Source organism: Streptomyces eurocidicus (assembly GCF_002891295.1).
In the GTDB taxonomy this organism is placed as follows: Bacteria; Actinomycetota; Actinomycetes; order Streptomycetales; family Streptomycetaceae; genus Streptomyces; species Streptomyces eurocidicus.
The window spans coordinates 1-461,373 of record NZ_LGUI01000009.1; the positions used below are offsets into that span (position 1 = coordinate 1).

A 461,373-nucleotide genomic window follows, 5' to 3' on the forward strand; every position below is an offset into this window, starting at 1 on the left:
CGCCCCGGACCCCGGTCCTCAAACGCCGGACGGGCTGAATTTGCCCGGTTCCGGGCAACAATCAAGCCCGTCCGGCGATTGAGGACACCCCGCGCGGAGCGCGGAAAAGGGGGCCCGGGGGCTTGCCCCCGGTTACGGGAAGGGGCGGGTAGGGGACAAAGCCCCGCGCAGCGGCTGACCCGCCGCACCCCACCCCCGCCCTCACCCCCGCGGAGTCACCGCCAGCTGCCGGGCCTGCGCCACCAGCCGGTCCTCCGTGTCCCAGATCTCCACGTCCTCCTCCAGGAAGCCCCCCGCCAGGTTCCGCGTCGTGACCGTGACCCGGAGCGGCCCCGGCGCCGGCCGGCGGCGGACGTGGGCCGTGAGTTCGACCGTCGGGACCCACCCCGGCAGGCCCATCTCGAACGTCGTCGGCGGCAGCGCGTCCACGGCCAGCAGCAGGGACAGGGCGTCGGCGGGACGGCCGTCGGCGAGGCCGAACCAGCCGCGCGTCTCGCCGCGGCCGCTGGGCTCGCCCTTGATCCAGTTGGCCGTGGCGGGGTCGAGGCGGAGGTCGATGCGGCCGGTGAGCTCGCTGACCAGGTGGGGCGGTACGGAGTCGGCGCCCAGGCAGTGTTCGAGCGGCGGCATGGCGGGCGGCTTGGCCGTGGTGCGGACGTCGTCGGTCAGCGCGCCCAGGTCGCCGTAGGTGGCGAGGACCCGGATCCGCTCGACCTCGGTGCCGTCCTCGGCGAACTGGAACAGGCTCGCCTGGCCCGTCGAGAGCCTGCGGCCGGTGCGGACCTGCTGGACGCGGACGACGGCGGGCCCGGACCGGGCGGTCGTCAGGTAGTGCGCGGTGATCGTGAAGGGGTCCGGGTGCGGCAGGGCGGCGCCCAGGGCGCGGCCCAGCACGGCCAGGAGGTAGCCGCCGTTGACGGCGCCGAGGATGGTCCATCCCTCGGAGAGATCCACGTCGTACGCGGTGGTGCCGGGGGCGCCGCCGTCGCCCTCGCCGGGGACCCGCGGCCGGATGGCGGTGTCCCGGTCGAACTCGCTGTTACCGATGGTTGCCTGTGCCATGATCCGACGCTACACCCGAAAGTTACTCGTGGGTAGATTTCAGTGAGGATTCAACGGGGCGGTGAGGGTTCAACGTGGCGGTGGGGATTCAACGGGGCGGTGGGGATTCGACAGGGCATCCGGGCCCCGGACGGGAGCGCCCGGTCAGACCTCCTCCGTCGCCGCGCTCCGCCGGTGCCACGCGCGCGGCGCCCGCCAGTGGAACTTCATCGCCATCAGCCGCAGCACGAACGCCGTGAGCACCGGGGCCACGATCGTCGTCCCGTCGAGCGAGTCGAAGCGGATCAGCAGGGCGGCCATCGCCGCGCCCACCATCGCGGGCACGGCGTAGAGGTCGCGGTCCCAGCGCAGCAGCGACGGCACCTCGTGGGCGAGGATGTCGCGCAGCACGCCGCCGCCGACCGCCGTGGCCAGGCCCAGCGTGGCGGCGAAGGTGAGGCCGAGCCCGTGGTCGTACGCCTTGACCGTGCCGGCCACGCAGAACAGCCCGAGTCCGGCCGCGTCGAAGACCCCCACCGCCTTGGTGATCCGCTCGACCTCCGGGTGCAGGAAGAAGACGATCAGCGTGGCGAACAGCGGGGTCAGGAAGTAGCCGAGGTCGGTGAAGGCGGCGGGCGGCACCGCACCGATGATCAGGTCCCGCAGGAGACCTCCGCCCAGCGCCGTGACCTCCGCCAGCACTGCCATACCGAAGACGTCGAAGTTCTTGCGGACGGCGAGGAGAGCACCGGAGATCGCGAAGACGAAGATCCCGGCGAGGTCCAGCGAGTGCTGGACGGAGGGGCTGAACAGATCGGTGAGCACGCGACATTCTTACTCGTCCCGCACACGCGATCGGACAAGCGCGGTGCGCGGCCCCCGAAGAGCCGGCGGCCGGGCCATGGGCGGGTCCCGATCGACGCCACCCCGCCCCGGCCGGTCCCGCCCGTCGCCCGCCGTCTCAGGCCGTGGCCGGCGCCGGCTCCGGCACGGACTCCGGGTGGTGACAGGCCACCTGGTGCCCCGGCTCCAGCGCCACCAGCGGCGGCTCCTGGCTGCTGCACACCTCCGTCGCCTTCCAGCACCGGGTGTGGAAGCGGCACCCCGAGGGCGGGGAGATCGGCGAGGGCACGTCGCCCTTGAGCAGGATGCGCTCCCGCTTGGTGCGCCGCCCCGGGTCCGGCACCGGCACCGCCGACAGCAGCGCCTTGGTGTACGGGTGCATGGGCCGGGTGTAGAGGGACGAGCGGTCGGTCAGCTCCACCAGCTTGCCGAGGTACATCACCGCGATCCGGTCCGAGACGTGCCGGATGACCGACAGGTCATGGGCGATGATCACATAGGTCAGGCCCAGCTCGGTCTGGAGGTCGTCCAGCAGGTTGACCACCTGCGCCTGGATCGACACGTCCAGCGCGGAGACCGGCTCGTCCGCGACCACCAGCTTGGGGTTGAGGGCGAGCGCCCGCGCGATGCCGATGCGCTGCCGCTGGCCGCCGGAGAACTCGTGCGGATAGCGGTTGTAGTGCTCCGGATTGAGCCCCACCAGCCCCAGCAGCCGCTGGACCTCCTTCTTCACCCCGCCCTCGGGCTTGATGCCCTGGAGCCGGAAGGGCGCGCCGACGATCGTGCCGACCGTGTGCCGGGGGTTCAGCGAGGAGTACGGGTCCTGGAAGATCATCTGAACGTCGCGGCGCATCGGGCGCATGCCCGCCACCCCGAGGTGGGTGATGTCCTTCCCCTGGAACTCCACCGTGCCGCCGGTGGGCTCCAGCAGCCGGGTGATCAGCCGGCCCATGGTGGACTTGCCGCAGCCGGACTCCCCCACCACGCCCAGGGTCTCCCCGGCGAGGACGTCGAAGGTGAGGCCGTCCACGGCCTGCACCGCGCCGATCTGCCGGCGCAGCAGCCCCTTGGTGATGGGGAAGTGCTTGACCAGGCCCTTCACCCTGAGGATCGGCTCCGGTCCGCCGGCCGTCTGCTGTTCGGGGATGCTCATCTCGTGGTCCTTCACAGCTTGGGCGCGATCTCTTCGGTCCAGATGCGGGTCCGCTCCTCCTGGGACATATGGCAGGCGGAGAGGTGCCGGCCGCCCTCCGCGCCGGTGACGGGCCGCAGCTCGGGGCGCTCGGTGCGGGTGACGCCGGCCGCGGGGACGTCGGCGTAGGGGCAGCGCGGGTTGAAGGCGCAGCCGGCCGGCACGTTGATCAGGCTGGGCGGGGAGCCCTTGACCGGGATCAGCCGCTCGGTCTGCTCCCGGTCGATCCGCGGCATCGAGCCCAGCAGCCCCCAGGTGTAGGGGTGCTGCGGGGTGTGGAAGACCTGCTCCGCCGGGCCGCGTTCGACGCACCGGCCGCCGTACATCACCAGGATGTCGTCGGCGAGCTCGGCGACGACGCCGAGGTCGTGGGTGATGACGATGACGGCCGAGCCGAACTCCTTCTGGAGGTCGCGGATCAGGTCCAGGATCTGTGCCTGCACGGTGACGTCGAGGGCGGTGGTCGGCTCGTCCGCGATGAGCAGGTCGGGGTTGTTGACCAGGGCCATCGCGATCATCGCGCGCTGGCGCATGCCGCCGGAGAACTGGTGCGGGTAGTCGTCCACGCGCCGGTCGGGCTGGGGGATGCCGACCCGGTCCAGCAGCTCGACGGCGCGCTTGCGGGCGGTCTTCTTGTCGACGTCGTTGTGGACGCGGTACGCCTCGACGATCTGGTGGCCGACGGTGAAGTACGGGTGCATGGCCGACAGCGGGTCCTGGAAGATCATCGCCATCTCGCGGCCGCGCAGCCGCCGGACCCGGTCCGGGTCGGCGGTCATCAGCTCCTTGCCGTCCAGCCAGATCTCCCCGGAGATCCGGGCCTTGCCCCGCCCGTACTGGCCGACGGTGTGCAGGCCCATGATGCCGAGCGAGGTGACCGACTTGCCGGAGCCGGACTCCCCCACGATGCCGAGGGTCTTCCCCCGCTCCAGCTGGAAGGAGAGCCCGTCGACGGACTTCACCAGGCCGTCGTCGGTGGGGAAGTGGATGCGCAGGTCGCGCACGTCGAGGTAGGCAGTGGGCGGCGCGGCGTCCGGGCGTACGGGCTCGCCGACGGCCCCCGTCTTGTGCAGGTCGGTCATGAGAGCCTCACTCGCGGATCGATCACGGCGTACAGCAGGTCCACGACGACGTTGGCGAACACGACGGCGGAGGCCGTGATCAGGGTGACGCCCAGGATCATCGGCAGGTCCCGCTCGTTGATCGCGGTGACCGCCGCCGCGCCGAGGCCCTTGATGCTGAAGGCGGTCTCGGTGAGGATCGCGCCGCCGACGAGGGCGCCCAGGTCCATGCCGAGGATGGTGAGGATCGGGGTCATAGTGGAGCGCATCGCGTGTTTGCCGATGACCACCGGTTCCCGCAGGCCCTTGGCGCGGGCGGTGCGGATGTAGTCCTCCCCGAGGACCTCCAGCATGGTGGCCCGGGTGAGGCGGGCGTACATCGCCGCGTAGAGGAAGGCGAGGGTGACCCAGGGCAGGATCATCCCCCGGAACCAGCTCGCCGGGTCGTCGCCGAAGGCGGTTCCGGCGCTCTCGGCCCAGCCGAGCTGGTATTTGAAGACCGCGAGGGAGAGCAGCGCCGTGAAGTAGATCGGCAGCGAGACGCCGGCGAGCGCCACGGTCATCGCGGTGCGGTCCCACAGGGTGCCGCGCTTGAGGGCGGAGACGACGCCGGTGAGGACGCCGCCGATGACCCACAGCACACAGGCGCCGCCCGCGAGCGTCAGGGTGACGGGCAGCTTCTCCTTCAGCTCGGGCCAGATGGGCAGGTCGTGCTTGAAGGAGTAGCCGAAGCAGGGGGCCGGGCAGTGGGCGCTCGTGCCGCCGCCGCTGTAGTCACGGCCGGCGAAGAGTCCGGAGACGAAGTCCCAGAACTGTTCGAGGATGGGTTTGCCGAGGCCCAGCTTCTGCCGGATGCCCTCGATGGCCTCCGGGTCCGCCTGTTTGCCGACGTACATCAGCGCGGGGTCGGTCCCGGTGAACTTCGGGATCGCGAAGAAGATGCCGAAGGTCACGAGGATGACCACGAGCAGCATCACGATGGCGGCGAACAGTCGCCTGACGATATATGCGAACACAGCGGTCGGCCCGGCGGCGGCCGGGGAGCCTCCAGGAGGGGGCTCCCCGGCCGCCGCGCTCGGCCATCACCTGCCCTTCGGGCCTAGCGGCGGGCGCGCCGGCGGAGCGGACGGACGGTCACTTGACGACACCCAGCGAGGCGTAGTCGTAACGGCCGTTCCAGGCGTCGGCCGTGTAGACGTTGGTCAGTCGCGAGCTGCGCCAGATGATGTTCTTCTCATAGGTGAAGGGCAGGTACCAGGCGCCCTCCATGACCTTCTTGTTGGCCTCCTGGTAGAGCTTTCCGGCCTTGGCCGGGTCGATCTCGGCGATGCCCTCGTCGAAGAGCTTGTTGACCGCCGGGTCGTTGAGCTCGGGGTAGTTCTGGTTGCCGCTCTGCTGGATGAAGCGGCCGTCCGCGATCGGCTGGAGGAAGCCCTGGCCGCTGGCGAAGTCGGCGCCCCAGCCCATGATGATGATCCCGTAGTTCTTGGCCTTGACGTTCTGCGGCGAGCCGATGATGCCGGTGGACTGGGCGCCGTCGTACTTGTCGATCTGCGCCTCGATGCCGACGGCCTTCAGGGACGCCTGGAGGGACTCGGCGGTGGCCACCTCGGCGAGCTTGTTGTTGCGGACCGCGATGGTGGTGGAGAAGCCGCTGGGCTTGCCGCAGGCTTTCAGCTCCTCCTTGGCCTTGGCGACGTCGGGCTTGCCCTGCCTGAGGCTGTACGGGTCGTAGCTCTCGTCGAAGCCCACGACGGCCGGCGGCAGCATGCTGATGCCGATGTCGCCGCCCGCCTGGGGGCCGCCGCGCGCGGTCTGCAGCGAGGTGTGGTCGGCGCCGTAGATGACGGCCTTGCGGCAGTGCTCGTTGTCGAAGGGCGGGACGGTCTTGGGGAAGGCCGCGTAGCGGATGAAGCCGGTCTGCGGGTTGTCGACGTTGCCCTTGTGCGCCTGGAGGGCCTTCTGGCGGCCCGCCGAGCCCATGCCCGTCGCGTTGAGGTCGAGGTCGTAGTCACCGGCGAGCAGCCGGCTGTCCATGTCCTCGGCGTTGGTGATGAGCGCGACGGAGATCTTGTCCGGCAGGGCCTTGCGCACCGGGTCCGACGCCTTGTCCCACTTGTCGTTGCGGACGAGCTCCAGGCCCTTGTTGGGGCCGTACGAGACGAACTTGTAGGGGCCGCTGGAGAACGGCTTCAGACCGTAGCGCTCCACGGTGTCCTTGTCCGGGCGCACCGGGGCGGCCGCGGGCAGCGCCAGCATCTGGAGGAAGTCGCCGTTGGGCTTGGGGAGCTTGAAGACGATGGTCTTCTCGTCGGGCGTCTCGATCGCCTTCAGGCCCAGCTTGTCCTTGCTCTGGTCCTTGTACGGGCCCTTGTACTCCTTGTCCGGGTCCAGGACCTGCATCAGCCAGGTGGGGCCGCCGGAGATCTTGTCGGTGGCCCAGGTGCGCTCGATGCCGTACTTGATGTGCTGGGAGGTGATCGGCTGCCCGTCCTCCCAGGTCAGACCCGGGCGCAGGGTGAAGGTGTAGGTCTTCTTGTCGTCCGAGATCTTGCCGGTGTCGGTGGCCATGTCCGGCACCACGGTGGTGCTCTCCGGGCCGGGGGCGGCCTTGGGGGTGACCAGGGTGCGGGTGTAGTAGCGGGCGAAGTCCCACATGAATCCGTAGTAGCCGCGCTGCGGGTCCCAGGAGTCGGCGTCCTGCGTGCCGATGAACTTCAGCTCGCCGCCCTTCTTGTCCGAGGCCGAGGCCACCTTGCCGATGCCCGCGTTGAAGCCCGCGGCCTTGCCGTCGCCGCCCCCGCCGCCCTTGCCGCCGCCACCGCCGCAGGCCGCGGTGGAGACCAGGGCCGCGACCACGAGGGCCGCCCCTGCGGCGGCCCTCCGCCTCGAAGTTCTCTGGGTTGTCACGATGCAGCGACCTCCGTGATCGACGCCGCCCGGAACGGGCCGGCGGTTCGTTGGACGGCCTCCTGACGGATCGACAGGGGCACTCGCGTACGGGGGATTTCAGGGCTTGTTACGGGCGTGACTAGCGCGAACCCTTGGGGTCCAGCGCGTCCCGCACACCGTCACCGAAGAGGTTGAACGCCAGGACGGTGACGAAGATGGCGAGACCCGGGATGATCATGTACAGCGGGTCGGCCTCGTAGTGGTCGACGGCCCGGGAGAGCATGTCGCCCCAGGAGGCCGTGGGCGGCTTGACGCCCGTACCGAGGAAGCTGAGGGCGGCCTCGGTGAGCACATTGGTGGGGATCATCAGTGTGGTGTAGACGGTGATCGGCGCGACCAGGTTGGGCAGCAGCTCGCGGAGCAGGATGTAGCCCCGCCCGGCGCCCAGGCTGCGCGCCGCCTCCACGTACTCCCGCTCTCTGAGCGAGAGCGTCTGACCGCGCACGATGCGCCCGATGTAGGGCCAGCCGAAGAAGCCGATCACCACGATCAGCACCCCCATCCGGACGCCCGAACCCGTCAGCCCCCAGAGGGAGTCGGGGACCACGGAGACCAGCGCGATGATGAACAGCAGCTGGGGGAAGGCCAGCAGCAGGTCCATGAGGCGGCTGACGACCGTGTCGACCCAGCCCCCGAAGAACCCGGCGACGATCCCGAAAAGCGTGCCCAGGACGACCGCGACGACGGCCGCGAGGAAGGCGACGAGCAGCGAGACCCGCGCGCCGTAGACGATGCGGCTGAACACATCGCGCCCGTTGCGCGGTTCGACGCCCAGGAGGAAGTCCGAGTTGATGCCGCCCCAGGAGCCCTTGGGCACACTGAACAGCGGGTCGATCTCCTCCTCGTGGAACTCGTTCGGCGGGTGCCCGAGGAGGTCCACGATCAGCGGCGCGAACACCGCGACCAGGATCAGCAGCAGGACGACGACCCCGCCGGCCAGGGCCAGCTTGTCGCGCTTGAGGCGGATCCAGGCGATGCGCCAGGGGGAGCGGCCCTCGATGGCCCGGGCCGGGGCGCCGGCGGTGACATCGACGGCCGCGGTCTCCGCCGCGCCCGTGTCGTGCAGTGGTGCCGTCATCGTCTGGAGGACCCCTCTCGGCCGGTGCTGGCCGGCCCAACGCCCAGCGCGCATGCGGCTGGTTCACATCACTGGTGCGAAAGGTGCGATGGTGCGGTGAGTACACGCGGAGCAGGTCGTACACAGGACCGGAAGTCCTTGTGGGCGGGAGTCTTCAACGCCTTCGCGATCACCCGCCAGCCCTCATTCACAAAGGATGCGCAACCGTGATGTGCGGGGTGGGCTTCCGTTATACGGACAGCACGGCCGCGTCAGCGGGCCCACCGGCGAGCCGCCGCCGGGCCCCTGACGTCGGGTGGACGGCGCGCCGACGGCGGCCGACGGCGGATACGCGCCGGTCAGTACGCGCCGGTCCGGCCGCCCTGGGGCGGGTAGCCGTAGCCGCCCGTCGGGGCGGGCGCGCCGCCGCCGTAGGCGTCGCGGTCGAAGAAGGGCCGGGCGTGGGCGCGCATCCACATCGCGACGGGGTCGTGCTCGTCGGACATCGCGACCGTGGAGACGGGCAGCCCCTCGGGCACCGCGCCGACCGACTGCCGCATCATCGCGTGCACCGATTCCACGGCGGCCGGGGAGGTGTCGTAGAGATCGAGCCCGATCGCCAGATACGGGCTGCCCAGGGCGGGCTGCACCCAGGCGCGGCGCAGCGCCCGGACCGCGGGCGTGCGGTGGGCGTGCTGCCCGAGCAGGGCGTAGAACTGCGGGATCTCTATGGCGGGCTCGCTCAGCAGGAGCGGGCCGGCCGGCAGCCGGTCCAGGCCGGCGGCGATCCGCCGCAGGTCGAGCCAGGGCACGCCGACGCCGCCGCCGGGGGCGTGCGGGTTGAGCCACAGGCCCCAGCGGCCGGGGTAGAGGGAGGCGGCGACGGAGTGGCCGGAGATCACCTCATGGGCCCGGTTCCAGCCGCTCGCGGCGAGCTCCTGGGCGGAGGTCACGCACGGGGCGTAGCCGAGGCCGTCGACCTCCATGTTGCCGTACTGGGCGTCGGGCGCCCCGGACTGCCCGTGCCAGAGCAGCATCCAGACGGTGCCCTCGGCGAGGGACCGCAGCAGGCCCTCGTACGCGTCGTACCGGCCGGGCGCCACTTGGCGCAGCATCTGCTCCACGCCGCTCTCCGCGCCCGCGCTCACCTGGGTCCGCCTCTTCTCTCGGCCGTCTCTCCACCGCAGCGGGGCACGCCGACGCACCCCCTGCGGTCATCCAACCAGCTTACGAGCCCGCGGCGGCGAACAGGAGAGGAGTCACAGGTCACGGTCGTAGAACGGGCGGACCCGGGAGCGCATCCAGTCGCCGACCGGGTCCTGCGCCACGTCGAGGAAGACGAGCTGGACGGGCCAGGGCACGGGCACGGCGCCGAGGGCGCGGCCCAGGGCCGCCATGACGGCTTCCCGGCTGCCCGGGTCGGGCAGGTCGAGCTCGACGCCGACGAAGAGGGCCGGGGCGCCGCCCTCGACGCTGGCGAGGGCGCGGCGCGCGGTCCGGACGACCTGCGCGGCGGCGAACTCCAGGCCGGCGGCGGCGAGGAAGGCGGTGGGCTCCTCCTGCCAGTCGGGCTGGAAGAGGCGGACCCGGCCGCCGGTGGCCCCTCCATCAGGCCCGTCCAGAAGGGTGCGACCGGCCCGGCAGAGCGCGGCGACGGCGGCCGGCGGGAGGGGCACGCCGATGGCGCCCTCGGGGTTGACGACGATGCCGACCTGCGGGGGCAGGCCGCGGGCGAACTCGACGGCCGGCGCCACGGTGAAGGACATCCGGTCGCCGGCGACCCTCAGGAACTCGCCCTCGGAGCTGAAGACCGGGACGAAGGCCGCGCCGTCGAGCTCGACGGTCGGCACGTCCAGGTCGGGGCTGCCGGGGCCGCCGCCGTTCGGCAGCGGGACCCAGACGTGGCTGCGGCCGAGCACCTCGACGATGCGGGGGCCCGCGCCGGGGACGCCCAGCGAGGCGGCGAGCACCGCTTCGAGCTCGTTGGCGGGCCAGCCCGGGTGGGCCGCGCCGCCGGGGGTGCCGTCGGGAGTGCCGCCTGGGGTGCCGTCGTACTGCTGGGGGATGCTCATCTTTTCCAACGCCGTTCAACCACCGTCTCGCCACGTCTTGTGCGGGCCGCAACCGCACTTTAACGGGTCGGCCCGCGCCGCCGCCGGGGCTCCGCCCCTAGGGCGCCGGACGGGCCGGGCCGCCGGTCCCGGCCGGCCTTTCACCGAAGGTCCGGGCGACCGCCGCCGAGGGTCCGGGCGACCGCCGCTGAAGGCCCGGCCGACCGCCGCGCACCCGTCCGGGGACCGCTGTGCGCCCGTCCGCGGGGCCGCTGTGCGCCCGTCCGGGGGCCGCCGCGCGCCCGTCCGCGGGGCCGCTATGCGCCCGTCCGCGGGCCGCTATTCGCCCTCGAACCCCACCCGTCGCAGCACATCCACCGCGCCCCGGTCGAGCACCACCGCCGATGCCGTCCCCCACGGCAGCCGGCCCGCCGTCGCCTCCGTCACCAGGCGGGCCATCGCGCCCCGGTGGCGGCCGAAGGCGCGCGGGGAGACACGGCGGCCGCGGGCGGCCTGGCCGGCGAGGGCCGTACCGGGTGCCACGTCGAGCAGCAGGAGGTGGACGGCGCGGCCGCGCCGCCGCGCGTCGCGGGCCAGCCAGCGGCGCACCCAGCCGCGCTCCCCGCAGTCGTGGATGACGGCGCTGGAGCCGGAGCGGAGGGCGCGGCGCAGGGCCGCGTAGTGGGCGAGGCGGGCGAAGGGGCGGTAGAGCCCGTACGGCAGCCGGCCGGGCAGCCGGCGCTCCAGCCGCTCGCGGGAGTCCTGGGAGTCGACGCACCACACCAGACCGGCGCGGCCGTCGAGCGGCGGCACCACGCGCCGGATCAGGGTGGACTTCCCGCTGCCCGGCAGGCCGGAGACGATCAGCAGATCGCCCGGTGGGAAGCGCAGCTCCGCCCGGCCCGCGCCGCCCCGCAGATCGAGCACCCGGGCCCGGCCGGCGGGCCGGGGTGCCGCTCCGTCCCCTGTGCCCGAGGCGTCGCGCCCGTCCGGGTCGTCCCGGCCGGCGCGCACCGCGCGGCCCCGTGGCGCGGGCTCCGCCCGTCTCGCTCCAGCGCCCCGCGTCCCCATCGTGTCCGCCCTCCCCCGGTCAGGTCCCTGCCCCTTACCCATGAAATGTAAAGAAAAGGTAATGCAATTAAGAGGGCCGTGGGCAGTCTTTCGCGGCCCTGTCCATGCAATGATGTGCGCGCCAAGCGCATACCCAACTGCATACCGGCCGCTCGAATCCGCGCGGGAGAGTTCCAGCCGTCATGTGCTGGACGCCGAAGGAGCAAGTTCCTCCCTTGAATCTCTCAGGCCCCGTACCGCGTGGGTGAGGCAGATCTGAAAAGCGGGCCGCCGTGTGCGGTCCCACCCAAGGTGCAAGCCGGGGCCCCGCGTGTCGACGCGGCTCCGGTGAACCTCTCAGGTTCCGATGACAGATGGGGAGGACGTCCTCACCGCCATGCCTGGGAGTCCACACCATGACCGATGCCCCTCGCCGTACGGCCCTCGACGCGCTGCATCGCACGCTCGGCGCCACCATGACCGACTTCGCCGGCTGGGACATGCCCCTGCGGTACGGCAGCGAGCGTGACGAGCACATCGCCGTCCGCACCCGCGCCGGGCTCTTCGACCTCTCCCACATGGGCGAGATCACCCTCACCGGCCCGCAGGCCGGGCAGGCCCTCGACTTCGCGCTCGTCGGCAACCTCTCGGCGCTCGCGGTCGGCCGCGCCCGCTACACCATGATCTGCGAGGCCGGCGGCGGCATCCTGGACGACCTGATCGTCTACCGGCTGGCCGAGCAGGAGTACATGGTCGTCGCCAACGCCTCCAACGCCCAGGTGGTGCTGGACGCCCTGACCGAGCGCGCCGCGGGCTTCGAGACCGAGGTGCGCGACGACCGGGAGAACTACGCGCTGCTCGCCGTCCAGGGCCCCGAGGCCCCGGGCATCCTGAAGTCCCTCACCGACGCCGACCTGGACGGGCTGAAGTACTACGCGGGCCTGCCGGGCACGGTCGCGGGCGTCCCGGCGCTGATCGCCCGTACGGGCTACACCGGCGAGGACGGCTTCGAGCTGTTCGTGGCCCCGGGCGACGCCGAGCGGCTGTGGCGGGCGCTGACCGACGCGGGCACCGGCGCGGGCCTGGTGCCCTGCGGCCTCTCCTGCCGCGACACGCTGCGCCTGGAGGCGGGCATGCCGCTGTACGGGCACGAGCTGACGACCGCGACCACGCCCTTCGACGCGGGCCTGGGCCGGGTGGTGAAGTTCGACAAGACCACGAACGCCGGGGACTTCGTCGGCCGCGAGGCCCTCACGGCCGCCGCCGAGCGCGCCGCGACGAACCCGCCGCGCAAGCTGGTCGGGCTGATCGCCGAGGGCCGCCGGGTGCCGCGTGCCGGGTTCTCCGTGGTCGCCGACGGCGCGGTGGTGGGCGAGGTCACGTCCGGCGCGCCCTCCCCGACGCTCGGGAAGCCGATCGCCATCGCGTATGTCGACGCCGCACACGCCGCACCCGGTACAAAGGGGGTGGCCGTGGACATTCGCGGCAGTCATGAGCCCTACGAGGTGGTCGCGCTGCCCTTCTACAAGCGCGAGCGCTGACCTCTCCCGCCTCGTTCCCGTCCCACCTGTCAAGACCCGTTGCACAAGCACCCACGCGCATCCAGGAGAATCAAGCCATGAGCAACCCCCAGCAGCTGCGCTTCAGCAAGGAGCACGAGTGGCTGTCGGCCGTCGAGGACGGCGTGGCGACGGTCGGCATCACCGAGTTCGCGGCGAGCTCGCTCGGTGACGTGGTCTTCGCCCAGCTCCCGGCGGTCGGCGACACGGTCACCGCGGGCGAGTCCTGTGGCGAGCTGGAGTCGACCAAGTCGGTCAGCGACCTGTTCGCACCGGTGACCGGTGAGGTCGTCGAGGCCAACCAGGACGTCGTGGACGACCCCTCGCTGGTGAACTCCGCCCCCTTCGAGGGCGGCTGGCTGTTCAAGGTGAAGATCACGGACGAGCCGGGCGACCTGATGTCGGCCGACGAGTACACCGCCTTCACCGCAGGCTGATCCCGCCCTCCTCCGCCCAGGAAGTCCAGGAAGAACTCATGTCGCTTCTGAACAGCTCCCTCCATGAGCTCGACCCCGACGTCGCCGCCGCTGTCGACGCCGAACTCCACCGCCAGCAGTCCACCCTCGAAATGATCGCGTCGGAGAACTTCGCTCCGGTCGCCGTCATGGAGGCCCAGGGCTCGGTCCTCACCAACAAGTACGCCGAGGGCTACCCGGGCCGCCGCTACTACGGTGGCTGCGAGCACGTCGACGTCGTCGAGCAGATCGCCATCGACCGGATCAAGGCGCTCTTCGGCGCCGAGGCCGCGAACGTCCAGCCGCACTCCGGTGCGCAGGCCAACGCCGCCGCGATGTTCGCGCTGATCAAGCCCGGCGACACCATCCTGGGCCTGAACCTCGCCCACGGCGGTCACCTGACCCACGGCATGAAGATCAACTTCTCCGGGAAGCTCTACAACGTGGTCGCGTACCACGTCGACGAGCAGACCAGCGTGGTCGACATGGACGAGGTCGAGCGCCTCGCCAAGGAGCACCGCCCGAAGCTGATCATCGCCGGCTGGTCGGCCTACCCGCGCCAGCTGGACTTCGCCGCCTTCCGCCGGATCGCGGACGAGGTCGGCGCGTACCTCATGGTCGACATGGCCCACTTCGCGGGCCTGGTCGCCGCGGGTCTGCACCCCAACCCGGTGCCGCACGCCCACGTCGTCACCACGACCACCCACAAGACGCTGGGCGGCCCGCGCGGTGGTGTGATCCTCTCCACGGCGGAGCTCGCCAAGAAGATCAACTCTGCCGTCTTCCCCGGTCAGCAGGGTGGTCCGCTGGAGCACGTGATCGCCGCCAAGGCCGTTTCCTTCAAGGTCGCGGCAAGCGAGGAGTTCAAGGAGCGCCAGCAGCGTACGCTGGAGGGCGCCAGGCTCCTCGCGGAGCGCCTGGTGCAGCCGGACGTGGCCGAGGCGGGCGTCTCCGTCCTCTCCGGCGGCACGGACGTGCACCTGGTCCTCGTGGACCTGCGCAACTCCGAGCTGGACGGCCAGCAGGCCGAGGACCGTCTCCACGAGGTCGGCATCACGGTCAACCGCAACGCCATCCCGAACGACCCGCGGCCGCCGATGGTCACCTCGGGTCTGCGGATCGGCACCCCGGCGCTGGCCACCCGCGGTTTCCAGGCCGAGGACTTCCGCGAGGTCGCGGACATCATCGCCGAGGCGCTGAAGCCGTCCTACGACGTGGCGGCACTGCGCGTCCGCGTCACCGCCCTGGCGGAGAAGCACCCGCTGTACACCGGTCTGAAGTAACAGAGCGGCACCTGATTCACCCGTTGGTTCGGGGCACTGGGCACACTGGAAGGTGAGCCCGGTGCCCCGCGCCACGTCAGCACCGCAGTACCCCTGCGTCACCCCCGCATCACCGACGCGTCACCCCGTACCACCGACCAGAGGGAGTTGCCACCGTGGCCATCTCCGTATTCGATCTCTTCTCGATCGGCATAGGCCCGTCCAGCTCCCACACGGTCGGTCCCATGCGGGCCGCGCTGATGTTCACGCGCCGGCTGAAGAACGAGGGCCTCCTGGCCCACACCACCGCCGTACGCGCCGAGCTGTTCGGCTCGCTCGGCGCCACCGGCCACGGCCACGGCACGCCCAAGGCCGTGCTGCTCGGCCTGGAGGGCCACTCCCCGCGCACCGTCGACGTGGAGACCGCGGACGACGAGGTCGAGCGGATCCGCGCGACGAAGCGGCTGCGGCTGCTCGGCGCGGAGATCGGCTCCACCCACGAGATCGACTTCGACGAGTCGACCCAGCTGATCCTGCACCGCCGCCGCTCCCTGCCGTACCACGCCAACGGCATGACCCTCTTCGCCTACGACGAGGACGGCGCGCCCCTGCTGGAGAAGACGTACTACTCGGTCGGCGGCGGCTTCGTCGTCGACGAGGACGCGGTGGGCGAGGACCGGATCGTCCTCGACGACACCGTGCTGAAGTACCCCTTCCGCACCGGTGACGAGCTGCTGCGCCTCTCCCGTGAGACCGGCCTGTCGATCTCGGCCCTGATGCTGGAGAACGAGAAGGCGTGGCGCACGGAGACGGAGATCCGCGAGGGCCTCCTGGAGATCTGGCGCGTCATGCAGGCGTGCGTCTCGCGCGGCCTGTCCCGCGAGGGCATCCTGCCGGGCGGCCTGAAGGTCCGCCGCCGTGCCGCGAACACCGCGCGCCAGCTGCGCGCCGAGGGCGACCCGCAGGCCCGCGCGATGGAGTGGATCACGATCTACGCCATGGCGGTCAACGAGGAGAACGCCGCCGGCGGCCGCGTCGTGACGGCCCCGACCAACGGCGCCGCGGGCATCATCCCGGCCGTGCTGCACTACTACATGAACTTCGTGCCCGGCGCGGACGAGGACGGCATCGTCCGCTTCCTCCTCGCCGCGGGCGCGATCGGCATGCTCTTCAAGGAGAACGCCTCCATCTCCGGCGCCGAGGTCGGCTGCCAGGGCGAGGTCGGCTCCGCCTGCTCGATGGCCTCCGGCGGCCTCGCCGAGGTCCTCGGCGGCTCCCCGGAGCAGGTCGAGAACGCCGCCGAGATCGGCATGGAGCACAACCTGGGCCTCACCTGCGACCCGGTCGGCGGCCTGGTGCAGATCCCGTGCATCGAGCGCAACGGCATGGCCGCCGCCAAGGCCGTCACCGCGGCCCGGATGGCCCTGCGCGGCGACGGCCGCCACCACGTCTCCCTGGACAAGGTCATCAAGACCATGAAGGAGACGGGCGCGGACATGAAGGTCAAGTACAAGGAGACGGCGCGCGGCGGGCTCGCGGTCAACGTCATCGAGTGCTGATCAACAGCGGTCTGACCTGGGAAGACGAGCGTTTCACGGCGTTGCCGATGTCGCATTCTTGATCGGCCCCGCACTCCCCAGGCACTCCCCGGGCCCGGCGGGTTCTCCCCAGGGACTCCCCGGGAAACGCGCTGAAACGGCCGCCGTCCCACCCCTCTGAACAGGGGCGGAACGGCGGCCGTCGTCGTTGCGGAGGCCCGCATGCCTGAGCGCCGGCGTCAGCTGATGCCGCCGGCCGACCGGGCAGCGATCACTTGCCCTTAGCGATCTGGTCGACGCGGGGGACGGACAGCCCGAGGAGCTCGGCGACCTCCCGCAGCTTCAGGCCCTTCTCCTCCCGCGGCCCGACCACAACGGCGCGGCGCACGGCCTTCGCCTCCTTGCACCACCGCGAGCCTGGCCGGCGTCATCGCCGCGACGGTCGCGGCCGGCGCGTACGCCTGGCTGTGGATCGCGTGGGCCGTACTCGCGGCCGCGACCGTGGCCGTCGTAGGCATCGAACGGCGCCGCGCCGGAGGCTGACCCCCGTTCCGGCGCTCCGCTGCGCCCGGACCAGTGGAGCGCCGGAGTCGTCGGCCGCCGCAAGTGTCTCCGGTTGTGCCCTCGTTGGGGCCCGGTCATGGGGTACGGTGGCGGCGATCGGGTTACTTCGTTCTGCAAACGAAGCGGCCCCCGGAGGTGCGGGAACACCAACCGAGGGCCTACACCCACAAGGACTTACTGAGGAGTCCCGGGATGCTGAGGCATGCTATCGCGCCTGCGCGCTTCTTCTCGCAGGTGCCCAACGAGATCATTCGTCACCCCCGGCTGTCGTCGGACGCGGTGCGCCTGCTGTCCTGGCAGTTGTCACTGCCGGAGGACGCCGATCAGTCGCTGTCGGAGACCGCGAAGCGGGCGGGGATCAAGAAGACCGGGTTCATTCGGGCGAAGCGCGAGCTCGCCGCCGAGGGCTACCTCCACGAGTGGCGGCGGCAAGGTGTGGGCGGCCGGTGGTCGACCACTCAGTTGATCTCCAATGCGCCGCTGTCCGCGCGGCAAGCGGTCGCGGTACGCGACGGCCGCCCGACGGACGGGCTTCCGACCGCCGGAGGGCCGGAAGGCCGGTCCGTCGGCCATCCCCAAAAGAACACGGAAGAGAACATCTCCCACCCTTCCTCTCCGGACCCTGTGGCCGTGTCAGAGCAGGCGGCTGGCCAGGCGTCCGCAGCGGGGAGGAAAGATGCTTCCCCCAACACCTCCCCGGCATCCGGCCCGGACCCAGTGCGTACCGTGCCCGCTCCGTTCGTGGAGCGCGGCGCCCAGGCCCTGGCGGCCGTCTCGCACGGCGAACGCCGCCTGCGCCTGTCGGGTCGCGAGGTTGCCGCACTGGCCCCGTTGGCCGGGGACTGGCTACGACGCGGCGCCACGGTGGCCGACATCCGCGAGGCACTGACGCAATGGCTTCCCGACCGGGTGCACTCCCCGGCCGGACTGGTGCGCGACCGTCTCACTCGCAAGCGCCCGGAGGCACCGACGTTCGCCGAGCAGCGGGCGGCTGAGCGAAGTACGGCCGTAGCGCGGTCCGGGCCGCGAGTGGCGGAGATGCGCGAGTGCGCGGGCGAGCATGTGCAGCCGCGACTGTTCCGGCCGGTGGACGGTGAGGCGCTGTGCCCGTCATGCCGATGCGACCGGGCCGGGACGGAAGCGCCTGCGGCGGCCGAGGCAGCGATGCGGGGCGGCGCCCTGGTCCGTGATCTGCTGCATGCGCACCGGGCAGAAGCAGCGGTGTGAGCTACGGATTGCGGGGTGCCGGATGAACCTGCGGGATCACCTGTCCGCAGGGTGGGCGGCGTTCCGCTGACGCAGTTCGGCAAGCTGCCGCTGGTACAGAGGCCCGGTGGAGTACGACACCTGTGCCGGCGTGGGCGCGGCCTCCTCGATGAGGTTGTGCGCCAACGCTTTGAGCTGCGCAGCCCAGGCAACCACATGCTGTTGGGAAGGGCGCCCGCATTCCTGGGGTTCCCCGGGAAGGCACAGGGGGAGATCGGCAAGGCTGAGCTTGTTGGCTGCGTGCCGGACGTATCGGGCGATGGTGAGCCACTGCTCTTCCGAACGCTCGACGGCGCGGCCGTGGGCCTGCCCGAGCCACGTATCGAAGTCGTCTCCGTGATCAACCATGGCGTGCTCCTACTGGATCAGCGTTCACGCGGGTGCGCTGATCGTAGCCTTGGCCGGAGGGCTGTCCGCCTCCCTCGGATCACAGTGCCCCACCATGGGGGGACAGGGCTGGCACGGGCCGCACATGGGGAGGAACTGGGGAGGTGTGCACGCCTGTGCTCCCCTGCCGTCGTGCACTGCTTCAAGCTCCCGTCGGACGTCGCTCATCCGAGCCCCGGCCCAGACTTCGGCGATCGGCGTTTCGCGCACGTTCCCGGTGGTGAGGAAACGCGAGAGCACACAGGGCCACACATCCCCGTTCGGACCGATGGCTCCCTTTCCTTGGGCGCAGTGCCCGCAGAGGTCGTTGATCGTGGGCTGGGCGCCCCTGCTGGCTCGTCCGAATGCTCGCGTTCGGTCGGCTCCGACTTCCGGCACCCCGAGGGCCGCAAGGTCCCTCTGCGCCTCGTGGACGCGCTGGCCGGCTTGTACTGAAACGATGCCGCCGCGGAGCTGGAGGCCGAGGTCGAGAGCCTTCTTGATGTTCGCCCGGGTCTTCCTGTGGCTCCCTCGCAGGTTGGTGACCTTATCGTGTTCCTGCGGGGTGGCGGAGTAGTAGGACGTGGCGAGCTTGACCCCGCACTCCTTAAAGGTCTCCCACAGCTCGGGCCGGACGTGTGTGAGGTTCGAGAACACTTCGACCGCAAGCCCCGCGCCATGGGCGTGCGTGATCAGCTTGCGCAAGTGCGGGTACAGGGTCGGCTCCCCGCCGATGAACTGCACATCCGCCGTCCCCATGTCCGCCAACTGGTCGATTACGCCCGTCCAGTCCGACACGGTCATGGCCCCGTGCGTGCCCCGAGGGGACGAGTCGGCGTAGCAGTGATCACAGACCTCGTTGCAGAAGCCCGTCACCTCCAGCCACGCGAAACCTAAGGGCGTTTGGGAAGTACTCATTTCTCCTCCTTACGAAGGGGGGAATACGAAGGACTGCCACGAGCACCTCAATGTGGTGCTCGTTGGCCGTAGCTTCCGCTGGCCGGAGGGCGGCCGGGGCGAGCGTCTGGAGCCTGCCTCTCAGCCAGGAGGGCGCATCGGGGGAAGGCCCGGCGTCCGGCGGAGAGGCAGGCGGCTCTAGAAGTGGCCAGGCTCGCCGTAGACAGCGAGCCGAGCGACGGTGCGGCACCCCTGGCGAGCACGAGGGTGCCGATCGGAGCGGGGCTTAATGGGCGCGGATGGTCGTCAGGGCAAGAGGTACGGGCACTTCCGCGAGGCCACCAACAAGCTCTGCCTCGGATCGCCCGTCCTAAGGATGGACCAGCGGAATGCCATGCCCTGTACTCGCTTGCCCAGGCCCATGTGACGTCCTGCCCGATGACGTCTGGACATCGGGGTGGTGCTTCATCCCTTCCCTTGCCTCAGAACGATGTCAGAGTGGCCTTGGCCGGCGCGGTGTAACGGGCACCGGCACGGGGGGTACGCCTGCGATCCGGGAGGCAGGTCGGGGCCGTCTGCGGATTCGTTCAGGTCATGACTGACTAGGAAGGCGCCGTTGACTCCACACGCGGCAATCGCCCGGGACAGCGTCCGGCGGACGGCGCTTGGGGACGTCATCGGACCACGCCATTCGGAATCAAGCGCTTCGTCTGGCCCAGTCAGGTTCCGCGCGTACACGAACCCTCCAGCTGCCTCCACCACGCCGGCGAACCCGAAGTAGGTTTCTTTGCGGCAGGAGATCGTCGACCGCCAGGGCGTGAAGAGCGCCGCGTGCCCCTGTGCACGGATCAGGTCGAGTGCCCGCTGGAGTCCTTCCCGCTCTGCTGGAGAGCGGCCCGGCTCACGCTCCACGACCACGTCCAGGGCACGCCAGCCAATCTCTTGCACGTACCGCTCGCACTCCTCGCGGAGCACGCCCACACGGCCCCTGCCGGAGGGACACAGGTAGATCACGCATCCGAAGCGGGTGCGCGCCCTGGAGCTCGCCGCTTCGAGCAAGCGGAGGTGAGGGCTTTCGCCCGGGTTACTAAGCACGCTCCCGAACGTAGGAGCGGCGCCTCAGGTGACTCAACGAACTTGCGCCGACTTGCATTTGATCACTCAATGGAGTCGATGGCTCGGGTGATCAGTGACCTCGCTGCGGAGCCGTAGACAGAAATGGCAGAGAGTTCGTTGAAGGTCGTCGTGTAGTCGCGCATCTCACGAGGCTGGGTGACGGTTAGGTGTGCCGAGACAAGCTCGACGTTCACTTGCCTGTCGTCGTACATGGTGAACGACTCGACAGGCCAGCCAGACCCCCGTGGGACGCCCATAGGGATGATGCCCAGGCTCACGGAAGGCAAGGACCCGACAGAGATCAAGTGCCCGAGCTGTCCGACCATGGTGTTCGCGTCGCCGATCACGGTGTGAAGCACCCACTCCTCCACGAGGGCAGCGAATCGGTGGCCGCCGGAGCGCAGCACGTTCTGCCGCTCCATGCGAACGGCGACAGCCTCGGCAATATCGTCCGGCGTCTGCCGCAGGTCCTTGATCGTGTTCAGTACGGCCGTCGTGTACGCGGCTGTCTGAAAGAGACCGGGAATCACCCACGACTGATACATACGGAAGTTGCGGGTTCGCTCAAAGAGCGGCTGCGCTGCCTCTTGTGCGCCCTTCAGCCCGGCACGCTCCATGCGCCGCCATTCGACATACATGCCGTCGATGTTGCGAGCGGTGGCGACCAGATCTTCTGTCTGGCTTAGAGCATCACAGTGCCGTGCCCACACACGGATGTCTGCGTCGGAGGGCACGGTATGCCCATGCTCGATGCGGGAGCACTTCGATTCATGCCATCCCGCGAGCGCGGCCAACGCCCGCGCGGTCAGGCCGGAGTCTTTCCGGATCTCGCGCAGGCGCTGGCCGAGGGCTTGCCTGGCTTGCTGAACACTGGATGAGGACATGGAGCGATCAGGCCGGCCGGTACTCCTCGTGGGCCACGGACCGGCTCCACACAGACTCGAATGCCTCTGCGCAGAGCTTGACCGTGCCGGGATCGGTAACTACTTCTTCGGTGGTGAACTGGCCGTCACCACCGAAGTGGTTCACCAACAGCACCGTGTCGTCCAGCAGCCAGAAATCATTGCCAGGAAGAGCGATTCCGGTTGCCATACGGCGAGGCAGCCAGCGGACATGTTCGCCGGACGCGACGTTGGCGAACGTGATGTCGTATTCGAACTGAACGTAGTCCGAAACCGGTTCACTGATCACCCGCGCCCGGCGGACTTCCACACCCCGTGCTGTCGTCTCCTGCATGAGAGTCAGCCAAGGGCGCCACCACGATGCACGATCAGCAGGGTCGTCCCGGTGCCCTGCCTGCCAGGCCACGAACAAGGGATCGTCCCGCATGTAGCCATCTCGCATTTCGAGGTGCACGGCGGATCGCTCACACCGGGCGAGAAGTTCCTCAAGCGTCGGCGCTGCCACCGTTCACCTCCGGGAAGAACTGCATCATGCGCTTCGGGAACTCGATTACGGTCTCATGCTCGGGGATGTCCATCTGACCGAGTCGTTCCGCGTCGAGCACTCGCCATCCCTGAAGGACGTAGTTGCCCGTTCGATCGTCGTAGTACACCGTCGGCGACTTGCCCTCTGGACTCTCAGGGTCCTTTCCCAGCTTGTGCAGGGCCATGCCTTGCCTCCTGTACGCGGAGTGGCGATGTCACTGATGAGCTTGCATCCGCGCTGCCTGACCACGCCACCAACTTGCGCGAACTTGCGCACCTTCCTTCGGTCTCACGACGAGGTGGCCTCCCCAAGCCAGCTGTGCGGCCGGCGCGGGGCCGAGCCCCGTGGGGCCCGTCATGGCAGGAACACCCGCCGGCTGCTTGACGCCGTTCTCGAGCAGATCAAGGCGGAGCGGGTACTGCTCAACGCACGCGGACAGCAAGGCGGCGTCGCCGCCTACCGGGCATGGGGGTACCACAAGGTAGGCGACGCGCGCCCATGGAATGGCGCCGCGCTTCACGACGTGATGGTGCTCGACTTGCGCTAAGCGGATGGGGCGAAGTGTGCTGCAGATCCTGCGCCGTTCGACCTTGCCGATGGCGCGGACGTCAAGAAGGATCAGCATCTGACCTCGCCGCAACTGCTTAGGGGGCAAACGTGGACACAGAAGTATGCACATCCCAAACATGCAACAACCCAACGTTTCCCGGCTATGCCCTGTGCTATCACTGCTTCCGGTCCACTCAGCACGCCGAGGAGGACATGGCACGGCAGACCGAGCGCCTCCAGACCAGAGAGCAGGCCAGGCAGCGGCGCAAGGAACGCAAAGCGGCCGAACGCCAGGCCGCAACAGCACGGGCACCCCGCGCATCCAAGCCGAGACCTGGCCTCAAGCCGCAGGCGACGTCCACGACGCGAAAGGCTGCAAAGCGCGATCCAAGCAAACTGAAAGGCCCGTTCTGGATCTGCGGAGACTGCGGCATCGCCATCCGTAACGACATCATGCGCTGCCACTCCTGCGGCAGGCATGCCTTACCCCAACACAAAGGTCGCACAGCCCCCCAGGTGCCACGCCCGCAGCTTCCCCAGCCTAGGACCCGTCGCAGGCCGCGCGAGGAGGTCAGCGCCGCCCTGGACAGGCAGAAAAGCCGCCCCAAGATCGTTCAGGCTCCCCCCGAGCCCTCTACCCGGGCCCTCAAGCCTCCGACAGAACGTCTTCCCGAACGGTCCCCTGGCTGGTGGGAGACCAATGACAGGTGGTGACCGGTAGCGACCCGCAGCAGATGCACGAAGATCCGGTGAAGTACGCCGTTGTTCCCGGGCCGTTCGACCACGCCGAAGGCGTGGACATCGAGAAGGATCAGCACTTGGCTTCTCCGCAACCGCTGAGCCGCTTTGCAGTGCGTTGCCGCGCGCGAGGACCCGCCAGCGGGATGCAGCACTCGCCGACCCAGGACACGGCCGGTCGCAGCACTACGCCTCGTCGTACTTACGCCCGCAGTTTTTGGCGAATTGCATCCTTCATCTCGGCCAAGAACGGCCTGCTCGTGGTGATCGCAGTGAAGGAGCGGGCCTCTGGGGCGGTTGCCGCAGCTCAAGCGACGTCTCTGGACGGAGGCGGATGGACATGGGTCGCCCCGGACGGGAAGGCCACCGCGACCGGAGACGGCAACGGGTCCGCCATCGTGAATGGCGGGGGCCATGGCAACGAGTTGGAGGCAGGCACCTACGACGAGACGCGGGTCGCTTTCGACATCCCGGAGTCGGCCCGTGGGGGGATGCTGATGTTCAAGGACTCCAACAGCCACCTCTTCAAGTGGCAGATGCCCGCGAAGGACGCCGGTCCTCAGATCGCCAAGTTCTCCGAAGAGGCACACAAGCTCGTGTCGTAGTCTTCGTGCCACGCCCACCTGCACGCGCGGTCTCAACAAGCTCCCATGGAGCGGGCGGACGAGTCCATGACGTAGTAAACGAAATTCGGTCCCTTGGCCCCGCGATGACGGGGGCAAGGGGCCGTGTGCGTTATCTGGCGGTAGTGGTCTGCCAAAGGGTCAGGATGAGACCGAGGATCGCGACCAGGGCGGCAATGCTGGGCAGAGGCCAGCGGGTGCGTTCGAGGGCGTCGAGGCGGTTTTCATGATCGGCGAGCTGGCGGTCGCTCTGGTCGCTGCGCTGGACCAGCAGGGCGAGCGCGCCGTGCAAGGTGGTCCACCTGCGTTCATGGCTCGCCAGCCCGTAGGCCGCGTCCGCGGCGTGCCCGAACTCGTGAAGCATGACGCTGCCACTGCCCGACTCGCCGGACGAATTGACCAACAGGCGCCGCAGCCCGGGAATGTAGACCCCCGCCACATCCGCCCAGGACGAACCTTCCGGCCAGCCACGCGGAGCACCGACGAGCGACTCTCCTCCCCGCAACTGCGGGATGGGCCTGTCCCCCACCGAGATACCGCCGCCCTCCTCCATGAACTCCAGGACCCTGTCGAACACCTCCGGCGGAACGCATTCGAGCTCGTCCAGGGCGCGAAGCGTCGCCTCGGCGTCGTCAGCGTCAAACAGCGGCGCCTCCGCCGACTGGTCGGGACGCTCGGTGCGAGCCTCGTCCCCTACCGCCGGCCCCTGCGAAAGGGACTGATCGTCTTCATCCGCAGAAGCATCGTCCCTGGGACCGGGACGGACCTCTACGCGCTGCCGTTCGTCGAAGGACCGGCGGAAGACGCGCCGTTTCTCTTCGCCGAACACGCCGCTCGTCGCGTCGTCGTACAGGTCCTGCCACTTCGCGACTTCGGGCGAAGGCTTCCACTCCTGCCCCCGGAAGACCGGCTCGGCGTGGCACCCGCACCGGTCGTGGTACGCATCGCCCCCACCGGCCTTCTCCGCAGCGCGCTGGTCCGTGTAGACGGGGCCGCGGATGGCCAGGAGCGCGCAGAACGCGCCCCCGTTACTTGTCCTTCTTCATCTGGGCCTCCAGGGCCTCCTGCTCGGTCGCGGTCTCCGCGGCCGGCGGCGGCTGGATCTTCAGGGCGGCGCCGAAGTCGCTGTACTCGTCGTTCCTGAGGTAGTCGCCCTTGGTGCGCTTCCCGGCCTCCTGGGTCCTGGCGATCACGCCCTCCCCGTCCACCCAGACGTCGAGGGCGACCTTCTCCATCCCGTCGTCCTTCCAGCCCTTCGCGGTGAAGTCGCGGTCGTTCTCCTTCATCGCGTCGCCCTTGTACGCGGCGAGCTCCGCCACCACGACCGTGCCCCGGTAGTGGGCCGTACGACGGCCGCCCACCGTCTCGACGCCGGCGAGCTTCAGGTCCTTGGCCGTGGTGAGGGCGCCCGCCATCCGGACGAAGGGCTCCGACGGATCGGTGTCCTTCGCGCCGCCGACACCGAAGGTCCACCACTTCTTGCCCGGGACCATGGGCGAGTTGAAGTACATCTTGTCGCCCACCGAGATGACATGGGTGACGCCGTCGGGCGCCTCGGCCGTCTTCCGGCCGGTGTCCTTCATGTCGGAGGCGCGCGGCTTCACCTGGAAGGCGCCCTCGGTGACGGAGTCGCCCCGCTCGTCCTTCACCTTTCCCTTGGCGCGGTAGGTGTTGTGCCGTGCGCCCTTGGCCGCGGCCGACTTGAGGGCGGCCACCGGGTCCGCCGCCGTGAGCGCCTTGTCGGCACCGTCGTCCTTGCGCCCGGAGCCCTTGGCCGCCCCGGAACCGTCCGACGTGCCGCCGTCGCCGCCCCCGCACGCGGCCAGGCTCAGGGCGAGCGCGACCCCGGTGACGGCCACGACGGTCTTACGTATCGCCTTCAAGGCTCTTACCGTCCTTTATCCATATTTCGTAAAGTTTTGGTGAGGATATCCCGTCCGATCAGCGGTTTCACCGGCGGATGACCATGACCGGAAACAGCGTGTCAGCACCCGGGAGCCGTCAGTAATGTCAGCGCCCTCTCGTGCAGTTCCTCCTTGTCACCCCCTTGATCCGAGGAGTTCTCGCCATGCGCCGTCCGCTCCGCACCACCGTCGCGTTCCTCGGCACCGCCGCGGCCGCCCTCGGCCTCGCGTCGCCCGCCGTGGCGGACGCCCCCGCTCCGGCGTCCGCCACGCGGATCCACAGCGCCGCGTACGGGGGCTGCCTCACGGCCGAGGGTTCGGGCTACCGCGACCCGCACGGCACGGCACGCCCCTGGCTCGTGGCGCTCCAGCCCTGCGCCGACGCCCCGGCGTACCGCCAGTCCTGGCGCTACAGCCCGGACACCCACCAGTACCAGTCCGTGGCGGAGCCCTACCGGTGCGTCGAGCGGCGGGGCGGGCTGCTGGTGACGTCCCTGTGCGACGCGGACGCGACGTCCCAGCGCTTCCGGGCGGAGCCGGCCGGGGCGGGCGGTCCGGTGAAGATCTTGTCGGAGGCGGACGGGCGGGTGTGGGAGCAGGTGGCGCGGGGGCGGGGGGAGGGGGTGCGTGTTGTCGGTGCCGGTGCGGGGGTGGCGGCGCAGAGGTGGTGGCTGAGCGGGGTCTGAGGCGGGGCGGGTCCGCTGCGCGGGGCTTTTTCCCCAGCCCCGCCCCTTCCCGTAACCGGGGCTCCGCCCCGGACCCGGTGTCCTCAAACGCCGGACGGGCTGAATTTCAGCCCGTCCGGCGTTTGAGGACATTCGGGAAGGGGCGGGCTGGGGAACAGGCCCCGCGCAGCGGCCACCCACCACGTTGTCAGTGCCGACGGTTACGCTCACAGGCATGAGTTACGCAGACCTCCGCGAACTCCAGAGCGCGCTCAACACCGCCTCGGACATCGCCTTCGCTCTCGACGCCGCACCGGCGGCCCATGAGGCCGATCAGCTCGCCGACGCCCTGCGCCGGGCGCTGGCCGCGGCCAATGCCCTGGGGGCGGGTGCGACGGCCACGGGGTGCGCGGAGCACCCGAAGGGGGCCGTCGATCCGCTCTACGGCGACACGGAGGACCCCCTGCCCCCGGGCTGGGGGCGGTGTCTGCTGTGCAACGACCGGCGGCGCCGGGCCGGCGCGCAGCGTCGGGGCTGGCGCTGACCCGGCCGCCTCGCCGGGCCCGGGTCAGCCGTTGAGGGACGCCCAGAACTCGTCGAAGGACAGCACGCCGTCGCCGTTGCCGTCCTTCTTGTTGATGATGGCCTGGGCCACCGTCTCGGTGACCTGGAAGTCGCCGAGCTGAGCCATCACGCTCTTGTACTCCGCGGCCGTGATCAGGCCGTCCCCGTCCACGTCGAACCGCTCGAAAGCCTTCCGAGCCTCGGCCTTGCGCGCCTCGATGTCGGCGATGTCGGCCATGTGGGCCTCCCCTTGTGTGCTGGTGTGACCGGCACAGATTAGCCGCCGCCGGCCACCAGCTTGAGATAGCGGTCCCAGTCCCAGTGCGGACCGGGGTCGGTATGGGTGGATCCGGGGACTTCGTCGTGTCCGATGATGTGCGTACGGTCCTTGGGGATGCCGTAGCGGTCGCAGACGGCGGCGGTGAGCCGCGCCGAGGAGCGGTAGAGGGCGTCCGTGAGGTACTCGGGCCGGTCGATCCAGCCCTCGTGCTCGATGCCGATGCTGCGGGTGTTGCGGTTCCAGTTCCCCGCGTGCCAGGCGATGTCCTTCTCCCGGACGAACTGGCCGATGTAGCCGTCGGCGGAGGCCACCATGTAGTGCGCGGACACCTTGGCCGCCGGGTCCTGGAAGATCCGCATCGCGTCGGGGAACGTCTCCTGGGTCAGATGGATCACCACGAGGTCGACCGGGTACGTCCCGGGGCGGCCCGAGACCGTGTAGTTCGCGCTGTCCGCCGGTATCCAGTGGGTGGGCGGATACGCGGCGGCGGGGTTCTCTTCCAAGACGGCCCTCCAGGGTGGTCCGGGACATGACACTCCAGAATGCCCACGCCCGCGAGCACCGACACGGACTCCGCATAAAAATAGGAGTTACTGCTGGTTCATTCATGGTTTACAAGGCGGGTGTCCCATCTCACCTTGGATTACCGAGGACGCTTTTCCGTATTGCCCGAATATGACGTGATAGCCGCTTTGGCTGGAACGGGACCGTCTGTCATAGTCGACGCGTCGACCCTCCCTTGACCCGGGCCAGGTCGCGCATCCCGCCGTGGAACACACCCCATTCTCCGCGGCGGACACGAAGAGGCCCCTGGCCCGTCGCACTCCGGCGGATGAGGGGCCTCTTCGTTTTCCCGGCCCGGGGCCCGCCGGCGAACCGGCCCGGGGCCCGGGCGGCCCGGCCGACCGGGCCCGCCGGCCCTCCGCTCAGCGGTCCGCGACCCGCATCTCGAACCAGGTCGTCTTGCCCCGCGCCAGCAGGTCCACGCCCCACCGGTCCGAGAGCTTGTCCACCAGGAACAGGCCCCGCCCGCTGGTGTCCATCTCGTGCACCGGCATCAGACACGGCAGCCCCCGGGACGGATCCCGGACCTCCATGCGGAGCCAGCCCCGGCGGCGCAGCATCCGCAGGCCGAAGAACCGGGCCCCGGTATGACGGACGGCGTTGCCCACCAGCTCGGAGACCAGCAGGACGGCGTGCTCGGTGAGTTGGGCGGAGAGCCCCCACTGGCACAGCACCACCGCCTGGGTCAGCCGGCGCGCGGCCACGGCGGACTGCGGGCGCGAGGGCAGCCGGACCTCCCCGAGCGCGGGGTTGCCGAACAGGTCGAACGACTTGAGCGCCGGTTCGCCTTCCGCGACCGGCGACCACCGCACCGCGGCCGTTCCGCCCCGCTGCCGCGGCTGCTCCGTTCCCTCCAGGCCCGCCATGCCACCCATCATGGCCGCCGTAAAGACGTCATGGGCTGGAACGAGGGGATTCGATTTACCGGAACCCGCCCCTCCAAGGGTTCGGCACGACATATGCCATGGGCAGGCAGTTGCCCGAAAAATCGATACTGACCTGCGGCGACCACCCACGTCCGAATGATCGCCCGGAGCGGGCCCGGGCGCCTGCGCGCACGGGCCCCGCGATCCCTGAATTCCCCCACAAGGGGCAACCCCCGAGCGGGTGCGCCCCGGCCCGGTCGCCGCCGGGCCCAAGGCGGACCAGGACGGGCCGGGACAGGCCCGGGACGGAGCCGAGACGGGCCCGGGGCGGAGCCCGAGGCGGGACGGGTCAACCCACGGGCGGCCGGACGAACTTGGCCTTGCCGGGCCCGTCCTCGACGAAACTACGCATACCGATCTCCCGGTCCTCGGTCGCGAACAGCCCCGCGAACCAGTTGCGTTCGATGGCGAGCCCGGTGTCGATGTCCGTCTCCAGGCCGGTGTCCACCGCCTCCTTGGCGGCGCGCAGCGCGAGCGCGGGCCCGGCGGCGAGCCTGGTGGCCCATTCGAGGGCCCGCTCGTAGACCTCGGCGGCCGGGACGACCCGGTCGACGAGGCCGAGGGTCAGCGCCTCGTCCGCCTTCACCTGACGGCCGGTGAAGATGAGGTCCTTGGCCTTGGAAGGGCCGATGAGCCGGGCCAGCCGCTGGGTGCCGCCCGCGCCCGGGATCAGGCCCAGCAGGATCTCCGGCTGGCCGAGTTTGGCGTTGTCGGCGGCGATCCGGAAGTCGGCGCAGAGGGCCAGCTCGCAGCCGCCGCCCAGGGCGTAGCCGGTGACGGCGGCGACGACGGGCTTGGGGATCCGGGCGACGGCGGTGAAGGAGTCCTGGAGGCCCCGGGACCGCGCCACCATGGCGGCGTGGTCCATGTCCCGCATCTCCTTGATGTCGGCACCGGCCGCGAAGACCTTCTCGCCGCCCCAGAGCACGACGGCGCGGACGTCCTCGCGGCGCGTCACCTCCTCGGCGAGCTCATGGATCCGGTCCTGCGTGGAGATGTCGAGCGCGTTCATGGGCGGCCGGTCGAGACGGATGGTGCCGACGCCCTCGCCAACCTCAAGATGCACAGTCATGGCACCAGGTTAGTGACACAGGGGTTCGGGGGCTTCCCCTGATCCGGTCCTGATCCAGTCCTGATCCGGTCCCTGATCCGGTCCCTGACCGGTGCGGAACGCCGAGCGGCCCGGTGCGCTCGCCGTCGAGTGCACCGGGCCGCCGGGCGTTCCGCGAAGGGCCGTCAGGCGGCCGGGCCGCTCCTGCCCCACTCGGACCACGACATGTTCCAGCCGTTGAGGCCGTTGTCCGGCTGGATCGTCTTGTCGTCGGAGTTCTTGACGATCACGACGTCGCCGACGAGGGAGTTGGCGTAGAACCAGGCCGCCGGCGTGTTCGGGTCGCCGCCGCCGCGCTGGTCCTCCAGGCCCACGCAGCCGTGGCTGGCGTTCTCCGCGCCGAAGGTGGGCGAACCGGACCAGTAGTTGCCGTGCAGGAAGGTGCCGGAGGTCGACAGGCGCATCGCGTGCGGCACGTCCGGGATGTCGTACTCGCCCTTGCCGTCGCCCTTGGTGAAGCCGACGGTGGCGCCGTTCATGCGCGTCACCTCGTGCTTCTCGCTGATGACCATCTGCCCGTTGTACGTGGGGTTGGCCGGGGCGCCCGCGGATATCGGGACGGTCCTGATGACTTTGCCGTCCCGCTCGACCGTCATCTGGTGGGACTTCGCGTCGACCGTGCTGACCTGGCTGCGGCCGACCGTGAAGTTCAGCGTCTTCGACTGCGAGCCGTACACGCCCTCACGGCCCTGCACGCCGTCGAGGTTCAGGTCGACCTTCACCTTGGTGCCGGCCGCCCAGTACTTCTCGGGGCGGAAGTCGACACGGTCGTTGCCGAACCAGTGCGCCTTGACCGGAACGGCCGGCTCGGCGGTCACCTTGATCGCCCGCTCTACGGCCTTGGGGTCGGTGATGCCGCGGCTGAAAGTAATCGATACGGGCATTCCGACGCCGACGGTCTCGCCGTCCTCCGGCGTGAAGTAGCCGACGAAGGTGTTCTGCGGGGTGAGCGTCGTGAACGACGCGTGCTTGGCCGACGTACGGCCGTCCTCGTCCTTGGCCAGCGCGTCCACCGTGTACTTGGCGGAGGCGGCCAGATGGGCGGTCGGCTCCCAGGCCGAACCGCCCCCGGTTATCCTGCCCTCGACGGTCCTGCCCTTGCCGTCGGCGACCTTGACGGACGTCAGCTTGCCCCGGGCCGCGGTGACCTTGAGCTTGCCGCTCGTCCCGACGTCCTTCGCGCCGTCCTGCGGGGCGATCTCCACGACGGCCTTCGAGGGCTTGCCGTCATCGGCCTTCTCGCCCTTCTTCTTGCCCTCGTCATCGCCACCACAGGCGCTGACCAGCAGCAACACCACTCCGAGCAGCAGCGCCAACAGGCCCTTGCGGCCCGCGCGCCCTCTCGATGCCGGCTGCATGTTCACTACGGTCGTCTCCCCTCGCACGGCCCGCGCAGGCGGAGCCCCCAGAGCGCGGCTCATGCGCTTCGGCGATAGATAACCACATGCCACGGACAGCACGTCCCCTGGGGAATATCACCGTTCGGTCCCAAATGAGATGGTCCTGGGAACGGCGATGCGCGCTGTGCGCATGAGGTGCGGCCGGTGGCCGGAGTGAGGCATCTTAAACCGGCCAACCACAGGCCACGCACCGGGGGGCGGGTCGGCGGGGCCCCGGCCGCGCACCCGATCACACGGGTGAGCGCACCCGTGGATGTGGGCAGAACTGGGGGAAGGACAGGACCGCCGACGCCCGGTACGGGAAGCCGGGCGCCCGGCGCACCGGTCGAGAGCCGCCGGAGGCGAAGACGTGTCGAGCGCACCCGAGCAAGAGGCTGAACAGGGCTACGGCTCCGGGTGCTCCCCGGAGCCGCCCGACCCGGCCGCCACCGCCGGGCCGGTCCTGGCGGCCGGGGTCAACGGCCGGCCCCGGACACCCCGGGCCGGCCCACCGCCCGCCGCCGTGTGGCCGGGCAGCTCCGAACCCCTCGGCGCCCGCTTCAAGCCGGGCGCCGAGGGCGTGTCGGGGACGAACTTCGCCCTGTGGGCGGGCGGCGCCGAGGCCGTGGAGCTCTGCCTCTTCGACGATACCGACGGCGCCGACGGTGAGGCCCCCGAGGACCCCGGTGGCGAGGGCGCCCCCCGCCGGGAGCGCGAGACCCGCCACCTCCTCACCGAGCTGACCCACGAGATATGGCACGGCTTCGTCCCCGGCGTCGGGCCCGGCCGCCGCTACGGCTACCGCGTCCACGGCCGCTGGGACCCGTGGACCGGCGCCCGCTGGAACCCCTCGAAGCTGCTCCTCGACCCCTACGCCCGCGCGGTGGACGGCGACTTCACCCTGCCGCCGGAGGTCTACGGCCACGTCCGCGACTGGCCGCAGCAGCACATCGCCGACACCGTGCGCGACGAGCGCGACTCCGCGCCGTACGTCCCCAAGGGCGTGGTGGTCGCGGACGGCGACGACTGGTCGGACGACCGCCGCCCGAAGACCCCCTGGGCCGACTCGGTCATCTACGAACTGCACGTCCGCGGCTTCACCATGCGGCATCCCGGCATACCGGAACGCCTGCGCGGCACCTACGCCGGGCTGGCCCACCCGGCGGCCGTCGAGCACCTGGCGGGACTGGGCGTGACCGCCGTGGAGCTGCTGCCGGTCCATCAGTTCGCCCACGAGGACCACCTGCTGAGGCGCGGGCTGCGCAACTACTGGGGTTACAACTCCATCGGCTACTTCGCCCCGCACGCCGGCTACGCCGCCTCGGGCACCCGGGGCCCGCAGGTCGGCGAGTTCAAGCGGATGGTCCGGGCCCTGCACGCGGCGGGCATCGAGGTCATCCTCGACGTCGTCTACAACCACACGGCCGAGGGCGGTGAGCTGGGCCCCACGCTCTCGCTGCGCGGCGTCGACAACCGCCGCTACTACCGCCTCCAGGGCGACGCCCGCCGCTACGCCGACTACACGGGGTGCGGCAACACCCTCCACGTGGTGCAGCCGAACGTCCTGCGGCTGATCACGGACTCGCTCCGCTACTGGGTGACGGAGATGGGTGTCGACGGCTTCCGCTTCGACCTCGCGGCGGCGCTCGCCCGGTCCATGCACGACGTCGACATGCTCTCGCCGTTCCTCGCGGTCATCGCCCAGGACCCGGTGCTGCGCCGGGTCAAGCTCATCGCCGAGCCGTGGGACGTGGGCTCGGGCGGCTATCAGGTGGGCGCCTTCCCCCCGCTGTGGACGGAGTGGAACGACCGCTACCGCGACGCGGTGCGCGACTTCTGGCGCGGCGCCCTGCCGGACGTGCGGGACCTCGGCTACCGCCTCTCGGGCTCCAGCGACCTCTACGCCTGGGGCGGCCGCCGCCCGTACGCCTCCGTCAACTTCGTCACCGCGCACGACGGCTTCACCCTGCGCGACCTGGTGAGCTACGAGCAGAAGCACAACGAGGCCAACGGCGAGGGCAATCGCGACGGCACGAGCGACAACCGCTCCTGGAACTGCGGCGCGGAGGGCCCGACCGACGACCCCGGGGTGCTGGCCCTGCGGCGGCGGCAGCTGCGGAACCTGCTGACCACGCTGCTGCTGTCCACGGGCGTGCCGATGCTGGTCGCGGGCGACGAGATGGGCCGCACCCAGGGCGGCAACAACAACGCCTACTGCCAGGACAACGCCACCGGCTGGGTCGACTGGTCCCTGCTGGAGGACCCGGGCTGGCGCGCGCTGCGGGACCTGGCGGGCCGGCTGCTCGCGCTGCGCCGCGCCCATCCCGTGCTGCGCAGCCGGGCCTTCTTCTCCGGTCGTCCGCAGGGCGCGGACGGCCTGCGGGACCTGGCGTGGTTCACGGCGGAGGGCACGGAGATGACGCGGGCCGACTGGTACGCCCCCAAGGCCACCCTCGGCATGTACCTTTCCGGCCGCGACATCAGCGAGCGCGGCCCCCGGGGCGAGCCCGTGACGGACGACAGCTTCCTGGCGGTGCTGCACGCCGGCGAGGGCCCCGTGCGCTTCACCCTCCCCGGGCCGCCGTGGGCGGACGCCTATGAGTTCCTGGTCAACACCGCCCTGGAGAAACAGGACGCGGCACCGGGCGGCCGGCGGCGCGCGGGCTCGCCGATCGCCGTACGGGCCCGCTCGGTCCTCCTGTTGCGGGCCCGGTCCCAGGGACCGACCGCCCCTACGCCGGAAGTCCTGGGCCCAAAAAACTAGTGAGCGCTGTCAGCGGTGAACCGTAGTCTCACTCCTGATGACTGAAACCCGAGGAGACCCCCGCCGCAGCAGACCCGAGCGCCGCTCGGCCGCCCGTTCGCTGCTCCGCCTGTGGCCGTACGTCCGGCCCGTGCGGCGCCGCTTGCTGGCGGCCGCCCTGATGGCGGTCCTGGGGTCCTTGATGTCCCTGGTCATCCCACTGGCCCTGAAATGGATGGTGGACGGCCCGGTCTCCGACGGCGACCCCTCCGGGGTGTGGCTGGGCGGCCTGGTGCTGCTGGTGCTCGGGAGCGCGGAGGCGTCGCTGTTCTGGGCGCGCCGGGCGCTGACCGCGCGCCCGCTGGCCCGGGTCGAGGCGGACATGAGGGCCTCGCTCTACCGCCACCTCCAGCGGCTGCCCGTCTCCTTCCACGACCGCTGGCCCTCGGGCCAGCTGCTGTCCCGGGCCACGACGGACCTGATGCTGCTGCGCATCTTCCTCGCGTTCCCGCTGACCTTCCTGCTGGTCAACAGCGTGACCATCGTGGCCGGTTTCCTCATCCTGCTGACGCAGCGGTGGACGCTGGGGCTGATCCTGCTAGCCCCGGTGGTACCGCTGGTCATGCTCTGCCGGTACTTCGAGGCGCGCTACTCCCGGGCCGCGCGCACCGCGCAGGACCGGACCGGCGATCTGACGACGATCGTCGAGGAGAGCGTCCTGGGCATCCGCATCGTCAAGGGCTTCGGCCGGCACCGCGGCCAGGAGCGGGCCTTCGCGACGCTGGCCGGCGGGGTGCGCGACACCGAGCTGCGCAAGGCGGACCTGATGGGGACGCTCTGGGCGCTGATCATGATCCTGCCGGAGCTGGCCCTCGGGGCGGCGCTGGTGCTGGGCGTGGTGCAGGTCGCCGACGGCGAGCTGTCCGCGGGCACCCTGGTGGCCTTCCTGTCGACGGCGCTGGCGCTGCGGTGGCCGGTGGAGTCGATGGGCTTCCTGCTGGCGATCACCAATGAGTCGGCGACGGCGGCGGACCGCTTCTTCGAGGTGCTGGACTCCCGGCCGCCCGCCGGGGATCCGGTGTCGATCCCGGGACAGCGGGCGGGGGCCGGCGAGTCCGCCGGGAAGGGCGGTGCGAAGGCCGCCCCGGGGGGCGGTGCGGAAACGGCGGGCCTGCGCCTGGAGGGCGTGGAGTTCCGTTACCCCGACGCCCCGGCCGGCGCCCCGCCCGTGCTGCGCGGCGTCGACCTGCACATCCGGCCCGGCGAGACCATGGCGCTCGTCGGCACCACGGGCAGCGGCAAGACCACGCTCACCGCGCTCATCCCCCGGCTCCACGAGGCGACGGCCGGCCGGATCACCCTGGACGGCCAGGACATCGCGGCGCTGCCGCGCGAGCGGCTGCGGCAGCTGGTCTCCGTCGCCTTCGAGGACCCCACCCTGTTCTCCGCCACCGTCGCCGAGAACGTCCTGATGGGCGCCGAGGGGGCCGGTGAGCCCGAGCTCGTACGGGCGCTGTCCGTGGCCCAGGCCGACTTCGCGTACGACCTGCCCGACGGGACGGCCACCGAGGTCGGGGAGCAGGGCCTCAGCCTGTCGGGCGGTCAGCGGCAGCGGCTGGCGCTGGCCCGCGCCGTCGTCGGCGAGCCCCGCTTCCTGATCCTCGACGACCCGCTGTCCGCCCTGGACGTGCACACCGAGGCGCTGGTGGAGGCGGCGCTGCGGAAGGTGCTGGCGACCACCACCGCGCTGGTCGTCGCCCATCGCCCGTCCACGGTCCTGCTGGCCGACCGGGTGGCGCTGCTCTCCGAGGGGCGCGTCACCGCCGTCGGCACCCACCACGAACTGCTGCACGGCAACCGCGAGTACGCCGCCCTGATGTCCGGCGACCCCCATGGCGAGGAAGAGCGGCCCCGATGACGACCAGCACCCCCGACCGGCGGACCACCGAGGAGGAACCGGCCGTGGACCGGCCCGCGGCCGGCCCCGCCGAGAGCTCCGGGACCTCCCGCCCCTCCGACCCCGCTCCCACCGCCGATCCCTTCGACAAGGACGTGCTGCCCGCCCCGAAGGGCGCCTCCCTGGCCCTGCTGCGGTCGCTGCTCGCGCCCGCCCGCCGGCCGGTGCGGATCGCCGTCGTGGTGCTGCTGCTCCAGCAGGCCGCCGTGCAGGCCGGTCCGCTGCTCGTCGCGTTCGCCATCGACCGCGGCGTGCCCGCCTTCCGCCGCGGCGACCACGGCCCGCTCATCGCGATCGGCGCCGGCTATCTGGTCTCGGCGCTGGCCTCCGGGCTGCTCCAGCTCGCCTTCGTCCGGATCACTGCCCGCGTCGGCCAGAACGTCCTGCTGGACCTGCGCGGCCGGATCTTCCACCACTCCCAGTCGCTCAGCGTCGACTTCCACGAGCGCTACACCTCGGGCCGGCTGATCTCCCGGGCGACCACGGACGTCGAGTCGATCCGCGAGCTGCTGAACGAGGGCCTCCAGGAGCTGATCGGCGTCGCCCTGTCGCTCGTCTACGTCTCCGCGGTGCTGCTGTACCTGGACTGGGGCATCGGCGGCGCCGCCGTGCTCTCCTTCGCGCCGCTGTATCTGCTCGTGCGCTCCTACCGGCGCCGCTCGATGCTCGTCTACCGCGAGCGCTCCACGGCGGTCGCCGGTGTGATCGTGAAGTTCACCGAGACGATGAACGGCATCCGGCCGGTCCAGGCGTTCCGCCGCGAGCGCGCCAACGAGAAGGACTTCGACGCCCTCAACACCCGGCACCTGAAGTCCAACGGCGACGCGATGCTGGAGATGGCCCGCTATGTGGTGACCTCACGGCTGGTGGCCAACAGCGCGCTCGCGGGGATCGTCCTGTGGGGCGCGTACCGGGTGGCGGGCGGCGGGCTCGCGCTGGGCGCGCTGGCGGCCTCGGTGCTGTATCTGCGGCGGCTGTACGACCCCATCGACCGGCTCGCGATGTTCCTCAACTCCTACCAGTCGGCGGCCGCGTCCCTGGAGAAGATCGCGGGTCTGCTGGCCCAGCGGCCGTCGGTCCCGGAGCCCGGGGAGCCGAGACCGCTGCCGGAGCGGACGACGGGCGGGCCGGGCCGCGAGGTGGTCTTCGACGGAGTGCGGTTCGCCTACCGCACGGGCGGCGAGGTGCTGCCCCGCTTCGATCTGACGCTGCCCGCCGGGCAGACGGTGGCGGTGGTGGGCTCGACGGGCGCGGGCAAGTCCACGCTCGCCAAGCTCCTCGCGCGCTTCTACGACCCGACCGAGGGCGAGGTCCGGCTGGACGGTGTCCCACTGCGCGAGCTGGCCGGGCCGGAGCTGCGGCGCGGGGTGGTGATGGTGACGCAGGAGGCGTTCCTCTTCTCCGGCACGGTCGCCGACAACATCGCCATCGGCCGCCCCGGCGCCACCCGCGAGGAGATCGAGCGGGCGGCCGAGGCGATCGGCGCGCACGACTTCATCAAGGCCCTGCCGGACGGCTACGACACGGACGTCCGCAAGCGCGGCGGACGGATCTCGGCCGGTCAGCGGCAGCTCGTCGGCTTCGCGCGGGCCCTGCTCGCCGACCCGGCGGTCCTCATCCTCGACGAGGCCACGTCCTCGCTGGACGTCCCGGGCGAACGGGCGGTGCAGCGGGCCATGGCCACGGTGCTGCGCGGGCGTACGGCCGTGGTGATCGCCCACCGGCTCTCCACCGTGGAGATCGCGGACCGGGTGCTGGTGATGGCGGACGGCCGGGTCGTGGAGGACGGCACCCCCGCAGAGCTGATCGCCGGCACGGGCCGCTTCGCGGAGCTGCACCGCGCCTGGCGGGACAGCCTGGTCTGACCTCCCGGGGCCCCGACGCCCTGGGCGTCGGGGGCCGCCGGGGACGCGGGCGCGGGGACGCAGTGGCGAGTACGCGGGGACGGGGACACGGAGCCGGGTACGCGGGGACGGGTACGCGGGGACGGCGGGGCCCTCTTGCCCGCCCTTCCGGCCTTCCACCCTCTCGGCCTTCCGGCCTTCAGACGCCGCACCCCGCATCCAGGTCGCCCACCGGTCCCGGCCGACCGTGCGTCGCCCGGCCGACCACCCGCCACCCGCCACCCGCCAATGGACCACACCATTTCCGGTCGAGCAGCGCCCGCGGCCGCCCCACCGACCCGCCCACGAAGGGGACTTCCGCGTTCCCGTCGCAACCGCGGGTACGCGCTGGCAGCGGCGATCGCGACCGCTCCCGGCGGTCATGCACCGCTATGCGGACCACGTTCTTTCGTCAACGGACGGATTTTGGCCAACTTGCCGCCGCACTCCTGACACGTACATGCCCGCGGTGGCACTCTTCCCTCCACCGACGCACGGCTTCCCCACGGCACCACGGCCGGGCGCCGGCCTACCTCCATATCTCCTTATCGGCCTCGCCGTCTCGGTCCCGCCGTCTCGGCCCGTACCGGCCCCCACACCCCCCGCTCCCGTTGGCCCCTCCCGAGTGCCCGACAGCGCCGGGCGGCCCACCGTGTCCGGGGACGTTCCACGTGTTCTGCCTCGCTCTGCCCGGACGGCCAGTTCGCCGTCCGGCCGCCTCCGGCCACGCCCACCGTGGTCACCGCAGAAGGAGTCAGCGTGAGACCCACCCCCCATCGGCGCGCAGTCGCCACCGGCGCGCTGGTCGCCGTGACGGCGATGCTGGCCGTCGGCGTGCAGACCGGTCCCGCCACCGCCCGCACCGACGACACGGGCAACGGCCGCACCCTCGTCGCCAAGGCCGACCCGGGCGCCCTGCCCGTCAAGCTCTCCCCCTCGCAGCGCGCCGAGCTGATCCGCGACGCGAACGCCACGAAGGCGCAGACCGCGAAGACCCTGGGCCTCGGCGCCAAGGAGCAGCTGGTCGTCCGGGACATCAGCAAGGACGTCAACGGCACGCTCCACACCCGCTACGAGCGCACCTACGACGGTCTGCCGGTGCTCGGCGGCGACCTCGTCGTCGACGCCACCAAGGGCGGCACGCCCAAGACCGTCGCCAAGGCGACCAAGGCGCGCCTCGCGGTGCCGACGACCAGCGCCTCCTTCGCCGCGGGCACCGCCGAGAAGGACGCGGTCAAGGCCGCGCAGGCGCAGGGCTCCAAGGCCACCAAGGCGGAACGGGCGCCGCGCAAGGTGATCTGGGCGGCCGACGGCACGCCCGTCCTCGCCTACGAGACCGTGGTCGGCGGCCTCCAGGACGACGGGACCCCGAACGAGCTGCACGTCATCACGGACGCGCGGACCGGTAAGAAGCTCTTCCAGTTCCAGGGCGTCAAGCAGGGCATCGGCAACAGCCAGTACAGCGGCAAGGTCACCATCGGCACCTCGGGGTCCGCCCCGTCGTTCCAGCTCAACGACACCTCGCGCGGCGGTCACAAGACCTACAACCTCAACCGCGGCACGTCCGGCACCGGCACGCTCTTCACCGACGCCGACGACACCTGGGGCAACGGCACGACCGGCGACCCGGCCACGGCCGGCGTGGACGCCCAGTACGGCGCGCAGCTGACCTGGGACTACTACAAGAACGTGCACGGCCGCAGCGGCATCAGGGGCGACGGCCAGGGCGCGTACAGCCGGGTCCACTACGGCAACGCCTATGTGAACGCCTTCTGGCAGGACCAGTGCTTCTGCATGACCTACGGCGACGGCACCGGCAACAACAAGCCGCTGACCTCGATCGACGTGGCCGCGCACGAGATGACGCACGGCGTCACCTCGGCCACCGCCAACCTCACCTACAGCGGTGAGTCCGGCGGCCTCAACGAGGCCACCTCGGACATCTTCGCCGCGGCCGTGGAGTTCTGGGCCAACAACCCCAGCGACCCCGGCGACTACCTGGTCGGCGAGAAGATCGACATCAATGGCAACGGCACCCCGCTGCGCTACATGGACAAGCCCAGCAAGGACACCCGTTCCAAGGACGCCTGGTACTCGGGCATCGGCTCCATCGACGTGCACTACTCCTCGGGCCCGGCCAACCACTGGTTCTACCTGGCCTCCGAGGGCAGCGGGCAGAAGGTCGTCAACGGCGTCTCCTACGACTCCCCGACCTCCGACGGCAAGCCCGTCACCGGCATCGGCCGGGACAACGCCGCCAAGATCTGGTTCAAGGCGCTGACCCAGCGCATGCAGTCCAACACCAACTACGCGGGCGCGCGCGACGCGACGCTGTGGGCCGCCGGCGAGCTCTTCGGCGTGGGCAGCGAGACGTACAACAACGCCGCCAACGCCTGGGCCGCGATCAACGTCGGCAGCCGGGCCTCCACCGGAGTCTCGGTCACCGCCCCCGGCGACCAGACCAGCATCGTGAACACCGCCGTACAGCTCCAGATCAAGGCGTCGAGCTCCAGCGGCGGCGCGCTGACCTACTCGGCCACGGGCCTGCCCGCCGGCCTGTCGATCAACTCCTCGACCGGTCTGATCTCCGGCACCCCCACGGCCACCGGCACCAGCGACGTGACCGTGACGGTGAAGGACTCGGCCGGCCAGACCGGCACGTCGTCCTTCAAGTGGACCGTGAACACCACGGGCGGCGGCAGCGTCTTCGAGAACACCACCCCGGTGGCGATCCCGGACGCGGGCTCCGCGGTCACCTCGCCGATCGTCGTGACGCGCAGCGGCAACGGCTCCGCGGCGCTGAAGGTGGACGTGAACATCACGCACACCTACCGCGGTGACCTCAAGATCGACCTGGTGGCCCCGGACGGCAAGTCCTGGGCGCTCAAGGGCTCCGACCCGTGGGACTCCGCCGAGGACGTCAAGGAGAGCTACACCGTCGACGCCTCCGGCGTCTCCGCGAGCGGCACCTGGAAGCTCCAGGTCCAGGACGTCTACTCCGGCGACGAGGGCACGGTCAACAGCTGGAAGCTGAGCTTCTGAGCGACCGGCGGGAGCGGGCCGGCGCGGACGACCACGCCGCGCTGCACCGCGATCCCTCCCCCCGCCCCCGCTGACCGGACACGGCACGGCACCGCATGAACCAGGCGCCGTCCGGGGTGAGTTCACCTCCCCCGGACGGCGCCTCACTACGTCAGCGCAGCAGCACCCCCGAGGCCCGGTCCGTCGCCTCCGACGGCAGGGTGACCAGCCCCAGCTCCGCGCCGCTGGCCAGCAGCCGGTGCGCGGGCAGGATCCGGACGGTGTAGCCGAAGGGGCCGGCGCGGTCGAGGGTGAGCGGGCCCTCGTAGATCCGGCGGCCGTCGGTGCCCGGGCCCGCGGTGGGTTTGAGCGGGAAGGTGCTGGTGCGGCTGAGCCGGTCGGAGGGGTCGACCCGCCCGGCCACGGCCTGGACCTCGACATCCGCCGGGTCCAGGGCGCCGAGCGTCACGCTCACCCGCAGCGAGACCGTGGAGCCCAGCTCGGCCGTGCCGTTCAGGGCCGTGTCCGCCACCGCCTCCACATGGTCCACGGCGACCCCGGGCCAGGCGTCCCGCACCCGGGCCTTCCAGCCGGCGAGCTCCCGGGCCGCGTCCGGGTTCAGCGCCCGCTGGGCCTCGGCGGCGGGGGCGTACAGCCGGTCCACGTACTCGCGCACCATCCGCCCGGCGAGCACCTTGGGGCCCAGGGTGGCCAGGGTCCGGCGGACCATCTCGATCCAGCGGCCGGGCAGCCCGCCGGCCCCCCGGTCGTAGAAGCGCGGGGCGACCCGCTCGGCCAGCAGGTCGTAGAGGGCCGCCGCCTCCAGGTCGTCGCGGCGGTTCTCGTCCGTGGCCGTGCCGTCGGCCGTGGGGATCGCCCAGCCGAAGTCCGGTTCGAACCACTCGTCCCACCAGCCGTCGAGCACCGAGAGGTTGAGACAGCCGTTGAGCGCGGCCTTCATGCCCGAGGTGCCGCACGCCTCCAGCGGGCGCAGCGGGTTGTTGAGCCAGACGTCGCAGCCCGGGTAGAGCTTCTGGGCCATGGCCATGCCGTAGTCGGGCAGGAAGACGACGCGGTGGCGCACGCGCGGGTCGTCGGCGAACCGCACGAGCTCCTGCACCAGGCGCTTGCCGCTGTCGTCCGCCGGGTGGGCCTTGCCCGCGACGACGATCTGGATCGGCCGCTCGGGGTGGAGCAGCAGCTCCATCAGCCGGTCGCGGTCGCGGAGCATCAGGGTGAGGCGTTTGTAGGACGGGACGCGGCGGGCGAAGCCGATGGTGAGGACGTCGGGGTCGAGCACGCCGTCGATCCAGCCGAGCTCGGCGGTGCCGGCGCCGCGCTCCCGCCAGGAGGCGCGCAGCCGCTCGCGGACCTCCTCCACCAGCTGCTCGCGCAGGGTGCGGCGGAGCTCCCAGACGTCGGCGTCGGAGATGCCGGCGACGGCGTCCCAGCGCTGCGATCCGCCGATGGTCAGGGCGTCCTCGGCGCGGCCGGCGCCGATCTGCCGGGCGCCGAGCCGGAGCACCTCGGGGGCGACCCAGGTGGGGGCGTGCACCCCGTTGGTGACGGAGGTGATCGGCACCTCCTCGGGGTCGAAGCCCGGCCAGAGGCCGGCGAACATCTGCCGGCTGACCTGGCCGTGCAGGGTGGAGACCCCGTTGGCCCGCTGGGCGAGGCGCAGGCCCATCACGGCCATGTTGAAGAGGTTGGGCTCGCCGCCGGGGTAGGTCTCCAGGCCCAGTTCGAGCACCCGCTCGACATCGATGCCGGGCAGCTCCCCGCCGGCGCCGAAGTGCCGGGCGACGAGCTCGCGGTCGAAGCGGTCGATGCCGGCGGGCACAGGGGTGTGCGTGGTGAAGACGGCGCCGGCCCGGACGCACTCCAGCGCGCCGTCGAAGCCCGCCCCGCGCGCCACGAGTTCGCGGATGCGCTCCAGGCCGAGGAAGCCTGCGTGGCCCTCGTTGGTGTGGAACACCTCGGGTTCGGCGTGGCCGGTCAGCCGGCAGTACGTGCGTACCGCGCGCACCCCGCCGATGCCCAGGAGCATCTCCTGGAGCAGCCGGTGCTCGCCGCCGCCCCCGTAGAGCCGGTCGGTGACCTCGCGCTCGCCGGGGGCGTTCTCCTCCACGTCGGAGTCGAGGAGCAGCAGGGGCACCCGGCCGACGCGGGCCTGCCAGATGTAGGCGAGCAGGGAGCGGCCGCCGGGGAGGGCGAGGGTGACGCGGCTGGGGGTGCCGTCGGGCTCGCGGAGCAGGGAGAGCGGGAGCTCGTTGGGGTCGAGCAGGGGGTAGTGCTCCTGCTGCCAGCCCTCGCGGGAGAGGGACTGGCGGAAGTAGCCGTGGCGGTAGAGCAGCCCGACGCCGATGAGGGGGACGCCGAGGTCGCTGGCGGACTTCAGGTGGTCCCCGGCGAGGATGCCGAGGCCGCCGCTGTACTGCGGGAGGGCGGCGGTGATGCCGAACTCGGGCGAGAAGTAGGCGACGGCGGCGGGCAGTCCTTCGGGCTGTTCCTGGTACCAGCGCCGACCGGTCAGATAGTCGTGCAGGTCGTCGGCCGCCGCGGCGAGCCGCCGCCGGAAGCGGCGGTCCTCGGCGAGGGCGGCCAGCCGGGTGGCGGGCACGGCGCCCAGCAGCCGCAGCGGGTCGCCGGCGGCGGCCCGCCAGCCCTCGGGGTCGACGGCCTGGAAGAGCTCACGGGTCTCGGGGTGCCAGGACCAGCGCAGATTGCGCGCCAGCTCGCTGAGCGGTCGTAGGGGCTCCGGAAGGACGGGGCGCACACTGAATCGACGAATGGCCTTCACCCTCACGAAGGTAGCGGCGCGGCGGCCCCGGTTTCCGCGTGTTGGACGCAACCGCCTGACCCTGACAGGGGCAGGCGGGCGCCGCGGCGCGTGAGGTTGACTGGGGCGCATGGACACACCTGCGGAGTTGGGAGATTTCCTCCGTACGCGCCGGGCCCGCCTCCAGCCGGAGGACGTGGGCCTGGTGGCGTACGGGAAGAGCCGGCGCGTGCCGGGGCTGCGGCGCGAGGAGCTGGCGCAGCTGGCGGGGGTGAGCGTCGCGTACTACACCAGGCTGGAGCAGGGGCAGTCGGGGAACGCCTCGGACGGGGTGCTGGACGCCCTGGCGCGGGCGCTGCGGCTGACCCCGGACGAGCACGCGCACCTGCGGAACCTGGCCCGGCCGGGCCGGGCGGGCCGGCGGCCGGCCGCGCGGCCGCAGAGCGCGGGGGCGGGGGTGCGGCAGCTGGTGGCGGCGATGGGCACGCCGGCGCTGGTGCTGGACCTGCGCTACGACGTGCTGGCCTGGAACCCGCTGGGCCACGCCCTGCTGGCGGGGCACGCCGACGCCGACGCGCCCGGACGGCCGGAGGAGCGGCCCAACACCCAGCGGATGCTGTTCCTGGACGACCACGCGAGGGAGCTCTATCCGCGCTGGGAGGAGGAGGCGGGGCGGGCGGTCTCCTCGCTGCGGCTGGCGGCCGGCGCCCATCCGGAGGACCGGCGGCTGGCGGAGCTGATCGGTGAACTCTCCATGCGGAGCGAGGAGTTCGCGGCGCTGTGGGCGCGGCACCCGGTGCGGGCCTGCACCTCGGGGACGAAGGTCTTCCACCATCCGCTGGTGGGGACGATGGCGCTGGAGTTCGAGATGATGCGGCTGCCGGACACCGGGGGCCAGGGGCTGCTGGCGTTCAGCGCGGAACCCGGCTCCCCGTCGGAGGCGGCGCTGCGGCTGCTGGCCGCGGCCGTCTCGGAGACGGGCGCTCCGCGTCCGCATGGTGGACCGTACGCGGGTGAGGACATCCCGGAGCGGATCATCGGCTGATGCAGACGGCCGACCCGGAAATACGCCACGCGTACGCACGGGTCGGCGGCGGCCGAAGGGAAACTACGGCCTTCCGCAGCGGTTCCGGGCGGGCGTTACCCCGTCCGGCCGCCGCTTACCCCCTTTTCGCTCATTGCACACGATCGGCTCAACGAGGAGACTTCATACGAGTGACGGCGTGCCGTCCGTCCTCCCCACACGGTGCCAGGGGAACTACGCACCGGTAGTTCCCCCGGGGCGGGCATGCCCGGCCGGGACCGGTGGGAAAGCTCCATCGGTATGCAGGGAAGTCACGCGTCAGCCGTATCGGCCCCTCCTCCAGCACCCCGTCGCACGATCCCGCCGTCTCCGCATCTCCTCCGCACCCACCCGGGTGAAAGCGGACGGGAGCGGTCATGCTCGCGCCCGGCCGGTCGCCGACGGAGCAGATAGAAAGAACCGAACCCGTAAGGCCGCCCGATTCCGTCGAACCTCCAGGTGATCCCATGATCGGTCGCATCCCCGTCCTGGACCTCGGCCCGCTCGTGGACTGCGGTCGCAGGCCCGTCAAAGCGGTGGCCGGCGAGACCTTCCAGGTCACCGCCACCGTGTTCCGCGAGGGCCATGACGCGCTGGGTGCCAATGTGGTGCTGCGCGATGCCGCGGGCCGGTGCGGTCCGTGGACGCCGATGCGGGAGCTGGCGCCCGGCACCGACCGCTGGGGCGCCGAGGTGACGCCCGGCACCGAGGGCCGCTGGACCTACGCGGTGGAGGCGTGGGGCGATCCGGTGGCGAGCTGGCGGCACCAGGCGGGCATCAAGATCCCGGCCGGCATCGACACCGAACTGGTCCTGGAGGAGGGCGCCCTGCTCCATGAGCGGGCCGCCGCCGGGGTGCCCAAGAACGAGGGCCGGGAGGTCGTGCTGGCGGCGGTCGACGCGCTGCGGGACGCCGGCCGGCCGGCCGCGGCCCGGCTCTCGGCGGCCCTCGCGCCCGCCGTCTCGGCCGCGCTGACCGCCCACCCGCTGCGCGAGCTGGTCACCACCAGCCGCTCGGTGCCGGTGCTGGTGGAGCGCGAGCGGGCCCTCTTCGGCTCCTGGTACGAGCTGTTCCCCCGCTCGGAGGGCGCGCTGCTGCCGCCGGCCGGGCCGCCCGTCAGCGGTACGTTCCGGACGGCGGCGGAGCGGCTGCCGGCCATCGCGGCGATGGGCTTCGACGTCGTCTATCTGCCTCCCGTGCACCCCATCGGCACCGCCTTCCGCAAGGGCCCCAACAACTCCCTGACGGCGGGCCCGTACGACGTCGGGAGCCCCTGGGCGATCGGCTCCGCGGACGGCGGCCACGACGCGCTCCATCCGGACCTCGGCACCTTCGAGGACTTCGACCACTTCGTGACACGGGCGCGCGAGCTGCGCATGGAGGTGGCGCTGGACCTGGCGCTCCAGTGCTCCCCCGAGCACCCCTGGGTCCTCAAGCACCCCGAGTGGTTCCACCACCGCGCCGACGGCACCATCGCGCACGCCGAGAACCCGCCGAAGAAGTACCAGGACATCTACCCCCTGGCGTTCGACGAGGATTTCGACGGGATCGTCCGGGAGACGCTGCGGGTGCTGCGCTTCTGGATGGGCCACGGCGTCCGGATCTTCCGGGTCGACAACCCGCACACCAAGCCGGTGGCCTTCTGGGAGAAGGTCATCGCCGAGCTGGGCCGCACCGACCCGGACGTGGTCCTGCTCGCCGAGGCGTTCACCCGGCCCGCGATGATGCGCGCCCTCGGCGCGGTCGGCTTCCAGCAGTCCTACACCTACTTCACCTGGCGCAACGGCAAGCACGAACTCACCGACTACCTCACCGAGCTGTCGGGCGAGGCGGCCGCCTCCATGCGCCCCAACCTCTTCGTCAACACCCCTGACATCCTGCACGCCTACCTCCAGGACGGCGGCCGGGCGGCCTTCGAGATCCGAGCCGTGCTCGCCGCCACGCTCTCCCCCTCCTGGGGCGTCTACGCCGGCTACGAGCTGTGCGAGAACACCCCGGTGCGGCCGGGCAGCGAGGAGTACCTGGACTCCGAGAAGTACCAGCTGCGCCCGAGGGACTGGGCGGCGGCCGAGCGCGCGGGGCGCAGCCTCGCCCCGCTGCTGACCCTGCTGAACCGGCTGCGGCGGCGCCAGCCCGCGCTGCGCCGGCTGCGCAACCTGCGCTTCCACGACGCCGACAACGACGCCGTCATCGCCTACTCCAAGCGGGCCGGCGGCTCGTGCGTCCTCACGGTCGTCAACCTCGACCCCCACCACACCCAGGAGGCCACGGTCTCGTTGAACATGCCGGAACTCGGCCTCGATTGGCACGAGTCCGTCCCGGTGCGCGACGAGCTCACCGGAGAGACCTATCACTGGGGCAGGGACAACTATGTGCGCCTGGAGCCGGGCCGTTCCATCGCGCCCGCGCACGTGTTCTCCCTGCGACCGTCCTCACCGATCGGAGGGTCACCCACACCATGATCGTCAATGAGCCCGTCCACGACACGTTCGAGGACACCCCCGCCAAGGACCTGGATCCCGACTGGTTCAAGCGCGCCGTCTTCTACGAAGTGCTCGTGCGGTCCTTCCAGGACAGCGACGGCGACGGCATCGGCGACCTCAAGGGTCTGACGGCCAAGCTGGACTACCTGCAGTGGCTGGGCGTCGACTGCCTCTGGCTGCCGCCGTTCTTCCAGTCCCCCCTGCGCGACGGCGGTTACGACGTCTCGGACTACACCGCGGTGCTGCCGGAGTTCGGCGACCTCGCCGACTTCGTGGAGTTCGTGGACGCCGCGCACCAGCGGGGCATGCGCGTCATCATCGATTTTGTCATGAACCATACGAGCGATCAGCACGAGTGGTTCCAGCAGTCCCGTACGGACCCCGACGGCCCGTACGGCGACTACTACGTCTGGGCCGACGACGACAAGCAGTACCAGGACGCGCGGATCATCTTCGTGGACACCGAGTCCTCGAACTGGACCTTCGACCCGGTGCGCAAGCAGTACTACTGGCACCGCTTCTTCTCCCACCAGCCGGACCTGAACTACGAGAACCCGGCCGTGCAGGAGGAGATCCTGGCCGCCCTCCGGTTCTGGCTGGACCTCGGCATCGACGGCTTCCGGCTGGACGCGGTGCCGTACCTCTTCGCCGAGGAGGGCACCAACTGCGAGAACCTGCCGCGCAGCCATGAGTTCCTCAAGCGCGTCCGGGCCGAGATCGACGCCCACTACCCGGACACGGTGCTGCTGGCCGAGGCCAACCAGTGGCCCGAGGACGTCGTCGACTACTTCGGCGACTACGCCGCGGGCGGCGACGAATGCCATATGGCGTTCCACTTCCCCGTGATGCCCCGCATCTTCATGGCCGTCCGGCGGGAATCCCGCTATCCGGTCTCGGAGATCCTGGCCAAGACGCCGGCCATCCCCTCCGGCTGCCAGTGGGGCGTCTTCCTGCGCAACCACGACGAGCTCACCCTCGAAATGGTCACGGACGAAGAGCGCGACTACATGTACGCGGAGTACGCCAAGGATCCGCGGATGCGCGCCAACATCGGCATCCGGCGCCGGCTGGCCCCGCTGCTCGACAACGACCGCAATCAGATCGAGCTGTTCACCGCGCTGCTGCTGTCACTGCCCGGCTCACCGATCCTCTACTACGGCGACGAGATCGGGATGGGCGACAACATCTGGCTCGGCGACCGCGACGGGGTCCGCACCCCGATGCAGTGGACGCCCGACCGGAACGCCGGCTTCTCCTCCTGCGACCCCGGGCGGCTGTATCTGCCGACCATCATGGACCCGGTCTACGGCTACCAGGTCACCAATGTCGAAGCCGCCATGAGCAGCCCCTCCTCGCTGCTGCACTGGACGCGCCGCATGATCGAGATCCGGAAGCAGAACCCCGCCTTCGGACTCGGCTCGTACACCGAGCTGGCCTCCAGCAACCCCGCCGTGCTCGCCTTCCTGCGCGAGGTCCGCGTGCCCGGGCAGCGGGACGACGACCTGGTCCTGTGCGTCAACAATTTCTCCCGTTTCGCACAGCCGACCGAACTTGACCTCCAGATGTTCAGCGGCCGCCACCCGGTCGAGCTCATCGGTGGAGTGCGCTTCCCGGCCATCGGCGAGCTGCCGTATCTGCTCACCCTGGCCGGCCACGGCTTCTACTGGTTCCGGCTGCGCCACGGCGCGCCGCCGCCGGCCGGGCACTGAGAGCGGAACCCCGTGCGCGTCCCGATCGGCCGCGCACGGGCGGTTTTCCCTTCCGAAGCCTGGGAACCCTCACTACTACGCACGGGCCGGGCCGACCGGATCGCCACCGCTCGGATCCGCCGCGGCGGCCGCACCGACCGCCACCCGCACGCACCGCTAGCACCGCACGCATCGCACGTACCGCATGCAGAGGCCGCTGGGGCTGACCGTACGGACGATCCTCGCCCGACACGTCCCGCACCGCGCACCGGTCAAAGCCGCAATCCGGGACACTTTGCCCTACCTGTCGTGTGCCCGGGGAAAGGACGCGACGCCATGTCGGACGCTGCACCGTCCCGCCGGGGGGCCACCCGCCGGGGGACGCCCCCCGGACCACTGCTGTCCTCGGTCCGCGCCGGATCGGCCACGGCCGTGCCGCGGCCGGAGGCCGACGGGTCGGGACTGCTCGGCTCGCTGGTGCCGCTGCTCTCCGAGTGGCTGCCCGGTCAGCGGTGGTTCGCGGGAAAGGGCCGCCCGATCACCGGCTTCACCCTCGTCGCGGCCACCGAGCTGCTCCCCCACACCACCGGTGGCTCCGCACCGGGCCTGCTCCACCTCCTCGTCCGGGCCCAGCAGCCCGGCTCCCCCACCGGCCACCCGGGCGCCCCGGGCCCCTCCGGAGCCGCCGGCCCCGCCGTGCACGCCGGTACCGACGACTGCTACCAACTGCTCCTCGGCGTCCACGACGTCCTGCCGCCGCACCTCGCGCCCGCCCTCATCGGCCGGCCCGCCGGCGGCCCGCTGCACGGCCGCGCCGTCTACGAGGGCCTCGCCGACCCCCGGCTGGCCGCCCTGCTCCTGGAGCGGCTGCGGGTGCCCGGCCGGCTCGGCCCCCTGCGCTTCACCCGCGAGGAGGGCGCCGTCATCGCCGCCGGACTGGCGCCGAAGATGCTCGGCGCCGAGCAGTCCAACTCCTCCGTCGTCTACGGCGAAACGTATATCCTCAAGCTCTTCCGCCGCGTCTGCCCCGGCACCAACCCCGATCTGGAACTGCCCCGCGCGCTCGCCGGCACGCCCTGCGACCGGGTGCCGCCGCCCGCCGCCTGGTTCGAGGCCGAGCTGCCCGGCGCCGACGCGGACCCCATGACCCTCGGGGTGCTCCAGCCCTATCTGCCCGGTTCCGCCGACGGCTGGCAGCTGGCGCTCAGCGCCCTGGCGGTGCGGGCGGACTTCACCGCCTCCGCCCGCGCTCTCGGCCACGCCACCGCCGAGGTGCACGGCGCGCTCGCCGAGGCGCTGCCCACGGTCGTCCTGCGCCGCCCCCAGCTCGAACACCTGGCCGCCTCGATGACCCGCCGGCTGGACGCCGCCGCCGACGCCGTCCCCGCCCTGCGCCCCTACCGGGCCGCGCTCGGCGCCGCCTACGACGAGCTGGCGGCGCTCGGCCGGGCGGGCCGCACCTGGCGCGCCCAGCGCATCCACGGCGACCTGCACCTGGGACAGGCGCTGCGCACGGCCCAGGACGGCCGGTGGGCGCTCATCGACTTCGAGGGCGAGCCCGCCCGGCCGCTGGCCGAGCGCTGCCGCCCGCAGCCCGCCGCGCGGGACGTCGCCGGCATGCTGCGCTCCTTCGACTACGCGGCGGCGGTCGGCCGGGCGACCGCCACCACCTGGTCGGCCCGGGCCCGCGCCGCGTTCTGCGAGGGCTACGCCACCGTGCGCGAGGACCCCCGCGAGGACCCCCGGCTGCTGCGCGCCCACGAGACCGACAAGGCCGTCTACGAGGTCCTCTACGAGGCCCGGCACCGCCCCGACTGGCTCCCCGTCCCGATGTCCGCCATCCGCCGGCTGGCGGACCCCCGGGCCGGGGCGGCGGCGGACGCGGCGGTGGACGTGCCGGCGGACGCCGCGGCGTACCGGCAGGCGCCCGCGACCGCGGCGGAGCGCCCCGGCGGCGCCACCGGACCCCCGGGCCGGCCGGACCATGAGGAACCCGAATGACCCGCCGCCCCGGCAACCCGGCAACCCGGCAACCCGGCAACCCGGCAACCCGGCAACCCGGCAACCCGCACCAGCCACGATCCCCGGTCACCGGCCGGGGCCGCGAGGAGGACCGCCCCGTGACCGCTCGACCGCCGTCCAGCCCACCGCCGCACGAGCCGGGCGCCGAACGCCCCGGCGGCCTGGCCGGAGTCCCCGCGACCTTCCTCCCGGACACGGCACGGCCCCGGCGGGCCGCGCCGGAGGCGGCGGCCGGGGCGGGGGGCGAGCCACGTACGGTCTCCCCGGCCGACCGTCCGACGGGAGCCGCCGACAGCACCGGCGCGGACCGCCCCGCGCCCGGCGACGAGGCATCGGGCCCCGCCCCGACGGACGTGCCACCCGGGCCCACGGACATCGCCGGCCCACGCCGTACCACACCCGGAGGCGAGACACCGGAGCCGTCCCCGGCCGGCCCGTCGCCGGTCACCGCACCGCACCGCGTTGTGCCTGACGGCGGGGCGCCGGAGCCCTCCCCGGCCGACCGGCCGACCGGGGCCGGAGCCCCCCGCCGCACCGCACCCAGCGGAAAGCGCGGCGTGCGGCCCGCCGAGCCGCTCGGCGACGAGGAGCGCGTACGGCTGCTGCGCGGCGCGCACCACGACCCGCACGCGCTGCTCGGCGCGCACCCCGTGCCGGGCGGGGTGGCGTTCCGGACCCTGCGCCCGTTCGCCCGCTCGGTGGCGGTCACCGGCACCGGTTTGCGAGCGGAGCTGTACGACGAGGGGGACGGCCTCTTCGCGGGGGTGCTCCCGCTGCGGGAGATCCCCGACTACCGGCTCCTGGTGACGTACGACGACGCGGAGCTGGAGCTCCAGGACCCGTACCGCTTCCTGCCCGCGCTGGGCGACCTGGACCTGCACCTCATCCGCGAGGGCCGGCACGAGGAGCTGTGGCGGGCGCTCGGCGCGGTGCCCATGACGCACGGCGGCGCGCCCGGCACCCGGTTCACGGTCTGGGCGCCCAACGCCCAGGGCGTGCGCGTGGCCGGCGACTTCAACCACTGGGACGCCACGGGCCACCCGATGCGGTCCCTGGGCGCGTCCGGGGTGTGGGAGCTGTTCCTGCCGGGCATCGGCGAGGGCGCCCTGTACAAGTTCCAGATCACCCGCCCCGACGGCTCGCACACCCTGCGCGCGGACCCCATGGCCCGCCGCACCGAGGCGCCGCCGGCCACCGCGTCGATCGTGGACGTCCCGCACCACGTCTGGCGGGACGCGGAGTGGATGGCCCGCCGGGCGGGCACGCCCGTGCACGAGGCGCCCTTCTCCGTCTACGAGGTACACCTGCCGTCCTGGCGGCCCGGCCTCAGCTACCGGCAGCTGGCCGGCCAGCTGCCCGCGTACGTCAAGGACCTGGGCTTCACCCACGTCGAGCTGATGCCGGTCGCCGAGCACCCCTTCGGCGGCTCGTGGGGCTATCAGGTCACCGGCTTCTACGCCCCGACCGCGCGCCTGGGCACGCCCGACGACTTCCGGTACCTGGTCGACGCGCTGCACGCGGCCGGCATCGGGGTGCTGATGGACTGGGTGCCTGCGCACTTCCCCCGGGACGACTGGGCGCTGGCGGAGTTCGACGGCCGGCCGCTGTACGAGCCCGGGGACCCGCAGCGGGCCGCCCACCCGGACTGGGGGACGCTGGAGTTCGACTACGGCCGCACGGAGGTCCGTAACTTCCTGGTGGCGAACGCCGTCCACTGGTGCCAGGAGTTCCACATCGACGGGCTGCGGGTGGACGCCGTGGCGTCGATGCTCTACCTCGACTACTCCCGCGAGCCGGGGCAGTGGACGCCGAACGTCCACGGCGGCCGGGAGAACCTCGACGCGGTGGCGTTCCTCCAGGAGATGAACGCGACGGTCTACCGCCGCTGCCCCGGCGTCGTCACGATCGCCGAGGAGTCCACCGCCTGGGACGGCGTCACCCGTGCCACCCACCACGTGGGCCCCGGCGGCTTCGGGGGTCTGGGCTTCGGCCTGAAGTGGAACATGGGCTGGATGCACGACTCGCTGCTCTACGTCGCCAAGGAGCCGGTCCACCGGAAGTACCACCACGGTGACATGACCTTCTCCATGATCTACGCGTACAGCGAGAACTACGTGCTGCCGATCTCGCACGACGAGGTGGTGCACGGCAAGCGCGCCCTGGTCTCCAAGATGCCGGGCGACTGGTGGCAGCAGCGCGCCACCCACCGCGCGTACCTGGGCTTCATGTGGGCCCATCCGGGCAAGCAACTCCTCTTCATGGGGCAGGAGTTCGCACAGGGGGCGGAGTGGTCCGAGAGCCATGGCCCCGACTGGTGGCTGCTGGACCCCTCGTACTCCGCGGAGGCCGACCACCGGGGCGTGCGCGACCTGGTCCGCGACCTCAACGCGGCCTACCGCGCCGAGCCCGCCCTGTGGCAGCGGGACACCGTGCCGGAGGGCTTCGAGTGGGTGGACGGCGACGCGAGCGAGGACAACGTCTTCGCCTTCCTGCGCTACGACGCGGAGGGCTCGCCGCTGCTGGCCGTCAGCAACTTCTCGCCGGTGGTCCGGCACGGCTACACCCTGGGGGTCCCGGCGCGGTACACCGCGTGGGCGGAGTACCTGAACACGGACGCCGAGCGGTACGGCGGCGGCGGGGTCACCCACGCGGACCCGGTGAAGTCGGAGGCGGTGCGCAGCCACGGCCGCCCGGCGAGCGTCACGGTGACGCTGCCACCGCTGGCGACGGTGTGGTTCCGGCCGGTGTGAGACCGGCCAGGGCATGCCGGCGCGCGGCCTGTCACCACCGTGCGCCGGGGGCGGGGCGATCCGGTACGAGGCGGCGCACCGGGGACCCGTCCACCGGGCGGGTGGCAGGGCGGGCGAACGGCCGCACGGTCACGCCCGGGGCCCGCCGGACAGGCGCAGGCAGCACGGTGGCTGTGCGGCAGGGGCAGGGGCAGACAAGCAGCCGCACGGTCACGCCCGGAAGACCCGTCCACCGGGCAGGCGCGGGTGACACGGCGACCGTGCGGCAGGGGCAAGCCGCGAGCGCGCGGTCACGCCCCCGGGGACCCGTCCACCGGGCAGGCGGGGCGCGCAGGCGGCACGGCGGCCGCGCGCCGGGGTGAGCGGCCGCCGGAGCGAGCTCCGCGGGCGTGACAGCGCCGCGGCGCGCGCCTCGTCGACCACCCCGCGCCGACGGCGGGAAGCCCGGTCGCACGGTGCCGCGTCGGGGACCCGCCCGCCGCACGGCGGCCCCGTGACGCCGCCGTGACGGGCCGGTGACGTCGGTTTCACTAACGTCGGCCGGGCAGTGATCCGGCGGTAGCCGTGGGGTCGGGGGTGTCGGAGGTGACCCGGTGGCCGAGGTCGTGGTCCAGCTTCGTACGCCGTCGCGCGCTCCCGCGGCCGACGGCACGGCGTCCGGCGGCCCCGAGGGGTCCGGGGACGACGTCGGCGGCTGGCTGCGGCGGCGGTTCGGGCTGACCTCGCGCCCCCTGCACCCCGGCGCGGGCGACCCGGAGGCCCTCGCCTGGCACACGGTCGAGGTGCCCGCCGGGGTGGACGCCGAGTCGGTCGCCGGGGCGCTGCGTGCCCGTCCGGACGTCGCGGCCGCCTATGTGAAACCCCAGGCGGGACCGCCGTGACGCGCCTTCCCTTCACGCGGTGAGGAGAGTGCCGTGCCCCAGTCCTCAGGTGCGGAGAATTCCGGCGGCTCGCCGCCCCCGCCCGAATCGCTCTTCGGGCGCCCCGAGTTGGTGTGCGTGACCCGCCCCGGCGCCGGGGTGCGGATCACCGCCACCGGCGCGACCGCGGACGTCGCCGTGGGCGCCCTCGACACGGTCGCGGCCGAGCCCGACGTCCTCATCACGCCGCTCTTCGGCGTGGACCGGCGGGCGGCGCGCGCCTTGGGGGACGACGCCGCGGCCCGGCCCGACGGCACGATCGCGGCGGGCGGTCCGGCCGGCCCGGACGGCGACCTCCTCGACACGATGGCGCGCTTCCACCACGTGGCCGCGCCGGCCGACCGCCTGGAGGAACTGGCCGAGCGGCTGCGCTCGTCGGAGGCGGTCGAGGCCGCGTACGTCAAGCCCGGCGTGGACCTGGCGGTCCAGCGGGCCGCGAAGACGGTCCCCCAGCAGGCCGCGAAGACGGCGCGGAAGGCGGTGAAGAAGGCCGTCCGGAAGACGGCGGGCACGGCCGACGGACCTGCCGGGACCGCCTGGGCCGCCGGCTCCGAGGGGCGCGCGCCGCTCAACGACATGGTCCCGGACGCCGCCGACGCCCCGCCCGTCACCCCGGACTTCACCGCCCGCCAGGGCTACCTCGACGTCGCGCCGGGCGGGATCGACGCCCGCTACGCCTGGACGCTGCCGGGCGGCCGGGGCGCGGGCGTCCGGGTGATCGACTGCGAGTGGGGCTGGCGCTTCACCCACGAGGACCTGCTGCGGAACCAGGGCGGCATCGTCTCGGGCACCGGCAGCACGGACACGGCCTTCGTGAACCACGGCACCGCGGTGCTCGGGGAGATCGGCGGCGACGTCAACGCCTTCGGCGTCACCGGGATCGCGCCGGACGCGGTGACGAGCGCCTCGGCGTTCTCCCTCCCGACGGCGACCGCGATCCGCAACGCGGCCGACCGGCTGGGCCCGGGCGACATCGTCCTGCTGGAGATCCACCGGCCGGGCCCCCGGGCCACGGGCAGCGGCCAGCAGGGGTTCATCGCCGTCGAGTGGTGGCCGGACGACTATCTGGCCATCCGCTACGCGGTCGACCGGGGCATCACGGTCGTCGAGGCCGCGGGCAACGGCGCGGAGAACCTGGACGACCCCGTCTACGACACCCCGCAGGCGGGCTTCCCGGACTGGTGGCGTAACCCGTTCCGGCGCACCGCGCTGGACTCGGGCGCCGTGCTCGTCGGCGCGGGGGCACCGCCTCCGGGCACGCACGGGGCGGACCACGGCCCGGACCGGTCCCGGCTCGACTTCTCCAACTTCGGCGCGTGCGTGGACGCCCAGGGCTGGGGCCGCGAGGTGACCACCACCGGCTACGGGGACCTCCAGGGCGGCACGAGCGAGGACCTCTGGTACACCGACCGGTTCAGCGGCACGTCCAGCGCCTCCCCCATCGTCGTGGGGGCCCTGGCGGCCGCGCAGGGCGTGCTGCGGGCGAACGGCAGGATCCCGCTGTCGCCCGCGCGCTCCCGGGAGTTGCTCCGGGCCACGGGCTCGCCGCAGCAGGACGCCCCGGGCCGGCCCGCCACGCAGCGCATCGGCAACCGGCCGGACCTGCGGCAGCTGATCCCCACCGCCCTCCAGACGTCCACCTGGGTGGGCGTGCAGTTCCGCGGCACCCTGGCCGGCGGCCGTACCGGGCGCTGGTTCACCCACAGCTGGCCGGCCCACTGGCACGTGGTGTGGACGGTCGTGCCGACCAGCCCGCGCCCCGGCGCCCCGCAGGTCGGCTGGAAGGTACGGGTCGAGCGGGCGAGCGACGGCTTCGCGACGTACTGGATCGACGTGACCAACCTCGTGACCGACCCGGTCGACTTCGAGGCCCGGTTCGCGGTCCTCGGCTGGTGAGAGGAGACAGGCATGCGCGTAGGCACGCAGTTCACCGGAACCCTGGCACCGGGCCAGACCGGCCGCTGGTTCACCCACAGCTGGCCGCAGGAATGGCACGTCATCTGGTACTTCATGCCGACGAGCCCGCAGCCCGGGGCGCCGCAGCTCGAATGGGAGACCCAGGTCGAGCGCGCCTCGGGGACGCTGGTGACGTACTGGCTGACGGTACGGAACCTCAGCAACGCCCAGTTGCAGTTCGAAGGCCGCTTCGCGGTCCTCAACTAGGGAGCCGGACATGAAGGTCACGATCACGGTCGCGGACGACGAGGCGGCGGGGGCGCCCCCCGCCGTGGCCGCGGCGGAGGCGGCCGGGGACGCGGGGGCACCGGCCGGCGGCACCCCGGCGGACCCGGGGGCGGCGATCGACGGCGGGGGGCCGCCGGGCTGGCTGACGGAGGCGGTGGGGCTCGCGGAGGCGGGGTCCGGGGACGGGACGTCGGCGCGGGACGCGGGCGGACCGGTGGTGGGCTGCTGAGGGCGGTGGTCCCGTCCTCGTCCTTCCGTGGAAGGCGCTTCGGAGCGGGCCGGAACTCAGCCCGCCCGGCGATCTGACCCACGTCGTTCACCGGTACCCGTCCCCTTGCGGCGGGATCGGAGCCTGTCAGACGACTCGGTGATCCCAGCGCAGTGCGGGCTTCTCGCCGATCCAATAGGAGCGAGCGGCGGTAGCGATGCGCTGACCGCCGATCCAGTAGGTATGCGATCGGTCGGTGACATGGAGCCGTACGGTGCTGATGTCCGGTCGGCCCGCCTCGTCCCATGCCTCGACAGCCGCTTCAACGGCGTCCCAGAGGCGCACGGGCCCGCCTTGCCGGACCTTCCAGCCGCTGCCGTCCGGGGAGAGCGCCGCGAACGACTCGCGCTCGGTGTCGAACAGATAGACCGTTTCATCTCCGTCGCCCGTGACGGCGCGGAGGAGCTGGGTGCCGGGAGCCGCGAGCTGGGTGAGGAAGGCGGGCATCCAGTCGTCCAGTGCACCCGGGGTGATCGTGGCCTTGCGCTCACTGTCGGCATACGCCGCGCGGGCCGACAGGTCCCCGGAAAGGGGGACGGGCGCCTGGGCGCGGGCCGGCATGAAGGAGGACCTGCCGATGATCCGGCCCTCGGCGGTGCCGTCCGGGCTCACGGTCAGCCTGGCCAGCCCGGTGCCGTACGACCACGAGCCGACGGTGGCGAGGATCGACCCGCCGGGGCGGGTCTGACGGACCCAGGTGTAGGGGACCCGGCGGACGGCGCAGGTGGCGATGATCCGGTCGTACGGGGCCCGGCTCGGGTGACCCAGCAGGCCGTCGCCGGTGACCGTCCAGGTCGACTGGCCTGCGGCCTCCAACGCGGCGTCCGCCCGGGCGGCGACGCCGGGATCGACCTCGATGCTGGTGACAGCGTCCTCACCGAGCCGGTGGCACATCAACGCGGTCGAATATCCCGTTCCGGTGCCGATCTCCAGCGCCTTCTGCCCGTCCTCGACTTCCAGGGCCTCAAGCATGGCGACCACAGTGGCCGGAACGGTGGAGGAGGAGGTCGGGAAGCCCGCGACCGGGCCGTCGGCCTGGTCGGCCGTGAGATGGCCGTCGAGCTGGGTGACCAGCGACTGGTCGCTGTAGGCGATGCCCACCCACTGCTCGGGCTTCGTGGTGAGCGGGGTCACGGGCTGCCAGCGTCCGTCGTCGGTGGGCAGGAACACTCCGGGCCGGAGAAACAGCTCCCGGGGTACGGCCTCGACCGCTGCCCGCCATGCCGGGTGCGCCAACTCCCCTTGCTCTTGCAGGCGATCGGCGAGGGCGCGGCGGTCGGACGCCGAGTCGGGCAGGATCATGACTCTCCTTGTACGAGCAGATCGGCGAAGGCGCCGATGAGCGGCAGACCCGTCTCCTCCACCAGCCAACCCCACTGGCCATTCGGATTCAGCTCAAGCCAGTGGAAGTCCCCCGCCCGGTCGATGACGAGGTCGAAGCTGCCACCGCTGAGGCCGAAGTGCTCCAGATAGGCGACCAGCGCTGCTTCCAGTGCACCGGGCAGCCTCGCCACGCTGTAGCGCAGCGCGCTGTAGTCCTTCCGCCAGTCCAGCAGCCCGGATTCGATCCGTACCAGGAAGACCCGGGATCCCACGACCACGACGCGTACGTCCGCCACTTTGTCGACCCGCGCCTGGAACAGGTGTGGCACCGCCGTCACCGACTCGTCCAGCTCGTCGGCTGCCACCGGTTCAGTCCATGTTGTGAGGCCGACTGATCCTTTCCGATAGGGCGTCCAGCGAAGGGCCTTGTAGACGACGTCGCCGTGAGCGGTGATGAATGCCCTGGCATCGTCGAGCCGGTTGGAGATCAGTGTGGGCGGCACCCGAAAGCCCATGCGCTGGGCCACCGCCAGCTGGAGAGGCTTGTGCTCGGCCTCGAAGTTCCGCAACGGATGGTTGACGTATCGGCAGTGCGGCAGCGCGTACAGGACACCGCCGAGCCCATGGCGTACCTGCGCGACGGAGAAGCGGGCATCCGGCTCGGATAGGCGTTCGAAGGCGGGCCGGGTAGGGCGTCGCCAGTACACCGACCGAACGCCGACGAGGTCGATTGCCCCGGAGGGGGTGCGTACCTGTCCGGCCGGGGCGGCCGGACAGGTGCCGAATCGGGCCGAGATGGTGAGGTCCTCCCCGATGTCAGCGGGGTTGAACCTGACTACCGGTACTGCGCGTTGATTGAGCTCTGTGATCACCATGTCCGCGGTTTGATCGTCCGCCTCGGTGGCCACCAGCACGGGTCCTGAATCCATGACCGTCAGTCCTGAGTACTGTCCTGGTCGTGGTCAGTGTCGTTGCGGCTGTCCAGGTTGGTGCGCGGCGGTCGACAGGGCCCGGCGGACACGAAGAAGCCCCTCACCCTGCCGGGACGAGGGGCTGTCGGCGCTGATCGCTCACCGGGCCGGGTGATCGAGCAGGTTCGCCGTGAGGCTGCGTGTCAGTGCGCGCAGTGGCCTGGCGGATGTGGTGATGACGATGTCCGGTGCGTCGCTTTCGCGTACGAGGAAATGGTCGGCCGACCGTGCGAGTTCGATGCACTCGTTGCCGTCCGTCGAGAACGACGATTTCTGCCACCGCATGGTGTTCCTCCTCGCGCAGGCCGGACGGGCGCTTCTCCGGGAGCCGGGCTCCGCGCGCCAACAGTTCCCGGCGGTCCCTACGCGGCGTAGGGGTTGATGATGGTGTGCGGCCGCTGTGCGGTGGCCAGTACGTTCGACGGGAAGGCGGGTCCGGCGACGTAGTAACGGCCCTTGGTCTGGCCCACGGCGGTCAGCAGCTCGGCACGGGCCAAGGCTTGCATGTCCCGCGTGGCCTGCTGCGTGTTGAGCCCTTCGGCCTTCTCATAGCGCGAGCGCCGGACACGGCCCGTCATGGCCACCTCGTGCAGGGCGGTCACCTGCCGCTCGGTGATCCCGCCTGCCTCGGCGGCGTCCATCAGCTGCATCCAGCACTCGTTGGACCGGTCGACGCGGCGCTGCACCCGCTGGGCCTGCTGGTGGTAGGCGAGGAGGTTGAACTTGATCCACGGCAGGGTGTCGCGCTGGGGTGACCAGACGGGGCCGCCGACCTCGCGGAGCACCTTGTAGTACTCCCAGGTGTTACCTGGCATGCCCAGCCACTCCTCGATCGAGGAGAACTCGGGGGCCAGTACGCCACCGCGGGCGATGAGGAGGGTCTGCAGCGAGCGGGACATCCGACCGTTGCCGTCCGACCACGGATGGATCTTGACCAGGTTCAGGTGCGCCATCGCGGCACGGACGAGGACGTGGTGGTCGAGGTCGCCTTCGTTGAGCCAGTCGACGAACTCGCTCATCAGACCGGGGACCAGCTCCTGGTCCGGCCCCTCGTAATCGGTGGCGAGCTCGTCGCCCGGGGCGGTGATGCGGATGGAGGTCCTGCGCCACTGGCCGGCGGTCTTCAGCGGGTGATGGTGGCCCTGGAGCATCCAGTGCAGGCTGTTGAGGAGTTCCTTGTTGTACCGGAAGTCGGCGACATCGTGAAGGGACTGGATGTAGGTCATGGCCTGCTGGTAGGCCAGGGTTTCCGCCTTGTTCTCCTCGCTCGCCTCGACCTCGCGCTCGCCGTCCATCAGGTCGGCGACATCCTTGGCATCGACCCGGTAGCCCTCGATCGTGTTCGACGCCGCGATCGCGCTCGCCGTCAGCGCCTTGCGCAGATCGAGCGTCCACTTCATCGGGACCTGCTGCACCGCAAAGCGCAACTGGTCCCGCATCGCGTTCACCTGCTCCAGGACCTCAAGGTCGACCGGCTCCAGGCGCGGCGTCTCATACAGCATGCATCAATGATACCTACTGCGTATCATTGACTCAATCCTCGGCAGACGCGTCTGGTCAGCCGCGGTCGGCAGACGGCGGCTGGCTGATCCGCTCCTTCTCGACCTCGTGTGAAAGGAGGTCTGGTTCGAGCCGCGGGACCGTTGAGCGGCACGCGGCCGGGGAGGTGGAGGCCGCGTGGAGCCCGAACGGGGCGCCGGGTCGCGACGGCTGGCCCGGACCGGATGCCGGGCCGCGACGGCTCACCCGGCCGCGTCCCACCGGCCCCGTCAGCCCGTGAACCCCGGCACCACCAGACCCGACTCGTACGCGATCACCACCGCGTGCGTCCGGTTCTGCGCGCCGAGCTTCGTCAGTACGTTGCCCACGTGCGTCTTCACCGTCTCCAGGCTCACCGTGAGGGATTCCGCGATCTCCGGGTTGGACAGGCCGGTGGCCATCAGGCGCAGTACCTCCTCCTCCCGGCCCGTCAGTGCCGCCCTCGGCAGTGCCTCGGCGGAGGTCAGGGGGCGGGCGGAGACCATGCGGCGCAGGGCCGCCGGGAAGAGGATCGCCTCGCCCGCCGCCACCACCCGTACCGCCTCCGCGATCTGCCGGACGGGAAGCCGCTTGAGGACGAAACCGCTGGCACCCGCGCTGAGCGCGGCCGTGACGTAGTCGTCGTTCTCGAAGGTGGTGATGACCACGACCTTCGGCGGTTCGGCCGACTCGGCGAGCAGCCGGCGCGTGGCCTCGATCCCGTTGCGGCGGGGCATCCGCACATCCATCAGGACCACGTCCGGCCGCAGCAGCCGGGCCTGTTCGACGGCCTCGACGCCGTCGGCGGCCTCCCCGGTCACCGCGATCCCCGGCTGGGCCGCGAGCAGCGTCCGCAGGCCGCTGCGGGTCACCTCGTCGTCGTCCGCGATCAGCAGGGTGATGGGCGGGGCGGCGGCAGGAGCGGTCATGCCGGCAACGGTATCGGCAGCCGGACCGCCAGCCGCCAGTGGCCGGGCCCGGCCGGGCCGCACTCGATCTCGCCGTGCAGCAGCCGTACGCGCTCGGTCAGGCCGGACAGGCCGTGGCCGGACGTCGGGAAGGCGCGCGGGCCCGCACCCCGCCCCGTCCGGTTGACCACGCTCAGCTCCAGGACGTCCGGCGCGGCCGCCACCCGGACCCCGATCGGGCCGTCCGCCCCGTGCCGCAACGCGTTCGTCAGGCCCTCCTGCAGGATCCGGTACGCCGCCCGGGACAGCGTCCCCTGCACCCGCGTCAGGTCCCCCGAGAGCTCCGGCTCCACGACCGCGCCCGTGTGCCGTACCCGGTCGAGCAGTCCGGGCAGGTCGGCCAGGGTCCGGGTCGGCGCGGTGCCCGCCTTCTCCTCGCGCAGCACGCCCAGCACGTAGTCCAGGTCCTCCAGCGCCGCCCGGGTCGACTCCTCGATGCCGCGCATGGCGGCGCGGGCCGCCGCCGGGTCGGCGGAGAGCACCTCGCCCGCCACCGCCGCCTGGATCGTGGTAGCCGTCAGCGTGTGCCCGATGGAGTCGTGCAACTCATGGGCCAGGCGGTTGCGTTCGGCCAGCCGCAGCTCCCGCTCGGCCGCCAGCGCCAGCCGCTCGGCCGGCGACGGTCCCAGCAGCCCGGGCGCCGCCCACCGCAGGGTGCGCGTCACCACCGCGCACAGGGTCGTCGTCAGCAGCAGGCAGCAGAGCGCCGCCGCCCCGCCCGGCCACCCGGGCTCCGGCCGTACCGACCGGCCGAACAGGCTCAGCCCCGCCTCGGCGCCCAGCCAGCCGCCCGGCAGGGTCACCGCCGCGAGCAGCAGCACGAAGCCCGCCACCGCCCCCGCCCACCCGAGCGCCACGTGCAGCAGCAGCCAGAGGGCAGTCCGCCGGTGGCCGGTGCCGCTCGCCGCCGGATCCGGCAGCGGTACCCCCAGCAGCCGGCGGGCGCCCGCGACCAGCACCCGCCGCGTGCTGCGGGCCAGGCCGACCGCGCCGATCAGCACCGCCCAGACCAGCAGCGTCAGAACGACCTGCACCCCGTAGGGAGCGGACGGCCACGCCAGCGCCGGCAGCGCCGCGAAAGGCAGCAGCGGCAGGCTCGCCAGCGCGCCGCAAGAGGCGAACAGCATGCCCGCGTACGTGGAGCCGCGCAGCAGCGGCCGGATTCCTCTGATCATGATTCGGCCAGTATGGCCGGGTATCCCACCGGGGACCTCCCCCGATCGGGGGAGCGCCGTTTCCCTCCATGCCGCGATGCGCGTGACTGGCCCCCGGCGCCAGGATCGTGTCCCGAGCAGCTGACGGAAGACAGCCGACGAAGACAGCCGACGGAAGACGGCTGATGAACACCTGGGGAGACAGATGGCACCGGATCGCACCGCACCGGCCGAGGCCGTGCCCGCCTGGACGGCGTCCTACGGCACCCGGCCGCCGGTCGCCGGGAACGGCCCGGCCGTGGCCGCCCTGGCGCTGGGCGTCACCGGCCTGTGCACCTCGGTCCTCCTCGTCGGCGGCCTGCTCGGCGCCCTCGGCCTCGTCCTCGGCGTCGCCGCCCTGCCGAAGGCCCGGCGGACCGGCGCCGGCCGGGGCAAGGCGCTCACCGGCGTGGTGACCTCGCTCCTCGCGATCGCCCTGTCCGTCCTGTCCGCCTTCCTCCTGGCCTGGTACGCGCAGCACACGCAGGAGTGCTACCGGCCCGACAGCCTCCGGCAGTACGAGCAGTGCGTACGTCAGCAGCTCACCGGAAAGTGACCGCCGGTCGGCCCGGCCGGCAACGCCAGCAAGGAACGGCATCATCGTGCGCAACACACGAACAGCGATACTCGTGACCCTCGGCCTCGTGACCGCTCTCGCTCCGGCCCCGGCGCACGCGACGGCCTCCGCCGCCGGAGACCCCCTGCGGCCGTACACGCGGCAGAAGCCCCGGTGGCAGCCCTGCGACGACGCGCGGAGCCCCGCCGCCCTCCGGTGCGCGACCCTCAAGGTGCCGCTGGACTACACCGACCCCGGCGGCAGGAGCATCGACATCGCGATGTCCCGGCTGAAGGCGAGCGGCCCGAAGGAACGTCACGGCGTGCTGCTCCTCAACCCCGGCGGCCCCGGCGCGCCCGGCCTCGGCCTGCCCGCCGACCCGGTGCTGAACCTCCCCGAGGAGGTGCGGAGACGCTACGACCTCATCGGGTTCGACCCGAGGGGCGTCGGCCGGAGCTCCCCCGTCAGCTGTGGTCTGACCGCCGACGAACAGCGGAGCGACCGCCCGTACCGGGCCGAGACCTTCGCGAAGGACGTGGAGTGGGCGCGTACGGTGGCCCGCAAGTGCCGGGCCGGGGCGGGGGACACGCTGCGGCACCTCACCACCCGTAACACCGCCCGCGACATGGACGTCATCCGCGCCGTACTCGGCGAGGGGAAGATCTCCTATCTGGGGTACTCCTACGGCACCTACCTCGGCGCCGTCTACACACAGCTGTTCCCCCGGCGGGCCGACCGCTTCGTGCTCGACAGCGCCGCCGATCCCGCGCGGTACGGGCGGGGCATGTTCCAGGCGATGGCGGAGGGCACCGAGCCCGCCTTCACGCGGTGGAGCGAATGGACCGCCGCGCGGCACACGACGTACGGGCTGGGCCGCACCCCGGCCGAGGTCCGCGAGACCTTCCGGGAGCTGGTCGCCCGGGCCGGTCGCGAGCCCATCCGCTTCGACGGCGCGCTCCTCACCGGTGACGACCTCCGCGCCGACCGCGCCAGGTTCTTCCACGCCGAGAAGGCCGCCGCACGGGTCGCCGGTCTCAAGGCCGCGGCCGGGGGCGGGCGGCACGCCCCGGCCGGACGGACCCCGGACCCCGCTCCTCCGGCCCCCGCCCCGCCCGCGTCCGCCCATGGCGTGCCCCCGGACAACGCCGACGCGAGCGCCTGGGCCGTCCTGTGCGGCGACACCACCCGTACGTGGCCCCGCGATCCTGAGCGGTACCGCCGCGACGCGATCCGCGACAAGGCCCGGTACCCGCTGTACGGCGACTTCGCGTCCGGCATCAAGCCGTGCGCCTTCTGGCAGGAGGGCAGCGAGGCCCCGGCACGGGTGGACAACACGGCCGGAGCGCTGATCGTGCAGAACGAGTGGGACCCCCGGACGCCCCTGGCCGCCGGCCGGGGCATGCACCGGGCCCTGCGCGGCTCCCGGATGGTCACCGTGGCCGGCGGGGAGGGCCACGGCGTCCTCTTCGGCACCGACTCCTGCGCGGACGGGAGCGCCACGGCCTACCTGGCCACGGGCAGGCTCCCGGCGAAGGACCTGACCTGCGGGACGCGGGGCGGGCGGTAGGCGGGACCCCCGCGAGCTCCGGTGCCTGCGGGCTCAGGGACCTGTACGCCCGGACTTGTACGCCCAGACCTGTGCGCCCAGGCCCGTACACCCAGGCCCGTACGCCCATGAGTGCGGCCCGGCGTCGGGGGCGCGGCGGCGACGCCGCCCCCAACCGGGAAGGCGCCGGACGCGGCCCGTGCCGACGTCCCGCGCCTTCTCCGCGGGGGCCCCGGGGGGGCGACCCCCTACGCCTTCACCGGCTCCCGCGGCGGCTCCGCCGCCACCTCGTGCCCGTCCCCCGCCAGCGTCGTCTCGTCGAACGGCAGCCGGCCGCTCAGGACCTCCGCCACGCGCGGCTTGTCGATCTCCTTCGTCCAGGTGCCGACCAGGACCGTCGCCACCGCGTTGCCCGCGAAGTTGGTCAGGGCCCGGGCCTCGCTCATAAAGCGGTCGATGCCGACGATCAGACCGACGCCGTCGACCAGTTCGGGGCGGTGCGACTGGAGGCCGCCCGCGAGGGTCGCGAGGCCCGCGCCGGTGACGCCCGCCGCGCCCTTCGAAGCGATGATCATAAAGAGCAGGAGGGAGACCTGCTGGCTCAGCGAGAGCGGGTCGCCCATCGCCTCCGCGACGAAGAGCGAGGACATCGTCAGATAGATGGCCGTGCCGTCGAGGTTGAAGGAGTAGCCGGTCGGCACCGTGATGCCGACGACCGGGCGGCTCACGCCCAGGTGCTCCATCTTCGCGATCAGCCGCGGCAGCGCCGACTCCGACGACGAGGTGGAGAGGATCAGCAGGAACTCCCGGCCCAGGTACTTCAGCAGCGCGAAGACGTTCACGCCCGCCACCAGCCTCAGCAGGGTCCCCAGCACCACGATCACGAACAGCAGGCAGGTGAGGTAGAAGCCGATCATGATGACGGCGAGCGACTTCAGGGCGTCCACGCCCGTCGCGCCGACCACGGCCGCCATCGCGCCGAACGCGCCCACCGGCGCCGCCCACATGATCATGGACAGGATGCGGAAGACGAGCCGCTGGATGTGCCCCACGCCGCGCAGCACCGGCTCGCCCGCGGCCCCCATGGCCTGGAGCGCGAAGCCCGCCAGCAGGGCCACCAGCAGGGTCTGGAGGACCTCGCCGCCGGTGAACGCGGAGACCATCGTGGTGGGGATGATGCCGAGCACGAAGTCGGCCGTCGACTCGTGCGCGCCCTTGGCCTGGGCCTCGCCCGCGTGCCGCAGCGACTCGGTCAGGTGCAGACCGCTGCCGGGCTCCAGCAGATTGCCGACCACCAGGCCGATGGCCAGCGCGACCGTCGACATCACCATGAAGTAGCCGAGGGCCAGCCCGCCGACCGCGCCGACCTTGGCGGCCTTGCGGACGGAACCCACGCCCAGCACGATCGTGCAGAAGATGATCGGCGAGATCATCATCTTGATCAGGTTCACGAACCCGGTGCCCAGCGGCTTGAGCTCGACGGCGACCCCGGGTGCGGCGAAGCCGACCACGACGCCGGCCACCACCGCGGCGATCACCGCGAGGTAGAGGTAGTGCGTACGGTCCCGGCGGGCGCGTGGGCGCCCGTCCTCGTCCGGCGGTGACGGCGCTGTCACGGATGTCACGGAGGTCTCCTCGTCGACGCGGCTCCTGCACGGCCCCGCTCTCCCGACGAGAGGGGCTCCGGTGACTATGCACGGGTCTGTGACCGTGGTCACCCTTGCGTGCATTACGTTCACCACGGCACCCCGGTGCAGACTGTCCGCCATGCGCAGACCCCGCGTACCCCGCCCCCGCAGCCTGGCCGGCCAGCTCTTCGCGATGCAGACCGTGCTGGTCGCCGCCGTGGTGGCCGGCTGCGCGGCCTTCGCCTACGTCTCGGACCGGGGTCAGGCCGAGGACGCCGCCCGCCGCCAGGTCACCGCCGCCGCGGCCGCCGTCGCCGCCTCGCCGGCCGTCCGGGGGGCGGTCGACGGCGTCGACCCCGCGGCCACCCTCCAGCCGTACGCGGAGCGGGTCCGGCACGACACCGGCGTGGACTTTGTGACGATCATGAACCCGTCCGGCATCCGCTGGACCCACCCCGACCCGGCCCGCATCGGCGAGCCCTTCCTCGGCCACACCGGCCCCGCCCTGCGCGGCCGCACCTTCTCCGAGACCTACACCGGCACGCTCGGGCCCTCGGTCCGGGCCGTCGCGCCCGTCATGGCCGGGGACCGCGCCGTCGCGCTCGTCAGCGCCGGCATCACCGTCGACGCGATCAGCGCCGAGGTCCGGCGGCAGCTCATCGGCCTGCTCGGGGTGGCCCTGGGCGCGCTCGCCCTCGGCGGCGTGGGCACGTACCTCCTCAACGCCCGGCTGCGCCGCCATACGCACGGCATGAACGCCGCCGAGCTCAGCCGGATGCACGACTACCACCAGGCCACCCTGCACGCGGTACGCGAGGGGCTGCTGATGCTCGACGGGCGGCGGAGGATCGCGCTGATCAACGACGGCGGGCGGGAACTCCTCGGCCTGGATGAGGCGTCGGTCGGCCGGCCCGTCGCGGACCTCGGCCTGCCGCCCTCCCTCACCCGGGCGCTGCTGGCCACCGGGCCGAGGGTGGACGAGGTGCACCTGACCGCCGACCGGACCGTGGTCGTCAACACCTCCCCGGTCTCGGGCGGCGAGCACTGCGGCACCGTCGTCACCCTGCGCGACCACACCGAACTCCAGGCGCTCTCCGGGGAGCTGGACTCCGTGCGGGGCTTCGCGGAGGCGCTGCGCTCGCAGGCCCACGAGGCGGCCAACCGGCTGCACGCCGTCGTCTCCCTGATCGAGCTGGGCCGTGCCGACGAGGCCGTGGAGTTCGTGACCGCCGAGCTCGAACTGGCCCAGGCCCTCACCGACCAGGTCGTCGCCGCCGTCGCCGAACCCGTCCTCGCCGCCCTGCTCCTCGGCAAGGCCGCCCAGGCCAACGAGCACGGCGTCGAGCTCCTCCTCGCCCCCGACACCCACGTCGACGACGGGCTGCTGCCGCCCGGTCTCCCGGCCCGCGACCTGGTGACCATCCTCGGCAACCTGATCGACAACGGCGTCGACGCCGCCGCCGAGGAGGCCAACCGGGCACCGCGCACCGCCACCCGCCGCGCCCATGTCACGGTCACGGTCCGGGCCGACGACCCCGCAGGCGACGGGGGCGGCGGTCATCTGCTCCTGCGCGTCGCCGACAACGGCGCCGGCGTCGCCCCCGAGGCCGTGGACGAGGTCTTCCGGCGCGGCTGGTCCACCAAGTCGCCCGGCGCCGCCCCGCACGGCCGGGGGCTCGGCCTCGCGCTCGTACGGCAGGCCGCGCGGCGCAACGGCGGTACGGTCACCGTCGCCGAGGCGCCGGGCGGCGGCGCGGAGTTCACGGTCCGGCTGCCGCTGCGGACGCGGGCCGGGGCGCCCTCCACGGCCGGGGCGTCGTCATGACCGCGCCCCGGCCGCTCCCGCGCCCGATACGCGTGCTCGTCGTCGAGGACGACCCGCTCGCCGCCGCCGCGCACGCCCTGTACGTGCGGCGGGTGCCGGGGTTCACCGTGGCCGGGGTGGTGCACACCCGGGGCGACGCGGCGCAGTTCCTCCAGCGCGCCCCCGTCGACCTGCTGCTGCTCGACCTCTTCCTGCCGGACGGGCACGGCCTCCAGCTGCTGCGCTGCCTGCGCTCGGCCGGGCACGGCGCCGACGTCATCGCCGTGACCTCCGCGCGTGACCTGGCGGTCGTCCGCGAGGGCGTCTCGCTCGGCGTCGTCCAGTACGTACTGAAGCCCTTCACCTTCACCACGCTCCGCGAACGCCTCGCCCGTTACGCCGAGTTCCGCGCGGTCGCGGGCGAGGCCAGCGGCCAGGAGGAGGTGGACGCGGCCCTCTCCGCCCTGCGGGCGCCCCAGCCCGCCGCGCTCCCCAAGGGGCTGAGCCTCGACACCCTCCAGACGATCACGGCGGCGCTGCGCGAGGCGGGCCCCGACGGCATCTCCTCGGCCGCCGCGGCCGGTTGCCTCGGCATCTCGCGGATCACCGCCCGCCGCTATCTGGAGCACCTGGTCACCACCGGCCGGGCCACCCGGGCCCCGCGCTACGGCCAGGTCGGCCGGCCCGAGCTGCGCTACCGCTGGCTGAGCCGCTGACCTGCGGCGCCGGTGGCCGACGCGTGCGGTGCCGCCGGGCGGGGAACGTACGACCTCACAAAGGGCCGACGCTCGTAGGAGGTCGTAGCCGTGCGTTCCACCACCACTTCCCTGCTCCTCGCCGCCGCCACGCTCGCCGCGGCGGTCCCGCTCGCCGCCTGCGGAGGCGGCTCGGGCGGTGACCCGGACACCGTGAAGATCGCCTACCAGCGCAACACCGACAACAAGATCCAGATCATGGACGGCTATCTGGCCGGGATCAAGAAGGAGTTCGAGCGCGCGCACGAGGGCAAGAAGCTCAGACTGGTCCCCGTGCAGGCGTCGCAGACGGACTACTACGCCAAGGTGCAGCAGATGATGCGGTCGCCGAAGACCGCGCCGGACGTCGTCCGCGAGGACACCTTCCTCATCAACTCCGACATCAAGGCCGGATATCTGAGACCCCTGGACGACAAGCTGGCCGGCTGGCGCGACTGGGAGCGCTTCGCCCCCACGGCGAAGAGCTCGGCGCGGGGCGAGGACGGCAGGACGTACGGGGTGCCGGACGGCACGGACACCCGGGGCCTGTGGTTCAACAAGGAGCTGTTCGCCAAGGCCGGTCTGCCCGCCGACTGGCGGCCGCGGACCTGGCGGGACGTCCTGGCGGCCGCCCGCGCGGTCAAGGAGAAGGTCCCCGGCGTCACCCCGCTCAACGTCTACACCGGCAAGGGCCCCGGCGAGGCCGCCACCATGCAGGGCTTCGAGATGCTGCTGTACGGCACGGGGAAGGACCCGCTGTACGACCCGGCGGCGAAGAAGTGGGTGGCGGGCGGCAAGGGGTTCCGGGACGCGCTGGAGTTCGTCCGCACCGTCTACGCCGAGAAGCTCGGCCCGGACCCCTCCGACGCGCTCGACCCGCACGTCGACGCCCGGGTCGCCACCGACTGGCTGCCGTCGGGCAGGCTCGCCATCGCCCTGGACGGCAACTGGCTCGGCAAGAACTGGCTGCCGTCCGGCGGCAAGCCGTGGCCGGAGTGGACGAAGGTGATGGGTCAGGCGCCCTTCCCCACCCAGGACGGCGCGGCCCCGGGCGCGGTCAGCCTCTCCGGCGGCTGGACGTGGTCGATCAGCGCCAAGTCCCGTAAGGCGGACCTGGCCTGGCAGGTGATCGAGACGCTCCAGACGAAGGAGAACGCGACGGAGTGGGCCGTGCGGGACGCGCAGATCGCCGTCCGGGACGACGTGGCGACGGCGCCGAGGTACCTGTCGTCGATGCCGGGCATCGGGTTCTTCACGGGCCTGGTGAAATACACCCACTACCGGCCCGCGCTGCCCGTCTACCCGAGGGTGTCGAGCGCGATCCAGGAAGCGATGGAGTCGGTGACGACGGGCGACGCGTCGGTGCCGCGGGCCGCCGGGCGCTACGACGACACGCTGCGGTCGATCGTGGGCGGCGACGGCGTGACCGTAAGGGAGCGGTGAGATGGCCGGCGCCCGGGCGCCCGCCCCGCCCGGCGGCACCGGCCGCCGGGCGGCGCGCGGGGCGGCCCGCTGGCTGCCGGTCGTCCCGGCGACGGTCCTGCTGCTCGTCTTCCTCGCCGGCCCCATCGCGTACTGCGTCCACCTCGCCTTCACCGACACCCAGCTGACCGGGCAGGAGTCCGCGTCCTTCGTCGGCCTGGCCAACTTCCGCCGGGCCTTCGCCGACGAGCGCTTCCGCCACGCGGTGCTGCTGACCCTGCTCTTCACGGTCCTGTCGTCGATCGTCGGCCAGAACACGCTGGGCTTCGCCCTGGCCGCCCTGATGCGGCGGGCCTCCCGGCCCGTACGGGCGGTGACGGGGGCGGTCGTGATCGCGGCGTGGGTGGTGCCGGAGATCGTGGCGGGCTTCCTGCTCTACACCTTCTTCAACCGGCGGGGCACCCTGAACGCCGTCCTGGAGCAGCTCCACCTGCCCACCCAGAACTGGCTGTTCACCCTGCCCATCCTGGCCGTCTCCTTCGCCAACGTCTGGCGGGGCACGGCCTTCTCCATGCTCGTCTACTCCGCCGCGCTCTCCGGGATCCCGCGCGAGGTGACCGAGGCGGCGGAGGTCGACGGCGCGAGCGGGCCGCGCCGCTTCTGGCACATCACCCTGCCGATGATCCGCCGCTCGATCGCCACCAACCTGATGCTCAACACCCTTCAGACGCTGTCGGTCTTCGGGCTCATCTGGGCCATGACGCGCGGCGGCCCCGGCAACCGCAGCGAGACGCTGCCGGTGTTCATGTACGACCAGGCGTTCCTGAAGTCGCTGATCGGGTACGGCACGGCGGTGGCGCTGCTCCTGCTGCTGGTGGGCGCCGTGTTCTCGGTGGTCTATCTGCGGCTGATGCGGGAGGAGGTCTGAGCACCCGGGCGGGCCCGGGGCCTCCTCCCGCAGGCCGCGAGCGGGCCGGCCGGGCTTCTTCACCCGGGCGCCGACGACGGCCTCCGGCCGCCGGGCCCGGCCGGCCGCCGCGCCCCTAGGCCAGCCCCGCCACCAGCTCCGTCGCCTCCTGGGCCGGCACCCCCGCCGCGGTGAGGGCCGTCACCGCGGCCGAGCGGCCGGCCGTCGCGGGGTCCAGGACGCCTTCGTTGACCGCCTGGATCAGGCCGAAGAGGACCTGCTCGCGGACGTAGGCCAGGGCGATCGCCGGCAGCGGGGAGACGAAGCGGCCCTCGTCCAGGCCCCGCTGGAGCATCGCCGCGCACTCGCGGCGCACCGGTTCCAGGCGGCGGTGGATGCCCTCGACCGTGACGCTGCGCTGGGCCAGGGCGATCAGCAGGCGGTAGCCGTCGGCGATGTCCCAGGCGGCGAGCATGGAGCGGGCCAGGGCCTTGGCGGGGTCGTCGACCTCGCGCAGGGCCTCGGCCTGCGCGACCTCCACCGCGCTCGCGGCGTCGTCGACGAGGGCGCTCATCAGCGCCTCGCGGCTGGGGAAGTGGCCGTAGACCGTGCGCCGGACCACGCCGGCGGCGCGGGCGATCTGGTCCATGCTCGCGTCCGGGTCGCGCAGCAGCTCGGCGAGCGCGACATCCATGATGCGGCGCCGGTTGGCGTCCGCTCTGCCGGCCATGGGGTCTCTTCTCGGTCGGACGATCGGGGAGATGGTGCTGCGGACGCGGCTTCTGGCCGACATCGTGCCCCTCATTTTGCACGTGGCCGTGCAGTCCCGTAACTTGCACACTGCTGTGTAATTGCACAGCGATGTGCAAATGAAGGGAAGGGGTGCCCGATGGGCCTCGCGATGTCGACCCCGGTCGACGAGATGGACGGTCCGTACAAGAGGCGCTGGCTGGCGCTGGTGGTCCTCTGCCTCAGCCTGCTGATCATCGTCATGGCGAACACGTCCCTGACGGTGGCGGCCCCGGACATGGTCAAGGACCTCGGCCTCGGCAGCTCGGACCTCCAGTGGGTCATCGACGGCTACACCGTTCCGTACGCCGCGCTGATGCTGATCCTCGGCGCCGTCGGCGACAAGTACAGCCGCCGGGGCGCGCTGGTCCTCGGCCTCTTCGTGTTCGGCGCGGCCTCCGTCGCCGGTTCGCTCGTCGACAGCTCGACCGGCGTCATCGCCGCCCGCGCCGTCATGGGCGTCGGCGCGGCCATGATCATGCCGGCCACCCTGTCGCTGCTCGCCGCGACCTTCCCGCGCGAGGAGCGCGCGAAGGCCATCACCATCTGGACCGCCACGGCCGGCCTCGCCATCGCCGTCGGCCCGCTGGTGGCCGGTGCGCTGCTGGAGGACCACGGCTGGGCCTCCACCTTCCTGATCAACGTGCCGATCGCCGTCCTCGGCATCGTCGGCGCCCTGCTGCTCGTCCCGCCGTCCAAGGCGTCCGGCGTCGACAAGATCGACTACATCGGCGGCGCGCTGTCCGTCGTCTGGGTCGGCTCCCTCATCTTCATGATCATCGAGGGCCCGCACTTCGGCTGGGGCGCCAAGGCGATCACCGCGGCCGTGCTGGCCGGCGTCGGCCTCGTCCTCTTCGTCCTCTGGGAGCTGCGCCACCCGCAGCCCGTCCTGGACGTCCGCCGCTTCGCCAAGCGCGCCTTCGCGGGCTCCACGCTGGCCGTCGCGCTGTTCTTCCTCGCCGTCTTCGGCGCCTTCTACTACCTCACCCAGCACCTCCAGTTCGTGCTCGGCTACTCGCCGCTCGACACCGGTGTGCGGATGCTGCCGCTGGCCGGCGCCGTGTTCGTCGGTGGCGCGCTGACCGCGTTCCTCACCCCGAAGTTCGGCATGAAGGTCACGGTCGCGCTGGGCATGACCGTCGGCACCGTCGCCATCGCGCTGCTCACCCGCGTCGACGCGAACTCCACGTACGACGACTTCCTCGTGCCGCTGATGATCCTGGGCCTGGCCATCGGCCTGTCCCTGTCGCCCTGCACCAACGCCATCATGGGCTCCTTCCCGGAGACCCAGCTCGGCGTCGGCGGCGCGGTCAACAGCACCTCGATCGAGCTCGGCGGCTCCCTGGGCATCGCCATCCTCGGCACCGTGCTCGCCAAGACCTACTCCTCCAACCTCGCCGACGCGGCCGCCGAGGTCGCCGCGGGCGGCGGCCCGAAGCTGCCGGAGAAGGCGCTCGGCGCCGCGCAGGACTCCGTCGGCGCCGGCCTGTACGTCGCCGAGGAGGTCGGCAAGCAGGTCGCGGCCGGCGCCGCGCCCAAGATCGGTGCCGAGAAGGCCGCGCAGCTGGGCGCCCAGCAGGCCCAGACCGTCGTCGAGGCCGTGCACAAGGCGTTCGCCGACTCCGTCGCCCACACCAGCGTGATCGGCGCCGTCGTCCTCGGCATCGGCACGGTCGTGGTGACGCTCCTCCTGCCGCGCCGCGGCGCGCAGGCGGCGGCCGGCGGCCCGGCCGTCGCCGCGAAGGGCGAGGCGAAGCAGGCCGCCACGGAGGAGAAGGCCGGCTCCCGCGCCTGAACCGTCCGATGGTGACCGTGCCCCGCACCCCTTCCGAGGAGTGCGGGGCACGGTCGTACGCTCAGGGGGCCGGGGGCGCGGTCGTACGGGCGCGGTCCGCGAGCAGCTCGCTGGTCGCCCTGGAGGGCCCCACCCCCAGCTCGCGCCGGAGGATCTCCACACACGTCCCGTACGCGCGCACGGCCTCGCCGACGTTGCCCTCCGCGAGATGGGCGCGCACCAGCGCGCGGTGGGCGCTCTCCCGCAGGACGTCGGCACGCACCACCCGCAGCGCGAACTCGATGGCGAGCCCGAACCGGCCCGCCTCGCAGAGGCTCTCGACCATCCGCTCCATGACGTGCAGCCGCATCTGGCGCAGCCGCTCGCGGTCGTCGGTCAGCCACTCGTCCGTCCAGTCCGGCAGCAGGTCCGCGCCCGCGCCCTCCGAGGACCAGACCGTGGCCGGGTCGGCCTCCCCGCCCCGGAACACCCGCAGCGCGTGGTCGACGAGCACGGACACGTCCACGTCCGCGCGCGCGTCCAGGGCGACCTGGGCGCCCGCGCCGACGACCAGCCCCGGTGCCGCCTGGTTGACCCGCCAGATCGCGGTGCGCAGCCGCGCCAGGGCCCGGTGCTGCTCGGTCTCCGGCCACAGGGTGCCCGCGAGGCGGCTGCGGCCGAGCCGGCCGCGCAGGGCGAGCACGGCGACGAGACGCTGGGCACCGGCGGGGAGCACCACGTCGTGGCCGTCGAGGGCGAGCCGGAAGCCGCCGAGGAGGCGGAGGGCGAGGTGCGGGCGGTCCGGCGGGGCGGGCCGCGCGGGCCGCGCGGGCGGCGCTCCCCGCTGCGCCGGGATGTCTGCCGTGTCACTTCTGATGCCGGACATGATCCCCCCCAACCGGGCACGTCGCGCGGGTGCCGCGTACCCTTCCTGAGGATGCCCGGTTTGTCGAGGGATGCCAAGGGATAGGCGGGGACGCCCGGTTCGGGGCGGGGGCTTCCCCGGACAGCCCTTCCGCTCGGGCGCGGCCCGGACTTCATGGGCGGAAGCACCCCGCTCACCTCAACGGTCCCGCAGTTCGAACCAGACCTCCTTGCCCACGAGGTCGAGCCCGTCCCAGACCCAGCTGACACCGGACGCGTGGGAGAGCCCGCGCACGAGCATCAGCCCCCGCCCGCCCTCCTCGTCCACCGCGGGCCGCCGCGACCAGGGCAGCCGTCCGGGATCCCGGTCCCGTACGCCGACCACGGCCCGCCCTTCCCGGAACACGCTCACCTCCACCCCGAGGTCCGGTACGCGCGCGTGCCCGACGACGTTCGCCACGAGGTCGGACACACAGACGCAGGCGTCGTCGACGAGGCCGGGGTGACCGGTCGCGTGCAACGCGAGGGTGACGAACCGCCGGGCGAGACAAGCGGTCGCGGGGTCGGCGGGGGCCGTGAGGTGGTAGGTGCGGGTGTCTTCCGGAACCGGAGCATCGAGAGTAGCGAGGGCGAGGGGCGCGAGATCGGTCATGACGTCGTCTCCCTGAAGGTGTGGGGCCACGCGCGACTTTCAGACCTGGAACTTCGAGCACCAGGCCATCAACTGGCCAGCAGCGGACGGCACTTGATACCGCCGCAGCGACGCACGAACGACGATAGGGCATGAAGGAGCTACATAGCTACGAATCTCGTATCTACATAGCTCCGCATGGACCGATGTCACCCGTACGGGCAGACTTGCCGCCATGCCACCGAGGACAGCGACAACCGCCCGCCAGCGCCGCATCGGCGCCGAACTGCGCAAGATGAGAGAGGCGACCGGCCTTACCGCGCGTGCGGCAGCGGCGCTTCTGGACATCGACCACACGAAGATCAGCCACCTGGAGACGGCGCGGTCGGGCGTGGGCCCGGACCGGATTCGCACTCTCGCTCGCGGCTACGGCTGTACGGACCGGAGATACGTGGACGCGCTGGTCCAGATGGCCGCCGACAGAGGCAGGGGCTGGTGGGAGGAGTACCGGGGCGTACTTCCGGATGGTTTCCTGGACCTCACGGAACTGGAGCACAAATCAACCGGCCTGCACACTTATCAGATCAGCCATGTTCCGGGCCTCACCCAGACCGTGGACTACGCACGGGCGGTATTCGAGTCCGGTGTCGCCCAGCAGCTGACCAAGGCGGACCGCGAGGCCAGGGTCGCCCACCGGATCAGGCGCTCAGGGATCTTGGACGGCGAGAACGCACCGGAATTCACCGCGCTGATCCACGAAGCGGCCTTGCGTATGCGCTTCGGCGGGCGCGACGTGACCCGCGCGCAGCTCGCGCACTTGCTGGAGGTGTCCGAGCGCCCGAACTGCACCGTCCGCGTCCTGCCCTTCGAGGCCGACGGCTTCGCGGGATCCGGCCAGGCCGTCCTCTACGCAGCCGGCCCGGTACCCGCACTCGACACGGTCCACCTCGACTCGGCCCACGGGCCCGTGTTCCTGGACGCGGCACCCCAACTCCGCGCCTATCAGCAGATTCTGTCGGCCATGCAGGAGCGTACGCTGACCGTCAAGAAGTCGCGGGACCTCATCCGCCATATCGCACGCGAATTGTGAGGAATCCGGAATGCGGACGAATTTTTGGCAGAAGTCATCGTTCTGCGCGGGGGGCGGCAACAACTGCCTGGAACTCAGCGCGCGGCAGGGAGTCGTCGAGATACGGGAAAGTGAGCACGCCGCCCTGACCGTGTCGACCGGCCGCATCGGCGCGGCCCTCCTCGTCAGAGAGATAAAGGCCGGAAGGCTCGACCGCATCACCTGACCCTGGCGGCGCCCGACACGGAGGGGGTGCAAGCCGCCTCATCCACCAACTGCGGAGGGACAGACATGCGGTGGCAGAAATCGTCGTTCTCGACGGACGGCAACGAGTGCGCGCACTGACACGCAGTCTCAAGGCGAACCCGCTCGATCACCCGGCATAAAGCACCTTCCCCATAGGCGAGTTCCCGCCCGTCACATGCGCCCGGATCGACGCCAGGTAGTCGTCCCGGGCCACTCGGCCGTCCCCGTCCGTGTCCAGCGCCTCGAAGGCCGTTCCGATGTTGCGCGGCGGGTTCCCCAGGGCCGTACGGAGCATCGTGAACTCCGGGAGGGTCAGGGCGCCGTCCTCGTCGGTGTCGGCCAGGTCGAAGAGCGCGCCCAGTACCGGCTCGCAGACCGTGTCGAACGCCTCGGCGCCCGCCCATGCGTCGTACTCCTCGAAGGTCACCCCTCCGTCGCCGTTCGCGTCCATCGACTTCCAGGCCCCCTCACCGGCCGCGCGGGCGGCGACGACCTTCGGGTCGTCCGCGGTGCGGCCTGAGGCCAGTGCCACCCGCTCGGCCCGTGCCGCGTACTCGGCCCGCGAGACGATCCCGTCCCCGTCCGTGTCCAGCATCGCGAAGACGAGTCGCTTCGCTTCGGTTCCGCTCATGGGGTCGCCTTCCATCGGATTCAGTGGACCGTGGGGGATCTGTCCCCGATCCGCCGTTCCTACCCCGCCGTGGCGGCGCGCACCGTGGTGGCTTGAGGCATGGGCCGTACACCCCGCGCGCGGTCGGGGGCGCGCGCCGTGGGACTGCTGCGAAGGCCGGGGTGGTGGGAGGTGTCCCGGGGGTAGCCACGGGCGGTAGCGGACCCGGAATCCCTGGAGGATGCATGACCGGCAGGCGTGGTACGGCGGTGGCGTTGAGTTCCCTGGTTCTGGTGGGATCGTCGTGGCTGGGAGCCCCGGCCGGTCTGGCCGACTCGGGCCGGCACGACGAGCACAGAGAGCCGGTCCTCTGCGTGGGCGACAGCGACAGCGAGTACGACCCACCGCTCACCCTCGTGCCGCGCGAGACCCGCGTCCATACGGAGGCCCGGTACACGTGCGGCGTCGCCCCGGGCCGGACCGTACCGGCCACCGGTTCCCTGGACGGCGTGTCGCCGACCGCGTCCTGCGACGGTCTGTCCAACCCCCGCATCACGGAAACCGTCGCCTACGCCGACGGCAAGCAGTCGTCGATCGTCTACACCAGCGGCACCACCACCCGTCTCGCGGGCGCGGTCACCGTCAGGCTGTCGGGCCAGGTCACCAAGGGGCGCGGCGAAGGGCAGCCCACCCACCGGACCGTGGTCCTGGCACTGCCCACCGAGTTGCCCACGGAGTGCCTCCTCTCCGGCCTCCGGGGGAACAGCGGCCGGGCGCAGTTGGAGATCCTGCTGTGACCCCGGCCTCCGTGGGGCTCCCCACCGAACCCATCGGCAGCATCCCCCGGCCTCCCGAGTTGCTCGCCGCCATGGCGGACCACGCGGCCGGCCGGATCGGCGAGGACGAACTCGCGGCCGCCCAGGACAGCGCCGTCCGCGACACCGTCCGCCGCCTGGAGGAGATCGGCTCGCCGGTCGTCACCGACGGCGAGCAGTCCAAACCCAGCTTCGCCACCTACCCGCTCACCGGGCTGGCCCACCTGGCACCCGACGGCGCCGTCATCCCCTTCGCCGACGGCCACCAGCGGCGGCTGCCCCGCCTCACCTCGGGTCCGCTGCGCTACGCCGTGCACGCCGACCGCTATCTGCGGGCCGCCCAGCGGCACGCGACCGTCCCCGTCAAGCAGGCGGTCATCGCCCCCTCGGCGCTCAGCCTGCTCTACCCGCCGGACGGCATCGACGACTACCCCCTCGGCGCCTTCCTCGACGATCTCACCGCCGAGGCCGAGGCCGACATCCGCGGCTGTCTGGACGCGGGCGCGCACATCGTCCAGCTGGACTTCACCGAGGCCCGCCTCGCGCTCAAGCTGGACCCGAGCGGCGGCCTGCTGGATCAGTTCGTCGCGCTCAACAACCGCGTACTCGAACGCTTCTCCGCCACCGAACAGGCCCGTATCGGCGTGCACACCTGTCCCGGTGGCGACCAGGACTCCACCCACAGCCTCGACGTGGAGTACCCCGCCCTGCTGCCCGCGCTGCTGCGGCTCAAGGCCGGAGCCTTCTACGTCCAGCTGGCGAGCGAGCCGGAGCCGGACAAGGCGCTCGGTGTCCTCGCCGACCACCTGCCCGACCGCGCCCGCGTGTTCATCGGCGTCACCGACCCGATCGACCCTCGCGTCGAGACCCCCGAGGAGGTCCGCGACCGGGTCCTCGCCGCCGCCCGCCACCTGCCCGTAGACCGCCTGGGCACCTGCGACGACTGCGGATTCTCGCCCTTCGCCGACGACACCTCCACCTCCCGCGACACCGCCTTCGCCAAGATCCGCTCCAGGATCGAGGGCACCGCCCTGGCCGCCCGCGAACTGACCGGCTGACCCGCCCCCACCCCGCCGGTCACGGCCGGCGGGGCCGCGGCCGTCCGCGCCCGGACGCGCCGGACGGGCTTCCGTCAGAAGCCCCGGGCCTCTCCCCGGCGTGCGCGGCATGCCCCTGGCCGCAACCATGGGTAGGCATACAGGTCCGAGGAAGGGGTACGGAGTGGACATCGGGCCGATGCCGTTCCGCTGCGGGTCGCCGCTGGCGGAGCCGGAGGAATTCGCCGCGCTGCGTGCCCGCCCCGGGCCGCTGACGCTACGGACCGCCGCCGGGGACCGGGGCTGGCTGGTGGCGGGCTACGACGACGTCCGCAAGCTCGCCGCCGACGCGCGTATCGGCAGGGCGCATCCCAGGCCGCGGCAGGCCCGGCGGTTGTGGGACGCGGCCATGTTCGTACCGCAGTCGAACTTCGGCACCGAGCTCGGTGACCACCGGTGCTGGCGGCGGGTCCTGACGCCGCGCTTCACCGGCCCCGGCCCGGGCGCGCGGCGGGAGCCGGCGGTCGCCCTGCTCGACGGGCTCCTCGACACGATGCTGGCCGCCGGGCCGCCCGCGGACCTTCGCCGGATGGTCGCCGAGCCGTTCGCCACCCGGCTGGTCCTCGACTTCATCGGCATCCCGGGCGAGGAGCACGCCCGCATGCGGGCCTGGTCGGACGCCATCCGCGCGCCCGGCGACCGGGCGGCGGCCGAAGCCGCCCGCGCCGCCCTCCTCGGCAGGCTGGGAGAGCTGATCGACCGCCGACGGGCGGACCCCGCAGACGACGCGCTGACCGATCTCGCGGGAGCGCTCGCGGGGCACGGCCCGCTGACACGGGAGCAGGCCGTCGAGGCGGCGGGGCACCTGTTCTTCGGCGGGCACGAGACGGTCGCGGCCCGGATCGCCTACGGGCTGCTGTTCCTGCTGGCCCACCCCGGCCAGTACCGGGCGCTCCACGACGATCCGTCGCTGGCGGCAGGCGCCGTCGAGGAGATCCTGCGCCTCGCCGTCCCCGGCGGGAGCTGGATTCCCCGGTACGCGCGCGAGGACATTCCCTTCCGCGGCACCCTGATCGGGGCCGGGGACCTGGTGGTGTTCGCTCTCCAGGCGGCCAACCGCGACCCGGGCCGGTTCACCGGCCCCGGCCGGTTCGACATCACCCGGGCACCCAATCCCCACCTCGCCTTCGGTCACGGGAAGTTCTACTGCCTGGGGGCGGACCTGGCCCGGTTCGCCCTGCGGACCGTCTGCGAGCGGCTGCCCCAGCGCCTTCCCGGCCTGGGACTGCACAAGCCGTGGGCGGTGCTGCCGGCGGACGAGGAGCGGGTCACCGGCGGCCTGCGGAGCCTGCCGGTCAGCTGGTGACCGAGCCCCTCCCCGGATCCCGCCGCCCACGGACGGTTCCCGGTCACGGCACACCCGTAGGACCCGCCTCGCGGGCCGAGAGCTTCCCACCCCGTCGAACCCGCGGCGTCCTCAGGCGTGCGCCACATCCGTGCACACGTCCCCGGGACTGCGTCGCCGGCGCCGGGCATCAGCGGCGGCACGCCGGATGAGGGGCGGTCTCCGGGCCGCCGCTGAGCGCCCGCCCCCGCCGCGTGGGTACGTATCCGGCAGCGACCCCCGCTCCGCCGTGTACGGAGGTGCCATGCCCACGCTCCCCAGACCCTCCCGCCGCGCCCGCCGCCGGCTCGCCGCCGACGCCGCCCTCCTCGCCGTCGCCGCCTCCTTCGCGCTGCCGCTGCTCTGGCTGCTGCTGGCGTCGGTGGACGCCGAGGCGGGGCTGCGGGTGAAGGCACCCGACGGGCCGACGGCCGAGAACTTCTCGGCGGTGCTGACGGACGAGATCACCTTCACCCCGATGCTCAACAGCCTCCTGCTGTGCGGCTCCGCCACCGCCCTCACCGTCGGCTGTGCCGCCCTCGCCGCCTACCCCCTGTCCCGCTACCGTTCCCGGTTCAACCGCCCTTACCTCCTGACGATCCTCTTCTCGACCTGTCTGCCGATCACCGCCGTCATGGTCCCGGTCTACGGCCTGTTCGTACGGATCGACCTCATCGACACGGTGTACGGGACGGCGCTCTTCATGGCCACCGCCCAACTCCCCTTCGCCATCTGGCTCATGAAGAACTTCATGGACGGCGTGCCGAAGACCTTGGAGGAGGCCGCCTGGACCGACGGCGCGGGGTGGCTCCAGACGCTCACCCGCGTGGTGCTGCCCCTGATGGGGCCCGGCGTCGCCGTCGTCGCGATCTACTGCTTCGTGCTGATGTGGGGCAACTTCTTCGTGCCCTTCCTGCTGCTGCTCTCCCCCGAGCAGCTGCCCGCCGCCGTCACGGTCTTCACCTTCTTCGGCGACTACGGACAGGTCGCCTACGGGCAGTTGGCCGCCTTCTCGATCCTGTACTCCACGCCCGTGGTCCTGCTCTACGCGCTGATCTCGCGGAGGCTCGGCGGCGGCTTCACGCTGGGCGGGGCGGTCAAGGGCTGACACGCCCGGCGCGCCTAGGTACTTCCGGGCACTCCCGGGCACTCCCGGGCACTCCCGGGCACTCCCGGGCACAAGGAAACCCCGCCGTCTGTCCGCGGACGGCGGGGCGCCCCTCCGTTGGACCGGCCCTGGATGTCCCCCGTGTATCCAGGGCCGTGACCGCACGGCCGGGGCTGTCCCGAAAGCGTTGTGGGGAGAACCCCTGCCTTGACTGCGGCCAAGCAGAACGGTACTAACGGGGCCATCTGTCGGCTACTCGCCAAACGCGGCTCCTGGCCGGAGAACGCGGGCACCCGAGGAAAGCCTCATGACTGAACCCGGCGTGGGGCCCAACGCCCCAGGCAACATGCGCACGCTCGTCCTCAGCAACGACCTCGACGAGACGCGGGAGATCATCAGTACCGCTTACAGCCCCTACCGGCTCAGCGTGCTCGGCGACCCCAAGGAGTTCTCCGCCTGGTACGCGGAGGGCGGCTTCCCGGGCGTGACGGTGTCCGGGCTGCAGTACGGGGCCGAGACCCTGGTCGCGCCGCAGCCCCTGGACTCGTACCTGCTGGTGTGCCAGCTGGTGCGCGGGCGGGTGAAGGTCATGTCACCCGGGCGGGAGGAACGCGTCGTGGGGCCCGGCGAGACGTACGTCCTCGATCCGTACCGCAGCTTCCAGGTGCACTGGGCGCCCGGCGCCCGGATGACCACGGTCCGGCTGTCGCGCGAGACGATCGAGCAGGCGGCGGCCGACCTGCTCGGCGTCGAGGGCCCGTTACGGGCCCGGTTCAGCCTCAGCGGCGCGACCTCGCCCAGCGCCGCGCGCAGCTGGGCGGGCATCTCCGCCGCCGTGCACCGCGAGGTGCTCGGCGAGGGAGTCGCCCGGAGCAGCCCGCTCGTGGCCTCGCAGCTGACCCGGACGACGGCCGCGATGCTGATGGAGACCCACCGGCTGATCACGGACGGGGTGGACGCGCAGCGGCCCGGCGCCGTCGCGCACCCTGCCGTGCGCCGGGCGATGGCCGCGGCCGAGGAACGGGCCGACCAGCCGCTGACCCTGGCCGACCTGGCCGCGGCGGGCCGCGTCAGCCCGCGCGCCCTCCAGGAGGCGTTCCGCCGCCACCTGGGGACGACGCCGCTCGGCTATCTCCGCGAGGTACGGCTGGGCCGGGTGCATCAGGAGTTGCTGGCCTCGCGGGGGCGGGCGGATGTGACGGTGGCGCAGGTGGCGTATCGGTGGGGGTTCGGGAATCTGGGGCGGTTCGCGGGGGAGTATCGGCGGGTTTATGGGCATGCGCCGTCGCGGACGCTGCGCGGCTGACGGCGGGGGCGCGAGGGCGGGGGTGTGCCTGCGGCGGGCCTTTTCCCCTACCCGCCCCTTCCCGTAACCGGGGGCTTCGCCCCCGGGCCCCCCTTTTCCGCGCTCCGCGCGGTGTCCTCAAACGCCGGACGGGCTGATTTTCAGCCCGTCCGGCGTTTGAGGACATTCGGGAAGGGGCGGGTAGGGGAAAGCCCCCGGCAGGGCACCCCGCACCGCACTGCACCAGCACACCCGCCCCCATGCCCCCAGAGAACGACCCCATCCCCCTCAAGTACTACCCGCACACCCCCCTCTCGGTCTTACGGCCGTCCCCCCTTTCAGGCCGTACGGCTGAGGCCCCACCACCCCCCGCCCGGGAGAATTGGACGAGTTGATTCCGGCCATTGAGCCCGCCCCCAGGGCCCGCCGGACGCACCCTTCGCACCACCCGTCCCACTCATCCCACCCTCCGGAGGAGCCCCGTGTCCCACGCGGCCGCATTCCCCCTCGCCCAGGCCCCCACGGGCGCCGTCGCCGCCCGCGCCACCGAGCTGAGCAAGGTCTACGGGCAGGGCGAGACCCGGGTCACCGCCCTGGACTCGGTCTCCGTCGAGTTCCGCCGGGGGGAGTTCACGGCGATCATGGGACCGTCCGGTTCCGGCAAGTCGACGCTGATGCACTGCCTGGCCGGGCTGGACTCCGTCTCCTCCGGGTCCGCCCGGATCGGTGACGTCGAGCTGGCCTCGCTCGGCGACCGGCAGCTGACCAGGCTCCGCCGGGACCGGATCGGTTTTGTCTTCCAGGCGTTCAACCTGCTCCCGACGCTGACCGCGCTGGAGAACATCACGCTGCCGATGGACATCGCGGGCCGGAAGCCCGACCAGCAGTGGCTGGACATGGTCGTCGGCACCGTCGGCCTCTCCGGGCGGCTCACGCACCGCCCGAGCCAGCTCTCCGGCGGTCAGCAGCAGCGCGTCGCCGTGGCCCGCGCGCTCGCCGCCCGGCCCGAGATCATCTTCGCGGACGAGCCGACCGGCAACCTCGACTCCCGCTCCGGCGCCGAGCTCCTGGGCTTCCTGCACGAGTCCGTGCGGGCCCTCCAGCAGACGATCGTCATGGTCACCCACGACCCGGTCGCCGCCTCCTACGCCGACCGCGTGATCTTCCTCGCCGACGGGCGCGTCGTCGACGAGATGCGCGAGCCCACCGCCGACGCGGTGCTGGACCGGATGAAGCGCTTCGACGCCAAGGGCCGTACGAGCTGAGGCGCCCGCGCGCGGCCCGCGCGCACAGCCCCGCGCACGGCCCTCGTGCGCACGGCCCCGCACCCGGCCCGCGCCGCCGTCCCACCACCGCCCGGCTCGCCCCCACGAACCCTGGACAAGACCACACCCATGTTCCGTACCGCCCTGCGCAACCTCCTCGCGCACAAGACACGGCTGATGATGACCGCGCTCGCGGTCCTCCTCGGCACGGCCTTCGTCTCCGGCACCCTCGTCTTCAGCGACTCCGTCAACAGCGCCTTCCGCAACAAGATGGCCAAGAGCCTCGACGACGTCGCCGTCTCCGTGACCGCCGGCCGGCCCACGACCGCCCTCAAGGAGAAGGACGCCCTCGACTCCCGCGTGGTCGAGACCGTACGCGCCCTGCCCGGCGTGGCCTCCGTACGCCCGTCCGTCAGCGGCACCGTCATGGTCGCCGACAAGCAGAACAACCCCGCGGGCAGCGAATGGGGCAGCTCCGGCGCCAACTTCGTGCCCGGCGCGAACGGCAAGGACAGCCGCTACCCGATCGTCAAGGGCCGCGGCCCGGCCGGCGAGGGCGAGATCGTCCTCGATGCCAGGACCGCCGCGAAGACCGGCGCCGAGGTGGGCGGCACCGTCCGGCTGGCGATCGACGGTCCCGTCATGACCAAGAAGCTCGTGGGTATCGCGGAGACCGACGACCCGAAGGTGAGCGCGGGCGGCAGCCTCGCCCTGTTCGACACCGCGACGGCGCAGAAACTCCTCGGCGTGCGGGGCCAGTTCAATGAGCTCGTCGTCTCCGCGACCCCGGGCACCGACCAGCGGAAGCTGACCGCCGCCGTCCGCGACGCACTGCCGAAGAACGCCTTCCGGACCCAGAGCGGAAAGGAACTGGCCGCCGAGGAGTCCAAGGCGATCGACAAGGAGACCAGTTCGATCCGCAACACCTTCCTGGCGTTCGCCGGCATCGCCCTGTTCGTCGGCGTCTTCATCATCGCCAACACCTTCACCATGCTCATCGCCCAGCGCAGCCGTGAGATCGCCCTGCTCCGCGCGGTGGGCGCGTCCCGCCGCCAGGTGGTCCGCTCGGTGCTGATCGAGGCCGGGCTGCTGGGCCTGGTCGCCTCCGCCGTCGGCTTCGTCCTGGGCCTCGGCGTCGCCACCGGCCTGCGCGCGGTGCTGAACTCGGCCGGGGCGGACCTGCCCGACGGGCCGCTGGTCGTCGAGCCGATGTCCGCGCTCACCGCGCTCGGCGTCGGGGTCGTGGTGACGGTCCTGGCCGCCTGGCTGCCCTCCCGCAAGGCCGCGAAGATCGCTCCCGTGGAGGCGCTGGCCGCCGCGGAGCAGCCGCCGGCCCCCCGCGGCCTGCTGCTGCGCAACTCACTCGGGGCCGTGCTGACCGCCGCCGGTGTCGCGATCATGCTGTACGTCACCACGCTCAAGGACAGCGGCGGCCTGGAGATCGCCATGGCCGGCGCCGCGCTGACCATGGCCGGTGTCATCGTCCTGGCCCCGCTGCTCTCCCGCCCGTTCGTCCACCTCTTCGCGAGGGCGACGGGCCGGCTGACCGGCGTCAGCGGCAAGCTCGCCAAGGAGAACGCGCTGCGTAACCCGCGCCGCACCGCCGCCACCGCCTCCGCGCTGATGATCGGCCTCTCCCTGATCACCGGTCTGACCGTGGTCGCCGTCTCCGCCGACCGGGGCGTCGCGAAGATGGGCCAGCAGGACCTGACGGCCGACTACAAGGTGACGTCCGCGAACTTCGGCGGTCTCTCCACGGACATCGCCAGGACCCTCGCCAAGGAGCCCGGCGTCACCGCCGCGGTCCCGCTGCGCTCGGTCGGCTTCCAGTCGTCCGACGAGCCCGCGCTCGCCTACGCCGCGGACATCGCCTCGCTCGGCAAGGTGGCGGACATCCGGTTCGTCAGCGGCTCCCCCGCCGACGTGCGGAAGGGCACCGTCGCGGTCTCCGACCAGTACGCCAAGGAGCGCGGCCTGAAGGTCGGATCCACTCTGCCGATGGACTTCTACGACGGTGAGAAGGCCGCCCCGAAGGTCGCCGCGGTCTACGCCAAGAACGACGTCGTCTCCGCCGTCCTCACCACCCCCTCCCTCGTGGACCCGCACCTGGAGAAGGTGCGGGACGACGAGGTGCTGGTGAAGGCGGCCCCCGGCAAGGCCGGCGAGCTCCGCGCCAAGATCAAGGAGACCCTCGGCGGCAACCCCCTCATCAAGGTGCAGAGCCAGGACGACCTGCGCCGCTCGGAGGCCGGGAGCATCGAGGACGTCCTCTTCCTGATGTACGGGCTGCTGGGCATGGCCGTCGTGATCGCCGTCGTCGGCGTCGTCAACACCCTCGCCATGTCGGTCTTCGAGCGGACCCGGGAGATCGGGATGCTGCGCGCGATCGGCCTGGCCCGCACGGGCGTCAAGCAGATGGTGCGGCTGGAGTCGGTGATGATCGCGATGTTCGGCGCGGTGCTGGGCGTCGGGGTCGGCATCTTCCTCGCCTGGTCCGGCGGCCACCTGGTCCGCTCGTCCTTCCCGCAGTACGAGATGGTCGTGCCGTGGGCGCGGATCGCGGTGTTCCTGCTCATCGCGCTCGCCGTGGGCGTACTGGCCGCGGTCTGGCCGGCCCGCCGGGCGGCGAAGCTCAACATGCTGGAGTCGATCGGGGCGCAGTAGGCCCCGAGGACGCGTCGGTGACGGCGGTGGGCCGGGACCCCTTCCCCAGGGGCCCGGCCCACCGCCGTTCCCGTGCGCCCGGCCGGCACCCACCCCGGGGTAAGCACCCACTTTTTTGTGCGTACTTGGCGCGGTGCGCGGCGCCCGGCAGTCTGATGAGGGCGCGCCACCCCCTCGGACAGTTCAGGATCACCGCACTTCAGGAGCGAGCAGATGAGCAGCAACTCCCCCGTCACCGTCCTGGGACTCGGCGCCATGGGCTCGGCCCTGGCCACCGCCTTCCTGACCGGCGGGCACCCGACGACCGTGTGGAACCGTACGCCCGGCAAGGCCGACCCGCTCCTCGCCCTCGGCGCGACCCGCGCCGACGGGGTCGCGGCGGCCGTGACGGCGAGCGACCTGGTGGTCGTCTGCCTCCTGGACCACGCCTCCGTCCACGAGACGCTGGGCCCGGTCGCGGCGGAGCTCTCCGGCCGCACCCTCGTCAACCTCACCAACGGCACCCCTGCGCAGGCCCGCGAGACGGCCGGCTGGGCGGCCGGGCACGGCATCGCCTACGTCGACGGCGGGATCATGGCCGTACCGCCGGGCATCGGCACCGACCAGGCGTTCGTCCTCTACAGCGGCGCGGAGGACGCCTTCGCCGCCCACCGCCCGGCGCTGGAGCTGCTCGGCGCGGCGCACTTCGCCGGCGCGGACGCGGGGCTGGCCGCGCTCTACGACATCGCGCTGCTGAGCGGGATGTACGGGATGTTCGCGGGCGTCTTCCACGCGCTGGCCCTGGTCGGTACGGAGAAGGTGCCGGCGGCGGAGTTCGCGCCGATGCTGACGGGCTGGATCGGCGCGATGGCGGCCGGGATCCCGCACATGGCCGCGCAGGCCGAGTCGGGCGACTACACGGACGGCGTCGTCTCCAACGCGGCGATGCAGGCGGCGGCCTTCGGCAACCTCCTGCGGACGGCGGAGGACCAGGGGGTCAGCGGGGAGCTGATCGCACCGCTGCGGCCGCTGCTGGACCGGCTGGTCGCGGAGGGCGGCGGGGCGGGTGATGTGACGGGCGTCGTGGAGCTTCTGAAGCGACCCGCGTGACGGCGGGGCTCGCGCCTCGCGCAGTGTCCTCAAGCGCCGGACGGGCTGATTTCAGCCTGTCCGGCGTTTGAGGACCGGGGTCCGGGGCGGAGCCCCGGGTCGGGAAGGGGCGGGTAGGGGAAAGACCCGCCGTCAGGCGTCCGCCGCCGCCCCCGGCATACGTCCGGGGGGTGAGGCCGCCCCCTCCTGCGGCCTCACCCCCCGGAACCCTTCGACCGGTCCCCCGGTCAGTACCCCACGGTGAAGCGCGCGCGACGGTGCGCGGGCGTCTCCACCTCGTCCAGCAGTGCGACGGCGTAGTCCTCGCCGGAGATGCGGGACGCGCCCTCGGCGTCGGCCAGCAGGTCCTCGCCGCCGAGCCGGAACGTCCCCGTGCGCTCGCCCGGCAGGAACAGCGCCGACGGGCTCAGGAAGGTCCAGTCCACGCCCTCCGGCAGCGCGCGCAGCGCGTCCAGCAGCTCGACGTGCGCGGACGCCTCGGGCTTCCACTCGTCGCGGAAGCCGGGCTGGTCGATGACGCGCTCGCCGTTCGGGAGGCGCAGGCTGCCGGCGCCGCCGACGAAGACCAGGCGGGCGCCGCCCGCCGCGGCGACCAGCTCGGGCAGCAGCGGCAGCACGGTCCGGGCCGGGAGCGCGCTGACGACGACGTCCGCGCCGTCGAGCAGCCCGGAGACCGCCGTGGCGACATCGGCGGACACCCGCCGCAGGCCGTCCCGGGCCGGGGCCTGCTCGTCGTGGCTGCGGGCGACGGCGGTCACGGCGTGGCCGCGGGTGAGCGCCTCGGCCACGACGCGGCTGCCCGCCATGCCGGTGGCGCCGAGGACCGTGAGCTTGACGGAGGTGGTCATGCGGGGGTTCTCCAAGTCGTACGGGTCGGGAGTGGTCACGGCCGGCGACCGGCCGGGCGGGCTCGTCAGAGCTGGATGTCGAAGGTGACCTTCGCCTGCTCCACGGTCTCCTGGAGCACGCGCACCTGGCCGCGGGCGTTCTTGTACTTGCCGGTGCCGCCGGTGATGGCGAACTGCTCGTCGAAGACCGGGCCGCGGGCGTTCAGCTTCGCGGTGCCCGAGGTGGTGATCTTGTTGCCGTCGCCCAGGTCGTAGACGAAGGTCAGCAGCTCGGCCGTGCGCGGCTTGGCGTCGGTGGAGATGCCCTGGAAGCTGCTGGTCCCGAGGGTGCGGCCGTCGGTGCCGACGAGGTCGCCGGTGCCGATCAGCTGGTCGCCGAGGGCGGAGTCGGCCGGGGCGACGTCGACCATGTTGATCGAGGTGCCGCGCTCGACGGCCTCGATCGTGACCGTGCGCGAACCGGTCCGCTCCGGGCTCGCGGCGCCCGCGGCGGTCGGGCTCATGGCGAGGGCGGCACCGACGACCCCGGCGGCGGCGACGGTGAGACCCAGGGCGGGAAGCGCGCGCTTACGCATGATCGGACTCCAAACCTATTGCGGAAGAAATATCTGCTTCGGCAGACAATATGTCTGCCGAAGCAGATACTGCAAGAGAAGGTTCTGCCGACGGGTGACTTTCTGCGACCCTGGTGGAGTGAAGGAGCGCATGCTGAATGACGACGACGTGACGCTGTACGGCCTCTTCGTGGAGGCTTTCAGCCGGCTGAAACCGCTGGTCCACGAGGATCTCGGGGTACCGGACACCTGGTTCGAGGTGCTGCTGCGACTGGGCCGCACCCCCGGCCACGCCCTGCGGATGAGCGACCTGGCGACCGCGGTCGCCTTCAGCTCGGGCGGCTTCACCCGGCTCGCGGACCGCATGGAGGAGGCCGAGCTGATCCGCCGCGAACCGGACCCGGACGACCGGCGGGCCGCGCTGGCGGTGCTGACACCGGCGGGCGAGAAGGCGCTGGACCGGGCGCTCACCCGGCACCTCGCGCACCTGCGCACACACGTGAGCGGCCCGCTGTCGGCGGAGGACCGGCGGGCGCTCGAACGCATCCTGCGGACGCTCCGCGACGGCGGCTCATAGGCGGCTCATAGGCGGCTGGCCCACCGACGGCATGCGGCGACCGGGCCCCGGAAACGGCGGTGCGCCGCACCACGACCGTGGTACGGCGCACCGCGAAGCCCCCCCCGGGACCCCGCCCCGACTACGCGTCGGTGTCGTACTTGTAGAACTTCTTGTGGTCGATGAGGTCCGCCGGGACGACCCGCTTGCCCTGCTCGATCCACGGCTTCATGGGCTGGTCCAGCGCCACGATGTCCTTCACGGGCGTCACCGGCAGGTAGGGCGGCACCTTCGGGTGGCGCTTCTGCCACTCCGCCCACAGCTTGTCGATGAAGCAGTGCAGCAGCCAGAAGACGGGGTCGTTGGGCGACATCCCCGTGTTCATATGCCCGCCGATCCAGCGGTGGACGGCGTTGTGCGGGCCGGTGTTGCCGTTGGCCCAGCCCTCGACGAGGTTGCGGAAGCCGCCCTTGGAGGTGGAGTTCCAGGGCGCCTCGTCGTAGTACGGGGCGGCCAGCGCGGCCTCGACCGTGGCGGCCGTGGGCAGCTGCGGCGTGCCCTTGTTCTTGCCGATCTCGCGCATCAGGAAGGGGCGCTCGTCGGCCTTGAAGTAGATCGGCCAGCGGCCGCCGCTGTAGGCGAACGGACCGTCCATGACCTGGGCGTCGCGCTCCCGGCCGTTGCCGCCGAGGAAGTCGGCGGCGAAGATCGGGTCGGACTGCGAGCGGTTGACCGTGAATTCCCAGTACGGCAGCGTGACCGCCGGGTTGACGGACTGGAGGTCCCGCTCGAAGTCGAGCAGGAACTGGCGGTGCCAGGGGAGGAACGACGGCGAGACGTGGCCCGTGCGCTCCCGGTCGTCCAGGTCGCTCATCACGAAGCGGTCGTGGATCTCCACGTACTTGTCGTAACCGCCGCGGCGCTTGAGCTCCAGCAGGGCCTCGACGAAGTCGCGCCGCTCGGCCTTGCTCAGCTTTGCCTGGTTCTTGCGAACTGCCATAAAAATTCAGACCTTTATCGTGTCACGAACGAGGGGACGGGCTCAGACGAGGTTGACGCCACGCAGCGCGCGGACGGCGGCGCGCGTCACCTCGTACGGCGAGTCGAAGACCTCATAGTGGTTCATGACGCTGATCCAGCCGTTGCCGCGCGGCATGATGTGCAGCGGGCGCCCGTCGACGAAGACGGCGATGCCGAAGTCGTGGTGGCCCCCGCCGGCCGTGAGCCGGCCCTCGATGCGACGGCCCTCGTAGACCTCGTCGAACGGCTGGTGGCCGCCGCCGGTGTGGTGGTCGTGCTCGTGCCCGGTGGCGGGCGTGCCGGCGTCCGCGGCCATGGCCTGCGCGGCCGGTGCGGCCAGTGCGATTCCTGCGGCCACCGCGGCCGTACGGCCCAGCATGCGGCGGCGGGTGAGGTCGGACACCCGGTTCCCCCTTGTGTTCACGCTCTGAGGACCCCCCTCAGAAGAAACGTTTCTTCCGGTCGGGCGGAGAGGGTTCGCGAAAAGCGCGCGGTAGGTGCCGGCCCATGGGCCGTGACCGCCGATCCCCCCGATCCCCCGATCGGCGCGTACGGCGGACCCGGTGGGCGCGCCGTAGATGATCAAGAACGTAACAGAAGTTCAGGAAGAGCCGGACATGTGCCGAGATAAACGCAATATGAGTGCGTATTAAACAAAAAGACCCTGTATAAATGACCTGCGGTAAGTCCGCGATCGGAGCGGAGATCTTCCGGTGCGACAGCGCTTATGCCGCAGCATTTACCGCCATATCCACGAAACGTGGCATGGCTCACGAAACGGCGAGGCCCCCGCCGACCTGGTCGGCGGGGGCCTCGGAAGACCTGCGGGAGGACGCCGGGCGGGCGTCCGGAGCGGCTAGAAGACCGACTCGGCCTCGTCCATCCGATTCTCGGGGACGCGCTTGAGCTCGGTGACGGCGTCCGCGAGCGGCACCATCTTGATGTCGGTGCCCTTCAGCGCCGTCATCTTGCCGAAGTCGCCCCGGTGGGCGGCCTCGACGGCGTGCCAGCCGAAGCGGGTGGCGAGCACGCGGTCGTACGCGGTGGGGGTGCCACCGCGCTGGACGTGGCCGAGGATGACCGGGCGGGCCTCCTTGCCCAGCCGGCGCTCCAGCTCGCCGGCGAGCTTGGTGCCGATGCCGGCGAAGCGCTCGTGCCCGAACTGGTCTATGGCGCCCTTGGCGTAGTCCATGGACCCCTCGGCCGGGTGGGCGCCCTCGGCGACGCAGATGACGGCGAACTTCTTGCCGCGGGCGAAGCGCTCCTCCACCATCTTGACCAGGTCGGCCGGGTCGAAGGCGCGCTCGGGCAGGCAGATGCCGTGGGCGCCGCCGGCCATGCCGGACTCCAGCGCGATCCAGCCGGCGTGGCGGCCCATGACCTCGACGACCATCACGCGCTGGTGGGACTCGGCGGTGGTCTTGAGGCGGTCGATGGCCTCGGTGGCGACGCCGACGGCCGTGTCGAAGCCGAAGGTGCGGTCGGTGGAGGAGATGTCGTTGTCGATGGTCTTCGGAACGCCGACCACCGGCAGACCCGCGTCGGAGAGCATCTTGGACGCGGTGAGCGTGCCCTCGCCGCCGATCGGGATCAGCACGTCGATGCCCAGGTCGCGGGCGAGCTCCTTGGAGCTCTCGCACGCCTCGCGGAGCCGGGCGCGCTCCAGGCGCGAGGAGCCGAGGATGGTGCCGCCGCGGGCCAGGATGCCGCTGACGGCCTCCAGGTCCAGCTTGCGGTGCCGGCCGTCGAGCAGGCCCTTGAAGCCGTCCTCGAAGCCGATGACCTCATCACCGTGGCCGACGACCGCACGGTGCACGACCGAGCGGATGACAGCGTTCAGGCCGGGGCAGTCGCCGCCTGCGGTGAGAACTCCGATGCGCATCTGGCTGTGTCTCCTGCTCGCTACTGGTACATGTGAGCCGAACCGATTGTTTCACGGGCCGGGGGGTAGTGGCGCAACCCCCGGTAATCCTGCCTCAGGACGAAGGCGGCGCGGTCCGGGGCCGGGGGCGGCCAGACCACCCGGACCGGCCCCTGGATCAGCTCCCGGACCAGCCGCAGCCAAGGTGCGCCAAGGCGCGGCCGAGCCGCATCCGGCCTCTGACCAGCGGCGGAAGGCCCGGGGAGCCTCATCGGGGGCACTGACGCGCGCCTTAACCAGCGGCGCAGGTATTGTCAAGAGGGCAAGCCCACCATAACGGGTAATTTTTAAACCGCATGAACACGGCGATGGAGCAAGGAGAGCACGCGTGACGCGCAGCGTGTACGTGACCGGGACCGACCGGGGTGACGGCCGCCAGGTCATCGAGCTGGGAGTCATGGAGCTCCTCACCCGTCATGTGGACCGGGTGGGCGTCTTCCGCCCGCTGGTCCACGGCGACGGCCCGGACCGGCTTTTCGACCTGCTGCGGTCCCGCTACCGGCTGGGCCAGGCGCCGGAGACCGTCTACGGCCTGAGCTACGGCGAGGCGTCCGCCCTCCAGGCCGAGCGCGGCACGGACGAGCTGGTCTCGGCGCTCGTCGAGCGCTTCCTGGCGGTGGCCCGCGAGTACGAGTACGTGCTGGTGCTGGGCACCGACTACGCCGACACCAGCGTCCCGGACGAGCTCGCGCTCAACGCCCGGCTGGCGAACGAGTTCGGCGCCTCGGTGATCACCGTGGTCGGCGGCCAGGACCAGGAGGCCGAGGCCGTCCGCGCCGAGGCCCGCAACGCCTACCGCGCCTACGAGGCGCTGGGCTGCGACGTCGTCGCGCTGGTCGTCAACCGGGTGGCGCCGGCCGACCGCGAGGCCGTGGCCGGACTGGCCGCGAGCCTGCCCGTGCCCTGCTACGCGCTGCCCGAGGACTCCTCGCTCTCCGCGCCGACCGTGGGCCAGATCGTCCGGACCCTGGGCGCCGAGGTGCTGCTCGGCGACGACGCCGGGCTCGCCCGCGACGTGAAGGACTTCGTCTTCGGCGGCGCGATGCTCCCGGTCTTCCTGCCGGCCCTGACCGACGGCTGCCTGGTCGTGACCCCCGGCGACCGCACCGACCTGATCATCGGCGCGCTGGCCGCGCACAGCGCGGGTGCCCCGCCGATAGCCGGTGTGCTGCTCACCCTGGACGAGCGCCCGACGGCCGACATCCTGGCGCTGGCGGGCCGGCTCGCCCCCGGCACCCCGGTGATCTCCGTGCCGGGCAAGTCCTTCCCGACCGCCACCGAGCTCTTCGCGGTCGAGGGCAAGCTCAACGCCGCCTCGCCGCGCAAGGCGGAGACGGCCCTCGGCCTCTTCGAGCGGCACGTGGACACCACCGAGCTGACGAACCGCATCTCCGTGGCCCGCTCCGGCCGCGTCACCCCGATGATGTTCGAGCACGAGCTGATCGAGCGCTCCCGCTCCGCCCGCCGCCGTGTGGTGCTGCCCGAGGGCACCGAGGAGCGCGTGCTGCGCGCCGCCGACGTGCTGCTGCGCCGTGACGTCTGCGACCTCACCCTGCTGGGCGAGGAGGAGGCGATCCGCAAGCGCGCCGGTGAGCTGGGCATCGACCTGGCCGACGCGCAGCTGATCGACCCGCACACCTCGCCGCTGCGCGAGCGCTTCGCCGAGCTCTACGCGAAGGCGCGCGCCCACAAGGGCATGACGGTCGAGCTGGCGCACGACGTCGTCGCCGACGTCTCGTACTTCGGCACGCTGATGGTCCAGGAGGGCCTGGCCGACGGCATGGTCTCCGGCGCGGTGCACTCCACCGCGGCGACCATCCGCCCGGCCTTCGAGGTCATCAAGACCGCGCCGGGCGCGCAGATCGTCTCCTCGGTGTTCTTCATGTGCCTGGCCGATCGGGTGCTGGTCTACGGCGACTGCGCCGTCAACCCGGACCCCAACGCCGAGCAGCTCGCGGACATCGCCATCCAGTCCGCCGCGACCGCCGCGCAGTTCGGGGTGGAGCCGAGGATCGCGATGCTGTCGTACTCCACCGGCACCTCCGGTTCCGGCGCGGACGTCGACAAGGTCCGCCGGGCCACCGAGCTCGTCCGGGAGCGCCGCCCGGACCTCAAGGTCGAGGGCCCGATCCAGTACGACGCGGCCGTCGACGCGGCCGTCGCGGCCACCAAGCTGCCGGGCTCCGAGGTCGCCGGAAAGGCCACGGTGCTGGTCTTCCCCGACCTCAACACCGGGAACAACACCTACAAGGCCGTGCAGCGCTCGGCCGGCGCCGTAGCGGTCGGCCCGGTCCTGCAGGGCCTGCGCAAGCCGGTGAACGACCTGTCGCGCGGTGCCCTGGTCCAGGACATCGTGAACACCGTGGCCATCACGGCCATCCAGGCGCAGGGTGAGCAGCGCGCCTGACACCCGTACGGTCGTACGGGGGCTGTCCGGCCCCCGTACGGCCCCCGGGGCCGGTAGCCCTTACGGACCGGCACAGCCCCCACACATCACGTCCCCCACAACCGACCCGGAAAGCCCTTCATGACTGCCAACCCCACCCGCGTCCTCGTCCTCAACTCCGGCTCCTCGTCCGTCAAGTACCAGCTGCTCGACATGGCCGACGGCGCCCGGCTGGCCGTCGGCCTGGTGGAGCGCATCGGTGAGGAGACCTCCCGCCTCGCGCACACCCCGCTCGCCACGGGCGGCGCCAAGCGCGAGACGGAGGCGCCGATCGCCGACCACGAGGCCGCGCTGAAGGCCGTCGCCCGGGAGCTGGCCGCGGACGGGCTGGGCCTGGACTCGCCGGAGCTCGCCGCGATCGGGCACCGGGTCGTGCACGGCGGCCAGAAGTTCACCGCGCCGACCGTGATCACGGACGAGGTCGTCGCGGAGATCGAGCGGCTGATCCCGGTGGCGCCGCTGCACAACCCCGCCAACATCACGGGCATCCGCACCGCCCAGGCGCTCCGTCCCGACCTCCCCCAGGTCGCGGTCTTCGACACCGCCTTCCACACCACGATGCCGGAGTCGGCCGCCCGCTACGCGATCGACGTGGAGACCGCGGACGCCCACCGCATCCGCCGCTACGGCTTCCATGGCACCTCGCACGCCTATGTCTCGCGCGAGACGGCCAAGCTGCTGGGCAAGGACCCCTCCGAGGTCAACGTGATCGTCCTGCACCTGGGCAACGGCGCCTCGGCCTCGGCCGTGCGCGGCGGCCGCTGCGTGGACACCTCCATGGGCCTCACCCCGCTGGAGGGCCTGGTCATGGGCACCCGCTCGGGTGACATCGACCCGGCGGTCATCTTCCACCTGGCCCGCAACGGCGGGATGTCCATCGACGAGATCGACTCGCTCCTGAACAAGAAGAGCGGTCTGATCGGTCTGTGCGGCGACAACGACATGCGCGAGATCCGCCGGCGCATCGACGAGGGCGACGAGCGCGCGGCGCTGGCCTTCGACGTCTACGTGCACCGGCTGAAGAAGTACATCGGCGCGTACTACGCGGTCCTCGGCAAGGTCGACGCCGTGGCCTTCACCGCCGGTGTGGGCGAGAACGCCGCCCCGGTGCGCGAGGCCGCCGTCGCGGGCCTGGAGGAGCTGGGCCTGGCCGTGGACGCCGGTCTCAACGCCGTGCGGGCCGACGAGCCGCGGCTGATCTCGCCCGAGTACGCCCGGGTCGCCGTCGCCGTGGTGCCCACCGACGAGGAGCTGGAGATCGCCACCCAGGCGTACGCCCTGGTCAGCGCTTGATCACCGGCCGACTCTCGGTCTTTCCCACAGCTCGAATATTCCGCTCCGAAACAAACCGATAGGATCTGCCCCATGCGCCGTTCCAAAATCGTCTGCACCCTGGGCCCCGCCGTCGACTCCTTCGAGCAGCTGAAGACGCTGATCGAGGCCGGTATGAACGTGGCCCGCTTCAACATGAGCCACGGGACCCACTCGGAGCACGAGGAGCGGTACCACCGCCTCCGTAAGGCTGTCGAGGAGACCGGCCGCGCGGTCGGCGTCCTCGCCGACCTCCAGGGCCCGAAGATCCGTCTGGAGACCTTCGCGGACGGCCCCGTGGAGCTGGTGCGCGGTGACGAGTTCACCATCACCACCGAGGACGTCCCCGGTGACAGGACGATCTGCGGCACCACCTACAAGGGCCTGCCGGGCGATGTCTCCAAGGGCGACCAGATCCTGATCAACGACGGCAACGTCGAGCTCCGGGTCACCGAGGTCGAGGGCTCGCGGGTGCGCACCATCGTCATCGAGGGCGGTGTCATCTCCGACCACAAGGGCATCAACCTGCCCGGCGCGGCGGTGAACGTCCCGGCGCTGTCCGAGAAGGACATCGAGGACCTGAAGTTCGCCCTGGCGATGGGCTGCGACATGGTCGCGCTGTCCTTCGTCCGCGACGCCAAGGACGTCCTGGACGTCCACCGCGTCATGGACGAGGTCGGCCGCCGGGTGCCGGTCATCGCCAAGGTCGAGAAGCCGCAGGCCGTCGCCAACATGGAGGGCGTCGTCGCGGCGTTCGACGGTGTGATGGTGGCCCGTGGCGACCTCGCGGTGGAGTATCCGCTGGAGAAGGTCCCGATGGTGCAGAAGCGCCTCGTGGAGATGTGCCGCCGCAACGCCAAGCCGGTGATCGTCGCGACCCAGATGATGGAGTCGATGATCACCAACTCCCGGCCGACCCGCGCCGAGGCGTCCGACGTCGCGAACGCGATCCTGGACGGCGCGGACGCGGTCATGCTGTCGGCCGAGTCCAGCGTCGGCGCCTACCCGATCGAGACCGTCAAGACGATGTCCCGCATCGTCGAGGCGGCCGAGGAGGAGCTCCTCTCCAAGGGCCTCCAGCCGCTCGTCCCGGGCAAGAAGCCGCGCACGCAGGGCGGCTCGGTCGCCCGCGCCGCCTGCGAGATCGCCGACTTCCTAGGCGCGAAGTCGCTGGTCGCCTTCACCAAGTCCGGTGACACCGCCCGCCGGCTGTCCCGCTACCGCACGGCCCAGCCGATCCTGGCCTTCACCACGGACGCCTCGACCCGCAACCAGCTCGCGCTGAGCTGGGGCGTCGAGACCTTCGTCGTGCCGCACGTGGACAACACGGACGCCATGGTCGACCTGGTCGACGCCGAGCTGCTGAAGCTCAAGCGCTACAGCGAGGGCGACACCATGATCATCACGGCGGGTTCCCCGCCCGGTGTCCCCGGCACCACCAACATGGTGCGGGTGCACCACCTGGGCGAGGGCCGCTAGGCACCGCGCTCCGGTACGCAGGACGGCCGTGGCCGCCATCCCCTCCCGGGGGTGGCGGCCACGGCCGTCTCACCGCGCTGCCGCTCCGCATCACTGCGGATACGTTCCCGGTGTGACGTACAGGTGCAGATTGGGGATGTGCAGCGTCCCGCCGAACTGACCGCCCTGACGGAGCTTCACCCCGGTGAAGAAGATCGGGACGGGCAGCTTCAGGCCGGGGATCATGGGCGGCGGGCTGGTGGCGCTGTAGTCCGCCGGCAGCAGTCCGAGGAGCTCGCCCTTGAGCGACTCGGTGTACATGGTCACCTGGCCGCCCCGGATCGTGGACGTCGTGCCGCGCCCTGCCACGTGGTACTGCTTGTCCCGGATGTTGACGATCTGGTGCAGGTCCCCGATGGACACCGAGTCCGCGGTGAACTTCAGGACGGACTTCTCCTTCCCGTCCACCGTCGTGATCTTCTTGATCCCCTCGTAGGTCAGTCCGCCGAGGGTGAGCTTGTCGGACTCCAGGAACCAGGGGTTGATCGGGAAGGAGTGCTTCTCCTTCTCGTCCACGACCTGGGGCGCCGGGCAGGGCGGCGGGCCGTCGCCCTGCGCCGAGGCGGAGGGGGAAGGCGAGCCGGAGGGCGACGCGGAGGCCGATCCGGACGGGGCCGCCGACGGGGAACGCGCGGCGGAGGGGCCGCCGGAGCCCGAGGGCCGGGCCGCGGGGTGACCGCCCTTGGCGCGCTCCTCGCCGCTTTCCTTGCCGCTTTCCTTGCCGTCGCTCCTGCCGCCTCCGGTGGCCGAGGGCCTCGGGGCGGAGGGCGCGGGCGAGGCGCCCGGCGACGAGGGCTTCGCGCCGGGCCCGGCGCCCCCGGTCAGAACGTCCTTGAGCGCGTCGCCGAGCCCCAGGGGGTCGAGGGGGTCGACCGACTTGGAGGCCGAGGGCGACGGGGAGGGCGGCGCCGACGGAGAGGACGGAGCCGACGGAGAGGACGGAGCCGACGGTACGGCGGGCGGCGGCGCGGGCAGCCGACCGGCCTTGCCGGTACCGTCACCGGCCTTGCCGCCCGCACCACCGCCACTGCTCGTACCGGCCTTGTCGCCCGCACCGGTACCGGTACCGGTACCGGGCTTAGCCGGTTCCCCGGTTTTCCCGTCCTTGGCGTCCTTGTCGCCCTTGCCGTCCTTGGTGCCCTTGTCGTCCTTGGTGTCCTTGCCGTCCTTGGTGTCCTTCTCCGCCGCGTCCTCGTCGGAAGTCCGGTCGGCGGCCTTGCCCTCGCGCCCGTCCTTGCCTTCCCCGCCGTCCGGCTCCGGGGACCGGTCCGGCACCGTCGCGCAGGCTCCCTCGAAGGGGTTCGCCGGCGTCGGTTCGGCCAGGGCCAGCTGAGGCGTGAGGCCCATGCCCATCAGCACCGCGGACGGCATCGCCGCGAGGGCGACCGCCTTGCCCGCCGGCATGTGGAGCCTGGCCAGCAGGTGCTTCCGGGGCGCGGCGTGCCGCGGGCCCGTTCTCACCCGCCCGCTCTCGCGCTCCTCGTCAGTCGGCACGGTGCCTCCCGTTCGTCTCCTTCGTCAGGGACAGCCGGGGCCGGTCGCCCTGGGGGGCCTCGGCGCCGCTCGCGTCCGCCCCGGCCGCGGCGACCGGCTTCCCCGGCATCCAGGAGACGCCGAGCGCGCCGCCGACGAGGGCGAGCAGGAACCCGATCAGGAACGCCCCGAAGTTGGACACCACCAGGGACACCAGCGCGAGCAGGATCGCCGCGACACCGGCGAAGATCCGCGACTGCTGCTGGAACCAGAGGGTCAGGCCGAGGACGATCAGCAGCACGCCGATGATCAGCGAGCCGGCCCCGGCGGTGGTGGCCAGCCGGATGTGCAGATCGCCCAAGGTGACCGTCTGGTACGGGATGTACATGATCGGGATGCCGGCCAGCAGGGTCCACAGCCCGCCCCAGAACGGGCGCCGTCCCCGCCAGGCCCGGAACGAACGGCGTGCGCGGCCGAATGAACTGGTCTGCTGGGGTCGCGTGTCGACGCTCATGTCGTACAGCTCCTCGGAACTGGCGATTTCGGTGGTACGCGGTGCGATGGCGGAACGTACGGGCGCGGGAACGGCCAAGCCGGCTTGGCGAAGTCCGGTGCGGTTCGGCAGCGCCCCGAAGGGGCGCGGGGAACTGCGCGGCCGGCCACGACGCACCTGCGGATGCCTCGCCGGAGTTCCGGCGGAGCGCTTAGCACGCACCCGCGCCCGCGCCCTCACTCCAGCTCCGAGTCCTTGAAGCACTCGTTCTTGCCGAAGCTGACGCCCATCTTCAGACCCTTGAGGTTGAAGGTGCCGGCGGAGGTGGCCCAGGCCCGCTGCTTGGCGTCCCTGAACGTGACCTTCTCCGCCTGCTGGGCGAACGAGCCGGGCACGATCGTGTCGCCGGGCGCCGGGCCGGGGCCCTTGCCCTTGCCCGCGCCCTTGGTGGTGTCGTTGACCGACACACCGATGTCGACCTGCTCGAACTCCGCGTCGGCCTTGAGGACGTCCGCGTCGATGTAGAGCTTCGACGCCTCGACCTTGTCCTTGCCCTGGCCGGCCCGGAGCACCATCGAGACGTCCTTGCCCGTCCCGGGGATCGGAATGACCACGGACTGGCAGAGATTGCTGATCGTGGCCTTGTTCAGCCCGACCACCGCGACCGGGTGCGGACCCTCCGAGTTCTTGTCGAGGGCTCCGTACTGGACGAAGTCGTAACCGACCATCTCGCCCGCCTGGACCTTGAACTGCTGGCCCGACACGCTGAACGACGCCGCCAGCGCGCCCTGCGCGACGGCCACCCCGATCGCGGCCGTCGCCGCGACGCTGGGCACCATGACGACGGCGAACCGCCGCCATCTGGTCCCACCACGAGTCTGGGACTCCATGACTTGCCTCCTTCTCGGACGTACACCTCCGGTACGGGAGCCGCGGGAGCGGACCCGTAGCCGGGGATGGGAGACGGCTTACGTCCTCGGGAGGAAGAGCGCCGCCACGCCCGGTGGCACGGAACGCACCGACCGCACCGGCGATCACCCCCGAGCGACAACCACAGGCCGCGCGGGTGCGCAACCAAGGGGACAGGCAACGCCGTTCAGGCGGAGACCCCCCTGTCCCCGGGCCGGCCGAAGGGGGCCGACCCGCCCGGTGGGGACCCACACCTCTGACACCGGCCGGCTGCCGGGACGGGGGAATGGACCGAGCTTGGCCGATCGTGGTCCATTCGCGGCCGGGGCACAAGAGGTTCATTACTAGCGAGTAACGAGCCGATAACCAAGGGGTGATAGGTACGCATCGGCGGATGGAGGGGGATCGCCGCAACGTGTTCGGAGGGAAGTGGAGATAAAAGAAAAACCCGGGCGAATGCCCGGGTCCTTCTTACGCACGGTAACAGCGGCCGCGATTACCAAGTTTTGGTAAAGCGCGGTGCTGGTGCCGTTCAGGGTGCCGCCTGGGGCACCAGTGAGCGGGGGTGACCCCCCGGCCCGTCAGAACAGCGCGCGGGACAGCGCGGTACGCGCCGCGGTCACCCGCGGATCGTCGCCCCCGATCACCTCGAACAGCTCCAGGAGCCGCACGCGCGCGGCGTCGCGGTCCTCGCCCGCGGTCCGCCTGACGGCATCGAGCAGCCGGCCGAAGGCGTCCTCGACATGCCCGCCGACCAGGTCCAGGTCGGCCGCGGCGATCTGCGCCGGGACGTCCGCGGGGCCCTCCGCGGCGGCCTTGCGGACCTGCTGCGGGTCCATGTCCTGGACCCGCTGGAGCAGTTCGGCCTGGGCCAGGCCCAGCTTCGCCTCGGCGTTGCCCGGGTCGTCGGAGAGCACGTTCCGGTAGGCCCGGACGGCGCCGCCCAGGTCACCGGCGTCCAGCGCGTCGTGGGCGAGGCCCAGCGCGGCGTCGTGCGGGCTCATCGGGGCGGCCTGCGGAGCGGGCGCCTCCACGTCGGCCGCGCCGGCGTCGACGGGCGCGCCCACGATGCCGAAGCGCTGCTCGGCGACCGCGACGAGCTGATCCAGTACCTCGCGGATCTGCGCCTCCGGCGCGGCACCCTGGAACAGCGGCAGGGCCTGCCCGGCCACCACGGCGAAGACCGCCGGGATGGACTGCACGCCGAACTGCTGGAAGAGCATCTGATTGGCTTCGACGTCGACCTTCGCGAGGACGAAGCGGCCGGCGTACTCCGCCGCGAGCCGCTCCAGCAGCGGGCCGAGCTGCTTGCACGGCTCGCACCAGTCGGCCCAGAAGTCGATGACGACGGGCACCTCGGCGGAGCGCTGGAGGACCTCGGCCTCGAAGCCGGCCTCGTCGACGTCGAAGACGAGGCGCTGCGCGCCGGCGGGCGGTGTGCCGCCCTGGCGGGCCGCTTCGGCCCGCGCCTGCTCCGCCTTCTGCCTGGCTTCCCCGGCCGCCTTCACCGCGGCGAGGTCGACCACTCCACTCATGGACATGTTCCGTGGCTGCATGGCCCTATCCTCCCCCCTCCGCGCGGCGATCGGAAAAGCGCGCCTCGAAGGGCGCTCGTGGTACGTCCCGTAGCAAGCGGGTCGACACCGGGTCCCCACCCGGCATCCGTGGTTGTCGCTCTTACGCTACGCCTCGTAGCGTAACTGCAACTCCCGTACCTCCGGGAGCTCTCCGGCGAGGTTTTCCGTGATCTGGCTCATAGGCCCGGAGCTACCCGGCGGTAAGGTCGCGGCATGACTTACGCCCCTCCCCCCGGTCCCCCGGGGCGCCCCGGGCAGCGCGGCCAGGGGCGTACGGGCCGGCCCCGCAGCGCCGAGGCCGACCGCGCGATCCTCGGCGCGACCCGCGAGGCCCTGGTCGAGCTGGGCTGGGGCAAGCTGACGCTCAGCGATGTGGCGGCCCGCGCGGGGGTCGCGAAGACCACGCTCTACCGGCGCTGGGCGGGCAAGAGCGAACTGGTCGTGGACGCGGTCGCGGCGCTCTTCGACGAACACCTCGACCTGCCCGACCTGGGCAGCCTCCAGGCCGACATCCAGGGAGTCGTCCTCCGGTTCGCGGCGCTGCTGGAGCGCCCGGAGACGAAGACGGCGCTGATGGCCGTGGTCGCCGAGTCCACCCGCGACGACGCGCTGCGCGCGCGGATCCGCTCCGCGATCGTGGACCGGCAGAAGCAGCTGGTGCTGATCGGCCGCGAGCGGGCGCAGGAGCGCGGTGAACTCCCGTACGAGGAGAGCCCCGCGGCCGCGGCCCGGCACGCGGACCTGATCTTCGATGTGATCGCCGGGGCGGTCGTCCACCGTGCCCTGGTGAGCGCCGAGCCGGTCGACGAGGCGTGGACCCGCTCCTTCGCGGACCTGCTGGTCGGCGGGCTGGCGGGGCGCCCGGTCTGACCCGGGGGCGCCCCGCGCCGGGCCGGGTGACGGTGCGGGCCCCCGGCGGTCGCCGGAGGCCCTCGTCACGCCCTGACCCGGGGGCCACCCGGAAGCCCACGGGCCCCGTGCGCGCTGCCCCGCTCGTCCGTCAGAAGCCCACCGGCTCCGTGTACGTCCCCCACTCGTCCCGCAGGACGTCGCAGATCTCGCCCAGCGTGGCCTCCGCCCGGACCGCCTCCAGCATGGGCTCGATCATGTTCGAGCCGTCGCGGGCGGCGGCCAGCATCGCGGCCAGCGCGCCGGAGACCCTGGCGTCGTCCCGGGCCGCCTTGCGACCGCCGAGCACCCGGACCTGCTCGCGCTCGACCTCGTGGCTGACCCGGAGGATCTCCAGGTCGCCCGTGACCGAGCCGTGGTGGCAGTTGACGCCGACGACCCGCTTGTCGCCCTTCTCCAGGGACTGCTGGTAGCGGAAGGCGCTCTCGGCGATCTCGCCCGTGAACCAGCCGTCCTCGATGCCGCGCAGGATGCCGGAGGTGATGGGCCCGATGGGGTGCCTGCCGTCCGGCACGGCCCGGGTGCCCCGCTCCCTGATCTGCTCGAAGATCTTCTCCGCGTCGGCCTCGATGCGGTCGGTGAGCTGCTCGACGTACCAGGAACCGCCCAGCGGGTCCGCCACGTTGGCGACGCCGGTCTCCTCCATCAGCACCTGCTGGGTGCGCAGGGCGATCTCGGCGGCCTGCTCGCTGGGCAGCGCCAGGGTCTCGTCCAGGGCGTTGGTGTGCAGCGAGTTGGTGCCGCCGAGGACTGCCGAGAGGGCCTCCACGGCGGTCCGGACGACGTTGTTGTACGGCTGCTGGGCGGTGAGGGAGACACCGGCCGTCTGGGTGTGGAAGCGCAGCCACTGGGCCTTGTCGGTCTTCGCGCCGTAGACCTCCTTCATCCAGCGGGCCCAGATCCGGCGGGCGGCCCGGAACTTGGCGATCTCCTCGAAGAAGTCGAGGTGGGCGTCGAAGAAGAAGGAGAGGCCGGGCGCGAAGGTGTCGACGTCCAGGCCGCGGCTGAGGCCGAGCTCCACATAGCCGAAGCCGTCGGCCAGGGTGTAGGCGAGCTCCTGCGCGGCCGTGGCCCCGGCCTCGCGGATGTGGTAGCCGGAGACGGAGAGCGGCTTGTAGGCGGGGATGCCCCGGGTGCAGTGCTCCATCAGATCGCCTATCAGGCGCAGGTGGGGCTCGGGCGGGAAGAGCCACTCCTTCTGGGCGATGTACTCCTTGAAGATGTCCGTCTGGAGCGTGCCGTTGAGGACGGCCGGGTCGACGCCCTGGCGCTCGGCGGCGACCAGGTACATGCAGAAGACGGGGACCGCGGGTCCGCTGATCGTCATGGAGGTCGTGACGTCGCCGAGCGGGATGTCCTTGAAGAGGATCTCCATGTCGGCGGCGGAGTCGATGGCGACGCCGCAGTGGCCCACCTCGCCGAGGGAGCGCGGGTCGTCGGAGTCTCGGCCCATCAGCGTGGGCATGTCGAAGGCGACGGAGAGGCCGCCGCCGCCCGCCGCGAGGATCATCTTGTACCGCTCGTTGGTCTGCTCGGCGTTGCCGAAGCCGGCGAACTGGCGGATGGTCCAGGTGCGGCCGCGGTAGCCGGTGGCGTGGAGGCCCCGGGTGAAGGGGTACTCACCGGGCCAGCCGATCCGCTCGAAGCCCTCGTAGGTGTCGCCGGGGCGGGGGCCGTAGACCGGCGCGACCTCGTCACCGGACAGGGTGGTGAAGTCCGCCTCGCGCTTGCGCGCCCCGTCGTACCGGGCCTGCCAGCGGCTGCGCCCGGCCTCGATCGCGCTTGCGTCCATGATCTGTCGTCCGCCTCTCCGCGCCCCGGCGCGAGTGGTAGTGATCGGCGGCTGGCGCCGCTCGGGCCGCCTCTCGGGGCCGATTTAATAGGACGTCCTAGTAAATCGTCGCGCAAGAACGCCCCGAACACAAGGGGTGTCCGGGGCGGTGTCGCGAGCGCGGGGCTCAGGCGGTGACGCGGGAGGCGTCGTCGACGATCAGGGGCTCCAGCTCCTTGACCGCCTTGCGCTCCACGAAGAAGGCCGCCGTCGGGATGGTCCCGGCCACCAGCACCCAGGCCAGCTTGCCGAACGACCACTTGGCCTTGGAGCCCATGTCGAAGGCGAAGACCAGATACAGGACGAAGAGCCAGCCGTGGGCGATGGCGATCAGCCGGACGGCACCCGAGACGTCCATGTCCAGCAGGTACTTGGCGATCATTCCGATCACCAGCAGGACCAGCAGCACGCCCGTGACGTACGCGAGGACGCGGTAGCGGGTCAGCACGCTTTTTTTCATGCCTACGAGCGTAACCGCACGTTCCGGGGCGATCTTCGCCGCCCCTTCCCCGCCGGGGCGCGTGTCCTCGTAACCCCGGGCGCCCGCGCTACGCGCCCCGCGCGCCCTCGAAGTCCACGGCCTCGTCAAGGCCGCCGGGCTCCTCGTCCGCGAAGTCCTCGGCCGACACCCGCAGGGGGCGCAGCAGCGAGAAGATCTCCGCGCAGCCCTCCGCGTCGTAGACCCCGAGGCCGAAGTCCATGGCCATCAGGTCGCGGGTGGCCGCGTCGACGACCTCACGGCCCTTGTCGGTGATCGAGGCGAGCGTGCCCCGGCCGTCGTTGGGGTTGGGGCGCTTGGCGACCAGCCCCGAGGTGACCAGCCGGTCCACCGTGTTGGTGACGGAGGTGGGGTGCACCATCAGCCGCTCGCCGATCTTGGACATCGGCAGCTCGCCGGCCTTGCTGAACGTCAGCAGCACCAGCGCCTCGTAGCGCGCGAAGGTCAGTCCGTACGGTTTGACGACGGCGTCGACCTGACCCAGCAGGATCTGATGGGCCCGCATGATCGAAGTGATCGCCGCCATCGACGGCACGGACCCCCAGCGCTGCTTCCAGAGCTCGTCTGCTCGGGCGATGGGATCGAAGGGGAGGCTGAGCGGCTTCGGCACGTGACGAGCCTACCGCTCGGCCATATGGTGACCGCCGGTATCTCAAATTCCGGACGTCACAGGGGAAGAACTGGCAGTCTCCCCCGACATCCCCTCGTCACGCGGCGTTCTCCCGCACCTCGCGCACCAGCTGCACGGCCTCCGCGAGGCGCAGTCGCGGGGCGGCCTTGCGGACCGCGCGGATGGCGTGGAGCTCCTGGGCGACGGGGTCGACACCGGCCTCGGCGCAGACCTCGCGCACCCAGTCGGCCCGCACCTCGTGCTCCGGGCGCGCGGCCCGCTCGGCGATCAGCGCGGCGGCGCGCTCCAGGCCGGGCCGCTCGGCGTCGCTCGCCGAGGCCAGCGCCTCGGCCACGGCCTCGGCCACGGCGGCCGAGTCCCGGAGCACGACCACGCTGGGGTCGGGCGCCGATCCCTCGTCGTCGTTATTGTTCTTGAGCAGCTTGAACATGGCTGACTCCCCCTGCCGGTCGCACTGTCGATCTTGATGCCGCCGAGCGTACGACAAGCCGCACCACGGCTCCCACCGCCAGGGTGCCGATCACCCCGGCGGCAGCCACCACCACATGCACCGGCACCCCCTCGGCCACCAGGCCGGCGCACGCCATGCCGAGCCCCTGGATCGTCATCGTGCCGGCCGTCTGGACCGTCATGGCCCTGCCGCGCAGCTCCTCCGGCACCGCCGCGAGGAACCACTGGTCCAGGCCGAGCGTGTGCGCCATGCCGAGGCCGGCCGTGCCCACGGCGAGCAGCGCCCAGCCCAGCGAGGGGTGCGCCGCGTAACCGAGGAAGGGCAGCAGGCACCCGGCCGCCACAGGCAGTGTGATCCGCTCCCGGGCGCGCGGGCCCAGCAGGGATCCGGCGAGCACCTCGCCGGCGATCGCACCGACGGGCATCGCGCACATCAGCAGCCCCAGGCCGGCCGGGCCCGCCCCGAGGTCGTCCGCGTACGGGGCCGCCAGCGCCTCGGGGACCACCAGGAAGAAGGGCGGCAGCCAGGACAGCAGGAGCAGGGCCCGGGTGCGGGGCCGGGCGAGGAGCCGGCCGACGCCCGAGAGGGAGGACGTCAGCAGCCCGCCGCCCACGGCGCGGGCCGGCCTCGCGCGCGTCCCGAAGCGGAGCAGAGTCGCGGAGGCGAGGAATCCGGCGACGGTCGCGAGGAGGGCGCCGCGCGGCGAAACGGCGGTGAGCAGCAGCCCGCCCGCCGCGAAGCCGGCGAGCTGGGCGCCCTGCGAGACGAGCCGGATCAGCGAGCGGCCGAGGACGAACAGGTCGCCCTCGCCGAGCACGTCGCCCAGGGTGGCCGCCCGGGTCCCGGCGAAGACGGGCCCGATCGCGGCGTTGACGCAGCGCAGCGCGAGCAGGGCGGCCACGGGGGTGCCCGGCAGGGCCATGCCGGCGGCGCTCGCGGCGCAGAGCAGGTCGCAGACGACGAGGACGCGCCGCGCGGGGTAGCGGTCGGCGACTCCGGACAGCAGGGTGCCGCCCGCCACGTAGGGCAGGAAGCCGAGCGCGAAGGCCAGCGCGCTCATGGCCGGGGATCCGGTGAGGCGGTAGACGAGCACGGACAGGGCGATCTCCCCGACGACGATCCCGAGCAGGGAGAGCAGATGGGCGCCGAACACGGCACGGAACTCACGCACGGCGAGGACGGCCGGATATCCGGCCGGAGGTATCGCTGACATGTGCGAGAGGGTGCCGAAGGGGTGGGGCGGTGCCCAGTGTCCGGTCCGCAGTCGATACGGAAGGGGCCCGGGGAAGGGGACGCGGGCCCGGCTGACGAGAGGCTCTTGGGGATTCCGTTCCGCTGCCTGCTAGATGTGCCGGAAACACCCCGCCGCTGTACATGACGCTGTACGGTCGGCACATGTCGAAGCCAGTGACCATCCGCGTCGATGACGAACTGCACGCGCTGCTCAAGCAGCGGGCCGAGGACGAAGGCACCACGGTGACCGCGCTGATCGCCCGGGCCGCGCGCGACGCCGTCCGGGATCCCCGCCTCGAAGGCGCCGCCGAGGTCTTCCGTTCGTTCATCGACAGGCACGCGGCCGAGTTCGACGCGGCCTTCCCCGAGGACTCCCCCGGCCAGCTCGACGCTCCGGGGCGGGCCGCCTGACGTGGAGCTCCACATCGACATCCGCTGGCTCCTGGAACGGCAGGCGGAGATCCTTCCCAAGCAGCCCGGTGTCCACGACTTCTCGTCGCTCGTGGCCGCGGTCGGACGGCATCGCGTCAACACCCCCCGGGTCGGCGCCGTGGTCGACGCCGCGTGGCGCGCCGCGGCGCTCATGCACGCCCTCGTCCGCCTGCGACCGCTCCCGGCGCGGAACGCCCTCTTCGGCGCCGCCGTCGTCGTGGCCTACATGAGCGCGGCCGGCGAGGCCCTCGACCCTCCGTACGGCGCCCTGATCGACCTCGCCCGCGACATGGACGCCAACCGCGCGGACGCCTATGGCGCGGCCGACCGCATCCGCTCCTGGCGCGTCTGACCGGCGCACGGCACCGGCCGTCCGGCCGGACACGGAAACGGCCGCCCGGAGCGGACCGTGGGGTCCGGTCCGGGCGGCCGTTTACGAAGGGGTGGGTCAGCCTTCCGCGAGGTAGCGCTCGACCGTTTCGACCTTCGACGTCAGGCCGTTCGTGACGCCCGGGCGGATGTCCGCCTTCAGGACCAGGGAGACGCGGCCGCAGCGGGCCTCCACCGCGGCCACCGCGCGCTTGACGACGTCCATGGCCTCGTCCCACTCGCCTTCGATCGACGTGAACATCGCGTCGGTGCGGTTGGGCAGGCCGGACTCGCGGACCACGCGGACCGCGTCGGCCACGTACTCGCCGACGTCCTCGCCGACGCCCAGGGGCGAGACCGAGAAGGCGACGATCATGCGTTGACCACGCCTTCCTTGCGGGCGCGGGCGGCGATGACGCTCGCCTCGGCCTCACGGCGCAGCTTCCGCTCGGCGAAGAAGCCGCCGAAGGGGAGGACGGAGAGGACGAAGTACAGGGCGGCCGTCTTCAGCTGCCACTTGGCCTTGTTCCAGGCGTCCACCCAGAAGACGACGTAGATGACGAAGAGGATGCCGTGGACGGCGCCCATCACCGGTACGGCGTTGAAGTCGGTCGTGCGCTTGAGCACCGAGCAGACCATCAGCAGCAGGAAGGAAACGGCCTCCGGTGCGGAGACCAGGCGGAGCCGGCGCAGGGCGGAGGCGGTCTTGATGTCCACGGGGGCACCTTCGGAGTGTGAGTGGCGGGCCGGTCGGCCGTGTGGCGGCGCGACTACCGCTTGTGAGGGCATTCACAAGCCGGTCCATTGTCTCAGCCCGGCCGTCGGTCACCGGACGGGGGTCCGTTTCCGGGACGTTCCGGGACCCTTCCGGCCGGAAGGCGACCCCGGGACGGTTCCGGGACACTTCCGGGACCGTTCCGGGACCTAGGGCCTGTTCGAGCGGTATGTCCTGCCGCTAGCGTCGTCCCGTGGCTCAGTTTCGGCTCCAAGGGAGCAAAGTTCTCGCCGTCGACCTCTCCGGCGACGCGGTCAAGGCCAAGAACGGCGCGATGGTCGCGTACGAGGGCGAGATGTCGTTCAAGAAGATGACCGGCGGCGGCGACGGCCTCCGCGGCATGGTCACACGCCGGCTCACCGGCGAACAGATGGAAGTGATGGAGGTGAAGGGGCGCGGCACCTGCTACTTCGCCGACCGCGCCACCGAGATAAACCTGGTCACCCTGCGCGGCGAGACGCTCTACGTCGAGTCCAGCAACCTGCTGTGCACCGACGCCGCGCTGCGCACCGGCACCTCCTTCACCGGTCTGCGCGGCGCCTCCCAGGGCACCGGGCTGTTCACGACGACCGTCGAGGGCTCCGGCCAGGCGGCGATCATGTCGGACGGCCAGGCGGTCGTCCTGCGGGTGACTCCGTCGACGCCGCTCCAGGTCGACCCGGGCGCGTACATCGCGCACACCGGCAAGCTGAAGCAGCACTTCCAGTCCGGTGTGAACTTCCGGACCTTCATCGGCGAGGGCTCCGGCGAGGCGTTCCAGATCCGTTTCGAGGGCGAGGGCCTGGTGTACGTACAGCCCAGCGAGCGCAACACGATCGGCGGTGACGTCTGATGCCCTTCCGGCTCCTGAACTCCCGCATGGTCGAGGCGAAGCTCATCCCCGGCCAGCGCCTCTACAGCCAGCGCGGCGCCATGCTCGCCTACAAGGGCGACGTGTCCTTCACCCCCAGCATCACGGGCGGTCAGGGCGGCGTGATGGGCATGATCGGCCGCCGGGTGGCCAACGAGGCGACGCCCCTGATGACGGTCGAGGGCGCCGGCACGGTGATGTTCGGCCACGGCGGGCACCACGTCCATGTGATCGAGCTGTCCGGCGAGACGCTCTATGTGGAGGCCGACCGTCTCCTCGCCTTCGACGGCTCCCTCCAGCAGGGCACCATGTTCATGGGCTCGCAGGGCGGCGTCATGGGCATGGTCCGCGGCCAGGTCACCGGCCAGGGCCTGTTCACCACCACGCTCAAGGGCCACGGCGCCGTCGCCGTGATGGCCCACGGCGGCTTCATCGAGCTGCCGATCACCCCGCAGCGGCCCGTGCACGTCGACCCGCAGGCGTACGTCGCGCACCGCGGCGAGGTCCGCAACAAGCTCTCGGCCGCGCTCGGCTGGCGCGAGATGGTCGGCCGCGGTTCCGGCGAGGCGTTCCAGCTCGAGCTGTCCGGCAACGGCACGGTGTACGTACAGGCATCCGAGGAGAAGCTGTGAACGGCCCGGTCATCCATGACGCCCACACCCTGCCGGTCGACGACAACGTCAACCCGTACGCCTTCAGCGTGGACCTCGACGGCCAGTGGTTCCTGCAGAAGGGGAAGATGATCGCCTATTACGGGCGCATCGACTTCCATGGCATCGGCCACGGCCGCCTCGACCGCCTCATCGCCCACAGCTTCCACTCGCCGCTGCACGCCGCGGACTGGGTGGTGGCCGAGGGCCGGGGCAAGATGCTGCTCGCCGACCGCTCCTTCGACGTCAACTCCTTCGACCTGGAGGACGGCAACCTCACCGTGCGCTCGGGGAACCTGCTGGCCTTCCAGCCGTCGCTGTCGCTCAAGCAGTCGATCATCCCCGGCTTCCTCACCCTGATCGGCACCGGCAAGTTCGTCGCGGCCTCCAACGGGCCGGTCGTCTTCGTCGAGCCGCCGATCCGGGTCGACCCGCAGGCCCTGGTCGGCTGGTCGGACTGCCCCTCGCCGTGCCACCACTACGACCACCAGTACCTCACCGGCGTGCTCGGCGGGGTGCGGGCGTTCACCGGGATCGGCGGCACCTCGGGCGAGGAGCACCAGTTCGAGTTCGTCGGTGCCGGTACGGTACTGCTGCAGTCCTCGGAGCAGCTGATGCCGGAGATCGCGACGGGCGGCGTGCCGCAGCAGGCCGGGGTCCCGAGCGCAACCCCGCCTAATCAGCCATCTATGCCGCGCATGCCGGGCCAGCTGGGAGACCTCCAGCGCCGCTTCGGGCTGTGAGCGGTACCCTGCGGAGGGTGACGTCGAACGCGTGACCTCGTCACCCGCACCCACACTGGTTAATTTTTCAACTTTCTTAGGTAGAATTCCTCTATGTCTATGGACACCGAGAACGGCACCCGCTGGCTCAGCGAAGAGGAACAGCGCGCCTGGCGCGCCCATCTGGACGTCAGCCGACTGTTGATGCACCAGCTCGAACGGGACCTCCAGCCGTTCGGCCTCACCAACAACGACTACGAGATCCTCGTCAACCTCTCGGAGTCCGAGGACCACCGGATGCGGATGAGCGACCTCGCCACCGCGACCCTCCAGTCCAAGAGCCGGCTCTCCCACCAGATCACCCGCATGGAGAACGCCGGTCTCGTCCGCCGCGAGAACTGCGAGTCCGACCGGCGCGGGCTCTACGCCGTCCTCACGGAGCAGGGCTGGGAGATGATGCGGGAGGTCGCCCCGCACCACGTCGCCTCCGTGCGCGAGCACTTCATCGACCTGCTGGGCGAGGCGGACCTCAAGGCACTCCACGCCTCCCTCGCGCCGGTCGCCCAGCACCTGCGGACCACGCGCGGCCGGGTCTGAGCCCGGCTGCCGGAGCGCCCCGCCAGGGGCGCTCCGGCCCGCCTCAAGACCGTGCGGCGCGCGTGTAGTCGGCCCAGACGCGGGCGGGGAGCGCGTTGCCCCGCCGCGCCTCCTCGCCGCCGGTCTCCGACACCGGCAGCAGCTGCGGCTCCCCCGGCTTCGTACGGAACAGGGTCACGGCCGTGGACAGCTCCTTCGTATAGCCCACGAACCACGCCGACCGCAGCCGGTCCTGGTCGCCGGTCCGGGCCGCTGCGAAGGGGCCGAGCCCCTTGACCGCCTCCGCGTCCACGCCCTCCGCGTCCACACCCTTCGCACCGGCCTCCCGGAGCACGTCCGTGACGCCGTCGGCCACGCCCTTGTCCATGGCCCGCCGCGCCTTCGCCCGCTCCTCGAAGCCGCCGACGGACACCCCGTCCTTGAGCAGCTTCGTCACCGAGTACGGGTCGTTCTGCATGCCGCGGTTGGCGAACGTGCCGTACGCCCCCGCCATCCGGATCGCGCTGGGCGTCGAGGTGCCGAGGGGGAACGTCCGCTCCAGCTCGGCCATGCTGCTCTTGAGCAGGCCGGCGCCCACGGCGGTGTCCCGCACCCGCTCCAGGCCCACGTCCCGGCCGAGCTGGGTGTAGGTGGCGTTGCCGCCGGTCATGAGGGCCTGACGCAGGGTCGGGTGCGCCTCGTCCGGGCCGGGGCCGTCGGCCGACGGGGAGAGCAGGGTGCCGTCCTTGCCGTAGTAGCCGTCGGGATCGTCGCCGCGCTTGAGGGCGGCGGCGAGGACGAAGGGCTTGAACACGGAGCCGGCGGGGACGCCGGACGTGTCCGCGTTGCTGGCGAAGTGCTTGGTGGCGTCGGGGCCGCCGTAGAGGGCGAGGACGGCGCCGTCCGAGGGGCGCACCGAGGCGGCGCCGATCTGGACGCCCTCGTCGGCCGGGCGCTTCTTCGGGTCGACGTCCCGGCTGAGCGTGGTCTCCACGGCCTTCGAGAGCTGTCGCACCCGGTTCTTGTCGAAGGTGGTGTGGATCTTGTAGCCGCCGTGCGCCAGGTCCTGATCGGTGAGCATCGCGCGCTGCTTGAGGTATTTGTTGGCGACGTCGACGAGGTAGCCGGTCTGGCCGCCCAGGCTCGTGGACATCGACCGCTTGACCGGCTCCGGGAAGGTCCGGTAGCGGTCGCGCTCCTCCTCGCCCAGCAGGCCGGCCCTGACCTGCCGGTCGAGTATCCACTTCCAGCGGTCGACCGCGCGCTCGTGGTTGGCCGCGCTCGTCGACGGGTCGTAGAGCTCCGCGCCCTTCAACAGGGACGCGAGCATGGCGCTCTGACTCGGGTTCAGCTTCTTGGCGGGGATGCCGTAGTACGCCTGGGCGGCGGCCTCGATCCCGTAGGCGCCGCGGCCGAACCAGCTGGTGTTCAGATAGCCCTGGAGGATCTCGTCCTTGCCCTTCGTGCGGTCCACCTTCAGCGAGATGACGAACTCCTTGACCTTCCGCGTGACGGTCTGCTCCTGCGAGAGGTAGGTGTTCTTCACATACTGCTGGGTGATCGTGGAGCCGCCCTGGGTCTCCCCGCCCTGGGCGGTGCTGGCGAACGCCCGGAGGATGCCCTTGAACGACACTCCCCGGTCGCTGTAGAAGCTCTCGTTCTCCGCGGCGATCACGGCGTCGCGGGTGGACTCCGGCACCTCCGACAGGTGGACGATGTTCCGGTTGACCTGCCCCAGGCTCACCATCTGGGTACCGTCCGACCAGTAGTACGTATTGGCCTGCTGGACGGCCGCCGCGTTCTCGTCGGGGATGTCCACGCTCGCGTAGACCCAGGCGAAGAGCCCGGTCAGCGCGCCCACGCACACCGTGAGGACGCCCAGGAGCTGCCGCCAGGACGGGAGCCAGCGCCGCACGCCGCGCCGGCCGTGGCGCGGGTAGTCGATGAATCTCCTGCCGGACCGCGCCTCCTTCTTCCCGTCCTTCCCGTCCTTCTTCCTTCCGTTGCGGCGGGGGCGCGACATGTCACGGTGCTTGCTCAAGGGCCGGTCACTCCTGGACGAGGCGTCTCCGTACGGATTCCTGCGGAACTCCGCGTTGACGAGTGAGACGGTCCCGGACGGGCGTCGGTTCGAGAATTTGTATGAGCGTTCTGTGACATGTGGGGTTTCTGTGACGGGAGAGGCGGTGAACACGGGCCCAGGAGCGGGACTTTCGGCATGTTTCAGGACACGCCGACGTTCCGCTATGCCCCACCCGGCCGGAAGCCCGCTGCTATTTCTGACACATGCTCACCTCACGCGCCCGGCGTTCCGCCGCCGCCACCCTCGCGCTCGCCGCGGCCGCGGTCCTCGGGTCCGCCACCGCCACCACGACGGCCGTCGCCGTGCCCGCCCGGATGCCCGAGCCGCCCCCGGCCGACGAGGCCCGGGACGAGCTCGCGGACCTGACCGTCGAGGCACCGCACCCGATGGCCGGCTACTCACGGGCGAAGTTCCCGCACTGGATCCAGCAGGGCGCCGACTGCGACACCCGCGAGGTCGTCCTGAAGCGGGACGGGCAGAACGTCGTCCAGGACCCCAAGTGCCGGGCCACGGGCGGCAGCTGGCACAGCCCGTACGACGACAAGACCCTCGCCTCGGCGTCGCAGGTCGACATCGACCACATGGTGCCGCTGGCCAACGCCTGGCGCTCCGGGGCCGACCACTGGGAGACGCCCCTGCGTAAGCAGTTCGCCAACGACCTGGCGCACTCACAGCTCATCGCCGTCTCCGCGTCCTCGAACCGCAGCAAGGGCGACCAGTCCCCCGACCAGTGGAGCCCGCCGGACCGCACCTACTGGTGCACGTACTCCCGCGCCTGGGTGGACGTGAAGCACCTGTACGACCTGTCGGTGACCCAGGCGGAGGCGGACCAGCTGGTCACCATGCTCAACACCTGCGGCTGACGGCGGGTCCGCGACCGCGACCGCACTGATCCGGTCGGCTCCGGTCAAGATCGAACGGCCTGTTACCTCCTTCTGTACGGCTCCCCCGCACTGCACTGTTCTGTCGTGGCCCGCTGCCACAGGTGCCCCACGCACCACTCACGACAGAACGATTCAAGGGAGCCCGGATGAGGCGCAAGGCCCGTACCCGCATACGCATATCGGCGGTCCTCTGCGCCACGGCGCTGTCCGGCGGCGCGCTCGCCGGCACGGCACAGGCCCGGGGGACCGCCGTCGCGACGCCCGCGGCCCCGTCCTGCTCCACGCCGTTCCAGGGCGACTGGCTGCTCGGCGCCGCGGACCTGCCCACCACGCGCCCCCTCGGCCCCCTGCTCAAGGGCTACGCGCGCACCGGCGCGGGCGGCCCCGCCCCCGATGTCTTCCTCAAGGAGTGGCGCGACAGCACCGGCAAGGACTGGCGGTGGCCCGGCGACGACGGCTTCGACGGGCCCCGGCAGGTCGTCACGCTGAAGAAGGGCACACGGGTCGACCGCTTCGGCCTGCCGACCGGCAGGTTCCTGGCGCCCACGGACGTCCCGTACGGCGGCCGCGCCATGCCGCCGTCGAGCCTGCGCACCTATCCGGGCGGCGCGGTCTGCAACTACCACGTCTACAAGGTGACCAAGCCGTTCGGCGTCCAGGAGGGCTCGATAGCCCCCTGGTTCGGCCAGCCGGGAAAGGGCCGGCAGATCAAGCTCGACGGGGCGGCGGACGCGGGCCTGCCGAAGGACGTCAACGTCAAATGGCTGCTGGACAACCACTATCTGGAGGAACTGGCCACGACGCGGACGGCTGCGGCGTCGGGGCTCGTGCGGCGGGTGGACGCGAGTGGTGACGTGGACTTCCGTACGGTGCGGGAGGCGTTGCGGCGGGCGGGGGTTCCGGACGTGTATTACCGCGTCGGCGGGACCGGGGACGGGGCTGCCTCGGCCGAGTTCTACTCGCTGCGGTCGCGGGGCGACGGGGTGTGGGTGGTGGGGTTTTCGGAGCGGGGGCGGGAGTGGGTGGTGAGCACGTACTCGTCTGCGGATGAGGGGGCGCGGGGGTTGTACCGGGAGGTGGTGGGGGCGCTGGGGGTGTGACGGCGGGGGTGCCGCTGCGCGGGGCTTTTCCCCACCCCGCCCCTTCCCGAACCGGGGCTCCGCCCCGTACCCCGGTCCTCAAGCGCCGGACGGGCTGAAAATCAGCCCGTCCGGCGCTTGAGGACATTCGGGAAGGGGCGGGGTGGGGAAAAAGCCCGCCGCAGGCGCACCTACGCCCCCGTCAGCCCCGCCACCAACTCGTCCGCCGCCCCATACGGATCCAGCACCCCCGCCACAATCCGCTCCGCCAGCACCCCCAGCCGACGATCCCCATGCAGGTCACCGATCCGCTCACGCAGCGCCGTGACCGCGATCGTCTCCACCTCGCGGGCCGCGCGCGCGGTCCGGCGCTCCGCCAGGACGCCTCGTTCCTCCATCCAGGCCCGGTGCTTCTCCAGGGCCTCGACGACCTCGTCCAGGCCCTCGCCCCGGGCCGCGACGGTCTTGACGATGGGCGGGCGCCAGTCGCCGGGGCCGCGGGCCTCGCCGAGGCCCAGCATGTGGTTGAGCTCGCGGGCCGTGGCATCGGCGCCGTCGCGGTCGGCCTTGTTGACGACGTAGACGTCGCCGATCTCCAGGATCCCGGCCTTCGCGGCCTGGATGCCGTCGCCCATGCCGGGTGCCAGCAGCACCACGGACGTGTCGGCCTGGGAGGCGATCTCGACCTCCGACTGGCCGACGCCGACCGTCTCGACCAGGATCACGTCGCAGCCGGCGCCGTCCAGGACCCGGATGGCCTGCGGGGCGGCCCAGGCCAGGCCGCCGAGGTGGCCGCGGGTGGCCATGGACCGGATGTAGACGCCGGGGTCGGAGGCGTGGTCGGACATCCGGACCCGGTCGCCCAGCAGCGCGCCGCCGGAGAACGGCGAGGACGGGTCGACGGCGAGGACGCCGACCCGCTTGCCCATCCGGCGGTAGGCGCTGACCAGCCCCGACGTGGATGTCGACTTGCCGACGCCCGGGGAACCCGTGAGGCCGACGACGTAGGCGTTGCCCGTCAGCGGGGCCAGCGCGGCCATGACCTCGCGCAGTTGCGGGGACGCCCCCTCCACCAGGGAGATCAGCCGGGCCACGGCGCGCGGCCTGCCCTCCCGTGCCTGCTCGACCAGTGCGGGGACGTCCACCATGACCTGCTCCGTTCCGAACGTGCGTGACTCAGGGGCGCTCTCCGGGGCCCTCGGCGGGCCTCCGGGTCACTTCCCCGGCACGTGGATGATCAGGGCGTCGCCCTGACCGCCGCCGCCGCACAGGGCCGCGGCTCCCGTGCCGCCGCCGCGCCGCTTGAGCTCCAGGGCGAGGTGCAGCACCGTACGGGCGCCGGACATGCCGATGGGGTGGCCGAGCGCGATGGCGCCACCGTTGACGTTCACCTTTTCCGGTGAGACGCCCAGGTCCTTGATTGACTGCACCAGGACGGCGGCGAACGCCTCGTTGATCTCGATGAGGTCCAGGTCGTCGACGGTCAGGCCGGCCCGGCCCAGCGCGTGCTTGATCGCGTTGGACGGCTGGGAGTGCAGCGAGTTGTCGGGGCCCGCGACATTGCCGTGGGCGCCGATCTCGGCGATCCACGCAAGGCCCAGCTCCTCGGCCTTGGCCTTGCTCATCACGACCACGGCGGCGCCGCCGTCGGAGATCTGCGAGGAGGTGCCGGCGGTGATCGTGCCGTCCTTGTGGAAGGACGGGCGCAGCTTGCCGAGGACCTCGACGGTGGTGTCGGCGCGGACGCCCTCGTCCTTGCTGAAGACGACCGGCTCGCCCTTGCGCTGCGGGATCTCCACGGGGGTGATCTCGGCGTCGAAGACGCCGTTCTTCTGGGCGGCGGCGGCGCGCTGGTGGGAGCGGGCGCCGATCTCGTCCTGGGCGGCGCGGCCGATGCCGAGGCGGGTGTTGTGGTTCTCCGTCGACGCGCCCATGGCGATGGACTCGAAGGAGTCGGTGAGGCCGTCGTGGTCCATCGAGTCGAGCATCTCGATCGCGCCGTACTTGTAGCCCTCGCGGGACTTGGGCAGCAGGTGCGGGGCGTTGGTCATCGACTCCATGCCGCCGGCGACGACGATGTCGAACTCACCCGCACGGATGAGCTGGTCGGCGAGGGCGATGGCGTCGAGGCCGGAGAGGCAGACCTTGTTGATGGTCAGGGCCGGCACGCTCATGGGGATGCCGCCCTTGACGGCGGCCTGGCGGGCCGGGATCTGGCCGGCGCCCGCCTGGAGCACCTGACCCATGATCACGTACTGCACCTGGTCGCCGCCGATGCCGGCCCGGTCCAGGGCCGCCTTGATGGCGATGCCGCCGAGGTCGGCCGCGGAGAAGGAGCGCAGGGAGCCGAGGAGCTTGCCCATCGGCGTGCGGGCGCCCGCGACGATCACGGAGGTGGTGCCGGTCGAACCGTTCGTACCAGACATGAGGCGCGGCCCCTTCGAGCGGAGAGGTTAACGAGGGTTTCCGTCAATGTACTGAGCGGTAGGCGCCCGGTCACCGGGCGGCGGGTGTGATCGCGCGCACGTTGCGTAACCGCTCGCGCGAGGGGTGCACTGGTTCCATGCTGACGCGCATCGACCACATCGGGATCGCCTGCTTCGACCTCGACCGGACTGTCGAGTTCTACCGTGCCACCTACGGCTTCGAGGTGTTCCATTCCGAGGTCAACGAGGAGCAGGGCGTGCGTGAGGCCATGCTCAAGATCAATGAGACCTCGGACGGCGGCGCCTCCTATCTCCAGCTGCTGGAGCCCATCCGGGAGGACTCGGCGGTCGGGAAGTGGCTCGCCAAGAACGGGGAGGGCGTTCACCACATCGCGTTCGGTACGCCGGATGTGGATGCCGATGCGGACGCTATCCGTAAGAAGGACGTACGCGTCCTCTATGACGAGCCCCGTAAGGGATCCATGGGGTCCCGCATCACCTTTCTGCACCCCAAGGACTGCCACGGCGTACTGACCGAACTGGTCACCTCGGCACCCCCCGCCGACCCGGAGCACTGACCCGCACCTCCCCCGGCCGGTAGAGTGCAGGTCCGGCCGGGGTCAGGGGTGGGGGCCCGGCCCAGGCTGTACCGATGATCTGACACCATTTCTTCGGAAGGGCGGGCTCCGGGTTCCACCGGTTACGCGGGACGGGGCCGGCCGCCAACGCGACCAGGGGACGGATGGGACCGCGCAGTGCGGGGCAACGACCGCTACGAGGCTGACGACCACCTCTCGCAATTCGAAGCCGAGATGGAGCGGCTGAAGAAGGAGCGGGAGAAGGCGGTCCAGCACGCCGACGACCTCGGATACCAGGTCGAGGTGTTGCGCGCCAAGCTCCATGAGGCGCGCCGCAACCTCGCCCACCGTCCGGCGTACGACACCGCCGACATCGGGTACCAGGCGGAGCAGTTGCTCCGTAATGCCCAGATTCAGGCCGAACAGCTGCGCACCGACGCCGAGCGCGAGCTGCGGGAGGCGCGCGCCCAGACGCAGCGCCTGCTGCAGGAGCAGGCGGAGCGTCAGGCGCGGATGGAGGCGGAGCTCCACGCGGAGGCCGTCGCACGCCGCCAGCGGCTGGACGAGGAGCTCAACGAGCGCCGCCAGACCGTCGAGTCGCACGTCAACGAGAACGTGGCCTGGGCCGAGCAGCTCAGGGCCCGTACGGAGTCGCAGGCCAGACGGCTGCTGGAGGAGTCCCGGGCGGAGGCCGAGCAGTCGCTCGGCGCGGCCCGCGCCGAGGCCCAGCGGCTGACGGAGCAGGCCCGCGGCCGGCTGGGCGCCGCCGCGGAGGAGGCCCGTGCCGAGGCCGAGGCGCTGCTGCGGCGTGCCCGCTCCGACGCGGAGCGGCTGCTGACGGCCGCCTCCGCGCAGGCGCAGGAGGCCACCGACCACGCCGCGCAGCTGCGCACCGTGACCAGCGCGGAGTCCGACCAGGCCCGGGCGGCCTCGGCGGAGCTGACGCGTACGGCCGAGGCGCGCGTCCAGGAGGCCGACACCGCCCTGCGCGAGGCGCGGGCGGCGGCCGAGAAGCTCCTCACGGAGGCCAAGGAGTCGGCGAGCCGCCGGCTGACCTCGGCCGAGTCGGAGAACGAGCAGCGGGCGCGCACGGCCAAGGCGGAGATCGCCCGGGTGGTCGGCGAGGCCACCAAGGAGGCCGAGGCCCTGCGGGCCGAGGCGGAGCAGCTGCGCGACGACGCGCGGGCGGAGGCGGAGCGGCTGCTGGCCGAGGCCGCCGACAAGGCGCGCAGCGCCGCCGCGGAGGACTCTGCGGCGCAGCTCGCCAAGGCCGCCCGGACCGCCGAGGAGGTGCTGACCAAGGCGTCGGAGGACGCCCAGGCCACCACCAAGGCCGCCGCCGCGGAGGCGGAGCGGATCCGCCGGGAGGCCGAGGCGGAGGCCGAGCGGCTGCGGGAGCAGGCCGCGGACACCGCCGAGCAGCTCAAGGGCGAGGCGAAGGACGACACCAAGGAGTACCGCGCGAGGACCGTCGAGCTCCAGGAGGAGGCGCGGCGGCTGCGCGGCGAGGCCGAGCAGCTGCGGGCCGACGCCGTCGCGGAGGGCGAGCGGCTGCGGAGCGAGGCCCGCCGGGAGGCGCTCCAGCAGATCGAGGAGGCGGCCAGCACCGCCGAGGAGCTGCTGGCGAAGGCCAAGGCCGACGCCGAGGAGACCCGGGCCGGCGCGGGCGCCGAGAGCGAGCGGGTGCGCGGGGAGGCGGCCGAGCGGGCCGCGACCCTGCGCAAGCAGGCCGAGGAGGCCCTGGAGCGGGCGCGCGCCGAGGCCGAGGAGATGGCCGAGGAGGCCGAGGACCACGCCGAGCGCACCCGTACGGAGGCCGCCGAGGCCGCCAAGGGGCTGCGTGAGGAGGCCGAGCGGGCCGCGGCGGCGCGGCGCGAGGAGGCCGAGGCCGAGCTGACCCGGCTGCACACCGAGGCCGAGCAGCGGGTGGAGGCCGCCGAGGAGGCGCTGCGCGACGCCCGCACGGAGGCCGAGCGGCTGCGCCGGGAGACCGGCGAGGAGACCGAGCGGCAGCGCACGGAGGCCGCGGAGCGGGTGCGCGCGCTGCGTGAGCAGGCCGAGACGGAGGCCGAGGAGCTGCGGGCCGAGGCCGCCGAGGAGGCGGCCGCCGCCCGTACCGAGGGCGAGTCGGTGGCCGCGCGGCTGCGGGCCGAGGCCAACACCGAGGCGGAGCGGCTGCGCTCGGAGGCGCAGGAGACCGCCGACCGGGTGCGGGCCGAGGCGAACGCCGCCGCGGAGCGTACGGCCGCCGAGGCGGCCGAGGCGCTGGCCGCCGCCCAGGAGGAGGCCGCCCGGCGCCGCCGGGAGGCCGAGGAGCTGCTGGGCGACGCCCGGACCGAGGCGCAGGCGGAGCGGGAGGCGGCGCGCGAGCAGAGCGAGGAGCTCCTCGCTTCGGCGCGCAAGCGGGTCGCGGAGGCGCAGGAGGAGGCCCGGCGCCTGGTCGAGGAGGCCGAGGCGCGCGCCGCCGAGCTGGTGTCCGCCGCCGAGCAGACGGCGCAGCAGGTGCGGGACTCCGTCGCCGGGCTGCACGAGCAGGCCGAGGAGGAGATCGCCGGGCTGCGCTCGGCCGCCGAGCACAACGCGGAGCGCACGGTCACCGACGCGCAGGTGGAGGCGGACCGGGTTCGTGCCGACGCCTACGCCGAGCGGGAGAAGGCCGGCGAGGACGCGGCCCGTACCCGGGCGGAGGCCCAGGCGGCGTCCGAGGCGGCCAAGTCGCTCGCGGAGCGCACGGTCGCGGAGGCGATCGCCGAGGGCCAGCGGCTGGAGGCGGAGGCCGCCCGCACGCTGGACGAGGCCCGGGAGGCCGCGGGCGCCCGTCGTACGGAGGCGGCCGAGCAGGCCGACGAGCTGCTGGCCGAGGCGATGTCCGAGGCCGAGCGGCTGATCACCGAGGCCGAGGCCGCGGTGGAGAAGGCGCAGCGCGACGCGGCCCGTACGGCCGACGAGGCGCGCGCGGCCGCGGACGCCCGCCGGGCGGAGGCCGCCGAGCAGGCGGACGCCCTGATGGCCGAGGCCACGACGGAGGCGGAGCGGCTGGTCGCCGAGGCCGCCAAGACCGTCGACGACGCCCGGGAGGCCGCCGACGCCCGCCGGGCGAAGGCCGCCGAACAGGCGGACGCCCTGATGGCCGAGGCCACGACGGAGGCGGAGCGGCTGGTCGCCGAGGCCGCCAAGACCGTCGACGACGCCCGGGAAGCGGCCGGGGCGCACCGCGCGGAGGCCGCCCAGGACGCCGACCGGGTGCGGGCCGAGGCCGCCCGTTCGCTGAAGGAGGCCCGCGACGAGGCGGGCACCCTCACGTCGGAGGCGACGGCCGAGGCCGAGCGCCTGGTGTCCGTGGCCGAGCGGACGGTGGACGAGGCGCGGGAGTCCGCGAACGCCCACCGCACCGAGGCGGCCGAGCACGCCGACGCGCTGATCGCCAAGGCGACGGCCGAGGCCGAGCGGATGGTGTCCGACGCCTCCGCGAAGGCCCAGCAGATGCGTACGGACGCGTCCGACGCGCTGGCCTCCGCCGAGCAGGACGCGGCGCGGGCGCGGGCCGAGGCCCGCGAGGACGCGAACAAGATGCGGACGGAGGGGCACGCCGAGGCGGAGCGGATCGTCAACGCCGCGACCGAGCTGACCTCTTCCGCGCAGGACGACGCGGACAAGATCGTCGATGCGGCGCGGGAGGCGGCGAACGCCCACCGCACCGAGGCGGCCGAGCAGGCGGACGCCCTGATCGCCGAGGCCACGGCCGAGGCCGAGCGGATGGCGGCCGAGGCCGGGGCGGCGCTGGAGAAGGCCCGGGAGGCCGCCGAGGCCCGCCGGGCGGAGGCCGCCGAGCAGGCCGAGCGGACCCGGGCCGAGGCGACGGCGCAGGCGGACCGGCTGCGGGCGGACGGGGCCGAGTCCCTGGAGCGCGCGCAGCGCGAGGCCGAGCGGATGGTGGACGAGGCCCGGGAGGCGGCGCACACCCGTCGCACGGAGGCCGCGGAGCAGGCGGACAAGCTCGTCGCGGAGGCCACGGCCGAGGCGGAGCGGATGGCCGCCGAGGCCGCGGCGGCGCTGAGCTCCGCGCAGGAGAACGCCAACAGCACGCGCGCGGACTCCGCGAAGCTCAAGGCCGACGCCGTCCTGGAGGCGGAGCGGCTGGTCGCCGAGGCGCGCGCCGAGGGCGACCGCACGGCGGACGAGGCGCGGGAGGCCGCCGCCCAGCGGCTGACCGAGGCCGCCGGGAAGGCGGACGCGCTCGTCGCGAAGGCCCAGGAGGAGGCCCTGCGGGCCGCCGCCGCGGCCGAGGAGCAGGCCGACACCATGGTGGGCGCCGCGCGCCGGGAGGCCGAGCGGATCGTCACGGAGGCCACCGGGGAGGGCAACACCCTGGTGGAGCAGGCCCGTACGGACGCCAACACCCTGCTCGCCGAGGCGCGCGGGGACGCGACCGCCATAAGGGAGCGCGCGGACGAGCTGCGTACCCGGGTGGACGGCGAGGTCGAGGAGCTGCACGGCCGGGCGCGCCGGGAGGCGGCCGAGGCCATGCAGTCGGCGGGCGAGCGCTGCGACAAGCTCGTGGCCGCGGCGACCGAACAGCTCGCGGAGGCCGAGGAGAAGGCGAAGACGCTGGTCTCCGACGCCAGCAACGAGGCGAGCAAGGTCCGGCTCGCCGCCGTGCGCAAGGCGGAGGGGCTGCTCAAGGAGGCGGAGCAGAAGAAGGCCGCCGTCGTGCGGGAGTCCCAGGCGCTGCTGAAGGAGGCCCAGGACAAGAAGGCGGCCGCGGTACGCGAGGCGGAGCGCCTGCGCACCGAGGGTGCGGAGGAAGCCAAGCGGCTCGTGGACGAGGGGAAGCGGGAGTTGGAGGTGCTGGTGCGCCGCCGCGAGGACATCAATGCCGAGATTTCCCGTGTCCAGGACGTGTTGGAAGCGTTGGAATCTTTTGAAGCCCCGGGGATGGGAAGCGCAAAAGAGGGCGGGGTGAAGGCGGCAGCGGGTGCGGGTGCAACTCGATCGGGTGGTAAGCAGTCCCAGAAGTAGCCACTCAAACGAGGGGACATTCTCCAGGTTTGCCGACCTTCCACTCGATGCCACGCCGCTCGCACCCCTAGGATTCCCTCTATCACCTCACCGGTCTCTTATGACAGGAACCCCATGAGTGACACTTCCTCCCCCTTCGGCTTCGAGCTCGTGCGGCGTGGATACGACCGCGGCCAGGTGGACGACCGCATTACCAAGCTCGTCGCCGACCGGGACAGCGCACTGGCCCGGATCACCTCTCTGGAAAAGCGCATCGAGGAGCTCCATCTCGAAACGCAGAATGCTCAGGCCCAGGTCAACGACGCGGAACCGTCCTACGCGGGGCTGGGGGCCCGGGTCGAGAAGATCCTGCGGCTGGCCGAGGAAGAGGCCAAGGACCTGCGCGAGGAGGCCCGGCGCGCGGCCGAGCAGCACCGCGAGCTGGCCGAGTCGGCCGCCCAGCAGGTGCGCAACGACGCCGAGTCGTTCGCCGCCGACCGCAAGGCGAAGGCGGAGGACGAGGGCGCCCGGATCGTCGAGAAGGCGAAGGGCGACGCCGCGACCCTGCGCGCCGAGGCGCAGAAGGACGCGCAGTCCAAGCGCGAGGAGGCGGACGCCCTCTTCGAGGAGACCCGCGCCAAGGCCGCCCAGGCCGCCGCGGACTTCGAGACCAACCTGGCCAAGCGCCGTGAGCAGTCCGAGCGCGACCTGGCGTCCCGTCAGGCGAAGGCCGAGAAGCGGCTGGCGGAGATCGAGCACCGCGCCGAGCAGCTGCGCCTGGAGGCGGAGAAGCTCCGGACGGACGCCGAGCGCCGGGCCCGCCAGACAGTGGAGACCGCGCAGCGCCAGGCCGAGGACATCGTGGCCGACGCCAACGCCAAGGCGGACCGTATCCGCAGCGAGTCCGAGCGCGAGCTGGCGGCGCTGACCAACCGCCGCGACTCCATCAACGCCCAGCTGACCAACGTCCGCGAGATGCTGGCCACGCTGACCGGCGCGGCCGTGGCCGCGGCCGGCGTCCCCGGTGACGACGAGCCGATCTCCCGCGGCGTCCCGGCCCAGCAGAGCCGCTGACCCCGCGCCCGCGAGGACGAGCGGAGAGCAGCACCCACCCCCGTGCACCGATGCCCCGAGTGCCGCCCGACGGCGGCGCCCGGGGCATCGGTGTGTCCCGGGGCGCACGCCGGGGGCGCCCCGGGACACCTGGCGTAGGGCGCCATCCGGATGCTCCGCCACCGGTGGCGGGCGGCCCGGAGGGCCCTTACCGTGGCTGAATGATCGAGCTCCAGGGTCTGACCAAGCGCTACGGCGACAAGCTCGCCGTGGACGGCCTCACCTGCACGGTGCGGCCCGGGATCGTCACCGGCTTCCTGGGTCCGAACGGCGCGGGCAAGTCCACGACCATGCGGATGATGCTCGATCTGGACAATCCGACGGCCGGCACGGTCCTGATCGACGGCAAGCACTACCGCCAGCTGCGGGATCCGCTGAGGGCCGTCGGCGCCCTGCTGGACGCCAAGGCGATGCACGGCGGCCGGAGCGCCTACAACCACCTGCTGTGTCTGGCGCAGAGCAATGGAATCCCCGGCTCCAGGGTGCGGGAGGTACTGGACACGGTCGGTCTGACCTCGGTGGCCAAGAAGCGCTCCAAGGGCTTCTCGCTCGGCATGGGGCAGCGTCTGGGCATCGCGGGCGCCCTGCTGGGCGACCCCCGCATCCTGATGTTCGACGAGCCCGTCAACGGCCTGGACCCCGAGGGCATCCACTGGATCCGCAATCTGATGAAGAACCTGGCCGCCCAGGGGCGCACGGTCTTCGTCTCCTCGCACCTGATGAGCGAGATGGCGCTGACCGCCGACCACCTGGTGGTGATCGGCCAGGGCCGGCTGCTCGCGGACACCTCGATGGCCGAGTTCATCGCGCAGAACTCCCGCTCGTACGTCCGGCTGCGCTCGCCGGACCACGAGCGGCTGCTGGACGCGCTGGCGGCCGCCGGGGTCGCCCCCGTGACCACGGCGGACGGCACGCTGGAGGTCGACGGCACGGACGCCGCGCGGCTGGGCGAGCTCGCGGCGCGGCACGGGATCGTGCTGCACGAGCTGAGCCCGCAGCAGGCGTCCCTGGAGGAGGCGTTCATGGGGCTCACCGCCGAGTCCGTGGAGTACCACGCGCACAGCTCGCCGGGCGAGGCCCCGGCCGCAGGGCAGGGGGGTCCGGGCGATCCCCCGCCGGGGGCGGGCTGGGGCGCCGGCCGGCGCGAGAAGGGATCCTGAAGCGATGGCGGTGGCGACCCAGGTACTCCAGTCGGAATGGACGAAGATCAAATCCGTGCGCTCCACGGTGTGGACGCTCGGCCTCGCGGTCGTGGTGACGGTCGCACTCGGCGCGCTGATCAGCGCTTTGTCCAAAAACGACTTCGACAAACTATCGACCGAGGACCGGATCAATTTCGATCCGACGTTCACGAGTTTCGCGGGTATGGGACTCGGTCAGCTCGCAATGATCGTTTTTGGTGTGCTGGTGGTTTCGAACGAATACAGCACGGGAATGATCAGGACCTCGCTCGCGGCCGTTCCCCAGCGCGGGACTTTTCTGTTCAGCAAGATCGCCGTCGCCACGCTGCTCGCGCTGGCCATCGGGATGATCACGAGTTTTGTGGCGTTCTTCGTCGGCCAGTCGATGCTCGGCGAGCACAAGGCGTCCCTCGGTGACCCCGGCGTGCTGCGGGCCGTCATCGGCGGCGGGCTCTATATGACCCTGATCACGGTCTTCTCGATGGGCGTCGCCACGATGCTGCGCAGCCCCATGCTGTCGCTGGGCATCCTGATGCCGTTCTTCTTCCTCGTCTCCAGCATCCTGGGGAACGTCAGCGCGACCAAGAAGGTCGGCCAGTACCTCCCCGACCAGGCCGGCCACAAGGTCATGCAGGTGGTGACGGTCGGCGACGACGCCCCGTACGGCCCCTGGGGCGGCTTCACGATCATGGTGCTGTGGGTGGTCGCGGCGCTGATCGGGGCGTACGCCCTGCTGAGGAAGCGCGACGCGTAGCCGCCCGGAGGGACCGGAGCGGGGGGACGGGCGGGAGGCGCCCGGGAAGGACCGGCACCGGTGACGGACCGCAGCCTGGCAGCCCTCGGACTCGGCGGCGCGCCCGCCGAGCTGCCCCTGACCTACCCCGGCCGCCCGGTCACCGAGCCCGCGCTGCTCACCGGCGACCGGCTGCTGCCGCTGCGCCCGGCCGAGGGGCGGCGGCTCGGCGACTGGCGGGTGGTGACCGACGGGCCCGGGCCGCCCGGAGGCGGGCCACGGCTCGACGACGCCCTGCGCGCGCTCGGCGGACCCCCGGCGGGCCGCCGCCACCCCGTGCTCGCCGTCGGCTCCAACGCCTCCCCCGCCCAGCTCCACCACAAGCTCACCGGCCGGGGCCTGCCCACGTCCGTGCCGATGGTGCCGGTGCGGGTGCGCGGCGTCGGGGTGGGCTGCTCGGGCCACATCGGGCGGCACGGCTATGTGGCGGCCGCCCCGTACGCCGACCCGGCCGCCGACCGCGTGCTGGTGGTCAGCTGGCTGGACGGCGAGCAGCTCGCGGCCGTCGACGCCACCGAGCTCAACTACCGGCGCGCCCTGCTGCCCGGGACCGGGTTTCCCATGTCCATGCCGTCCGGCGAGCGGCTCGGCGGCGCGTATGTCTACGTCAGCGTGCACGGCGTCCTCGTCGACCCGGCCACCGGGCTGCCGCTCCCGGGCGGCGGCGACCAGCACGCCCTGCTCCACGGGCTGCTCGCCGCCTCGGCGGAGCTGCGGGCCCTGCTCGGCCCGGACCCGGCGAGCTGGGTCGCCCGGGCCCGCGCCGACGAGGCGGTCCGGACGGAGGGCCGCCGGATCCTCCACAGCCAGGACCCGCCGCTGTCCGCGAGCGGCCTGCCCGCCCCCGAGGAGGCCGGTGCCGCCCCGCGCCGCTACGACGAGCTGCCGCCGGCCGGGCCGCCCGCCACGGCATCGTCCCGCCTACCTCGCGCTTAACTCACACAAAACGGGAACCGTCAGCACCGGGTTACCCTCCTAAGCCTTACGGGGGCTTGTGCCCCGACGAAAGCTCGCGAGGGGCGGAGAATGATCGAGGCAGTCGGTCTGACGAAGCGCTACGGCGCCAAGACGGCCGTACACAATCTGTCGTTCCAGGTACGGCCTGGGGCGGTGACCGGCTTCCTGGGCCCCAACGGGTCCGGCAAGTCCACGACGATGCGCATGATCCTTGGCCTGGACATGCCCACGTCGGGCCACGTCACCATCGGCGGCCACCCCTTCCGCAACCTGCCCAACGCCCCCCGCCAGGTCGGCGCCCTCCTCGACGCCAAGGCCGTGCACGGCGGGCGCAGCGCCCGGCTGCACCTGCTCTCGCTCGCCCAGCTCGCCGGCATCCCGGCCCGCCGGGTGGACGAGGTGCTCGGCGTCGTCGGCCTCCAGGACGTCGCCAAGCGGCGCTCCAAGGGCTTCTCGCTCGGCATGGGCCAGCGCCTCGGCATCGCCGCCGCCCTGCTGGGCGACCCCCAGGTGCTGCTCTTCGACGAGCCCGTCAACGGCCTCGACCCCGAGGGCATCCTCTGGGTCCGCAACCTGATGAAGCAGCTCGCCGCCGAGGGCCGTACGGTCTTCGTCTCCTCGCACCTGATGAGCGAGATGGCGCTGACCGCCGACCACCTCATCGTCATCGGGCGCGGCCAGCTGCTCGCCGACATGAGCGTGCAGGACTTCATCTCCACGAACTCGGCCGACTTCGCGCGCGTCCGGACGCCGGACACCGCGCCGGAGGGCCGCGAGAAGCTCACGGCCGCGCTCGTCGAGGCGGGCGGCCAGGTGCTGGCCGAGCCGGACGGCGCCCTGCGCGTCACCGGTGTGCCGCTGCCCCGGATCAGCGACCTCGCGCACGACGCCGACGTCCGCCTCTGGGAGCTCTCCCCGCACCAGGCGTCCCTGGAGGAGGCGTACATGCGGATGACGCAGGGCGCGGTCGACTACCGCTCGACGGTCGACCAGCGGGCCGGTCTCCAGCCCGCCGACCCGTACGGCTACGGGCCCGGCGCCCCCGCGCCGCAGGGCTGGGCGCCCCCGGCCGGTAACCCCTACCCGGCACTCGCGGGCGAGCGGCCCAACCCGTACGCCCAGCCGATGCCGCCGCAGGCCGTGCCCCAGGCCGCGCCCGGATACCCGAGCGCTCCGGCGTCCCAGGGCATGCCGCCGGCGCCGGCCGTCCCCCCGGTGGCCCCGGCACCCCCTTCGACGCCTCCCCCCGGTGCCGCTCCCGCCGGCCCCGCCGACCTGACCAAGCGTGACAGCGAGGACGCCCGATGACCGCCCCCCAGCCCCCGCAGCAGCCGGCCTACGCGCAGGCCCCGCAGCCCGGTCAGCCGGGCACGCCCCCGCAGCAGTGGACCGGCGCGGCGGCGCCCTTCGTCTACGTCTCGCCGATCCCGGTGCGCAGGGCGAACCTCGCCGACGCCCTCAAGTCCGAGTGGACCAAGATCAGGTCCGTCCGTTCCACGCTGTGGACGCTCGGCGTGACGATCGTGCTGATCCTCGGCATCGGCCTGCTCGCGGCCGGCGTGGTGAGCAGCGCTGAGAACGACCTCGGCGCGGAGTCCTCGCCGCTCACCCTCGGCTTCTTCGGAGTGCTCCTCAGCATCATCTGCGTGATCACGCTCGGGGTGCTGACGATCTCCTCGGAGTTCGGCACCGGGCTCATCCGGACGACCCTGACCGCGTGCCCCGACCGGGCCCGGGTGCTGACGGCCAAGGTCGTGGTGTTCTTCCTGCTCTCCTTCGTGATCACCCTGATCTCCACCACGCTGGTGGCCATGTCCGACTCCGCGCTGCTCGCCGACCGGTGGTCCGGCGAGATCACCGGCGCCGAGTACTTCAAGGCGACGGTCGGCGTGAGCCTGTTCGTCGCCTTCCTGGGCCTGATCGCGCTGGCCGTGGGCGCCCTGCTGCGCCACTCGGCGGGGGCGATCACCACCATGCTGGGCGTCGTCCTGCTGCCGCTGGTCGCCGCGATGTTCATGTTCACGGACAGCCTGGAGGGCGTCCGCAAGGCCCTCTTCGAGTACTCGGTGCCCAACCTGCTCGCGACGTTCTACGAGACCGGCGCCACCCAGGCGTCCTCCGGCCCCACCGGCTGGGAGCCGCTGTGGATCGTCGTCGCGGCGGCGGGCGTCACCCTGGGCGGCGCGTACGCCTCGCTGCTCAACCGCGACGCGTAGGCGCGGCCGGGGTCAGTACCTCGGCGCGTTACGGGACCGCTGGAGCCGCGCGCTCCGGCGGTCCTTCGCGTTCCAGCACGCCTTGTGCCAGTGGCGGCGATCCTCGACCCCGCCGCCGTACTGCGGCCAGGCCACCAGGTGCGGGACGCCCGGCGGGATCTCCTGGTCGCACCCGGGGCAGCGGTAGTGCTTCGCCGCCGCGCCGCCGCTCACCGTGCGCACCGCCCACTCCTCCCCCTGCCAGTTCTCCGCCCGCTCCAGTCCGTAGCGGTCGCCGCCGCCACCCTCGTGCGGGGCGTCGGCTGCTCTTTCTGGACCGCCTCGCGGGCGGTTTCGGCGCGGGGACACGGGGCACCTCGGAGGTCTGGGGAGCTACGGGCCGTGACCAGGTTACGCGTCACGGTCACCGCGCCGGGCGGGCCTCCGCACGCCACCACCCGGGCCGCTCTCCGATCATCATGAAAACTTAACGCCGGGCCGTGCCCATGGCACGTGTCAGCCGTTATTTCGGGTGGGGGGATGCCGCGTCGGTCGCTAGGAGGAGTAAGAGCGATGCGCGTTGGAGCATTCGTCCTGGCAGCGCAGTTCCCCGGACAGGGGCACGGGGAGGCGCTGCACCGCGCCGTACGGACCACGGTGGTCGCCGAGGAGGCCGGGCTGGACGCGGTCTGGCTCGCCGAGCACCACTTCGTGCCGTACGGCGTCTGCCCGTCCGCCGTGACGCTGGCCGCCCTGCTGCTGGGCCGCACCCGCCGGATCCACGTGGGCACCGCGGTCAGCGTGCTGCCGACCGTGCACCCGGTCGCGCTGGGTGAGCAGACGGCGCTGCTGCACCTGGTATCCGAAGGAAGGTTCACCCTCGGGGTGGGCCGCGGCGGCCCCTGGGTGGACCTGGAGGTCTTCGGCGTCGGTCTGGGGGCCTATGAGGAGGCGTTCCCCGAGTCGCTCGATCTGCTGATGCGCTGGCTGCGCGAACCCCGGGTGAGCGCCGCCGGACCGCGGTTCCGGTTCCGCACGGTCCCGGTCGTACCGCGCCCGGACGAGCTGGAGGATCGTTCCGGCCCGCCCGTGATCGTGGCCTGCACCTCGCCCGCGAGCGTACGGCTCGCGGCCGGGCACGGGCTGCCGATGCTGCTCGGCATGCACAGCGGGGACGAGGAGAAGGCCGAGATGGTCGCCCTGTGGCGCAAGTGCGCGCTGGAGGCGGGGCGTTCACCGGAGGAGGTCGCGACCGCCGGCCATGTGTCGGCCGGGGTGGTCCAGATCGGGGACCGCCGGCAGGAGGCCGCGGAGACGCTGACCAAGGCCATGCCGGGCTGGCTGCACCAGGGGCTGTCCGCCCATGTGACCGTCGACAACCGGCTGCGGCGGATGCGCGATCCGCTGGAGTACACCCAACTGCTCTGCGAGCTCCACCCGGTGGGCCCGCCGAGGCTCTGCGCCGACCGGCTCGCGGCCACCGCCGAGCGGACGGGCATCACCCGCTTCGCCCTGCTGGCCGAGGGCTCCGGCGATCTCGCCGCCACCGAGGACAACCTCCGGCGGCTGGGTGGCGAGGTCCTTCCGCTGTTCGTCTGAGACCGGGCGCGCCGCACGCCCCGCCCGGCCGTGGCCGTCCGCGTCCGTTCCCGCGTCCCGCCCGGCCGTGCCCGGAGCTGCCGCCCGCACCGATCACGTCGTACGCGTGCGGAACGGCAGCACACCGGCTCAGCAGTCCCTGAGTTCCGGGGACTGGTTGAGCAGCTGACCCCGGATCGAGGTGAAGCGGGCCAGACGGTCGTCGGCGGACGCGTCGAGCGGGAAGACCGCCACGCGGTGGCAGTTCTGGAACGCCAGGCGCACACCGAAGTGCCGCTCCAGCGACCCGCGGATCGCGTCGCTCGCCAGGGCGCGCAGCAGCTGCCCACGGGCTCGCTCATCCGGCGGAGGCGTCTGGTTGTCGGCGAACTCGCCACCGTCGATCCTGAGCCGGGCCACCAAGGAGCTGATCATTTCCCATGCGTACGGCAGGGAGGTCCGGACGCAGTCGACGAATTCCGCTTCGTCGACCTCGCCTCGCTCGGCCTGTTCAAGGAGGGCCGGTGAGACGTCGAGCGACATGAGTTCTCCTCTCGCGACCCCGCACGCGGGGTCTCAGGGATGGGCGAGCGGACGACGACGCCCCGTGCCCGTACGACGACCGCCCGCATCAACGGTAATTCGGCCACTGCGGGGGCACCAGGAGAACGCACCAACAACCGGCCATGACGGGGCGCACGAAAAGAGGCGAATCGCGTCGAGGGGCAGGTGTCGAGTAGCGTGACTCACCATGCGTCTCGTCATTGCCCGTTGCTCCGTGGACTACGCGGGCCGGCTCACCGCCCACCTCCCCTCCGCCCCGCGACTGATCCTTGTCAAGGCGGACGGCAGCGTCTCGATCCACGCGGACGACCGGGCCTACAAACCCCTCAACTGGATGTCCCCGCCGTGCACCCTCAAAGAGGGTGACGGCTCGGTCTGGACCGTGGTCAACAAGGCGGGCGAGAAGCTGATCATCACCATGGAGGAGGTGCTGCACGACTCCTCGCACGAGCTCGGGGTCGACCCGGGCCTCATCAAGGACGGCGTGGAAGCACACCTCCAGGAGCTCCTCGCGGACCGCATCGAGATCCTCGGCGAGGGCTACACCCTGATCCGCCGCGAGTACCCGACGGCCATCGGCCCGGTCGACATCCTCTGCCGGGACGCCGACGGCGCGACCGTGGCCGTGGAGCTCAAGCGCCGGGGCGACATCGACGGCGTCGAGCAGCTCACCCGCTACCTGGAGCTCCTCAACCGCGATCCGCACCTGGCGCCGGTGCGCGGCGTCTTCGCGGCGCAGGAGATCAAGCCGCAGGCCCGGGTGCTGGCCACGGATCGGGGGATCGGGTGCGTGGTGCTGGACTACGACGCGATGCGGGGCATCGAGGACGACAAGCTGCGGCTGTTCTGACCGGGGGGATTTTCTCCCCGGACCCGCCCCTTCCCGAATGTCCTCAAACGCCGGACGGGCTGATTTTCAGCCCGTCCGGCGTTTGAGGACCGGGGTCCGGGGCGGAGCCCCCCGCGGCGGAGCCGCACATCGGATACTGCGGGAAGGGGCGGGTAGGGGAAAAAGCCCGCCGCAGGCGCCCCCACCCCCCACACCACTACGCCGAGGGCCCATAGGGGCCCGTGTCCCACGACACGGGCCCCTACGGGCCCTCACGCACACTCCTGGCCACAAGGCCCGTCAGACCACCGGCGCCCCGGAGCCCCCCTCACCACCACCCGCCGGCCTGCTCCCCGCCGCCGACTGACCGGCCGACGAGGACCCGCCGCCCGACGGCTGCGACGGGCTGCTGGGCTCCGGCTCCGCGGAGTGGGACGGCGACTGCCCGCCGCCGCCGCTCCTGCTCGGCGAGGGATCGGCCGGCTTCGAGGACCCGCCGCCCGGCGAGTGCGAGGGGCTGCGGGAAGGCGCGCCCGAGGAGGAGCCCGACGGCGACGGCTCGCCGCCGGCGCTCGGGGAACCGCTCGGCGAGGCGCTGCCGGAGGCGCCCGGCGACGGGCTGCCCGAGGCGCCCGGGCCGGCCGACTGACCGGGCTTCCCGGGCTTGCCCGGCACCTGGGCGTGGCCGGGGCCGCCCGGGGCGGGCTGGTCGGCGTTCATGGGGTTGTCGCCGTCCTGCTGGGACGCGGAGCGGTCGGGCTTCACACCGCTGTCCGAGGAGTCGCCGTCCTGGCCGCCGGAGGTGATCCCCAGCGTCACGACGGTGCCGAGCACGGCGGCGAGCAGGGTGCCCGCACCGGCCGCGGCGAGGTTGCGGCGGGCGCCGGCCACCATCAGCTTCCGCGCCCACGGCTGCCGCGGGAGCCCACCGGGGGCACCGGCCGGGGCACCCGCACCGCCCGGGGCGAAGCTCCCGCCCCGGCCCGCGAGGGGCGCCGCGCCGCCCACCACCCGGGTGACGGCCGTGGTCGGACCGGTGTCCCGGCCCGGCGGCACCGGCGCCGGGGGCGGGACGGCCGACTCCTCGCTGCGCGCGGCCGGCACCTCCTCGCCCGCGGGCGTACGGCCGGGGCCGGCTCACGCGGCGGTACGGGCGGGCCCGCGGGCGCCTTGGAGAGGACCGGCGGCACCGGGCCCGGCCGGCCCGGCTCGTTCCGGGGCACGGCCATGGGCACCGCGGCGGCGCCCATGGAGAGGCCGGAGCGGTCCGCGACCAGCGCGAGCGCCCGGCGGCCCGCTATGGCGCCGCGCTTGTCCGCGAGGACGCCGCGCATCCCGACGGACGCCTCCAGCTCGGCGCGGGCCCGGTCGAGGTTGCCGGTGCACAGGGCCATGACGCCCAACTCATGGTGGAAATACGCTTCTTCACCGACCTCGCCCGAGCGCCGGGCCGCTTCCTGGCCGTGCCGGAGGGCACGCTCCCAGGCGCTCCAGTGCAGCGCCGCCGCGAAGGCGGGCGCGGCCGTACGGGCCAGCAGCACGGCGGCGGCCGGGTGCCCGGCCGTCCCGTCGGCGGCCAGCACGGCCATCGTGGCGAGGATCGCGTCGGCCTCGGCGGCGGCCCGCTCGGGGGCCACCGAAGGGTGACCGGCCCACCAGGCGTAGTGCTGGGCGGCGGAGTGCGCGCGGTCGGCGGACTCCGCGCCGTAGCCCTCGGCCCGCAGGGCCTCGGCGACGCCCGCGGCCAGCCGGTAGTGCGACCCGGTGGCGGTGATCAGCCCGGAGGCGAGCAGCTCGCCGACGGCGGCGTCCGCGTGGGTGTCGCCGACGAGGGCGGGCAGGTGGGCCTGGTGCGGGACCTCGCCGCCGAGCGCGACGGCGAACTCCAGGGTGGTGCGGGCGGCATCGCCGAGCCGGGAGGCGAGCAGCGGCACGGGCGCCGTGATGTCGGCGAGGGCGGGCAGCGGCACGCCCTCGCGGTCGGAGCCCGGAGCGGCCTCGGCCTCGGCCGCGACGTAGGGGCGCTCGGCGAAGACGCCGAACTCGTCGACGGCGGGGGCGGCGGCCATCTCGTCCCGCTGCCGCAGCAGGGCGCCGGCCTGGACGAAGCGCAGCGGAAGCCCCTCGGAGGCGAACCACAGATCCGCCGCCCGGTCGGCCTCCTCGTCCGTGAGGGGCCGGTCCACGGCGTGCTCCAGCAGCTCCAGGCAGCCGGTGCGGTCGAGCCCGCCGAGGAACACCTCTTCGAGGTGGGAGTCGGCGGACGGCGCGGCGACCTCGGGCGTGGCCGCGAGGAGGAAGGCGCACTCGGGGGTGGCGTCGAGCAGCTCGTCGAGGGCGGCGCCGCCGAACTCCAGGTCGTCGAGGACGACGACCGCGCCGATCTCGTGGACGGCGGCCAGCAACTCGGCGCGGTCCGGGCGGTAGCGCGGCGCGTCGTGGACGGTGGCGTACAGCTCGTACAGGAGGTCGGAGGTGGTGCGGTGGTGGCCGCTGAGGCGGACGACGCCGTCGGGCGCGAGGTCGGCGCAGTCCTGTGCGACGGCGTCCAGGAGCTTGGTGCGGCCGGAGCCGGAGGGGCCGGTGAGGCGTACGGAGCGGCCGCGGGAGAGCAGCCGGGACAGCCGCTCCCGCTCCTCCTGGCGGTCCAGCAGGGGCAGCTCGGGCCCACCTGGCGGGCGGGGCGGGCGGGCGGCGGCCCGGTCGAGCTCGGCGCGGTCGGCGGGCCGCGCCGGCCGGGGCGGTCGGGACGGCGGCCGGGCAGGCAGGGCTCGATCTCGCTGCCGTCGACGGGGTTGACGGTGAGGACGTACTCGGCCGCGACGAGCTGGACGACGCGCACCGGTCCGGTGCCCGCGGCCGGGGTGTCATGGTCCGCCGCCGGGCGCTCGGAGCCGCCGCCGGCGGACTCCGGGCCGCGGTCGTCGAACTCGTCGGATCGGTTCGTCGGGTCCATGGTCAAAGCCCCCCAGATGCGTGGCGTGCCGTCGTGCCCTCCCGGCCTGTCCGCACTCCCTCAACCCTCGGCCGGGGTGTACCCGGCCGGCGCTTCGCGTCCGGTGCCCGCCGTGGGCGTGCTGTTGCGGCCTTATGCGGCGGGAAAACCGAACCTCAGACCTTCGCACAGTATCCATGAATGCGAGGGGGCTCTGCCGCCCGGGGGACGTCACGGTCTCGTCAGGATGGGTCGATGGGTGGCACCGGCACCCCACCGGCCCCTCACGGCACACCGTACCGGCAATCGGCGCGGGAAAAGGCCCGCGCCCGGCGGCGGGGAACCGGCGAGCGCGGCCCAGGTTCGGATCGAGTCCGGATCGGGTCCGGATCGAGCCTGGATCAGGTCCGGATCGGGCCCGGACAAGAGCCGAATCCCGCCTGAATCAGGCCGGTTCATGACGGTTCAGATCCGGATCGGGCCCGAATCGGAGCGCGGCGGCCCGGTGCGGATCCGGAACGGACGCCGATCGGCCCCGGGCCGGGCCCGGCCCTGCCTGACCCGCCGCCCCTCAGACGCGTGGCAGGCACTCGGCCGCGATGCCGCCCTCGATCGCGAGGATGCGGTGCAGCCGGGTGGCGACCAGCAGCCGCTGCATCCGGTCGGGCACGCCGCGCAGGACCAGCCGGCGGCCGGTGCGCCCCGCGCGGCGGTGCGCGCCCATGATGACGCCGAGCCCCGTGGCGTCCCAGGAGTCGAGCTCGGTGAGGTCGAGCACCAGGTCACCGCGGCCGGAGTCGAGCGCGGAGTGCAGCACCGTACGGGCGTCCGCCGCGCTGCGGACGTCGAGGCGCCCCCCGACGACCAGTTCGGCGTGGTCGCCCCTGATGTGCATATGCGCTCCCGGGAGTGGTGCCTGATATGGGTGAGGTTCTAAAGAACTGACTGCCTCTCACACGACAAAGTTGCCGCTGACCGGCGAACCAATGCCTAATTCACCCCAGAGGGTGAATCAGCTGGCGGCCTTGTCATCAGTGCTGGTAAAAGCCCTGTCCACTCTTGCGGCCGAGGTCCCCGGCGTCGACCATGCGGCGCATGATCTCCGGCGGCGCGAACTTCTCGTCCTGGCACTCCGTGTAAATGTTGCCGGTGGCGTGCAGCAGGATGTCGACACCCGTCAGGTCGGCGGTGGCCAGCGGGCCCATGGCGTGCCCGAAGCCCAGCTTGCAGGCGATGTCGATGTCCTCGGCGGTGGCCACCCCCGACTCGTACAGCTTGGCGGCCTCGACGACGAGCGCCGAGATCAGCCGGGTGGTGACGAAGCCCGCGACGTCGCGGTTGACGACGATGCAGGTCTTGCCGACGCCCTCGGCGAACTCCCGGGCCTTGGCCAGCGTTTCATCACTGGTCTTGTGCCCCCGGACCAGCTCGCAGAGCTGCATCATCGGGACCGGCGAGAAGAAGTGGGCGCCGACGACGCGCTCCGGGCGCCGGGTTGCCGCCGCGATCTTGGTGATCGGGATGGCGGAGGTGTTGGAGGCCAGCACCGTCTCGTCCTTCACCAGGCCGTCCAGGGTGCGGAAGATGTCCCGCTTGGTGTCGACGTCCTCGAAGACGGCCTCGACGACGATGTCCGCGTCGGCCGCGGCGTCGAGGTCGGTGGTCGTGGTGATCCGGCCGAGCGCCGCCTCGGCGGCGGCCGCCTCCAGCTTCCCCTTGGAGACGAACTTGTCGTACGAAGCCTTGATGCCGTCCGTGCCGCGCTTCAGCGCCGCGTCGGTGACGTCCCGCAGGACGACGTCCCACCCGGCCTGCGCGGAGACCTGGGCGATGCCCGAGCCCATCAGTCCGGCCCCGATCACGGCGAGCTTCTTGGCCACGGCTGTCCCCTTACTCCCTGTGCACATAGCTGTTCCGAACGCACTCTCTCGGCGGACATTAGCGTTCACGGAGGCGCCATTGGGCGGTAAGAGATGCGCGTCACGTCCCACATGACGGACATCACATCGAGACGGCCATCCGCCTGATCCCACGCCTCAGTTGAGCCCCTCCAGCCCCAGAGGTCACAAGGTCCGGGGCCGGGACACGGCCGGCCGGGCACCCCTCCCGCCGGGCCGGCGCGTGGCTACGCTCGTCCCATGGTCAATCTGACGCGCATCTACACCCGCACCGGCGACAGCGGCACGACCGCCCTCGGCGACATGAGCCGCACCGTGAAGACGGACACCCGCATCGCCGCCTACGCCGACGCCAACGAGGCCAACGCCGCCATCGGGGTGGCCATCGCGCTCGGGCAGCTGCCCGAGGAGGTCGTGAAGGTGCTCGTACGCATCCAGAACGACCTCTTCGACGTGGGCGCCGATCTGGCGACGCCGGTCGTGGAGAACCCCGAGTACCCGCCGCTGCGGGTCGAACAGCCGTACATCGACAAGCTGGAGGCGGACTGCGACCGCTTCCTGGAGGACCTGGAGAAGCTCCGGAGCTTCATCCTGCCCGGCGGCACCCCCGGCGCGGCCCTGCTCCACCAGGCGTGCACGGTGGTCAGGCGGGCGGAGCGCTCCACGTGGGCGGCCCTGGAACTGCACGCCGACATCATGAACCCGCTCACGGCCACGTATCTGAACCGGCTCTCGGACCTGCTGTTCATTCTCGCGCGAGTGGCCAACAAGGAGGTCGGGGACGTGCTGTGGGTACCGGGCGGGGAGCGGTGAGGGGCGGACCCCGTCACCCGTCCCGCCCAACGGCGCCCCGGCCCGGCCGGGGGCCCGGGGGTTGCCCCCGGAGGATGCAGCATTCTGGCGCGAGTGGCCAACAAGGAGGTCGGGGACGTGCTGTGGGTGCCGGGCGGGGAGCGGTGAGGGGCGGACCCCGTCACCCGTCCCGCCCCACGCACCGGGAAAGCGCCCGGAAGACGCCCGGCCCGGTGCCCCGCCCGACGGTGGGTCAGCGCTTCCCGTAGACCCGGGGGCGCTCGGCCTCGGCCTCGACCGTGGCGCCGGGCTTCGGCTGCTTGGGCCAGAGGGTGTAGCTCAGCGCGATGACGACATTGATCCCGATCACGTAGAGCATCCTGATCTGCCAGCCGCGCAGCGAACCGGTGTCGCCCGAGTCCCCCACGTACCAGGTCGCGGCCTGGAGCAGGCCGATGGCGACACCGGCCGCCAGGATCCACCGCGCGGCCGTCTTCCACTCGTGGACCGTGCGGGCCATGCCGTACTTCGGGGGCTTGACCGGCGGCGGGCCGCCCGCGAAGCGGTGGGCGAAGCGCTGGTCGACCCATGTGACGGTGGAGTGGCCGAGGCCCACCGAGAAGCCGATGTAGACGGCGGCCAGGCCGTGCTTCCAGTCGGCCTGCGCACCGTTCTTCAGGTCGATCGCCGTGGCGATCAGCAGGACCAGCTCCAGCACGGGTTCCAGCAGGAGCACCGCGGCCCCGGCGCGCGGCATCCGGGCCAGGTAGCGCAGGCTCAGCCCGCCCGCCAGCAGGACCCAGAAGCCCACCTCGCACACGATGATCAATGTGACGATCACGGATCTCTCCTTCCCTCACCTCCAGCCTCCCGGCGCGGACCCGGCTTTTCCTCGTCGCGCGCGACGATCCCGGACTGCATCGTTCGATGTAGCGCACGCCGGGCCGAAGCGCCCGGCAGAGGACGACCCCACCCGCTCCCACGTGCTGTGATGGACGCATGCCGGCCAGCGCCCTCCGTCTCCCCCGCCGCCCCGAGCGCGACGACGTGCTCATCGCGCTCGTCGGGCTGTTCGGCGGCCTGCTCCTGTGGTTCCTCGGCCTGCGCAACAACCCGGCGCTGTTCGGGCTGCCGAAGTGGCTGAGCCTGGTCGCGCTGGTCGTGATGTGCGGGGTGGAACTGCTGCGGCGCGGCGCCCCGCTGACGGGTCTCGTGATCGGCACGCTCGCGCTCGCCGTCGACATCTGCTCGGGCTCGCTCGTCGCGACCGTCGCCATGTACACGGACGTCGTCTACGCGGCGGTGCTGTACGGGCGGCCGTCCGTCGCCTGGCGGATCCCGCGGGTCTGCGAGGTCCTCACCCTGCTGGCCACACTGCTGGCGGTGGTGCTGATGCGGAAGCCGGAGGCGCTGCTGATCGGGTGCGGGGTCGGGGTGATCCTGGTGGCGCCCGCCTGGACCGGGGTGGGCATCCGCCGGCACCGGGACGCGGCGCGCGCGGCCCGGCTGGAGGCCGAGCGGACGGCGCTGCTGGCCGAGCTGGACCGCAGGCAGGCGGTGGGCGCGGAGCGCGCCCGGATGGCGCGGGAGCTGCACGACATGGTGGCGAACCACCTGTCGGCGATCGCGATCCACTCCTCGGCGGCGCTGTCGATAAACGAGCCGGGCACGTCCCGCGAGGCGCTCGTGGTCATCCGGGAGAACAGCGTGCAGGGGCTGGCCGAGATGCGCCGGCTCATCGGGCTGCTGCGCCAGGCCGGCGCGGAGAGCGAGCCCGCGGCCACACCCCGGCTGGACGGGGTGGACGCGCTGCTGGAGCACGCCCGTAAGGCCGTGGTGGACGACGGGTTCACGTTCGTGCTGCGGGACGAGCGGGACCCCGGCCCGCTGCCGGCGCCGGTGGAGCTGGCGGCGTACCGCATCGTGCAGGAGTCACTGACGAACGCGGTGAAGCACGCGGCGCCGGGCGAGGTGACGGTACGGCTGGCGGGGCGTGAAGAGGCGCTGCTGACCGAGGTGACCAGCCCGTTCGGGGCCGCGCCGGTGCCCCGGGCGCCGGGTTCGGGTGCGGGGCTGGTCGGGATGGGCGAGCGGGTGGCGCTGCTCGACGGGACGTTCGAGGCGGGCCCGGCGCAGGGTCCCGCGGGCAAGGTCTGGCGGGTACGGGCGCTGCTGCCGCTGGCCGGTGCGGCCGTGCGGGAAAAGGCCGAGAGGGCCGAGAGGGCCGAGAGGGCCGAGAGGGCCGAGAAGGGGATCCGATGACGGAGCGATGTGACGGGGCGCCGGAGGCGGCGGGTACGGGTGCGGCCCAGGGTGCCGGGGAGGCGGTCCGGGTCGTGGTCGCCGAGGACCAGGCCGCCGTGCGCTCCGGGCTGGTCCTCATCCTGCGTTCGGCGCCCGGCATCGAGGTCGTCGGGGAGGCGGCCGACGGCGAGGAGGCCGTCCGGCTGGCCCGGGAGCTGCGGCCGGACCTGGTGCTGATGGATGTGCAGATGCCGCGTCTGGACGGGGTGTCGGCCACCCGGCTGGTGACCGGCGAGGGGCTGGCGGACGTCCTGGTGCTCACCACCTTCGACCTGGACGAGTATGTCTTCGGGGCGCTGCGCGCGGGCGCGTCCGGCTTCCTGCTGAAGGACAGCGAGGCGGCCGAGCTGGTCGCGGCGGTGCGGACCGTGGCCCGGGGCGAGGGCCTGATCTCGCCGGCGGTGACCCGCCGGCTGATCGCGGAGTTCGCGCGCCCGGCGCCCGTACGCCCGCCGGGCGCGCCGGACCCCTCGGTGCTGGACGCGCTGACGCGCCGGGAGCGCGAGGTGCTGGCCTGTCTGGGCGAGGGGCTGTCGAACGCGGAGGTCGCGGGGCGGCTGCACATGGCGGAGGCGACGGTGAAGACGCACGTCAGCCGGTTGCTGGCCAAGCTGGAGCTGCGCAGCCGGGTGCAAGCGGCGGTGCTGGCACAGGAGTTGGGGATGGTCCAGACCTCTTGACCATTGGTACGGACCTTTCTACCCTCCCCTCACAGTCGTGGTGAGGATGACCGGATAGCGCACACTCACCCGACGGCGCACCGGCCAGCAGAACGGCCCCCCACCAGCCGGCCCACTCTCGAGGAGCACCCTTGAGCACAGGTATCTCACGACGCAGCAGACGCCCCTTATCCAGACCCTTCCCCGGAGCCGTGGCGCTCTTCTCCGCGCTCCTGCTCCCGGCCGCCGCCCTCGTCGGGCTCTCCACGGCCGCGCAGGCGGCACCCCGCGCGGCCGAGCAGGCGGCGGCCACCGCCACCTTCGCGAAGACCTCCGACTGGGGCACCGGCTACCAGGCCGAGTGGACGGTCCGGAACACCGGGACCACCACCATCAACTCCTGGACCGTCGAGTGGGACTTCCCCTCCTCCACCACCGTCGGCGCCTACTGGGACGCGCTGATCACCAGCTCGGGCACCCACTACACCGCCAAGAACCGCGAGTACAACGGCACCATCGCGCCCGGCGCGAGCGTCACCTTCGGCTTCGTCGCCGCGGGCAACGGCGACCCCAGCGGCTGCAAGCTCGACGGCGGCCCCTGCGAGGGCTCCCCCGTCGACACCCCGCCCAGCGCGCCGGGACAGCCCTCCTCCACCGGGGTGACCGAGAGCAGCATCTCGCTGACCTGGGCCGCCGCCACGGACGACAAGGGCGTCAAGAACTACGACGTCTACCGCGGTGAGACCGTCGTCGGCACGGTCTCCACCACGGCGTTCACCGATACGGGCCTCAGCGCCGACACCGGCTACACCTACAAGATCGTCGCCCGGGACACCGCCGGCCAGACCGGCCCCGCGAGCCCCTCCGCCACCCTGCGCACCGGCTCCGGCGGCGGCACCGACAAGCCGCCCTCCGCGCCCGGCACCCCGGTCGCCACCGCGGTCGCCGATACGGCCGTCACCCTGAAGTGGCCCGCCGCCACCGACGACAAGGGCATCAAGAACTACGACGTCTACCGCGGCACCACCAAGGTCGCCACCGTGGCCAAGCTGACCTACAAGGACACCGGCCTCACCGCGGGCACCGACTACACCTACACCGTCGTGGCCCGCGACACCGCCGGCCAGACCGGCAAGGCGAGCCCCGCGCTGACGGTACGGACCACCGGGGGCGGCACCCAGCCGCCGGTCGACCGCGCCAAGGTCGGCTACTTCGTCCAGTGGGGCATCTACGGGCGCGGCTACACGGTGAAGTCGCTGGAGAACACCGGCGCCGCCGCCAGGCTCACCCACATCAACTACTCCTTCTCCAATATCCACCCCACCGACCTCACCTGCCTCAATGGCGTCACCAAGGCCACCACTCCCAACCCCCAGGACCCCAGCCAGGGCGACGGCGCGGGCGACTCCTGGGCCGACTACGAGAAGGGCTTCGCGGCCGGCGAGTCCATCGACGGCGTGGGCGACACCTGGGACCAGAAGCTGGCCGGCAACTTCAACCAGCTGAAGAAGCTCAAGGCCAAACACCCCAACCTCAAGATCAACATGTCCATCGGCGGCTGGACCTACAGCAAGTACTTCTCGGACGTCGCCCGGACCGACGCCTCCCGGCAGAAGTTCGTGAAGTCCTGCATCGACATGTACATCAAGGGCGACCTGCCGGCGGTGAACGGAAGGGGCGGCGCCGGTACCGCGGCCGGGATCTTCGACGGCTTCGACATCGACTGGGAGTGGCCGGGCTCCGAGGGCCACGCCGGCAACCACGTCTCGAAGGACGACAAGGCCAACAACACGCTGCTCTTCGCGGAATTCCGCCGTCAGCTCGACGCCCTGAGCTCCACCACGGGTAAGAAGTACCTGCTCACGGCCTTCACCCCGGCCGACCCGGGCAAGATCGAGGCGGGCTGGGACATCACCACCAAGGACGGCACGCCCAGCGTCTTCGACTACATGGACTTCGCCAACGTCCAGGGCTACGACTTCCACGGCTCCGGCAGCGACAACAGCTGGGAGCCGAACCGCACGGGCCACCAGGGCAACCTCTACACCGACGCCCAGGACCCGTACACCACGAAGTTCAGCGTCGAGTCGACCGTACAGACGTACCTCGACGCCGGCGTCGACCCCCGCAAGGTCGTCCTGGGCCTCGCCTTCTACGGGCGCGGCTGGCAGCAGGTCGCCGAGGGCGGGGCGCACGGCGAGTGGCAGACGGCGAACGGGGCGGCCCCCGGCCAGTTCCCGGAGGAGGCCGGGACGCGCGGCTACGACAACCTGCTGGCGTCCGTGCCCAACCTGACCGTCTACCACGACGAGCAGTCCGTGGCCACGTACGGCTACACCGGCGCCAACGGTCAGTGGTGGACCTTCGACGACGTCTGGTCGATCGGGAAGAAGACGGCCTGGCTGAAGACGAAGGGCCTGGGCGGCGTCATGATCTGGGAGATGTCGGGTGACAGCGGCACGCTGATGACGGCCGTGGACAACGGTCTGCGGTAACCGCAGACTGATCGGCCTCAAACGCCGGCCAGGCTTTATCAAGCCCGGCCGGCGTTTGAGGCCACAGGAAGCTAAGCCACATTCACCCTCCCCCAGACTTCGTCCGGGGGGACCCCCAACCAACGAGAAGCCCTATTTAAGCCACATTGACTCGTTGGCCGGGAGGCGCCGCCTCCAGCCAGGCCAGGAAGCCCGTGAGGGCGTCCTCGCTCATCGCCAGTTCCAGGCGCGTGCCCCGGTGCGAACAGATCAGCACGACCGCGTCGGACAGCAGGGCGAGCTCCTCGTCGCCCAGCGGGGGACGCCGCTCCAGCACCTCGATCGACGCGCGCTCCAGCAGCCGGCGCGGCCGGTACGCGTACGAGAAGACCCGGAACCACTCGATCCGGTCACTGTTGTAGCGGGCGACGCCGTACACCCACCCCTTGCCGTCCGGGGCCGGGTCCGTCTCGGGCACGTTCCACCGCAGGCTGCAGTCGAAGGTACCGCCGGACCGCTGGATCAGCCGTCTGCGCAGCCCGAAGACGAACAGCCCCAACAGCACCAGCAAGACGACGATGCCGCTCACGAGCAGAGCGAGGACCATCTCCACCGACCTCCTCGCATCATCTAGAGCAACCGCACCTGTATTGCCTCAGCCGCGAACCGCCCTGGAATGTTCCAGTGCGGTCCGCGGCTGAGGGACGATCTCTGTGGGTCGCGGGCTAGTGAACGCCCGTGACCGCACGCAGCCGGACATCCGCGCGACGCTCGGCGGCCGCGTCGGCCTCCGACTTCGCACGCTCCAGCGCGCGCTCGGCGCGCTGGACGTCGATCTCGTCGGCCAGCTCGGCGACCTCGGCGACGAGCGACAGCTTGTCGTCCGCGAACGAGATGAACCCACCGTGCACCGCGGCGACGACATTGCCCTCGGCGGTCTTGATGGTCACCGGGCCGGACTCCAGCACACCGAGCAGCGGCTGGTGGCCGGGCATGACGCCGATGTCACCCGATGTGGTACGCGCGATGACCAGAGTGGCCTCGCCGGACCAGACGCTTCGGTCCGCCGCGACCAGCTCGACGTGCAGCTCAGCAGCCAACGTGGCTCCTCGGGTCTCCACCTGCCGGGTGCGGCAGGTGTTGGGTCAAAGAATAGGGGACGTGACGACCGGGGGCGGGAGCGCCCCGCCCCCGGTCGAAAGGCACGGGGCCTTAGGAGACGCCCAGCTCCTTGGCGTTGGCCTTGAGGTCCTCGATGCCACCGCACATGAAGAACGCCTGCTCGGGGAAGTGGTCGTACTCACCGTCGCAGATCGCGTTGAACGCGGCGATCGACTCGTCGAGCGGCACGTCCGAACCGTCCACGCCGGTGAACTGCTTCGCCACGTGGGTGTTCTGCGACAGGAAGCGCTCGACGCGACGGGCGCGGTGGACGACCAGCTTGTCCTCTTCGCCCAGCTCGTCGATACCGAGGATCGCGATGATGTCCTGAAGGTCCTTGTACTTCTGCAGGACCGTCTTGACGCGCGAGGCGCACTCGTAGTGCTCCTTCGCGATGTAGCGCGGGTCCAGGATGCGGGACGTCGAGTCCAGCGGGTCGACCGCCGGGTAGATGCCCTTCTCCGAGATCGGACGCGACAGCACGGTCGTCGCGTCGAGGTGCGCGAAGGTCGTGGCCGGGGCCGGGTCGGTCAGGTCGTCCGCGGGGACGTAGATCGCCTGCATCGAGGTGATCGAGTGACCACGCGTCGAGGTGATGCGCTCCTGCAGCAGACCCATCTCGTCCGCCAGGTTCGGCTGGTAACCCACCGCGGACGGCATACGGCCGAGCAGGGTGGACACCTCGGAACCGGCCTGGGTGTAACGGAAGATGTTGTCGATGAAGAAGAGCACGTCCTGCTTCTGCACATCGCGGAAGTACTCCGCCATGGTCAGACCGGCCAGGGCGACGCGCAGACGGGTGCCCGGGGGCTCGTCCATCTGGCCGAAGACGAGCGCCGTCTTGTCGATGACGCCCGAGTCGGTCATTTCCTCGATGAGGTCATTGCCCTCACGGGTGCGCTCACCGACACCGGCGAACACCGACACACCGTCGTGGTTGTTGGCCACGCGGTAGATCATTTCCTGGATCAGCACGGTCTTGCCGACACCGGCACCACCGAACAGACCGATCTTTCCACCCTTGACGTACGGGGTGAGAAGGTCGATGACCTTGACGCCGGTCTCGAACATCTCGGTCTTCGACTCGAGCTGGTCGAAGCTCGGCGCCTTGCGGTGGATCGCCCAGCGCTCGGTGACCTCGGACTCGGCCTCCGGCTTGTTCAGGATCTCACCGAGGGTGTTGAACACCTTGCCCTTGGTGACGTCGCCGACGGGGACGGTGATGCCCGCGCCCGTGTCGGTGACGGCGGCCTGGCGGACCAGACCGTCGGTGGGCTGCATCGAGATGGCGCGGACCAGGCCCTCGCCCAGGTGCTGCGCGACCTCGAGGGTCAGCGTCTTGAGCTTGCCGTCCTCGGCCGGGTCGGCGACCTGGACGTGCAGCGCGTTGTAGATCTCCGGCATCGCGTCGACGGGGAACTCCACGTCGACGACCGGGCCGATGACCCGCGCGACGCGGCCGGTGGCCGTGGCGGTTTCAACAGTCGTGGTCATAGTGGTCAGTCACTCCCCGCGTTAGCGTCGGCCAGGGCACTGGAGCCACCGACGATCTCGCTGATTTCCTGGGTGATTTCGGCCTGGCGGGCCGCGTTCGCAAGCCGCGACAGCGACTTGATGAGTTCGCCGGCGTTGTCGGTCGCCGACTTCATCGCACGGCGGCGGGCGGCGTGCTCGGAAGCGGCCGACTGCAGCAGGGCGTTGTAGATACGGCTCTCGACGTACCGCGGCAGCAGCGCGTCGAGGACGTCCTCCGCCGAGGGCTCGAAGTCGAAGAGCGGAAGGATCTTGCCCTTCGCGGCCTCCTCGTCCTCCTCCGACTTGTCGAGGGTCAGCGGCAGCAGCCGCTTCTCGACCGGCGACTGCGTCATCATCGAGACGAACTCGGTGAAGACGATGTGCAGCTCGTCGACGCCGCCCTCGGCCGTGTCCAGCTGGACGGCCTCGATCAGCGGGCCCGCGACCTTCTTGGCGTCCGCGTAGGTCGGGCTGTCGGTGAAGCCGGTCCACGACTCGACGACCGGGCGCTCCCGGAAGCCGTAGTACGCCACGCCCTTGCGGCCGATGATGTACGTGACGACGTCCTTGCCCTCCGAGCGCAGGCGCTCGGTGAGGCGGTCCGCGGCCTTGATGGCGTTGGAGGAGTAGCCGCCGGCCAGACCGCGGTCGCTCGTGACGAGCAGCACCGCGGCCCGGACCGGGTTCTCGACCTCGGTGGTCAGGGCGTGCTTGGTGTTCGAGCCGGTCGCCACTGCCGTCACCGCGCGAGTGAGCTCACTCGCGTACGGCGTCGATGCCGCCACCTGGCGCTGCGCCTTGACGATGCGCGAGGCGGCGATCATCTCCATCGCCTTGGTGATCTTCTTGGTCGCGGTGACGGAGCGGATGCGACGCTTGTAGACCCGGAGCTGGGCTCCCATGGATCAGGTCCCTTCCGTCGTGGTCACTTCGCGGAGCCGGCCGCGGCGTCGTCACCGAGAAGCTTGCCGTCCGAGGTCTCGAACTGCTTCTTGAAGGTGGCGATGGCGTCGGCGAGCGCCTGGAGGGTGTCGTCGGACATCTTGCCGCCCTCGACGATGCTGGTCATCAGGCCCTTGTGCTCGCGGCCCAGGTAGTCGAGCATCTCGCGCTCGAAGCGCTGGATGTCCTCGACCGGCACATCGTCCATCTTGCCGGTGGTGCCGGCCCAGACGGAGACGACCTGGTCCTCGACGGAGTACGGGGCGTACTGGCCCTGCTTCAGCAGCTCGACCATGCGCTTGCCGCGCTCCAGCTGCGACTTCGAGGCCGCGTCCAGGTCGGAACCGAAGGCGGCGAACGCCTCCAGCTCGCGGTACTGGGCGAGGTCGACACGGAGTCGGCCGGAGACCTGCTTCATGGCCTTGTGCTGGGCGGAGCCACCGACGCGGGAGACCGAGATACCGACGTTCAGCGCCGGGCGCTGGCCCGCGTTGAACAGGTCGGACTCCAGGAAGCACTGGCCGTCGGTGATGGAGATGACGTTGGTCGGGATGAACGCCGAGACGTCGTTGGCCTTGGTCTCGACGATCGGCAGACCGGTCATCGAACCGGCACCCATCTCGTCGGAGAGCTTGGCGCAGCGCTCCAGCAGACGCGAGTGCAGGTAGAAGACGTCACCCGGGTACGCCTCACGGCCCGGCGGGCGGCGCAGCAGCAGGGACACGGCGCGGTAGGCGTCGGCCTGCTTCGAGAGGTCGTCGAAGACGATCAGGACGTGCTTGCCCTGGTACATCCAGTGCTGACCGATGGCCGAGCCGGTGTACGGGGCGAGGTACTTGAAGCCGGCCGGGTCGGACGCGGGAGCGGCGACGATCGTCGTGTACTCCAGGGCGCCGGCCTCCTCCAGGGCGCCGCGCACGGACGCGATGGTGGAGCCCTTCTGGCCGATGGCGACGTAGATGCAGCGGACCTGCTTCTTCGGGTCGCCCGAGCGCCAGTTGTCGCGCTGGTTGATGATCGTGTCGACGGCCAGCGCGGTCTTGCCGGTCTGACGGTCACCGATGATCAGCTGACGCTGGCCACGGCCGATCGGCACCATGGCGTCGACGGCCTTGAGGCCGGTCTGCATCGGCTCGTGGACCGACTTACGGACCATGACGCCGGGAGCCTGCAGCTCCAGGGCGCGGCGTCCTTCGGTCGCGATCTCGCCGAGGCCGTCGATCGGGTTGCCCAGCGGGTCGACGACGCGGCCGAGGTAGCCCTCGCCCACCGCGACGGAGAGCACCTCACCGGTGCGCTGCACCGGCTGGCCCTCCTCGATGCCGCTGAACTCGCCGAGGACGACCGCACCGATCTCGCGCTCCTCGAGGTTGAGGGCGAGACCGAGGGTTCCGTCCTCGAACCGCAGCAGCTCGTTCGCCATGGCCGAGGGAAGACCCTCGACCTTCGCGATGCCGTCGCCGGCAACGCTGACCGTACCGACCTCCTCGCGCGAGGCCGCGTCCGGCTTGTACGCCTGGACAAAGTTCTCCAGCGCGTCCCGGATCTCCTCCGGCCGGATCGTGAGCTCCGCCATCTGGGTTCCCTGCTCTCCTTGTTGGGCCCGAAGTATTTCTTCTCCGGGGTGTGGTGCCCACAGCGGTCGCGCTGCGGGCCCCCGGAGGACACCGTCGGCCCAACCCGGGCCGTCAGTCATGCTCTTGAATTGGTGGCTGGTCAGCCGGCCATCCGTCGGTCCGCCTCGGCGAGACGGTCCGCGATGCTGCCGTTGATGACCTCGTCGCCGATCCGCACCTGGACACCACCGAGGATCTCGGGGTCCACGTCCAGGTTGAGGTGGACACGACGGCCGTACAGCTTGGCCAGGGCGTCACCGAGGCGCTGCTTCTGGGCATCGCTCATCGGCACCGCGGAGGTGACCTCCGCGACCATCCGGTCCCGGCGGTCGGCGGCCTGCTTGGAGAGGGCGTTGAGCCCCGACTCCAGGCTACGACCACGCGGCGCGGTCACCAGTCGGGCCACGAGCCGCTCGGTGACCGGGTTGGCCCGGCCGCCCAGGAGCTCACGGACCAGCCCGGCCTTGGCCGTGCGGTCGGCGACCTTGTCCGTCAGCGCGGCACGGAGCTCGCTGCTGGAGCCCACGATCCGGCCGAAGCGGAACAGCTCGTCCTCGACGTCGTCCAGGACGCCCGCGCGCTCGGCGGCGATGAGGTCGGCACCGGAGGCGAGCTCCTCGGCCGCGTCCACCAGGTCACGCGAGCGCGACCAGCGGGAGCGGACCATGCCGGCCAGCAGGTCCGCGGTCTCGCCGCCGACCTGTCCGCCGATCAGACGCCGTGCCAGCCCGGCCTTGGCCTCGCCGCTCTGTGCCGGGTCGGTGAGGACCCGGCGCAGCGAGACCTCGCGGTCGAGCAGCCCGGTGACCGCGGCGAGCTCGTCGGCGAGCTTCGCCGCGTCCACGGACGTGTTGTCCGCGAGTGCGTCGAGGCTCTCGCGTGCGGAGGCCAGTGCCTCCCGGCTCGCTCCGCTCATCGGGTGGCCTCGGCCTTCTTCTGGTCGGCCGCCTTGGCCTCGAGGTCATCGAGGAAGCGGTCGACGGTACGGCTCTGCCGGGACGCGTCCGCGAGGGACTCGCCGACGATCCGTCCGGCCAGGTCGCCGGCGAGCTTGCCCACGTCCTGGCGGAGCGAGGCCGCGGCGGCCTTGCGGTCGGCCTCGATCTGGGCGTGGCCGGCAGCGATGATCTCCTCGCGCTGGCGCCGGCCCTCGGACCGCATGTCGGCGATCAGCGCGACACCCTGTTCCTGGGCTTCCTGGCGCAGCCGGGAAGCCTCGTGGCGGGCATCGGCGAGCTGGGCCCGGTAGTCCTCGAGCACCTGCTGAGCCTCGGCCTGGGCGGCCTCGGCCTTCTCCATGCCGCCTTCGATGGCCTCGCGACGCTCGTCCAGAGACTTGTTGATCGTCGGGAGGAGCTTCTTGGCGAGGAAGAAGAAGACGATGGCGAAGGCGATCAGGCCGATGACGAGCTCTGGGAGCGGCGGGAGGAGGGGGGGTTCCATTTCCCCCTCCGACGCCAACATCAGGGCGTTCACATCAATGCCTTCCGTCGAAAACAGTGGTCGTCAGGCTGCGATCAGGCAGACGGGTAGACGAACGGCATGACCAGACCGATCAGGGCGAGCGCCTCACAGAAGGCGAAGCCGAGGATCTGGTTGGCGCGGATCAGGCCGGCGGCCTCGGGCTGGCGGGCCAGCGCCTGGGTGCCGTTACCGAAGACGATGCCGACGCCGACGCCGGGGCCGATCGCGGCGAGGCCGTAGCCGATCGAGCCCAGGTTGCCCTTGATCTCGACACCAGCGGCGATGGTCTGGAGAGCAGCAGACATGCTCGTTCTTCCTTCTCTTTCACGGACCGGTGGGGGTTGGCCACCGGACGATTGCGTGGACGGGGGTCCGGGTGGGGCTCAGTGATGCTCGGCGAGAGCGCCCTGGACGTAGTTGGTGGCCAGCAGCACGAAGACGTACGCCTGGACGGCCTGGATGAAGAGCTCGAAGGCGGTCATCACGATGGTCATCACGAAGGACACACCGGCGTAGGCGATCCCGATGCCGTTCAGCAGGTACCAGCTGGCGACCGTGAACATCAGGATCAGCAGGTGGCCGGCGAACATGTTGGCGAAGAGTCGGACCGCGTGGGTGAACGGGCGGATGATCACGTTCGAGAAGAACTCGAGGACCACTGCCAGCGGGAGGATCGGTCCCAGCGCCTTGTCGTAGCCCGTGATGTTCTTCAGGCCGCCGATGAAGCCGTGCTTCTTGAACGTCAGGAACATCCACAGGACGTAGACGATCAGGGCGAGCGCCGCCGGGAAGGCGATGATCGAGGTCACGGGGAACTGGGCGACCGGAATGATCGACCAGAGATTCATGATCCAGACAAAGAAGAACAGCGAGACCATCAGGGGGACGTACTTCTCGCCCTCCTTCTTGCCGAGCGCCTCATAGACGATGCCGCGGCGCACGAAGTCGTAGCCCGCCTCACCGACCATCTGCAACTTGCCCGGGACCACCTTGGCCCGGCCGAACGCCGCCCAGAAGAAACCGATGATCACGACCGTGCTCAGGACGGCCAGCAGCATCGGCTTGTTGAAGTCGAAGCCGCCAATGCTGAAGATCGGTTCGAACAGGAACGAGTGAAGCCCTGGGGCCGGGAAGCCGCACCCATCGAAGATGTGGCAATCGGTCTCGAAGGCGAGCATCTGGTCAGCACTCACCGCGAGCTCCTTCAGCGTGGCGCATAGGTACGGCAACCTCGTTGTGTCGGCACGGCGCGCAGCCGCGGAACGGCACTGGACTGGTCATGCGGATGGGGGGCGTGATCGGCGCGGGGCCGGTCGGGGTATTCGGCATCAGCTGCATGGACCGCCGATTCCGTCCCGGGAAACTCGGGAGTTCAGCCGCCTGCGCCCACTGTGCCTCAGATGGCACCGGACGATAGCAGGTGAGCGCCGGCACCTTTATTCCGGCCCTACCGGTCACGTCGGAGACCCGGCGGGCGCGGACTTCTTCGCCTCGGCGGATTCCGGATCCACATAAAGGATCTTGGCCTTCAGGTACGCCCGCGTCTGCGCGGCGGTCCACACGAGGACCGCGGCGAGCAGGGAGAACGCGAAGGCCCGGGTGTTGAAGAGCGACGTGTCCCGGAAGACCGCCAGCACGACGGCGGCGATCAGGAACTGCGTCACATAGAGAACCAGGCCCATGGCCTGGAACAAGTGCGGGAAGGACTTGGCCGTGCGCTGGAGAACGTAGAGCCCCATGGCCATGACGCCGCCCGCGACCAGCGTGCCGACGGCACCGCCGATCGCGCCCTCGCCCCCGGCCAGCGCTCCGCTGACGGCGACTGCGACCGCACCGGCGGCGGCGGTCGGGACGGCGCACTGAAGGAGTGTTCGGGCGTCGTTGGACTGCATGAAGGGTTTCTCCGGCGATCGGAAGCAACGATTCGTCGTGAACGAGCGTATCCCCGGGAGTGAGACATGAACTCGCGACGAAGGACCGCCGCACTACGGTCCTTCGGCTTCAGCACCGGGTTTCGTGAACGGTATCACAAACTATTTGATGAGGTCTTTACCTACATCGTGTGCTGGACATCACACGCAAGGGTGAAGTGGCTGGTCGTAGCGCTGACGAGACCCTGATCCCTCTGCTAGAGGCCCGTCCTCCGCTCGGCCCTTCGTGACCTCTCTGTGACCCGTCGATTCCGGACGGTTCCGGTCGGTTCCTTCCGGTTCCGGCCCTTGGGCGCCCTCAGCGGGGGCTGCTGATCTTCCGGGCGTGGGTGAACCGCGAGCGGTCGCCGATGGCCGTCGCGCCGTGCAGCCCGGCCGGGACCGGCTCCCGCTCCTCCCCCTCGGCCTGCGGGCCCACCGCGGTGGCGCCGTGCAGGCCCGCCGCCTCGGCCGCCGCGGCCCCGGCCGGGCCCGGGCGCCGGCGGCGGCCGCCACGGCCCGGCGGCGGTAGCGCGGCGGCACGAACGACTCGGCCCAGCGCGGCGCGCGCGGCTTGAAGCGCGGCAGCAGCAGGAGGACCAGGCCGACCGCGCTCAGCGCCACGATCAGGAGCACGATCCAGACACTCGCCGAGTGCACCGAGTAGGCGACCGTGCCGAAGCCGATGAGCGCCGACCAGAAGTACATGATCAGGACGGCCCGGCTGTGCGAGTGCCCGAGCTCCAGCAGCCGGTGGTGCAGGTGGCCGCGGTCCGCGGCGAACGGCGACTGGCCGTTCCAGGTCCGCCGGACGATCGCCAGCAGCAGGTCCGCGACCGGCACCGCGATGACCGTCAGCGGCAGCAGCAGCGGGATGTAGACCGGCACCATCGTCTGCACGGCGTTCCGCTCGCCACCGACCTGCTGGTAGAGCAGGTCCGGGTCGACCTGGCCGGTGATGGAGATGGCGCCCGCGGCCAGCACCAGCCCGATGAGCATCGAGCCGGAGTCGCCCATGAAGATGCGCGCGGGGTGCATGTTGTGCGGCAGGAAGCCCAGGCACATGCCCATCAGGACGGCGGCGAACAGCGTCGCGGGCGCGGCCGCCTCCACGTTGTGGCCGAACCACAGGCGGTACGCGTAGAGGAAGAACGCCGCGGCGGCGATGCAGACCATGCCCGAGGCCAGGCCGTCCAGGCCGTCGACGAAATTGACCGCGTTGATGGTGATCACGACCAGCGCCACGGTGAGCAGCGTGCCCTGCATCGAGGTCAGCGAGACCGTGCCGACGCCGGGCACCGGGATCCACAGGATGGTCAGGCCCTGGAGGACCATCACACCCGCGGCGATCATCTGGCCGCCCAGCTTCACCAGGGCGTCGACGCCCCACTTGTCGTCCAGGACGCCCAGGATCCAGATCAGGCCCGCGCCGGAGAGCAGGGCCCGGGGCTCGCTGCCGAGCTCGAAGACCTTGCCGAGGTTCGACAGGTGCGCGGCGACCAGCAGCCCCGCGCACAGCCCGCCGAACATCGCGATGCCGCCGAGGCGTGGCGTCGGTTCGCGGTGCACGTCGCGCGCGCGGATCTCCGGCATCGCCCCGGCCACGATCGCGAACTTCCGCACCGGCCCCGTCAGCAGATAGGTGACCGCTGCGGTGACGCACAACGTCAGCAGGTATTCACGCACGGGCTGCCCCAGAGATCTCGCTGGACATCACAGCCCCACACCATATTCGCGTCCGCCCCCGATCCGTGAATACAGCTCCAGACGAACGGCCATCCCGCGATGGTTCCAGGTGTCAGATGTGGTCCGGGTAAGGACGGTAGGGCGGGAAGGCGGCGACCAGCTCGGCGACCGCCGAACGGATCCCCCGGGTGCCCCTGGTCTCCCCCGCCCCCGCGCCCCCGGGGCCCTCGCCGCGCAGCGCCGCCCCCATGAGCACCGCGATCCGGGCCATCTCGGGCTCGCGCATGCCCTGGGTGGTGACGGCCGCGGCCCCCAGCCGCAGCCCGGGGGCGCCGTGCGGCAATCCGCAGGTGTCCAGGACGACTCCGCAGGCCGCGAGCCTGCCGCGGGCCGTGACGGCGTCCAGGGCGAGCCCGGAGACGTCGAGGGTCATCATGTGCGTGTCGGTGCCGCCCGTGGTCACGGTGAGGCCCTCAGCGGCCAGGGCGGCGGCAAGCGTGCGGGCGTTGGCCACGACCTGATGGGCGTACGCGGTGAAGGCGGGTCCGGCGGCCTCGCCGAAGGCGACGGCCTTGGCCGCCACGGTGTGCATCTGGCCGCCGCCCTGGGTGAACGGGAAGACCGCCCGGTCGATCCTGCCCGCCAGGTCCGCCCGGCACAGCAGCAGCCCGCCGCGCGGGCCGCGCAGCACCTTGTGGGTGGTGGCGCAGACCACGTCCGCGTACGGGACGGGGCTGGGCGCCGCTCCCCCGGCGATCAGCCCGATGGGGTGGGCGGCGTCCGCGACGAGATAGGCGCCCACCTCGTCGGCGATGTCGCGGAAGGCGGCGTAGTCGGGGTGGCGGGGGTAGGAGACCGAGCCGCAGACGACGGCCTTGGGCCGGTGCTCACGGGCGAGGGCGCGGACCTGCGCGTAGTCGATCAGGCCGGTGTCGCGGCGGACCCCGTAGCCGACGAAGTCGAACCACCGGCCGGAGAAGTTCGCCGGGGAGCCGTGGGTGAGGTGCCCGCCCTGCGGCAGGGCCATGGCGAGCACGGTGTCCCCGGGGCACAGCAGCGCGGCGTAGGCGGCGAGTACGGCGGACGAACCGGAGTGCGGCTGGACGTTGGCGTGCTCCGCGCCGAAGAGGGCCTTGGCGCGGTCGACGGCGATCCGCTCGGCGAGGTCGACCAGCTCGCAGCCACCGTGGTGGCGGGCGCCCGGATAGCCCTCCGCGTATTTGTTGGCCAGCGGGGAGCCGAGCGCGGCGAGGACGGCGGGCGAGGTGAAGTTCTCGGCGGCGATCAGCTGGAGGGCGTCCGCCTGACGGCGGGCCTCGCCCGCGACGATCCCGGCGAGCTCGGGGTCCTGCCGCAGCAGCGCCTCGAAGCCGCCCTCCCAGCCGGGGCGCGGCCGGCCCGGGGCGCCGGCTGGAGGCGCGCCGGAGTCGCTGGTGGAAGCTCGGGTGGCGGGCATCGCTGCCTCCGGCCTGTGCGGCGGGCCCTCGCGGAGGTGGTCCTGGCACCAATGTAGGCCCACGGCGAGGCATATGCCCGGCAGCCGTCCGGCGATCGCCGGACGTATCCGGGTCCGCTCGCTCCCGGCCGGGAGCGGTGGCCTTCCCGGCGGCGCTCATCAGCGCCCATCAGCGTCTGCCGGCCCGTCCCGGCCCGGCGGACGGGTGCTCAGGAGCGGCCCGCGACCCCGGTGAGCGCGGTGAGGACCGGGTCGAGCGCCTGGTTGATCTCGTCGCCGATGGAGCGGAAGAAGGTGATCGGGGCGCCGTACGGGTCGTGGACCTCGTCCGCCTCCGCGTTCGGGGCCAGCAGCCAGCCGCGCAGCGCGGCGGCGGCCTGGACCAGGGCGCGGGCCCGGTCGACCACCCCGCCGGCCCGCTCGGGGTCGGGGAGCGTCGCGGGGTCTATGGCCCGTACGAGCCGGGTGAACTCCTTGAGCGTGAAGGTGCGCAGGCCCGCGGAGTGGCCCATGGAGATGACCTGGGCGCGGTGGTCGCGGGTCGCGGTCAGCACCAGGTCCGCGCGGATCACGTGCTCGTCGAGCAGCTCACGGCCGATGAAGCCGTGCGGGTCGGCGCCGAGGTCGGCCAGGACGGTGGCGGCGTGCGCCTCCATCGGGGCGCCCTCGTGGCCCCAGGTGCCCGCGCTCTCCACCACCAGACCGCCGGCGAAGGGGTCTCCGAGGCGGTCGGCGAGGGCATGCCGGGACAGCCGCTCGGTGATGGGCGAGCGGCAGACGTTGCCGGTGCTGACGTGGAGGATGCGGAAGGTGTCGGTGGTGCTGTCCGTGCCCGGTCCCGCTATGCCACGCCCCTGCGGGGCGATCAATTCGCCACCTCGAGGTCGGGTACTACCTCGCGCAGCTGCTCGGCGCTGATGGCACCGGCGCGCAGCAGGACGGGGACCTTGCCGGTGACGTCCACGATGGAGGACGGCACGTCGGCGGGGGTGGGGCCGCCGTCGAGGTAGACGGAGACGGAGTCGCCGAGCATCTCCTGGGCGGCGTCGCAGTCCTGCGGCGCCGGGTGACCGGTGAGGTTGGCGCTGGAGACGGCCATCGGGCCGAACTCGGTGAGCAGCTCGATGGCGACGGGGTGCAGCGGCATCCGGACGGCCACCGTGCCGTGGGTCTCCCCGAGGTCCCAGGTGAGCGACGGCTGGTGGTTGGCGACCAGGGTCAGCGCGCCGGGCCAGAAGGCGTCGACGAGCTCCCACGCCTGCTCGGAGAAGTCCGTGACGAGGCCGTGCAGGGTGTTGGGGGAGCCGACCAGGACGGGCGAGGGCATGCCGCGGCCGCGGCCCTTGGCCTCCAGGAGCCCGCCCACGGCGTCCCGGCTGAAGGCGTCCGCGCCGATGCCGTACACGGTGTCGGTGGGCAGCACGACCAGCTCGCCGCGGCGGACCGCGGCGACCGCCTCACGCAGACCGGTCTTACGGTCGGTCGCGTCGCTGCAGTCGTATCGCCGTGCCATCACATCTCCTTCGGGAAGCGATTCCTGGATCCGCCAACGCGGAACGTCACCGCGTTGCTACGATCCGTCCCGTTGCCTTGAGGCACCGGGCAGGGCTTGTCCGTCATGAGGCCTCCTGCGGTCGAGTGAGAAGCCCCTTCGGGGGAGGAGTCACTTAACGGACCTCCTCGTAGAAGGTCCCGTGGCCCCGGTCACGCCGTAGCCCTACGGGCCGTCGCGAACCGCGGGCGTTTGTTGAGATCGGGGTGGTCGGCTGCGTCCGCCCACCCCTTCTCCTCTGTGAAGATCCACGGCACCTGGCCGCCCTGGGTGTCGGCGTGCTCGATCACGACGACGCCGCCAGGGCGCAGCAGCCGGTGGGCGGTGCGCTCGATGCCGCGGATGGTGTCGAGGCCGTCCTCGCCGGAGAAGAGCGCCAGCTCGGGGTCGTGGTCGCGGGCCTCGGGGGCGACGTACTCCCACTCGGTGAGCGGGATGTACGGGGGGTTGCTGACCACCAGGTCGACCTGGCCGTCGAGCTCGGGCAGCGCGGTGAGGGCGTTGCCGTGGTGGAGGGTGACCCGGGAGCCCTCGACGTTCTTGCGGGCCCAGCCGAGCGCGGTCTCGTCCAGCTCGACGGCGTGCACCCGGGACCGGGGCACCTCCTGGGCCAGGGCGAGCGCGATGGCGCCGGAGCCGGTGCACAGGTCGACGATCAGCGGCTCGACCACGTCCATGGCGCGCACGGCGTCTATGGCCCAGCCGACGACCGACTCGGTCTCGGGGCGGGGCACGAAGACGCCGGGGCCGACCTGGAGCTCCAGGTAGCGGAAGAAGGCGCGGCCGGTGATGTGCTGGAGGGGCTCACGGGCCTCGCGGCGGGCGACGGCCTCCCAGTAGCGGGCGTCGAAGTCGGCGTCCGCGACGTTGTGCAGCTCACCCCGTTTGACGCCGTGCACGAAGGCGGCGAGCTCCTCCGCGTCGAAGCGCGGCGAAGGTACGCCGGCGTCGGCCAGCCGCTGGGTGGCTTGCGCCACCTCGGCGAGCAGCAGGTTCACGGTGGTCCTCTCGCGCGTTCGTACGGTGTCCTCGGTCTCCCCCGGCTCGCGCCGGGAGGTGTCCCCGGCCGGGCCGGGGGCGTCGGGCCCGCCCGGCGGGCGGGACGGGCCTGACATGGCCGGTCAGCCGGCGGCGGCCAGCTTCGCGGCGGAGTCGGCGTCGACGCATGCCTGGATCACCGCGTCCAGGTCGCCGTCGAGCACCTGGTCCAAGTTGTACGCCTTGAAGCCGACCCGGTGGTCCGAGATGCGGTTTTCCGGGAAGTTGTACGTCCGGATCTTCTCGGAGCGGTCGACGGTGCGGACCTGGCTGCGGCGCGCGTCGGCGGCCTCGGCCTCGGCCTTCTCCTGGGCGGCCGCGAGCAGTCGCGAGCGCAGGATGCGCAGGGCCTGCTCCTTGTTCTGGAGCTGGCTCTTCTCGTTCTGGCAGGAGGCGACGACGCCGGTCGGCAGGTGGGTGATGCGGACCGCGGAGTCGGTGGTGTTGACGGACTGGCCGCCGGGGCCGGAGGAGCGGTAGACGTCGATGCGCAGATCGTTCATGTTGATCTCGACGTCGACCTCCTCGGCCTCGGGCGTGACGAGCACGCCGGCGGCGGAGGTGTGGATGCGGCCCTGGGACTCGGTGGCGGGCACGCGCTGGACGCGGTGCACCCCGCCCTCGTACTTCAGCCGGGCCCAGACGCCCTGGCCGGGCTCGGTGGCGCCCTGGCCGCCCTTGGTCTTCACGGCGACCTGGACGTCCTTGTAGCCGCCCAGCTCGGACTCGGTGGAGTCGATGATCTCGGTCTTCCAGCCCACCCGCTCGGCGTAGCGCAGGTACATGCGCAGCAGGTCGCCGGCGAAGAGCGCCGACTCGTCGCCGCCGGCGCCGGCCTTGACCTCGAGGATGACGTCCTTGTCGTCGCTGGGGTCGCGGGGCACCAGCAGCAGGCGCAGCTTCTCGGTGAGGGCCTCGCGCTGCTTGTCCAGCTCCTTGACCTCGGCGGCGAAGTCGGAGTCGACCTGGGCCAGCTCGCGCGCGGTCTCGATGTCGTCGCCGGCCTGCTTCCAGGAGCGGTAGGTCGCGACGATCGGCGTCAGCTCGGCGTAGCGCTTGTTGAGCTTGCGGGCGTTTGCCTGGTCCGCGTGTACGGCGGGGTCGGCGAGCCGCTTCTCGAGGTCGGCGTGCTCACCGATCAGTTCCTCGACTGCCTCGAACATCAAGTTTCCCTAGCTGGAAGTGACGGGCCTGCTGGACGACAAAGCGCCGGTCCGGTCACCCCTCGCGCACGAAGGGCGACCGGGAACCGGCGCCTGCGGGTCGCTACTTCTTGGCAGCGGCGGCCTTGCCGAAGCGGGCCTCGAACCGCGCCACGCGGCCACCGGTGTCGAGGATCTTCTGCTTGCCCGTGTAGAACGGGTGGCACTCGGAGCAGACGTCGGCGCGGATGTTGCCGCCGGCGACGGTGCTACGGGTGGTGAACGACGCGCCACAGGTGCAGCTGACCTGGGTCTCGACGTAATCCGGGTGGATGTCGCGCTTCAAGGGATCTCCTAGGTTCGGGAGGGCGCCGGGTCGCAGGGCGGGATTGCCGTACGTGAACCGGGGCCGACGTACCAGTTTGCCAGCACTGGCCGTATCCCCCAAAACGAGAGGTGGCGGCCGGTTATTCCGCCGGCCGTTTCCCCTGGTGCTCCGGGGGACGGCGGGCTATTTGACGACGCCCTCGGCACCGGTCTTGGCGCCCGCGGCCTCCTTGAGCACGGCTTCCGGGATCTCCCGGTCGGCCCGGAGCGCCGTCCAGAGCGGCTCGGTCGCCTCGGTCACCGGGATCACCCGGTTGTGATCCAGGGGGTCGTCCGCGACCGGCAGCGTCACCATCTGCATGTCGTCGGAGCCGATGCCCTTGAGACCGTTGGAGAACGAGTACAGCTTGTCGACGGAGGCCAGCTCGCGGTCGGTGGTGAGCGCCTTGGTGGCGGTGTCGGCGATCCCGTAGAGCTTGGTGGGGCTGGTGAACAGGCCCACGTGCTTGATCTGGTCCAGCAGCGCCTTGACGAACGCCTGCTGGAGCTTGATCCGGCCGAGGTCGCCGCCGTCGCCCACGCCGTGCCGGGTGCGGACCAGGCCGAGGGACTGCTCGCCGTTGAGGGTGTGGGTGCCCGCCGCCAGGTCGAGGTGGCTCCACTTGTCCTTGATCGGCTTGGTGGTGGTGACCTCGACGCCGCCGAGCTTGTCGATCAGCTTCTGGAAGCCGGCGAAGTCGACCTCCAGATAGTGATCCATCCGGATGTTGGTCATCGCCTCGACGGTCGCGACCGCGCAGGCCGCGCCGCCCACCGAGTACGCCTCGTTGAACTGCGCGCGCTTGACGGCCGGGCTCTTCTTGCCGTCGGTCGTCCGGCACTCGGGGCGGGGCACGATGGTGTCCCGGGGGATGCTGACGACGCTGGCCTTCTTGTGACCCGCGTAGACGTGGACGATCATCGCCGTGTCGGAGCGGGAGCTGCCCTCGTCCCTGCCGTAGGCGCTGTTGGCACCGGCCCGGGAGTCGGAGCCGAGGACGAGGATGTCCTGGGAGCCGTTGTCGACGTTCTCGGGGCGGTTCTTGCCGAGCGCCGCGTTGATGTCGACGCTGTGCAGATTGCCGTTGAACTTGAAGTACAGGACGCCGGCGCCCGCGCCGGCGACGAGGACGAGCCCGCCGGCCGTCCAGAGGGCTATTCGGCCCTTGCGGCGCGTACGGGCCTTGCGACGGCGGCCGCCGGACCCGCGGGCACGGCGGCGGTGCGCTCCCGCCCTCGTGCTCTTGCTGTCGTCAGCCATGGTCGTGTCCCTCTGTTCTCCGCTGGTTCTCGGCTGCCCCCGCCGATCCGGCCGCCCTGGTCTCGGCGGCCCCGGCCCTGTCGGGCCGGTCCGGCCCGGGTCCGCCGTCATCTGTCATGACGGGGAAGCCTGCGTCAGGGTTGCACAGCGGTTTCTGAGGACCTTCTTAGAAACGGGGTGGCCGCGGGGGGATAAATGGATCTTTCACCCCCATCGCGACCTGCGCTTTCGGCCAATGCGGGGCTGTCGGTTCCGGCCATTTGCGAGGTCCGGCCCTGTGGTGCATCTCTCAAAAGGTCACGGGGAGGTCACGGCGGGATTTTTCCCCGGTCCCGCCCCTTCCCGCTGCATCCGATGTGCGGCTCCGCCGCGCGGGGGGGCTCCGCCCCGGACCCCGGTCCTCAATCTCCCCCAGCTAACGCTGGGAGGTGCCCCCAGACGGGCTGAGTTGTTGCCCGGAACCGGGCTGAGAGGTTGTTGCCCGGGGCCGGGCAGAAAGTCGAGCTCGGACCGGGGCGAAAATCCAGCCTGGCCGGCGTTTGAGGCCACCGCGCGGAAGGGGGTCGGGGGGCTTGCCCCCGGTTACGGGAAGGGGCGGGGCTGGGGAAAGGCCCCCCGCAGGGCCTCCCGGCACGGGGAACGCGCGGGGCCTCCCCGCCACGAATGCGGCGGGGAGGCCCCGGTAATGCGCGTGGTGCCGCCTACGCGGACCGCGATCAGTCGTTGCCGTTCGACGGCGTCGTCTTCGCGATCTGCATCAGGAACTCGGCATTCGACTTCGTCTGCTTCATCTTGTCGAGAAGCAGCTCGATGGCCTGCTGCGAGTCGAGCGCGTGCAGCACCCGCCGCAGCTTCCAGACGATCGCCAGCTCGTCGGCGCCCAGGAGGATCTCCTCCTTGCGGGTGCCGGACGGGTCGACGTCGACCGCCGGGAAGATGCGCTTGTCGGCGAGCTTCCGGTCGAGCTTGAGCTCCATGTTGCCGGTGCCCTTGAACTCCTCGAAGATCACCTCGTCCATGCGCGAGCCGGTCTCGACCAGCGCGGTGGCCAGGATGGTCAGCGAGCCGCCGTCCTCGATGTTGCGCGCGGCGCCGAAGAACTTCTTCGGCGGGTAGAGCGCGGTCGAGTCGACACCACCGGACAGGATGCGGCCCGAGGCCGGGGCGGCCAGGTTGTAGGCACGGCCCAGACGGGTGATCGAGTCCAGCAGGACGACCACGTCGTGACCCAGCTCCACGAGGCGCTTGGCGCGCTCGATGGCCAGCTCGGCGACGGTGGTGTGGTCCTCGGCCGGGCGGTCGAAGGTCGAGGAGATGACCTCGCCCTTGACCGACCGCTGCATGTCGGTGACCTCTTCCGGACGCTCGTCGACCAGGACGACCATCAGGTGGCACTCGGGGTTGTTGGTGGTGATCGCGTTGGCGATCGCCTGCATGATCATGGTCTTGCCGGTCTTCGGCGGGGCCACGATCAGACCGCGCTGGCCCTTGCCGATCGGCGCGACCAGGTCGATGATCCGGGTCGTCAGCACACCGGGGTCCGTCTCCAACCGCAGGCGGTCCTGCGGGTAGAGCGGGGTGAGCTTGTTGAACTCCGGGCGGCCACGGCCGGATTCGGCCGACATGCCGTTGGCCGAGTCGAGGCGGACAAGGGCGTTGAACTTCTCGCGCCGCTCGCCGTCCTTCGGCTGCCGGACCGCGCCGGTGACGTGGTCGCCCTTGCGCAGGCCGTTCTTACGGACCTGGGCGAGGGAGACGTAGACGTCGTTCGGGCCCGGGAGGTAGCCGGACGTCCGGATGAAGGCGTAGTTGTCGAGGATGTCCAGGATGCCCGCGACGGGGATCAGGACGTCGTCGTCGGAGACCTGCGGCTCGTTGCCGAAGCCCTCGTCACGGCCACGGCGGCCACGGCGGTCGCGGTAGCGCCCGCGCCGGCCGCGCCGGCCGCCCTCGAAGTCGTCGTCGTCCTGCGGGCCGGCCTGGCCGCCCTGGCCGCCCTGCGGCGCGCCGCGGTTGTCGCGCTGCTGGCGGCCGGCGCCCTGCTGGCCGGCGTCCTCGCCACGGTTGCCACGGCGGTCGCGGTCACGGTCGCCGCGCTGGCCGCGCTCGCCCCGCTCGCCACGGTCCTGGCGGTCGCGGCGGTCGCCCTTCTGGCCGCGCTCGGCGCGGTCCTGGCGGTCGGCGCCCTTGGCGCCCTTGCCCTCGGCGCCGTCCAGCGCCGACTCGGCCTTGTCGGCCGCCCGGTCCTCGGTCCGCGCCTCGGCCTTGGCCTCGGCGGCGGGCTCGGGGCTGCCGGAGGGCGCGGTGGCCCGACGGCGGCGGCGCTCGCCGGCCGGCTGCTCGTCGGTGGGGGCACCTCCCTGCTCGAGCGAAGCCGAGAGCTTGGGGGACGGCTGGCCCGGGATCTCGATCTGCTGCTGGGCAGCGGTCTTCTCGGCCTTCTCGGCCTTCTCCGCGGCCGCCTCGCCCGTACGGGCCTTGGAGGTGGCGCGGCGCTTCGGCTTGGTCTCCGCGGCCTGGTCGTCGGCCTTGGCGGGCGCGGCGGAGCCGGCCTGCCGTTCCTTGATGACCTCGATCAGCTGGCCTTTACGCATCCGCGCGGTGCCCTTGATGCCGAGGCTGGAGGCGAGCTGCTGGAGCTCGGCCAGGACCATGGCGTCGAGGCCCGTGCCCGAGCGTCGCCGCTTGGGGGCGGTGGCAGCACCGGTGGCAGGCGCGGCGGGAGCGTCCGTGGCGGGCGCGGAGGCATTGCCCGCGGCACTGCTGGCAGTGCCGGAGGCGGTCACGCCCATCAGATCGGTGGTGTCGCTCACGAAGGGGTCCTTCCCTGGAGCGGGCGTCGGCCTGTCTGGCTCGGCGACCGGTTGTGCTGTCCGGCTGCGGTCTGGCTGTGCGGACCGGGCCGGGGCGGTGGTCCGCCGGTACGGCGGAAGAATCAGTTCATTGGTTCCGGCGTGAAGAAATGAGGTGAAGACATGACGTAACAACTTCACTCATGTCACCCACGCCGATTCCGGAGCGTGCTCGAATCTGCTCAGGCAGGCTGCTCAGGCAGTTTGGGAGGCTCCCGGAAGAAAAGCGGTCCCTGATCGGGACACAGAGCACCGAGCCGATGTGGCTTCGAGTGCAGACTTGAGGTTAACACTACCGGATCCCACAAACATTCCCCCTCTCCAAGACCGGCAACCGCTATTTTTCGCGGGTCCCGGGAGGCCCCGGGTCCCGCGGTGTTCAGGCGAGCGGCAGCACGCTCGTCCCCCCGGCGTCGAGGGCCAGCCGGTTGGCCGCCCACCCCTCGCCCGCCAGCTGTGCGACCTTGTCGGCCGCACCGTTCTCGACCAGTGCGAGGACCGTGGGGCCCGCACCGGAGATGACCGCGGGGACGCCGTCCGCGCGCAGTCGGTTGACCAGGGCACCGCTCTCCGGCATCGCCGGGGCCCGGTAGTCCTGGTGGAGGCGGTCCTCGGTGGCCGGCAGCAGCAGCTCGGGGCGCCTGGTCATGGCCTCCACGAGCAGTGCCGCGCGCCCGGCGTTGGCCGCCGCGTCCACATGGGGGACGCTGCGCGGCAGCAGCCCCCTCGCGGTCTCGGTCAGGACCGCGTTCGCGGGTACGAAGACCACCGGAACGATGGAATCCGAGGGGTTCATCCGAATGGCCCGCGCCACTCCGGACTCCATCCACGACAGGGTGAAGCCGCCGAGCAGACAGGCCGCGACGTTGTCCGGGTGCCCCTCGATCTCCGTGGCGAGCTCCAGCAGCGCCGCGTCGTCGAGCTTCTCGGCCCCGCCTATCGTCACGGCGCGGGCGGCGACTATCCCCGCGCAGATCGCGGCGGACGAGGAACCGAGGCCCCGGCCGTGCGGAATGCGGTTGGCGCAGACGATCTCCAGGCCGCGCGGCTGGCCGCCGAGCAGGTCGAAGGCGGTGCGCAGGGATCGTACGAGCAGGTGGTTCTCGTCGCGCGGGAGGGTCTCGGCGCCCTCGCCCGCGATGTCGATGTGCAGGCCGGACTCGGCCACCCGGACCACGATGTCGTCGTAGAGGCCCAGGGACAGGCCGAAGGCGTCGAAGCCCGGGCCGAGGTTCGCGCTGGTGGCGGGGGTGCGCACGCGGACAGCGGCGGCGCGGAAGGCGGGACCGGCCATCGCTCGATGACTCTCCTTGGTGTGGCCTCGGTGGGGCGTGCAACGTCCGCAAGGGGCCGCGACGGCGATGCCGCGTGGGGGCGGCAGGGGTCTGCGACGGGGCGGAGTGAGTACAGCCTATCGAAGGAAGGTTCTGCGGCGACATAGGGCGCACAGGAGGCGCACGATGCGTGTCGCCCCGCGGTACGCCGGTTTCGGCGGCGCGGTGGACGGGATCCGGGCCCGCCGGGCCCGGATTCGGTCCGCGCTCACCGGACGGGTTCGGCGCTCCGCCCGTACCGGACGCTCTCGCGCGCGGTCCGGGCGTGTTCCGTCCGGTGGGTGCGGAACCGGAACCCCGGGGCCGGGCCCCGGGGGTCGGACAGGGGTCAGGCCAGGCCCAGCCGCTCCGCGGCCACCGCGGCGTCCACCGGAACGGTGATCGGCTGCGGGGCGCCCGCGACGGCCCAGTCGGGGTCCTTCAGGCCGTTGCCCGTGACCGTACAGACGATGCGCTGGCCGGGGTCGACCAGGCCCGCCTCGGCGGCCTTGAGCAGGCCGGCGACGCTCGCGGCCGAGGCGGGCTCGACGAAGACGCCCTCCTGGGAGGCCAACAGGCGGTAGGCGGCCAGGATCTGTCGGTCGGTCACCTCGTCGATGAGGCCGCCGGACTCGTCCCGCGCCTCCTCGGCGAACTTCCACGAGGCGGGGTTGCCGATGCGGATCGCGGTGGCGATGGTGTGCGGGTCGAGCACCGGCGCGCCGCGCACGATGGGCGCGGAGCCGGCCGCCTGGAAGCCCCACATCCGGGGGGTGCGGGTGGCGATGGCATCCGCGGCGTACTCGCGGTAGCCCCGCCAGTAGGCGGTGATGTTGCCGGCGTTGCCGACCGGGAGCACATGGATGTCGGGCGCGTCGCCCAGCGCGTCGACGATCTCGAAGGCGGCGGTCTTCTGGCCCTCGATGCGCACCGGGTTGACGGAGTTGACCAGGGCGACGGGGTACTTCTCGGAGAGTCCGCGGGCCAGGGTCAGGCAGTCGTCGAAGTTGCCGTCGACCTGGAGGATCCGGGCGCCGTGGACCAGGGCCTGGCCCATCTTGCCGAGTGCGATCTTGCCCTGGGGCACCAGGACGGCGCAGACCATTCCGGCGCGTACGGCGTAGGCCGCGGCGGAGGCGGAGGTGTTGCCGGTGGAGGCGCAGATGACCGCCTTGGCGCCCTCCTCCTTGGCCCGCGTGATGGCCATGGTCATGCCGCGGTCCTTGAAGGAACCGGTGGGGTTGGCGCCCTCGACCTTGAGGTGGACCTCGCAGCCGGTGCGCTCGGAGAGCACCTGGGCGGGGACGAGCGGCGTGCCGCCCTCGCGCAGCGTGACCACGGGCGTGTCGGCCGTGACCGGCAGCCGGTCGCGGTACTCCTCGATGATGCCGCGCCACTGGTGCGTGGTGCCGGATGCCCGAGGGCTGTTGATGGCAGACATTGCTTTCGTAACTCCCCTTATTCGCCTTCGACGCGCATGATGCTGGCGACACCACGGACCGTGTCGAGCTTGCGCAGCGCCTCGACGGTCGCCGACAGGGCGGCGTCGGCGGCGCGGTGGGTGACCACGACGAGGGACGCCTCGCCGTCCTTGCCCGTCTGGCGGACCGTGTCGATGGACACGCCGTGGGCGGCGAAGACGGTGGCGACCTGGGCGAGGACACCCGGCTTGTCGGCGACGTCGAGGCTGATGTGGTAGCGCGTGACCACCTCGCCCATCGGGCTCACCGGCAGGCGCGTGTAGGCCGACTCGCCGGGCCCGGTGGACTCGGCGAGCTTGTTGCGGCAGACGGCGACGAGGTCGCCGAGGACCGCGGAGGCGGTCGGCGAGCCGCCGGCGCCCGGTCCGTAGAACATCAGCTGGCCGGCCGCCTCGGCCTCGACGAAGACGGCGTTGTACGCCTCGCGGACGGAGGCCAGCGGGTGGCTGAGCGGGATCATCGCCGGGTGCACGCGGGCGGTGACCGACTTGCCGTCCGCCGCGCGCTCGCAGATCGCGAGGAGCTTGATGGTGCAGCCCATCTGCTTCGCCGAAGCGAAGTCCGATGCGGTGACCTCCGTCATGCCCTCGCGATAGACGTCGTCGAGGCGTACCCGGGTGTGGAAGGCGATGCCGGCGAGGATCGCGGCCTTCGCGGCGGCGTCGAAGCCCTCGACGTCGGCGGTCGGGTCGGCCTCGGCGTAGCCCAGGGCGGTGGCCTCGTCGAGCGCCTCGGAGTAGCCCGCGCCGCTGGAGTCCATCTTGTCGAGGATGAAGTTGGTGGTGCCGTTGACGATGCCGAGCACCCGGTTGACCTTGTCGCCGGCGAGGGACTCGCGCAGCGGCCGGACGAGCGGGATGGCGCCGGCGACGGCGGCCTCGTAGTAGAGGTCGGCGCCGTGCCGCTCGGCGGCGGCGTGCAGGGCCGCGCCGTCGCCTGCGAGCAGCGCCTTGTTGGCCGAGACGACGCTGGCGCCCTGCTCGAAGGCGGCCGTGATCAGGGCGCGGGCCGGCTCGATGCCACCGATGACCTCGACGACCACGTCGATGTCGCCCCGTTTGACGAGGGCGGTGGCATCGGTGGTGATCAGCTCCTCGGGCACGCCCGCGCGCACCCGGCCGGGGCGGCGCACGGCGATGCCCGCGAGCTCGACCGGTGCCCCGATGCGCGCCGCGAGGTCGTCGGCGTGCGTCGTCATGATGCGCGCCACCTCTGAGCCGACCACTCCACAGCCCAGCAGCGCCACCTTCAGCGGACGCGTACGCATCATCCGACCTCGTTTCTCATACATCTTGGCTAGTGCACCAGTCTCACTCACTGGACTGAGGTTTCCCAACCCGTCCAGTATCCGAGATCTTCATTACCGTCAGCCGACATCGAGGCGAAAAAGATCTTCTTCGGTCTCGCGCCGGACGATCACTCGTGCCGCGCCGTCCTTGACCGCCACCACGGGCGGGCGCAGCGCGTGGTTGTAGTTGCTGGCCATGGAGCGGCAGTACGCGCCGGTCGCGGGCACGGCGAGCAGGTCGCCGGGGGCCACGTCGGCGGGCAGGAAGGCGTCGCGTACGACGATGTCACCCGATTCGCAGTGCTTGCCGACGACGCGCGAGAGCATCGGCTCGGCCGTGGAGGTCCGGGAGACCAGCGCGACGCTGTACTCCGCGTCGTACAGCGCGGTGCGGATGTTGTCGGACATACCGCCGTCGACGCTGACGTACGTCCGCAGGCCCGGCAGCTCCTTGGTGGTGCCCACCTCGTAGAGGGTGAAGGCGGTGGGGCCGACGATGGCGCGGCCGGGCTCGACCGAGAGCCGCGGCACGGCGAGGCCGGCCGCCGCGCACTCGCGGGTGACGATGTCGTTCAGCGCCCGGGCGATCTCGTGGGGCTCGCGGGGGTCGTCGTCGGAGGTGTAGGCGATGCCGAGGCCGCCGCCGAGGTCGATCTCGGGGAGCTCGACGCCGTGCTCGTCGCGGATCTCCTTGAGCAGGCCGACGACCCGGTGGGCGGCGACCTCGAAGCCGGAGGTGTCGAAGATCTGCGAGCCGATGTGGGAGTGGATGCCGATGAGCTCCAGCCCGTCGAGCTTCAGGGCCCGGCGGACGGCCTCGGCGGCCTGGCCGCCGACGAGCGCGAGGCCGAACTTCTGGTCCTCGTGCGCGGTGGCGATGAACTCGTGGGTGTGCGCCTCGACGCCGACGGTGACCCGGATCTGGACGCGCTGGCGCTTGCCGAGCCGCTCGGCGATGTGCGCGACGCGGACGATCTCCTGGAAGGAGTCGAGGACGATCCGCCCGACGCCCGCCTCGACGGCGCGGGTGATCTCCTCGGGGGACTTGTTGTTGCCGTGCAGGGCGATGCGCTCGGCGGGCATGCCGGCGGCGAGGGCGGTGGCGAGCTCGCCGGCCGAGCAGACGTCGAGGTTCAGCCCTTCCTCGTGCAGCCAGCGGACGACGGCCCGCGAGAGGAACGCCTTCCCGGCGTAGAACACGTCGGCCTCGGTGCCGAAGGCGTCGCGCCAGGCGCGGCAGCGGGCCCGGAAGTCGTCCTCGTCGAGGAAGTAGGCGGGGGTGCCGAACTCCTCGGCGAGCCGGTCGACGCCGATCCCGCCGACGGTGACGACGCCGTCCTCGGCACGGCGGCCGACCGTGCGGGACCAGACGCGGGGGTCGAGGGCGTTGAGGTCGGCGGGCGGCGCGGTGTAGTGCCCTTCGGGCAGGACGTCGGCGTAGCGGGGCCCGGCGGGGTGGGCGGAGCGGCTCATGGCTCTGATCTCCTCGGATTTTCAGAGATGGGCGGGTGCGGTGATGCCGAGCTGGTGGAGGCCGTCGGCCAGCACGGTGCCCGCGGCCCGGGCGAGGGCCAGGCGGGCACGGTGGACGGCCAAGGGTTTCTCGTCACCGCGGGGCAGGACGGGGCACTCCGTCTGCCATCTCAGAAAGGCGTCGGCGAGCCGCTCCAGGTGCCGGGCGAGGCGCTCGGGGCTGCGGGCGGCGGTGACCCGGGGGTGGTCGGTGAGCAGGGTGAGGAGGCCGGGCAGCGCGGTGGCGTCGCCGACCTCTCCGGGCTCGGGGGCGAACCCCAGGTCATGGGCGTTGCGCAGGAGCGCCCGGCTGCGCGCGTGGGCGTAGCGGACGCGGAAGAGGGGGTTGCTCTCGCGCTGGACGAGGAGCCCGGCGCGGTCGAGCCCGGGCGGGCTGACCTGGCTCCAGCGGGCGGCGTCGGGGCCGAGGCGGCGCAGCAGCGCGGGGTCGGGCGCGGGGAGGGTCAGCGGGGCGGCGGGGGCCGGCCGCTCACGGAGCACGTCCCGTACGACCTGGAGGGCGGGGTCCCCGACAAGGGTGACGTTCAGGAACCCGGGCCCGGCGACGTCGACCCGGGCGATCCCCGGCTCGGCGGCCAGCCGGCGGCGCAGCACCTCGGCGACCTCGGCGGCGGGCCGTCCGGTGCCCTGGGCGACACGGAGGGCGACATTGGTGGCGTAGTCCCCGCACCCCGGCCGGGAGGGGACCCGCACGGTGACCCGGTCCGGCACGACGGCGGGCAGCTCGTCTGCCTCGACGGCGCGACGCACGGTGTGCAACACGGTGCGAGTGAGATCGGCGGGGGTCACAGCCCCAAGCCTAGGGGAGAGAGGGGGAGGTCAGGCCAGCAGGTTTCGATGGGTGGGACGGGCGGCGGGGGTCACACGGAGGGGGGACGACGGGGAGCCTGGGATTCCGCGGGGGCGGGGGGCTGGTCCCGGATTGCTTCGGCTCCGGGATTCCTTGGGGGCGGGGGCCGGTCCCGGATGCTTCGGCTCCGGCGTCCCTCGGAGGCGGGGCCGCCCTGGACGGTTCGGCTCCGGCATCCCTCGGAGGCGGGCGCCACCTCGGACGGTTCAGCTCCGACATCCCTCGGAGGCGGGCGCCGCCCCAGCTGGTTCAGCCCCGGATGATTCAGCTCCGGATGGTTCAGCTGCGGCACTCCTCGGAGGCGGGCGCCGTCCCGGACGGGCTCGACCCGGGATCCGTACGGGCGGGGGCATCCGGATGCGTTCCATCCGGCGCGGCGCATGTCAGCCGTACCGGACCGGGTCAGTCCGCTCCCCAGGCGGATTCCACCCCGCAGATGAACTCCACATCGCGGACCGCTTCGGTGTCCCCGGGGGCCGGGGCCCCCGGCAACGGGTCATCGCCCCCTCCCTTACGGCGCCGCATCAGCCTCCGGACGAGCCGGACCATCTCGGTCGGCTCGAACGGCTTGGCCAGGAACGCGTCGACTCCGGCCGAGCGGCCGCTGTCGACCTCCAGCTGGGTGCACGCGCTGATGATCGCGATCGGTATGTCGCGGGTCCGCGCGTCGGCCCGCAGCCGCGCGGCCGTATGCAGCCCGTCGAGCCGGGGCATGACGACGTCCAGAGTCACCACATCGGGCCGGACACGGTGCACGATCTCCAGGCACTCGGCACCATCGGCCGCGGTCACGACCTCGAAGCCTTCAAGTTCGAGGTTGACCCTGATCAGCTGCCGGATGACCTTGTTGTCGTCGACGACAAGGACCCGGCCGGACAAGCCAGGCACACCCCGAGAGTAAGCGCGCCCGCCACGCTGCGTCCGGGTTTTCCCCACTTCCACCCCGTGCGGGCGAGCTTTCCCCGACCATCACCCGAGCCCCCACCCCATGCGCTACCCCGCCCCACCACCCCGGGGTCCCCCTTCTCCCACCCCTCTCCGACCTCCCCTCAAACCACGTTGCGGGGCACCCTTCTGGAGCTGGTAGTGTTCTACCCGTCACCGCGACAAGCGAGCGACAAGCAAGCCCCCGTAGCTCAGGGGATAGAGCAACGGCCTCCGGAGCCGTGTGCGCAGGTTCGAATCCTGCCGGGGGCACTCGCCTGACACCTAGGAAGATTCCTGGGTGACCAGGGCGGATGCCGAAAGAAGAGGGCGGGAGTCAGTCTCACTGACTCCCGCCCTCTTTTGTTTTCCCTCAGTGTTCGCGGCGCACCCCTCAGGCCGCGCCGCCCTCCTCCCGTCGAATTTTCTGTCGAAAATTCAATCTCATCCGCCCCAGTCGTTCGACGCCATCCCTTCGCCCCCGCGGGGTAGGGTGCCGCCCCGGGGGGCATCACGTGACGGCCGGGTCCGGCAAGTCGCCTGTCGCCCTGCCTTCTTGATGGCTCATCAGGAGGAAGTCCGCATGAGATTGCGGCGAGGCGACGGACGACGGCCGGTGGTGGACCGGCATCCCGCGCGGGACGATCTGCCGTTGCGGGGGGTGCTGGAGGACGCAGCCATGGGGCGGTGGGAGGGGCCCCGGGATCTGCTGGCCGCCAGTGGGCGGGACTGGGACCGGCGGATCTTCCGGCTCCAGGTGCTGGCACGGGCCGGGGCGCGGTTCCGGTTCGCCGACACCTGGGCGCGGGCCGAGCCCCGGTCCGCGGACGCGCTGGCGCTGCTGGCCCATGTGCGGGCGCTGCGGTCGATCATCAGTGGTGTGGGCGAGGGCCGGGCGGAGATGGAAGGGGCCTGGGCCGCCTGTCTCGCCGCGGCCGAGGCCGAGCCCGCCGACCCCTCGCCCTGGGTGGTGATGCTCGCGCTCATCCGGGTGCACGCCCCCGGCCGTGACGTGCTGCGGCAGGTCTGGGCCGAGGTCGAGGCGCGGGACCCGTACAACCGCGAGGCGCACCACGAGGTGCTCGCCTACTTCTTCGGCCGCAATCACGGTTCCGGCGCCGAGATGTTCCACTGGGCGCAGGAGCGGGCCGACACCTCGCCCAGGGGGCTGCCCCTCGCCACGCTGCCGCTGGTGGCGCTCGCCGAGTCGCACCGGCACCGGATGGAGACCGAGGCCGGCAGCTACGGCCTGAGCATCCACGCCTGGATCGACTGCCCGCACATCGACCAGGTGCTGGAGCACTGGTGGCGGCACCGGCCGCCGGTCCCCCACGCCCAGTTCATGGACGACGCCAACTACCTCGCGCACGCCCTGGCGTTCGCGGGCCGGCACGCCGAGGCGTACGAGGTGTTCCGCGCCATCGGCCCGTACGCCTCCGACGTCCCCTGGTCGTACTGCGGGGACGCCGAGGAGCTCTTCCTGCGCCACCGGGAGTGGGCCCGGCGCGCCGTCCGGCCGCCCGGTTCCCCGTAAGGCCCCACGCACCGCTGAGCACCGCGCACCGCACATTCCTTGACCGTGTCCACGAGAGAGAGAATCGCGTGCCACTCGACGTCCCCAGCGCCTCCGACGAAGAGCGCCTCCAGCAGCTCGGTTACACCCAGGTCCTCGCCCGCCGGATGTCCGGCTTCGCCAACTTCGCCGTCTCGTTCACCATCATCTCCGTGCTCTCCGGCTGCCTGACCATGTACGGGTTCGGGATGCGCACCGGCGGCCCCGCCATGCTCACCTGGGGCTGGGTCGTCGTCGGCGCCATGACCCTGGTCGTCGGGCTGGCGATGGCCGAGGTGTGCTCCTCGTACCCGACCTCCGCCGGGCTGTACTTCTGGGCGCACCGGATGGCGCCCGAGCGCTCGCGGGCGGCGTGGGCGTGGTTCACCGGCTGGTTCAACGTCCTGGGGCAGGTCGCGGTGACCGCCGGGATCGACTTCGGCGCCGCGTCCTTCCTCAACGCCTATCTCGACCTCCAGTTCGGCTTCGCCGCCACGCCCGGCCACACCATCGCCCTGTTCGGCGCGGTGCTCCTGCTGCACGCCGTGCTCAACACCTTCGGCGTGCGGCTGGTGGCGTTCCTCAACTCCGTGAGCGTGTGGTGGCACCTGGTCGGCGTGGTGGTCATCGTCGGGGCGCTGGTGATCGTGCCCGATCACCACCGGTCGACGTCGTTCGTCTTCACCCGCTTCGTCAACGAGACGGGCTGGAGCTCCGGCCTGTACGTGGGGCTGATCTCGCTGCTGGTCGCGCAGTACACCTTCACCGGCTACGACGCGTCCGCGCATATGACGGAGGAGACGAACGACGCCGCCGTGGCCGGCCCCCGCGGGATCGTCCGGTCTATCTGGGTGTCGTGGATCGCCGGTTTCGTGCTGCTGGCCGGGCTGACCTACGCCATCCAGGACTGGAGCGGCACGGTCGGCACCCCGACGGGCGTGCCGCCGGCCCAGATCTTCCTGGACGCGCTCGGCGCCTCGGCCGGAAAGCTGCTGCTGCTCGTGGTGATCGTGGCGCAGTTGTTCTGCGGGATGGCCTCCGTGACGGCGAACTCCCGGATGATCTACGCCTTCTCCCGGGACGGCGCCCTGCCGTTCTCCCGGGTCTGGCACCGGATCAACCCGCAGACGCGCACGCCCACGAACGCCGTGTGGCTGGCCGCCGGCGGCGCCTTCGTCCTCGGCCTGCCCTATCTGATCAACTCCACGGCGTACGCGGCCGTGACCTCCATCGCGACCATCGGCCTCTATCTCGCCTACGCCGTGCCGACGCTGCTGCGGCTGCGCCGGGGCGACGCGTTCGAGCGCGGGCCCTGGCACCTGGGCCGCTGGTCGAAGCCGGTGGGGATCGTGGCGATCTGCTGGGTGGCGCTGATCACGGTGCTGTTCATGCTGCCGCAGTCCGGCCCGGTCACCGTCGACACCTTCAACTACGCGCCGATCGCGGTGGCCGCGGTGCTGGGCTTCGCCGGGATCTGGTGGCTGGTCTCGGCCCGCCGGTGGTTCCTCAACCCGGGGCATCCCCGCAACGCCGCGCCGCTGCGGGGATCCACGGCCTCCCCTCCTCCGGGGATCTCGGACGCGTTCCGCTGGTGACCGGAGGGCGGCAGCCGTCCGGCGAAAGGTTTCTCGACTACCGGATCGTCGGATAGCCGAAGGCGTAGCCCTGTTCCTTGAGCCACGGCAGCAGCTCCTCGAGGGCCGCCACGGTCTGACCGCGGTTCCCGCCGCCGTCGTGGAAGAGGATCGTGGGGCCCTCGTGGAGCTCGCGCTTCACCGTGGCGACGATCTTGTCGGTGCCGGGGTTCTGCCAGTCGCGGGTGTCGACGTTCCAGCCGAGGGGCCGCATGCCGTGGGAGGCGGCGACCTCTCGGCTGTACGGGGTGAAGGCGCCGCCGGGGGCACGGTAGTAGGGCACCTTGACCCCGGCACCCGCGGCGTCCTCGATCATCTTGCGGGCGTCGAGGACCTGCTGGCGCTGGTAGGACTCGGAGCGCTTGTCCATGGCCACGTTGTGGTCGACGGAGTGGTCGCAGAGGCGGTGGCCGGCCGCGACGACCTTCTTGACGAGGGCGGGGTACTCCTTCGCGCGGGAGCCGATGATGCAGAAGGTGGCCGTGGCGCCGTTCTTCCTCAGCACGTCGAGGACCTTCACCGTCCAGCCCGGTTCGGGGCCGTCGTCGATGGTGAGGTTGACGGCCTTCCCCGGGCTCTCGCTGCCGTGGGTGAGCTCGGCGGAGACCCGCTCCGGCGGTGACGGTGACGACGACGGCAGCGGCGACGACGGCGTACCGGACACCCCGGGCTTCCCGTCCACACCGACGCTCCAGGCCGCCCCGGGGCTCCCGCCGGTCCCACTGCCCCCGCCGGTCCCGATGGTCCCACTGCCCCTGCCAGTCCCGCTGCTCCCGTCCGTCCCGCTGCCGGACGGGCTCATCCCCTGGGTCCGTTCAGGTTTTCCCGAGTCCTCCGTGGCCATGGCCACGCAGCCCGGTATCGTCGCGGCGAGCAACAGAACCGATACCACCGTCATCGTGAGGTGACGCCTCCGAGCGGTCAGTCGTGCCATGCACTTCCCCTCCCTCGGTGTGTGCTCCGGATCCCCGCGTGGCTATGCACACGTGCTCATCCGCACGCATTCGCAGCCGTTGGTGCACCCGAAGACGTCGTCGCCGAAAAGAAGGTTCCAAGAAGCCACGAGTCGTTCGGTGATGTGTTAACGGACTGGTCACTACCGGGGTTTCGGGGAATTGATCACTTCATTCCCGCCCCTTCGCCCCCTCCTTCACCCCTCCGTCACCTCCTCTCCGCGACCTCTCCTCCGGCCGTCTCCGGCCCCTCCCCCGCGCCCGCCGCGATCACCGCCGCCACCTCCTCCCTGCGCGCCGCCTCCTCGGCCGCGAAGCGCTCGGCGTCCAGCCGCTCGGCCAGCTCCTCGTCCCGGGCCATCAGCAGGTCCAGACTGGAGTCGCCCATCTCCAGGACGCCCATGTCGACATAGGCGCGCTGCAGGCGTTCGCCCCACAGGCCGATGTCCTTCACACAGGGCACGATGCGGCTGAACAGCAGCTTCCGGAACAGCCGCAGATTGCCGGAGCGCTCGCTCAGCTCGACGGCCTCGGCGGCGGGCAGCCCGAAGTCCGTGAGGACCACTTCCCCGCGCAGCCGGTCCCGCATCAGATAGCAGCCCTCGATGACGAACTCCTCCCGCTCGCGCAGCTCCTTCTCGGTGAGCTGGGCGTAGTGGTCGCGCAGGGCCATCCGGCCGAAGGCGACGTGCCGGGCCTCGTCCTGCATGACGTAGGCGAGGATCTGCTTGGGCAGCGGCTGGTCGGTGGTGTCGCGGAGCATGCCGAAGGCGGCGAGCGCGAGCCCCTCGATCAGGACCTGCATACCGAGGTAGGGCATGTCCCAGCGGGAGTCGCGCAGGGTGTCGCCCAGCAGGGCCTGGAGCTTGTCCTCGATCGGGTAGACGAGGCCGACCTTCTCGTGGAGGAAGCGGCCGAAGATCTCGGCGTGGCGGGCCTCGTCCATGGTCTGGGTGGCGGAGTAGAACTTCGCGTCCAGGTCCGGCACGGACTCCACGATGCGGGCCGCGCAGACCATGGCGCCCTGCTCACCGTGGAGGAACTGGCTGAACTGCCAGGAGGCGAAGAGGCGCCGCAGCTCGTTCCGGTCCGCCTCGGTCATCCGGTCCCAGTAGGGGGTGTTGTGGACCGGCAGGTTCTCGTCGGGGATGCCCAGCGGGTCGCACGGGTCCACCGGGAGGTCCCAGTCGATGCGGGTGGTGGCGTCCCACTGCTTGTCCTTGCCCTTCTGGTAGAGGGACAGCAGTCGTTCGCGGCCGTCCTGGTACTCCCAGCTGAAACGGGCGGCCCCGGAGGCCGGCACCTCCCACAGGGGCCCGGCCGGCTCGTGTGCGTAGAACTCTCGCGTCGTCATCGACGCCTCCTGTACCTCGTCGTCCAGGTCGTCCCTCGCGCGCCTTCCATTCGGCAGGCTCACACGGTGGTTACCGCCGGGTCAATGACCGGTCACCGGAGTCTCCCGGGGGGATTGACGTCCTTGCTGACAAGCAGTCTCATAAAGCGTGACCGCGGGTAACTCACAGACGAGGTGTCCTCAGCCATGACCGCCGTGACCCCCCAGACCGCGTCCCCGCAGCCGCTCCGGGACGCGCTCGGCCCGCTCAAGGACCGGGAGAAGGTCGCCGAGCGGCTGCTCGAATCGTCCGCCCGGCACTCCTTCGACCCGGACACCGAACTGGACTGGGCGGCGCCGCTCGTCCCGGGCAAGTGGTTCTGGCCACCGGAGCTGCTCTCCCTCTACGGCACCCCGCTGTGGCGGCGGATGTCCGAGGAGCAGCGCATCGAGCTGTCCCGGCACGAGGCCGCGGCGCTGGCCTCCGTCGGCATCTGGTTCGAGGTGATCCTGATGCAGCTGCTGGTGCGCCACCTCTACGACAAGCCGCTGACCAGCGCGCATGTCCGCTACGCGCTGACCGAGATCGCCGACGAGTGCCGGCACTCGAAGATGTTCGCCCGCATGGTGGAGAAGTCCGGCGCCCCCGCGTACCCGGTGTCCCGGCTGCACCACGGCCTCGCCCGGATCCTCAAGTCGGTGTCCACCACACCCGGTTCGTTCGCCTGCACCCTGCTCGGCGAGGAGATCCTCGACTACATGCAGCGGCTGACCTTCCCCGACGAGCGCGTCCAGCCGCTCGTCCGGGGCGTCACCCGCATCCATGTGGTGGAGGAGGCCCGCCATGTGCGGTACGCGCGGGAGGAGTTGCGCCGCCAGATGGTGGGCTGCCCGCGCTGGGAGGCCGGGCTGACCCGGCTGAGCGCCGGCGAGGCCGCCCGCGTCTTCTCGCTGGCGTTCGTCAACCCCGCCGTCTATACGAACGTGGGCCTCGACCGCCGCGAGGCCGTGGCCCAGGTACGGGCCAGCGGCCACCGGCGCGAGGTGATGCAGGCGGGCGCGAAACGCCTCACCGACTTCCTGGACGACATCGGGCTGATGCGCGGCACGGGGCGGCGGCTGTGGCGCAGCTCGGGGCTGCTCGGCTGAACGGACGGACCGGCTCCACGGTTTCGCGCTCCCGCGCGGCGGTTACGCTGCGGTGCATGAACGGCAGCGGAACCGCCCCGGCAGCACGGACTCCCGCCCCGCGCGCCGCCTACCGCAGGCTCAGCGTCGAGGAGCGCCGCACCCAGCTGATCGCCGCCGCGCTCACGCTCTTCGCGCACCGCGCTCCCGAAGAGGTGTCCCTGGACGACGTGGCGGCCGCCGCCAGGGTGTCGAGGCCCCTCGTGTACCGCTACTTCCCGGGCGGCAAGCCGCAGCTCTACGAGGCCGCGCTGCGCAGCGCGGCCGACGACCTCCAGCTGTGCTTCGCCGAGCCGCGGACCGGCCCGCTCAGCGAACGGCTCGCCGCCGTGCTCGACCGCTATCTGGGGTTCGTCGACGAGCACGACGCGGGGTTCAGCGCCCTGCTCCAGGGCGGCAGCGTCGCCGAGACGTCCCGTACGGGCGCGATCGTGGACGGCGTGCGGCGGGCGGCGGCCGGGCACATCCTCACCCACCTGGCCGTGGGCTCGCCGGGCCCCCGGCTGCGGATGATGGTCCGCACCTGGATCGCGGCCGTGGAGGCGGCGTCGCTGATCTGGCTGGACGAGGACAAGCTGCCGCCGGCCGCGGAGGTGCGCGACTGGCTCGTCGACCACTTCGTGGCGCTGCTCGTCGCTACGGCGGGGAGCGACGGGCAGGCGGCGGCGGTCGCCCGGGCGGCGCTGGACCTGGAGGCGGCGGACGGGACGGTGGGGCGGCTGGCGCGGCGGGTGGCGGAGGTCGTGACGGACTCCGGGCACCTGCTGGAGCTCCCGGCGGCCGAAGGGGATGTGCCCGGCGCGGAGTGACCCCGGCGCGGAATGCCCCCCGGTGCGGGGTGGCACCGCCCGGAATGACCCGGCCCGGAGTGACACCGCCCGGGGCGGCGCCCGGTCCGCGGCTCCGGAACGGCCCCGCGCACGACCGGCCCTCCGCTCGCCTCCCGCCTCCCGCCCCTCGGATACGGCCCGTAACGACGCCCCGCCTACCTCCGGGTGATCGCGGAACGTATGCCCGCACCCTCCGGCCGCGCGGAGAGCGTGGCTGACCCGTACGGACCCGCTACGACCGGGAGCCCGTCCCCCGCCTGACGGAGACTGGTGGCGTGAAAAGCGAAAATACGCCCTTCGAGGGCGGGCCCCTGGACGGGCGCGTACTGCCGGTACTGCTGGGCGCCACCGGGCATCCACCGAAGACCTATGAGGTACCGGTGCCCGCCGAGGACGGCGGGGCCCCGGCCGTGCATGTGTACCGCCGGGAGACGGCGGGCACCACCCGCCGGCTCGGGCTGCACAAGGGGTGGAAGTACGTGTACGACCCCGAGGGCGCCCCGGCGGGCGGTCTCAAGTGGCCATGGACGCGTCCCGGGAGGTGACGGCCCCGGAGGCGGCGCGCGCTGGCATTCGCGCGCCCCTCCATGTGGGTGATGTGGGGGCACCGCAGGAGTGAGCGGGTTAGGCGGATTCGCCCATGCCCACTGCCGTAAGTACGACCGGCCGTGCCACGATCCTCCGTGGGCAAACGATCACGCCCAGTAACGGAGGTGAGTCCGTGTCAGGACGGTTCGTGCGCTCTGTGTGCACGGCGGCGCTGGTGGCCGGCGCCGCATCGGTCGCACTGCAGGCGCCCCCGGCGTCCGCGGCGCCGGCCGACCCGCCCGACCAGCCCGTCAGTGCCCTGCTCGCCCGGCTCCAGGCCCTCTACCGCAAGGCGGAGACGGCCACGGAGACGTACAACGCCACGGAGGAGAAGCTCAAGGGGCAGCGCAAGGAGACCGCCCGCCTGAACGGCGACCTCACCCGCGCCCGCGGCGCCCTCACCGACAGCCGGGACGACGCCGGCCGCATCGCCCGGGAGCAGTACCGCGCCGCCGACGGCGCCTTCTCCCCCTTCCTCGGCTTCCTGCTGAGCCCCGACCCCCGGCTCGCCTTCGACCGCAGCCACCAGATCACCCGCGCCGCCGGCCACCGCGCCGCGACGGTGCACCGGCTCACCCATGACGAAAGACGGGCGGAGGAGCTCGCGGCCAGGGCACGCAAGGCCCTCGACGCCCAGCAGAAGCTGGCCGCCCGGCAGAAGAAACAGCGCGACACCATAAACGACAGCCTGGCCCAGGTGGAGAAGCTGCTGGCCTCGCTCTCCGCCCAGCAGCTCGCCGAGCTCCGCGGCCTGGAGCGGCGCACGGCCGGAGAGGCCCAGCACACCCTCCTCTCCTCCGGCCGGCTGAGCGGCGCGCGGGCGCCCTCCAGAGCCGGCGGCAGAGCGCTCGCGTACGCCTACGCGCAGCTCGGCAAGCCCTATGTCTGGGGCTCCGCGGGGCCCGACTCCTTCGACTGCTCCGGCCTCACCTCGCAGGCGTGGGCGCACGCGGGCGACCTCATCCCCCGGACGAGCCAGGAGCAGTGGCGGACGCTGCCGAGGGTCTCGCTCGACCGGCTGCGCCCCGGCGATCTGGTGATCTACTTCGAGGACGCCACGCATGTCGCGCTCTACATCGGCGACGGCCTCGTCATACAGGCCCCGCGGCCGGGCACGGCCGTGAAGATCTCGCCGATCGCCTCGAACCCGCTGCTGGGGGCCGTCCGCCCGGACGCGGGAGAGGCCCCGCTGCGCGACTACGTCCCCCCGCTGCCACCGCCGCCCGGGTCGTCGGCGCTCCCCTCGTCGGTGGCGGTGGCCCTGGACGCGGCCGCCACCCCGGCGACATAGGCCGCCGTGCGCTCGGGGTCGTAGAAGTAGTCCTCGAAGTCGGCCGGGTCGTCGAACCCCCGTACGAAGCGGTCGGCGACGGGCGGGAGTCCGGCCGCCGCCCCGATCAGCTCCATGTGGTGCGCGGCGGGCGGCGCCAGCATGGCGTTGGTCCACCGGGTGGTGTGCCGGGCCCGCTCCCAGTGGCGGGCGAAGGCGCCGGTCATCCACTCCTCGTCGAAGGGCAGGGCGCCGCGCTCGGTGATCGACTCCAGATAGGAGGCCGCGCACTTGGCGGCCGAGTTGGCGCCCTGGCCGGTCATGGGGTCGTCGGCGACGACGGCGTCGGCCACGCCGAGGACCAGCCCGCCCGAGGGCAGCCGCCCGACGGGGTGGCGGACGGTGGGGGCGTAGCGGCCGGCCAGCGTGGCGCCCGGGTCCGTCAGCTCGACGGCGGTGGCCCGCGCGTACTCCCAGGGGGTGAAGCGCTCCAGCAGCTCCAGGGTCCGCGCCAGGTGCTCGCCGGGGCTCCTGAGGTCCTGGAAGACGTCCAGCGGGCCGCCGGGCACCCCGGCCCAGAAGAGGAGGTCGGCACGTCCGGAGAGGGTCAGCGTGGGGACGACGAGGAGCTCGCCGACGCCGGGCACGAGGTTGCGGCGGACCGCCTCGAACCCGGGGTGCTCGGGGCGCGGGCCGAGCCCGTGCACGGAGGCCACCGCGAGCGCCCGCTGCGGGACGGCGTACGGGGAGCGGCCGGCGTCCCGGCCGAACAGCTCCGCCAGCTCGCCCTTGCCCGCGGCGACCAGGACCAGGTCGTAGCGGCGTACCAGGAAGTCCAGGTCGGAGACGGTCGCGCCGTGGATGACGAGCCGGCCGCCGCGGTCGGCGAAGGTGTCCAGCCAGCCGGCCATCTTCAGCCTCGGGTCGACGGACTGGGCCCAGCCGTCGAACCGGCCCACCCAGTCGAGCATCCGGCGGTGCCCGCCACCGGGCAGGTCGGCGGGGCCGGCCACGGAGACGCCCAGGCCGTCGATGCGCGGGGCACGGTCGGTCCAGAAGTCCAGGCCCAGCTCGCGCTCATGGCGCAGCGCCGTGGGGAAGAGGCACTGCGCCGACGGCAGCCGGTCCGCGCGCATCTCCTCGGGCGTGCGGTTCGACATCAGGGTGATGTCGTACCCCCGGGCCTGGAGCGCCAGTGCCAGCTGGAGCCCGGACTGGCCGGCTCCGACGATGAGGATGCTCCGCACGGGTCCGCTCCCCCTCCCGTGGGGCCCGTAGGTCCCGTAGATCCCATGGACCCTGCGGACCCCGCGGGTCCCATGGGTCCCTCATCCGGGTGTGGCGTCGAGTGCCCTGCCGACGAGGATCAGCAGGGTGTCCACGACGGCGATCCGCTGCCGGGCGTCCATGGTCACGAGGGGCACCTGGCGCGGGAGGGCGAGGGCCTCGCGCACCGCCTCGGGCTCGTGGCGGGCCGAGCCCTCGAAGTGGTTGAGCGCGACGATGTAGGGCAGCCCGGAGGTCTCGAAGTAGTCGAGCGCGGGGAAGCACTCGGCCAGCCGCCGGGTGTCGGCCAGCACGACGGCGCCGATCGCGCCCCGGACCAGGTCGTCCCACATGAACCAGAATCGTTTCTGGCCCGGCGTGCCGAAGAGGTACAGCACCAGGTCGGCGTCGAGGGTGATCCGGCCGAAGTCCATGGCGACCGTGGTGGTGGTCTTCAGGGGCGTGTCGGTGAGGTCGTCGAGGGTCTCGGCGGCGGCCGTCATCGCGGCCTCGGTGCGCAGTGGGGTGATCTCGGAGACGGAGCCGACGAAGGTCGTCTTGCCGACGCCGAAGCCGCCCGCCACGACGATCTTGGTGGCGTGGGGGGCGCGGGTCCGGTCGGTCTGCCAGCCCCGCACCACGGGGTGCGGGGCCGGGGCCTCCCGGACGACGAGGGCGGAGCCGGTGGCGCGGGAGGCGCCGGGAGCGGGCACGTCGGGGCCCCGGGCAGACACGCCGGGGCCCCCGCCGCGGGCCGCCCTGCGGGCCTCGGCGGGTCTGGCACCCCAGACGCTCCCGGCCGCACCCCCGGCTTCGCCGTCGCCCTCGGCTTCCCTGACCTCGGCCTCGGCCTCCCCGCCCGTGTCGGCGCCCTGGGCACCCCCTAAGCCCCGGGTATCACCGGTGCCCCGGGCGTCACCGGCGCCCCGGGCGCACCCGCCCGCCGGGGTCTCCGTCCCGCTCCTGACGTCCCCGGGGTCAGAGTCGGTGAAGTCCACCCCGCACCCTTTCCAGCAGCGCCCGGTCGGGCCGGCCGGTGCCGTGTTCGCTGTCGAAGACGCGGATCCTGCCCTCGTCGGCCAGTTCGAGCAGCAGCACCCGCACCACGCCCAGCGGCATCCTCAGCAGCGCGGCGATCTCCGCGACCGTGCGCAGCCGCCGGCACAGCTCCACCACGGCGCGCGCCTCGGGCACCCCGCGCGGGCAGGGGCCGCCGCCGGGCGGCCCGGCCGGGGCCCCGGCGCGGTAGTCGGCGGGGGCGTCGGGGTCGTCGCTGGCCGCGACGAAGGTCTCGACGAGCAGCGGGCGGCACCGGTGCGGCGGGCCGCCGGTGAGGGAGTACGGGCGGACCCGGGCCGGGCTGCGGCGGAGCGCGGTGGCACGGCTCATTCGACCGCCTCCACCGACTGGCGCAGTTCCCTGCGCAGGGCGGGGGTGAGGACGTGTCCGGCCCGGCCCACGAAGAGCGCCATGTGGTACGCGACGGCGCTCATGTCGCAGTCGGGCAGGGTGTGCACGCCCAGCAGCGAGCCGTCGCTGATGGTCATCACGAAGAGGCTGCCCTCGTCCATCGCGACCATGGTCTGCTTGACGGCGCCGCCGTCCATCAGACAGGCGGCGCCCGTGGTGAGGCTGCCCAGGCCGGCCACGATCGTGGCGAGGTCCCCGGTGGAGCCGCGCGGCCCCTCCGGCCGGCCCGTGCCGGGGTAGGCCGGCCGGTCCGGGTCGGAGGAGAGCAGCAGCAGGCCATCGGAGGAGACCACGGCGACCGACCGGACGCCGGGCACCTCCTCCACCAGGCCGGCCAGCAGCCAGTGCAGATTGCGGGCCTCGTGGCTCAGCCCGAAGGCGATGGGGCCGACTGGGGTGACGGGGGTCGCCCCCCGGGAAATCGCGGTCAACCGCGTGCCTCCTCGACAGTGTCGCCGGCGGGCGACCCCGCTGCGTTCCGATCGGTGGTGCGCCCGGCCCACTCCGCCTCGGCGTCCCGCCGCCCGGCGGTCGCGCCCCGCTGGAAGCCGGACAGCTTGCGCCGCAGCGCCTCCGCGTCGACGCTGCCGCGCGCGGGCGGGGGCGCGGGCTGCTGCGGGACGGCCTTGGGCGTGCGCTTGGGCAGGCCGTTGCCGACGGAAGGGTCGGCGGGGGCCGGCAGACGGGCGTGCCGGCCGGTGACGACGGCCGGTGCGACGGGCAGGCCGGTGACCCGTATCGGGCTGCCCGGGGGCAGGGCCGGCGGATCGGCGGGGTGGACGGGCGCGGGCAGCGGTACGGGCGCGGGGGCCCCGGCCACCTGCCCGGCGATGTGTGCGGTGCCCTGTCCGGTGACGGCACGCTGCGGGCGGCCGGGCAGGGCGTGGGAGTTGGCCTCGGCGAGGGTGCCGGGGAGGTGGACCCTCGGGGTCGCCGCGGCGCCCGGCACGGGCGGGACGTCGGCGAGGCCGGTGACCGTCGGCGAGCTCTCGGCCAGGATCGGCAGCGGGAGGACGACGACCGCCGCCGTGCCACCGGTCATCTGCTCCCGCAGCTGGACATGGACGCCGTGCCGGCCCGCGAGCCGGGCCACCACGTACAGCCCGAGGCCCTGGCGCTGTTCGCCGTCGCGGCGCTCGCCGTGCGGATCCGGGTGGCCCGTACGGCCGGCCGGGTCGGCGGCCGGGGGTTCCGGGGCCGGGTCGGCGAGCAGGGCGTTGAGTTCGGCGAGCCGGCCGGCGGTGATGCCGATGCCCTCGTCCTGGACGGAGAGCACGACCTCGCCGTTCTCCAGGAGCCAGCCGGAGAGCTGCACATGGGCCTCGGACGGGGAGAACTCCGTGGCGTTCTCCAGCAGTTCGGCCATGAGGTGGCTGATGTCCTCGGAGGCGAAGCCGGCGAGGCGGGCGTGCGGCGGCAGGGACTGGATCCGCACCCGCTGATACCGCTCGATCTCACCGGCGGCGGCCCGCAGGACGTCGAGCAGGGGGACGGGCGCGGTCCGGCCGGTGCCGCTCTCGGCGCCGGCGAGGGCGAGGACGTTCTCGCTGTTGCGGCGCATGCGGGTGGCGAGGTGGTCGAGCGTGAAGAGGGTCTCCAGGCGCTCGGGGTCGGTCTCGTGGGCCTCCATGCCCTCGATGACGGCCAGCTGCCGCTCGACCAGCCGGAGGGTGCGCAGCGACAGGCCGACGTGCAGGCCCTGCGCGCGCTCCCGGGCGGGGCCCGCGGGCGGTTCGGCGAGCTGCTCGGAGAGCCGGTCGGTGAGCTCCTGGTGCTGGGCGCGCAGGGCCTCGCGCTCCTCGGCGAGGGTCCGCCGGGAGGCGACGAGCCGGGTGCGCTCGCCCTCCAGGACGGCGATGCGTTCCTGCATCCGGTGGGCGGTCTCGCGGAGGACGTTCACGGAGCGCACGGTCTCGGCGAATTCGTCATCGCGGCCCTTGAAGGCGATGGGCCGCTCGGCGGCGGGGTCGGCGCAGACGCGGCGGGCGCCGAGGCGCAGGACGTCGAGCGGCCGGGTGACGGAGCGGCCGGCGCGGACGCCGGCGACGAGGGCGGTCAGCAGGCAGAGGGCCGCGGCGGCGGCGCGCAGCTCCAGGTCGGTCAGGGCGCCGCCGCGCAGCCGTTGGACGCGCTCCAGTTCACCGGCGGCGAGGACGGATTCGACGCCGCGCATCCGGTCGAGGCGGACGGTGAGGGCGGTGCGGACGGGGTCGGCGGGGCCCTCCGGCGCGGAGTCCCCCAGGAGGCGGGTGAGCTGGCCCTCGGCGACGGTGACCTCGGCGCCGCTGACCGTACGGTCGTAGGTGTCACGGGCGCCGGCCCCGGCGAGCCTGCGGAAGTCGGCGACGGCGTCCTGCTCGCGCTGGGCGGTGCGCCGGGCGGCCGCGGCGAAGGCCGCCCGCTGTCCCGGCTGCGCGTCCCCGCTCTGGGCGGGCTTCGCCGTGAGGGCGGCGAGGAGCAGGGCGCGGGTGGCCGACGCCTCCTCGACGGCGCGGCCCAGGGGCAGCAGGGCCGCGGGGCCGCCGGTGCCGGCGGCGTCGCCCGCGCGGTGCAGGGCCTGGACGGTGGTGGTGTAGGCGGTATGGACGGCGAGGGCGTCGCCGCCGCCGGTGAGCGCCTGTTCACGGGTGGCGGGGAGGCCGTCGAGCAGCCTGCGCACGGAGGCGGGGGCGGCGGGGAGGTAATCCTCGATCTGCCGGTCGACGAGGGCGCGTTGGTCCTCGGAGACGCCGGCCGGAGCGGTGTCGGCGCGGCCCGCCGCCACGTACTGGGTCATGGCGTCGCGTTCGTCCGCGAGGGAGTGCGCGAGGGCGAGCGCGGGGCCGGTGTCCTCGGCCCGGGTGACGAGCCTCCGGGCCTGGTCGAGTTCACGGGCCGCGTCGACGACGCCGAGGGCGCTCGCCCCGAGGACGGCGAGGGCGGTGACCGCGACGGAGGCGGTCAGCCGGTTACGCACCCGGGCGGTGCGCTCCCGCACCGCCGTGGACCGCTGTTCACGCTCGCCGCCCCGAAGCCGCTTCTTCCGCACCGGTGCTCTCAATCTTCTCTCGTCCCACCCCTGGTACTGATTTGACCCTTTCAGCACCTCTGAGGGGCAGGCGCCCATCAACCGCCCGGCCACTCGAAGGAGTGAATATCAATTTGAAATTGACCATCGACATATGTCAGGGGGTCACATGACCACCGCCGACGAGCAAGGGCGGTACGTCACTTCAAGAACGCTTCGGCGGCCGACAGGATGCGCGCCCGCAGTCGTAGATTTCCGACATCCGGCACACTGACCTCATGCGCATCGAACTCGCCACCCACCCGGGGGAACCGCACCACCCGAACGAGGACTTCGTGTCCGTGGCCCTGCCGGCCTCGGGTAACGGTGGGGCGCTGGTCCTGCTGGACGGGGTGACCCCGCCGCCCGACGGCGACACCGGCTGTGCGCACGGCGTGCCCTGGTTCACCGCCCGGCTGGGCGGCGCGCTGCTCGAACTCGCGGGTTCCCGCCGGGACATGACGCTCGCCGGCTGCCTCGCCGAGGCCGTCTCCCGCACGGCGGGCGCCCATCGCGACGGCTGCGACCTCACGCACCGGCGCACCCCGCAGGCCACGGTGGTCGTGGCGCGCTGGGACGCGGAGCGGGTGGAGCACCTGGTGCTCTCCGACTCCGCCCTGCTGGTGGCGGCCCCGGACGGCACGGTCACGCCCGTCCTGGACGACCGGATCGACCGGCTCGCCGCGCTGGGCCCGGTCACGGACGCGCAGCGCAACGCCGAGGGCGGTTTCTTCACGGCCGCCGCGGACCCGGCCGTCGCCGCCCGCGCCGTGACGGGCGTACGGGCCCGCGCGGAGGTCAGGGCCCTCGCCGCGGTCACGGACGGCGCGGGCCGCTGGGTGGAGGTCTTCCGCGAGGGCGACTGGGCGGCCTGCTTCGGCGTGCTGGCGAAGGAGGGGCCGCAGGCCCTGATCGACCGGGTCCGGGAGGCGGAGCGCGCGGACCCGGAGGGGCGCGCGCACCGCCGCGGCAAGCCGCACGACGACGCGACGGCGCTCTACGCGGAGCTCTGACCGCCGGAACGCGCCCCCGCCCGGCCCCGCGCCCGGGTCAGCCCTCGGCGCTCACGTTCAGCTGGCGCAGCAGGCGGGCGAGCTCCGCGACCTCGCCGCGATCCCAGTCGGCGAGCTTGCGCACGTACTGCTCCCGGCGGGCGTCGCGGACGCGGGTGAAGCGGGCGCGACCCTCCTCGGTGATCCGCACCAGGGAGGCGCGGCCGTCGGCCGGGTCGGGTTCGCGGGCGACGAGCCCGAGGTCGCACAGGGCGCGCAGCTGGCGGCTCATCGTGGCCTTGCCGACGCCGAAGTAGCCGGCGAGGTCGGTGGCGCGCTGCTGCCCGGCGTCCTCCAGGCGGACCAGCAGGCCGTAGGCCGCGGGTTCCAGCTCGGGGTGGACGGCGCGGGCCATCTCGCCGGAGGAGGCGCGGGCGCGGCGCAGGAAGACGGCCAGCTCCCGTTCCAGCGAGAGGTATGCCTGGTCCATACCACTGCCGTCCTCGGCGCGCGGTCCGCCCTCCTCGGCGGGCGGCTCTGTCGTCTGGTGCACGTCGGGCCCTCTCCGGCTCTTTCCGGCTGGTGAAAGTTTCATCCAGCCACGGCTCGTCACCGCAGCTACGTCAGTATTTCGCAGGAATAGACCAACGGCGGCACCGCGTCCCTCTATGCCTGGCGCGTCCGCACTCATAATTTTGGGTATGACATGGTCACACCAATGACGTCATTTCCGATTCGGCGTCCTTCCACCGTCGTACGAGCTGCCCGGAGGCATCCCATGCCCGAGCTCAGACCAGACCAGGCCCGACGCACCCACGACACGTTCCGCGGTGCCCGGCCGCTATCGGCCGTCCGGCCCGCCCGCTCCTTACGCCCCGTCCGTTCCGTTCTCTCCCTCCTCGCGTTCCTCGCCTCGCTGGCCCTGCTGGTCGTCCTCCCCGGACCCGCCGGCGCCGCCACCCCGGACACCGCGCGCGGCAAGCCGCCCACCCACCCCGAGCGGCACTGGCTGGGTTCCACGCTCCGGTCCCACGAGAAGCCGGCCGCCCCGGACGGACCCGGCCCGATCCCGCCCCTCGCCGCCGTCGAGGGCGTGGACGTGAGCAGCCACAACGGCAACGTCGCCTGGTCCACCCTCTGGGACAGCGGGGTCCGCTTCGCCTACTCCAAGGCCACCGAGGGCACCAGCTACACCAATCCCTACTTCGCCCAGCAGTACAACGGCTCGTACAACGTCGGCATGATCCGCGGCGCGTACCACTTCGCACAGCCCGCCAGTTCCAGCGGCGCCGCGCAGGCCGACTTCTTCGCCTCGCACGGCGGGGGCTGGTCCCGTGACGGCAAGACGCTGCCGGGCGTGCTCGACCTGGAGTGGAACCCCGACGGGGCGGACTGCTACGGCATGAGCGCGAGCCAACTGGTCGGCTGGGCCAAGGACTTCTTCACCACCTACCGGGCCCGCACCGGACGGGACGCGGTGCTCTACACCTCGACCACCTGGTGGAAGCAGTGCACCGGCGACTACGCGGGCTTCGGTGCCGTGAACCCGCTCTGGATCCCCCGGTACGGGGCCTCCGCGGGGGAGCTCCCGGCCGGCTGGGGGTTCCACACCATCTGGCAGTACACGGACACCGGCCCGGTGGTCGGTGACCACAACCGCTTCAACGGCACGTACAGCAGGCTCCAGGCACTCGCCAACGGCTGACGCGGGCTCCGGCCCGTAGCCGCCTTTCCTGTCCGCCCGGCAGGACGCCGGGCCCCCGGCCTATCGGCGCCGGGGGCCCGGTTCTTCGTCCGGGGACGCGCCTAGCCGCAGTTGCCCGCCGGGCGGGTGCGGGTCACCAGGTCGGTGTAGCCGGTGGTGCCGTCGATCCACACCACCTGCTTGCCGCCGGCCGCCGCGGCCGAGGACTGCTCACCCCGGTTGCAGGAGACCCGGCCCTTGCCCGAGCCGTCGGCGGCGAACTGCCACAGCTTGGGCATCGACTCGTTGCGGTACCGCGTGTCCGGCAGCGCGGAGGTGACGGTCACCGCGTTCTCGGAGGCCGTGAGGTCGAAGGGGAAGAGGGCGTCCGCGCCCTTCTCGGCGCTGAGGTCCTTCACCCCGGTGCCGTCGAGGTTCGCCCGGCGCACGGCCAGCTGGCCCTCGTCCTTGACCTCGTCCGCGAGCCAGAAGACATGGGTGCCGTTGATGCCCGTCTGGCCGATGGACTCCGGGTTGCCGGTCTGGCCCATCAGGGTCTTCTTACCGGTCTTGAGGTCCAGCACCTCGGTGCCGATCCGGTAGGCGTCGCCCTGCGGGTAGAGCTTCGCGTAGGCGATACGGCCGCCGCTCAGCGACGGGAGGGCGGTGCCCAGCTCGTAGCGGCCCTCGTCGACCCAGGTCGGCTCCTTGTCGCCGGTACGGAGGTAACCGACGTGCCGGCCGCCGAAGTCGTCCATCGACTCCAGGACGACGACGTCGCCCTCGATCCGCAGACCGCTGACGCCGTTGGGGGTGCTGTACAGCTTCTTGGCCAGGCCGCCCGAGAGCGGCCGGGACAGGACGTCGACGCCGGTCCGGCCGTACGCCGCCCAGACCACCGTCTTGCCGTCGGTGGCCGGGTAGACGTGGAAGCGCCCGTCGTTGGGGCTGATCAGCTTGGGCGCGCCCTCGCCGTCGGTCCGGCCGGCCCACACCGAGTACGCCTCGGAGCCGTCGTCGTTGGACTTGGACGTCGCGTACCAGCCGCCGCCGGCGCCGAGGCCCGCGCCCGCGGTGTTGAGCCGGGGCAGCAGCAGGTCGGTGTCGACGCCGAGCGCCTGCTCCCAGTCGGGCACGATGCCGTGGGCGTTGAAGGAGCGCTTGACGACGTTCAGGTCCTTGCCGGAGACCTTGAGCGCCTTGGCGGCCGCGAGGACGGCGTTACGGCCCTCGGTGAAGCCGTCGAGCGGCGTCATGTACTCCGTCAGCGCCTTGTAGGCGATCTTGTCGGCGAGGGTGCGGCCGAGGTCCTCGCGGATGTCCCACAGAGCGCCCGAGAAGATCGTGGAGTTGAGGTGCACCCCGCCGTTGTCCTGGCCGAAGCCCACCCCCAGGAAGTTCTTGGAGGTCGTCGCGCCGTCGTTGAGGTCGCGGAAGGCGCACTCGCGCGGGCCCTTGGTGCGGCACAGGTTCTCACCGAGGAGGCCCGCGTTCGGGTCGTCCATGGCGAGGCCGGCGGCGTCCACGTCGATGGCGTTGCCGAAGTAGTCGGCGAGCGCCTCGTTCAGGGCGCCGGACTGGCCGGCGTAGACGAGGTTGGCGGTGTTCTCGACGACCCCGTGGGTCATCTCGTGGCCGACGACGTCGAGGTCGGCGGAGAGCGTCTTGTACTCGCTGTCGCCGCCGCCGTACACCATCTTGGTGCCGTCCCAGAAGGCGTTGACGTACGCGTCGCCGAACTCCGTCACGCCGACCAGCGAGTTGATGGTCATGCCCCGGCCGTCGAGGCTGTTCCGGCCATGGACCTTCTTGTAGTAGTCGTAGACCTTGCCCGCGGCCCAGTGCGCGTCGACCGCGCCGGCCTCGGTGGCCTCCTTGCCGAACTGCGGGCCGGGCGAGCCGAACTCCTTGATGCCGCCGGGCCAGCGGCCGGAGACCTCGCCGACGTCCTTGCCGCGCGCGTCCCAGGTGGTGATGAGGTTCTTGCTGGTGTCCCACATCCGGGCGTGGTCGGTCATGACGTACTCGTTGCGGGCGGTGTCCTTGTACAGGCCGAGCTCGACGGTGGTGCCGTCGTACTTGACGCCCGAGCCGAGGACGCCGGGGCTCACCCCGCCGTCGGCGGCGGCGGACCTCGCGGCCCCGGCCGCGGCCTTCGAGGCGGCCTTCTCGCGGGTGCCGTCGGTGACTCTTTCTTTACCGAAGGTCTTGATGCCGCTGTACTGGAGGACCGGGAAGCCGGCCTTCGCGTCGATGTAGACCTCGCGCAGCACGGGCCGGCCGGTGGCCGGGTCGGTGCCGCGGACGGTCACGTGGTGGGTGAGGACGCCGGCGCCCTTGGGCAGCACGACCAGGCCGCGCGCGGTGCCGGTCAGCGCCTGCGCCGCCTTGGTCCGGGCCCCCTCCGAGGCGGTGACGTCGGTCCTGTCGAGGCGGTGGCCGCCGAGGTCGCGGAGGGTGGCGGCGACGGCCCGCCGGACCGCGAGCTCCTCGCCGACCTCCGCGGTCGTGCCGACCTTCAGGCCGGTGAAGTACTTGCCGGAGGTGCCGGTGACGACGCGCTTGCCGTCCTTCCGCTCCATCCGGACGACGTACTGGCCGCCGAGGACGTCCACGCCCCGGTGCTTCTGCTGGAGCCGCACGGTCTCCGCGGCGCCGGTGCTCTGGGTCTGCACGGGCGCGAGGTCGCGCGCCGGCCGGTCGATGCGGTAGCGGCTCTGCTTCTCGGCGAGGTGGCCGCGCGCGGCGTCGGCCGCGCTGCCGCTCGCCGGCACCGTCTCGCGGATGCCGTCCACCAGGGCGGGGGTCGCGGTGCCCGTCCCGGGGATCACCTCCGCCTTGTCCGGGGCGGGCGCGGCGGCCTGTGCGGGCATCGCGGACACGACGAGGGCGGCGGCGCCCAACAGCGCCGCCGCCCCCGCTATCCCGCTCTTCGCGGCCGGTCTTCCTGAACGTGCTCTGGGCTTACGCAAGGTTTCCCCCTCCGTAGTGCCGGAACGCCGGAAAGTGCTGTGGTCGGGGGACATGCAACCGAGGGGGCCCGGGGAGATCAACGGGGCGTAAGGGGCGAGGGGCGGCTTTCGGCCGCCCGGTGCCGCGGCGCACCGCCGCGGCACCGCCCGTCCGGCGCCCGACCGGTGTCCGACCGGCGCCCGACCGGGTCAGCCCATCTTCTCCGCCGCGCTGCGGATCGCCTCGCGGATGCGGAAGTACGTGCCGCAGCGGCAGACGTTGGCGATCGCGTCGAGTTCGGCGTCGGTCGGGTTCTTCGTACGCTTCAGGAGGGCCACGGCGGCCATGATCTGGCCGGGCTGGCAGTAGCCGCACTGGGCGACGTCCTGTTCGAGCCACGCCTCCTGGACCGGGTGCAGCCGGTCGCCGTCGGCCAGCCCCTCGATGGTGGTGACCTCGCGGCCGGCGGCCGCCGCGACCGGTACGACGCACGGCCGGACGGCCTCCCCGTCGAGGTGGCTGGTGCACGCCTTGCAGACGTCTATGCCGCAGCCGTACTTCGGGCCGCGGACGCCCAGCAGGTCGCGCAGCGCCCAGAGCAGGGGCAGGTCGTCGGGAGCGTCCACGGTGACGGGACGGCCGTTGACGGTGAAGGAGTGGGAGGGCACGGGCGGGGCTCCTGGCGCTAGCGGGGGAAGGGGGTGAAGTCGACGTCGAAGTTGACCGGAAAGCGGCGCGGGCGGGTTCCGGTGGCGCGGGCGTAGGCGTTGCCGATGGCGCCGACCGCGGCCGGTACGCCCAGTTCGCCGGCGCCGCCCGGCTCGCCCGTGGCCGGCATGACGAAGATCCGCACGTCAGGGGGCGTGTCCTTCTGCCGCGCGTAGTGGAACTGCGAGTAACTGCCCTCCAGCGGCAGCCCCTTGTCGATGTGGAGTCCGGCCGTGAGGGTGGTGGAGATCGCGTCGGTCAGCCCGCCGAGGAGCTGGGCCTCCAGGCCCCGCGGGTTGACGGCCCGGCCGACGTCGGCGGCGATCACGGCCTTGGTGACGCGCGGGCGCCGGGGGTCGGTCGCGTCGATCTCGACGAGGCAGGCCGTCCGGGACTTGTACTCCTCGTGGAAGCCGACGCCCTGCGCGTGCCCGGCGGGCATCGGGCGGCCCCAGGCGCCCTCGGCCGCGACCTTGTCGAGTACGGCCCGCTGGGCGCGGTTCCTGAGGAACGTCCGCCGGAACTCCACCGGGTCCTTGCCCATCCTCGCGGCGAGTTCGTCGATCAGCATCTCCTCCGCGCCACGGGTGTTGGCCGAGTACACCGACCGCCAGGAGGCCGTGGGCATCCGCAGCGGCACCTCGGTGAGCCGCTGGGTGGTGACGCCGAAGTGGTAGGGGGACTTCACCGTCGTGTGGAAGAGCGTCTGGGCGAAGCCGGCGTTGCCGAGGCCGCCCGGCAGCTTGGCGGCGGTCGCGGTGAGGATCTCGCCGAGGCCGTGCCGGAAGTCGGTCTCGACGGCGGCCACCCGGTGGTCGAAGCCCAGGACCTGTCCCAGCCCGTAGGTGGCCCGGATCTTGTGGTGGGTGGCGGGCCGCATCCGGCCGTGCCGGGTGTCGTCGATCCGGGACCACATCAGCCGCACCGGCCGCTTGCTCGCCCGGGACACCTGGGCGGCCTCCAGCGCGGCGTCGAAGAACAGCCGCCGGCCGAAGGAGCCGCCGCCCTGCACCACGTGGACGGTGACCTTGTCGACGGGCAGCCCGAGTTCCTTCGCGAGGGTCTGCTGGGCGACGATCGGCGTCTTGAGCGCCGACCAGATCTCGGCCCGGTCGGGGCGTACGTCCGCGACCGCCGAGTTGGTCTCCATCGGCGCGTGGCTGACGAACGCGAAGTCGAACTCCGCGTCGAGGTGTTCGGCGAGCGGCAGGGTGATCGGCGGGAGCGAGGTCGCGGCCCGCAGCCGGGCGCGGATCCCGTCGTCGGAGAGGCCGTCGACGGTGCCGGGGCCCCAGGTCACGTCCAGGGCGTTCTTGGCGTCCAGGGCCTGGCCGAAGGTCTCGGCGACGACGGCCACGCCGGTGGGGACGACGACGGTGTCGAGGACGCCGGGCATGGCGCGTACGGCCCGCTCGTTGTTCACCGACCGCACGGTGCCGCCCAGGGTCGGCGGACGGCGGACCATGCAGGGCTTGGCCCCGGGCACGTCGAGGTCCAGGGTGTACCTCTGGCGCCCGGTGACCATGGCCCGCGCGTCGATGCGGGAGGTGGGGGTGCCGACGAGTCTGTGCGCGGACTCCGGCTTGGGGGTGGCGGTGAGCGCCGCGAGGTGCCGGGAGGCGGCGGCCGCGGTGAGGGAGCCGTACGGGGCGGTGCGCCCGTCCGGCGCCACGACGGACCCGTCCTCGGTCCTGAGCGTGCCGGGTTCGAGGCCCCACCGCCCGGCGGCGGCGTGGACCAGGCGGGCCCGCGCGGCGGCGGCCGTGCGCCGGACGGGGTCGTAGAGCGACCGGATGGAGTTGGAGCTGCCGGTGAACTGGTTGAAGAGCAGCTCGGGCCGGGCGTCGTCGAGCTGGACCCGCACCTTCGCGAGCGGTACGTCCAGTTCCTCGGCGACCAGCATCGCGACCGCCGTCGTGATGCCCTGCCCGACCTCTTCCCTGGGCAGCCGGAAGGTGACGGTGCCGTCCTCGCCGACGGTCAGCACCAGCAGGTGGGCGGTGGGGGCCCCGGCGAGGATCAGCACGTCGCCGAGGTCGACGAGGTCGGCGGCCGCGGGGAGGGTGGGCACGACGGCCTCGGCGGCGGCCGGGGGGACGCCGTCCAGGGCGAGGCCGGTGCCGACGGCGAGGGTGGGGGCGGCGACGAGATAGGTGAGGAAGCGGCGCCTGGTGCGGTGCGGCGGGGAGGCGGGATCCGCCCGGCCCTGCCACGTCCCCTGTGCCGGTCGCGCCGGATGTTCCGTGCGTGCCTCCAGGTTCGGCTGTTCCGTCACAAGCGCTCCGATCCGGCCCGGCCCGCCGCGGGCCGCCGGACACTCAGCAGATCATCGCCATCGGGCCGGTGGCGGGCAAGGGGCGGCCCGGACTACGAGGTGACGGGGCGCCAGGCCGGTCCGTCGCCGCCCCGCTCGACCCGCCCGAAGACGACGTCGGCGAAGTGGAGGCCGAAGCCGGTGGTGTCCGGCCTCGCCAGCTCCTCGACCAGGCGGTGCCGGAACTCGGCGGACCGGACGGGGTCGTGGTCGACGACGGCGGACCACTCGGGGTGGTCGACCTGGATCGGCGAGTGCAGGGCGTCGCCGAAGGCGATCAGGCGCCGGCCGCCGTCGGTGATGACGTAGGCGGCGTGGCCGGCGGTGTGACCCGGCGTCAGCATGACGCGGACGCCCGGGAAGATCTCCTCCCCGTCGGCGACGGTGCGGACGCGGGGCTCCAGCGCGGCGAGCATCTCCTTCGACGTGCCGTGCTCCTCCGCGAGGTGGCGCCGGGTCCACTCGGGCTCGGCGACGAGGTACTCGGCCGCGGGGAAGGCCGGGCGGTCGGTCCCGGGGACCGGGAGACAGGCCCAGCCGAGGTGGTCAAGGTGGAGGTGGGTGAAGGCCACGGCCTCGATGTCGCCGGGCGCGCGGCCCGCCTTCGCCAGGCTGTCCAGCAGCGCGCCGCCGTAGAGGCGGCCATGGGCGTTGCCGGGTTCGGCCGGGATCTCCTGGGGGCCGAGCCCGGCGTCGATCAGCAGCGCCCGGCCGTCGCGCTCGACCAGCAGGCCGCCCATGCTGGCGACGAGGTTGCCGGTGGCGTCGAGGTACTCGGGGTGCGCGGCCCAGGTCTCCTCGCTGACGTCGGGCAGCCAGCCGGGCGTCAGCTGACCTGCGCCGTCGGGCAGGTAGGTCAGCTTCGTGCCGCCGAGCCGAAGTGTGTGGATGCCCGCAGGCCGTCGCAGTCGCTCGTCCATGATCCCGCCCTTGTCTCCGTTGGTGTCGTGAGGACGGATCGACAATAAGCTTCCAGCTTGAATGATTCAAGTGAGAATGATGCTGACTTGAATGATGTGGGCTTGATGCGCTGGCTAGGATGGGGCCCATGACGACACCGGAGGCACACCCGGACACGCAGGGGCGGCCGACGGGCACCCGGGTGGACCCGGTGGACGCCCGGGAGGCGCACGCGACGGCCGAGCGGCAGCTGTGCGGCCTGGTGACGGGCCTGGCCCGGCGGATCGCCGACCACGTCAGGGAGCGCGCGACCCGGCTCGACCTCACGGCCCCGCAGGCCACGGCCCTGCGGGAGCTGACCGGCCCGATGACCATGCGGGAGCTGGCCGACCGCATGGCCTGCGAGCCGTCGAACGCCACGTTCGTCATCGACAAGCTGGAGAGCCAGGGCCTGCTGGAGCGCCACCCGCACCCGACGGACCGCCGCGCGAAGCAGCTGATCCTGACCCCCGCGGGCACGGAGCTGCGGGAGCGCCTCCTGACCCTGCTCAAGGAGGAGGGCCCGCTGGCGGGCCTGAGCCTGGCGGAGCAGGGCGCGCTCCAGGACCTGCTCCAGCGCGCGGTCACACGCTGACGCTCCCCGCGCCCGGGCTCCTGCGGCCCGTCCGACGCGAACCCGCTCGGCACCCGGCCGGATGCCGGGCGGGCGGGCAGGGAACCCCCCTCCCCGCCCGCCCCGTTCCCCTTATCGCACGCCGATCGCCCCCCCCCGCAGACGATCACTGCGGGGGGCGCCAGTGCCCATAAGGGTGCACAAGAGGCGCACAGCGCGCACGCACCTCAGGGGAGCGCCCCCGCACCCGTGACCGGGCCGGGAGCGCTCCGTTCCACCGCCGTGTCCGGGCCGTCACGCCGCCACGGCCACCCCCGGCCGCGTCTCCGCCGGCTGGAGGGCCAGTTCCAGGACCTGGCGGACGTCCGAGACCGGGTGGACGTCGAGCTTCTCCAGCACCTCCGCCGGGACATCGTCGAGGTCGGACTCGTTGCGCTTGGGGATGACGACCGTGGTGATCCCGGCCCGGTGGGCGGCCAGCAGCTTCTGCTTGACACCGCCGACGGGCAGGACCCGGCCGGTCAGCGAGACCTCGCCCGTCATCGCCACGTCCGGCCGGACCCGGCGGCCCGACAGCAGGGACGCCAGCGCCGTCGTCATCGTGACGCCCGCGCTCGGACCGTCCTTCGGGACCGCGCCCGCCGGTACGTGCAGGTGGACGCCGCGGTCCTTGAAGTCACCCACCGGCAACTCCAGTTCCGCGCCGTGGGAGCGGAGGAAGGACAGGGCGATCCGCGCCGACTCCTTCATCACGTCGCCCAGCTGGCCCGTCAGGGTCAGGCCCGCGCCGCCCGTCTCCGGGTCGGCCAGGGACGCCTCGACGAACAGCACGTCGCCGCCCGCGCCCGTCACGGCGAGGCCCGTCGCCACGCCCGGCACCGACGTACGGCGCTCGGCCGGGTCCTGTGCCGACTCGGGGGTGTGGTGCGGCCGCCCGATCAGCTCGCGCAGCTGCTCCGCGCCCACCGTGAACGGCAGTTCCCGCTCACCCAGTTCGTGCTTGGCCGCGATCTTCCGCAGCAGCCGGGCCAGCGCGCGCTCCAGGGTGCGCACGCCCGCCTCCCGGGTGTACTCGCCGGCGAGCTTGCGCAGGGCCTCGTCCTCCAGGACCACCTCGCCGCTCTCCAGCCCCGCGCGCTCCAGCTGCCTCGGCAGCAGGTGGTCGCGGGCGATGACGACCTTCTCGTCCTCGGTGTAGCCGTCCAGGCGGACCAGCTCCATACGGTCCAGCAGGGCCTCCGGGATGGACTCCAGGACGTTCGCCGTCGCCAGGAAGACCACGTCGGACAGGTCGAGTTCGACCTCCAGGTAGTGGTCCCGGAAGGTGTGGTTCTGGGCCGGGTCCAGGACCTCCAGGAGGGCCGCCGCGGGGTCGCCGCGGAAGTCGGAGCCGACCTTGTCGATCTCGTCGAGCAGCACGACCGGGTTCATCGAACCGGCCTCCTTCACCGCCCGGACGATCCGGCCGGGCAGCGCCCCCACGTACGTACGGCGGTGACCGCGGATCTCGGCCTCGTCCCGTACGCCGCCCAGCGCGACCCGTACGAACTCGCGCCCCATCGCCCGGGCCACGGACTCGCCCAGCGAGGTCTTGCCCACGCCGGGCGGCCCGACCAGGGCGAGCACCGCGCCGCCGCGCCGGCCGCCGATGACGCCGAGGCCCCGGTCGGCACGGCGCTTGCGGACCGCGAGGTACTCGGTGATGCGCTCCTTGACGTCCGTAAGGCCCGCGTGGTCCTCGTCGAGGACGGCCTTGGCGCCGGGGATGTCGTACGCGTCCTCGGTGCGCTTGTTCCAGGGGAGCTCCAGGACGGTGTCGAGCCAGGTGCGGATCCAGCCGCCCTCGGGGCTCTGGTCGGAGGCGCGCTCCAGCTTGCCGACCTCCTTGAGGGCCGCCTCCCGGACCTTTTCCGGCAGGTCGGCGGCCTCGACGCGGGCCCGGTAGTCGTCGGACTCGCCGTCCGGGTCGCCGTTGAGCTCGGCGAGCTCCTTACGGACGGCCTCCAGCTGGCGGCGGAGCAGGAACTCGCGCTGCTGCTTGTCGACGCCCTCCTGGACGTCCTTGGCGATGGACTCGGCGACGTCCTGCTCGGTCAGGTGCTCGCCGAGCCGGCGGACGGCGAGCCTCAGCCGCGCCACGGGGTCGGCGGTCTCCAGCAGCTCGACGCGCTGGGCGAGGCTGAGGAACGGGGAGTAGCCGGAGTTGTCGGCGAGCAGGCCGACGTCGTCGATCTGCTGGACGCGGTCCACGACCTGCCAGGCGCCGCGCTTGCGCAGCCAGCTGGTGGCGAGGGCCTTGTACTCCTTCACCAGGTCGGCGACCGCGCCGGGCAGCGGGTCCGGGACGCTCTCCTCGATCCGGGCGCCCTCGACCCACAGGGCCGCGCCCGGCCCGGTCGTCCCGGCCCCGATGCGGACCCGGGCGAGCCCCCGGATGAGCGCGCCGGGGTCGCCGTCGGAGAGCCGGCCGACCTGCTCGACGCGGCCGAGCGTGCCGGTGCCCACGTAGGCGCCCTCGATCCGGGGAACAAGCAGCACCCGCGGCTTGTCGTCACCGGTGGCGGCGGCCTGGGCGGCCTCCACCGCGGCCCGCACCTCGGCGTCGGAGAGGTCCAGCGGGACGACCATGCCGGGCAGCACGACCTCGTCGTCGAGGGGCAGCACGGGCAGGGTGAGCGGTGTGGACATGGAAGCCATGATCTCCCCTTCGGCAGGCAAGTTGAGCTACATGGACTCAATGCTTCTGCCTCTACGGGTGTTCCCCGGGCGTGTTCGCTCTGAGCGATCAGGGCTGTTGTGGGCCTCGTGGCTCCTACGCCGCGTTCGGGAAGGCCCGCCGGTAGTCCGTGGGCGACACCCCCAGGTGCTGCGCGAAGTGCCGCCGCAGGTTCGCGCCCGTGCCCAGGCCGCTCCGCTCCCCGATCCGTTCGATCGAGAGGTCCGTCGCCTCCAGCAGCGCCTGCGCCCGGGCCAGCCGCTGGTTGAGGAGCCACTTCAGCGGGGTCGTGCCCGTCGCGGCGTGCAGGCGGCGGAAGAAGGTGCGGGGGCTCAGGCCGGCGCGGCGGGCCAGGTCGTCGACGGTCAGGGGCCGGTCGAGGTGCTCGGTGGCCCACTGGAGCACGGGGGCGAGGCCGTCGTCCCCGGCGGCCGGGACGGACAGGTCGACGTACTGGGCCTGGCCGCCGGGCCGGTGCGCGGGGACGACCAGGCGGCGGGCCAGCTGGTTGGCGACGTGCGCGCCCAGGTCGTGCCGGACCAGGTGCAGACACAGGTCCAGCCCGGCCGTGACCCCGGCGCTGGTGAGGACGTCGCCGTCGTCCACGTAGAGCACGGAGTCGTCGACCCGCACGCCCGGGTACCGCTGGGCCAGCTCCTCGGTGTGCATCCAGTGGCAGGTGGCCCGGCGGCCGTCGAGGACGCCCGCCTCGGCGAGCGCGAAGGCCCCGGCGCACAGGGACACCATCCGGGCGCCCCCGGCGGCGGCCTCCCGCAGGACGGAGATCAGCTCCGGGGGCAGCTCCCGGCCGCCCTCGACGCACGCCTCCGGGACCGAGGGGACGATCACGGTGTCGGCGCCGAGCAGCCCCTCGGGCCCGTAGGGGGTGCGCAGCCCGAAGCCGTGGGCCGACGCGGCCCGGCCCCGGTCCGCGCCCACCGCGCACAGCCGCAGGTCGTACCAGGGGTCCGCCAGGTCCCGGTGCGGGATGCCGAAGACCGTTGTGACGACCCCCAGCTCGTACAGGTCCCAGAAGGGGACGTCGTCGTCGATCACGGCCACTGCCACGGTTCCGGCGCTCATGCCGTCAGACTATTGGCAGGAATGGTTCGGCAGTAGTCAGTCCTGCCACTGTCGGCCCTCTTCCGGCCACGCGAAGCTGGCTCTCGATCGAACCGCTTCCGCACCGCAGGGGGAGAAACACCGATGAGTGTCACCGTTCTCGGACTGGGCCGCATGGGCACCGCGCTGGCCGGCGCGTTCCTGGCCGCGGGCCACCCGACCACCGTCTGGAACCGCTCGGCGGGCAAGGACGACGACCTGGTCGCGCGCGGCGCCGAGCGGGCCGCCGGCGCCGCCGAGGCCGTCGCCGCGAGCCCGCTGGTCGTCGTCTGCCTCTCGACCTACGACGTGGTCCGGGAGGTCCTGGCCGACAGCGCCGAGGTGCTGCGCGGCCGCACCCTCGTCAACCTCACCTCCGGCTCGCCCGAGCAGGCCCGCGAGACCGCCGCCTGGGCCGCCGGACACGGCGTCGGCTACCTCGACGGCGCCATCATGTCGACCCCGCCGGGCATCGGCAGCTCGGCGATCATGCTGCTCTACAGCGGCTCGCCGGCCGCCTTCGCGGCGCACGAGGACACCCTCCGGAGCCTGGGCGACGCCGTCCACCTCGGCGACGACGCGGGCACCGCGTCCCTCTACGACACCGCGCTGCTCGGGATGATGTGGGCGACGCTCGGCGGCTGGCTCCAGGGCGTGGCGCTGACCGGCGCGGACGGGGTCGCGGCGACGGCGTTCACGCGGGTCGCGATCCGCTGGACGGCGGCCGTCAACGGCTTCATGAGCACCTACGCGCCCCAGGTCGACGCCGGGGAGTACCCGGGCGACGACGCCACCCTCGACGTGCACCTCGGGGCCGTCGAGCACCTCGTCCACGCCAGCGCGGCGCGCGGCCTGGACATCGAGGTGCCGGGGCTGTTCAAGGCGTTCATCGAGCGGGGGATCGCGGCCGGGCACGGCGGCGACAGCTACGCGCGGCTGATCGACGTGGTCCGGAACGGGGGCCGGGCGTGAGCGTCACCTATCCGGATGTCGTCCGTACCGGCCCGGACGGCGCCGCTACGGATGTCGTTCCTACAGGCGCCGCTCCCACGGACGTCGTTCCTACGGGCGTCGTTCCCACGGACGCCGCCCACCCGGCCGGCACCCGCCCCGGCGCGCGTACGGGCGCCCCCGTTCCCACCGCCGCCGGCTGGGCCGCGCTGCTCACGGAGGCCGCCGAGCACTGCACCGACGTCCTCGCCGAGGCGCCGCGCGCGGAGGACTGGACCCGGCCCGCCCACGGGCTCGACTGGTCCTGCCACGCCACCCTGGACCACCTGGCGCTCGGTCTCATCGGCTACGCGGGGCTGCTCACCGCCCGGCCCACCGACCGCTACATCGCGCTCTTCGCCTCGCTCGACCCCGAGGCGCCGCTACCGGCCCGGCTGGAGGGCATCCGCATCGCCGCGGCGCTGCTGGCGGCCACCGTCCGGGGCGCGGACCCCGGGGACCGCGCCTGGCACCCCTGGGGGCACTCCGACGCGGCGGGCTTCGCCGCCATGGGGCTGGTCGAGATCCTGGTGCACACCGACGACCTCGCGCGCGGCCTCGGCCTCGCCCGGCGGCTGCCCGACGAGCTGTGCGCGCCCGCCCTCGCCCGGCTGTTCCCCGACGCCCCGGCCGGGCACTCCCCCGCCGGGACCCTGCTGTGGGCCACCGGCCGGGGCACGCTGCCCGGGCACGGCCGGCGTCTGGAGTGGGCCTGGGACGGCACCGTGCGCTGACCCGCCGCCCGCCCCCGCGGGCCCTCGCCCGTCGCGGAGGAACGGGCGGCAGGCCGCGCCGGTGAGCAGGGCTATCGGGTGACCCCAGCTGGCGAGGGGGTCGGCGAACTCGACGAGGTCCTGGGCGCACATCAGGGCGGCCAGGCCGAAGACCGTCCAGCCCGCCGGGCGGGGCAGCAGCACGGCGAGCGCGCCCGTGGCGGCCATCACGCCGAAGCTGATGCCGTAGTCGAGGCGGTGCAGCGACGCCTCCGGCAGCCGGCCCGCGGCCACCGCGCCCGCCACCGGGAGCTCGGTGGCGAGGGTCGCCAGCACATGGCCGAGGAGGAAGACCCCGGCCGTGCGGGCGGCGCCGACCCGGCGTTCCAGGGCGCTGACGACGAGGGCGAAGAGGATCCCGTACGCGGAGTACAGCCCGCCCGCGACCCACAGGGCGCTCGCGACGAGGACGACGATCGGCTGGTCGGCGAGGTGCGCGGCGTCGGTGCTGGAGTCGCGCAGCAGCTGGTTGACGGTCGCCTCGTCGCCGAGGTGGCCGTAGAGCGCGGTGGCGAGGAGGACCAGACCGTAGACGAAGCTGAAGGGGGTGCCGGTGGGCGTGGGGAGCACCCGCCACGGCCGCGGCCACCGTCCCGTACGCCGGGGCGTCCACCACGAACGGGGCACTCCAGCGGGCTCCGGGGCACCGGCCGCGGGGGCGTCGTCGAAGGCGTCAGCGGCACCGGGGGCGGAGGAGCCGTCGCGCGGCGGAACCCGGCCGGACGCCGGTAGGTCATCGCGCGCGGGTCCGTCCTCGGCCGCGGCGCCGCGCTCCCGGGCACCGGCCGGACCGGCCGGGCCGCCTGTCGTACGGGAGTCGGCGGAGCACGGAGAACCGTCGAAGGCATCACGGGCGGGAGAGCCGTCGCACGGGGAAACCCGGCCGGACGCCGGTACGCCATCGCGCACGGATCCGTCCTCGGCCGCGGCGCCGCGCTCCCGGGCGCCGGCCGGACCGGCCGGGCCACCTGTCGTACGGGAGTCGGCGGGGCACGGAGAACCGTCGAAGGCGTCACGGGTGGGAGAGCCGTCGCACGGGGAGACCCGGCCGGACGCCGGTACGTCATCGCGCACGGGTCCGTCCTCGGCCGCGGCACCGTCGGGCCGCGCGTCGGCGGGGTCCACCACACTCACCTCGGCCAGACCCCTCTCGCACGGCGTCCCGCGGGGCGGGCCCGGTCACTTGCGGGCGCCTCGCGCCGCACCGTGAAACACGGGTGCGCCGCCCGCACCCGCCACATTAAAGTCCACGGGGGCCCGCCGGTTCACCTTCCGCCGGTGAATCCTGTCACGCCTCTCAACCCCGGCTCCGCCCCTTGCGTCCGTCGAGCGATCCGATCCCCCGGAGGCCCGCCCATGACCAGCCAGGACGTCCGGTACCCCCCTCACACCCCTTACATCCCCCGCGATCCCGGGCCCCCGGTGACCCTGGACCGCCGCGACGGGCCGTACGGCGAGGTGGCGCTGCGCCGTCGGGGTGACATCCACGAGATCATCGCCAACGGCTGCTTCCTGATGGACACCTCCGACGGCCGCTCCGAGCGGCTGCTGGTCGACGCCGCGCTCGCCGCCCTGCCGCCCGGCCGGGAGCGCCCGTCGGTGCTGATCGGCGGGCTCGGGGTGGGGTTCTCGCTGGCGCGGGCGGCGGCCGAGCCGCGCTGGGGCCGGATCACGGTCGTGGAGCGGGAGCCCGCCGTCGTCGACTGGCACCGGACCGGCCCGCTGGGCGCGGTCTCGGCGGCCGCGCTGGCCGACCCCCGCACCGGGATCGTCCTCGCCGACCTGGTCGCGCACGTACGGACGGGCCCCGCCGCCGCGTACGACGCGCTCTGCCTGGACATCGACAACGGACCGGGCTGGACCGTCACCGAGGACAACGGCGGCCTCTACTCCCCGGCCGGGCTCACGGCGTGCCGGGAGCGGCTGACGCCCGGCGGGGTGCTGGCCGTGTGGTCCGCGCAGCCGTCGGAGGAGTTCGAGGAAGCCCTCCGGAATGCCGGGTTCGAAGGGGTAAGAACCGAAGAGATCACCGTTGCCCGGGGCGTCCCGGACGTCGTCCACCTCGCGCTCCGCGCCGCGTAGCCGTCCCCCGCCACCTGCCCGTACTCTGCTTGCCACAGTGGCAAAGGACTGGCCGGGAAGCAGAGCGGGAAGACGCTAGGGGCGGGGCGCATGGAGCAGACACACATCAGCCCGAGCGGGGCCGCGGGCTCCGCGGGGGCCCAGCGCCGGGTCCTGGTCGTCGAGGACGACCGGACGATCGTCGACGCCATCGCGGCCCGCCTGCGGGCCGAGGGGTTCCAGGTGCGGACCGCCGGTGACGGACCCGCGGCGGTGGACACCGCCGAGGCGTGGCAGCCGGACCTGCTGGTCCTGGACGTGATGCTGCCGGGCTTCGACGGCCTGGAGGTCTGCCGGCGCGTACAGGCCCAGAGACCGGTGCCCGTGCTGATGCTCACGGCCCGGGACGACGAGACGGACATGCTCGTGGGCCTGGGCGTGGGCGCCGACGACTATATGACCAAGCCGTTCTCCATGCGGGAGCTGGCCGCGCGGGTGCACGTGCTGCTGCGGCGGGTGGAGCGGGCGGCGCTGGCCGCGCACACCCCGCGCAGCGGCATCCTGCGGCTGGGCGAGCTGGAGATCGACCACGCGCAGCGGCGGGTGCGGGTGCGCGGCGAGGACGTGCACCTGACGCCGACCGAGTTCGACCTGCTGGTCTGTCTGGCGAACACACCGCGGGCCGTGCTCTCCCGCGAGCAGCTGCTCGCGGAGGTGTGGGACTGGGCCGACGCCTCCGGCACCCGCACCGTGGACAGCCACATCAAGGCGCTCCGGCGGAAGATCGGCGCGGAGCGGATCCGTACGGTCCACGGCGTCGGCTACGCGCTGGAGACCCCGGCGGCATGACCGGCCGCGGGGGCGACGGACGGGGCGGGCCGGGCCCTGCCCCGGCCGGACCGGCGAGGGCGGCGCGCGGGCCGGCGACCGGCCGGCGGCCCCGGCGGGGCTGGGCGGCCGGGTCTGGGAGGCGCTGCGCCCGCTGGATCCCTACCGGTCGGTGAAGGCGGCGCTGGGCGCGCTGGTCATCGGCTCCGTGGTGATAACGACCTTCCTGGTGTTCGTGGCGATCCAGTCGGCCACCGAGCTCCGGGTGATCACGGTCTTCTCGATCATCGCCTCGCTGCTGATAACCCAGTTCGTGGCGCACGGCCTGACCGCGCCCCTGGACGAGATGACCGAGGTCACCCGGGCGATGGCGCAGGGTGACTACACCCGCCGGGTGGGGGCCGGGCGGCGGGACGAGTTCGGCGACCTGGCCAATGCCTTCAACCGGATGGCGGCCGACCTGGAGGCGGTGGACACCCATCGCAAGGAGCTGGTCGCCAACGTCTCGCACGAGCTGCGCACCCCGATCGCGGGGCTGCGGGCGGTGCTGGAGAACGTGGTGGACGGCGTCTCGGCGGCCGATCCGGAGACGATGCGCACGGCGCTGCGGCAGACCGAGCGCCTGGGGCGGCTGGTGGAGCAGCTCCTGGACCTGTCCCGGCTGGACAACGGGGTGGTGCCGCTGCACGCGCGGCGCTTCGAGGTGTGGCCCTATCTGGCGGGGGTGCTCAAGGAGACGAGCATGGCCAACGGCTCGGGCTCCTCCCCCACCGCCCGTAAGGACGTCCATCTGCACCTGGACGTGTCGCCGCCGGAGCTGACCGCGCACGCGGACGCCGAGCGGCTGCACCAGGTCGTGGCGAACCTCGTGGACAACGCCGTCAAGCACAGCCCTCCGCACGGGCGGGTGACGGTCCGGGCCCGCCGGGGCGAGGGGGCCCAGTCGCTGGCGCTGGAGGTGCTGGACGAGGGTCCGGGCATCCCGGAGGCGGAGCGGCACCGGGTCTTCGAGCGGTTCAACCGGGGCGGCTCGGGCCAGCAGGGGCCGGGCACGGACGGGGGTACGGGACTGGGTCTGGCGATCGCCCGCTGGGCGGTGGATCTGCACGGCGGCAGCATCGGAGTGGCCGAATCCCCTCAGGGCTGTCGCATACAGGTCACTCTTCCGGGAAGGCCGCGTGATCAAAGTTGACGTAGGGTCGATGGCGGAAGCACACATTCGAGGGAGTGTGGGGCCCGCTCAGGCGAACCCTGATGACCTCGGACGATGCCCGGACCAAGCGGAACCCGGTGTGTTTCCCGCCAAGTCATGCCTCGAAACCCGTCCGGGAATGTGACTTGCGCGACTGCTGGCCCGGGTGGCCTGCATCAACCGGCCGGACAGGCGTAGCCTTTATTTCCGCTGTCCATCACCTTGTGAAGCGGAAGAGGGCGGTTGCCGCCGTGTCGCCACAGTCCCCCAACACCTCGAGCATCTCGACCGGCCGAGACGGGCAGGGCAAGAGCCCTGCCGATGTCTTCGGCTCCAATGAGTGGCTCGTCGACGAGATCTACCAGCAGTACCTCCAGGACCCGAACTCGGTCGACCGAGCCTGGTGGGACTTCTTCGCCGACTACAAGCCCGGCCAGGCCGCGGCCGCGCCGCCGACGGCGCTGACGGGGGCCACGCCCCCCAGCCCGCCCGGCCCGTCGCCGCACCCGCCGCGGCGCAGGCGGCTCCGGCCGCCGCTGCCCAGACTCCGGCCGCCCCGCGCAGCCGGCTCCGGCCGCCCGGCCCAGGCGGCTCCGGCCGCCAAGGCCCGGCCGCCCCCGCGCAGGCTCCCGCCAAGCCGGCCGCGGCCGCGCCGGCGAAGCCCGCCGCCAAGGCTCCGGAGAAGGCCGCCCCGGCCACCGAGGCGCCCGCGGGTCCCGAGTACGTGACGCTGCGCGGCCCCTCGGCCGCCGTCGCCAAGAACATGAACGCCTCCCTGGAGCTGCCGACGGCCACGTCCGTCCGCGCCGTCCCGGTGAAGCTGTTGTTCGACCAGCGCATCGTGATCAACAATCACCTCAAGCGCGCCCGCGGTGGCAAGGTCTCCTTCACGCACCTCATCGGCTACGCCATGGTGCAGGCGCTGAAGCTCATGCCGTCCATGAACCACTCCTTCACGGAGAAGGACGGCAAGCCGACCCTCGTCAAGCCCGAGCACGTCAACCTCGGCCTGGCGATCGACCTGGTCAAGCCCAACGGTGACCGCCAGCTCGTGGTCGCGGCCATCAAGAAGGCCGAGACGCTCAACTTCTTCGAGTTCTGGCAGGCGTACGAGGACATCGTCCGCCGCGCCCGCGTCGGCAAGCTGACGATGGACGACTTCACCGGGGTCACCGCCTCGCTGACCAACCCCGGCGGCATCGGCACCGTGCACTCCGTGCCGCGCCTGATGCCCGGCCAGGGTCTGATCCTCGGCGTCGGCGCGATGGACTACCCGGCCGAGTTCCAGGGCACCTCGCAGGACGCCCTGAACCGCATGGGCATCTCCAAGGTCATGACCCTGACCTCGACGTACGACCACCGGGTGATCCAGGGCGCCGCCTCCGGCGAGTTCCTGCGGATCATGGCCCAGCTGCTGCTCGGCGAGAACGACTTCTACGACGAGATCTTCAAGGCCCTGCGGATCCCGTACGAGCCGGTCCGCTGGCTGCGCGACATCGACGTCTCCCACGACGACGACGTCACCAAGGCCGCCCGGGTCTTCGAGCTGATCCACTCCTACCGGGTCCGCGGCCACGTCATGGCCGACACCGACCCGCTGGAGTACCGCCAGCGCAAGCACCCCGACCTGGACATCACCGAGCACGGCCTCACCCTGTGGGACCTGGAGCGCGAGTTCGCGGTCGGCGGCTTCGCCGGCAAGGCGATGATGAAGCTGCGCGACATCCTGGGCGTACTGCGCGACTCGTACTGCCGCACCACCGGCATCGAGTTCATGCACATCCAGGACCCGAAGCAGCGCAAGTGGATCCAGGACCGGGTCGAGCGCGGCCACTCCAAGCCGGAGCGCGAGGAGCAGCTGCGCATCCTGCGCCGGCTGAACGCGGCCGAGGCGTTCGAGACCTTCCTGCAGACGAAGTACGTCGGCCAGAAGCGCTTCTCGCTGGAGGGCGGCGAGTCCGTCATCCCGCTGCTCGACGCGGTGCTGGACGCGGCCGCCGAGTCGCGCCTGGACGAGGTCGTCATCGGCATGGCCCACCGTGGCCGCCTCAACGTCCTCGCCAACATCGTCGGCAAGTCCTACGCGCAGATCTTCCGCGAGTTCGAGGGCAACCTCGACCCGAAGTCGATGCACGGCTCCGGCGACGTGAAGTACCACCTGGGCGCCGAGGGCACCTTCACGGGCCTGGACGGCGAGCAGATCAAGGTCTCGCTGGCCGCCAACCCGTCGCACCTGGAGACCGTCGACCCGGTCGTCGAGGGCATCGCCCGCGCCAAGCAGGACATCATCGGCAAGGCCGGCACGGACTTCACGGTCCTCCCCGTCCAGCTGCACGGCGACGCGGCCTTCGCGGGCCAGGGCGTGGTCGCGGAGACGCTGAACATGTCGCAGCTGCGCGGCTACCGCACCGGCGGCACCGTGCACATCGTCATCAACAACCAGGTCGGCTTCACCGCGCCGCCGGAGTCCTCGCGCTCGTCGATGTACTGCACCGACGTCGCCCGGATGATCGAGGCGCCGATCTTCCATGTGAACGGTGACGACCCGGAGGCCGTGGTCCGCGTCGCGCGGCTCGCCTTCGAGTTCCGCCAGGCGTTCAACAAGGACGTCGTCATCGACCTGATCTGCTACCGCCGCCGCGGCCACAACGAGTCCGACAACCCGGGCTTCACCCAGCCGCTGATGTACGACCTGATCGACAAGAAGCGCTCGGTGCGCAAGCTGTACACCGAGTCCCTCATCGGTCGTGGCGACATCACGCTGGAAGAGGCCGAGCAGGCGCTGCAGGACTACCAGGGCCAGCTGGAGAAGGTCTTCATCGAGGTCCGGCAGGCCGACACGACCCCGGCCCCGCTGGAGGTCCCGGTCCCGCAGACCGGCTTCCCGGTCCAGGTGAACACCGCGATCTCCCAGGAGGTCGTCAAGCGGATCGCCGAGTCGCAGGTCACCCTGCCCGAGGGCGTCACGGTGCACCCGCGTCTGCTGCCGCAGCTGCAGCGCCGCGCGGCCAGCGTCGAGGACGGCACGATCGACTGGGGCATGGGCGAGACCCTGGCCTTCGGTTCGCTGCTGATGGAGGGCACCCCGGTCCGGCTCGCCGGCCAGGACTCCCGCCGCGGCACCTTCGGCCAGCGGCACGCGGTGCTCGTCGACCGGGAGACCGGCGACGACTACACCCCGCTGCTGTACCTCTCCGACGACCAGGCGCGCTACAACGTCTACGACTCGCTCCTCAGCGAGTACGCGGCGATGGGCTTCGAGTACGGGTACTCCCTGGCCCGCCCGGACGCGCTGGTGCTGTGGGAGGCCCAGTTCGGTGACTTCGTCAACGGCGCCCAGTCGATCATCGACGAGTTCATCTCCTCCTCCGAGCAGAAGTGGAACCAGACCTCTGGTGTCACCCTGCTGCTGCCGCACGGCTACGAGGGCCAGGGCCCGGACCACTCCTCGGCCCGTGTCGAGCGCTTCCTCCAGCTCTGCGCGCAGGACAACATGACGGTCGCCATGCCGACGTCGCCGTCGAACTACTTCCACCTGCTGCGCTGGCAGGTCCACAACCCGCACCACAAGCCGCTGATCGTCTTCACCCCGAAGTCGATGCTGCGTCTGAAGGCCGCGGCGTCGAAGGCGGAGGAGTTCACCACCGGTTCGTTCCGTCCGGTGATCGGTGACGACACCGTCGCCACGGCGGACGTCCGCAAGGTCGTCTTCTGCTCGGGCAAGGTCTACTACGACCTGATCGCCGAGCGCGAGAAGCGCGGCGCGAACGACACGGCCATCGTCCGCATCGAGCGTCTGTACCCGCTGCCGGGTGCCGAGCTCCAGGCGGAGATCGCCAAGTACGCCGGCGCGGAGAAGTACATCTGGGCCCAGGAGGAGCCGGCGAACCAGGGTGCCTGGCCGTTCATCGCGCTCAACCTGATCGACCACCTGGACCTGGCCGTCGGTGCCGACATCCCGGCCCGGGAGCGACTGCGCCGGATCTCCCGGCCGCACTCCTCCTCCCCGGCGGTCGGCTCGGCCAAGCGCCACCAGGCGGAGCAGCAGGCGCTGGTCGCCGAGGTCTTCGACGCCTGACCTCGTCCGAGGTGACCAAGGGGTCGGCCCCCGTCGCGGAAGCGATGGGGGCCGACCCCTTTTCCCGTTCTTTCCCCGTTCGCGGCCTCAGCCCAGGTAGGGCTCGAAGTCCCAGTACGGCCTGGCCCGCTGGCGGGCGGACAGGGCGTGCGGGTGCTGGGCGCCCAGGGTGCGGGTGAGCCGCTGGAGGGCGTCCTGCTCGACCTTGGTGGCCTCCTCGTGCTCGCGCACGGCCCGCAGGTCCATGGCGAGGGCGACCTCGCAGGACAGGGTGAGCGGGTGGTCCTCGCCCAGGGCGTGGCGCGAGCGGCGCAGGGTGTCGCGGCTGAGCTCCAGGGCGCCGTCGAGCCGGCCGGTGAAGTTGCGGCCCGCGGCGGCGTTGAGGGCGCAGCCCAGCACCCAGGGGTGGTCGGGGCCGAGGGTGGCGGCGAGCCCGGCGTAGGCGGCCTCGAACATGGTGAGCGCCTCGGCGCGCTCACCGGCGGCCTGGAGGACCAGGCCGGTGTTGGTGAGCATCCCGGTGGTGATGGGGTGGGCGGGGCCGAGCAGGGCCCGGAACCCGGCTTCGCCCTCGGCGATCAGCTCCCGGGCCTGGCCGAGGTCGCCGTGCTCGCGGGCGTGGTTGCCGTGGTCGACGACGAGGCCGATGGTGGCGTAGTGGCCCCGGCCGTGCACCTGCTCCATCTGTTCGAGCAGCAGGGCCATGGCGGCGCCCACGTCCTGGAAGCCGCCGGCCCGCCGCTCGCACAGCAGGAGGTTGTGGCGGGCGCGCAGGGTCTGCGGGTGGTGCGGGCCCAGGACCTGGAGGTGGAGCCGCATGCCGAGCTCCTGGCGGGCCAGGGCGTCCCGGTAGCGGCCCATCATCCGCAGGTCGCGGGCGCAGGCGATGCCGGAGACGAGGGTGGCGGCGTGCCGGGCGCGGAGCAGGGACTCGCGCCTGCGGAGGTTCTCCAGGTCGGTCTCGTAGGCGTCGGCGTAGCGGCCGAGGAGTCTGAGGCCGACGCCGAGGTTGTGCGCGGCGTTGAGGGTGAAGTAGTCGTCGGGGCCGAGGAGTTCGTCGGCGGTCTCCAGGACCTGGCGCTGCATCTGGAGGGCCTCGCCGTACTGGCCGAGGTAGCGCTGGTCGGCGGCGAGGCAGCTGGTGGCCGTCATCAGGGCGGTGGGGTCGGCGGCCGGGACCGCCTCGCGCAGCCGCGCCAGGATGTCCCGGTCGAGCTCGAAGGCGGGGCGGAAGACGCCGTACGAGCGCATGATGTTGCCCTGCTGGGCGGTGAGGTCGAGCATCCGCCGGTGGTCGGGCGGGAAGAGCTCGGACCAGCGGGCCCGGACCTGCTCGGCGAGCTCCATGCCGGTGCGGAACTCGCCGCTGCGGTGGCAGTAGCGCAGGCAGTTGAGGACGGTCTCCTGGACGCGGCGGTCATGGCTGCCGAGGGCGCCGGAGGGCTCCAGGTGGGGCAGGAGTTCGGCGTAGCGGGGCCAGAGCCGGGAGTCCTGGGGGTTGCCGGGGTCGGCGGCGGCCAGCATCCGGCGGACGACGCGGCGGTGCGCGCGGTACTCGTCGGGCGAGGTGAGGCGGCCGACGATGTCGTGGACGAGCCGGTGCATATGCACGGACTCCTGCTCGGGGCCGGGCTCGCCGGGGACGGTGCCCCGGGTGTCGCGGGTGAGCACGGAGTAGTTGACGAGGGAGTCCAGGGCGCGGGTCCAGCCGGGCAGGTCGCCGGCGAGCCAGGTGAGGTTCTCGGGCAGCTGGTCGGGCGGGAGGTGGCGGACCAGGCCGATGGGGATGCGGCCGGGCGCGAAGGCGGTGCACAGGGTGAGGAGTTCCACGGCGTGCGGCTGGGTCTCGCGGAGCCTGTTGATCAGTATCGACCAGGAGGTGAGGGAGGAGCGCGGGACGCCGTCGAAGTCGCCCTGGTCGGCGAGGCCGGAGAATTCGCCGTCGCGGACCATGCGCAGATAGTCGGCGACGTCCATGTCGGACTCGCCCAGCCAGGCGGCGGCCTGGACGAGGGCGAGCGGGATGTCGCCGAGCTCGGCGGCGACCTCGGCGGCCTCGGCGGCGGTGATGCGGGGCGCGCGGCGCATCAGATAGCCGGTGGACTCGTGCCGCTGGAAGCCGGGGACCTCCAGCGGGACGGCCCCGGTGGTGGTCCAGCTGCGGTTGCGGGAGGTGATCAGGACATGGCCGGGGCCCTCGGGAAGCAGATCGGTGTCGATCTCGTCCCAGCCGTCGAAGATCAGCAGCCAGCGGCCGTACGGCTCGCCGCGGCGCAGCGCGTCATGGACGGCGCGGATCCGCTCGCCGGGCTCGGAGCCGCTGACGAGGCCCAGCTCGGGGGCGAGTTCGCCGAGGCGCTCGCGCTGGGTGCCGCGCATGTCGGAGTTGACCCACCAGATGACGTCGTAGTCGGAGCTGAAGCGGTGGGCGTACTCGGTGGCGAGCTGGGTCTTGCCGATGCCGGACATGCCGAGGAGGGTGCAGACGGCGGTGCCCTGCTCGGCGTCCATCAGGTGTTCCTGGAGGCGGTTGAGGAGGTCGTCGCGGCCGGTGAAACGGGCGTTGCGGCGGGGCACTTCGCCCCAGACGGCCGGCGGGTCGTTGGGGTAGCGGGTGCCGGGGCCGTCGGGGAGGGTGCGGCGGGCGGCGCCGGTGGGCAGGGAGAGGCGGCCGAGCAGGCGGCGCTCGGCCTCCTGGGAGCCGATGCCCCACAGGTCGACGGGTTCCAGGACGGCGGTGGCGGGCAGCAGGGAGCGGTTGGTGAGGTTCACGGCGGCGAAGCGGTCGGCGTTCTCGGCGACGACGCCGCGCAGGGCCTCGCTCCACTCGCCCTCGCGGCGGGGGCCGAGCTCGAAGAACCAGTCGCTCAGGACGAGCAGCAGCCGGCCGGAGGCGAGCAGCAGATCGCCGAGGGCGGTCTCCAGGGGGACCTCGCGGCGGGGGTCCCAGCGGTGCAGGGTGACCCGGTGGCCGTGGCTCTCCAGGCGGTGGGCGATCCAGGTGGCCCAGGGCCGGTGGAACCCGGCGAAGACGACGACGAAATGTTCGCTCCGATGACCCGGACGCGTCTGCGCACCGGTCCGTTCGCTCATGCGCACGTCTCCCTCGTTGCTCGGCGCCCGCGGCGGTGGGGTGCGGCACGGCGGTCAAGATTACCGTAAGTCACCGCCCGATGACGATGTGTCGGGCATTACGCGTCCCCCGGCGCCGCCTCCAGGCTCGCCAGGTGGACCCGCATGCCTTCCGTGAACTCCTGCCCGGTGGTGGTGAGTTCACTGGATTCAAGCAGGAGGGGCAGGGTCGCCGCGACCTGTCGGCGGTACGAATCGCCCCGGATCCGCGCCTCGCCGCGGGCGGCGGGCGGCAGGGCCGTCCCGGCGGCGGCCCGGGTCCAGAAGTCGGCGAGGGCGAGGTGGGCGTAGGCGCCCTGGAGGACGCCCGCGAGGGGGCGCAGGTCCGAGCGCCACGGCACCCGGTAGGCGGCGGCCGGGGCGGGGCGGTGCAGCGGCAGCAGGTCGTGCAGGACGGACAGCTTGCTGTGCTGCGTCTCGTGGACGAGGACGGCGGCGAGGTCGGCGGCGGTGTCCGGGAGCGTGGTGAGGACGGCGCCGGGGGCCGCCCGGAAGGTGGCGCTCACCTTGGGCCGGTGGCCGTGGGGGCCGGTGCGGGCGAGGGGTACCAGGCAGCGGACGAGCGCCGCCGCCTCGGCGGCCCGGCCGGGGTCGGTGGCGCGGAGCAGGGCGAGGGCGCCCCGCCAGCGGCGGGCCCAGGGCTGGTGGCGGGTCTCGGCCCGCGGGGCCGGGGGCAGGGCGGCGCGGCCGACGCCTTCGGGCGGGCGCGGTAGGGGTCGAGGTCGTCGAGGCGCACGGCGGCGCCGGCCGTTCCGGGCAGCCGGCGCAGGCCGCGCCAGCCGGGGCCGGCGCCGGTGACCCTGCCCCCGGCGAGCAGCAGGACGGGCCCGGCACGGTGGCCGCCCGCGGTCAGGCGCGCGGTGCGGGCGCCCGCGGTGAGCCGGGCGGTGGGGGCCCGTACGGCGAGGGTGCCGATGCCGGGGAGGGTGATCCGGCCGTCGTGGGCGGGCAGGGTGACGCCGAATCCGCCGCCTGCCCGGAGGGCGGCCGCGGCGGCGACGGCGCCGAGCCGCCCGAGGCCGCGGGCGAGCGCGGGACCGTCCTCGGCGGCGAGGGTACGGGCCAGCCAGTTGCCGACGGCGGGGTAGTCGAGGGTGTCGCGGACGGCGTCCGGGTGCCGGGCCTCGGTGCGCTCCAGGAGCCGCCAGTGCCGCTCGAAGAGGGCCCGGGCCGGGGCGGGGATCGCGCCGGGGTCCCGGTCGAGGCGGGTGAGCAGGGACTTGAGCAGGACGAGCCGGCGGCTGTGCAGCCCGCGCAGGAGCAGGGCGAGGTCCTCGGGCTCGGCACGGGTGCGCGCCAGCCGGGCGAGGGCGGCGGCCGGCACGGCGGTGGTCTCACGGGCGGGGTGAACGGTCATCGGGGCGTCCCGGCGGCACCGCACACGGCCGTTCCGGCCACCAGCCGCCGAACGGCGGACCCGGCAGGGCCCTGATCCGCTCCGGCCGGAAGAGCCTCCACCACCGACCGCCGACCCACACCCGGCCGTGCCACGCCCGGCGCCACGGCGCCACACACAGCCGTTCCGGCCACCAGCCACCGGACGGCGGACCCGGCAGGGCCCTGATCCGCTCCGGCCGGAAGAGCCTCCACCACCGGCCACCGACCCACACCCGGCCGTGCCACGCCCGGCGCCACGGCGCCACACACAGCCGTTCCGGCCACCAGCCACCGGACGGCGGACCCGGCAGGGCCCTGATCCGCTCCGGCCGGAAGAGCCTCCACCACCGGCCACCGACCCACACCCGGCCGTGCCACGCCCGGCGCCACGACATCGGCGCCGTCCTCGCGCGGCGGATCGCCCGCGACGTCGCCCGGCCGGTCCTCGTCCTCGTCGGACGGTGGCCACGGGACGGGCGCGTCGACGCGCTCCTCGGCGAGCTGCGGGCCATGGGTGCCGAGGCCCGCTACGAGCGGGCGGACGGCGCCGCACGCGACCGGCTCCGCCGCCGTGTCCCGGGCCACGGGCGCCCGGCGGCCCGCGTCCGTACCCGGCTCCGTGGGCCGTAAGTCGTCCGGATCCGGTCCCGGGGCGGTCGGGTGCGGGGCGGTCACCGGGCGGTGGCGGCGGTCCCGCTCGCGCCGTCCGAGTACCAGGTCTGGCCGTAGTCCGACGGGCGCAGGAGGACGTCGGACACCGCGGCGTCCAGGGCGCCGTCTCCCGTGTGACGCAAGGTCCGCAGGTCGACGCCGGTGAGGTCGGGCAGTCCTGGCGTCCTCGCCGTGCTGTCCGCCGGGTCGGCCGGTGCGGCGTTCCTGTGCTCGGGCACCCTCTTCTCCTCCCTGCCGCCATCCGCCGTGAGCGGCCCCCGCGGCTGCACGGTTCTTCCCGGGGGCCGGGAAGCGGAAACCCGTTCGGGCCGCGTTCCGGTCATGCGCCACCGGCCCGTGGGGCGCTCAGGCGCGCGACGCGCTCCTGTGTGTCCCGCACCTCCGCCCAGGGAACGGCCGCGAGCCGGGCGGTGAGTTCGCGCCACTCCCGGGCGGCCTCCTGATAGGCGGTCAGGGCCGCCCGGGGCCGGCCCATGCGCTCCACGACGTCACCGTAGCGGTGCGCGGCCCGCGCGGCGAGCACGGAACCCGGCAGGTCCCCGGCCGCGCGCCGGGCCTCCGCCAGCGCGGCGGTGAAGGCCGCGGCCGCGTCGTCGAGCGGGGCGGAGGCGGACCGCTCGTGCAGGGTCGTCCGGGCGGCGCCGAGCTCCAGCCACGCCTCGGCCCGGGCCGTGGGGTCGGGGGCGCGCCGGGCGGCCTGTTCGAGGAGGTGGCAGCTCTCGTAGAGGTCGGGCAGGAACCCCTGCCGCGCGAAGCGCAGGACCAGGGCACGGGCCAGCAGCAGCTGGAGCCGGGCCCGTCCGGCCGCCGGCCCGGTGCTGATGGCGAACGCCTCCCGCAGCACGGCCTCGGCCCGCCCGGCGGACGAGGCCGTCCGGTCCCGCCGGGCGCGGCCGAGCAGCGACTCGCCCCACTCGGCGAGCAGCTCGCAACGGGCGGGGCTGTAGGCGCCGGTGAGGTCGGCGGCCGCCGCGTACGCCTCGTCGGCCGCCGCCCAGTCCCGCAGGGCGGTACGGGCGCGGGCCTGCTCGGTGCGGCAGCGCAGCAGCAGCCCGTCGTCACCGGCGGTGGCCTCGGCCCGGTCGAGGGCCCCGAGGACCTCGACCCCGGGCGCCCGGGACAGGCCGAGCGCCCGGGCGAGGTCGAGCAGGGCGGCGCAGCGCTGCCCGGGCGGGGCCCCGGAGGACTCCAGGAGGGCGCAGGCAGTACGGAGCTCGGCGGCGGCACGCGCGCCCGTACGGGTGCCGGGTGCACTGGCGGCCTGGCGGCCGGCCGCTCCTTCGGTACGGGGGGCGTCCCCGGTCCCGGACGAGGTGACGCTGCCGGGGCCGGCCGGGGGGACGGGCTCGCGGTCGGGTGGGGTGGCGCTGCCGAGGTCGGCCGGGGATACGGGCTCACCGCCGGGCGGGGTCACGCTCCCACGGTCGGCCGAGGGGACAGGCTCACCGCCGGTCGGGGTGGCACTACCGAGGTCAGCCGAGGAGACAGACTCGCCACCGGGTGAAGTCACGCCCCCACGGCCAGCCGGGGATACAGGCTCCCGGTCCGACGGGGTGAGCGTCCGGACGTCGGGCCGGGCGGTGCTGTCGGAGCCGGGCGAGTCGTCGGGCTCACCACCGGGTGGGGTGACACTCCCGCGGTCGGCCGAGGGAACGGGCTCATCACCAGGTGAGGCGGCACTCCCACGGACAGCCGGGGATGCAGGCTCCCGGTCCGACGGAGTGAGCGTCCGGGCGTCGGACCGGGCGGTGCTGCCGGAGCCGGGCCAGTCGTCGGGCTCACCACCGGGCGAGGTGGCACTCCCACGGCCAGCCGAGGCGACGGGCTCACGGTCGGGTGGGGTCACGCTCCCGGGGCCGGCCGAGGGAATGGGTTCACCGCCAGGTGAGGCGGCACTCCCACCACCAGCCGAGGAGACAGGCTCACCACCGGGTGAAGTCACGCCCCCACGGCCAGCCGGGGATGCAGGCTCCCGGTCCGACGGAGTGGGCGTCCGGGCGTCGGGCCGGACGGTGCTGTCGGAGCCGGTCGAGTCGTCGGGCCCGGCGGCCGCCCCCGGGTGCGTAGGGGCCCCGGGGAAGGAACCGGCCAGGACTCCCGTGCCGTAGGCGGGCACGGCCTCCTCGCCGGACTCAGCGGACTCGCCGGACTCGCCACCGGAGCCCGGCCCGAAGGGGAAGGCCGTTCCCAGGTCGGCCGAAGGCCCCGTACCGGCACCGGCACCGCCATCGGAGCCGTGCGGCGGCCGGGGCTCGGTGACCGGGTCCGCCCCGGCGTCACGGGCGGACCCGTGCCCCGCCTCGGAACGGGTCCCCGCCCCCGGCCGGGGGGCCGGGCCCGCGTTCGGCTCCGGCGGTGGCGGGACGAGCAGCTCCGCCGTGGTCTCCCGTTCCGCCTGGGCCAGGAGGACCCGGCCCAGGCGGAGGTGGCGGATCGCCGTGCCCGGCGGCAGGGCCGTCAGGACCGCCTCCGCGCGGGCGAGCCGTCCGGCGTCGCCCGTCGCCCGCCACAGGGCCTCGTGGACGGCGGCCAGTTCCAGCGCCGCCTCCGTGTGCGCCGCGCCGCCCGGCGTCGCGTGGCCGGCCGCGGTGGTGAGGAGCACGGCCGCCTCCTCCAGGAGGCCGGTCCCGGCGTCGGGCGCGTGGCGTACCGCCTCGGTGCCGGCCAGGGCGTGGAGGACCCCGCCCAGGACGAGCCGGGCCCGTACGCCCTCGGCCGTCTCCGGGGCCGCGGCCGCCGCCGGCCCGGCGAGCTCGCGGGCCTCGTGCAGCAGCGTGGGGTCGCCCTGGGCGTGCCAGAGCCGCAGCAGCCGGTCGGCCTCGGCGAGGGGGCCGCTCTCGACGGGCACCGGCCGGTACCAGCGCACCACCCGGGCGGGCACCTCGGCGAACAGCTCGGGCTCGGGCGCGGCGGCCCCGGGCGGCTCGGCCGGGTCCGGCGCGGGGCCGCCGTCGGCCCGGCCGGAGAGCTGGGCGACGGCGAGCGCGGAGAAGTTCCGGGCGCCCTTCCCGAAGTGCCGTTCGACGAACTCCGAGCAGTGTTTGAGGACGAGCGCGGCGGCGCCCTGGTCCAGGGAGCGCAGCAGCATCTCGCGCACGCCGTCGGCGAATTCGTACCAGTGCCCGTCGGCGGGGTCGGCGGCCGGGCCCGGCTCCGGTTCGGGCAGCCGCCACAGCAGCCCGCCGAGGAGGACCTCGGCCAGCTCCATGGGCCCGGTGTCCGGCAGCATCGCCCGCTGCACCAGCTGCATCACCGGCAGCGTCAGCGGCACCGCGGCGAGGTGCGTGGCGAGGCGCAGCGCGCCGGGCGAGGCGCTGGCCCGGAAGGCCCGCAGCAGTTCCTCGGCTCCGGCCGGGGCGCCGGCCGGGGCGGCCGGGGGGCCGGGGGGTGGCCGGGCAGCACCCAGCCGGCCGCGCCGCGCACGGTGGTCCGGCCGGGCCCGGCCAGCAGCCGGGCCCAGGAGCCGAGCGCCTCCTGGGTGGGCGGGAGGACGGGGACGGGCAGGGCGCCGGGGGCGGGGTCCGGGCCGTAGCCGTCGGGGTCGAAGCCGAGCCGGCCGCCGGACGCGGGGTCGCGGACGAGGAGGCCGGCGTCGGCGGGCAGCGCGGTGCGCGGCCACAGGCGTGGCGGCAGCGGCTGGACGACGGCGAGCGGCGAGGTCAGCGACCAGTGGTGGAGCAGCTGTTGGGCCCGCCCCTCCTGCCAGAGGGGGCCGACGCAGTCGCTGAGGACGAGGGTGAGGCGGCGGCCGGTGGGGTCGCGGAACTGGTCGGCGGGGCGGGGCCGGCCGGCGCCGGGCGCGGCGGAGGTGCCGACGAGCGGGGTGCCGTCCTCGGCCCGGTGCAGATAGCGCACCCGGACGTCGCGGAAGGCGCCCAACTGGGCGCATGTCTGCCGGAGTTCCTCCAGCATGCGCTCCCAGACGACCATGGACGGGGAGGCGTCCATGAGCAGCTGCATGGCGGCGGCGCGGCGGCCGCCCCGGCGGTAGAGGGGCTGGAGGACGCCGGTGCGGGCGGCCTGGTCGGCGGTGGCGTTCTCGTCGAGGGGGCCGCGGGTGGGTGCGGCGAGCGAGCGGTAGCCGCGCAGGGGGCGCAGGGCGCGCTGGAGGCCGAGCAGGCCGGGCAGGGACGCGGCCGTGGGCACCCGGATGGGGAACGTCTCGGTCTCGCGCGGCTCGGCGGCCTGCCGGGCGCCCTCGGCGTGCAGCGCGACCGGGCCCGTCCGCTCGGCGCGGACCGTACGGGCGGGTGGGCGGTGCGGGCCGCCGCCGGGGGTGGTGGCGGCGGAGTCGTCCACGCCTCCGTGCGGCTCCCCGGGCTCCCGGGGTTCCCCGGCCGGGGCCGCCCCGTGCTCCCCCGGCGCCGCCTCGGCGCCGGGGGTCCCGTCAGGCCCGGCGGCCGGGGACCCGGCGGTCCCGGCCGTGTCCCCGGGCGTGACCCAGCGGGCCAGCCACACCGCGTCGGCGATCTCCTCCGGGGTGAGGTCCCAGGTCGCGGCCCGCAGGCGGGCGACCAGCTGCCCCAGCCCCTCCTCGTCGGGGGGCGCCGTCATAGCCGATCACCTCGGACGGTCCAGTGGTTGCATGAGCATGTCGGCGAGCCGCTCGCGGGTGACCCGCTCGGCGCGCGGGGCGTGCTGGGTGAGGAAGAGGGCGTTGAGGAGCTGGTCGGCGGCGATGACCTCGCCCGGCTCCCGGTCGAGGAAGCGCTGGATGAGTCCGTCGCCCTCGGTCACCGCGGCGTCGCCGAGGTGGGCCCGGACCATGGCGGTCAGCTGCTCCTCGCCCGGCGGTTCGAGGTCGAGCTGGATGCAGCGGCGCAGCAGGGCGGCGGGGAAGTCGCGCTCGCCGTTGGAGGTGAGGACGATCAGCGGGAAGGTCGTGCAGCGCACCCGCCCGCCCTGGATCACCGCCCGGCCGCCGTCGTCGGTGAGCACCTCCACCGCGGGCTCGCGGTCGGCGATGCGCTCCAGTTCCAGGAGGGTGAACTCGCCCTCCTCCAGGGCGTTCAGCAGGTCGTTGGGCAGGTCGAGGTCGCCCTTGTCCAGCTCGTCGACGAGCAGCACCCGGGGGCTGTCGGAGGGCAGCAGGGCGGTGCCGAGCGGGCCGAGCCGGACGTACGAGCCGATGGAGTGCCGCTCGCCGCCGCCCTCGCCCTCGGCACCGGCCCGCTCCAGCTGGACGTCCTGGAGGCGGGCGATGGCGTCGTAGTGGTAGAGGCCGTCGCGGAGGGTGGAGCGGCTGACGATGGGCCAGCGGAGCACCCGGCCGAGGCCCAGCTCGTGGGCGACGGCGTGGGCGAGGGTGGATTTTCCCGTTCCGGGGCTGCCGGTGACCAGCAGCGGGCGGCGGAGGTAGAGCGCCGCGTTGACGGCCTCGACCTCGTCGGGGCGCGGGTGGTGGTTCTCCACGAGCCGGCGCAGCACGCCGAGGCGACGGGCGGCGCTGGGGTCGGTGCCCGCGCCGGCGTCGGGGCCGGTGGCGGCGAAGTCGCGCCAGGGCGGGGGCGGGGGCAGGCGCCGTATCCCGTCGTGCGGCAGACCCGCTCCCCGGTAGATGCGCCAATCGTTCACGCTGGGCTCCTCACCGCTGATGCCGACGCCTCGAACCGTGTCCCGCCGGGGCGCCGCGTGGCGCTCTCCGCACGAAGGTAGCCCGTGGGGGCACGGGCTGCCGAGCCCGACCGGGCTTCCCTGCCGGGAACTTGACGGCCCGTCATGACAGCGGGTCCGGGCGTACGCCGGGGGCGTGGAGGGGCGCCTCGGGCAGGGGCGGGTGGTCGGGTGAGTCGAAGAGCAGGGCAATCGACCGCGCCCAGAGGGCGTCGGGGTCGGGGTCGTCCGGATCGCCGCTGCGGATGCGCAGGCTGCGGATGCGCCGGTGGAGGCCGGCCGCGGTCCGGGCCTCGCCGACGAGCCGGGACGCGCGGTGGTGAAATTCGGCGCAATCCGTATGGCCGGTGGCGCATCTGCGCCAGATGACGACCGCGTGCCCGGCGGCCAGCGCGGCCTCCATCGCCGTGGCCCCGGGCCCGCCGGAGACGGGGCCGCAGTAGACGGGCACGGCGGTGTCCTCCGCGTCCGACAGCCTGCCGTAGGCGCTGCGGCCGCTCTCCCGGCCCGGTCCGTCGTGCCCGCGCAGGGGCGCCTCGCGGCGCAGCGGCACGGCCGTCAGCGGTCCGCGCTGGGCGCCGCCCCAGCGGCGGCGCCACTCGGGGATGGCCGGGACGTCGCGGCGGCGCCGGTCGCGGAGCACGACGACGCGGCGCTCGCCGAGCGGCAGGGTGTCCGGGTCGAGGAGCGGGGTGCCGTCCTCGGCGGTGCAGGGCTGGGCCAGCTGCCAGGAGTCCAGCGGCTCGTCGAACAGCTCGCGCGGCAGGACGACCTCGACGGCGGCCAGGTGCTCGCCCACGTCGCCCTGGCGGACGGCCTCGGCGATGGGCTCCAGCAGCGTCTCGCGCAGCCGGGCGCGGGGGACGCCCCGGTCGTCGCCGCGCAGGGTGACGAGGTCGTCCTCGCGGAGCAGCTTGACGCGCCAGGGGTAACTGTCGCCGTACAGCAGGGGGTCGATCTCCACCAGGACGTCCGCGCGGGCCCGGACGGCGGGGACGTCCGGCACGATCTTGCGGTGGACGGTCTTGCGCAGCTCGACCGTGCCGGGCCGGGGCTCCGGGGCGAGCGGCCCGGACGGCTCGCCGGGGCCGTCCTCGCCGCCGTGCAGGATCTGGTCGATCTCCTCGCGGATGACGGCCTGGAGCGGCTCCTCGCGCCCGGTCAGCCAGCCGCTCAGCTCCTTCAGCGGCTTCTCGTCCTCCGGCCGGCCGGCCAGGCTGACGGCGGCGGCGACCCGCGCCGCGTAGAGCAGGACGGCCTCCAGCTCCAGGTCGCGGCCGGGGCCCTGACCCTCCGTGTCGCGCAGGTCGTAGAGCAGTCCCACGCCCTCGCGCCAGGTGCGCGGGTCGTGCTCGGTGCCCGGCTGGTAGGGGTCCTGGATCACCCGGCGCTTGACCGCGTCGACCAGGGTCATGACCTCGCCGGGGGTGGCCGGCGGGGTGAGCTCGGCGAGCCGGGCGAAGAGGTGGGTGCGCAGGACGGGGGTGAAGGCACCGGCGCCGGGCGGCCGGAGCGCGTGCTGGACGCCCGTCCAGCTGCCGCGGGTGCCGACCGCGCGGTAGCGGCTCAGGTGGTGCAGGTCGTGGGCGCGGACGAGGGCGTGCAACCGCTCCCGGCCGGGCCGGTCGTTGGCCATCCGGCGGAGGGCGGTGACGGGGACGGCGAGGCCCGCCGTGCCCTGGCCGCGGCCCTTGCTCACGCCGATGACGGCGCCGCGGGCCACGTCGACCACGGGCCCGCCCGAGCAGCCCGCCACGGGTATCTCGCCCCGGAGCAGCATCGCGCCGCCGTCGCTGCCGTCGCTCCCGGTGGCCGTGCCGACGCCGAAGCGCAGGCCCGGTTCGCCGGTCTCCCGCGACCAGCCGTGCAGGCTGATCCGGGCCGGGACGACGGCGGAACGGTCGCTCAGCCACAGGCACTCGGCGTCGTCGGCGCCCGCCACCTCCACCAGCGCGAGGTCGGGCAGCTCCCAGCGGCGCGGCGGGTCCGCGGGGTCGGCGGGGAGCGGGAGGACGAGCGCGACGCGGCCGGGCCGGGTGCGCTCCCGCCAGTCGGTGACATCGATGGCCGTATCGCCGCTCAGCACGCCACCACCACCGTTCCCCACCACGTGGGCACAGGTCAGGACCCATCCGGGGGCGACGAAGAAACCACTGCCCCAGAACCGGTCGCCGCTGGGGTCATACCCGCCGCCGGGGGCGGAGATGCGGACGACCGACCGGCGCACGGTCCCTTCGGCGGCGCTCAAGGAGCGCCGGGGGTGGTGGGCCGCCCGGGGGCGGCGTCCCGTTGCGCCGCGCGCTCCTCGTCCGGCCGGGTCTCGGACCAGGTGAGCGAGACGTTGATCGACGCCTTGCCCTCGCCGTCCGCGAGGAGGCTGATGACCTGCCCGGCCTTCGCGGACAGCTCGATGCCGAAGTCGACCTTGACCTCCTGCGGGGCCGCCGCGGCGAGCCCCATGCGCAGCGAGCCGACGACGCCCCGGACGACGTCGGAGAGGCCGCCCGCCATCCCGGCGACGCGGCGGGCGGCACCGGCGGCGCTGGAGTCCTCGTAGCCACCGTGGGCGAGGGCGCCGCCGGAGTCCTCGTAGCCGCCCCGGGAACCGTCCGCCCCGGGCCCGCCGGGTTTCTCTAGTTCATGCGCTTCCGTGATCCGCGCCCAGACGACCGTGCCGTCGTCGAGCCGGACCCGGGCGATCCCGTCGGCCACACGCCACCCCCGCTCCCGCACCGCGCACCCGCGACGGCGCACCCGCGCTGAGGCAGCAGGCTAGCCCTCGGGCCGGACGGGCGCGAGAGGCTGTGGCCAAGGCCCGCCTATCCTGGGCGGGTATGTCCCGCACCCTGCGAAACTGTCCTTGAACACCCCTGACTACCCCTGACGGAGACCACGTTGTACTTCACCGACCGCGGCATCGAGGAGCTGGAGAACCGGCGAGGCGAGGAGGAGGTCACGCTGGGCTGGGTCGCCGAGCAGCTGCGCACCTTCGTCGACCTGAACCCGGACTTCGAGGTTCCGGTGGAGCGGCTGGCGACGTGGCTGGCGCGGCTGGACGACGAGGACGACGACGTCTGAGCCGTCGGAGGCCCTGCGGGCGGCTTTTTCCCCTGCCCGCCCCTTCCCGCTGCATCCGATGTTGCGGCTCCGCCGCGTGGCGGGGGCTTTGCCCCCGGGCCCCCCTTCCGCGCTGACGCGCGGTGTCCTCAAACGCCGGACGGGCTGAATTCAGCCCGTCCGGGGGCACCTCTTAGGGGCACCCCCAGCGGTAGCTGGGGGAGTTTGAGGACCGGGGCCCGGGGCGGAGCCCCGGTTCGGGGCACGGCGGGGAAGGCTCCGCCCGCCGTCTCACGTCCGCTCGCGCCACCAGTCGTAGGCCAGGGTCAGCGCGCCGTCCGCCGCGAGCACCGCACCCACGGCCGCCCAGCCCCGGCGCCCGGCGCGGCGGGCGCCGAAGGCCAGGGCGAGGCCGGCCGCGATCTCGGCGGCGCCCAGGGCACGGGCCCGGGGCCGCGGGTCCACGCGCCGAGCGTGCCGCGTTCGGCGGCGTCGAGCCCGGCCCGGACGGCCTGGCGCCAGCCCGGCCAGTCGACGGCCTCGGCGGCGGGGAGCACACCCGCGGCGGCGCGCAGCCGGGCGGCGCTCACGCCGGGCGCCAGGCCCGGGGGCAGCGTCAGGCCCGTGCGGGAGAGGACGGCGATCAGGCCGAGCACCCGGGCGGCGGCCCCGGCGTCGGAGTCCGGGCGAGCCAGCCCGTCGAGGGCGGCGCCGTCGAGGACCGGGTCGAGGCCGAGCCGTGCGCGCAGGGCGCCCATCACGGGCTCCGCGCCGGCCGGGGTGCCGTCGGCGAGCCAGTGGTAGCCGACCGTACGGCGGAAGCCCGCCGCCACCACGAATCCGGCGCCGCTCGCGTCCCACCACACCCCGACGACCGGCCAGGACTCGGCCACGGCGAGGGCGTGCGCCCAGCCCGCGGTCGCCTCGGCGAGGGACGTGCCCTCGGAGCGCCAGGAGTCCTCGCCGGGGATCAGTGCGCTCCACCCTTCACCGGCCGGGACCAGGAGCAGCGGTTCGTTCAGGAGCTGCGCGGAGGGGCGTACGCGGTCGGGCTCGGCCCGGCAGAGCAGCAGGACCCCGGCCGCGCGGCTGTGGTCAGTAGCGGAGGACATGCGTCCACGCTATGCCAAACGGGGGCCCCTTGACTTCACCCATCCGCGATATATCGTGTTTCACGTAAGACGCGATAGGTTGCGTCGGGCCGCCGCGGCACGGGCGCATCGAGACGATCAAGCGAGACGATGAAGGAGGCCGGCATGCCGGTCCAGTCGGAGTGGTCACTGTCCGCGCCACAGCAGCTCACCTTCGAGGGACCGGTCACGGCCCTCGCCGTACGGACGCTCGGCGGCACGGTCAACGTCGTCGGCACGGACTCGGGCCCGGCCGCCCTCCAGCTCTCCGAGATCGACGGCCCGCCGCTGGTCGTCACCCACCGGGACGGCGTCCTCACCGTCGCCTACGAGGACCTCCAGTGGAAGAAGCTCCTCGACTGGAGCCCGGGCAGAAGGGCGCGGAAGCGCACGGCCACCGTGACGCTGACCGTCCCGACCGCCACCCGCGTCGAGGTCGGCACCGTCACGGCGGACGCCGTGGTCTCCGGCGTCGCGGGCCGCACGGAGATCCGCAGCGCCACCGGTGACGCCACGCTCGTCGGGCTGACCGGCGAGGTCCGGGCCGAGGTCGTCGCCGGGCGGCTGGAGGCCCAGCGGCTCGGCGGCGACCTGCGCGCCGGCTCCGTCTCCGGCGACATCACGCTCGTCGAGAGCGCGAGCGCCGTCGTCAAGGCCGACACCGTCACCGGCGACGTGGTCGTCGACCTCTCGCCCGAGGCCGCCGCGAAGCGGCTCGACCTCGCCCTGAGCAGCGTCGCCGGCGAGGTCGCCGTCCGGCTGCCGGGCACCGCCGATGTGGAGGTGCGGGCGAACACCACGGGCGGCACGGTCTCCTGCGCCTTCGACGAGCTGCTCGTCAGCGGCCAGTTCGGCGCCCGGAAGGTCGGCGGCGCGCTCGGCGCCGGTGGCGGCAGGCTCAAGGTCACGACCGTCACGGGCGCGATCGCGCTGCTGCGCCGCCCGGACGCGGCGGACCCGTCCGCCGGCACGGCCGGCGCCCCCACCGACGTCCCCGCCCAGGGAAAGGTCCTCTGATGCCCCCCGTCTTCGCCCACGGCCGGCTGCGGCTGTATCTGCTCAAGCTCCTCGACGAGGCCCCGCGCCACGGCTACGAGATCATCCGGCTGCTGGAGGAGCGCTTCCAGGGGCTCTACGCACCGTCCGCCGGCACGGTCTACCCGCGGCTGGCCAAGCTGGAGACCGAGGGCCTCGTCACGCACGCCACCGAGGGCGGCCGCAAGATCTACTCCATCACCGACGGCGGCCGGGCCGAACTCGCCGACCGCCAGGGCGAACTGGCCGAGCTCGAACTGGACATCCGCGAGTCCGTCTCCGCGCTCGCCGCCGACATCCGCGAGGACGTCCGGGGCGCCGCGGGCGACCTCCGCCGCGATGTCCGCGAGGAGGCGCGGCGGGTGCGCACGGAGCCGCCGGAGGGCGACGCCTTCCAGGGGGCGAAGGAGGAGTTCAGACGCGCCAAGGAGCAGTGGAAGGAGCAGGCCCGGCGGGCGAAGGAGGAGAGCCGCCGCGCCCGCCAGGACGCCCAGCAGGCCCGCCGCCAGGCGAAGCAGGCGCACGCGGAGGCCCACGAGGAGGTCCTGCGGATCGCCGAGCGGGTCCAGCGGGAGGTCGGCGAGCACGTCCGCCAGGAAGGCTGGCCGACCGGCATCGCGGAAGGCTTCAACGTGCTGACCAGGGAGCTGGGCAACCTCGGCAGCCGCCTGGCGGAGGGCGGCACGGGCCGCGAGGCGCGCGGGCCGCGCGAGGACGGCGGGACGGGTGCGTCGGGCACGATGGGTGCGCCGGACATTCCGGGTACGCCGGACATTCCGGGTACGCCGCAGCCCGGTTCCGGCGCGGCGGGCACCGGGCACCCGGGCCCGAGCGGCCCCGCCCCGGACTGGGCCACGGCCCCCGACGAGCTGTCCAAGGACCCGGCCCGCGACCTGGACCGCCTGCTGGACCGCTTCCGCGACGGCATCCGGGACACGGCCCGGGACCACGGGGTGACCCCGGCCCAGCTCGCGGAGTCCCGCCGCCACCTGGCGGAAGCGGCGCTCCGCATCGAGGCGGCACTGCACGGGCCGCGCGACTGAACACGCCCCCGGCACACCCGGGGGAACGCCGGTAAGCACGAACGCGCGTGGGCCCGGCCCAACCAGCCGAGCCCACCGCCACCACACGGAAACAGCACTCCACACCAAGGCCGCACCGCACGGGCCGCGCAGCTGAACACACCCCGGCACACCCGAAGGAACACCGGGCCCCACGCCGGTAAGTACAAACACGCGCGGGCCCGGCCCAACCAGCCGAGCCCACCGCCACCACACGGAAACAGCGCCCCACATCAAGGCCGCACCGCACGGGCCGCGCGACTGAACACACCCCCAGCGCACCCGAGGGAACACCGGGCCCCACGCCGAGGAACACAAACACGCGTGGGCCCGGCCCGGCGGCCCTCCCCGGTCCAACCGGCCGAGCTCCACCGCCACCCGACGGAAACGGCGCCCCGCATCGAGGCCGCACCGCACGGGCCGCGCGCCCGCGCCCACCGCCGTGTGCGGGCGGCGGCACCCCGCCGCCCGCGCTGGTGGGCACGGGCGGCGCATAGGGCGCGTGGCGCGAGAGCGCGTGGGACCGCGACCCCGCCGTACCGCCCGGGCCGTCCCGGCGCTCTCGTCCGCCGGGTCCCCGGCCGGTGGTCAGCCCGGCCCCGATCCCAGTTCCGGCCCCGGCCCCGGCCCCGGTCTCGCCGTCACCCTCGCATCACCCCGCCCCGGCACTCCCACCACCCGCACCGAACCCCGCTCCCCCGCCCGTACCACCGTCGTGTCGGCGCGGGCCGGGCCCTCGGTCGTGATGTGCCAGCCGTGGGGCGTGGGCGGCAGGGTGACCTCCGTCGTGCCGCCCCGCGTCGGGGCGTACCGCAGGCGGTAGACGCCCGTCGCCGGGTCGTACGACGCGTCCCGTGCCGCGCCCGCGACGGCGGACGCGTACGGCTCGGCCGTGCGGGCCTTGTTGGGCCGGTAACGGCCCCCCGCGTCCACGGCGCAGTAGCCGCCGCCGTAGCACCACTGCCAGCTCGCCCAGCCGCTCGCGTAGCGGGACATGGACGCGAGGGCGTCCTCGTAGAAGCGGCCCATGTGCGGCAGGGAGCTGTCCAGCGGGCCCCATTCGCCGATGACGACCGGGATCCGCATCGCGCGCGGGTAGTGGACGACGGCCGCCTCGTACGCGCGCAGCCAGCCCGCCGCCGGGTCGTAGTCGCGCCCGGCCTCCATCGCCGCGTTGTAGAAGTGCGGGGCGTAGACGACCTTGGGGTCGTGGATACGGCCGAGGCCGGTGGGGACGCCCTCGCCGGCGGCCGGGGTGGGCTCGACGAACAGCCGGTGGCGGCGGTCGACGCGCCTGACGGCCTCGGCGAGGCGGTTGTACATGGGGGTGATCCGCGTGGCCTCGATGCGCCGGGCCGCGTCCGGGATGGACTCGCCGGGCAGCATCCGGCCCATCGGTTCGTTGATCAGGTCGTAGCCGAACACGGCGGGGTGGTCCGCGAACCGCCCCGCGAGGACCTGCCACATCCGGGCCTGGGCCCGGCGCAGGTCCGCGTCCTGGTAGAGGTGTTCGAAGGCGGCCTGGACGGCGGGTTCGAAGTACTCGGCGAACCAGTCGTCGGGGTGGGGCCGGTAGGGCAGGCCGTCGGTGCGGGTGGCCCAGGCGGGGATGCCCCGGTGGCTGCCGAACGCGGGTCCGTAGACGTCCTGGTGGGCGTCGAGCACCACGCGGACGTGGTACTTGTGCGCCCAGTCCAGCACGCGTTCGACCTTACGGAGGTAGCGCTCGCTGTACTGCCCGGGCCGGGGCTCCAGGTCGTCCCAGAAGACCGCGAGCCGGGCGAGGTCGAAACCCCGCCCGGCCATGTCGCGCAGGGAGCGCTCGGTGATGTCCGCGAGGGCCTGGTCGCCGCGGTGCTCCTTGTCCGCGAGGTTCCAGCCGCGGACGGTGAGGGCGCGGCCCCGGTCGTCGGTGAGGGGCGGGATGCCCGGATCCGTACGGGCCGCGGTGGCCGTGGCCGGGGCTGGGGGAGCCGCACGGGCCGCCGCGGGGACCCCCGGTGCCAGGAGTGCCAGGACCGCGGCTACGGCGAGCGGTGCCGCCTTGCGCAAGCGTCTCTGAGGCATCCGCCGTTCATACCGTCAGCACGACCTTCCCGAACAGGTCGCCACCGGCCATCTTCTCGAAGCCCTCCCGCGCCCGGTCGAGCGGCAGCACGGAGTCGATCACCGGTCGTACGCCGGTGGCGGCGCAGAAGGAGAGCAGGTCGGCGAGTTCGTCCTTGGTGCCCATGGTCGAGCCGACGACCTTCAGCTCCAGGAAGAAGATGCGGTTGAGCTCGGCGGCCGGCGGGTTGGAGCCGCTGGTGGCGCCGGAGATCACCAGGGTGCCGCCGGGCTTGAGGGACTTGACCGAGTGCGACCAGGTGGCGGCGCCCACGGTCTCGATCACGGCGTCGACACGGTGCGGCAGCCGCGCCCCGGGCTCGTAGGCCCCCTCGGCGCCGAGCTCCACGGCGCGCCGGCGCTTGGCCTCGTCCCGGCTGGTCGCGAAGACCCGCAGCCCGGCCGCGGCGCCCAGCGCGATCGCCGCGGTGGCGACCCCGCCGCCGGCGCCCTGGACGAGGACGCTCCGGCCGGGGCGGACGCCCGCGTTGGTGAACAGCATCCGGTACGCGGTCAGCCAGGCGGTCGGCAGACAGGCCGCCTCCTCGAAGGACAGCCCCTTCGGCTTGGGCAGCACGTTCCAGGCGGGGACGGCGACCCGCTCGGCGAAGGTGCCCTGATAGCGCTCGGTAAGGATGGAACGCGGCTCGCGCGGGCCCACGCCGTGGCCGCTCTGGCCGATGACGGAGTGGACGACGACCTCATTGCCGTCCTCGTCGAGACCCGCCGCGTCACAGCCGAGGATCATCGGCAGCACCTCGTCGGAGATGCCGACGCCGCGCAGCGACCACAGGTCGTGGTGGTTGAGGGACGCCGCCTTGACGTTGACCACCGTCCATCCGGGCGGTGCCTCGGGCTCGGGGCGCTGGCCCAACTCAAGTCCGTCGAGCGGCTGGTCACGGTCGGTGCGTACGGCATAGGCGGCGAACATGGTCCGAACCTAGACCCGGGACGCGCGGGGCGGAACCAGGCACCGGTGTGACACGCGCCGCGTCGGCCAGGTGTCTCGCTTCCCTCCCTCCCCCCGCTCCGTCCAGCCCGGCCTGTCGCATCAGCCGTACCGGCGGACGCACCTTCGCCGGATCCGATTGACCGCCCACCGACGCGGCCGATTGGCTTCCGTTCCGCCCGCACGATGTCGTACAAGCTTTCCCAAGGGGGGAATTCATGCGATATCCGAGATCCGCGACCGTCCTGGCGGCCGCGTTACTGAGCGTGTGCGGCGCCACGGCCACGGCCGCGGCGCCACCCCGGATCGAGCACATCGGCGTCAGCGCCGACGGCACCCCGGCCAACGCCAATCAGAGCATGGAGGAGATCAGCGCCGACGGCCGCTACGTCGTCTTCTCCTCCAACGCCACGAACCTGGTGCCGGGCACGACCGACATCACCAGCTCCAACATCTTCGTCAAGGACCTGCGGACCGGCGCCGTGGAGCAGGCCAGTGTCGCCTCCGACGGTGGCCGGCCCCAGAAGATGTCGTTCTCGTTCGCGCCCTCGATCAGCGCCGACGGCCGCTACGTCGCCTTCGAGTCGACGGCCCTCGACCTCGCCCCGGGCAAGACCGAGAACGGCACCGACATCTTCGTCCGCGACCGCCTGACCAAGCGCACGGAGCTGGTCGTCAGGCACGAGAACGGCGTCTTCGGCAACACGGACCAACCGGTCATCAGCGCCGACGGCCGCTACATCGCCTTCCACTCCGAGCGGCGGGACCTGATACCCGGTGACGACGACGGCCCCGGCATCTTCGTCAAAGACCTCCGGAAGGGCACGATCCGGCGTGTGAGCATCGCCCCGGACGGCAGTCGTCCGAAAGACGCGAGCTATGGGAGTCCGGTGATCAGCCAGGACGGCACCAAGGTCGGTTTCATGGCCGCCGGTGACGACATGGGCCCCGGCCCCGACCCCGACGACCCGGCCCCCGCCCCGCACGGCAGGCCCCCCACCCGCTGGGCCGGCTACGTCCACGACCTGACCACCGGGCGCACCGAGCCGGTGTCCGAGACGCCCGACGGCCGGATCGCCCGGGTCCGCGGCATCACCCGCTTCAGCCCCGACGGGCAGTACGCCCTCTTCTCGTCCCACGCGAAGGACCTCGTGCCGAACGACACCAACGGCGTGGCCGACGTCTTCGCCAGGAACCTGCGCACCGGGGAGATCCGGCGGCTGAGTCTGCGCCCCGACGGGTCGGAGGCCCATGGGACGTCGTACGGGGGAGTCCTGAGCGCCGACAACCGGAAGCTGTTCTTCGGCTCATATGCCCCGGACCTGGCGCCCGGCGACACCCGGTCGAAGCCGCACCTGTTCGTACGGGACCTGCGGACCGGCGCCGTCGACCGCATCGACGTCAGGGCCGACGGCGACCGCACCACCGACGGAACGTCGTCCGGCGTGCACGTCGACCGCTCCGGCAAGCTCGCGGTCTTCGCCAACTTCGGGCTCGACCTCGTCACGGGCCAGGCCAACGAGCGCGACAACCTGTACCTGCGCCGCCTGGACTGAGCAGGGTCCTCGCGGGCTGAAAATCAGCCCGTCCGGCGCTTGAGGACCGGGGTCCGGGGCGGAGCTCCCCACGCGGCGGAGCCGCATATCGGATACTGCGGGAAGGGGCGGGACTGGGGAAAAAGCCGCCCGCAGGGCACCGCACGGCGCGGGGTCCGCCAGGGCGACGAACGCCCCGGCGGACCCCGAGAACTCCGCACAGCCTCATGCAGGCACAGGCACAGGCACGGACGTCAGCGCCGCGCCACGCCCTCCGCACGGGCCGCCGCCGCGACGGCCGCCGTGACCGCCGGAGCGACCCGCTCGTCGAACGGCGACGGAATCACGCAGTCCGCGCTCAGCTCGTCCGCCACCACCGCGGCCAGCGCCTCCGCGGCGGCCAGCTTCATGCCCTCGGTGATCCGCGAGGCCCGCACCTGGAGGGCGCCCGCGAAGATGCCGGGGAAGGCGAGGACGTTGTTGATCTGGTTCGGGTAGTCGCTGCGGCCGGTGGCGACGACGGCCGCGTACTTGTGGGCGACGTCCGGGTGGATCTCGGGCGTCGGGTTGGCCATCGCGAAGATCAGCGCGTCCTTCGCCATGGTGGCCACCGCCTCCTCCGGGACGGTGCCGCCGGAGACGCCGATGAAGACGTCCGCGCCGTCGAGGGCCTTCTCCAACGGGCCGCTCAGACCGGCCTTGTTGGTGAAGCCGGCGAGCTCGCGCTTGACCGGGTTGAGGTCCTCGCGGCCCTCGGACACGATGCCCTTGCGGTCGCAGACCGCCACGTCGCCGATGCCGGCCTCCACCAGGATCTTGGCGATGGCCACACCGGCCGCGCCCGCGCCGGAGATGACGGCGCGCAGCTGGCCCAGCGAGCGGCCGGTGAGCTTCGCGGCGTTGCGAAGCGCGGCCAGGGTGACGACGGCGGTGCCGTGCTGGTCGTCGTGGAAGACCGGGATGTCCACCCGCTCCTGGAGCCGGCGCTCGACCTCGAAGCAGCGCGGCGCGGAGATGTCCTCCAGGTTGACGCCGCCGAAGGACGGCGCGAGGCGGACGACGGTGTCGACGATGTCGTCGACCTCCCGGCAGTCGAGCGCGATCGGCACCGCGTCCACGCCGCCGAACTGCTTGAAGAGAATGGCCTTGCCCTCCATCACGGGGAGGGACGCCTCGGGACCGATGTCCCCGAGGCCGAGGACCGCGCTGCCGTCCGTCACGACCGCCACGACCTGGGACTTCCAGGTGTAGTCGTGCACGAGTTCCGGCTGTTCGGCGATGGCGCTGCAGACCTTGGCGACACCCGGCGTGTAGGCGAGGGACAGGTCGTCCCGGTCGCGCACGGGCACCGTTGCCTCGATCGCCATCTTGCCGCCCCGGTGCAACGCGAAGGCCGGATCGAAGAGCTCGTCCCGAGTCTCGTCCGCACCACGTTCGCTGCGAGGATTCACAATCTCCGCTGCCACTTCATTGACCCCTTTGTCGATTTCAGTCGAGGGTAGCCGCCCGAGGTAGCGGGCCGCCGGGCACAAGCGCACAAGTGCCCTGATCCCCGGGTGCGGGGTGTAACTGGTCTTTCTACCGGATGAGCGCTACGGCCGACGAGTGAGTTAGGCCGCCGCTGGTCACGGCACCCACACATGCACGTCAAAAGCGTGTCAACTGGTGCCGGAAGTCCATGGAGTGAGACAAGAGGTGCGTGACTTGCGTCTCGTGCCGGAGAGGCGCACCGAAGTCCGGTAGTACGAAGCGGGCTGGTACCGCACGGGGATCACCCGTTATCCGATTTTGACATAGACAGCCCCCCGAACGGTGCAGTCCAGATGGCAAGATGCCCCAATCACACGAGGTCGCGGCGCCCGCCGATGTGTGCTCGTGACCTCGTGTGACCTGTGTGAATTGCAGTCCGATCCCGTCGGCCACCCCCTCGATCGCAGGAGGAACCAGCAATGACCGCAAGCACCACCCCTCGCACGGCTGCCGCCAGGAGTCGCGTGGCCGTTGCCGGCGCGATCGCGGTCGTCGGCGCCCTGCTGCTGTCGGGCTGTGGCGATATGCGCGACAAGCCCGGCGCCGGTGACGAGTCCGCCGGGGCCCCGGCGGGCGCGAACGCCCCGCTCTTCGACAAGCTCCCCAAGCGGATCCAGGCGTCGAAGGTCATCAAGGTGGGCTCCGACATCGCCTACCCGCCCATCGAATTCAAGAAGGGCGGCAAGTCCGTCGGCCTCGACCTCGACCTGGGCGCGGCGCTCGGCAAGGAACTCGGCGTGAAGCTGGAGTTCAACAACAGTGTCTTCGACGCGCTGCTCACCGGAATGCGATCGAAGCGTTACGACATCGCGATGTCCGCGATGACGGACACCAAGGAGCGGCAGGAGGGCATCGACCCGAAGACGGGCAAGAAGGCGAGCGAAGGCGTCGATTTCATCGACTACTTCTCGGCCGGCGCGTCGCTCTACACCAAGAAGGGCGACACCAAGGGGATCAAGGGCTGGGAAGACCTCTGCGGAAAGAAGATCGGCGTCCAGCGCGGCACCGTCTCGGACAACTTCGCCAAGGGCGAGAGCAAGAAGTGCGAGGAGTCCGGCAAGGACCCGATCTCCATCGAGGCGTACGACAACGACCTCGAGGCCCAGACCCGGCTGAAGGCCGGCGGTGTGGACGCCGTCTCCAGCGACTTCCCCTCCGCGGTCTACGCGGCCGCCACCTCGGGCGGCGGCAAGGACTTCGAGATCATCGGTGACCAGGTGGCGGCGAATCCTTACGGCATCGCCGTCGGCAAGGACGACGCCCAGCTGAGGGATGCCCTCAAGGCCGCCCTCGAGGCCATCATCAAGAACGGTGCGTACGAAAAGGTCCTCAAGACCTGGGGCGTCGAGGCCGGCGCCGTCAAGGAAGTCAAGATCAACGGCGGTCAGTGACCCGCCTCCGGCCCACTCCCTTTCCTCGTAGGCAACGCTGAAAGGCACTACCCGTGACTGCTTCACTCAAAAAGTCGGGGCCCGCCGACACCCCTCCGCCCGGCCCCGAGCCGGAGGCGATCAAGGCCATTCCCGTCCGGCACTACGGCCGCTGGGTCGCCGCCGTCGTGGTGCTCGCCCTGCTGGGACTGCTGGTCAACGCGTTCGCCAGCGCGAACATCAATTACCACGCCATCCCGGACTTCATGTTCGACTCCAACGTCCTCACCGGCCTCGGCAAGACCGTGCTGATCTCGGTGCTGGCGATGGCGCTCGGCCTGGTGCTCGGCGTGGTCCTGGCCGTGATGCGGCTGTCGAAGAACCCCGTGACCTCCGCGGTCTCCTGGGTCTACATCTGGTTCTTCCGCGGCACCCCGGTCTACGTCCAGCTGCTGCTCTGGTTCAACCTCGCGCTGATCTTCCCGTACATCAACCTCGGCCCGATCTACCGGGACGAGATGAGCGACTTCATGACGCCGTTCATGGCGGCGCTGCTGGGCCTCGGGCTCAACGAGGCGGCGTACATGTCGGAGATCGTCCGCTCGGGCATCCAGTCCGTCGACGAGGGCCAGACGGAGGCCGCGCACGCGCTGGGCATGAGCCAGGGCCGGACGCTGCGGCGAATCGTTCTGCCGCAGGCGATGCGGGTGATCGTGCCGCCCACCGGCAACGAGTTCATCAACATGCTGAAGACCTCGTCGCTGGCAGCCTCCGCCTGTCAGTACCTGGAGCTGCTGCGCTCCACCTCGGACATCGGTCAGTCCACCGGCGCCACGGTCGAGATGCTCTTCCTCGCCGCCACCTGGTACCTGATCCTCACCAGCGTCTTCAGCATCGGTCAGTTCTACCTGGAGCGGCACTACGCCCGAGGCTCGCTGCGCTCCCTGCCGCTCACCCCGTGGCAGAAGATCAAGGCGAACCTGACCTCCTTCAGCAACCGCCAGTCCGGAGGTGTCCGCGCATGAACGCGATGGTGAAGGCCGAGGGCGTCCACAAGTCCTACGGCGCCGTGCAGGTCCTCAAGGGCATCGACCTGGAGGTCGCCCCGCGCGAGGTGTTCTGTCTCATCGGCCCCTCCGGGTCCGGCAAGTCCACCTTCCTGCGGTGCATCAACCACCTGGAGAAGGTCAACGCCGGCCGGCTGTACGTCGACGGCGAGCTGGTCGGCTACCGCCAGAAGGGCGACCGGCTGTACGAGCTCAAGGACAGCGAAGTGGCCCGGAACCGCCGGGACATCGGCATGGTGTTCCAGCGCTTCAACCTCTTCCCGCACATGACGGCGCTGGCCAATGTCATGGAGGCGCCGATCCAGGTCAAGGGCGAGACCAAGGCGGTCGCCCGGGAGCGGGCCATGAAGCTGCTGGACCGGGTGGGCCTCGCCGACAAGGCGGGCAACTACCCCTCCCAGCTCTCCGGCGGCCAGCAGCAGCGCGTCGCGATCGCCCGCGCGCTCGCCATGGAGCCGAAGCTGATGCTCTTCGACGAGCCCACCTCGGCGCTCGACCCCGAGCTGGTGGGTGACGTCCTCGACGTCATGCGGGGCCTGGCCGAGGACGGCATGACGATGATCGTCGTCACCCATGAGATGGGCTTCGCCCGCGAGGTCGGCGACTCCGTGGTCTTCATGGACCAGGGCGTCGTGGTCGAGTCCGGCAACCCGCGCGATGTGCTGACCAACCCTCAGCACGACCGGACGAAGGCGTTCCTGTCGAAGGTGCTGTAGGGGCGGGGCCATGGAGCCGGCGGGGCGGCGGTACGGGCGGGTCCGTACCGCCGCCCCGCCGTGCCGTCCCCGCGCCGCGGTGCCCGTCGTACGCCGCTCCGGTATGTAATACCCTCGATGGCTTGCCGGTCATTACCTTGGCCGTCGTGGACCGCTCCCCCGCCCCCTGACCGCCTCCGTAAGGACCCCTCGTGGAACTCGCCTACTACTCGGACTTCGCCGTGCGCCTGGTCAACAGCGAGGAGCCGCTGCGCGGCACCGACACGCTCACGTCCGTGGAGGCCGTCCGCGAGCTCTTCGGCGCGGGCGCGCAGGCCGCCCGGCGCGCCGCGGACGCGGACGTCACCCGTCTGCGGTCCGTACGGGCCCGGCTGCGCGGGGTGTTCGAGGCCGCGGCCGAGCGCGACGAGGTCCGCGCGGTGGACCTGCTGAACGCGTTGCTGATGGAGTTCCCCGTCAGCCCGCAGATCTCCGGACACGAGCTCCGGGACGACGACGGCCGCCCCAAGTGGCATATGCACATCGCCGATCACGCGGCGAGCGCCAGCGCCTCGTACACCGCGACCGCGTGCATGGGCCTGGCCGTCCATCTGACGGAGTACGGCGTCGACCGGCTCGGCATCTGTCAGGCCGCCCCCTGTCGCAACGCCTATCTGGACACCTCGACCAACCGCTCCCGCCGCTACTGCTCCGACCGCTGCGCCACCCGGGCGAACGTGGCCGCCTACCGCGCCCGCAAACGCCTGGAGAGCCGGGCCGCCGAGGCGCACGGCACCACCCGCACCGGCCTGAGCGCGGAGCCCAGCCAGGACAGCAGCGCGCCCGCCGAGCGCTGACCGGCGCCGGGCGGCCGGCGCACCCGCAGCCAGGCCCGGGCCACCACCAGCTCGTCCGGCACGGTGCCGAACTCCCGGCTGTCGTTCTCCACCAGGGGGTTGTCCCCCATCACCCACCAGCCGCCCTCGCGCCGCTCGACGGCCCGCTTGACGATCAGCAGGTCCTGCCGGAACGGGTGGCGCACCACCACGACGTCACCCGGACGGACCACTGCCCCGTACTGCACGACCAGTTGGTCACCCGGGTTCAGCGTCGGCACCATCGACGGGTTGTGGACCTCGGCGAGCCCGATCCGCAGCAGTCCGCGACGCTCGCGGTCCAGCTCCTGCCCGCGCTCGTCCACTTGCTCCTGCACCACGGCACCTCCCGGTCCGTTTCCTCCACCTGTTCCCACCGGCGCCGGACAGGCACCGGACCGCACGGTACCCGCACCGGAATTTTGCCCCCGAGCCTCTTCCGGCACCCGGGAAAAGCCTTCCCACAGCGAGTAATCTCGCACCTGAGAAGACGATCACGAGGAAGGACAGCTCTATGCTTTCCCGCCTGTTCGCCGCCAAAGTCCAGGTCAGCGCCCACTGCGACCTGCCCTGCGGTGTATACGACCCGGCCCAGGCCCGTATCGAGGCCGAGTCGGTCAAGGCAGTCCAGGAGAAGTACCAGGCCAACCAGGACCCGGACTTCCGCACCCGCGCCCTTGTCATCAAGGAACAGCGGGCGGAGCTGGCCAAGCACCATGTCTCGGTGCTGTGGAGCGATTACTTCAAGCCGCCGCACTTCGAGAAGTACCCCGAACTGCACCAGCTGGTCAACGACACGCTGAAGGCGCTGAGCGCGGCCAAGGCGTCGAACGAACCGGAGACCGGCCAAAAGGCGTTGGATCTCATCGCCCAGATCGACAAGATCTTCTGGGAGACCAAGAAGTCCTGACGCGCACGGCAAAGCCGCCGACGAGGCCCGGCCGGGGAACCGGCCGGGCCTCTTTGCGACACTCGTTCGAGTAAGTGGTGTATACCAAAGGCGATTCGGGGTCTCATTTCGAAGATTCGTTCAACAGGGCACGTATCAAAGCGCGTGCCAAAGGGGGGACATGTTCGGCTTCTTCGTCCTGGCACTGCCGGGACTGATGGCCGCGGGCGGGCTCGCGGGCATGGTGTGGGCCGTCGTACGGATGCGGCGCCTCAAGGCGGCGTGGCGCAGCGGGATCGAGGCCCCGGGCCGCTGCCTGCGGCTGTACGCGAAGACGGTCACCCGCCGGGACGGCGCCCACCGCTCGTCCTCGACCACGCTGCACCACGTCTACGAGTTCACCACCGCGGAGGGCGAGGTACGGCGCTTCGAGGAGGCCGGCGGCTCCGCGACGGTGATCGAGGGGGACACTGTCGTCGTCCGCTACCCGGCGGGCCGCCCGGACCGGGCGACCGCCCTGCCGCCGGGGGACGTCCGGACGCGGGTGGGTATGGGCCTCCTGCTGGGGTTCCTGGCGGTGTTCGTCGTGGCGTGCGTGGGGTTCGGGGCGTTCTATCTGGGTGTGTTCAAGCCGGTGAAGGAGAAGGTGACGGAGCGGGTGCGGGAGGTGCCTCGGATGACGGCACCGGCGGATCCGGTCGGGCCGGCGGATCCGTGGGAGGGGGTTCCGGAGGGGTTCCCGACGGATCTGCCGGGGCCGCCGCCGGGGTTCCCGTAGGGGCTTTTTCCCCCACCCCGCCCCTTCCCGTAACCGGGGGCAAGCCCCCAGCCCCCCTTCCGCGCTGACGCGCGGTGTCCTCAGACGCCGGACGGGCTGATTTCAGCCCGTCCGGCGTCTGAGGACATTCGGGAAGGGGCGGGTAGGGGAAAAAGCCCCGCGCAGCGGCAACCCACCCGTCACCGCACCACCCCCGCCACAACCTCCGCGAACACCCGCACCCTCTCCGACCCCCCGTCCCGGCGCCGGATCAGCCCGAGCTCCGACTCCGGCAGCCCCGCCACAGGCACGAAGGCCACATCCCGGCGCCCGTGGTAATCGGCCGTCGGCCCGCACAGCAGCATCCCCGCCCGGTTCGCCGCCGTCAGCGTCAGACCCTCCTGGAGGGTGGTCACCGAAGGGCCCGGCGGGATCGGCCGGCCCCCCGGCGTGGTGGTCGGGGCCTGCGCCTCGCGCCAGTACGCGGGGGCGGGCGCGGCCGGGGTGACGAGCGGGCAGTCGGCGAGGTCCTCCGCGGAGAGTTCCGGCCGGCCGGCCAGGGCGTGCTGTACGGAGAGGGCCAGCGTCTGCCGCTGCCTGGAGAAGACCGGGCCCACGACCAGCGCGGGCTCCGCCACCGGCAACAGCACCACGGCCGTGTCGACCTCACCGCGCAGCACGGCGCCGAACGGATCCGAGAACGGGATCTCCACGATCTCCACCGCGCACGCCGGAAAGCGGTCCTGGAAGGCCGCGATGGCCTCCGTGACCCCGCCGTCCGCCGTGCCCTGGAACCCCAGCCGGAGCACCCCCTCGACCCCGCGGGCCGCCGCGCGGGCGTCCTCGACCGTGGCGCGGAGCCCGTCGTAGGCCGGGCGCAGGGCCGTACGGAAGCGCTCGCCCGCCGGGGTGAGGGCGACCCGGCGGCTGGTGCGCTCGACGAGGCGGGCGCCGATCCGGCCCTCCAGGGAGCGCAGCAGCTGGCTGACGCGGCTCTGCGACACGTACAGCCGCTCGCCCGCGCGGCCGAAGTGCAGCTCCTCCGCGAGGACGAGGAAGCACTCCAGCTCCCGCAGGTCCATGCCGCTCACGAACTCCCCCGTCCGTCGATCGATGAGTCCCGCTCATAGAGCGGTGAGGGATCGAGCGTTGTTCCCGGGGGCGCGGCTCCGGAGGCTGGGACGCATGGTGAACGTGAGGCAGACGACGAGGGTGGCGGGCGGGCGGCCCGCCGTGGCGGCGGTGGCGGCCGGGACGTTCTCGGTGGTGACGACCGAGATGCTGCCGGTGGGACTGCTCACGCCGATCGGGGAGGACCTGGGGGTCTCCGCCGGCACGGCGGGGCTGACGATGACGGTCCCCGGGCTGGTCGCGGCGGTCGCCGCCCCGGTGGTGACGCGCCTCGCGGGGCGACGGGACCGGCGCTGGGTGCTGGTGGGCCTGATGGGGTTGCTGACGGTGGCCAACCTGCTGTCGGCCGCCGCCACGGACATCGGGGTGCTGGTGGCGCTGCGGGTGCTGGTGGGGGTGTGCATCGGCGGGGTCTGGGCGATCGCGGCCGGGCTGGCCGTCCGGCTCGTCCCCGAGCGGCGGGTGGGGCCGGCCACGTCGCTGATCTTCAGCGGGATAGCCGTGGCCTCGGTGCTCGGGGTGCCCGCGGGCACGCTGGCGGGCGCGGCGGGCGGCTGGCGGACGGCCTTCCTGGCCATGGGCGGAGTGGCGCTGGCCGTGACGGCCGCCCTCGCGGCGCTGCTGCCACCGCTGCCGTCGCCGGAACCGGCCGACGGCGGTGCCGGGAACGTCCTGGGCCCGCTGCGCACCGCTCCGGTACGGGTGGGGCTGCTGGTGGTCCTGCTGCTGGTGACGGGCCACTTCGCGGGCTACACGTTCGTACGCCCGCTCCTGGAACGGGTGCCGGGGACGGACGCCGGGCTGATCAGCGGCCTGCTGGTGGCGTACGGGGCCGCGGGCGTGGCCGGCAACTTCCTCGCGGGCTCCGCGGTCCCCCGCAGGCCCCGCGCCACGCTTCTGCTGATCGCCGCCGCCCTGGCGGTCGTGATGCCCGCGCTGGCGGTGGCCGGCGGCGGGGCCATGGGAGCCACGGTGCTCGTGGTGCTGTGGGGGCTGGCGTACGGGGGCGTGTCGGTGGCCACCCAGAACCGGCTGATGGCGGCCGTACCGCCGGCGCCCGGGGCACGGGAAGGGGTGTCGGCGCTGTTCGTGTCGGTGTTCAACCTGGCGATCTCGCTGGGGGCGCTGGTGGGCGGCCGCGTGGTGGACGCGGGGTCCGTGGCGGGGGCCGCGTGGGTGGGTGGGGGGCTGGCGTTGCTGGCGGCGGGGGTTGTCGGGGTGGGGGGACGGGTGCGGTAGCGGCGAGGGCGGCGGCCGGAGGTGGCCGGGGTGCCGCTGCGCGGGGCCTTGTCCCCTGCCCGCCCCTTCCCGGAACCGGGGGCAAGCCCCCGGGCCCCCGGGCGGAACGCCACGTGGGGTATCCCATGGATCCATTCGTCATGGGACGGCGATCCCTGGGTATGCGGCCGGTGGAGAACGAGAAGGAGCCGCACGATGGTCGTCATCGAATCCCCTGACGGGGACGCCGCCGGTGCCCGCCACGCGACGGCGGAGTTCCTGGCCCGGTACTGCCCCTGGGCCGACCCCGACGCCGTCGTCCTGGTGGTGTCGGAGCTGGTCGCCAACGCCATCCGGCACACCGGCGGCTGGTGGCGGCTGTGCGTACGGGCCGTCCAGGGCAGGCTGGTGGTGGAGATCGCCGACGCCAGCCCGGACCCGCCCGTGCCGCGCGCCCCGGACCTGACCGGGGGTGGCGGCCTGGGCTGGCACATGGTCGAGAGGCTGGCCACACAGCTGGAAGTGGTGCGTCAGGGCGACGGCAAGGGCAAGACGGTACGGGCGACGTGGCTACGGCCGGCGCTGCCGCTCGCGGTCTGAGTCAGGATCCGGATCCAGCCCGTCCGGCGATTGAGGACACCGCGCGGAGCGCGGAAGAAGGGGGCCCGGGGGCTTGCCCCGCCACGCGGCGGAGCCGCACATCGGATGCAGCGGGAAGGGGCGGGGCTGGGGAAAAGGCCCCGCGCAGCGGCACCCCCACCGCCACCACACACCCGCACCCGCACTACCGCCCCAGCAACCCCACCCGCAACCGCCCCAGAATCCGCGTCAGCAACCGCGACACATGCATCTGCGAGATCCCCAGCTCCGCCCCGATCTCCGACTGCGTCATCTCCCCGCCGAACCGCATCCGCAGGATCTGCCGGTCCCGTTCGTCGAGCTCGGCGACCAACGGTTTGAGGGCGTGCAGGTTCTCCACGCCCTCCAGGGCGGGGTCGACGTCGCCGAGCCGGTCGGCGAAGCTGTTGCCGGTCTGGTCGGAGCCCTCGTCCACGGACACGTCGATGGAGCCGGCGGTGTAGCCGTTGCTGGCCACGATGCCCTCGACGACCTCCTCGCGGCTCAGCCCGAGGTGCGTGGCGAGCTCGTCCGGGGTCGGCGAGTGGTCCAGTTCCTGGGAGAGCTCGCCGGTGGCCTTGGCCAGCTCGACGCGGAGCTCCTGGAGGCGCCGGGGCACGTGCACGGACCAGCTCGTGTCACGGAAGTGCCGCTTGATCTCCCCGACGATGTACGGCACGGCGAAGGTGGTGAACTCCACCTCGCGCGCGAGGTCGAAGCGGTCGATCGCCTTGATCAGGCCGATCGTGCCGACCTGGATGATGTCCTCCATCTGGTCGCCCCGGCTGCGGAAGCGGGAGGCGGCGAAGCGCACCAGCGAGAGGTTGATCTCGATCAGCGTGTTCCGGGCGTACTGGTAGGCGTGGGTCCCCTCCTCCAGCTCGGCGAGCCGGTCGAAGAAGAGCCTCGACAGCTGGCGCGCGTCCCGCGGCGCCACCGTGGACGCGTCCTCGATGTACGGCAGTCCCCCGACCGATGCCTCGACCCGCTGCGAGGCAGCCGTCTGACGCTCCGTCGCAATCGTGGATGCCGTGATGGTCACGTCGTCCTCCCCAGATCCGTTGGTGACGTCCCGCCGCCTACCCGGTGGCCTGGTGGGCATGCCTGTGGTTTTCGCCGGACGCGGGTAAACGGAAGGGCGGGGCGGCCGTCGCCGGCCGGTCACCGGGGCTTTCCGTACCGGTCACCGGCGGGCATGAGCATGCCGTCCATGACCGCAACGATCACTTCCGCCGTCGCCCGCCGCACCGCTGCCGCCCTGGCCACGGCCGCTCTGACCATGGGTGCGGCCACCGCGGGCGCGGGCACCGCGAACGCGGCCGGCACCCCGGCGCCCACGCCGGGCAAGGGCGCCGCACGGACATCCGGAACCGCCGGGCTGAAGGGTGTCGACTACGCGGCCTGGCAGCGTGAGGTGAAGTCCGCCATCGACGGTGCACGGCCCTACGTCGCCGAGCGCACCGCGAACGCGCGGCAGGAGAAGCAGGCGATCGTCCTCGACATCGACAACAGCTCCCTGGAGACGGACTTCCACTGGACGTACCCCACGCCGGCGATCGAGCCGGTCCTGGAGCTGACGCGGTACGCGCACGCCCGGGGCGCCGCCGTCTTCTTCGTCACCGCGCGGCCCGGCCTGCTCGACGCGCCGACCGAGTACAACCTCCGGCGGGTCGGCTACCCGGTCAGCGGTCTGTACGTACGTCACTTCCCGGACCTCTTCCGGGACGTCAGCGCGTACAAGACCGCCAAGCGGGCGGAGATCGAGGCCCAGGGCTACCGGATCATCGCCAATATCGGCAACAACACCACGGATCTGGTCGGCGGGCACGCCGAGCGGACCGTCAAGCTGCCGGACTACGAAGGCAAGCTCTCCTGAGACACACGACGGAGCCACGACAGAGCCACGACGGCGGCCCCGCCCGGATCCGACCGGCCCCGACCGGCCCGCCCCGGGCGCGCCCGCCCCGCGCCTCAGCGGCGGCGCCTGGACTTCACCCGGTCGAGACAGGCCACGCCCAGGGCCGCCAGACCGATCTGGATCAGCCACTTGATCCAGTCGATCCCCTTGGTGTCGCCCACGCCCAGCGCGTGGGCGAGGAGCGCCCCCACGAGGGCCGCGGCGATACCGACCACGATCGTCCACAGCACACCGATGCGCTGGCGTCCCGGGACCACCAGGCGCCCCAGTACACCGATGATCAGGCCGATCACTACCGCACTGAAAATTCCCGAGATTTCCACGACGCCCCCCTATCGAGCACTTTCCTGCCCATCCGGCCCGTTTCCTCTGGTGACATCTGCCCAGCCCGCGGGCGGCGCATGTCCGGCTTCCGCCGCTCGCGGCCGCCGCCCGGCGCGGTGCCTAGACTGGTCGTGCCGGGCACAGGACGCCCGACAGGGACGGGAGAGCGACAGTGGCCGCAGGTGTCGGGAGCGTCGAGGACTTCCCAGGGGGTGTGGGCGGGGATGCCGACGACCCCTCGGCGGAGGTGCTCTCCGAGGCCGCCGCCGCGTTCGGGCTGCTCGCCTCCTCGGCCCGGCTGCACCTGGTCTGGGCGCTGGCGCAGGGCGAGAGCGACGTCAGCGGGCTGGCCGAGCGGGTCGGCGGAGCCCTTCCCGCGATCAGCCAGCACCTGGCGAAGCTGAAGCTGGCCGGGCTGGTGCGGTCGCGGCGCGAGGGGCGCCGCGTGGTCTATCTGGTCGACGACCCCGACGTCGTCACGATCGTCCGGCTGATGGTCGGCCAGCTCGCCGACCGCAAGGCCGGCGCCGCCGCCGTCACCGGGACCCGCTCCGGGCGGCTCCGTGGGCTGGGCGCCTGACGGCGCGGGCGCGGCCGGCACCACCCTGGAGGTCCTGCGCGCGCTGGGCAGCGGACCGCGCGGGCTCGTCGAACAGCAGGCCGAGGAACGGCTCGCCGCGCACGGCGAGAACGTCTTCCCCGGCCGCCGCCCCGCGTCCTGGCCGCGCCGCCTCGCCCGCGCCCTCCGCGACCCCTTCACCGCCGTACTGCTCTGCCTGGGATTGGTCTCGGCGGCGGTGGCGTCCTGGGGTACGGCCTGTGTGATCGCCGTGCTGGTGGCGGTCAGCTGCGTCCTGCGCGCCACCGGCGAGCACCGCGCCGACCGCGCCGCGGCCACACTGCGCGATCTGATCGCCGCCACGGCCACGGTGCGCAGGCGGGCGACGGAGAGCGCGCCGCCGTGCGCCCGGGAACTGCCGGTGGACCAGCTCGTACCGGGCGACGTCGTCCTGCTGGCCCCCGGCGACGTGGTCCCGGCGGACCTGCGGCTGCTCCGGGCGACGGGCCTGACCCTGCACGAGGCCGCCCTGACGGGCGAGTCGGCACCGGTGGGGAAGCGGGTGCGGGAGCCCGGGGCGGGCGGACCGGAGGCCCCGGCGGCCGGACGGGCCTCGGGGGGCCCGGGCGGACCCGGTGCGGCGGGCGGCGGTACCGCGGCCCCGGAGCGTTCCCCGGCGGAGCCGGATCCGGCGCCGAGCGGGACCCGGCTCCTCGACGCACGCGGCGGTACGGGCACGCCCGCATCGGGCCGCCCCGCCGTGGCCACGGCCCGCCGCGCCCTCCGGCCGGCCGGGAGCGGTCGCCCGGCGAGGCGCACCACCCCGGCACGCGGCCGACGGCCGCACCCGGCGCTCTCCTCTCCCGTCCCGACCTCTGCTTCCAGGGGAGCAGCGTCGTCTCCGGCAGCGGAGTCGGCGTCGTGATCGCCACCGGGGCGGACACCGTCCTCTCCGGGGCGCTGCCGCGCGGCGGGGAGCGGCGGACGGGCCCGCTCCGCCCGTTCGACCGGTCGGTGAACGGCATCGCCTGGACGCTCGTACGGTTCATGCTGCTCACCGCCCCGGTCGTACTGATCGCCGGTGCGCTGCTGCGCGGGCGCGGGCTGGAGACCCTGCCGTTCGCCGTCGCGGTGGCCGTCGGGCTGACGCCCGAGATGCTGCCGGTCGTCGTCACGACGGCGCTGGCGCGCGGCGCCGCGCTGCTCGCGCGCGGCGGCGAGGTCGTCGTACGCCGCCTCCCGGCCCTGCACGACCTGGGCGCCGTCGACGTGCTGTGCGTGGACAAGACGGGCACCCTCACCCAGGACCGCCCCGTCGTGGCGTGCTCGGTCGACACGGAGGGCCGGGACGACCCGGCCGTGCTGCGCTGGGCCGCCGTCAACGCCCTGTGGACGCTCCACCTCGCGGAGCTGCCCGCGCCGGACGCGCTGGACGAGGCGATCCTCGACGCCGACGAGGACACGGCGGCGCCGGGGGCGTACGGGACGGGTGCGGACGCGTCAGGGACGCACCGGGCGGAAGGCCGCGCGGCGGGGACGCACGGGCCGGAGGCCCACGAAGCGGGCACGCACGAGACCCGCACGCACGAGCCGGGCGGGTACGAGGCCGGCACCCACGAGACGGGCGCGTACGAGGCAGGCGCGCACGAGGCCCGCATCCACCATCCGGGCGCGTACGCGCAGGACGCCGGCACCCCGTCGCTCCCCCTTTCCCCGGCCGCCGGGGAAGGCCCCTCCACCCGGCACCTCCATGCCGTCCCCTCAGCCCCCGCCACCCCCTCGACCCCCTCCGATGACGACCTCGAAGGCGTCGCCGCCCTCCCCTACGGCCCCGGACGCCGCATCGCCACCGCTGTCGTCCGTGGCACCGGACCGGCCGGCGGGCGCGGGCACACCCTCGTCGTCAAGGGCGCCCCCGAGGACGTGCTGGAGCGCTGTGCCCTCGGCGACGGGGAGCGCGTCCGGCTGGCCCGCCGCGCGGGGGAGCTCGCGGCGGACGGGCTGCGGGTGCTGGCCGTGGCGGTCGCCGAGCGGCCCGCCCGTACCCGCCCGTACACCCCGGCCGACGAGTACGGCCTGACGCTGCTCGGCTTCGTCGGGCTGCGCGACGCCCTGGCGCCCACCGCCGCCGAGGCGCTCGCGGCGCTCGCCCGGCGTGGCGTCACCGTCAAGGTCCTCACCGGCGACCACCCGGGCACGGCCGCCCGCGCCTGCCGGGAGCTGGGCCTGGAGCCCGGCGAGGTCGTCACCGGCGACCGCCTCGACGGCCTGACCGGGTCCGAGCTGGCCGGTCTGGCCGCCGGGAGCACGGTCTTCGCGCGGTGCGCGCCCGAGCACAAGGCGCGGATCGTCGAGGCCCTGCGGGAGGCGGGCCGGACCACGGGGTTCCTCGGCGACGGGGTCAACGACCTGGCGGCGCTGCGCTCCGCCGACGTGGGCGTCTGCCCCCGCGACGGCGTGGACGTCGCGCGGGAGGCCGCCGACGTGGTGCTCGCGTCGAAGGACCTGACCGCCCTGGACCGGGCGATCGTCACCGGCCGGCGCAGCACCGGCAACATCGCCGCCTACCTGCGGATCACGCTCTCCTCCAACCTCGGCAACGTCATCGCGATGCTGGTGGCCGGCCTGATGCTGCCGTTCCTGCCGATGCTGCCCGCGCAGGTCCTCGTGCAGAACCTGTGCTTCGACGCCGCCCAGCTCGCCCTCGCCTTCGACCGGCCGGGCCCGGACGCCCACCGGCGCCCGGCGGTGCTGCGGCCCGGCGCCCTGCTGCGCTTCATGACCGGCTTCGGGCTGCTCAACGCCGTCGCGGACCTGGCCACCTTCGGCGTGCTGGCGCTGGCCGTGCGGTCGCTGGGCGAGGAGGAGGGGCAGGCCGCGTTCCACGCCGGGTGGTTCACGGAGAACCTGCTGACGCAGGCGCTGGTGATGCTGCTGCTGCGCTCGGGGCGCCGCGCGGCGGAGGGCCGGGTGCCGGGGCCGATCCGGGTCGCGACGTCGGCGCTGGCGGTGGTGGGCCTGCTGCTGCCGTTGTCCCCGCTGGGCCCGGTGCTCGGGATGTCGGCGTTGCCGCCGCTGTACTACGGGCTGATGGCGGTCGTGCTGGCGCTGTACGGGGCGGGGCTCACGGCGGCACGGCGACGCTTCGGGCCCCTGCCGGAGACCACCCCGGCCGCACCCCGAACGGGCTGAGGACCGGCCGAACGGGCGCCCGAGGACTCCGGGGGGCCAGGCCCCGGGAATTCCGGAACCCCACGCTTCCGGGCCTCCCGGAGCCCAGGGACCTCTCGGCCCCCGGACAAGCGGAGGGCCAGCCTGCCGGGCACCCGAGGCCCCCCGGAGAGTGGCCAGACCCCCGGGGACTTCGGAACCCCCACCTCCGGCCCCCCGGAGCCCAGGAACCTCTCGGCCCCCGGACAGGCGGAGGACCAGCCCACCGGACGCGCGAGGACTCCCCGGGGGGCCAGACCCTCGGGGATTCCGGAAACCCCCACGCTTCCGGCCCTTCTGCCCCGCCCAGGGACCTCTCACCCCCGGCGCTTCCGGACCTCCCGACCCCCAAGGGCCTCCCAGCCCCCCCACGCTTCCGGCCCCGGGCCGGGGCTTTCCCAAGCCTCCCGCAGGTCCTGAGCCTCTCGGCCCAGGGCGGCCTCCCCCGATCTCCAGAAAAGAGGAGGCCGCACCCCGTCACCAGTCGCCGCCCCCGAACCCCCCGCCCCCGCCGTCGCCGAATCCGCCGCCGTCACCCCAGCCGCCGCCGAAGTCGTCCGTGTTGAAGTCCGAGCCCGTGTAGTCGCCGCCCTCCGGGCCGCCCGCCTCGGGCGAGGCCGCGTAGGCCGGACCGCTGAGCATCCCGCCCAGCATGGTGCCCACGAGCAGGCCGGGCAGCAGGCCGCCGCCGAAGTAGCCGCCCGCCCAGGGGGCGTAGGCGGGGCCCGCGTTCCAGTACGGCTGTGGGCCGTCCGGGGTCCGCACCGTGCGGGACAGCGGCTCCTGGCCGTCGGCCACCCGGGCCGCGTCGGCCGCGCACGCCGGTACGGTCCGGACCGTACCGCCCGGGGGCGCCCACTCCACGTCCTGGACGGACGGGCCGTGGCGCGGGTCGAAGAAGCACGGCACGCGGCGCTCGGGCAGCGGGGCGCCCGTGCGGCGGGCGGCGAGGGTGGCCAGGGCGAAGCGGCCCTGGTCCAGCGTCCCGGTGACGGCCGTGACATCGGCCGGCACCTTCGCGGCGGCCATCTTGGACTTGGCCTCCTCGTAGGCGTCGAGCGCCGTCCCGTAGTCCTTGCGCATGGCGTCGTCGGCGCCGGTCTCGGAGGGGGAGAAGTCGAGCCGGTCGAGCTCCTCGCCGAAGGCGGTGATGTCCTCGTCGACGACGACGCGGAGGGCGTCGAGCTCGGCGCGCTCGCGCTCCTCCCGGCGCTTGCGGTTACGCCGGTAGAGGGCGTACGCGCCCGCGCCGCCCGCGACGACGACCGCGCCGCCGGTGATCAGGCCGGTGGCCGAGACCCCGGAGTCGGAGTCGCCCCAGGAACCGGGCTCGCTGCCCTTGGCCTGCCGGTCGGCCTGGTCGACGAAGCTGTTGAGCTGGGTCTTCGCGTCGCCGCCGGACCGCTGGACGGAACCCGTGAGATTACGGATGGCGGCCACCGACATCACCTTGCGGTCGGCGTGGGCGTTGAACTCGGTGCCGCGGTGGATGACGTAGACCCCGGCGATGCCGACCTTGGAGCGCAGGTCCTGGAAGACCGTCGCCTTGGGGTAGTCGTCGGTGGCGGGCAGGACGGCCACGAAGACCGGCTTCCCCGCGTCCCTGATCTTCTTCGCCAGCGCCTCGGCGTCGGCGGCCGGCAGCTGGGCGTCGGCCCGGGGGTCGACGTAGACGGGCCCCTTCTTGAGCACCTCGGCCGCGGCGTCGAGGCCGGTGGCGGTGGTACCGGGGTCGGCGTGCGCGGCGGGGGCGGAGAACGCCGCGCCGGCCAACGCGATCAAGGCGGCGATCAGGACCAGCAGCGGCCTGGGCAGCGCCCGGTGGGTGGCGGACATGGCGTTGCTCCTCGGAGAAGGACTGCTCGAAGAAGGGATCAACGGACTCTCACTCTGCGCTTACCACGAAAACGGATCAATCAGGCACGGCGTTCCCCCCTCGCCCCCCGCATTCCCCTGCCCGGCCGGGGCACATCCATGTCCCCGGCCGGCCGGCGGGCGCGCTCTCAGCCGTACGAGAGGTCGGCGCAGGGGTCGTCGTCGGCCGACCGGGCCCGCGCCTTGGTCTCCGGGGAGGGCGTGCCGGAAGGGTCCGGGGGCGGCGTGCCGGAAGGGTCCGGGGACGGCTCCGCGCCCGGGGTCGGCGCTGCCGCGTAATCCCTCCCGAGGGTGACGGAGATGCCGTCCGCGGCGTCGCCCCGGACGTACGCGCCCGGGAACATCCGGGCGAGGGCGTGGGCGCGGCCCGCCTGGCCGGGGCCGAAGGCGATCACGGTGGTCGCCTGGTCGCGCCCGTGCGCGGTGGTGGTGCCCGTGACGGTGAAGCCGCGCTCCTCAAGGGCCGCGGCGGCACGGGCGGCGAGGCCGGTGACGGTGGTGCCGTTGGCGACGGAGACCCGCGTCCCCTCGCCCTTGACCGGCGCGGCGGCCTCCGCCTGGGCGGCCCCGCCGCCCGCACCGCCGGCGGATCCGCGCCCCTTCCCCGTCGCGTCCTGGCCGTCGATCGTGCGGTCGGCCTTGAGGGAGGCCCACAGCGCGTCGGCGTCGGGCTGGACGATGTCGACGCGGTCCCCCGCGTAACGCCAGGGGACGGTGACGAACTTGATGTCGTGCAGGTCGATGTGTTTGAGCGACATCGCGAAGGAGATCAGCTTGTCGGCCGAGCCCAGACCGGGGTCGACGGTCATCGACTTGGTGGCCGCGTCGGCCAGCGGCAGCAGCGTCGTCGGGTTGAGGCCCTGCGACCGCACCTTCTTGATCATGCTGGAGACGAACGCCTGCTGCCGCTGGATGCGGCCGATGTCGGAGCCGTCGCCGATGCCGTGGCGCACGCGGACGTAGTCCAGCGCCTTCCGGCCCGAGACGCTCTGCTGCCCCCGGGGGAAGAGGAGGTCGCCGCGGGTGCCGAGGTGGGGGTTGAGGTCCCCCGCGTAGACGTCCTTGGGGACGCACACCTGGACGCCGCCCACGGCCGAGGTCATCGCGGAGAAGCCCTCGAAGTCGACGACGACCGTGTGGTCGACCCGCAGGCCGGTGAGCTTCTCGACGGTGTTCTGGGTGCAGGCCGGGTTGCCCTTGGCCGACTCCCCCACGGAGAAGGCGGAGTTGAACATCGCCCGGGTGCGCGGGGGCGTCCAGGTGCCGTCGGGCAGCCGGCAGGGCGGGATGTCCACGAGGGTGTCGCGGGGGATGGAGACCCCGACGGCGTGTTTGCGGTCGCCGTAGACGTGCAGCAGGAAGGCGGTGTCCGAGCGGCCCACGTCCCCTTCGCCGCCGCCCAGCCCGCTGTTCCCGCCGGAGCGCGAGTCCGAGCCGATGACCAGGACGTTCTGCCCGGCGGCCCCGGCGCCGGGCCGGTCGTCGGAGAGGCCGTCCGCGTCGAAGGTGCTGATGTTGCCGTTGAGTTTGAGGTAGACCCAGCCGGCCCCGGCGGTCAGCAGCATCAGCAGCGACACCAGGACGACCGCGGGGATCCGCATCCGGTGGGGTCCGCCCTTCCCTCGGGTGCCAGTCATCTACGAGCCCTCATCTACTCCCCCGGTACTCCCCGGCGCCTGCCCTGTCGTCCGCATAGACGGCCGGGAGACCACTTTGGTTGTCCAGTTGCGCAATCTGGCAAGTATGGTGAACGGGTACCCCGGCGCCGTCCGGCGTCACCACCCGACACCGCTGAACCGAAGAGAGGTGCGGCCCTCATGCTGCGCAACGCCCTGGAGCCCTGGCACATCCTCGTGGTCGTAGTCGTCCTGGTCGTCCTGTTCGGCTCCAAGAAGCTGCCGGACACCGCCCGGTCGCTGGGCAAGTCGATGCGCATCCTCAAGAGCGAGGCCAAGGCGCTGCGCACGGACGACGCCGCGGCGGCCCCCGCGCCCTCCGCCGACAGCCCGCGGTGACCTCGGCGTCACCTGGACGTCCTCCGCGGTACACCCACCCCTGGTGAGCTTCGTGCGGCCGGGCATCCCGCCCGGGCTCTGAGGAGGAAACACCATGGGTTCTCGTCCGTACCGGCGCCGTCTCGCCTGGGGTGCCGCCGCGCTGCTCGCCGCCGGGGTCGCGGTACCGGCCGCGTACGCCGCGTCGGACTCGGGCGACGCGTCCGGCCGGGAGGCCGCCGCCGCGCCGTTCGCGGGCCACGGCGCCCAGAAGGCCAAGAACGTCATCCTGCTCATCGGCGACGGCATGGGTGACTCGGAGGTCACCCTGGCCCGTGACTACACCGTGGGCGCGGCGGGCCGGCTGAACATGGACAAGTTCCCGCTCACCGGCGCGTACACCACGTACTCCGTGGACAAGAACGGCAAGCCGGACTACGTCACCGACTCCGCCGCCAGCGGCACCGGCTGGGCGACCGGCCAGAAGACCGTCAACGGCCGGATATCCAAGTCCCCCGGCACCGACAAGCCGATGACGACGATCCTGGAGCTGGCCCAGCGCAACGGCCTGGCGACCGGCAGCGTCACCACCGCCGAGCTCACCGACGCCACCCCGGCCGTGCTCGCCTCGCACGCCACCGACCGCAGCTGCGCGGGCCCGAACGACATGAAGGCGTGCCCGAACGACACGATCGCCAAGGGCGGCCCGGGCTCGATCGCCGAGCAGAGCGTGAACCACAAGGTGGACGTGCTGCTGGGCGGCGGCAAGGCCCGCTTCGACCAGAAGATCTCCGAGGGCCGCTTCAAGGGCGCGACCGTCACCCAGCAGGCCGAGAAGCTCGGCTACCAGGTGGTGACCGACGACAAGGGCCTCAAGAACGCCCGGCCCGGCAAGCCCGTCCTCGGCCTCTTCGCCGACGGCAACGTCCCCGTCGAGTGGACCGGCAAGGCCGCGGCCCAGGGCGGCACCGAGCCGCAGCGCTGTGTGACGAGCAACCCGGAGCGCAAGGCGGGCACGCCGAGCCTGGACGACCAGACCCGCAAGGCGCTCCAGCTGCTGGAGGCCAAGCAGAAGGGCTCCAAGAAGGGCTTCTTCCTCCAGGTCGAGGGCGCCTCGATCGACAAGCGCGACCACGCCGCCGACCCCTGCGGCCAGATCGGCGAGACCGCCGCCCTGGACCGGGCGGTGAAGGTGGCCCGCGCGTACGCCGCCGCCCACCCGGACACGCTCGTGGTCACCACGGCCGACCACGCCCACACCAGCCAGATCGTGCCGCTGGAGGCCACCCCGCCCGGGCTGTCCTCAACCCTGGTCACGAACGAGGGCGGGCAGCTGAAGGTCAACTACTCCACCAACACCCCGGGCAAGGCGCAGGAGCACACCGGCACCCAGGTGCGCATCGCGGCGCAGGGCCCGCAGGCCGAGCGGGTGCTCGGGGTGACCGACCAGACCCAGCTCTTCACCACCATCCGCTCGGCGCTCACCCTGCGCTGAGCCCGGTCCGGGGGCGTCCCGGACCCCTTCCGCCACCGGCCCGGCAAGGGGCCGCGGGGGCAGGTGCCCGGCCGTGCGACACGGCCGGGCCCTGAGGTTTGTGCCAGTTATCGGGCCCGAACATTGGCGGATCACATACCCCGTACGAACCGAGTACCGTCGAGACTGTTGGTTCCCGTACCAGCTTGCCCGCCCCGCGCAGGAGGAACCGCCGATGACCGGGTCCCGCGTACTCGCCCTCGGCCACTACCAGCCCGCCAGAGTGCTGACCAACGACGAGCTGGCCGCCATGGTGGACACCAGCGACGAGTGGATCCGCTCCCGCGTCGGCATCCGCACCCGGCGCGTCGCCGAGCCGGACGAGACGGTCGCCTCCATGGCCACGGAGGCCGCCGGCAAGGCCCTCGCGAACAGCGGCCTCGCGGCGGACGCCATCGACCTCGTCCTCGTCGCCACCTGCACCGCGGACGACCGCAGCCCGAACACGGCCGCGCGGGTCGCCGCCGCGCTGGGGCTCGCCGCCCCGGCCACGATGGACGTCAACGTCGTCTGCTCCGGCTTCACCCACGCGCTGGCCTCCGCCGACCATGCGATCCGGGCCGGCGCCGCGACGAACGCGCTGGTCATCGGCGTGGAGAAGTTCACCTCGGTCGCCGACTGGACCGACCGCACCACCTGTGTCCTGGTCGGCGACGGCGCGGGCGCCGCCGTGGTCACGGCCTCGGACGAGCCGGGGATCGGCCCGGTCGTCTGGGGCTCGGTGCCCGGCATGGGGCACGCCGTCCGGATCGAGGGCACCCCGTCCCGCTTCGCCCAGGAGGGCCAGTCCGTCTACCGCTGGGCCACGACCCAGCTCCCGCCGATCGCCCGCCGGGTCTGCGAGCGGGCCGGGGTCGCGCCGGAGGAGCTGGCGGCGGTCGTCCTGCACCAGGCGAACCTGCGGATCATCGAGCCGGTGGCGCGGAAGCTGGGGGCGGTGAACGCGATCGTGGCGACGGATGTGACGGAGTCGGGGAACACGTCGGCGGCGAGCATTCCGCTGGCGCTGTCGAAGCTGGTGGCGCGGGGCGAGATTCCGCATGGGGCGCCGGTTCTGCTGTTCGGCTTCGGCGGGAACCTGTCGTACGCGGGCCAGGTCATCCGCTGCCCGTAGCCGCGCCCCTGCGGGGGGCGTTTCCCCAGCCCCGCCCCTTCCCGCAGTATCCGATGTGCGGCTCCGCCGCGCGGGGGGCTCCGCCCCGGACCCCGGTCCTCAAACTCCCCCAGCTACCGCTGGGGGTGCCCCCAGGAGGTGCCCCCAGACGGGCTGATTTGTTGCCCCGGATCGGGCGGAAAGCCGAGCTCGGACAGGGGCGAAAATCCAGCCCGGCCGGCGCTTGAGGCCACCGCGCGTCAGCGCGGAACGGGGGCCCGGGGCGCCAGCCCCGGTTGCGGGAAGGGGCGGGGTGGGGAAAAGCCCCCCGCCTACGGCGACTCCCGCAGATACAGCGCCCCGCACGAATGGCAGACCGGCACACTCCCCCAGTCATCCGCCGAACGCGTCGCCGCCGCAGGCGAAAGCTCCCGCCCGCACATCCCCGTCGCCTCGTCCTCCCGGACGACATGCCACGTCTTGACGACCGCGTCCGCGTCCTCCGGCGAGAACCCGTCCACGTACTCCGCGCGAAGCTCGTGCTCCATGAGGCACCTCCTCGTCCACGATGGGGGACGGCGCGGCACCTCGCCACCGCGCGGGGCCGGGGGTCAGAACACCGACCAGCCCGTCAGCGTCGTGAAGTGGTCCAGCGCGGCCACGCCCGCCACCGAGTTCCCCCGGGTGTCCAGGCCGGGGCTCCACACACAGAGCGTGCAGCGGCCCGGTATGACGGCGACGATGCCGCCGCCCACCCCGCTCTTGCCGGGCAGGCCCACGCGGTAGGCGAAGTCGCCGGCGGCGTCGTACGTCCCGCAGGTGAGCATGACCGCGTTGATCTGCTTGGCCTCGCGGCGCGGCAGCAGGCGGGTGCCGTCGGCGCGCAGCCCGTGGCGGGCCAGGAAGCCGCTCGCCAGGGCGAGGTCGCGGCAGCTCATCTCGATGGAGCACTGCCAGAAGTAGTGCTCCAGGACCGTGGGGACGGGGTTGTCGAGGTTGCCGTAGCTGGCCATGAAGTGGGCCAGGGCCGCGTTGCGGTCGCCGTGCTCGGTCTCGGAGGCCGCGACGGCCGGGTCGAAGGCGACGTCGGGGTTGCCGCTCTCCGCGCGCAGGAACTCCAGCATCGTGGTGCTGGCGTCGCCGGTCAGGGTCTGGAGCCGGTCGGTGACGACGAGGGCGCCCGCGTTGATGAACGGGTTACGCGGGATGCCGTTCTCGTATTCGAGTTGCACCAGGGAGTTGAAGGGGTTTCCGGACGGTTCTGTCCCGACCCGCTCCCAGATCCGCCCGCCCCCCTCCGCCAGGACCAGCGCGAGGCTGAACGCCTTGGAGATCGACTGCACGGAGAACGGGTGTTCCCAGTCGCCCACGCCGTACACCCCGCCGTCGACGTCGACGACCGCCATCCCGAAGCGCCCGGTGTCCACTCCGGCGAGGGCGGGGATGTAGTCGGCCACCTGGCCACGGCCCACCAGCGGGCGCGCGAACGCGGCGACCTCTTCGAGAACGGCCTGGTAGTCCACTGTCCGAGTCTCGCGCTTCCGTGTCGACGATGGGATTTTCGGCCTGAGGCCGGATCGGCTCGCACGATATCCGAACGCCCGGCCCACCTGCGAACTTTTGGGTAGAAGGGGGTCATTCGGCTTACGCGTCCGGCGTACGTCATACGCATTGCAAGGAGGGGCGGCATGGCTCCACCCATGTCCGCGAACGAGTTCCTCGCCGCGCTCAGACGCGAGGGGGCCACCGTCGTCGAGGTCGACGGATGGCGGCACCACAACCGCGCCGGCCACGGCCCCTGGGGGCCGGTGAACGGCGTCATGATCCACCACACGGCTTCCTCGGGGACCGACAGCACCGTCCGCCTCTGCTGGAACGGCTACGACCGGCTGCCCGGCCCGCTCTGCCATGGCGTGATCGCCAAGGACGGCCGGATCCACCTCGTGGGCTGCGGGCGCGCCAACCACGCCGGGGCGGGCGACGGCGACGTCCTCCAGGCGGTGATCGCCGAGAAGCGGCTGCCCCCGGTCCGCTGGGCGGACACCGACGGGAACGTCCACTTCTACGGCTTCGAGTGCGTCAACCTCGGGGACGGCGAGGACCCCTGGCCGGACGAGCAGCTCCTGGCCGCCGAGCAGGTGGCGGCCGCGATCTGCCGCTACCACGGCTGGACCGAGCGGTCCGTGATCGGCCATCTCGAATGGCGGCCGGGGAAGACCGACCCGGTCGGCTTCTCCATGGAACAACTGCGCGAACGGGTCCGTGAGCGGCTCAAGTGACAATGGACGGGTGACCAGTGACCTCCCCGCCGAGCACGCGGCCGACGGCGCCCCCGGCTCCGCCGCCGGGCTCGCCGCGCTGCGGCCGCGGCTGCCGTCCCCGCTCGTGGAGCTGCCGGACGAGCGGTTCGCGCGGCGCGGCGTACGGCTGCTGCTCAAGCGGGACGACCTGATACACCCGGACCTGCCGGGCAACAAATGGCGGAAGCTGGCGCCGAACCTGCGGGCCGCCGCCGAGTCGGGCCACCGCACCCTGCTGACCTTCGGCGGCGCGTACTCCAACCATCTGCGGGCCACCGCCGCCGCGGGCCGGCTGCTCGGCTTCGCGACCGTCGGCGTCGTCCGCGGCGACGAGCTGGCGGGCCGGCCGCTCAACCCCTCGCTGGCCCGGTGCGCGGCGGACGGCATGCGGCTGGTCTTCGTCACCCGCGCGACCTACCGGCGCAAGACGGAGCCGGAGGTGCTGGCCGCGCTGCTCGCGGAGGCCGGCGGGCCCTGCTTCGTCGTGCCCGAGGGCGGGTCCAACGCCGCCGCCGCGCAGGGCTGCGCGGAGCTCGGCCTGGAACTGCGCGGGATGGCGGACGTGGTGGGGGTGGCCTGCGGCACCGGAGGCACGCTCGCCGGGCTCGCGGCCGGGCTCGGCGAGGGACAGCGGGCCATCGGTTTCCCCGTGCTCAAGGGCGGCTTCCTCGGCCGGGAGATCGAACGCCTGCAGACCGAGGCGTTCGGCGGGCGGCGCGGTGACTGGCGGCTGGACGAGCGCTTCCACGCGGGCGGCTACGCCCGCAGCACACCCGAGCTGGACGCCTTCGCCGACGACTTCACGGCCCGGCACGGGCTGCCGCTGGAGCGGCTGTACGTGGCGAAGGCGCTGCACGGCCTGACGGTGCTGACGGAGGCGGGGGCGTTCGCGCGGGGGACGACGGTGGCGGCGGTGGTGACGGGGGCGGCGGAGCCGGCGGGCCGGACGCCCGCGGCGGGCTCTGTCCCCACCCCGCCCCTTCCCGAAACCGGGGGCAAGCCCCCGGGCCCCCGGCCGCGCTGACGCGCGGTGTCCTCAAACTCCCCCGGCTACCTCCCCCAGCTACCGCTGGGGGTGCCCCCAGCCGGGCTGGATTCACCCCTGTCCGGGGTCGGCTTTCCCCTGCGCCAGGGGTGACTTTCCCGCCCGGTTCCGGGCAACAACTCAGCCCGTCCGGCGATTGAGGACCGGGGCCCGGGGCGGAGCCCCGTTCGGGAAGGGGCGGGTCGGGGAAAGCCCCGCGCAGCGGCACCCGCACCCGCACCCGCCCTCACTCCTCCTCCCGATAAGCCGCCGCCTCCTCCAGATCCAACCGCCGCAACAACGTCCGCAACATCTCGTCATCGATCCGCCGAGCATCCCGCAGCGCCACGAACACCTCCCGCTCCGCGCCGATCATCTCCCCGGCCAGCCGGCGGTACGTGTCGTCCGCCGACTCCCCCGTCGTCTCGTCGACCGTCCCGAGCCGCTCCCACACCGCGTTGCGGCGCCGTTCCATGACCGCGCGGAGGCGGTCGGCGAGGGGTTCCGGGAGGGAGGCGCTCCCGGAAGCGAGGAGTTCGTCGAGGCGGCGCTCGGCCGCGACGGACGCCTCGCTCTGGGCCTGTGCCTCGGCCAGGGTCTCGGCGGCCCGGTCGCGGGCGGGCAGCCGCAGCCGGCGGATCAGCGGCGGCAGGGTGAGCCCCTGGACGACCAGCGTGCCGATCACGGTGCTGAAGGTGAGGAAGAGGACCAGGTTGCGCGCGGGGAACGGCTCGCCGCTGTGCGTGGTGACGGGGATGGAGAAGGCGATGGCGAGCGAGACGACGCCGCGCATGCCGGCCCAGCCGACGACGAACACGCTCTTCCATGTCGTGTCGGGCTCCCGTTCGCGGATCCTCGGCGAGAGGGCGCGCGGCAGGAAGCTCGCGGGGTACACCCAGACGAAGCGGGCGGCCACGACGGCGGCGAAGACCGCGGTGGCGTACCAGAGGGCGGTCTCCCCGAGCCCGTACGGGCCGAGGCCCCGCAGCACCACGGGCAGTTGCAGCCCGATGAGCGCGAAGACCGCGGACTCCAGAACGAAGGCGACCATCCGCCACACGGCCGCCTCCTGGAGCCGGGTGGCGAAGTCGACCTGCCAGGAGTGGTGCCCGAGGAAGAGTCCGACGACCACGACGGCGAGCACCCCGGACGCCTCCACCTGCTCGGCGGCGGCGTAGGCGAAGAAGGGGATGAGGAGCGAGAGCGTGTTCTGGAGGAGCGGCTCGCGCAGCCGCTTGCGCAGCCAGTGCAGCGGCACCATGAGGACGAGTCCGACGGCGACCCCGCCGACCGAGGCGACCGCGAACTCCCGCAGGCCCTCGCCCCAGGTCGCGCCCTCGCCCACGGCCGCGGCGAGCGCGACCTTGAAGGCGGTGATGGCGGTCGCGTCGTTCACCAGCGACTCGCCCTGGAGGATCGTGGTGATCCTGGAGGGCAGCCCGAGGCGGCGCGCGATGGCCGTGGCGGCGACGGCGTCCGGCGGCGCGACCACGGCGCCGAGTACGAGCGCGGCGGTCAGCGGCAGACCGGGCACCACCAGATAGGCGACGTAGCCGACGGCGAGCGTCGCGAAGAGGACGTAGCCGACCGAGAGCAGGGCGACGGGCCGGACGTTGGCCCGGAGGTCGAGGTACGAGCTGTCGAGCGCGGCGGTGTGCAGCAGGGGCGGCAGCAGCAGGGGGAGCACGATGGCGGGGTCGAGGGTGTAGCGCGGCACGCCCGGCACGTAGGAGGCGACGAGCCCGGCGGCGACCAGCAGCAGGGGCGCGGGCACGGGGGTGCGCCGGGCCGCTCCGGCGATCGCCGCACTGACCGCGACCAGCAACAGCAGTGGCATTACGTCCATGGGTCCCCACCCGTCTTGGTTCAGTTCTAATCTGGCAATCATGAGCGAATGCCCTCACGTTCCCGAGCTGCCGCGCCCCGAGCCGGCCGCGCTGCACCCGACCTGCCCCGAGTGCGAGGCGGCCGGCAGCCACCCGGTGCAGCTGCGGCTGTGTCTGGAGTGCGGGCACGTGGGGTGCTGCGACTCCTCGCCCTTCCGGCACGCCACCGGGCACTTCGAGGAGTCGGGGCACGCGGTGATGCGCAGCTACGAGCCCGGGCAGAGCTGGCGCTGGTGCTATGTGGACCGGCGCATCGTCTGACCGGAGGGGCCCCGGCCCGGCGGCGGGGGTGGCCCCTCGGCCGCCGGGGTACTGTCACCGGTGACCGCTAGCATGCAGACATGATCCGACCCGCCACGCCCGACGACGTTCCCGAGATCCACGCCATGGTCCGCGAACTGGCGGACTACGAACGGGCGCTGGAGGGCGTGCGGACGACCGAGGAGCAGCTGCGCGAAGCGCTGTTCGGCGCACACCCGGCGATCTTCGCACTGATAGCGGAGAGTGACGGATCCACCGGCGCCGGCGGTGCGGCGGCGGGTGAACCGCTCGGCTTCGCACTCTGGTTCCGCAACTTCTCCACCTGGACGGGTACGCACGGTATCTATCTGGAGGATCTCTACGTCCGGCCGCGCGCCCGCGGCACCGGGCTCGGCAAGGCGCTCCTCGCCGAGCTCGCCAGGATCTGCGTCGACCGTGGCTATCAGCGTTTCGAATGGTCAGTGCTGGACTGGAACGCTCCCTCGATCGCGTTCTACAAGTCGCTCGGCGCCGAGCCGATGGACGAATGGACGGTGCAACGGATGTCCGGAGAACCGCTCCGCACTCTTGCGGCGTTCGCGCAGAGTGACGAAAATCCCAACAGGGCGACCGCTCTTTCGAATTGAGACCGCAAGGCCCTAGGCACTGTCCGTGCTCATGGGTTTACCATGAGTGACAGTGGCGGTGCTGCTCCACGGAACCTCGGATCGCGATAGCGTCGCAGCCGAACCATGTGCCGCACCGGACCGCGCCGCCCTCCGCCGGAGGGCGACCAGAAGCGCGGTGCCGGTGCTCGTAACAGCTCAAGAAGCTTGTGCCACCTTGGAGGTGAGGGTGTCCCCAATCGCAGGCGAGCCCGGGACCCAGGACTTCGTGGAAGTCCGGCTGCCCGCTGCGGGTGCCTACCTGTCGGTGCTGCGGACGGCGACTGCCGGCCTCGCGGCCCGCTTGGACTTCACCCTCGACGAGATCGAGGACTTGCGCATCGCCGTGGACGAGGCATGCGCGATCCTTCTGCAACAGGCCGTGCCCGGCTCCGTACTCAGCTGCGTCTTCCGCCTGGTGGGCGACGCGCTCCGGGTGACCGTCTCGGCGCCCACCACGGACGGCCGCGCACCCGAGCGCGACACCTTCGCCTGGACGGTGCTCTCCGCCCTGGCCGGTGAGGTCGACTCGACCGTCGCGGAGGACCGCACGGTCAGCATCAGCCTGCACAAGAAGCGCGGCGCCGGCCCCGGACAGCCGTGACGGAAGAGGGGGCTCCGTGAGTACTGCATCGTCGCGGGGAGTGCGTACCCCGGCCATCCCGCAGCAGCCTGCCCGGCCGCGCCCGGAGGACCCGGGTGATCCGGTGAACCCGGAGCCGGGCCAGGCGAGCGACCCACCAGAGCGGGCGGACCACATGGATCAGCACCAGCAACAACAGTGGCACCAGCACCCGCATGCGAACGACCGCAGTGGTGCCCGGGCCCTGTTCATCGAGCTGCGGACGCTTCCGGACGGCTCGCCCGAGCGCGCCGAGCTGCGCAACCACCTGGTGCGGATGCACCTGCCCCTGGTGGAGCACCTCGCGCGCCGCTTCCGTAACCGCGGTGAGCCGCTGGACGACCTCACCCAGGTCGCCACCATCGGCCTGATCAAGTCGGTGGACCGGTTCGACCCGGACCGCGGCGTGGAGTTCTCCACCTACGCCACGCCGACGGTGGTCGGCGAGATCAAGCGGCACTTCCGCGACAAGGGCTGGGCGGTGCGGGTGCCGCGCCGCCTCCAGGAGCTCCGGCTGGCGCTGACCACCGCCACCGCCGAGCTCTCCCAGCGGCACGGCCGGGCGCCCACCGTCCATGAGCTGGCCGAGCAGCTGGGGATCTCGGAGGAGGAGGTCCTGGAGGGCCTGGAGTCCGCCAACGCCTACAGCACCCTCTCCCTGGACGTCCCGGACACGGACGACGAGTCCCCCGCCGTGGCGGACACCCTGGGCGCGGAGGACGAGGCGCTGGAGGGCGTGGAGTACCGCGAGTCGCTCAAGCCCCTGCTGGAGGACCTCCCGCCGCGCGAGAAGAAGATCCTGCTGCTCCGCTTCTTCGGCAATATGACCCAGTCGCAGATCGCCCAGGAGGTCGGCATCTCCCAGATGCATGTCTCCCGGCTGCTCGCCCGCACCCTCGCCCAGCTCCGGGACCGGCTGCTCATCGAGGAGTGAGCGAAGCCGCCTACGGCGGGGTGCGTACGGTGCCGCGGCGACGCGGGACGGCCTGCGGCGCCGGGCGTCGTGGAGCCGAGCGGCACGGCGTCGCGTCGCGCGCGGGCGTACCGCGGGGCCCGTCCGTCACGGGGCCATCCGTCACGGGGCCGTTCTCGTGGGATCACTCCCCGTGGGGACGCTCCTCGCGGGAACGCTTGGGAATGCCGCCCTCCGGGCGAGTCCTGCCGGTGCGGCGCTCCCGGTAGCCCTGCCCGCCGCTCATGACGCGGGCCAGGACCGTACGCGGGCCCGCCGCCCGCGCGGGCCCCGCACACGGGCCCCACGGAGGTCAGACGTCGCGCGGGGTGATGCCGAGCGCCTCGGTCGCCGTCGGGTTCACCAGCAGCGCCAGGGTGCCCACGGCCACCAGCGCCAGCACGACACCCGCCGCGATCATCAGCGCGCCCCCGGCGTTGGCCAGCGTCCAGGCGACCGGCAGGGCCATGATCTGGGTGATCATGGCGGGCCCCCGGCTCCAGCGCCGCCGCAGCCACAGCCCGCGCGCCGCCACCAGCGGCAGCGCGGCCAGCGCCAGCACGGTGAGGCCGCCCGTCTCCGCCTGCTGCGGGCTGTCCGGCTTCCCCAGCAGGCCCATCACCAGCAGATAGATCCCGGAGGCGACCAGCGCGACGCCCTCCAGGCCGGACAGCGCGGCGGCGGCCGTCAGCCGGGCCGGCCGGGGGTCCGTGGGCCCGGCGGGCCGGGCAGGCGCGCCCTGACCGCCCGCGGGGCGGCCGGTGCCGGCGCCGGCACCCTTCCGGGCGGCGCTCTTACGGGGGGTCTTCGACGCGGACTGCTTGCTGCTCACCCCAGCAGGGTAGCCGCAGGAGAAACGCGGGAGGCCGGTCCCGAGGGACCCGGCGGGCCTCGGTGGGCGCCGGGGAAGGCAGTGGGAAGGCGGGCCTGGGATGGGTCGTGTACCGACAGGTAGGTAGGCTGGCGCGCATGCGTGCGCTCCTCGTGGTCAACCCTTCGGCCACCACCACCAGTGCCCGTACCCGCGATGTCCTGGCGCACGCCCTCGCCAGCGACCTGAAGCTGGAGGTCGCCACCACCGAGTACCGGGGCCACGCCCGGGACATCGCCCGCCGGGCGGCCGAGGACGGGAACACCGAGCTGGTGGTCGCGCTCGGCGGGGACGGCACCGTCAACGAGGTCGTCAACGGCCTGCTGCACGCCGGCCCCGATCCGGAGGGCCTCCCCCGGCTGGCCGTGGTGCCCGGCGGCTCCACCAATGTCTTCGCCCGCGCGCTGGGGCTGCCCAACGATGTGGTGGAGGCCACGGGCGCACTGCTCGACGCGCTGCGCGAGGGCACCGAACGCACGGTCGGCCTGGGACTCGCCGCCGGTACCCCCGGTACGGAGGACGAGGGCGTTCCGCCCCGCTGGTTCACGTTCTGCGCCGGCTTCGGATTCGACGCGAGTGTGATCGGCCGGGTGGAGCAGCAGCGGGAGCGCGGCAAGCGTTCGACGCACGCTCTGTATGTGCGACAGGTGATGCGCCAATTCTTCAAGGAATCGCACCGCCGGCACGGCACGATCACCCTCGAACGACCGGGCGACGAGCCACTCGAGAATCTCGTCATGTCGATAATCTGCAACACCGCGCCATGGACGTACCTGGGCAACCGCCCGGTCTACGCCTCGCCGCAGGCGTCCTTCGACACCGCCCTTGACGTGCTGGGATTCACCCGGCTTTCCACCGCGACGGCGAGCCGGCACGTCACCCAGCTGCTGACCTCGACCCCGGAGCGCGGGCCCCGTGGAAAGCATGTGGTGTCACTTCACGACCAGACTGCCTTCACCTTGCATTCGCAGGCTCCTTTGCCGTTCCAGATGGACGGCGACCACCTCGGGCTGCGTACGAGCGTGACGTTCACAGGCGTACGCCGTGCACTGCGTGTGATTGTGTGAGTGGTAGGGCCTAAAGTCCTTCCACTCGAACGTTTAGACTGGGTTGCACCCCCTGGAAGTACGGCTGTGACCTAGCCGACACCGAGGAATCAAAAAAAACTTTCCAGAAGGGGTTGTATCCGCAGCCGAGGTTTGCGAGTCTCTTCATGGCGATCGGGACGGCCGCCTATCCGGCCCCACCGACTCAGCCCGAACCCCCTCCCTTTTTCCTGGACCGCACCAGTTCCTGACTGGGCGTCGGCCCTTCCCTTGCGGGGGGATTCGTGAAAGCGTTCACATTCACAAGCAACGTAGCCGCAATAACGAGGAGATGGAGCAGCCATGGACTGGCGTCACAACGCCGTTTGCCGCGAGGAAGACCCCGAGCTGTTCTTCCCCATCGGCAACACCGGTCCTGCGCTGCTGCAGATCGAGGAAGCCAAGGCCGTCTGCCGTCGCTGCCCCGTGATGGAGCAGTGCCTGCAGTGGGCGCTCGAGTCCGGCCAGGACTCCGGCGTCTGGGGTGGCCTCAGCGAGGACGAGCGCCGCGCCATGAAGCGCCGCGCCGCTCGCAACCGGGCGCGCAACGCCAGCGCCTGACCGACGCCCCTCGGCCCCCGAGCCGCAGCGCGCAGTACCCTCGGACGCGCTCCCAGGTCACACTGGGTTGTGCCCCATACATGCTTTGAGCCCCGGATCCGGATGGGTCCGGGGCTCAGTGCGTCCCTGGGTGCGGCGGGGGGGCTTTTTCCCCTACCCGCCCCTTCCCGAACCGGGGCTCCGCCCCGTACCCCGGTCCTCAAACGCCGGACGGGCTGAAATCAGCCCGCCCGGACCTCACCCCTTCTCCGCCCTCACCGGGATGTCCAGGACCACCCGCGTACCCCGCCCCACCGCCGGCACCATGTCGAACGACCCGCCCATCTCCCCCTCCACCAGCGTCCGGACGATCTGGAGCCCCAGATTGCCCGCGCGCTGCGGGTCGAAGCCCTCCGGCAGGCCGCGCCCGTCGTCCTGGACGGAGATCATCAGCCGGGAGTCGGTCCGGGTGCCGCTGCGCATCGCGGTGACCTCCACCGTGCCCTGCTCCCCCGGTCCGAAGCCGTGTTCCATGGCGTTCTGCAGCAGCTCGGTCAGGACCATCGACAGCGGGGTCGCCACCTCGGCGTCCAGGATGCCGAAGCGGCCCGTGCGCCGGCCGGCCACCCGGCCGGGGGAGATCTCGGCGACCATCGCGAGCACCCGGTCGGCGATCTCGTCGAATTCGACCCGCTCGTCCAGATTCTGCGAGAGCGTCTCATGGACGATCGCGATCGAGCCGACCCGGCGGACCGCTTCCTCCAGCGCCTCCCGGCCCTCGGCCGAACCGATCCTGCGGGCCTGGAGGCGCAGCAGGGCGGCTACCGTCTGCAGATTGTTCTTCACCCGGTGGTGGATCTCCCGGATGGTGGCGTCCTTGGTGATCAACTCTCGCTCGCGCCGACGCAGTTCGGTGACATCGCGCAGCAGTACGAGCGAACCGATGTGATTTCCCTTGGGTTTAAGGGGAATCGCCCGGAGCTGGATGACCCCGTCGCTGGCCTCGACCTCGAACCCCCGGGGCGCCCAGCCGCTGGCGAGCTTGGCCAGCGACTCGTCCACGGGGCCGCGCGAGGGCGCCAACTGAGCGGTGGTCTCGCCCAGATGATGCCCGACGAGGTCGGCGGCGAGGCCGAGGCGGTGATAGGCGGAGAGCGCGTTGGGGCTGGCGTACTGGACGACGCCGTCCGCGTCGAGCCTGATCAGGCCGTCACCGGCGCGCGGCGACGCGTCCATGTCGACTTGTTGACCGGGGAACGGGAACGCCCCGTTGGCGATCATCTGGGCGAGGTCGGAGGCGCTCTGCAGATAGGTGAGCTCCAGCCGGCTGGGCGTCCGGACGGTCAGCAGATTGGTGTTGCGGGCGATGACACCGAGCACCCGGCCCTCACGGCGCACGGGGATCGACTCCACCCGGACCGGGACCTCCTCGCGCCACTCGGGGTCGCCCTCCCGGACGATCCGGCCCTCGTCGAGCGCCGCGTCGAGCATCGGCCGCCGGCCGCGCGGTACGAGGTGGCCGACCATGTCGTCCTGATAGGACGTCGGGCCCGTGTTCGGACGCATCTGGGCGACCGAGACATAGCGGGTGCCGTCGAGGGTGGGAACCCATAGGACGAGGTCGGCGAAGGACAGGTCGGAGAGCAGCTGCCACTCCGAGACCAGCAGGTGGAGCCACTCCAGGTCGGAGTCGCCCAGGGCGGTGTGCTGGCGTACGAGGTCGTTCATGGAGGGCACGCTGTGAGCCTACCCGTGGCCGTCGGCGGGGCCGCGGCGGCATTTCGTTCCACCTACCGGCCGCACAGGCATGGACAGAGCCAAATGGTCTAGTCCACAATGAAAGGGCAAAGCGTCCGTCCTCCCCGCACAGGAGGGCGGAGCGGGGCCCGGCGCTCTCTGCCCTGATCGCGCCCGGCCTCAGGTCGGCCTCTCCGGCCGCGGGGTCCGCACACCCCACGACCCGGTCGGGCCGATGGCGGCTCCGGGCTGCGGTGCCGAACCGGGTCGAGGGTCCCGGACCAGGCGCCGCGGCCCGAAGTGCGTGCGCACTTCGGGCCTGCTTCGAGTCATCGCCTTCTTACCGAACGGGGCTCCGCCCCGGACCCCGTTCCGCGCTGACGCGCGGTGGCCTCAAGCGCCGGCCGGGCTGGATTTTGCCCCTGTCCGAGCTCGGCTTTCCGCCCGGCCCCTGGCAACAACCTCTCAGCCCGGTTCCGGGCAACAACTCAGCCCGTCCGGCGCTTGAGGACCGGGGTCCGGGGCGGAGCCCCCCCGCGCGGCGGAGCCGCACATCGGATACTGCGGGAAGGGGCGGGTAGGGGACAAAGCCCCGCGCAGCGGACCCGCTACCGCGTCTCCGTCACCTTCGCCAGCGCCCGAGGCGCATCCGGATCCCGCCCCCGCGCGATCGAGACCTCGTACGCCAGCATCTGCAGCGGCAGGATCTCCAGCACCGGCTGGAGCTCCTCCGGCACCCCCGCCGTCGGCAGTGCGAACCCCGCCGACGCCCCCGCCACCGCACCCTCGTTCCCCACCACGAAGAGGTCCGCGCCCCGCCCGCGCAGCCGTTCCAGCACCGGCTGGAGCGCCTCGCCGCCGCGGCCGTCGGGGACGATCGCGATGACGGGCGAGACGTTGTCGACCATGGCGAGCGGGCCGTGCAGCAGGTCCGCGCCGGAGTAGGAGAGGGCGGGGATGTAGCTGGTCTCCATCAGCTTCAGCGCCGCCTCCTTGGCGGTCGGATAGCCGTAGCCGCGCGAGGTGAGGACCATGCTCCCGGCGAAGCGGTAGCGCGCGGCGAGCCGGCCGACCTCGGCGCCCCGGGCGAGGATCCGCTCGGCCAGGCCGGGCAGCGCCCGCGCCTCGGCGCCGTCGTCCCCGGCCAGCCCGGCGACGAAGAGGTACAGGGTCAGCAGCGAGGCGGTGTACGTCTTGGTCGCCGGAAGGGCCTTCTCCGGTCCGGCCAGCATGTCGACCTGGTACTCGGCGACCGCCGCGAGCGGGGAGTCCGGGTTGTTGGTGACCGCGACGGTGATCGCGCCCGCCTCGCGGGCCGCCCGGGTGGAGGCGACCAGGTCGGGCGAGCCCCCGGACTGGCTGACGGTGACGGCCAGCACGTCGGTGAGGTCCGGCCGGGCGCCGTAGGCGGTGACGGTGGACATGGAGGTCATGCCGCAGGGCTTGCCGAGCCGCACTTCCAGGAGGTATTTGGCGTAGAGGGCGGCGTTGTCCGAGGTGCCCCGGGCGGTCAGCAGGACGAAGCGGGGGTGCCGCGCGGCGATCCGCCCGGCGGTCCGGCGGACCGCCGGGGCCCCTTCGTCGAGGATCCGGCGCAGCACGGCGGGCTGCTCGGCCATCTCGTCGGCCATCATCCGGCCCGGCTTCTCGCGAGTCATGCCGCATGCCTCCCGCCGGCGGGTGTGCGGCCGGCCGGGCGGCGCCCGTCCCCGGCCGCGTGCCCTTTCAGTCGACCACGGGTTCCGGCGGGACCGCCAGCCGGCGGCGCGCCGTGCCCGGGGCGGCCCCTCTGCTAGATTGGTCTATACCACCCATAAGAGTTTCCTCCACTCTCCAGATCGGCAGGCCCGTCGTGGAAGTTGTCATCGTCCCGGACGCCAAGGCAGGCGGCGAGCTCATCGCGGAGGCCATGGCCGCCCTGCTGCGCCGTAAGCCCGACGCCCTGCTGGGCGTGGCCACCGGCTCTACCCCGCTGCCCATCTACGAGGCGCTGACGGCCAAGGTCCGCGCGGGTGCCGTGGACGCCTCGCGCGCCCGCGTCTGCCAGCTCGACGAGTACGTCGGCCTGCCCGCCGACCACCCGGAGTCCTACCGCTCGGTGGTGCTGCGCGAGGTCGTCGAGCCGCTCGGCCTGACCGAGGCGTCCTTCATGGGCCCCGACGGCACCGCCGAGGACGTCCAGGCCGCGTGCGAGGCGTACGACCGCGCGCTGCCGGAGGCCGGCGGCGTCGACCTCCAGCTGCTGGGTATCGGCACCGACGGGCACATCGGCTTCAACGAGCCGTGCTCCTCGCTGGCCTCCCGGACCCGGATCAAGACCCTGACCGAGCAGACCCGCGTCGACAACGCCCGCTTCTTCGAGGGCGACATCGACCAGGTGCCGCACCACGTCATCACCCAGGGCATCGGCACCATCCTGGAGGCCCGCCACCTGGTGCTGCTGGCCACCGGCGAGGGCAAGGCCGACGCCGTGGCGCAGACGGTCGAGGGCCCGGTCTCCGCGCTGGTGCCCGCGTCGGCGCTCCAGCTCCACCCGCACGCGACGGTCGTCGTGGACGAGGCGGCGGCCTCCAAGCTGAAGCTGGCGGACTACTTCCGCCACACGTACACGAACAAGCCGGCCTGGCAGGGGCTGTAGGCGCCCCTGCGCAGGGGTTGCCCGCGTGCGGGCCGGGCGCTCCCGAGTGCGGGCCGGTTCGCCGCCTGCGGCGGGAGCGCCCTCCGGGCGCGTCCTCAAGCGCCGGACGGGCTGAATTTCAGCCCGTCCGGCGCTTGAGGACACCGCGCGTCAGCGCGGAAAGGGGGCCCGGGGGCGCAGCCCCCGGTTCCGGGAAGGGGCGGGCAGGGGAAAACTACGCCCCCGCCACGACCTCCGCCGCGGCCAAGCCGCAAACGCGCGCAGCGCCGTGCGTGGCCACATGCAGCGCCCCCACCGGAGGCGCGACATTCAGCCCCATCTCCACCACCACCGTGTCCGGCCGCACGGCCAGCAGCGCGTCGAGCGCCTTGGCCATCCACGGGTGCCGGTGGGCGTCGCGGACGACGGCGACGACACGGCGGTCCGCCGCGTCCCTGAGCACCCGGTCGGCGCCGGCCTCGTCGCTGCCGTACGCGCCGGTCGTCGTGCCCGGCAGCAGCCGGGCCAGCTCGGCCCCGACGCCCCACGGCGTCTCGTCGCCGACGGCGATGTTGGCGACGGGGGTGAACGCGGCCACGTGCACGGGGCGCGTCTGCGGCTCGTAGGGCACGGCGGCCGTGATCCGCAGGGCCCGGCGGGCGGCGGTGAGCCCCACCTCGGGGGCGGGCGCGGTCCCCTCCTGCGCCGCGCCCGCCCCCGAGGTCCAGCGCGCCAGGGCGCGCACCCGCTCGGCCGCGTCGGCGAGCCGCTCCTCGGCGAGCTCGCCCGCGCGGACGGCGGAGACCAGTGCGTCCCGCAGCCCCAGTACGGTCCCGGCGTCGGCCAGGCCGCCGCCGACGCAGATCGCGTCGGCGCCCGCGGCGAGCGCCAGCACGCTGCCGCGCTCGATCCCGTAGGTGTCCGCGATGGCCCGCATCTCCATGCCGTCGGTGACGATCAGGCCGTCGAAGCCGAGGCCGCCCTCGGTGACGGGGGCGCGCAGCAGCCCGTGCAGGGCGGTCGGGCTGAGGGTGGCGGGCAGTGCCGGGTCCAGGGCGGGCAGCAGGATGTGCGCGCTCATCACGGCCCGGGTGCCGGCCGCGACGGCCGCGCGGAAGGGCACCAGCTCCCGCGCGTGGAGCGTGGCGAGGTCGGCGTCGATGCGCGGCATGTCGTGGTGGGAGTCGACGGCCGTGTCCCCGTGCCCGGGGAAGTGCTTGGTGCAGGCGGCGACGCCGGCGGACTGGAGGCCCTCGACGTAGGCGGCGGTGTGCCGGGCGACCAGGCGCGGGTCGGCGCCGAAGGACCGTACGCCGATGACCGGGTTGTCCGGGTCGGAGTTGACGTCGGCGGAGGGCGCCCAGTTGAGGTTGACCCCGCAGGCGGCGAGGCGGCGGCCGAGCTCCCGGGCGACGGCGCGGGTCAGCTCGGTGTCGTCGACCGCGCCGAGCGCGAGGTTGCCGGGGAAGGAGGAGCCGGTGCGGACCTCCAGCCGGGTGACGTCGCCGCCCTCCTCGTCGATCGCCACGAGGACGTCCGGCCGCTCGGCGCGCAGCCGCTCGGTGAGCGCGGCGAGCTGCTCGGGCGAGTCGATGTTCCGGCCGAAGAGGCCGACCGAGGCGAGCCCTTCGCCGACCCTTCTCAGCAGCCAGTCGGGGGCGGTGGTGCCCTCGAAGCCGGGCTGGAGGACCGTCAGGGCGTCCCGGGTGAGCGTGTCCATGGAGTATTAGCCCTTCACCGCGCCGGAGGTGAGACCGCCGACCGCCTTGCGCTGGAGGATGACGAAGAGGATCAGGATGGGCACGGCGAAGAGCGAGGACGCGGCCATGGTCGCGCCCCAGTCGTCGCCGAAGGTGGTGCGGAAGCTGGTGAGCCAGAGCGGCAGCGTCTGCGAGGCGGGGTCCTTGTTGAGGATCAGGACCATCGGGAACTCGTTCCAGACGGTGATGAAGCCGAAGAGCGAGGTGGCCATCAGACCGGGCGCCAGCAGCGGGAAGATCACCTTGCGGAACGCCTGGGCGCGGGTGCAGCCGTCGACCATCGCGGACTCCTCCAGCTCCTTCGGCACGGCGGCGACGTAGCCGCGCAGCGTCAGGACGGTGAAGGGCAGCACCATCACGGTGTAGATGGCGATGAGCGGCGGGAGGCTGTTCAGCATCTCGGCGTCGCGCACGATCATGTAGTACGCGATGACCATGACCTCCCAGGGGGCCATCTGGGCCATCATCATCACGAGGATGAAGCTCTTGCGGCCCTTGAAACGCATCCGGGCGACGGCGAAGGACGCGAGCAGCGCGATGACGAGCGACAGGCCGACCGCGATCAGGGTGACCATGAGGGAGTTGCCCACCAGGGTCCAGAAGCCGTCGGCGTCCACGGCCTTGGAGAAGTGCTCAAAGGTGGGGCTCGTGGGGAACCAGGTGGGGGTGTCGCTGACGATGTCCTTGTTGGCCTTGAAGGCCGTGGCGAACATCCAGTAGACGGGGAAGGCGAAGACCACGAAGAGAACGACCGCGGCTGTTCCGGGCCAGGCGCGGCCGAGAAGGGATCGCTTCACAGCTCGTCCTCCTCTTGCTTGAGGACAAGGCGCAGGTAGTACGCCGTCAGGGCGAGCAGGATGACGATGGTGAGGATGGAGATCGCGGCGCCCGCGCCGAAGTGCTGGTTGCCCATGCCCTCGACGAACGCGTAGACCGGCAGGGTCTCGGTGAGCCGGTCCGGCCCGCCCTCGTTGATCGCGAAGACCTGGGTGAACGACTTGAAGACCCAGATGACTTCGAGGAACGTCGTGGCGAGGAAGAACGGCTTGAGGAAGGGGAAGGTCACCGAGGTGAACTGCTTCCAGGGGCCGGCGCCGTCGAGCGAGGCGGCCTCGTAGAGCTCCTTGGGGATCGTGGTCGTGGCCGCGTAGAGGTTGATCGCCACGAAGGGGACCGACTGCCACACGATCAGGACGGTGATCACGAAGAAGGTGGAGAACTGCCCGCTGGTCCAGTTGTAGTCGGCCATGGAGTGCCAGCCGAGCGAGTCCAGCAGGTAGTTGACGACGCCGAACCGCTGGGCAAAGAGCCACTGGAAGACGGTGGTGGCGGCGACGACGGGCATGGCCCAGGCGAGGACGAGGCCGAGCGAGAGCAGCAGCCGCAGCTTGGTGCCGAGCCGGGCGAGCAGCAGGCCGATCAGACAGCCGGCGCCCATGATCAGGACGACATTGGCGGCGGTGAAGACGACCGACCGGCCGGTGACGCTCCAGAAGTCGGAACTGCCGAGCGCCTCGGTGTAGTTGTCGACGCCGTTCCACTCGGTGACGTGCTGGATCAGCTGGCGCGGGTTGAGGTTCTGGAACGACAGCATGCCGTTCTTCACCAGCGTCCAGCCGAGCAGCAGCACCGTGGCCGCGGCGGCGGGGAGGATCAGGAGGTACGGGACGCCCTGGGAGGCCCGCCCCTTGCCGTCGCGGGGCGGCGGGGCGCCGCCTTTGCCGATCCGGGGGGCGGGATCCGCCGCCACCTCTTCGATCTGCGCTGACATCGTCGTCCGCCTTCTCCCCTGTCGAACGGTATTGCCGTGGTACGCGGTGGCGCGCGGTGAGCGGCGGGGCCGGCCGTGGGCCGCCCCGCCGGTCATCGGCGGATCACCGATGGGTCACTGCTTCTGGGCGAGGCGCTTGTTCATGTCGCCCTCGACCTGCTTGGCGGCTTCCTCCGGGGACTTCCCGTTGAGGACGGCCGTCATGTACGCCTTGATCGGGTTCGGCGCGTTCTCGACCGGGGCCCACTCGGGGATCAGCGGCGTGGTGCCACCGCCCTTGGCGGCCGGGGCCGCGGCCTCGGCGGCGGGGTTGCCCTTGACGTTGCCCAGCAGGGAGTCCTTGTTGGGCAGCGAGCCGACCTCCTTGGCCAGCGCGCCCTCGTTCTTGTCGGACAGGGCGATCTTCAGGAATTCCTTGGCGAGTTCCTGCTTCTTGCTGCCCGTCGCGATGGCGAGGTTGGAGCCGCCGAGGAAGACGCCCTCGGGCTTGTCGGCGGTCTCACCGGGAATGGTGAAGTAGCCGATCTCCTTCTCGATGGCCGGATTCGCCTTGATGGCGGTGGCGGCCTCCCAGCCCATGCCGATGAAGGCGCCGGTCTTCCCCTTGGCGAAGACGTCGGCCTGCTGCGGGGTGGCCTCGTCCTTGTCCTTGGGCGCCTTGCTGAACGCCTGGTACTGCTTGTAGATGTCCATGGCCTTGGCGACCTTGGGGTCGGCGAGGTTGGAGACGTACTTCTTGCCGTCCTTCTTCACCAGATCGGCACCGGTGCCGATGGTGAGGCCGTCGAAGAAGTACCAGTTCTGGCCGGGCAGGTAGAGCGGCTCGGCGTCGCCCTTCTTCTCGATGGCCTCCAGGGCCTTGAAGAATTCGGCGCGGGTCTTCGGCGTCTCCTTGACGCCCGCGTCCGCCCAGACCTTCTTGTTGTAGATGACGACGCGGCTCGCGGCGTACCAGGGGGCGGCGTACTGCTTGCCCTCGAAGACGGACGGCTTGTTGAGGGACTCGGTCCAGTCCCCGCCGATCTCCTTCTTCAGGTCGCCGAGCTCGGCGAGGCCACCGGTCTGGGCGTACGAGGGGGTCTGGGTGTTACCGACCTCGACGACGTCCGGCGGGCTGGACTCGGAGAGCGCGGTGGTGAGCTTCTGCTGAATTCCGTCCCATTTCTGGACCTGGATATTCAGCTTCGCACCGGTCTTCTGTTCGAACTCGGCCTGGACCGTCTTCGTCCAGCCCGCCGGGTTCGAACCGTCCATGAACCAGACGGTGAGGCTCTTGGCCTTGTCGCCGGAATCGCCCGACCCGTTGTCACTGTCGCTGGACCCACAGGCAGCAACACTCACCAGCATGGCCGCGACACCAGTCGCCGCTATGAGCCCTCGCTTCACAGCACTCTCCTCAAGGACCGAATGTGGTCTTTAATGGTTTAGACCAGTGCCCGCAGCTTGGCCTAGACCTTTTGGGGTGTCAAGGGTGTATAAGAGTCGCTGTCGGCTCCGTTACCGGACCGACACCTCAAGCTCGACCTGGGCATCTCCGGGCCCCTCGGGCTCTGCCCGTGCCACCATGTGACCGCGACAGACGGAGGAGCCGGTGACAGCAGCAGGATCGGAGTCGGGAAGGCACACCATGGTGACCGAGGGCGGTACGGCGGAGAGCGGCAGCGCGTCGGGCGGCGCGCGGACCGCGCGCGTTCCCAAGTACTACCGCCTCAAACGCCACTTGCTGGACATGACCGAAACCATGCCTCCCGGCACCCCCGTGCCACCGGAGCGGACCCTCGCCGCGGAGTTCGACACCTCTCGTACGACCGTTCGCCAGGCCCTCCAGGAGCTGGTGGTCGAGGGACGCCTGGAACGTATCCAGGGCAAGGGGACATTCGTCGCGAAACCCAAGGTCTCGCAGGCGCTGCAACTGACCTCCTACACGGAGGACATGCGGGCCCAGGGCCTCGAACCCACCTCACAGCTGCTCGACATCGGCTACGTCACCGCCGACGACCGGCTCTCCTCGCTGCTCGACATCGCGGCGGGCGGCCGGGTCCTGCGCATCGAGCGGCTCCGGCTCGCGAGCGGCGAGCCCATGGCGATCGAGACGACCCACCTCTCGGCGAAGCGCTTCCCGGCGCTGCGGCGGAGCCTGGTCAAGTACACCTCGCTCTACACCGCCCTGGCCGAGGTCTACGACGTCCGCCTCGCGGAGGCGGAGGAGACCATCGAGACGTCCCTGGCCACCCCGCGCGAGGCGGGCCTGCTGGGCACGGACGTGGGCCTGCCGATGCTGATGCTCTCCCGGCACTCGCTGGACGCGCAGGGGGAGCCGGTGGAGTGGGTGCGGTCGGTGTACCGGGGGGACCGGTACAAGTTCGTGGCGCGGCTGAGGCGGCCAGCGGAGTGAAAAAATCCAGCCCGGCCGGCGTTTGAGGCCACCGCGCGGAGCGCGGAACGGGGGTCCGGGGGCTTGCCCCGGTTACGGGAAGGGGCGGGGCTGGGGAAAGGCCCCGCGCAGCGGCACCCCGCCCGCCCCGGCCCCGGCCCCCGCCCGGCACGGCCCCGCACCAACCCCCGCTACCCCACCCGCTCCGCCAAGAACGCCTCCCACGTCCGCTCCCCCACCTCCACCCCGTCCAGCGACAGGTTGTCCCCCGCCCGGTACGCCTTCCCCGCCTTCCCCGGCACCCGCACCGGCATCATCAGCCGCCGCTTGCCGCTCGCCCTCAGGTACCCCCGGCTCAGCTCGCCCATCCCGTAGACCTCCGGCCCCGCCAGGTCCGGCACCATGCCGGCCGGCTTGCCGAGGGTCAGTTCCACCAGCCGGGCCGCGACCTCGCGCGAGTCCACCGGCTGGAAGCGCAGCCCGCCCGGGACCGGCACCACCGGGGACTTCCCCATCTTCCGCACCACCATCAGGACCAGGTCGTGGAACTGGGCGGCGCGCAGCGTCGTCCAGGGCAGCCCGGATTCGGCGACGGCCCGCTCCGCGCCCAGCTTGGACCGGAAGTAGCCCAGCGGGACCGTGTCGGCACCGATGACGGAGATGTACACCAGGTGCCGCACCCGGGCCCGTGACGCGGCCCGGACGAGGTTCCGGGTGGCCTCGTCGTCGCCCTTGGGGCCGCCCGCGAGGTGCAGGACGATCTCGGCCCCGGCCACGGCGGCCTCGATCCCCTCGTCCTTGAGCAGGTCCCCGGTCACGTACTCGACGCCGTCGCCGGCCGGGCGGGCGTGCCGGCTGAGGATCCGCACGTCGCGGCCGGCGGCCCGCAGAAGGGGGACGACGTGGCCGCCCAGCGTGCCCGTACCGCCGGTGACCAGGATGGGTGACGACATGGCTCCTCCAAGAGCGCGAGTGGGTTTCCTTGCCCTGCCGCTATGACCCGCGCCGACGGAGGAATGTGACAGGAGGGACCGGACCGGAGCCGGCGGGTACGTCCGGGACCGGCGCGGACGGGGGCGGGCCGGCCGACCGGGTGGTGTGCTTCCCTTTCCGGATGACCACGGAGAGCCCCTTCCGCGTACGCCCGCGCAGCGCGGCCGATCTCGGCGGCTGCGCGGCCGCGCTCGCCCAGGTACACGCGCGGGACGCCTACCCCCTGGACTGGCCGGCCGACCCGGCGGCCTGGCTGACTCCCTCCTCCCTGCTCGCCGCCTGGGTGGCGGAGCGGGACGGGGAGGTCGCGGGGCACGTCGCCCTGTGCCGCGCCGGGGCGGGGGACACCGCGCCCGCCGTGTGGGGCGCGCGCCGGGGCCCGGGCGCCGACGCGGCGGTGGTGGTCGGCCGCCTGTTCGTGGCACCGGCCGCCAGGGGCCACGGCGCCGGGGCGCTCCTGCTGGCGGCCGCCACCCACGAGGCCCGGCGCCGGGCCCTGCACCCCGTCCTCGACGTCGTCGCCTCCGACACGGCGGCGACGGCGCTGTACGAGCGCGCGGGCTGGACCCGTCTCACCACCGCCGAACAGCGCTGGGGCCCGGACCGGACGGTGACGGTCCACTGTTACGCGGCGGGCGCGTGAGGCGGAGGGGATGTCCGGGCGGGCTCACTGCACGACGATCGTGACCTTCCAGGGAATGATGACCGCGGGGCAGAGCCAGCCCGCCTCGGGGTAGCACTGCTCGGTGGAGTTGATCTCGGCCGTCCCCTTGTCCAGGGCGCGGAAGTCGCCCCAGGCGTCACCGTTCCCGGACTGGCCGACGCCGGCGGGTCTGAGCACCGCGAAGTCGGAGGAGGCCGGGAAGTCCCACGCCCAGACGGAGCCGGCCGACCGGGAGCCCTTCAGCTCGACACGGATCATGTCCCCGCTCCGCACCGCGACCGTGCGGTAGTTGTCCTTGTTGCCCAGGACGACCTCGGCGGGGGCGGCGCTCCCCTGATACGTACGGGGTGCGGTGGCCGCCGAGGCGGGGGCGACGGCGGCGGCCGTCAGCGCCAGTCCGACGGCGAGGGGGACGGCGAGCGATGTCGTGGTCTTCATCATCACCTCGGTACGGGACAGAGTGAATGCGTTCGGGCATCCGTCTACACCCGCGCGGACCACCGCGTCCCCCTCGGTTCACGCCACATGGCGCGCGAGGCGCTCCGCAGGAGGGCCCGACCGCGCGTCGGTCACCGGCGCGTCCGGACCGGACCCGCCTGGGAGCGTGGGTCAATAACCGGACAGCGGGGTTGTGGGTTCAGATGGGTTCGCGAGATCGTTCGAGGCGATACCCCTGCCGTTGTCTGCTGGAGAACCTCCGTGGCCGATCTCGCGCCCGCGCCGCTGCCCGCCCCGCCCTACTACACGGTGGTGTTCACCTCCGTGCGGACCGCCGACGACAACGGCTACGAGGACAGAGCCGAACAGATGCTGAGACTGGCTGCCGACCAGCCGGGATTCCTCGGTGTCGATTCGGCTCGCGGCGCGGACGGCCTGGGGATCACGGTGTCGTACTGGAGTGACGAGGAATCGATTGCCGCTTGGCGGGATCACGCGGAGCACGCTGTGACCCGTGCGCACGGACGCGAGCACTGGTATGCCTCGTTCGCGGTCCACGTGGCCAAGGTCGAGCGCGCGTACGGGTTTACCCGCCCGGCGGATCTATAGGTGGCACGGCCGGCGGAGCCGCTCGCTCGTCACCGACCCACGCTCCTAGCGGTTCTCGCACAGGGCCGTCGTCACGACCTTGTCCATCTGCGCGCTGGGGATGTTGGACGCGAGATGGGCATTGGTCACCACGGAGGCATGGCGGCCGTCCGCGGTGACCATCGTGTAGGTGTAGTAACCGGGCACCGCACCGTTGTGACCCCAGGCCGAGCCGCCGCAGGGCAGATCGCGCCTGAGCAGCCCGAGCCCGTAGCCACCGTCCTCGCCCTCCGCGCCCGCGGTCTTCTCCATCTCGGCCAGAGCGGCCGGAGAGACGACCTTGCCGCCGATCAGCGCCTGGTAGAACGTCGTGAGGTCCTCCTCCGTCGAGATCATCGCCCCGGCGCTGCTGAAGACCGACGGGTCGTAGTCGAGGACCCGCGACCAGAAGTAGAGCCCGCCGACCCGCACACCGTGGTACCCGCGTACGGCCGGGGTGGGCAGGGAGCGGTCGGCGGGGGCCGGGAAGATCGTCCGGGTCAGGCCGAGCGGCGTGACGATCCGGTCCGTGACGGCCTGGTGCACCGGCATCCCGGTGGTCTTCTCGACGAGCATGCCGAGGATCAGGTAGTTGGTGTTGGAGTAGACGAACTTGGTGCCGGGCGCGGCGGCCGGGGCGCGCTTCAGCCCTTCCCGGACCAGCGCTTCAAGGGAGTACGAGCCGTCCGGGTTGCTGGCGGGCGGCATGGAGAACGGCTCGTAGACCGCGACACCGCTGGTCTGGTGGAGCAGGTGCCGCACCGTGATGGCGTTGCCGTCATAACCGTTGCCGGCGACGACGCCGGGCAGGTACTTCTCGATCGGGTCGTCCAGCGAGACCTTGCGCTCGTCGACGAGTTGCAGGACCGTGGCCGCGGTGAAGGTCTTGGTCTGGCTGCCGATCCGGTAGTGCTCGTTCGACTGGATCGGGGCGTTGGTGTTGATGGTGCCGGTACCGACGGAAAGGCTCCAGGAGTTCGCGGCGTCACCCGCGTAGACACCGGCGCCCGGGCCCGCGGCCGACTGGAACGCCTTCAGGGCCGCCAGCGTGCCGGCATGGGGATCGGCGGCCGCGGGCGCGGCCTGCGCCGCGGTGGGAGCTGCCTGCGCCGCCGTGGGGAGCACGACCAGCGTCGCGCACGCCGCGCCGAGTGCGGCCGCCAGTCTTATCCGGCCGAACTTCCTTGCCATGAGGTCTCCTTAGGATGATCAAGCGAGCCGAGCGACCCGCATTGTATTCACGGTGTGCGGATCCGGTCACCGGATCGTTCCGGAATTGACAGCGATCTGACCTCGACCACACGGCGGCCTGCACCGGCCCTGTCTCCTAGGCGTCCAGGGGGTTGGCGGCGACTCGCGCGGCGATGCCGTTCCGCACGGCGGCCGCCGCGGAGCTGTCCGGCTTCCGCGCGGCCTGGCTCTCGAAGCACGCGACGAACTCGTCCTTGAGGCCGAGGCGCGGGTACCGGTCCAGCACCGCCGCGCGGAGGTCGGCGGGGATCGCGTCGACGCCCCGCCCGGAGATGTCCACCGAGGTGGAGAACTCCAGCAGGTGCCCCTCGGGGTCCTCCTCCACGTCCACCGAGGACCACATATGCCGGACGATCACCTCGGACACCCGCACCCGCCGCGCCACGGGCCACCCGGCCCCGGCCGCGAACACCCAGGCCACGTGTCCGCCGGCCTCGTCGAAGGACACGCTGTGGCTGTCGAACTCCTTCACCAGCCCAATGTCGTGCAGCAAGGCCGCCACGTAGAGAAGTTCCGCGTCGAAGGCGATGCCGGCCGCTTTCGCGTGCGCGGCGGCCCACAGGTAGGACCGGATCGAATGGTTGAGCAGCGCGGGCGAGCAGTAGGCGGTGGCCACTTCGCGCGCGGCGACGCAGGCGGCGGTCTCGGGGATCACGAGGTCGTCGATCTTCATGCCGGTGATTCTCACCCACGCCCCCGGAAGCTCCGGAGCGGGCCCGGGGGAGGAACCCCGGTTCCGTCAGGCACCCCTGCCCCGGCGGGGAGAAAGCCCGCTGCGAGGACCAGCGGTCTCACGTCACACCTTGAGCATGGCGACTTCGGTAATGCGTGCAGAAGCGCTCCGGCTGCCTGTCGGCACCGTCGTCAACTCCGGCTCAGCCGCCGCGTGATGGCCTCCAGCAGCTCATCCAGTGCCGCCTCGCGCGTCCGCCCCCGAGGCCGGGCCAACCCCACCCGGCTGGGTGAGACCCCGCGGACCGGGCGGAACACCACACCCGGGTGGGAGTAGAAACGGGCCGCCGACGCCGGGGCCAGTGCCACGCAGCCGCCGGCCACCGCTCCGAGCCACTCGTCGGGACGGCTGGTGACCGCGCCGACCCGGACGGGGTGCCCGTCCCGCTCCTCCGCCGCCAGCCAGTGCTCCCGCCAGGCTCCGGTCTCGGCTCCGGCCGCGACGAACGGCTCGTCCGACAGCTCCCAGAGCTCCACCGTCTCGCTGTTCGCCAGCGGATGCCGAGCTGGTAGCAGAACCCCACGCTCCTCGGCGAACAACTCCCGCACCATCAGCCTCTTCTGCCCCGGAAACGGCAAACGCACCACTGCCGCATCCACCTCACCCCGGGCCAGGCCGGCGCTCGGGTCCGACCAGTCGAACTGCCGCAGTTCCACCCGCCACTCCGGCTGCGCCCGGCGGAACTCGGCGATGACCTCGGGGACGGCACCCACCGCGCCCGCGTCCAGGAAGCCCAGGCGCAGCACCCGCGCCGCCCGGCCGGTTGCCCGCACCGCCTCGTCCCAGCCGTCCAGCAGTGCGGGCACCCGCGAGGCGAGCTCACGACCGGCCTTGGTCAGCGCCATACCCGAGCGCGAACGCGCGAAGAGCCGTACCCCGAGACCGTCCTCCAGGCGCCGGATCTGCTTGGTCAGCGCAGGCTGCGAAACGAACAGCCTCTCCGCTGCCCCGGTCAGGCTGCCTTCCTCCGCCACTGCGGCGAAGTACCGCAGCAGGCGCGTGTCCAGGTCCATGCCACCAGGTTATAGAAGCAGGTATTGGACAGTGCCGAAGTGCCCGCGGACCCTGAAGGCATGACCGGTACCCAGCTCGCGCCCCTCGTCGTCACCCTGCTCACCGCCACGATCAACGTCGGTATCGCCGCCGCCGACCTCACCGGGGCGCGCTTCGTGCTGGCCAACTCGGCGGAGGTGGGTGTCCCCCGATCCTGGCTGCCCTGGCTGGCCGCCCTCAAGCTGGCTGGTGCGGCGGGCCTCCTCCTCAGCCTCTTCGACGCCGCACCGCGCCTCCTCGGCGCCGCCGCGGCCTGCGGTCTCGTCCTGCTCTACCTGGGCGCGCTCGCTTTCCATCTGCGCGCCCGCGTGCTCTACAACCTCGCGTTCCCCGGTTTCTACCTCGCCACCGCCGTCGCCTCGCTGGCATTGACCGTGTCCTCCTGATGGCGGCACCACTCAATGCTCGATGAGAACACCCTGGCCAGTCCGGCGCCGCACCGGCACTCCACCCGCAGCCGGCCACGGAGACAGACCTCAGAGGCGTTCTACCTACTCATCTCCGCGAGGGTGTGGGCGACCAGAGCATTGGCGTGGCCGTGCCCCAGACCGTGTTCGGCCTTGAGCCAGCCGACCAGCTCCATGTGCTTGGTCAGGGGTGAGGTATGGATGAGGTTCTTCCACTCGGCTATCGACCGGCCGTACTTCTTCTCGATCGACGGAAAGTAGCCGGCGGGGCCCTTCACGGATTCAGTCATGGCCGCAGCATGTCACCCACCACTGACAATGCAGCCTGCCCGCGCATGCTCCGGCGGAGCGTCCTCACCGCGTTCCACTGCGGGCTGTCGCCGCGAGCCTTCCGTTGATCGCACTCCAACTGCGGGTCAGGGATTCGGCAGTGTGCGGAGCATGACCGCGTAGAGCGGAGAGTCGGGGAACGGCTGGCGCTCGCCGACCTTGCGGTATCCCCACGATTCGTACAGCTCCTGCACCTTGGGGTGCGTGACGTCCACCAGGAGCACGGCGAGGTGATCGTCCCGGGCGTCAAGCAGGGACCGGTGGAGACGTTCGGAGTGACCGGCCTTGCGCCACTTGGGGCGGATCATCAGCTCGGACAGGTGGAACGTGCGTGACTGCTCCGGGGCGGGGTCGAGGTGATCGCGCCACCACTCGCGCTCCGGCATGGCGGCGGCCCCGTACGCGTAACCGATGGGCTCGCTGCCGTCGTAGCCGATGACGCAGGCGAAGCCCGGGTTGCTGCTCCAGTGGTCTACGAACCATGGGAAGCGCTGGACGAACGAGTCGTCGGCCCGATCGGCGTAGGCGTCGGCGTGCACGTCGAGCAGGGTCTGACGGATGTCGGCCGCGTCGGCGTGGGTGTAGTAGCGCACGTCGATGGTGGTGGTCACGTACGGCTCCATTCGGTGCGGTAGCGGTCGCCCCACTCTCGCGTGGCGGCGGCGTCGGGAGCAATGGTGATCAGGTCGCGGTAAAAGTCACCGAGAAGGGACCTCATGCGGCCGGGGATGGGATAGCCGGACATTTGCTCGAAGACGCTGGAGGCGGTCACGCACGCCTGATCGGTGTCGCACTGGTGGAGCTGGGCGAGCGCGAGGCGGCAGGTGGCGAGCGAACGGTTGCGGTGGAACCGGCAGGGGATGGAGGCGAGGGCCTTGTGGGAGGCGGATTCGGCTTCCGCGAAGTCGCCGATACGGTCGCGGACAATGGCGGTCAGGGCGTGGAGCTCTGACAGACCATAGAATCCGGCCCAGGACGGGCGGGGCTGGCTGGGGTCGGCCTTGGCAAGGGCGCTCTCGGCGTGGCCGATGGAGCGCAGGGCGGCTTGGCGATCGCCCTGGGTAGCGTGGCCGACGGCGGTGCGGGCGTGGGCGAGGGAGCCGTAGAACGGGTCACGGCGGGTGATGCCGCAGGCTTGGGCGGCCTGGGCAGCGTCTACAGCCTTGGTGTGCTCCTGCCGCTGGTGGGCGAGCATGGCGCAGCTGTTCCACACGCGGAGTTCGGCGACAGGGTCCTTGGCCATGCCGGCCAGGTACAGGGCGCGGTCGAGGTACTGTTGCGCCCGGTCGGACTGGCGAGCGTCGATGGCAGACCATGCGGCGGTGGCCGTGTAGTCGGCGGCGATGCTGAACAGGCGTTGCCTGACCCTCTGGGATGCGGCCTGCCCCTGTATGGCGAGGGCCTGACGGGCGCCGGTCAAGGCTGCCCGCTCCAAGGCTTCATGTCCGCCCCGGTGACGGTCCAGGGTCATCAGCGTATCGAGGCCGGTGCGGAGCCGGATCACGTCGGTGGTACCGACGACGGTCGGGCGCGAGGCGAAGAGAGGGACGACCGCTGCGGCGGTGGTCCCGGTGGCTGCTGTGAGGAAGTTTCGACGCAGCACGGGGGGCTCCGGGGTGCTGGTGGGGGTGTGTCTGCCCGCCGGGGGCACGAACCCCAGCTCTTCGGCGGTACACCCGAATACTGCTGCCAGGGCGGCGCGTTGCCGAGGGTGAGGCCAGCGGGTTTTTCCGGTCAGCCAGTGGCGGACCGTTCGGTCGGAGACTGTGCCCTGATGCCCGACAGCGATGAGGTGGCCATTAACGGTGTCGGCCAGCTCGGTCTGCGTCAACCCACCCTCGGTCATGTGCTCTTGAAGCCGCTGGTTGGGCCGCATGCCGTCCATCTCTTCAACGTAGCGAGACAGCGCGCGGAGCGTAACCGTCCCCCGGCGTACGCCCCGGAAATTTCCGGCTGGCGGCACTCAGCGGACCGGGAATTTTTCCTCCCGGCCGCGGACAAGCGCCCGTTGTACTGGCCGTACGACACACCGCGCGTCACCTCTGCGGATGAGCGGCCCCATGGCCCGGCCGCTATCGGCAGTGTGCCGCCACCGCCCGGCCCCCGTGCCGCGCCACAGCGGCGTGGCCCTTTGACCGCCGTCCCGCCCGCATCGCTGCTCCACACATCGCGCGGGCGGGGCGGCTTCCACCGACGAGGAGCACCCGTGTACGAGCAGCGACCGGCCACCCGGCCTGACACCCCGGACGACGACGGCCCGGAGCCGCACGAGCGGACCGAGGACAGCGCCCCCGGCGCCCGCCCGGACGACAGACTCAGGCGCGCGTGGCCGCTTAACCCGCCGGTCCCGATCACCTTCTACGAACGCCCCTGACCACCGCCCGCCCACGCGGTGATGACAACCCATGGGCGGGTGGACACCATGGCACACCGAGTTTCGAGGAGGAGAACCATGACCGAGACAGCACCGTGGGGCCTGACCCGCATGGAGCCCTACCCGACCGTCATCCCATTCACGGGGAGGGCGGTCGCCCTTGACCCGCAGACGCAGACCACCGTCTACCAGGACGCGGAAGGCCGCCGGGTGGAGATGGGCAAGCACGGCACAGGCACCGGCAAGGAGACCAGGACCCGCACCAGCCAGGGCGACGGCTCCGGACCCTCGAACGCCGACGAGGACAGCGATCAGGAAAGCGACCAGGACTGACCGATGGCGCTTTCCCGTCCGGTTGTCGTCGTCACCGAACTGGACGACCTGACAGCGGATCTCGTCATCACCGAGCTGCACGGCCGGGGCGTCCCGGTCGTGCGGTTCGACCCCGGGCAACCGGGTGCGGTGACGTTCTCCGCTTACGCGGGTGCCGGCCGGTCCTGGCACGGCCCTCTCGTCACCCCCACCCGTGCCTTCGGCCTGGATGACGCACGGGCCGTGTACTACCGGCGGCCGTCCCCGTACACCGCTGTGGCAGGTCTGGATGCCCAGGAACGGGAGTTCGCCACCGCGCAAGCCCGGCATGGTCTGGGCGGGCTCCTGGCCGCCCTCCCGGACTGCCTGTACGTGAACCATCCGCACCGCAACGCCGGGGCCGAGTCCAAGCCCCGTCAGATCGCCATGGCCGCACGGGCCGGACTGGAGGTCCCCCCGACGCTCATCACGAACGACCCGGACGCGGCACGGGCCTTCGCCAGCGAGCACGGGCCGGTGGTTTACAAGCCGCTGCGCTCCACCGAATACCGCCAGGGTGGCGAGCCGCGCACGATCTGGGTCCGGCCAGTCGATGCCGGCGAGATCGGCGACGGCGTCGCCGCCTGCCCGCACCTGTTCCAGCAGGTCGTCCGGAAGACAGCGGACATCCGGGTCGCGGCCGTAGGCCGGGAGCTGTTCGCCACCCGCATCACCATCGACGGTGACCACCTCGACTGGCGGCTGGACTACGACCGGCTCACCTTCGCCCGCATCGATGTCCCCGGCCCCGTCCGGTCCGGCATCCACACCTACCTGGACGCTTTCGGTCTGGCCTTCGGTGCCTTCGATTTCGCACTGGGGCATGACGGGGTGTGGCGGTTCTACGAATGCAACCCCAACGGGCAATGGGCGTTCGTTGACGACCACACGACCAAAGCCATCGCCACGGCCCTGACCGACCTGCTGGAGAAGGGACTCCCCACATGAACAGCCGTGACATCGCCATGGATGAACACCGCGCCGCTCAACTGCGCAAGCACCTGGCCGACCAGCTCGAAGAGGGCGGCCACCTGCGCTCGCCGGAGTGGCGATCCGCCGTCGAGACCGTCCCCCGGCACGAATTCGCCCGTACGTTCTTCCGCCGGTCCGACAGCCCCAAGGGCACGCTGTGGACACCTGTCATCCCCGGACAGGACGACGTGAACGAGTGGCTGGAGGAGGTGTACACGGACCAGACGCTGGTGACACAGCTCGACGGCCACCTCTACCCCGACGATGTGGACGGGCCCGTCCGGGGTGACCCCACCTCCTCCTCGACCCTCCCGAGTCTGGTGGTCCGGATGCTGGAGGACCTGGACCCGCAGGACGGTGACCGCGTGCTGTTGGTGGGCGTGGGTGCCGGCCTGACCCTCTGCCTCCTTTCCGAACGGCTCGGCAGCAGGCAGGTGAGCGGCGTGGAGTTCGACGAGGGCGCCACCATCCGCGCCCGGGCGGCACTCACCGCCGCCGGGTACGAGCCGACGCTCATCAACGGGGACGGTCTGCTGGGCCACGAAGCGGATGCCCCCTACGACCGGCTGATCGCTACTTGCTCCGTGCGCACCATCCCCGCCGCGTGGCTGGAGCAGGTCCGGCTCGGTGGCACCATCCTGACCACGGTGTCCGGGTGGCTGTACGGCTCCGGGCTGGTAAGCCTCACCGTCGGCGACGGCGGCACCGCCTCAGGCCCGTTTCTGCCCGGGACCGTCTCGTTCATGATCGCCCGACCGCAGGCCGCACCCCCGCTCCACAACGTCTCCAGCCTCCTGGACGACCCCGCCGCAGACGAACGCCCCACACGCTACGGCCCCGAGATCCTCAGTGACTGGACGCCGCAGTTCGTCGCGCAACTCGCCGTCCCGGGTGCTCAGTACCTCGGCATGAGCAGGGACGGGGGCCCCATGCTGGACCACCTGATCGACCTCGGACAGAAGTCGTTCGCCACGCTCGTACCCGACGGCGACGGCGGGTTCCATGTCCGCCAGGGCGGCCCGGCCCGGCTCTGGGACGCGGTCGAGGAGGCGATCGACACGTGGAAGCAAGCCGGGTCACCGCCTCAGACCGCGTTCGGCTTGACCGTCACCTCCGACGATCAGCGCGTGTGGCTTGGTGCCCCTGACGGCCCGAGCTGGTCCCTGCCAGCCTGACCGAGCGGGTCCATACACCTCGGCGGCTGCGTGGACGTGCTCGCCGAGGTGCACGCGCGCGACGCCTATTGGGACCGTCGACGGCCCGGACGGCGCGAAAGGCAGCGATTCGCAGGGCTGCGGTGACAACAGCCAGGGCTGACCGCCCCGCCAGCTGAGCGCAATGAGTAACCGAACGGCCCCGCTCTGCCAGACTTGAGCGGGGCCGTTCTGCGCAATGAAGGAGAAGCAATGGCCAAAACTACTACCGGAGTTGGGCGCGTCACCGTGTTCCCCCTGTTGCACCTGTGGCCCGACACGTACGGAGTAGTGGCCTACGCGACAACAGGAAGTTTCGGCGACACAGCCATCGTCGGATACCTCCCTATTCCCGAAGTTCCAGATGTATACCTTATGGATGCTGCGGCTAGACACGCCGTAGGCAGCTCGACCACCGCAAGCATCGATTGGGTCCTGTGCACGGGGTGGAGCGCCCGCTCCGTTCCGAAACCGGGGACGCTTGACCTGCCCGAGGCGGCATGGGCATTGGAAATCGACGGGCGCGGGGCCCCCAAAGACACCTTGTACGGCCACAACCAGCTCTTCACGGGTCGTTTCTCGCTGGACTCCCCGGACCTCATGGACCAAGCCCGAAGAGTCCTGGACAGTCGGGTGCCGACTCGCCAGGCGGTCCCGGTGGGGTGATCCGACACGGGCCGCTCAAGGCTGGAGCACAACGATGCGGCGACCTGGAGCGGCACCGGAACGCGGCCCTCCTTGCGGTCGAGGAGGGCCGCGAGTACCCGGGGAGCGTCGTTCCTCGCGGAGCGTCTCGGCCGGTAGGCGACGAAGGGGTCTTCAACTCCGCTGATTCGCGGCGGGATTCGCCCCTGCGGGTGACGGCTCGTACGGCCAGTTCGCGGTACCGTGGCCTGGATTCCGCTGCTTCGGCGCGCCTCGCGCCCAACGCAGCGGCCCCCGACTCCGGCGGCAACCGGCGAAGGGGGCCTACACCCACCAGGAGATAAGAGCTCCCTAGGATGCTTCGGCATGTTATCGCCCCTGCGCGCTTCTTCTCGCAGGTGCCCAACGACCTCGTCCGCCACCCCCGGCTGTCCGCCAACGCCGTCCGGCTCCTCATCTGGCAGCTCTCGCTGCCCGACGGCGCAGCCTCGCAGCCGCTCTCCGTCACCGGGGAACGGGCCGGTATCAAGAACGCCACCTTCACCCGCGCCAAGCGGGAGCTCGCCGCCGAGGGCTATCTGCACGAGTGGCGGGCGCAGGGCGAGGACGGCCGCTGGGCCACCCGTCAGCTCGTCTCGAACGTACCGCTGACCGCCGAGGACGCCTTACGCGTGCGGGACGGCGGGCAACCGGCCGACTCGGGTGCCCCGGCCCCCGCCACCACCTCTCCCCCACCGACTCCCCCGAACCCGGCCGCCGGTGAGCCGACCCCCCGGTCCGTCGGTCGTCCCCATAAGAAGAAAGAGGAGAACACCTCCCACCCTCCCCACCCGCTCGCCGAGCGCGGCGCCCAGGCCCTCGCCGCCGTGTCGCACACCGAGCGGCGGCTGCGGCTCTCCGGGCGGGACGTCGCGCGGCTCGCGCCGCTGGCGGCGGAGTGGCTGCTGCGCGGCGCGACGTTGACCGATCTCCGGGAGGCGCTCACTCACGGGCTGCCCGAGCGGGTCCACTCCCCCGCCGGGATCACCCGTGACCGGCTGCTGCGGAAGATGCCCGACCGGGACACCGGGCCCGCCACCCCGCCCGTACCCCCGCCGCAGCCCCTGCGGCTCTGCACCGGAGGGTGCGGCCGCATGATGCGGCCCGTCTCCGACGAGACCCGCTGCCGGGACTGCCGCCTGAAGGCGACCGGCGGGACCGCCTCGGCCGGCGCCCCCGACGGCGCCGTCGCCGCCACCCTGCGCGGCGCCGCCGCCGTACGCGAGTCCCTGCGCGGCGGCCGCCGCGCCCTCGGGCCCCGGCCACTATCCGGAAGCGTAACCGCCGGTTACTGAAACACCCTCACCTCGAACTCACGGTCCGTGCACGGCACTTCCCGGCCAGATGACATTGCCATACCGATATACGGACAGGGGGTGACTCCCACCGGGACGTCGCCTAGATTTCCTGCGCATCACGCAGTGATCACATAGGGGGGAGTCACCAGCATGACGGAACCACCGACAAGGACACCGGAGGAGGGTGGCCGGAAGGCCACCGCCACCGTGACCGTCCCGATGATCGTGGCGGGCGTATGCCTGGCCATACCCTTCGCCGCGATGCTGTGGGTCGACTCCTACTCCCGGCTCACGCCCGCCTTCATCGGCATCCCGTTCTTCTACTGGTACCAGATGCTGTGGGTGCTGATCTCCACCCTGCTCACGGTCGTCGCCTACACGATCGTCCGGCGGCACGAGCGGCTCACGCGGGCGCGCGAGGCGGGTGAGCGGTCGTGAAGGACGGCGTGAACGGCGTGGCGCTCGCCGTCTTCATCTTCTTCTTCCTCGTCGTCACCGTGATGGGCTTCGTCGCCTCGAAGTGGCGCCGCGCCGAGAACGCGGACAGCCTCGACGAGTGGGGCCTCGGCGGCCGGTCCTTCGGGACGTGGGTGACCTGGTTCCTGCTGGGCGGCGACCTCTACACCGCGTACACCTTCGTCGCCGTCCCGGCGGCGATCTACACGGGCGGCGCGGCCGGCTTCTTCGCGGTGCCGTACACGATCCTCTGTTACCCGCTGGTGTTCACCTTCCTGCCCCGGCTGTGGTCGGTCTCGCACAAGCACGGCTACGTGACCTCCTCGGACTTCGTCCGCGGCCGCTTCGGGTCCAAGGGCCTGTCGCTGGCGCTCGCGCTCACCGGCATCCTCGCGACGATGCCGTACATCGCGCTCCAGCTGGTCGGCATCCAGGCGGTGCTGGACGTGCTCGGCGTGGGCGGCGGGTCGAACTGGTTTATGAAGGACCTGCCGCTGCTGATCGCGTTCGGCGTGCTCGCGGCGTACACCTACTCCTCGGGGCTGCGGGCCCCGGCGCTGATCGCGTTCGTCAAGGACGCGCTGATCTATATCGTGATCATCGTCGCGATCATCTACATCCCCATCAAGCTGGGCGGTTTCGACCATATCTTCGGCGCGGCGGGCGACGCCTTCGCCGTCAAGAACCCGGAGACGGGCAAGCCGCGCGGCTCCCTGGTGAGCGGACCGGACGCGCAGTGGGCGTACGCGACGCTCGCGCTGGGCTCCGCGATGGCGCTCTTCCTCTACCCCCACTCGGTGACGGCGGTTCTCTCCAGCAAAGGCCGCAACGTCATCCGCCGGAACACCACCATCCTGCCGCTGTACTCCCTGATGCTCGGACTGCTGGCGATGCTCGGCTTCATGGCCATCGCCGCCGGGATCAAGGTCAAGAACAGCCAGCTCGCCATCCCGCAGCTGTTCGAGGACATGTTCCCGGACTGGTTCACGGGCGTGGCCTTCGCGGCCATCGGCATCGGCGCCCTGGTGCCGGCCGCGATCATGTCCATCGCCGCGGCGAACCTTTTCACTCGCAACATCTACAAGGACTTCATCAGGCCGGACGCCTCGCCCGAGCATGAGGCGAAGGTCTCCAAGCTCGCCTCCCTCCTGGTGAAGGTCGGCGCCCTGGTGTTCGTCCTGACCATGGACAAGACGGTCGCGATCAATTTCCAGCTGCTGGGCGGCATCTGGATCCTGCAGACCGTGCCCGCCCTCGTGGGCGGCCTCTTCACCCGCTGGTTCCACCGCTGGGCGCTGCTCGGCGGCTGGGTGGCCGGCATGGCCTACGGCACCTGGCGGGCGTACGACACGCCGAGCGCCACCCAGGATCATTTCGGCAATACCAACCTGATCCCCCTTATCGGTGAAAAGGGCTATATCGGGCTGACCGCCTTCGTGCTCAATGTGATCGTGGTCATCGTCCTGACCTTCGCCCTCAAGACCCTCGGCGCGCCGGACGGCGTGGACGAGACCAAGGCCGCGGACTACACCGCGGACGCCGGCGACCCCGGCGTCCGGGAGGAGCTCCCGCCGGCCACGGCGGGTGCCCCGGGCGGCCACTAGGAGCCCCCAGGAAGGCCCGCCCGGACCGACCCGGTCCGGCGCCCCCGGCCGAGGCCCGCAGGGCCGCCGCACCCCCTCGCAGGGGCACGGCGGCCCTCTCTCGTGCCCGGCGCCAAGCCCCGGAATCCCGGGCCCTGTTAGCACATTCCGACCCGCGCGATTACCGCGTGACACAAGATGTGGTGGTGCGTGCGACGGCCAGCACTAGATGTATGCTCGTCCTCGCTGTCGTCGCAGGGGAATCCGGTGGAAATCCGGAACTGTCCCGCAACGGTGCATGTATGCCGTAATGACGCATGCAGGAGTCCGAGTACCTGCCGACAGCACGCCCACCGCCGAGCCCCCGCTCGTCACCGGGCGTTTTGCATTCGTCCGGGCCTCGCGGGTTGGGTCGATGGACGCTACGAACATGCCCTGGTGCTGTCAGGCATGCCCGTACGCGCCCGTCGCGCGCCACCCGCCCGGCCCCCTGCCGAGCGAGGGAGAGCCTCAGTGACCATCGCGCCCGCCGATCCGGTCTCAGCGTCCGTGGAAGCGACCGGCGGCCCCGGGACCGCGCTGCTGCGCACCCTGACCGACCTCACCGCCGATCTGCCCGCCACCGACCCCGGAAAGGTCGCCGCCGCCGCGCTGCGCGGCCGCCACCCGGGTTCGGACGAGGCCGAGCTGCGGTCCCTGGCCACCGAGGCCGCGGCCGGCCTGATCTCCGAGGAGCCCCAGTACTCCCGGCTCGCCGCCCGGCTGCTCACCCGCGCGATCGCCGACGAGGCCGCCGGGCAGGGCGCGACGTCCTTCTCCGCCTCCGTCGAGGTGGGCCACCGCGAGGGCCTGATCGCCGACGAGACGGCCGCCTTCGTGCGCGCCCACGCCGCGCGCCTGGACGCCCTCGTCGAGCGGGCGCTGGCCGACGGCGCCGACGACCGCTTCGGCTACTTCGGCCTGCGCACCCTGCACAGCCGCTACCTGCTGCGCCACCCGATCACCCGGCAGGTCGTCGAGACCCCGCAGCACTTCCTGCTGCGCGTGGCCTGCGGCCTGGCCGAGGACCACTCGGAGCGCGCCCTGGACGACGTGGCCGAGCTGTACGGGCTGACGAGCACGCTCTCGTACCTCCCCTCCTCCCCCACGCTCTTCAACTCCGGCACCCGCCACCCGCAGATGTCCTCCTGCTACCTGCTGGACTCGCCGCTGGACGAGCTGGACTCGATCTACGACCGCTACCACCAGGTGGCGCGGCTGTCGAAGCACGCCGGCGGCATCGGCCTGTCGTACTCGCGCATCCGCTCCCGCGGCTCGCTGATCCGCGGCACCAACGGCCACTCCAACGGCATCGTGCCGTTCCTGCGCACGCTCGACGCCTCCGTCGCCGCCGTCAACCAGGGCGGCCGGCGCAAGGGCGCGGCCTGTGTCTACCTGGAGACCTGGCACGCGGACATCGAGGAGTTCCTGGAGCTCCGCGACAACACCGGTGAGGAGGCCCGCCGCACGCACAACCTCAACACCGCGCACTGGATCCCGGACGAGTTCATGCGCCGCGTCGAGGCCGACGCCGACTGGTCGCTGTTCTCCCCCGCCGACACGCCCGAGCTGGTCGACCTGTGGGGCGACGAGTTCGACGCCGCGTACCGCAAGGCCGAGGCCGACGGCAAGGCCGTCAAGACCATCCCGGCGCGCGTGCTGTACTCCCGGATGATGCGCACCCTCGCGCAGACCGGCAACGGCTGGATGACCTTCAAGGACGCGTCCAACCGCACCGCGAACCAGACGGCCGAGCCCGGCAAGGTCGTCCACTCCTCGAACCTCTGCACGGAGATCCTCGAGGTCACCGACGACGGCGAGACGGCCGTCTGCAACCTCGGCTCGGTCAACCTCGCCGCCCACCTGGGCACCGACGGCGAGATGGACTGGGAGAAGCTCGACCGTACGGTCCGTACGGCCGTGATGTTCCTCGACCGCGTCGTGGACATCAACTTCTACCCGACCGAGCAGGCCGGCAACTCCAACAGCCGCTGGCGCCCGGTGGGCCTGGGCCTCATGGGCCTCCAGGACGTCTTCTTCCGGCTGCGGATGCCCTTCGACTCGCCCCGGGCGAAGGAGCTGTCCACCCGGATCTCCGAGCGCATCATGCTCGCGGCGTACGAGGCGTCCGCCGACCTCGCCGAGCGGCACGGCCCGCACCCGGCCTGGGCCGCCACCCGCACCGCGCGCGGCGTGCTGCACCCGGACCACTACCCGAACGCCGAGCAGCGCTGGGCCGACCGCTGGGACGCCCTGCGCGCCCGGATCGCCCAGGTCGGCATGCGCAACTCGCTGCTGCTGGCCATCGCGCCGACGGCCACCATCGCCTCCATCGCGGGTGTGTACGAGTGCATCGAGCCGCAGGTCTCCAACCTCTTCAAGCGCGAGACCCTCAGCGGTGAGTTCCTCCAGGTCAACACCTACCTGGTGGAGGACCTGAAGGAGCTCGGCGTCTGGGACCGCACCACGCGGGACGCGATGACCGACGCCAACGGCTCGATCCAGGACATGAACTGGATCCCGCAGGAGGTGCGCGACCTCTACCGCACCGCCTGGGAGATCCCGCAGCGCGCCCTGATCGACATGGCCGCGGCCCGTACGCCGTACCTGGACCAGAGCCAGTCGCTCAACCTCTTCATGGCCTCGCCCACCATCGGCAAGCTCAGCTCGATGTACGCGTACGCCTGGAAGCAGGGCATCAAGACGACGTACTACCTGCGCTCGCGCCCGGCGACGCGGATCGCCCGCTCGGCCTCCGCCGCCGCCACCATCCCCGTACAGCAGGCCGTCCCGGACGCCGACGCCGTCGCCTGCTCCCTTGAGAACCCCGAGTCCTGCGAGGCATGCCAGTAATGTCGTCCGAACAGAAGAACCTGCTCGACCCCGGGTTCGAGCTGACGCTGCGCCCCATGCGGTACCCGGACTTCTACGACCGCTACCGCGACGCGATCAAGAACACCTGGACCGTCGAGGAGGTCGACCTCCACTCGGACGTCGCCGACCTGGCCAAGCTGTCCCCGGGTGAGCAGCACATGATCGGCCGCCTCGTCGCGTTCTTCGCGACCGGCGACTCGATCGTGGCGAACAACCTCGTGCTGACGCTGTACAAGCACATCAACTCCCCCGAGGCGCGGCTGTACCTGTCGCGGCAGCTGTTCGAGGAGGCCGTGCACGTCCAGTTCTATCTGACGCTGCTCGACACCTACCTCCCCGACCCGGACGACCGCGCCGCCGCGTTCGACGCGGTCGAGAACATCCCCTCGATCCGCGAGAAGGCGCAGTTCTGCTTCAAGTGGATCAACGAGGTCGAGAAGCTTGAGCGCCTGGAGACGAAGGCCGACCGCCGTCGCTTCCTGCTCAACCTGATCTGCTTCGCGGCCTGCATCGAGGGCCTGTTCTTCTACGGCGCCTTCGCCTACGTGTACTGGTTCCGCAGCCGCGGCCTGCTGCACGGCCTGGCGACCGGCACCAACTGGGTGTTCCGCGACGAGACCATGCACATGAACTTCGCGTTCGAGGTCGTGGACACCGTCCGCCAGGAGGAGCCCGAGCTCTTCGACGACGAGCTCCAGCAGCAGGTCACCGACATGCTGAAGGAGGCCGTCGAGGCCGAGCTCCAGTTCGGCCGTGACCTGTGCGGCGAGGGCCTGCCGGGCATGAACACCGAGTCCATGCGCGAGTACCTCCAGTGCGTCGCCGACCAGCGCCTCCAGCGTCTGGGCTTCGCGCCGGTCTATGGCTCGGAGAACCCTTTCTCCTTTATGGAGCTCCAGAACGTCCAGGAGCTGACCAACTTCTTCGAGCGCCGCGCGTCCGCGTACCAGGTGGCGGTCGAGGGTTCGGTGGGCTTCGACGAGGAGTTCTGAGCCGGCCCGCGGCCGACTCGCGAGACCGAGGCCCGTCCCCTTCCGGGGACGGGCCTCGGCCCGTTCCCGCCGCGACCGGTCCGGCCTCCCCGGCGCCCCGGGAGGTCATTCACCCGCTCTGCCCATCGGGCGGCGTCCCGTTCGACGCATAGATGAAGGGTGAGGGTCCGCCACGGGCCCGTGCGGAACGAACGGGAGGTGTGTCATGTCGCGGTTCATGATGCTCGTGAAGGCGAGCGAGGACTCCGAGGCCGGTGTGATGCCGACCAAGGAGGAGATCGCCGAGATGGGGCGGTTCAACGAGCGGATGGCGGCCGCCGGGGTGATGCTGGCGGCCGAGGGGCTGCGGGAGTCCGCGGCGGGGGCCAGGGTGACCTTCTCGGGCGGCACGCCGGTGGTCACCGAGGGGCCGTTCGCCGGGGCGCGGCAGCTGATCGCCGGCTTCTGGGTGATCCGGGCCGCGGACCTGGACGAGGCCCTGGAGTGGGCCCGGCAGGTGCCCTTCCAGGACGGGGAGGTCGAGGTCCGCCGGATCTTCGAGCTGGAGGACTTCCCCGCCGACGTCCTCCCGCCGGAGGAGGCCGCCCGTGAGGAGGCCCTGCGCGAGGAGCTCCGGAAACGGGCGGAGGGCTGACCCGCCCGCATGCGCGTGAGCGCGCGCTCGTACGGGGAGCGCGCGCTCGTACGGGCCCTCGCCGGGCGGGCGGGGCCGGTCAGTCGTTGGCGACGACGGGGTAGCGGGGCGTGCCCTCGGCCATCTGCTTCAGGGCGTCCTTGCGGTCGCGCTTGGAGAGGCGGTCGATGTAGAGCCGGCCGTAGAGGTGGTCGGTCTCGTGCTGGAGGCAGCGGGCGAAATAGCCGGTGCCCTCGACGCGGATCGGGTTGCCCTCGATGTCCTGGCCGCGCACGACGGCGTAGTCCGGGCGGGCCAGGGAGGCGTAGGCGGTCGGGACCGACAGGCAGCCCTCATTGGAGTCGTCCAGCAGGCGGTACTCGGCCGGCAGCTCCTCCAGGACGGGGTTGCAGACCGTGCCGACGTGGCGCACGCCCTCGTCGTCCATGCAGTCGTAGACGAAGACCTTCAGGTCGACACCGATCTGGTTGGCCGCGAGGCCCACGCCCTCGGCCGTGCGCTGGCTGGCGAACATGTCGTCGACGAGCCGGCCGAGCTCGTCGTCGAAGGAGGTGACGTCCTTGCACTCCCGGTGCAGGACCGGGTTGCCCACGACGGTGATCGGGCGGGACGTGCCGCGCTCGCGGTGCGCGAGCTCGCGCTCCTCGCAGTCCTCGGTGTCCACGGTGAACTCGTCGTTCACCGGCTGGTCGGTCTCGTGCTGCGCCATGTCCGCCGTTATGCCTCTCTCAAAACCCAAAAGGATGCCTATACAGGGTAAGGGGGACCGCCGCGGACCGTCAGCAGACCTCTTCGAGATCGCGCCACTCGCGGGTGTCGGGGCTGTCCGCGACCCAGCCGTCCAGCAGGCCGCGGACCAGCCCGGCGGGCGCCGCGATGCCGCACTCGCGCTCGGGCACCCAGAGCGAGCCGGAGCCGGCCGTGCGGTGGCCCAGCGGGCCGGGGTGGCCGGGCTCGCTGTGGTCGTGCGGGTCGAGGTGCTCGCCGTCGCCCTCGTCGCTGGGCATCCGGCTCTCGGAGCAGGTGCGGCACAGCAGCCGCACGGACGAGGACCAGTCCTCGGCGGCGAAGCCGGCGTCGGCCGCGAGCCGCTCCAGGGCGTCCCGGTCGGCCTCGGTCGCCGCCTCCAGCAGGACGACCCAGGTGGGGACGGGTGACGGAGCCCACAGCTCGATCTCGTCGAAGACCGGGTAGGACGGGCCGGCGGCCGTGACCCGCTCGCCGTGCGGGACGCCGTCGTGCAGCACGACCTCGCCCCAGCGGCGCCCGGAGGACGGCAGCGGGATGGAGAGCACCTCCATCCGCGCCGGGTCGAGCCGGCGGCCCCAGACGACCTCGGCCTCGCCCTCCGGGGAGAGCCTGACGGCCGCACTGCCCAGCTCCATGCCCACCGGCTCGCCGGCCGGGCCGCCCTCGCCGGGCACCCGCAGCCCGTACGCCTGCCAGGCGCGGCGGGCCAGCGGCCAGTCCTGGAGGGCGGTGGCGGCGATGCCGACGTTCCACCAGTCCGGGGCGCCGGCCTCGCGGTCCAGCAGGGCCACGGCGCGCAGCCCGGCGGCGCGGGCCTGCTCCCAGTCGTGCCGGAATTTGTGCAGCAGAGCGAGGTTGAACCACGACTCCGACAGCCATGGCTCCATGTCGGCCGCCCTGGTCAGCAGCGCGCCCGCGTCCTCGTACCGGCCGTCGCCGATCAAGGTGAAAGCGCGGTCGGTGGCCTGCCGCCACGAGGCGGAAGGCCGATGCCGTACCTTGCCGAAGATCCTCACGATTCCCGCCTGCCGGTTTCTGCGTGCGACCACGCCGGATGTCCCAGGTGACGGCCGCCGTCCTCCCTGACGGACAACCTGCCACATCTCACTCGCTCCGGGAAGCTGCGCCTACCGTTCCTCCTTGCCGACGGTCGCGCGCCCGACACCCCCCGAAGACCGCGTTCTGCGTTCTGCATGCCGTTTTCTTCGTGCTCTTCGCATCCAACCATGCCCCTTTGGACGCCCGCTCATTACCCGTGGGTTCAGCCCCCTACTCCGGTTTTGCCCGGACTCTTACGGGCGGGCCCGCGGGCCCGCGCCGCAAGGGTCCGGGCCACGGGCCAGGACCCGGCCGAGGGCCTCGACAACCTGCGGATCGTGCTCGTGGGCGGTGGCCAGGCGCAGCCGCTCCAGGGCGAGCAGCGGGCCGATCGCCCGGTCGCCGGTCAGGTCGTCGAAGGCGTTTACGGTGCGGACGATACGGGCGGCGAGCGGCTGCTCACGGTACGGATCGGCCTGCCGCTCGACGACCACCGCGACCTCGGCGGGAACCCCGGTCTGGCGGACCACGGCGCCGCCCAGCAGGGCGATCCGGCGGCGCTCCGCCGGTGGCAGCGGCTCGGTGGCCCCGGCGGGCACGGGGTCGACGAGGGAGAGCTGACCGATGTCGTGCATGAGGGCCGCGTACTCCAGAACGGTGAGGTCGGGCGCGCGCAGGCCCAGCTCACGGCCGGTGGCCCGGCTCAGGGCGGCGACCCGGCGGGCGTGGCCGGCCGGGGTGTAGCCCGCGATCTCGGTGGAGCGGGCCAGGGAGGCGATCGTCTGGTGGCAGGTGGCGCGCACGGCCGTCCAGCGGCGGAAGGACAGCTGGGTGAGCAGCAGCGGCAGGCAGAAGACGGGCAGCGCCCAGAGGCCGGCGACGGCCACGGCGAGGGCCATCACGGCGCCGGTGGCGCAGACGGCGCTGCCGATGCCGGGCAGCGCGTGCAGTTCGTCGCGGAGGGCCGGGCCGTAGGGGCCGCCGGTGCGGGCGCGGCCGAGGGCGGCGGCGAGGACGGCGTCGCAGAGGGCGGTCAGGGCCAGCAGGAGCAGCAGGAACGGCGCGTAGTACGGGCCGTGGCCGGGCCACCGGTCGAGGGCGCCGGAGTGGTGCAGGGGCTGGAAGCAGGTGGCGGCGAAGCCGGTGGTCAGCAGGCGGCGGGCGAGGTGGTCGCGGGCGGGCGGGCGGCCGAGGGCGCCGGTGAGGGTGGCGGCGAGGACGACGGCGACGACCTGGGCGGTGCCGTGCGCGGCGGGGCCGCCGGCCACCTCGCCGAGCAGGGCGTAGGCGAGGCCGCCGGCGGCCCCCACGGGCGCCGTGTCCCGGACCTCGACGGTGCTGGGGTGGCGGCGCCGGGCCGCCTCGCCGAGGGCGATCAGCGCCCCGAAGGCGAGGGCGACGCGGGGCTGGGCGAGGCCGTGCCACGCGGTCCAGCCGAGCCCGGCCAGGGCGACGGCCGCGGCGGCGGCGTGCAGCCCGCGGCGGTGCGGACGCCGGGCGGGAGCTCCGCGGCCCGGGGCGCGCCGTCGGTCACGACCGCCGGGTGCGGGGCGGTGGTCATCCGTCACCGCCGTGGCGGGTCGCCCCGGTGATCGGGTCCCGGGTAGAAGGGACGTTTCCGCTGGGCAGATTTATGCATTCCGTGAGCGTCGTGCCCGCCCCGTTCCCGGCGGTGACCGTGGGGTGCCAGCCGTTCCGGCCGAGCGCCTCCGAGAGCGCCTCGACCATGCGGGGGTCGAACTGGGTACCGGCGCAGCGGTCGAGCTCGGCGAGGGCGGCCGGGACCGGGCGGGCACGGCTGTAGCTGCGGGTGGAGGTCATGGCGTCGAACGCGTCGGCCACGGCCACGATCCTGGCGAACAACGGGATCTGACAACCCCTCAGGCCATAGGGATAGCCGCTGCCGTCCAGCCGTTCGTGGTGGTGCAGGATCGCCGCGCGGGCCTCGTCCAGGAAGCCGATGCCGCGCACCATCTCGTGCCCGTACTCGGGATGGAGCTGGATCACGCGCCGCTCCTCCGGGGTGAGCGGGCCCACCTTGCGCAACAGCCGGGTGGGGACGCCGAGTTTGCCGATGTCGTGCAGGATGCCCGCGAAGCGCAGCGCCTCCAGCCGCTCGCCCGCCATGCCGAGCTCACGGGCGATCAGCACGGAGGCGCGGCCCACCCGCTCGCTGTGGCCGCGGGTGTAGCGGTCCTTGAGGTCGACGGCCTGCACCAGGGCGCGGATGGTGGCCTGGTGGGCGGCGCGCTCGCGTTCGTAGCGGTCCAGGAACCAGGAGGAGACGGAGATCGGCAGCAGGACGAGGAGCGCGGCGGGCGGCCCGTAGGCGCTGCGCCAGAGGACGGCCGTCATCAGCCCCGTCGGCCCGAAGACCAGCACCGGCAGCAGCGGGCCGGGCAGCAGGCCGCGCCAGGCGGTGCCCGGGGCCCGGCGCTCGGCGGTGACGCGGATCGCGCCGTCGAGGGCGGCGGAGACGAGGGAGAAGGCGAGCGCGGCGGCGAGCGCGGGCGGCAGCGCGGCGGGGAAGCCGCCGGGGCGGCCGGGCGCGGCGAGGCCGAAGACGTACGAGGCGGCGCAGGCGGCGAGGGAGAGCTGGGCGGCGTGCCACAGCCGGCGCACCCCCGCGGGGCGCTGCTCGACCCGGCCGGCGAGGGCGCCGGGCACGGCGACGAGCCCCGCGGCGGCGGGCGGCAGCAGGAAGGCCCCGGCGAGCAGCACGGGGGGCGTCAGGGTGCGGTGGGGCAGCCGCTCACAGGCCGCGCAGACGAGGGCGAGCAGGGTGACCGGGGCCCAGGGGACGCCCGCCGAGGGCGGCGCCGCGGGGGCCACACAGAGGGCGGCGGCCAGGACGGCGCACGCGATACAGGCGCGCGCCGACGCCGGAAGTGCCCTCATCGCGCGACCTCCCCGTCCCGTCGGATGCCGACAAGCTTGCCGTCAGGATGGGGAGAATAGGCTCAGGACAGGCCCTGGAACGACGCATTCGGGTATTACCCCGCCCGAGGCGTGCGGATGCACACCTTCGGGTGATGTTCCGCGGGGCGGGCGTTTGGCCGGGGCCGTACGGGCGCCGGGACCGGCCGGAACCCGGCCCCCGGCCCCGGGATCAGTCCTGGACGACCGACGGACCGGCCGCCTCCGCCGCCCGCGCCTCGGCCACCACGTCCTGCTCGGGCACCGACTGGCCGGACCGGATCAGCTCGATCCGGCCCATCACCTTGGAGCGGAGGTCGGCGGGGACGTCGTCATGGCCGCAGCAGCGCTTGACGAGCTTCTTCACCGCCTGTTCCAGTCCGTACTTCTCCAGGCACGGGGAGCACTCGTCGATGTGCACCTCGAACTTGGCGCAGTCGCCGTCGGGCATCTCGTGGTCGAGGAACTCGTAAAGATGATCGAGGACTTCAGAGCAGTCCGTGTCGTGCGGCTCTCCGCAGCTCATGAGTCCGAGCCTTTCCGATTGTGCGACCCGTCGGAACCATGCGGCACGGGTGCCGTACCGGCCGGGACCAGCCCGCGCTCGCGGGCGTAGTCCTCCAGCATGCCGCGCAGCTGGCGGCGGCCACGGTGCAGCCGGGACATGACCGTGCCGATGGGGGTACCCATGATGTCCGCGATCTCCTTGTAGGCAAAGCCCTCCACATCCGCGAGGTAGACCGCTATGCGGAATTCCTCGGGGATGGCCTGAAGGGCCTCCTTGACATCGGAGTCGGGCAGGTGGTCCAGAGCCTGGGACTCGGCGGAGCGCAGACCGGTCGACATATGCGACTCGGCGCGCGCCAGCTGCCAGTCCTCGATCTCCTCCGACGCGCTGCGCAGCGGCTCGCGCTGCTTCTTGCGGTAGGAGTTGATGAAGGTGTTGGTCAGGATGCGGTACAGCCACGCCTTGAGGTTGGTGCCGTCGCGGAACTGGTGGAAGGACGCGTACGCCTTGGCGTAGGTCTCCTGCACCAGGTCCTCGGCGTCGGCGGGATTGCGCGTCATGCGCAGGGCGGCCGAGTACATCTGGTCGAGGAAGGTGAGCGCGTCCCGCTCGAAACGGGCGTTGCGCTCGGCGGCGCTCTCGGCACCGACGGCGCTGTCCTTGGTCCCCTCGTCGGTCCCGGTGACCGGACCCACCTCCTCCAACACCCTGGCGGAACCGGAAACGGATCCGCTCGAATCGGAGAATAGACGACGATCCCGCCCGTCCGCCGCTCCAGCAGGGGCGGGCTGCGCCACATGCAGCGACGACCACCCCAGGTCAGCCGTCTGCGGGCGGGACAGGCATGCGATCGAACCCATGCGGCGAGCTCCCATTCCTCTGTCGTGCCGTAGCGCTCCGGCGTCACGCCGGTATCCAGCGGGTCTGTCGTGACGATGTACACAACAGTCAAGGGGCACGGCGCATTCCCGGGTTCGCGCATCCGGCCGAACGGGTGCCGGGGGAAATATCGGAGGGGTTACTTCCGGAGTTCGTCGAGCCAGTCGACGACTGCCCGCGTGATCACTTCGAGCGCCTCCTTCTGGCCGGTGGCGGCCTTCTTGGGCACCGCGAAGCCGTGGTCCGCGTCGGGTACGGGCACGAGCGCGGTGTCCGGCGGGAACTCCCCGGGCCGGCCGAAGGGGTCCTTGGCGCCCTGGACGACGAGCGTGGGCAGACCGGTGCCGGTCAGCTCGTCCGCCCGCGACTTCTCCGGCTTGCCCGGCGGGTGCAGCGGGAAGCTCAGCGCCAGGACGCCGGCGGCGCCGAGCCCGGCCGAGGTGCGGCAGGCGACCCTGGCCCCGGCGCTGCGGCCGCCCGCGATCACGGGCAGACCGGGCGCGGCCAGCGCGGGCCACAGCGCGGTCCAGGCGGTGTCCAGCGTCTTCGGCGCGGGGGCGACCTTGCGGCCGGCGACGCGCCAGGGCTGTTCGACGAGGGCGACGGTGACGTGGTGGGCGGGCAGCGCGGCGGCGAGTGCCTGGAGGTCCCGGGCCTCGACGCCGCCGCCGGCGCCGTGGCCGAGGGCGAGGAGCTGGCGGGGGCGGGGGGCTCTGTGCCAGTGGATACGGGCGTCACCGGCGGGGGTGGGAACGATGTCGATCACGGCGGACAGTTTTCCCCACCCCGCCCCTTCCCGAATGTCCTCAATCGCCGGACGGGCTGATTTCAGCCCGTCCGGCGATCAGTCAGAACAGCGTCGCCTCCTCCGGTGCCTCCAGTTCCACCAGCAGCTCCGGTCCGTTCTTACGGACATCGCTGACCGCCGTAGCGACCGGGTACGCCCGTACCGACCGGGCAGGCGGCGCCGTCATAAGAGACCGCACGGCCTCCCCCGGCGTCGACGGATCCAGCCACTCCCCCCACCGGTCCGCCTGCAGCACCAGCGGCATCCTCGGGTGGATCTCCGCCAGGGACCGCGGCGCCCCTTCCAGGCCGCCGCCGGAGGCGAACGGCTCCCGCTCCGCCTCCGTGGTGATCACCGAGCACGTCACCCACCACGCCCGGGGGTCGTCGCCCGGCAGCGTGGGGTCGCGCCAGAACTCGTACAGGCCCGCCATCGCCATGACCGAGCCGTCCGCAGGAGTGACGAAGTAGGGCTGCTTACGGGCGCGCTTGCGCCGGCCCTGTTCCTCCAGTTCGCGCTCCGCCGCGCCGGTGACCCACTCGTAGTAGCCGTCGGCGGGTATGAGGCAGCGGCGCGCCTCGAAGGCGCTCCGGAAGGACGGCTTCTCGTGCACCGTCTCCGCCCGTGCGTTGATCATCTTCGCCGCACCCTCCGGCGATTTCGCCCAGGAGGGAACCAATCCCCATCTCAGTGAGCGCAGCTGGCGAACCGGACCGCGGTCCCTGGCGTCTTTCAGAGGACGCTCGAGCACGACGTGGACACTCTTCGTGGGCGCCACGTTCCAGTCGGGCGCGAGCGTCTCCGCCGGTTCCCACTTCTCGACCCCGAAGAGCCCCACGAGATCCTCGGGGCTCCGGCTCGCCGCATATCGACCACACATGATCGCCACCCTGCCACGGACCCACCAGGAGCCGCGCACAAATGGACAGCACCCACTCCACCGACCTCTGGGACCGCGTGTTCGCGACGCAGCCCGACCCCGCCCTGTGGCTGGTGGTCGTCACAGGGGTCGTGGCCCTGGCGGCGGTGGTCCCGCGCGGCGTCTGGCTGATCACCCGTAACGCCATCACCATCGCCCACGAGGGCGGCCACGGTCTGACGGCCCTGCTGAGCGGGCGCCGGCTGGACGGCATCCGGCTGCACTCCGACACCTCGGGGCTGACCGTCTCCCGGGGCAGGCCGACCGGCCTCGGGATGATCCTCACCGCCGCGGCCGGCTATCCCGCCGCCTCGCTGCTCGGCCTCGCCGGCGCCGGGCTGCTCGCGGCCGGCCACATCACGGCGCTGCTGTGGGGTGCGACGGCGCTGCTCGCCGCCCTGCTGGTGATGGTCCGCAACGCCTTCGGACTGCTCACGGTGGTGGTCACCGGTGCCGCGTTCGTGCTGGTCTCCTGGCTGACGGGTCCGGCCGTGCAGGCGCTGTTCGCCTACGGGGTCGTCTGGTTCATGCTGCTGGGCGGGGTCCGGCCGGCCTTCGAGCTCCAGCGCAGGCGGCGCCTCGGCGGGGCGGCGGACTCCGACGCCGACCAGCTCGCCCGGCTCACCCATCTGCCCGCCGTGGTCTGGCTGGGCTTCTTCCACGTCGTCTCGCTGTGCGCGCTGATCGGGGGCGGGCGCTGGCTGCTCGGTCTATGACCCGGTACGAGCCACTAAGGTGAAGGCATGACCGAGAGCAGCACGCACACCGATCTCTGGCCCGCCCCCCTCGCCACAGGGGCGGTCGACGCGACCGTCACCGTGCCCGGTTCGAAATCGGTCACCAACCGCGCCCTCGTCCTGGCCGCGCTCGCCGCCGAGCCGGGCTGGGTGCGCCGGCCGCTGCGCTCCCGCGACACCCTGCTGATGGCCGAGGCGCTGCGCGCCATGGGCGTCGGCATCGAGGAGACGGTGTCCTCCAGCAGCGCCGCGGACGCCGGCGAGGGCGGGGCGTGGCGGGTCATCCCGGCCCGGCTGCGCGGCCCCGCCACGGTCGACGTCGGCAACGCCGGCACGGTCATGCGCTTCCTGCCGCCCGTCGCCGCCCTGGCCGACGGCCCCGTCCGCTTCGACGGCGACCCGCGCAGCTACGAGCGCCCGCTGCACGGCGTGATCGACGCGCTGCGCGCCCTCGGCGCCCGGATCGACGACAACGAGCGCGGCGCGCTGCCGCTGACCGTGCACGGCGCCGGGGCGCTGGACGGCGGCCCGGTGGAGATCGACGCCTCCTCGTCCTCCCAGTTCGTCAGCGCGCTGCTGCTCTCCGGCCCGCGCTTCAACCAGGGCGTCGAGGTCCGGCACGTCGGTGCCGTGCTGCCGTCGATGCCGCACATCCGGATGACCGTGGACATGCTGCGGATGGCCGGGGCGCAGGTCGACACCCCGGAGTCCGGCGGCGAGCCGAACGTCTGGCGGGTCTCCCCCAGCGCCCTGCTCGGCCGGGACATCGTCGTGGAGCCCGACCTGTCCAACGCCGCGCCGTTCCTGGCGGCGGCCCTGGTCACCGGCGGCCGGGTCACCATCCCGGACTGGCCCGAGCACACCACGCAGCCCGGTGACGCGCTGCGCGACATCTTCACCGCCATGGGCGGCAGCTGTGAGCTGTCCGAGGCGGGCCTGACCTTCACCGGCACCGGCCGGATCACCGGCATCGACGCCGATCTGCACGAGGTCGGCGAGCTCACCCCGGTGATCGCGGCGGTCGCCGCGCTCGCCGACTCCGAGTCCGTCCTGCGCGGCATCGCCCATCTGCGGCTGCACGAGACGGACCGGCTGGCCGCGCTGGCCAAGGAGATCAACGAGCTGGGCGGCGACGTCGTCGAGACCGAGGACGGGCTGCGCATCCGCCCGCGCGCCCTGCACGGCGGGGTCTTCCACACCTACGAGGACCACCGGCTGGCCACCGCCGCCGCGGTCATCGGCCTGGCTGTCGACGGCGTCCGGGTGGAGAACGTCGCCACCACCGCCAAGACCCTGCCCGACTTCCCGGCGCTGTGGACCGGGATGCTGGGGCCCGTCGCGGGGGCGACGACGGCGTCGAGAGTCTGAGAGAACGAAGAGCACCATGCGCCGCTACGGCAAGAACCCCGACGAGGACGACGTCCGCGTCCGCCCCAACCGCAAGGGCAACCGCCCCCGCACCAACATCCGCCCCAAGCACGAGGACGCCGCCGAGGGCTTCGTCCTCACCGTGGACCGGGGCCGGCTGCACGTCCTCGTCGAGGACCGCACCATCGTCGCGATGAAGGCGCGCGAGCTGGGCCGCAAGGGCGCCGTCGTCGGTGACCGGGTCGCCGTCGTGGGCGATCTGAGCGGCGCGAAGGACACCCTGGCGCGGATCGTCCGGGTCGAGGGGCGCTCCTCCGTGCTGCGCCGTACGGCCGACGACGACGACCCGTACGAGCGGGTCGTCGTCGCCAACGCCGACCAGCTGGCGATCGTCACCGCGCTGGCCGACCCCGAGCCGCGCCCCCGGCTGATCGACCGCTGTCTGGTCGCGGCCTACGACGCCGGCCTGGAGCCGCTGCTCGTGCTGACCAAGTCCGACCTGGCCTCGCCGGACAAGCTCCTGGAGTCCTACGGGACGCTCGGGGTGCGCCATGTGGTGACCAGCCGCGAGGAGCTGGCGGACGGCGGGGCCGCCGAGCGGGTCCGCGCGGAGCTGACGGGCCGGGTCACCGCCTTCGTCGGCCACTCCGGCGTCGGCAAGACCACCCTCGTCAACGCCCTGGTCGAGCGGCAGCGGGCCACCGGGCACGTCAACGCCGTCACCGGCCGGGGCCGGCACACCACGACCTCGGCGCTGGCCCTGCCGCTGCCGGACGGCTCGGGCTGGGTCATCGACACCCCGGGCGTGCGCTCCTTCGGCCTGCACCACATCGACCCCTCGCGCGTCATCCACGCCTTCCCCGACCTGGAGCCGGGCACCGAGGGCTGCCCGCGCGCGTGCAGCCACGACGAGCAGGACTGCGCGCTGGACCAGTGGGTGGCGGACGGCCACGCCGATCCGCAGCGGCTCTACTCCCTGCGGCGGCTGCTCGCGACCCGGGAGCGGCGCGAAGGCGACTGATCGCCTACGTTTGCGGGTGACCGTCAGCGGCAAGGGCAACAGCACCGGGACGGACGGCGGTCACCGAGCAACGGGAGGCAATCTGATGGCGTGGCTGCTGGTCGTGGTCGCCGGTCTGCTGGAAACCGGCTTCGCCGTCTGTCTCAAGCTCTCGCACGGCTTCACCCGGCTCTGGCCGACCATCGCCTTCGCCTGCTTCGCGCTGGGCAGCTTCGGTCTGCTGACGCTCTCCCTGAAGAAGCTGGACGTCGGCCCGGCCTACGCGGTGTGGACGGGCATCGGCGCGGCCGGCACCGCCGTCTACGGCATGATCTTCCTCGGTGACCTGGTGTCCACCCTCAAGCTGGTCTCGATCGGCCTGGTGGTCCTGGGCGTCATGGGGTTGCAGCTGTCGGGGTCGGCGCACTGACCCGCTCGGCGAAGTGACAGGCCGCCGTCCGGTCCGGCCCGAAGGCCCGCTGTTCCGGCCGCTCCTCCGCGCAGCGCGCCCGCTCGGCCGCGGCCAGCCCCGCGTACACCGGGCACCGGCCCCGGAAGCGGCAGCCCGGCTCCCGTAGCACCGGGCTCGGCGGGTCCCCGGCGAGGAGGATCCGCTCCCGGTTCCGCTCCCGCGCCGGGTCGGGCACGGGCACGGCCGAGAGCAGGGCCCGGGTGTAGGGGTGGCGGGGGCGGGCGAAGACCTCCTCGACCGGGCCGGTCTCCACGGTCCGGCCGAGGTACATCACGCTGACGCGGTCGGCGATGTGCCGTACGACGGCGAGGTCGTGGGAGACGAAGAGGTAGGCGAGCCCCAGCTCGTCCTTGAGCCGCCGCAGCAGGTTGAGCACACCGGCCTGCACCGACACGTCGAGCGCGGACACCGGCTCGTCCAGGACCAGCAGCTCCGGCCGCACGGCGAGGGCCCGGGCGATCCCGACGCGCTGCCGCTGGCCGCCGGAGAACTCGTGCGGGAAGCGGCCGGCGTGGGCGGCCTCCAGACCGACCAGGCGCAGCAGTTCCGGGGTCCGCCGGGCCGCGGCCGCGCGGCTCGCGCCCTGTGCGCGCAGCGGTTCGGCGACGATGTCGCCGATGGGCATCCGGGGGTCGAGGCTGGCCATGGGGTCCTGGAAGACGATCTGCACCGAGCCGCGCAGGGCATGTGCTTGACGTTTCGTCAGCTCACTGGTGGAGCGGCCGAGGAGGTCGACCGTCCCGGCCTCGGGGGCGGCCAGCCGGAGGATCTCCATGAGCGTGGTCGACTTGCCGGAGCCGGACTCCCCGACGAGGCCGAGGGTCTCGCCGCGCCGGATGTCGAGGTCCACGCCGTCGACGGCGTACACGCTGCCGACGCGGCGGCGGAAGACGCCGCCCTTGCGGACCGGGAAGGTACGGGCCAGCCCCCGCACCCGGAGCACGGAGGGCAGCTCCTCGCGGGGCACGGCCTCCCGCGCGGGGGTGTGGTCGGGTACGGGGAACAGGGTGGCCGGGTCGGCGGCGGGCGGTCTGAGGCAGGCCGCGAGATGGTCCCCGGTACCGGTGAGGGCGGGTTCGGCGACGGCGCAGCCGTCGTCGGCGAGGGGGCAGCGGGGGGCGAAGGCACAGCCCGGGGGCAGCAGCCGGAGCTCGGGCGGCGCGCCGGGGATGGGGGTGAGCGGGCGGTCCGCGGTGTCGGGGCGGGGCACGGCGCCGAGCAGCCCGACGGTGTAGGGCATCCGGGGCGCGGCGAACAGCTCGGTGGCGGGGGCGCTCTCGACGACCCGGCCCGCGTACATCACGGCGACCCGGTCGGCCATGCCGGCGATCACCCCGAGGTCGTGGCTGACGAGCAGCAGGGCGGCGCCGGTCTCCCGCTGCGCGGTGCGCAGCACGTCGAGGACCTGGGCCTGCACGGTGACGTCGAGGGCGGTGGTGGGTTCGTCGGCGAGGAGCACGTCGGGGGCGTTGGCGATCGCCATGGCGATCACGGCGCGCTGGCGCATGCCGCCGGAGAACTCATGGGGGTAGGCGTCGGCGCGGCGGCCGGGCTCGGGGATGCCGACGAGGTCGAGGAGCTCCACGGCGCGGCGCCGGGCGTGGGCCCGGGAGACGTCCTGGTGGACGCGGACGGCCTCGGCGATCTGGTCGCCGACGCGGTGCACGGGGGTGAGCGCGGAGAGCGGGTCCTGGAAGACCATGGCGATCCCGCGGCCGCGGATCCTGGCCAGGGCGCGTTCGTCCGCGCCGAGCAGTTCCTCGCCAGCGGCCCGTACGGAGCCCTGGACACGGGCGGTGCGGGGCAGCAGGCCCATGGCGGCGAGGGCGACGGTGGACTTGCCGGAGCCCGACTCGCCGACCAGGCCGAGGACCTCGCCGCGGCGCAGCGCGAGGTCGACGCCCCGGACGGCGGGCACCGGCCCGTCGGGGCCGTCGAAGTCGACCCGCAGGTCGCGGATGTCGAGGACCGGCGGGGCGGTGGTGCGGGGGGCGTCGGTGACCGGGGCGCTCATGCGCGCTTTCCCTTCCGGCGCGCACGGCGCCTTTTCCTGCCCGGGGCCCGGCCCGAGGTGGGGTCCAGGGCGTCCCGGAGGCCGTCGCCGAGGAAGTTCACGGCGAGGACGAAGAGCACGAGCAGCCCGGCGGCGAAGAAGAACATCCAGGGGTAGGTGAGGGCGGCGTCGGAGCCGTCGGCGATGAGCGTGCCGAGGGAGACGTCGGGCGGCCGCACGCCGAATCCGAAGTACGACAGGCTGGTCTCGCTCATCACACCGGCGCCGACGGCGATGGTGGCGTCGACGATGAGGAAGGAGGAGACGTTCGGCAGGATGTGCCGGAAGACGATGCGCAGCGGGTGTACGCCCATGAGTTCGGCGGCGCGGACGAAGTCGCGTTCCTTCAGGGAGCGGGCCATCGAGCGGACCACCCGGGCGGTGATCATCCACCCGAAGACGGCGAGCAGGCCGACGAGGGCGAGCCAGCCGGTGTCGCGCAGCCGGGGCGAGACGATGGCGATGATCAGGAAGGTGGGGAAGACGAGCAGCAGGTCGATGAAGAAGGTGAGGACGCGGTCGGTCCAGCCGCCGAAGTAGCCCGCGCAGGCGCCGACGACGGAGGCGAGGACGGTGGCGAACAGCGCCACGAGCAGCCCGATGAGCAGGGATTTCCGCAGCCCGTGCAGGACTTGGGCAAAGACGTCCTGGCCGATGCGGGTGGTGCCCCACCAGTGGTCGGCGGAAGGGGCCTCGCGCAGGGCGGTGTAGTCGATGTCCGTGTGGTTCCACGGTGTCAGGTACGGGCCGGCGGCGGCGAGCAGGAACAGCAGGAGCAGGACGGTGGCGCCGACGACGGCGTTGGCGTTCCCGGCGAAGCGCCGCAGGGCGACGCGGGCGCGGCCGGGCGGCGCGGCCCGCTCCGGTGCGTCGTCCGGTTCCGGGGTGTGCTCCGGTCCGGCGGCGGGCGGGGTGGCGGTGGTGGTCATGGTGGGGGCCTCACTCGGTCAAGGCTCAGCTGGTGCGGACGCGGGGGTCGAGCGCGGCGTGGAGGACGTCGGCCAGGAAGCCCGAGAGCAGCACCATCACGGCGGCGAACACATTGACCGCGACGACGGAGTTCACGTCGCTCTTGCCGATGGAGTCGATGAACCAGGAGCCCATGCCGTGCCAGCCGAAGATCTTCTCGGTGAACGCGGCGCCGGTGAACAGCGCCAGGAACCCGTAGGCGAAGAAGGTCGACATGGGCACGAGCGCGGTCCGCAGCCCATGGGTGAGGACGGCCCTGCGGTGGGTGAGCCCCTTGGCCCGGGCGGTGCGCAGGAAGTCGGAGCCGAGCACGTCGAGCATGGTGCCGCGCTGGTATCGGCTGTACGCGGCGGCGGTGCCCAGGGCGATGGACAGGGTGGGCAGCAGCAGGTGGACGGCGCGGTCGCCGAGCAAGGTGCCCGCGGAGCCGGTGAGTCCGGGGGTCTTCTCGCCGGTGAAGGAGATGATCTCGGTGCCCGCGCTCTGGTTGACCTTCATCGCGCCGACCTTGAGGAGCACGGCGAGGAGGAAGGTGGGCGTGGAGAGGAGCAGGAACGCGAAGAAGGTGACCGCCCGATCGGAAAAACGATACTGCCGGAGCGCTCCCCAGGCTCCGGCGAGGATGCCGGCGGCCGTGCCGAGCACCGTGCCCGCCAGCAGCAGCCGCAGGCTGACGCCGATCCGGCGGCCGAACTCCTCGCCCACGCTGCCGCTGTCGATGGTGCGGCCGAGGTCGCCGCGCACGGCGTGCGAGAACCAGGCGCCGAAGCGGTCGAGCACCGGCGTGTGGTCGTTGATGCCGAGCGCGGTCAGCTGCGCCTCCACCGAGTCGGCGGGCGGCGGGGGTTGACGCCCCTCGAAGTAGCCGCGCGGGGACAGCGCGAGCGACGAGAGCACGTAGGACACGAAGACGGCCACGGCGAGGAGCACGACGTAGTACCCGAGCCGTTTGGTCAGATAGGCGAGCACGGGGAGTGACGCTATCCGCTGGATAAAGCGGAGTGGTTTCTTCATATGTCATACGCGTTTCAGGCGTGCTAAATGCTTCGAACGCCTACCCAAGTGACCTGTTGTGACTGGTGTGTCGTGCATACGGTGACCGGGCCCGTGCGTCCGTCAGCCGAGAGGAACCCCGCCCATGAACAGCGCCGTCAGAGCCGCTGCCGTCGTCGCCGCGACCGTCTCCGCGGCACTGGTGCTCACCGCCTGCGGCGGCGGAGGGAGCGACGCGTCCGACGACGCGCCGGGCAAGGCCGCGCCGGCGGCCGGCACGCAGGACCTCAACCCGCACCCGGCCGGGGACCTCAAGCAGGGCGGTGTGTACAAGGTCTCGATCCAGCAGTGGATCAACCAGTACAACCCCAACCAGACGGACGGCACCCAGGGCGACGCGTCCGCCATCACCGAGCTGGTCGAGCCGGACCTCTTCACCCTCGACGCCAAGGGCGTCCCGCACTCCAACCCGGACTTCCTCGCCTCCGCGAAGGTCGTCTCGAACGACCCGCAGGTGGTGTCGTACGAGCTGAACCCGAAGGCCAGGTGGTCGGACGGGAAGCCGCTGGGCGCCGCCGACTTCGAGGCCCAGTGGAAGGCGCTCAGCGGCAAGGACAAGGGCTACCAGGTCGCCACCACCAGCGGCTACGACCAGATAGCCAAGGTCGAGCAGGGCAAGGACGAGCACGAGGTACGGGTCACCTTCGCCACCCCGTTCGCCGACTGGCAGATGCTCTTCGACCCGCTGCTCCCGGCCTCCCTCAACGCCACGCCCGAGAGCTTCAACAAGAGCTGGGCCGGGACCGTGCCCGTGACGTCGAACGCCTGGAAGGTCGGGCAGTACGACAAGACCGCCAAGACCATCACCCTGGTGCCGGACCCCGCCTGGTGGGGCGAGAAGCCCAAGCTGGACAAGTACATCTTCTGGGCCATGGACAGCACCGCCCGGACCGACGCGTACCTCAACAAGGAGATCCACGAGGCCCCCGCGGTCACCCCCGAGGCGTACAAGCGGCTCAAGGAGGACAAGGACACCGACTTCCGGATCGGCGCCCGCTGGGACCAGGTGACGCTCAGCATGAACGGCGGGCGGGGCCCGCTCCAGGACGTGAGGGTCCGCCAGGCGGTGACCCTCGGCGTGGACCGCGAGGCGCTGGTGAAGGTGGCCGGAAAGGACCTCCCCTTCCAGCCCAAGGTGGTGAACAACCACTTCTTCATGCCCAACCAGGAGGGCTACCGGGACAACGCGGGCGCCTTCGGCAAGCGCGACGTCGCCCGGGCGAAGAAGCTGCTGGAGGAGGCGGGCTGGCGGGACGGGGGCGCCGGCAAGCCGCGCACCAAGGACGGCAAGCCGCTGACCCTGGAGTACGTGATGCCCGCCGACGCCACCGGGCTCGCCGAGGACCAGGCCAAGCTCACCCAGCAGATGCTCGGCGAGACCGGGATCAAGGTCGAGCTGCGCAAGGTGCCGGGCGACGACTACTTCGACCAGTACGTCCACCGGAGCAACTACGACCTCACGCAGTTCCGCCAGGTCGACCGGATCTACCGCTCCAGCTCCTACCAGGACTACCGGCAGCCGGAGGGCGACCGCTCCTTCGGCAACTACGGCCGGGTCTCCTCGCCCGAGGTCGACAAGCTGATGGTGGAGGCGTCCCGGACCACCGACCCGCAGAAGCAGATCGCGCTCTACAACGAGGCGGACGCGAAGCTCTGGGAGCTCGGCCACTCGGTGCCGCTCTACCAGCGCCCGCAGATCCTGGCCCTCCGCAAGGGCCTCGCCAACACCGGTGCGCCGGGGCTCGGCAGCGAGACCAGCGTCCGCATCGGCTGGCTCAGGTGAACCCGGCGCCCCGGCCGTCGCCCACAAGAGCGCGGACCAGACGGGCGACATCCGCGGCGGCCCCGTCGTCCGGTCCGGCCGGCGCGACGATGTAGGACAGCGTCAGCCGGACGGCCATCTCACAGGCCCACGGCACCGCGCCCACCGGCCGGCCGGCGCCCCCGGAGGGTCCCGCCGCGCGGTCCCCGGCGGCCTCCGCGGCGCCCTCCGTATCCGCCTCCCCGGCGGTGACCGCCTCGATCACGCGGTCCCGGACGCCGTCCGCCAGGGCGCCCGGCGTCGGGGTGGCGCGGGCGGCGGCGGAGCCGGGGACGACCCGGCGCGCCGGGTCGGCGGGGGCCGCCGCGGCGGGGAGCCGGTCGCCCCTGGAGCCGGTCAGCGCGGCCCGCACGAGGGGGTTGACACGGGCCGTACGCAGGATCCACACGGCACCGGCGGCACAGCGGTCCGCCGCGTCCGCGCCGGGACCGGCCCCGGCGAGGGCCTTCACGACCCCGGCGAGGAAGGTCTCCGTCTCGCGCCGCACCAGGGCGCGGGCCAGCCCGTCCTTGCTGCCGAACTCGTTGTAGAGCGTCTGCCGGGAGACCCCGGCGGCGGCCGCGACGTCGACCATCCGGACCCCGCTCCAGGGCCGGCTGCCGAGCGCCGCGAAGGCCGCGTCCAGCAAGTGTTCTCGTGCCGCGGGCATCGTCGCCTCCCCGGCCGTGCGGCCGCACGGCGGTCGTGCGCACAGAATTGACGTACCGCCATACGGTGTCAAGAGTCCTGGCGGGCCGCGGCCGACCGACGGGCACCCACGGGTACTGTTCAGCCATGTCCGACTACCACGATGATCTGCGCCTGGCCCATGTCCTGGCGGACGCCGCCGACGCGGCGACCATGGACCGGTTCAAGGCTCTCGACCTCAAGGTCGAGACCAAACCGGACATGACCCCGGTGAGCGAGGCGGACAAGGCCGCCGAGGAGCTGATCCGCGGCCATCTGCAGCGGGCCCGCCCGCGCGACGCCGTCCTGGGCGAGGAGTTCGGCAGCGACGGCACCGGGCCGCGCCGCTGGGTCATCGACCCGATCGACGGCACGAAGAACTACGTCCGCGGGGTGCCGGTCTGGGCCACGCTGATCTCGCTGATGGTGCAGGGCGAGGGCGGCTACCAGCCGGTCGTCGGGGTGGTCTCGGCACCGGCCCTGGGCCGCCGCTGGTGGGCCGCCAAGGACTCGGGCGCCTACACCGGGCGCAGCCTGACGTCGGCCACCCGGCTCCAGGTCTCGCGGGTCGGCCGGATCTCGGACGCGTCGTTCGCCTACTCCTCGCTGAGCGGCTGGGAGGAGCGCGGGATGCTGCCGGGCTTCCTGGACCTGACCCGCGACTGCTGGCGGACGCGCGGCTACGGCGACTTCTGGCCGTACATGATGGTCGCCGAGGGGTCGGTGGACATCTGCGCCGAGCCGGAGCTGTCCCTGTGGGACATGGCGGCCAACGTGGTCATCGTCGAGGAGGCGGGCGGCCGCTTCACCGGCCTGGACGGGGTGCCGGGCCCGCACAGCGGCAACGCCGCCGCCTCGAACGGCCTGCTCCACGACGAGCTGCTGGGCTACCTCCAGTCGTAGGAACGGTGTGCGCCCCGCGCCGGGGCGACTCCACCGGAGCGCGCGGAAGGGACATTCCGGCTCCGCGCGCCCCTTGTTGTCCCCTCGGTGTCATGTGACGATGGGAGCTCCCACGCTTGTGAACTTGTGAATTCCTTCTCGGAGTTCACGGTCCGCCAAGGAGGTGGCTCCGGCCATGCTCGTCCGCGACGCCATGAGCACAGTGGTCCTCACCATCGGCCCCGCACACACCCTCCGGCAGGCAGCGCGACTGATGTCCGCGCGCAGGATAGGGGCGGCGGTCGTCCTGGATCCCGACACCTGCGGGCTCGGCATCCTCACCGAGCGCGACATCCTCAACTCCGTCGGCGCCGGCCAGGACCCCGACCGGGAGACGGCCCACGCCCACACCACCACCGACGTGGTCTTCGCGGCCCCCGAGTGGACCCTCGACGAGGCCGCGAACGCCATGTCGCGCGGCGGCTTCCGGCACCTCATCGTCCTCGACGACCAGGGGCCGGTGGGCGTGGTGTCGGTGCGCGACATCATCCGCTGCTGGGCGCCCCTGCGCGCACGGGAGGGCGCCCTGTCGGCCTGACGCGGCCATGGATCCCCGGACGGGGGTGCACGCGGGCAGCCGGAGAGGCCGGAGCCCCTTGGCGTCCGGCCTCTCCGTTCTTACGGCAAGCGGCTGAGGGGACAGCCCCCGCGGCGGTTCACCCGCCGCGGGGCGCTCAGCCGCGCAGGGCCTGGACCGCGGCTTCGAGCCGCTTGCCGTAGTCGGGGTCCGCCTGGCGGAAGTTGTTGATCGCGCGCTCGGCGATGTCGTCGCGCGACACCTTGGCGATGAAGCCGGCGAGGTTGGCGATCAGGCGCTCCCGCTCCTCCTCCGACATCAGCCGGTAGAGGTTGCCCGCCTGGACGAAGTCGTCGTCCTCGGCGTGCGAAGGGGCGGCGGTGTTGCCCGTGGCACCGGTCACGGGGACCGGCTGCCACAGCGGACGGCCGGTCTCGGCCGGGCCGCCGAAGCTGTTGGGCTCGTAGTTCTTGGCGCGGCCGTGGCGGCCGTCGTAGGCGTAGCCGTCGCGGCTGTTCGTCCGGGCCTCGGTGGCGTGCGGACGGTTCACCGGCAGGTGGTCGGCGTTGATGCCGACGCGGTAGCGGTGGGCGTCGCCGTAGGCGAAGAGCCGGCCCTGGAGCATCTTGTCCGGGGAGGGGCCGATGCCCGGCACGAAGTGCGCCGGCGAGAAGATCGACTGCTCGACCTCGGCGAAGACGTTCTCCGGGTTGCGGTTGAGCTCCAGCTTGCCGATCTCGATCGGCGGGTAGTCCTCGTGCGGCCACACCTTGGTGAGGTCGAACGGGTTGAAGCGGTACGTGTCCGCGTCGGCCGCCGGCATGATCTGCACCTGGACGGTCCAGCTCGGGAAGTCGCCGCGCTCGATCGACTCGCGCAGGTCGCGCTGGTGGGAGTCCGGGTCCTCGCCGGCCAGCTTGTTGGCCTCGTCCTGGGTGAGGTTCTCGATGCCCTGGTCGGTCTTGAAGTGGTACTTGACCCAGAAGACCTCGCCGGCCTCGTTGTTCCACTGGTAGGTGTGCGAGCCGTAGCCGTTCATGTGGCGCAGCGTCGCCGGGATGCCGCGGTCGCCGAACAGCCAGGTCACCTGGTGGGTGGACTCCGGCGACAGGCCCCAGAAGTCCCAGACGTTGTCCGCCTCCTGCGAGCCGGTGTACGGGTCGCGCTTCTGGGTGTGGATGAAGTCGGGGAACTTGATGGCGTCCTTGATGAAGAACACCGGGGTGTTGTTGCCGACGAGGTCGTAGTTGCCCTCTTCGGTGTAGAACTTCAGCGCGAAGCCACGGGGGTCGCGGACCGCGTCGGCGGAGCCGAGGTTGCCGGCGACGGTGGAGAAGCGCAGGAAGGTCTCCGTCCGCTTGCCGACCTCGGAGAGGAAGGCGGCCCGGGTCCACCGGCTGACGTCGGCGGTCACGGTGAAGGTGCCGTAGGCGCCGGCGCCGCGGGCGTGCACCACGCGCTCCGGGATGCGCTCACGGTTGAAGTGCGCGAGCTTCTCCATCAGGAGCTGGTCCTGGACCAGGACGGGGCCACCGACGCCCGCGGTCTCGCTGTTCTGGTTGTCCGCGACCGGAGCACCGGACTCCGTGGTCAGCGGACCCGTCTGCGTCACGGCCTCGCTCTGAACCGACACGTCTGCCTCCGTCGTCATCTCGCCCTGCCACCTTGGCCTGAACCGAGCTCGATCCTACATTGGACTTTGTCTAAGTCAAGAAGAGGGAGAGATGAATATCAGGTCCAGTGATGGACGGGGCCCGCTGCTACGCTGGTCCCATCTGACTGATAGGTGAATGGCATGAGTGACCTGCTGGAACGGCTCCGGGGACGCGGCTGGCGGCTGACCGCGCAGCGACGCGTCGTCGCCGAGGTCCTCGACGGGGACCATGTGCACTACACCGCGGACGAGGTGCACGCCCGGGCGGCGCATCTGCTGCCGGAGATCTCGCGCGCGACGGTGTACAACACCCTCGGGGAGCTGGTCTCCCTGGGCGAGATCATGGAAGTGAGCACGGACGGCCGCGCCAAGCGCTACGACCCGAACGCGCACCACGCCCACCAGCACCTGGTGTGTTCCCAGTGCGGCACGATCCGCGACGTCCACCCCTCGGGCGACCTCCTGGCGGAGCTGCCGCCGGAGGAACGCTTCGGGTTCCAGGTCGCCGCGGTCGAGGTGACGTACCGGGGGCTGTGCCCCAACTGCGCGGCGGGCTGACGGCGGGCGGCCTCGCGCCGCCTCCTCGCGGGCCCGCTTCACCCGCGCGTACGACGAAGGCCCGGATCCTGGGGATCCGGGCCTTCGTCTGCAAGTAGCGGGGACAGGATTTGAACCTGCGACCTCTGGGTTATGAGCCCAGCGAGCTACCGAGCTGCTCCACCCCGCGTCGGTAACGTCACTCTAACCCGTCGGCGACGACCATGGCAAACGGGTGAGGCTCCCGGGGCCCGGAGCGGGCCCCGGGGATCAGGCCGTCAGCTCCTGCTGCAACGCGTCCCGCAGGCGCGCCGCCCGCTCCGAGACCTCCGCCGGGCCCAGCTCCACCGCGCAGTCGCACCAGTGCCGCCCCTCCGTGAGGTCGCCCCGCCGCGCCGCCAGCAGGGCCAGCCGCAGGGCGGCGCGGCCGTGGCCCGCCTCCGCCGCGCGGGCCCACCACAGGGCCGCCTCCGGCTCGCTGCCCTCGCGGGCCAGGAGCAGGCCGAGGTTGAAGGCGCCGTTGCGGCTGCCCGCCTCCGCGGCCTCGCGGTACCAGTGCGCGGCCTCCACCACGTCGCCGCGCTCGGCGACGAGCATGCCGAGCCGGACCTGGGCGCGCCGGTGGCCCTGCCGGGCGGCCTTGCCGTACCACTCCTCGCACTCCTCCCGCGCGTCGTCGTCGCGGTCCAGGAGGGCGCCCAGCCGGAAGGCGGCCTCGGCGTTCCCGCCGCGCACGGCGACCCGCAGATGACGCTCGGCGGCCTCCTCGTCGCCGTCCCGCATCAGGGCCATGGCGACCTGGAGGGCGGCGTCGGTGTGGCCCGCGGTGGCGGCGCGCTCGTACCACTGGAACGCCTGCCGGTCCTCGTCCCGGCCGGCGTAGAGGATGCCCAGGTTGAAGGCGGCGTCGACGCTGCCGGCCTCGGCGGCCTTGGAGAACCAGGGCTCGGCGCCGTCCGCGTCGCCGCCCTGGAGCAGCAGCACGGCCAGGGCGTTCGCCGCCTCCTTGTGCCCGGCGTAGGCGGCGCGGCGGTACCACTGCTCGGCCTGGGCCGTGCGGCCCTGCTCGGCGCAGAGCAGGCCGAGGTTGTAGGCGCCGTTGATGTCGCCGGCGTCCAGGGCGGCGCGGTACCAGCGCTCCGCCTCGCCGGACTCGCCGCGGTCGGCGTGCAGGGCGCCCAGGGCGTTGGCGGCGTTGCCGTCGCCGTCCTGGGCGGCGCGGCGCCACCAGACGGCGGCGCTGTCGGTGTCGCCGGCGTCGCGCAGCAGGAAGCCGAGGGCGCAGGCGGCCCGGGCCTCGCCGTCCTTGGCGGACGTCAGATACCAGCGGGCGGCCTCCTGGATCTCGCCGCGGCCCTCCAGGAGCGTGCCCAGGTGCAGGGCGGCGCGGCGGTGGCCGCGGGCGGCCGCCTGCCGGTACCACTGCTCGGCCTCGCCGGCCGGGCCGCCGTCCCGGCCGTCGGCCGCGGCGGCCCGCAGCTCGCGGACGGAGGTCTCCACGCCACCGGGCCGAGGCCGCCGGAGCGGGCGCGCGGCGCCCGGCCGCCCAGGATGCGCGCCAGGCGGTACGCCGCCTCGCGGTGCCCCCGCTCGGCGGCGGCCCGGAACCAGCGCTCGGCGCCGACGTCGCTGCGGTGCTCCAGCAGGTCGGCGAGGGCGTACGCGCCGAGGGCGTGCCCGGACTCCGCCGACTGGCGCAGCCAGTACTCGGCGGCCGGCTCGTCACCGCGCTCGCGGTGGTAGCGGCCGAGGGCGTGCGCGGCGGCGGCGGAGCCGGCGACGGCGGCGATGCGCCACCAGCCGGCGGCCTCGTCGGCGTAGCCCCGCTGGTGCAGCAGGACGCCCAGGTTGTTGGCGGCCGAACGGTCGCCGTCGGCCGTCGCGGCCCGGAGGTGGCGCTCGGCCCCGTCCAGGTCGCCCCGGCGCAGCAGCAGGGCGCCGAGCATGCTCAGGGCGGCGGGGTCGCCGGTCTCCGCGGCACGGCGGCGGGCAGTCTCCAGTTCGAGGTCGGCGGGGTCGCCCGCGTCGGCGGAATCCGCCGTCCGGGCGTACGCCGGCCTTTCCTGTTCGCTCCCGTCACCGGGAGCTTCTACAAGCCGGCCTGTTGTCTCCCACAGCCTCGTCCTGTCCCCCATGAGCTCCATCGTCGCACCACCCGCAACCCGCGTACACCTGGTATGCCGCAGCCAGTGAGGTCACTTCAGCGTTTTGTCGACTTCCCGACTTCCCGACACGACGGGGCTCCAAACTCTCCACAGAAGCCCCGCACACAACCCGCACAGTCCGCGCCGCCCGGACACCTCGCGATCCGGGCGCCTCACGGTCCGGTCCGCCCGGGTCCGGGCACACGACAAGGCCCGGAGTCCGAGGACTCCGGGCCTTGTCTTTGAGTAGCGGGGACAGGATTTGAACCTGCGACCTCTGGGTTATGAGCCCAGCGAGCTACCGAGCTGCTCCACCCCGCGCCGTTGTGGAACAACCGTACCACGGCGCGGGGTGGGGCCTTACCGGTCGCCCGTCAGCTTCCCGGCTTCCCGGGCTTGTCGCCGGCCTTGTCCGAACCCTTGCCGTCGCCCTTGTCGGAGCCGCCGGAGCCGCCGGAGCCGCCCGTGGCCCCGGCCTCGGCCTTGGCGATCCGGTCCAGGGCGTCCTTGAGGTCCTTCTGGGCCTTGCCGTAGGCCGTCCAGTCCTTGGCCTCCAGCGCCTTCTCCCCGGCCTCGTACGCCGTCTGGGCGTCCTTCACGGCCTGCTTCACCGTGGGGCTCTCCGCCGGCGGCTTGGTGCCCTCGGGCGGCTTGGTGGCCTCCGGGGGCTTGGTGCCGCTGTCGGCCTTGCCACCGAAGATCTCGGCGAGCGCCTCGTCCAGGGTGTTCTTGAAGGCGGTCCGGTCCCCGTAGGTGACCAGCACCTTCTTCAGCAGCGGGTAGTTCGTGCGGTTGCCGCGCACGTACACCGGCTCCACGTACAGCAGCCCGCCCTCCAGGGGAACGGTCAGCAGATTGCCGTACTCGATCTCGGAGTCGCCCTTCTTCAAGATGTTGATCTCGTTGGCGATTTCCGTCTCGCTGTTGAACTTGCTCTGGACCTGCTGGGGACCCAGCACCGGATTCTCGGTCGGCAGCTTCAGAATTCTGATCCTGCCGTAGTCCTTGCTCTTCGCGTCGGCGTCGATCGCCATGAAGGCGCCCAGGTTCTCCCGGCTCTTGGGGGTGAACGTGGTCGTCAGCGAGAACGCCTGCTGCGACTGGCCCGGCATCTTCATGCTCAGGTAGTACGGCGGGACCGCGTTGCCCTTGCTCTTGGTCGGGTCGTCCGGGACCTGCCAGCGCTCACTGCCGGTGTAGAAGGTGCCCGGGTCGGTGACGTGGTAGCGGGTGAGCAGCTCGCGCTGGACCTTGAAGAGGTCCTGCGGGTAGCGCAGGTGGTCCATCAGGCCGCCGCTGATCTCGCTCTTCGCCTTGACCGTCCCCGGGAACGCCTTCATCCAGGTCTTGAGGACCGGGTCCTTGGTGTCCCACTGGTAGAGCTTCACCGTGCCGTCGTAGGCGTCCACGGTCGCCTTGACGGAATTGCGGATGTAATTGACCTGGTTCTGCTGGGCCACCACGGCCCGCTGTCCCGTGGTCAGGGAATCCGCGGTGGTGTCACCGAGGGTGGTGCGGGAGGCGTACGGATATCCGTTGCTCGTGGTGTAGGCGTCCACGATCCACTGGATGCGCCCGTCGACCACGGCCGGATAGGCGTCGCCGTCGATGGTCAGCCAGGGGGCGACGGATTCGACGCGCTCCTTGGGCGTGCGGTTGTAGAGGATCCGCGAGCCGTCGCCGATGGCGCCGGAGTAGAGGATCTGGGGCTCGCCGAAGGCCACCGCGTACGCGGCCCGGTTGACCGGGTTGGCGAGGCTCACACCGCTCTTGCCCTGGTACGAATAGCTCTTCTCACCGCTGTCGCTGGAGTAGTCCAGCTCCTTCTGCGGGCCGCCGACGATGGAGTACTGCGTGGTCTTCTCGCCGTAGTAGACCCGCTGCTCGTACTTCTTGAGCATGCCCTCGGTGGGCAGGTTCTTGTCGGTGAAGTCCGGGGCGCCGGCACCGTCGGTCGTCGTGCCCTTGGCGGTGATGGCGCCGTAGCCGTGGGTGTACTTGAAGTGGTCGTTGATCCAATTGCGCTCGGGAATGCCCTTGATGTTCAGCTCGCGCAGACCGATGACCGTGTCCTGCTCCTTGCCGTCGATCTTGTAGCGGTCGACGTCGAGGGTGGACGGGAATTGGTAGTAGCCGCGGATCTGCTGTTGCTGCTGGAACGTCGGCGAGACGATGTTCGGGTCGAGCAGGCGCAGGCTGGCCGTGGAGTTCGCGGCGGCGCGCAGCTTCTCCGCGTCCTTGCCCTTGACGTCGCTCGTGCCCTTGTAGTCCTTCACATCGGAGCCGTCGATGTCATAAGCCTCGCGCGTGGCCGTGATGTTCTTCTTGATGTACGGCGCTTCCTTGGCCTGCTCGTTCGGCTGGACCTGGAATTTCTGCACGATCGCCGGGTAGAGCCCGCCGATCAGTACCGCCGAGAGCACCATCAGACCGAAACCGATCACCGGCAGCTGCCAGGTGCGGCGCCAGAGCGTGGCGAAGAACAGCACCGCGCAGATGAGCGCGATGATGAAGAGGATCGTCTTGGCCGGCAGATAGGCGTTGGCGTCCACGTACCGCAGACCCGTCCAGCCGTCCGTCGACTTCAGCCCGCTGGACTTCACCGCCAGGCCGTACCGGTCCAGCCAGTACGCGACGGCCTTGAGCGTCACGAAGAGGCCGAGCAGGACGGAGAGGTGCCCGGTGGCCGCCGCGGTGGCCCGCCCGCCGGGGCTGGTCAGACGCAGGCCGCCGTAGAGGTAGTGCACCAGGGCGGCGGCGATCAGCGACAGGACCGCCGCCGCGAAGCCGAAGCTCAGCAGGAAGCGGTACCAGGGCAGATCGAAGGTGTAGAAGGAGATGTCCTTGTGGAACTGCGGGTCCTTCTGGCCGAAGGAGACGCCGTTGATCCACATGAGCCAGGTGCGCCACTGCCCGGCCGCGGAGGCGCCCGCGACCAGCCCGACCAGCGCGGAGACCGCGAGCAGCACCCACTTCTTGTAGGGGGCGATGCTCATGCGGTAGCGGTCGAGGCTCTGCTGCTCCATCGACATCGCGCTCAGCGGGGGCCGCAGCCGGTGGGCCAGCCAGATGTTGACCCCCACCACGGCGGCCATCAGCAGCCCGAAGACGGCGAAGAGACCGACCTTGGTACCAAGGGTGGTGGTGAACACCGAGGAGTACTTCACCGAGCGGTACCAGAGCCAGTCCGTCCAGAACCCGGCGAACATGACGAAGAGCATGGCCAGTGCGGCCAGCACGCCCAATGTCATCAGCAGGGTCCGGATCCGCCGGGACGGCCGGCCGACTCTGATCCGTGGCCCTGACGGGCCTCCGCCGCGGTCCGGCATCTGGAAAGCCAAGGTGCGCACCTCGAAGTTCGCTGTCAATGGAGCTGTCGATCAGGGCCCAGTGATCCTAGGGCCCACGATGGCAACTTACCGAGGCTTTACTCAGTTCCCGTTTTTGGTCACTCTCAGGGCACGATATTGAGCATGTCCAGCACTTCCAGCCTTCCCGACCCCCACGACGCCTCCGGCGCCGCCGCCCCGAACACCCCCATGGCGGCCAGCCCGCTGACCCGCGCCGTCCTTGAGATCGACGAGTACGCCGCCACCCTCGGCTGGGACCAGCCGGCCCGGCTGTTCGCCCTCGTCGACACCGCCAAGCTGCGCGCCCAGGAGCCCGGCCTCGCCGCCCAGCTCGGCCTCGACGCCGACGCCACGGCCGGCTCGTACACCCCGATCGAGCAGGACGAGGTGCCCGCCGGCACGCCGCTGGACAAGTTCCTCGGCACCATCGCCTGGCCGGACGCGGTGACCGGCTGCGCCCTGACGGTGGAGCGCCTCATGCTGCCGCCGTCCGCCGAGGGCACCGTGCCCAACGGCCTGAACGAGAAGCAGCTCGCCAAGTGGGTCGCCGCCCACCCGGACCGCCAGGAGGTCCGGATGACCGTGGCGGTGCTGCGCGACGGCGCCCGCGACTCGGCGGTGCGGCTGCGGGAGAAGGACTCCTCGACCGAGGTGCTGACCGGCGCCGACCTGGTGCCGGGGCTGGCCGAGGCGCTGTCGGCCACCTTCGCCGACTGACGCCGGGGCGGAACGGCGGCCGCCGTTCCGTCCTCGACGCACGCCGGGCGGGCCGGAGACTCCGGTCTGTCCGGCGTTTTCGATCCGCCCGGCGTTTTCGGTCCGCCCGGTGTTTCGGTCCGCCCGGGTTTTCGGTCCGCCCGGGTTTTCGGTCCGCCCGGGTTTCGGCGGAAAACGTGCGGTCAGCTCTTCGCGCACCGCGGCAGGCCCGCCGCGTCGCCCTTACGGATCTTCTCCAGGGACTTCATCGCGTCCCCGATGGTGTCGACCTTGACCAGCGTCAGCCCCGACGGGACGTCCTTAGCCGCCGCCGAGCAGTTGGCCTGGGGGGTCAGGAAGTACTGTGCGCCCTTCGAGCGCGCGCCGACCGTCTTCATCTCGATGCCACCGATCGGCCCGACCTTGCCGTTCTCGTCGATCGTGCCCGTACCGGCGACGAACTTGCCGCCCGTGAGGTCGTCCGGGGTCAGCTTGTCGACTATCCCGAGGGCGAACATCAGGCCCGCGCTCGGCCCGCCGACGTCCGTCAGCTTGATGTCGATGGTGAACGGGAAGGTGTGGTCGGTGCCCGCCTGGATCCCGACGATCGCCCGCTTGTCCTCGGGCGCCTCACTGGTGGTGAGGGTGACGGTCTGCTCGCCCTTCGGCTGCCGCTTCTCCTTCTCCGCCGCGGCCGCCTCCTTGGCCGGCACGATCACGAACGAGACCTTTTCGCCCGGCTTGTGCCCGGTGACCAGCTTGGCGACGTCGCCGGGCCGCTCGATCGCCTTGCCGTCGACGGACTTGATCACGTCGCCCGCGTGCAGCTTGCCCTCGGCGGGGCTGCCCTTGACGACCGACGCCACGACGATGCGGGTGCCCACCGGGATGTCCAGCTGCTTGAGCGCCGCGACCTTGGCGCTCTCCTGGGACTGGCTGAACTCCTCAGCGGTCTCCTGGTTCAGCTCGTCCGGGGTCTTGTCGTCCGGGTAGAGCGTGCTGTGCGGGACGACGAGGTTGTCGTGGCCGAGCCAGCCGGCGAGCGCCTCGACCAGGTTCATCCGGTATTGCGAACCGGTGACGCGGACGGTCGTCATGTTGAGGTGGCCGGAGGTCGGATACGTCTTACGGCCGGAGATCTGGAGCACCGGCTCCCCGTCGTGCTCACCCAGGGTGTTGTACGTCGGCCCCGGCGACATCTCCGAATACGGCACGGGGATCAGCACCCCGGCGCAGATCAGCGCGATCAGTGTCAGGAGGGAGGCGAGCATCGTCGCGGTGCGGCGGGGCATGGAACGACAGTACGGGACCGGTCGGACAGTCCACCCGCGGGGCGGTCCGTCCGGGGAAGCGGGGGCGCGCGGCCTCATGCGGGGCGCACGACGGGGGCCCGGCGCTGGTCCGGACGGCGCTCAGGAGACTCCGCTACCGGTGTCCGAGCGCTCCATCGCCTCCCGGAAGCGCGCGTAGCCGGCGAGCTCCGAGACGTCCCCGGTCTTCCGGTTGCGGGACGCGTACGCAGCCCAGGTGCCCCACAGGGCCGCGACGACAGCCGCGGCGACCGGAATCAGCAACCACACGAGCGCTGTCATGCCACCCTCCCGACCCTCGCGCCACCATGACTGACTGATGAGCAGATTAATCTTCCGCCCCCTCAACGCTCACGTCAGGGGGGCGGTTACGCAAGCGGAACGCACCCGTCAGGGGTAGTGATGAGCCAGAGTGGCGCCGGGGGCGCTCCGGGAGGCTCGCGAGGGGGACTCAGGCCCCCACCCACTCCTCCGTCCCGTCCGAGAACCTCTGGTGCTTCCAGATCGGCACCTCGTGCTTGAGGTCGTCGATCAGCCTGCGGCACGCCTCGAACGCCTCCGCCCGGTGCGGGCAGGAGACGGCGACCACCACGGCCAGATCGCCGATGGCCAGATCGCCGACCCGGTGGACCGCGGCCAGCGCCCGTACCGGGAAGTCCGCGGCGACCTTCTCCGCGACCCGGCGCAGCTCCGCCTCCGCGGAAGGGTGCGCGGAATAGCCGAGCCCGTCGACGCCGGAGCCGCCGTCGTGATCACGGACCGTGCCCACGAAGAGGGCCGTGCCACCCGCCGAGGACTCGCCGACCGCCGCGAAGACCTCGTCCACGGACAGGGGCGTGTCGCGGATCGCGAGGAGGCGGACGGGATCCGTGGCGGCGAGCTCGCCGGGGTGGTCGTGTGTGCGGGCCATGCGGTCCATCGTGCCGCACTCCGGAGCGCCGCGGACCGGGGGTGTGCGATCCCCTGTGCGACCGCCCGCGCGTGCGACCCCCGAGGAGGCCGCACGCCCGCCGTCGTCGAGGGGGCCGCGCGCCCGCTGCCGTCAGAGCCTGCGGCGCGCCTTACGGGCGCGGCGGACCACGGCGGCGGCGCCGAGCAGTGCCACGGTCGCCCCCGCGGCGCCCGCGGCGGTGGCGTCCTTGCGCCCGAGGCGGCGGCCCGCGACCGTGTGCCGGCCGGCGGCCTCCGCCAGCAGCTCCGCGAGGACCTCCTCATTGGTCCAGCGGGGCCGCCAGCCCGCGGCGTGCAGCCTGCTGCCGCTGACCACCCACGGGTGCATCGTGTATTCCAGATCGCCGGCGGGCGAGGGGGTCAGGCCCAGGCGGTGCAGCCGGGAGGCGGCGCCGAGCGCGACGGCCGAGGGCAGCTCCATGCGCCGGATGCCGGTGAGCTCCTCGACCTCCTCCTGCTCCAGCCAGCCGTCGCAGCCGACCGCCAGCTCGCCCTCGGCCTTCTCCAGGGCGGCGAACTCCAGGGCGCTCACCAGGTCCTCCACGTGGCAGAACTGCCAGGTGGGCCGGGACCCGGCGACGACCAGGAGGCGCGGTGACTCGAAGTAACGGGTCAGTGCCGTGTCGGTGCCGCCGACGAGGACCGCCGGGCGCAGCACCGTGACGTTCAGGCCGGGGTGCGCGCGGGGCGCACGCCTGGCGAGCCGCTCTATCTCGAGCAGGTCGCCCACTCCCGTCGCCTCGGCGGTGGCGCGGAGCTCGGCGTCCTCGGCGAGCGGCACGTCGTTGTCGGGGAGCGCGCCGTAGACCATGGCGGAGGTGCAGAGCACCACCCGGTGCACCCCGGCGGCCGCGGCGGCCGTGAGCACGGTCTGGGTGCCCCGCACGTTGTAGGCGGTGCGGGCGGCGGGGTCGGTCTCCAGGTCCAGGTCGAGGGCGAGGTGCACCACGACGTCGGCGCCGCGCAGCTTCTCGGCGATCGCGGGGTCGCGCACGTCCAGCACGTGCCACTGCGCCTCGGGCACGTCGCCGCGGCGTTCGTCGATGGCCACGACCCGCCTGACCTCCTCGGAGGCGGCGAGGCGCTGTGTGAGCAGCGCGCCGACGCCGCGGGCGGCGCCGGTGACCGCGACGACGGGTCGCCGGGCCTGCGGGCGCGTGGTGTCTCGCGCGGAACCGTTTCGCGCTGCGCGAACTTCTCGGTCGGGGGAACTCACCGGGCGTCTCCAGCGGTTGTCTTCAGTACGTACGCGAGATGACGCGTACGGACCAGGTGACGTCCATCCTGCCGCAGGCCCCGGGTCGGCGAAGCACCAAGCCCGGATACCGGCGGAGGTGTCTACGCTGGGTGGTGTTGTCGGGCATTCGCCGCCGAGCCGGAAAGCCGGCGGCCCTACGAGCCGAGGAAACCCGTGAGTGACACCCCATTCGGATTCGGTCTTCCGCCGGAGGAGCCGGAGAACGGCGGCGACGGCAAGAAGACCCCCGGCGGCCAGGGCGGCCAGGGACCCGCGAATCCGTTCGGGTTCGGCGGGCCCGGCGGCGGGGACAACCCCTTCGCCGCGATGTTCGGGTCCTCGATGAACCCGGGCGACCTGGGCGCCGCCTTCCAGCAGCTGGGCCAGATGCTCTCCTACGAGGGCGGCCCGGTGAACTGGGACATGGCCAAGGACATCGCGCGCCAGACCGTCGCGCAGGGCACTGCGGACGGCACCAAGGACGCCAGCGTCACCGACGGTGAGAAGTCCGCGGTCGAGGAGGCCGTCCGCCTGGCCGACCTGTGGCTGGACGGCGTGACGTCGCTGCCGTCGGGCTCGGGCACCGCCGTGGCCTGGAGCCGCGCCGAGTGGGTCGAGGCGACCCTCCCGGTGTGGAAGGACCTGGTGGACCCGGTCGCCGAGCGCGTCGGCGCGGCCATGGGCGACGTCCTGCCCGAGGAGATGCAGGCCATGGCGGGCCCGCTGATCGGCATGATGCGGTCCATGGGCGGCGCCATGTTCGGCACCCAGATCGGCCAGGCCGTCGGCGTGCTGGCGGGCGAGGTCGTGGGTTCCACGGACATCGGCCTGCCGCTCGGCCCGGCGGGCAAGGCCGCGCTGCTGCCGGTGAACATCGCGGCCCTCGGCTCGGGCCTCGGCGTCCCGCAGGACGAGGTCCGGCTGTACCTGGCCCTGCGCGAGGCCGCCCACCAGCGGCTCTTCGCCCATGTGCCGTGGCTGCGCTCGCACCTCTTCGGCGCCGTCGAGGGCTACGCCCGGGGCATCAAGGTCGACACCTCCAAGCTGGAGGACGTCGTCGGCCAGCTGGACCCGACGCACCCGGAGCAGCTGCAGGAGGCCCTCCAGCAGGGCATGTTCCAGCCGGAGGACACCCCGGAGCAGAAGGCCGCGCTGGCCCGCCTGGAGACCGCCCTGGCGCTCGTCGAGGGCTGGGTGGACGCGGTCGTGCACGCCGCCGCGGCCCCGCACCTGCCGTCGGCCGACGCGCTGCGCGAGACGCTGCGCCGCCGCCGCGCCTCGGGCGGCCCGGCGGAGCAGACCTTCGCCACGCTGATCGGCCTGGAGCTGCGCCCGCGCCGCCTGCGGGACGCCTCCCGGCTGTGGGCGTCGCTGACGGACGCGCGCGGCCTGGAGGGCCGGGACGCCCTCTGGGAGCACCCGGACATGCTGCCGACCGCCGGTGACCTCGACGACCCGGACGGCTTCGTCCACCGCGAGCACCTGGACTTCTCCGAGCTCGACAAGATGCTCGGCGAGGCGGCGAGCGGCGGCGGACCGGACCTGTCGAAGGGCGGCCGTGCGGACACCGGCGAGGACGCCGGTCCGGCGACCGGTGACGACAAGGACGGCGACGACAAGAAGTGAGCCTGCACGACGACGCGGTCCGGGTGCTCGGCGCCTACCCGGACCAGGCAGACCTGCGCGGGCTCTATCTGGAGCACCTGGCGGCCCACCCGGACGGCATGTGGAAGCCCTGCGAGGCCGGGCACGTGACGGCGAGCGCGCTGGTGATCGATCCCGCGCGCGGGCAGGTGCTGCTCACGCTCCACCGCAAGCTGCGGATGTGGCTGCAGATGGGTGGCCACTGCGAGCCCGGTGACGCCACGGTGGAGGCCGCGGCGCTGCGGGAGGCGACGGAGGAGTCCGGCATCGCCGGTCTGACACTGCTGCCGGGCGGCCCCGTGCGCCTGGACCGGCACCCGATCCCCGCGCCCTGCAACTGGCACCTGGACGTGCAGTACGCCGCGCTGGTGCCGGAGGGCGCCTCGGAGGCCATCAGCGACGAGTCGCTGGAGCTGCGCTGGTTCGGCTACGACGAGGTGGCCGAGGTCGCGGACGACTCCGTGGTCCAGCTGCTGAAGCGGACGCTGGCGCGCCTGTAGTTCCGCCCACGGGCAGCGGTAAGGGGCGGTCACCCATGGTGACCGCCCCTTACTCATGTCCTGGGCGCGTATCGGGCCGGGGTCTCAGTTGGACCAGATGTTGCCCTGGTTGCGGCCGTGGGCGCCCTGCTGGCCGACGCCGTACTGGGCCATGAGCCCCTGGCCGATCTGCGCGCCCTGGGGCGGCAGCAGCTCGCTGGGCTGGACGAGCGCGTGGCCGTGGCCGGCGAAGCTCAGCTCCCAGCCCTCGCCCGTGCTGCCGCGCCGCCGCCACACGCCGGACGAGGACGTCTGCGCCTGCATGTTGACGCGCAGGGACGTCGACCAGGCGATGACGGCGTCCGCGTCGGCGCTGACAACCTTGTCCGGGGTGACCTGGAGCATCAGCGGCTGGCCGGAGGTCATCAGGGCGACCTTGCCCTGTCCGGTGATGTTGAGCTGGTGGGAGCCGGTGCCGGAGATCGCGTCGTGGCTGTCGACGGCGATGGTCTCCCAGTGCAGGGTGGAGTCCAGCGCGAGGACGTAGGCGCCGTCGACGGTCAGCCCGTCGCGGTCGACGTCGAGCACGTGGACGTGCTGCGCGAGGTTGGCGAAGTAGACGGTTCCCTGACCCGAGCAGCGCATCAGGTCCAGGCCCTCGCCGGTGCGGGCGCGGGAGTCGCGCTGACCGCGCGTCTGGTATTCGCCGTCGAACTCGACGATGCCCTGGTAGGCGACCATCGAGCCCTTACGGGCGAGGACGTCGTCGTGGCCGGTGAGCGAGACCCGCAGCAACTGCGGGTTCTGCAGGGCGTAGCGGTCCTGGGTCCGGGCCTCGGTGAAGCCGAAAAGCGGGCTCTGCATGGTGTCTTCGCTTCCCCTCAGCCCCGCGCCCGGAGCCGGTCTGTGCTGTCCTCGCTGGGCTGTACGACGACGAATCCCTCGCCGGAGAATCCCAGCTGGTATGCCTCTCCGCTGCCCCGGCCGATGAGCGAGGACGCCTTGAAGCTGCGCTTGCCCTTCATCCGGAGGTTGCTGGACCAGGCGACGAGCGCGTCGGGGTCGACGTAGGTCTCGTCCTCGCCGCGCCCGCAGTCCACGACGATCGGGGCGCCCCGGGAGGTCAGGGCCACCCATCCGGTGCCGCTGATACCGACGTTGAACAGGCCCTGGCCGGCGAACTTCGCCATGCCCTTGACGCGTTCGACGCCCCACTGGAGGTGGGAGTCGAAGGCGAGGATGTTGGTGCCGTTGACGGAGAGCGAGTCGCCGTTGAGCTGGAGGCAGACCACGTCGGCGCCGTAGTCGGCGAGGTAGAGCAGGCCGTCGCCGTGGCAGCGCATCAGCGGCAGGCCCTCACCGGTGATCCACTGGGAGGCCATCTGCCGGACGGCCGGCGGGTTGGGGTCGTACTGGACGTAACCCTCGTAGGCGACCATCGAGCCGCTGCGCGCGAAGACGTCGTGGCCGGTCTGGAGGGCGACCTTCAGCATGCTGCTGCCGTGGTTCTCCATGCGGGCGGTCACCGGGGTCGGGGCGTAGCCCTGGATCGGAGTCTGGTTCATGGTCATTGCGGGCTCCCTCAGACCTCGTAGGGCTGGACGACGACGAAATTGCCGGGGGCACCGCGGAACTGGAGGTTGACGGCCTCCCCGCTGTGGCCCGGGTAGGAGCTGCGACGCAGCCGCACCTGGCTGGAGACGATCACCTGGGCGCCGGCGGACCAGGCGACGACGGCGTTGCTGTCCGCGAAGGTGGTCGGGGTGACCGGCAGCACCACGGGGGTACCGTGGGTCTTGACCACGACGGTGCCGTGGCCCTGGAACTGCATGGTGAACAGCGCGCCGCCGGGGATGCCGTGGCCCTCGATCCGGCGGACCTCGTGCTGGAGGGACTCGTCGAAGGCGAGCACGGACTCGGCGGAGACGCAGAGGGCGTCGCCCTGGAGCTCGATGGGGTGGACGTGCGCGGAGTTCTCCGCGAGGAAGACCTGTCCGCGCCCGGTGCAGCGCATCAGCTGCATCTCCTGGCCGGTGGCGTTGCCGATGATGCGGCCGGCGAATCCCGCACCCTTGTAGCCGAAGTCGACCTTGCCCTGGTAGAGCACCATGCTGCCCTGGCGGGCGAGCACGGGCTGCTGGTCGACGCCGAGGTCGACGCGGATGAGCTTGGGGTTCTGCGGCGTCCAGCGCTGCCCGGTGGGGACCTCGCGGTACTTCTCCAGGCCCGCCCGGACACCGGCGGCGCCGTGAGCGGCGACCGGCTGCCCGTACGAGGGCGCGGGCTGGCCGGGGAACGGCTGTCCGTAAGGCTGAGGGGCCTGCGGGGGTGCCTGCGGGGGCTGACCGTAAGGCTGTTGCCGGTCCGGGTGGCCGTACGGGCCCGGCTGCTGCGCGCCGTAGGAGGCGGGCCGGCCCGGCACCCCAGGGGGGCCGGGGGGCGGCGGGACCTGGCCGCCGGCGGGCGGCGCCTGGTCGGTGAAGTAGCCGGGCGGGGCGATGGGCGCGGCCAGGGTGGGCGCCACGTGCATCTGCGGCGGGGCGGCCGGGGGCGGGGTGCTGCCGGGCGGGGCGGGAAGCCCTGGTGGGCCGGTGCCGGGGCCTGGTAGGCGGGCGCGGGGGCCGGCGGCGCCTGGAAGCCGGGTGCCGGTTCCGGGGCGGCCGGCGGGGGCACGGGGGCGCCGGGCCGCGAAGGCCGGGGGCGGGCCCGACTGCGCCGGGGGCGCGAACGCGGGGGCGGCGGTGGCGGGCTCCGGAGGGGCCTGGAAGGCGGGGGTCTCCGGCTCCTCCTCCAGCACCTCGCCGCCGAAGTTCCTCAGCAGCGCCTCCAGACCGCCGTCGAATCCCTGTCCGACCGCGGCGAACCGCCAGACGTCCTTCAGATAGAAGTCGCCGAGCATCACGGCGCGTTCCGTGCTGAATTCGGTGCCGGTGAAGGAATAGCGGGCGACTTCCTCGCCGCCCGCGACGATCCTCAGATGGCCGGGGCCGATCTGCGACATCTGGCCCGCGCCGTCGACCGTCGCCGTGAAGCTGAGCTTCCGCACCTGGGCGGGGATCCGGTCGAGCGTGACGCGGAAGGACTCCGTGTCACCGGCCTGCGCGCCGAGTTGCTGGATGGCGCCCTCGGGCGACTGGGGCTGGTTGAAGAAGACGAAGTACCGGTCGTCGGAGAGCCGCTCCTGGGCGTCGAGGCCGAAGCAGCTGATGTCGAAGGTCAGGCCGGGGCCGGCGATCTGCACACCCACGTACAGATCGGTCCCCGCCGTCAGATCACTGATCTTGGCCTTGTGGCCGCGCTGGAATTCCCTGGCCATGCGTAACGACCGTCCCCCATCCGAACATGTGATGAATGCGTCGCGTCAGGCTAACGGTTACGCCTGTGCTTCTCGCATTCGTCCGGGGCGGTGACGGACGGCGCCCCGGCCTGGCGGAGTCATTCGCTCCGCGCGGCCGGGAGATGGGGCGGCCGCTCGGACGCCACCACCCCTTCGAGGTAGCCCCGGGCGCGCTCGGTGCGCGGATAGGCGTCGAGCAGCCGCCAGAAGTCCGGTCCGTGCCCCGGGACGAGCAGGTGGGCCAGCTCGTGGAGGAGGACGTAGTCCACGACGTACTCGGGCATGCCCTGGAGCCGGTGGGAGAGACGGATGCTGCCCTCGGCCGGGGTGCACGAACCCCAGCGGGTGTTCTGGTTGGTGACCCAGCGGACCGTCGCGGGGCGGGCCCGGCCGCCGAGGTACTGCTCCGACAGCCGTCCGGCCCGCTCGGCCAGCTCGGTGTCGCCCAGCACCCGCCGGCTCTCCTGGGCCGCCAGCTTGTCGAGCATCACCCGCACCCAGCGCTGCTCCTCGGCCTCCGACATCCGGGCCGGGATGAGCACGACGGTGCGGTCGGCCTCGCGGTACGCCGAGACCGTCCTGCGGCGGCGCGCACTCCTTCTGACCTCCACCGCACCGGTGCCCTGGCCGCTGGTGAGCGGGCTCGGGGCGCTGCGCGGTGATCGTGCGGCACTGTGCAGAGGGTCGACGGGCACGGCCCCGACGTTACCCGCTGGCAAGGCGTGAAGTCCCGCCCATCGGTCGTTGTCGGGGCGAAAGAGCCGGAGAGCACATGACTTGTACGACTATCACTTGGGGCCTGTGGACAACGCCACACGGCGTTCCGCCGGAAGGCCCATGCTGGGAGCCTGAACGACGGGGGGAATTCCATGCATCCGATGCTCAAGCCCGCGCTGCGGCGCGCCTGGCACAGCCGTGACACCGTGCAGTTCGGAGTGGCCCCGGCCCACGCGACCCGGGTGGGCCCGGTCGACACCGCGACCAGCGGCTTCCTCACGCTGCTCGACGGGACCCGGGGGCTGCCGCTGCTCCGCGAGGAGGGGAGGGCCGCCGGGCTGCCCGAGGGCCGGGTGGACGGCCTGGTGGAGCGGCTCACGCGGGCCGGGCTGCTCGACGATCCGCACGGGGGCGGCGAGCGCGCGGCGGCCGTGCGGGACCGGGGGCCGGCGCTGGAGAGGCTGCGGCCGGATCTGGCGTCGCTGTCCGTGCTGCACGCCGGCGCGGGGGCGGCGATGGAGCTGATGGGGGCCCGGCAGGCGATGCGGGTGCAGGTGCGGGGCGCGGGCCGGGTGGGGGCGGCGGTGGCCGCGCTGCTGTCGGCCTCGGGCGTGGGCCGGGTCGATGTGCTGGACGGCGGCTGTGTGGAGCCGTGGGACGTGGCGCCGGCCGGGGTGGGCGCCGAGCGGATCGGCGAGCGGCGGGACGCCGCGGCCCGGCGGGTGGTGCGGGAGGCGGCGCCCGGTCCCCGCCCCCGGGGCCGCGGGGGCGCGGGCGAGGCGGTGGAGCCGCCGCTGTCGCTGGTGGTGTGGGCGCCCCGGGACGGCCTCGCGGCCTATGCCCCGGACCCGGAGGCGGCCCGTGAGCTGATCGCGGCGGGCGTGCCCCATATGTACACGGGCGTGCTGGAGGCGACCGGCCTGGTGGGCCCGCTGGTGCTGCCGGGCGGATCGGCCTGCGCCGGGTGCGTGGAGCTGGGGCGGGCCGAGCGGGACCCCGCCTGGCCCCGGATGCTCTCCCAGTGGCGGTCCGGCCGCGGTCCGGGGGTACCGTCGTGCGACATGGCACTGGCCACGGTGGTGGCGGGGCTCACCGTGGCGCGGGCACTGGCCTTTCTCGACGGTGGGTCACCGGCGGGCGCGGGGGTGCGGCTGGAGCTGGCCCTGCCGGGTCCGGCCTGGTCCCCGCGGCCCGTCGAGCCGCATCCGCGGTGCCCGTGCGGCGCGGCGGGATCTTCCGATCCGGTATACGCCTCGGCCGCGGGGGCGTCGCACGGGACAATGAGCAGGTAACCGCCGTCCGCGGCGTGGCTGTTCAGCTAGTTGGAGGGGCGCATGTCTGATCTACCCCGCAAGGCGGTCACTCGTACCGCCAAGTTGGCCGCCCTGCCCTTGGGGTTCGCGGGGCGCACCGCGCTCGGTCTGGGAAAGCGCATCGGCGGTCGGTCGGCGGAACTGATCGCGGCGGAGCTTCAGCAGCGCACGGCGGAGCAGCTCTTCGCGACCCTGGGGCAGCTCAAGGGGGGTGCGATGAAGCTCGGCCAGGCGCTTTCGGTGTTCGAGTCGGCGCTTCCGGAGCAGATCGCCGGGCCCTATCGGGCGGCGCTGACCAAGCTCCAGGAGGCGGCGCCGCCGATGCCGGTGAAGTCGGTGCACGCGGCCCTGGCGGAGCGGCTCGGCGAGGACTGGCGGGATCTGTTCGAGGAGTTCGAGGACCAGCCGGCGGCGGCCGCGTCGATCGGTCAGGTGCACCGGGCGGTCTGGCACGACGGGCGCGCGGTCGCGGTCAAGGTGCAGTATCCCGGGGCGGGCGAGGCCCTGCTGTCGGACCTCACCCAATTGGGCCGGTTCGCCCGGTTGCTGGGCCCATTGATCCCGGGGATGGACATCAAGCCGCTGATCTCGGAGCTGCGGGACCGCGTCTCCGAGGAGCTGGACTACGGCCTGGAGGCCAGGGCCCAGAGCGCGCACGCCCGGGAGTTCGCGGGCGATCCCGATGTGACGGTGCCGGCCGTGGTCCACCAGGGTGAGCAGGTGCTGGTCACGGAGTGGATGGAGGGTGTGCCGCTGTCCGAGGTGATCGCGGAGGGCACCCAGGAGCAGCGTGACCGGGCCGGGCAGTTGCTGGCGCGTTTCCTCTTCTCGGGTGCGGCGCGCACGGGGCTGCTGCACGCCGACCCGCACCCGGGCAACTTCCGGCTGCTGACGGGGGACGCCCCCGACGGTCCGCCGGAGAGATGGCGGCTGGGCGTGCTGGACTTCGGCACGGTGGACCGCCTGCCGCAGGGCCTGCCGAAGGAGATCGGCACCGCGCTGCGGATGACCCTGGACGGCGCGGCCGAGGAGGTCCACGAGCTGCTGCGGGAGGAGGGCTTCGTCAAGCCGGGCATCGAGCTGGACCCCGGCGCCGTGCTGGACTACCTCCTGCCGATCATCGAGCCGGCGCAGGTGGCGGAGTTCACCTTCACCCGGGGCTGGATGCGCGCCCAGGCGACGCGGATCGCCGACCCCCGTTCCCCCGCGTACCAGCTGGCGCGGCAGCTCAATCTGCCGCCGGCGTATCTGCTGATACACCGCGTGACGACCAGCACCATCGGGGTGCTGTGCCAGCTGGGCGCGACCGTGCGGCTGCGGGACGAGATGGAGGCGTGGGTGCCCGGGTTCGCGGTGGCCGATGAGAGTCAGGAGACACCGGCCTGACGGCCCCCGGGGCCGCCCTCACCACCAGGACGAATCGAGTCGGCCCTCGATGGCTCTGATGTTGGCTCGGGCGCAGTCGTCGCAGAAGTAGCGGCGGCTGCCGTTCTCGACGGAGCAGGTCCAGGTCGGCGGCGTACCGTCGGCGGCGGTGCCACAGCGAGCGCACGTGATGGGCGTGGCGGTCTCGGTGGCCTCAGGGTCCAACTGCACTGATTCATGCGTCTTCTGGTCCACTCCCAGACGATATCCCCGCGAACCGGCCGGGAGTGCCGAGACGCACCCAACGGCCTGCGGGGCCGGTCCGTTCGGACCGGCCCCGCAGGCTTGTTCGGTGGGAGGGACCGATGGGCCCTTGTGGGGCCCGGTGGGGTCTCAGTGCATGACCGCCATGGCCAGGGCACGGCGGGCGCGCATCGAGGCGCGCTCGGCGCGGCGCTGCATCCGGCGGGCGGTGGCCAGGCGAACGGCCCTGCGTTCGGACTCGGCCTCCCGGAGGCGCTCGTTCATATGCGCGCGAGCGAGGGCTTCTGGGATGAGTTGCATGTCACGGTTCCTGTTCTGGCGTGCCGTGGGCACACCGGAGGTGTTGCGGGAGAGGACTTCGGAGCCGAATGGCTCGGCGGCGGGGCGGTGCATCGTCGGATCCTGCTTCTTGGGGTCGTGCGTGGTGGGGCGGTCGATGGTGCCTAGGACGTTCATGCGGCGACCGGGTTCTTGCGCGGACGGCCACGGGGCCGCTTGCGGGCGACCACGACGCCCTGGACGAACAGCTCGCCGCCCCAGACGCCCCACGGCTCGCGGCGGTCCAGAGCGCCGGCCAGGCACGCCTCACGGAGCGGGCAGGTGCGGCACAGCGACTTGGCGTACTCGACGTCGGCCGGGGTCTCGGCGAAGAAGACCTCGGGGTCATAGCTGCGGCAGGGGACGGGCGTGCCCAGGTTCTCGATGGCGTCGTCGAGATCGGTCAGGGCGGTGAGGGGGGTCAAGGGGTCCTCCGTGGGGACTGGCGGCGGGATCAGGTCGGTCGCTACTGACGGGGTGTGTGCCTTGAGCTGCACGGTTGTCTTTTCCTCGTCTGTTGTGCCGGCTTGTGGCCGGGCTTTACGCCCCTCGTCCTGGCGAGGGGCAAACAAAAGGGCCGCGGATCCCGGTGTGGGTTCCGCGGCCCTGGAAGGTGCCGACCTGATCATGCCGATCAGGCTGGATCTCTCCAGGGTTCGAGCCCACGGAAGGCCCACATCGTGCTGTGCTGCTGCGCGGATCCGGCGCCGGCGGTCGTCCTCGCTTCAAGGGCATAGGCGTGGGCCTGTGCCTTTGCTGCTGCCGTTACCTTGGGCGCCTTGGTCGGTCGCTCATTGATCAGGGCGAGACCGGTAATGAACAGACCGGTGCCCTGGAACGAGAGCGCGGGAGAGCCGAAGGGGAAGCCGAAGGAACGCGTGGCGACGACCGGGCGATCGGTCATTTTGCTCATGGTGTTGAAGCTGATCATTGGTCTCGCCTCCTCTCGGCGTCTTGGGGACCGGTCGAAACCAGTCCGGGTCGGCTCAGTACAGCACGGATCCACCGGAACTCGGAAGTACCGCTGTTCTCCGTGTTCGGAAGGCTATGGGTATGCCGTCCGCGTACGCAAACTATTTTTCCGGAGATTCTTCCGAAGGGTCTTCACCGGCGCACAGGGCGAGGACCTCGGCCCCGAACGCGGCGAGCTTCCGTCCTCCCACACCTGAGATGCACGAGAGCTCCGGTTCGGTTCCCGGCACGGCCTCGGCGATCGCGAGCAGCGTCTTGTCGGTGAAGACGCAGTAGGCGGGCTGGCCCAGCCGCTCGGCCTGTCCCGCGCGCCAGTCGCGCAGCCGTTCGTACAGCGCCTCGTCGAGGTCGGAGGGGCAGTCCTCGCAGCGCATGAGCTTGATCTCGCCCGCGTCGGTCAGCGTGCGCCCGCAGACCCGGCAGCGGGCGGGCCCCCGCCGCTTACGGGCGCCCCGCTCGCCTCCGGGGCCGCCTGACACGGCGCCTGTCACCGCCGTGCCGGACCGCGGGCCGGCGCCCGCTCGCGCGGCGGCGGAGCCCGGGCGCAGGCCGTTCAGGAAGCGGCTGGGGCGCCGGACGGGCCGGCCGCCCGGGGCGCGGGAGAGCGACCACGACAGGAAGAGGTGGGAGCGGGCCCGGGTGACGCCCACATAGAGCAGCCGGCGCTCCTCCTCGACCTGCTCGTCGGTCTTGGCGTAAGTGATCGGCATCATGCCCTCGGTGAGGCCGACGAGGAAGACGGCGTCCCATTCGAGGCCCTTGGCCGCGTGAAGTGAGGCGAGAGTCACACCCTCGACGGTCGGGGCGTGCTGGGCGCTCGCCCGCTCGTCGAGCTCGGCGACCAGATCGGCGAGGGTCGCCCCGGGCCGGGCCCGGACGAAGTCCTCCGCGAGCCGCACCAGGGCCGCCAGGGACTCCCAGCGGTCCCGGACCGCGCCCGAGCCGACGGGCGGCTCGGGCTTCCAGCCACGGGTGCCGAGCACGGCCCGCACCTGGGAGGGCACGTCGTCGGCGTCGGCGAGCTGGGGGTCGGTGTGGCCGCCGGCGCGGGCGGCGCCGCGCAGCAGCAGCCCGGCCTCGCGGACCTCCGGGCGCTCGAAGAACCGCTCGGCGCCGCGCAGCTGATAGGGCACCCCCAGGTCGGCGAGGGCCTGCTCATAGACCTCCGACTGGGCGTTGATGCGATAGAGGATCGCGATCTCGCTGGCGGGCACCCCGGAGTCGATGAGGTCGCGGACCCGGCGGGCGGTGCCCTCGGCCTCGGCCGGCTCGTCGGCGCACTCGGCCCAGCCCGGCTCGGGGCCCGGGTCGCGCTGGGAGATCAGCTCCAGGCGGTGCTCGGCGGCCCGGCCGCGGGCCTGGGAGAGCAGGCCGTTGGCCAGGCGGACGACCTGGGGGGTGGAGCGGTAGTCCCGGACGAGCTTGACGACCGTCGCGCGGGGGTGGCGGGTGCGGAAGTTCAGCAGGTGGTCGGGGGTGGCGCCGGTGAAGGAATAGATGGTCTGGCTGGCGTCGCCGACCACGCAGAGATTGTCCCGGTCGCCGAGCCACAGCTCCAGGAGGCGCTGCTGGAGCGGGCTGACGTCCTGGTACTCGTCGACCACGAAGTGCTGGTACTGGCGGCGGACCGTCTCGGCGATGTCGTGCCGGTCCTGCAGGACGCCGACGGTGAGCAGCAGGACGTCCTCGAAGTCGATCACGCCGCGGTCGCGCTTGAGCTGCTCATACATCGCGTAGATCCGGCCGATCTCGGCGGGGTCGCGGGGGGCCTCCCGGCCGGCCTTGGCGGCGGCGGGGGCATAGTCCTCGGGGACGGTCTGGGTGACCTTGGACCACTCGATCTCGCCCGTGACGTCCCGCAGCTCATTGCGGTCGAGGCGGACCCGGCAGCGGGCCGCGGCCTCCGCGACCAGCTGGACCTTCCGCTCGACCAGGCGCGGCACGTCGCCGCCGACGGCCTTGGGCCAGAAGTACTGGAGCTGGCGCAGGGCGGCGGAGTGGAACGTCCGCGCCTGGACGCCGCCCGCGCCGAGCTGGCGGAGCCGGCCGCGCATCTCTCCGGCGGCGCGGTTGGTGAAGGTGACGGCGAGCACACTGGAGGGCTGGAGCACCCCGGAGCGGACGCCGTAGGCGATGCGGTGGGTGATCGCGCGGGTCTTGCCCGTGCCGGCTCCGGCCAGCACGCACACCGGGCCGCTCAGGGCCGTCGCCACCGCGCGCTGCTCGGGGTCGAGCCCGGCGAGCACCGCGTCCGGGGAGTCCGGAACCGGCGGGAAGAAGGAGGAGTGCGTTGCTGCTGTCACTCCGCCATGCTGCCAGGTTCGCGGGGGCGACCGGGAATGTCGTCCACAGGCGTGACGAGCCGGTCGTACTAATACGGGAATGGCTGGGGATAGGTGCGCGTTCTACCACCGGAACAACACCCATGACCGAGGAGAGCGAGGGCGCATGTCGGGCACCGTGACGATGTACAGCACGACCTGGTGCGGTTACTGCCGGCGGCTGAAGAGCCAGCTGGACCGCGAGGGGATCACGTACAACGAGATCAACATCGAGCACGACGCCGAGTCGGCGGCCTTCGTCGAGAAGGCGAACGACGGCAACCAGACGGTCCCGACGGTCCTGGTGACCCCGGTCGGCGGCGGCACCCCGGTCACCATGACCAACCCGTCCCTGGCCCAGGTCAAGCAGGCGCTCGCGTCCTGACGCGCGCCACGGCCCTCAGGTGACCGGCGGGGGCGCCGACTCCGTGGAGTCGGCGCCCCCGCCGTCGTGTCAGCCCCAGGCCGGGCTCTGCGGCAGCGGCTCGCCGTACCAGAGCTCCAGCAGCCGGGCCGCGATGGAGATGCCCGTGGGCGGCAGCACCTCGCCCGAGGCGAAGGCGGCGCGCAGGTCGTCCCGCGAGAACCAGCGGGCCTCGTGGATCTCCTCGCCGTCCACCTGGATGTCGGCGGAGGTGGCCCGCGCCATGAAGCCGAGCATCAGGCTGGACGGGAAGGGCCAGGGCTGGCTGGCGACGTACTCCACGTCGCCGACGACCACGCCCGCCTCCTCGGCGACCTCCCGGCGGACCGCCTGCTCGATGGACTCGCCCGGCTCCACGAAGCCCGCGAGCGTCGAGAAGCGGCCCTCCGGCCAGTGCATCTGCCGGCCCAGCAGCGCCCGGTCGGCCTCGTCCGTGACCAGCATGATCACGGCCGGGTCGGTGCGCGGGTAGTGCTCGGCGCCACAGGCCGGGCAGCGGCGAATGTGGCCCGCGGCGGCCACCACCGTGCGCTCGCCGCAGCGCGAGCAGAAGCGGTGCAGCCGCTGCCAGTTCTCCAGCGCGACCGCGTGGACGAGCAGACCGGCGTCGCGCGGCGAGAGCAGCAGCCCCGCCTCGCGCAGCCCGGCGGCCCGCGCCGACTGGTCCATCCGGCCCGGCAGCGCGTCCTTCTGGAGCGCGAAGTAGGCGATGCCGTCCTCGTCCTCGCCCAGGAAGTAGCGGTGCGTCTCCGTCACCGGCGCCTCGAAGGCGGGAGTCATGACGAGCTCGGTGCGGCCGTCGGGGGTGTCGTCGATCAGGGCCTGCCCCCCGGAGACCACGAACACCCGCGTGGAGGGGTGGCTCCAGGCGGCGGCCAGCCACGCCTCGTCCAGGCGGTGGTGCGCGGCGCGGTCGATGCCGCTGTCGCCGCTGAGCGTGATGGGCCGGGCGGCGGCGAGATCGGTCCAGGTGGTCACGGTTGCTTCCAACTCCCCCTGCGAATGGTGGTGGTACGTCAACGGCGGTGGCGCGCTAACGGGCGCGCCCGGTCTCCGCGAGGTCGGACCAGAGGTGGGCGGCGGTCTCGACGCCCTTCATGAGCAGGTCCAGCTCGACCTTCTCGTTCGGTGCGTGCCAGCCGTCCGAGGGCACCGAGATGCCCAGGAACAGCACCGGCACGCCCAGCACGTCCTGGAGGTCGGCGGCGGGGCCCGCACCGCCCTCACGGGTGAAGAGGATCTTCTGCTCGAAGGCGCGCTCCATGGACCGCACGACGGCCTGGAGGTACGGGTGGTCGAGCGGGGTCAGGCAGGGGCGGGTGGCGCCCCAGAAGGTGATCTCGTGGCGGATGCCCTCCGGCAACCGGTCGGCCACCCACTGGCGGACGGCCCGCTGCACGGCGTCGGCGTCCTGCCCGGCGACGAGCCGGAAGGACAGCTTCAGCTGGGCGCTGGACGGCACGATCGTCTTGCCGCCGGGGCCCTGGTAGCCACCGCTCATGCCGTTGACCTCGGCGGTCGGGCGGGCCCAGATCCGCTCCAGGACGGTGCTCCCGGCCTCGCCGAGCGAGGCGTGCGAGTGGGCGACGCGCAGCCACTGCTTCTCGTCGAAGGGCAGCTGGGCGAAGAGCTCGCGTTCGTGGTCGGTGAGCTCGACGACGCCGTCGTAGAAGCCCGGGACGGCGACCCGGCGGTCCTCGTCGTGCAGGGCGGCGACCAGCCGGGCGGCCTCGGTGGCCGGGTTGGGCACGGCGCCGCCGAAGGTGCCGGAGTGGATGTCCTGGTCCGGGCCGTAGAGGTCGATCTGGCAGTCGGTGAGGCCGCGCATGCCGGTGCAGACGGTCGGGGTGTCCTCGGACCACATGCCGGTGTCGGAGACGATCACGGTGTCGCAGGCGAGCCGGCCGGCGTTCGCGCGGACGAGGTCGGCGAAGTGGGCCGAGCCCGACTCCTCCTCGCCCTCGATGAGCATCTTGAGGTTGACCGCGGGGGCCGTCCGGCCGGTGACGGCCAGGTGGGCGCGGACACCCAGCGTGTGGAAGAAGACCTGGCCCTTGTCGTCGGCCGCGCCGCGGCCGTACATCCGGCCGTCCTTGATCACGGGCTCGAAGGGCTCGGTGTGCCAGCCGTCCTCGCGGGCGGCGGGCTGGACGTCGTGGTGGCCGTAGACGAGCACGGTCGGGGCGTCGGGGTCGCCCGAGGGCCACTCCGCGAACACCGCCGGGGCGCCGTCGGTCTCCCAGATCTCGGCCGTCGGGAAGCCGGTCCCGGCCAGCTTCGCCACCAGCCACTCCGCGCTCCGGCGGACGTCGCCCGCGCGGGCGGGCTCGGCCGAGACGGACGGGATGCGGAGCCATTCGGCGAGGTCGTCGAGGAAGGCGGCGCGGTGGCCCTCTATAAACGCGCGGACGGCGCTGTCCGGTGAGTCGCTCATGGCATCGAGCCTATCCGGACACGCGGCGTGACCATGACCGGGCTTGCTCAAGACCGCTCCCCCATCAGGAGCTTCTCCAGACCCGCCCGGTCGGGGAGACCGGCGGGGTGGACGGTCTCCCCGTCGCGCACGTAGACGAACGCGGCCGTGACCGACGACAGGGGCAGGCCATGGAGTTCGGCCCAGGCGACGCGGTAGATCGCGAGCTGGAGGGGGTCCGCGTCCTGGGTGCGGCCGGTCTTCCAGTCGACGATCTCGAAGGTGTCGCCCTCGGGGCCGTGCTCGCGGTAGACGGCGTCAATGCGGCCGCGGATCACTCGGCCCGAGAGGGTGAGCTGGAAGGGCACCTCCACGCGGTGCGGGGTGCGGCGGGCGTACGGGGTGCGCTCGAACGCCTCCTTGAGCGCGGCGAGGTCCCGCTCGTCGGTGATCTCCGGGACCTGTCCGTCGTACGCGTCGTCGCCGGCGCCCGGCAGTTCCTCGGGGCCGAGCAGGGGCAGCGGCAGGGCCTCGAAGCGGGACTCGACCCAGGCGTGGAAGCGGGTGCCCCGGCGCGCGGCGGGCTGCGGCGGGCGGGGCATGGGCCGGGCGAGCTCCCGCGCGAAGCCGTCCGGGTCGGCGGCGAGGCGGACCAGCTGGGTGGCGCTGAGCGACGACGGCAGGGCGACGTCGCGCACGCGCGCGCGTGCCCTGCGCAGCTCGCCGGCGAGGGCGTCCAGATCACGGTCCCAGGAGCCGGCCAGCCGCGCCTCCTCGGGCGTGAGGGAGCCGCCGGCGGCCGCCCGGGACGGCTCGGCCGGCGCCTGCCGGGGCGCGGGCACCGCGACGGCGGGGGCGGGGCCGGCGATGCCGGCCCGGAGACCGGGGCGGCGGGCGGCACGAGGCCCGGGGCTGCGGCGACCGCGGGCATCACGACATCCGGGACGGCCTCGGGCGCGGGCGGCACGACCCCGGGCTCCAGGACGGAACCCGACGCGGCAGCGGGCACGGGCACCACGACGTCCGAGGCGGCCACCGGCGCGGGCGGCACGACCCCGGGCTTCAGGACGGAACCCGACGCGGCAGCGGGCACGGCCGCCACGGCGTCCGAGGCGGCCTCGGGCACGGGCGACACACCCCCGGGCTCCGGAGCGGCGGGCGGCACGAGACCCGACGCGGCGGCGGCCGCGGGCACCGCGGCATCCGGGGCGGCCACCGGCCGGACCGTCGTCAGGGCGTCCCAGTCGGCGAGCTCCGGCTCCTCCTCGAAGCCGGCGTACCCCTCGTACCCCTCGTGCGCCGCGTAGTCCTCGTACTCCGCGTCGTCCTCGGGCGGGGGCGGCCAGTCGGGGTCGTGGGCGGGTCCCGCCTCCCCGGGCGGCCCCGCGAGCGTCTCCCCCGCCCCGTCCCCGGGCAGCGCCGCCAGGCGGTCCAGATGGGCCCGGACGGCGGCCGCGGCCTCCTTACGGCGGGCGAAGGACGCCGGGTCCAGGGGCAGCGGCCAGGCGCGGTCCGTGTCCGCCTCGTCCAGGGCGGGGTTCTCCGCGCCCTCCTCCGGGGCGTCGGCCCAGACCTCGATCTCGCCGTGGCCCGCCTCGCAGTGGGCGCGCAGGTCCTCCAGGAAGTCCGACGGGCCGCGGGGCCTCTTCTGGCTGGGGCCCCACCAGTGGCCGGAGCCCAGGAGCAGCGACCGGGGGCGGGTGAAGGTGACGTAGCCGAGGCGGAGCTCCTCGATCCGCTGGTGTTCCTTCATGGCGGCCTTGAAGGCGGCCATGCCCTTGGCGTCCCAGCCGCCCTCCCCGGCCTCGGGCAGGGTGTCGGCGTCGCCGCGCAGGGTGTGCGGGAGGACCCTGGCCTGGGCCGTCCAGGACTCGCGGGCCTGCTCGCTGGGGAACGTCTTGGTGACGAGGCCGGGGACGGCGACCACGTCCCACTCCAGGCCCTTGGACTTGTGGGCGGTGAGGACCTTGACGGTGTCCTCGCCGCCGGGCAGGGAGCTGTCGAGCCCCTTCTCGTACTGCGCGGCGGTGCGCAGGAAGCCGAGGAAGGCGAGGAGCGTGGCCTCGCCGTCGACGGCGGCGAAGCCCGCGGCGATGTCCAGGAACTGCGCGAGCGTCTCGCGGCGGCGGGCGGCCAGGGCGTGCGGCGACGCCGAGAGCTCGACCTCCAGGCCCGTGGTGGCGAGCACCCGGTGGAGGACGTCCATGAGCGGGTCGGCCAGCGCGCGCCGCAGGTCGCGCAGCTCCGCCGCGAGCCGGGCGAAGCGGACCCGGGCCTCGGCCGAGAACGGCAGGCCGTCGTCGGCGCCCTCGGCCGTGAGGAAGGTGTCGAGCGCGTCGGCGAGGGAGATCACCTCGGCGGGGTCGACGCCTTCGACGGCCTCGGCGAGCCGACGGTCGGGGTCGGATCCCGTGCTGCCGTAAGGCACGAGCGTACGGGCGCGGCGGCCGAGCAGTGCCAGGTCGCGGGCGCCGATCCGCCAGCGCGGGCCGATCAGGAGCCGGACGAGCGCGGCGTTGGCCGTGGGGTCCTGGAGCACCTCGCAGACGGCGACGAGGTCGGCGATCTCCGGCAGGTGCAGCAGGCCGGAGAGGCCGACGACCTCGACCGGCAGGTCGCGCTCCACGAGCGCGGCCTGGATCTGCGCGAAGTCCGCGGCGGTGCGGCACAGGACGGCGATGTCGCCGGGGCGGGTGCCCGTGCGCACCAGGTGGGCGAGGGAGTCGGCGAGCCAGTCCAGCTCCTCGGCGTGGGTGGGCAGCAGGGCGCAGCGCACCACGCCCTCCCGCTCGGCGCCGGGGGCGGGCCGCAGCGCCTCGACGCCCTCGTGGCGGGCGCGGAGCTCGGCGGCCAGGCCGTTGGCCAGGTCGAGGAGACGGCCGCCGCTGCGGCGGTTCTCGCTGAGCGAGAACCGCCGGGCCGGGCTGCCGTCGGCGTACGGGAAGTGGAGCGGGAAGTCGTCGAGGTTGGCGACGGAGGCGCCGCGCCAGCCGTAGATGGCCTGGCAGGGGTCGCCGACGGCGGTGACGGCGTGGCCGGTGCCGCCGCCGAAGAGGCCGGACAGCAGGAGCCGCTGGGCGACGGAGGTGTCCTGGTACTCGTCGAGGAGGACGACGGCGAACTGCTCGCGCAGGATGCGGCCCACCTCGGGGCGGGTGAGGGCGAGCTCGGCGGAGCGGGCGATCTGGTCGCCGAAGTCGAGCAGATCGCGGCGGGCCTTCTCCCGGCGGTACGCCTCCACCAGCTCCAGGAGTTCGAGGCGGGCGCGGGCGGCCTCGGGGATCTTGCGCAGGTCGGCGTTGGAGAGCCGGGCGCCCTCCAGGGCGGCCAGCAGGGCGGTGTCGTGGGCGCGGAGCTCCTCGGGCCGTACGAGGTGCTCGGCGAGCTCGCCGTCGAGGGCGAGGAGGTCGGGCACCAGGTCGCCGAAGGAGCGGGTGAGCGCCGGGTGGGGGCCGGGCGAGGCGCGCAGGACCCGGGCGGCGAGCTGGAAGCGGGTGGCGTCGGCGAGCAGGCGGGTGCCGGGCTCCAGGCCGATGCGCAGGCCGTGCTCCTTGAGGAGCCGCCCGGCGAAGGCGTGGTAGGTGGAGATCTGGGGGTCGCCGGGGGCCTGGTCGGGGTCGGCGGGGACCTCGGAGCCGGTGACGCCCGCCTCGGCGAGGGCCTTGCGCACCCGCTCGGACAGCTCGCCCGCCGCCTTGTTGGTGAACGTCAGGCCGAGGACCTGCTCGGGGGCGACCTGCCCGGTGCCGACCAGCCAGACCACCCGGGCGGCCATGACCGTGGTCTTGCCGGATCCGGCGCCGGCCACGATGACCTGCGGGGCGGGCGGCGCGGTGATGCAGGCCGTCTGCTCCGGGGTGAACGGGATGCCGAGGAGCTCCTTGAGCTGCTCGGGGTCGGTCAGGCGCGGGGTCACGGCATCAACGCTAACGGGCCCCACCGACAGCGGGTCGTCGCGCGTCATTCGACGATCTGCCGGCCCTCGGGGCGGGCGGAGCAGGAGGCGCGGAAGGAGCAGTGGGCGCAGTGCTGGCCGGGGCGCGGGGAGAAGCGCTCCTCCAGGACCCGTCCGGCCGCCTCGGCGAGCAGGTCGCCGATCCATTCGCCCGCGCCGATCGGCTCCTGCGCCTGGACCTTGGGGACGGTGTCCCCGCCGTCCCGCTTCGGGGCGCCCTGCCGGAGCTGTACGAGCTCGGCGCCGCCCGCGGCGGGCCGGGCGCCGCCGAAGAGGTCGTCGACGGCGCCGTGCTCGACGGCGAGCTGGTAGACGGCCAGCTGCGGGTGGTGTTCGACGTCGGCGGCCGACACCGGGTTCTTGCCGGTCTTGAAGTCGACGACGTAGGCGCGGCCGTGCCGGTCGGCCTCCACGCGGTCCATGGAGCCCCGGATGCGCACGAGGTGGTCGGCGGTCTTCAGGGTGACGTCGAAGGAGTGCTCGGTGGCGACGGCCGCCCGGCCGCCGCGCTCCATGACGTGCCAGCGCAGGAAGCGCTCCAGGGCCGCGCGGGCGTTCTCCTTCTCCTGGGTGGACTTCCAAGGGGCGTCGAAGGCGAGCGCGTCCCACACGGAGTCGAGGCGCTCCATGAGGACGGCAAGGTCGGCCGGGGTGCGGCCGGAGGCGACCTCGTCGGCGAGGACGTGCACGACGTTGCCGAACCCCTGGGCGGCCGTGGCCGGGGCGTCCGCCTTCACCTCACGGCCGAGGAACCACTGGAGCGAGCAGGAGCCGGCGCCGCCCGCGAGCTGGCCGAGGGCGGAGCCGGACAGGGCGAGGGGGTGGTCGCGGTCGCGCAGCGGCACCTCGCTGTGCGTGGGCGCGTGCAGGCCCCACCAGCGGTCGGGGTGGGCCGCCGGTACGAGCGGCTGGCCCTCCTCGTCGCGCAGCGCGGCCAGCCGGGCGAGCCGTTCGGCGGCGGCGGCGCGCAGGGCGTCCGAGGCGGCGGGGTCGACCGTGGTGGCCCGCAGCTCGGCCACCAGGGCGGCCACGGCCAGGGGGCGGCGCGGGCGCTGGGTGACGTCGACGGGTTCGGTACCCAGCTCGGCGAGGAACCGCGACGGCTGGTCGCCGTCCTCGGCCGCCGCCTTGACGGCGGTGACGACCAGGCGTTCGCGGGCGCGGGTGGCGGCCACGTAGAACAGGCGGCGTTCCTCGGCGAGGAGCGCGCCGGGGGTGAGCGGTTCGGCGAGCCCGTCCCGTCCGATGCGGTCGGCCTCCAGGAGCGAGCCGCGGCGCCGCAGGTCGGGCCAGAGGCCCTCCTGGACGCCCGCGACGACGACGAGCCGCCACTCCAGGCCCTTGGAGCGGTGGGCGGTCATCAGCCTTACGGCGTTGGGGCGGACGGCTTTGCGCGTAAGGACGTCGGCCGCTATGTCCTGGGCCTCCAGTTCGTCCAGGAAGTTCAGGGCGCCCCGGCCGCCGGTGCGGTCCTCCGCGCGCGCGGCGGTCTCGAAGAGCGCGCACACGGCGTCCAGGTCGCGGTCGGCGTTGCGCCCGGCGGCGCCGCCCCGGTGCGCGGCGCCCTGCAGGCGGTCCGGCCAGCGGGTGCCGTTCCACAGCGCCCAGAGGGCCTCCTCGGCGGTGCCGCCGGCCGCGAGGATGTCGCGGACGCGCCGCAGGAGCTTGCCGAGGACCTGCGCGCCCCGCGCGTAGGAGCGCGCGTGCGTGGCGAGCCGCTCGGGCTCGGCGAGGGCCTCGGCGATGAGCACGTCGGACGGCCGGGGCACGTCGGCTCCGGCGGCCCGCTCCTCGTCCCGGAGCGCACGGCCGAGCCGCCGCAGGTCGGCGCCGTCCATCCCGCCGAGGGGGGAGGTGAGCAGGGAGAGCGCGGTCTCGGCGTCGAGCCAGGGCGTCCCGGCGTCACCCGCCGGGCCGCCTTCTCCGGGGGACGCGTGCCCGGCGTCGGGCCGGTCGGCGACGTCCGGGGCAACCGGGGCGACCGGGCCGTCCGGGCCGTCCAGGGCGTCCGGGCCGTCCGGGCCGTCCAGGCCGTCCAGGCCGTCCGAGGCGTCCGAGGCGTCCGAGGCGTCCGAGGCGTCCGAGGCGTCCGAGGCGTCCGAGGCGTCCGAGGCGTCCGAGGCCGGTGTACCACCGGCAACGCGGTCCGCGCCACCCTCCCGGTGAGGTACCTCAGAGGCATCGGGCGCGCCGCTGACGCCCTGGTCGTCCCGGCCGGGCGCGCCGGAATCGCTGTCCGCCGGAGCCGCCTCGCCGTGCGCACCGACGGTTCCCGCCCCGCCCGCCCCACCCGCCCCGCCGACGGCGGGAACCGCCGTGCGGCCCGCGTCCGCCGGCCGACCGGCCTCCGGTCGGCCGTCCACGGCCGCCCCGGCGGAGGGCTCCCCTGCCGAACCCCCCGCACGAGCCCCCGGAAGCGCCCCTTCGGGCACCCCCGCGGGCGCCCCGGCCTCCGCGACCGCCCGCAGGGCCGTCAGCAGCGGGGCCACCGCCGGTTCGTGGCGCAGGGGGATGTCGTCGCCGTCGGTCTCCACGGGGACGCCCGCCGAGGTCAGGGCGCGGCGGAGGGACGGCAGGGAGCGGGCGCCGGCGCGGACGAGGACGGCCATGTCGTGCCAGGGGACGCCGTCCTCCAGGTGCGCGCGGCGCAGGACGTCGGCGATGTTGTCGACCTCGGCGCCCCCGGTCGGGTAGGTGTACGCCTCCACCCGGCCGCCGTCGCGCACGGCGGCGAGCTCCCGGTGGGCGCGTACCGCCCGGGCGGGGAGGCGGGTGAGCGGCATCCGGCGGGTGAGCAGCCGGGTGGCCGTGAGGACGTTCGCGGCGGAGCGGCGCGAGGTGGTCAGCACCTCGACGGGTGCGGGGGTGCCGTCCCGGCGCGGGAAGGCGTCGGGGAATTCGAGGATGCCGTTGACGTCGGCGCCGCGGAACGCGTAGATCGACTGGTCCGGGTCGCCGAAGGCGACCAGCGTCCGGCCGCCGCCCGCGAGCGCGCGCAGCAGCCGCGCCTGGGCGGCGTCGGTGTCCTGGTACTCGTCGACGAAGACCGCGTCGTACCGCAGCGCGAGGTCCGCGGCGACCTCGGGGCGCTCGGCGAGCAGCACGGCGCGGTGGACGAGCTCGGCGTAGTCGAGGACGCCCCGGGCGTCGAGGACGTCCAGGTACTCCGCGAGGAAGGACGCGGCGGCGGCCCAGTCCGGGCGGCCGGTGCGGTGGGCGAAGTCGCCGAGCGCGCCGGGACCCAGCCCGAGCTCGCGGCTGCGGGCGAGGACGGCGCGGACCTCGTCGGCGAAGCCCCGGGTGGTCAGGCAGGCGCGCAGTTCGTCGGGCCAGGTCACATGGGCGCGCCCGGCCCGCTCCAGCTCGGCCTGGCCGGCGAGCAGCTCGCGGACGACGGTGTCCTGCTCGGGGCCGGACAGCAGGCGCAGCGGGTCGATGAAGAGGTCCACGTCCTGGTGGGCGCGGACCAGGGCGTAGCAGTACGAGTGGAAGGTCGTGGCCCGCGGCCCCTGGATCCCGCCCAGGCGGCCCAGCCGGTCCGCCATGCGGTCGCGCAGCTCGACGGCGGCCTTACGGCTGAAGGTCAGCACGAGGATCCGCTCCGGGTCGGTGCCCCGCCGCACCCGCTCCGCGACCGCCTCGACCAGCGTGGTCGTCTTCCCGGTGCCCGGTCCCGCGAGGACCAGCAGCGGCCCGTCCCCGTGGTCAACCACGGCGCGCTGGCGTGCGTCCAGCTCAGGAGGGGCCGTGGGGCCCGGCCGGGTGCGGACGAGCCGGTACGTACCCGTGGGGTGCGGCGGGCGGGTCGCGCCGGGCGAAAGGGAGGAGCTCACGTGGGTTGCCGGTCCTGGTGGGGGTGCGGAGGGTCGTGCGGCGGAGGGTGCCGGAGGTCCGGGCGGGGGACCTGGGAGTGACGGCGCCTACCGACGCTACGCCAGCCGGGCCCCGGGGCGCAGGGCGTCCGGGGACCCGGCGTACGGCTGTCGGAGACTCACCCGTTCGGGTAAGCCCTTGGGGGGAGCGGCCTCGGGGTGGTCCCACGGCACCCCGGCGGCGGATCCTGTCAGGTGTGAGGAGTCACATCGGGGTCGCCGTCCCACCGCGCCCGTGCCATGGCGAGCCGGGGCAGGTGTCCCTCGGCCGCCCGGCCGGCCGCCCGCAGCGGGGTGCCCTCGTCGCGGTAGTGGGCGAGGGCACGCAGCTCGTGGCCGGGCAGCAGGGCGCCGTCGGCGCGCACCACCCGCCACCACGGCACGGCTCCGCCGTAGAGCGCCATGACCCGGCCCACCTGCCGGGGCCCTCCCTCGCCCAGCCACTCGGCGACGTCCCCGTAGGTCATCACCCGGCCGGGCGGAATCAGCTCGGCGACGGCCAGCACCCGCTCCGCGTACTCGGGCAGCTCACCGGGCGCCCCGGAGGCGCCACCGTCCGCTCGTACGTCCTCGCTCATCCGGCCCATACTGCCGCACGGCACGGACACCGCACGGCCCGCAGGCCCCTCCGGGCGCCCTCGAAGATCACCCAGAGTGCGTCTTCGCACTACAGGGCGTACGATCCGGAGTCCGCGCCCCCGAAATGCACCCTGATGCCCCCTCGCCCGGCGGGGCCATGCCACCATCTTCCGGGCGGTGACTGGTGATACGAGACCAAGAAGAGAAGACGGACCGGAAGCAGGGCGCGGGACCTCGCGAAGAGGCCGGCGCTCCCGGAGAGCTGCCCGCGTCCGGCGACGAACCCGGAGCTGATCCCTCCGGTTCTCCGGAGCGGGACGGCGGCGACGCGTACGCCTGCGAGGGCGGCGAGACGCACATCGACCGGGTCTCCGGCGACGAGCCGCTGCTGCCCGCCCGGGTGCACCGCCCGGTCGACCTGGTGCGGCTGTTCCTCGGCATCGTCGGCATCGCCCTCGTCCTCGCCCTCGCGGCCTTCGCCCACGGCACCACCACGGGCCTGGAAGAGGACATCAAGGACAGCACGGGCCGGGCCCCGCAGCTGCTCGCGAACTTCGCCGGGCTCGCCGCCAACATCGCGATCTTCATCGTCCCGGTGGCCTTCGCCATCGAGCGGCTGATCAAACGGGACGGGCTGCGGATCGCCGACGGCGTGCTCGCCGCGGTCCTGGCGCACGGCGTCTCGCTCGCCACCGACCTGTGGGTGGCGAGAACGGCGCCCGACTCGATCCGCGACGCCCTCACCCAGCCCGCGCCCACGGGCGGGCTCACCGACCCGGTGCACGGCTATCTGGCCCCCGTGATCGCCTATATGACGGCCGTCGGGATGTCCCGGCGCCCGCGCTGGCGGGTCGCGATGTGGGCCGTCCTGCTCCTGGACGCCTTCGCGGTGCTGGTCAACGGCTACACCACGCCGTTCTCGATCGTCACCACCGTGCTGATCGGCTGGACGGTCGCCTACGGCACCCTCTACGCCGTCGGCTCCCCGAACGTCCGGCCCACGGGCCGGCACCTCCTCTCCGGGCTGCGCCGGGTCGGCTTCAAGCCGGTCACCGCCCTGCGCACCGAGGACAGCGCCGACGCGGTGGGCGGGGAGCAGCCCCACGACCGCGGCCGGCGGTACATCGTCACCCTGGAGGACGGCCCGCCGCTGGACGTCACGGTCGTCGACCGCGAGCAGCAGGCGCAGGGCTTCTTCTACCGGGTCTGGCAGCGCCTGGCGCTGCGCGGCATCACCCAGCGGCGCAGCCTCCAGTCGCTGCGCCAGGCCCTCGAACAGGAGGCGCTGCTCGCCTACGCGGCCATCGCCGCCGGCGCCAACGCCCCCAAGCTGATCGCCACCTCCGAGCTGGGCCCGGACGCGGTCATGCTCGTCTACGAGCACATCGGCGGCCGTGCCCTGGGCGCCGTGCCCACGGAAGAGATCACCGACGAGCTGATGGCGGGCGCCTGGCGGCAGGTGCAGGCCCTCCAGTCGCGCCGGATCGCCCACCGCAGGCTGGACGGCGACGCCCTCCTGGTGGATCGTTCCGGCAATGTCGTCCTGACCGACCTGCGCGGTGGTGAGATCGCCGCCGGCGACCTGGTGCTGCGCATGGACGTGGCCCAGCTGCTCGTCACCCTGGGCCTGCGGGTCGGGGCCGAGCGGGCGGTGGCCACCGGTGTGGAGGTGCTCGGCCCCGACGCGGTCGCCGACAGCCTCCCGCTGCTCCAGCCGCTGGCGCTGACCCGCGTCAGCCGGGCGACGCTCCGGCAGCTGGCCCGGGAGCGGGCCCAGCGGGAGCGGGAGACGGTGCTGGAGACCGCGCGCGCGGCCAAGGAGGCGAAGGCCGCGCAGGCCGCCGACGCCGGCACGGCCCCGGCGGCCGAGGCGGTGAGCGACCGTAAGGCGCTCAAGGCCGAGCGGCAGGCGGAGAAGAAGGCGATCGACGAGGCCCTGGAGGGGGCCCGCGAGGAGGACCTGCTGGCGCAGATCCGCCGCCAGGTGCTGCTGATCCGCCCGCAGGCGCCGATAGAGCCGGTCCGCCTGGAGCGGATCAAGCCCCGTACGCTCATCAGCTTCGTGGCCGGCGCCTTCGCCGCGTACTTCCTGCTCTCCCAGCTGACGCACGTGCGCTTCGGCGACCTCGTCGACAAGGCCAACTGGGCGTGGGTGGCGGTGGCGGTGGCCTTCCAGGTCCTCACCTACGTGGCGGCGGCGATGAGCCTGCTCGGCTTCGTGCCCGAGAAGGTGCCCTTCGGCCGGACGGTCCTGGCCCAGGTGGCGGGCTCCTTCGTCAAGCTGGTGGCCCCGGCGGCGGTGGGCGGTGTCGCGCTCAACACCCGCTTCCTCCAGCGCGCGGGCGTCCGCCCCGGCCTGGCGGTGGCGAGCGTCGGCGCGTCCCAGCTCTTCGGCCTGGCCTGCCACATCATGCTGCTGCTGTCCTTCGGCTACGTCACCGGCACGGAACGCAGCTCGTCGATCGGCCCCTCCCGGACGGTGATCGGCGGCCTGCTGACGGCGGCGGTGCTGGTCCTCGTCGTGGCCGCCATCCCGGTCCTGCGGAAGTTCGTCTCGACCCGGGTGCGGTCGCTGTTCGCGGGCGTCGTGCCGCGCATGCTGGACGTGCTCCAGCGGCCGCAGAAGCTCTTCGCCGGCATCGGCGGCATGCTGCTGCTGACGGCCGCGAACGTGATGTGCCTCGACGCCGCGATCCGCGCGTTCGGCGGGGAGCTGAGCTACGCGAGCATCGCCGTCGTGTATCTGACGGCCAACGCGCTGGGGTCGGCGGCGCCGACGCCGGGTGGTGTGGGCGCGGTGGAGTTCGCTCTCACGGGTGCGCTGACGTTCGCGGGGTTGCCGGCGGAGCAGGCGGCGCCGGCGGTGCTGTTGTTCCGGCTGATGACGTTGTGGTTGCCGGTGTTGCCGGGGTGGATCTCGTTTACGCATCTGACGCGCAAGGGAGCGATTTAGCAGGCTGCTGCCCCTGCGTCGGGGGGCGGCCAGGGGCCCGGCGGCGGGTTGCCGCTGCGCGGGGCTTTTCCCCAGCCCCGCCCCTTCCCGTAACCGGGGAGATCCCCGGGCCCCCTTTCCGCGCTGCCGCGCGATGGCCTCAATCGCCGGCCGGGCTGGATTTCCCGCCTGTCCGAGCTCGGCTTTCCGCCCGGCCCCTGGCAACAACCTCTCAGCCCGGTTCCGGGCGACAACTCAGCCCGTCCGGCGTTTGAGGACCGGGGTCCGGGGCAGAGCCCCGGTTCGGGTGCCGCTGCGGGGGGCCACCGTCCCGCACATACAACCCCCACCACCCCTCCCGCCTTGCATCTGCGCGCCACACCCCCATAATCTGCCGCACATGCAAGCCTCCTACCCCATCGGCCGAGCCGCCCGTCTCCTCGGTGTCAGTCCCGACACCGTCCGCCGGTGGGCCGACGCCGGGCGGATACCCACCCGGCGGGACGAGGCGGGGAAGCGGCTCATCGACGGGACCGATCTCGCCGCGTTCTCCGTCGCGCTCGCCGCCGAGGGGAGCGGCGAGGAGGCCGCGTACACCTCCGCCCGGAACGCGTTCCCCGGGATCATCACGGCCGTGAAGCTCGGCGACGTGGCCGCCCAGGTCGAGATCCAGGCCGGTCCGCACCGGCTCGTCTCGCTGCTCACCCGGGAGGCCGTGGAGGAACTGGGGCTGGCCGTCGGGATGGAGGCCGTGGCCCGGGTGAAGGCCACCAACGTGCACATCGACCGCGCCTGAACCGGAGATCCCGATGCCCCGCACCCACCGCCTCGCCCTGCCCGCGCTCACGGCGGCCGCCGCCCTGCTCCTGGCGGGCTGCGGCAGCGACGACAAGAAGGGCGACGGGACGAACGACGCCGACGGGTCGAAGACGACCCTCACCGTCCTCGCCGCCGCCTCCCTCACCGACGTCTTCAAGCAGGCCGGGACGGCGTACGAGAAGGCGCACCCCGGCACCACCGTGAAGTTCTCCTTCGCCGGGTCGCAGGAGCTGGCCTCCCAGGTCCGCCAGGGCGTGCCCGCCGACGCCCTGGTCACCGCGGATACCAAGACCATGGACGACCTGCGGTCGGAGACCGGTACGCCCACGGTCATCGCGAAGAACCGGCTGACCATCGCCACCGCCAAGGACAACCCCAAGGGCGTCAAGGGCCTCTCCGACCTCTCCCGCGGCGAGCTCAAGGTCGTACTGGCCGCGCCCGAGGTACCCGTGGGCCGGTACAGCAAGAAGGTCCTGGACCAGCAGCACGTCACCGTCAAGCCGGTCTCCCAGGAGCCGAACGTCCGGGCCGTCCTCAGCAAGGTCTCGCTGGGCGAGGCCGACGCCGGGATCGTCTACCTCACCGACGCCGCCGCGGCCAAGGGCAAGGTCGCGACCGTCACCGTGCCCGACGCGCAGAACGCCGTCGCCTCCTACCCCGCCGCCGCCCTAAAGAACTCCGCGCACACCAAGGAGGCGGGCGACTTCGTGAAGTGGCTGAGCACGGACGAGGCGCAGAAGCTGCTCCGCGCCGCCGGCTTCCAGCAGCCGTGAGGAAGGGCCCGCGCCGGGGGCGCACGCCCCTGGCGCTCGGGCTGCCGGCCGTCCTGGCCGTCGCCTTCCTGCTCCTCCCCCTGCTCGGCATCCTCGCCCGGACCCCCTGGGACACGCTGCCGTCCCGCCTGGGCTCGCACGAGGTCTCCGAGGCGCTGGGACTGTCCCTCCTGGTCTCCGGCTGGGCCCTCCTGCTCTCCCTGGTCCTGGGCGTCCCCCTGGCATGGCTGCTGGCCCGCCGGGACTTCCCCGGTAAGGCGCTCGTACGCAGCCTGGTGATGCTCCCGATGGTCCTGCCGCCGACCGTGGCCGGCGTGGCACTGCTCCAAGGCTTCGGCCGACGCGGCGTACTGGGCCCCTGGCTGGAGACATGGTTCGGCGTCACCCTGCCGTTCTCCACGGCCGGAGCGGTCGTGGCGTCGGCATTCGTGTCCATGCCCTTCCTCGTCATCAGCCTGGAAGGAGCGCTGGAAAGCCTCCACCCGCGCTACGAGGAGACCGCGACGACCCTGGGGGCGACACCCCTCCGGGTCTTCCGGACCATCACCCTCCCTATGATCGCCCCCGGTCTGCTGGCCGGGGCGGCGCTCAGCTGGGCCCGCGCCCTGGGCGAGTTCGGCGCGACGATCACCTTCGCGGGCAACCTCCCGGGCACCACACAGACCCTCCCCCTCCAGGTCTACCTGCTCCTCCAGGAGGACCCGGAAGGAGCGACAGCCGTATCGCTCCTCCTGCTCGCGATCGCGACAGCGGTACTCCTGGCCCTACGAGGCCGCTGGCTGGGCGGCCCGCAGCCGCACGGAGGCGGAAGGGGGCGGGACGGGGAGGGCTCCGGAGAGGGCGTTGGGGGCACCCCCAGCGGTAGCTGGGGGAATGATTTGCGGCAAATTTCGGGGCTCCTCACCCGTGGAACAGGGGCCGTAAATCATGCAGCCCCGGAGGACCCTCCCCGTCCCGCCCCCGACCCCACCCCGCACCCGCTGCACACCACGGTCGAAGGCGCCACCACCACCCGCATCGAGGCCGAATCGGGCACCACCATCGCCGTAGTGGGCCCCAACGGCGCGGGAAAGACCACCCTCCTCCGCGCCCTCCTCGGCCTGACCGACCGAGCGACCGCCAGACCCCTCCGACTGGGCGACACCGACGCCTCCGACAGCCCCCCGCACACCCGGCGCATCTCCTGGGTCCCCCAGGACGGCGCCCTCTTCCCCCACCTGACCGCCCTCGCCAACACCGCCTACGGCCTCCGAGCCCAGGGCGTCCCCCGCGCCGAGGCCCACCACGAGGCCCGGCACTGGCTCGACCGGCTGGACGTCGGCGAGCTCGCGCGCCGCCGCCCCGGCAGCCTCAGCGGCGGCCAGGCCCAGCGCGTGGCCCTGGCCCGCGCCCTCGCCGCCCGCCCCCGGCTGCTGCTCCTGGACGAGCCGCTGGCCGCGCTCGACCAGTCGACCCGGGCGCACGTCCGGCACACCCTGCGCACCCACCTCGCGGACTTCCCGGGCGTCTGCCTGCTGGTCACCCACGACCCCGTGGAGGCCGTGTCGCTCGCCGACCGCGTCCTCGTGCTGGAGGACGGCCGCACGGTGCAGTACGCGACGCCCGCCGAGCTGACCCGTCACCCCCGCTCGCCCTGGGTGGCCCGGATGCTGGGCCGGAACGCGTGGCCGGGAAAGTCCACGGCGGAGGGAACGGTGGTGCTGGACGGCGGCACGACCCTCGTCGCGGCCCCGCCGACAGGGGAAACGGATCGTAGGGAAGGCACGACCCCGGGCCTGGCGGTGACCGGCCCGGAGGCCGTGTCCCTGCACACCACCCGCCCCACGGACGGCAGCCCCCGCAACGTCTGGCCCGGCACGATCCGCGAGATCACGACACAAGGCGCCCGGCTCCGCGTCCTCGTGGCCGGCGAACCGGACGTGGTCGCGGAGGTGACCCCGTCGGCGGCGGCGGACCTCGGCCTGGCGGAGGGCGTACGGGTCTGGGTCAGCGTAAAAGCAACAGAGGTCACCTTCGTACCGCTCTAGCGGTGAGGCGGCCCGGCCGCACCCCAGGGATGCCAACCCCAGCGCCCCGAATCGGCCCCGCGTGCCCCGAACGCCCCACCCCGCGCGCACCCCCGCCCGCCGCCCCGCAAGATGGCAGTCGGCCCCTTTCTCCGGCCCCTCAGCCCTCGACCCCGGGAGCGCGCCGTTGTCCAGTTCCGTAAGGGCCGGGGGCCTGTTGTGCGCCGCGCTGCTGACCCTCAGCGCCGTCAGCTGCGCGGGCGGCGGCGAGAACGGCGGCTCGGCGTCGGCAGCGGCGGCGGCCGCCGCCCCGGAGCGCCAGCGGCTGAACTGGAAGCCCTGCCCGGCGCCGAGCGGCAGTGAGAGCGGGGCGACGGGCAAGGCGCCGGGCGCCGACTGGGAGTGCTCGACGCTGCGCGCGCCCCTGGACTACGGCAACCCGGGGAACGGCAGCGTCGACCTCGCGCTGATCCGGGCGAAGGCCACCGACCGGGCCCACCGCATCGGCTCCCTGGTGTTCAACTTCGGCGGCCCCGGCGGCTCGGGCATCACCACGCTCCCGGCGTTCGCCGACGACTACACCAAACTGCGCACTCGTTACGATCTGGTGAGCTTCGACCCGCGAGGCGTGGGCCGCAGCAGCGGCATCACCTGTCTGAGCGACAAGGAACTGGACGCGTACTACGCGGCCGACGCGGCCCCCGACACCAAAGAACAGGCGAAGAGCCTGGTCGAGCGGGTGGGAAAGTACGCGCAGGCGTGCGAGAAGCGGGCGGGGAAGATCCTGCCGCATGTGGGGACGTCGAACGCGGCCCGCGACATGGACCTGATGCGGCGGGTGCTGGGCGACGACAAGCTGCACTACTTCGGCGTCTCGTACGGCACCGAACTGGGCGGGGTGTACGCCCACTTGTTCCCGGACAAGGTGGGCAGGGCCCTCTTCGACGGCGTCGTGGACCCGACCAGCGACCCCGTGCAGGGCTCCCTGGGCCAGGCGAAGGGGTTCCAGCTGGCCCTGGGCAACTACATGGACGCATGCGTGAAGAACTCCGACAACTGCCCGACGGAGCAGCAGATCGGGGAACTGCTGCGGCGGCTGGACAAGAAGCCCGTGCCCGGCGCGGGCGGCCGCGAGCTGACCCGCTCGCTCGCCACGGCGGGCATCGCCCAGGCCCTGTACTCGCAGGACTTCTGGGACTACCTCACGGAGGGCATCGAGGACGCGGAGAACGGCGACGGGAAGCTGCTTCTCGCCCTCGCGGACGCGCTGAACGGCCGGGGCCAGGACGGGCGTTACAGCACGCTCCAGGCGTCGCTCAACGCCATCACGTGCGCGGACTTCGCGCAGCGGTACACGGCGGTCGAGATCGAGGCGAAGGCGCCGGAGTTCCGCAGGGCCTCCCCCGTGTTCGGGGACTTCATGGCCTGGAGCCTCACCCAGTGCACCGGCTGGCCGGTCAAGGGCGAGTGGCGGACCCCGGACGTGAGCGCCAAGGGCGCGCCGCCGATCCTCGTGGTCGGCAACACCGGTGACCCGGCTACCCCTTACGAGGGGGCGCGCGCGATGGCGCGCGAGCTGGGCCCGGGGGTAGGAGTGGAGCTCACCTACCGGGGACAAGGGCACGGCGCGTACGACGGCGGCAACGCGTGCGTCAAGGAAGTGGTGGACGCGTACCTGTTGGAGGGTACGGTGCCCCAACCGGGCAAGATCTGCTCATAGTACTGTTCAACGTACACACAGCACATATCACATGGCATCGGTGGCGCGAACCGACGCGTCGAATGTCTGTGGCTCGCACTACGATCTCCCGCACAGCAGTTCCGTGACGGACGGTCGGGGGGAATGCGATGTCGTACAGCCCGCCGCGGCCCACCGGGCAGGCCGAGCGCAAGGTGCGCGTGCTCACCGGCTTCCTGGCGGTCGCCGCCCTCGTGGCCGCCCTGGTCGCGCTCTGGCAGACGCAGTCCACGCCGCTCGCCCGCCGGACGTACTGCTGGGGCGCCTGGACGGAGGGGGCGGGCCCGTTCCGGGACGGCGGCGGCGAGCGCGCCGCCGAGGAGAGCGTCCCCACCCGGGAGCGGCCGCGCGGCCATTGCGTCGTCAGCTGGCGGGGCGGCCGCGGCGCGGGGGCGTACGAGCAGCGGATCGAGGTGCGGCTCGGCACGGGCCCGAGCGACGTCGCGGGGCGGCGGGAGTGGGTCGGCGGGCTGTTCGCGGGCGGTGACCGGGCGCTGCCCGGCCTGCTGCCCGGGTTCACGGCCGACGGATCGGGCGCGCTGGTGCTGCCGGAGAGCTGCGACGTGGGCGGCCGCCCGTCGGTCGTGACGCTCACCAGCTCGTTCACGGACGCCGTCGACAGGGGCAGCCATCCGGGGTTCCCCGAGGACTCCCCCGCGCGGACGGGCGAGTTGCTCGTCCGGGCCGCCAACCGCGCGACGGAGACGACGCGTTGCTCCGAGGCGCCGTCCCTACGGCTCCGCCCGGAGCCGCTCGCGTCGTCCACGCCGCCGGCCCCGGACGCGCCGGCGGGGCGGTGCGCGATCCCCGGGCTGGGCGAGGACGCCGCCGGGGAGCACCTGACCGACACGGTGGCCGGCGGCGCCGGGGACGACCTTCAGTCGTGCGCGGTGGCCGAGGGCGACGACGGACGCCCGGCGGCCCGGTTCACGATGGTCGGGCGGCCCAGGATCGTCGCCCTCTTCGACGGTCTGACTGGCGACTCGCCGCCGGCCCCGGGCTGGCGGGGGCGGGGGCGGATGGACGCGGCGGGGGCACTGCTGAGGGCGGAGTGCGACGGCAGACCGACGGTCTTCGCGATGCGGGTGGGTCCTGGACGGACCCATACGCGGCTGGACGACCCACGGCGCTCGTTCCCGGCCTTCGTGGACGCGGTGGCGGCACGCATAGGCTGCGCGCCGCTGCATACGGGCTGACGCCCGGGACTCGGGGCTCCGCCCCGGACCCCGGCCCTGTCCTCGGCCGCCAGGGCGGGCCGGAAATCCCGACCCGCCCCGCGCACGGCCGAACCGCCTAAGCGCTCCGCTGGAACTCCGGCGAGTCGTCCGCGGGTGCGTCGTGGCTGGTCGCGCAGTTCCCCGCGCCCCTTCGGGGCGCTGCCGAACCGCACCGGACTTCGCCGGCCGGCTTAGTACACCGGCTTCTCGGGCTCGATCTGGTTGACCCAGCCGATCACGCCGCCGCCCACGTGCACCGCGTCGGCGAAGCCCGCGGACTTCAGGACCGCCAGGACCTCCGCGGAGCGGACGCCCGTCTTGCAGTGCAGGACGATCTTCTTGTCCTGGGGCAGGTCCTGGAGAGCGGCGCCCATCAGGAACTCGTTCTTCGGGATCAGCCGGGCGCCGGGGATCGAGACGATCTCGTACTCGTTGGGCTCGCGGACGTCGATGATGTCGATCTTCTCGTCCGCGTCGATCCACTCCTTGAGCTGCCGGGGAGTGATCGTGGAACCCGCGGCGGCCTCCTGGGCCTCCTCCGAGACCACACCGCAGAACGCCTCGTAGTCGATCAGCTCGGTGACCGTGGGGTTCTCTCCGCAGACCGCGCAGCCGGGGTCCTTGCGCACCTTGACCTGGCGGTAGGTCATCTCCAGGGCGTCGTAGATCATCAGGCGGCCGACCAGCGGCTCGCCGATGCCCGCGAGCAGCTTGATCGCCTCGTTGACCTGGATCGAGCCGATGGAGGCGCACAGCACGCCCAGCACGCCGCCCTCGGCGCAGGAGGGCACCATGCCCGGCGGCGGGGGCTCGGGGTAGAGGCAGCGGTAGCAGGGACCGTGCTCGCTCCAGAAGACGGACGCCTGGCCGTCGAAGCGGTAGATGGAGCCCCAGACGTACGGCTTGTTCAGCAGCACGCAGGCGTCGTTGACCAGATAGCGGGTGGCGAAGTTGTCCGTGCCGTCCACGATCAGGTCGTACTGGGAGAAGATCTCCTTGACGTTCTCCGCCTCCAGGCGCTCCTGGTGGAGGACGACGTTCACGTAAGGGTTGATGCCCAGCACCGAGTCACGGGCGGACTCGGCCTTGGAACGGCCGATGTCGGCCTGGCTGTGGATGATCTGCCGCTGCAGATTCGATTCGTCGACCTCGTCGAACTCCACGATGCCGAGGGTGCCCACGCCGGCCGCGGCGAGGTACATCAGAGCGGGGGAACCGAGGCCGCCGGCACCCACACAGAGCACCTTCGCGTTCTTCAGGCGCTTCTGCCCGTCCATCCCGACATCGGGGATGATCAGGTGACGGGAGTACCGACGAACCTCGTCAACGGTGAGCTCGGCAGCCGGCTCGACCAGGGGTGGCAGCGACACGGGGTCTCCAGGAGAGGCATCCCCGCTCGCGCGGGGAACATACAGGCGGCGTTCGGTTCTTCCCCTGTAACCCTGCCACGCCCCGTCTCATTCCGAGACACCAGGTCCGATGCGCGAGACGATCTCGTCCCAGTAGCCGGGCATCACCTCCCAGGGGTCCGCTTCGTCCCGGTCCGTCCGGTCGGTGAAGTAGATCGTCCCCGCGCCCTGCCAGCGGGCGATGCGCAGGGCCTCGTCCAGGTGCGCCCGGGGCACGCCGTACACCAGGTGGCAGAACCGCTCCGGCGGGTGGTCGGCGGTCCACTCGGCCACCTGCGACCAGCGGTAGGCGGACCAGGGCCCGCGGAAGGTCACCAGCTGGTCGGCGAGTTCGGCGTATCCGGCGCAGGGGTGGGCGCCGTGGACGAGGACGACGCGGGCGCGTTCGCGCAGCGTCCGCAGGGCGCTCACGGCGCGGCGGACCGTGGGCAGCGCGGCCGGGCCCGTGGGGCAGGCGTCCAGCGAGAAGCCGTCCACCTTGTACCAGTTGAGGTAGCGCTGCGCCTCCCCGAGGAGCTCCTCGAAGGGGCGCTCGCCGAACTTCAGGTCCAGGTGGCCGAGGAGCCGGACGCCCGCGTCCCGCAACCGGGCGACGGCGGGCAGGCAGTACGGGTCCGGGCGGGCGCCCGGACCTCCCGAGGCGCCGGGCGCGGCCATGGCGCCGCTGCCGAGCACGACCCAGTCCACCGGCACGTCCGCGCGCAGGAGTTCGCCCCATTCGGCGGGGGCGAGCAGCGGGTGGGCCATGCCGGGGACGCCGAACCGCAGCGGGGCGTCGGTGTCCGGCGAGGCCCGGCGGCCGGAGGGGATCAGATACGACACGCCGCCTCCATCCAGATGTCGGCGAGCGACTCCTCCAGGCCGATCCGGGGCCGCCAGCCGAGCCGGTCGCGCGCGGTGCGCACGTCGGCCTGCTGCCAGCTGCCGCAGCCGTCGGGGTAGGGGTAGGCGGGCGGGGTGCCGAGGTGCGGGTCGTCCAGCTCGTGGAGGGCGCCGCCGAAGCCCGCGACGCGGGCGAGCAGGGAGGCGGCGTCGCGGAGCCTGACCGCGCGGCCGGTGCCGATGTTGACGGCGCCCTGGGCGGCGGAGAGGGAGGCGGCGTGGACGGCGCGGGCCACGTCGCGGACGTCGACGAAGTCGCGCTGCACCCCGAGGCCGCTGAGCTTGAGCTCGCTGTCGCCGCTCTGCATGGCGCGGCGCATGGCGTCGGCGAGCCGGCCCAGCGGGGAGCCGGCGGGGGTGCCGGGCCCGACGGGCGAGAAGACGCGCAGCACGATGGCGTCCAGGCCGGAGCCGAGGACGAGCTCGGTGGCGGCGAGCTTGCTGACGCCGTACGGGCCGCCGGGTCGGGGGACGGCGTCCTCGGCCGTGGACGAACCGGGCTGCGAGGGCCCGTACTCGGAGGAACAGCCGAGCTGGACCAGGCGGGCGCCGCAGCCGCTGCGCCGCAGCGACTCGCAGACGGTGGCGACGGCGACGGTGTTGTGCCGGGTGAGGTCGCGGGCGCCGCCGCGGGTGGCGCCCGCGCAGTTGATCACCACGCCGGGGTGGACGGCGTTGAGGAAGCGGGTGAGCGCCCCGGGGCTGCCGGTGGCCAGGTCGAAGCGGACGTCCGCGTCGTCGCCGCGGCCGAGGGCGGTGAGCTGGACGGCGGGGTCGGCGAGCAGCCGGTCGGCCACGTAACGGCCGAGGTAGCCGTTGGCGCCGAGCAGAAGGACCCTCATCGGTCGCGTGCTCCCTCTCGCCCGGCGGTGCGGATGGGGTGAACGGTCATCTTGCTTGCTCCTCTGACAGGGGTGTGCGGCCCGGTGGACGGTTCACCGGGCCGGGGCTCGCCGGGGGCGGCGGGGTCTGCGGGTGCGGTGGGCGCGGCACGGGCGCCGGGGCGGCGGGGGCGTCGTCCGGGGCGGCGACCATCCCGCTCCGGTGAGCGGAGGCGGCGCACACCGTCAGGGGCACGGCGGCGGGGCCCTGGGCCCCGGTGGGGCCGTCGTCCGGGGCGGCGGCCGTCCTGCTCCGGTGGGCGGAGGCGGCACACGCCGCCAGGGGCACGGCGGCGGGGCCCTGGGCCCGGCGGGGGCGTCGTCCGAGGCGGCGGCCGTCCCACTCCGGTGGGCGGAGGCCGGGGCGGCGCGGGCAGCGCGGACGCGGCGCACGCCGCCAGGGCACGACAGCGGGGCCATGAGCCTCGGCAGGGGCGTCGTCCGGGGCGGCGACCGCCCCGCTCCGGTGAGCGGAGGCGGCGCACACCGTCAGGGGCACGGCGGCGGGGCCCTGGGCCCCGGCGGGGGCGTCGACCGGGGCGGCGACCGTCCCGGACCCGTGGGCGGAAGCCCGGGCCGGCGCGGGCAACGCGGACGCGGCGCACGCCGCCAGGGGCACGACAGCGGGGCCATGAGCCTCGGCAGGGGCGTCATCCGGGGCCGCGGCCGCCCCGCTCCGGTGGGCGGAGGCCCGGGCCAGCGGGGGAAGGGCATGGATCAGCAGGGCGAGCGCGGGCACGGCGCACGCCGTCAGGGGCACGGCGGCGGGGCCCTGGGCCCCGGCGAGGGCGGTGAGCGGCCGCAGCGGCCCGCCGCCCGGGGCTAGCAGGGCGCCGAGCAGCGCGGCGGCCTCCGTCGCGCAGGCGGTGAGCGCGGCCACCGCGGCCGCCCGGCCCAGGCCCCGGGAGGCCACCAGCCGGGCGAGGAAGAGCAGCCCGCCGAGGGCGGTGACGGCGGCGAGCGGTCCGGCGGGCACGGTGCCGCGCAGCGCCGCGTGCCCGGCCGCCAGGAGGGCGGCCAGGGCGGCGAGGTGGAACCCGGTGGCGAGGACGGGCACGGGCCGCACCCGGGACCGGAACTCCGCGAGGGTGCGGCTGCCGAGCAGCGCGCGGCGCACCCGGGCCGTGAACCAGCGCGCGCTCCACGCCGCGGACGCGGTGGCGCAGGCCAGGGCGAGCGCGGTCGGCACGGCGGCGGTGAGGGCGCCGGCGAGGCCGGCGGGCCCGGCGAGCTCCCGGGCGGGCCGCCCGGCCAGCAGGGCCGTGAGCAGGCGGTCGCCCACGAGGCCGTAGGCGACCAGCCAGAGCGTGGCGGACCACCGCGCCGCCCGCCACCGGTAGGTGCCGGGCGGGCGGTACGCCGGGGGCGGCAGGTGCGCCGCCCGCGACCGGCCGGGGTGGGACCGGTGGGCGCCGGGTTCGGCGCGCGCGCCCTCGCCGCACGGCGGTTCACCGCACGGCGGTTCACCGGGCGGCGGACCGCCCCGCGCCGGTCCCCCTCGCCGAGCCTCGGCGCACGGCGGGCCGCCGTCCCGGAACCCGCCGCCCGGCGCCCCTCGGAGCGACCTTCGGAGCACCCCTCCGACGCCCGCCGGGCCGGCGGACGCCGTCTCCGGACCGCATCGGGCGGCCCTCGCCCCACAGGGTCCTCGGCCGGGGACTTCTCCCGCTGTTCCCCGCGCGGCGGGCCACCGCCCACCTTCGTCGCCGGCCCCGCAGCGGCACCCGCGGCCGCACCCGGACGGCTCCCCGGCCGGAAGGCCGCCCGGCGCCGTCTCCGGGCCGCGCCCCCGCGCGTACAACTCCTCCGCCAGGGAGAACAGATCGCGGTGGCGGCACTCGGCCGCCGTGTGGTCCATGGCGCCCCGGGCCTCCAGGCCGGCGGCGATCTCCAGGGGGTCCACGGCGCGCGCGCAGAGCTCGCGGTGGCGTCGGAGGAGCGCCTTCACCGGGTCGGCGGGTGCCGTCGGGACGGGTATGCCGGTGGGGTTCGGCGGGCTGCCCGCCCGTAGCGACGCGCTCATGACCGGCCCGCCCAGGTCGGGGAGGCCGCGCGCGGCGACCAGCTGAGCGGCGGGTGCGCTCCCGCGGCGCGGCCGAAGGGGACCGCCGGGTCGGAGCCGTCCTGCCGGACGGGGGCCCGGGAGATCAGTTCGAGGTAGATGCCGCGAAAGGCCGTCACATGACGTTCCACCGTGAAGAGTTCGAGGGCGCGCTCCCGTGCCGCCGCACCGAGCAGGGCCCGCCGGGCGGGGTCGCGGAGCAGGTCGAGGCAGCCGGTGGCCAGCGCGCCGGGGTCGCCCGGCGGGACGACCAGCCCCGTGCCGCCGACGGCCTCCCGGACGGCGCAGGCGTCCGCCGCGACCGTGGCCCGGCCGCAGAACATCGCCTCGACCAGCGGCAGCGGGAAGGCGTCCGCGGCCCCGGCGAGGACGACACTGCCCGCCGCGTACGTCTCCGGGCGCACCGCCTCCTCGTACGTCACGCCGTCGGGGGGTTCGGCGCCCGGCGGCGGGGCGCCGACGACCCTGAGCGTCGCCGCCGGTTCGGCGGCCCGCACGGCGGCGAAGGCGTCCCACAGATGGGGCTCGGGAGGGCCGAGCCACAGCAGCGTCCGGCCGTCGTCCAGGGGCGCGCCGACGGGCCCCTGTGGCCCCCCGGCCCCCTCGCCGACCGCTTCGTAAGGGCGTTCGTCCACGCCGGGGTGGACCGTGCGCAGCCGCTCGCGGGCGGCGCCGCAGCGCTCCTGCCAGCGCCGCACCCGGGCGTCGCCGGGGGTGATCAGGTCGGCCCGGCCGTAGACCTCGGCGGACAGCAGCCGGTGGAAGGAGGAGATCGGCGTCCTTACGGCGAGCGGCAGTCCGGCGGAGCCCGCGGCGCTGTTCAGGTAGTAGGCGCGCAGCCGCACCTCGTACTCGGTGACGAGGAGCGGGGTACCGAAGAAGCGTTTGGCCAGCAGGCCCGGGAGCGCGGCGGGTCCGGCGGACGTGGCGTGGCAGAGGTCGACGGCGGCGAGCCCCCGGTCGTGGTCGCCGGCGGCGCCGTACCAGTCCAGGGAGAGGGGGCGCAGCGCCCGCTCCAGGAAGGCGGAGACGGCGAGCAGGTCGGCGACGCGGACGCCGTACGCCGCCGGGTGCGCGCCGGGTGCGCGGCAGGCCGCCTCCAGGGTGCGGAGGGCCTGCTCGGAGCGGAGCGCGGCGCCCAGGCCACCGGCCTCCCGGGCGAGGTCGGCGAGGCCGTGCAGACCCTCGGCGAAACGGTACGCCTGGCCCTCGGTGGAGGGGGCCGTCCCCTCGGCGCCCCCCTCGGCGGTTCCACTCACGGCACCGGAGTCACCCGGCGCACCGGACGCACCAGGAGCCTCCACCGAACCGGAGCCCCCTCTGGCTCTATCGGTCCCTCCAGGCCCCCCAGACCCCCCGGCCCCACCTGCCCCGCCCGCGTCCGTGGCGCAGATCGCCGCGGCCAGTTCCCCGAAGTGCTCCTCGAACCGCTGCCGTTCACGCCGTCCGTACGCGCCGTACGCGCGCCCCGTGTCCCCTTCCGGCGGGTCGCCCCAGAGCGGTGCCGTCCGTACCCGCCGCACCTGTTTGGGGAGGCCGTACCACCCGCCGCGCTCCTGGCGGGCGCCCCGGCTCAGGGCATAGACCTCGAAGTCGTGCTGGTCGAGCCCCCTGACGAGCTGGTCGCACCACTCGCCACCCTCACCCGCGGCATACGGATATCCACCCTCCGTGAGGAGTCCCACGCGCACGCACGCACCCCCGTCTGTCCACTGTGGCCTCGGCAGCCGCCGAACGGCAGCGGGAGCACGCTATGCGCGGGGCCGTGCGGCGCGACGGACGGTTGTCCGTCGCACCACCGGAAGGGGTGAACAGAAGTGACTTTCCCGAAGATGGGGCGTTGCTTCGCGCTATGCGGCGGCTTCGGCCTTTTCGAGCCGCGGGACGGCCGCCAGCAGGCCCTGTGTGTAGGGGTGGCCGGGCCGCTCGTAGAGGGTGTCGGCGGCGCCCTCCTCCACGATCCGGCCGCCCTTCATCACCACCAGCCGGTCGCTGACCTGCCGGACGACGGCGAGGTCGTGGGCGATGAAGACCAGGGCGACGCCCAGGTCGCGCTGGATCTCGCCGAGGAGCCGCACCACCTGGGCCTGGGTGGTGACGTCGAGGGCGGAGACCGGCTCGTCGCAGACGATCAGCCGGGGCTCGGGCGCGAGCGCCCGCGCGATGCCGACCCGCTGCCGCTGTCCACCGCTGAACTCATGGGGGTAGCGGTGGTACGCGCCGGGGTCGAGCCCCACCCGCTCCAGCAGTTCGCGCACCCGGGCGACGATCTCCGCGTCGCCGAGCCGACCGGCGGCGCGCAGCGGGTCGGCGATGGACTCGCCGACGCTGCGCCGGGGGTTGAGGGAGGAGACCGGGTCCTGGAAGACCATCTGGAGCTCGCTGCGGAACGCCCGCAGCTCGCGCTCCTTCAGACCGCCGATGTCCCGGCCCCGGTAGCGCAGCGCGCCGCCGGTCGGCTCCAGGAGCCGGACGAGCATCCGGCCGAGCGTCGTCTTGCCGCTGCCGGACTCGCCGACGACGCCGATGGTCTCCCCCGCGCGGACGGTCAGTGAGACCTCCTCGACGGCGGTGACCGCCTTACGGCCGCGCCCGAACGTCCGGGTGAGGCCCTCGGCCTCCAGCAGTACGCCGGTGTCGGCGGCGCCCTCGGCAGAGCCCTCTACGGCGCCCTCGACAGAGGGGACCGGACGCTTCGCGACGACCTTACGGCGGACGTTCAGCCGGGGGACGGCCGCCAGCAGGTCCCGCGTGTAGGTCTCGCGCGGCGTGTCGAGCACGGTGCGCACCGGAGCGTGCTCCACGGCCCGGCCGTCCTTCATCACCAGCAGCTCGTCGACGGTGCCGGCCGCCACCCCGAGGTCGTGGGTGACGAGGATCAGCCCCGTGCCCGTCTCCTCGCGCAGGTCGCGCAGCAGGTCGAGGATCTGCGCCTGGACGGTGACGTCGAGGGCCGTGGTGGGTTCGTCGGCGACGAGGAGCCGGGGCTCGCAGGCGAGGGCCATGGCGATCAGGGCCCGCTGGCGCATGCCGCCGCTGAACTCGTGCGGCCGGGACCGGGCGCGGCGGGCCGCGTCCGGGATGCCGACCCGGTCGAGGACCTCGGTGGCGCGCTCCCGGGCGGCACGCCGGGAGGCGTCCTTACGGTGCGTGCGGTAGACCTCGGCGATCTGGTCGCCGATGGCCTGGTAAGGGTCGAGCGAGGAGAGCGGGTCCTGGAAGACCATGGCCGCCACCCCGCCGCGCAGCGCGCGCAGTTCGGCGTCCCCGGCGGCGAGCACGTCGTGCCCGGCGACGGTCACCGAGCCGGAGACCTCGGCGCCGGTGTCCCGGTGCAGGCCGAGCAGGGCGTACGCGGCGGTGCTCTTGCCGGAGCCGGATTCGCCGACGATGCCGAGGGCGCCGCCCCGGGCGAGCGTGAAGGAGAGTCCGTCGACGGCCCGGACGACGCCGTCCCCGGTGGGGAAGGCGACGGACAGGTCCGTCACGGAGACCAGGGGTTCGGTGCCGGCGGTCATCGCAGGGCCACCCTTCGGTCGGCGACGGCGTAGAGGACGTCCGCCACGATGTTGGCGATCACGACGGCGGTGCCGGTGATCACCACGACGGCCACGACGACCGGGAGGTCGATCTTCTGCGTGGCGTTTACCAGCAGCTGGCCGATGCCGGGCAGGCCGAACGTCACCTCGGTCACCATCGCGCCGCCGAAGATCGAGCCGAAGTCGGCGGCGGTCAGGGCGATGACGGGGGCCAGTGCGCCCCGCAGGGCGTGCCGCGCGACCAGCGACCGCTCCCGCACGCCGTAGGCGCGGAAGGTGCGGATGTGATCCTCGGCCAGCGTCTCCAGCAGGGAGCTGCGGGTGAGCCGGGCGTATTTGGCGGATTCGAGCAGGCCGAGCGCCAGCCAGGGCAGCAGCATGTTCCAGGCCCACTGCTCGGGGTCCTGGGTCAGCGGCACGTAGGAGGGGAACGGCAGCCACTCCAGGTACACGCAGAAGAGCATCAGCAGCGCCACGCCGCTGATGAAGACCGGGGTGGCGGTGCCGGCGAGGGTGAGCCAGGTGAGGGCGCGCTCGGTCACCCCGCCGCGCCGCAGCGCGGACAGCAGACCGGTGCCGATGCCGACCGCGAGCCAGACGGCCATGGCGCCGACGGCCAGCGAGGCGGTGGCGGGCAGCCGGTCGACGAGCATGTCGGTGACCAGCTGGTTGTTCTGGTACGAGAGGCCGAAGCAGGGCGCGTCGCAGTGCAGCACGCTGGTTCCGGTGGAGTAGTCCTGACCGGTGAACACGCCCTGGAGGAAGTGCCAGTACTGCGTCAGGAGGGGGTCGTCGAGCGAGAGCTGCTCGCGGACCTGCCGGATCTGCTCGGTGTTGCAGCGCGGGCCGCACGCCAGGCGCGCGGGGTCGCCGGGCGCGACGTAGAACGTCACGTAGACGACGGCCGAGAGCACGAGGACGACGGCGACCGCGCCCAGGGCGCGGCGCAGGAAGTAGGTGGTCACGCCGTGCCTCCCGGACGGGACTTGCGGGATTCGCGCCCGCCCCGGCCGACCCGCAGCCGGGACGCCTCGCGGGGGTCGAGGGCGACGCGCACCCCGTCCGCGAGGACGGTGAACGCGAGCGTGGTGACGAACAGCATCGACGCGGGCAGCAGGACGTACGCGGGGTCCGCGCGGAACCATGTGTTGGCCGTCGAGAGCATCTGCCCCCAGGAGGGCGTCGGCGGCTTCACGCCCACGCCGAGGAAGGACATGGTCGACTCGATGACGATGTTGCTCGGCACCAGGATGGCCGCATAGGTGATCACGGGCGCGGCGAGCCCGGGCAGCAGCTCGCGCCGGGCGACCCGCCAGGACGAACCGCCGGTCAGCCGGGCGGCGGAGACGTAGTCGAGCTTCTTCAGGCTCAGCGTCTGCCCGCGCACGAGCCGCGCCGTGGACCCCCAGGCGAGCAGCCCGATGGCGAAGACGAGCAGCAGCGGGCGCGGGAAGTCCGCCGGGACGACGGCCACCATCGCGATGGCGAAGACCAGCAGCGGCATCGACACCATCACATCGGTGAGGTGGGTGAGCGCGCTGTCGGCGAACCGGTTGCCGAGCGCGGCGCCCAGGCCCACCGCGAGGCCGATGAGCACCTGGACGACGGTGGCGCCGAGGGCGACGAGCAGGGAGACCCGGGCGCCGTAGAGCAGCCGTACGAACATGTCGCGGCCGGTGCCCGGTTCGACGCCGAGCCAGTGCTCGGCGCTGATGCCGCCGAAGTCGCCGAGCGGCACGCCGCCGCGCGCGGAGTCGACGAGGGCGTCGTGGTAGGTGTTCGGGTCCTGGCCCTCCAGCGCGGCCAGCAGCGGCGCGGCGAGGGCGAGGAGGACGAGCAGACCCAGCACGGCGGCGGCCGCGAGCGCGGACTTGCGCGCCCTCAGCCGCCGCCAGACCTGCCGGGCCCCGGAGGCGGGGGCGAGCCCCGCCGCCGGTTCCGGGGTGGAGAGGAGGTCCGTCACTTGACCGCGACCTGCGAGATGTCGAGGACGCCGGTCCAGTCGCTGATGACGACGTTCTTGACGTCCTTGCCGTAGAGGCGCTTGTAGACCGGGTGGAACAGCGGCACGGTCAGCGCCTGCTCGCCGATCTTGCGGTCCAGGGCGCCCCAGCGCTTGGCGGCGGCGTCATGGTCGGTGATCTTGTTGATCTCGTCGATCTCGTCGTTGATCTTGGAGTCGTCGAGGCGGGCGGTGTTGAAGTTGCCGGCGCCCTCCTTGACGATCTGCCGTCCGTCGAAGATCGGGGCCAGGAAGGGGCCGCCGGAGGGCCAGTCGGCGCCCCAGTGGGCGAGGAAGAGGTCCGGCTGCTTGTCGAGGCTGTGGACCTTCTCGTCGTAGTCGTTGGACTCCAGCCCCGCCAGCTTGACCTTGATCCCGGCCTCCTTGAGCGCGGCCTGGACCGCGGTCGCGATGTCGGGGCTGGTCTCGAAGTCCTGGGCGGTGGAGTGGGTGAGCGTGATCTCCAGGTTCTCCTGGCCGGCCTGCTTCAGCAGCTCCTTGGCCTTGGCCGCGTCACCCGTGGCGCCCGCCGCGAAGTGGTCGTAGGGCGTGAAGCCGAAGGACTTCTGGTTGGGCAGGAAGGTCGTCGCCGGCTCGGCCAGCGAGGAGCCGCCCGCCGCGTTCACCACGCTGGTGCGGTTGACCGCGTAGGAGATGGCCTGGCGCACCTTCGGGTCGTCGAAGGGCTTCGCCTTGGGGTTGAAGGCGAGGTAGTTGGTGTAGCCGAAGTGGCCGGTGCCGACCCGGCTCGCGAGCTTCTTGTCACCGGTGACCTGGGCCAGCTCGGCGGGGCCGAGGTTGGTGTCGGTGGTCACGGCGGCGGCGTCCGCGCCCTGGCCGGCGGAGAGCCGCTGGTTGATGACGGCGGAGGAGAGGCCGGACTTGACCTCGATCCGGTCGGGGTAGGCGTGCCGCTCCTTGTCGGTCGCCTCCGACCAGTTCTCGTTGCGCTCCAGCACCATCTGCTCGCCGTCGTTCTCGTTCTTGACGACCTTGTACGGGCCGGACGAGACCGGGTGCTCGGCGTACTTGGCGCCGGTGTCCTTGGCCTTGGGCACGGGCGCGAACTGGGTGGAGGTCGCGAGGTAGGGGAAGTCGCCCTCGGACTTCCGCAGGTGGAAGACGAGGGTCTTGTCGTCGGGCGTCTCGATCGAGTCGAGGCCCTTCTTCTCCTTGTACGGCCCCTGGTAGGTGTCGCCGCCGACCAGCCAGTCGCGCAGGTACGGGGCGCCGCCGGAGAGTTCGGCGGCGAAGGAGCGCTCGATGCCGTACTTGATGTCGGCGGCCGTGATGGGCGAGCCGTCCTCGTACTTCAGCCCGTCCTTGAGCGTGTACGTCCACGTCTTGGCGTCGTCGCTCGCCCGGCCGATGTCGGTGGCCAGGTCGGGCACGACCTTGGTGCCCTCGGCACCGCTCTCCCGGTTGCGGGTGGTGAGCGTGCGGTAGACGAGCGAGGGGACGTTGCCGCCGCCGGAGGTGTAGAGGCGCGCGGGGTCGAACTGCTTCTGCGGCTGTCTGTTGAGGACGGTCAGGGTGCCGCCCTTCTGCGCGGCACCGTCGGCGCCGCCGCCCTTGGCGTCACCGCCGCTCTTCTCCGGGCCGCATGCCGCCGCGCCACCGAGCAGGACCACACTGACTGCGGCCGCGGCGACGCGGCGGGATATGGCGGGAAGTTGACGCATGACGAGGTATGCCTTTCGCGGGGAAGCGATCGTAAGGAGAGTGCAAGCACCCACGGAAGGCGGTTGGAGAAGATCGCGCAAGGGCGCGCGGACCGCCCCCGACGGACGCGATGCCGTTGCGCGTTGGCGCGGCGCGGAAGTACGCGGGGGGAAGGGCGGTCTCAGCGACAGAGGATGTCGGCGACTGCGTGCGCGGCCACGCCGATCAGCGCCAGCTCGAAGCCGGCGTTCTCGGAGGCGTGGTGGTGCGACATGCGCAGAACATTGAACGAATTTTCGCCAAGTGGCAAAGATGTCTCATATCCAGAGATGAAACGTCTCGCTTGACGAGACGATCGATCAAGCCCGCAGGCCGGGAGAATCCGGATGAAAGACGTCCGGATCATGGGTGCGGCCCCGGACCGCGCACCCCGGGCCGGTCCGCCCCCCCCTGAACCGCCGCTGCCCTGAACCGCCGCGCCCGCCGTGACTGACGCGACTGGTGCGACCGGCGCGGCCGCCCCGGTCACTCCCCCGGGAAGACCCAGGGGTTCGGCCGGCAGGTGACGCCGTCCGTGGTCAGGAACTTCGTCTGCTGCATCATCACCGGCGCGAGCGCGCCCTCCTTGGCGCAGGTCTCGTGGTCGTGACCGAGCCGGTGACCCACCTCGTGGTTGATCAGCATCTGCCGGTAGGCGTGCATCCGGTCGCCGTAGGTCTGCGCGCCCTGCGCCCAGCGATAGGCGTTGATCATCACGCGGTCGGTGGCGGCGGAGTCGCAGGAGACGTTGTCCTGCGTGGTGTCCAGGCCCGACTTGGCGCACCAGGTGGCCGTGGTGCGGGGGCTGGCCAGCGTGATCACGAAGTCCGGGTGGCCGGTGGAGACGCGTTCGAAGGTGCGCTCGCCGCCGTGGGCCCAGCTGCGCTCGTCGTTCAGGGTCTTCTGCACGGCCGTGGCGAACAGCCCGCCGTCGAGGGGCAGCCCCTTCTCCACGTCCACGCGGTAGCGCAGCACCTCGCCCTTGCCGGGGGCCTTGTCGTGGCCGCCCACGGTCTCGAAGTCGCCGGTGCCACGCGCGTCGGGGGCGAGCGGGTACTTCTTCGCCATCTTCTGCTCGTACGTGGCCGGGACCACGGCGCCGCCGTTGGGCGTGGGGCGGCTGTCGGAGCGCGAGGCGGCGTCCGGGCCGGTGCGCTCGACGTCCGCGGAGCGGGCCTGCGCCTTGCTGTCCGCGCCCTCCTGGACCTGACCGGCGACGATCACCGCGAGCACGGCCGTCACCAGGGCGGCGGCCACACCGGTGGCGGTGCGCGCGAGGCCCTGGCCGGGTCTGCCCGTACGGAAGGGGCCCGCGGTGCGGGGAGCGCGACGGCTGCCTGGCCCCGTGAGGATCACCCGGGGCACGCCGGCGTCAGCGGCGGAGGCCCCCTCGGCGGGCGCGTCGACGGCACCCGGGGAGCGGACGGCGCCCGGAGCGGAACCGGAAACGGAAGCGGAGGAGGCGGAAGAAGGGGAGGAGGCGGAAGGGACGGAGGGTGGGAACACCTCGTCCACGAACGGGAGTACGGGCTGGTGGGCCGCGTCCCGCCCGGCGGGATGGTCCGTCACATAGAGCGAACCGTAGGTGTGGTGCTCATAGCCGCCGGCCGGGCCCGCGGCCTGGCCTCGCTGGACGCCGATGACGCCCCAGCCGACGCCGGGCTCCGGCTGCGGCTCGGCCCGGACCGCGGTCATACCGGTCCACTCGGGGTCGAACAGCGGGTCCGGCCAGCCGCCCGGCGGCGGGGGCTCCGCGGCCTCGGGGGCCTCCTCGGCGGCCGAGGCGCGCCGGCGGCCCGTACCGGGCGCCGCGCCGAACTCCGCCCCGAACTCCGCGCGGGGCTCCGTACCGAAGGCGAGCCCGGGCCCGCCCAGTGGTCCGGCCTCCTCGCCGGCGCTCCCGGAGGAGTCGCCGGCAGGGCCCTCGGCGGCGGGCGCCGCGGGCCGGGGGGAAGCGTGGGAGGCACGTGCACTGTGTTTACCCACGAGGCGTTGCGCTCCGTTCTGCGGTGGCGGCGGTGTCCGCGAGCAGGTCGCGGAAGGCACGTGCCACCGCGTCCGGGTCCTCCATCATGGCGACATGTCCTGATTCCAGAAGCGTCAACAGCCGCGAGTCGCGGAAAGTCTTGCCGGCTCGCGCTGCCATACGGTACGAGACCAACTGGTCCCGTTTCCCGTAGACGAGCAGCGTAGGGGCGAGCACCTTCTCCGCCTGACGCCACAGCGAATGCTGGCCACCGAGGGTGTAGGCGTCCACGATGCCCCGTGCGGAGCGGGCCATCACGTCCCAGAAGTAGGGGAGCTCCAACCTCCGCTCGTACTCCGCGACCGCTTCCGCGAAGCCTTCGGATGTCACTCGTCCGGGGTCCCCGTAACAGAGCGCGAGTACCTCGCGGGTACGCCTCTCGGGTGTCCAGTCCTTCGTCATCCGCGCGAAGAGGGAGACGACGCCGGGCACCGCGAGCAGCCCGGTGGGCACCGCCGTGCGCTGCGGGCGCAGCTCCGGCAGGGCGGGAGAGATGAGCGTCAGGGTGCGCACGAGGTCGGGGCGGACCGCGGCGACGCGGGTGACGACGGCGCCGCCCAGGGAGTTGCCGACCAGGTGCACGGGGCCGCGCCCGGCGGCGTCGAGGTGGCGGATGACGACACGCGCGAAGCCGGTGAGGGAGTAGTCGCCGTCGTCCGGCGGCGGGGAGTCGCCGAAACCGGGCAGGTCGAGCGCCTCGCCGTCGACGTCGGCGGCCAGTCGCTCCAGCAGCGCCGACCAGTTCTGCGAGGAGCCGCCGAGGCCGTGCACGAAGAGGGCGGGCGGCAGGTCCGCCGCGAGCGGGCGCCGGGAACGCACGGCCAGCGCGGTCCCCGGCAGGGTCACCGTACGGACCTCCTCGCCCGCGCTGACCCGCGAGGGCCGCCCCGGAGGCACCACGGGGACGGCACGGGCATCCGGCGACTCGGTCGAAGACATGCGGGCAATGTTACGAGACGATCACGCCGGGCCTGTTGTGGCGGCGGTCACAGATCACCTGGCGCCGAGGGGGCCGCTCTCCTAGGCTCGTACCCAGGAGTACGAGGACGTTCTCCCCGGGAAGGGGTACCGCATGACCGTTGACCCGTCCGATCCCGAGACGTTCGAGGAGGAGCTCGATGTCACGGAGATCGACGTGGAGGCTCCGGAGGCCGACGCGGCCGAACAGCACGCGGACGTCTCGCCCCACCGCGACGACCCACCGGCCGGGATCGACCCCGACAGCGCCAATGAGGCGGACGTCGCCGAGCAGGCCCGGGTCGTCGAGCTCGACGAGGACGACTACCGCTGATCCGGGCGATCCGGGGCGATCCGGGGACGACCACCGGGGGCCTGGGGCACCCTGCGCCCAGTTGTCGCCGTTTTGTCGACTTCCCACAGCGTCCGGTACATGAAATTCTCCGCTCCGACCACGCACGGCCCGGTTACCCAAAAGTACGATGGCGGGCGCGGTGCACACCGTGCAGGGAACGATCATGGGAGGCGGCGTGACAGCCATCGAGCAGACCGAGGCGCGGCCGCGAGGCACGCGCCTGCCGCGCCGAGCCCGACGCAACCAGCTGCTGGGCGCGGCCCAGGAAGTCTTTGTCGCACAGGGTTACCACGCGGCGGCGATGGACGACATCGCCGAGCGCGCGGGCGTCAGCAAGCCGGTCCTCTACCAGCACTTCCCCGGCAAGCTGGACCTCTATCTGGCCCTGCTGGACCAGCACTGCGAGGCCCTGCTGCACGCGGTCCGCACCGCGCTCGCCTCCACCTCCGACAACAAGCTGCGGGTGGCGGCCACCATGGACGCCTACTTCGCGTACGTGGAGGACGAGGGCGGCGCCTTCCGCCTGGTCTTCGAGTCCGACCTCACCAACGAGCCGGCCGTGCGGGAGCGCGTCGACCGGGTCTCCCTGGAGTGCGCGCGGGAGATCAGCGACGTCATCGCCGAGGACACCGGCCTGTCCAAGGACGAGGCCATGCTGCTGGCCGTGGGCCTCGGCGGCGTCTCCCAGGTCGTCGCCCGCTACTGGCTCTCCAGCGAGTCCACGGTGCCCCGCGACACCGCAGTCCAGCTGCTCACGTCGCTGGCCTGGCGCGGCATCGCCGGCTTCCCGAAGAACGGGCCCGAGGCGATCTGAGCGCCCGGCGCCGCGCGGGGCCGGCGGGCCTGTTCGCTGCCAGCGTGCAGGCACCGGCTCGGCGCGGGGCCGTACCGGGCTAGTGTGTGGAACGTACCGCGCGGCTGTCCGCGCACCCCTCCCCTGGGCTTCGCCACGGGGGAACCCCATACCTTCGGAGGGACATAAGCCGTGGAGGTCAAGATCGGCGTGCAGCACGCGCCCCGCGAGATCGTTCTCGAGAGCGGGCAGTCTGCCGAAGAGGTCGAGCGTGCGGTGGCCGACGCGCTCGGCGGCAAGGCTCCGCTCCTGAGCCTGGTGGACGACCACGGCCGCAAGGTCCTGGTCCCGTCCGACCGGCTGGCCTATGTGGAGATCGGCGAGCCGACCGTCCGCAAGGTCGGTTTCAGCGCGACGCTCTGAGCCGTTTCGGCCGAGTGACAACGGCGGGGCCCCGGTGAGGAATTCACCGGGGCCCCGCCGTTGTCGTACGTAGAGAGGGTGACAGCGCGCCGCGAGGATCCGGCGGAGGCCGCCCGGCCGCACCGGTCCCGGGCGGGCCCCGCCCGGGGAAGCCGTCCGCGAGGGTTGCCCGGCGCCGGCCGGGGGTAGTACGGCTTCGACCGTTTTGCGCCCGCCCCTCGACCCCGGTACGGGAGGGAAGTGACCATGATCCTCTGGGAAGCGCTCGGCTCGGTCCTCATCGGCCTCGCCGTCTCACTAGCGGCCCTGCGCTGGCTGCCCGCGCGCTTCGGAGAGTTCCGCCCCCGCAGCCTGGCGCTGGCCACCGGCCCGACCGCCGCGCTCTTCGGGGCACTGCTCGCCCACTCCGTGCTGGGCCCGGGCCATCTGCCGGCGACCCTGGCCGTCTCGCTCGGGGTGGCCGTGGCGCTGCTGTCGCTGCTGCTGCGCCAGGGCGACCGGGCGCGCCGGTCAGCCACGGCCTGAAGCGGGCGCGCCCGGCACCGGGGGACGGCTGTGCGCCGCCACCCGACCCGGACTCCACCGGACGGCCCGCGAGGGCCGGAATCAGGCGGCGAGACCCAGTGCGGCCATGCGCTTGGTGTGCGCCTCGGTGATCCGGGAGAACATCTTCCCCACCTCGGCGAGGTCGAAGCCGTCGGCCACGCCGCCCACCAGCATCGTCGACAGGGCGTCCCGGTCGGCGACGACGCGCTGCGCCTGCGAGAGCGCCTCGCCCATCAGCCGCCGCGCCCACAGCGCGAGCCGGCCGCCGACGCGCGGCTCGGCCTCGATGGCGGCACGCACCTTCTCGACCGCGAAGCTCGCATGGCCGGTGTCGTCGAGGACGGTGAGCACCAGGGCGCGGGTGTCGGAGTCCAGGCGGGCGGCGACCTCACGGTAGAAGTCACTGGCGATCGAGTCGCCGACGTATGCCTTGACCAGGCCCTCCAGCCAGTCCGACGGCGCCGTCTGGCGGTGGAACTCGTCCAGCGCGGCGGCGAAGGGCCGCATCGCGCCGGTGGGCTCCACGTCGATCGCGGCGAGGCGGTCGCGCAGCCGCTGGAAGTGCTGGAACTCGGCGGAGGCCATCTTGGCCAGCTCCGCCTTGTCATCCAGGGTGGGGGCCAGCTTGGCGTCCTCGGCGAGCCGCTCGAAGGCGGCCAGCTCGCCGTAGGCGAGGGCGCCCAGCAGGTCGACGACCGCCGCGCGGTACTGCGGGTCGGCGGAGGCTTGGTCCCAGTCCTGGGCGGCGATTCCGGTGAGGGCCTCGGCGGGCTCGGTGGTGTTCTGGGCGCTGTCAGCGTTGTCGGACGTCTGCATGAAGCGCACAATAGCCCGCTCCGCAAGCCGGGGAAGGCCCTGGTCAGCCAGTTCATCCTGATCTGTCCGAAGGATTGTCCGGACACGCATGCGCCTTTCCGGGGTACAGTGGTAATGCGCCTGTCGAGTATTCGGCGGGCTGTCCCATGCTGTGCCTTTCGAGAGCGTCACTCACCCGGCCCTCGGAACTTCAGCGGATGCCCGGTCGGTGGCCCGATCGGCTTCCAAAACCGACCGCCCTCCGTGTGGCGCGTACGAGGCGTACGCACCTGGAGGGATCCGCTCGCGGCACGTGTGCGAGAGCGAAGGCAGTGGTCCCGCGTCATCCGGCTTCCCCAGGCCGGACCAGTACCCGGCGCGGTACGTACGACCCCCTTCGCCGCCTCGCGCCGCGTCTCACAGAAGAGGCAAGATCCTGTCCACTTCCATCACTTTCCGAGATCTGGGCATCCTTCCCGAGATCGCCGAAGCCCTTGAGGCCGTCGGCATCGTCCACCCCTTCCCCATCCAGGAGATGACGCTTCCGGTAGCCCTCTCCGGCTCCGACGTCATCGGCCAGGCCAAGACCGGCACCGGCAAGACGCTGGGCTTCGGCCTCCCCCTGCTGGAGCGCGTCGTCGTCCCCGCGGACGTCGAGGCGGGCCGGGCCAAGCCCGAGCAGCTGACCGACGCCGCCCAGGCGCTCATCGTGGTCCCCACCCGTGAGCTCTGCCAGCAGGTCACCAACGACCTCCTCACCGCCGGCAAGGTCCGTAACGTCCGCGTCCAGGCCATCTACGGCGGCCGGGCCTACGAGCCGCAGGTCGAGGCGCTCAAGCAGGGCGTCGACGTGATCGTCGGCACCCCCGGCCGCCTGCTCGACCTCGCCGGCCAGAAGAAGCTCAGCCTCGCGCACGTCAAGGCCCTCGTCCTGGACGAGGCCGACGAGATGCTGGACCTGGGCTTCCTCCCCGACGTCGAGCGCATCATCACGATGCTGCCGGCCAAGCGCCAGACGATGCTCTTCTCGGCCACCATGCCGGGCGCCGTCATCAACCTCGCGCGGCGGTACATGTCGCAGCCCACGCACATCCGCGCCACCGCGCCGGACGACGAGGGCCAGACCCACGCCAACATCAAGCAGCACATCTTCCGCGCCCACAACATGGACAAGCCGGAGATGGTGGCCCGGATCCTCCAGGCCGAGGGCCGCAACCGCGCGATGATCTTCTGCCGCACCAAGCGGACGGCCGCCGACATCGCCGACCAGCTGGCCCGCCGCGGCTTCGCCTCCGGCGCGGTCCACGGTGACCTGGGCCAGGGCGCCCGCGAGCAGGCGCTGCGCGCCTTCCGCAACGGCAAGGTCGACGTCCTGGTCTGCACCGACGTCGCCGCCCGCGGCATCGACGTGGACGACGTCACCCACGTCATCAATTACCAGTCCCCCGAGGACGAGAAGACCTACCTGCACCGCATCGGCCGCACCGGCCGCGCGGGCAAGTCGGGCACGGCCGTCACCCTGGTCGACTGGGACGACATCCCGCGCTGGAAGCTGATCAACAAGGCGCTGGAGCTCTCGTTCGACGAGCCGGAGGAGACGTACTCCACCTCCCCGCACCTCTACGAGGCGCTGGGCATCCCCGCCGGTACGAAGGGCATACTGCCGCGCTCCGAGCGGACCCTCGCGGGGCTCGCGGCGGAGGAGATCGAGGACCTGGGCGAGACCGGCGGCCGTGGTGGCCGCGGCGGCCGCGGCCCGAAGTCCGCGCCGGTGGCGGAGGAGCGCCCCGCGCGCACCCGCACCCCGCGTCAGCGCCGCCGGACCCGTGGCGGTTCCGCCGAGGGCGCCGAGGCCCTCGCGGTGACGCAGGCCCCGGCCGTCGCACCGCAGCCGTCGGCCGCGCCGGAGCAGTCCGCCGCGCCGGAGACCCCGTCGAAGCCGCGCCGTCGCCGCCGTACCCGTACGGGTGGCGGTTCCGGTGGCGGTGCCGCGGCCCGTTCCGGTGCCGCGCAGTCCACCGCCGTGTCGGCCCCGGCCGCCCCGGCGCCCGCGAAGGCCGTCGCCCCGGCGCGGGCCGAGAAGGCCCCGGTCGCCGCCGCTCCGGCGGCGGAGCCGGCCGCGCCGCGTCAGCCGCGCCGTCGTCGCCCCCGGGTCCGCCCGGACGCCTCGGCCGAGGCCGGTTTCGGCTTCCAGACCGTCGAGACCGCCGCCGCGGCGCTCGCGGCGGCCACCGCGGCCACCATCCCGGCCCAGGCCACGGAGACCGCGCCGGCCCAGCCGAAGCGGAACCGCACCCGGAAGCCCGTCGCGGCCGCCCCGGCGGTCGTGGAGCCGGCCGAGGCCGTCGCCGAGACCCCGGCCCGGCCGAAGCGCACGCGTACGGCGAAGAAGGCCGTCGCCGCCGTCGAGACCGTCGTGGCGCCTGAGACCGTCCAGGTCGCCGAGACCGTCCAGGTCGCCGAGGTCGCTCCGGCCGAGGTCGTGAAGCCCAAGCGCGCCACCCGTGCCAAGAAGGCCGTCGCCGCCGAGGCGGAGACCGTCGTGGCCGAGGCCGCCGTGGTGGAGACCGCCGAGGCCGTGAAGCCGAAGCGGACCCGTACGGTCAAGAAGGCCGCCGCGGCCGTCGAGACCGCCGAGGTCACGGAGGCCGAGGCCAAGCCGAAGCGCACCCGCACGACCAAGAAGGCCGTCGCCACCGCCGAGGTCACCGAGACCGCCGAGGTCAAGCCCAAGCGGACGCGCACCACCAAGAAGGCCGCCGCCCCGGCCGAGACCACCGAGGTCACGGAGACCGCCGAGGCCGAGAAGCCCAAGCGCGCCACCCGTGCCAAGAAGGCCGTCGCCACCGAGGCGGAGACCGTCGTGGCCGAGGGTGCCGAGGCCGTGAAGCCGAAGCGGACCCGTACGGTCAAGAAGGCCGCCCCGGCCGTCGAGACCGCCGAGGTAGCGGAGGCCGAGGCCAAGCCGAAGCGCACGCGTACGGCGAAGAAGGCCGTCGCCGCCGAGGCCACCGCCGAGACCGCCGAGGTCAAGCCCAAGCGGACGCGCACCACCAAGAAGGCCGCCGCCCCGGCCGAGACCACCGAGGTCACGGAAGCCGCCGAGGCCAAGCCCAAGCGCGCCACCCGCGCCAAGAAGGCCGTCGCGGCCGTCGACGGCACGGAGGTCGCCGAGGTGAAGCCGAAGCGCACCCGTACGGCCAAGAAGGCCGTGGCCGCCGAGACCACCGCCGAGGTCTAGGCCGCCGCGTCACCGTCCCACGGCCGGTCGCCCCGCGAGGGGTGGCCGGCCGTCGGCGTGTCCGGGGGCGCTAGCCTCGTGGGATGAGCAGGCCGCCGTTCCTCACCTTGCCCGCGTGCGCCCGCGCGTACCGCCTCGCGACCTCCCGCGGCGAGTTCGCCGTGCACGAGGCGCTCCCGTCCGGGGCGCCGCGCGGCACCGCGCTGCTCGTCCCGGGGTTCACCGGCAGCAAGGAGGACTTCGTCGCCCTTCTGGAGCCTTTGGCGGCCGCCGGTTACCGCACCGTGGCCGTCGACGGCCGTGGCCAGCACGAGACCGAGGGGCCGCACGCGGCGGCGGGGGCGTACGAGCGGGCCGAGCTGGCCCGGGACGTCCGTGCGCAGGCGCGGGCGCTCGGCGGCGACGTGCATCTGCTCGGGCACTCGCTCGGCGGTCTGATCAGCCGCGCGGCGGTGCTGGACGACGCGTCGGCGTACCGTTCGCTCACCCTGATGAGCTGCGGTCCCGCCGCGATCTCCGCGCCGCAGCAGGCCCGTACGCGGATGCTCGTCGACGCGCTCGGCACGCTGGACATGGACGCCGTGTGGCAGGAGATGCGCCGGCTGGACGGAAAGACCGCGGAGAGCGCGCCCGCCGGGCCCGTGGACCCCGAGCTGGGCGCGTTCCTGTATCGCCGGTGGATGGCCACCGCCCCCGGGCAACTCATGTCCACCGGCACGCTGTTGACCACCGAGCCCGACCGTACGGCGGAGCTGGCGGCGGTGCCGCTGCCCAAGCACGTCGTCTCGGGCGTCCGGGACTACGCCTGGCCGGTGCCGTGGATCGACGCGATGGCCGAGGAGCTGTCCGCCGCGCGGACGGTGATCGACGGTGCCGAGCACTCCCCCAACGCGGAGCGGCCGGCCGCCACCGCCGAGGCGCTCGCCCGTTTCTGGGACCTGAGCTGAGCCGGCGCCGGGACCGCGGGCCGGCTCAGCCGGTGTTCGCGGTCACGGTGAAGAGCCCGCCCTCGGGGTCGCGGAGCGTCGCCTCGCGGCCCTGGCGGTAGTCCCCCACCCGGGTGTCGTCCGGCTCCGCGGCGACCGTGCCGCCCGCCGCGAGGGCCGTCTCGACGGCCTTCTCGACGTCGTCGACGCAGAAGTAGACGTGCCAGCGCGGCCGGATCCGCGGGTCGGGCGCGGCCTCGACCGCTCCGCCGCGCAGACAGGCGACCGTGTGCCCGGCCGAGCGGACCATCACCGCCTCGTCCTCGTAGCGGACCTCGCAGCGGTCCGGGCGGCCGGTGGCCCACTCGAAGACCTCGCCGTAGAAGATGGCGGCGGCGAAGGCGTCCCGGGTGCGCAGCTCCAGCCAGGCGGGCGCGCCGGCGTGGCCGATGTTCCACTCGCGCAGGGTCTCGCCCTCCCAGAAGCCGAAGACGGCCCCGGCCGGGTCGGCGGCCAGGGCGGCCCGGCCGTGGCCCACGGACAGCGGGCCGACGGCGACCGTCGCCCCGCGCTCGCGGATGCGGGAGGCCACCGTGTCGGCGTCCTCGACGGCGAAGTAGGAGGTCCAGGAGACGGCGACGCCCATGGCCCGGGCGACGTTGCCGATGCCCGCCACCGGCCTGCCGTCGTCCAGGGCGACGGAGAAGTCCTCGCCCAGCGAGCCGGGCCGGAAGGTCCAGCCCATCACCGCGCCGTAGAAGTCCTGCGCCGCCGTGAGGTCGGAGGTCAGCAGGGTCACCCAGCACGGCGCGCCCGGCACGGCGCGGTGAGGGGAGGGGGCGGCCATGGGCGATCGCCTCGATTTCTGTTCCGGACGGCGGACGTGCGAAAGGGCTGTTCCCGCGCTTGGCGGGTGGCCGCGCTCTCGGGGCCACGGCCACCCGCTGCCAGGGTTCCACTCAGCACCCCGGCGCGCATTCCGGCGCGCGCACACGTCCGGCTGGTTCAGTACTGGGTCCGCAGGTGGTCCCAGAAGCCGTCCCGCAGCGCCCGGCGCAGATCGGCGTGGCCGCGCAGCGACAGGCCGAGCAGCGCCTCGGCCTCGACCAGCAGTTCCTGGTCGACGGAGCCGGGCAGATAGGGGTGGCCGGGGAGCAGTTCGGCGAGGGAGTCCCGGCCGCGCGCGCCGAGCCACTGGGCGGCGACCTGGGCGCCGACGAAGCGGACGTCGTCCCGGCCGGGGGGCGCGACCTGGTGTGCGGCGCTGTCGCCGGAGAGGCCGTACGGCTCGTGGGCGCCGGTCCGGCGGGTCACATAGGGTTTGCAGAATTCCAGGTCGAAGGTGCGCTGGCTGTCGACCTCCCAGAGCAGCGGTTCGGCCTGGTTGCGGCCGCCGCCCGCCTCGATGCCCCAGAGGTGGACGCGGGCGCCGTAGCCCTGGGCGGCCTCGACGGCCGAGACGAGGTCCTCGTCGCCGCCGATGAGGGCCGCGTCGCTGATGGCGCGGTGCCGGGCGAGGGACTCCAGGTCGGTGCGGATGAGGGAGTCGACGCCCTTCTGCTGGTTGTTGGCGTTGAGGTTGCCGAGGCGGACCTTGACGTCGGGGAGCTCGGCGATGGTCTGCTGTTCGGCGGTGTGGATGCGGCGGCGGGCGCCGTCGTACCAGTAGACGCGCAGCAGCCGGCTGTCCGGGAAGATCATGCGGGCCTTGTCGATGAAGGCGTCGATCAGTCCCTCGGCGTCGAGGTCGAAGGCCCGCCGGTCCTCGGTGCCCGCGACGAGGCGTCCGGCGGCGGCGTAGACATAGCCGGCGTCCACGAAGATCGCGTGGGTCGACGGGGTGGTGGCGACCTCGGCGAGGACGCGGGTGAGCAGCTCGTTGGTGCGCTCGATGCCCGCGGCGATCGCCGTGAGGTCCGGGGCGTCGTGAGGCGAGGGGCCGGGCGATGAGTCAGTCATGTGGGGGTCTCATTGTCAGGGGTTCGTCACGCAGAGGACATGTTCCGGTGCGCTACTCGTCAGTAATTAGTCATGTTAAAAATTTCCTTAGCGTAGGGAATGTTTGCAGGGGTCACCTCGTTGGACACATATGGAAGCGCGTCGCACAGGCGCGACGCGCGCCACTTTTCATTGAGTTCTCCTCAGGAGGATCACGACGAAGGGAGAAGCCTTGCGCTTCGAAATCATGCGTCTGGACGACGTCGACGGCACCGCCCTCGACAGCACCGTCGTGGACGCCGCCTCCGTCAACCGGATCGTGCAGCAGGCCGCTTCGATCGGCCAGCGCATCTATATCCGCCCGGCCACCACCGCGGCCCGGTAGTGCTCACGCGGTTCCACGTGCACGACACCCCCGTACGGACCGTACGGGGGTGTCGTGCGTTCGGGACGGCGCCGCGCCGGTCACGGCCGTGACCGGCGGCGCGTCCCATGGTGTCAGTGGCTGTCGATGACCTGCGTGATGCCGTTGATGATCTGCTGGACGGCCAGCGCCGAGAGCATCATGCCCGCGAGCCGGGTCACCAGCACCACACCGCCGTCCTTGATCACCCGGATGATCAGCAGCGAGTAGCGCATCACCAGCCACAGCACCACGTGCATCGCGGCGATGGCCACCCACACCGACACCTGCGCGGCGACGCCGTCCGCGTGCTGCACGGCGAGGATCACCGAGACGATGGCACCGGGGCCGGCGAGCAGCGGCATGCCCAGCGGTACGAGCGCGACGTTGACGTCCTTGGTCTGGGTCGGCTCCTCCGACTTGCCCGTCAGCAGGTCCAGCGCGATCAGCAGCAGCAGGAGACCGCCCGCGATCATCAGCGCGGGGGTGGTGATGTGCAGATAGTCGAGGATCTGCTGGCCGCAGATGCCGAAGACGGTGATGACGCCGAACGCCACCGCGGCGGCCTGCCAGGCCATGCGCCGCTGGACCTTGGCCGGGCGGCCGGAGGTGAGCGCCAGGAAGATCGGGGTGATCCCGGGCGGGTCCATGATCACGAAAAGGGTGAGGAAGAGGGAGCCGAAGACAGCGATGTCGAACACAGTGAGGGCCTAGCGGGAGTGGTGCGAGCAGGAGCGGAACGCCCGTCGGGCGCGTACGGGCGTACGGGCGGCGAGGGGCGGGGCGTGCGGAGGCGCGGTCGGGCGCCGGGGTGCGCGTACCCGGCGGTCAGTGGGACGGCACGCGTACGGGCGGGGACGGGAGCCCGAGGGGAAGGGGTGGGTCAGCCGCCGGCGCCGGGGACGGGGAACGCGCCCGTGGCCCGGCGGGTGATCTCGCCGTAGATCTCCGGATCGGTGGTGTACTCGCCGAGCCGGCAGGTCTTGCGGCTGCCGTGGTAGTCGCTGGAGCCGGTGGTCAGCAGGGAGAGGTCGGCGGCGAGGCCGCGGAGCCGGGCGCGGGTGGCGTCGTCGTGGTCCATGTGGTCCACCTCGACGCCGTCCAGACCGGCCGAGGCCAGCTCGGCTATCGCGCTCTCCGAGACGCAGTTGCCGCGCTTGAGCGCGAGCGGGTGCGCGAGGACGGTGACCCCGCCCGCCGCCTTGACCAGGCGGATCGCGTCGAAGGGGTCGAGCTCGTGCTTCTCGACGTAGGCCCGGCCGTCACCGGCGAGCCAGTCGGGCGTGAAGGCGTCGGAGACCGTCTCGATCACGCCCAGCTCGACCATGGCGCTGGCCACGTGCGGGCGGCCCACGGCGCCGTCGCCGGCGATCTCCGCCACGCGCCGCCAGGTGACGGGCACGCCGAGCTCGTTGAGCTTGGCGACCATGCCCTGGGCGCGCGGGACGCGGTCGTCGCGGACGAGCTCGCGCTCGCGCGCCAGCTCCGGCTCCAGCGGGTCGAAGAGGTAGGCCAGCATGTGCACGCTGAAACCGTCGGGTCCGCCCAGACGGCAGGAGAGCTCGGCGCCCGTGACGAGGGTGAGCCCGGCGGGGAGCGCCGCGATGGCCTCGGCGTGGCCGCCGACGCCGTCGTGATCGGTGAGCGCCACGACGTCCAGACCTGCCGCGGCGGCGTTGCGCACCAGCTCGGCGGGGGTGTCCGTGCCGTCCGACGCCGTGGAGTGGGTGTGCAGATCGATGCGCACAACGGCCTCCAGGGTGTGGTCGGAACGGGTGGGACCGGATCAGGATAACCGGCGCGCGGATCCCTCAGGCGGGGGCTACGACTCGGGGCACCGCACGGGCGCGCCGCCGCGGGGTCCTCGATGCCGGACGGGCAGGCCGCACCGGGGCGGGACGCGCGCCGCGCGGACGCGCCGCCCGCAGCATCCCTGACTCCCGGACGCGCAAGCCGCACCGGGCCGGGACGCCTCCCGGCGACGCCGGACCACGACCGGGCCGACCCGGCGGGGACCACCGCTCACGGTGCCGCGCGGGCACGCCGCCCGCAGCGGCCCCCGACCCCCCGGACACACAAGCTCCGCCAGGGCCCGGACACCTCCCGGCGACACCGGACCACGGCCGCCCCGCCCCGGCGAGAACCACCGCTCACGGCGCCGCGCGGGCACGCCGCCGCAGCACCCCCGGCCCTCGGACACGCAAGCCGCACCGGGGCCCGGACACCTCCCGGCGACACCGGACCGACCCGGCGGGGACCACCGCTCACGGGGTGCCGCGCGGGCACGCCACCCGCAGCGGCCCCGGACCACGGCCGGGCCGACCCGGCGCGGTCCCGGGCGAGCGGGTCGAGCCCTTCCGGCGGGGGCCGGGGCGATACGTACTCCGGGGCCCTACGGGCGGGGGCGGGCCCGGTGGCCGGGGCGCGGAGGTGGCGTCCGGGGGCGAGGCCCGGCCCCGGAACAACCTCAGGCCGCCTCCGGGGAGAGCAAGCGCGGTGACAGCGCCCCGCAGGGCAGCAGGTCCACTTCCGCCCCCGCGTCCCTCAGGTCCGTGAGGACCAGCTCGTCGTACATCAGCAGCCCCGAGCGCTCCGGCCACACCACCGCCCACAGCCACAGCCCGCGCGCCTCGCCCGCGAAGACCGCCCGGTCCTCGGGCGCGCCGTCGACGTGCCACAGCGCGGTGGGGCGGCCCGCGGCGTGCACCTTGGCGTGCGGGGGGCGCTCCGCGGAGATGTAGGGGCCGGGGTCGGGGCCGTCGACGCCGGCATAGCGGGCGCCGAGGCCGACGCCCAGTTCCTCGGCGACGAGCAGCAGCTCGCCGGGGCCGCCCAGCGGGCTCGGGCCGGAGCAGGCGACGGCGGTGGCCCGGCCGCCGCTGCGGTCGTCGCCCGCACACACCACGCCCGTGAACAGCCAGCCGACCGGCAGCGGCCAGGGCATCCACACCGGGACCCGGGCGCGGCCCACCACCACGGCCAGTGCCTCGACGCTCGGCGGGACGACCGGCTGCAAGGGGTGCACAGTGCCGTGCACGGAGCACTGCCAGGAGTCGGCGAAGAGACCGGGCGCACGCACCCGGCCACCGCACTTCGGGCAACTGGGTTCGCCCCTCATAAGGCCCAACGGTCCTCCGCGACCGGCGTCGCGTCAAGGACGATCACCCGTCCGGACGCCGACACCGCCGGCCGTCATCCCAGCGGCACCCCTGACCTCAGCGGATCACGGAGATCGGTGCCGTGCCGCAGCCATCGCTCCTCCAGCGCCGCCGCGCCCTGGACCCGCTTCCAGGCCGCCTCGTTCGGCGTCATCGGCAGCAGCGGAAGGAAGCGGACGGGGTCCATCGGCTCGTCCAGTTCGAGGTCCGGCACCAGGCCGCCGGACTCCGCGACGAGGACGGAGGTGAAGGGCGCCCCCGGCCACAGCGGCTCGCCGGTGTCCAGCGACGCGCCGGGCGCCACGACGAGCCCCTCCACCTGGGGGGAGGCGGCGAGCACGGCCAGCGGGCGGAGCACCTTGTCGGTGTCGGCGCGGCCGGCGCGGACGGTGAGGACGAGTTCGGCGCGGGGGCCGCGGAGGGGGTCGGCGAGCACGGCCGTGGGGTCGGCCATCGGCTGGGCCGACATCCCGAGGGTGGCGTAGCGCACGACGTCTCCGTCGAGGAAGCGGAGCACCTCGACGCGGTCCGTACCAAGGAAGGTCACCGCGGCGCGCGCGTCCGGTTCGCCCAGGGCTGTCCGCAACCGGGCCTCGACAAGTGCGAGAACGTCTGACATGCAGCGAGCATAGAACGCGTATCGAACGGGCAAAGGAGGGTATTGACGCGTCAAGTGGCTGCTAGCCTTGACCTCTGGTCAGGGAGTTACGTTCGTCCCCCAGCGGGGACCGGCCGGAGGAGGTGGGGCGTCGGTGGATCCTAGTCGACCGTGCAGTACCGGCAGTTCTCCCGTCCCTCCGCTCCGGACGCGTTTTCCGTGATCTGACCCCTTCCGTTCGCGGCCATGTCATCGGCCGAACCCCGGAAGCCTTTTCGCGCCCGCAGTGCCTGACGGAAGAGCGCCTTCTTCTCGCTTTGTTCCGTGTTCTCTGCGACGTTCTCCGTGAACCGCCGTCAGTCCCCGCACGCCGCGCGAAGCGCCGCCCGATTCGCGGACGTCCCTCCTTGCCAGGCGCCACGTCCACGTTCCGGGCAGCGTTGAGTTCGCCCCACGTGACTGACGGCCGGCCCGTGAAGGAGCCAGCCATGTCGATGATCCGTGACCTGCGCGCCGCCGTCCGCCCCGCCCTGCGGCGGAGCGCCACCCCTTATCCGTACGACCCCACCCGCGACCGTTCGAACAGCAGCGCGGTGGTGGACTGCGCCGTCTACCGCGACGGGAAGCGGGTCAACGACCAGGTGGGACCGGCCGAGGCGATGCGGCGGGTGCGGGCCGAGGGCGGCTTCGCGTGGATCGGGCTGCACGAGCCGACGGAGCGTGAGTTCTCCGGCATCGCCCAGGAGTTCGGGCTGCACCCGCTCGCCGTGGAGGACGCCGTCCACGCCCACCAGCGGCCCAAGCTGGAGCGTTACGACGACACGCTGTTCACCGTCTTCAAGACCATCCACTACGTGGAGCACGCCGAACTCACCGCCACCAGCGAGGTGGTGGAGACCGGCGAGGTGATGTGCTTCACCGGTCCGGACTTCATCATCACCGTCCGGCACGGCGGCCAGGGCTCGCTGCGCGCGCTGCGGCACCGCCTCCAGGACGACCCGGAGCTGCTCGCCAAGGGCCCCTCGGCGGTGCTGCACGCCATCGCCGACCAGGTCGTCGACGGCTATATCGCGGTCGCCGACGCCGTGCAGGACGACATCGACGAGGTCGAGATCGATGTCTTCTCGGCACCCAGCAAGGGCTCCTCGCGCGGTGGCGACGCGGGCCGGATCTACCAGCTCAAGCGCGAGGTGCTGGAGTTCAAGCGGGCGGTGACCCCGCTGATCCGGCCGATGCAGCTGCTGAGCGAGCGGCCGATGCGGCTGGTGGACCCGGACATCCAGAAGTACTTCCGCGACGTCGCCGACCACCTCGCGCGCGTCCATGAGCAGGTGGTCTCCTTCGACGACCTGCTCAACTCCATCCTCCAGGCCAACCTCGCGCAGGCGTCGGTCGCCCAGAACGAGGACATGCGCAAGATCACCTCATGGGCGGCGATCTTCGCGGTACCGACGATGATCGCGGGGATCTACGGCATGAACTTCACGCACATGCCGGAGCTCAAGTGGAAGTACGGCTACCCCACCGTCATGATCGTCACGGTCGGGATCTGTGTGGCGATCCACCGCGGATTCAAGCGGAACGGCTGGCTCTGACCTTCTTCCCCGGCCGGTCGGCCTTCCCCGGCCGGTCGGCCATGATCACAAGGGCCAGTCCGGCCAGGATGACCACGAGCGCCGGATAGGCGGCGGCCGCCGGCATCTGCCCCAGCCACAGGGCCGCGATCAGCGCGGCGCCGGGCGTCTCCAGCAGGATCGCCGTCGAGGTGACGGACGGGCCGAGGCCCTTCACCACCCGGTTGAACAGCCCGTGGCCGAGCAGCTGCGCCGTGACCGTCAGCACCGCCAGCTTCCACCAGGTGGAGTCGCTGTACCCGGCGAGGGGCGTGCCTGCCGGCAGGCACGCGACGAGGAGCAGGACGGTCGTCGTGAGGTAGCAGACGTAGGTGTACACGACCGTGCCCACGGTCCGGCGCACCTCCGCGCCCAGCAGGACGTAACCGGCGGCCGCGACACCGGCCGCGAGGGCGAGGCCGTCCCCGGCCAGGGCGCGCGGTGACACCGAGAGGTCGACACCGGTGAGGATCACGACGCCGAGGACGGCGAGCCCGGTGCCCGCCCAGACCAGCGCCGGCGGGCGGTGGCCGCGCAGCCGCAGCAGCAGCGTCGTCCAGATCGGGGTGGTCGTCACCAGCGCGGTGGAGGAGGCGACCGACGTCATGCGCAGGCTCGGCAGCCACAGCGCGAAATGCACGGCGAGCAGCGCGCCCGCGCAGGCGGACAGCAGCAGGGCCCGGCGGCCGAGGCCGCGCAGCTCGGCGCGGTGCCGCAGCAGGACCAGCGGGGTGAGCGCGCCGATCGCCATCGCGTTGCGCCAGAAGGCTATGGCGAGGGCGGGGGCGGCGATGGACGCGATGAGCGGCGCGGACAGGGACACGCCGGCGATCGCCACCCCGAGCAGCACGAGGTCCGTACGGACGCCGGGCCGGGCGGTGGTCCCCTCGGCGGCGGGGGCCGGGGAAACGGGGGCGGCGCTCTGCGGCCGGGCGTCGCGTGGGCTACGGGCGGTGGTCACCCACCCAGCCTAGCCAGCGGCATAAAGTAAGCCGCATGACGCTGACGCAGGCACTGATCGAAGAGGCCACGAAGAAGTCCGGCCTGATCTGGGTGCAGGGCCCGACGGGGCCCAGCCGCGCGCTGTGGCACGTCTGGCACGAGGGTGCCGCGCACGTCGTCGGCGGGCCCGGTGAGCAGCCGCTGGACGGCCTCGGCCTGCTGGCCGGCGGCCGGGCCACGGTGACCGTGCGCAGCAAGGACAAGGGCGGCCGGCTGGTGACGTGGACCGCGGAGGTCGGCGAGCCGGCCGCGGGCGGCGAGGAGTGGCGGGCCGCGGTCGCGGAGCTGAAGGGCAAGCGGCTGAACGCGCCGGACGCGGAGCGGATCGAGGAGCGGTGGGCCCGGGAGTGCCGGGTGCTGCGCCTGTCACCGACGGGCGCCACGGCGGAGCTCCCGGCCGGTTCCCTGGCGGCGGTCCCGCTCGCCTCACCGGCGACGACACGGGAGCCGATGCCGGCGGCGCTGCCGCGACTGCTGCGCGGGCGGCGGGGACGGGGCAAGCGCGCGTAGCTCCCGGGGGCGGCCGGGGCCCGACGCGGCTGCCCCGGAACCCCTGAGGCGGGCCTTCCCCGCGAGCCGTTCCGCCGGCCACGCAGGGCGACCGCGGCCGCGGAGAGGTGCTCCGCCCCGTCAGCCCCCCGTCGGGATCCTCTTCCCGTAGTCCACCGTGTCCCCCTTGGCGGGTACGGACAGGGCGAAGTCCTGGCCCCAGTCCGCCAGCTCCAACTGGCCCGCGCCACCCGCCCGCTGCACCCGCAGCGGGTACGGCGTCCCCATGAGGGAGACGTCCAGGGTGCCGCCCGAGCCGCCCGCGCCGGTGACCCGGATGGTGCGGGTGCCGCCCACCGTGCCGTGTTCGCCGCGGGTGAGCTTGCCGTGCAGGCCGAGCAGGCCGTCCAGCAGGACGTCCTTGTCGGTGAAGCCCTTGAGCTTCTGGTACGAGGGGTCGCCGGAGGGCACCTTCACATACTTCTTCTCCAGCTTCAGGGAGGCGGCCGCGCTGTCGCCCTTGCCCGAGGAGCCCGACGGCTCCGACGAGCCCGCGGCCGCGCCCGGCGACGCGCCCTGCGGCGCCGACCCGCCGTCGCCGTGCGACCAGAACGCCGCCGGAGCCTTCAGATAGAGCTCGTCGCCCACCCGCAGCAGCTCGAAGGAGTCCGCGCCGGACGTGACCCGCCCCGCGCCCCCGTCCCGCTTCAGCCGTACGTCCAGCTTGTACGTACGGCCCTGGCTGACGACGTTGCCGGAGAGGTGGACCGCTCCCGCGCCACGGGCGGCCGACTGTGCCTTGTCCTGGATCTTCGCGGGCTCCAGCTTGCCGACGCCGTTGGTGCCCGCGTCGGGGTCCTCGCCCCCGCCTCCGCAGGCGGTGAGCGCCGCGGACAGGCCGACGCACAGCGCCCCCACGAGGGCCGCCTTCCGGGTACGCACGTGTGCTCCTGCCTCCTGTCACGGGTGGAGACCCGCAGCGTACCCGTGCGCCCCAGGAGCGGAAGCCAGCAGTCCGTACGGGCGTCTCTCCCGCGCCGGGCACAAGCCGGTCACGTTAGCCTGAACCGGACAGAGCACCGGCGGAGGAGGCGCGGCCATGGCAGCAGGCGCGCACCGGGTGTTCGTCTCCCACCTCTCCGGCGTGGCCGTCTTCGACCCCAACGGCGACCAGGTGGGCCGGGTGCAGGACCTCGTCGCGATGCTGCGCGTCGGCGGGCGCCCGCCGCGCGTCCTCGGTCTGGTCGTGGAGGTGGTCAGCCGCCGCCGGATCTTCCTGCCCATGACCCGGGTGACGGGCGTGGAGTCCGGCCAGGTGATCACCACCGGTGTGATCAACATGCGCCGCTTCGAGCAGCGGGGCACCGAGACCCTGGTCCTCGGCGAGCTGCTCGACCGACGCGTACGTCTGGTCGAGGGGGGCGAGGAGGTCACCGTCCTCGATGTATCGATCATGCAGCTGCCGGCCCGCCGCGACTGGGAGATCGACAAGGTCTTCGTGCGCCGGGGCAAGGGCGGGGCGCTCCGCCGTAAGGGTGAGACGCTCACCGTCGAGTGGTCGGCCGTCACCGGCTTCTCGGTCGAGGAGCACGGGCAGGGCGCCGAGAGCCTCCTGGCGACCTTCGAACGGCTGCGCCCCGCCGACCTCGCGAGCGCCCTTCACCACCTCTCGCCCAAACGGCGCGCCGAGGTGGCCGCGGCCCTGGACGACGACCGGCTCGCGGACGTCCTGGAGGAGCTGCCGGAGGACGACCAGATCGAGATCCTCGGCAAGCTCAAGGAGGAGCGCGCCGCCGACGTCCTGGAGGCGATGGACCCGGACGACGCGGCCGACCTGCTGTCGGAGCTGCCGGAGGACGACAAGGAGCGGCTGCTCACGCTGATGCGGCCGGACGACGCGGCCGACGTGCGCCGGCTGCTGGCGTACGAGGAGCGGACGGCGGGCGGTCTGATGACCACCGAGCCGATCGTGCTGCGGCCGGACGCCACGGTCGCCGACGCCCTCGCCCGGGTGCGTAACCCCGACCTCTCCCCCGCGCTCGCCGCGCAGGTGTACGTCTGCCGGCCGCCGGACGAGACGCCGACGGGCAAGTACCTGGGCACGGTGCACTTCCAGCGGCTGCTGCGCGACCCGCCGTTCACGCTGGTCGGGCAGCTGACCGACACCGATCTACGGCCCCTGCCGCCGCACGCCCCGCTGCCGGCCGTCACCAGCTACCTGGCCACGTACAACATGGTGGCCGCGCCCGTGGTCGACGAGAGCGGCTCGCTGCTGGGCGCGGTCACCGTCGACGACGTCCTGGACCACCTGCTGCCCGACGACTGGCGGGAGACCGAGCTGCACCACGGTGCGCCGGGGATGAGCGAACCACCGGAGGCCGACGATGGGCGCTGACCGCCGTGAGGACCGGGACCGGCCCGCCCCGCACACCCGGGTGCGGCTGGACCTGCCGAAGCTGAAGCGGCGCAGCTGGCTGCCGGCGTACGACCCGGAGGCGTTCGGGCACGCGTCGGAGCGGATCGCGCGGTTCCTGGGCACCGGCCGGTTCATCGTGTGGATGACGGTCGTCATCATCCTGTGGGTGGTGTGGAACACCACGGCCCCCGGGCACCTGCGGTTCGACACCTATCCGTTCATCTTCCTCACCCTGATGCTCTCGCTCCAGGCGTCCTACGCGGCCCCGTTGATCCTGCTCGCGCAGAACCGGCAGGACGACCGGGACCGGGTCAACCTGGAGCAGGACCGGCGGCAGAACGAGCGGTCGATCGCGGACACGGAGTACCTGACGCGGGAGGTGGCGGCGTTGCGCATGGGGCTGGGCGAGGTCGCGACCCGGGACTGGATCCGCTCGGAGGTCCAGGACCTGGTGAAGGAGCTGGAGCAGCGTCGTCTATTCCCGGCGGAGAGTGAGGAACGCGACCGCTGACAGCCCTTTCCGGCAGCCCGGTCGGGCGCCGTAACATCGAGTCATGGCTACCGACACTCCCGCAGGATCCGCGCCGGGCGAGGACGCGATCCGCGCCGCCCTGGCGACGGTGAACGACCCCGAGATCCACCGCCCGATCACCGAACTGGGCATGGTGAAATCCGTGGAGATCGCGGCGGACGGCGCGGTCGCGGTGGCCGTCTATCTGACGGTCTCGGGCTGCCCGATGCGCGAGACGATCACCACCAACGTGCGGAACGCCGTGGCCGGCGTCGAGGGCGTCACGGGCGTGACCGTCGAGCTGGACGTGATGAGCGACGAGCAGCGCAAGGAGCTCGCGGCGGCGCTGCGCGGCGGCCAGGCCGAGCGCGAGGTGCCCTTCGCCCGCCCCGGCTCGCTGACCCGGGTCTACGCGGTCGCCTCCGGCAAGGGCGGTGTCGGCAAGTCCTCCGTCACGGTCAACCTCGCGGCGGCGATGGCGGCCGACGGCCTGAAGGTCGGCGTCGTCGACGCGGACATCTACGGCCACTCGGTGCCCCGCATGCTGGGCGCCGACGGCAAGCCCACCCAGGTCGAGAACATGATCATGCCGCCGTCGGCGAACGGCGTGAAGGTCATCTCGATCGGGATGTTCACGCCGGGCAACGCCCCGGTGGTGTGGCGCGGCCCGATGCTGCACCGCGCGCTCCAGCAGTTCCTCGCCGACGTCTACTGGGGCGACCTGGACGTCCTGCTGCTCGACCTGCCGCCGGGCACCGGAGACATCGCGATCTCCGTCGCACAGCTCGTGCCGAACGCCGAGATCCTGGTGGTGACGACCCCTCAGCAGGCCGCCGCCGAGGTCGCCGAGCGCGCCGGTTCGATCGCGGTGCAGACCCACCAGAAGATCGTCGGCGTCGTGGAGAACATGGCCGGGCTGCCCTGCCCGCACTGCGACGAGATGGTCGACGTCTTCGGCTCGGGCGGCGGCCAGAAGGTCGCCGACGGCCTCACCAGGACCACGGGCGCCACGGTGCCGGTGCTGGGCTCGATCCCGATCGACGTCCGGCTGCGCGAGGGCGGCGACGACGGCAGGCCCGTCGTGCTGAGCGACCCCGACTCCCCGGCCGGCAGCGCGCTGCGCGCCATCGCGGGCAAGCTCGGCGGCCGGCAGCGCGGTCTGTCGGGCATGTCGCTGGGCATCACGCCGCGCAACAAGTTCTGAGGCTCCCGGAGTCTTCGGACGGAGCTTTTGGACGGAGCCTTCGGACCGGTGCGGGTAAGGGGCGGCTCCCCAGGGAGGCCGCCCCTTACCACCGGCTCCCGTCGCCCGTCCGGCGCGGTGCCGTCCGGACCTCGGTCAGGGCTGGTCCTCCAGGTCCTTCACCGGTGCGGTGGGGGCGTTCGCCTTCACCGACTGGATGCCCTTCTCGCAGGCCGCCTTGGTGTTGTACGCCTCGCCGACGGCGATGATCTCGCCGTTCCCGGCCTTCAGCCGGAAGCGGTGCTTACCGGCCCTGTCCTCGTAGATCTCGAACTTGCCCGCCATGACGCCTCACCTCTGTCGAGTGCTCCCGCTGCTCCCCCTGCCAGGAATTGAAGTCCCGGTACCGGGCGAGCGCAGCTCGGGCGGCACTGAAGGGGTGAGTCAGCCCGTGTAGGCGGCGAGGTCCTTGATCACCGAGAAGCCCATGCCGTACGCGCTCATGCCCCGCCCGTACGCGCCCAGGTGGACGCCCTCGGCGGAGCCCGCGAGGACCCAGCCGTACTCGGACTCGCGGTAGCGGAACTCGGTCTGCGCGCCGTCCACCGGGAGCGACAGCGTCGACCAGACGGGCTCGTCCAGATGGTCGGCGAGCTCCCAGGCCAGGGCCGTCTGCTGGTCGAGCCAGTCCTGCCGCAGGGCGCGCTCCATCTGGGCGGGCCAGGTGCAGGCGAGCAGCCCCGAGCCGGCCAGCCAGGCCGCCGAGGAGACCGAGGTGGCCTCCAGCACGCCCGTGCCGTCGGCGCTGCGCCGCACCGGGCGGCTCGCGACGGTCACCACGACCGCGAAGCGCCGCTTCTCCGCCCCCGGGTCGGCCCGCTCACCGCGCAGCGTCGGCTCCTCGCCGTGCCCCGTGGAACCGTGCTCGACGGTCCCGTCGGCGGCGGCGCCGACCTGCATCAGCCAGCGCGGCCCGCTGTACGCCTCGTCCAGGCCGTACCAGGGGAACGAGGCCAGCAGATAGCCGTCGACCGACCGCCGGGAACCGGGCCCGCCCTGTGCCGTGTCCGGGGACGCCTCGGCCGCACCGGCCCCTTGCGCCCCAACCCGACTCGTCGTCTCCATCTGCGCGGCGCCTCCTCGTTGCCCGATGCCCTGGGCGAGCCCGCCCCCCTCGGACGACTTCACCCCAAACAAAGGGAGGATAGCCACCCCCGTCAACAGCGCACGGGATCCGCGCGGGCTCAGGTGGCGTCGGAGTCAAACGGCGGGCGCTCGCCGGGGGCCGGGCTCGGACGCTTCTTGAGCAGGTCAGGACCGCTGCCGGGGGCCGGGGCGGTGGATCCGGACGCGGCGGGCGCGTCCGCGCCACGCCCGTGCACGGCGTCGGCCACCTCGCTCATCTCCGACTTGAGGTCGAAGCCGTTGCGGATCTCCTTGAGACCCAGCTCGTCCTTGTCCAGCACGTGCTTGCGCACGAAGGTCTTGGGGTTGAGGTCCTCGAACTCGAAGTCCTTGAACTCGGGCCCCAGCTCGGAGCGGATGTCCTCCTTGGCGCTCTCCGAGAACTGCCGGATCTTGCGCAGCGTCCGCGACACGTCCTGGATCATCTTCGGCAGTTTGTCCGGGCCGAAGATGAGCACAGCGAGCACCACGAGCGCGACCAGCTCGAGGGGTCCTATGTCGAGCACGTTGCAGCTCCTTGATGCGTCAGTGGCCGACGGTCGAGGCCACCCCCCACGGTACCTGGCCCAACGTGCCCTAAGGGAGACACCTCGGCCAACATCAGGCCAAAGCTCACGGGGAACCCGCCGATCCGAGCGTCAGCGGCACGGCCCGCTCCTGGCCGTCGCGCTCCACGGTCAGGGTGAGCCGGTCCCCCGGGCGGTGACTGCGGATCTTGACGATCAGCTCCTGGCCGCTGCGCACGGGGACCCCGTCGACCTTCTTGATCACATCACCGGAGCGGATGCCCGCCGCGTCGCCGGGGCCGCCGGGCGTGACGGCCGGGCCCTTGGCGCCCTTGGTGTTCACCCGGGCGCCGTCGCCGGTGTACTCCATGTCGAGAGTCACACCGATCACCGGGTGGGTGGCCTTGCCGGTGTTGATCAGCTCCTCGGCGACGCGCTTGGCCTGGTTGATCGGTATGGCGAAGCCCAGGCCGATGCTGCCGCCCTGGCCGCCGCCCAGGTCGGAGCCGTCGCCCGCGGACCGGATGGCGCTGTTGATGCCGATGACGCGGGCCTCGGAGTCCATCAGCGGCCCGCCGGAGTTCCCCGGGTTTATCGGGGCGTCCGTCTGGAGGGCGTCGACGTAGCTGACGTCGCTGCCGTCCTGCTTGTGGCCGCCCGCGGTGATGGGGCGCTCCTTGGCACTGATGATGCCGGTGGTGACGGTGCCCGCGAGGTCGAAGGGCGCTCCGATGGCGATCACGGAGTCGCCGACGCGGACGGAGTCGGAGTTGCCGAGGGCCAGCGGGCTCAGTCCGGACACCCCGGACACCTTGATCACAGCGAGGTCGTAGCTGCTGTCGCGGCCGACGACGGTGGCCTTGGCGGTCTGGCCGCCGTTGAAGGTCACCGATATCTCGCCGCCGGACCCGGCGGGCTCCACAACGTGGTTGTTGGTGAGGATCCGGCCTTCCTTGTCCAGCACGAAGCCGGTGCCGGTGCCCTGGTCGGAGCCGCCGCGCACATGGATGGTGACGACGCCCGGCAGCGCGCGGGCGGCGATCCCGGCGATGCTGCCGGGGGCGCGGGCGGTCCGGTCCGCCGACGCCTGCGGCAGCTCCACGCGGTGACGGGTGAGGCCGCCGTCACGCTCCAGGTACATCCCGATGCCCCCGCCGACGCCACCGGCGACCAGCGCGACGGCCACGGCCCCGGCGACGAGCCGGCCCCGCCCGGGGCGGGCGTCCGGGCCGGGGGCCGCTGCCCCGCGACGGCCCAGGGGTCGTACTGCCACGGCCCTTGCGGGGGCCCGGCGGGGGGCATGGCGGTGCCGTGGGGCGGGGTCGGGCCGGACGCGGGGGCGGGCGCCGTAGAGCGGGGTCATCCCGGGCGGGGGCGCGGCCGTACCCCCGGGCGGGGTCGCACCGGCCGGGTACGGAGATCCGTAGGGCGGCGCGGGCACGCCCGTACCGGCGGGCGGTGTCGCGCCCGGAGGCGTCGTACCCGGCATGCCCGTACCGCCCGGCGGCGTCGGATGCGGCAGCCCTTGAACGGGAGCGGCGTCCGGGGCCGGGTGCGGCGTCCCGTAGGCCGAGGTCATCCCCGACGGAGGCACGCCCGTGCCACCCGGCGGGGTCGCACCGGCCGGGTACGGAGATCCGTAGACCGGCGCGGGCACGCCCGTACCGCCCGGCGGTGTCGCGCCCGGGACGGGCGGTGTCCCGTACGCGGGGGGCGCGCCGCTGTACGGCGCGGCCGTGTCCGGCGTGGTGTACCGGACGTCCTCGGCGACGTGGGTGCCGTGGGCCGGGGTCACCGGGCGCTGGACCGGAGGGGCCGGGGCCCAGGGGCCCGGGCCGCCGTACGGCGGCGTGCCGTACGGATCGGGGGCGTGCAGCGGCACCGCGGCGGGTTCGGGGGCGGGCGCCGTGGCCTGCGACCGCTCCCCTTCACCGGGGGCGGGGCCGCCCGTCGTCGCGTCCGCCGCCTCCGCCGCTTCGCGTGCGGGGGCAGGCCGGCTCCACCAGTGCGGCCTGGGCCCTGGAGCCCCCGCCTTCCCCTCGTCCATCTTCTCCCCACCGTTCGCCCGGAGGGCGCACGGCATCGCCCGAGGGATCCGCGGCCCACCTGGAATTCAACCAGGTCCTCGCGGGCGGTGTCAGCGCGCGCTGCCGGCCGTGGGCGCACCGGGGGCGGGGAGGGCGGCACGGGCCGCCGGCGGCAGCGGTGCGGCGGTGGCGGGGCGCAGCAGGGAGACGCCGGGGGGCGAAGGGACACCGGGCGCGGCCGGCGCCGGCCGGGTCGCGGCGGTGAAGCCCAGCGGGAGGAGGCGGCCGTCGTCACGGACACCGCCGCCGGTGGTGCGGGCGAGCGGGCCGGCCGTGGCGCGGGGGTCCTCGGCGCGCGCGCCCGGGCCTCCGCGACCGAGGCGAGCGGCTGCGCGCCGCCGAGCGCGAACGCGGCGAGCGAGACCGCGCCGGCCGCCGCGAAGGCGAAACGGCGCCCCCGGAAGCCGCGCGGGGCGTCGGGGACGGCGTGGACACGGAAGCCGCGGTCGCGGTGAGAGCGGTCACGGTGGGGCGCGACGGCGGCCGGGGTCAAGGTGAAGGACTCGCCGAAGGCGCTTCCTCCCGGCCTTCCGGGACCCCTTGAGGCGTCCCACCGCCCGTCCGGGTCCAGCGCGCCGGGACGGCCTTCGGAATCGCCGTCCGGGCCCGTGCCGGGCAGGTTCTGCAGCCGGGCGAGGAAGCCCTCGGAGAGCGGTGGGGGCGCCGCCTCGGCGAACACGCTTTTGAGCCGGCGCTGGGCGTCGGCTTCCGCTTTGCACTTACAACAGGTCGCCAGGTGCGCCAGCACCCGCTCCCGAGAGTCGTGTCCCAACTCCCCGTCGACCAGGGCCGCGAGGCGGTCGCCGAGATGAAGCTCGGCGGGGGACTGACCGCCTGAACCGGTCACGCGATCCCTACCTCCCCACCGAGCGGCCCGGAGCCCACCCCGGCGACGGCGACGGCGCGCTGCTCGGCCCGGGCGGCGGGCGAGCGGTGCTGGAGCGCCTTGCGCAGGTGGGAGCGGCCCCGGTGGATCCGGCTGCGCACGGTGCCCAGCTTCACGCCGAGCGTCGCGGCGATCTCCTCGTAGGAAAGGCCCTCGATGTCGCACAGGACCACGGCGGCGCGGAACTCCGGGGCGAGCGTGTCCAGGGCCTGCTGGACGTCCGCGTCGAAGTGGGTGTCGTTGAAGTGCTGCTGGGGCGAGGGCTCACGGCTGGGGAGCCGCTCGGCGGCGTCCTCGCCCAGGGCGTCGAAGCGGATGCGCTGGCGGCGCCGGACCATGTCGAGGAAGAGATTGGTGGTGATGCGGTGCAGCCACCCCTCGAACGTGCCCGGGGTGTACGTGGACAGCGAGCGGAAGACGCGCACGAACACCTCCTGGGTGAGGTCCTCGGCGTCGTGCTGGTTGCCGGTGAGGCGGTAGGCCAGTCGGTAGACCCGTGCACTGTGCGTGCTGACGATCTCCTCCCAGGTGGGAGGGGTCCACGCCTGCGAATCCGCATGGGTGGCGAAAGTCGCGGTCTGTGCGGAGTCGGCGGTGCGGGAACGGTCAGCGGTCTTGGTCACGGATTTCGGCTCGCCGGGGGACCTGCGAAAGCGCCTGTGCACTCTCCGACGGTCTCCGGCCGCAGCCGCACCTCCCCTGTCGGCTCTGGTGGTGTCCAGTAGAGCCCCTACCATATCCATCCCGCCCGTTAGCTCCGGATAAGGAGTTTTGACCTGCATTTGGTCTTGGCCACCCTTCGGCGACCGCCCCGGCTCCCCCGGCGTTCCCTCCGATCCCCCGCCGCGCCGCGCGGCCGACTCCCGTTCCCCGTCGTTACCCCTTCAACGCGCGGTCCCATCTGCGGGTTCCCGTGATCAGCGGATACAGTCACGGTTGCGGACCACGGGGACAGGAGAGGGCCATTACCGGCAACCGGCAGACGAGCTGGGCGTTCGCCGACGCGTTCGTCGCCGAGGACGAGGCGCTGCGGTGGGCCCGGGACCGGGCCCACGAGGCGGGCCTGCGCTCGGTGGCGTCCGGCACCGGCGCTGCGCTGCGCCTGCTCGCCGCGGCGGTGGGCGCCAAGGCGGTGGCCGAGATCGGCACCGGCACCGGCGTCTCCGGCATCCACCTCCTGCACGGCATGCGCCCCGACGGTGTGCTGACGACGGTGGACAGCGATCCGGAATGCCAGCAGTTCGCCCGGCAGGCGTTCCGCGCGGCGGGCTTCGCCGGAAACCGGGCGCGCTTCATCCCCGGCCGCGCGCTGGAGGTGCTGCCGCGTCTCGCCGACGGCGGGTACGACCTGGTGTTCTGCGACGGCGACCGGCTGGAGTCCCTGGACTACCTAGCCGAATCGTTGCGCCTGCTACGGCCGGGCGGACTCGTCTGCTTCGAGGGCGTCTTCGCGGACGGCCGGACGGTGGACTCGGCCGCGCAGCCCGTCGAGGTGCAGCGAGTGCGCGAGCTGCTGCGCGCGGTGCGGGAGTCCACGGTGCTGGTGCCCTCACTGCTACCGGTGGGCGACGGGCTGCTGTGCGCGGCCCGCCGCGGCTGACCGCCGCCGCGGGGTCCGCTGGCGCGGGGCCCACCACCACGGGATCCGCCGCCGTGCGACCCACCGCTGCGGGGCCCGCCACCGCAAAACCCGTCGCTACGGGATCCGCCGTCGCGGGGGCCGCCGTCGGGGGACCCACCACCGCGAGATCCGCCGCCCCGGGATCTGCCACCGCAAGACCACCACTGCCGGACCCAATCGTCGCGGGATTCGCTGCCACGGGGCCCGCCACCGCAGGACCCGCCGTCGCGGGACCCGCCACCCCAGAATCCGCCGCCCCGGGGGTCCGCTGGCGCGGGGCCCACCACCCCGGGACCTACCGTCGCGGGATTCGCTGCCGCGGGGCCCGCCGTCGCAGGACCCACCGTCGCGGGACCCACACCCCAGAATCCGCCGCCACGGGGTCCACTGGCGCAGGGCCCACCACCCTGGGGCCCGCCGTCGCAGGATTCGCTGCCGCGGGGCCCATCACCGCAGGACCCACCGTCGCGAGATCCGCCGCCCCGGGTCCCACCGTCGCGGAAGCCACCAGTGGCGCGGGGCCGGAGACCGGTGTCAGCACCCGCACCCGCACCAGAACCGGCCCGGAGGGCGGTGCCGGATACGACTCTGCCCCGGCGCCGGCGGCGAACCGGCTGCCGGGGCAGCGTAAAGAATTGCGGGCCGGTGCGTCAGCCGACAACCTTCTTCAGGGCGTCTCCGAGGGCCTCGGCCTCATCGGGTGTCAGCTCGACGACGAGACGACCGCCGCCTTCGAGCGGAACCCGCATGACGATGCCCCGCCCCTCCTTGGTCACCTCGAGCGGGCCATCGCCCGTCCGCGGCTTCATGGCCGCCATGCTCGTTCCCCTTCCTGAAACCAGCTCATCGTCAGCCGACGGTTCCCTGGCAGGGCTCCGCGTCACCGGCATCGAACACATTGCTTCCAGGCCATTATCCCGCATCGCATGACCCGATGACCAACATCGGTCCGCATCCCTTCGGCAACGCGATCACACAAAACCACCCAATTCGGCGATCGGGCTGCGATACTGCGCCACCCTCGCACCAGCGCGGGGGCGGAATTCTTTGACGCAGGTCACATATCGGCGACGGATGATCTCCGGCATGCTGAGCGACGGCAGCCGCCGGTGCAGCGCCGGCGCACCACCGGTCCCCGACGGGCGCGCGGTCACAGGCGACGGCATCCGGCGGGCGGGGCCGGTGACGGTACCGAGAGGGAGGGAACAGCACCATGGCCGACGCCGTGCTGTACGACATCACCGACGGGCTCGCGACGATCACGCTCAACCGCCCCGACGCGATGAACGCGCTGAACATCGAGGCGAAGGTCGCCCTCCGCGACGCCCTCCGGGAGGCGGGCGCCGACCCGGCCGTCCGCGCCGTCCTGCTGACCGCGACCGGGCGCGCCTTCTGCGTCGGGCAGGACCTCAAGGAGCACGTGGGGCTGCTGGCCGCCGGCGATGTGATGAGCACCGTGGAGGAGCACTACAACCCGATCGTCACGGCGATCACCGAGATGCCGAAGCCGGTCGTCGCCGGGGTCAACGGCGTCGCGGCGGGCGCCGGCGCGGGCTTCGCCTTCGCGGCGGACTACCGGGTGGTCGCCGAGGACGCGGCCTTCAACACCTCGTTCGCCGGGGTGGCGCTCACCGCCGACTCGGGGGTCTCCTGGACCCTTCCCCGGCTCATCGGCCACAGCCGCGCCTCGGACCTGCTGCTGTTCCCGCGCAATGTGAGTGCGCGGGAGGCGTTCGAGCTGGGCATCGCCAACAAGCTCGTCCCGACGGCGGAGCTGGCCGCCGAGGCCGCGGCCGTGGCCCGCCGGCTGGCCGAGGGCCCCACGGCCGCGTACGCGGCGATCAAGGAGTCGCTGTCCTACGCGGCGGACCACCCGCTCCCCGAGGCCCTGGCCAAGGAGAACGAACTCCAGTCCCGGGCGGGCGCTTCGGAGGACCACCGCATCGCGGTGGACGCCTTCCTGAAGAAGGAGCGGCCGCGGTACGTGGGCCGCTGATCAGCGCCCGCCCGCGGACGACCGCGTGTGGCAGTCCGCCAGATGGTCGTTCACCAGGCCGCACGCCTGCATCATCGCGTACGCCGTGGTGGGCCCGACGAAGCGGAAGCCGCGCTTCTTGAGGTCCTTGGCCAGTGCCACGGACTCCGGGGTGGTCGCCGGGACGTCCGCCGCCGTGCGCGGGGCCCGGCGGCCGGCCGGGTCCGGGGCGTAGGACCAGATGAGGGCGTCCAGCTCGCCGGGGGCCCACTCCGCGGCCACCTTGGCGTTGCCGATCGCGGCGGTGATCTTCGCACGGTTGCGGATGATGCCCGGGTCGGCCAGCAGCCGCTCGGCGTCCGTCTCCGTGAAGGCGGCCACCTTCACCACGGAGAATCCCGCGAACGCGGCGCGGAAGCCCTCCCGGCGGCGCAGGATCGTCAGCCACGACAGACCCGACTGGAACGCCTCCAGGCACATCCGCTCGAACAGCGCGTCGTCGCCGTGGACCGGGCGGCCCCACTCGGTGTCGTGGTAGGCGCGGTAGTCCGCCCGGGACTCCGCCTCCAGGCCCCAGGGGCAGCGCGTCAGCCCGTCCGGCCCGGCGACCGCTCCACCGCTCATGCTTCCGCTCCCTTGTCCCGCTCGCCCGGCTCCTCGCCGGACGGCCGCTCGCCCGCCGTCCACTCCCCGGTCGCCCGGCCGCCGGCCGGCCGCTCGCCGGAGGTGCGGTCGAGCAGCTCGGGGCCGCTCACGGCCGCGGCCTGCGCCCCGGCGAGCGCCGCCTCCAGCTCGGCGATCCGCGCGTCCCGCTCGGCGAGCTCGGCGCCCAGCCGGTCCAGGGCGTCGTCGGTCTCGGCCATCCGGTAGCCGCGCAGCGCGACGGGCAGCCGCAGCGCGTCGACGTCGGCGCGGCCCATGGGCCGGTCGGCGGGCAGCGGCCAGACGATCCGGTCCGGCGCGGCCTCGGCCAGCGGTGCTCCGCCCCCGCCGCCCGCGACGAAGAGCGTGACCGCGGCGACCACCACGACCAACGCGATGAGCAAGAACCAGAACACGACCAACTCCCAGGTGCGCCCGCCGCCCGCTGCGCCGGACTTCCGTCGGTGAGCGGACTGCCAATCCGTCCTCCCCGATCGTGCCATGCCGCACTGACGGTTAAGGTCGCTGGCGGACCACGGAGAAGGAGTACGGAAATGCTGCGGCTGGGACGACGCGAGTTCGACGAGCACGAACCGGTGATCATGGCGATCGTCAACCGGACCCCGGACTCCTTCTACGACCAGGGGTCGACCTTCCAGGACGAGCCCGCGCTGGCCCGGGTGGAGCAGGCGGTGGCGGAGGGCGCGGCCATCATCGACATCGGCGGGGTGAAGGCCGGCCCCGGCGAGGAGGTGACGGCCGAGGAGGAGGCGCGGCGCACGGTCGGCTTCGTGGCCGAGGTCCGGCGCCGCCACCCGGACGTGGTGATCAGCGTCGACACCTGGCGGCACGACGTGGGCGAGGCCGTCTGCGAGGCGGGCGCCGACGTCCTCAACGACGCGTGGGGCGGGGTGGACCCCAAGCTGGCGGAGGTCGCGGCCCGTTACGACGTGGGGCTGGTGTGCACCCACGCGGGCGGTGTGGAGCCGCGCACCCGGCCGCACCGCACCGAGTACGACGATGTGATGGCGGACATCCTGCGGGTGACGCTCGGGCTGGCCGAGCGGGCCGTCTCGCTCGGCGTCCGGCGCGACCGGATCATGATCGACCCGGGCCATGACTTCGGGAAGAACACCCGGCACTCGCTGGAGGCCACCCGGCGCCTCGGCGAGATGGCGGAGACGGTTCCCCAAGCTCTCGGCTTCGCTCGAGCAGGGGATACCCCATTGCCGGTCCTGGTCTCCCTGTCGAACAAGGACTTCGTCGGCGAGACGCTCGACAAGCCGGTGAAGGAGCGGGTGCTGGGCACCCTCGCGACGACGGCCGTCTCGGCCTGGCTCGGCGCGCGGGTCTACCGGGTGCACGAGGTCGCGGAGACGAAGCAGGTGCTGGACATGGTGGCGTCGATCGCCGGCCACCGGGCACCTGCGGTGGGCAGGCGGGGTCTCGCCTAGGCCGGCTGGGCGAAGTCCGGTGCGGTTCGGCAGCGCCCCGAAGGGGCGCGGGGAACTGCGCGACCAGCCACGACGCACCCGCGGATGACTCGCCGGACTTCCAGCGGAGCGCTTAGGCGGCACGGCATCCCGCGCTGCGCGCGGGTGTCCTCAAACGCCGGACGGGCTGAATCGGCCGGCGTTCGAGGACGACGCCCCTCGCCTACGCGCCCGCTTCCTTCGTCACCAGGCCGATCGCCTCGTCGACGTCGTCCGTGATGTGGAAGAGGTGCAGGTCGTGCGGGCCCGCCTTGCCCTCCGCGATCAGGGTGTCCCGCACCCAGTCGACCAGGCCCCGCCAGTACGCGCTGCCGAACAGCACGATCGGGAAGCGGGTGACCTTCTTCGTCTGGACCAGCGTCAGCGCCTCGAACAGCTCGTCCAGCGTGCCGAGTCCGCCCGGCAGCACCACGAACCCGCTCGCGTACTTCACGAACATCGTCTTCCGCACGAAGAAGTAACGGAAGTCCACGCCGAGATTGACGTACGGATTGAGCCCTTGCTCGAAGGGCAGTTCGATGCCGAGGCCGACCGAGACGCCGCCGGCCTCCATCGCGCCGCGGTTCGCGGCCTCCATCGCGCCGGGCCCGCCGCCGGTGATGACGGCGAAGCCCGCCTCGACCAGGCCGCGCCCGATGGCCACACCGGCCTCGTACTCCGCCGAGTCCCGGGGCGTGCGCGCCGAGCCGAAGACGCTGATGGCGGGCGGCAGTTCGGCGAGCGCGCCGAAGCCCTCGACGAACTCGGACTGGATGCGCATCACCCGGAAGGGGTCCTCGTGCACCCAGTCCGCGGTCCCTCTGGTGTCCAGCAGATGCTGGTCGGTGGTGCCCTGCTGCATCTGGCCGTGCCGGCGGACGACCGGCCCCCGCCGCTGCTCCCGCTGAGTACGGGTCCCCTCGGGATTTGCCATTCCGCGCTCCCTCCGCTGCAGATCGTTGCTGCTCAGCGTAGGCCCACCGAACGGCCCGTCGGGGCTGGTCAGCCGGTGAGCCAGGTACGCAGGCGCTCCTCGCACCCGGTGATCAGCGAGACGCGCACGCGTTCGTCGCGCTTGTGGGCGAGCATCGGGTCGCCGGGCCCGTAGTTGACGGCGGGGACGCCGAGCGCGCTGAAGCGCGAGACGTCGGTCCAGCCGAACTTGGGCTTGGGCGTGCCTCCCACGGCCTCGATGAAGGCGGCCGCGGCCGGGTGGCCGAGGCCGGGCAGCGCGCCGGGCGAGTGGTCGTCGACGACGAACTCGGCCACTCCGCAGTCCGCGAAGACCTCCCGGACGTGGGCCAGGGCCTCCTCCCCGGTGCGGTCCGGCGCGTAGCGGAAGTTCACGGCGACGGTGCAGGCGTCGGGGATGACGTTGCCCGCGACACCGCCCTCGATCCGGACGGCGTTGAGGCCCTCGTGGTACTCCAGGCCGTCGATCACGGGCCGGCGCGGCTCGTAGGCGGCCAGCCTGGCGAGGATCGGCGCGGCGGCGTGGACGGCGTTGCTGCCCATCCAGGAGCGCGCCGAGTGGGCGCGCTCGCCCTCGGTGCGCAGCAGCACCCGCAGGGTGCCCTGGCAGCCGCCCTCGACCTGGGCGTCGGTGGGTTCGAGCAGCACGGCGAAGTCCGCGGTGAGCCAGTCGGGGTGGGCGTCGGCGACGTGGCCCAGGCCGTTGAGGTGTGCGGCGACCTCTTCGTTGTCGTAGAAGACGAAGGTCAGGTCGCGGTTGGGCGCGGGCACGGTCGCGGCGATGCGCAGCTGCACGGCGACGCCGGACTTCATGTCGCCGGTGCCGCAGCCCCAGAGGAAGCCGTCCTCGTCCAGCCGGGAGGGGACGTTGTCGGCGATGGGGACGGTGTCGATGTGACCGGCGAGGACGACGCGCTCGGCGCGTCCCAGGTTCGTCCGGGCCACGACGTTGTTGCCGTGGCGGTCGACCGTCAGGTGCGGAAGGGCGCGCAGGGCGCGCTCGATGGCGTCGGCGAGCGGCTTCTCGTTCCCGCTCTCGGACGGGATGTCGACGAGCCCGGCGGTGAGGGCGGCGGCGTCGAGGGACAGGTCGAGTGCGGCGTCATCCATAGCGGCGACTCTAACCCGGGCGGGCGCCCCCGGGTCGGGCCGGACGGGCGGAAGACCGGCGAGAGACAGGCGGGAGACGGTCACGGGCGGTCCGGCCCGGGCGCGAACCGGGCACGGGCGGGCACGTACGGACACCGGGGCGGGCCGGGCAGCGCGCCGGGCGGGGCCCCGCTGATCGGCCCGCCTCTCCAGTAACGTGGGCCCCATGTCCGGGATCTCCGTCACCCGCCGTGGCCGCCTGCTGCGCATCGTGGCCGCCTGCGCCGTGCTCCTGGCGCTGATCGGCTACGGGGTGGCCCAGCTCTTGACGGGCGGCCCCGGGGCGCCGCGCTGCACGGTGCGGGCCAACGGGGAGTCGTACTCCCTCTCCCCCGAGCAGGCGGTGAACGCCGCCACGATCTCGGCCGTGGGGTCGGCGCGCGGGCTGCCCGAGCGGGCGGTGACGATCGCGCTGGCCACGGCCATGCAGGAGTCGGGGCTGCGCAACATCCACCACGGCGACCGCGATTCGCTGGGCCTGTTCCAGCAGCGGCCGACGCAGGGCTGGGGCAGCGCGTCCCAGATCACCGATCCGGTGTACGCGGCGGGGAAGTTCTACGACCACCTGGTGGAGGTGCCCGGCTATTCGCGGCTGCCGCTGACGGTGGCCGCGCAGAAGGTGCAGCGCAGCGGCTTCCCGCAGGCGTACGCGAAGCACGAGCCGGACGCGTCGCTGCTGGCGTCGGGGCTGACCGGCCGGGCGACGGCCGCGTTCAGCTGCACGAAGAGCCCGGGCGACGGCAAGCCGGGCGACCCCTCGGCGGTCCGGGCGAAGCTGCGGCGCGAGTTCGGCGACACGGTCGCCCCGTCGGTGGCGGACGGCCGGGGCGGCGGCGGGGCGGGCGCGACGGCCGCCGGCGCCGCGCGGACGGTGACCGTGCCGGTACGGGGCACGGCGGCGGACGGCGGCCCGGAGCGGCAGGGCTGGCAGCTGGCCTCCTGGGCGGTGGCGCACGCGGCCGAACTCCGGATCTCGCGGGTGTCCTTCGACGGCCGGGTGTGGACCGCGGAGAAGTCCGGGGACGGCTGGCGCGAGGCCGGGGACGCCCCGGACGGGTCCGGGGCGGCGGCGGACCGGGTGTCCATCACCACCGTTCAGTAGTGCGACGTTCCCCCCGGAAGAGGGATGCGTACCCCATGCATGGACTGCGGCGCAGAGGGAATACGCCACGTCCGGACGGCGTCGGCGCGCACCGCCGAATCCCTTGTGAATAAAGGCTTGTAAGCCTTTCAAAGCCTTCCGGCGCTTGTCGTATTTGCCCAGGTTTCCAGGAAGCCGATAATGCGACGCATTACCAACTCTTTACCTTGGCCCACCGCAACCTTCATGGGGCTCACGCGGTAGTCACTGCGTCCGATCGCCGGACAGCCACCGTCCTCAACTCCGCTGAAGGAGCACCATGTCCCTCCCCCTTTCGCGTCGGATCGCCCGCGTCGCGCTGCTGGTAGCCGCCGGTGCGGGCTCCGTCGCCGGCGCGGCCGGCGCCGCGAACGCCGCGGACCTGAAGGCCCCCGAGCTGGCCAACGGGATCACCGCGGTCGACGGAGCGAGCCTGGGCAAGAACATCGACGCCGCTTCGCACCAGGCCGGGACCGTGACGACCCACGTCGGTCACGCCGCCATCGACAGCACCGTGCCCGCCGCCACGGACACCGTGGGCAAGGCCGCCAAGACCGGCGCCCCGGCCGCCCAGAAGGTCGCGGGCGACCTCGGCGGCTCCACGGCCGGCCTCGTCGGCACCGCGGCGCAGACGGCGACCAAGGGCGGCGGCGTCACCAAGAACCTGCCGGTCGGCAACCTGCCGATCGGCGGCTGAGCGAGGCCGTCCACCGGTCTCACGCAGCCCAGCGCGAGAGGGCCCGGGAGTTCACCTCCCGGGCCCTCTCGCGTGTCCGCGCCCTCTCCCGGGCGCGGCGTACCGCTAGTCGGCCAGACGGCGGACCGCGGCCTCCACACGCTCATCGGTCGCGGTGAAGGCGATGCGGACGAACCGCTCCCCCGCCACGCCGTAGAAGTCCCCCGGCGCGACGAGGATGCCGCGCTTGGACAGCTCGGCGACCGTGTCCCAGCAGGGCTCGTCACGCGTGGCCCACAGGTAGAGCGACGCCTCGCTGTGCTCGATCCGGAAGCCCGCGCCCTCGAAAGCGGCCCGCAGCGCGGCCCGGCGGCGGGCGTAGCGCTCCCGCTGCTCGGCGACGTGCGCGGTGTCCCCGAGGGCCGCGACCGTGGCGGCCTGCACGGGCGCGGAGACCATCATGCCGCCGTGCTTGCGGATCTGGAGCAGCTCGCCGAGGACGGCGGCGTCGCCCACCAGGAAGGCGGCGCGGTAGCCGGCCAGGTTGGAGCGCTTGGAGAGCGAGTGGACGGCGACGATGCCCTCGTACGAGCCGCCGCAGACGTCCGGGTGCAGGACGGAGACGGGCTCGGTCTCCCAGCCCAGCTCCAGGTAGCACTCGTCGCTGAAGACCAGCACGCCGTGGGCGCGGGCCCACTCGACCGCGCGCCGCAGCTCGTCCTTGCCGAGCACCCGGCCGGTCGGGTTGGACGGGGAGTTGAGCCAGAGCAGCTTGAGGCCGGTGGGGTCGAGCTCCGTAGGGTCGTCGTAGACGACCGGCTCCGCGCCCGCGAGCCGCGCGCCGACCTCGTAGGTCGGGTAGGCGAGGCGGGGGTAGGCGACCTTGTCGCCGGCGGTCAGGCCGAGCTGGGTCGGCAGCCAGGCCACCAGCTCCTTGGAGCCGACGATCGGCAGCACATTGGTGTGCGCCAGGCCGGCGGCGCCCAGCCGGCGCTCCGCCCAGCCGGTCAGCGCGTCGCGCAGCGCGGCCGTGCCCCACACCGTGGGGTAGCCGGGGCTGTCCGCGGCGTCGGTGAGCGCCCGCTGGATCAGCGCGGGCACCGGGTCGACGGGGGTGCCGACCGACAGGTCCACGATGCCGTCGGGGTGGGCGGCCGCCGTCGCCTTGTACGGGTCGAGCCGGTCCCAGGGGAAGACGGGGAGACGGGAGGAGACTGCGCCCACGGTGCTCTCTCTTGGTCGGTCGGTTGGTACGCGGTGGGTACCCGGCGGCTCAGTGGTGACGGGCCGCGGGCACGGGAGGAACGGCCGCGGCCCCGGACGGCTGGGACGCCGTACGGGGCCGCGGCGAAGCTGCGCCGGGGATCAGTGCTCGCCCTCGGCCTGCGGCGGCAGCGCGGCGATAAAGGGGTGATCACGCTCGATCAGGCCGAGCTTGGAGGCACCACCGGGCGAACCGAGCTCGTCGAAGAACTCGACGTTCGCCTTGTAGTAGTCCTTCCACTCCTCGGGGGTGTCGTCCTCGTAGAAGATGGCCTCGACCGGGCAGACCGGCTCACAGGCACCACAGTCGACGCATTCGTCCGGGTGGATGTACAAGGACCGGGAGCCCTCGTAGATGCAGTCGACGGGGCACTCCTCGATGCACGCCTTGTCCTTCACGTCGACACAAGGCTGCGCGATGACGTAGGTCACGCTGTCGTTCCTCCTCGGTAGGGCTCATCTCGCGCGGGAGCGCGGCGTCGTCGATGCCCACACCTAGTATCTCCGTTCCTGGGCACTTGACGAACAAGAGGGGCGAGGAGAGCTGTGGAATTCACCACGGGCGGACAGCTTGAAATCCGGATCAGTGCCGCTGATGTGGGAAAAAGGGTATCCGTCCGGCGCTTGACCGCCCCCGGGGCGGGGACGGAGCGCTTCACGGACACCGTCGGCCACCTGGACTCCTGGGACGGGGGTGTGCTGCGGATCACACGCCGCACCGGGGAGACCGTACTGATCGACGAGACGGCGCTCGTCGCCGGCAAGGTGGTCCCGGCCGCCCCGGCCCGGCGGCGGGGTCCGGCGACGAGCGCGCGCGAGCTCCAGGAGGTCGCGGCGCGCGGCTGGCCGGCCGGGGAGACCGGGCGGCTCGGCGACTGGACGCTGCGCGCCTCCGGCGGCTTCACCGCCCGCGCCAATTCGGTGCTGCCCCTCGGCGCCACCGGGCTGCCGCTGTCGGCCGCGCTGGACCGGATCCGCGCCTGGTACCACGAGCGCGGCCTGCCCGCCCTGGTCCAGGTCGCCACCGGTGACCCGGACCAGGACGCGCGGCTGGACGCGGCCCTGGCGGAGCGCGGCTGGACCGACGAGCGGCACGCCCTGATACGGACCGCCGCCCTGGCCCCGCTCGCCGACACCGGCGCCGACACGAGCGGGGTGCTGCTCTCGCGGGAGCCGGACGAGGCGTGGCTGCGCGCGTACGGGCGGACGTCCGCCTCCGTCGCCGACGCCGTGGGCGTGCTGACGGGCGGGCCGTCGGTGTGGTTCGCGACCGTGCCGGGCGAGCCGGGCCGGCCAGGAGGGGCGGGGCCGGCGGCCATCGGCCGGTGCGTGGTCGACGGCCGGTGGGCGGGGTTCGCGGCCCTGGCCGTCAGCCCGGACCTGCGCAGGCGGGGGCTGGCGACCCTGGTCATGGCCCGGCTGGCGGAGCGGGCGCTCGACGAGGGGGCCTCGGCCGCGTACCTCCAGGTGGAGGAGGGGAACGGCGGTGCCGCCTCGCTCTACGACGGCCTGGGCTTCACCACGCATCACGCGTACCACTACCGTCGCGAGCCCCAGCCGTAGCCGTGGCCGCACGGTCCACGACCGTACCGGCGGCCGCATGATGGAAACCGGCGGTGGGCTTCCCCCAGCGCCCCGAGCGGGTACGAGGCACCTATGTACGACACCACTGGCCGGCGTCGGCGGTTCGCGGAGGCGGCCCGGGAGGAACGGCCCGACCTCGCGCTGCTGTGCCTGCTGATCGCGGCCGAGGCGGAGCCGGAGTCCGGCGAGGAGGCGGTGGACGCCGCCCAGATCGAGCTGGACCGGCTCGCGGGGCTGCTGCCCGCGCTGGGCAGGCACGCCGAGCCGAGGCGGTGGGCGGAGGCGCTCGCCGAACTGCTCGGCGAGCGGTGCGGCTTCCACGGCTCCCCGGCCGACTACCGGCGGCTGGAGTCCTCGCTCCTGGGCGAGGTGCTGCGCCGTAGGCGCGGGCTGCCGATCCTGCTGTCCGTGGTGTGGCTGGAGGTCGCCCGGCGGGCCGGCGCGGCGGTGTACGGAGTGGCGCTGCCCGGCCACTTCGTCGTCGGCTTCGGCGACCCGGACGGTGAGCACGTCCTCGCCGACCCCTTCGACGGCGGCCGGGCCCTGTCCTACGAGGACGCCGGGCTGCTGGTCGCGGGGGCCACCGGGGCGCCGCTGTCCCCGTCGATGTTCTCGCCGGCCGAGCCCCTGGAGATCGTGCTGCGGCTGCTGAACAACATCCGTGCCTGGGCGGCGGCCCGGCCCGAGCGCAGCGACGTCCAGCTGTGGGCCGTGGAGCTCTCGCTGCTGCTGCCCAGCCACCCGGCCAGGCTGCGCTACGAGCGCGCCGAGCTGCTCGTGGAGCGCGGCGACTTCGCGGGCGGCGCGCACGAACTGGAGGCGTACGCGGAGGTGATCGACGCGCTGGAGCCGGCCGCCGCCGAGTCCGTACGGCGCCGGGCGCGGGCGGCGCGGGCGATGCTGAACTGAGCTGCCCCGGGCTGCACCGGTCCGAACCGGGCGGCCCGGAGGGTCAGTCGCCCGCCACGGCGACCGGCTGGGCGGGCAGGGCGCCCGCGCGCCCGCCGCAGGAGGCGACGTTCCGGACGATCAGGACGGCGGCGTCGTCCTTCAGCTCGCCGTCCGTGTAGCGCTCCAGGTCGGCGCGGAGCGCCTGGGCGAGCGCGCCGGGCCGCAGATGGGTCCAGCGGGCGAGGCGCTCGCGCAGGGGGTAGAAGCGGCCCTCGGCGTCGCGGGCCTCCGTGACGCCGTCCGTGCACAGCACCACCCACTCGTGCGGGTCGGCCGGCAGGTCGACGCCCAGGCGCGGTTCGCCGGTCAGCCCGCCGAGGCCCAGCGGCAGCCCGGAGCGGCCGGGGAGCCGCTCCTCGACGGCGCCGCCGCGCACCGCGTAGTACGGGATGTGGCCGCAGGAGAGCACCCGGGTGCCGGCGGACGGCCCGCCGACCTCCAGCAGCAGCGCGGTGACGAAGCGTTCGTCGGTGCCGGTGAGGGACAGGGCGCGGTTGTGCCGGAGCAGCGCGCCCTCCATGTGCTCGGCGACGGCCTCCAGCCGGGCCTCGTGGTAGGCGGCCTCCCGGAAGGAGGTGAGCACGGCGTGGCCGGCGCCGATGGCGGGCATGCCCTTGCCCTGGACGTCGCCGATGAGGACGCGCTGGCCGTAGGGGCTCTCCACCACCTCGTAGATGTCGCCGCCGACCCGGGCGCCCTCCTGGGCGGAGATATAGAACCCGGCGACCCGCAGCGCCCCCGCGGTGATCGGCAGCTCGCGCAGCATGGTCCGCTGCACGGCGTCGGAGACCATCCTGGTCCGGTCGTACGCCGCCTCGCGCTCCAGCAGGGCCGCGCACAGCGCCACGGAGAAGCCGCCGACGAGCAGCGCACCGAGGACCGCGACGACCGTGCCGGCCGTGTCCCAGCCCGGCACGATGGTGCAGTGGACCGTCACCTGGGCGACGGCGAAGGCGGCCGCGACGACGACGGTCCGGCGGTAGGAGCAGAGCCGGGCGGCGATCAGCGGCATCACGCTCGCGACGAGGGCGAGGCGCAGCCGGACGCCGGTCATGCAGTCGAGGGCGGCGAGGGCCGCGATCGCGACGAGGAGGAGGACGGTGAGGAGACGGCCGCCGTCGGGTACGCGTCCGACTCTCATGGCGGGCTCCTTCCTGCCTCCGGGGTGCGCGGGTGGGACGTAGGGACCATACGACGGCCGTATGACGGCTGTGCGACAACCCACCGCGTTTCATGATCGCGTGTACCGCCGGCCGGCGGGCCTCCCCGTGCCGGGCCGTCGCGCCCCGGGCGCCGGAGCGGCTAGAGCCAGCCCTTGTCGCGGGCGATGCGCACCGCCTCCGCGCGATTGCGCGCCCCGGTCTTCTGGATGGCCGTCGAGAGGTAGTTCCGCACCGTCCCGTGGGAGAGGTGCAGCGCCGCCGCGAGCTCCGCGTTGGTCGACCCGTCCGCCGAGGCGGTGAGCACCGCCCGCTCCCGGTCCGTCAGCGGGTTGGCGCCCTCCGCGAGGGCGGCCGCGGCCAGCGTGGGGTCGATGACCCGCTCGCCGCGCAGCACCCGCCGCAGCGCGTCGGCGAGCTGCGCGGCGGGGGCGTCCTTGACCAGGAACGCCTCCGCGCCGGACTCCATGGCCCGGCGCATATAGCCCGGCCGCCCGAAGGTCGTCAGGATCACCACCTTGAGCGCCGGCAGCTCCCGGCGGACCAGCGCGGCCGCGTCGAGGCCGGTCATGCCCGGCATCTCGATGTCCAGCAGCACGACGTCGATGTCGTGCGCGCGGGCCGCGGCCAGCACCTCGTCGCCCCGGGAGACCTGGGCGACGACCTCAATGTCGGGCTCCAGGCCGAGCAGGGCCGCCAGCGCCTCCCGGACCATGGACTGATCCTCGGCGAGCAGGACGTTGATGGTGCGTCGGCCATCGGGGCGCGCGGAGCTGGGCTGATCGGTCACCGGCCCAGCGTAGGCGGCGGACCGGGCCGGCGGGGCGGGGAACCCGGTCCGGCCGCCGGAGACCCCCGTCCCCCGGCGGCCGGAGCTCATGAGGCGCCGAGCGGCGCCGCCGGCCCGTCCTGGGGCGCCCGCCGGCACACGAGCGGTACGCACGCCCGCAGCCGGAAGCCGCCCCGGGGGCCCGGCCCCGTCTCCAGCCGGCCGTCGGCCAGGGCCAGCCGCTCGGTCAGGCCCGTCAGGCCGTTGCCGTGCGGGCGGGCGGGGCCGTGGCCGTCGTCGGTGACGGTCAGCCGGAGCTCGCCGCCCTCCTCCGCGAGCGACACCTCGCAGCGGCGCGCTCCGCTGTGCCGGACCACATTGGTCACAGCCTCCCGCAGCGCCCAGGCCAGCGCGCCCTCCGCGTCGGGCGTCAGGTCGGCGAGGGGCGATTCGTCCGCGCCGTCCGGGCCGGGGTCGCGGACGGCGACCCGGTCGAGGTCCGCCGTGACACCGGCCGCGGCCAGGGCCGTACGGGCCCCGGCGATCTCGGCGTCCAGGGTGGGGCGGCGAAAGCCGCTCACCGCCTCCCGCACGTCGACCAGGGCCTGCCGGCTGACCTGCTCGATGTCCGCGATCTGCTGGGCGGCCGCCTCCGGGCTGCCGGGCAGCATCCGCCCCGCCAGCTCGCTCTTGAGGGTGATCAGGGACAGGGAGTGGCCGAGGAGGTCGTGCAGATCGCGGGCGAGCCGCAGCCGTTCCTCGTTGGCGGCGAGGTGGGCGACCGTGGCCCGGGCCTCGCGCAGCGCCCGGGTCGTCCGCGCCATCTGCCGCACCCCGACCATCGCGAACCCGCCGAGCATCGACGGGATCATCAGCGCCCACAGGAAGTCCGCGGCGCCCGGGGTGTGCACGCCGATGAACAGGAGGATCCCGGAGACCACCGGGATCAGGATCCGCGCCAGCCGCATCGGCAGGACCGCGCCGATGGCGACGCACACATAGACGAACAGCACGAGCCAGGCGGCGCCCAGTGTCAGCGACAGCATCAGCGCCATGGCCAGCAGCGCGCCCAGCACGGCGAAGACCCGCTGCCGCTCCAGCGCCCGCGAGGTGTGCCGGAAGACGAGGGCGAGGTAGACGCCCACGAAGAGCACCAGCCCGAGGCCGCCGAGGACGTCGGCGAGGACCGTGTGGTGGTCCCCGAGGATGTCCTCGAACGGCGCGGCCAGGTAGGAGAACCAGATCCCGATCCACATCAGCTTGAGGAACTGGTGCCGGCGGGTCTCGGGCGGCTCCCCGATACGGACGTTGTCCGTGTCGAGGTCGTCGTCCGCCTTGAGGGCTGCCTGCCACACCCCACGGACACGGTCACCTACGGCCATCGCTGTCTCTCCTCCGGATCCCCCTTCGTTCCTCCGGGGTCCGGCGCCCGCACGGGCCCCCCGCCGCCGGTTCACGCCTTCCGGGTGTCCTTGCGGTACAGCCAGGCGGCCGCGCCCCCGAAGATCACAAGATAGGCGACCAGCACGGCCACGTCCTTGACCTCCGGGCCGTTGCCCAGCTCGATGGACTGGCCGAGCGCGGCGTACGCGTGGGTGGGCATCCACTCCGCGACGTCCTGCAGCCACTTCGGGAAGGTCGTGATCGGCATCCAGAGGCCGCCCAGGATCGACAGACCGAAGTAGATGATGAAGGTGATGGGGCGCACGGCGTCGCCGGTGGCGAGATAGCCGACCGCCACGCCCAGCGCCGCGAAGACGATGCTGCCCGCCCAGATCGCGCCGGTGAGCGCGAACCACTGCCACGCCGCGTCGAACCGGACGTCCTTCACGAGGGCGGCGATGAGGAAGACGACCAGGATCGACGGCAGCGACACCACGGCGGCCGAGGCGACCTTCGCCGTCACATAGCCGCGGCCGGGCAGGGCGGTGAGCCTCAGCTGGCGCACCCAGCCCTTCTCGCGCTCCTTGGCTATGCGCTCGCTGTTGCCGACGAGGACGGCGGTGATGGCGCCGAAGGAGGCCATGGAGACCATCATCAGCAGCGGCAGGGTGAGGTCGGTGCCCTTGACGAGCTCCGTGCTGCTCGCGCCCCCGGCGATCAGCAGGTACAGACCCGCCGGGTAGAGCACGGAGAAGAACATGAACTTCTTGTTGCGCAGGGTGCGCTGGATCTCAAGCTTGATCAGGGTGTTCACTTGGCCGCCTCCTCAGCGGTCGCGGCGTCGGTGATGGCGATGAACGCCTGCTCCAGGCCCAGGCCCGCGACCTCCAGATTGCGGGGGTAGAGCCCCAGGCCGTAGAGGGCGTGGACGGTGGCGTCGGCGTCGTGCGACTGGATGCGGACCGTGCGGCCCGATATCTCCAGGGAGGACAGGAACGGCAGTTCGCGCAGCGCGCCCTCGCCGATGTACCCGTCCAGGTCGAAGACGATCCGGCGGGCGCCGGCCTTCGCCTTGATCTCGGCCGCCGAGCCGTCCGCGATCACCCTGCCGCGGTGCAGCACGATCACCCGGTCGGCGATCGCGTCGGCCTCCTCCAGATAGTGGGTGGCGAAGAGGATCGCCCGGCCGGCCCGCGCCTGGGCGCGCATCACGCCCCAGAACGCCTGCCGGGCCGAGACGTCCATGCCTGTGGTCGGCTCGTCCAGCACGACGAGCTCATTGGCGCCGGCCGTGGCGAGCGCGAACCGCACCCGCTGCTCCTGGCCGCCGGAGAGCTTGTTGACCATGCGGTCCGCGATGTCGCGGAGGTCGGCGTGCTCCAGCACCTGGTCGACCGGGTACGCCCGGGGGTGCAGGTCGCAGGCGAGCTTCACGAGCTCACGGACCTTGACGTCCTCCATCAGGCCGCCGCTCTGCAGCATCGCGCCGACCTTGCCCCGCGCGATGGCCTGCTGCGGAGTGGTGCCGAAGACCTCGACGCGCCCCGCGTCGGGGTTGCGCAGGCCCAGCAGGAGGTCGAGGGTGGAGGACTTGCCGGCGCCGTTCGGCCCGAGGAGGGCGACGGTCTCGCCGGCACGGAGCTGGAGGTCCAGCTCCGAGACGGCGCGAACGTCGCCGAAGCTCTTGCTGACGTTCGTGAAGCTGACCACGGGCGACCCCGTGCGGTGCCGGTCCCCCGTGGACATATGTGCTGTCGTGGTCATGTACTCCATCATCGGGGCCCCGGAAGCGCCGGGGCAGTGTCGGACGTCGTGTACCGGTGATGACAGATGTCATGGCCCGTATAACGGCTGTGACATGCGAAAACCCCCGTGCCGGGTGGGCACGGGGGCTCATCGCGACCTGTCGGCCGGTCAGCTGCCGTTGAGCGGGATCACCCCGGTGCGCTCGGCGGGCGTCTTGCCGCGCAGCGCCTTGCGGAGGGCGCCGACGACGTCCTGCGGCGTGACGGCCGTCTTGCTGCCGTCACCGCGCTGGATGGTGACACCGGCGAACTTGGTGCCGTAGAGCTCCTTGAGCGCTTCGAGGTTGTAGTTCTCGACGAGCCGGCCGTTGACCTCCTTGACCGAGAGGATCTTCGGCAGCGAGCGGTCCGGACCGAACTGGATGCTGTGGAGCGGGTCGGTCTGGACGGTGACGAGGCCCGACATCGCGGGCTTCGCGAACTCGTTCATCACCCGGTCGACCTCGGCCTTGCCGACCTTCGGCTGCTGCTGGGCGCTGGGCAGCTCGACGGTCTTGTTCTCGCCCGTGGCCGCGCGGTCGCGGTACGCCTGGGCGACGGCGTCCACGGCCTTGTCGGTGTCCAGGCCGACGTACGGCTTGCCGTAGACGGCCACGGCCTTGCCGGGCTCGAAGGTGATCGTGCCGTCCTTGGCGCCGCCCGCCTCGCCGGCCAGCGTCTTCAGCGCCGCCGCGATCTTCTCCTCGTCGGCGCCGATGGTCGCCTCGGCCGTGTGGGTGCCGCCGATGAGCGAGGGGATGACCGTCAGCGGGTTGTAGTCCCGGCCGGCCACCGCGCGCACGGTGGCCTGGGTGTCGATCGACAGCCCCGCGACGGACGGCTTGAGCTCCGCCTCCTTGCCCCCGATGGAGACCTTGAGCGGCGCCGTGGCACGGTCGCCGAGCGCGGAGTCGAGCTTCTGCACGGCCTGCTCCTTGGAGCTGCCGCCGATGCCGACGCCGAGCACGGTGGTGCCGTTGGGCACGTCCGCGTGGTCGAGCAGCAGGCCCGCGCCGTAGGCGACGCCGACCAGCGCCACGAGGGCGCCGCCCAGCAGGACGACCTTGGAGCGGCCCTTCTTCTTCGCGGCCTTCTTGGGGGCGCTCTTGGCGGCCGGGGCCGCCGGGGCCGGGGCCGGGACCGCGGCACCGGGAGCGGGCACCTTGGGCTTGGGCACGGCCACGCGGGGCGCCCCGCTGTCGACCGGGCCGGCCTTCTTGCCGGGGCCCGGCGGCGGGACCACGGGCACACCGCTGACGAGCGTCTCGGACGTCCCGCCGGGCGCGGCGGGAGCCTTCTGGCCGCCCTTCTTGCCACCCTTGCCGCCGCCCTTGGGCGCCTTGGGGGCCTTCGTCTGCTGCGGGCCGTTCCCGGGCGCCTGGGCGCCCTGCGGGCCGCGCGGCGCCGACTGGGCGCCGACGGGCGGCGCGGGGACGCGCGGAACGCCCTCGCGCGGGGTGTCCGTACGCCCGGGGGCGAACGCGGCACCGCCCGGCGTGCCGCCGGGGAAGGCGTTCCCCTGGCCCGCGGTGGGCGCGGGGAACTGCTGCGTGGTGTCCGGGGCGCCGGTCCACGGCGCGGCGCCGGCCGAGGCGCCGGGGCCCGGCGGCGGCACGGCGGGCGTGGCCTGCGGGGTGCCCGCCACGACGGGGTTGGTGCCCGTTGCCATAGGGGCCATGGGGTCGCCGGCCCACGGGGCGGGCGTGGTGCCCGTCGTGGACGCGTCGGCGGGGCCGCCCGGCCACGGGGTCGAGCCGGTGGTGCCCGAGGCGGAGGCGCCGCCCGGCCAGTCGTCGGTCTGCGCGCCGGAGCCGCGGGGCGTGGCGGTGTCGGGCTGCCACGGGGTCGTGCCCGTGGTGCCCGAGGCGGAGGCGCCGCCCGGCCAGTCGTCGACCGGCTTCGGGGCGCTCTGAGGGGCACCCTGAGAGGCACCCTGAGAGGCACCCTGAGAGGCAGAGGCCACGCCGGAGGGCGCGCCCTGCCACGGCGTCGTCCCCGTCGTGGAGGCCGACGGGCCGGTCGGCCAGTCGTCCACGGGAGCGGCCGGGGCGGCGGCCGCGGCGTCGGCGGGCCACGGGGTCGCGCTCGTCGTCGAGGGACCGGCCGGCCAGTCGTCCACGTGACCGGCGGGGGTCTCCGCCTGCCAGGGCGTGGTGCCGGTGGTGCCCGAGGCGGAGGCGCCGCCCGGCCAGTCGTCGACCGGGCCGGCGGGGCGCCGTTCGCCCGTGCCGGCGGTGCCGTCGGCGGGCCACGGCGTCGCGCTCGTCGTCGAGGAGCCGCCGGGCCAGTCGTCGGTCCGGGCGGCGGAGGTGTCGGGCTGCCAGGGCGTGGTGCCCGTGGTGCCCGAGGCGGCGCCGGGCCAGTCGTCGGCCGGCTGCGGAGTGCCGTGGGGGTCCGAGGGCATGCCGGAGGACGCGTCCTGCCACGGCGTGGTGCCCGTCACCGAACCCGACGGGCCGGTCGGCCAGTCGTCCACCGGGGCGGCCGGAGCCGCGGGCGGCGGGGTCGACTTCTGGGTGGGCCGCTGCGGGAGGGGCGGCACCGAGGCGTCGCCGGACGTCTGCGGACGGCGGCCCGCGGCGGGGGGCGGCGTGCCCGGGGAGGACTTGCGCGGGGCGAACCAGTCGCTGGTCTTGTCCTTCGACGCCGGGCGCTCGGCCTCCTGCTGACGGGCCGGGGCCGGCTCGGGGCGCCGGGGCAGGGCGGGCTTGCCCTCGCCGCCCTGGCGCGCGGCCGTGCCGGAGCCTGCCGTCTGACCGCTCCCGGCGGCCGCCTGCGGGGCGGGCACGGCGGCGGGGCCCGGGGCGGCGGCACCCGGCTCGTCGCCGACGGGGGTGCGCATGATGACCGGCGGAATGGGCCGCGAACCCGGGATGTTGATGCGGATCCGCGTCGTCAGCGTGGTCTCGGTCTTCTGCTCTTCCGGCTTCGGCGCCATGGCCTGCTCCTCGCTGACGCCACCGTCTGCGGACGGCTGGCGGGTTCCGTACGGCGGGGTCCCCGAGGGGTACGCGGCGCCACCGCGGCCCTGGGGCCCGGAGGACGAACTGTCAGATTCACGGCTCAAAGCAGGTTCTCCCGGTTAGCTCCGCCGCCCGTCATGACCTCGTTCGGGCGGCTCGGCGGCGCGCACCACCATACTGGGCACCACGGACGCGTACTTGACGGCTGCCGGATCGGCCCGTCGGCGAGGAGCGCGGGGCGGGTCCGCGCGCCTCGGACCGGTCAGGCAGAAATCGTCACGTCACTTGGCAAGTCGGACTGGGGAACCGTCCGGTTGCGGCAGTTTCGGGAGCGTGGCACACATCACAGCTACGGCCATCCCGCCCAGCAGGAAGGCGTAGGAGCCCAGTCCGGCGCCGAGGAGGAAGTCGCCCTCCGGCCGGCTGTCGGTCATCAGCAGCACCGCGGCGAGCCAGCCCGCGCCGGGGGCCGCCCCGCCGAGCCGGGTGCGGGCGGCGGTGAGCCCGCCGTAGCAGAGGCCCGCGAGGGCGAGCAGGGCGAGCGTCAACCCGCCGGGGAACCAGCCCGCTTGCACCAGGCCGCCGGCGATGCCCACCAGGGCGCCGAGGACGGCCAGGGCGGCGTACAGGGCGAGGCGGCCGACGGCGAGCGGCGCCGCCATGCCCGTCACGCGTCCACCCCGGCGAACAGGTCGTCCTCGCGGGGCGCGGCGGCGCGGCCGCGGACGAGCTTGTAGTACTCGTCCGGGAAGAGGGGCTGGCCCAGGTCGTTGGAGAGCGCGAAGAAGGGGCCGTCGACGGCGATCTGGGTGGCGTGGGCGCGCATCGCGGCGGCCTTCGCACCGGCGTACGCGGCACCGGCGATCACGGCCGTCACCTCCTCGTCGGGGACGACGCCGGGCACGTCGGAGGCGGTGGCGATGCCGGGGAAGGGGTCGCCGACGCCGCGCTCGCGCAACTGCGCGAAGCCCGCCTCCACCACGGAGAGCGGCACACAGTTCCAGTAGACCTTGGCGATCTCGTGGGGCTCGCCCAGGTCGCGGCGGAAGGCCGGCTCGCCCGCCAGGTCCGCGGCGCGCGTCGCGACCCGGTGCGCCTGGATGTGGTCGGGGTGGCCGTAGCCGCCCTCGGGGTCGTAGGTGACCAGGACCTGCGGCCGGACCTCGCGAATCACCTCTACGAGGGATGCGGCGGCCTCGTCCACGTCCGCCCGCCAGAAGGATCCGGGGCGGTCGTTCTGCGAGCCGCCCATCATGCCCGAGTCGCGGTAGCGCCCGGCGCCGCCGAGGAAGCGGTGGTCGGTGACGCCCAGCTCCCTCATCGCGGCGGCCAGTTCACCGACGCGGTACGGGCCGAGGGTGTCGTCCCGGTCGGCGGTGAGGTGCGCCAGACCGGCCGGGATCACCTCGCCCTCTTCACCGAGGGTGCAGGTCACGAGGGTGACATGGGCCCCTTCGGCGGCGTATTTGGCCATGGTCGCGCCGTTGTTGATCGATTCGTCGTCCGGGTGCGCGTGCACCAGGAGCAGTCGGCGGCCGGGCAGGGCGGAACGGTCGGTCATGGGGACAGCCTACGAGCACACCGGGCGGCGCGCGGAGCCACCGGGCGCCGCCCGGCCGGTCCGCCGTGCGGACCCCGCCGGGGCCCGCGCGGCGGACCGTCAGAACTTGATGTTGCTGATCATCCCGGTCACGCTCGACGTGAGGCTGTGCAGCGTCGGAGCGATCGACGAGCTTGAGAGATAGAAGCCCAGCAACACACAGACCGCGGCGTGGCCCGCCTTCAGTCCGGACTTCCGGACCAGCAGGAAGACGATGATCGCCAGCAGCACCACCGCCGAAATCGAGAGTGCCACAGCGGTTCACCTCCAGGAACGCGCGGTCGGACGGACAACGAACGAGCGGCACACCGGATGCCGCTCGGGACTTACTCACCTATGCGTCAGTGATCATAACTTTCCGCTGCCCGGACATCACTCGGTGCACAGGAGCAAATCCGGGGCGCACGGCGACTTCTCGCCGCCCCGCAATAGGCTCCACGCATGACCGGACAGCTCTCGTTCCCTCGGCAGCAAGCCCGTACACAACGTTTCTCCCTCGGCGCGCCGCGCGCGTTCACGGTGTCGCCGGACGGCGCGCGTGTCGCGTTCCTGCGCTCCCGCTCGGGCACCGACCGGGCGGGGGTGCTGTGGGTCCTCGACCTCGACGACGGGCGGGAGCGCCCCGCGGCCGATCCCGCCCTGCTCCTGGGCGGCGCCGACGAGGAGCTGTCCGCCGAGGAGCGGGCCCGCCGCGAACGCAGCCGCGAAGGCTCGGCCGGCATCGTGGGGTACGCCGTGGACAGCGCCGTGGAGTGGGCGGCGTTCGCCCTGTCCGGGCGGCTGTTCGTGGCCGAGCTGCGCGGCGGCACCGCCCGTGAACTGGTCGTCCCCGGCCCGGTGGTCGACCCGCGGCCCTCGCCCGACGGCCGCCGGGTGGCCTATGTGACGCGCGGCGCGCTGCGCGTGGTCGAGGCGGACGGCGGCGGCGACCGGGCCCTGGCCGAGCCGGAGGGCGCCACCGTCACCTGGGGCCTGGCGGAGTTCGCCGCCGCCGAGGAGATGGGCCGCTCGCGGGGCTTCTGGTGGGCGCCGGACGGGGAGTCGCTGCTGGTGGCGCGGGCGGACGAGGCGCCGGTGAGCAGCTGGTGGATCGCCGATCCCGCGCATCCGGACCGGGCGCCCGCCCAGGTCCGCTACCCGGCGGCGGGCACCGCCAACGCGGAGGTGTCGCTGGCCCTGCTGGGCCTGGACGGCAGCCGTAAGGACGTCGAGTGGGACCGTGAGCGCTATCCGTACCTGGCGCGCGTGCACTGGTCGGCGGCCGGTCCGCCGCTGCTGCTGGCCCAGTCACGCGACCAGCGCAGCCAGGTGTACCTCACCGTGGACACCGCGACGGGCGGCACGCGCGTGCTGCGCGTGGAGGAGGACGCAAAGTGGCTGGATCTTTTCCCCGGGGCGCCCGTGTGGAACCCGGACGGGCGACTCGTACGCATCGCCGACGAGGGTGACGCGCGGGTCCTGATGGTGGACGACCGGGCGTCGACGGGGCCGCGGTTGCATGTGCGGGCGGTGCTGGACGCCGGGGCGGAGGACGTGCTGGTATCGGCGTCCGCCGGCCCGGAGGCGGCGGATCCGGAGACCGGCGAGACCCATGTCTACCGCGTCGGCGAGCGGGGCGTGGAGCGGCTCTCCGAGGGGCCGGGTTGGCACTCGGCGGTGCGCTGCGGGACGGTGACCGTGCTGGTCTCCACCTCACCGGAGCGCAGCGGAGCCCTCGTTCGGGTCCTGCGCGACGGCGTACGGGCGGCCACGATTCCCTCGTACGCGCAGGAGCCCGTGTTGACCGCCCGCGCGCGCCTGACGGAGGCGGGCGCGCGCCGCATCCCGTGCGCCGTGCTGCTGCCGACGGGTTACCGGGAGGGCGACGGGCCGCTGCCGGTGCTGATGGACCCCTACGGCGGGCCGCACGGGCCGCGGGTGGTCGCCGCGCAGAACGCCCATCTGACCTCGCAGTGGTTCGCCGACCAGGGGTTCGCGGTGGTCGTGGCCGACGGGCGCGGCACGCCGCACCGCTCGCCGGGCTGGGAGAAGGCCGTCCGGGACGACTTCGCGGGCGTCACCCTGGACGACCAGGTCGAGGCCGTGCGGGCGCTGGCCGAGGACTTCCCGCTGGACCTCGGCCGGGTGGCGATCCGCGGCTGGTCGTACGGCGGCTATCTCGCGGCGCTGGCGGTGCTGCGCCGCCCGGACGTCTTCCACGCGGGGATCGCGGGCGCGCCGGTCACGGACTGGCGGCTGTACGACACGCACTACACGGAGCGCTATCTGGGCCACCCGGAGCGGCAGCCGGCGGTGTACGCGCGCAATTCCCTGGTCACCGACGAGGGGCTGTCCGGGGCGGCGGCGGAGCACCGGCCGCTGATGGTGATCCACGGGCTGGCGGACGACAACGTGGTCGCGGCGCACACGCTGCGGCTGTCCTCGGCGCTGCTCGCGGACGGCCGGCCGCACGAGGTGCTGCCGCTGTCGGGGGTGACGCACATGACCCCGCAGGAGCAGGTCGCGGAGAACGTACTGCTGCTCCAAGTCGATTTCCTCAAGCGGTCACTGGGGCTGTCCTGACCGCTTGAGGAGTGAGGTGCGCGGCGTGCCGGGCAGGCTCTCTGTCAAGCACGCCGCGTCGTCGATCTGCACAACCTTCGCTCAAGAAGGCGAGGGGGGCCGCCTCTTCCGCGCAGCCCTCTTGACTGGGCCGTGAATCCATTGCGAAAGTCCGCTCAACCCATCGCGTGACCGGCGTCCGCGAGCGGTCGACAAGACGACAGTGCGGGGGATTTACGCGATGACGAGTACTTCCCGGTTAGCTGTGACGCAAACAGAGCTGGCAGGCCGTTCACCCGGACAGCTGATGTGGCGGCGCTTCAAACGTGACCGTTCCGGGGTAGTTTCCGCATACATCGTGGCGTTCTTCTTTCTCGTCGCCGTGACGGCACCGCTTCTGTCGAAGGTCTACGGGAAGAATCCGACCGAGACCTACGGGCTGGACGAGACGGGTCTGCTCAATGAGTTCGGTTACCCGGTGGCGCCGAACGGCGGGATTTCCGGGCGTTTCTGGTTCGGCGTCGAGCCCACCCTGGGCCGGGACGTCCTGACCCAGCTGGTCTACGGAATCCGTACCTCCCTGCTCATCGCGACCGCCGCGACCGTCCTGTGCGTACTGACCGGCGTCCTGGTCGGCGTGACGGCCGGCTACATCGGCGGCCGCACCGATTATCTGCTCGGCAGGTTCATCGACCTGCTGCTGGCCTTCCCCTCCCAGCTGTCGTTCATCGCCTTCACACCGGTGGTCTATTCGCTCTTCGTCAGCCCGGGGAAGGAGACCCCGACCTCGCTGCGGGTGCTCACCCTGATCCTGGTGCTCTGGGTGCTGGGCTGGATGGGGATGGCCCGGCTGCTGCGCGGCCAGGTGCTGAGCCTGCGGGAGCGGGAGTTCGTCGAGGCCGCGAAGGTCACCGGGGCGTCACCCTGGCGGATCATCCGCAAGGAGCTGCTGCCCAACCTCTGGACGCCGATCCTGGTGCAGTCGACGCTGATGCTGCCGTCGGTCGTGACCATCGAGGCGGGCCTGTCCTTCATCGGCGTCGGCATCCTGGAGCCCACCCCCGACTGGGGGCGGATGTTCGCCAACGGCGCCCATTACTACGAGAGCGACATCACCTACATCTTCTTCCCCGGCCTCGCGATGATCATTTTCGTGGTCGCCTTCAACCTGCTCGGGGACTCCGTCCGGGACGCCTTCGACCCCCGGACCACCCGCTGAGAACGGCGCACGGCCGACAGAGCAGAACCGGACACCGACGACAGGCAGGTGCATCGACCCATGACGACGGCACTGAGGCACAGACGGCGGCGCTCCGCGACCGTGGCACTGGCCTGCTGGGGCGCGGCCGGGGCCCTGGTCCTCTCCGCGTGCAGCAGTGGCGGCGGGGGCGGCGGCGGGGGTGGTGGCAAGAGCGAGGGGCCGGGCGAGGACAAGACGAAGTCCTCCAACTACTCCCTGGGCACCAAGGAGGACTCCGCCGGCCCCGCGCCCGAGGTCCCGGGCGCGAAGAAGGGCGGCACCGTCGGCGTCCTCCAGCGCGACGCCTTCAACCACCTGGACCCCGGCCAGATCTACTTCGCCGACGTCCTCGCCGCGCAGATGCTCTACAACCGCTCGCTCACCTCCTACAAGGTGGACGACCAGGGCCGGGTGAAGGTCGTCGGCGACCTGGCCACGGACACCGGCACCGCCTCCGACGGCGGCCGCACCTGGAAGTTCACCCTCAAGGACGGGCTGAAGTTCGAGGACGGCTCGCCGATCACCGCCCAGGACGTCCGGTGGGGGATCGAGCGGCTCTACGCCTCCTTCGAGTCCGACGGGCCGCTCTACATCCCGCAGTGGCTCTCGGGCGAGGGCAGCGCCTTCCGCAAGGCGCTGCCGGACGGCCCGTACGAGGGCAAGCACCTGCCGTCGTCCGTACTGGACACCCCGGACGACAAGACGATCGTCTTCCACTTCCTTCAGCCGCACGCCGATACCCCCTTCGCCACCGCCATGCCCAACATCGGCGCGGTCAAGGCGGCCAAGGACACCAAGCAGAAGTACGACAACGCCCCCTTCGCCTCCGGCCCGTACAAGGTCGGCGACTACAAGGTCGGCAAATCGCTGACGCTGGTGCGCAACGAGCACTGGGACCCGAAGACGGACCCCATCCGCCATCAGTACGCCGACAGGTTCGAGATCAGCTTCGGCCACCAGTACGCGGACTCCACCCGCCGCTACCTCGCCGACCAGGGAAGCGACAAGAACGCCCTGTCGTTCTCCAACGCCGTCGCGCCGGAGATGACCGAGAGGGTGCTGAAGCAGGCGGACACCAAGTCCCGCCGCTTCGTCGAGGTCCAGCCGTACGTCGACTACATGAGCATCAACGTCGACCGGGTGAAGGACGTACGGGTCCGCAAGGCCATCGCCTACGCCATGCCGAACGGGCAGATCCTCCAGCAGAACGGCGGCACGACCGCCGGGCTGCTCGCCACCAACTACCTCTCGCCCGCCATGGACGGCTACCAGGCCACCGACCCGCTGGGGAAGAAGGCCAAGCCCTCCGGCGACCCCGAGAAGGCCAGAGCGCTGCTGAAGGAGGCCGGCAAGGAGGACATGGAGCTCGTCTACGCCTACGCCAACACCGACGTCCAGCAGAAGGTGTCCGTGGTGATCGCCCAGGCCCTGGAGCGGGCGGGCTTCAAGGTGCAGAAGAAGGAGGTCGACGCCAACATCTGGCGGACCGCGGTCGCCGAGGTGAAGAACCAGTTCGACGTCTACCGCAACGCCTGGGGCGCGGACTGGCCCGTCTCCTCGACGGTCGTCCCGCTGCTGTTCGACGGCCGGCAGATCGCCGACGGCAGCCAGAACTACAGCCACCTGAACAACCCGGCGGTCAACTCCGAGGTGGACCGGATCAACAAGATCCCGGATGTGAAGCAGGCCGGGCCCGAGTGGCAGAAGCTCGCCGACAAGATCCTCACCGAGGACATGCCCGCGGTGCCGGTCTTCTACAACCGGCAGTTCTCCCTGTGGGGTTCGAACCTCGGAGGCGTGCGGTACCAGCCCGTCTACGGCACCGTCGACGCGACCGGCGTGTATGTGAAGTAGCCCCGGCGCCGGCCGGGTCCCGACACCCCTGCCCCGGTCCCCGGCCGGCCGCCCCGTCCCGACGGAAGTCCGCGGAGCCATGCTGAGATTCCTCGCCCGCCGCGTCCTCGGCGCACTCGTCATCATCGTGCTGATCAGCGCGATCACCTTCTTCCTGTTCTTCGCGCTGCCCTCCGAGCCGGCCCTGATGTCCTGCGGCAAGAACTGCACGCCGGACGCCCTCGCGCTCATCGACAAGAACCTGGGCCTGGACCAGCCGGTGCCCGTCCAGTACTGGCACTACATGGCCGGCATCTTCGTGGGGCGCGACTTCAGCGTCGGCCACTGCCCGGCCCCCTGCTTCGGCTACTCCTTCTCCAACCAGCAGCCGGTCTGGGGCACCATCGTCGACCGCTTCCCGACCACGCTGTCCATCACGGTCGGCGGCGCCGTGGTCTTCCTCGTCGTCGGCGTCGGCATCGGGATGCTCGCCGCCGCCTTCCGGGGCACCTGGGTCGACAAGTTCTTCAGCTCCCTGTCGCTGATCGGCAACTCCCTCCAGATCTACTTCGTCGGCGTCATCGCCCTGGCCGTCCTCGTCAGCGGACTGCACTGGATGGACAACCCCGCCTACTACCCGATCACCGAGAACCCCGGGAAGTGGTTCACGGGGATGCTCATCCCCTGGCTGGTGCTCTCCATCATCTTCATCGCCAACTACAGCCGGATGACGCGCTCCCAGATGATCGAGCAGCTGAGCGAGGACCATGTGCGCACCGCGCGCGCCAAGGGCCTGAGCCGCCGGACCGTCTTCTTCCGCTATGCCTGGAGGGGGGCGCTCGCACCCATCGTCACCATCTTCGGCATCGACCTCGGCTCGCTCTTCGGCGGCGCGATCATCACCGAGTTCACCTTCAGCCTGCACGGGCTCGGCCGGCTGGCCGTCTCCTCGGTCAGCGAGACCGATCTGCCCACCCTGATGGCCGTGATGCTCGTCGGCTGCACGGCGATCGTCATCGCCAACATCGTCGTCGACGCCGCCTACGCCTTCATCGACCCGCGCGTGCGCCTCGCCTGACCGCCAGGAGAACCACTGCCGTGACCGCGACCCCACCCGACACGACCGCCCCTCCCCGTACGCCCTTTCTGTCCGTACGGGACCTGTACGTGCGCTTCTCCACCGAGGACGGCATCGTGAAGGCCGTCGACGGGCTCTCCTTCGACCTGGAACGCGGACGGGCCCTCGGCATCGTCGGCGAGTCGGGCTCGGGCAAGTCCGTCACCAACCTCGCCGTCCTCGGCCTGCACGAGCCGCGCGGCACCGAGATCAGGGGCGAGATCACGCTGGACGGACAGCGGCTGACCGGCGCCCCCGAAGCCACGCTGGAGAAGCTGCGCGGCGACAAGATGGCGATGATCTTCCAGGACTCGCTCACCGCGCTCTCCCCCTACTACACGGTGGGCCGGCAGATCGCCGAGCCCTACCGCAAGCACACCGGGGCCTCCCGGCACGACGCCCGCCGGCGGGCGGTCGAGATGCTGGACAAGGTCGGCATCCCCAACGCCGCGCGCCGCGTGGACGACTACCCGCACCAGTTCTCCGGCGGCATGCGCCAGCGCGCGATGATCGCCATGGCGCTGGTCTGCGACCCCGAACTGCTGATCGCCGACGAGCCGACGACCGCGCTGGACGTCACCGTCCAGGCCCAGATCCTCGACCTGCTGGCGGACCTCCAGCGGCAGACCGGTTCGGCCATCGTCCTCGTCACCCACGACCTGGGCGTCGTCGCCCACACGGTGGACGACCTGCTGGTGATGTACGCGGGCCGGGCCGTCGAGCGCGGCCCGGTCCGCGAGGTGCTGAGCGCGCCGGGCCACCCGTACACCTGGGGCCTGCTGGGCTCCATGCCCCGGCTGACCTCGGACGTCAGGGAGCCCCTGGTGCCCATCCCCGGCACCCCGCCCAGCCTGCTGGCGCCCCCGCCCGGCTGCCCTTTCCACCCGCGCTGCGGCTATGTCGCCGAGGTGGGCGGCGACCGGTGCCGGACGGAGCGCCCGGAGCTGCCGGCGGGCCGCGGCGCCGCCTGCCACCTCACCCCCGAGCAGCGGCGGACGGCCCTCGCCGCGCGGCTCACGCCCCGGCCGGGCCGAGGGGGCACCCGATGACCGAGCTCCTCGTCGCCGAGGGACTGACCAAACACTTCCCGATCATGGGCGGCTTCCCGGTCAAGCGGAGGGTCGGAGCGGTCCAGGCCGTGGACGGGATCGACCTGACCGTGCGCGCGGGCGAGACCTTCGGGCTGGTCGGCGAGTCCGGCTGCGGCAAGTCCACGACCGGGCGGCTGCTCACCCGGCTCCTGGAGCCGACCGCCGGCCGGATCACCTATCAGGGGCAGGACATCACCCACGCCCGGCGCCGGGAGCTCGCCCCGGTCCGCCGCGACATCCAGATGATCTTCCAGGACCCGTACTCCTCGCTCAACCCCCGGCAGACCGTGGGGAAGATCGTCTCGGGGCCGATGGAGATCCACGGCGTCGAACCGCCGGGCGGCCGGGAGGCCCGGGTCCGCGAGCTCCTCGACATCGTGGGCCTCAACCCCGAGCACTACAACCGCTTCCCGCACGAGTTCTCCGGCGGCCAGCGGCAGCGGGTCGGGGTGGCCCGCGCGCTGGCCCTCGACCCGAAGATCGTCGTGGCGGACGAGCCGGTGTCCGCGCTCGACGTCTCCATCCAGGCCCAGGTGGTCAACCTGCTCCAGCGGCTCCAGCGGGACCTCGGCATCGCCTTCCTGTTCATCGCCCACGACCTGGCCGTCGTACGGCACTTCTCGCAGCGGGTGGCGGTGATGTACCTGGGGAAGATCGTCGAGGTGGGCGAACGGGAGGACATCTACGAGCGGCCCCGGCACCCGTACACCCACGCGCTGCTGTCGGCGGTACCGGAGGCGTCCGACCTCATGGGGGCGCCGGAGGGGGCGCGGCGGGAGCGGATCCGGCTGGCCGGGGACGTGCCCTCGCCGATCCTGCCGCCGTCGGGGTGCCGGTTCCGGACGCGGTGCTGGAAGGCGCGGGAGCTCTGTGCGGCGTCCGTGCCGGAGCTGGTGCGGGCCGAGGGGAGCGGGGCGGGGCATCTGTCGGCGTGCCACTTCCCTGAGCCGGTGCCGGTTCTTTCCCCAGCCCCGCCCCTTCCCGGAACCGGGGGCTGACGCCCCCGGGCCCCCCCTTCCGCGCTCCGCGCGGTGTCCTCAAACGCCGGACGGGCTGAATTTCCGCCCGGTCCTCGACGACACCGCGGCCGAGGCCCGGAACTCATTCCTCCTCCGGCGGGACCACCGCCCTCTCCTCCGCGAAGTGGCACGCCGACGGGTGTGCCGCCGGGCGTGCCCCCTCCTTGAACCACTCCGGTACCTCCAGCTCCGGGACCACCAGCGCGCACTTCTCCTGCGCCTTCCAGCAGCGTGTCCGGAAGCGGCAGCCGGACGGCGGGTCGGCCGGGGAGGGGACGTCGCCCGCCAGCAGGATGCGCTCGCGCCGCTCGCGCGCGCCGGGGTCCGGGACGGGGACCGCCGAGAGCAGGGCCTGGGTGTAGGGATGCGTCGGGTGCTCGTAGATCTGGCGGTCGGTGCCCAGCTCGGCGAGCCGGCCGAGGTACATCACGGCGACCCGGTCCGAGATGTGCCGTACGACGGAGAGGTCGTGCGCGATGAAGACGTAGCTCAGGTCGAACTCGTTCTGGAGCCGCTCCAGGAGGTTGACGACCTGCGCCTGCACGGAGACGTCCAGCGCCGAGACCGGCTCGTCCGCGACGATCACCTCGGGGCGCAGCGCCAGGCCGCGCGCGATGCCGATGCGTTGCCGCTGGCCGCCGGAGAACTGGTGCGGGTAGCGGTTGATGTATTCGGGGTTGAGGCCGACGACGTCGAGGAGTTCGCGGACCTTCTGCCGCCGGCTGCCCCTGGGCGCGACCTCGGGGTGGATCTCGTAGGGCTCGCCGATGATGTCGCCGACGGTCATCCGGGGGTTGAGCGAGGTGTACGGGTCCTGGAAGACCATCTGGATGTTGCGGCGCACGGCCTTCAGCGCCCGCCCGGACAGCCGGGTGATGTCCTCGCCCCGGTAGCGGATCTGCCCGGAGGTCGGGCGTTCCAGGTTGACGAGCAGCTTGGCGACCGTGGACTTGCCGCAGCCGGACTCGCCGACGATGCCGAGGGTCTCGCCGCGCCGCAGGTCGAAGGAGACGCCGTCGACCGCCTGGACCGCGCCGATCTGCTTCTTGAAGAGGATCCCCCGTGTCAGCGGGTAGTGCTTGACGAGGTCCCGCACCTCCAGAATCGCCTCGCCGTCAGCGCTCATCGAGGGTTTCCTTCCAGAAGTGGCAGGCGCTGGCGCGGCCGTGGGACACGGCGAAGAGCGGCGGCCGGTCGGTGCGGCAGATGTCCTGTGCCCGGGGGCAGCGCGGGCTGAAGGGGCAGCCGGGCGGGATGGCCGTCAGATCGGGCGGCAGGCCCTTGATGGCGTAGAGCTGCCGGCCCTTCTGGTCCAGGCGGGGGATGGAGTCGAGGAGGCCGCGGGTGTACGGGTGCGCGGGCGCGGCGTAGAGGTCGTGGACGGGGGCGGTCTCGACGATCCGGCCCGCGTACATCACGGCGATCTTGTCGGCGACGTCCGCGACGACGCCCAGGTCATGGGTGATCAGGATGAGGCCCATGTTGTACTCGCGCTGGAGCTCGGCCAGCAGGTCCATCACCTGGGCCTGCACGGTCACATCCAGTGCGGTGGTCGGCTCGTCCGCGATGACGAGGTCGGGTTCCAGGGCCAGCGCCATCGCGATCATGATGCGCTGGCGCATACCGCCCGAGAACTGGTGCGGGTAGTCGCCCACCCGGTCCTTGGCGGCCGGGATGCGCACCCGGTCCATCAGCTGGACCGCCTTGGCCCGGGAGTCCTTGCGGGTCATCCCCTCGTGGACCTCGAACATCTCGGCGAGCTGGGCGCCGACGCTCATCACGGGGTTGAGCGCGGACAGCGCGTCCTGGAAGACCATCGACATCTTGGCGCCGCGGATCCTGCGCCGGGTCTCGGCGCCCATGGTCAGCAGGTCCTCGCCGCGGAAGAGGACCTCGCCGCCGGTGATCCGGCCCGGTGGCGAGTCGAGGATGCCCATGATCGCCTGCGCGGTCACCGACTTGCCGGAGCCGGACTCGCCGAGCACGGCCAGGGTCTCCCCCGGGTCGACGCAGTAGTTGACGCCGTTGACGGCCTTGGCGACGCCGTCCCGGGTGTGGAACTCCACCTGGAGGTCGCGTACGTCCAGCAGGGTCACCGGCTGGTCTCTCTGGTGCTCCATCGCCCGCTCCTCAGCGCAGCTTGGGGTCGAGGGCGTCGCGCACCGCGTCGCCGAGCATGATGAACGCCAGCACCGTGATGCTCAGTGCCCCCGCGGGCCACAGGAGCATGTGCGGGGCGTTGCGGATCTGGACGGAGGCGTTGGAGATGTCGATGCCCCAGGAGACGGTGGGCGGTTTGAGGCCCACGCCCACGAAGGACAGCGTCGCCTCCAGGGCGATGTAGGTGCCCAGGGCGATGGTGGCCACGACGATCACGGGGGCCACCGCGTTGGGCGCGATGTGCCGGAGCAGCATTCGCCGGTTGCCCGCGCCGAGCGCCCGCGCGGCCTGGACGTAGTCGTTCTGCTTGGCGGTGACGACGGAGCCGCGGGCGATGCGGGAGATCTGCGGCCAGCCGAGCAGCACGATGAAGCCGACGACGGGCCAGACCGAGCCGCTGGTGACGACGGAGAGGAAGACCAGTCCGCCGAGGATGATGGGGATGCCGAAGAAGATGTCGGCGATCCGCGAGAGCAGCGCGTCCCACCAGCCGCCGAAGAACCCGGCCAGCCCGCCGAGGACGCTGCCGAGCAGGGTGGCCCCGGCGGTCGCGCAGATACCGACGGCGATGGAGGCCCGCGCCCCGTGCACCGTACGGGTGTAGACGTCGCAGCCCTGGGTGTCGAAGCCGAAGGGGTGGCCGGGCTGGGAGCCCTCCTGGGCCTTGGCCAGGTCGCACTGGAGGGGGTTCCCGCTCGCGATCAGTCCGGGCCGGATCGCGATCAGCACCAGGAAGACGATGACCAGCGCGGAGATCAGGAAGACCGGGTTGCGCCGCAGGTCGTGCCAGGCGTCGGACCAGAGGCTGCGGGACTTGGCGCTGCCGGGGCCGCCGGGCAGCGGCCCCTCGCCCAGGCTGCGGGCGTCCCCGGTGGCCAGGGTCATCGCGCCGCCGTCGCCGGGCGTGATGGCGTCCATCGCGGGCTGCGGGTCCACAGCGCGGGGTTCCGGGTAGGGCTCGGGCTCAGGCATAGCGGATCCTCGGGTCGAGCACGGCGTAGAGGAGGTCGACGAGCAGGTTCGCCAGCAGGAAGACGATGACGAGGATGGTCACGAAGCCGACGACGGTGGGTGAGTTCTGCCGCAGGATGCCCTGGTAGAGCTGGTATCCGACGCCATGGATGTTGAAGATCCGCTCGGTGACGATGGCGCCGCCCATCAGCGCGCCGACGTCGGTGCCGATGAAGGTGACGACGGGGATCAGGGAGTTGCGCAGCAGGTGCCGGGTGACGAGCCGGTGGCGGGGCAGCCCCTTGGCGACGGCCGTGCGGATGTAGTCGGCGCGGGAGTTCTCCGCGATGGTGGTGCGGGTGAGCCGGGTGACGTAGGCGAGCGAGGTCAGGGCGAGGACGACGCCCGGCAGGATCAGCTCGCCGAAGGGCGCGTAGGGCGAGACGGCGGGGGTGACGACGCCCCATTTCACGCCGATGAGGAACTGGAGCACATAGCCGCTGACGAAGGTCGGGATGGAGACCACGATCAGGGTGATCAGCAGGACGGAGGTGTCCAGCGAGCGCCCGCGCCGCAGCCCGCTGAGGACGCCGAGGACGATGCCCACGACGATCTCGAAGAGGAGGGCGACGATCGTGAGGCGCAGGGTGACCGGGAAGGCGCTCGCCATCAGCTCGGTGACCTTCTGGCCGTTGAAGGCGGTGCCGAAGTCACCGGTGAGGATCTGCCCCATGTAGTGCAGGTACTGCTTCCACAGGGGCTCGTCGAGGTAGAGGTCCTTGCGGATCCGCGCGGCGGTCGCGGGGTCGGGCGCCTTGTCGCCGAAGAGCGCGGCGACGGGGTCGCCCAGGGCGTAGACCATGAAGAAGATCAGGAAGGTGCTGCCGATGAACACCGGGATCATCTGGAGCAGCCGCCGGATCACATACCGTCCCATGGGGGCTCCGGGGTTCGCGGGGGTCTCGGGAGGGAAGCGGCGGGGGTCCGCTCCCCGGTCCGCCTGCGGGTCAGCCGATCTTGATCTGCTCGTAGACCGGGACGCTGAAGGGGTTGAGCGTGACGTCGGAGATCCGGCTGGAGTAGCCGGCGCTGCCGTTCTGGTACCAGAGCGGGATGGCGGGCATCTGCTGGGCGAGGATCCGCTCCGCCTCCTGGAACTTCGCGTTCGCCTTGTCCTGCGAGCTCTCGGCGTTGGCCTCGTCGACCAGCTTGTCGAACTGCGGGTCGCTGAACTTCCCGTAGTTGGAGGAGGCGTCGGTGTAGTAGAGGGGCTGGAGGAAGTTCTGGATCAGCGGATAGTCCATCTGCCAGCCGGAGCGGAAGGGGCCGGTCAGCCGCTGTTCGGTCTGCTGGTTGCGGAAGTCCGCGAAAGTGCCGATGGGGTTGACGGTGCAGGCCCGGTCCTTGCCGAGGGCGTTGTTGATGCTGTTGCAGACGGCGTCCATCCACACCCGGTGGGAGCCGGTGTCGACGTTGGAGGTGAGGGTGACCCTGCCGCCGGGCAGCCCGCCGCCCTCCTCGATCAGGCTCTTCGCGCCGGCGACGTCGTACCGGCAGGCGCCGCCGCACAGGCCGCCCTTGTAGCCGCCCTGGTCACCGAGGGCCGGTGAGGTCCAGTCCGTGGCGGGGGTCCGGGTCTTCCGGTAGATCTGGTCGGTGATCTGGTCGCGGTTGATGGCCATGGACAGGCCCCTGCGGACCTTCTCCATCCCGCTCGCGGACCAGCGCTCGTCGTACATCGGGAAGGCCAGGGTCTGGATGATGCCGGCCGGCTGGTTGATGTAGCGGTCGCCGAGGTCCTTGCGGACGTTCTTCAGCTGGGCGCTCGGGATGTCGTCGACCAGGTCGAGGTTGCCGGCCTGGAGGTCGGTGTACGCGGTGTTGTTGTCGGTGTAGACGCGCAGCTCCACGCCGTCGTTGCGGGCCTTGTCCTCGCCGGGGTAGCCGTCCCACCGGCGCAGCCGCATCGCCGAGCCCCGGTGGTAGGAGTCGATGCCGTACGGGCCGTTGCCGACGGGTTTCTTCAGCCAGGCCGCGTGGTCGTCGAAGAAGGCCCTGGGGAGCGGGGAGTAGGCGGTGTAGCCGAGGGTGTCGGGCCAGGTGGAGAACTTGGTGCGGAGCCGGGCGGTGAAGGTGCGGTCGTCCTTGACGGCGAGGCCGGAGAGGGTCCTGGCGGTGGGCTCGCCGCTGTCGGGGTGGACCTTGTCGTAGCCGTCGAGGTATTCGAAGAAGGAGGCGTTCTTCTGTTTGTTGTCGGCGAGGGCGGCGTAGTTCCAGGCGTCGACGAAGGACCGGGAAGTGATCTTCTCGCCGTTGCTGAAGGTCCAGCCGTCCTTCAGGGTGATGGTGAAGTTCTGCTGGTCGGTGGTGTCGATCTTCTCGGCGAGCATGTTCTCGGCGGCGCCGGTCCTGGGGTCGTAGCGCTTGAGCCCCCGGAAGATCATGTACAGCACCTTGCCGCCCTGGACCTCATTGGTGTTGGCGGGCTCCAGCTGGTTCTGCGGGTCGCTCCAGGAGGCGCGCACCAGCCCGGGCTCGTCGTGGCCGCCGCTGCCGCAGCCCGCCGCGGTCGCGGCCAGGGCGCCGGACAGCACGCAGGCGGCCCACCTGGCCCGCACGGCTCCGCGCATGAGGTGCCTCCTCAAGGTCCCAAGTCCCACTTAGGCCCAAATAACACCCCATTCGGTGACACTCTGCATCTTTATGGCCGCTGTTTGCGCATGGTCGGAGACAGAAACCGCCCGGATGCCTGAGCGTGCGGGAGCACCGGCGCCGCGCCCGGAACGCCGAAGAGGCGCCCGGACCCGACGGCCCGGACACCCCTTCGTGTTCGTACGCGCGTACGTTCGCACGCGCGCGGCACCTCATGCCGCGTGGACGACGTCCCGCTCCTCGGCGAAGTGGCACGCCGACTCGTGCGCCGCGAGCGTCTTCTTGCCCGCGAAGACCTCGGGCACCGCGAGCAGCGGCACCTCCTCGGCGCACTTGTCCTGCGCCTTCCAGCAGCGCGTACGGAAACGGCAGCCGGACGGCGGGTTGGCCGGGGAGGGCACGTCACCGGTGAGGATGATGCGGTCGCGGCCCTCGCGGGCGGCCGGGTCGGGGACCGGGACGGCCGACAGCAGCGCCTGGGTGTAGGGGTGCGTCGGGTGGTCGTAGATCTCCGAGTCCGTGCCGATCTCGGCCATCTTGCCCAGGTACATCACGCCGACCCGGTCGGAGATATGCCGGACGATGGACAGGTCGTGCGCGATGAAGACGTAGGAGAGCTCGAACTCGTCCTGGAGCTTCCCCATCAGGTTGATGACCTGCGCCTGCACCGAGACGTCCAGCGCCGAGACGGGCTCGTCGCAGATGATGACCTCGGGGTTGAGCGCCAGGCCGCGGGCGATGCCGATGCGCTGCCGCTGGCCGCCGGAGAACTGGTGCGGGTAGCGGTTGATGTACTCCGGGTTGAGGCCGACGACGTCCAGCAACTCCTGGACGCGCTTGCGCCGGTCGCCCTTGGGCGCCACCTCGGGGTGGATGTCGAAGGGCTCGCCGATGATGTCACCGACGGTCATCCGGGGGTTGAGCGAGGTGTACGGGTCCTGGAAGACCATCTGGATGTTGCGGCGCACGGCCTTCAGCGCGCGCCCCGACAGCCGGGTGATGTCCTGGCCCTTGTAGAAGACCTCGCCCGACGTCGCCGTCTCCAGGGTCATCAGCAGCTTGGCGACCGTGGACTTGCCACAGCCGGACTCGCCGACGATGCCGAGGGTCTCGCCCTTGTAGAGGTCGAAGGAGATGCCGTCGACGGCCTTGACCGCGCCGATCTGCTTCTTGAAGAGGATCCCCTGCGTCAGCGGGAAGTGCTTGACGAGGTTGCGGACCTGGAGGATCGGCTCACCGCGGTCGACGGGGGCGTCGAGCACGGCCTCGACCTCGGCGGTCGTCTCGGCCGTCGACGGGACCACGTCGGAGACCTCGTGGTTCTCGGCGGTCTCAGCCATGGATCGTCTCCTTCCAGAAGTGGCAGGCGCTCCCGCGTCCGGTGAGCTCCGAACCGTCCGCCTCGGTGACCGGCGCCAGGGCCGGCGTTTCGGTGCGGCAGATGTCCTGTGCCTTGGGGCAGCGCGGGTTGAAGGCGCAGCCCGTCGGGATGTTCAGCAGGTTGGGCGGCAGACCCTTGATCGCGTAGAGCTCCTGGCCCTTCTGGTCCAGGCGCGGGATCGAGTCCAGCAGACCGCGGGTGTACGGGTGGGCGGGCCGCTTGTACAGCTCGCCCACCGGGGCGGTCTCGACGATCCGGCCCGCGTACATCACGGCGATCTTGTCGGCGACGTCCGCGACGACACCCAGGTCATGGGTGATCAGGATGAGGCCCATGTTGTACTCGCGCTGGAGCTCCGCCAGCAGGTCCATCACCTGGGCCTGCACCGTCACGTCCAGCGCGGTGGTCGGCTCGTCCGCGATGATCAGGTCGGGTTCCAGGGCCAGCGCCATCGCGATCATGATGCGCTGGCGCATACCGCCCGAGAACTGGTGCGGGTAGTCGTTCACCCGCTCCTTGGCGGCCGGGATGCGCACCCGGTCCATCAGCTCGACGGCCTTGGCCCGGGCCTCCTTCTTGGAGAGGCCCTGGTGGACGCGGAACATCTCGCCCAGCTGGTAGCCCACGCTGAGCACGGGGTTCAGCGAGGACAGCGCGTCCTGGAAGATCATGGCGATCTTGCTGCCACGGAGCTTCCGGCGCTCCTCGGCGGACATCTTCAGCATGTCCTGGCCGCGGAAGAGGATCTCGCCCTGCGGGATCTTCCCGGGCGGCATGTCGAGGATGCCCATGATCGCCTGCGCGGTCACGGACTTGCCGGAGCCGGACTCGCCGAGCACGGCGAGGGTCTCGCCGGCGTTCACCGAGTAGTTGACGCCGTTGACGGCCTTGGCGACGCCGTCCCGGGTGTGGAACTCCACGTGCAGGTCACGGACTTCCAGCAGCGGGGTGCCGCCGTCGTCCGTCGCCCGGGGTTCGGGGACGTTCGCGGTCTTCTCCATGGTGGTCACGTACGCCTCCCTCAGCGCAGCTTGGGGTCGAGGGCGTCGCGCACCGCGTCGCCGAGCAGGATGAACGCGAGCACCGTGAGGCTCAGGAAGCTGGCCGGGACCAGCAGGACGTGGGGAGCGTCACGCAGCTGCGACTGGGCGGCGGAGATGTCCACGCCCCAGGAGACCACGGGGTCCTGGAGGCCGATGCCGAGGTACGACAGGGTCGCCTCGGTGGAGATGTAGCCGCCGAGCGCGATGGTGGCGACGACGATCACCGGGCCGATGACGTTCGGGAGGATGTGCCGGAGGAGGATCCGGCCGGTGCCGGCGCCCAGCGCCCGCGCCGCCGTCACGAAGTCCGCCTGCTTCTGCGTGATGACCGCACCGCGCATGACGCGCGCGATCTGCATCCAGCCGAAGGTGGCCAGACCGAGCGACACCGTCCACGCGGTGCGGTGCGTGAACGCCTGCAGCAGGGTCAGCGCGCCGAGCAGCAGCGGGATGCCGAAGAAGATGTCGGTCAGGCGCGACAGCAGGGCGTCGACCCAGCCGCCGAAGTAGCCGGCGAGCATACCGACGAAGCCGCCGACGACGGTGACCGCGAGGGTCACACAGACACCGACGATGATCGACGCGCGGGCGCCGTGGACGGTACGCGCGTAGACGCTCTGGCCCTGCCCGTTGTAACCGAACCAGTCGCCCTCGAAGATGTGGGACCAGTTCGGCGGGGCGAGGTAGTGACCGCGCAGGTCGGCCTGGCGGGGGTCCACGTCGGTGAAGAGCGACGGGAAGGCCGCCATCACGATGAAGAGGATCAGCAGCACGCCGGAGGCCCAGAACAGCCAGCTGCCCCGCAGCTCCCGCCAGGCGTCCTGGCCGAGGCTGCGCGGCTTGCCGGCGCCGGACTTGAGGGCCGTGGACACCGCCTCGGGGGTGGTGGTCTCGTGAGGAAGCGTCTTCTCAGGCATAGCGGATCCTCGGGTCCAGGACGGCGTACAGCAGGTCGACGAGGAGGCTGGTCAGGAGGTAGACGAGCACCAGCACGGTCACGATGCCGACCACGGTGGGGCCTTCGCTGGTCTGGATGGCCTTGAAGAGCGTGAAGCCCACACCCTGGATGTTGAAGATGCCCTCGGTGACGATGGCGCCGCCCATGAGCAGACCGAGGTCGGTGCCGAGGAACGTGACGACAGGAATGAGGGAGTTGCGCATCAGGTGCACCCCGACCACGCGCTTCCGCGGCAGGCCCTTCGCCACGGCGGTGCGGATGTAGTCGGCGCGGAGGTTCTCCCCCACGGTGGTGCGCGTCAGCCGGATCACGTACGCCAGCGAGAGCGCGGCCAGCACGATGGCCGGGATCATCAGCTGCCCGAGGTTCTCGGAGTCCTGGACCGTCGGGGTGATGACCTTCCACTTCAGCCCCAGCAGGAACTGCGTGACATAGCCGATGACGAACACCGGGACCGAGATCACGAGCAGGGTGAGCACCAGGACGAACTGGTCCAGGAACTTCCCGCGCCGCATGCCCGTCAGGACGCCGAGGGCGATGCCCACGATCACCTCGAAGCCGAAGGCGAGGAGCGCCAGGCGAATGGTCACCGGGAACGCCTCGGACATCAGGTCGGCGACGGGCCGGCCGGTGAAGCTCTGCCCGAAGTCACCCTGGAACAGCCCGGAGATGTAGTTCCAGTACTGCTCGAGCAAGGACTTGTCGAGGCCGTACTCGTGGCGCAGTCTCGCGACCGTCGCCGGGTCGGCCGCCTTGGGGCCGAAGAGCGATTTGATGGGGTCGCCCGGCAGCGAATACACCATCAGAAAGATAAGCAAAGTGGTCCCGATGAACACCGGGATCATCTGGAGCAGTCGCCTCGCGACAAAGCGCCCCATGGTTCCTCCTGTCGCCGACGGGCCCGGAGGCCGCCCCCAGGTCCTCGTGGGGGAGAGCGGCCGCCGGGCCTACGTCACTGCAAGCCTGTCCCGGTTACTTCTTGACCTCGACGTCGGTCCAGATCGCCTGGCGGAAGGAGTCGAACTTCACGTTCTGCACCTTCTTGGAGTAGCCGGCGAGCGTGTGGTCGAAGAAGAGCGGGATGGAGGGCATCTGCTCCTGGATGATCTTCTTCTCGGCCTCGGCGTAGAGCTTGTTCGACTCCTCGATGGTCTTCGAGGCGTCGGCCTTGTCCATCAGCTCGTCGACGGCCTTGTCGCTGAACTCCATGTCGTTCGCACCGGCCTTGGTCCGGTACTGCGCGGAGATGAAGTTCTGGATGTTCGGGAAGTCCTGCACCCAGGCCATACGGAAGGCGCTCTTCATGCGGCGCTCCGTGATGTCGGCACGCGCCTGCTGGAAGGTCGGCTTCGGGTCGGTGACGCACTCGACGCCGCCGTTCTGGCGGATGTCGTTGCAGACCGCGTCGGCCCACTCCTTGTTGGCGCCGTCGGCGTTGTAGGTGAGGGTGATCTTGTTGCCGGGGACCCCGCCGCCGGCCTTGATCAGCTCCTTGGCCTTGGCCGGGTCGAACTTGCAGAACTCACCGCAGGCGCCGCCCTGGTAGCCCTCGACGACCTTCGGGGTGTACCCGTCGGCCGCGTCCTTGCTGCCCTTGAGCGCGGTCTTGGCGATGGTCTCGCGGTCGATCGCCATGGAGAGGCCCTGACGGACCTTCACCTTCTCCGGCTTGGCCCACTCGGCCTCGTACAGCGGGAACGAGATGTTGGTGTTGCCACCGAACATCTGGCTGATGGCACGCTTGCCGAGGTCGTTCTGGTACTGGCCCGCCATGGAGTTGGGGACCTGGTACATGATGTCGAGCTTGTCGGAGACGAGGTCGTTGTAGGCCGCGTCGTCCTTGTTGTAGAACTTGAAGACGACGCCGCCGTTCTTCGGCTTGTCGTCGCCCTTGTAGTCGGCGAACTTCTTGGTCTTGAACTCGACCTTGTGCTGCCAGTCGCCGTCCTGCTGGTACGGGCCGTTGCCGATCGGGTGCTCGCCGAACGCCTTGGTGTCCTTGTAGAACGCCTTGGGCAGCGGGGAGAACACATCGTAGAAGAGCTGCTCCTTGAAGGTGGAGACCGGCTTCTTCAGCTCGATGGTGAACTCGAGGTCGCTGGTGACCTTCAGGCCCTCCAGCTTCTCGGCCTTCGGGTCACCCTCGGCCGGGTGGACCTCGTCGTAGCCCTTGATGGGCTCGAACCAGGAGGCGTTCAGCTGCTTGTTCTTGGCGTTGGCCGCCCAGTTCCAGGCGTCCACGAAGGAGGAGGCGGTCTGGGCCTCGCCGTTGTGGAACTTCCAGCCCGGCTTCAGCTTGACCTTGAAGGTCTGGTTGTCCGTGGTGTCGATGCTCTCGGCAGCCACCAGGCGCAGCTTGGACTTCTCGTCGAAGTCGACAAGGCCGCGGAAGAGGTTCTTGACGATGTAACCGCCGCCGACCTCATTGGTGTTGCTCGGGATGATCGGGTTCTGCGGTTCCACGTTGTAGTACGTGTAGGTGCCGTCGGGATTGACAGCCGCGTTGTCATCACTGTCGTTTCCACCGCCACCACAGGCCGTAGCAGTCAACGCAACGGCTATCGCACCTGCGACCCAGGTAGCGCTCTTGGCACCGCGCATGGGTATGCCCTCCTCAGGAGTCCACTATCACTACAAGAGAGGCGCCGGCCCCACGCTGACACCCCTGACAGCGGAGACGGAACCGGCACCTCGAGTGTGCTCGTGAGTCGGCGCTCCCCACAGCGCGTGACCCGTTGACCCGAGCTCAGTGAACCCAACTATTAAGTACGTCCGCCTTGTAAACCACACTTAAAGGGTCTCGCTTTGGTCACATCGACCGCCGATACCTGTCCGAAATCCGGACAAAGGGAGTGCAGACAGACACCCGCGAAACGGACTGTTAACACAACAACAGACGCCCTCTGTCCGGTATACGGACAGAGGGCGACGAAAACTGACGGATAATCCGTTGACGGGACCGAAACACGGCCGCATCGCAGAGCATGCCAGAGGCCCGGAGCCCACCGCTACGGAAGCGGGGATTCCGGGCCTCTTCGGCTATACGGAGCGCACTCCCCCAGGAGTGCGCTCGCGGCTTAGCGCTTGGCGCGGGAAGCCGTGCGGCCGCGCTCCTTCTGGTCCAGGACGACCTTGCGGATGCGGACGGCCTCCGGGGTCACCTCGACGCACTCGTCGTCGCGGCAGAACTCCAGGGACTGCTCCAGCGACAGCTTGCGCGGCGGGACGATCGCCTCGAAGGAGTCGGCGGAGGAGGAGCGCATGTTGGTGAGCTTCTTCTCCTTGGTGATGTTGACGTCCATGTCGTCGGCGCGCGAGTTCTCGCCGACGATCATGCCCTCGTACACCTCGGTGCCCGGGTCGGTGAAGAGCACGCCGCGCTCCTGGAGGTTCGTCATCGCGAAGGCGGTGACGGCACCGGCGCGGTCGGCGACCAGGGAGCCGTTGTTACGGGTCTTCAGCTCGCCGAACCACGGCTCGTGGCCCTCGTGGATGGAGTGGGCGATACCGGTGCCGCGGGTGTTCGTCAGGAACTCCGTACGGAAGCCGATCAGGCCGCGGGACGGGACGACGAACTCCATGCGGACCCAGCCGGAGCCGTGGTTGGACATGTTGTCCATCCGGCCCTTGCGGGTGCCCATGAGCTGCGTGACCGCGCCCATGTGCTCCTCGGGCACGTCCACCGTGAGGCGCTCGACCGGCTCGTGCGTCTTGCCGTCGACCTGCTTGGTGACGACCTGCGGCTTGCCGATGGTCATCTCGAAGCCCTCGCGGCGCATCTGCTCGACCAGGATGGCCAGCGCCAGCTCACCGCGGCCCTGCACCTCCCAGGCGTCGGGGCGCTCGGTGTCCAGGACGCGCAGCGAGACGTTACCGACCAGCTCGCGGTCCAGACGGTCCTTGACCTGGCGGGCGGTGACCTTGCGGTCCTTGACGGCGGACTTGGCGTCCGCGCCCTTGCCCGTGCCGCCCCGGCCGACCAGCGGCGAGGTGTTGGTGCCGATGGTCATGGAGATCGCCGGCTCGTCGACCGTGATCAGCGGCAGCGCGACCGGGTTCTCCGGGTCGGCCAGGGTCTCACCGATCATGATGTCGGGGATACCGGCGACGGCGCAGATGTCACCCGGGCCGGCCACCTCGGCGGGCTTGCGGGTGAGGGCCTCGGTCATCATCAGCTCGGTGATGCGGACGTTGGAGACGGTGCCGTCACGCTTGATCCACGCGACCGTCTGGCCCTTGCGCAGCTCGCCCTGCTCGACGCGGAGCAGCGCGATGCGGCCGAGGAAGTTGTCGGCGTCGAGGTTGGTGACGTGGGCCTGGAGCGGCGCGTCGTCCTCGAACGTCGGGGCCGGGACGTGCTCCAGGATGGTGGAGAAGAACGGCTCCAGGTTGGTGCTGTCCGCAGGGACGGTGCCGTCCTCCGGCTTGGTCAGCGAGGCGATGCCGTCACGGCCGCAGGCGTAGACGATCGGGAACTCGATCTGGTCCTCGTCCGCGTCCAGGTCCAGGAAGAGGTCGTACGTCTCGTTGACGACCTCGTCGATGCGGGAGTCCGGGCGGTCCGTCTTGTTGATGCACAGGATGACCGGCTTCCGCTGCTGGAGCGCCTTGCGGAGCACGAAGCGGGTCTGCGGCAGCGGGCCCTCGGAGGCGTCGACGAGCAGCACGACCGCGTCCACCATCGACAGACCGCGCTCGACCTCGCCACCGAAGTCGGCGTGGCCGGGGGTGTCGATGATGTTGATCGTGATCGGGTCCCCGCCGTCCTTGGGGTGATACTTCACCGCCGTGTTCTTGGCGAGGATCGTGATGCCCTTCTCACGCTCCAGGTCGTTCGAGTCCATGACGCGGTCGTCGACGGACTCGAGCTGGTGCGCGGCGAAGGCGCCGGCCTGCTTGAGCATGGCGTCGACGATGGTCGTCTTGCCGTGGTCGACGTGGGCGACGATGGCGACGTTTCGAATGTCGTGGCGCGTGGGCACTTGCGGCGCTTCTCCCGGAATCGTGGGTGGCGACGCGTACGGTCCGGTACGCGCGCCTGCCGGGCAGGACACGCCACGGCCTATCCACTCCATGGTACGGGGCCTCGCCGACTTCGGCCGCCCCAGGCTGCTGGCGCAGCCTCTGACCTGCGATTTCTTCCGTAAATGAGGGTTCCCCTCAGTCCGGAATTACCGACTCCGGAGCAGGCCCCCGCCGTGCCTGGATCCGTCTCCCGCCCGGGGCCTGCCTCCCGCCCGGCGGGGCCGCCCCCGGTCCGGCGCCGGTCCGCCGCCCCGCGGAGGCGGGAACGGCGGGAGGACCGGGGTCCCGGCGGGGCCGCGTCCGCTCCGGACCGCCCTCAGTACCGGAACCCCACGTCCTGATAGCGCGGGGTCGCCAGGCCGAAGGCGCCCGCGTTGACCACGGTCGCCCGCGCCGCGACCAGTTCCGGGCGCTGGTAGAGCGGGATCGAACCGGCCGCCGCCCAGATCCGGGCGTCCGCGCGGCCGACCAGGTCGCGGGAGACCTCGGTGTCCAGCTCCGTCGACGCCTGTTCGAAGAGCTGGTCGATCTGGTCCGTCCCCACCCGGGTGTAGTTCTGCTCGACCAGCAGCGAGCCGTCCGCGGCGGGCTGCGGCTTGGCGAAGACGGGGCGGGCATCCGTCGAGGGGTAGGCGGTGGCGGGCCAGGCGTAGAGGGCGAGGTCATAGGTGCCGGCGGCGACATGGTCCTTGAAGTAGCCCGCGTCGGCGACCTTGGTGATCTCCGTGTGGATGCCGACGGCGTCGAGCTGGCGGGCGATGCGGTCGCCGACGGCGCGCAGCACCTCGGCACCGGAGCCCTCCGGCAGGACGAAGCGGAGGCTGAGCCTCTTGCCGTCCTTCATCCGCACCGGCGGCGCGACGGGCGCCCGCTTGCCGTCCGTGCCGCGCGCCGGTCCGTGCTCCCGCCAGCCCGCGTCCGCCAGGAGCTGCCCCGCCGTCTTGGGGTCGGTGCCGCCGATCGCGTCGCTGTGGTCCTCGTAGCCCTGCTGGCCGGCCATGAAGAGGTGGCTGCCCTGCGGTACGGCGGGCAGGCCCAGCGGGCGCAGAACCGATTCGGCAATGACCTTGCGGTCAAGGGCGCGGGCCACCGCGTGGCGCACCCGCTCATCGGCGAGGGCGCCCGAGGAACCGTTGAGGGCGAGCTGGGTGTAGGTCGGTTCCAGGGACCGGCGGACGGCCAGTCCGCGCAGCGGCCCGGCGGGCGGCGCGGCGCGCTTCTCCCCCTTCTTCCCCCGGGGGGTGTTCGCGGCCGTGATCCGGCCCGCCTCGGCGGCGCTCACCTCGGCGAGGTCGAGGCGTCCGGCGGCCAGCGCGGCGGCCCGCTCGCCCCGGGGCACGGCCCGCAGCACCAGCTGGTCGAGCTTGGCCCGGTCGCCCCACCACTTAGGGTCGCGGAGCAGCGCGAGGGTGCCCTGGCCGTTGTCGCGCGGCCCGACCCGGAAGGGGCCGGCGGAGACCTTGAGCTCGTTGCGCGCGCTGTCGTTGAAGGCGTTGGCGTCGCCCATGACGGACTTCGGGTAGAGCGGGGTGAAGAGGGCGGCCCAGTCCGCGCAGGGCCGGGCGAAGGTGACCTTGACCTCGTGGTCGTCCGCGCCCCGCTCCACCCGGTCGATCCGGTCGTAGCCGGCGTTGCGGGCCGTCCAGTATCCGCTGTCCCGGCCGCGCAGCGCCTGCCACTGGGCCTGGAAGTCGGCGACCGAGAGGGGCTTGCCGTCGTTCCAGGCGGCCCGGGGGTTGAGCCGGTAGACCACGACCTGCCGGGGGGCGCGCTGGACGACCTCGGCGGAGGCCAGGTAGTCGGGGTCGCGGCGCGGGCGGCCGTGGTCGTCCAGGGTGAAGAGGGCGGGCAGGGTGGCCGCGGCGACCCGCCGGGTGGCGGCGTCGGCGTCCGACTGGAAGGTGTTGAGGGTGGCCGGCAGGGCGTCCACGGCCCAGCGCAGGGTGCCCTTGTCGGCGACCTTGTCGCGGGGCAGGGCGTTGACGTCCCGCGGGGTGATCACGCCCGCGTCCCCGTCGTCCTCGGTGAGGCCGCAGGCGGCCAGCACCGGCAGCGGCAGCAGGATCCCGGCGGCCAGCAGGGCGGCGGAGCGGCGACGGAGCCGGGTGCGGATCGAGAGGGGGGCCATGGGATACCTCCGCCGGACGGGGACGGCTGCCGGATCGCGCGCATCCGGCGCAATGCGCCGTTGATCGCATCTACTGCTCACCACTGAATGTGACAGTCCGCTCGAACGCCCGGCGACACGGCGCCCCTCGGGGCCACGCCACCCACGTGGCCGAACGTGCGGCTGCCCCCGGGGGCGCGGCGAATACGCTCCCGCGAAGCCGCGATCGTGACCGCTATCTTCCGCTGGAGGGGTGTGACGCGCGACACTCTCTGTCGCATGAACGTCGCCACCCGCAACCGCCGACCGCGGAAGTGAGGGCAAGACATGTCCCTGAACGACGAAGTGACGGCAGTTCAGCGCTGCCTGGACGATCTGGGCCGGGCGCTGACCCGCCTGGAGAGCCATCTGGGCAACCGCGACCTGGAGCTGCGCCGCGTCCGCACCGACGCCGCACACCTGCGCGAGAGCATCACTCTCCTGCGGGACGTCCACCCCGCGGAGCGCCCACGCCCCGAGACCGTGCCGATCCCCGACGCCCCGTACGACGCCTCCCTCTGGAAGGACGCCGACGAGGAGGGCCTGGGGGCGCGCGACCGACGCGCTCCCTGACGGCACCGGGCACCGCGGCAGCCAGGCACCGACCATTCCCGCTCCTCACCGGAGTCCCCTTTGGCCACTGGTACCGACCCCCAAGCAGGCACCGCCCCCGCCGCCGGCGGAGCCTCCCCCGCGCGCGGCGGCGTCCACCACCCCTCGCGCGCCGCGATCGGCGCCCGTCACCTGCGCCCGGACCGCTGGTGGCTGGCGCCCGCGGTCACCGCCGCCGGGCTGTTCGCGTTCGTCGTCTACTCCACCTGGCGGGCCTTCGCGAACGACGCCTACTACGCCGCGCCGTACGTCTCGCCCTTCTACTCCCCCTGCCTCGCCGAGAACTGCGTCCCCATGAAGGGCGGCGCGGACTGGGAGGTCTTCGGGGCCTGGTGGGGCCTGTCGCCCGCCCTGCTGATCCTGATCTTCCCGCTGGGCTTCCGGCTGACCTGCTACTACTACCGCAAGGCGTACTACCGCGGCTTCTGGGCCTCGCCCCCGGCCTGCGCCGTCGCCGAACCGCACGCGAAGTACACCGGGGAGACCCGCTTCCCGCTGATCCTGCAGAACGTCCACCGCTACTTCTTCTACTTCGCGGTGGTCGTCGCGGGCATCCTCACCTATGACACGGCCCTGGGCTTCCGCGACGAGCGGGGCGAGTGGGGCCACATGGGTCTCGGCACCCTCGTCCTCCTCGCGAACATCGCGCTGATCTGGGCGTACACCCTCTCCTGCCACTCCTGCCGGCATATCGTCGGCGGCCGGATCCGCACCTTCTCCAAGCATCCGGTGCGCTATCGCATGTGGGGCTGGGTCAGCGCGCTCAACGCCCGGCACATGCTGCTCGCCTGGGCCTCCCTGATCAGCGTGGCGGCCGCCGACTTCTACGTCTATCTGGTCGCCAGTGGCGCCTTCGACGATCCGCGCTTTTTCTAGGAGGGGCTACTGATGTCGCGTACGGCACGACAGGACTGGGACGTGGTCGTGGTCGGCGCCGGCGGCGCGGGGCTGCGGGCCGCCATCGAGGCCCGGGAGCAGGGCCTGCGCTGCGCCGTCATCTGCAAGTCGCTCTTCGGCAAGGCGCACACGGTCATGGCCGAGGGCGGCATCGCCGCCAGCATGGGCAATGTCAACGAGGGCGACAACTGGCAGGTGCACTTCCGGGACACCATGCGCGGGGGCAAATTCCTCAACCACTGGCGGATGGCCGAGCTGCACGCCAGGGAGGCCCCCGACCGGGTCTGGGAGCTGGAGACCTGGGGCGCGGTCTTCGACCGCACCGAGGACGGCAGGATCTCGCAGCGCAACTTCGGCGGGCACGAGTACCCGCGGCTGGCGCACGTCGGCGACCGTACGGGCCTGGAGCTGATCCGCACCCTCCAGCAGAAGATCGTCGCCCTCCAGCAGGAGGACCACCGGGAGTACGGCGACCACGAGACCCGGCTGAAGGTCTTCCAGGAGTGCACCGTCACCCGCCTGCTGAAGGCCAGTGACGGCGGTGGCTCCGCCGCGGGCGACCGGATCGCGGGCGTCTTCGGCTACGAACGGGAGTCCGGCCGCTTCTTCGTGCTCGAGGCCCCGGCCGTGGTGCTGGCCACCGGGGGCATCGGCAAGTCCTTCAAGGTGACCTCGAACTCCTGGGAGTACACCGGCGACGGCCACGCCCTGGCGCTGCTCGCCGGGGCCTCGCTGATCAACATGGAGTTCGTGCAGTTCCACCCGACGGGCATGGTCTGGCCGCCGTCCGTCAAGGGCATCCTCGTCACCGAGTCCGTCCGGGGCGACGGCGGGGTGCTGCGGAACAGCGACGGCGAGCGGTTTATGTTCGGCTACGTCCCGGACGTCTTCAAGGAGAAGTACGCGGAGTCCGAGGCCGAGGGCGACCGCTGGTACAAGGACCCCGACAACAACCGCCGGCCGCCCGAGCTGCTCCCCCGCGACGAGGTGGCCCGCGCCATCAACTCCGAGGTCAAGGCGGGCCGCGGCAGTCCGCACGGCGGGGTCTTCCTGGACATCTCCAGCCGGCTGCCGGCCGAGGAGATCCGCCGCAGGCTGCCGTCCATGCACCACCAGTTCAAGGAGCTGGCGGACGTGGACATCACGGCGGAGCCGATGGAGGTGGGCCCCACCTGCCACTACGTGATGGGCGGCGTGGACGTCGACCCGGACACGGCGGCCGCGACCGGGGTGCCCGGTCTCTTCGCGGCCGGCGAGGTCGCGGGCGGGATGCACGGCTCCAACCGGCTGGGCGGCAACTCCCTCTCCGACCTGCTGGTCTTCGGCCGCCGCGCCGGGCTGCACGCCGCGCGGTACGCGGCCGGCCTCACCGGCCCGGGCCGGCCCGCCGTGGCCGACGCCGACGTGGAGGCGGCGGAGGCCGAGGCGCTGCGCCCGTTCAGCGCGGAGGGCGGCGGGGCCGGCGGGACCCCGGGCCCGGCCGAGAACCCGTACACCCTGCACCAGGAGCTCCAGCAGTCCATGAACGACCTGGTGGGCATCATCCGCAAGGGCCCCGAGATGGCGGAGGCGCTGCGCCGGCTGGCGCTGCTGCGCGGCCGGTCGCGGCGGGCCGGCGTGGAGGGGCACCGGCAGTTCAACCCGGGCTGGCACCTGGCCATCGACCTGCGCAACATGCTGCTGGTCAGCGAGTGCGTGGCGCGCGCGGCCCTGGAGCGCACCGAGAGCCGGGGCGGGCACACCCGCGACGACCACCCGGCGATGGACCGGCGGTGGCGGCAGGTCAACCTCGTCTGCCGGCTGCCGGCGGAGAGCGAGGAGGCCGATCCGCTGCTGGGGCTGATCGAGGTGGAGCGGCGTGCGATGCCCCCCATCCGGGGCGACCTGCTGGCGCTCTTCGAGAAGGACGAGCTGATGAAGTACCTGACCGACGAGGAGCTGACCGCACCGTGAGCTACGACGCCCACTTCCGGGTATGGCGGGGGGACGCGGCCGGCGGGGAGCTCGCCGACTACACCGTCGCCGTCCACGACGGCGAGGTCGTCCTGGACGTCATCCACCGGCTCCAGGCCACCGAGGCCACCGACCTGGCCGTGCGCTGGAACTGCAAGGCGGGCAAGTGCGGCTCGTGCAGCGCGGAGATCAACGGCAGGCCGCGGCTGATGTGCATGACCCGGATGTCGTCCCTCCCCTCCGGCGAGACCGTGACCGTCACCCCGATGCGCGCCTTCCCGGTCGTCCGGGACCTGGTGACGGACGTGTCGTTCAACTACGCCAAGGCGCGCGAGGTCCCGGCCTTCGTCCCGCCGCCGGGCCTGGCGCCCGGGGAGTACCGGATGAAGCAGGAGGACGTCGGCCGCTCCCAGGAGTTCCGCAAGTGCATCGAGTGCTTCCTGTGCCAGGACACCTGCCATGTGGTGCGTGACCACGAGGAGAACAAGGCCGCCTTCGCCGGGCCCCGCTTCCTGATGCGCGTCGCCGAGCTGGACATGCACCCGCTGGACGCGGCGGCCGAGACCGGCCTGGACCGCAAGCGGGCCGCGCAGGAGGAGCACGGCCTGGGCTACTGCAACATCACCAAGTGCTGCACGGAGGTCTGCCCCGAACACATCAAAATCACCGATAACGCCCTGATCCCGCTCAAGGAGCGCGCGGTCGACCGTAAGTACGACCCATTGGTCTGGCTGGGCAACAAGATCCGTCGGCGCGGAGCGTGACAGGGGGCGCGAGAAGGGGCGCACGCAGGCGCGAACACACACGGTCAATGGCCCCGAGCTCCCGGTAGCGGGTCGGACACTACCGCCATACGCTCACAAATGTGACGCGGCTTTCGAGGCGGTGCGTTCCGCCGGCGCCGGGCGGGCCCAGGGTCCGGGCCCTCCTCGCCCTCCTCACGCTGTGCGCGTTGCTGCTGCCGGGCCCGCCCGCCCGCGCCGACACCCCGCTCGACCTGGACACCGGGGGCCGGATCACCGACACCGTGGGCGCGCTCGGCCTCCGCCGCGCCCAGGTGACCTCCGCGCTCGACAGGCTGCACAGCACGCACCACGTCCAGCTGTACGTCACCTATGTACGGGACTTCTCCGGCCGCTCCGGGCACGACTGGGCGGACGCCACGGCCGACCGCAACGGCCTCGGGCCGCGCGACGTGCTGCTCGCCGTCGCCACGCACCGGCAGCAGTACGCCGTCTCGGCCGCCGGGGACTCCGGCTTCCGCCGCGCGCAGCTCGACGCCGTCGCGGCCACCGCGATCGCGCCCGCCGTGGCCCAGCACGACTGGGCCGGGGCGGCCATCGGCGCCGCCGACGGCTACGGCTCCGTGCTCCGGGGCGAGCCGGTCCGCCCGCCCGCGATCTCGCCCGGCGACAGCGACCCGGGCGGCGGCCTGGTGCCGCGCCACCGCCAGGTGTGGCTGCCCGTGGCCGTCGCCGCCGTGGTCTGCCTGACGCTCCTGTGCCTGTGCTCCCGGCGGGCGGCGCAGCGGCGGGATGGTCGCGGCGTTGTAGGCGGCGGGGTTGGCCGCGGCGATGCGTGCGGCCTGAGCCGCCGCAGGGGCCGCCGGCCCGGCGGGCCCGCAGGGCGGCGCGGGCGAACCGGGCGGCACGGCGGCACGGGCGGCACGGGCGGCACGGGCGAGCCGTACGGACCGGGCGGGCGGGGCGGACCCGGTGGACCGGGCCGTCGTCGCCACGTCCACCGAGCCCGGCCTCACCCGGATGGTCCAGCCGCTGACGCCGCTGCCCGCCCTGGACGCCGAGGCCGCCCGCTCGCTCGTCGAGACGGACGACGCCGTGCGCACCAGCGCCGAGGAGCTGCTCTTCGCCGCCGCCCAGCTGGGCGGCGCGGCGACCCGGCCCTTCGCCGAGGCCGTCGGCTACGCCAAGGGCGAGCTCGCCGACGCCTTCCGGCTGCGGCAGCGGCTGGACGACACGCCCTACGAGGACGAGGAGCTGCGCCGCCGCGCGCTGGACGAGATCTGCTCCCACTGCACCAGCGCCAACCGCCGGCTGGACGCCGAGTCCGAGGCGTTCGACCGGCTGCGCGGGCTACGGGCCAACGCGGCCGGCATCCTCGCGCACGCCGAGGCCGCGGCCCGGGCGCTGGCGCCCCGGATCGACACGGCCGAGGCGGCGCTCGCCGCCCTCACGGGCTGCTGTGCGGGCACGGCGCTCAGCGCCTTCGCCCGGCACCCCGCGGAGGCCCGGGACCGGCTGGCCTTCGCCACGGCGGGGCTGGCCGAGGCCCGCCGGGCCCTCACCGCCGGTGACGCCGACGGCGCCGCGGTCTCCCTGCGCGCCGCCGAGGCCGCCCTGTCCCAGGCCCGGACGCTCACCACGGCGGCCCTGCGGCGGGCCCACGAGCTGACGGGTACGGCGGCCCGGCTGCGGGCCGCCGTGCTGGACGCCGAGGCGGGGCTGGCGGCCGCCCGGAGCGGACCGGCCTCCGCGGAGGGCGCCCGGCGCGCGGCCACCGCCGAGCGGGTGCTGACCGGGGTGCGGCGCGACATGGCGGGCGGCCGGTACGACCCCCGGGCGGTGCTGCGGCGGGTCGAGGAGGCGGCGGCCTCGCTCGACGCGGAGGCGGCGCGGACGCCGGCGGCGGCCGGGCGGACGAGCGGCGGGCCCGGCGCCGGGTGGAGCGGGCGGTGCTGGCCGCCCGTGGCGAGGTGGCGGCGGCGCGGGACTTCGTCAGCACCCACCGGGGCGCCGTCGGCTGCCGCGCCCGCACCCGGCTCGCCGAGGCGGAGCGGCATCTGACCCGGGCCCGCGGTCTGCCGGCCGACGAGGGCCGGGAGATCCTGTCGGCGACCGGCCACGCCGACTCCCTGGCCCGCCAGGCCCGCGCGCTGGCCGAGCACGACGTCACCGACTATCTGACCGGAGGCGGCGCGGGGCGGCCCGCCCCGTACGACCCCGAGGCGTCCCGGCCCGCCCGCGCCCTGGGCGGCGCGCTGCTGGGCGGGGTCATCATCGCGGGCCTGCTGCCGGCGACCTTCGGGGGCGGGGCGACGCGGGGGCGGCTGGCGGACGGTGCGGAGGGCTGACGAGCCGCCCGCCCCCGTACGCGGGACGGCCGGCGAGGGCGGCTCCGCGACACTCCCGGTACGGGCGCCCGTACGGGCTCCGCGCGCCGTCCGCGCACGGTGGATCAGTCACTCAGAGTGGTGACGCGGTGTATCGCGCCGTGCACCGCGCGCGCATAATTGCAGAAGTGTCACAGGGAGTCGCCGCCCGCATGTGCGTCCAGCATCCCGATCACACGTCCCTGAACTGCAATTCACTACATCTAGTGAAACTCTGGCCAGACGTTGCGCAGCGCAACCCTGGGTTGCCAAGCTGTTGCGGACTGTCAACCCCTTGGGAGTGGACGTGGCCTTCGGTGACCAGCCCGCATACCTTCGAGTCGCCGGTGATCTTCGACAGAAGATCGTCGCAGGCGAGCTGCCGCCGCACACCCGGCTCCCCTCCCAGGCCCGCATCCGCGAGCAGTACGGCGTCTCCGACACCGTCGCCCTGGAGGCCCGCAAGGTCCTGATGGCCGAGGGGCTGGTCGAGGGGCGGTCCGGCTCCGGCACCTATGTGCGGGAGCAGCCCGTCCCCCGCGCCCTGGCCCGCACGGGCTATCGCACGGCCGGGGAGTCCACCCCCTTCCGCCAGGAGCAGGCCGACAGCCGGGTGAAGGGCACCTGGGAGTCCCGCAGCCAGCAGGTGGCGGTCGACACCGCCCTGGCCCGCCGGCTGCGGATCGCCACGGGCGACCGCGCCATGCGGACGGACTATCTCTTCCGGGCCGGCGGCGAGCCGGTGATGCTCTCGACGTCCTGGGAGCCCCTGGCCGTCACGGGACGGACGCCCGTGATGCTCCCCGAGGAGGGCCCGCTGGCCGGGCGCGGCGTCGTCGAGCGGATGGCCGCCATCGATCTGATCGTGGACAACGTCGCGGAGGAGGTCAGCGCCCGCCCCGGCCTCGCCGAGGAGGTCCTGCCCCTCGGCGGCGTCCCCGGTCACTACGTGGTGGTGGTCTCCCGGACGTATTTCGCCGGCGGCTGCCCGGTGGAGACGGCGGACATCGTCGTGCTCGCCGAGCGGTACCGCATCGCGTACCACCTTCCGGTGAAGTGACGCCCGCCGCCCTCCGGTGCGGCGACCCCTCCACCGCCCTCCGAGGGGGGGACCGGCTACCACCTTCCGGTGAAGCCGGTGTGACGCCGTCGTGAACCGGCCATGACGCACTACCCGCCGCTTCGTACCAGCGGGTAGGAACTGCGCGCTATGTCCCGCTCTGCCCCGATAAGGCAGGGCGGGTCTTTGTGTTGCAAACCTCACATACGGCCAGGTCAGAGCCTTTTCGCGGAATGTGGGCGTCCAAATCACTCATACGATGGCGCGGTTTGTGTCCTGCCGTGAGGGAGAAGAAAGAAAAGGAGATCCGGGGCTTGAGTACCGAACAGGGTTCTAACTCCAACTACCGCCGGACGCTCGGAACGACGGCTCTGACCGCCGTCGGTCTCGGGTCGATCATCGGCTCCGGCTGGCTTTTCGGTGCCGAGCGCGCCGCCGCGCTGGCCGGCCCTGCCGCCATCCTCGCCTGGGTCATCGGCGCCGTCGTGGCGCTGACCATCGCCCTCACCTACACCGAGCTCGGCTCGATGTTCCCCAAGGCCGGCGGCATGGTGCGGTACGGCCAGTTCTCGCACGGCTCGCTGGCGGGCTACATGGCCGCCTGGGCCAACTGGATCGCGATCGTCTCCGTGATCCCCGGTGAGGCGACCGCGTCGATCCAGTACATGAGCTCGTGGGACTTCTCCTGGGCCGAGCACCTGTACAACGGCAAGGAGCTGACCGGTTCCGGTCTCGCCCTCGCCAGCGTGCTGGTGGTCTTCTACTTCTTCCTGAACTGGTTCGCGATCACCCTGTTCGCCAAGACGAACAACGCGATCACCGTGTTCAAGGTCGTGGTGCCGGTGCTGACGGCGGGCGCGCTGATGTTCGCCCACTTCGACACCAGCAACATCACCGACCACGGCGGCTTCGCGCCGAACGGCTGGAGCGCGGTCTTCAGCGCGGTCGCGGTCGCGGGCATCGTCTGGGCCTTCAACGGCTTCCAGTCGCCGCTGAACATGGCCGCCGAGGCCCGTAACCCCGGCAAGTCGCTGCCGAAGGCGGTCATCGGCTCCATCCTGATCGCCCTGGTGATCTACATCGCCCTGCAGGTCGCCTTCCTGATGGCCGTCCCGGCCCAGGATCTGACCGCGAGCGGTGGCTGGAACGCGCTGGGCTACAAGTCCCCGCTCGCCGACCTCTCCATCGCCTGGGGCCTGAACTGGCTCGCGCTGCTGCTCTACGCGGACGCCTTCGTCTCCCCGTCGGGCACCGGCATGATCTACGCGGCCACCACCTCGCGCATGATCCACGGCGTCCAGGAGAACGGTCACCTGCCGAAGATCTTCGGCAAGGTCGACCCCAAGACCGGTGTGCCGAAGCCGGCCCTGCTGCTCAACCTGGGGATCTCCTTCATCTTCCTGGCCGTCTTCCGCGGCTGGGGCTCGATCGCCGAGATCGTCGGTGTCGCCACCGTCATCTCGTACATCACCGGCCCCGTCGCCGTGATGTCCCTGCGTCGTATCGCCCCCGGCATGAAGCGCCCGGTGAAGCTCAAGGCCATGCCGGTGATCGCGCCCATCGCGATGATCTTCGGCTCGCTGGTCATGTACTGGGCCCGCTGGCCGCTGACCGGCAAGGTCATCTTCATCATGGCCATCGGCCTGCCGATCTGGGCCTGGTACGAGCTGCGCAAGCCGTGGGCCGAGCTGAAGCCGCACCTCAAGGCCGGCGCCTGGATGGTCACCTACCTGCTCGTCATGGCCTTCGTGTCCTGGGCCGGCGGCGAGGAGTTCGGCGGCAAGGGCTACCTGGCCCCCGGCTGGGACATCGTGGTCGTCGCCCTGATCGCCGTCGCCTTCTACTTCTGGGGCGTGAAGAGCGCCTGGCGCAACCCGACGCTCGTCCAGGTCGAGAAGGAGATGACCGAGCTCGCCGAGGCCGAGGCCGAGGGCGGGGCGGACGAGTCCTCCGAGCCCTCGCTGACGAAGTCGTGACAGCCTGACCGGCTCCCTCTAGCACGAAGGGGCGGTCCAGGGTCCGTAACGGGCCCCGGACCGCCCCTTCGTGCGTCCCAGGACCACCCTGATGGCCGAATGCGTACCTCTTCGTGAAAAACCGTATCCGCTGCGTAAAGGTCGGGCGTACGCTCGGGCATATGCGGACTGCGGTTTCTCGGGGAGACGCCGAAAGGTGTGCGCCGGTGCGCGCACCGGCGGAAAGGCAGGGGCGATGACGGACAGCGGACCGATCCTGCCCTGGCTGGTGATCCGCGAGGACGAAAGCGGCAACCGCTACCGCGTCGGGCGTTACGCCACGAAGACCGAGGCCGACCAGGTGGCCGAGCGGCTGGACGCCCGCGCCCGCAGCGGGCTCTACATAGTCGAGCGGGTCGGCCGGGCCCTCTCCTGAGGGCGCCCGCCGAGCCCCGCTCCGCCCGCGCCCCCTCCCCCGGCCGCCGGGCCCGCCGACCGCCTAGGCTTGCGCCTCATGACGACGGTGCGTGTGGTGGTGGGCGGGGCGGTCTTCGATCAGGGTCGGCTGCTGGCGGCGCGGCGCAGCGCCCCGCCCGAGCTGGCCGGCCGCTGGGAGCTGCCCGGCGGCAAGCTGGAGGCGGGCGAGAGCGCCGAGCAGGCCCTGGTGCGGGAGCTCCGCGAGGAGCTCGGCGTCGAGGTCGAGCCCCTGGAGCGGATCGCGGGCGAATGGCCGCTGCGCCCTCCGTACGTGCTCCAGGTCTGGACGGCCCGGCTGGTCGACGGCGAGGCACGGCCGCTCCAGGACCACGACGAGCTGCGCTGGCTCACCCCCGACCGCGTCGACGAGGTCGACTGGCTCGACCAGGACCGCCCGGCGGTGGCGGCGGCCGCACGACTGCTGGCGGGGACGGACGCACGGGCGGGCTCGTAGGGGCGGGCGGGGCCGTGGGGCCGGGGCACGGCTGGGCTCGCAGGGTCCGGCGCGGACAGGCCCGTAGACACGGGGGGGCACAGGCAGACCCGTAAGCCCGGGGGCACAGGCAGACCCGTAAGCCCGGGACGCGGGCAAGCCCGTAGGCCCGGGTCCCGCGCCGGGCTCGCAGGGTCCCGGCGCGGGAAAACCCCGTAGGCCCCGGGGCCGACAGGCCCCTTTCGTACCCCGTTCCCCCGGCAGCCCTCACCCTCCGGACGAGCCGGATTCCCCGGCCCGTCACCCACCCCGCGTACCCCCCGCGTGCGCAGGCGGGTTACGCCATCCGTGTCACAGCCGACGGCCCCGGACCGGCGAAGAAGATAGTCAGCCCGCCATATCGGGTATGTGCTGATTATTCTCCCCGTACCCGGTCATTCCCGGGCGGGGCCGCAGCGGGTCTGGGAAGTGATCGGCGTGAGCGAGAGCGCGAGGGCCCTGGCGTCGACGCCCGGCTTCGCCGAGTGGAGCTTCCCCGCCGAGCCCGGCGCCGTACGGGCCGCGCGCGCCCTGGTGCGCGACACCCTGGAGGAGTGGGGCCTCGGCTCGGTCACGGATGTGACGGTGCTGCTGGTCAGCGAGCTGGTCACCAACTCCCTGCGGTACGCGAGCGGGCCGATCGGCGTCCGGATGTACTCCCACGCCGGGCCCACGCTGCTCGTCGAGGTGTCCGATCCGCTGCCCGATCCGCCCACCGAGCGCGTCGCCCACCCCGACGACGAGGGCGGCCGCGGCCTGCAATTGGTGGCATGCGCTTCGCGACGCTGGGGAACCCGCAGGGGAAACACCGGCAAAACAGTGTGGTTCGAGCTCAGCCTGCCCGGTTAGGAACCCGGTGAGGATACATAGCGGGTTGAGACCGTGCTGTGATCGTGAAGTCCGTGTTCCGAAGGGCCCCTGTGCTGGATACTCGGCCTTCTGATGCCGGTGCGAGCACATGAGCCGGAGGGGACGGGCACGTGAGCGAAAAGCCAGCGGGTACGGCGGACAGCACGCCGGAGGCACTCCACGCCGATGCGATGTGGCAGAACAGTCCGCCCGGATCCCTCTACGACTACATTCGCGTGGCCTCCTTCGCCCTGGGTCCCGACGGGCGGATCGAGCAGTGGAGCGAGCGCGCGGCCGAGCTGTTCGGCATAGCGGCACGGCAGGCCCTCGGGAAGGACCCCGCCGAGCTCTTCGCCGGTCCGGAACCCGGGCGCCCGCTCGCCTCCTTCCCGGGCGAGGGCGGCCTGGACGGCCGCGAGTGGACCGGCATCGTCCCGTACCAGCGGGGCGGCCGGCGGGCGGGCCCGCACGACGACCCCCGGCAGTCCGGCCTCGCCGAGATCTATGTGATGCCCACCGAGACCGGCCGCGGGGAGCGTGCCGCGCTCTGCATCGCCGTCGACGTCCGGG

General features: G+C 72.6%; 395 protein-coding genes, 3 tRNA genes, 10 pseudogenes and 2 riboswitches (1 of these 410 only partly in view). Of the genes and pseudogenes, 181 read left to right on the top strand and 227 right to left on the bottom strand.

The features are described from left to right. Positions 1-201: 201 nt before the first annotated feature. From AF335_RS24010 to AF335_RS24055, 10 genes are all read right to left on the bottom strand, one after another. Positions 202-1,062 (bottom strand): thioesterase family protein, encoded by an 861-nt coding sequence (locus AF335_RS24010; RefSeq protein ID WP_102920523.1) that lies wholly within the window; start codon positions 1,060-1,062, stop codon positions 202-204. 144 nt (positions 1,063-1,206) lie between these two features. Continuing rightward, entirely contained in the window at positions 1,207-1,866 is a 660-nt protein-coding gene (locus AF335_RS24015; protein ID WP_102920524.1) for a trimeric intracellular cation channel family protein, read from the bottom strand. Positions 1,867-2,002: 136 nt separating this feature from the next. After that, a complete protein-coding gene (locus AF335_RS24020) occupies positions 2,003-3,037 on the bottom strand; it encodes an ABC transporter ATP-binding protein (protein WP_102920879.1) in 1,035 nt (344 codons plus the stop codon). An 11-nt stretch (positions 3,038-3,048) separates the two neighbouring features. Then, the gene (locus tag AF335_RS24025) at positions 3,049-4,158 is read right to left on the bottom strand and encodes an ABC transporter ATP-binding protein (RefSeq protein WP_102920525.1); all 1,110 of its coding nucleotides are present in this window, start codon (positions 4,156-4,158) and stop codon (positions 3,049-3,051) included. Further along, the gene (locus tag AF335_RS24030) at positions 4,155-5,153 is read right to left on the bottom strand and encodes an ABC transporter permease (RefSeq protein WP_102920526.1); all 999 of its coding nucleotides are present in this window, start codon (positions 5,151-5,153) and stop codon (positions 4,155-4,157) included. The genes AF335_RS24025 and AF335_RS24030 overlap by 4 nt, the downstream gene beginning before the upstream one ends. A 118-nt stretch (positions 5,154-5,271) precedes the next feature. Further along, on the bottom strand, positions 5,272-7,047 hold the full coding sequence (locus tag AF335_RS24035) for an ABC transporter substrate-binding protein (protein ID WP_102920527.1): 1,776 nt from the start codon (positions 7,045-7,047) through the stop codon (positions 5,272-5,274). Positions 7,048-7,168: 121 nt separating this feature from the next. Beyond that, on the bottom strand, positions 7,169-8,167 hold the full coding sequence (locus tag AF335_RS24040; protein ID WP_102920528.1) for an ABC transporter permease: 999 nt from the start codon (positions 8,165-8,167) through the stop codon (positions 7,169-7,171). A gap of 338 nt (positions 8,168-8,505) precedes the next feature. Further along, the gene (locus AF335_RS24045; protein WP_102920880.1) at positions 8,506-9,261 is read right to left on the bottom strand and encodes an enhanced serine sensitivity protein SseB C-terminal domain-containing protein; all 756 of its coding nucleotides are present in this window, start codon (positions 9,259-9,261) and stop codon (positions 8,506-8,508) included. A gap of 144 nt (positions 9,262-9,405) precedes the next feature. After that, positions 9,406-10,218: an enhanced serine sensitivity protein SseB gene (locus tag AF335_RS24050; protein ID WP_102920529.1), complete on the bottom strand. Its 813-nt coding sequence runs from the start codon at positions 10,216-10,218 to the stop codon at positions 9,406-9,408. Between the two features lie 318 nt (positions 10,219-10,536). Beyond that, on the bottom strand, positions 10,537-11,268 hold the full coding sequence (locus AF335_RS24055) for an AAA family ATPase (RefSeq protein WP_107503493.1): 732 nt from the start codon (positions 11,266-11,268) through the stop codon (positions 10,537-10,539). Between the two features lie 153 nt (positions 11,269-11,421). After that, a riboswitch (glycine riboswitch) is annotated at positions 11,422-11,517 on the top strand. A 146-nt stretch (positions 11,518-11,663) separates the two neighbouring features. Between AF335_RS24055 and gcvT the strand changes: the two genes are divergently transcribed. From gcvT to AF335_RS24080, 5 genes are all read left to right on the top strand, one after another. Next, on the top strand, positions 11,664-12,788 hold the full coding sequence (gcvT, locus tag AF335_RS24060) for a glycine cleavage system aminomethyltransferase GcvT (protein ID WP_102920531.1): 1,125 nt from the start codon (positions 11,664-11,666) through the stop codon (positions 12,786-12,788). A gap of 77 nt (positions 12,789-12,865) precedes the next feature. Next, positions 12,866-13,243: a glycine cleavage system protein GcvH gene (gcvH, locus tag AF335_RS24065; RefSeq protein WP_102920532.1), complete on the top strand. Its 378-nt coding sequence runs from the start codon at positions 12,866-12,868 to the stop codon at positions 13,241-13,243. Positions 13,244-13,281: 38 nt separating this feature from the next. Further along, entirely contained in the window at positions 13,282-14,544 is a 1,263-nt protein-coding gene (gene glyA / locus AF335_RS24070) for a serine hydroxymethyltransferase (RefSeq protein WP_102920533.1), read from the top strand. Positions 14,545-14,699: 155 nt separating this feature from the next. Continuing rightward, complete coding sequence (locus tag AF335_RS24075) at positions 14,700-16,082, top strand: L-serine ammonia-lyase (RefSeq protein ID WP_102920534.1); 1,383 nt, start codon at positions 14,700-14,702, stop codon at positions 16,080-16,082. Between the two features lie 735 nt (positions 16,083-16,817). Continuing rightward, entirely contained in the window at positions 16,818-17,852 is a 1,035-nt protein-coding gene (locus tag AF335_RS24080; protein WP_102920535.1) for a hypothetical protein, read from the top strand. Positions 17,853-17,888: 36 nt separating this feature from the next. On the opposite strand, the gene AF335_RS24085 is transcribed toward AF335_RS24080, so the two are convergent. The 5 genes from AF335_RS24085 to AF335_RS24105 all read right to left on the bottom strand — a co-directional run bounded on the left by AF335_RS24085 (position 17,889) and on the right by AF335_RS24105 (position 21,882). Continuing rightward, a complete protein-coding gene (locus AF335_RS24085) occupies positions 17,889-18,239 on the bottom strand; it encodes a hypothetical protein (RefSeq protein ID WP_102920536.1) in 351 nt (116 codons plus the stop codon). Positions 18,240-18,263: 24 nt separating this feature from the next. Then, positions 18,264-19,175, bottom strand: a complete 912-nt coding sequence (locus AF335_RS24090) for a radical SAM/SPASM domain-containing protein (protein WP_102920537.1) — start codon at positions 19,173-19,175, stop codon at positions 18,264-18,266. 1,136 nt (positions 19,176-20,311) lie between these two features. Next, positions 20,312-21,154, bottom strand: coding sequence for a helix-turn-helix domain-containing protein (locus tag AF335_RS24095; protein ID WP_102920538.1), 843 nt, complete (start codon positions 21,152-21,154; stop codon positions 20,312-20,314). A gap of 7 nt (positions 21,155-21,161) precedes the next feature. Further along, on the bottom strand, positions 21,162-21,614 hold the full coding sequence (locus AF335_RS24100; RefSeq protein WP_221504831.1) for a DUF6879 family protein: 453 nt from the start codon (positions 21,612-21,614) through the stop codon (positions 21,162-21,164). A 43-nt stretch (positions 21,615-21,657) separates the two neighbouring features. Next, positions 21,658-21,882, bottom strand: a complete 225-nt coding sequence (locus AF335_RS24105; RefSeq protein WP_102920540.1) for a hypothetical protein — start codon at positions 21,880-21,882, stop codon at positions 21,658-21,660. A 27-nt stretch (positions 21,883-21,909) separates the two neighbouring features. Between AF335_RS24105 and AF335_RS36455 the strand changes: the two genes are divergently transcribed. Beyond that, complete coding sequence (locus AF335_RS36455) at positions 21,910-22,245, top strand: hypothetical protein (RefSeq protein ID WP_184742846.1); 336 nt, start codon at positions 21,910-21,912, stop codon at positions 22,243-22,245. A 712-nt stretch (positions 22,246-22,957) separates the two neighbouring features. Beyond that, positions 22,958-23,590 (top strand): hypothetical protein, encoded by a 633-nt coding sequence (locus AF335_RS34220; RefSeq protein WP_146045614.1) that lies wholly within the window; start codon positions 22,958-22,960, stop codon positions 23,588-23,590. A gap of 130 nt (positions 23,591-23,720) precedes the next feature. On the opposite strand, the gene AF335_RS36700 is transcribed toward AF335_RS34220, so the two are convergent. From AF335_RS36700 to AF335_RS24125, 3 genes and pseudogenes are all read right to left on the bottom strand, one after another. Then, positions 23,721-23,972, bottom strand: coding sequence for a hypothetical protein (locus tag AF335_RS36700; protein WP_376697770.1), 252 nt, complete (start codon positions 23,970-23,972; stop codon positions 23,721-23,723). A 486-nt stretch (positions 23,973-24,458) separates the two neighbouring features. Beyond that, positions 24,459-24,617: pseudogene (locus AF335_RS36825) on the bottom strand (VG15 protein); the annotation flags it as partial. Positions 24,618-24,636: 19 nt separating this feature from the next. Next, complete coding sequence (locus AF335_RS24125; protein WP_102920543.1) at positions 24,637-25,491, bottom strand: SCO4651 family lipoprotein; 855 nt, start codon at positions 25,489-25,491, stop codon at positions 24,637-24,639. A 185-nt stretch (positions 25,492-25,676) separates the two neighbouring features. Between AF335_RS24125 and AF335_RS24130 the strand changes: the two genes are divergently transcribed. Next, positions 25,677-26,198 (top strand): RICIN domain-containing protein, encoded by a 522-nt coding sequence (locus AF335_RS24130; protein WP_102920544.1) that lies wholly within the window; start codon positions 25,677-25,679, stop codon positions 26,196-26,198. A gap of 214 nt (positions 26,199-26,412) precedes the next feature. Beyond that, positions 26,413-26,721, top strand: coding sequence for a hypothetical protein (locus AF335_RS24135; RefSeq protein WP_087926168.1), 309 nt, complete (start codon positions 26,413-26,415; stop codon positions 26,719-26,721). A 24-nt stretch (positions 26,722-26,745) separates the two neighbouring features. Here AF335_RS24135 and AF335_RS24140 read toward each other — a convergent pair whose 3' ends face one another. From AF335_RS24140 to AF335_RS24160, 5 genes are all read right to left on the bottom strand, one after another. Further along, on the bottom strand, positions 26,746-26,970 hold the full coding sequence (locus AF335_RS24140; RefSeq protein ID WP_102920881.1) for an EF-hand domain-containing protein: 225 nt from the start codon (positions 26,968-26,970) through the stop codon (positions 26,746-26,748). Between the two features lie 47 nt (positions 26,971-27,017). Continuing rightward, positions 27,018-27,524 (bottom strand): N-acetylmuramoyl-L-alanine amidase, encoded by a 507-nt coding sequence (locus AF335_RS24145; RefSeq protein WP_221504777.1) that lies wholly within the window; start codon positions 27,522-27,524, stop codon positions 27,018-27,020. A 423-nt stretch (positions 27,525-27,947) separates the two neighbouring features. Beyond that, positions 27,948-28,451 carry an ATP-binding protein gene (locus AF335_RS24150; protein ID WP_228773118.1) on the bottom strand — a complete coding sequence of 168 codons (504 nt, stop codon included), beginning with the start codon at positions 28,449-28,451 and terminating at the stop codon, positions 27,948-27,950. Between the two features lie 349 nt (positions 28,452-28,800). Further along, entirely contained in the window at positions 28,801-29,583 is a 783-nt protein-coding gene (locus AF335_RS24155; protein ID WP_102920547.1) for an enoyl-CoA hydratase/isomerase family protein, read from the bottom strand. A gap of 164 nt (positions 29,584-29,747) precedes the next feature. Further along, complete coding sequence (locus tag AF335_RS24160) at positions 29,748-30,980, bottom strand: L,D-transpeptidase (protein WP_102920882.1); 1,233 nt, start codon at positions 30,978-30,980, stop codon at positions 29,748-29,750. A 391-nt stretch (positions 30,981-31,371) separates the two neighbouring features. On the opposite strand from AF335_RS24160, the gene glgX reads away from it, so the two are divergent. The 4 genes from glgX (at position 31,372) to AF335_RS24180 (ending at position 40,626) form a co-directional block, all read left to right on the top strand. Further along, positions 31,372-33,765: a glycogen debranching protein GlgX gene (gene glgX / locus AF335_RS24165; protein WP_102920548.1), complete on the top strand. Its 2,394-nt coding sequence runs from the start codon at positions 31,372-31,374 to the stop codon at positions 33,763-33,765. A 37-nt stretch (positions 33,766-33,802) separates the two neighbouring features. After that, complete coding sequence (locus AF335_RS24170) at positions 33,803-35,662, top strand: ABC transporter ATP-binding protein (RefSeq protein ID WP_102920549.1); 1,860 nt, start codon at positions 33,803-33,805, stop codon at positions 35,660-35,662. After that, a complete protein-coding gene (locus tag AF335_RS24175) occupies positions 35,659-37,566 on the top strand; it encodes an ABC transporter ATP-binding protein (RefSeq protein ID WP_102920550.1) in 1,908 nt (635 codons plus the stop codon). Before AF335_RS24170 ends, AF335_RS24175 begins: the two co-directional genes overlap by 4 nt. A gap of 777 nt (positions 37,567-38,343) precedes the next feature. Then, a complete protein-coding gene (locus AF335_RS24180; protein WP_102920551.1) occupies positions 38,344-40,626 on the top strand; it encodes a M4 family metallopeptidase in 2,283 nt (760 codons plus the stop codon). A 151-nt stretch (positions 40,627-40,777) separates the two neighbouring features. Here AF335_RS24180 and glgP read toward each other — a convergent pair whose 3' ends face one another. Then, positions 40,778-43,405, bottom strand: coding sequence for an alpha-glucan family phosphorylase (gene glgP, locus AF335_RS24185; RefSeq protein WP_102920552.1), 2,628 nt, complete (start codon positions 43,403-43,405; stop codon positions 40,778-40,780). A 109-nt stretch (positions 43,406-43,514) separates the two neighbouring features. On the opposite strand from glgP, the gene AF335_RS24190 reads away from it, so the two are divergent. The 9 genes from AF335_RS24190 to AF335_RS34825 all read left to right on the top strand — a co-directional run bounded on the left by AF335_RS24190 (position 43,515) and on the right by AF335_RS34825 (position 56,723). Further along, positions 43,515-44,429, top strand: a complete 915-nt coding sequence (locus AF335_RS24190) for a helix-turn-helix transcriptional regulator (protein WP_102920553.1) — start codon at positions 43,515-43,517, stop codon at positions 44,427-44,429. 485 nt (positions 44,430-44,914) lie between these two features. Then, the gene (locus tag AF335_RS24195; protein WP_102920554.1) at positions 44,915-46,909 is read left to right on the top strand and encodes an alpha-1,4-glucan--maltose-1-phosphate maltosyltransferase; all 1,995 of its coding nucleotides are present in this window, start codon (positions 44,915-44,917) and stop codon (positions 46,907-46,909) included. Next, entirely contained in the window at positions 46,906-48,639 is a 1,734-nt protein-coding gene (gene treS / locus AF335_RS24200) for a maltose alpha-D-glucosyltransferase (protein WP_102920555.1), read from the top strand. The genes AF335_RS24195 and treS overlap by 4 nt, the downstream gene beginning before the upstream one ends. Before the next feature lie 315 nt (positions 48,640-48,954). Continuing rightward, a complete protein-coding gene (locus AF335_RS24205) occupies positions 48,955-50,619 on the top strand; it encodes a maltokinase N-terminal cap-like domain-containing protein (RefSeq protein WP_170127796.1) in 1,665 nt (554 codons plus the stop codon). After that, positions 50,616-53,390 (top strand): 1,4-alpha-glucan branching enzyme, encoded by a 2,775-nt coding sequence (gene glgB / locus AF335_RS24210; RefSeq protein ID WP_376697761.1) that lies wholly within the window; start codon positions 50,616-50,618, stop codon positions 53,388-53,390. The genes AF335_RS24205 and glgB overlap by 4 nt, the downstream gene beginning before the upstream one ends. 593 nt (positions 53,391-53,983) lie before the next feature. Next, positions 53,984-54,271, top strand: coding sequence for a hypothetical protein (locus AF335_RS34820; RefSeq protein ID WP_170127797.1), 288 nt, complete (start codon positions 53,984-53,986; stop codon positions 54,269-54,271). 33 nt (positions 54,272-54,304) lie between these two features. Beyond that, positions 54,305-56,206, top strand: coding sequence for a S8 family peptidase (locus AF335_RS24215; RefSeq protein WP_244927137.1), 1,902 nt, complete (start codon positions 54,305-54,307; stop codon positions 56,204-56,206). Positions 56,207-56,218: 12 nt separating this feature from the next. After that, entirely contained in the window at positions 56,219-56,473 is a 255-nt protein-coding gene (locus AF335_RS24220; RefSeq protein ID WP_102920556.1) for a hypothetical protein, read from the top strand. A 10-nt stretch (positions 56,474-56,483) separates the two neighbouring features. Next, positions 56,484-56,723, top strand: coding sequence for a hypothetical protein (locus AF335_RS34825; RefSeq protein WP_170127798.1), 240 nt, complete (start codon positions 56,484-56,486; stop codon positions 56,721-56,723). A 126-nt stretch (positions 56,724-56,849) separates the two neighbouring features. Here the strand turns inward: AF335_RS34825 and tgmC (AF335_RS24230) are convergent, their stop codons facing one another. The 6 genes from tgmC (AF335_RS24230) to AF335_RS24255 form a co-directional block, all read right to left on the bottom strand. Beyond that, a complete protein-coding gene (gene tgmC / locus AF335_RS24230) occupies positions 56,850-58,064 on the bottom strand; it encodes an ATP-grasp peptide maturase system methyltransferase (RefSeq protein WP_184742849.1) in 1,215 nt (404 codons plus the stop codon). After that, positions 58,061-59,014 carry an ATP-grasp ribosomal peptide maturase gene (gene tgmB / locus AF335_RS24235; RefSeq protein WP_102920558.1) on the bottom strand — a complete coding sequence of 318 codons (954 nt, stop codon included), beginning with the start codon at positions 59,012-59,014 and terminating at the stop codon, positions 58,061-58,063. Before tgmB (AF335_RS24235) ends, tgmC (AF335_RS24230) begins: the two co-directional genes overlap by 4 nt. 141 nt (positions 59,015-59,155) lie before the next feature. After that, complete coding sequence (locus AF335_RS24240) at positions 59,156-59,341, bottom strand: DUF397 domain-containing protein (protein ID WP_102920559.1); 186 nt, start codon at positions 59,339-59,341, stop codon at positions 59,156-59,158. Between the two features lie 77 nt (positions 59,342-59,418). After that, the gene (locus AF335_RS24245) at positions 59,419-60,558 is read right to left on the bottom strand and encodes a Fic family protein (protein WP_102920560.1); all 1,140 of its coding nucleotides are present in this window, start codon (positions 60,556-60,558) and stop codon (positions 59,419-59,421) included. A gap of 267 nt (positions 60,559-60,825) precedes the next feature. Next, positions 60,826-61,503: a response regulator transcription factor gene (locus AF335_RS24250; protein ID WP_102920561.1), complete on the bottom strand. Its 678-nt coding sequence runs from the start codon at positions 61,501-61,503 to the stop codon at positions 60,826-60,828. Next, positions 61,500-62,717, bottom strand: a complete 1,218-nt coding sequence (locus AF335_RS24255; protein WP_102920562.1) for a sensor histidine kinase — start codon at positions 62,715-62,717, stop codon at positions 61,500-61,502. The genes AF335_RS24250 and AF335_RS24255 overlap by 4 nt, the downstream gene beginning before the upstream one ends. Before the next feature lie 184 nt (positions 62,718-62,901). On the opposite strand from AF335_RS24255, the gene AF335_RS24260 reads away from it, so the two are divergent. Next, positions 62,902-63,291: a DUF4190 domain-containing protein gene (locus AF335_RS24260; RefSeq protein WP_228773116.1), complete on the top strand. Its 390-nt coding sequence runs from the start codon at positions 62,902-62,904 to the stop codon at positions 63,289-63,291. Between the two features lie 46 nt (positions 63,292-63,337). Beyond that, positions 63,338-64,858, top strand: coding sequence for an alpha/beta hydrolase (locus tag AF335_RS24265; RefSeq protein ID WP_102920563.1), 1,521 nt, complete (start codon positions 63,338-63,340; stop codon positions 64,856-64,858). Between the two features lie 227 nt (positions 64,859-65,085). Here the strand turns inward: AF335_RS24265 and AF335_RS24270 are convergent, their stop codons facing one another. Continuing rightward, positions 65,086-66,453, bottom strand: coding sequence for a cation:dicarboxylate symporter family transporter (locus AF335_RS24270; protein WP_376697771.1), 1,368 nt, complete (start codon positions 66,451-66,453; stop codon positions 65,086-65,088). 151 nt (positions 66,454-66,604) lie between these two features. Between AF335_RS24270 and AF335_RS24275 the strand changes: the two genes are divergently transcribed. The 4 genes from AF335_RS24275 (at position 66,605) to AF335_RS24290 (ending at position 71,353) form a co-directional block, all read left to right on the top strand. Then, positions 66,605-68,290: a sensor histidine kinase gene (locus AF335_RS24275; protein ID WP_102920565.1), complete on the top strand. Its 1,686-nt coding sequence runs from the start codon at positions 66,605-66,607 to the stop codon at positions 68,288-68,290. After that, entirely contained in the window at positions 68,287-68,985 is a 699-nt protein-coding gene (locus AF335_RS24280; protein WP_102920566.1) for a response regulator, read from the top strand. Before AF335_RS24275 ends, AF335_RS24280 begins: the two co-directional genes overlap by 4 nt. Positions 68,986-69,075: 90 nt before the next feature. Continuing rightward, entirely contained in the window at positions 69,076-70,446 is a 1,371-nt protein-coding gene (locus AF335_RS24285) for an extracellular solute-binding protein (protein WP_244927139.1), read from the top strand. A gap of 1 nt (position 70,447) precedes the next feature. Then, on the top strand, positions 70,448-71,353 hold the full coding sequence (locus AF335_RS24290; RefSeq protein ID WP_102920567.1) for a carbohydrate ABC transporter permease: 906 nt from the start codon (positions 70,448-70,450) through the stop codon (positions 71,351-71,353). A gap of 115 nt (positions 71,354-71,468) precedes the next feature. Here the strand turns inward: AF335_RS24290 and AF335_RS24295 are convergent, their stop codons facing one another. Beyond that, positions 71,469-72,062 carry a TetR/AcrR family transcriptional regulator gene (locus AF335_RS24295; RefSeq protein WP_102920568.1) on the bottom strand — a complete coding sequence of 198 codons (594 nt, stop codon included), beginning with the start codon at positions 72,060-72,062 and terminating at the stop codon, positions 71,469-71,471. A gap of 159 nt (positions 72,063-72,221) precedes the next feature. Here AF335_RS24295 and AF335_RS24300 point away from each other — a divergent pair, with 159 nt between their 5' ends. Continuing rightward, a complete protein-coding gene (locus AF335_RS24300; protein ID WP_102920569.1) occupies positions 72,222-73,916 on the top strand; it encodes an MFS transporter in 1,695 nt (564 codons plus the stop codon). A 61-nt stretch (positions 73,917-73,977) separates the two neighbouring features. Here the strand turns inward: AF335_RS24300 and AF335_RS24305 are convergent, their stop codons facing one another. Together AF335_RS24305 and AF335_RS24315 are read right to left on the bottom strand one after the other, a co-directional pair. Beyond that, positions 73,978-74,781, bottom strand: a complete 804-nt coding sequence (locus AF335_RS24305; RefSeq protein WP_170127799.1) for an AfsR/SARP family transcriptional regulator — start codon at positions 74,779-74,781, stop codon at positions 73,978-73,980. Positions 74,782-74,958: 177 nt separating this feature from the next. Next, a complete protein-coding gene (locus tag AF335_RS24315) occupies positions 74,959-75,411 on the bottom strand; it encodes an ATP-binding protein (protein WP_102920570.1) in 453 nt (150 codons plus the stop codon). 214 nt (positions 75,412-75,625) lie between these two features. Between AF335_RS24315 and AF335_RS24320 the strand changes: the two genes are divergently transcribed. Both AF335_RS24320 and AF335_RS24325 read left to right on the top strand, forming a co-directional pair. Then, on the top strand, positions 75,626-76,480 hold the full coding sequence (locus tag AF335_RS24320; RefSeq protein WP_102920571.1) for a DUF5753 domain-containing protein: 855 nt from the start codon (positions 75,626-75,628) through the stop codon (positions 76,478-76,480). A 10-nt stretch (positions 76,481-76,490) separates the two neighbouring features. Continuing rightward, positions 76,491-76,685 (top strand): DUF397 domain-containing protein, encoded by a 195-nt coding sequence (locus AF335_RS24325; RefSeq protein ID WP_102920572.1) that lies wholly within the window; start codon positions 76,491-76,493, stop codon positions 76,683-76,685. 147 nt (positions 76,686-76,832) lie between these two features. On the opposite strand, the gene AF335_RS24330 is transcribed toward AF335_RS24325, so the two are convergent. Beyond that, positions 76,833-77,336: an EF-hand domain-containing protein gene (locus AF335_RS24330; RefSeq protein ID WP_228773115.1), complete on the bottom strand. Its 504-nt coding sequence runs from the start codon at positions 77,334-77,336 to the stop codon at positions 76,833-76,835. Positions 77,337-77,560: 224 nt separating this feature from the next. Between AF335_RS24330 and AF335_RS24335 the strand changes: the two genes are divergently transcribed. The 8 genes from AF335_RS24335 to AF335_RS24375 all read left to right on the top strand — a co-directional run bounded on the left by AF335_RS24335 (position 77,561) and on the right by AF335_RS24375 (position 87,962). Next, positions 77,561-78,112: a hypothetical protein gene (locus tag AF335_RS24335; protein WP_146045615.1), complete on the top strand. Its 552-nt coding sequence runs from the start codon at positions 77,561-77,563 to the stop codon at positions 78,110-78,112. Between the two features lie 11 nt (positions 78,113-78,123). Beyond that, entirely contained in the window at positions 78,124-79,188 is a 1,065-nt protein-coding gene (locus AF335_RS24340) for a cobalamin-independent methionine synthase II family protein (protein ID WP_102920890.1), read from the top strand. Positions 79,189-79,351: 163 nt separating this feature from the next. Beyond that, a complete protein-coding gene (locus tag AF335_RS24345) occupies positions 79,352-80,533 on the top strand; it encodes a cytochrome P450 (protein WP_102920574.1) in 1,182 nt (393 codons plus the stop codon). 283 nt (positions 80,534-80,816) lie between these two features. Then, entirely contained in the window at positions 80,817-81,659 is an 843-nt protein-coding gene (locus tag AF335_RS24350; RefSeq protein WP_102920575.1) for a carbohydrate ABC transporter permease, read from the top strand. A 307-nt stretch (positions 81,660-81,966) separates the two neighbouring features. After that, entirely contained in the window at positions 81,967-82,965 is a 999-nt protein-coding gene (locus AF335_RS24355; protein WP_228773114.1) for an AraC family transcriptional regulator, read from the top strand. Between the two features lie 461 nt (positions 82,966-83,426). Beyond that, positions 83,427-84,209 (top strand): ABC transporter ATP-binding protein, encoded by a 783-nt coding sequence (locus AF335_RS24365; protein WP_102920576.1) that lies wholly within the window; start codon positions 83,427-83,429, stop codon positions 84,207-84,209. Positions 84,210-84,338: 129 nt separating this feature from the next. Next, on the top strand, positions 84,339-86,873 hold the full coding sequence (locus AF335_RS24370; protein WP_102920577.1) for an ABC transporter permease: 2,535 nt from the start codon (positions 84,339-84,341) through the stop codon (positions 86,871-86,873). Between the two features lie 213 nt (positions 86,874-87,086). Then, positions 87,087-87,962, top strand: a complete 876-nt coding sequence (locus tag AF335_RS24375) for an NAD(P)-dependent oxidoreductase (RefSeq protein WP_102920578.1) — start codon at positions 87,087-87,089, stop codon at positions 87,960-87,962. A gap of 227 nt (positions 87,963-88,189) precedes the next feature. Here AF335_RS24375 and AF335_RS24380 read toward each other — a convergent pair whose 3' ends face one another. Continuing rightward, positions 88,190-88,810 carry an NAD(P)-dependent oxidoreductase gene (locus AF335_RS24380; protein ID WP_102920892.1) on the bottom strand — a complete coding sequence of 207 codons (621 nt, stop codon included), beginning with the start codon at positions 88,808-88,810 and terminating at the stop codon, positions 88,190-88,192. Between the two features lie 65 nt (positions 88,811-88,875). Further along, the gene (locus tag AF335_RS24385; RefSeq protein ID WP_102920579.1) at positions 88,876-89,385 is read right to left on the bottom strand and encodes an allene oxide cyclase barrel-like domain-containing protein; all 510 of its coding nucleotides are present in this window, start codon (positions 89,383-89,385) and stop codon (positions 88,876-88,878) included. Between the two features lie 130 nt (positions 89,386-89,515). On the opposite strand from AF335_RS24385, the gene AF335_RS24390 reads away from it, so the two are divergent. Further along, positions 89,516-89,941: a MarR family winged helix-turn-helix transcriptional regulator gene (locus AF335_RS24390; RefSeq protein WP_221504780.1), complete on the top strand. Its 426-nt coding sequence runs from the start codon at positions 89,516-89,518 to the stop codon at positions 89,939-89,941. A gap of 121 nt (positions 89,942-90,062) precedes the next feature. On the opposite strand, the gene AF335_RS24395 is transcribed toward AF335_RS24390, so the two are convergent. The 3 genes from AF335_RS24395 to AF335_RS24405 all read right to left on the bottom strand — a co-directional run bounded on the left by AF335_RS24395 (position 90,063) and on the right by AF335_RS24405 (position 92,822). Beyond that, positions 90,063-90,920 carry a tyrosinase family protein gene (locus AF335_RS24395; protein ID WP_102920581.1) on the bottom strand — a complete coding sequence of 286 codons (858 nt, stop codon included), beginning with the start codon at positions 90,918-90,920 and terminating at the stop codon, positions 90,063-90,065. A gap of 42 nt (positions 90,921-90,962) precedes the next feature. Beyond that, positions 90,963-91,343 carry an apotyrosinase chaperone MelC1 gene (gene melC1, locus AF335_RS24400; RefSeq protein ID WP_102920582.1) on the bottom strand — a complete coding sequence of 127 codons (381 nt, stop codon included), beginning with the start codon at positions 91,341-91,343 and terminating at the stop codon, positions 90,963-90,965. A gap of 453 nt (positions 91,344-91,796) precedes the next feature. Continuing rightward, on the bottom strand, positions 91,797-92,822 hold the full coding sequence (locus AF335_RS24405; protein ID WP_102920583.1) for an ATP-dependent 6-phosphofructokinase: 1,026 nt from the start codon (positions 92,820-92,822) through the stop codon (positions 91,797-91,799). A gap of 367 nt (positions 92,823-93,189) precedes the next feature. Between AF335_RS24405 and pta the strand changes: the two genes are divergently transcribed. The 3 genes from pta to pyk all read left to right on the top strand — a co-directional run bounded on the left by pta (position 93,190) and on the right by pyk (position 98,097). After that, positions 93,190-95,268: a phosphate acetyltransferase gene (gene pta, locus AF335_RS24410; protein WP_102920584.1), complete on the top strand. Its 2,079-nt coding sequence runs from the start codon at positions 93,190-93,192 to the stop codon at positions 95,266-95,268. Between the two features lie 120 nt (positions 95,269-95,388). Then, a complete protein-coding gene (locus tag AF335_RS24415; protein ID WP_102920585.1) occupies positions 95,389-96,600 on the top strand; it encodes an acetate kinase in 1,212 nt (403 codons plus the stop codon). A 72-nt stretch (positions 96,601-96,672) separates the two neighbouring features. Then, the gene (pyk, locus tag AF335_RS24420) at positions 96,673-98,097 is read left to right on the top strand and encodes a pyruvate kinase (protein WP_102920586.1); all 1,425 of its coding nucleotides are present in this window, start codon (positions 96,673-96,675) and stop codon (positions 98,095-98,097) included. Positions 98,098-98,187: 90 nt separating this feature from the next. Here pyk and AF335_RS34830 read toward each other — a convergent pair whose 3' ends face one another. The 4 genes from AF335_RS34830 to AF335_RS24445 form a co-directional block, all read right to left on the bottom strand. Further along, positions 98,188-99,630: a hypothetical protein gene (locus tag AF335_RS34830; protein WP_170127800.1), complete on the bottom strand. Its 1,443-nt coding sequence runs from the start codon at positions 99,628-99,630 to the stop codon at positions 98,188-98,190. After that, positions 99,620-100,123: a DUF6114 domain-containing protein gene (locus AF335_RS24430; protein WP_221504781.1), complete on the bottom strand. Its 504-nt coding sequence runs from the start codon at positions 100,121-100,123 to the stop codon at positions 99,620-99,622. Before AF335_RS24430 ends, AF335_RS34830 begins: the two co-directional genes overlap by 11 nt. Positions 100,124-100,338: 215 nt before the next feature. Continuing rightward, positions 100,339-100,992, bottom strand: a complete 654-nt coding sequence (locus tag AF335_RS24435) for a DUF6230 family protein (RefSeq protein ID WP_102920587.1) — start codon at positions 100,990-100,992, stop codon at positions 100,339-100,341. Positions 100,993-101,592: 600 nt separating this feature from the next. Next, a complete protein-coding gene (locus tag AF335_RS24445) occupies positions 101,593-102,567 on the bottom strand; it encodes a tetratricopeptide repeat protein (protein ID WP_102920588.1) in 975 nt (324 codons plus the stop codon). 234 nt (positions 102,568-102,801) lie between these two features. On the opposite strand from AF335_RS24445, the gene AF335_RS24450 reads away from it, so the two are divergent. Continuing rightward, positions 102,802-103,458, top strand: coding sequence for a TetR/AcrR family transcriptional regulator (locus AF335_RS24450; RefSeq protein ID WP_102920589.1), 657 nt, complete (start codon positions 102,802-102,804; stop codon positions 103,456-103,458). A gap of 130 nt (positions 103,459-103,588) precedes the next feature. Here AF335_RS24450 and icmA read toward each other — a convergent pair whose 3' ends face one another. The 5 genes from icmA to AF335_RS24475 all read right to left on the bottom strand — a co-directional run bounded on the left by icmA (position 103,589) and on the right by AF335_RS24475 (position 108,122). Beyond that, positions 103,589-105,289, bottom strand: coding sequence for a coenzyme B12-dependent isobutyryl-CoA mutase large subunit (gene icmA, locus AF335_RS24455; protein WP_102920590.1), 1,701 nt, complete (start codon positions 105,287-105,289; stop codon positions 103,589-103,591). 166 nt (positions 105,290-105,455) lie between these two features. Then, positions 105,456-105,788, bottom strand: coding sequence for a DUF3817 domain-containing protein (locus AF335_RS24460; RefSeq protein WP_102920591.1), 333 nt, complete (start codon positions 105,786-105,788; stop codon positions 105,456-105,458). An 88-nt stretch (positions 105,789-105,876) separates the two neighbouring features. Next, positions 105,877-106,437: a MarR family winged helix-turn-helix transcriptional regulator gene (locus AF335_RS24465; protein WP_102920592.1), complete on the bottom strand. Its 561-nt coding sequence runs from the start codon at positions 106,435-106,437 to the stop codon at positions 105,877-105,879. A 97-nt stretch (positions 106,438-106,534) separates the two neighbouring features. Next, entirely contained in the window at positions 106,535-106,888 is a 354-nt protein-coding gene (locus tag AF335_RS34835) for a hypothetical protein (RefSeq protein WP_170127801.1), read from the bottom strand. Beyond that, positions 106,863-108,122, bottom strand: a complete 1,260-nt coding sequence (locus tag AF335_RS24475; RefSeq protein ID WP_102920593.1) for an MFS transporter — start codon at positions 108,120-108,122, stop codon at positions 106,863-106,865. Before AF335_RS24475 ends, AF335_RS34835 begins: the two co-directional genes overlap by 26 nt. 182 nt (positions 108,123-108,304) lie before the next feature. Here AF335_RS24475 and AF335_RS24480 point away from each other — a divergent pair, with 182 nt between their 5' ends. Both AF335_RS24480 and AF335_RS24485 read left to right on the top strand, forming a co-directional pair. After that, entirely contained in the window at positions 108,305-108,553 is a 249-nt protein-coding gene (locus AF335_RS24480; protein ID WP_102920894.1) for a YlcI/YnfO family protein, read from the top strand. A 1-nt stretch (position 108,554) separates the two neighbouring features. After that, positions 108,555-108,926: a toxin Doc gene (locus AF335_RS24485; protein ID WP_102920594.1), complete on the top strand. Its 372-nt coding sequence runs from the start codon at positions 108,555-108,557 to the stop codon at positions 108,924-108,926. A 96-nt stretch (positions 108,927-109,022) separates the two neighbouring features. On the opposite strand, the gene AF335_RS24490 is transcribed toward AF335_RS24485, so the two are convergent. Both AF335_RS24490 and AF335_RS24495 read right to left on the bottom strand, forming a co-directional pair. Then, positions 109,023-109,319, bottom strand: a complete 297-nt coding sequence (locus AF335_RS24490) for an MTH1187 family thiamine-binding protein (RefSeq protein WP_102920595.1) — start codon at positions 109,317-109,319, stop codon at positions 109,023-109,025. Next, positions 109,316-109,660, bottom strand: coding sequence for a DUF3817 domain-containing protein (locus AF335_RS24495; RefSeq protein WP_102920596.1), 345 nt, complete (start codon positions 109,658-109,660; stop codon positions 109,316-109,318). The genes AF335_RS24490 and AF335_RS24495 overlap by 4 nt, the downstream gene beginning before the upstream one ends. 251 nt (positions 109,661-109,911) lie before the next feature. On the opposite strand from AF335_RS24495, the gene AF335_RS24500 reads away from it, so the two are divergent. The 4 genes from AF335_RS24500 to AF335_RS24515 all read left to right on the top strand — a co-directional run bounded on the left by AF335_RS24500 (position 109,912) and on the right by AF335_RS24515 (position 112,537). After that, a complete protein-coding gene (locus tag AF335_RS24500) occupies positions 109,912-110,550 on the top strand; it encodes an AIM24 family protein (protein WP_087926220.1) in 639 nt (212 codons plus the stop codon). Then, entirely contained in the window at positions 110,550-111,200 is a 651-nt protein-coding gene (locus AF335_RS24505) for an AIM24 family protein (RefSeq protein WP_102920597.1), read from the top strand. The genes AF335_RS24500 and AF335_RS24505 overlap by 1 nt, the downstream gene beginning before the upstream one ends. Further along, complete coding sequence (locus tag AF335_RS24510; protein ID WP_102920598.1) at positions 111,197-111,961, top strand: AIM24 family protein; 765 nt, start codon at positions 111,197-111,199, stop codon at positions 111,959-111,961. The genes AF335_RS24505 and AF335_RS24510 overlap by 4 nt, the downstream gene beginning before the upstream one ends. A gap of 99 nt (positions 111,962-112,060) precedes the next feature. Further along, the gene (locus AF335_RS24515) at positions 112,061-112,537 is read left to right on the top strand and encodes a MarR family winged helix-turn-helix transcriptional regulator (protein ID WP_095583467.1); all 477 of its coding nucleotides are present in this window, start codon (positions 112,061-112,063) and stop codon (positions 112,535-112,537) included. Between the two features lie 43 nt (positions 112,538-112,580). On the opposite strand, the gene AF335_RS24520 is transcribed toward AF335_RS24515, so the two are convergent. After that, on the bottom strand, positions 112,581-114,557 hold the full coding sequence (locus AF335_RS24520) for a transglycosylase domain-containing protein (RefSeq protein WP_311775548.1): 1,977 nt from the start codon (positions 114,555-114,557) through the stop codon (positions 112,581-112,583). Positions 114,558-114,802: 245 nt separating this feature from the next. Here AF335_RS24520 and AF335_RS24525 point away from each other — a divergent pair, with 245 nt between their 5' ends. Together AF335_RS24525 and AF335_RS24530 are read left to right on the top strand one after the other, a co-directional pair. Then, positions 114,803-115,462, top strand: a complete 660-nt coding sequence (locus AF335_RS24525) for an HNH endonuclease family protein (protein WP_102920600.1) — start codon at positions 114,803-114,805, stop codon at positions 115,460-115,462. Positions 115,463-115,629: 167 nt separating this feature from the next. Next, positions 115,630-116,583: a TNT domain-containing protein gene (locus AF335_RS24530; protein ID WP_102920601.1), complete on the top strand. Its 954-nt coding sequence runs from the start codon at positions 115,630-115,632 to the stop codon at positions 116,581-116,583. 170 nt (positions 116,584-116,753) lie between these two features. Here AF335_RS24530 and meaB read toward each other — a convergent pair whose 3' ends face one another. Both meaB and AF335_RS24540 read right to left on the bottom strand, forming a co-directional pair. Beyond that, positions 116,754-117,710: a methylmalonyl Co-A mutase-associated GTPase MeaB gene (gene meaB, locus AF335_RS24535; protein WP_102920602.1), complete on the bottom strand. Its 957-nt coding sequence runs from the start codon at positions 117,708-117,710 to the stop codon at positions 116,754-116,756. Between the two features lie 66 nt (positions 117,711-117,776). Beyond that, positions 117,777-118,952 (bottom strand): acetyl-CoA C-acetyltransferase, encoded by a 1,176-nt coding sequence (locus AF335_RS24540; RefSeq protein ID WP_102920895.1) that lies wholly within the window; start codon positions 118,950-118,952, stop codon positions 117,777-117,779. A 173-nt stretch (positions 118,953-119,125) separates the two neighbouring features. On the opposite strand from AF335_RS24540, the gene mce reads away from it, so the two are divergent. The 8 genes from mce (at position 119,126) to AF335_RS24580 (ending at position 130,824) form a co-directional block, all read left to right on the top strand. Continuing rightward, positions 119,126-119,566, top strand: a complete 441-nt coding sequence (gene mce, locus AF335_RS24545) for a methylmalonyl-CoA epimerase (RefSeq protein ID WP_087926228.1) — start codon at positions 119,126-119,128, stop codon at positions 119,564-119,566. A gap of 177 nt (positions 119,567-119,743) precedes the next feature. Then, positions 119,744-124,585: a polarized growth protein Scy gene (gene scy, locus AF335_RS24550; protein ID WP_102920603.1), complete on the top strand. Its 4,842-nt coding sequence runs from the start codon at positions 119,744-119,746 to the stop codon at positions 124,583-124,585. A gap of 114 nt (positions 124,586-124,699) precedes the next feature. Then, positions 124,700-125,638, top strand: a complete 939-nt coding sequence (locus tag AF335_RS24555) for a coiled-coil domain-containing protein (protein ID WP_087926230.1) — start codon at positions 124,700-124,702, stop codon at positions 125,636-125,638. Between the two features lie 200 nt (positions 125,639-125,838). Beyond that, a complete protein-coding gene (locus tag AF335_RS24560; protein WP_102920604.1) occupies positions 125,839-126,837 on the top strand; it encodes an ABC transporter ATP-binding protein in 999 nt (332 codons plus the stop codon). A 4-nt stretch (positions 126,838-126,841) separates the two neighbouring features. Further along, complete coding sequence (locus AF335_RS24565; protein ID WP_102920605.1) at positions 126,842-127,612, top strand: ABC transporter permease; 771 nt, start codon at positions 126,842-126,844, stop codon at positions 127,610-127,612. A gap of 60 nt (positions 127,613-127,672) precedes the next feature. Beyond that, complete coding sequence (locus AF335_RS24570; RefSeq protein ID WP_244927141.1) at positions 127,673-128,587, top strand: hypothetical protein; 915 nt, start codon at positions 127,673-127,675, stop codon at positions 128,585-128,587. A 90-nt stretch (positions 128,588-128,677) separates the two neighbouring features. Beyond that, on the top strand, positions 128,678-129,916 hold the full coding sequence (locus tag AF335_RS24575; protein ID WP_102920606.1) for an ABC transporter ATP-binding protein: 1,239 nt from the start codon (positions 128,678-128,680) through the stop codon (positions 129,914-129,916). Beyond that, positions 129,913-130,824 (top strand): ABC transporter permease, encoded by a 912-nt coding sequence (locus AF335_RS24580; RefSeq protein WP_184742852.1) that lies wholly within the window; start codon positions 129,913-129,915, stop codon positions 130,822-130,824. The genes AF335_RS24575 and AF335_RS24580 overlap by 4 nt, the downstream gene beginning before the upstream one ends. A gap of 12 nt (positions 130,825-130,836) precedes the next feature. Here the strand turns inward: AF335_RS24580 and AF335_RS24585 are convergent, their stop codons facing one another. Continuing rightward, positions 130,837-131,172, bottom strand: coding sequence for an ATP/GTP-binding protein (locus AF335_RS24585; RefSeq protein WP_102920607.1), 336 nt, complete (start codon positions 131,170-131,172; stop codon positions 130,837-130,839). A gap of 204 nt (positions 131,173-131,376) precedes the next feature. On the opposite strand from AF335_RS24585, the gene AF335_RS24590 reads away from it, so the two are divergent. After that, positions 131,377-132,402 (top strand): LLM class flavin-dependent oxidoreductase, encoded by a 1,026-nt coding sequence (locus tag AF335_RS24590; RefSeq protein WP_102920608.1) that lies wholly within the window; start codon positions 131,377-131,379, stop codon positions 132,400-132,402. Between the two features lie 129 nt (positions 132,403-132,531). Here AF335_RS24590 and AF335_RS24595 read toward each other — a convergent pair whose 3' ends face one another. After that, positions 132,532-132,924: an SCO5389 family protein gene (locus AF335_RS24595; protein ID WP_102920609.1), complete on the bottom strand. Its 393-nt coding sequence runs from the start codon at positions 132,922-132,924 to the stop codon at positions 132,532-132,534. 208 nt (positions 132,925-133,132) lie between these two features. Here AF335_RS24595 and nucS point away from each other — a divergent pair, with 208 nt between their 5' ends. Next, positions 133,133-133,795 (top strand): endonuclease NucS, encoded by a 663-nt coding sequence (nucS, locus tag AF335_RS24600; protein WP_102920610.1) that lies wholly within the window; start codon positions 133,133-133,135, stop codon positions 133,793-133,795. Between the two features lie 279 nt (positions 133,796-134,074). Here nucS and AF335_RS36705 read toward each other — a convergent pair. From AF335_RS36705 to AF335_RS24615, 3 genes and pseudogenes are all read right to left on the bottom strand, one after another. After that, positions 134,075-136,730: pseudogene (locus AF335_RS36705) on the bottom strand (ATP-binding protein). Positions 136,731-137,280: 550 nt separating this feature from the next. Further along, entirely contained in the window at positions 137,281-137,604 is a 324-nt protein-coding gene (locus AF335_RS24610) for an STAS domain-containing protein (protein ID WP_087926237.1), read from the bottom strand. A gap of 136 nt (positions 137,605-137,740) precedes the next feature. Then, positions 137,741-138,589, bottom strand: coding sequence for a 3-hydroxyacyl-CoA dehydrogenase family protein (locus AF335_RS24615; RefSeq protein WP_102920612.1), 849 nt, complete (start codon positions 138,587-138,589; stop codon positions 137,741-137,743). A 258-nt stretch (positions 138,590-138,847) separates the two neighbouring features. On the opposite strand from AF335_RS24615, the gene AF335_RS24620 reads away from it, so the two are divergent. Further along, a complete protein-coding gene (locus AF335_RS24620) occupies positions 138,848-139,420 on the top strand; it encodes a cob(I)yrinic acid a,c-diamide adenosyltransferase (RefSeq protein ID WP_102920613.1) in 573 nt (190 codons plus the stop codon). A gap of 81 nt (positions 139,421-139,501) precedes the next feature. Beyond that, positions 139,502-139,567, top strand: a pseudogene (locus AF335_RS24625) (cob(I)yrinic acid a,c-diamide adenosyltransferase); the annotation flags it as partial. An 85-nt stretch (positions 139,568-139,652) separates the two neighbouring features. Here the strand turns inward: AF335_RS24625 and AF335_RS24630 are convergent. After that, positions 139,653-140,240: a hypothetical protein gene (locus AF335_RS24630; RefSeq protein WP_102920614.1), complete on the bottom strand. Its 588-nt coding sequence runs from the start codon at positions 140,238-140,240 to the stop codon at positions 139,653-139,655. A 158-nt stretch (positions 140,241-140,398) separates the two neighbouring features. Between AF335_RS24630 and AF335_RS24635 the strand changes: the two genes are divergently transcribed. The 3 genes from AF335_RS24635 to AF335_RS24645 all read left to right on the top strand — a co-directional run bounded on the left by AF335_RS24635 (position 140,399) and on the right by AF335_RS24645 (position 144,857). Then, a complete protein-coding gene (locus AF335_RS24635) occupies positions 140,399-141,661 on the top strand; it encodes a sensor histidine kinase (RefSeq protein WP_102920615.1) in 1,263 nt (420 codons plus the stop codon). Continuing rightward, entirely contained in the window at positions 141,658-142,383 is a 726-nt protein-coding gene (locus AF335_RS24640; RefSeq protein WP_102920616.1) for a response regulator, read from the top strand. Before AF335_RS24635 ends, AF335_RS24640 begins: the two co-directional genes overlap by 4 nt. A gap of 191 nt (positions 142,384-142,574) precedes the next feature. Further along, on the top strand, positions 142,575-144,857 hold the full coding sequence (locus tag AF335_RS24645; RefSeq protein WP_244927142.1) for a glycoside hydrolase family 18 chitinase: 2,283 nt from the start codon (positions 142,575-142,577) through the stop codon (positions 144,855-144,857). 136 nt (positions 144,858-144,993) lie between these two features. Here the strand turns inward: AF335_RS24645 and AF335_RS24650 are convergent, their stop codons facing one another. The 25 genes and pseudogenes from AF335_RS24650 to AF335_RS24770 all read right to left on the bottom strand — a co-directional run bounded on the left by AF335_RS24650 (position 144,994) and on the right by AF335_RS24770 (position 172,198). Then, the gene (locus AF335_RS24650; protein WP_087930412.1) at positions 144,994-145,443 is read right to left on the bottom strand and encodes a DUF2550 domain-containing protein; all 450 of its coding nucleotides are present in this window, start codon (positions 145,441-145,443) and stop codon (positions 144,994-144,996) included. Positions 145,444-145,561: 118 nt separating this feature from the next. Next, positions 145,562-145,936, bottom strand: coding sequence for a F0F1 ATP synthase subunit epsilon (locus AF335_RS24655; protein ID WP_102920618.1), 375 nt, complete (start codon positions 145,934-145,936; stop codon positions 145,562-145,564). A gap of 112 nt (positions 145,937-146,048) precedes the next feature. Beyond that, the gene (atpD, locus tag AF335_RS24660; protein ID WP_102920619.1) at positions 146,049-147,491 is read right to left on the bottom strand and encodes a F0F1 ATP synthase subunit beta; all 1,443 of its coding nucleotides are present in this window, start codon (positions 147,489-147,491) and stop codon (positions 146,049-146,051) included. Between the two features lie 5 nt (positions 147,492-147,496). Continuing rightward, positions 147,497-148,414 (bottom strand): F0F1 ATP synthase subunit gamma, encoded by a 918-nt coding sequence (locus AF335_RS24665; protein ID WP_087926246.1) that lies wholly within the window; start codon positions 148,412-148,414, stop codon positions 147,497-147,499. Positions 148,415-148,437: 23 nt separating this feature from the next. After that, positions 148,438-150,030: a F0F1 ATP synthase subunit alpha gene (gene atpA, locus AF335_RS24670; protein ID WP_102920620.1), complete on the bottom strand. Its 1,593-nt coding sequence runs from the start codon at positions 150,028-150,030 to the stop codon at positions 148,438-148,440. A 140-nt stretch (positions 150,031-150,170) separates the two neighbouring features. Beyond that, positions 150,171-150,986: a F0F1 ATP synthase subunit delta gene (locus AF335_RS24675; RefSeq protein WP_102920621.1), complete on the bottom strand. Its 816-nt coding sequence runs from the start codon at positions 150,984-150,986 to the stop codon at positions 150,171-150,173. Continuing rightward, positions 150,983-151,534: a F0F1 ATP synthase subunit B gene (locus tag AF335_RS24680; protein WP_221504841.1), complete on the bottom strand. Its 552-nt coding sequence runs from the start codon at positions 151,532-151,534 to the stop codon at positions 150,983-150,985. Before AF335_RS24680 ends, AF335_RS24675 begins: the two co-directional genes overlap by 4 nt. A 53-nt stretch (positions 151,535-151,587) precedes the next feature. Beyond that, the gene (gene atpE, locus AF335_RS24685; RefSeq protein WP_087926250.1) at positions 151,588-151,839 is read right to left on the bottom strand and encodes an ATP synthase F0 subunit C; all 252 of its coding nucleotides are present in this window, start codon (positions 151,837-151,839) and stop codon (positions 151,588-151,590) included. Between the two features lie 78 nt (positions 151,840-151,917). After that, complete coding sequence (gene atpB / locus AF335_RS24690; RefSeq protein WP_102920623.1) at positions 151,918-152,727, bottom strand: F0F1 ATP synthase subunit A; 810 nt, start codon at positions 152,725-152,727, stop codon at positions 151,918-151,920. A gap of 261 nt (positions 152,728-152,988) precedes the next feature. Beyond that, on the bottom strand, positions 152,989-153,426 hold the full coding sequence (locus tag AF335_RS24695; protein WP_102920624.1) for a Cg1360 family ATP-synthase-associated protein: 438 nt from the start codon (positions 153,424-153,426) through the stop codon (positions 152,989-152,991). Positions 153,427-153,763: 337 nt separating this feature from the next. Then, a pseudogene (locus tag AF335_RS24700) lies at positions 153,764-155,142 on the bottom strand (MraY family glycosyltransferase). A 100-nt stretch (positions 155,143-155,242) separates the two neighbouring features. Continuing rightward, positions 155,243-156,586, bottom strand: coding sequence for a serine hydroxymethyltransferase (locus AF335_RS24705; protein ID WP_102920625.1), 1,344 nt, complete (start codon positions 156,584-156,586; stop codon positions 155,243-155,245). A gap of 209 nt (positions 156,587-156,795) precedes the next feature. Further along, positions 156,796-157,455 carry an arsenate reductase/protein-tyrosine-phosphatase family protein gene (locus AF335_RS24710; RefSeq protein WP_102920626.1) on the bottom strand — a complete coding sequence of 220 codons (660 nt, stop codon included), beginning with the start codon at positions 157,453-157,455 and terminating at the stop codon, positions 156,796-156,798. Next, positions 157,452-158,099: an L-threonylcarbamoyladenylate synthase gene (locus tag AF335_RS24715; protein WP_102920627.1), complete on the bottom strand. Its 648-nt coding sequence runs from the start codon at positions 158,097-158,099 to the stop codon at positions 157,452-157,454. The genes AF335_RS24710 and AF335_RS24715 overlap by 4 nt, the downstream gene beginning before the upstream one ends. A gap of 191 nt (positions 158,100-158,290) precedes the next feature. Beyond that, positions 158,291-159,136 carry a peptide chain release factor N(5)-glutamine methyltransferase gene (gene prmC / locus AF335_RS24720; protein WP_102920897.1) on the bottom strand — a complete coding sequence of 282 codons (846 nt, stop codon included), beginning with the start codon at positions 159,134-159,136 and terminating at the stop codon, positions 158,291-158,293. A gap of 123 nt (positions 159,137-159,259) precedes the next feature. Next, positions 159,260-160,339, bottom strand: coding sequence for a peptide chain release factor 1 (prfA, locus tag AF335_RS24725; protein WP_102920628.1), 1,080 nt, complete (start codon positions 160,337-160,339; stop codon positions 159,260-159,262). 103 nt (positions 160,340-160,442) lie between these two features. Further along, positions 160,443-160,664, bottom strand: coding sequence for a 50S ribosomal protein L31 (gene rpmE / locus AF335_RS24730; RefSeq protein WP_102920629.1), 222 nt, complete (start codon positions 160,662-160,664; stop codon positions 160,443-160,445). Positions 160,665-160,829: 165 nt separating this feature from the next. Further along, positions 160,830-161,945, bottom strand: coding sequence for an LCP family protein (locus AF335_RS24735; protein WP_102920630.1), 1,116 nt, complete (start codon positions 161,943-161,945; stop codon positions 160,830-160,832). Positions 161,946-162,661: 716 nt separating this feature from the next. Further along, on the bottom strand, positions 162,662-164,758 hold the full coding sequence (rho, locus tag AF335_RS24740) for a transcription termination factor Rho (protein WP_102920631.1): 2,097 nt from the start codon (positions 164,756-164,758) through the stop codon (positions 162,662-162,664). A gap of 418 nt (positions 164,759-165,176) precedes the next feature. Continuing rightward, positions 165,177-166,091 (bottom strand): homoserine kinase, encoded by a 915-nt coding sequence (gene thrB, locus AF335_RS24745; protein ID WP_102920632.1) that lies wholly within the window; start codon positions 166,089-166,091, stop codon positions 165,177-165,179. Positions 166,092-166,459: 368 nt separating this feature from the next. Next, positions 166,460-167,551, bottom strand: coding sequence for a threonine synthase (gene thrC, locus AF335_RS24750; protein WP_102920633.1), 1,092 nt, complete (start codon positions 167,549-167,551; stop codon positions 166,460-166,462). Positions 167,552-167,568: 17 nt separating this feature from the next. After that, positions 167,569-168,861 carry a homoserine dehydrogenase gene (locus tag AF335_RS24755; RefSeq protein WP_102920634.1) on the bottom strand — a complete coding sequence of 431 codons (1,293 nt, stop codon included), beginning with the start codon at positions 168,859-168,861 and terminating at the stop codon, positions 167,569-167,571. A 96-nt stretch (positions 168,862-168,957) separates the two neighbouring features. After that, positions 168,958-170,352 (bottom strand): diaminopimelate decarboxylase, encoded by a 1,395-nt coding sequence (gene lysA / locus AF335_RS24760; protein WP_102920635.1) that lies wholly within the window; start codon positions 170,350-170,352, stop codon positions 168,958-168,960. A gap of 21 nt (positions 170,353-170,373) precedes the next feature. Then, on the bottom strand, positions 170,374-171,201 hold the full coding sequence (gene nrtL / locus AF335_RS24765) for an ArgS-related anticodon-binding protein NrtL (protein ID WP_102920636.1): 828 nt from the start codon (positions 171,199-171,201) through the stop codon (positions 170,374-170,376). A 463-nt stretch (positions 171,202-171,664) separates the two neighbouring features. Next, complete coding sequence (locus AF335_RS24770) at positions 171,665-172,198, bottom strand: response regulator (RefSeq protein WP_184742858.1); 534 nt, start codon at positions 172,196-172,198, stop codon at positions 171,665-171,667. Positions 172,199-172,387: 189 nt separating this feature from the next. On the opposite strand from AF335_RS24770, the gene AF335_RS24775 reads away from it, so the two are divergent. The 3 genes from AF335_RS24775 (at position 172,388) to AF335_RS24785 (ending at position 175,333) form a co-directional block, all read left to right on the top strand. Next, positions 172,388-172,459 (top strand) — tRNA-Arg (locus AF335_RS24775). Positions 172,460-172,769: 310 nt separating this feature from the next. Then, positions 172,770-173,720 carry a hypothetical protein gene (locus AF335_RS24780; RefSeq protein WP_228773112.1) on the top strand — a complete coding sequence of 317 codons (951 nt, stop codon included), beginning with the start codon at positions 172,770-172,772 and terminating at the stop codon, positions 173,718-173,720. 68 nt (positions 173,721-173,788) lie between these two features. Beyond that, positions 173,789-175,333, top strand: coding sequence for an amino acid permease (locus AF335_RS24785; protein WP_244927143.1), 1,545 nt, complete (start codon positions 173,789-173,791; stop codon positions 175,331-175,333). Between the two features lie 37 nt (positions 175,334-175,370). Here AF335_RS24785 and AF335_RS24790 read toward each other — a convergent pair whose 3' ends face one another. Both AF335_RS24790 and AF335_RS24795 read right to left on the bottom strand, forming a co-directional pair. Continuing rightward, on the bottom strand, positions 175,371-176,174 hold the full coding sequence (locus AF335_RS24790; RefSeq protein WP_102920638.1) for a polysaccharide deacetylase family protein: 804 nt from the start codon (positions 176,172-176,174) through the stop codon (positions 175,371-175,373). Between the two features lie 359 nt (positions 176,175-176,533). Further along, positions 176,534-177,679 carry a ferritin-like domain-containing protein gene (locus AF335_RS24795; RefSeq protein WP_102920639.1) on the bottom strand — a complete coding sequence of 382 codons (1,146 nt, stop codon included), beginning with the start codon at positions 177,677-177,679 and terminating at the stop codon, positions 176,534-176,536. A gap of 186 nt (positions 177,680-177,865) precedes the next feature. Between AF335_RS24795 and AF335_RS24800 the strand changes: the two genes are divergently transcribed. From AF335_RS24800 to AF335_RS24815, 4 genes are all read left to right on the top strand, one after another. Then, entirely contained in the window at positions 177,866-178,807 is a 942-nt protein-coding gene (locus AF335_RS24800; protein WP_102920640.1) for an AurF N-oxygenase family protein, read from the top strand. 56 nt (positions 178,808-178,863) lie between these two features. Then, positions 178,864-179,655 carry a TetR/AcrR family transcriptional regulator gene (locus AF335_RS24805; protein WP_102920641.1) on the top strand — a complete coding sequence of 264 codons (792 nt, stop codon included), beginning with the start codon at positions 178,864-178,866 and terminating at the stop codon, positions 179,653-179,655. A gap of 296 nt (positions 179,656-179,951) precedes the next feature. Next, positions 179,952-180,221, top strand: a complete 270-nt coding sequence (locus AF335_RS24810) for a hypothetical protein (protein ID WP_102920642.1) — start codon at positions 179,952-179,954, stop codon at positions 180,219-180,221. Positions 180,222-180,397: 176 nt separating this feature from the next. Continuing rightward, on the top strand, positions 180,398-181,555 hold the full coding sequence (locus AF335_RS24815; RefSeq protein WP_376697762.1) for a C40 family peptidase: 1,158 nt from the start codon (positions 180,398-180,400) through the stop codon (positions 181,553-181,555). On the opposite strand, the gene AF335_RS24820 is transcribed toward AF335_RS24815, so the two are convergent. From AF335_RS24820 to AF335_RS24840, 5 genes are all read right to left on the bottom strand, one after another. After that, the gene (locus tag AF335_RS24820) at positions 181,462-182,781 is read right to left on the bottom strand and encodes a styrene monooxygenase/indole monooxygenase family protein (protein WP_170127803.1); all 1,320 of its coding nucleotides are present in this window, start codon (positions 182,779-182,781) and stop codon (positions 181,462-181,464) included. The genes AF335_RS24815 and AF335_RS24820 overlap by 94 nt on opposite strands. A gap of 81 nt (positions 182,782-182,862) precedes the next feature. After that, positions 182,863-183,441, bottom strand: coding sequence for a GTP-binding protein (locus AF335_RS24825; RefSeq protein ID WP_244927156.1), 579 nt, complete (start codon positions 183,439-183,441; stop codon positions 182,863-182,865). Positions 183,442-183,778: 337 nt separating this feature from the next. After that, entirely contained in the window at positions 183,779-184,189 is a 411-nt protein-coding gene (locus tag AF335_RS24830) for a DUF742 domain-containing protein (protein WP_102920644.1), read from the bottom strand. Further along, positions 184,186-184,701: a roadblock/LC7 domain-containing protein gene (locus AF335_RS24835; protein ID WP_107503494.1), complete on the bottom strand. Its 516-nt coding sequence runs from the start codon at positions 184,699-184,701 to the stop codon at positions 184,186-184,188. The genes AF335_RS24830 and AF335_RS24835 overlap by 4 nt, the downstream gene beginning before the upstream one ends. Beyond that, positions 184,698-187,298, bottom strand: a complete 2,601-nt coding sequence (locus AF335_RS24840; RefSeq protein ID WP_244927146.1) for a sensor histidine kinase — start codon at positions 187,296-187,298, stop codon at positions 184,698-184,700. Before AF335_RS24840 ends, AF335_RS24835 begins: the two co-directional genes overlap by 4 nt. A 257-nt stretch (positions 187,299-187,555) precedes the next feature. Here AF335_RS24840 and AF335_RS24845 point away from each other — a divergent pair, with 257 nt between their 5' ends. Further along, positions 187,556-188,329 (top strand): protein phosphatase 2C domain-containing protein, encoded by a 774-nt coding sequence (locus AF335_RS24845; protein ID WP_102920645.1) that lies wholly within the window; start codon positions 187,556-187,558, stop codon positions 188,327-188,329. A 37-nt stretch (positions 188,330-188,366) separates the two neighbouring features. Here the strand turns inward: AF335_RS24845 and AF335_RS24850 are convergent, their stop codons facing one another. Continuing rightward, the gene (locus AF335_RS24850; RefSeq protein WP_184742966.1) at positions 188,367-188,798 is read right to left on the bottom strand and encodes a MarR family winged helix-turn-helix transcriptional regulator; all 432 of its coding nucleotides are present in this window, start codon (positions 188,796-188,798) and stop codon (positions 188,367-188,369) included. Positions 188,799-189,086: 288 nt separating this feature from the next. Between AF335_RS24850 and AF335_RS24855 the strand changes: the two genes are divergently transcribed. After that, complete coding sequence (locus AF335_RS24855; protein ID WP_102920647.1) at positions 189,087-190,013, top strand: lysozyme; 927 nt, start codon at positions 189,087-189,089, stop codon at positions 190,011-190,013. Between the two features lie 101 nt (positions 190,014-190,114). On the opposite strand, the gene AF335_RS24860 is transcribed toward AF335_RS24855, so the two are convergent. The 4 genes from AF335_RS24860 to AF335_RS24875 form a co-directional block, all read right to left on the bottom strand. Then, positions 190,115-192,964, bottom strand: a complete 2,850-nt coding sequence (locus AF335_RS24860) for a M4 family metallopeptidase (protein ID WP_102920648.1) — start codon at positions 192,962-192,964, stop codon at positions 190,115-190,117. Between the two features lie 189 nt (positions 192,965-193,153). Further along, a complete protein-coding gene (locus AF335_RS24865; RefSeq protein WP_102920649.1) occupies positions 193,154-193,612 on the bottom strand; it encodes a (2Fe-2S)-binding protein in 459 nt (152 codons plus the stop codon). Positions 193,613-193,629: 17 nt separating this feature from the next. Continuing rightward, positions 193,630-195,927 (bottom strand): xanthine dehydrogenase family protein molybdopterin-binding subunit, encoded by a 2,298-nt coding sequence (locus AF335_RS24870; RefSeq protein ID WP_244927147.1) that lies wholly within the window; start codon positions 195,925-195,927, stop codon positions 193,630-193,632. A 92-nt stretch (positions 195,928-196,019) separates the two neighbouring features. Then, positions 196,020-196,886, bottom strand: coding sequence for an MBL fold metallo-hydrolase (locus AF335_RS24875; protein WP_102920650.1), 867 nt, complete (start codon positions 196,884-196,886; stop codon positions 196,020-196,022). Between the two features lie 128 nt (positions 196,887-197,014). On the opposite strand from AF335_RS24875, the gene AF335_RS24880 reads away from it, so the two are divergent. Beyond that, positions 197,015-197,500 (top strand): MarR family winged helix-turn-helix transcriptional regulator, encoded by a 486-nt coding sequence (locus AF335_RS24880; protein ID WP_102920651.1) that lies wholly within the window; start codon positions 197,015-197,017, stop codon positions 197,498-197,500. 273 nt (positions 197,501-197,773) lie between these two features. Here AF335_RS24880 and lon read toward each other — a convergent pair whose 3' ends face one another. Together lon and AF335_RS24890 are read right to left on the bottom strand one after the other, a co-directional pair. Further along, entirely contained in the window at positions 197,774-200,176 is a 2,403-nt protein-coding gene (lon, locus tag AF335_RS24885; protein WP_102920652.1) for an endopeptidase La, read from the bottom strand. Positions 200,177-200,291: 115 nt separating this feature from the next. Further along, a complete protein-coding gene (locus AF335_RS24890; RefSeq protein WP_411158109.1) occupies positions 200,292-201,263 on the bottom strand; it encodes a GlxA family transcriptional regulator in 972 nt (323 codons plus the stop codon). A gap of 138 nt (positions 201,264-201,401) precedes the next feature. Between AF335_RS24890 and AF335_RS24895 the strand changes: the two genes are divergently transcribed. Then, positions 201,402-202,268, top strand: coding sequence for an NAD(P)-dependent oxidoreductase (locus tag AF335_RS24895; RefSeq protein ID WP_102920654.1), 867 nt, complete (start codon positions 201,402-201,404; stop codon positions 202,266-202,268). Positions 202,269-202,669: 401 nt separating this feature from the next. Here the strand turns inward: AF335_RS24895 and AF335_RS36470 are convergent, their stop codons facing one another. Continuing rightward, positions 202,670-204,184: a rhomboid-like protein gene (locus AF335_RS36470; protein ID WP_184742864.1), complete on the bottom strand. Its 1,515-nt coding sequence runs from the start codon at positions 204,182-204,184 to the stop codon at positions 202,670-202,672. Positions 204,185-204,415: 231 nt separating this feature from the next. Here AF335_RS36470 and AF335_RS24910 point away from each other — a divergent pair, with 231 nt between their 5' ends. From AF335_RS24910 to AF335_RS24925, 4 genes and pseudogenes are all read left to right on the top strand, one after another. Then, the gene (locus AF335_RS24910) at positions 204,416-205,141 is read left to right on the top strand and encodes a spermidine synthase family protein (protein WP_228773111.1); all 726 of its coding nucleotides are present in this window, start codon (positions 204,416-204,418) and stop codon (positions 205,139-205,141) included. A gap of 90 nt (positions 205,142-205,231) precedes the next feature. Further along, positions 205,232-205,969, top strand: coding sequence for a response regulator transcription factor (locus AF335_RS24915; RefSeq protein ID WP_087926288.1), 738 nt, complete (start codon positions 205,232-205,234; stop codon positions 205,967-205,969). Positions 205,970-206,069: 100 nt separating this feature from the next. Beyond that, positions 206,070-207,140 (top strand): HAMP domain-containing sensor histidine kinase, encoded by a 1,071-nt coding sequence (locus tag AF335_RS24920; RefSeq protein WP_102920655.1) that lies wholly within the window; start codon positions 206,070-206,072, stop codon positions 207,138-207,140. A gap of 251 nt (positions 207,141-207,391) precedes the next feature. Beyond that, positions 207,392-211,218: pseudogene (locus tag AF335_RS24925) on the top strand (multifunctional oxoglutarate decarboxylase/oxoglutarate dehydrogenase thiamine pyrophosphate-binding subunit/dihydrolipoyllysine-residue succinyltransferase subunit). A gap of 87 nt (positions 211,219-211,305) precedes the next feature. On the opposite strand, the gene fxsT reads toward AF335_RS24925, so the two are convergent. The 9 genes from fxsT to AF335_RS24965 form a co-directional block, all read right to left on the bottom strand. Continuing rightward, positions 211,306-214,311, bottom strand: a complete 3,006-nt coding sequence (gene fxsT / locus AF335_RS24930; RefSeq protein ID WP_102920656.1) for an FxSxx-COOH system tetratricopeptide repeat protein — start codon at positions 214,309-214,311, stop codon at positions 211,306-211,308. A 98-nt stretch (positions 214,312-214,409) separates the two neighbouring features. Then, on the bottom strand, positions 214,410-214,958 hold the full coding sequence (locus AF335_RS35935) for an aKG-HExxH-type peptide beta-hydroxylase (protein ID WP_244927157.1): 549 nt from the start codon (positions 214,956-214,958) through the stop codon (positions 214,410-214,412). Continuing rightward, the gene (locus AF335_RS35940; protein ID WP_244927148.1) at positions 214,853-215,707 is read right to left on the bottom strand and encodes a hypothetical protein; all 855 of its coding nucleotides are present in this window, start codon (positions 215,705-215,707) and stop codon (positions 214,853-214,855) included. Before AF335_RS35940 ends, AF335_RS35935 begins: the two co-directional genes overlap by 106 nt. Before the next feature lie 691 nt (positions 215,708-216,398). Beyond that, positions 216,399-216,617: a hypothetical protein gene (locus AF335_RS24940; RefSeq protein WP_102920658.1), complete on the bottom strand. Its 219-nt coding sequence runs from the start codon at positions 216,615-216,617 to the stop codon at positions 216,399-216,401. 101 nt (positions 216,618-216,718) lie between these two features. After that, positions 216,719-219,649, bottom strand: coding sequence for a hypothetical protein (locus AF335_RS24945; protein WP_146045616.1), 2,931 nt, complete (start codon positions 219,647-219,649; stop codon positions 216,719-216,721). A gap of 11 nt (positions 219,650-219,660) precedes the next feature. Beyond that, complete coding sequence (locus AF335_RS24950) at positions 219,661-220,953, bottom strand: SAV_2336 N-terminal domain-related protein (RefSeq protein ID WP_102920660.1); 1,293 nt, start codon at positions 220,951-220,953, stop codon at positions 219,661-219,663. A gap of 6 nt (positions 220,954-220,959) precedes the next feature. Continuing rightward, entirely contained in the window at positions 220,960-221,973 is a 1,014-nt protein-coding gene (locus tag AF335_RS24955; RefSeq protein ID WP_102920661.1) for an AAA family ATPase, read from the bottom strand. A 142-nt stretch (positions 221,974-222,115) separates the two neighbouring features. Continuing rightward, positions 222,116-224,239 (bottom strand): VMAP-C domain-containing protein, encoded by a 2,124-nt coding sequence (locus tag AF335_RS24960; RefSeq protein WP_146045617.1) that lies wholly within the window; start codon positions 224,237-224,239, stop codon positions 222,116-222,118. 17 nt (positions 224,240-224,256) lie between these two features. Then, a complete protein-coding gene (locus AF335_RS24965) occupies positions 224,257-224,724 on the bottom strand; it encodes a CU044_2847 family protein (protein ID WP_184742880.1) in 468 nt (155 codons plus the stop codon). Positions 224,725-224,907: 183 nt separating this feature from the next. On the opposite strand from AF335_RS24965, the gene AF335_RS24970 reads away from it, so the two are divergent. Then, positions 224,908-225,090, top strand: a complete 183-nt coding sequence (locus AF335_RS24970; RefSeq protein WP_102920663.1) for a DUF6104 family protein — start codon at positions 224,908-224,910, stop codon at positions 225,088-225,090. A 270-nt stretch (positions 225,091-225,360) separates the two neighbouring features. Here AF335_RS24970 and AF335_RS24975 read toward each other — a convergent pair. Next, positions 225,361-226,181, bottom strand: a pseudogene (locus AF335_RS24975) (hypothetical protein). 144 nt (positions 226,182-226,325) lie between these two features. Here AF335_RS24975 and AF335_RS24980 point away from each other — a divergent pair. Further along, positions 226,326-227,216, top strand: coding sequence for a DUF4097 family beta strand repeat-containing protein (locus tag AF335_RS24980; RefSeq protein ID WP_170127804.1), 891 nt, complete (start codon positions 226,326-226,328; stop codon positions 227,214-227,216). Then, positions 227,216-228,277, top strand: coding sequence for a PadR family transcriptional regulator (locus tag AF335_RS24985; RefSeq protein WP_102920664.1), 1,062 nt, complete (start codon positions 227,216-227,218; stop codon positions 228,275-228,277). Before AF335_RS24980 ends, AF335_RS24985 begins: the two co-directional genes overlap by 1 nt. 606 nt (positions 228,278-228,883) lie before the next feature. Here the strand turns inward: AF335_RS24985 and AF335_RS24990 are convergent. Further along, positions 228,884-230,362 carry a cellulase family glycosylhydrolase gene (locus tag AF335_RS24990; RefSeq protein ID WP_102920665.1) on the bottom strand — a complete coding sequence of 493 codons (1,479 nt, stop codon included), beginning with the start codon at positions 230,360-230,362 and terminating at the stop codon, positions 228,884-228,886. 7 nt (positions 230,363-230,369) lie between these two features. Continuing rightward, positions 230,370-231,332, bottom strand: a complete 963-nt coding sequence (locus tag AF335_RS24995; protein WP_102920666.1) for a zinc-binding dehydrogenase — start codon at positions 231,330-231,332, stop codon at positions 230,370-230,372. Between the two features lie 236 nt (positions 231,333-231,568). On the opposite strand from AF335_RS24995, the gene AF335_RS25005 reads away from it, so the two are divergent. Beyond that, a complete protein-coding gene (locus AF335_RS25005; protein ID WP_107503495.1) occupies positions 231,569-232,906 on the top strand; it encodes a TolB family protein in 1,338 nt (445 codons plus the stop codon). A 233-nt stretch (positions 232,907-233,139) separates the two neighbouring features. On the opposite strand, the gene AF335_RS25010 is transcribed toward AF335_RS25005, so the two are convergent. Further along, entirely contained in the window at positions 233,140-234,351 is a 1,212-nt protein-coding gene (locus tag AF335_RS25010; protein ID WP_102920668.1) for an NAD(P)-dependent malic enzyme, read from the bottom strand. 483 nt (positions 234,352-234,834) lie between these two features. On the opposite strand from AF335_RS25010, the gene AF335_RS25015 reads away from it, so the two are divergent. The 4 genes from AF335_RS25015 (at position 234,835) to AF335_RS25030 (ending at position 238,404) form a co-directional block, all read left to right on the top strand. Beyond that, positions 234,835-235,806, top strand: a complete 972-nt coding sequence (locus tag AF335_RS25015) for an ABC transporter substrate-binding protein (protein ID WP_102920669.1) — start codon at positions 234,835-234,837, stop codon at positions 235,804-235,806. A gap of 53 nt (positions 235,807-235,859) precedes the next feature. Next, positions 235,860-236,810: an amino acid ABC transporter permease gene (locus AF335_RS25020; RefSeq protein WP_102920670.1), complete on the top strand. Its 951-nt coding sequence runs from the start codon at positions 235,860-235,862 to the stop codon at positions 236,808-236,810. Beyond that, the gene (locus AF335_RS25025) at positions 236,807-237,568 is read left to right on the top strand and encodes an amino acid ABC transporter ATP-binding protein (RefSeq protein WP_095581434.1); all 762 of its coding nucleotides are present in this window, start codon (positions 236,807-236,809) and stop codon (positions 237,566-237,568) included. Before AF335_RS25020 ends, AF335_RS25025 begins: the two co-directional genes overlap by 4 nt. Before the next feature lie 191 nt (positions 237,569-237,759). Then, on the top strand, positions 237,760-238,404 hold the full coding sequence (locus AF335_RS25030; protein ID WP_102920671.1) for a CGNR zinc finger domain-containing protein: 645 nt from the start codon (positions 237,760-237,762) through the stop codon (positions 238,402-238,404). Here the strand turns inward: AF335_RS25030 and sodX are convergent. Continuing rightward, positions 238,293-238,760, bottom strand: coding sequence for a nickel-type superoxide dismutase maturation protease (sodX, locus tag AF335_RS25035; protein ID WP_184742969.1), 468 nt, complete (start codon positions 238,758-238,760; stop codon positions 238,293-238,295). The two genes, AF335_RS25030 and sodX, sit on opposite strands and share 112 nt — an antisense overlap. A 176-nt stretch (positions 238,761-238,936) precedes the next feature. Between sodX and sodN the strand changes: the two genes are divergently transcribed. Both sodN and AF335_RS34230 read left to right on the top strand, forming a co-directional pair. Continuing rightward, positions 238,937-239,332 carry a superoxide dismutase, Ni gene (gene sodN / locus AF335_RS25040; protein ID WP_102920672.1) on the top strand — a complete coding sequence of 132 codons (396 nt, stop codon included), beginning with the start codon at positions 238,937-238,939 and terminating at the stop codon, positions 239,330-239,332. Positions 239,333-239,492: 160 nt separating this feature from the next. Further along, a complete protein-coding gene (locus AF335_RS34230) occupies positions 239,493-240,089 on the top strand; it encodes a DUF3592 domain-containing protein (RefSeq protein WP_146045618.1) in 597 nt (198 codons plus the stop codon). A 179-nt stretch (positions 240,090-240,268) separates the two neighbouring features. Here the strand turns inward: AF335_RS34230 and AF335_RS25050 are convergent, their stop codons facing one another. Beyond that, on the bottom strand, positions 240,269-241,159 hold the full coding sequence (locus AF335_RS25050; protein ID WP_102920673.1) for a LysR family transcriptional regulator: 891 nt from the start codon (positions 241,157-241,159) through the stop codon (positions 240,269-240,271). 94 nt (positions 241,160-241,253) lie between these two features. Here AF335_RS25050 and AF335_RS25055 point away from each other — a divergent pair, with 94 nt between their 5' ends. Both AF335_RS25055 and AF335_RS25060 read left to right on the top strand, forming a co-directional pair. After that, on the top strand, positions 241,254-242,438 hold the full coding sequence (locus AF335_RS25055) for an MFS transporter (RefSeq protein ID WP_102920674.1): 1,185 nt from the start codon (positions 241,254-241,256) through the stop codon (positions 242,436-242,438). A gap of 195 nt (positions 242,439-242,633) precedes the next feature. Beyond that, positions 242,634-243,017: an ATP-binding protein gene (locus tag AF335_RS25060; protein WP_102920675.1), complete on the top strand. Its 384-nt coding sequence runs from the start codon at positions 242,634-242,636 to the stop codon at positions 243,015-243,017. Between the two features lie 184 nt (positions 243,018-243,201). On the opposite strand, the gene AF335_RS25065 is transcribed toward AF335_RS25060, so the two are convergent. Further along, positions 243,202-244,071, bottom strand: a complete 870-nt coding sequence (locus AF335_RS25065) for an RNA polymerase sigma factor SigF (protein ID WP_244927158.1) — start codon at positions 244,069-244,071, stop codon at positions 243,202-243,204. Positions 244,072-244,245: 174 nt separating this feature from the next. Between AF335_RS25065 and AF335_RS25070 the strand changes: the two genes are divergently transcribed. Next, positions 244,246-244,911, top strand: a complete 666-nt coding sequence (locus AF335_RS25070; RefSeq protein ID WP_102920677.1) for an HAD family acid phosphatase — start codon at positions 244,246-244,248, stop codon at positions 244,909-244,911. A gap of 95 nt (positions 244,912-245,006) precedes the next feature. Here the strand turns inward: AF335_RS25070 and AF335_RS25075 are convergent, their stop codons facing one another. Then, positions 245,007-245,276, bottom strand: coding sequence for a GlsB/YeaQ/YmgE family stress response membrane protein (locus AF335_RS25075; protein WP_102920678.1), 270 nt, complete (start codon positions 245,274-245,276; stop codon positions 245,007-245,009). A 173-nt stretch (positions 245,277-245,449) separates the two neighbouring features. On the opposite strand from AF335_RS25075, the gene AF335_RS25080 reads away from it, so the two are divergent. Both AF335_RS25080 and AF335_RS25090 read left to right on the top strand, forming a co-directional pair. Continuing rightward, a complete protein-coding gene (locus AF335_RS25080; RefSeq protein ID WP_376697763.1) occupies positions 245,450-245,857 on the top strand; it encodes an ArsR/SmtB family transcription factor in 408 nt (135 codons plus the stop codon). Between the two features lie 25 nt (positions 245,858-245,882). After that, positions 245,883-249,028: pseudogene (locus AF335_RS25090) on the top strand (HAD-IC family P-type ATPase); the annotation flags it as partial. Between the two features lie 495 nt (positions 249,029-249,523). On the opposite strand, the gene AF335_RS25095 reads toward AF335_RS25090, so the two are convergent. Then, positions 249,524-250,882, bottom strand: a complete 1,359-nt coding sequence (locus tag AF335_RS25095) for a hypothetical protein (RefSeq protein ID WP_102920681.1) — start codon at positions 250,880-250,882, stop codon at positions 249,524-249,526. A 167-nt stretch (positions 250,883-251,049) separates the two neighbouring features. Next, the gene (locus tag AF335_RS25100; protein WP_228773109.1) at positions 251,050-252,558 is read right to left on the bottom strand and encodes an LCP family protein; all 1,509 of its coding nucleotides are present in this window, start codon (positions 252,556-252,558) and stop codon (positions 251,050-251,052) included. Between the two features lie 180 nt (positions 252,559-252,738). Between AF335_RS25100 and tatA the strand changes: the two genes are divergently transcribed. From tatA to AF335_RS25115, 3 genes are all read left to right on the top strand, one after another. Next, positions 252,739-252,936, top strand: a complete 198-nt coding sequence (tatA, locus tag AF335_RS25105) for a Sec-independent protein translocase subunit TatA (RefSeq protein ID WP_102920682.1) — start codon at positions 252,739-252,741, stop codon at positions 252,934-252,936. 94 nt (positions 252,937-253,030) lie between these two features. Further along, complete coding sequence (locus AF335_RS25110) at positions 253,031-254,410, top strand: alkaline phosphatase (RefSeq protein WP_102920683.1); 1,380 nt, start codon at positions 253,031-253,033, stop codon at positions 254,408-254,410. A gap of 214 nt (positions 254,411-254,624) precedes the next feature. Next, on the top strand, positions 254,625-255,563 hold the full coding sequence (locus AF335_RS25115) for a beta-ketoacyl-ACP synthase III (RefSeq protein ID WP_102920684.1): 939 nt from the start codon (positions 254,625-254,627) through the stop codon (positions 255,561-255,563). A gap of 311 nt (positions 255,564-255,874) precedes the next feature. Here the strand turns inward: AF335_RS25115 and AF335_RS25120 are convergent, their stop codons facing one another. After that, positions 255,875-256,090, bottom strand: a complete 216-nt coding sequence (locus AF335_RS25120; RefSeq protein WP_102920685.1) for a hypothetical protein — start codon at positions 256,088-256,090, stop codon at positions 255,875-255,877. A 63-nt stretch (positions 256,091-256,153) separates the two neighbouring features. Continuing rightward, positions 256,154-257,065, bottom strand: a complete 912-nt coding sequence (locus tag AF335_RS25125) for a glutaminase (protein WP_102920686.1) — start codon at positions 257,063-257,065, stop codon at positions 256,154-256,156. Between the two features lie 165 nt (positions 257,066-257,230). Between AF335_RS25125 and AF335_RS25130 the strand changes: the two genes are divergently transcribed. Together AF335_RS25130 and AF335_RS25135 are read left to right on the top strand one after the other, a co-directional pair. Further along, positions 257,231-257,821 carry an N-acetylmuramoyl-L-alanine amidase gene (locus tag AF335_RS25130; RefSeq protein ID WP_102920687.1) on the top strand — a complete coding sequence of 197 codons (591 nt, stop codon included), beginning with the start codon at positions 257,231-257,233 and terminating at the stop codon, positions 257,819-257,821. A 79-nt stretch (positions 257,822-257,900) separates the two neighbouring features. Further along, complete coding sequence (locus AF335_RS25135) at positions 257,901-258,866, top strand: 1-aminocyclopropane-1-carboxylate deaminase/D-cysteine desulfhydrase (protein ID WP_221504856.1); 966 nt, start codon at positions 257,901-257,903, stop codon at positions 258,864-258,866. Positions 258,867-259,113: 247 nt separating this feature from the next. On the opposite strand, the gene AF335_RS25140 is transcribed toward AF335_RS25135, so the two are convergent. Then, positions 259,114-260,712, bottom strand: coding sequence for a Na+/H+ antiporter (locus AF335_RS25140; protein WP_102920689.1), 1,599 nt, complete (start codon positions 260,710-260,712; stop codon positions 259,114-259,116). 40 nt (positions 260,713-260,752) lie between these two features. On the opposite strand from AF335_RS25140, the gene AF335_RS25145 reads away from it, so the two are divergent. The 4 genes from AF335_RS25145 to AF335_RS25160 all read left to right on the top strand — a co-directional run bounded on the left by AF335_RS25145 (position 260,753) and on the right by AF335_RS25160 (position 263,213). Further along, positions 260,753-261,013, top strand: coding sequence for a UBP-type zinc finger domain-containing protein (locus tag AF335_RS25145; protein ID WP_102920690.1), 261 nt, complete (start codon positions 260,753-260,755; stop codon positions 261,011-261,013). A gap of 80 nt (positions 261,014-261,093) precedes the next feature. Beyond that, the gene (locus AF335_RS25150; protein WP_102920691.1) at positions 261,094-261,639 is read left to right on the top strand and encodes a GNAT family N-acetyltransferase; all 546 of its coding nucleotides are present in this window, start codon (positions 261,094-261,096) and stop codon (positions 261,637-261,639) included. Positions 261,640-261,847: 208 nt separating this feature from the next. Then, positions 261,848-262,261, top strand: a complete 414-nt coding sequence (locus AF335_RS25155; protein WP_102920692.1) for an ATP-binding protein — start codon at positions 261,848-261,850, stop codon at positions 262,259-262,261. Between the two features lie 16 nt (positions 262,262-262,277). Beyond that, positions 262,278-263,213, top strand: a complete 936-nt coding sequence (locus tag AF335_RS25160; protein ID WP_244927149.1) for an RNA polymerase sigma factor SigF — start codon at positions 262,278-262,280, stop codon at positions 263,211-263,213. 331 nt (positions 263,214-263,544) lie between these two features. Here the strand turns inward: AF335_RS25160 and AF335_RS25165 are convergent, their stop codons facing one another. Further along, complete coding sequence (locus tag AF335_RS25165; protein ID WP_102920694.1) at positions 263,545-264,063, bottom strand: hypothetical protein; 519 nt, start codon at positions 264,061-264,063, stop codon at positions 263,545-263,547. A gap of 137 nt (positions 264,064-264,200) precedes the next feature. Between AF335_RS25165 and AF335_RS25170 the strand changes: the two genes are divergently transcribed. After that, positions 264,201-265,169, top strand: a complete 969-nt coding sequence (locus AF335_RS25170) for a diacylglycerol/lipid kinase family protein (RefSeq protein ID WP_102920695.1) — start codon at positions 264,201-264,203, stop codon at positions 265,167-265,169. Positions 265,170-265,490: 321 nt separating this feature from the next. Then, positions 265,491-265,748 (top strand): WhiB family transcriptional regulator, encoded by a 258-nt coding sequence (locus AF335_RS25175; RefSeq protein WP_003953983.1) that lies wholly within the window; start codon positions 265,491-265,493, stop codon positions 265,746-265,748. A 237-nt stretch (positions 265,749-265,985) separates the two neighbouring features. Here AF335_RS25175 and AF335_RS25180 read toward each other — a convergent pair whose 3' ends face one another. Then, positions 265,986-267,455 carry a sensor histidine kinase gene (locus tag AF335_RS25180; protein ID WP_102920696.1) on the bottom strand — a complete coding sequence of 490 codons (1,470 nt, stop codon included), beginning with the start codon at positions 267,453-267,455 and terminating at the stop codon, positions 265,986-265,988. Between the two features lie 617 nt (positions 267,456-268,072). Next, positions 268,073-269,122, bottom strand: coding sequence for an SIS domain-containing protein (locus AF335_RS25185; RefSeq protein ID WP_102920697.1), 1,050 nt, complete (start codon positions 269,120-269,122; stop codon positions 268,073-268,075). 194 nt (positions 269,123-269,316) lie between these two features. On the opposite strand from AF335_RS25185, the gene nagB reads away from it, so the two are divergent. Further along, positions 269,317-270,102 (top strand): glucosamine-6-phosphate deaminase, encoded by a 786-nt coding sequence (nagB, locus tag AF335_RS25195; RefSeq protein WP_102920698.1) that lies wholly within the window; start codon positions 269,317-269,319, stop codon positions 270,100-270,102. A 214-nt stretch (positions 270,103-270,316) separates the two neighbouring features. Here the strand turns inward: nagB and AF335_RS25200 are convergent, their stop codons facing one another. From AF335_RS25200 to AF335_RS25215, 4 genes are all read right to left on the bottom strand, one after another. Beyond that, positions 270,317-271,801 carry a glycoside hydrolase family 3 protein gene (locus tag AF335_RS25200; RefSeq protein WP_102920699.1) on the bottom strand — a complete coding sequence of 495 codons (1,485 nt, stop codon included), beginning with the start codon at positions 271,799-271,801 and terminating at the stop codon, positions 270,317-270,319. A gap of 6 nt (positions 271,802-271,807) precedes the next feature. After that, positions 271,808-272,638 carry a carbohydrate ABC transporter permease gene (locus AF335_RS25205; protein WP_102920700.1) on the bottom strand — a complete coding sequence of 277 codons (831 nt, stop codon included), beginning with the start codon at positions 272,636-272,638 and terminating at the stop codon, positions 271,808-271,810. Next, positions 272,635-273,612 (bottom strand): carbohydrate ABC transporter permease, encoded by a 978-nt coding sequence (locus AF335_RS25210; protein ID WP_102920701.1) that lies wholly within the window; start codon positions 273,610-273,612, stop codon positions 272,635-272,637. Before AF335_RS25210 ends, AF335_RS25205 begins: the two co-directional genes overlap by 4 nt. A gap of 114 nt (positions 273,613-273,726) precedes the next feature. Further along, positions 273,727-274,998: an extracellular solute-binding protein gene (locus tag AF335_RS25215; protein ID WP_102920702.1), complete on the bottom strand. Its 1,272-nt coding sequence runs from the start codon at positions 274,996-274,998 to the stop codon at positions 273,727-273,729. A 241-nt stretch (positions 274,999-275,239) separates the two neighbouring features. On the opposite strand from AF335_RS25215, the gene AF335_RS25220 reads away from it, so the two are divergent. Continuing rightward, positions 275,240-276,007, top strand: coding sequence for a GntR family transcriptional regulator (locus AF335_RS25220; protein ID WP_087926329.1), 768 nt, complete (start codon positions 275,240-275,242; stop codon positions 276,005-276,007). 170 nt (positions 276,008-276,177) lie between these two features. Here AF335_RS25220 and AF335_RS25225 read toward each other — a convergent pair whose 3' ends face one another. Beyond that, positions 276,178-276,939, bottom strand: a complete 762-nt coding sequence (locus AF335_RS25225; RefSeq protein ID WP_102920703.1) for an SDR family oxidoreductase — start codon at positions 276,937-276,939, stop codon at positions 276,178-276,180. Positions 276,940-277,100: 161 nt separating this feature from the next. Between AF335_RS25225 and AF335_RS25230 the strand changes: the two genes are divergently transcribed. Further along, positions 277,101-277,622 carry a GNAT family N-acetyltransferase gene (locus AF335_RS25230; RefSeq protein ID WP_102920909.1) on the top strand — a complete coding sequence of 174 codons (522 nt, stop codon included), beginning with the start codon at positions 277,101-277,103 and terminating at the stop codon, positions 277,620-277,622. 24 nt (positions 277,623-277,646) lie between these two features. On the opposite strand, the gene AF335_RS25235 is transcribed toward AF335_RS25230, so the two are convergent. Continuing rightward, positions 277,647-278,081 (bottom strand): hypothetical protein, encoded by a 435-nt coding sequence (locus AF335_RS25235; protein WP_102920704.1) that lies wholly within the window; start codon positions 278,079-278,081, stop codon positions 277,647-277,649. Between the two features lie 261 nt (positions 278,082-278,342). On the opposite strand from AF335_RS25235, the gene AF335_RS25240 reads away from it, so the two are divergent. After that, a complete protein-coding gene (locus AF335_RS25240; RefSeq protein ID WP_102920705.1) occupies positions 278,343-278,690 on the top strand; it encodes an antibiotic biosynthesis monooxygenase family protein in 348 nt (115 codons plus the stop codon). 45 nt (positions 278,691-278,735) lie between these two features. Here AF335_RS25240 and AF335_RS25245 read toward each other — a convergent pair whose 3' ends face one another. The 3 genes from AF335_RS25245 to AF335_RS25255 all read right to left on the bottom strand — a co-directional run bounded on the left by AF335_RS25245 (position 278,736) and on the right by AF335_RS25255 (position 281,705). Then, positions 278,736-279,899 carry a serine hydrolase domain-containing protein gene (locus AF335_RS25245; RefSeq protein ID WP_102920706.1) on the bottom strand — a complete coding sequence of 388 codons (1,164 nt, stop codon included), beginning with the start codon at positions 279,897-279,899 and terminating at the stop codon, positions 278,736-278,738. 136 nt (positions 279,900-280,035) lie between these two features. Continuing rightward, positions 280,036-280,632, bottom strand: a complete 597-nt coding sequence (locus AF335_RS25250) for an HD domain-containing protein (RefSeq protein ID WP_102920707.1) — start codon at positions 280,630-280,632, stop codon at positions 280,036-280,038. Between the two features lie 191 nt (positions 280,633-280,823). Continuing rightward, on the bottom strand, positions 280,824-281,705 hold the full coding sequence (locus tag AF335_RS25255; protein ID WP_102920708.1) for a LysR family transcriptional regulator: 882 nt from the start codon (positions 281,703-281,705) through the stop codon (positions 280,824-280,826). Between the two features lie 60 nt (positions 281,706-281,765). Here AF335_RS25255 and AF335_RS25260 point away from each other — a divergent pair, with 60 nt between their 5' ends. Beyond that, positions 281,766-282,131 carry a DoxX family protein gene (locus AF335_RS25260; protein ID WP_102920709.1) on the top strand — a complete coding sequence of 122 codons (366 nt, stop codon included), beginning with the start codon at positions 281,766-281,768 and terminating at the stop codon, positions 282,129-282,131. Between the two features lie 101 nt (positions 282,132-282,232). On the opposite strand, the gene AF335_RS25265 is transcribed toward AF335_RS25260, so the two are convergent. The 3 genes from AF335_RS25265 to AF335_RS25275 form a co-directional block, all read right to left on the bottom strand. After that, a complete protein-coding gene (locus AF335_RS25265) occupies positions 282,233-282,442 on the bottom strand; it encodes a DUF4287 domain-containing protein (protein WP_102920710.1) in 210 nt (69 codons plus the stop codon). 126 nt (positions 282,443-282,568) lie between these two features. Then, positions 282,569-283,105, bottom strand: a complete 537-nt coding sequence (locus AF335_RS25270) for a GNAT family N-acetyltransferase (RefSeq protein ID WP_102920711.1) — start codon at positions 283,103-283,105, stop codon at positions 282,569-282,571. Further along, entirely contained in the window at positions 283,090-284,358 is a 1,269-nt protein-coding gene (locus tag AF335_RS25275) for a helix-turn-helix transcriptional regulator (protein ID WP_102920910.1), read from the bottom strand. Before AF335_RS25275 ends, AF335_RS25270 begins: the two co-directional genes overlap by 16 nt. Before the next feature lie 330 nt (positions 284,359-284,688). Between AF335_RS25275 and AF335_RS34840 the strand changes: the two genes are divergently transcribed. The 10 genes from AF335_RS34840 to AF335_RS25325 all read left to right on the top strand — a co-directional run bounded on the left by AF335_RS34840 (position 284,689) and on the right by AF335_RS25325 (position 295,932). Continuing rightward, positions 284,689-284,856, top strand: coding sequence for a hypothetical protein (locus tag AF335_RS34840; RefSeq protein ID WP_170127805.1), 168 nt, complete (start codon positions 284,689-284,691; stop codon positions 284,854-284,856). Between the two features lie 78 nt (positions 284,857-284,934). Continuing rightward, positions 284,935-285,189, top strand: coding sequence for a putative ATP-grasp-modified RiPP (gene tgmA, locus AF335_RS25280; RefSeq protein WP_102920712.1), 255 nt, complete (start codon positions 284,935-284,937; stop codon positions 285,187-285,189). A 3-nt stretch (positions 285,190-285,192) separates the two neighbouring features. Next, positions 285,193-286,155, top strand: a complete 963-nt coding sequence (tgmB, locus tag AF335_RS25285) for an ATP-grasp ribosomal peptide maturase (protein ID WP_102920713.1) — start codon at positions 285,193-285,195, stop codon at positions 286,153-286,155. After that, positions 286,152-287,354: an ATP-grasp peptide maturase system methyltransferase gene (tgmC, locus tag AF335_RS25290; RefSeq protein WP_228773108.1), complete on the top strand. Its 1,203-nt coding sequence runs from the start codon at positions 286,152-286,154 to the stop codon at positions 287,352-287,354. Before tgmB (AF335_RS25285) ends, tgmC (AF335_RS25290) begins: the two co-directional genes overlap by 4 nt. A 1,019-nt stretch (positions 287,355-288,373) precedes the next feature. Next, positions 288,374-289,351, top strand: a complete 978-nt coding sequence (locus tag AF335_RS25300) for a hypothetical protein (protein WP_102920715.1) — start codon at positions 288,374-288,376, stop codon at positions 289,349-289,351. A gap of 153 nt (positions 289,352-289,504) precedes the next feature. After that, the gene (locus tag AF335_RS25305; protein ID WP_102920716.1) at positions 289,505-289,792 is read left to right on the top strand and encodes a DUF3311 domain-containing protein; all 288 of its coding nucleotides are present in this window, start codon (positions 289,505-289,507) and stop codon (positions 289,790-289,792) included. Continuing rightward, entirely contained in the window at positions 289,789-291,414 is a 1,626-nt protein-coding gene (mctP, locus tag AF335_RS25310) for a monocarboxylate uptake permease MctP (protein ID WP_102920717.1), read from the top strand. The genes AF335_RS25305 and mctP overlap by 4 nt, the downstream gene beginning before the upstream one ends. Positions 291,415-291,639: 225 nt before the next feature. Further along, positions 291,640-291,738, top strand: a riboswitch (adenosylcobalamin-variant (AdoCbl-variant) riboswitch). A gap of 168 nt (positions 291,739-291,906) precedes the next feature. Then, positions 291,907-294,285 carry a ribonucleoside-diphosphate reductase subunit alpha gene (locus tag AF335_RS25315; protein ID WP_102920718.1) on the top strand — a complete coding sequence of 793 codons (2,379 nt, stop codon included), beginning with the start codon at positions 291,907-291,909 and terminating at the stop codon, positions 294,283-294,285. After that, a complete protein-coding gene (locus AF335_RS25320; protein WP_102920719.1) occupies positions 294,276-295,298 on the top strand; it encodes a ribonucleotide-diphosphate reductase subunit beta in 1,023 nt (340 codons plus the stop codon). The genes AF335_RS25315 and AF335_RS25320 overlap by 10 nt, the downstream gene beginning before the upstream one ends. Positions 295,299-295,503: 205 nt before the next feature. Beyond that, a complete protein-coding gene (locus AF335_RS25325) occupies positions 295,504-295,932 on the top strand; it encodes a YciI family protein (RefSeq protein WP_102920720.1) in 429 nt (142 codons plus the stop codon). Between the two features lie 79 nt (positions 295,933-296,011). On the opposite strand, the gene def is transcribed toward AF335_RS25325, so the two are convergent. The 8 genes from def to AF335_RS25365 form a co-directional block, all read right to left on the bottom strand. Next, positions 296,012-296,641 carry a peptide deformylase gene (gene def, locus AF335_RS25330; RefSeq protein ID WP_102920721.1) on the bottom strand — a complete coding sequence of 210 codons (630 nt, stop codon included), beginning with the start codon at positions 296,639-296,641 and terminating at the stop codon, positions 296,012-296,014. Between the two features lie 70 nt (positions 296,642-296,711). Then, complete coding sequence (locus AF335_RS25335) at positions 296,712-297,698, bottom strand: tetratricopeptide repeat protein (RefSeq protein ID WP_087926344.1); 987 nt, start codon at positions 297,696-297,698, stop codon at positions 296,712-296,714. Between the two features lie 276 nt (positions 297,699-297,974). Then, complete coding sequence (locus tag AF335_RS25340; RefSeq protein WP_102920912.1) at positions 297,975-299,195, bottom strand: HD-GYP domain-containing protein; 1,221 nt, start codon at positions 299,193-299,195, stop codon at positions 297,975-297,977. Positions 299,196-299,277: 82 nt separating this feature from the next. Beyond that, positions 299,278-300,618 carry an HD-GYP domain-containing protein gene (locus AF335_RS25345; RefSeq protein ID WP_102920722.1) on the bottom strand — a complete coding sequence of 447 codons (1,341 nt, stop codon included), beginning with the start codon at positions 300,616-300,618 and terminating at the stop codon, positions 299,278-299,280. A 211-nt stretch (positions 300,619-300,829) separates the two neighbouring features. Then, entirely contained in the window at positions 300,830-301,162 is a 333-nt protein-coding gene (gene rsrA, locus AF335_RS25350; protein ID WP_102920723.1) for a mycothiol system anti-sigma-R factor, read from the bottom strand. Beyond that, positions 301,159-301,839, bottom strand: a complete 681-nt coding sequence (locus AF335_RS25355; RefSeq protein WP_376697765.1) for a sigma-70 family RNA polymerase sigma factor — start codon at positions 301,837-301,839, stop codon at positions 301,159-301,161. Before AF335_RS25355 ends, rsrA begins: the two co-directional genes overlap by 4 nt. A gap of 323 nt (positions 301,840-302,162) precedes the next feature. Beyond that, entirely contained in the window at positions 302,163-302,789 is a 627-nt protein-coding gene (locus tag AF335_RS25360) for an alpha/beta hydrolase family protein (RefSeq protein WP_376697766.1), read from the bottom strand. Between the two features lie 82 nt (positions 302,790-302,871). Beyond that, complete coding sequence (locus tag AF335_RS25365) at positions 302,872-303,690, bottom strand: SOS response-associated peptidase (RefSeq protein WP_102920913.1); 819 nt, start codon at positions 303,688-303,690, stop codon at positions 302,872-302,874. Between the two features lie 41 nt (positions 303,691-303,731). On the opposite strand from AF335_RS25365, the gene AF335_RS25370 reads away from it, so the two are divergent. The 4 genes from AF335_RS25370 to AF335_RS25385 all read left to right on the top strand — a co-directional run bounded on the left by AF335_RS25370 (position 303,732) and on the right by AF335_RS25385 (position 307,264). Then, a complete protein-coding gene (locus AF335_RS25370) occupies positions 303,732-304,445 on the top strand; it encodes a M50 family metallopeptidase (protein ID WP_102920726.1) in 714 nt (237 codons plus the stop codon). 27 nt (positions 304,446-304,472) lie between these two features. After that, positions 304,473-305,834 carry a 3-phosphoshikimate 1-carboxyvinyltransferase gene (aroA, locus tag AF335_RS25375; RefSeq protein WP_102920727.1) on the top strand — a complete coding sequence of 454 codons (1,362 nt, stop codon included), beginning with the start codon at positions 304,473-304,475 and terminating at the stop codon, positions 305,832-305,834. A 16-nt stretch (positions 305,835-305,850) separates the two neighbouring features. Then, positions 305,851-306,855, top strand: coding sequence for a ribosome small subunit-dependent GTPase A (gene rsgA, locus AF335_RS25380; protein ID WP_102920728.1), 1,005 nt, complete (start codon positions 305,851-305,853; stop codon positions 306,853-306,855). 85 nt (positions 306,856-306,940) lie between these two features. After that, positions 306,941-307,264 (top strand): DMT family transporter, encoded by a 324-nt coding sequence (locus AF335_RS25385; protein ID WP_102920729.1) that lies wholly within the window; start codon positions 306,941-306,943, stop codon positions 307,262-307,264. On the opposite strand, the gene AF335_RS25390 is transcribed toward AF335_RS25385, so the two are convergent. The 3 genes from AF335_RS25390 to AF335_RS25400 are packed head-to-tail and all read right to left on the bottom strand — an operon-like array spanning position 307,230 to position 311,297. Then, the gene (locus tag AF335_RS25390) at positions 307,230-309,320 is read right to left on the bottom strand and encodes a dipeptide ABC transporter ATP-binding protein (protein WP_102920730.1); all 2,091 of its coding nucleotides are present in this window, start codon (positions 309,318-309,320) and stop codon (positions 307,230-307,232) included. The genes AF335_RS25385 and AF335_RS25390 overlap by 35 nt on opposite strands. Then, the gene (locus AF335_RS25395) at positions 309,317-310,288 is read right to left on the bottom strand and encodes an ABC transporter permease (protein WP_102920731.1); all 972 of its coding nucleotides are present in this window, start codon (positions 310,286-310,288) and stop codon (positions 309,317-309,319) included. Before AF335_RS25395 ends, AF335_RS25390 begins: the two co-directional genes overlap by 4 nt. A gap of 25 nt (positions 310,289-310,313) precedes the next feature. Next, entirely contained in the window at positions 310,314-311,297 is a 984-nt protein-coding gene (locus AF335_RS25400) for an ABC transporter permease (protein WP_102920732.1), read from the bottom strand. 169 nt (positions 311,298-311,466) lie between these two features. Here AF335_RS25400 and AF335_RS25405 point away from each other — a divergent pair, with 169 nt between their 5' ends. Next, positions 311,467-313,164, top strand: a complete 1,698-nt coding sequence (locus tag AF335_RS25405; RefSeq protein ID WP_102920733.1) for an ABC transporter family substrate-binding protein — start codon at positions 311,467-311,469, stop codon at positions 313,162-313,164. On the opposite strand, the gene AF335_RS25410 is transcribed toward AF335_RS25405, so the two are convergent. Next, the gene (locus AF335_RS25410) at positions 313,157-313,852 is read right to left on the bottom strand and encodes a TetR/AcrR family transcriptional regulator (RefSeq protein WP_102920734.1); all 696 of its coding nucleotides are present in this window, start codon (positions 313,850-313,852) and stop codon (positions 313,157-313,159) included. The two genes, AF335_RS25405 and AF335_RS25410, sit on opposite strands and share 8 nt — an antisense overlap. 125 nt (positions 313,853-313,977) lie before the next feature. Here AF335_RS25410 and hisN point away from each other — a divergent pair, with 125 nt between their 5' ends. Together hisN and AF335_RS25420 are read left to right on the top strand one after the other, a co-directional pair. Next, on the top strand, positions 313,978-314,772 hold the full coding sequence (gene hisN, locus AF335_RS25415) for a histidinol-phosphatase (RefSeq protein WP_102920735.1): 795 nt from the start codon (positions 313,978-313,980) through the stop codon (positions 314,770-314,772). A gap of 175 nt (positions 314,773-314,947) precedes the next feature. After that, a complete protein-coding gene (locus AF335_RS25420) occupies positions 314,948-315,349 on the top strand; it encodes a CBS domain-containing protein (RefSeq protein ID WP_102920736.1) in 402 nt (133 codons plus the stop codon). A gap of 136 nt (positions 315,350-315,485) precedes the next feature. On the opposite strand, the gene AF335_RS25425 is transcribed toward AF335_RS25420, so the two are convergent. After that, on the bottom strand, positions 315,486-316,979 hold the full coding sequence (locus AF335_RS25425) for a catalase (protein WP_102920737.1): 1,494 nt from the start codon (positions 316,977-316,979) through the stop codon (positions 315,486-315,488). A gap of 144 nt (positions 316,980-317,123) precedes the next feature. Here AF335_RS25425 and AF335_RS25430 point away from each other — a divergent pair, with 144 nt between their 5' ends. Next, the gene (locus AF335_RS25430; protein ID WP_087926361.1) at positions 317,124-317,540 is read left to right on the top strand and encodes a Fur family transcriptional regulator; all 417 of its coding nucleotides are present in this window, start codon (positions 317,124-317,126) and stop codon (positions 317,538-317,540) included. A 95-nt stretch (positions 317,541-317,635) separates the two neighbouring features. Here the strand turns inward: AF335_RS25430 and AF335_RS25435 are convergent. From AF335_RS25435 to AF335_RS25450, 4 genes and pseudogenes are all read right to left on the bottom strand, one after another. Continuing rightward, positions 317,636-317,709, bottom strand: a tRNA-Met gene (locus tag AF335_RS25435). 80 nt (positions 317,710-317,789) lie between these two features. Next, positions 317,790-319,663 (bottom strand): annotated as a pseudogene (locus AF335_RS25440) (SEL1-like repeat protein). A 247-nt stretch (positions 319,664-319,910) separates the two neighbouring features. Beyond that, positions 319,911-319,984, bottom strand: a tRNA-Met gene (locus AF335_RS25445). Positions 319,985-320,037: 53 nt separating this feature from the next. After that, entirely contained in the window at positions 320,038-322,992 is a 2,955-nt protein-coding gene (locus AF335_RS25450) for a UPF0182 family membrane protein (RefSeq protein WP_102920738.1), read from the bottom strand. 144 nt (positions 322,993-323,136) lie between these two features. Here AF335_RS25450 and AF335_RS25455 point away from each other — a divergent pair, with 144 nt between their 5' ends. Further along, positions 323,137-323,730, top strand: coding sequence for a PPA1309 family protein (locus AF335_RS25455; RefSeq protein ID WP_376697767.1), 594 nt, complete (start codon positions 323,137-323,139; stop codon positions 323,728-323,730). A gap of 182 nt (positions 323,731-323,912) precedes the next feature. Here the strand turns inward: AF335_RS25455 and AF335_RS25460 are convergent, their stop codons facing one another. The 4 genes from AF335_RS25460 to AF335_RS25475 all read right to left on the bottom strand — a co-directional run bounded on the left by AF335_RS25460 (position 323,913) and on the right by AF335_RS25475 (position 327,186). Next, the gene (locus tag AF335_RS25460) at positions 323,913-325,001 is read right to left on the bottom strand and encodes a YlbL family protein (protein ID WP_102920739.1); all 1,089 of its coding nucleotides are present in this window, start codon (positions 324,999-325,001) and stop codon (positions 323,913-323,915) included. Positions 325,002-325,121: 120 nt separating this feature from the next. Continuing rightward, positions 325,122-325,301 carry a hypothetical protein gene (locus tag AF335_RS25465; RefSeq protein WP_087926365.1) on the bottom strand — a complete coding sequence of 60 codons (180 nt, stop codon included), beginning with the start codon at positions 325,299-325,301 and terminating at the stop codon, positions 325,122-325,124. Positions 325,302-325,470: 169 nt separating this feature from the next. Further along, positions 325,471-325,938, bottom strand: a complete 468-nt coding sequence (locus tag AF335_RS25470) for a molybdenum cofactor biosynthesis protein MoaE (protein WP_102920740.1) — start codon at positions 325,936-325,938, stop codon at positions 325,471-325,473. Between the two features lie 123 nt (positions 325,939-326,061). Beyond that, positions 326,062-327,186 carry an SDR family oxidoreductase gene (locus AF335_RS25475; RefSeq protein ID WP_102920741.1) on the bottom strand — a complete coding sequence of 375 codons (1,125 nt, stop codon included), beginning with the start codon at positions 327,184-327,186 and terminating at the stop codon, positions 326,062-326,064. A gap of 195 nt (positions 327,187-327,381) precedes the next feature. On the opposite strand from AF335_RS25475, the gene AF335_RS25480 reads away from it, so the two are divergent. Both AF335_RS25480 and AF335_RS25485 read left to right on the top strand, forming a co-directional pair. Beyond that, positions 327,382-328,833: a zinc-dependent metalloprotease gene (locus AF335_RS25480; protein ID WP_102920742.1), complete on the top strand. Its 1,452-nt coding sequence runs from the start codon at positions 327,382-327,384 to the stop codon at positions 328,831-328,833. After that, on the top strand, positions 328,830-329,351 hold the full coding sequence (locus AF335_RS25485; RefSeq protein ID WP_102920743.1) for an NUDIX hydrolase: 522 nt from the start codon (positions 328,830-328,832) through the stop codon (positions 329,349-329,351). The genes AF335_RS25480 and AF335_RS25485 overlap by 4 nt, the downstream gene beginning before the upstream one ends. Before the next feature lie 84 nt (positions 329,352-329,435). On the opposite strand, the gene AF335_RS25490 is transcribed toward AF335_RS25485, so the two are convergent. From AF335_RS25490 to AF335_RS25505, 4 genes are all read right to left on the bottom strand, one after another. Then, positions 329,436-330,194 carry an AIM24 family protein gene (locus AF335_RS25490; RefSeq protein ID WP_102920744.1) on the bottom strand — a complete coding sequence of 253 codons (759 nt, stop codon included), beginning with the start codon at positions 330,192-330,194 and terminating at the stop codon, positions 329,436-329,438. 17 nt (positions 330,195-330,211) lie between these two features. Next, a complete protein-coding gene (locus tag AF335_RS25495; RefSeq protein ID WP_102920915.1) occupies positions 330,212-330,895 on the bottom strand; it encodes an AIM24 family protein in 684 nt (227 codons plus the stop codon). A gap of 17 nt (positions 330,896-330,912) precedes the next feature. Beyond that, positions 330,913-332,646: a TerD family protein gene (locus AF335_RS25500; protein ID WP_102920745.1), complete on the bottom strand. Its 1,734-nt coding sequence runs from the start codon at positions 332,644-332,646 to the stop codon at positions 330,913-330,915. Positions 332,647-332,765: 119 nt separating this feature from the next. After that, on the bottom strand, positions 332,766-333,362 hold the full coding sequence (locus tag AF335_RS25505) for a M48 metallopeptidase family protein (RefSeq protein ID WP_102920746.1): 597 nt from the start codon (positions 333,360-333,362) through the stop codon (positions 332,766-332,768). Positions 333,363-333,536: 174 nt separating this feature from the next. On the opposite strand from AF335_RS25505, the gene AF335_RS25510 reads away from it, so the two are divergent. Together AF335_RS25510 and AF335_RS25515 are read left to right on the top strand one after the other, a co-directional pair. Then, complete coding sequence (locus AF335_RS25510) at positions 333,537-334,676, top strand: ThiF family adenylyltransferase (protein ID WP_102920747.1); 1,140 nt, start codon at positions 333,537-333,539, stop codon at positions 334,674-334,676. 42 nt (positions 334,677-334,718) lie between these two features. Next, positions 334,719-336,083, top strand: a complete 1,365-nt coding sequence (locus AF335_RS25515; protein WP_102920748.1) for an ABC1 kinase family protein — start codon at positions 334,719-334,721, stop codon at positions 336,081-336,083. An 18-nt stretch (positions 336,084-336,101) separates the two neighbouring features. Here AF335_RS25515 and AF335_RS25520 read toward each other — a convergent pair whose 3' ends face one another. From AF335_RS25520 to AF335_RS25540, 5 genes are all read right to left on the bottom strand, one after another. Then, positions 336,102-336,317: a hypothetical protein gene (locus tag AF335_RS25520; RefSeq protein WP_376697768.1), complete on the bottom strand. Its 216-nt coding sequence runs from the start codon at positions 336,315-336,317 to the stop codon at positions 336,102-336,104. 138 nt (positions 336,318-336,455) lie between these two features. Further along, positions 336,456-336,782, bottom strand: a complete 327-nt coding sequence (locus tag AF335_RS25525) for a hypothetical protein (RefSeq protein WP_102920749.1) — start codon at positions 336,780-336,782, stop codon at positions 336,456-336,458. Continuing rightward, positions 336,779-337,141, bottom strand: coding sequence for a WhiB family transcriptional regulator (locus AF335_RS25530; protein WP_087926377.1), 363 nt, complete (start codon positions 337,139-337,141; stop codon positions 336,779-336,781). Before AF335_RS25530 ends, AF335_RS25525 begins: the two co-directional genes overlap by 4 nt. Before the next feature lie 137 nt (positions 337,142-337,278). Beyond that, positions 337,279-337,575, bottom strand: a complete 297-nt coding sequence (locus AF335_RS25535) for a hypothetical protein (protein WP_102920750.1) — start codon at positions 337,573-337,575, stop codon at positions 337,279-337,281. 142 nt (positions 337,576-337,717) lie between these two features. Then, a complete protein-coding gene (locus AF335_RS25540; protein ID WP_244927150.1) occupies positions 337,718-339,919 on the bottom strand; it encodes an ATP-dependent DNA helicase UvrD2 in 2,202 nt (733 codons plus the stop codon). Between the two features lie 145 nt (positions 339,920-340,064). Between AF335_RS25540 and AF335_RS25545 the strand changes: the two genes are divergently transcribed. Further along, a complete protein-coding gene (locus tag AF335_RS25545) occupies positions 340,065-340,322 on the top strand; it encodes a mycoredoxin (RefSeq protein ID WP_102920752.1) in 258 nt (85 codons plus the stop codon). 69 nt (positions 340,323-340,391) lie between these two features. On the opposite strand, the gene nudC is transcribed toward AF335_RS25545, so the two are convergent. The 5 genes and pseudogenes from nudC to AF335_RS25575 all read right to left on the bottom strand — a co-directional run bounded on the left by nudC (position 340,392) and on the right by AF335_RS25575 (position 351,188). After that, positions 340,392-341,339, bottom strand: a complete 948-nt coding sequence (nudC, locus tag AF335_RS25550; RefSeq protein WP_102920753.1) for an NAD(+) diphosphatase — start codon at positions 341,337-341,339, stop codon at positions 340,392-340,394. Positions 341,340-341,394: 55 nt separating this feature from the next. Continuing rightward, positions 341,395-342,795, bottom strand: coding sequence for a dipeptidase (locus AF335_RS25555; protein WP_102920754.1), 1,401 nt, complete (start codon positions 342,793-342,795; stop codon positions 341,395-341,397). Between the two features lie 47 nt (positions 342,796-342,842). After that, positions 342,843-346,690: pseudogene (locus tag AF335_RS25565) on the bottom strand (UvrD-helicase domain-containing protein). Positions 346,691-346,734: 44 nt separating this feature from the next. Next, the gene (locus AF335_RS25570) at positions 346,735-350,562 is read right to left on the bottom strand and encodes a UvrD-helicase domain-containing protein (protein WP_102920756.1); all 3,828 of its coding nucleotides are present in this window, start codon (positions 350,560-350,562) and stop codon (positions 346,735-346,737) included. Positions 350,563-350,792: 230 nt separating this feature from the next. After that, the gene (locus tag AF335_RS25575) at positions 350,793-351,188 is read right to left on the bottom strand and encodes an MGMT family protein (RefSeq protein ID WP_280524645.1); all 396 of its coding nucleotides are present in this window, start codon (positions 351,186-351,188) and stop codon (positions 350,793-350,795) included. A gap of 176 nt (positions 351,189-351,364) precedes the next feature. Here AF335_RS25575 and AF335_RS25580 point away from each other — a divergent pair, with 176 nt between their 5' ends. The 6 genes from AF335_RS25580 to AF335_RS25605 all read left to right on the top strand — a co-directional run bounded on the left by AF335_RS25580 (position 351,365) and on the right by AF335_RS25605 (position 360,644). Further along, a complete protein-coding gene (locus AF335_RS25580) occupies positions 351,365-354,133 on the top strand; it encodes a lysylphosphatidylglycerol synthase transmembrane domain-containing protein (RefSeq protein WP_102920757.1) in 2,769 nt (922 codons plus the stop codon). Between the two features lie 379 nt (positions 354,134-354,512). After that, a complete protein-coding gene (locus AF335_RS25585; RefSeq protein ID WP_087926387.1) occupies positions 354,513-354,908 on the top strand; it encodes a TOBE domain-containing protein in 396 nt (131 codons plus the stop codon). A gap of 13 nt (positions 354,909-354,921) precedes the next feature. Next, on the top strand, positions 354,922-355,704 hold the full coding sequence (modA, locus tag AF335_RS25590) for a molybdate ABC transporter substrate-binding protein (protein WP_102920758.1): 783 nt from the start codon (positions 354,922-354,924) through the stop codon (positions 355,702-355,704). Further along, the gene (locus AF335_RS25595) at positions 355,701-357,731 is read left to right on the top strand and encodes an ABC transporter permease (protein WP_102920759.1); all 2,031 of its coding nucleotides are present in this window, start codon (positions 355,701-355,703) and stop codon (positions 357,729-357,731) included. The genes modA and AF335_RS25595 overlap by 4 nt, the downstream gene beginning before the upstream one ends. 166 nt (positions 357,732-357,897) lie before the next feature. Next, positions 357,898-359,430, top strand: coding sequence for an alpha/beta hydrolase (locus AF335_RS25600; protein WP_102920760.1), 1,533 nt, complete (start codon positions 357,898-357,900; stop codon positions 359,428-359,430). Positions 359,431-359,558: 128 nt separating this feature from the next. Continuing rightward, positions 359,559-360,644, top strand: a complete 1,086-nt coding sequence (locus tag AF335_RS25605; protein ID WP_102920761.1) for a hypothetical protein — start codon at positions 359,559-359,561, stop codon at positions 360,642-360,644. A gap of 212 nt (positions 360,645-360,856) precedes the next feature. Here AF335_RS25605 and moeZ read toward each other — a convergent pair whose 3' ends face one another. The 12 genes from moeZ to AF335_RS25660 all read right to left on the bottom strand — a co-directional run bounded on the left by moeZ (position 360,857) and on the right by AF335_RS25660 (position 376,106). Further along, a complete protein-coding gene (gene moeZ, locus AF335_RS25610) occupies positions 360,857-362,035 on the bottom strand; it encodes an adenylyltransferase/sulfurtransferase MoeZ (protein ID WP_102920762.1) in 1,179 nt (392 codons plus the stop codon). Positions 362,036-362,122: 87 nt separating this feature from the next. Further along, positions 362,123-362,896, bottom strand: coding sequence for a spherulation-specific family 4 protein (locus AF335_RS25615; protein WP_376697769.1), 774 nt, complete (start codon positions 362,894-362,896; stop codon positions 362,123-362,125). Further along, a complete protein-coding gene (locus tag AF335_RS25620; protein WP_087926393.1) occupies positions 362,884-363,798 on the bottom strand; it encodes an NAD-dependent epimerase/dehydratase family protein in 915 nt (304 codons plus the stop codon). The genes AF335_RS25615 and AF335_RS25620 overlap by 13 nt, the downstream gene beginning before the upstream one ends. 46 nt (positions 363,799-363,844) lie before the next feature. After that, complete coding sequence (locus AF335_RS36710; RefSeq protein WP_425329127.1) at positions 363,845-365,860, bottom strand: hypothetical protein; 2,016 nt, start codon at positions 365,858-365,860, stop codon at positions 363,845-363,847. Further along, complete coding sequence (locus AF335_RS25630; protein WP_102920763.1) at positions 365,857-367,590, bottom strand: DUF3492 domain-containing protein; 1,734 nt, start codon at positions 367,588-367,590, stop codon at positions 365,857-365,859. The genes AF335_RS36710 and AF335_RS25630 overlap by 4 nt, the downstream gene beginning before the upstream one ends. Before the next feature lie 159 nt (positions 367,591-367,749). Next, on the bottom strand, positions 367,750-369,417 hold the full coding sequence (locus tag AF335_RS25635; RefSeq protein WP_102920764.1) for a dipeptide ABC transporter ATP-binding protein: 1,668 nt from the start codon (positions 369,415-369,417) through the stop codon (positions 367,750-367,752). Beyond that, complete coding sequence (locus tag AF335_RS25640; RefSeq protein ID WP_102920765.1) at positions 369,414-370,403, bottom strand: ABC transporter permease; 990 nt, start codon at positions 370,401-370,403, stop codon at positions 369,414-369,416. The genes AF335_RS25635 and AF335_RS25640 overlap by 4 nt, the downstream gene beginning before the upstream one ends. Beyond that, on the bottom strand, positions 370,400-371,401 hold the full coding sequence (locus tag AF335_RS25645) for an ABC transporter permease (protein WP_102920766.1): 1,002 nt from the start codon (positions 371,399-371,401) through the stop codon (positions 370,400-370,402). Before AF335_RS25645 ends, AF335_RS25640 begins: the two co-directional genes overlap by 4 nt. After that, positions 371,398-373,122 carry an ABC transporter substrate-binding protein gene (locus tag AF335_RS25650; RefSeq protein ID WP_102920767.1) on the bottom strand — a complete coding sequence of 575 codons (1,725 nt, stop codon included), beginning with the start codon at positions 373,120-373,122 and terminating at the stop codon, positions 371,398-371,400. Before AF335_RS25650 ends, AF335_RS25645 begins: the two co-directional genes overlap by 4 nt. Positions 373,123-373,283: 161 nt before the next feature. Next, positions 373,284-373,376, bottom strand: a complete 93-nt coding sequence (locus AF335_RS36480; protein ID WP_311775550.1) for an Ms4533A family Cys-rich leader peptide — start codon at positions 373,374-373,376, stop codon at positions 373,284-373,286. Between the two features lie 251 nt (positions 373,377-373,627). Next, a complete protein-coding gene (locus tag AF335_RS25655) occupies positions 373,628-375,127 on the bottom strand; it encodes a DUF3152 domain-containing protein (RefSeq protein WP_244927152.1) in 1,500 nt (499 codons plus the stop codon). Continuing rightward, positions 375,120-376,106 (bottom strand): alpha/beta fold hydrolase, encoded by a 987-nt coding sequence (locus AF335_RS25660; RefSeq protein WP_102920768.1) that lies wholly within the window; start codon positions 376,104-376,106, stop codon positions 375,120-375,122. The genes AF335_RS25655 and AF335_RS25660 overlap by 8 nt, the downstream gene beginning before the upstream one ends. Before the next feature lie 133 nt (positions 376,107-376,239). On the opposite strand from AF335_RS25660, the gene AF335_RS25665 reads away from it, so the two are divergent. The 4 genes from AF335_RS25665 (at position 376,240) to AF335_RS25680 (ending at position 378,220) form a co-directional block, all read left to right on the top strand. After that, positions 376,240-376,458: a hypothetical protein gene (locus AF335_RS25665; RefSeq protein WP_102920769.1), complete on the top strand. Its 219-nt coding sequence runs from the start codon at positions 376,240-376,242 to the stop codon at positions 376,456-376,458. A 196-nt stretch (positions 376,459-376,654) separates the two neighbouring features. Then, complete coding sequence (locus AF335_RS25670) at positions 376,655-377,293, top strand: TetR/AcrR family transcriptional regulator (protein WP_102920919.1); 639 nt, start codon at positions 376,655-376,657, stop codon at positions 377,291-377,293. Between the two features lie 171 nt (positions 377,294-377,464). Next, on the top strand, positions 377,465-377,695 hold the full coding sequence (locus tag AF335_RS25675) for a DUF3107 domain-containing protein (protein ID WP_095585028.1): 231 nt from the start codon (positions 377,465-377,467) through the stop codon (positions 377,693-377,695). 246 nt (positions 377,696-377,941) lie between these two features. Beyond that, positions 377,942-378,220 carry a hypothetical protein gene (locus tag AF335_RS25680; protein ID WP_184742902.1) on the top strand — a complete coding sequence of 93 codons (279 nt, stop codon included), beginning with the start codon at positions 377,942-377,944 and terminating at the stop codon, positions 378,218-378,220. An 81-nt stretch (positions 378,221-378,301) separates the two neighbouring features. Here the strand turns inward: AF335_RS25680 and AF335_RS25685 are convergent, their stop codons facing one another. Then, a complete protein-coding gene (locus AF335_RS25685) occupies positions 378,302-379,057 on the bottom strand; it encodes a ferritin-like fold-containing protein (RefSeq protein WP_102920921.1) in 756 nt (251 codons plus the stop codon). 514 nt (positions 379,058-379,571) lie between these two features. On the opposite strand from AF335_RS25685, the gene AF335_RS25690 reads away from it, so the two are divergent. Next, positions 379,572-382,277: a DEAD/DEAH box helicase gene (locus AF335_RS25690; protein WP_102920770.1), complete on the top strand. Its 2,706-nt coding sequence runs from the start codon at positions 379,572-379,574 to the stop codon at positions 382,275-382,277. An 83-nt stretch (positions 382,278-382,360) separates the two neighbouring features. Beyond that, positions 382,361-383,224, top strand: coding sequence for an alpha/beta fold hydrolase (locus tag AF335_RS25695; RefSeq protein WP_102920771.1), 864 nt, complete (start codon positions 382,361-382,363; stop codon positions 383,222-383,224). Positions 383,225-383,249: 25 nt separating this feature from the next. Here AF335_RS25695 and AF335_RS25700 read toward each other — a convergent pair whose 3' ends face one another. Both AF335_RS25700 and AF335_RS25705 read right to left on the bottom strand, forming a co-directional pair. Then, positions 383,250-384,050, bottom strand: a complete 801-nt coding sequence (locus AF335_RS25700; protein ID WP_102920772.1) for a VOC family protein — start codon at positions 384,048-384,050, stop codon at positions 383,250-383,252. 158 nt (positions 384,051-384,208) lie between these two features. After that, positions 384,209-385,162, bottom strand: a complete 954-nt coding sequence (locus AF335_RS25705; RefSeq protein ID WP_102920773.1) for an NYN domain-containing protein — start codon at positions 385,160-385,162, stop codon at positions 384,209-384,211. A 211-nt stretch (positions 385,163-385,373) separates the two neighbouring features. Between AF335_RS25705 and AF335_RS34845 the strand changes: the two genes are divergently transcribed. Beyond that, positions 385,374-385,526 (top strand): hypothetical protein, encoded by a 153-nt coding sequence (locus tag AF335_RS34845; RefSeq protein WP_087926408.1) that lies wholly within the window; start codon positions 385,374-385,376, stop codon positions 385,524-385,526. A 113-nt stretch (positions 385,527-385,639) separates the two neighbouring features. On the opposite strand, the gene AF335_RS25710 is transcribed toward AF335_RS34845, so the two are convergent. From AF335_RS25710 to AF335_RS25725, 4 genes are all read right to left on the bottom strand, one after another. Then, positions 385,640-386,245, bottom strand: a complete 606-nt coding sequence (locus AF335_RS25710) for a MarC family protein (RefSeq protein ID WP_102920774.1) — start codon at positions 386,243-386,245, stop codon at positions 385,640-385,642. A gap of 182 nt (positions 386,246-386,427) precedes the next feature. Then, positions 386,428-387,291, bottom strand: coding sequence for a PHP domain-containing protein (locus AF335_RS25715; RefSeq protein ID WP_102920775.1), 864 nt, complete (start codon positions 387,289-387,291; stop codon positions 386,428-386,430). 720 nt (positions 387,292-388,011) lie between these two features. Continuing rightward, entirely contained in the window at positions 388,012-388,662 is a 651-nt protein-coding gene (locus AF335_RS25720) for a DUF6758 family protein (protein ID WP_102920776.1), read from the bottom strand. A 74-nt stretch (positions 388,663-388,736) separates the two neighbouring features. Then, positions 388,737-389,321 carry a suppressor of fused domain protein gene (locus AF335_RS25725; protein ID WP_102920777.1) on the bottom strand — a complete coding sequence of 195 codons (585 nt, stop codon included), beginning with the start codon at positions 389,319-389,321 and terminating at the stop codon, positions 388,737-388,739. Positions 389,322-389,788: 467 nt separating this feature from the next. On the opposite strand from AF335_RS25725, the gene AF335_RS25730 reads away from it, so the two are divergent. Beyond that, positions 389,789-390,895, top strand: a complete 1,107-nt coding sequence (locus AF335_RS25730) for a magnesium and cobalt transport protein CorA (RefSeq protein WP_102920778.1) — start codon at positions 389,789-389,791, stop codon at positions 390,893-390,895. On the opposite strand, the gene AF335_RS25735 is transcribed toward AF335_RS25730, so the two are convergent. Further along, positions 390,873-391,874 (bottom strand): DMT family transporter, encoded by a 1,002-nt coding sequence (locus AF335_RS25735; protein WP_102920779.1) that lies wholly within the window; start codon positions 391,872-391,874, stop codon positions 390,873-390,875. The two genes, AF335_RS25730 and AF335_RS25735, sit on opposite strands and share 23 nt — an antisense overlap. A gap of 35 nt (positions 391,875-391,909) precedes the next feature. Between AF335_RS25735 and AF335_RS25740 the strand changes: the two genes are divergently transcribed. Further along, positions 391,910-392,425 carry a hypothetical protein gene (locus AF335_RS25740; RefSeq protein ID WP_102920780.1) on the top strand — a complete coding sequence of 172 codons (516 nt, stop codon included), beginning with the start codon at positions 391,910-391,912 and terminating at the stop codon, positions 392,423-392,425. Positions 392,426-392,545: 120 nt separating this feature from the next. On the opposite strand, the gene AF335_RS25745 is transcribed toward AF335_RS25740, so the two are convergent. Further along, positions 392,546-393,346, bottom strand: coding sequence for a hypothetical protein (locus AF335_RS25745; protein WP_102920781.1), 801 nt, complete (start codon positions 393,344-393,346; stop codon positions 392,546-392,548). A gap of 157 nt (positions 393,347-393,503) precedes the next feature. Between AF335_RS25745 and AF335_RS25750 the strand changes: the two genes are divergently transcribed. From AF335_RS25750 to AF335_RS25760, 3 genes are read left to right on the top strand one after another with little or no spacing between them, the layout of a single operon-like run. Beyond that, on the top strand, positions 393,504-394,799 hold the full coding sequence (locus AF335_RS25750) for a magnesium transporter MgtE N-terminal domain-containing protein (RefSeq protein ID WP_102920782.1): 1,296 nt from the start codon (positions 393,504-393,506) through the stop codon (positions 394,797-394,799). Then, complete coding sequence (locus AF335_RS25755) at positions 394,789-395,331, top strand: DUF1003 domain-containing protein (protein ID WP_102920783.1); 543 nt, start codon at positions 394,789-394,791, stop codon at positions 395,329-395,331. Before AF335_RS25750 ends, AF335_RS25755 begins: the two co-directional genes overlap by 11 nt. A 43-nt stretch (positions 395,332-395,374) precedes the next feature. Beyond that, a complete protein-coding gene (locus AF335_RS25760) occupies positions 395,375-396,535 on the top strand; it encodes an Mrp/NBP35 family ATP-binding protein (protein WP_102920784.1) in 1,161 nt (386 codons plus the stop codon). A 135-nt stretch (positions 396,536-396,670) separates the two neighbouring features. Here the strand turns inward: AF335_RS25760 and AF335_RS25765 are convergent, their stop codons facing one another. From AF335_RS25765 to sigE, 6 genes are all read right to left on the bottom strand, one after another. Then, entirely contained in the window at positions 396,671-396,859 is a 189-nt protein-coding gene (locus AF335_RS25765; protein ID WP_102920785.1) for a YegP family protein, read from the bottom strand. A gap of 99 nt (positions 396,860-396,958) precedes the next feature. Beyond that, positions 396,959-397,639: a hypothetical protein gene (locus tag AF335_RS25770; protein ID WP_102920786.1), complete on the bottom strand. Its 681-nt coding sequence runs from the start codon at positions 397,637-397,639 to the stop codon at positions 396,959-396,961. 119 nt (positions 397,640-397,758) lie between these two features. Then, a complete protein-coding gene (locus AF335_RS25775; RefSeq protein WP_102920787.1) occupies positions 397,759-398,205 on the bottom strand; it encodes a sec-independent translocase in 447 nt (148 codons plus the stop codon). 106 nt (positions 398,206-398,311) lie between these two features. Beyond that, the gene (locus AF335_RS36715; protein ID WP_425329128.1) at positions 398,312-399,478 is read right to left on the bottom strand and encodes a S1C family serine protease; all 1,167 of its coding nucleotides are present in this window, start codon (positions 399,476-399,478) and stop codon (positions 398,312-398,314) included. A gap of 518 nt (positions 399,479-399,996) precedes the next feature. Beyond that, the gene (locus AF335_RS36720) at positions 399,997-401,064 is read right to left on the bottom strand and encodes a hypothetical protein (RefSeq protein ID WP_425329129.1); all 1,068 of its coding nucleotides are present in this window, start codon (positions 401,062-401,064) and stop codon (positions 399,997-399,999) included. A 71-nt stretch (positions 401,065-401,135) separates the two neighbouring features. Further along, positions 401,136-401,915: an RNA polymerase sigma factor SigE gene (gene sigE / locus AF335_RS25790; protein ID WP_102920789.1), complete on the bottom strand. Its 780-nt coding sequence runs from the start codon at positions 401,913-401,915 to the stop codon at positions 401,136-401,138. Positions 401,916-402,094: 179 nt separating this feature from the next. Between sigE and AF335_RS25795 the strand changes: the two genes are divergently transcribed. Further along, positions 402,095-402,778 (top strand): O-methyltransferase, encoded by a 684-nt coding sequence (locus tag AF335_RS25795; protein WP_102920922.1) that lies wholly within the window; start codon positions 402,095-402,097, stop codon positions 402,776-402,778. 671 nt (positions 402,779-403,449) lie between these two features. Here the strand turns inward: AF335_RS25795 and AF335_RS25800 are convergent. After that, a complete protein-coding gene (locus AF335_RS25800) occupies positions 403,450-403,617 on the bottom strand; it encodes a DUF3117 domain-containing protein (RefSeq protein WP_009997451.1) in 168 nt (55 codons plus the stop codon). Positions 403,618-404,012: 395 nt separating this feature from the next. Here AF335_RS25800 and chcB point away from each other — a divergent pair, with 395 nt between their 5' ends. Then, positions 404,013-404,795 carry a 2-cyclohexenylcarbonyl CoA isomerase gene (chcB, locus tag AF335_RS25805; protein WP_102920790.1) on the top strand — a complete coding sequence of 261 codons (783 nt, stop codon included), beginning with the start codon at positions 404,013-404,015 and terminating at the stop codon, positions 404,793-404,795. Here the strand turns inward: chcB and AF335_RS25810 are convergent, their stop codons facing one another. Together AF335_RS25810 and AF335_RS25815 are read right to left on the bottom strand one after the other, a co-directional pair. Next, positions 404,796-405,398 (bottom strand): DNA-3-methyladenine glycosylase I, encoded by a 603-nt coding sequence (locus AF335_RS25810; RefSeq protein WP_102920791.1) that lies wholly within the window; start codon positions 405,396-405,398, stop codon positions 404,796-404,798. It lies immediately after the preceding gene. Further along, on the bottom strand, positions 405,395-405,832 hold the full coding sequence (locus AF335_RS25815) for a DivIVA domain-containing protein (RefSeq protein ID WP_102920923.1): 438 nt from the start codon (positions 405,830-405,832) through the stop codon (positions 405,395-405,397). Before AF335_RS25815 ends, AF335_RS25810 begins: the two co-directional genes overlap by 4 nt. A 138-nt stretch (positions 405,833-405,970) precedes the next feature. On the opposite strand from AF335_RS25815, the gene folP reads away from it, so the two are divergent. Beyond that, positions 405,971-406,870, top strand: a complete 900-nt coding sequence (folP, locus tag AF335_RS25820) for a dihydropteroate synthase (RefSeq protein WP_102920792.1) — start codon at positions 405,971-405,973, stop codon at positions 406,868-406,870. Between the two features lie 202 nt (positions 406,871-407,072). On the opposite strand, the gene AF335_RS25825 is transcribed toward folP, so the two are convergent. Further along, positions 407,073-407,822 carry an LOG family protein gene (locus AF335_RS25825; RefSeq protein ID WP_095584635.1) on the bottom strand — a complete coding sequence of 250 codons (750 nt, stop codon included), beginning with the start codon at positions 407,820-407,822 and terminating at the stop codon, positions 407,073-407,075. A gap of 68 nt (positions 407,823-407,890) precedes the next feature. After that, complete coding sequence (dapE, locus tag AF335_RS25830; RefSeq protein ID WP_102920793.1) at positions 407,891-408,970, bottom strand: succinyl-diaminopimelate desuccinylase; 1,080 nt, start codon at positions 408,968-408,970, stop codon at positions 407,891-407,893. A gap of 205 nt (positions 408,971-409,175) precedes the next feature. On the opposite strand from dapE, the gene AF335_RS25835 reads away from it, so the two are divergent. Next, a complete protein-coding gene (locus AF335_RS25835; protein WP_184742911.1) occupies positions 409,176-410,111 on the top strand; it encodes a VldE C-terminal domain-containing protein in 936 nt (311 codons plus the stop codon). Positions 410,112-410,409: 298 nt separating this feature from the next. After that, positions 410,410-410,826 carry an ATP-binding protein gene (locus AF335_RS25840; RefSeq protein ID WP_102920795.1) on the top strand — a complete coding sequence of 139 codons (417 nt, stop codon included), beginning with the start codon at positions 410,410-410,412 and terminating at the stop codon, positions 410,824-410,826. Positions 410,827-410,931: 105 nt separating this feature from the next. Here AF335_RS25840 and dapC read toward each other — a convergent pair whose 3' ends face one another. Further along, entirely contained in the window at positions 410,932-412,029 is a 1,098-nt protein-coding gene (gene dapC / locus AF335_RS25845) for a succinyldiaminopimelate transaminase (protein WP_102920796.1), read from the bottom strand. Positions 412,030-412,170: 141 nt separating this feature from the next. After that, positions 412,171-412,500: a ferredoxin gene (gene fdxA, locus AF335_RS25850; protein ID WP_087926433.1), complete on the bottom strand. Its 330-nt coding sequence runs from the start codon at positions 412,498-412,500 to the stop codon at positions 412,171-412,173. 114 nt (positions 412,501-412,614) lie between these two features. On the opposite strand from fdxA, the gene AF335_RS25855 reads away from it, so the two are divergent. Further along, a complete protein-coding gene (locus AF335_RS25855; protein ID WP_102920797.1) occupies positions 412,615-413,631 on the top strand; it encodes a GNAT family N-acetyltransferase in 1,017 nt (338 codons plus the stop codon). Between the two features lie 93 nt (positions 413,632-413,724). Beyond that, the gene (locus tag AF335_RS25860) at positions 413,725-414,561 is read left to right on the top strand and encodes a transglutaminase-like and tetratricopeptide repeat-containing protein (protein ID WP_102920798.1); all 837 of its coding nucleotides are present in this window, start codon (positions 413,725-413,727) and stop codon (positions 414,559-414,561) included. Between the two features lie 43 nt (positions 414,562-414,604). On the opposite strand, the gene AF335_RS25865 is transcribed toward AF335_RS25860, so the two are convergent. The 9 genes from AF335_RS25865 to AF335_RS25910 all read right to left on the bottom strand — a co-directional run bounded on the left by AF335_RS25865 (position 414,605) and on the right by AF335_RS25910 (position 424,517). Beyond that, positions 414,605-415,744: a PP2C family protein-serine/threonine phosphatase gene (locus AF335_RS25865; RefSeq protein ID WP_102920799.1), complete on the bottom strand. Its 1,140-nt coding sequence runs from the start codon at positions 415,742-415,744 to the stop codon at positions 414,605-414,607. A gap of 161 nt (positions 415,745-415,905) precedes the next feature. Beyond that, a complete protein-coding gene (locus AF335_RS25870) occupies positions 415,906-416,553 on the bottom strand; it encodes a response regulator transcription factor (protein WP_280524646.1) in 648 nt (215 codons plus the stop codon). An 86-nt stretch (positions 416,554-416,639) separates the two neighbouring features. Next, positions 416,640-417,914 (bottom strand): sensor histidine kinase, encoded by a 1,275-nt coding sequence (locus tag AF335_RS25875; RefSeq protein WP_102920801.1) that lies wholly within the window; start codon positions 417,912-417,914, stop codon positions 416,640-416,642. Positions 417,915-417,985: 71 nt separating this feature from the next. Continuing rightward, on the bottom strand, positions 417,986-418,729 hold the full coding sequence (locus AF335_RS25880; RefSeq protein WP_102920802.1) for an ABC transporter permease: 744 nt from the start codon (positions 418,727-418,729) through the stop codon (positions 417,986-417,988). After that, a complete protein-coding gene (locus tag AF335_RS25885; RefSeq protein WP_184742914.1) occupies positions 418,726-419,679 on the bottom strand; it encodes an ABC transporter ATP-binding protein in 954 nt (317 codons plus the stop codon). Before AF335_RS25885 ends, AF335_RS25880 begins: the two co-directional genes overlap by 4 nt. A gap of 150 nt (positions 419,680-419,829) precedes the next feature. Continuing rightward, the gene (locus AF335_RS25890) at positions 419,830-422,637 is read right to left on the bottom strand and encodes a hypothetical protein (protein WP_170127795.1); all 2,808 of its coding nucleotides are present in this window, start codon (positions 422,635-422,637) and stop codon (positions 419,830-419,832) included. Between the two features lie 306 nt (positions 422,638-422,943). Beyond that, a complete protein-coding gene (locus AF335_RS25900; protein ID WP_102920925.1) occupies positions 422,944-423,324 on the bottom strand; it encodes a DUF6113 family protein in 381 nt (126 codons plus the stop codon). A 5-nt stretch (positions 423,325-423,329) separates the two neighbouring features. Further along, entirely contained in the window at positions 423,330-424,223 is an 894-nt protein-coding gene (mshB, locus tag AF335_RS25905) for an N-acetyl-1-D-myo-inositol-2-amino-2-deoxy-alpha-D-glucopyranoside deacetylase (protein WP_102920805.1), read from the bottom strand. 99 nt (positions 424,224-424,322) lie between these two features. Next, the gene (locus AF335_RS25910) at positions 424,323-424,517 is read right to left on the bottom strand and encodes a hypothetical protein (protein WP_102920806.1); all 195 of its coding nucleotides are present in this window, start codon (positions 424,515-424,517) and stop codon (positions 424,323-424,325) included. A gap of 186 nt (positions 424,518-424,703) precedes the next feature. On the opposite strand from AF335_RS25910, the gene AF335_RS25915 reads away from it, so the two are divergent. From AF335_RS25915 to AF335_RS25940, 6 genes are all read left to right on the top strand, one after another. After that, positions 424,704-426,824, top strand: a complete 2,121-nt coding sequence (locus tag AF335_RS25915) for a prolyl oligopeptidase family serine peptidase (RefSeq protein ID WP_102920807.1) — start codon at positions 424,704-424,706, stop codon at positions 426,822-426,824. A gap of 220 nt (positions 426,825-427,044) precedes the next feature. Beyond that, positions 427,045-428,022, top strand: coding sequence for an ABC transporter permease (locus AF335_RS25920; RefSeq protein WP_102920808.1), 978 nt, complete (start codon positions 427,045-427,047; stop codon positions 428,020-428,022). Between the two features lie 60 nt (positions 428,023-428,082). Further along, positions 428,083-429,897, top strand: coding sequence for an ABC transporter substrate-binding protein (locus AF335_RS25925; protein ID WP_102920809.1), 1,815 nt, complete (start codon positions 428,083-428,085; stop codon positions 429,895-429,897). A 79-nt stretch (positions 429,898-429,976) separates the two neighbouring features. Further along, a complete protein-coding gene (locus AF335_RS25930; protein ID WP_102920810.1) occupies positions 429,977-430,954 on the top strand; it encodes an ABC transporter permease in 978 nt (325 codons plus the stop codon). A gap of 20 nt (positions 430,955-430,974) precedes the next feature. Further along, positions 430,975-432,042, top strand: coding sequence for an ABC transporter ATP-binding protein (locus AF335_RS25935; protein ID WP_102920811.1), 1,068 nt, complete (start codon positions 430,975-430,977; stop codon positions 432,040-432,042). Then, positions 432,039-433,082, top strand: coding sequence for an ABC transporter ATP-binding protein (locus AF335_RS25940; protein ID WP_102920812.1), 1,044 nt, complete (start codon positions 432,039-432,041; stop codon positions 433,080-433,082). The genes AF335_RS25935 and AF335_RS25940 overlap by 4 nt, the downstream gene beginning before the upstream one ends. Before the next feature lie 103 nt (positions 433,083-433,185). Here AF335_RS25940 and AF335_RS25945 read toward each other — a convergent pair whose 3' ends face one another. The 12 genes from AF335_RS25945 to AF335_RS26000 all read right to left on the bottom strand — a co-directional run bounded on the left by AF335_RS25945 (position 433,186) and on the right by AF335_RS26000 (position 449,401). Continuing rightward, positions 433,186-434,229, bottom strand: a complete 1,044-nt coding sequence (locus AF335_RS25945; RefSeq protein ID WP_102920813.1) for an ABC transporter ATP-binding protein — start codon at positions 434,227-434,229, stop codon at positions 433,186-433,188. Then, the gene (locus AF335_RS25950; protein ID WP_102920814.1) at positions 434,219-435,223 is read right to left on the bottom strand and encodes an ABC transporter ATP-binding protein; all 1,005 of its coding nucleotides are present in this window, start codon (positions 435,221-435,223) and stop codon (positions 434,219-434,221) included. The genes AF335_RS25945 and AF335_RS25950 overlap by 11 nt, the downstream gene beginning before the upstream one ends. Before the next feature lie 10 nt (positions 435,224-435,233). After that, positions 435,234-436,235, bottom strand: coding sequence for an ABC transporter permease (locus AF335_RS25955; RefSeq protein WP_102920815.1), 1,002 nt, complete (start codon positions 436,233-436,235; stop codon positions 435,234-435,236). Further along, positions 436,228-437,151, bottom strand: coding sequence for an ABC transporter permease (locus AF335_RS25960; RefSeq protein WP_102920816.1), 924 nt, complete (start codon positions 437,149-437,151; stop codon positions 436,228-436,230). The genes AF335_RS25955 and AF335_RS25960 overlap by 8 nt, the downstream gene beginning before the upstream one ends. Positions 437,152-437,221: 70 nt before the next feature. Further along, positions 437,222-438,844: a peptide ABC transporter substrate-binding protein gene (locus AF335_RS25965; RefSeq protein ID WP_102920817.1), complete on the bottom strand. Its 1,623-nt coding sequence runs from the start codon at positions 438,842-438,844 to the stop codon at positions 437,222-437,224. Positions 438,845-439,078: 234 nt separating this feature from the next. Next, positions 439,079-440,206 (bottom strand): ABC transporter ATP-binding protein, encoded by a 1,128-nt coding sequence (locus tag AF335_RS25970; RefSeq protein ID WP_102920818.1) that lies wholly within the window; start codon positions 440,204-440,206, stop codon positions 439,079-439,081. Further along, complete coding sequence (locus AF335_RS25975) at positions 440,199-441,257, bottom strand: ABC transporter ATP-binding protein (RefSeq protein WP_102920819.1); 1,059 nt, start codon at positions 441,255-441,257, stop codon at positions 440,199-440,201. The genes AF335_RS25970 and AF335_RS25975 overlap by 8 nt, the downstream gene beginning before the upstream one ends. Positions 441,258-441,268: 11 nt before the next feature. Continuing rightward, on the bottom strand, positions 441,269-442,207 hold the full coding sequence (locus AF335_RS25980; protein WP_102920820.1) for an ABC transporter permease: 939 nt from the start codon (positions 442,205-442,207) through the stop codon (positions 441,269-441,271). Next, positions 442,200-443,126 carry an ABC transporter permease gene (locus AF335_RS25985; RefSeq protein WP_102920821.1) on the bottom strand — a complete coding sequence of 309 codons (927 nt, stop codon included), beginning with the start codon at positions 443,124-443,126 and terminating at the stop codon, positions 442,200-442,202. Before AF335_RS25985 ends, AF335_RS25980 begins: the two co-directional genes overlap by 8 nt. A 94-nt stretch (positions 443,127-443,220) precedes the next feature. Next, on the bottom strand, positions 443,221-444,849 hold the full coding sequence (locus tag AF335_RS25990; RefSeq protein ID WP_102920822.1) for a peptide ABC transporter substrate-binding protein: 1,629 nt from the start codon (positions 444,847-444,849) through the stop codon (positions 443,221-443,223). A gap of 476 nt (positions 444,850-445,325) precedes the next feature. Further along, positions 445,326-447,230 (bottom strand): translational GTPase TypA, encoded by a 1,905-nt coding sequence (gene typA / locus AF335_RS25995; protein WP_102920823.1) that lies wholly within the window; start codon positions 447,228-447,230, stop codon positions 445,326-445,328. A gap of 359 nt (positions 447,231-447,589) precedes the next feature. Next, complete coding sequence (locus AF335_RS26000; protein WP_102920824.1) at positions 447,590-449,401, bottom strand: ABC transporter family substrate-binding protein; 1,812 nt, start codon at positions 449,399-449,401, stop codon at positions 447,590-447,592. Positions 449,402-449,707: 306 nt separating this feature from the next. Here AF335_RS26000 and AF335_RS26005 point away from each other — a divergent pair, with 306 nt between their 5' ends. The 13 genes and pseudogenes from AF335_RS26005 to AF335_RS26065 all read left to right on the top strand — a co-directional run. Beyond that, a complete protein-coding gene (locus AF335_RS26005; protein WP_102920825.1) occupies positions 449,708-449,992 on the top strand; it encodes a hypothetical protein in 285 nt (94 codons plus the stop codon). Positions 449,993-450,052: 60 nt separating this feature from the next. Beyond that, the gene (locus AF335_RS26010; RefSeq protein ID WP_102920826.1) at positions 450,053-450,907 is read left to right on the top strand and encodes a hypothetical protein; all 855 of its coding nucleotides are present in this window, start codon (positions 450,053-450,055) and stop codon (positions 450,905-450,907) included. A 12-nt stretch (positions 450,908-450,919) separates the two neighbouring features. Continuing rightward, a complete protein-coding gene (locus AF335_RS26015) occupies positions 450,920-452,881 on the top strand; it encodes a fumarate reductase/succinate dehydrogenase flavoprotein subunit (RefSeq protein ID WP_102920827.1) in 1,962 nt (653 codons plus the stop codon). Beyond that, on the top strand, positions 452,878-453,645 hold the full coding sequence (locus AF335_RS26020; protein ID WP_102920828.1) for a succinate dehydrogenase/fumarate reductase iron-sulfur subunit: 768 nt from the start codon (positions 452,878-452,880) through the stop codon (positions 453,643-453,645). The genes AF335_RS26015 and AF335_RS26020 overlap by 4 nt, the downstream gene beginning before the upstream one ends. 293 nt (positions 453,646-453,938) lie before the next feature. After that, positions 453,939-454,184, top strand: a pseudogene (locus tag AF335_RS35955) (TPM domain-containing protein); the annotation flags it as partial. Positions 454,185-454,596: 412 nt separating this feature from the next. Continuing rightward, positions 454,597-455,685: a hypothetical protein gene (locus AF335_RS35215; RefSeq protein WP_102920829.1), complete on the top strand. Its 1,089-nt coding sequence runs from the start codon at positions 454,597-454,599 to the stop codon at positions 455,683-455,685. Beyond that, entirely contained in the window at positions 455,574-455,972 is a 399-nt protein-coding gene (locus AF335_RS26035) for a hypothetical protein (protein WP_102920830.1), read from the top strand. The genes AF335_RS35215 and AF335_RS26035 overlap by 112 nt, the downstream gene beginning before the upstream one ends. A gap of 325 nt (positions 455,973-456,297) precedes the next feature. Further along, positions 456,298-457,050 carry a GntR family transcriptional regulator gene (locus tag AF335_RS26040; RefSeq protein WP_102920926.1) on the top strand — a complete coding sequence of 251 codons (753 nt, stop codon included), beginning with the start codon at positions 456,298-456,300 and terminating at the stop codon, positions 457,048-457,050. 314 nt (positions 457,051-457,364) lie between these two features. Next, the gene (locus tag AF335_RS26045) at positions 457,365-459,026 is read left to right on the top strand and encodes an APC family permease (RefSeq protein WP_228773106.1); all 1,662 of its coding nucleotides are present in this window, start codon (positions 457,365-457,367) and stop codon (positions 459,024-459,026) included. Between the two features lie 235 nt (positions 459,027-459,261). Further along, positions 459,262-459,441 (top strand): SPOR domain-containing protein, encoded by a 180-nt coding sequence (locus tag AF335_RS26050; RefSeq protein WP_095581425.1) that lies wholly within the window; start codon positions 459,262-459,264, stop codon positions 459,439-459,441. Positions 459,442-459,519: 78 nt separating this feature from the next. After that, complete coding sequence (locus tag AF335_RS26055) at positions 459,520-459,936, top strand: (deoxy)nucleoside triphosphate pyrophosphohydrolase (protein WP_102920832.1); 417 nt, start codon at positions 459,520-459,522, stop codon at positions 459,934-459,936. 447 nt (positions 459,937-460,383) lie between these two features. Continuing rightward, on the top strand, positions 460,384-460,803 hold the full coding sequence (locus tag AF335_RS26060; protein WP_107503496.1) for an ATP-binding protein: 420 nt from the start codon (positions 460,384-460,386) through the stop codon (positions 460,801-460,803). 191 nt (positions 460,804-460,994) lie between these two features. Next, positions 460,995-461,373, top strand: the 5' end (the start) of a protein-coding gene (locus tag AF335_RS26065) for a SpoIIE family protein phosphatase (protein WP_102920833.1). The gene runs 2,150 nt beyond the window's last position; only the first 379 of its 2,529 coding nucleotides appear in the window; its start codon is at positions 460,995-460,997; its stop codon lies beyond the right edge, outside the window.

Excerpts from the sequence above, each read along its gene's own strand:
- AF335_RS24010 (WP_102920523.1), bottom strand. The coding sequence starts at position 1,062 with ATGGCACAGGCAACCATCGGTAACAGCGAGTTCGACCGGGACACCGCC.
- AF335_RS24020 (WP_102920879.1), bottom strand. The coding sequence starts at position 3,037 with ATGAGCATCCCCGAACAGCAGACGGCCGGCGGACCGGAGCCGATCCTC.
- AF335_RS24025 (WP_102920525.1), bottom strand. The coding sequence starts at position 4,158 with ATGACCGACCTGCACAAGACGGGGGCCGTCGGCGAGCCCGTACGCCCG.
- AF335_RS24040 (WP_102920528.1), bottom strand. The coding sequence starts at position 8,167 with ATGACGGCACCACTGCACGACACGGGCGCGGCGGAGACCGCGGCCGTC.
- AF335_RS24045 (WP_102920880.1), bottom strand. The coding sequence starts at position 9,261 with ATGCTGCGCCAAGTGGCGCCCGGCCGGTACGACGCGTACGAGGGCCTG.
- AF335_RS24050 (WP_102920529.1), bottom strand. The coding sequence starts at position 10,218 with ATGAGCATCCCCCAGCAGTACGACGGCACCCCAGGCGGCACTCCCGAC.
- AF335_RS24055 (WP_107503493.1), bottom strand. The coding sequence starts at position 11,268 with ATGGGGACGCGGGGCGCTGGAGCGAGACGGGCGGAGCCCGCGCCACGG.
- gcvT (WP_102920531.1), top strand. The coding sequence starts at position 11,664 with ATGACCGATGCCCCTCGCCGTACGGCCCTCGACGCGCTGCATCGCACG.
- gcvH (WP_102920532.1), top strand. The coding sequence starts at position 12,866 with ATGAGCAACCCCCAGCAGCTGCGCTTCAGCAAGGAGCACGAGTGGCTG.
- glyA (WP_102920533.1), top strand. The coding sequence starts at position 13,282 with ATGTCGCTTCTGAACAGCTCCCTCCATGAGCTCGACCCCGACGTCGCC.
- AF335_RS24080 (WP_102920535.1), top strand. The coding sequence starts at position 16,818 with ATGCTGAGGCATGCTATCGCGCCTGCGCGCTTCTTCTCGCAGGTGCCC.
- AF335_RS24085 (WP_102920536.1), bottom strand. The coding sequence starts at position 18,239 with ATGGTTGATCACGGAGACGACTTCGATACGTGGCTCGGGCAGGCCCAC.
- AF335_RS24090 (WP_102920537.1), bottom strand. The coding sequence starts at position 19,175 with ATGAGTACTTCCCAAACGCCCTTAGGTTTCGCGTGGCTGGAGGTGACG.
- AF335_RS24095 (WP_102920538.1), bottom strand. The coding sequence starts at position 21,154 with ATGTCCTCATCCAGTGTTCAGCAAGCCAGGCAAGCCCTCGGCCAGCGC.
- AF335_RS24100 (WP_221504831.1), bottom strand. The coding sequence starts at position 21,614 with ATGCGAGATGGCTACATGCGGGACGATCCCTTGTTCGTGGCCTGGCAG.
- AF335_RS24105 (WP_102920540.1), bottom strand. The coding sequence starts at position 21,882 with ATGGCCCTGCACAAGCTGGGAAAGGACCCTGAGAGTCCAGAGGGCAAG.
- AF335_RS36455 (WP_184742846.1), top strand. The coding sequence starts at position 21,910 with ATGTCACTGATGAGCTTGCATCCGCGCTGCCTGACCACGCCACCAACT.
- AF335_RS36700 (WP_376697770.1), bottom strand. The coding sequence starts at position 23,972 with ATGCTTCACGAGTTCGGGCACGCCGCGGACGCGGCCTACGGGCTGGCG.
- AF335_RS24130 (WP_102920544.1), top strand. The coding sequence starts at position 25,677 with ATGCGCCGTCCGCTCCGCACCACCGTCGCGTTCCTCGGCACCGCCGCG.
- AF335_RS24135 (WP_087926168.1), top strand. The coding sequence starts at position 26,413 with ATGAGTTACGCAGACCTCCGCGAACTCCAGAGCGCGCTCAACACCGCC.
- AF335_RS24150 (WP_228773118.1), bottom strand. The coding sequence starts at position 28,451 with ATGGCGGGCCTGGAGGGAACGGAGCAGCCGCGGCAGCGGGGCGGAACG.
- AF335_RS24155 (WP_102920547.1), bottom strand. The coding sequence starts at position 29,583 with ATGACTGTGCATCTTGAGGTTGGCGAGGGCGTCGGCACCATCCGTCTC.
- AF335_RS24160 (WP_102920882.1), bottom strand. The coding sequence starts at position 30,980 with ATGCAGCCGGCATCGAGAGGGCGCGCGGGCCGCAAGGGCCTGTTGGCG.
- AF335_RS24170 (WP_102920549.1), top strand. The coding sequence starts at position 33,803 with ATGACTGAAACCCGAGGAGACCCCCGCCGCAGCAGACCCGAGCGCCGC.
- AF335_RS24175 (WP_102920550.1), top strand. The coding sequence starts at position 35,659 with ATGACGACCAGCACCCCCGACCGGCGGACCACCGAGGAGGAACCGGCC.
- AF335_RS24190 (WP_102920553.1), top strand. The coding sequence starts at position 43,515 with ATGGACACACCTGCGGAGTTGGGAGATTTCCTCCGTACGCGCCGGGCC.
- AF335_RS24195 (WP_102920554.1), top strand. The coding sequence starts at position 44,915 with ATGATCGGTCGCATCCCCGTCCTGGACCTCGGCCCGCTCGTGGACTGC.
- treS (WP_102920555.1), top strand. The coding sequence starts at position 46,906 with ATGATCGTCAATGAGCCCGTCCACGACACGTTCGAGGACACCCCCGCC.
- AF335_RS24205 (WP_170127796.1), top strand. The coding sequence starts at position 48,955 with ATGTCGGACGCTGCACCGTCCCGCCGGGGGGCCACCCGCCGGGGGACG.
- glgB (WP_376697761.1), top strand. The coding sequence starts at position 50,616 with ATGACCCGCCGCCCCGGCAACCCGGCAACCCGGCAACCCGGCAACCCG.
- AF335_RS24220 (WP_102920556.1), top strand. The coding sequence starts at position 56,219 with ATGCGCGTAGGCACGCAGTTCACCGGAACCCTGGCACCGGGCCAGACC.
- AF335_RS34825 (WP_170127798.1), top strand. The coding sequence starts at position 56,484 with ATGAAGGTCACGATCACGGTCGCGGACGACGAGGCGGCGGGGGCGCCC.
- tgmC (WP_184742849.1), bottom strand. The coding sequence starts at position 58,064 with ATGATCCTGCCCGACTCGGCGTCCGACCGCCGCGCCCTCGCCGATCGC.
- tgmB (WP_102920558.1), bottom strand. The coding sequence starts at position 59,014 with ATGGATTCAGGACCCGTGCTGGTGGCCACCGAGGCGGACGATCAAACC.
- AF335_RS24240 (WP_102920559.1), bottom strand. The coding sequence starts at position 59,341 with ATGCGGTGGCAGAAATCGTCGTTCTCGACGGACGGCAACGAGTGCATC.
- AF335_RS24245 (WP_102920560.1), bottom strand. The coding sequence starts at position 60,558 with ATGCTGTATGAGACGCCGCGCCTGGAGCCGGTCGACCTTGAGGTCCTG.
- AF335_RS24250 (WP_102920561.1), bottom strand. The coding sequence starts at position 61,503 with ATGACCGCTCCTGCCGCCGCCCCGCCCATCACCCTGCTGATCGCGGAC.
- AF335_RS24255 (WP_102920562.1), bottom strand. The coding sequence starts at position 62,717 with ATGATCAGAGGAATCCGGCCGCTGCTGCGCGGCTCCACGTACGCGGGC.
- AF335_RS24260 (WP_228773116.1), top strand. The coding sequence starts at position 62,902 with ATGGCACCGGATCGCACCGCACCGGCCGAGGCCGTGCCCGCCTGGACG.
- AF335_RS24275 (WP_102920565.1), top strand. The coding sequence starts at position 66,605 with ATGCGCAGACCCCGCGTACCCCGCCCCCGCAGCCTGGCCGGCCAGCTC.
- AF335_RS24280 (WP_102920566.1), top strand. The coding sequence starts at position 68,287 with ATGACCGCGCCCCGGCCGCTCCCGCGCCCGATACGCGTGCTCGTCGTC.
- AF335_RS24290 (WP_102920567.1), top strand. The coding sequence starts at position 70,448 with ATGGCCGGCGCCCGGGCGCCCGCCCCGCCCGGCGGCACCGGCCGCCGG.
- AF335_RS24295 (WP_102920568.1), bottom strand. The coding sequence starts at position 72,062 with ATGGCCGGCAGAGCGGACGCCAACCGGCGCCGCATCATGGATGTCGCG.
- AF335_RS24300 (WP_102920569.1), top strand. The coding sequence starts at position 72,222 with ATGGGCCTCGCGATGTCGACCCCGGTCGACGAGATGGACGGTCCGTAC.
- AF335_RS24305 (WP_170127799.1), bottom strand. The coding sequence starts at position 74,781 with ATGTCCGGCATCAGAAGTGACACGGCAGACATCCCGGCGCAGCGGGGA.
- AF335_RS24315 (WP_102920570.1), bottom strand. The coding sequence starts at position 75,411 with ATGACCGATCTCGCGCCCCTCGCCCTCGCTACTCTCGATGCTCCGGTT.
- AF335_RS24320 (WP_102920571.1), top strand. The coding sequence starts at position 75,626 with ATGCCACCGAGGACAGCGACAACCGCCCGCCAGCGCCGCATCGGCGCC.
- AF335_RS24325 (WP_102920572.1), top strand. The coding sequence starts at position 76,491 with ATGCGGACGAATTTTTGGCAGAAGTCATCGTTCTGCGCGGGGGGCGGC.
- AF335_RS24330 (WP_228773115.1), bottom strand. The coding sequence starts at position 77,336 with ATGAGCGGAACCGAAGCGAAGCGACTCGTCTTCGCGATGCTGGACACG.
- AF335_RS24335 (WP_146045615.1), top strand. The coding sequence starts at position 77,561 with ATGACCGGCAGGCGTGGTACGGCGGTGGCGTTGAGTTCCCTGGTTCTG.
- AF335_RS24350 (WP_102920575.1), top strand. The coding sequence starts at position 80,817 with ATGCCCACGCTCCCCAGACCCTCCCGCCGCGCCCGCCGCCGGCTCGCC.
- AF335_RS24355 (WP_228773114.1), top strand. The coding sequence starts at position 81,967 with ATGACTGAACCCGGCGTGGGGCCCAACGCCCCAGGCAACATGCGCACG.
- AF335_RS24370 (WP_102920577.1), top strand. The coding sequence starts at position 84,339 with ATGTTCCGTACCGCCCTGCGCAACCTCCTCGCGCACAAGACACGGCTG.
- AF335_RS24375 (WP_102920578.1), top strand. The coding sequence starts at position 87,087 with ATGAGCAGCAACTCCCCCGTCACCGTCCTGGGACTCGGCGCCATGGGC.
- AF335_RS24380 (WP_102920892.1), bottom strand. The coding sequence starts at position 88,810 with ATGACCACCTCCGTCAAGCTCACGGTCCTCGGCGCCACCGGCATGGCG.
- AF335_RS24385 (WP_102920579.1), bottom strand. The coding sequence starts at position 89,385 with ATGCGTAAGCGCGCGCTTCCCGCCCTGGGTCTCACCGTCGCCGCCGCC.
- AF335_RS24390 (WP_221504780.1), top strand. The coding sequence starts at position 89,516 with ATGCTGAATGACGACGACGTGACGCTGTACGGCCTCTTCGTGGAGGCT.
- AF335_RS24395 (WP_102920581.1), bottom strand. The coding sequence starts at position 90,920 with ATGGCAGTTCGCAAGAACCAGGCAAAGCTGAGCAAGGCCGAGCGGCGC.
- AF335_RS24405 (WP_102920583.1), bottom strand. The coding sequence starts at position 92,822 with ATGCGCATCGGAGTTCTCACCGCAGGCGGCGACTGCCCCGGCCTGAAC.
- AF335_RS24415 (WP_102920585.1), top strand. The coding sequence starts at position 95,389 with ATGACTGCCAACCCCACCCGCGTCCTCGTCCTCAACTCCGGCTCCTCG.
- pyk (WP_102920586.1), top strand. The coding sequence starts at position 96,673 with ATGCGCCGTTCCAAAATCGTCTGCACCCTGGGCCCCGCCGTCGACTCC.
- AF335_RS24430 (WP_221504781.1), bottom strand. The coding sequence starts at position 100,123 with ATGAGCGTCGACACGCGACCCCAGCAGACCAGTTCATTCGGCCGCGCA.
- AF335_RS24435 (WP_102920587.1), bottom strand. The coding sequence starts at position 100,992 with ATGGAGTCCCAGACTCGTGGTGGGACCAGATGGCGGCGGTTCGCCGTC.
- AF335_RS24445 (WP_102920588.1), bottom strand. The coding sequence starts at position 102,567 with ATGCAGCCACGGAACATGTCCATGAGTGGAGTGGTCGACCTCGCCGCG.
- AF335_RS24450 (WP_102920589.1), top strand. The coding sequence starts at position 102,802 with ATGACTTACGCCCCTCCCCCCGGTCCCCCGGGGCGCCCCGGGCAGCGC.
- icmA (WP_102920590.1), bottom strand. The coding sequence starts at position 105,289 with ATGGACGCAAGCGCGATCGAGGCCGGGCGCAGCCGCTGGCAGGCCCGG.
- AF335_RS24460 (WP_102920591.1), bottom strand. The coding sequence starts at position 105,788 with ATGAAAAAAAGCGTGCTGACCCGCTACCGCGTCCTCGCGTACGTCACG.
- AF335_RS34835 (WP_170127801.1), bottom strand. The coding sequence starts at position 106,888 with ATGTTCAAGCTGCTCAAGAACAATAACGACGACGAGGGATCGGCGCCC.
- AF335_RS24475 (WP_102920593.1), bottom strand. The coding sequence starts at position 108,122 with ATGTCAGCGATACCTCCGGCCGGATATCCGGCCGTCCTCGCCGTGCGT.
- AF335_RS24480 (WP_102920894.1), top strand. The coding sequence starts at position 108,305 with ATGTCGAAGCCAGTGACCATCCGCGTCGATGACGAACTGCACGCGCTG.
- AF335_RS24490 (WP_102920595.1), bottom strand. The coding sequence starts at position 109,319 with ATGATCGTCGCCTTCTCGGTCTCGCCCCTGGGCGTCGGCGAGGACGTC.
- AF335_RS24505 (WP_102920597.1), top strand. The coding sequence starts at position 110,550 with ATGCCCTTCCGGCTCCTGAACTCCCGCATGGTCGAGGCGAAGCTCATC.
- AF335_RS24515 (WP_095583467.1), top strand. The coding sequence starts at position 112,061 with ATGGACACCGAGAACGGCACCCGCTGGCTCAGCGAAGAGGAACAGCGC.
- AF335_RS24525 (WP_102920600.1), top strand. The coding sequence starts at position 114,803 with ATGCTCACCTCACGCGCCCGGCGTTCCGCCGCCGCCACCCTCGCGCTC.
- AF335_RS24530 (WP_102920601.1), top strand. The coding sequence starts at position 115,630 with ATGAGGCGCAAGGCCCGTACCCGCATACGCATATCGGCGGTCCTCTGC.
- meaB (WP_102920602.1), bottom strand. The coding sequence starts at position 117,710 with ATGGTGGACGTCCCCGCACTGGTCGAGCAGGCACGGGAGGGCAGGCCG.
- mce (WP_087926228.1), top strand. The coding sequence starts at position 119,126 with ATGCTGACGCGCATCGACCACATCGGGATCGCCTGCTTCGACCTCGAC.
- AF335_RS24555 (WP_087926230.1), top strand. The coding sequence starts at position 124,700 with ATGAGTGACACTTCCTCCCCCTTCGGCTTCGAGCTCGTGCGGCGTGGA.
- AF335_RS24560 (WP_102920604.1), top strand. The coding sequence starts at position 125,839 with ATGATCGAGCTCCAGGGTCTGACCAAGCGCTACGGCGACAAGCTCGCC.
- AF335_RS24565 (WP_102920605.1), top strand. The coding sequence starts at position 126,842 with ATGGCGGTGGCGACCCAGGTACTCCAGTCGGAATGGACGAAGATCAAA.
- AF335_RS24575 (WP_102920606.1), top strand. The coding sequence starts at position 128,678 with ATGATCGAGGCAGTCGGTCTGACGAAGCGCTACGGCGCCAAGACGGCC.
- AF335_RS24580 (WP_184742852.1), top strand. The coding sequence starts at position 129,913 with ATGACCGCCCCCCAGCCCCCGCAGCAGCCGGCCTACGCGCAGGCCCCG.
- AF335_RS24590 (WP_102920608.1), top strand. The coding sequence starts at position 131,377 with ATGCGCGTTGGAGCATTCGTCCTGGCAGCGCAGTTCCCCGGACAGGGG.
- AF335_RS24595 (WP_102920609.1), bottom strand. The coding sequence starts at position 132,924 with ATGTCGCTCGACGTCTCACCGGCCCTCCTTGAACAGGCCGAGCGAGGC.
- nucS (WP_102920610.1), top strand. The coding sequence starts at position 133,133 with ATGCGTCTCGTCATTGCCCGTTGCTCCGTGGACTACGCGGGCCGGCTC.
- AF335_RS24610 (WP_087926237.1), bottom strand. The coding sequence starts at position 137,604 with ATGCACATCAGGGGCGACCACGCCGAACTGGTCGTCGGGGGGCGCCTC.
- AF335_RS24620 (WP_102920613.1), top strand. The coding sequence starts at position 138,848 with ATGGTCAATCTGACGCGCATCTACACCCGCACCGGCGACAGCGGCACG.
- AF335_RS24635 (WP_102920615.1), top strand. The coding sequence starts at position 140,399 with ATGCCGGCCAGCGCCCTCCGTCTCCCCCGCCGCCCCGAGCGCGACGAC.
- AF335_RS24640 (WP_102920616.1), top strand. The coding sequence starts at position 141,658 with ATGACGGAGCGATGTGACGGGGCGCCGGAGGCGGCGGGTACGGGTGCG.
- AF335_RS24650 (WP_087930412.1), bottom strand. The coding sequence starts at position 145,443 with ATGGTCCTCGCTCTGCTCGTGAGCGGCATCGTCGTCTTGCTGGTGCTG.
- atpD (WP_102920619.1), bottom strand. The coding sequence starts at position 147,491 with ATGACCACGACTGTTGAAACCGCCACGGCCACCGGCCGCGTCGCGCGG.
- AF335_RS24665 (WP_087926246.1), bottom strand. The coding sequence starts at position 148,414 with ATGGGAGCCCAGCTCCGGGTCTACAAGCGTCGCATCCGCTCCGTCACC.
- atpA (WP_102920620.1), bottom strand. The coding sequence starts at position 150,030 with ATGGCGGAGCTCACGATCCGGCCGGAGGAGATCCGGGACGCGCTGGAG.
- AF335_RS24675 (WP_102920621.1), bottom strand. The coding sequence starts at position 150,986 with ATGAGCGGAGCGAGCCGGGAGGCACTGGCCTCCGCACGCGAGAGCCTC.
- AF335_RS24680 (WP_221504841.1), bottom strand. The coding sequence starts at position 151,534 with ATGTTGGCGTCGGAGGGGGAAATGGAACCCCCCCTCCTCCCGCCGCTC.
- atpE (WP_087926250.1), bottom strand. The coding sequence starts at position 151,839 with ATGTCTGCTGCTCTCCAGACCATCGCCGCTGGTGTCGAGATCAAGGGC.
- AF335_RS24695 (WP_102920624.1), bottom strand. The coding sequence starts at position 153,426 with ATGCAGTCCAACGACGCCCGAACACTCCTTCAGTGCGCCGTCCCGACC.
- AF335_RS24705 (WP_102920625.1), bottom strand. The coding sequence starts at position 156,586 with ATGCCCGCCACCCGAGCTTCCACCAGCGACTCCGGCGCGCCTCCAGCC.
- AF335_RS24715 (WP_102920627.1), bottom strand. The coding sequence starts at position 158,099 with ATGGCACGGCGATACGACTGCAGCGACGCGACCGACCGTAAGACCGGT.
- prfA (WP_102920628.1), bottom strand. The coding sequence starts at position 160,339 with ATGTTCGAGGCAGTCGAGGAACTGATCGGTGAGCACGCCGACCTCGAG.
- AF335_RS24735 (WP_102920630.1), bottom strand. The coding sequence starts at position 161,945 with ATGGCTGACGACAGCAAGAGCACGAGGGCGGGAGCGCACCGCCGCCGT.
- thrB (WP_102920632.1), bottom strand. The coding sequence starts at position 166,091 with ATGGCCGGTCCCGCCTTCCGCGCCGCCGCTGTCCGCGTGCGCACCCCC.
- thrC (WP_102920633.1), bottom strand. The coding sequence starts at position 167,551 with ATGTCTGCCATCAACAGCCCTCGGGCATCCGGCACCACGCACCAGTGG.
- AF335_RS24755 (WP_102920634.1), bottom strand. The coding sequence starts at position 168,861 with ATGATGCGTACGCGTCCGCTGAAGGTGGCGCTGCTGGGCTGTGGAGTG.
- lysA (WP_102920635.1), bottom strand. The coding sequence starts at position 170,352 with ATGAGCCGCTCCGCCCACCCCGCCGGGCCCCGCTACGCCGACGTCCTG.
- AF335_RS24780 (WP_228773112.1), top strand. The coding sequence starts at position 172,770 with ATGAGATTGCGGCGAGGCGACGGACGACGGCCGGTGGTGGACCGGCAT.
- AF335_RS24790 (WP_102920638.1), bottom strand. The coding sequence starts at position 176,174 with ATGAGCCCGTCCGGCAGCGGGACGGACGGGAGCAGCGGGACTGGCAGG.
- AF335_RS24795 (WP_102920639.1), bottom strand. The coding sequence starts at position 177,679 with ATGACGACGCGAGAGTTCTACGCACACGAGCCGGCCGGGCCCCTGTGG.
- AF335_RS24800 (WP_102920640.1), top strand. The coding sequence starts at position 177,866 with ATGACCGCCGTGACCCCCCAGACCGCGTCCCCGCAGCCGCTCCGGGAC.
- AF335_RS24805 (WP_102920641.1), top strand. The coding sequence starts at position 178,864 with ATGAACGGCAGCGGAACCGCCCCGGCAGCACGGACTCCCGCCCCGCGC.
- AF335_RS24830 (WP_102920644.1), bottom strand. The coding sequence starts at position 184,189 with ATGAGCCGTGCCACCGCGCTCCGCCGCAGCCCGGCCCGGGTCCGCCCG.
- AF335_RS24845 (WP_102920645.1), top strand. The coding sequence starts at position 187,556 with ATGCGCATCGAACTCGCCACCCACCCGGGGGAACCGCACCACCCGAAC.
- AF335_RS24850 (WP_184742966.1), bottom strand. The coding sequence starts at position 188,798 with ATGGACCAGGCATACCTCTCGCTGGAACGGGAGCTGGCCGTCTTCCTG.
- AF335_RS24855 (WP_102920647.1), top strand. The coding sequence starts at position 189,087 with ATGCCCGAGCTCAGACCAGACCAGGCCCGACGCACCCACGACACGTTC.
- AF335_RS24875 (WP_102920650.1), bottom strand. The coding sequence starts at position 196,886 with ATGGACGAGCGACTGCGACGGCCTGCGGGCATCCACACACTTCGGCTC.
- AF335_RS24880 (WP_102920651.1), top strand. The coding sequence starts at position 197,015 with ATGACGACACCGGAGGCACACCCGGACACGCAGGGGCGGCCGACGGGC.
- lon (WP_102920652.1), bottom strand. The coding sequence starts at position 200,176 with ATGGCTTCCATGTCCACACCGCTCACCCTGCCCGTGCTGCCCCTCGAC.
- AF335_RS24895 (WP_102920654.1), top strand. The coding sequence starts at position 201,402 with ATGAGTGTCACCGTTCTCGGACTGGGCCGCATGGGCACCGCGCTGGCC.
- AF335_RS24910 (WP_228773111.1), top strand. The coding sequence starts at position 204,416 with ATGACCAGCCAGGACGTCCGGTACCCCCCTCACACCCCTTACATCCCC.
- AF335_RS24915 (WP_087926288.1), top strand. The coding sequence starts at position 205,232 with ATGGAGCAGACACACATCAGCCCGAGCGGGGCCGCGGGCTCCGCGGGG.
- fxsT (WP_102920656.1), bottom strand. The coding sequence starts at position 214,311 with ATGAGCGAACGGACCGGTGCGCAGACGCGTCCGGGTCATCGGAGCGAA.
- AF335_RS35940 (WP_244927148.1), bottom strand. The coding sequence starts at position 215,707 with ATGACCGTTCACCCCGCCCGTGAGACCACCGCCGTGCCGGCCGCCGCC.
- AF335_RS24945 (WP_146045616.1), bottom strand. The coding sequence starts at position 219,649 with ATGCAGCTGGTGCAGCGGGCGATGCTGCCGGACACCGGGCCCATGGAG.
- AF335_RS24950 (WP_102920660.1), bottom strand. The coding sequence starts at position 220,953 with ATGACGGCGCCCCCCGACGAGGAGGGGCTGGGGCAGCTGGTCGCCCGC.
- AF335_RS24980 (WP_170127804.1), top strand. The coding sequence starts at position 226,326 with ATGCCGGTCCAGTCGGAGTGGTCACTGTCCGCGCCACAGCAGCTCACC.
- AF335_RS24985 (WP_102920664.1), top strand. The coding sequence starts at position 227,216 with ATGCCCCCCGTCTTCGCCCACGGCCGGCTGCGGCTGTATCTGCTCAAG.
- AF335_RS24990 (WP_102920665.1), bottom strand. The coding sequence starts at position 230,362 with ATGCCTCAGAGACGCTTGCGCAAGGCGGCACCGCTCGCCGTAGCCGCG.
- AF335_RS24995 (WP_102920666.1), bottom strand. The coding sequence starts at position 231,332 with ATGTTCGCCGCCTATGCCGTACGCACCGACCGTGACCAGCCGCTCGAC.
- AF335_RS25005 (WP_107503495.1), top strand. The coding sequence starts at position 231,569 with ATGCGATATCCGAGATCCGCGACCGTCCTGGCGGCCGCGTTACTGAGC.
- AF335_RS25015 (WP_102920669.1), top strand. The coding sequence starts at position 234,835 with ATGACCGCAAGCACCACCCCTCGCACGGCTGCCGCCAGGAGTCGCGTG.
- AF335_RS25025 (WP_095581434.1), top strand. The coding sequence starts at position 236,807 with ATGAACGCGATGGTGAAGGCCGAGGGCGTCCACAAGTCCTACGGCGCC.
- sodN (WP_102920672.1), top strand. The coding sequence starts at position 238,937 with ATGCTTTCCCGCCTGTTCGCCGCCAAAGTCCAGGTCAGCGCCCACTGC.
- AF335_RS34230 (WP_146045618.1), top strand. The coding sequence starts at position 239,493 with ATGTTCGGCTTCTTCGTCCTGGCACTGCCGGGACTGATGGCCGCGGGC.
- AF335_RS25055 (WP_102920674.1), top strand. The coding sequence starts at position 241,254 with ATGGTGAACGTGAGGCAGACGACGAGGGTGGCGGGCGGGCGGCCCGCC.
- AF335_RS25060 (WP_102920675.1), top strand. The coding sequence starts at position 242,634 with ATGGTCGTCATCGAATCCCCTGACGGGGACGCCGCCGGTGCCCGCCAC.
- AF335_RS25070 (WP_102920677.1), top strand. The coding sequence starts at position 244,246 with ATGACCGCAACGATCACTTCCGCCGTCGCCCGCCGCACCGCTGCCGCC.
- AF335_RS25095 (WP_102920681.1), bottom strand. The coding sequence starts at position 250,882 with ATGTCCGCCACCCACCGGGCGCTGCCCAGGCCGCTGCTGGTCCTGATC.
- AF335_RS25100 (WP_228773109.1), bottom strand. The coding sequence starts at position 252,558 with ATGACTGGCACCCGAGGGAAGGGCGGACCCCACCGGATGCGGATCCCC.
- tatA (WP_102920682.1), top strand. The coding sequence starts at position 252,739 with ATGCTGCGCAACGCCCTGGAGCCCTGGCACATCCTCGTGGTCGTAGTC.
- AF335_RS25110 (WP_102920683.1), top strand. The coding sequence starts at position 253,031 with ATGGGTTCTCGTCCGTACCGGCGCCGTCTCGCCTGGGGTGCCGCCGCG.
- AF335_RS25115 (WP_102920684.1), top strand. The coding sequence starts at position 254,625 with ATGACCGGGTCCCGCGTACTCGCCCTCGGCCACTACCAGCCCGCCAGA.
- AF335_RS25120 (WP_102920685.1), bottom strand. The coding sequence starts at position 256,090 with ATGGAGCACGAGCTTCGCGCGGAGTACGTGGACGGGTTCTCGCCGGAG.
- AF335_RS25130 (WP_102920687.1), top strand. The coding sequence starts at position 257,231 with ATGGCTCCACCCATGTCCGCGAACGAGTTCCTCGCCGCGCTCAGACGC.
- AF335_RS25140 (WP_102920689.1), bottom strand. The coding sequence starts at position 260,712 with ATGGACGTAATGCCACTGCTGTTGCTGGTCGCGGTCAGTGCGGCGATC.
- AF335_RS25145 (WP_102920690.1), top strand. The coding sequence starts at position 260,753 with ATGAGCGAATGCCCTCACGTTCCCGAGCTGCCGCGCCCCGAGCCGGCC.
- AF335_RS25150 (WP_102920691.1), top strand. The coding sequence starts at position 261,094 with ATGATCCGACCCGCCACGCCCGACGACGTTCCCGAGATCCACGCCATG.
- AF335_RS25170 (WP_102920695.1), top strand. The coding sequence starts at position 264,201 with ATGCGTGCGCTCCTCGTGGTCAACCCTTCGGCCACCACCACCAGTGCC.
- AF335_RS25175 (WP_003953983.1), top strand. The coding sequence starts at position 265,491 with ATGGACTGGCGTCACAACGCCGTTTGCCGCGAGGAAGACCCCGAGCTG.
- AF335_RS25180 (WP_102920696.1), bottom strand. The coding sequence starts at position 267,455 with ATGAACGACCTCGTACGCCAGCACACCGCCCTGGGCGACTCCGACCTG.
- AF335_RS25185 (WP_102920697.1), bottom strand. The coding sequence starts at position 269,122 with ATGACTCGCGAGAAGCCGGGCCGGATGATGGCCGACGAGATGGCCGAG.
- AF335_RS25200 (WP_102920699.1), bottom strand. The coding sequence starts at position 271,801 with ATGGACACGCTCACCCGGGACGCCCTGACGGTCCTCCAGCCCGGCTTC.
- AF335_RS25210 (WP_102920701.1), bottom strand. The coding sequence starts at position 273,612 with ATGTCAGCGCAGATCGAAGAGGTGGCGGCGGATCCCGCCCCCCGGATC.
- AF335_RS25220 (WP_087926329.1), top strand. The coding sequence starts at position 275,240 with ATGGTGACCGAGGGCGGTACGGCGGAGAGCGGCAGCGCGTCGGGCGGC.
- AF335_RS25225 (WP_102920703.1), bottom strand. The coding sequence starts at position 276,939 with ATGTCGTCACCCATCCTGGTCACCGGCGGTACGGGCACGCTGGGCGGC.
- AF335_RS25230 (WP_102920909.1), top strand. The coding sequence starts at position 277,101 with ATGACCACGGAGAGCCCCTTCCGCGTACGCCCGCGCAGCGCGGCCGAT.
- AF335_RS25235 (WP_102920704.1), bottom strand. The coding sequence starts at position 278,081 with ATGAAGACCACGACATCGCTCGCCGTCCCCCTCGCCGTCGGACTGGCG.
- AF335_RS25245 (WP_102920706.1), bottom strand. The coding sequence starts at position 279,899 with ATGGCAAGGAAGTTCGGCCGGATAAGACTGGCGGCCGCACTCGGCGCG.
- AF335_RS25250 (WP_102920707.1), bottom strand. The coding sequence starts at position 280,632 with ATGAAGATCGACGACCTCGTGATCCCCGAGACCGCCGCCTGCGTCGCC.
- AF335_RS25255 (WP_102920708.1), bottom strand. The coding sequence starts at position 281,705 with ATGGACCTGGACACGCGCCTGCTGCGGTACTTCGCCGCAGTGGCGGAG.
- AF335_RS25260 (WP_102920709.1), top strand. The coding sequence starts at position 281,766 with ATGACCGGTACCCAGCTCGCGCCCCTCGTCGTCACCCTGCTCACCGCC.
- AF335_RS25265 (WP_102920710.1), bottom strand. The coding sequence starts at position 282,442 with ATGACTGAATCCGTGAAGGGCCCCGCCGGCTACTTTCCGTCGATCGAG.
- AF335_RS25270 (WP_102920711.1), bottom strand. The coding sequence starts at position 283,105 with ATGGAGCCGTACGTGACCACCACCATCGACGTGCGCTACTACACCCAC.
- AF335_RS25275 (WP_102920910.1), bottom strand. The coding sequence starts at position 284,358 with ATGCGGCCCAACCAGCGGCTTCAAGAGCACATGACCGAGGGTGGGTTG.
- tgmA (WP_102920712.1), top strand. The coding sequence starts at position 284,935 with ATGACCGAGACAGCACCGTGGGGCCTGACCCGCATGGAGCCCTACCCG.
- tgmB (WP_102920713.1), top strand. The coding sequence starts at position 285,193 with ATGGCGCTTTCCCGTCCGGTTGTCGTCGTCACCGAACTGGACGACCTG.
- tgmC (WP_228773108.1), top strand. The coding sequence starts at position 286,152 with ATGAACAGCCGTGACATCGCCATGGATGAACACCGCGCCGCTCAACTG.
- AF335_RS25300 (WP_102920715.1), top strand. The coding sequence starts at position 288,374 with ATGCTTCGGCATGTTATCGCCCCTGCGCGCTTCTTCTCGCAGGTGCCC.
- AF335_RS25305 (WP_102920716.1), top strand. The coding sequence starts at position 289,505 with ATGACGGAACCACCGACAAGGACACCGGAGGAGGGTGGCCGGAAGGCC.
- AF335_RS25320 (WP_102920719.1), top strand. The coding sequence starts at position 294,276 with ATGCCAGTAATGTCGTCCGAACAGAAGAACCTGCTCGACCCCGGGTTC.
- AF335_RS25325 (WP_102920720.1), top strand. The coding sequence starts at position 295,504 with ATGTCGCGGTTCATGATGCTCGTGAAGGCGAGCGAGGACTCCGAGGCC.
- def (WP_102920721.1), bottom strand. The coding sequence starts at position 296,641 with ATGGCGCAGCACGAGACCGACCAGCCGGTGAACGACGAGTTCACCGTG.
- AF335_RS25345 (WP_102920722.1), bottom strand. The coding sequence starts at position 300,618 with ATGAGGGCACTTCCGGCGTCGGCGCGCGCCTGTATCGCGTGCGCCGTC.
- rsrA (WP_102920723.1), bottom strand. The coding sequence starts at position 301,162 with ATGAGCTGCGGAGAGCCGCACGACACGGACTGCTCTGAAGTCCTCGAT.
- AF335_RS25365 (WP_102920913.1), bottom strand. The coding sequence starts at position 303,690 with ATGTGTGGTCGATATGCGGCGAGCCGGAGCCCCGAGGATCTCGTGGGG.
- AF335_RS25370 (WP_102920726.1), top strand. The coding sequence starts at position 303,732 with ATGGACAGCACCCACTCCACCGACCTCTGGGACCGCGTGTTCGCGACG.
- aroA (WP_102920727.1), top strand. The coding sequence starts at position 304,473 with ATGACCGAGAGCAGCACGCACACCGATCTCTGGCCCGCCCCCCTCGCC.
- rsgA (WP_102920728.1), top strand. The coding sequence starts at position 305,851 with ATGCGCCGCTACGGCAAGAACCCCGACGAGGACGACGTCCGCGTCCGC.
- AF335_RS25385 (WP_102920729.1), top strand. The coding sequence starts at position 306,941 with ATGGCGTGGCTGCTGGTCGTGGTCGCCGGTCTGCTGGAAACCGGCTTC.
- AF335_RS25390 (WP_102920730.1), bottom strand. The coding sequence starts at position 309,320 with ATGAGCGCCCCGGTCACCGACGCCCCCCGCACCACCGCCCCGCCGGTC.
- AF335_RS25395 (WP_102920731.1), bottom strand. The coding sequence starts at position 310,288 with ATGACCACCACCGCCACCCCGCCCGCCGCCGGACCGGAGCACACCCCG.
- AF335_RS25405 (WP_102920733.1), top strand. The coding sequence starts at position 311,467 with ATGAACAGCGCCGTCAGAGCCGCTGCCGTCGTCGCCGCGACCGTCTCC.
- AF335_RS25410 (WP_102920734.1), bottom strand. The coding sequence starts at position 313,852 with ATGCCCGCGGCACGAGAACACTTGCTGGACGCGGCCTTCGCGGCGCTC.
- hisN (WP_102920735.1), top strand. The coding sequence starts at position 313,978 with ATGTCCGACTACCACGATGATCTGCGCCTGGCCCATGTCCTGGCGGAC.
- AF335_RS25420 (WP_102920736.1), top strand. The coding sequence starts at position 314,948 with ATGCTCGTCCGCGACGCCATGAGCACAGTGGTCCTCACCATCGGCCCC.
- AF335_RS25425 (WP_102920737.1), bottom strand. The coding sequence starts at position 316,979 with ATGACGACGGAGGCAGACGTGTCGGTTCAGAGCGAGGCCGTGACGCAG.
- AF335_RS25430 (WP_087926361.1), top strand. The coding sequence starts at position 317,124 with ATGAGTGACCTGCTGGAACGGCTCCGGGGACGCGGCTGGCGGCTGACC.
- AF335_RS25450 (WP_102920738.1), bottom strand. The coding sequence starts at position 322,992 with ATGCCGGACCGCGGCGGAGGCCCGTCAGGGCCACGGATCAGAGTCGGC.
- AF335_RS25455 (WP_376697767.1), top strand. The coding sequence starts at position 323,137 with ATGTCCAGCACTTCCAGCCTTCCCGACCCCCACGACGCCTCCGGCGCC.
- AF335_RS25460 (WP_102920739.1), bottom strand. The coding sequence starts at position 325,001 with ATGCCCCGCCGCACCGCGACGATGCTCGCCTCCCTCCTGACACTGATC.
- AF335_RS25465 (WP_087926365.1), bottom strand. The coding sequence starts at position 325,301 with ATGACAGCGCTCGTGTGGTTGCTGATTCCGGTCGCCGCGGCTGTCGTC.
- AF335_RS25470 (WP_102920740.1), bottom strand. The coding sequence starts at position 325,938 with ATGGACCGCATGGCCCGCACACACGACCACCCCGGCGAGCTCGCCGCC.
- AF335_RS25490 (WP_102920744.1), bottom strand. The coding sequence starts at position 330,194 with ATGCAGAGCCCGCTTTTCGGCTTCACCGAGGCCCGGACCCAGGACCGC.
- AF335_RS25495 (WP_102920915.1), bottom strand. The coding sequence starts at position 330,895 with ATGAACCAGACTCCGATCCAGGGCTACGCCCCGACCCCGGTGACCGCC.
- AF335_RS25500 (WP_102920745.1), bottom strand. The coding sequence starts at position 332,646 with ATGGCCAGGGAATTCCAGCGCGGCCACAAGGCCAAGATCAGTGATCTG.
- AF335_RS25510 (WP_102920747.1), top strand. The coding sequence starts at position 333,537 with ATGCATCCGATGCTCAAGCCCGCGCTGCGGCGCGCCTGGCACAGCCGT.
- AF335_RS25515 (WP_102920748.1), top strand. The coding sequence starts at position 334,719 with ATGTCTGATCTACCCCGCAAGGCGGTCACTCGTACCGCCAAGTTGGCC.
- AF335_RS25525 (WP_102920749.1), bottom strand. The coding sequence starts at position 336,782 with ATGAACGTCCTAGGCACCATCGACCGCCCCACCACGCACGACCCCAAG.
- AF335_RS25535 (WP_102920750.1), bottom strand. The coding sequence starts at position 337,575 with ATGATCAGCTTCAACACCATGAGCAAAATGACCGATCGCCCGGTCGTC.
- AF335_RS25545 (WP_102920752.1), top strand. The coding sequence starts at position 340,065 with ATGTCGGGCACCGTGACGATGTACAGCACGACCTGGTGCGGTTACTGC.
- AF335_RS25555 (WP_102920754.1), bottom strand. The coding sequence starts at position 342,795 with ATGAGCGACTCACCGGACAGCGCCGTCCGCGCGTTTATAGAGGGCCAC.
- AF335_RS25575 (WP_280524645.1), bottom strand. The coding sequence starts at position 351,188 with ATGGGCCGGATGAGCGAGGACGTACGAGCGGACGGTGGCGCCTCCGGG.
- AF335_RS25585 (WP_087926387.1), top strand. The coding sequence starts at position 354,513 with ATGCAAGCCTCCTACCCCATCGGCCGAGCCGCCCGTCTCCTCGGTGTC.
- modA (WP_102920758.1), top strand. The coding sequence starts at position 354,922 with ATGCCCCGCACCCACCGCCTCGCCCTGCCCGCGCTCACGGCGGCCGCC.
- AF335_RS25605 (WP_102920761.1), top strand. The coding sequence starts at position 359,559 with ATGTCGTACAGCCCGCCGCGGCCCACCGGGCAGGCCGAGCGCAAGGTG.
- AF335_RS25620 (WP_087926393.1), bottom strand. The coding sequence starts at position 363,798 with ATGAGGGTCCTTCTGCTCGGCGCCAACGGCTACCTCGGCCGTTACGTG.
- AF335_RS36710 (WP_425329127.1), bottom strand. The coding sequence starts at position 365,860 with ATGAGCGCGTCGCTACGGGCGGGCAGCCCGCCGAACCCCACCGGCATA.
- AF335_RS25635 (WP_102920764.1), bottom strand. The coding sequence starts at position 369,417 with ATGACCGCCGGCACCGAACCCCTGGTCTCCGTGACGGACCTGTCCGTC.
- AF335_RS25650 (WP_102920767.1), bottom strand. The coding sequence starts at position 373,122 with ATGCGTCAACTTCCCGCCATATCCCGCCGCGTCGCCGCGGCCGCAGTC.
- AF335_RS36480 (WP_311775550.1), bottom strand. The coding sequence starts at position 373,376 with ATGTCGCACCACCACGCCTCCGAGAACGCCGGCTTCGAGCTGGCGCTG.
- AF335_RS25660 (WP_102920768.1), bottom strand. The coding sequence starts at position 376,106 with ATGTCTTCGACCGAGTCGCCGGATGCCCGTGCCGTCCCCGTGGTGCCT.
- AF335_RS25665 (WP_102920769.1), top strand. The coding sequence starts at position 376,240 with ATGACCGTTGACCCGTCCGATCCCGAGACGTTCGAGGAGGAGCTCGAT.
- AF335_RS25680 (WP_184742902.1), top strand. The coding sequence starts at position 377,942 with ATGATCCTCTGGGAAGCGCTCGGCTCGGTCCTCATCGGCCTCGCCGTC.
- AF335_RS25685 (WP_102920921.1), bottom strand. The coding sequence starts at position 379,057 with ATGCAGACGTCCGACAACGCTGACAGCGCCCAGAACACCACCGAGCCC.
- AF335_RS25690 (WP_102920770.1), top strand. The coding sequence starts at position 379,572 with ATGACGCTTCCGGTAGCCCTCTCCGGCTCCGACGTCATCGGCCAGGCC.
- AF335_RS25695 (WP_102920771.1), top strand. The coding sequence starts at position 382,361 with ATGAGCAGGCCGCCGTTCCTCACCTTGCCCGCGTGCGCCCGCGCGTAC.
- AF335_RS25700 (WP_102920772.1), bottom strand. The coding sequence starts at position 384,050 with ATGGCCGCCCCCTCCCCTCACCGCGCCGTGCCGGGCGCGCCGTGCTGG.
- AF335_RS25705 (WP_102920773.1), bottom strand. The coding sequence starts at position 385,162 with ATGACTGACTCATCGCCCGGCCCCTCGCCTCACGACGCCCCGGACCTC.
- AF335_RS25720 (WP_102920776.1), bottom strand. The coding sequence starts at position 388,662 with ATGAGGGGCGAACCCAGTTGCCCGAAGTGCGGTGGCCGGGTGCGTGCG.
- AF335_RS25725 (WP_102920777.1), bottom strand. The coding sequence starts at position 389,321 with ATGTCAGACGTTCTCGCACTTGTCGAGGCCCGGTTGCGGACAGCCCTG.
- AF335_RS25730 (WP_102920778.1), top strand. The coding sequence starts at position 389,789 with ATGTCGATGATCCGTGACCTGCGCGCCGCCGTCCGCCCCGCCCTGCGG.
- AF335_RS25740 (WP_102920780.1), top strand. The coding sequence starts at position 391,910 with ATGACGCTGACGCAGGCACTGATCGAAGAGGCCACGAAGAAGTCCGGC.
- AF335_RS25750 (WP_102920782.1), top strand. The coding sequence starts at position 393,504 with ATGGCAGCAGGCGCGCACCGGGTGTTCGTCTCCCACCTCTCCGGCGTG.
- AF335_RS25755 (WP_102920783.1), top strand. The coding sequence starts at position 394,789 with ATGGGCGCTGACCGCCGTGAGGACCGGGACCGGCCCGCCCCGCACACC.
- AF335_RS25760 (WP_102920784.1), top strand. The coding sequence starts at position 395,375 with ATGGCTACCGACACTCCCGCAGGATCCGCGCCGGGCGAGGACGCGATC.
- AF335_RS25765 (WP_102920785.1), bottom strand. The coding sequence starts at position 396,859 with ATGGCGGGCAAGTTCGAGATCTACGAGGACAGGGCCGGTAAGCACCGC.
- AF335_RS25770 (WP_102920786.1), bottom strand. The coding sequence starts at position 397,639 with ATGGAGACGACGAGTCGGGTTGGGGCGCAAGGGGCCGGTGCGGCCGAG.
- sigE (WP_102920789.1), bottom strand. The coding sequence starts at position 401,915 with ATGGTAGGGGCTCTACTGGACACCACCAGAGCCGACAGGGGAGGTGCG.
- AF335_RS25800 (WP_009997451.1), bottom strand. The coding sequence starts at position 403,617 with ATGGCGGCCATGAAGCCGCGGACGGGCGATGGCCCGCTCGAGGTGACC.
- chcB (WP_102920790.1), top strand. The coding sequence starts at position 404,013 with ATGGCCGACGCCGTGCTGTACGACATCACCGACGGGCTCGCGACGATC.
- AF335_RS25810 (WP_102920791.1), bottom strand. The coding sequence starts at position 405,398 with ATGAGCGGTGGAGCGGTCGCCGGGCCGGACGGGCTGACGCGCTGCCCC.
- folP (WP_102920792.1), top strand. The coding sequence starts at position 405,971 with ATGCTGCGGCTGGGACGACGCGAGTTCGACGAGCACGAACCGGTGATC.
- AF335_RS25825 (WP_095584635.1), bottom strand. The coding sequence starts at position 407,822 with ATGGCAAATCCCGAGGGGACCCGTACTCAGCGGGAGCAGCGGCGGGGG.
- dapE (WP_102920793.1), bottom strand. The coding sequence starts at position 408,970 with ATGGATGACGCCGCACTCGACCTGTCCCTCGACGCCGCCGCCCTCACC.
- AF335_RS25835 (WP_184742911.1), top strand. The coding sequence starts at position 409,176 with ATGTCCGGGATCTCCGTCACCCGCCGTGGCCGCCTGCTGCGCATCGTG.
- AF335_RS25840 (WP_102920795.1), top strand. The coding sequence starts at position 410,410 with ATGTCCCTCCCCCTTTCGCGTCGGATCGCCCGCGTCGCGCTGCTGGTA.
- AF335_RS25860 (WP_102920798.1), top strand. The coding sequence starts at position 413,725 with ATGTACGACACCACTGGCCGGCGTCGGCGGTTCGCGGAGGCGGCCCGG.
- AF335_RS25865 (WP_102920799.1), bottom strand. The coding sequence starts at position 415,744 with ATGAGAGTCGGACGCGTACCCGACGGCGGCCGTCTCCTCACCGTCCTC.
- AF335_RS25875 (WP_102920801.1), bottom strand. The coding sequence starts at position 417,914 with ATGGCCGTAGGTGACCGTGTCCGTGGGGTGTGGCAGGCAGCCCTCAAG.
- AF335_RS25885 (WP_184742914.1), bottom strand. The coding sequence starts at position 419,679 with ATGACCACGACAGCACATATGTCCACGGGGGACCGGCACCGCACGGGG.
- AF335_RS25890 (WP_170127795.1), bottom strand. The coding sequence starts at position 422,637 with ATGGCGCCGAAGCCGGAAGAGCAGAAGACCGAGACCACGCTGACGACG.
- AF335_RS25900 (WP_102920925.1), bottom strand. The coding sequence starts at position 423,324 with ATGGCGGCGCCGCTCGCCGTCGGCCGCCTCGCCCTGTACGCCGCCCTG.
- mshB (WP_102920805.1), bottom strand. The coding sequence starts at position 424,223 with ATGACCGACCGTTCCGCCCTGCCCGGCCGCCGACTGCTCCTGGTGCAC.
- AF335_RS25915 (WP_102920807.1), top strand. The coding sequence starts at position 424,704 with ATGACCGGACAGCTCTCGTTCCCTCGGCAGCAAGCCCGTACACAACGT.
- AF335_RS25920 (WP_102920808.1), top strand. The coding sequence starts at position 427,045 with ATGACGAGTACTTCCCGGTTAGCTGTGACGCAAACAGAGCTGGCAGGC.
- AF335_RS25925 (WP_102920809.1), top strand. The coding sequence starts at position 428,083 with ATGACGACGGCACTGAGGCACAGACGGCGGCGCTCCGCGACCGTGGCA.
- AF335_RS25930 (WP_102920810.1), top strand. The coding sequence starts at position 429,977 with ATGCTGAGATTCCTCGCCCGCCGCGTCCTCGGCGCACTCGTCATCATC.
- AF335_RS25940 (WP_102920812.1), top strand. The coding sequence starts at position 432,039 with ATGACCGAGCTCCTCGTCGCCGAGGGACTGACCAAACACTTCCCGATC.
- AF335_RS25945 (WP_102920813.1), bottom strand. The coding sequence starts at position 434,229 with ATGAGCGCTGACGGCGAGGCGATTCTGGAGGTGCGGGACCTCGTCAAG.
- AF335_RS25950 (WP_102920814.1), bottom strand. The coding sequence starts at position 435,223 with ATGGAGCACCAGAGAGACCAGCCGGTGACCCTGCTGGACGTACGCGAC.
- AF335_RS25955 (WP_102920815.1), bottom strand. The coding sequence starts at position 436,235 with ATGCCTGAGCCCGAGCCCTACCCGGAACCCCGCGCTGTGGACCCGCAG.
- AF335_RS25960 (WP_102920816.1), bottom strand. The coding sequence starts at position 437,151 with ATGGGACGGTATGTGATCCGGCGGCTGCTCCAGATGATCCCGGTGTTC.
- AF335_RS25965 (WP_102920817.1), bottom strand. The coding sequence starts at position 438,844 with ATGCGCGGAGCCGTGCGGGCCAGGTGGGCCGCCTGCGTGCTGTCCGGC.
- AF335_RS25970 (WP_102920818.1), bottom strand. The coding sequence starts at position 440,206 with ATGGCTGAGACCGCCGAGAACCACGAGGTCTCCGACGTGGTCCCGTCG.
- AF335_RS25980 (WP_102920820.1), bottom strand. The coding sequence starts at position 442,207 with ATGCCTGAGAAGACGCTTCCTCACGAGACCACCACCCCCGAGGCGGTG.
- AF335_RS25985 (WP_102920821.1), bottom strand. The coding sequence starts at position 443,126 with ATGGGGCGCTTTGTCGCGAGGCGACTGCTCCAGATGATCCCGGTGTTC.
- AF335_RS25990 (WP_102920822.1), bottom strand. The coding sequence starts at position 444,849 with ATGCGCGGTGCCAAGAGCGCTACCTGGGTCGCAGGTGCGATAGCCGTT.
- AF335_RS26000 (WP_102920824.1), bottom strand. The coding sequence starts at position 449,401 with ATGGCCCCCCTCTCGATCCGCACCCGGCTCCGTCGCCGCTCCGCCGCC.
- AF335_RS26005 (WP_102920825.1), top strand. The coding sequence starts at position 449,708 with ATGTCCCTGAACGACGAAGTGACGGCAGTTCAGCGCTGCCTGGACGAT.
- AF335_RS26015 (WP_102920827.1), top strand. The coding sequence starts at position 450,920 with ATGTCGCGTACGGCACGACAGGACTGGGACGTGGTCGTGGTCGGCGCC.
- AF335_RS26050 (WP_095581425.1), top strand. The coding sequence starts at position 459,262 with ATGACGGACAGCGGACCGATCCTGCCCTGGCTGGTGATCCGCGAGGAC.
- AF335_RS26055 (WP_102920832.1), top strand. The coding sequence starts at position 459,520 with ATGACGACGGTGCGTGTGGTGGTGGGCGGGGCGGTCTTCGATCAGGGT.